Here is a 408,485-nt window from a genome sequence, read left to right as displayed (position 1 = left end):
GCACGCAGGGCACGCAGGGCGCCAGCGGCGCTCAGGGCGTCCCGGGTGCGCAGGGTGAGACGGGTGCCACCGGTCCTCAGGGGACGCAGGGCGCCCAGGGTGACCCCGGTGTCCAGGGTCCGACGGGTGCCACCGGTCCGCAGGGCACGCAGGGCACGCAGGGCGCCAGCGGCGCTCAGGGCGTCCCGGGTGCGCAGGGTGAGACGGGTGCCACCGGTCCTCAGGGGACGCAGGGCGCCCAGGGCGACCCCGGTGTCCAGGGTCCGACGGGTGCCACCGGCGCCACGGGTGCCACCGGTCCGCAGGGCACGCAGGGGGACCCCGGTGATGTCGGCCCGCAGGGCTTCCAGGGCGCTCCCGGTGCCCAGGGCGCCCAAGGTGCCGGACTCGGTACCACCTACGTCGTGACCGGCGCTCAGGCTCCGGTCTCGATCGCCGGCTGCAACCCCGGTGACGTGGCCGTCGGCGGTGGATTCCAGAACACCGCGCCCGGCCAGAACATCGACGCGTCCCAGCCGGTCTTCACCGGTACCGGCCCCGCCACCGGATGGCAGGTCTCTTCCGGCGCACCGGCCACGGCCTTCGCGATCTGCGCCACGCCCTGACCGGTCGTTGCACAACCCTGACCCGACAATGCGCGACGGTGCCCCGAGGCCTTGCCTCGCGGGCGCCGTCCGCGTTCCACCGAAGGCCCCGGCCCGGGGCCGTGATGCCACGTCGAATCCGACCGGCGAACTCGACCAATCAACTCGGAGAACCATGCGCATCCTCGTGACCGGCGGCGCCGGATTCATCGGTTCGGAATACGTCCGACGGCGGTTCCGATCGGACCCGGCGGCGCGAATCACCGTGCTCGACTCCCTTACCTATTCCGGGGTCGAGGCCAATCTCGCGCCGGTGGCGGAGCACCCCGGCTACCGTTTCGTCCGGGGCGACATCTGCGATCCGGATCTGGTGGATCAGGTGATGGCGGGCCACGACGCGGTGGTCCATTTCGCCGCCGAGTCGCATGTGGACCGGTCGATCGACGGCGCCGGTCCGTTCGTCCGCACCAATGTGCTGGGCACCCAGGTGCTCCTGGACGCGGCCCACCGGCACCGCGTCGGCCGGTTCGTGCACGTCTCCACCGACGAGGTCTACGGCTCGATCGGCGAGGGATCCTGGACCGAGGAGTGCCCGCCGGCGCCCAACTCCCCGTACGCCGCGTCGAAGGCCGGCTCCGACCTGATCGCGCTCGCCTACCACCGCACCCACGGTCTGGACGTCATGGTCACCCGCTGCTCCAACAACTACGGCCCGTACCAGTTCCCCGAGAAGGTCATCCCGCTCTTCATCACCCACCTGCTCGACGGCAGGACGGTCCCCCTGTACGGGGACGGGCGCAATGTGCGCGACTGGCTGCACGTCTTCGACCACTGCCGGGGCATCGACCTGGTCCTGCACGGCGGCAGGGCCGGCGAGGTCTACCACATCGGCGGCGGAACCGAGCTGAGCAACCACAAGCTGACCGGCCTGCTGCTGGACGCGATCGGCGCGGACTGGGACCGGGTCGAGTACGTGGCCGACCGCAAGGGCCACGACCTGCGCTACTCGCTTAACGACGGCAAGATCCGGGAGCAGCTCGGCTATGCGCCCCAGGTCGACTTCGCGGAGGGACTGGCCGCCACGGTGGCCTGGTACCGGACCCACCGTTCCTGGTGGGAGCCGCTCAAGGAGAGGGCGAAACTGCGATGAGCACCAGCTGGCTGGTGACCGGCGCGGAGGGGTTGCTCGGGCGGGAGGTCGTGGCCGAACTGGCCGCCGGCCCGGACGTCGTGGTGACGGCACCGGGCCGGGACCGGCTCGACATCACCGACCCGGCCGCCGTGCGCGCGGCCGTCGCCGGCCACCGGGTGGTGGTCAACTGCGCCGCGTGGACGGATGTCGACGGCGCCGAGCGGTCCGAGGCGGAGGCCACGGCTGTGAACGGAACGGGCGTACGGCATCTCGCGCGCGCCTGCGCGGACAGCGGGGCGCTGCTGCTGCACCTCTCCACCGACTACGTGTTCCCGGGCGACGCCCGCCGGCCGTACCCCGAGGACGCCCCGACGGGCCCCGTCAACGCGTACGGGCGCAGCAAACGGGCGGGGGAGCAGGCGGTCGCCGAACTGCTGCCGGAGACCGGCTACATCGTGCGTACCGCCTGGCTCTACGGCGCGCATGGCCGCAACTTCGTGTCCACCGTGCTCGAACTCGCGGCCCGCCGCCCGGTCCTGGACGTGGTGGCCGACCAGCACGGCCAGCCGACCTGGTCCCGGGCGCTCGCTCGGCAACTGGCCGCCCTCGGCCGTGCCGCCCTGGCCGGGCGGGCACCGGCCGGCATCTACCACGGCACGGCGGCCGGCCACACCACGTGGTACGGACTGGCGCGGGAGACCTTCCGGCTCAGCGGCCTCGATCCGGAGCGTGTCCGCCCGGTGGGCTCGGACAAGTTCCCGTGTCCGGCGGTCCGTCCGGCGTTCGGTGTGCTCGGTCACGGTACCTGGGCCCGAACGGGCCTCGCGCCCCTGCCGCGGTGGGACGACCAGCTGACCGCGGCCCTCGCCACGCCCCCCTTCGCCGCTCTGGCCGCCGCGGCACGGTCCTGAACGCCGAGGTGCCCTGCGGGCCCGACGGTCCGCAGGGCACCTCGGCGTCCCCGGGGGCTAGACCAGCAGCGGTCCGCCGCACCGCTCGGCGCCCTCCTTCATCGCGATCAGGTTGGCGACCACGTAGGAGATGTCGTTCCGGGCGTGCCACTCGGTCGGGAAGTAGGTGACCAGCCGTGACGACTGGAACCGGGCCTCGATCTCGGGCACGAACGCGCGGTACTGGTTGTCCGTGTAGTACCAGAACGAGTTCTCGTTGTAGAAGGCGACGTGGGTCGGGTCCTGGTAGGCGCCGCGCCCGTCGGAGCTGGGCGTCATGGTGAGCAGCATGCCGCCGGGGGCCAGCAGCCGGTACAGCTCGTTGATCAGCGGCACCTTCGCGGGGACGTGCTCCAGGAAGTCCACCGCCCGCATCAGGCCGACGGAGCTGTCGGGCAGGTCCAGCCTGCCGGGCAGGGTCGCGACGATGTCGACGCCCTCTCCCGGGTACTGGTCCACGCCCAGGTACCCCGGCGGCTTGCGGTGGGCCGCGCCCAGGTCCAGGGCGACGAGTCCGCGCCGCTCGGTCCAGGCGAGCGCGTTGGCCTCGACGTACTTGTCGTACAAGGCGACCGTCTCGCGCTGGATGTGGGCGTTGATCTCCGGGTCGCGCTGGGTGTTCGACGGGTGCATCCGCTGGAGGTACAGGCAGCGGGGGATGTGGTGGAAGTCGCCGACGTGGAACAGACGGCACATCAGGTCCTGGTCGTCGAGGACCGTGCGGGTGGCGTCGTAGCCGCCGGCCTTGTCGTAGCTGCCCTTGCGGAAGGCCCGTACATGGTTGGGGGCGTACCAGATGTACGAGACGTTGTGCGGTGTCGGGGCCATGGACTTCGCCTGGAGCAGCGTGCGGCCGTCGACGCGCACCTCCTCGTACTGCCAGCCGTGCGCCTCGTTGAAGCGGGTGTCGTCCCGCTTCCCGTCCTCGGTGATCTGTGCGGTGTTGCTGTAGACGAACACGGCCTCGGGGTGCTCGTCGAAGGCCTTGCCGAGTTCCGCGAGGCATGACGTGGCCAGGAGGTCGTCGTGGTCGAGTTCCACGAGGATCTCGCCGCGTGCCAGCTCGCAGGCCCTGCGCTTGGCCGCTCCGACGCCGCGCACATCGTCCGCGACCTCCACGCGCACCCGTTCGTCGGGCCGCTCGGGCCGCCACCGGGCGCCGTTGTTGAGCAGGACGATCCACTCCCAGTCCGGGCAGGTCTGCGCCTGGAGGGTCGTCAGGCACTCGTCGAGGAAACGGGGCCGGTGGCTGGGGGTGAAGACGGAGAACCGGGGTGTTGCAGTCGACGTCATCTCAAGGCACCTGCTTGGCTCGATGTCGGTGGGGGGCTCACGTCGTCGCGGAACGGTTCGGGCACCACGGAGTACAGCGACGGGTCGGCGGCCACCGCGCGGCGGAACTCGGCCGCGGCCTCGCGGTCGCGGCCCTTTTTCGCCAGGATCCGGCCGAGTTGCAGATGGGCCGTGGAGGCCCCGGGAGTGGCGGCGATGGCGCGCTCGAGGAGCGTGGTGGCCCGGTCGGGGTCGCTCGACTTCAGCAGCAGCGCCTCGTTGAACAGAGCCGGCGCGTACGCCGGGTCGAGTTTCAGCGCCTTGTCGTAGGCCTCATGGGCGTCGGCGGTCCTGCCCTCCCGCTGGGCGATGACTCCGAGGTTGTACCAGGCGACCTTGTTGCGGGGGTCCAGGTCCAGCACGCGCCGGTAGGTGCGGGCCGCCCCGGCGGTGTCGTGGTACTGCTCCTGGAGAATGGCGGCCTGAAGCAGCGTGTTCGCGTCCTGGCGTTTCTGGACCGCCGACGCGGCCTTGGAGTCCGCGGGCGGGGCCGAGTGGGACTGCACCGCCCACCCGGTCACCCCGGTGGCAACCGCCGCCGTTCCGGCGAGCCCTGCCCACAATGTCCTACGTTTCACTTTGTCACATCTCGCGGAATAGTGAGGGAACCCCCTTATGTCCGCTGACGTTATGAGGCCGTTCCTGGAAGACGGCCATTCGGCGAGGCGATTGCGGCCATGGACCACCCGAATGCATGCAGACCTCAGGCGCGGTGCGCCGGAACCTGTTCCCAATCCCGTGCTGTCATCGGCTCATTCGGTGGACTGTTCGGTAATTCGTCCGCAGATAACGCCGCCACCGTGGCAATGGGAGGAAAAGGCCTGGAACGGGGGCGAGTTCGCCGGGCACCCGGTGGGGAGGCGGTGGGGACGAGGTGTGGCGCCCGGTCCGCGCGTCGCTGCGGGTGCACGCGGACCGGGGCCGTGAAGGGGAGCCGATCTGGCGGCTCGGGAGGGTCAGCCGGCGGTGATCGCCTCGCGCGGCTCCGCCGACGAGGCGGCATGCGCGTCCATGCGCTCTGCCGACAGGATCGCCGCCGCCGTGTCCGCGCGGGACGCCGCCACCACCAGGGCCCGGCCCGCGAGCGCATGGGCGCGCCGGTGAAGGGCCGCGGTCTGCGGTGCACCGCCGTGCGCGGCCGCCGTCGAACGGGCCGGCGGCACGCCCCCGCGCAGCCGCGTCACCTGCTCGGCGAGTCGCTCGGCCGCGGTGTCCAGCTCCCCGGAAGGTGCCAGGGCCCGCAGCTCGTCCGTGACCGCGAGCAGCGCGGCCAGATGACCGGCCAGCTGGATGTCCAGCTCCTCCCCGCGGGAGCGGTGCGGGAAGTCGGGGGTGGGGCCGGCCGGCGTGTGGACCGACTTGGTGCGGATCGGTTCGTACATGGGGACGGCCTCCTGTGCTCTGACAGGAAACCATCCTAGCTTGGATTTCGTCTAAAGTTGAGCTTGATCGGGAAATGGGCGGGTCAGGGCTGGCCGTACCCGTCCAGGAAGTCCCCTATCCGCGTGATCGCCGCCGTCAGGTCGGCCACGTTCGGCAGGGTCACCACCCGGAAGTGATCGGGCTCCGGCCAGTTGAATCCCGTCCCCTGCACGACCATGATCTTCTCGCTCCGCAGCAGGTCGAGGACCATCTGACGGTCGTCCTTGATCTTGAAGACCTTGGGGTCGAGGCGGGGGAAGAGATACAGCGCGCCCTTCGGCTTGACGCAGGTCACGCCGGGGATCCGGGTCAGCAGCTCGTAGGCCGCGTCCCGCTGCTCCTTCAGCCGGCCGCCCGGCAGCACGAGATCGTTGATCGTCTGGCGGCCGCTCAGCGCCGCCACCACGCCGTGCTGGCCGGGCATGTTGGCGCACAGCCGCATGTTGGCGAGGATCGTCAGGCCCTCGATGTACGACTGCGCGTGCGCCCGGGGGCCGGAGATCGACATCCAGCCCACCCGGTACCCCGCCACCCGGTATGCCTTGGACATGCCGTTGAACGTGAGGGTCAGCAGGTCCGGGGCGACCGCCGCCGTCGGGGTGTGCGTGGTGCCGTCGTAGAGGATCTTGTCGTAGATCTCGTCGGAGCAGACGAGGAGGTTGTGCCGGCGCGCGATGTCGGTCAGACCGCGCAGCACGGCCTCGTCGTACACCGCGCCCGTCGGGTTGTTGGGGTTGATGACGACGATGGCCTTGGTGCGGTCGGTGACCTTGCGTTCCACGTCCGCGAGGTCCGGCATCCAGTCGGACTGCTCGTCGCAGCGGTAGTGCACGGCCGTGCCGCCCGACAGGGACACCGCCGCCGTCCACAGGGGGTAGTCCGGTGCCGGTACGAGCACCTCGTCGCCGTCGTCCAGCAGGCCCTGCATGGCCATCACGATCAGCTCGGAGACGCCGTTGCCGACGAAGACGTGCTCGACGTCGGTCTCGATGCCGAGGGTCTGGTTGTGCATGACGACCGCCCGGCGGGCGGCGAGCAGGCCCTTGGCGTCGCCGTAGCCGTGGGCCGTCGAGACGTTGCGGAGGATGTCCTCGAGGATCTCGGGCGGGCACTCGAAGCCGAAGGCGGCCGGGTTGCCGGTGTTGAGCTTGAGGATGCGGTGACCCGCCGCCTCGAGCCGCATCGCCTCCTCGAGAACCGGGCCCCGGATCTCGTAGCAGACATTGGCGAGCTTCGTGGACTGGATCACCTGCATGTCCGTGAGCTTACGGCCGTGTATCCGGTCGCGCCGCGTGTTTTCCACCACGTGGGCGGTGCCGGTTCGATCGGTCTTCCCCGGGCGGCCGCATCATGTGTCGCCGACGCCCCTACAATGCACGCCCATGTCTTGGGAACAACGGCCCGGTGACGGGACGCACGAAGGGCAGCCCGTCACCGGCGTGACGGGTGCACCCCAGGGTCCCCCGAACGTGTACCACCCGTACACCGAGGCGACCCCCGAGTACGGCCGGTATGCCGACCCGGCCACCGCCCATGGCTGGCAGAACGCCTACGACGAGACGCGCGAGCTGCCCCGCCTGACACCCGACGGGTACGGCCCGGGGCCGGCCGCTCCCGAGGGCGGCTCCCGGCACCGGAGGCGGTCCGCGCCGCGCACCCGGGTGCCCGGCCGTGTGCTCATGGCCGTCGGGGCGCTCGGCGCCGTGGGTGTGGCCGCCGCTATCGCCGGGAGCTTCGGCTCCGGGTCCGGCGGCAGCACGCCGGGAAGCGCCGGGGAGTCCGCGCGACCGAAGGCCGCCCGCTCCACGCCGGCCACGGACGACTCCCCGTCCGCCGCCTCCACCTCCGCCCCGGTCGAGCCGTCCCGTTCCGTCGCCCCGGCCGCCGCGAGCGCGCCCCCGACGGCATCCGTCTCTCAGGCGCCCGCCACGCCGAGCGCGGCCCCGTCCACCTCCACGGCGGCGCCCACCGGCGAGGCCCCGTCCGCACCGCCCTCCGTCAGCGCGAGCCCCAGCGAGTCGGACATCTGGCCCGGCCGGCCGGGCCACGGGCACGGCAGGCACCCCTGATAGAGGAGTCCGGCGCTCCGGCGCGGGCGCGGGCGCAGGCGCAGGCGCTTCGGTGAGACGGCCGAAAACCGCTCCTTGCCCCCGCATATCCCTACGCTGACAATGCGCATGACAAAACGCGCATGACAAAAACACGGCGGCCGGACGACCTCCGGCCCCTGGCGTCATCGCAACCTCCTCCAGAGGGGACCCCCACATGAGAAAGCCCTTCGCTGCCGCGCTCTTCGCTCTGGTGATCGCCGGAGCCGGCGTGGCACCGGCGGTCGCGGCTCCCCAGGCCGCTCGGACCGCCCAGGCTCCCCAGGCCACGGTCACGGCTTCCCGCACCACCGAGGCCTCCGGTACGGCCACCCTGCGGGCCGTCGACTTCGCCGGCACCGTCTCGCTCAGCAACTGCTCCGGCTCCGTCATCCGCTTCCCGAAGTCCGCGGACACCGACCCGGCGCTCGTGCTCACCAACGGCCACTGCCTGGAGACCGGCTTCCCGTCGCCCGGTGAGGTCATCGTCGACCAGTCCTCCAGCCGCTCCTTCGGACTGCTCAACTCCTCGGGCACCCGCGTCGCGACGCTGCGCGCGAGCAAGGTCGCGTACTCCACGATGACCGACACGGACATCACGATCTACCAGCTCACCCGCACCTATGCGCAGATCAGGAGCTCGTACGGCATCAGCGCGCTCACTGTCGCCGACACCCACCCGGTCGCCGGCACCGCCATCAAGGTGGTCTCCGGCTACTGGAAGCGGATCTACAGCTGCAACGTCGACGGGTTCGTCTACCGCCTGCAGGAGGGCGACTGGACCTGGAAGGACTCGGTCCGCTACACCTCCGCCTGCAACACCATCGGCGGCACCTCGGGGTCGCCCGTCGTCGACAACACCACCGGCAAGGTCGTCGCCGTCAACAACACCGGTAACGAGGACGGCGAGCGCTGCACCGTCAACAACCCCTGCGAGGTCGACGCGAACGGCACGGTGACCGTGCGCAAGGGCATCAACTACGCCGAGGAGACCTACCAGATCCCCGCGTGCTTCGGCCCCGGCAACAAGCTGAACCTCAGCGCGAGCGGCTGCGTCCTGCCCAGGCCGTAACCGCCTTCCGCGGTGCGACGGCGGGCGGTCACACGGGAGTCCTGCGGACCGCCCGCCCCGCCAGGACGTCCGTGCGGCGGCCGTCCTCGATCACGAGACGGCCGTCGACCAGCACGTACGGGATCCCTGTCGGAAGCGTCCGGGGCCGTTCGAAGGTGGCGCCCGCCGCGACCGTGACCGGATCGAAGAGCACCAGGTCGGCGCGGTAGCCCTCGCGGACCAGGCCGCGGTCCGGCAGCCGCAGCCGGGCCGCCGGGCGCGAGGTGAGGCGGGCGACGCACTCCTCCAGGGACAGCACCCCCAACTCGCGCACGTAGCGGCCGAGATAGTGCGGGAATGTGCCGTAGGCGCGCGGATGCGGTTTCGCACCCCGCAGGATGCCGTCGGAACCGCCGGTGTGGACGCGGTGCCGCATGATCGCCCGGACGTTCTCCTCGTGCCCCACGTGGTGGAGGATCGTCGGCCCCAGCCGGTCCTCGACGAGCAGCCGCCGGGCCGTCACCCAGGGGGCCTCGCCGCGCAGGTCCGCCGACTCCCGGACGGTGCGGCCGACATACCCGGCGAGTCCCGGATCGCTCACCCCGGAGATCTCGACGGTGCCCCAGTCGACGGGCACGCCGTGGCAGCCGTCGGCGCCGTCGACCTCCAGGTCGTGCCGGATCCGCTCGGCCGTCGCGGGATCGGTGAGCCGCCGCAGGATCTCCTCGGGGCCGCCCTCGCCCGCCCAGCTCGGCAGCAGCGCGGCCAGCGTCGTGGAGCCCGGGGTGTAGGGGTAGGTGTCCAGAGTGATGTCCGCGCCCGCCGCCAGCGCCTCGTCGAGCAGGGACAGCAGCTCGGGGGCGCGGCCCGCGTTCACGCCGAAGTTCATGGTGGCGTGCGCGAGGTGCAGCGGGCAGCCGGCCTCACGGGCCAGGGCCACCATCTCGGCGTACGCCTGAAGGGCACCCGCCCCATAACTGCGGTGGTGCGGGCAGTAGTAGCCACCGTATTCGGCCACCACCCGGCACAGTTCGGCGAGTTCGGCGTCCCCGGCGTACATGCCGGGGGTGTAGGTGAGGCCGGACGACATGCCGACGGCGCCCTGCTCCATGCCCTCCGCGACCAGGCGCCGCATCCGGTCCAGCTCCTCGGGCGTCGCCTCCCGGTCCTCCCAGCCCATGGCCAGCATCCGGACCGTGCCCTGCGGGATCAGATAGGCGGCGTTGACCGCGATCCCCCGGTCCAGGCGGTCCAGGTACTCGCCCACCGACCGCCAGGTGAAGTCGATGCCGTCGCCGTACCCGTTCCAGCCGGTGATCGCGCGGCGCACCTCCTCGAGCGTGCGGTCGTCGACCGGCGCATACGACAGGCCGTCCTGCCCGATGACCTCGAGCGTCACACCCTGCGCGGCCTTGGCGCTGTGGTCGGGGTCCCGCAGCAGGGCGAGATCGCTGTGGGCGTGCATGTCGATGAAACCGGGGGCGAGGACCAGGCCCTCGGCGTCCAGTTCCCGTACGGCCCCAGGGCGCTGGCAGCCCGCCGCCGCGGCCTCCTTGACGATCCCGGCGATCCTGCCGCCGTCGATCACGACGTCGGCGCGGTACGAGGGTTCCCCGCTGCCGTCCACGACGTCCGCGTCCCGGATGACGAGCTGCTCCACGGCCGGCCCTCCTAGAAGAACGTGCGAATGCAGTCGACGACCGTCCCGTCCGCCTCGGTCACCGGGATCACCTGCCATTTGTCGAAGGACGTGCACGGGTGGGACAGACCGAGGCCCACCCAGTCGCCGACCTCGACATCCGCCCCGGGGCCGGTGCGCAGCCACAGGTGCTGGTCCGACAGGGCCGTCACCTCGATCCCTGCCGCCGGGCGCTCGACGCCGTCCCGGCGTACCACCTGGGCCACGGGGAGGTCGAGGTCGTAGGCCGCGTCCCGCTTGCCCGCGTTGACGAAGGCCTGGTCCGCCGACGGGCGGGACACCACCTGGGCCCACAGCCGGAACGCGGGCTCCAGGGTGCCCTCCTCGGGCATCCGGTTGAACGGGGTCAGCCTGCGGTAGTGGACATCGTCGTGCGAGACGTACGCGCCCGAGCGCAGCAACTTCAGGACGGGCAGCGAGAGGTCGGGGATCCCGGCGAAGACATCGGCGACCGCGTCGAACCACTCGCTGCCGCCGGCGCTCACCACGATCTCGTCGGTCCCGGTGAACCGCCCCGCCTTGTCGAACTCCACGGCGATCCCGACCAGCCGGTGCAGCCAGGCGCGCACCCGCTCCGGCGACGCCTCGGGGACCTGGGCCTCGTACCCCGCCACGCCCACCAGACGCAGCGTGTCGGTGCCCGCCACCGCTTCGGCGACCGCCAGGGCGTCCGCCTCCGTGCGCACGCCGGTGCGGGCGCCCTCGCCCGCGCCCAGCTCGACGACGACCTCCACCGGGCGGGCGGCGCCGCGCAGGGCCGCGTCCATCAGCTGCACCCCGCGCACGGAGTCGACGTAGCAGACGAGGCGGAAGTCGGGGTCGGCGGCCAGCTCGGCGGCGATCCAGCGCAACGCCGCGGTGTCCACCAGTTCGTTGGCGAGGAACACCCGGCGGATCCCGAACGCCCTTGCCACCCGTACCTGGTGGGGGAGCGCGAGCGTGATGCCCCAGGCGCCGTGCTCGATCTGACGGTGGAAGAGCTGCGGGGCCATCGACGTCTTGCCGTGCGGGGCGAAGGCGAGTCCGTGGCGGGCCGTGTACGTCTCCATCAGGGCGAGGTTGTGCTTCAGGCGCTCGGCGGACAGGGCGAGGACCGGAGTGGTGAAGCCGCCGGTGAACAGATTACGGCGTTCGGCCGCGAGGCCGGCGAGGGTGAGTCCCTCGGCGTCCGGCGGGAGGCCCTTGAAGCGGTGGTCGACGCGTTCCGCCATGAGGGCGGTGAGGCGTTCTGCGGCGATGACGGCGTCCATGGGGTCTCCCTGGGTCGATCATTGCGTTATGTGCAACGACCGTTGCGTACCACGTTTGTTGCTGTCTAACATCCCCGCCGACGCGGGGTCAACGGAGCCGCCGCGACCCGCGAAGCGAAGAGGAGCCACCCCCGTCGTGACCGCGAACGGTCTGCCCGTCGCCGCTGCCGCCCCGGAGGCCGCGGACACCGTGGATGTCGTCGCGCTCGGCGAGTCCATGGTCACGTTCATGCCGACCGGGCCGGGCAGGCTCGCCGACGTGCCGTCCTTCGAGCGGGGCATCGGGGGCGCCGAGTCGAACGTCGCGTGCGTGCTGGCGGCCGCCGGGCATTCCGCGCGGTGGGTCGGCCGGGTCGGGGCGGACGGCTTCGGCGATCACCTGGTCGAGGCCATCGCTGCGTACGGCGTCGACGTCGCGTCCGTACGGCGTGATCCGGCGCGCCCGACCGGGATCTACTTCCGCACGGCGGGGGACCGGGCGACCGACGCCCACGAGGTGGTGTACTACCGGGCCGGATCGGCGGCCTCGGCGATGACGGTGGAGAACGTCGACCTGGGCGCGGTGCGGGCGGGCCGTGTGCTGCACCTGTCCGGGATCACGGCCGCGCTGTCGGACGGCTGTCTGGGGCTGCTGCGGGAACTGACGGCACCTCGGGCCGGGCGTCCGCTCGTCTCCTTCGACGTCAACCAACGTCCCGGGCTGTGGCGCGGCGCCGACGGGCCTCGGGTGCTGAGGGAGCTGGCGCGCGGAGCCGACATCGTGTTCGTGGGGGACGACGAGGCCCGCCAGGTGTGGGGGCTGCACGGCGCCCGGGCCGTGAGGGAGGCGCTGCCCGAACCGGGCATCGTGGTCGTCAAGCAGGGCCGGGGCGGGGCGGTCGCGTTCCACGAGGACACCGGCGGCCGGTGCGAGGACTCCACTGGCGCCGCCACTTTCGTACCCGCCCTGAACGTCGACGTCGTGGCCGCCGTCGGTGCCGGTGACGCCTTCGCCGCCGGGTTCCTCTCCGCCACCCTGCGGGGGCTGCCACTGCGGGACCGGTTGCGGCACGGGCACCTGATGGCCGCCGCCGCGCTGACCGTCCCCGGCGACCTCGCCACCCCTGCCTCGCGGGAGCATGCCGATCGCCTGGCCGCACTCGACGACGAGGCGTGGGGGACACTTCGACTCGGCCCCGGCTGGACCGAAGCCGACGCACGGGCCGAGGAGGAGGTACGTACGCCATGAGCCAGACCGTCGACCGGGCGCTGAGCATCCTGCCGCTGCTGGCCGAGGGACCCGCCGATCTCGGACAGGTCGCCGACCGGCTGGGCGTGCACAAGTCCACCGCCCTGCGCCTGCTGCGCACCCTGCACGAGCACGGTCTGGTCTACCGCCAGTCCGACCAGCGCTACCGCCTCGGCGCCCGCCTCTTCGCCCTCGCCCAGCAGGCCGTCGAGAACCTCGACGTCCGGGAGATCGCCCATCCCCACCTCGTCCGCCTCAACGAGGAGTGCGGGCACACCGTCCACCTCGCGGTGTACGAGGACAACGAGGTCCTCTACATCGACAAGGTGGACAGCCGCTACCCGGTGCGGATGTACTCCCGGATCGGGAAACCGGTCGCCATCACCGTCGCGGCCGTCGCGAAGCTCCTCCTCGCCGACCTCCCCGAGCCCGAGCGCCGCGCCGCCGTGGAGAGGCTCGAGTACCCCCACTACACGGCCCGTTCGACGCCGAACGCCGCCGCCTACCTCCGGGAGCTGGCGACCGTGCGGGAACAGGGCTGGGCCACCGACCTCGGCGGCCACGAGGAGTCCATCAACTGCGTCGCCGCCCCCATCCGGGGCGCCGACGGACGCGTCGTCGCGGCCATGTCGGTCTCCGCGCCCAATGTCGTCGTCACCGCCGGCGAACTCCTGACCCTGCTCCCCCTGGTGCGCCGGAGCGCGGACGCGATCACCCGGGAGTACTCCGGCAACACCCCAGCAAAGGACGCCGTATGACGGACAAGACCGCCCTGACCCCGAAGACCCACACGAGCCCGCCCGCCCGTTTCTCGCACGGTGTGCGGAAGGGCAACATCCTCCAGGTGGCCGGCCAGGTGGGATTCCTCCCCGCCGAGGAGGGCAAGCCGCCCACGCCCGCGGGCCCCACCCTGCGTGAACAGACCCTCCAGACCCTCGCCAACGTCAAGGCGGTCCTCGAGGAGGGCGGGGCCGGCTGGGACGACGTGATGATGATCCGCGTCTATCTGACCGATGTGGACCACTTCGCCGAGATGAACGAGATCTACAACGCCTACTTCGACGGGCAGGGCCTCACCCAGCCTTCCGCCGCCCGGACCACCGTCTATGTGGGCCTCCCGGCCGGCCTCCTCGTCGAGATCGACGCGCTGGCCGTCCTCGGCTGACCCGCGCCGGCCGGCCACCGCCCCCCGTACTCCGTACGCCGTCACGGCCCGGCGCCCCCACCCCTGGGGTGCCGTGCATAGGGACGGCGAAGATTCGTATAACGATGCAGGGGTCGGCTGTGTCCGTCACAGGATCTTCGACCATACTGCCCGCTGTGGAGCAGCGCATAGGTCCGAGCAGCCAGCCCCTGGAGGGTGCCGGGTTCGACCCGGCCTTCATCCCCGGGCTCACCTCACCCGTGTCCCGTGACGGGCAGGACTCCGCAAAGCGGAAGGAGTCCGCGGAGCCCGAAGACTCCGTGGAGCCCGAAGACTCCGCGGAGTCCGGCGAATCCGCCGAGCCGGAGGACGCGGTCCCGGGCGGTGGGGAGACCGCCGCCGGGGACCCCGACGCCGAGGCCGCCGAGGAGGGAGCCGCCGCGGAGGAGTCGGGCACGGTGGAAGCCGCAGAGGTGGCCCCGCAGGGTCCCGTCTTCGAGGCCGCCGACCGCCGCGCGCGGATCGTCGCGGACCACAGCGGTGTACGGCTGCGCCTGGACGACCAGGAGTGCGAGTTCCGCTGGGACGAGATCGGTGCCGTCGAGACCGAGACCGCGCGCTTCGGCAAGCGGTTCACCGTCACGGTGCACACCCCTGACCGCCGCTGGTACCCGATCGAGATCGAGGCGACGGCCAGGGCGCGCTTCAAGGAGTGGGAGACCCGGCTGGACGAGGTTCTGGACGCCTACTTCGAGGACGGCCGGGAGGAACCCGCCGCCGTCGCGAAGGGCGACGACTGAACCGCGCCGTCAGCCGCAGTACTGGGCCTCCTTGCCGATGGACCGGTACATGCAGTCCGCGTTCTCGAGCAGTTGCAGCACCGCGTCCCGGTTGCGTGACGTCTCCCGCTCGATGACCTCGTCGGGCGGGTAGAACCCGCCCGACCAACTGGACGTCGGATACATCTCGAAGGTGTAGTCGAAGATCTTCTGGGTGCCCCACAGATAGTCGTCGATCGATCCGTCGGTGATGTACAGATCACTCGCCTGCTCGGGCGTGTAGCCGTTGCTCGCGGCCATCTTCTGACCCACGGCCTTGAATGCGGCGGCATCGTCCGCCGTCATGCCCGTCGCCGTGTCGGAGTACGTGTACCCGAAGGGCCACAGCACGAGTTCGCTGTACGTGTGGAAGTCGATGCCCGCCTTGATCTGCTGCTTCCCGCCGACTACCCGGCTGCGCACGAAGTCGGCGACCACCTTCACCTCGGGCGCCGACTCGGCGGACGCCCCGCGGTACGTCTCCGACGACTTGGAGCCGGAGGAGCCGCCGCAGCAGCCCCACTTGTAGTTCCAGTTGCGGTTCAGGTCGGTACCGACGTACGAGGAGCCGGAGTTGGGCTGGCGGTTCTTGCGCCACGAGCGGTACGAGCCGGTCGCGATGTCGTACTCGCCGCCGTCCGGGTTGAGATCGGGGACGATCCAGATCTCCCGGCTGTTAACGAGGTTGGTGATCCGGGAGTCGCCGCCGTAGCCGGCCCCCAGCTCGCGCAGCAGGTACAGCGCCATCTCGACCGTCAGATGCTCACGCGCGTGCTGGTGGAAGGTGAACAGGACCTCCGGCTCGTTCTCGTCGGTCCCCACGTTGTCGCTGACCTTGATGGCGACGATGTCCCGGCCCTGGTACGACTTGCCGATCACCCGCTTGCTCATGATGCCCGGGTAGGCCGCGAGCCGCTGGTCGATCTCCGCGTTCATCTCGGCGTAGTTGTGGTACTTGGAGTCCGCCGAGGGGAAGTCGAAGGGCCGTACGCCGCCCGCGCCGCCGGAGCGGTCGGGGGCCGACGCGAGCGGGGTGACGTCGTAGCCCAGTGCCCTCAGCCTCCTGATCTGTTCCGCGCGGCCGGAGACGACGACCGTCTCCTGGTCCGCCTCGTCGACCGTCACGCCGGTCCGCTGAAGTGCCGTACGGGTCACCGCGGTCGTGCCCTGATGGATCTCGTACTGGCGGACGTCGTCGGACGGGGAGCGGTCCGGCCGGGCGCCGGTGGCCGTGGCGCTGGTGGTGGCCGCGACGGGTGCCGCGAGGGCGAGCGCCAGGAGGGTGGCGAGAGCGGCGGTCCGTCTGCCGCCCCGGGCGCCGGATCCGCGTATGCGAAGTCGCATGAAGTCTCCTTGTGTCTCCAGGGTTCCGGGGTCTCCGGATGTGGGGTGGAGTGGAGCGGGGGGTGGTTCGTTCACTGCGACGTACGTGCGGGTGTCGGGCTCATCGTGCGCAAATGGCATGAACAGGTCAATAGCTTGCCAGGAAACCGAGGGAACACGGCTCGGGCCCCGGAGGGCGTGAACAGCCCCCGGGGCCCGGCCGGTCGACGCGGAGTCAGCCGCGCCGGAACCACTTCTCGCTGGTGGCGATGGCCTCCATCTGCTTCGGGGTGAGCGCGGGGGCCTCACGGGTCGCGGGGGTGTGCTGCGCCCCGGAGTTGAAGGCGCTGATCACCACTCGGCGGCCGTCGGGGCGCATGGTGTCCACGGTCCACATGACGACTCCCCTGCCGCCCTTCTCGCCGGGCCCCTGATGCGTGGCGACCCTGGTGCCGTCGGGCAGGGTCTTGGAGCCGGAGCCGAAGAGCTGGCCCGCGACACCGGACATGTCCGCCTGGACGTTGACCTGCACCATGCTCGCGCCCTTGCCGTCGTCGAGGACGACGTACCCGAACCCCGGGTCCGCGACGCCCTTCTTGACGACCTCGGCTCCCTTGGGCAGGAGAGTGGCGAGCGTGGCCGACACCGAGCCTCCGGGCACACCCTGCGGACGGCTCGGCTCGGTCGTCGGCACTCGGGGATCGGCGGGGACGGCATCGGCGACGGACCGCCACGCATCCGCGCCGGCGAGCGCTTTGAGCTGGTCCGGCGAGAGAGGAGGCCGGCTGCGGCTGACAGGTGCGTCCTTCTCGGCGGGGGCGTTCCACTCCTGGACGCTGATGTGCTGCCCCTTCGGTGTGATCAGCTCGGCGCTCCACAGCTTCGTGGCGACGCGGCGGTCCGGGTACTCGTATCCCTGGAGAATCATGAGCGCCGAACCGTCGGCGAGCCTGCCCGAGGTGCAGGCGTCGTACGGGACGAACACCTTGTCGGGGCACGCGGTGGTCTCCAGGGCGTGGCTGCTGCCGGGCCGAACGCGATCCACCATCACGGCGACGGCGGCCTTGCCCTTGCCGTCGTCGTAGACGACCCGTGCGTACGGCGGCAGCCGTTCGCCGGTGCCGCGCCCGTCTTCGTCGCTGAATTTCCCCTTGGGCAGCAGTCCTTCGAGGGTGCGGACGAGATCGTCGGCGGACAGGGCGGACGGCCGTGCGGGCGGGGCGGCCGGGGCCGACGGGCTGCCGGCCACCGAGTGCCGCTGTCCGCCGTCCGCCTGGATTCCCGGCAGGACGAGCGCCCCGCCCAGCCCGACCAGCGCCACACCGGTCACGCCGCCCGCGATGACGGCCCGGCGCCGGCGGATCGTACGGCCGCGTGATTCGCCGCGGGCGGCCAGGCCGAGCGGGTGGCTCTCGAAGGTGCCGCCGGTCTGGCGCAGAGCCGAGGCGAACTGGTCCTCGAAGGGGTCGTGCTCTTCAACGGGCATGGCAAACCGCCGTTTCTGCGGAGGGGGGTGGTGGTCGTGGGCCGGGCGGACGGATCGGCTCCCGGAGCCCGGGAGCCCGCCGTCCCCGGCGGGTCAGGGCGTCGCGTACTCGCTGAGGGCGCCGCCGAGAAGGACGCGCAAGCGGGCGAGGGCCCGCACACAGCGGGTGCGGACGGCTGCCGAACTGGTGTTCATGGCGGCCGCGGTCTCCTCGATGCTGCGGTCCTCCCAGTAGCGCAGGACGACCACGGCACGGTCCTTGGCGGACAGCCGTCCGAGCGCGTCGACAAGGGTGAGCCGCAGCGGTGTGTCCCCGGCCGTGTTCGGATCGGGCGCCTCGGGGAGCACATCGGTGGCGCGTTCCCTACGGCTGCTGTGGCGCCGCTGATGTGCGAGGAAGGTGCGGGTGAGGACGGTCTGGGCGTATCCGGCGGGGTTGTCGGCGCGGGAGACGCGGCCCCAGCGGACGTACACCCGGCCCAGCGTCTCCTGCACCAGGTCCTCGGCGAGATGGGTGTCGCCGCCGGTGAGCAGGCAGGCGGACCGGTACAGATGCCCGGCCCGCGCCGCCGCGAACTCCGGGTACCCGTCGCTGCGGCCCTGTCTCATGCGTCCCCCGTCGTGCCGTGTGGTGGTGGCCGTCCCGTACGGCCCTCACCTCACTGATGCGGTGGCACCACGGAAATGTTTCAACGGGCCGGAGAGGAGTTCGCGGCCGGGGGTGGTCCCGGAGAACCGGGCGGACGCCCGGCCCTCGAAGGGCCGGGCGTCCGGGTGCGGTGCGAAGCGGGGAATCAGGGCAGCGCGTGTACGTGCGGGCCCACCGTGTTCGACCAGGCGTTGCCCGACGCCGCGTCCCAGTTCGTCGACCAGGTCATCGCGCCCCGCAGGTCCGGATAGGTCTTCGACGGCTTGAAGGAGCCGCAGTCGGTGCCCTTCGCCAGGCAGTCCAGGGCGTGGTTCACCACCGTCGGGGAGACGTAACCGCTGCCCGCCCCGCTCGCCGAGGCGGGGACGCCCAGGCCCACCTGGGACGCGGACAGGCCGCCCTGGAGCTGGATGCAGGCCAGGGCCGTCAGGAAGTCCACCGAGCCCTGGCTGTAGACCTTGCCGTCGCAGCCCAGCATGGAACCGCTGTTGTAGTACTGGGTGTTCACCACCGTGAGGATGTCCTTGATGTTCAGCGCGGTCTGGAAGTAGCCGTTCGACGTCGACTGCATGTCGATCGTCTGCGGGGCCATGGTGATGATCAGCGACGAGCCCGCCTTCGCCGACAACGCGCGCAGCGCCTGCGTCATGTACGTCGCGTTGATGCCGTTCTCCAGGTCGATGTCCACGCCGTCGAAGCCGTAGGTCTGCATCAGCGAGTGGACCGAGGTCGCGAAGTTCGCCGCCGACGTCGCGTCGCTCACCGACACCGTGCCGTTCTGCCCGCCGACCGAGATGATCACCTTCTTGCCGGCCGCGTGCTTGGCGGCGATGTCCGCCTTGAACCGGTCCACCGTGTAGCCGCCGAGGCCGGAGGAGTCCAGGGTGAAGGACACCGCCCCCGGTGTGCTCGTCGCGTCCGCGAACGCCACCGCGATGATGTCGTACTGCGACGGCACGTCCGAGAGCCTCTGCACCGTCGCGCCGTTGTCGAAGTTCTGCCAGTAGCCCGTCACCGCGTGTTTCGGCGGCCCCCCGGTTCCTCCGCCACCGGAGGAGGGAGCCGTCGTGGCCGTCACCGAGGCCGACTTCGGCGACTCGCCCGCCGCGTTCGTCGCCGCCACCTGGAAGGAGTACGACGTCGACGGGGACAGGCCCGTCACCGTGGCCGAGGCGCCGGTCACGGCGGACACTTTCGCACCGCCCTGGTAGACGTTGTAGCCCGTCGCGCCCGGCACCGCGTTCCAGGACAGGGAGGCCGACGAGGACGTGGTGGAGGAGACCGTGAGACCCGTGGGCGCCGCGGGCACGGTCGGGGACGGGTCACCTCCGCCGCCCCCGTCCGGGCCGTACACCGACACGTCGTCCGCGTAGTAGGCCGCCTGGCCGTACCAGCCGTGCAGGTACACGGTCACCGAGGTCGTCGAGGCGCCGGTGGTAAAGGTCGTCGACAGCTGCTTCCAGCCCGACGAGTCCGGCGTCCATGCCGACACGTCCGTCGTGCCCGTGCCGGTCGCGCCCAGGTAGGTGTAGCCGCCCTGCACCCACGCGGCCAACGTGTACGTCGAGTTGGGCCTGACCGTCACCGTCTGGGTGCACCGCGCGTTGTCCTGGCCCGCCGGAGTCGCCTTCAGCGCGGCCGCGCCGCCGTGCGCCGGGGACGACACCGTCGTACCGCTGCCGGCGGAACAGGTCCAGTCGGCGAGGCCGGACTCGAAGCCGGCGTTCCTGGCGTTGTTCACGTCCGCGGCAGCCGCGTGCCCGGCGCCCAGGAAGGTGAGGGCGAGCGCGGCGACGGCGGCCCCGGCCAGGGTCCGTCTGCGGCGGAGCATGCCTGGTACGCGGTCCACTTGGGCCTCCGGTGGGGGAGAGGGGAGGGGGTCGGGGAGGAACGGTGGCCACCGCCTGACGACAGTATTTGGTCCAGACCAATTGGCTTGTCAAGACCTCTGGCGGCGCCAACCCCCGTACCGGCGGGGCGAGTTGCGGCATATGCGGCTACTCTGTGTGGATCAAGCTCGCACCTTCGGTGAGATGATCTTCCGGATTCGCTGTTGAGCCGGGCACGCCGTGGATATGGTGCTGTTGCAGGACGATGCAAGAGGACGTCACAGGGGCCAACTGAGGCGGTGGTCGACCACCCCGCCGCAGTGAACGGGGTGGTGTGCAGCCGTGCCGACCGCGATAGCCGTCACCAGTCCCGACCTGGTGCTCCCACCGCTCGACCGGCAGACCCCGCCCGCCGCGGTCCAGCCCCAGGCCACGCTGGAGCAGTCCCTGAACGGCCTGCACGCACTCGTCGAGCAGCACGGGTACGTCATCGCCCTGCACGCCGCGTCCGGTGACGACCCGGCGGTCCAGCGCCTGCGCACCGCGCGCTCGATCCTCGAGAGCGACCGCATCGCGCTGCTCGGCGTCGATCTGCCCCCGCTCGGACTCGCGCTGCTCGCACAGCAGTTACGCCGGCTGTCGGTCTGCGACCTCAGCCCGGGCGTACTGGCGTCGTCCGTGCGGCTGCTCGCCCACTACGTCTACGCCGGTGCCCTGCTCGGCTCGGTCACCAGGCTCGACCGCGTCCCCGTCCCGCTCACCACCCACGCCAAGTCCTGGGCGCCGAACGCCCACTTCGCCGTACTCGCCCATCCCCGGCCGCAACTCGTCCGCATCGGGCAGGAGGAGTTACCGGGCCCCGAGTTCGGCACCCGTATGGTCGTCGCGGCCGGGCAGCCACCCTCGGACTGGGTCACCGCCCATCTCGCGCCCGCCTGGCGGGTCCAGGGAGTCACGACCGTGCCCCTGCCGAAGGGCTCCGGGCCCTGGTGGGGGACCCAGCGGCTCGTGGAGTTCGCCGCGGGCCTGCACGACGTGTCCGTGCTCTACCAGCTCGTCTCCTCCGTGCGGCGCGAGGTGTGCCACTGGTGCGGCCTCGAACTCATCGGCGACCGCTGCGGCTTCTGCGCCGCGCCTCTGCCGCCGCCCTCCGAACAGCAACCGGTTGCCGCCCGCGCACTGCCACGGGGCGGCACATGAGCCCCGTACGCACCACCGTATGACCGCAGACCGTCCCCGGCCGGAAAGCGGGCCCGCCCGACTGCTCGGCACGTCCCTTCGAGGTGAGATGTAGTGAACGCACGTCAGCGCCGCGGCGTCATCCTGCTGGTTCTCTCGGCGCTCGCCGCCGTCGGCGCCTTCGCCGGAGTCCTGTCGGTGATCCGCGACGTGAACTCGAAGGTCGGGCCGGAGGTCACGGCGTACCGGCTCAAGGACGACATCCAGCCGTACCAGGAGCTGACCGCCGACCGGTTCGAGCGGATCTCCACGCCCCGGCGCTGGCTGTCCGCGACCGCGGTCACCACTCTCGCGCAGATCCGCGGCAAGATCGCCGTGACCCGGCTGGAGAAGGGGTCGCTGCTCCAGACCGACATGATCGTCGACCGGCCGGCCCTTCAGGCCGGCCAGCAGGAGATCGCGATCATGATCGACGCGTCCACCGGTGTCGCGGGCAAGATCGACCCCGGCTCGCGGGTCAACATCTACGCCACCTTCAAGGCCCAGAACGACAAGGGCAAGGACGAGTCCAAGGTCATCGTGACCAATGCCCGCGTCCTCGACGTCGGCAAGCTCACCGCCCTCGACCCGGACCAGTCCAGCGACGAGCGCCGCCGCAACGCCACCGAGGCCGTCCCCATCACCTTCGCGCTCGACACCGCGGACGCCCAACGCGTGGCCTACGCCGAGTCGTTCGCCGAACACGTCCGGCTCGCCCTGGTCGCGGGCGGCTCCCAGACCGCGGTCACGCCCGGCGACCGCACGTACACCCTCGACCAGGACAGGTAGGAGGCCACGCATGAGGTCCGTCCCGGTCCCAGACGGTTCCGCCCGCGGCGGTTGCGTCCGTAGCGGTTCCGTCCCCGGTGGTCCTGTCCGCGGCGGCTCGGTCCCCGGTGGTTCCGTCCCCGGTGGTTTCGACCGCAGCGGTCCGCTCCTTGGGAGGACGCGCCGATGACCCTCCGCATCCTCCCCGCCGTCGGCGACCTCGACGCGGTCCGCGCGCTCACCACCCTGCTCGGCCAGCTCCCCGACGCCGAGCCCGCCGCGCCTGTGCACGACTCCACCGCCCTGCTCGACACCCTGGCGCGGCTGGCCGGCGAGTCCCTCGAGGAACTGCCCGAGGTCGTCCTCGTCCACGAGCGCATCGGGCCGGTCCCGGCGCTCGACCTGATCCGCGACCTGGTCATGCGGTTCCCGGCGGTCGGGGTCGTCCTCATCACCGCCGACACGAGCACGGGCGTGCTCACCGCGGCGATGGACTCCGGCGCCCGCGGCATCGTCACCCTCCCGCTCGGCTACGACGCCCTCGCCGAACGCGTCCAGGCCGCCGCCGCCTGGTCCGCCGGGATGCGGCGCCACCTTGGCAGCACCACCCCCGAGCTGTACAGCGGGCCCGGCGGGACCGTGGTCACGGTGACCGGCGCGAAGGGCGGGGTCGGCGCGACGGTCACGGCCGTGCAGCTGGCGCTCGCGGCACGGGCGTCGGGCCGTACGGTCGCCCTGGTCGACCTCGACCTCCAGTCCGGTGATGTCGCCTCGTACCTGGACGTGCAGTTCCGGCGCTCGGTCGCCGACCTCGCCGCGATCACGGACATCAACCCCCGGGTCCTCCAGGACGCCGTCTACGCCCACGACAGCGGCGTCGGGCTCCTGCTCGCCCCGGCCGAGGGCGAACGCGGCGAGGAGGTCACCGACCGGGTGGCCCGCCAGGTCATCGGCGCGCTGCGCTCCCGCCACGACGTGGTGATCGTCGACTGCGGCGCCCAGATGAACTCCGCCACCGCCGCGGCCGTCGAGGCCGCCGACCAGGCGCTGCTGCTCGTCACCCCCGACGTGGTCGCGGTCCGTGCCGCCAAGCGGATGGTGCGCCTGTGGGACCGGCTGCAGATCCGCAAGGCCGAGGAGACGCTCACGGTCGTCAACCGCCACTCGCGCGGTACGGAGATCCAGCCGGCCCTCGTCGAACGCATCACCGGCACCAGGGTGGCCCGCGTCGCGATCCCCGCGTGCTTCAAGGAACTCCAGTCGGTCGTGGACGCCGGGCGCCTGCAGGACCTCGACGCCCGCTCCACGGTGAAGCAGGCGCTGTGGGCGCTGGCGGCCGAACTGGGCCTGGTCGCGACGCCGGAGGGCGGGGGCGGACGGCGGCGGAAGGCGCCGTCGGACCGCGGGGCGCTGACCCTGTGGCGCAAGGGCGGGGACCGGGGTGCGGTCACCCTGGAGTTCGCCGGGATGTTCCCGCTGCTGCTGGTCGTGATGGCGCTGCTGTGGGAGTGCGTTCTGTACGGCTACACGTACTCGCTGGCGGGCAACGCGGCCGACGAGGCCGCGCGGGCGGCCACCGCGGCGGCGGCCGGGCGGGGGGACTCGGCGGGGGCCTGCCAGTCGGCGGGGGCCGCGCATCTGCCGGGAGCCTGGAGCGGCGCGACGATCCGCTGCAACCAGGAGGGGCCGGTGATGAAGGCGACCGTACGGGTGAACGTCCCGCTGTTCTTCCCGGGCGTCGACCCCGGCTGGAAGGTGGAGGGAAGCGCGGGCGCGGCAGTGGAGGGGAACGGCCGATGAGGGCTCTTCCCCGCCGTACGGCGGCCACCCGAGGACGGCGCACCCGCCGCTTCGACGACCGCGGCGTCTCCATGCTCGAGTTCGCCGGCTTCCTGCCCATCCTCCTGGTCATCGGCATGGCCGCGATCCAGCTCGGCCTCATCGGCTACGGCATCAGCCAGGCCGGCACCGGCGCCCGCGCCGCCGCCCGCGTCGCCTCCCGGAACGGGGACGGGGCCGCGGCGGGCGCGGCGGCCGTCAGCGGCTGGCTGGACCCGAGCGTCGACGCGCCCCCAGGCGCCGACACCACCACCGCCACCGTCACCGTCCGCGTCCCCTCCGTCATCCCCCTCTTCGACGCCTGGCCCGTGACCCGCCACGCCACCATGCCCAACGACCCCGACCCCGCCACCCCGTAGAGGAGCTGACGACCGGCATGAGCCTGCGCTCCCGTATCGCCGCCCCCGACGACGGCGGAGCCGCCCGCGAGGACGGCCACCTCGTCGCGGCCTACCGCGCCAAGCTCCTCGAGGAGATCGACCTCGCCGAGATGTCCGGCCTCGCGGCCGCCGAACGCCGGGTCCGCCTGGAGCGGGTCCTGGGCCACATCATCAGCCGGGAAGGGCCGGTACTCTCCTCCGCCGAGCGTTCCCAGCTGATCCGCCGGGTCGTCGACGAGGCCCTCGGTCTCGGCGTCCTCGAACCGCTCCTCGCCGACGCCTCCATCACCGAGATCATGGTGAACGGCCCGGACTCGATCTTCGTGGAGCGGGCCGGCCGCGTCGAACAGCTCCCGCTGCGCTTCGCCTCCAGCGAGCAGCTGATGCAGACGATCGAACGGATCGTCTCGACCGTGAACCGGCGTGTCGACGAGTCCAACCCGATGGTCGACGCCCGCCTGCCCACCGGCGAACGCGTCAACGTCATCATCCCGCCGCTCGCCCTGACCGGCCCCACCCTCACCATCCGCCGCTTCCCGCGCGCCTACACCCTCCCCGAACTCATCGGCCTCGGCTCCCTCGACGAGCAGATGCTGATGCTGCTCGCCGCGTTCGTCCGGGCCCGCTTCAACCTCATCGTCAGCGGTGGCACGGGCACCGGGAAGACGACCCTGCTCAACGCCCTGTCGGGGCTCATCCCCGCACAGGAGCGCATCATCACCATCGAGGACTCCGCCGAACTCCAGCTCCAGCAGGAGCATGTGATCCGCCTGGAGTCGCGCCCCCCGAACGTCGAGGGCAAGGGCCAGATCACCATTCGCGACCTGGTCCGCAACAGCCTCCGGATGCGCCCCGACCGGATCATCGTCGGCGAGGTCCGCGGCGGCGAGACCCTGGACATGCTCCAGGCGATGTCGACGGGCCACGACGGCTCACTCGCCACCGTGCACGCCAACTCCGCCGAGGACGCCCTGATGCGGCTCCAGACCCTGGGCTCGATGTCCGAGGTGCTGATCCCGTTCGAGGCGCTCAAGGACCAGATCAACTCGGCGGTGGACGTGGTCGTGCAGCTCGCCCGGTACGCCGACGGCTCCCGCAAGGTCGTCGAGATCGCGCTCGTCGTGTCGCACGGCCGGGAGCAGTTCCGCGTCACCACCGTGTCCCGTTTCGTCCCCCAGCCCCTCGGCGCCGACCGGATTGTCCGCGGCCGCTTCGAGCATCTTCCGCTGCCCCGGCCGGTCGCGGAGAAGCTCTACGTCGCCAACGAACCCCTCCCGCCCGCCTTCGGCGTCGCGGAGGCCATCGACGTACGCAACACACGGCAGGCCATCGGATGACCCCCGTTCACGTCAGGAGCGCGCCATGAACGACCCCGCCCTCCTCGCCCTCGGCGCGACCGTCCTCACCGGCACGCTCGCCGTCGCGGGCGTCCACCTGTACGCCTCCGGCCGGGCCCAGCGGCAGGCGCTCGTCGAGCGGCTCACCGGCGACCCGGCGGGCCCGGTGGGCACGGCGTCCGGCCGCACGCGGCGCTTCACCGCCGTCGACCGACGGCTGCGCCGCACCCGCCTGGGCCGCACCCTCCAGCTGCGCCTGTCGGCCACGGGGCTCGATCTGACGCCGGGGGAGTTCTTCACCTACGCCGCCGCCGTCGTCGTCGCCCTATGGCTGATCGCGGCGTCGACACTTGCCCCCTTCTTCGGCCCGCTCGCCGCACTGGCCGCCGTCTGGAGCGCGGCCATCTTCCTCAACTGGCAGCGGCAGAAACGCATCGAGGCCTTCATCAACCAGCTTCCGGACGTGGCCCGCCTGCTGGCCAACGCCACGGCCGCCGGCCTCGCCCTGCGCACCGCCCTCGCCATGGCCGCGGAGGAACTGGAGGCCCCTGCGGGCGAGGAACTGGCCCGCGTCGCCGACCAGCTGATGCTCGGCCGCTCGATCGACGACACCCTCGGCGAACTCGCCGAGCGCCTGCCCTCCCGCGAACTGGTCGTCCTCGTCACCACGCTCGTCCTGGCCAACAAGGCGGGCGGCTCGGTCGTCAACTCGCTGCGCAACCTCACCCAGACCCTGGAGGACCGCAAGGAGACCCGGCGTGAGGTCCGCACCATGCTCTCTGAGGTCAACGCGACGGCCTTCACGGTCCCGCTGCTGGGCCTCGGCTCCCTCGTCCTGGTCAACTCGTCGAACGAGGGCGCCCTCGCCCGGGTCACCGGCTCCCCGCTCGGCCAGGGCCTGGTCCTGCTCGCGGTCGGCCTGTACACGGTCGGCTTCTTCGTCATCCGCCGCCTCGGCAAGATCGAAGTATGAGGAGGGCTCCGAGATGACCGCAACGACCGGGATACTGCCCTTGCTCCTCGCCCTGCTGACCGCCGTCTCCCTCACCGGGATCCTCCTCGGCATCCGTATGATCCGCGCGGACGCGCAGCTGCCGAGCGACCTGACGCTCGCGCTGGAGGTGGGCGCCACCCGTGTCTCCAAGGCGGGCTCGGCGGTCGACCGCCTCGGCATGCGCTTCGCCCCGCTCGTGCTGCGACTCATGGGCCCGCGCCGCGTCGACGCCAAGCGCCGACGGATCGACATGGCCGGCAACCCGGGGGGCCTGACCCTCCAGCGGTACGCCGCACGCCGGGCGGTGTACGGAGTCTTCGGCCTGGTCGTGGGCCTGATGTTCCTCTCGAACGGACAACTGTTGTTCGCGGCGCTCACCTTCGCCTTCGGCCTGCTCGCCGCCGACGCCCTGATCTGGCAGGCCATCCGCGAACGCAAGGACGTCATCGACCGCACGCTGCCGGACTTCCTGGACGTCCTCGCGGTCGTCGTCTCGGCCGGTCTCGGCTTCCGCCAGGCACTGGACCGGGTCGCGGAGAAGTACGAGGGGCCCTGGGCGGACGAACTGCGCATCACCCTGCGCCAGATGGACATGGGCGTCAGCCGCCGCCAGGCCTTCGACGAACTGCGCCGCCGCAACTCCTCCGAGCAGGTGGCCCAGTTCGTCTCCGCCCTGCAACAGGGCGAGGAACTGGGCTCCCCGATCGCGGAGACACTGATCCAGCTGGCCACCGACATGCGGCGCACGGACGCCCAGAACGCCCGCCGCCGCGCGGCCAAGACGATCCCCAAGGCCACGCTGGTCACCCTGGTCTTCATGCTCCCGGCGACGATGATCCTCATCGCCACGGGCATGTTCCTGGGCTCGGGGACGAACTTCGGATCGATCCTGGGCCGATGATGAGCAGCCGCACCGGTCACCCCACTCCCGGGTACCTGGAGGACGACGCGCCGCCGCCCGCCAGCGTCCGCCTCCAGCTGAGCGCGCTCCAGGCCCTGTGCCGTCAGACCGTGGCCGTACGCCTCGCCACGGTCGTCATCGGCGCCCCGTTCGCCCTGGCCAACACCCCCTCCGGCGTCCCTCGCCACGCCGTGCTCGCGGCCGCCGTCCTAGGCGTGATGACGTCGTACGCCCTGCTGCGCGACTGGGACCGCGTCGGTCCGCGCCTGCTCGCCCATCCGGCGCTGATGGCGCTCGACCTGCTGTTCGTCGCCACCCTCCTGCTGACCGCGTCCCCCGCCTCCCCGCTCGCCTACGCCACGGTCTGCACGCCCCTGCTGTCCGGACTGCTCTACGGCTGGCGCGGCGCCGGCGTTCTCACCGGACTGCAACTGGCCGTTGTCCTGGCGGTCTTCCGCGCCTGGGAACACCGCCCCGGCGCCGCTGTCAGCACCGCCCTCATCGCCGGGTTCTGTGCCGCCGCGGGCGTCATCGGGGTGACCCTGCGCAATCTGATGTTCCGCTTCGGCGCCGCCGGCGAGGCACTGTCCGAGGCCAACGCCCGCCTCGCGGCGGCGGAGGCCGTCGAGTCCGAACGCGCCCGGCTTGCCCGGGAGATGCACGACTCGGTGGCGAAGACCCTGCACGGCCTGGCCCTGGCCGCGGAGGCACTCGCCGCCTCGGCCGAGTACCGCGACCCCACGACGCTCAAGCGTCAGGCCGCCCTGGTGGCCGACGCGGCGCGGCGGGCCGCGACGGAATCCCGGGACCTGCTGTCGGACCTGCGCCGCCGCACGGACTTCACGGCGGGACGCCTGGACCTGGCCGGCGAAGTGGCGCGACGGGCACGCGAGTTCGCCACCCGTGACGGCGCCGAGGCCGAGCTGACACTGCCGGACAGCCCGCTGCTGCTGCCGTACCCGACGGCCCACGACGTCCTGTCCATCGTCTCCGAGGCGCTGGAGAACACACACCGCCACGCTCGCGCCACCCGCGTACGCATCGAACTCGACGCCACCGGGTCCGAGACGTTCGACCTGCGGATCGGGGACAACGGGGTAGGCCTGCCCCCGACCGCCGTACCCGGGCATCTGGCGAAAACCGGCCACTTCGGTCTGCTGGGCATGACGGAACGCGCCGCGTCCCTGCGCGGCCGCCTCCGCCTGGGCCGCTCGCCGCTCGGCGGCGCCGAGATCCATCTGCACGTGCCCGCCCCCGCCCCCGCTCCCCACCGCCCCCAAGAGGAGGCCGCCCATGCCTGACCAGGCACTTCCCGGCCCGCCGCTGCGCGTCCTCGTGGCCGACGACAACCCGGTCGTAAGGGCGGGACTGACCGCCCTGCTGTCCGTCCACGGCGACATCGAGGTGGTCGCCGAGGCGGCCGACGGCGAGCAGGCCCTCGCCTGCGCCGCCTCGCACCGCCCGGACGTCGTCCTCCTCGACCTCCGCATGCCCGGCACGGACGGCCTGACCGCGCTGCCCCGGCTGGCCCGCACGGCCACCGTGATGATGCTGACGTACAGCAGGGAACCCGAGGTCGTGGCGGAGGCACTCCGCCGGGGGGCCTCCGGCTATCTGGTGCACGGCGAGTTCTCGGCGGCCGAACTGGTCGACGCGGTGCGGACTGTGCGGCAGGGGCGGCGGCCTGTCTCGTCTTCGCTCGGAGTTTCCTACGAACCGCAGCGAACTTCTTCGCACCTGCAACCGGTTATGGCACATTCACCGAAGACTCGGGCGACCCGCCCGGGGGGTCCCCGGCGCCGTGCCGCGGGATGGCTGGACTTCGGCCTGAGTTCCAGGGAGGTGGAGGTCATGGATCTCATCGCGGCCGGGATGAACAACCGGCAGATCGCCGCCGCCTGTTTCATCAGCGAGAAGACGGTCAAGAACCACATCAATCGCATCTTCGCAAAGCTGTACAGTTCATCGCGCAGCGAGGCGATCGCCCGCTGGCTGGGCACGGCCCGGGAGGGGTGGAGCCGATGACCCCCCACCGGTACGGAAGTTGGGCCCCTGGACCCACTCGGAGTGAGGGCGCTTTCACGTACGGTGCGTGGGTTGGTCGTGGCCGCATCGGGCGGGAGGGCAGGGGCCGTGGTGACGAGGACGAGGCACTGGATCGGCACGTGGAGGCGGACCGTGGTGTCCCGGATGCGGGGGACCGGGCGGGATGCGGGGGCCGGGTTCGTGGAGTACGCCGGGCTGATGATCATCATTGCCGGGATCTTCACGATGATCGACGGTCTCGGACTCGACGGCGCGATCTCGGGCGCGATCATGCGTGCGGTGACCAACGTCATCGGCGGCTGACCCCTCCGCGCTCACACGCGGACCGCGGACAGACGCTCCCCCTCTACATCTGGCTGACGGGGATCCTGCTGTTCGCCGCGTTCGCTTTCTTCGTTTTCGCACAAGCAGCGTCCGCCCGCAATGGAGCTCAGTCCGCGGCGGACGCTGCTGCGTTGGCGGCCGCACAGGACTCCCGCGACGAGCTGATGACCGGTCTCCAAAAAGCCATCCTCCAGGACGACGACTGGCTGCCTTGGCTTCAGGGTGAGGGCTCGAAGGGCACAGGAGCGAGCGCTGCGGCCGATCGGCTGGCGGCCGACAACGACTCGACCCTCCAGGGCGGCGCCATCCCTACCATCGTGAACGGCTTCCCCGGATACCAGGTGACGATCGAGACGCGCTACACGGTGGGAAAGTCCATCATTCCGGGCACGGAGACACAGCACGCGAGGGCCGAAGCCGTCGCGGTGATTCAACCGCGCTGCACCCTGCCCTCGGACGCGGATCCCAAGAAGCTCGTACACCTCGACTGTGACGGCCGGCCCGTCGACATCGACCCCGAACATTTCCGATCGGACGACCTTCCGGACGCGTCCGTGCTGTTCTCTGTGCATCTGGCTGAGTGAAAGGACGCCGTAGCGATGGACTATCGGCACACCATGAAGGGCCGCAGGGCGCTGAGCGCACTCGCGATCGCGGCCGGGCTGCTCCTCACGGTGGCCGGCTGTGGCACGGGAAGTGACGGGAAGTCGGACAAGGGGGCCACGGCGTCGTCGCCTCCCACCCGGAACGGGGATGGCGAGCAGAAGCAGTCCCAGGCGCCCCAGTCGGAAACCGCGCTCGCCGAGGTCAAGGGAGAGAACGGGCTGACGCTGACGGTGACCTCCGCCAAACGTGACAACGGGGGCTTCGTGACCGTCGAGGGGACGGTCACGAACAACACGGGCACCCTGTGGGTCGCGGCCGACTGGCGCGGAGACGAAAGGGAATTGGCCAGAAACGGCGGCTCCATTGCAGGGGCCAGCCTGATCGACCAGAAGGGCAAGAAGAAGTACCTGATCCTCCGTGACACCTCGGGTCGCTGCCTTTGCACGCAGTTCACCGGCGGAGTCAGGGAAGGTGCGACCGCGCAGTGGTTCGCCCAGTTCCCCGCCCCACCCGAAGGCACCGACAACGTCGACTTCCAGGTCGGCGCCATGCCCCCTGCCTCCGTCGAACTCTCGCAGGGGTGAGCCGTCATGCCGCTCCCCCTCCGTGCCGTCACCGCCCTCTCCCTCCTCACCGTGCTCGGCCTCACCGGTGGCCCCCCGGCCACCGCCGATGACGGTCCCAGTGCGCCACCCGGTACCGTCGCCACCTCCCCGCCACCGTCCGTCGACCCCACCAGCCCGGGGCTGAAGCTCGCCGACGGGGCGAGTCTCGCGCCCGCCAAGGTGCTGGACATCAAGTCCGTCGTGGAGGACCTCGGCGGTGAGGAGCGGCGTGAGGACACCAACGAGAACGTCACGTTCGCGCTCCAGGCGGAGGTGCTGTTCCCCAAGGACAGCGACAAGCTGAACCCGGAGGCCCGCGCCCGCATCGACGCCATCGCGGACGAGATCAGGAAGCAGAGGGCCACCAACGTCCGCGTCTTCGGCTTCACCGACAACCTGGGCTCGTACGCCCACGGCCTGGTCCTCTCCAAGAAGCGCGCGGAGACGGTCCACGACCGGCTGGCCGCACGCCTCGGCGGGACCGTCACCTTCGAGGTGCGCGGCTACAGCGAGGACTACCCGATCGCCGACAACTCCTCGGAGCAGGGCCGCCGTAAGAACCGCCGGGTGGAAGTGTCGTTCCCCAGGGGGGAGTCGTCCTCGGGCGCGTCGGGCACAGCGGGGGGCTGAGCCCCCTGGGGCGAATCACCCGGAGCCGCCTCCCGCTCCGCGCGGCGCCGCTGCGCGATGCTCGTGCCGTCCGGATGGTCGGCGTCGTAACCGGGAGCTGCCATGAGAAAGATCGTCCTGATGATGTCCATGTCCCTGGACGGCTTCATCGAGGGCCCGAACCGTGAGATCGACTGGCATCTGGTCGACGACGAACTGCACCATCACTTCAACGACGTGCTGAAGGAGATGGGCGCCTTCCTCAACGGGCGGGTCACCTACCAGCTCATGGCCGACTTCTGGCCCACCGCGGACGCCGATCCGCACCGCTCGGGGCCCGTCGTCGAGTACGCCCGGATCTGGCGGAACATGCCGAAGATCGTGTTCTCCCGGACCCTCCGGCACGCCGACTGGCACACCACCATCGTCAGCGACGTCGTCGTCGAGGACATCCTCGCGCTCAAGGCCCAGGACGGCGGCGACCTCGCGCTCGGCGGCGCCGCCCTGGCCGCCGAGTTCCTGCGGCACGACCTCGTGGACGAGTTCCGGGTGTACGTCCATCCGATCCTCGTCGGCCGCGGGCAGCGTCTCTTCGCCGAGTCCGACGAGCTGACGGCCCTGCGTCTCGTCGACTCCCGAAGGTTCGGCAACGGTGTCGTGCTGCTGCACTACGTGCGCCCGCACGTGATCGACCGATAAAACAGTTGTCCCGCCGCGGTCCGCTCGATAGGAAGAGCCGCATGACTGGACTCGGTGCCGTGTTCCGGCCGCAACTGCCTCCCGAGCGGCTGAGCGCGCTGGCGCGGCTGGCGGACGAGTCGGGCCTCGAGGAGCTGTGGCTGTGGGAGGACTGCTTCCTGCAAGGAGGCGTCTCGGCCATGGCGGCCGCGCTCGCCTGGACCGAGAGGCTGCGCGTGGGCATCGGACTGCTGCCCGTGCCGCTGCGCAACGTCGCGGTCACCGCGATGGAGGCCGCCACGCTGGATCGGATGTTCCCGGGGCGGGCGATCCTCGGTGTCGGGCACGGCGTCCAGAGCTGGATGGGGCAGGTCGGCGCACGTGCCGAGTCGCCCCTCACACTGTTGCGCGAGTACGTCGACGCCCTGCGGGCCCTGCTCCGCGGCGAGAGCGTCACCACGGACGGGCGGTATGTGAGGCTGGACGGCGTCGCGCTGGACTGGCCGCCCGGGGAGCCGGTCCGCGTGCTCGCCGGGGCCACCGGACCGCGCTCGCTGCGGCTGTCCGGCGAGGTGGCGGACGGGACGATCCTGACCGCGTCCACCACACCGGAGGGCGTACGGCGGGCCCGCGACCTCATCGGCGAAGGGCGGGCGTCGGCCGGCCGCACCGACCGCCACCATGTCGTCGCCCATCTGCTCACCGCCACCGGCCCGGACGCGGTCGCCCGGCTCAAGGCCGAGCCGGCCGCGACGGGCCCGGGCTCCACGCCGGACCTCGGTGTCGCCGGAGACGCCTCCGCCGTGGCCGAGGCCGTCCGGCGGCTGGCGGAGGCGGGCGCCGACACGGTGATCCTCCAGCCCACGGGCGACGAGCCGGACCCCGAGGGATTCCTGCGGTTCGCGGCCGGGGAAGTCCGCCCGCTGGTGCCGTAGTCCGCAGGCCGCGGGCGCCGGCGGCCTGCGGACGGGTGGCCGTTATTCGGTCGCGTCCCACGTCCTGCCGCTGGGAACATCGCCGGTATGAGCGGCGACCGTACGTTCGAAGAACTCGTCCGGGAGGCCGTCGACGCCTCCGTCGACGGCTGGGACTTCTCGTGGTTCGAGGGAAGGGCCACGGAGGAGCGGCCCCCGTGGGGGTACGCGCGTTCGATGGCGGAGCGGCTCGGGGGCGCCTCCGCCGCGCTCGACATCCAGACCGGGGGAGGGGAGGTCCTGGCCTCCGCCCCGGTCCTGCCGCCCGTCACCGCCGCCACCGAGGGCTGGCCGGCCAACGTCGCCCGGGCCACCGCCCTGCTCCACCCGCGAGGTGCCTTGGTCGTCGCCTCGCCCGAGGACGCGCCGCTGCCGTTCGGGGATGCCGCCTTCGACCTCCTCACCAGCCGGCACCCGGTGCGGACGTACTGGCACGAGGTCGCCCGCGTCCTGCGCCCCGGCGGCACGTACTTCTCCCAGCAGGTCGGCGCGGCAAGCGCGTTCGAGGTCGTCGAGTACTTCCTCGGGCCGCAGCCGGAGGAGGTCCGAGGCGCGCGGGACCCCAGGCGTGCGCGGGCCGAGGCCGAAGCGGCCGGTCTGGAGGTCGTGGACCTGCGGGAGGCCCGGCTGCGTATGGAGTTCCACGACATCGGCGCGGTCGTGCACTTCCTGCGCAAGGTGATCTGGATGGTGCCCGGCTTCACCGTGGAGCGGTACGAGCCCCGGCTGCGGTCCCTGCACGAGCGGATCCGCTCCGAGGGGTCCTTCGTGGCCCACAGCACCCGCTTCCTCATCGAGGCCCGTAAATCCGGGGCACCGGTGTCCCTGTGAGGGGACGGGCCTCCGGGGTTTCCACATCGTTATCGAGGGCGGCTCGCGTTGCCGGTGGGGCTCACGTTAAGTTCAGACCAAGGTATTCGCGTGAGCAAAGCTGCGCGGGCGGCACCGCGCAGTGGAGGGGGCTGCGCGGTGCCCTGCTCCCGGCGCCGACGCCCCGTCAGACGCCCCACAGGGCGATGCGGCTTCCGCGGCGTACACCCCAATGCTCCATCGCTCCGGCCTCCGCCTCCAGGACGTGGCGCGCCCAGGGGCGGGGCAGGCCGATCCGCCCCGGCGGCATCGTCCGCACCGTCACCACGCGCAGACTGCGGTCCAGATAGGCGACGTCGATCGCGAACCGCATCCCCAGGGTGTGCACCGCGCTCGCAGGACTGAGCAGCAGCGCCCCCTCGATCCCCTCGCGGCCCAGCAGCCCGCGCCGGCGGTCGCGCGCCGACCGGGCGACCTCCAGCGGCACCGGTGCGGCCGTCCTCTCCGTGGTGAACGTGGCCATGACCGTGAAGCTAGCGGTGGCGTCAAGTGACCGTTCCGTGCGCGGGTCACCCACCCGGAGTACACGGCGTGGCGTCGTCAGCAGTCCCGCCGGCACACCCGCATCCCTTGGATCCCTCATGAATCGGCCGTATTCCCTTGGAATCCCCTGTGATCCGGCCATGATTCCGCGCGGAATCAGCGCCTCCGAGGGCACCCACGCGTCGCCGGACGATTTCGGAGAGTAGTTGTGTCCCGCCAATGCACACGCCGGCCCTTACGAAGGGTTATGGTGGAAACCCCCCCTCGGGCCGGTCCGTCTCCCCCCCACGGACCGGCCCGTTTTTCTTGCCACTCCCGGCCGGCGCCGGACCGGGGAGGGGTGCAGGGCCCGGGCCGGCCCCGTCCGGCGGGGCGTGACATCCCACCGGCCGGGAGAACGAGGGGGCATGACGCACCCTCCGTTCACCGGCGCGCTCCCGGGCGGGCCGCCGACACCCCTGGGCGGTGCCCCGGTTCCGCGGGGGTAGGCTTCGCCCCCGGGGACCGCCATCCGACGGGGAGCGCACCCGCCCGCACCTGTCTGATCCGCACGGAGGGGCTGACAATCACGTGAACCTGCGCGACAAGCTGCGCGGCCTGCTGGTCAGGCTGTACGCACGCCGGGTGGAAGGTCACCTGGACCACGCTCAGGTGCCCAAGCACATCGGCGTCATCATGGACGGCAACCGGCGCTGGGCGAAGGCGGCGGGCTCCACCACCGCGCAGGGCCACCAGGCCGGCGCGGACAAGATCGAGGAGTTCCTCGGCTGGTGTGCCGAGACGGACGTCGAGGTCGTCACCCTCTGGCTGATGTCCACGGACAATCTGAACCGGCCGAAGGAGGAGCTGGTCCCGCTCCTGGGGATCATCGCGGACACCGTGCGCTCGCTGGCCGCCGACGGCCGCTGGCGCGTGCACCACGTCGGCGCGCTCGACCTGCTGCCGGCGCATGTGCAGACCGCGCTGAAGGGGGCCGAGGAGACCACCGCGCACATCGACGGGATACTCGTCAACGTCGCCGTCGGCTACGGCGGCCGCCAGGAGATCGCCGACGCCGTCCGCTCGATGATCCTCGACGCCCATGACAAGGGCACGTCGATGGAGGAGCTCGCCGAGTCCGTGGACGTCGACCTGATCGGCCGGCACCTCTACACCAGTGACCAGCCCGACCCCGACCTCGTCATCCGAACGAGCGGCGAACAGCGGTTGTCCGGTTTCATGCTGTGGCAAACGGCCCATTCGGAGTACTACTTCTGCGAGGTCTTCTGGCCGGCCTTCCGTAAGGTCGACTTCCTGCGCGCACTGCGGGACTACGCTGCGCGACACCGCCGGTACGGCGGCTGAGCACCCCCTGGTCACCCACTTGGGTGCCCGCTCATGGGGGGATGTCACGAGGAGTTCACCGGGCTGCCGCCGTATGCCCTGGCATGGCGGCGCGTGTTCGAGGGCATAAGCCAAACAGGTCGACACCCGAACCACGGGTGTCGTATCTCAGCGGGCGGCTCGGGGCCGTCCGCCCGGGAGGCCCTTTGCACCAGCCCGACCGTGCGGTCACTGTACGGAGGAAGCAGCGGAGGGCCGGTTTCCGGCCCGTGCATCGCGGCCGGCAACCGGTCCAGTTTCTTCTCGTCGCTCCCCGACCTCATCCGAGGGGGTACGTCCTTCCGTGGTGACCAGCACAAAGCGCCACAAGCCAGACCGGCGCACCTATGTTCTCGACACCAGCGTCCTGCTGGCCGACCCGAACGCCATGACCCGTTTCGAGGAGCACGAGGTCGTGCTCCCGGTCGTCGTGGTCACGGAGCTGGAGGCCAAGCGGCACCATCCCGAACTCGGCTACTTCGCCCGGCAGGCCCTGCGTCTGCTCGACGACTACCGGGTGCGGTACGGCCGTCTCGACGCCCCCATTCCGATCGGGGACCTCGGCGGGAGCCTCCGGGTCGAGCTCAACCACTCGGACCCCAGCGTGCTGCCCACCGGCTACCGCCTGGGGGACAACGACTCCCGCATTCTCGCGGTCGCCCGCAACCTCCAGGCGGAGGGGTTCGACGTCACCGTCGTGTCGAAGGACCTCCCGCTGAGGATCAAGGCGTCCTCGGTCGGGCTCCTCGCCGAGGAGTACCGCGCGGAGCTGGCCATCACGGACTCCTCCGGCTGGACCGGCATGTCCGAACTGACCCTGTCGGCCGAACAGGTGGACATCCTGTTCGAAGAGGGTCACGTGCATGTGTCCGAGGCCGCCGGCCTGCCCGTCCACACCGGCCTGACGATCCAGTCGGAGCGGGGCAAGGCGCTGGGCCGCGTCACGGCGGAGGGCAATGTCCGTCTCGTCCGCGGGGACCGGGAGGCGTTCGGGATCAAGGGCCGCAGCGCCGAGCAGCGGATCGCCCTCGACCTGCTGCTCGACCCGGATGTCGGGATCGTGTCGATGGGCGGCCGGGCCGGCACCGGCAAGTCCGCGCTGGCGCTGTGCGCGGGCCTGGAGGCGGTGCTGGAGCGCAGGCAGCACCAGAAGGTGATGGTCTTCCGGCCGCTGTACGCGGTCGGCGGGCAGGAACTGGGCTATCTGCCCGGCACCGAGGCCGAGAAGATGAGCCCCTGGGCGCAGGCGGTGTTCGACACGCTGTCCGCGGTCACCACCCGCGAGGTCATCGAAGAGGTCACCGCGCGCGGGATGCTGGAGGTCCTCCCGCTCACCCATATCCGCGGCCGTTCCCTGCACGACGCCTTCGTGATCGTGGACGAGGCCCAGTCACTCGAACGGAATGTTCTGCTGACCGTTCTGTCCCGGATCGGGGCCAATTCACGGGTTGTTCTGACGCATGACGTGGCCCAGCGGGACAACCTGCGTGTGGGCCGGTACGACGGAGTCGTCGCCGTCGTGGAGAAGCTGAAGGGACATCCGCTCTTCGCGCATGTCACGCTCACCCGGTCCGAGAGGTCCCAGATCGCTGCCCTTGTGACCGAAATGCTCGAAGAGGGGCAGATCTGAACCTCATGCCCAACGTGAGCTAGTTACTCGTCGGTTGGCGCCGCCCGGCAAAGGTCTAGAGCCTAGCCGGGCGGCGCTTTGGCGTACGGCTGTTTCCGTGAATCCCTTGGGCCAAACGAGGTGTGAGCTTTCACACTCAACGCAGAATTGCCACCCGGCGTCCGGTTACGGCAGAGTCTCACTCCTGTCAGGCCCCGCATACGACACAGCTGTACCCCCAGCGGTACCGCACAACCGAAGCATCAGAACTCCATAGAGCCGTCGTATGCCGCCCGAGCACCACGCGGCGCTTCCTTCGCGGAAGTTGCCCACCGGGCCCGTGCCTCCCGTGACCCCGCAGTTGGGAGGCCAGCGTCAGGGGCACGATTGCGTCCGCCAGGGTCACCGAAGCGGGCGATGCTGGAAGGAAACCGTGTGAGCCGGATTTCGGTCCGGGGATTCGCAGTGGCCTCGGCCACGGCGGTCACCGCTGTCGGCGCCGTCACCGGTGTTGCCTCGGGCAGCACTGGGCAGCCCTCGCTCGACGCCGAGGCAACGGCCAACGAGACGACGCTCCTCGCGGACATACCCGCGGGTCAGCAGGCCCAGGTGCAGACCGAGTCGCTGACGCAGCAGGCCGACGCACAGGCCATCGCCGCGGACGCGAGCGCCAAGAAGGACGCCGAGGAGGCGGCCCGCAAGCAGGCGGCCGCGAACGCGGTCGCCAAGCAGAAGGCGGCCGAGGCGGCCGAAGAGGCGGCCAAGGCCCGCAAGGAGGCCGAGGCCAAGGCAAGCCGAGACGCGACCCGTGACGCGTCCAGCTTCCCGGCTCAGAGCTCCTACTCGGTCGCGCAGATCCAGGCGATGGCGCGTCAGATGGTGGGGGCCGGCCAGTTCCAGTGCTTCAGCAACATCGTGGACCACGAGTCCAGCTGGAACTACCGGGCGGTCAACGCCTCCTCCGGCGCCTACGGCCTCTTCCAGGCGCTGCCCGGCTCCAAGATGTCTTCCGTCGGTGCCGACTGGCAGACCAACCCGGCCACGCAGATCAAGTGGGGCCTCAACTACATGAACAGCCGGTACGGCAGCCCGTGTGAGGCCTGGTCGTTCTGGCAGGCCAACCACTGGTACTGAGCCGCGGGTCCGCCCGCGCCCGGCCGCTCAACCTTGCGCAGCCCCTCACCGTCTTCGGGTGAGGGGCTACGGCCGTTCACGGCCATCGGCATCAGCCATGTACGGTCGGAGGCGACGACTCCAGGGGGAGTGGTGGGGAGCACCCGGGGACACGGGGGAAGAGGACGGATCATGTCGCAACTGCCGGGCTGGCTGGCACGGATCGGTGCCGGGATCACCCAGGTGGGTGAGCGGCTGGACGAGCGGCGCGCCGAGGTGGCGAAGGGGCACGCCGAGCCCGAGCTGCCCCCGCCGGCGGACCCCGTGCCTCCGACGACGTACGCGCCCGCCGTGCAACAGCCGCGCCCGCACCCCGTGGAGGCCGTCCCCTGGGGCGTACGGGTCGCGGCCGAGGCGGGCTGGCGGCTGCTCGTCCTCGCGGGCACGGTCTGGGTGCTGATGCGGGTCATCAGCGCCGTACAGCTGGTGGTGCTCGCCTTCGTGTGCGCGCTGCTCATCACCGCGCTGCTCCAGCCGACCGTGGCATGGCTGAAACGTCGTGGCGTGCCGCGCGGGCCGGCGACCGCGCTGACCGCCATCCTCGGCTTCGTCATCATGGGGCTGATCGGGTGGTTCGTGACCTGGCAGGTCATGGAGAACATCGACTCGCTCTCCACCCAGATCCAGGACGGCATCGACGAGTTGCGCAAGTGGCTGCTGCACAGCCCCTTCCACGTCACGGACAAGCAGATCAACGAGATCGCGAAGAACCTGCGGGAGGCGGTCGGCGCCAACACCGACCAGATCACCTCGGCGGGTCTGGAGGGCGTGACGGTCATCGTGGAGGCGCTGACCGGCCTCCTCCTGACCATGTTCTCCACCCTCTTCCTGCTCTACGACGGCCGGCGCATCTGGGAGTGGACGCTGAAGCTGGTGCCGTCCGCGGCGCGGCCGGGGGTCGCGGGCGCGGGTCCGCGGGCGTGGCGCACGCTGACCGCGTATGTGCGCGGCACGGTGATCGTGGCCCTGATCGACGCGATCTTCATCGGCCTGGGGATCTACTTCCTGAACGTCCCCATGGCCGTGCCGCTCGCCGTCTTCATCTTCCTGTTCTCCTTCATCCCCCTGGTGGGCGCGGTGGCCTCGGGTGCGCTGGCGGTGGTGGTGGCGCTGGTGACGCAGGGCGTCTTCACCGCGATCATGACGCTGGTCGTGGTGCTCGCCGTCCAGCAGATCGAGGGCCACATCCTCCAGCCGTTCATCCTGGGCCGGGCGGTCCGGGTCCACCCGCTGGCGGTGGTGCTGTCGGTGACGGCCGGCGGGATGATCGCCGGGATCGGCGGAGCCGTGGTGGCGGTACCGCTGGTGGCGGTGTCGAACACCGTGGTGGGCTATCTGCGGTCGTACGCGAACGCCCTGCCTCATCAGCAGACCCAGCCGGACCTCGCGATGGCGCCCGCCGAGAACCCGGCGAACGCGCCGATGGACGAGGCGCCCTCGGCCTAGCAGGCGCATACGAAGGGGCCCGCCCCCAGCGGTAGCTGGGGGCGGGCCCCTTGGGCAGTGCGGCCGTCATTCGGCCAGGACGGCCTCCGCGTCGAGCGTCACGCCGACCGCCTGGATCACCGAAGCGATCTTGAAGGATTCCTGGATGACCTCACGCTCCAGGCCCGCCTTGCGCAGGACCTGCTCGTGGGAGTCCAGGCACATCCCGCAGCCGTTGATCGCGGACACGGCGAACGACCACAGCTCGAAGTCGACCTTGTCGACCCCGGGGTTGCCGATGACGTTCATCCGCAGACCCGCGCGCAGGGTGCCGTACTCGTGGTCCGAGAGCAGGTGGCGCGTGCGGTAGAAGACGTTGTTCATCGCCATGACGGCGGCCGCGGCCTTGGCCGCGGTGTACGCCTCGGGCGTGAGGTTCGCCTTCGCCTCGGGCTCCAGCTCACGCAGCACGATCGCCGAGCGCGACGCGATCGCCGTCGCCAGCACCGTGCCCCACAGCTGCTGGGCCGGCAGGTCGGAGTTGCCGATGACCGAGCCCAGGTTGAGCTTCAGGTCCTTGGCGTAGTCCGGCAGGGCGTTCTTGAGCGAGTCGAGGGACATCGGGTCACTCACCGGCCAGCAGCTTGACCGGGTCCAGGGTCTCGTCGCCCTTGCTCCAGTTGCACGGGCACAGCTCGTCGGTCTGCAGGGCGTCCAGTACCCGCAGGACCTCCTTCGGGTTACGGCCGACGGAACCCGCGGTCACCATGGTGAACTGGATCTCGTTGTTCTGGTCCACGATGAAGACGGCACGCTGCGCGAAGCCGTCCTCGCCCTCGATGCCCAGGGCGCGCATCAGCTCGTGCTTCGAGTCGGCCATCATCGGGAACGGCAGCTCGCGCAGGTCCGGGTGGTCCTTGCGCCAGGCGTGGTGCACGAACTCGGAGTCGCCGGAGAAGCCGAGGATCTGGGCGTCACGGTCGGCGAACTCGTCGTTCAGCTTGCCGAAGGCCGCGATCTCGGTCGGGCACACGAAGGTGAAGTCCTTGGGCCACGCGAAGACGATCTTCCACTTGCCCTCGTAGGTCTTGTGGTTGATCTGCTCGAACTCCTTGCCCTTCTCCAGCGAGACGCAGGCGGACAGTTCGAACTCGGGGAACTTGTCACCGACAGTGAGCACACGCTCTCCTTGCAGCACAGAAGCACCTTGGGGGCAAGGTGTTTCTCATGGGTTGGACTCTCACGATCCTGGCACAGGGTCGATTGATTCGGGAAATAGCTACACTCGGTCGCGTTGATCGGTGAGGACTATCAGTGACAATCAGTAAGGGGTACGCCATGGCCGGTGCCAGGTCCCATGGGCGCCGCCAGCCCAGTCTCGCCCAGCTGCGGGCCTTCGCCGCCGTCGCCGAGCACCTCCACTTCCGGGACGCCGCCGCCGCGATCGGCATGAGCCAGCCCGCGCTGTCGGGCGCCGTCTCCGCCCTGGAGGAGGTGCTCGGCGTCACCCTGCTGGAGCGCACCACCCGCAAGGTGCTCCTCTCGCCCGCCGGTGAACGTCTCGCCGTGCGGGCCAAGGCGGTGCTGGACGAGGTCGGCGCGCTCCTGGAGGAGGCCGAGGCCGTCCGGGCGCCCTTCACCGGGATACTGCGGCTCGGGGTGATCCCGACCGTCGCGCCGTACCTGCTGCCCACCGTCCTCAAGCTCGTCCACGACCGCTATCCGCACCTCGACCTCCAGGTCCACGAGGAACAGACCGCCAACCTGCTCGACGGGCTCACCACCGGCCGCCTGGACCTGCTGCTCCTCGCGGTGCCCCTGGGGGTGCCCGGTGTCGTCGAACTTCCCCTTTTCGACGAGGACTTCGTGCTCGTCACCCCGCTCGACCACTGGCTCGGCGGACGGGAGGGGATACCGCGGGAGGCGCTGCGCGAGCTGAACCTGCTGCTCCTCGACGAGGGACACTGCCTGCGGGACCAGGCCCTCGACATCTGCCGGGAGGCCGGCCGTGAGGACGCACCCGTGACCACGACCGCCGCCGGTCTGTCCACCCTCGTCCAGCTCGTGGCCGGCGGCCTCGGTGTGACCCTGCTGCCCCACACCGCCCTCAAGGTGGAGACCACCCGCAGCAACCAGCTCCTCACCGGCTACTTCGCGGACCCGGCCCCGACCCGGCGCGTCGCCTTCGCTATGCGCGCGGGCGCCGCCCGGGGCGCCGAGTACGAGGAACTGGCCGAGGCATTGCGCGGCGCCCTGCGCCCGCTGCCGGTACGGGTGCTCGAAGCCGGCGCCTGACCGCCAACGGGCCACCCGCCCGTGAACGCGTGCGGGCCCCCTTCCCCGGCCGGAGAAGGGGGCCCGCACGGTCGGCCGGCGGTCACTCGGTGCGTAGACCGTCCGGCCGCAACAGCCGCAGCAGCGGCGGCAGGCTGAGCACCGTCACCAGCAGCACCACTCCCGCGCCGATGCCGGTCATCGTCAGCATGCTCGCCCAGTCCACGGTCACCGACGCGCCGGACATCTTCAGCAGGATCGCGCCCAGCGCCAGTCCGACCGCCGACGCCAGCAGCAGACCCAGCGCGATCGGTATCGCCGTCTGCCACAGCACCGACAGGCTCAGCGTGCGGCGCCTGGTGCCGAAGGCGACCAGCGACGACAGCAGCTTCTTGCGCTCGCGCAGCTGCTCCAGCTGGGAAACCAGCAGGCTCGCGCCGATCAGCGCCAGCACACAGGTGGCGCCGACGAAGAGTCCGGTGCGGATGGAGGTGAACCTGCGGGACTGCTCCGAGGCCGCCCACACCATGGGGTCCGCCCGCACATCGACACGCGCCGCCGTGTTCCGCGCGTACTCGAGCACGTCCGGCACGGACTCGTCGAGCGACAGATAGATCTGCCCGCGGACCGACGCCGCGGCCCGCTCGGGCAGCGCGCCCGGCGTCATCAGGATGCCGCCGCGCTTCACCCCCGTCGGGTCCTTGATGGACTGGGCCTGCTTCAGGGTGCCCGGCACGGTCCAGGCGACCTCGGCGTTGCGCTCGTCGCCGTAGGACGGGTCGACGTACAGCGTCCGGCCCGGCTTGGCCAGCTTCTGTGTGTCGGTGTCGTATTCCGCTCCCCGCACGGTGAACACGTCACCGTCGCGGCACGAGGGCAGCGTGGCCAGCTCGCGCAGGGCGGCGCAGTCGCCGACGCTGAGCTCGCTGGACATGCCGGGGTCCTTGCGCCTGTCGCCGAGGTCGCCGCTGGACAGGGCCGTGACCTTCCGTACGCCCTGGGTGGCGGAGAACTCCCGGGCGGCCGCGCCGATGGGCACACCGTCCGGCAGGTGCACCTGCATCTGGGCCCGCGACAGGTCGTTCCGCGACTGCTTGGTGTAGTCGGCCGCGACGCCTGAGAACAGCATCTGAAGGGCGATCGCGCCGGCCACCGCCACCGCGATCCCGTTGACCATGCGGGCCGCCGTGCCGCTGCTCAACTGGAGCCTGCGCACCGCCAGTTGCCAGGCCACCCCGCCGGAGTTCAGCCGGGCCACGACGGCCTCGACGACCCACGGCAGCAGCGCCGTCACACCGACCAGCAGCAGCAGGACGCCGCCGACGACCAGGTACTCGTTGAAGTCGCCGTTCGTCCGCCCCTGCCCCACCATCGGGTAGAGCATCGCCAGGCCGCCGAGCGGCAGCAGCAGCCGCCACCACAGCCGGCGCCGCGCGGGCTTCGCCGTGCGCACCACGCCGAGCGGCTCGATGACCACGCCCCGCAGCGCGAACAGGGTAACCAGCACCGCGGCCGCCGGAACGGCGGTTGCCACCAGCAGGGCCAGCGCGGGGGAGGGGTTCAGATAGCTGGGGAAGACGCTGATGCCGAAGACCTCGGCCGAACCGGCGGCCTGACGGGCGATCAGGAAGAAGACGGTGCCGAAGGCCAGCCCGAGCACCGCCCCCGCGAGCGCCTCACCCGCGGCGATCCGCCGGGTCATCCCGCCGTCGGAGCCGACGAGGCGCAGCGCGGCGAGCCGCCGGTCGCGCCGTTCGCCGCCGAACCGCACGGCCGCCGCGATGAAGACGCCGACGGGCATGAGCAGCACGACGAATACGACGAGCATCAGCAGGATCAGGACGGGATCCGACTTCTCGGGAGTGAGGCCGGGGTCCCCGAAGCTGTCGATCCGGGCCACGTTCGGCGGGTTGATCTCCGCCGCGAGCCCCTTGGCGCCCGCGTAGTAGGTGAGTTCGTGCGAGCCGACGAGCCCGTTCTCCGCGATGGTGCCGGTGATCCGGTACGGCAGCCGGTCCCGCAGCAGTCGCCCCTCGCCGGACGCGAGCAGCGTCTTCAGCGCGGGGGAGACCACCATCTCGCCCGGCTTGGGGAATCTCTCCAGCCCGGGCGGCAGCGGAGCCCGTGCACCCTCGGGCTCCATCACCCGTCCGCGGACGTCCTTGGAGCGGAACGTGGTGTCGATGTCCGCGATGACCAGGGTGTTGTCGCCCTTGGGCCGCACCTCTTGGCTGTAGGTGTGGTCCGCGCGCGCCTTGTCCCGGTCGTGGCGGGCCGCGAGCGCGCCCGGCAGGGCGGTGGTGAGCAGCAGCAGAGCCACCCCGAGGCCGACGCCGACGGCGGTGAGGAGCAGCCGGACCCAGCCCTCGCGCCCGCCCGTGAACGCGAATCTGGCCCCCATGGCCAGGTCCCTGCCCCACTGGCGCGCCCTCATACGATGCGCTCCATGTCCCGGGACTTGCCGTCCCGTACGACGATCTCGCGGTCGGAGTACGCGGCGACCCGTGCCTCGTGCGTGACCAGCACGACGGCCGCGTTGGTGGACCGGGCCGCCTCGGTGAGCAGCTCCATCACGCGCTCGCCGTTGAGGGAGTCCAGTGCGCCCGTGGGCTCGTCCGCGAACAGCACGCGCGGGCTGGTGACCAGGGCACGGGCGACGGCGACGCGCTGCCCCTGACCGCCGGAGATCTCCCCGGGCCGTTTCCGGGCCAGGTCGTCGACCTCCAGCCGGGCCATCCAGGACAGGGCGGTCCGCTCGGCCTCCTTGCGCGAGGTGCCGTTCAGCCGCAGCGGAAGGGCCACGTTCTCCACGCAGGTCAGTTCGGGCACCAGCTGCCCGAACTGGAAGACGAACCCGAACTCGGTGCGCCGCAGCAGGCTGCGCTCGGCGTCGCTCATGCGGGCCATCTCACGGTCGTTGTAGGTGATCGAGCCCGAGTCGGGCGGCACGATCCCGGCGAGGCAGTGCAGCAGGGTCGACTTGCCGGACCCGGAGGGGCCCATCACGGCGACGATCTCGCCCGGGTGGATGGAGAACTCGGCTCCGTCCAGGGCGACGGTCGGCCCGTACGCCTTGCGCAGGTCCTGGGCGGCGAGCAGGGAACCGGGAGGAGGAGTCACTTGGTCACCGCCTCCGCGAGCTTCCCGAGCCGCGCCGCGGTCAGCTCCAGCCAGCGCAGGTCGGCCTCGAGGTGGAACAGCGCGTGGTCGCAGATCAGCTGGTCGGCCAGGTCGCCCTTGCGCTTGCGGTCGGTCAGGATCCGCATCATGCGCAGGTGCTCGGCGCGCTGGGTGTCGAGGATGTCGGCCGCGTCGCGGTGCGTGAGCAGGGCGAGGACGACCTTGGTGTAGAGGGTCGACTGAAGATACGGCTCGGGCTTCTCCGGGGTCGCGAGCCACCGCTGTACGTCGGTGATCCCGGCTTCGGTGATCGCGTACCGCTTGCGCTCGGGGCCGCCGCCCGCCTCGATCCCGTCGACTTCGACGAGTCCGTTCTTCAGCAGACGGGACATCGTCGAGTAGACCTGGCCGTAGTGCAGCGGCCGGTCGTGACCGAACTTCTCGTCGAAGGCCCGCTTGAGGTCGTAACCATGGCGGGGCCCGGACTCCAGGAGTCCTAGGAGGGTGTGACCGATGGACATGAGGAGCACTGTACATACGGCGTATACACATGGGGTATACATGGCGCGTATAGATCTTGGTCCAAGGGGTGTCCGTGCTGGTGACGGGCGTTTGTCACGGTTCTGCTACACGGCCAGAGTGCCGTTCTGGTCCGGGCGTCGCCCTGCCTGCCGCGCTACCTCTCCGGCTCGCCCGAAGCCGGCGGCCGTCCCCGCCGGGGGATCGGTCCGGCCCCGCCGGGCAGGCGCCCGGCCTCCGCCAGGGCGCGCCGCAGCAGGAACTCGATCTGCGCGTTGGCGGAGCGCAGTTCGTCCGAGGCCCAGCGGGCCAATGCCTCGTACACCGACGGGTCCAGCCGCAGCAGCACCTGCTTGCGCTGCTGCGGCCGGCGCTGGGGGGCCGGGCCCCCGGAGGAGGCCGTCACTGGTAGAGAGACCCCGTGTTGAGTACGGGCTGCGGTGCCCGGTCCCCGCACAGCACCACCATCAGGTTCGACACCATCGCCGCCTTCCGCTCCTCGTCCAGCTCCACGATGTCCCGCTCGGCGATCCGGGCGAGCGCCGCCTCGACCATCCCGACCGCACCGTCGACGATCTGCCGTCGCGCGGCGACCACCGCGCCGGCCTGCTGCCGCTGGAGCATCGCGGAGGCGATCTCCGGAGCGTACGCGAGATGCGTGAAGCGGGACTCGATGATCTGCACCCCGGCCGCCTCCACGCGCGCGTGCAGCTCGACGGCGAGCTTCTCGGTGATCTCCTCGGCGTTGCCGCGCAGCGAGAGCGCGTTCTCCTCGTGGGCGTCGTAGGGGTACTCGATGGCGATGTGCCGCACAGCCGCCTCGGTCTGCGTGGCGACGAACTCCAGGAAGTCGTCCACCTCGAAGGTGGCCTGCGCGGTGTCCTCGACCTTCCAGACCACCACCGCCGCCAGCTCGATCGGGTTGCCGTACGCGTCGTTGACCTTCAGGACGGCGGTCTCGTGGTTGCGGACCCGGGTGGAGATCTTGGTGCGGGAGGTGAAGGGGTTCACCCAGCGCAGTCCGTCCTGCCGGATCGTGCCGCGGTAGCGCCCGAAGAGCTGCACGACCCGGGCCTCGCCCGGCGCCACCGTGTTCAGACCGCCCATACCGGTGACCGCCGCGAGGCCGGCCAGGACGCCGACGGCGATCAGTGCGGCCTTGGCGCCGGGCGCGGCGAGCGTCGAGCCCCAGGCCACCAGGACCACCCCCAGCGCCAGCCCGGCCAGTCCCAGCAGCAGCGCCGTGCCGCCGCCCACGCTGTGCGCCGGGAACTCCCGTACGCGCGGACTCGGCATCTCCGGTATGTCGGCGGCGGTGGAGGCGTCTTGTGTCGACATGGGTGGTGTCCCCCCGTTTTCGTACATAGCTCTGACTTATCTAAGTGATATCACATTACCCGGCCTGAACAACCTTCCACGCCTTCTGATCGTCGGTTCCGGTGGGACAGGTGCGGTTTGTCACGTCCGTAAAAGGGGGGATCGCCGCCCCTTTGTCGTACCGCGCGGTGTTAGCTTTCTGAGCTGACCTGGCCACGTACCTGTGTGACAGCCGAGAAGGAAGCGGAGCGGGATCCACTCATGGGACGAGCGGAAGAGAGACGAGCGCGGCAGCGCGGTGGCCGCCGCGCGGCGCCCAAGCGCTCGTCCGGGACGGCCGGGACCCCGGGGACCGCCGGGACCACCAACTCCCCGTCGGCGGGCGGCCGGGCCGCCGCGCGCGGCGGGGGCGCCAGGGCCGCGAGGAACGGGAAGTCCGGGAAGAGCGGCATACGCCGGTTCTTCACCTGGAAGAAGGTCGTCGGCTCGCTGTTCGGCTTCGTGCTGCTGACCATGGGCGCGTTCGTGCTCCTGTACATCGTGACGCCCATCCCGGAGGGCAACGCCACCGCCAAGCTGCAGAGCAACGTCTACAAGTACGGCGACGGCACGATCCTCGCCCGCACCGGCGAGATCAACCGGGAGAACGTCGCCCTCGCCGAGGTCCCCAAGGCCGTCCAGCACACCTTCGTCGCGGCCGAGAACAAGACCTTCTACGACGACTCCGGCGTCGATCTGAAGGGCACGGCCCGCGGTCTGCTCAACACCCTCTCCGGCAAGGGCGCCCAGGGTGGTTCGACGATCACCCAGCAGTACGTCAAGAACTACTACCTGAACCAGAACCAGACCGTCACGCGCAAGCTGAAGGAACTGGTCATCTCGCTGAAGCTGGACCGCAAGAAGTCCAAGGAGTACATCCTCGCGGGCTACATCAACACCAGCTACTACGGCCGCGGCGCCTACGGCATCCAGGCCGCCGCGCAGGCGTACTACGGCAAGGACGCCAAGAAGCTCACGGTCGAGCAGGGCGCGTACCTCGCCTCTCTGCTCCAGGCGCCGAACCAGTACGACTGGGCCATCGCCAGCGACACCGGCAAGAAGCTGGTGCAGAACCGGTGGAACTACGTCCTGGACAACATGGTGCAGATGCACTGGCTGGACGCGGGCGAGCGCCGGGCCATGAAGTTCCCGGTGCCGAAGGCGCCCAAGGCGGCGCCCGGCATGGAGGGGCAGACCGGCTATCTGGTGGACGCGGCCAACGCGGAGCTGGAGAAGCAGCTGGTCGCCCAGGGCACCGCCGCCTCCATCGGTGACGCGGAGGCGCTGGTGAAGGCCGGCGGCTGGACCATCACGGTGAACATCGACAAGAAGAAGCAGCGCGAGCTGGAACAGGCGGTCAAGCAGCAGCTGACCAGCAAGCTGAACCCGAAGAAGCGTTCCGTCGACGGTGATGTCCAGCCCGGGGCCGTGTCGGTCGACCCGAAGAGGGGCCGGGTGCTCGCCATGTACGGCGGCCTGGACTACTTCAAGCACTTCCGCAACAACGCGACGCGCCGTGACTACCAGCCCGCCTCCACCTTCAAGCCGCTGATCCTCGCGGCCGCGCTGGAGGACCAGGCCAAGACGCAGGACGGCCGGGCGATCACCGCGAACACGATCTACGACGGCACGAGCCGCCGCCCGGTCAAGGGCAGCGCGATCGGCTTCGCCCCGCCGAACGAGGACGACCAGGACTACGGCCCCATCACCGTCCAGACGGCGATGAACAAGTCCGTCAACTCGGTCTTCGCGCAGATGGGCGTCGACGTCGGCATGCCCGAGGTGCTGAAGGTCGCGAACTCGCTCGGGATGGACACCAAGGGCCTGCCGGCCGTGCCCGCGCAGACCCTCGGCAGCATGGGCGCGAGCCCGCTGGAGATGGCCGGCATCTACGCCACCCTCGACAACCACGGCCGGAAGGTCACCCCGGCGATCATCAAGTCGGCCGAGCACAAGGACAGCACGGTCAAGCTCCCCGACCCGATCGGCAGCCAGGTCATCAGCCGCACGGCCGCCGACACGGTCACCTCGGTCCTCACCGGCGTGGTCGACGACGGTACGGCCCAGACGTCGGTCCGGGAGAACCCGGCGCGCCGCGGCCAGCAGGTCGCCGGCAAGACGGGCACGTCCGACAACAACAAGTCGGCCTGGTTCACCGGCTACACGCCCGACCTGGTCACCTCCGTCGGCCTGTTCGGCGAGAGCGCCAAGAACGGCGCCCAGGTCGGCCTGACGGGCGCCACGGGCCGCATTCCGGGCAGCGGCCGTATCAACGGCGGTGGGTACCCGGCGCAGATCTGGGCCGCGTACACCTTCGAGGCGATGGGCGAGGTCAGCAGGTTCGACCTGGAGACCACGCAGGGCGCGGCGGTCCAGCCGAGTGTGACGCCGACCCTCTCGCAGTCGCCCACCAGCACTCCGTCGTCGACGCCGACCACGCAGAAGCCGACGTCCCAGCCGCCGACGAGCTCGGCTCCGCCGACTCCGAGCCAGTCGCCCACCCAGACGCCGACGACGAACGCACCGAGCACTCCGGCGACCACGCCGCCGACGACTCCGGTGGATCCGCTCGATCCGGAGGCGCAGTAGCAAGGAGCGCGAGGGCGCCCGGTGGACCTGCCACCGGGCGCCCTCCTCGTCGTAGGCGTCAGCCTCCGTTGACGTTGTTGGCGATACGGTCGCCGACCTCCTTGTCGATGTTGCGCCAGTACTGCAACGCGCGGTCCATGACCGGGCGGGAGACGCCCTGAAGCAGGTGCCCGGTGACATTGGAGACCAGCCGGTCACGGGCCGCCTCGTCCAGGACCTGGCGGACCATGGTGTGGGCCTGGCCGAAGTCGTCGTCCTCGCGGTGCAGCCGGTACGCCTCCCGCACCATCTCGCCCGCCGTCTGCCAGCCGGCGGGGTCGCCGAACTGCTGGACGGCCGCGGCCGGTCCGCCGTAGGAGTTGGGCGCGTACGGCCTCGCGGTGTGCGCGGGCTCGTAGCGCATCGGGCCGTCCTTGGCGTAGGACCGCACGTCCACGCGCGGCCGGTTGGGCGGCAGCTGTGTGTAGTTCGGGCCGATGCGGTAGCGGTGGGTGTCCGGGTACGAGAAGAGCCGGCCGAGCAGCATCTTGTCCGGGGACGGGCCGATGCCCGGCACCATGTTGGACGGCTCGAACGCGGCCTGCTCGATATGGACGAAGTAGTCCTCCGGGTTCTTGTTCAAGGTCATCCGGCCGACCTCGATCAGCGGGTAGTCGCCGTGCGGCCACACCTTGGTCAGGTCGAACGGGTTGAACCGGTAGTCCGGTGCGTCCTCGAACGGCATCACCTGTACATGCATCGTCCAGGACGGGTGGTCGCCGCGCTCGATCGCCTCGTACAGATCACGGCGGTGCAGGTCGGCGTCCTTGCCGGCCAGCTCGTCGGCCTGCTCCTGGGTGAGGAAGTCGATGCCCTGGCCGGTCTTGATGTGGTACTTGACCCAGAACTTCTCGCCGCCGCCGTTGATCCACATATAGGTGTGGGAGGAGTAGCCGTTCATATGGCGGTACGTCTTCGGGATGCCCCGGTCGCCCATCAGCCATGTCACCTGGTGCGCGGACTCGGGGGAGAGGGTCCAGAAGTCCCACTGCATGTCGTTGTTGCGCAACCCGGTCACCGGGTGGCGCTTCTGGGAGCGGATGAAGTCCTGGAATTTCATCGGGTCCCGGACGAAGAACACCGGGGTGTTGTTCCCCACGAGGTCGTAGTTGCCGTGCTCCGTATAGAACTTGAGCGCGAAACCGCGGGGGTCGCGCCAGGTGTCCGGGGAGCCCAGCTCGCCGGCGACGGTGGAGAAGCGTGCGAGCATCTCGGTGCGCTTGCCGGGCTGGAAGAGGTCGGCCTTGGTGAACTGGCTGACGTCGTTGGTCACTTCGAAGAATCCGTACGCGCCGCTGCCCTTGGCGTGTACCACCCGCTCGGGGACCCGTTCGCGGTTGAACTGGGCCATCTTCTCGATGAGGTAGTGATCCTGGAGCAGAATCGGGCCGTTCGAGCCGACGGTGAGCGAGTGCTCGTCGCTCTCCGCCGGGATGCCGGCATTGGTGGTGGTGTAGGGAACCGACTGGGGTACCTGGCTCACGAGCGTCCTCCCGTCGTGCTTAAGGGTCGGTCGGGTCGCCTCGGTCACCCCAGCAGTCAACTCCGCCGACGGGACATCGGCAACATTTGGACGGGGTCCAATTCCGGCTCTCTTCCAGGCGGTGATCGGGGGCCTTCCGGGCCATGGACCGGCCCCCGGGGGGCCTCGGCCTCACCCCCGGTTCAGCTCGAACCAGACCACCTTTCCCGTGCTCAGCCGGGTCGCGCCCCAGCGCCGGGCCAGCCGGTTGACCAGATACAGGCCGCGCCCGCCCTCGTCAGTGGCCCGGGCCTGCCGCAGTCGCGGCAGCTGCGGCACATCGTCACCGACCTCACAGCGCAGCACATCGGTACGCAGCAGCCGCAGCGTCACCGGCCGTGACGCATAGCGCACGGCATTGGTCACGACCTCGCTGACCAGCAGCTCCACCGAGTCCGTCAGTTCCTCCATGCCCCAGCGGGCGAGCGCCCGCCGGGCGAGACGCCGGGCCCTGCCCGGGGCCGCGTCCTCGGGCTCCAGGAACCAGTACGCGACATCGCTCGGCGCGATCCCGTCGAAGCGGGCGGCGAGCAGCGCGATGTCGTCGTCCCGGTCACCCGGGCCGAGCATGTCGAGCACCTCGTCGCACAGCGCCTCCAGCGGCGGCGGATGGTCCGCGCCGGTGAGCTGGGCGGTCGCGGCGAGCTTCTCCCGCAGCTGCTCTATACCGGTCCACACGTCCCGCAGCCGGGACTCGACCAGCCCGTCGGTGTACAGCAGCAGGGTCGCGCCCGCCGGGGCGTCCAGCTCCACCGCCTCGAAGTCGACCCCGCCCACGCCGATGGGGGCGCCCGCCGGTACCCGCAGCACCTCCGCCCGGCCGCCCAGATGCAGCAGCACCGGCGGCGGGTGACCGGCGTTGGCGATGGTGATGCGGTGCGCGACCGGGTCGTACACCGCGTACAGACAGGTCGCCATGCGGTCGGTGCCCAGCCGCTGGGCCTGCTCGTCGAGGTGGTGCAGCACCTCCTGCGGCGGCAGGTCCAGCCCGGCGAGCGTCTGGGCCGTCGTCCGCAGCTGCCCCATGATCGCCGCGGAGGTCATGGAGTGGCCCATGACGTCACCGACGACGAGCGCGACCCGGCTGCCGGGCAGCGGAATGGCGTCGTACCAGTCGCCCCCGACCCGTGCGGTCTCGGCGGCCGGCAGATACCGGGAGGCGAGCCGCACACCCGTGGGGTTCGGCAGGGTCTCCGGCAGCATCGTCCGCTGAAGCTCGTCGGCGATGTACGCCTCACGGCCGTACAGCACCGCCTTGTCGATGCCGAGCGCGCTGTGGGTGGCGAGCTGCGCGGCCACCAGCAGGTCGTCGGCCTCGAACGCCGGCCGCTCGGGGCGGCGCAGGAACAGGGCGGCACCGATGACCCGCCGCCGCCCCCGCAGCGGCGCGAGGATCGCGCGCTGACCGGGAGGGATCGCGAGATCGTCGCCGAGCAGCTCCGGGAGCGCGGCCCGGGCGGCGGGCGCGTCCGCGAACACCGGCCGCACCCCGCGCAGCACCTCGGCGAGCGCTCCGCCCGGGAGCACCTCGCACAGCTCGTTGCTCCGGTCCGCGACCCCGGAGTTCTCCACCGCCGGCACCGGCAGGATCCCGTCGTCCAGGTCCCGCTCCTGCGGGATCCGGTCGGTGCGCCGAAGCCGCAGCACCAGGGGCCCGGTGGGCCGCTCGTCACCGACCGGCAGCGGGTCGCGCAGATAGACGAGAATCGTGTCCGAGAAGGTCGGCACGGTGGCCCGGCACAGGCCCATCACGATCTCGTCGAGGTCTATGCCGCGGGCGATCCGCCGGGTCGCGGCGCCCACGAAACGCAGCCGGTCCCCGTCGCGCCGCATCGGCATGGGCCCGTGCGGCGGCGGTGTCTGCCCGCTGCGCCGGTCCTTGCCCCCGGGCAGGTGGGAGGCACGATCCTGCCCGGCTCCCGGCTGGACGGGAATACCGCCCTCGGGCACGGGTCGCGGCCGGTGCGCGTCCGGCTCGTCGGCGGCCGGCTGGGAATGCTCGGCTCCGTCCGCCGCGGGCAGCGGGGTGGGCGTTCCGCCCTGGTTGCCCGGCGCTCCGTGCTGGGCGCAGGGCAGGGGCACGGAGGGAGCGGCGGACACGCCGCCGGTCCGGGTCTGTGCGGGTAATGCGGGGGCCGGCGCGGAAGGCAGCGGCTCCGGGGTACGCAGGAGCGCCCCGCGGGGGTCCGCGGGGCCGGCGCCCGCCTGGGGGCGTTCGTGGGAGGTCGGGTGCTCCGTCACGCGTGTCGAATCCATCCGTCCGGGGCTGCGCGCCGTGCGTGCAGTTGGTCCCGCCGAGAAGCCGATACCCGGAATACGTGCCCCAGGAACGGAATTCCCGCATGGTCACAGGCCGTCGCCGAACCGCCCGACGGCCGAGCCGTCCCTGTGTGGCCCTCGTACCCCACGCTCACGTCCTGCCGCCCCTCGATGACGTTCGATCAAACTCAGCGCATACTGTGGGAGTTGCTGTGCTGTGCCCTTGCGGAGGACGATCCTACGGTTGTACCGCGGGGGCGCAACAAGGGTCTCATGAGGCCGTGTACGCGGGCATGCGATCCCAGTCCTCCGGCAGCGGCGGCACCGACCAGGACGGATCCGGGCGCCAGTGCTGCCAGCCGTCCGAGAAGGGCGCTCCCCAGGCGCGGACCACCGCCACCGCGGACCGCCCCGCCTCCCGCACCCGGCCGGCCAGCCGCGCGTCCATCAGGCCGTCCCGCTGTGCCTGCACGAACTCGTCCTCGTCGCGCCAGCCCCAGCTGCGGTCGGGATAGACACAGAGGTCGAGGAAGTGGTCCTCGGAGTCGACGCCGCCGGCCCAGCGCGCCAGCGGCTCCTCCAGATTCACGTACCAGTTCTTGAACCGCCAGCCCGGCTCCCAGAACAGCCACACCGACCAGGGCTCGCCGGGCCGTGCCAGTTTGAGTACGCCCGTGCCGAACCAGCGGTCGAGCTGCACGATCCGCGGCTTGGTGTAGCGGGACTCCAGCGGCTCGGCGTGCAGCGGTGTGCCGTCGGCGAGGACCGGCTTGACGCACTGGGTGCCGGGAGCCATCCATACGGCGAGCAACTCCTCGTCGTCCCTGACCACGGTGACCGGCCGTGCGATGTGGAAGTGCGGACCGCCGTTCTCGCGGTACCGCCACAGGATCCGGTCCCCTGGAGCCCAGTACGTCGCCGACCCGCCCGCTTCCACTCGTCTCACCGCTCCACCGTCTGCCATGCACAGATATTAGGTGCCCCAGGCATACGACGCAGCGGCGGCCGTCGCGGTTCACGCGGGGGCGGGCAAGTCGTCGCAGGACGTTACGGGCGCGTCATCCGCAGGACATCCAGCGCCTCGTCAAGCTGTTCGAGCGTGAGGTCGCCGCGCTCCACATAGCCCTCCTCCAGGACCACTTGACGGATCGTCCTGCGTTCGGCGAGTGCCTTCTTGGCGACCTTCGCGGCCTCCTCGTAGCCGATGTACTTGTTGAGCGGGGTGACGACGGAGGGCGACGACTCGGCGTACTCGCGGGCGCGTTCCCGGTGGGCGGCGATGCCGTCGACGGTCCGGTCGGCCAGCAACCGCGAGACGCTTGCCAGCAGCCGGATCGACTCCAGCACGTTCTTCGCGATGACCGGCATCATGACGTTCAGCTCGAAGTTGCCGGAGGCGCCCGCGGTGGTGATGGTCGCGTCGTTGCCGATGACCTGCGCGGCGACCATGAGGACGGCCTCGGGGATGACCGGGTTGACCTTGCCGGGCATGATCGAGGACCCCGGCTGAAGATCGGGCAGGCTGATCTCGGCCAGCCCGGTGCGCGGACCGGAGGCCATCCAGCGCAGATCGTTGGCGATCTTGGTCAGTCCCACGGCGATGGTCCGCAGCTGCCCGCTGGTCTCGACGATGCCGTCCCGCGCGCCCTGGGCCTCGAAGTGGTTGCGCGCCTCGGTGAGCGGCAGTCCGGTGGCCCGGGCGACCTCGGCGATGACGGCGGCGGAGAAGCCGGGCGGGGTGTTGATCCCCGTGCCCACCGCGGTGCCGCCCAGCGGCAGTTCGGCCAGGCGCGGCAGTGAGGCGTTCAGCCGTTCGATGCCGTACCGCACCTGCGCGGCGTAGCCGCCGAACTCCTGGCCCAGTGTCACGGGTGTGGCGTCCATGAGATGAGTCCGCCCCGACTTCACCACATCGGCGAACTCGCCGGCCTTGCGTTCCAGAGAGGCGGCGAGGTGTTCGAGGGCGGGGACGAGGTCCTGGATGACGGCCGCGGTGGCGGCGATGTGAACGGACGACGGGAAGACGTCGTTGGACGACTGTGAGGCGTTCACGTGGTCGTTCGGATGCACGTCGCGCCCGAGCCGCTCACTGGCGAGGGTGGCGACGACCTCGTTGGCGTTCATGTTGGACGAGGTGCCCGACCCGGTCTGGAACACATCGACGGGAAAGTGCTCGTCCCACCGCCCCTCGGCCACCTCGGCGGCCGCCTCCTGGATCGCGTCGGCAATGTCCTTGCCGAGTACGCCGAGCTCCGCGTTGACCTTTGCGGCGGCACCCTTGATCCGCGCAAGCGCCTCGATGTGCGCGCGCTCGATCCGCTGTCCGGAGACGGGGAAGTTCTCGACGGCGCGCTGGGTCTGGGCGCGCCACTTGGCGTCGATGGGGACCTGGACCTCGCCCATGGAATCGTGCTCGGTGCGGTATCGCCGGCTGCCGTCCGCCTCGGCCGTAGTGGTCATCGTCGTCATACCTCCTGGAACGGGAGCACATGACGTGCGAGGACTATTCCCGTACTCCCGTTCCAGGATCCGACGTGCTGCTGCCGATGTCGCGGCAGGATCGGCGGCGAGTTGCCGTGGGCTGCGGTCAGCAGCTGTTGACGAGGGACATGCGCCGGATGTCGTCGTACCAGCCGGGGTCGAAGGTGCCCTTCGCCGTCCATACGTAGCGCTGGGTGTGGTCGGGCAGGTTCTTGACGAACTTGGTCGGGCTCGCCGGGTCCTGGATGCGCGCGTTGCGCAGAGCCGTGAGAACGGCTCCGTTCCTGTCCTTCAGGCGTACTCGCATCAGCCAGGCGTCGCGGTTGCCGCTACTGGTGACCGTGGCCCGGAAGTAAGCCGTGCCGTCCGGGTACACGGTCCACCTCGCACCCGAGAACATGGTGCAGTCGCCACTGCGCAGAGTGCCCCATGTGAATGACTTCCAGGCCGGCGCGTGGACCGTGGCCTCGGCCGTCCCCACAGTGGGGACGAGGGCGCCGGCGGTCAGGGCGGCGGTGGCCACGGCGGTGGCCACGAGCTTGCGGGGCCGACGGATCACGCCGGTGCTCCGGATGTTGCTCACTGAATGTTCCTTTCCTCACCGTTGGTGGGGGTGCTGGACCAGGATCAGGGCGCCGGTACGGGCGGTCACGAGTAGTTGGCTACTCGAATTGGGCTTCGGGATGGATGTCCTGGTTTGTAGGATCCTTGTGTGGGGGAACCGGGGCGGGAATGGCCGTTGACCGGCCGTACGGAAGAACTGCAGTTCATCGACAGGGCGGGGCGGAGCGGTCGTGGCACGCGGGGCGTGCTGCTCTCGGGAGCGGCCGGGGTGGGCAAGACCCGGCTCGCCCGGGAAGCGGTCGCCGCGGCCGTGCGACGCGGGGCCGTCACCAGATGGGCGACGGGCACGGCTTCGGCGAGGGCACTGCCGCTGGGGGCCTTCGCCGCGTGGACCGAACCCGGCGGCGGGGACGCCTCCTGGACGCTGAACCGGACCCTGGACGCGCTGCTCCACGGCGCGGGGCCGGCGGGAGCGGTGGTCGCGGTGGACGACGCGCACCTGCTCGACGACCTCTCCGCACTGCTGGTGCACCAGTTGGTGCTGCGGCAGGCGGCTGCGGTCGTGATCACGGTGCGGGCCGGCTGCCCGGCACCGGACGCCGTGACGGCACTGTGGAAGGACGGACACCTGGAACGGCTGGAAGTGCAGCCGCTGTCCGAACCGCAGACCGCCGCCGCGCTCGAAGCGGTTCTCGGCGGGCCCGTGGACAGCACCACCGCAGGCCGGCTGTGGAAACTGACCCGGGGCAACGCTCTGATCCTGCGCCATGTGGTCGAGAGCGAGCTGGAGGCGCGCAACCTGCGCTGTGTGCGGGGGACCTGGCGGTGGTCCGGGACGCCGTCCGTCTCACCGGTGCTCGCGGACCTGGTCGCGACGCGCATGGGCGAGCTCTCCGGCCCCCTGAGGGATGTGGTGGATCTGCTCGCACTCGGTGAGCCCTTCGACATCGAGCTCCTCGTTCAATTGGCGGACGCGGCGGCGATCGAGGAGGCCGAGGCACGGGGGCTGGTGACAGTGGAACAGGCGGGAGACACCCTTTGGGCAGGGCTCGCCCACCCCCTCTACGGTGAGGCGCGCCGCGCGGCCCTCGGCACCCTGCGCGCGCGCCGGCTGCGCGGCCGGATGGCCATGGCGCTGGCCGACCACCCCGAACACCACGGCGACAACACGCTGCGCCGGGCCGTGCTCGCCGTGGACTCGGACCTGCCGCCGGATCCGGCGCTCTTCACCGAGGCGGCCGCGCATGCCGCGCTTCTCATGGACATGCCGCTGGTCGAACGGCTGGCCAGGAGGGCGGTCGCCGCCGGCGCCGGGTTCGAGGCGCAGCTGCTGGTCACGACCGCCCTCGCCGCCACCACCCGCCACGAGGACGTCAAGGACGAGCTGGCCGTGCTCACCGCCATGGCCGTCACGGATGCCGAACTCGTACGGGCGACCCTCGTCAGAGTGCCGGCCCTGGCCTATGTGACGAGCGGGCCCGCCGAGGCGGAAGCCGTCCTGGGCGAAGCGGAGTCACGCGTCGAGCAGGATGGCTTCAGGCTCCAGTTGACCGCGCTGCGCGCCTACCTCGAGGCGACCCAGGGGCGCCTGGCCCGCGCCGTCGAGTGCGCCACCACGGCACTGGACGCCCCGGACCTGCCGGACGAGCCGGTCATCCTGGCCTCGGTCGGGCTGGTTGCCGCTCTGGGAGTGACGGGCCGCGCCGACGAAATGGCCCCGGCCGCTGCCCGGGGCCGTGAGGCAGCGGCCCGGTCGAGTCAACTCGGTTTCCTTCGCGCACCCCTGACCATGGCTCAGACGACGGGGCTGAGCCTGGCGGGTTACCTACGGGACGCGGAGAACCTCGCGGCCGCGTTCCGGGAAGAGGTCAAGGACCAGGAGTTCGGCAACGAACTCAGCGGTTTCATCATGGGTGATGCCGAACTCGCGCGGGGCCGGGTGGCCGACGCCGCGCGCCGGCTCCGGGAGGCGCTCGTGGGCCTGCGGGAACACGGCAACGCCGGCGGGTTCGTGTACTTCTGCCTGCTGTCGCTGACCCGCGCCCTGGCCCTGACCGGTGACCTGCCGCGCGCCCGAAGCTCCCTGGCCGAGCTGGAGGCCGAGCGGAGCCCGTCGTTCGCCGTCCTCGATCCCGAACTCGCCCTCGTACGGGCATGGGTGACGGCAGTCGAGGGGGCGCTCAGCGATGCGATCACCCTGGCCCACGAGGGAGCCGACGGCGCGGCCCGGCGCGGCCAGTACGCGCACGAGGTACTGGCTCTGCAGACCGCGGTCTGCCTGGGGGACGCCTCGGTCGCCGGGCGGCTGGCCGAGCTGGCCGGCCGGGTCGACGGCCCGCGGGTGCGGGCTGCCGCCGCCCATGCGGCCGCGCTGAGCTCCGGAGACGGCGAGGGGCTGCGCGCCGTCTCGGTCCGATGGGAGGAGACGGGCGACCTGCTGTCCGCCGCGGATGCCGCCGCACAGTCCGCGAGCACGCATCTGCGCCGCGGAGAGCGAGCCCCGGCCCATGCCGCCGCCGCCCGGGCCCACCGGCTCGCTCAGGCGTGCCAGGGGGTCCGTACGCCCGCGCTGCTGGAGGCGGCCCGGCCCGTGCCGCTGACCCGGCGGGAGCGCGAGATAGCGGTCCTGGTGGCCCGTGGCCTGACCAACCAGCAGATCGCCGACCGGTTGATCGTGTCCGTACGCACGGTGGAAGGCCACCTCTACCGGATCGGCAACAAACTCGGCATCACCAACAGGAGGGAGCTGGCCGCGCTGCTCCTGGACGGCTGATTCCCTGTTCGTACGACGGCACCACTCGGCCCGTCCGGCGTGGCGGAGGGGGCGGCGTGGCGGAGGGGGGCGGTGGGGACGCATTATCCGTCGGCGGCTCCGCCGCGGGCCGTCCCCCGCCGGCCCCCCGAAGACGCTACGCCAGCCCCGGACCGCGCACCGGGATGCTGGTGAACGTCGGCTGGGGCGCGGGGTCCTTGAAGAAGTCGTTGCCCTTGTCGTCCACCACGATGAACGCCGGGAAGTCCTCGACCTCGATCTTCCAGACGGCCTCCATGCCGAGCTCCTCGTACTCGACGACCTCGACCTTCTTGATGCAGTCCTGGGCGAGGCGGGCGGCGGGGCCGCCGATGGAGCCGAGGTAGAAGCCGCCGTGCGCCGCGCACGCGTCCGTGACCTGCTTGCTGCGGTTGCCCTTGGCGAGCATCACCTTGGAGCCGCCCGCCGCCTGGAACTGCTCCACGTAGGAGTCCATGCGGCCGGCCGTCGTCGGACCGAACGAGCCGGACGCGTAGCCCTCGGGGGTCTTGGCCGGGCCGGCGTAGTAGACCGGGTGGTCCTTCAGGTACTGCGGCATCTCCTCGCCGCGGTCCAGCCGCTCCTTGATCTTGGCGTGGGCGATGTCGCGCGCCACGACCAGTGGCCCGGACAGCGACAGTCGCGTTTTCACCGGGTACTTGGTCAGCTCCGCGAGGATGTCGTCCATCGGCTGGTTGAGGTCGATGCGGACCACGTCACCGTCCTGCTCCAGGTGCTCGTCCGTGGTCTCCGGCAGGAAGCGCGCCGGGTCCGTCTCCAGCTGCTCCAGGAACACGCCCTCGGCCGTGATCTTGGCGACCGCCTGCCGGTCGGCCGAGCAGGAGACCGCGATGGCCACCGGGCAGGAGGCGCCGTGGCGCGGCAGGCGCACCACGCGCACGTCGTGGCAGAAGTACTTGCCGCCGAACTGCGCGCCGATCCCGATCTTCTGCGTCAGCTCGAAGACCTTCTCCTCCAGCTCCTTGTCACGGAAGCCGTGCCCCAGCTCGGAGCCCTCGGTCGGCAGCTCGTCCAGGTAGTGCGCGGAGGCGTACTTGGCGGTCTTGAGCGCGTACTCGGCGCTCGTGCCGCCCACGACGATCGCCAGGTGGTACGGCGGGCAGGCGGCCGTGCCCAGCGAGCGGATCTTCTCCTCCAGGAACTTCATCATGGAGGCCTCGTTCAGGACGGCCTTCGTCTCCTGGTAGAGGAAGGACTTGTTGGCGCTGCCGCCGCCCTTCGCCATGAACAGGAACTTGTAGGCGCCGCCGTCCGTCGCGTACAGCTCGATCTGGGCGGGGAGGTTGGAGCCGGTGTTCTTCTCCTCCCACATGGTCAGCGGAGCCATCTGCGAGTAGCGCAGGTTGAGCTTGGTGTAGGCGTCGTAGATGCCGTGGGAGAGGGCCTTCTCGTCCTCGCCCCCGGTGAGGACGTTCTGCCCGCGCTTGCCCATGACGATCGCCGTGCCGGTGTCCTGGCACATGGGGAGCACGCCGGCCGCCGCGATGTTCGCGTTCTTCAGCAGGTCCAGGGCCACGAACTTGTCGTTCGCCGAGGCCTCCGGGTCGTCGATGATGCGCCGCAGCTGGGCCAAGTGGGCGGGCCGCAGGTAGTGCTGGATGTCGTGGATCGCCTCTGCGGCGAGCTTGCGCAGTGCCTCGGGCTCGACCTTGAGGAACGTACGCCCGTCGGCCTCGAAGGTGGAGACACCCTCGGAGGTCACCAGCCGGTAGGGGGTGGTGTCCTCGCCCTGGGGCAGCAGATCGGTGTACGCGAACTCAGGCATCTCAGCCCATTCCTCACTCGACGATGGTGCCCGCCGCCGTTGGCGGGCGCCAACCAGCGTAGAACCTGCCGTCGGGGACGAAGCTGTGAGGTAAGGCTCAGTTCGGGCGACGGCCCGGGTTCCCGGTGCGGGCGCCCGCCGGACCGTAACGGTTTTCCACAGGTCGCGACTGGGGGTAGTCGCGATCTATCGCGTTTGGGTACGCTGCTGCCGTGGACCTTCAGAAGCAGACCGGAGCCCGCGTCGCCGAGCTGCGCGCCTCGGACGCCGACCGTGACCGCATCGCCGACATGCTGCGCGACGCCCTCGCCGAGGGCCGCCTGACCGCGGAGGAGCACGCCGAGCGCGTCGAGGGCGTGCTGAACGCCAAGACGGTCGGCGAGCTGGAGGTCTTCATCCGGGACCTGCCCGCCGCCCACCAGGGGCGCCCGGGCGCCGTGCACGGCTATGCGCCGAACCGCCCGGCGGCCGGCGCCGTTCCGCCCGAGGCCGACGAGAACGTGGTGGCGGTCTTCAGTGCGTCCGTGCGCAAGGGCCGCTGGCGTGCCGGGCGCCGGCTGCATGTGTACTCGGTCTTCGGCAGTGTGGTGATCGACCTCAGTGAGGCGATCTTCGAGTACCAGCAGGTCGTGATCAAGGCCGTCTCGATCTTCGGAGACGTCCAGATCCGCGTACCGGAGAACGTGTCGCTGCGCGGCACCGGCGGCGGGGTCCTCGGCAACTTCGAGGTGCAGACGCTGGACTCGGAGGAGCCGCAGGCGCCCGTCGTCTACGTCGACGGCTGGGCCGTCCTGGGCAACGTGGAGGCGCGGCCCAAGCGGGGCAAGCTGGTCGCGGACATCCTCGACCGGGTGTCGGGCAAGGTGGACCGGACTCTGCGAAAACACCTGGACCGCTGACGGGTGGGAACCTGACGCTTCGGTACGGGCCTCCCGTACCGATGGCCTCAGCAGCCACTGGAATGTCAGCGGTTGGGAACTCAGTGCATAGGCGCGCGCACAGCGGGTAGGCCTTGCTGCATCGTCTCTCGCTCGCGAAGCCGTCGTCAGGAGTAGACCGTGCTGCAACCGCCGCATTCGTCCCTGCAGGTCGCTGACGTTCCGCCTCAGCGGGTGCCAGACAGGGATCAGGACGCCCCGTGGCACACGGAGGCGGTGTGCCGGCGTGACGAGGCCGGCTTGTTCTTCGCTCCGTCCAAGGAGCCCACCGCGGCCCGGCTGTCCCGCGAGGAGGCGGCCAAGCGCGTCTGCGCGCGTTGCCCGGTGATGGTCGAGTGCCGGGAGCACGCGCTGTTGCAGCCCGAGCCGTACGGGGTGTGGGGCGGTCTGACCGCCGCCGAGCGCCGTGTGGTGCTGGCCCGGCGCCGCCGCCGCGAGATGGAGCTGAAGAAGGCCGCACGGGGGACGATAGCGGCGGCCGGCTGAGGACGCGCAACGGATAAAGGGGCGCCCTCTCCGCACCGAGGGCGCCCCCGGTCAGGGGCGGGCGGGTCCCGGACGGGGTCCCGCCTGCTGTGCGCGACCGGACTGCTTCCGCGGCCGGACTCCTACTTCGCGCGGTCGAAGTCGATCGCGCTGTACGCGCGCAGCTTGCTCAGCCGGTGCACCGAGTCGATCCGGCGGACCGTGCCCGACTTCGAGCGCATGACGATCGAGTCGGTGGTGGCCGTCTCCGAGCGGTAGCGCACGCCGCGCAGCAGCTCGCCGTCCGTGATGCCGGTGGCGACGAAGAAGACGTTCTCGCCGGAGACCAGATCGTCCGTGGTCAGCACCCGGTCGAGGTCGTGGCCCGCGTCCAGGGCCCGCTGCCGCTCCTCGTCGTCCTTGGGCCACAGCTTGCCCTGGATGGTGCCGCCCAGGCACTTCACGGCGCACGCGGAGATGATGCCCTCCGGGGTGCCGCCGACGCCGAGCAGCAGATCGATGCCGGTTCCCTCGCGCAGCGCCAGGATCGAGCCGGCGACGTCGCCGTCCGAGATCAGCTTGATGCGCGCACCGGTCTCCCGGATCTCCTTGATGAGGCCCTCGTGGCGCGGCCGGTCGAGGATGACGACGGTGACGTCCTCGGGTGTGGAGTTCTTGGCTTTGGCGACCCGGCGGATGTTCACCGAGACCGGGGCGTTGATGTCGACGAAGTCGGCCGCCTCGGGACCGGTGACCAGCTTGTCCATGTAGAAGACGGCGGACGGGTCGAACATCGTGCCGCGGTCGGCGGCGGCGAGCACCGCGATCGCGTTCGGCATGCCCTTCGCCGTGAGCGTGGTGCCGTCGATCGGGTCCACGGCGATGTCGCACTCCGGGCCGGTCCCGTCGCCGACCCGCTCCCCGTTGAAGAGCATCGGGGCCTCGTCCTTCTCCCCTTCGCCGATGACGACGACGCCGTTCATCGACACGGTGGAGACGAGGGTCCGCATGGCGCGTACCGCCGCGCCGTCGGCGCCGTTCTTGTCGCCGCGGCCGACCCAGCGGCCCGCGGCCATGGCGGCGGCCTCGGTGACCCGGACGAGTTCCAGGGCGAGGTTACGGTCCGGGGCCTCGGAGGGAACTTCGAGCTCGGACGGCAAGTGATGATTCTCGGTCATCGGAGCGCACCTTTCTGATACGACGACGGCCGGATGAGGGTGATGTCCCCGACTCTATCGTTAGGCAGACGAAATGAGCAGGGGGCCCAACGGATGAGCAGACCCTGTACCTGCGACGATAGGGGCGTGGCAGGTACGAAAGGCAAGCAGCACACGGTCCGGGACATGGTCCTCTCCCTGGCCCTCATCGGGCTGATGGCGGGCGTCATCTATCTCTTCATCCCCCATGACGACCACGCTCCCGATCTCAAGCGGGTGGACTACCGCGTCGAACTGCTCACGGCACGCCGCTCCGCGGCCTACCCGGTGGCGGCGCCCGAGGGCCTGGCCGGCTCCTGGAAGGCCACCTCGGTGCGCTTCCAGGGCGAGCCCTACGACGCCTGGCATCTCGGCTTCCAGGACCCCGAAGGCCAGTACGTGGCCATCGAGCAGTCGACTCAGCGGGCGGCCGCGTTCATCGACGACGCCAGCCAGGGCGCGCACGAGACCAAGGCCACGCAGAACATCGGCGGGCAGACCTGGCAGCGCTACACGGGCGGCCGCTACGACGCGCTCGTCCTCCGCGGCAAGGGTTCCACGACCGTGGTGACCGGCACGGCGCCGTTCGCCCAGCTGACGAAGATGGCGGAGGCGCTGAGGACGGGGTGAGCCCCCGGGTTCGTTCGAACCCGGCAGGAGACCGCGTCTTCGTGGTCTTGGTGGTCTTCGTGGTCTTCGTTCCGGCACATGGGTTAAGGGCCCCCGGCGCCGTTGACGGGGGCCCTTACCCATGTGCCGGACGGGGTCAGACCGTGGTGACGACCTGGTCGAAGTCCAGGCGCGGGGAGCGCGGGTGCCAGGCGTCGTCGCCCGGCTTGCCGATGTTGACGACCATCAGCGGGGTGTGGTCGTCGTCCAGGAACTCCTTGCGGACGCCCTCGAAGTCCATGCCCGTCATCGGGCCGGCGGCGAGACCGGCGGCGCGGACGCCGACGATGAAGTACGCGGCCTGGAGGGCGGCGTTGAGCAGGGCGCTGTTCTCGCGCACCGAGCGGTCGCCGAAGAAGGCGTCCTTGGCCTGGGGGAAGTGCGGGAAGAGGTGGGGAAGTTCCTCGTGGAACTCGTTGTCCGCCGAGAGGATCGCGACCAGCGGGGCGGCGGCCGTCTTGGCCTGGTTGCCCTCGGCCAGGTGCCGGACGAGACGCTCGCGGGCCTCGGCGGAGCGGACCAGGGTGATGCGCAGCGGCGACTGGTTCATGGACGTCGGGCCGTACTTGACCAGGTCGTAGATCGCCTGGACCTGCTCGTCGGTCACCTGCTCGTCGGTGAAGGTGTTGGCCGTGCGGGCCTCACGGAACAGCAGGTCCTGGGCGGCGGGGTCGAGAGTGAGGGACATAAAGGGACTTTCTCACGATGGCACTGGATCCCGAGGGATCGGCTTGCGGCATCGACAGTAGGCCCGAAGAGGTTCAACGTTCAACCAAGCCGTGCCCGAGGTGACCGTCTTCACAGGTCACCGTCGCTTGACGAAGGCGCCGCGAGACCACCGGGGGCCGGGGGCCCGCAACCGGTTCATCCGGCCGTCTCCGCGTCCCCGTCCTCCGCCTCCGCGCGCTCCTCGGCCAGCGCGGCGTCCAGCCGCCTGCGGGCGCCCTCCAGCCAGGTGCGGCACACCTCGGCCAGCTCCTCGCCCCGCTCCCACAGCGCCAGGGACTCCTCGAGCGTCGTGCCCCCGGCCTCCAGACGCCGTACGACCTCGATCAACTCGTCCCGCGCCTGCTCGTACCCGAGTACCTCGTCCGTCTTGCTGGTCATGCGCCCACCCTAAGATCCCTGGTCGTCGGTCCGTACCGTGAACTCGCCCTCGGCGACCCGCGCCCGCAGCGCCTCGCCCGCCGCCACGTCGTCCGGCGACCGGACCACGTGCCCGTCGGCCTTCTGGAGCACCGCGTACCCACGCCGGAGCGTCGCTGCCGGCGACAGTGCCACCACGCGCGCGTGCGTGTGCGTCAGCTCCGAGTCGGCGCGATCGAGCAGATGCCTCAGTGTTCGCCGGCTGCGGTCGACCAGCGAGGCGACCTGATCGGCCCGCTCGTCGACCATGCGGTGCGGGTCCTCCATGCAGGGCCGGGCCAGCGCGTGCGCGAGCCCCCGCTCCTCGCGCTCGACGAGCGCCACCGCACACCGCCGCGCCCGGTCCCGCAGCTCCCGCACCCGCTGGAGCTCCTCGCCGACGTCCGGCACGACCTTCTTCGCCGCGTCGGTCGGGGTGGAGGCACGCAGGTCGGCGACGTGGTCGAGCAGCGGATTGTCCGGCTCGTGGCCGATGGCCGACACCACGGGCGTACGGCAGCCCGCCACCGCACGGACCAGCTGCTCGTCGGAGAACGGCAGCAGATCCTCCACGCTGCCGCCACCGCGCGCCACGATGATCACATCGACGTCCTCGAGCGCGTCCAGCTCCTTCACGGCCTGGACGACCTGGGGCACGGCGTGCACCCCCTGCACGGCCACGTTGCGCACCTCGAAGCGGACGGCCGGCCAGCGGTGCCGCGCGTTCTCCAGCACGTCACGCTCGGCCGCCGAGGCCCGGCCGCAGACGAGCCCGATGAGCTGCGGCAGGAACGGCAGCGGCTTCTTGCGCTCGGGAGCGAAGAGGCCCTCGGCGGCCAGGGACTTCTTCAGCTGTTCCAGCCGCGCCAGCAGCTCGCCGACGCCCACGGGCCGTATCTCGGCGGCGCGCAGCGACAGCTGCCCCCTCGGCGCGTACCACTCCGGTTTGGCGTGGACGACCACCCGGGCGCCCTCGCGCACCACATCGGCGACCGCGTCGAACACCTGGCGGTAGCAGGTGACGGCGACGGAGATGTCGTATGACGGATCGCGCAGCGTGAGGAAGACGACGCCGGCACCGGGCCGCCGCGACAGCTGGGTGATCTGCCCCTCGACCCAGACGGCCCCGAGCCGGTCGATCCACCCCCCGATGAGCCGCGAGACCTCGCCGACCGGCAGCGGGGACTCCGCGGACGTGTTCACAGCCATGCGCCGAGCGTAACGGCAGGGTCCGACAACGCAGACCGGCACAGCCTCTCCTCGGGGAGCCGATCTACGACCCCCGGTGCGGCCTTACGATGGTGCCCATGACCGCTTCGTCTGGCCGCCGTGTCCTGCTCGCCGCCCCCCGGGGCTACTGCGCGGGTGTCGACCGTGCCGTGATCGCCGTCGAGAAGGCCCTGGAGCAGTACGGGGCCCCGATCTACGTCCGCCACGAGATCGTCCACAACAAGTACGTCGTGCAGACCCTGGAGAAGAAGGGCGCGATCTTCGTCGAGCAGACGGAGGAGGTGCCGCCGGGCAGCATCGTCATGTTCTCGGCGCACGGCGTCGCCCCCACGGTCCACGAAGAGGCCAGGCGAGGCCGGCTCGCCACCATCGACGCGACCTGCCCCCTGGTCACCAAGGTCCACAAGGAGGCGGTCCGCTTCGCCGATGAGGATTTCGACATCCTCCTGATCGGGCATGAGGGCCACGAAGAGGTCATCGGCACCTCCGGTGAGGCCCCGGACCACATCCAGCTCGTGGACGGCCCCGAGGACGTCGCGAACGTCGAGGTGCGCGACCCCTCCAAGGTCGTCTGGCTCTCCCAGACCACCCTGTCCGTCGACGAGACCATGGAGACGGTCGACGCCCTGAAGGAGAAGTTCCCGCAGCTGCTCTCCCCGCCGAGCGACGACATCTGCTACGCCACGCAGAACCGCCAGCTCGCGGTGAAGCAGATGGGCGCCGAGGCGGACCTGGTGATCGTGGTCGGCTCCCGGAACTCCTCGAACTCCAAGCGGCTGGTCGAGGTCGCCAAGATCGCGGGCGCGCGCGAGGCGTACCTGGTGGACTTCGCCGACGAGATCGACGAGGCATGGCTGGAGGGCGTCTCCACGGTCGGCGTGACCTCGGGCGCCTCCGTTCCCGAGGTCCTGGTGGAGCAGGTCCTGGAGTGGCTCGCACAGCGCGGCTTCGAGGACGTCGAGATCGTCAAGGCGGCCGAGGAGTCCATCACCTTCTCGCTGCCCAAGGAGCTCCGCCGCGACCTGCGCGAGGAGGCGGCGGCCCTGGTGGAGAAGCGCACCGGCGAGCAGTGACGGTGCCCCGCGCCCCACGGCACGGGGCGGGCGAGGAGCGGGTACGGTCCGGGAAGAGACCGCCGGGCGCAGGACGTACCGTGGTGCCCATGCAGATCTTCGGCGTGGACATCGGTGGATCCGGAATCAAGGGCGCTCCCGTGGACCTGGACCGGGGCGAGCTCGTGCAGGAGCGCTTCAAGGTGCTCACGCCGCATCCCGCGACGCCCGAGTCGGTGGCGGACGGGGTGAAGGAGGTCGTCGGGCACTTCGGCTGGACCGGCCCGGTCGGCATCACGTTCCCCGGAGTGGTCACCGGGGGCTCGACCATCCGCACGGCGGCCAACGTCGACAAGAGCTGGATCGACACCGACGCGCGCGCCCTGTTCGGCGAGCGGCTGGGCGGCCTGCCCGTGACCTTGCTGAACGACGCGGACGCGGCCGGTGTGGCCGAGATGCGGTTCGGCGCGGGCCGTGACCGCCGGGGCACGGTCATCATGCTCACGCTCGGCACCGGCATCGGCAGCGCCCTGTTCACCGACGGCGCGCTCGTCCCGAACACCGAGCTGGGCCACCTCGAGCTGAACGGTCACGACGCGGAGAAACGTGCCTCCACCAAGGCCAAGGAGGACCACGAACTGTCATGGGAACAGTGGGCGAACCGGGTGCAGAAGTACCTCGCCCATGTGGAGATGCTGTTCTCCCCGGAGCTGTTCGTCATCGGCGGCGGCGTCAGCCGCAAGTCTCACAAGTTCCTTCCGCTGATCAAGGGCATCGCGGCGGAGATCGTCCCGGCGCAGTTGCAGAACAACGCGGGAATCGTGGGCGCGGCCATGAGGGCGGCGGACGCGAGGTAGCGGCTGGCGCGGGGGAGGGCCGCGGCGGCCGTACGAGCCCGGGCCGCCCGGTCCCGCGGCCCGGCGGCCCACCCGCGTGCCCCACGTGTCCGCACGGGCGCCGTGGTGCACACGCACCGTGCCGGTCAGCCCGGCCGTCGGCGCTGGGCGACCCGTCGGCGCATCATGCGCAGTCGGCGTACGGTCGCGATCACACCCGCGACGAGCGTGCCGCCGTAGAGCCAGCCCGCCTGGGTGGCGAGCGTGGTGACCAGGGCCACCAGGAGCCCGCCGAGTCCGCCGGTGCCGTCCGCCAGGGGCAGCAGGCCGGTGGTGAAGGCGATCGGCACCACGACCGGCGCGATCACCAGGTCACCGCCCCGCACCCACAGCGCGGTCAGCGCGCACACCGGCAGGAACAGCACGCCGTACGCGGTCAGGGACGAGCCGAACAGCAACTGGTCCAGACACCCGAGCACGAGCATCACGGCCCCGCAGAACAGCCCCCCGCCGAGGCCGGTGAGGCGGGGGCCGGGCAGCCGCCGTAGCGCCTGGCCGACCAGGGGCGCCTTCCGGCGCGCGGCCCCGGGGCGCCGCCGGGGCCCACCGGGGCCTCTGCCGGACGGCCGGGCTCCGGTGACCCGGCCGCGCCCGCCCGGCCGCAAGGGCCCGTCGGCCGTCTCGCGCCGGCCGGGAACGCCGGGAGGCGCGGGGCGGGCAGCCGTGCCGGACCGGGCCGGCACGGCTCCACCCCGTCTGCCCTGCGGGGGAAGGGGTGCGCTGCGTCGCGGTCCGTGGTGCTGGGGTCGCGTCCTGTGTTGCTCCACTGGACCAACTTAGGTCGGTTTATGTGCGGAATGACCTCTCAGACACGCCGTTGTCACGAGCTTGGCCAAGCGTTCGACAGGCCATCGGGGTGGGGTCCGGCACGCCGTAGACTGGTGGATCGGCCCGCACACACTCCTGACGGACCCGGGCCCCCACCGCCCAGTCCAGTCCAGTTCCACTCTCACGTACGGGAAGTCGCAACGTGTCGCTCACGATCGGAATCGTCGGTCTGCCCAACGTCGGCAAATCGACCCTGTTCAACGCCCTGACCAAGAACGACGTGCTGGCGGCCAACTACCCGTTCGCCACGATCGAGCCGAACGTCGGTGTCGTGGGTGTCCCGGACGCCCGGCTCGCCAAGCTGGCCGGGATCTTCAAGTCGGAGCGGATGCTCCCGGCGACCGTCGACTTCGTCGACATCGCGGGCATCGTGCGCGGGGCGAGCGAGGGCGAGGGCCTCGGCAACAAGTTCCTCGCCAACATCCGCGAGTCGGATGCGATCTGCCAGGTCATCCGAGCCTTCAAGGACGAGAACGTCGTACACGTGGACGGCAAGGTCTCGCCGAAGGACGACATCGAGACCATCAACACCGAGCTGATCCTCGCGGACCTCCAGACGATCGAGAAGGTCCTGCCGCGGCTCCAGAAGGAGTCGCGTATCAAGAAGGACGTCGCCCCGAAGGTGAAGGCCGTCGAGGAGGCCAAGGAGATCCTGGAGAAGGGCGACACGCTCTTCGCGCACGGCATCGTCCAGGGCACCGAGCGCAACGAGCTGCTCCACGACCTGCACCTGCTCACCACCAAGCCGTTCCTCTACGTCTTCAACGTCGACGAGGACGAGCTGATGGACGACGCCTTCAAGGACGACCAGCGCGCGCTGGTCGCCCCCGCGGAGGCGATCTTCCTGAACGCCAAGCTCGAGGCGGACCTCGCCGAGCTGGACGAGGACGAGGCCCTGGAGCTCCTCGAGTCGGTCGGCCAGCACGAGCCGGGCCTCGCGACCCTGGCGCGCGTCGGCTTCGACACCCTGGGTCTGCAGACCTACCTCACGGCGGGCCCGAAGGAGTCCCGCGCCTGGACCATCAAGAAGGGCGCCACGGCCCCCGAGGCGGCCGGTGTCATCCACACCGACTTCCAGAAGGGCTTCATCAAGGCGGAGGTCATCTCCTTCGAGGACCTGGTCGCGGCCGGCTCCGTGCCCGACGCCCGCGCCGCGGGCAAGGCGCGCATGGAGGGCAAGGACTATGTGATGCAGGACGGGGACGTGGTGGAGTTCCGCTTCAACGTGTAGTGATCGCCTGCAGGCCAGAAGGGGTTGGCTCCACCAGGGGCCGGCCCCTTCGCCGTCACCGTGCTGGATGTTCTGACGCCGGATCAGCCCGCATCAGGTGTCGTGGACGGTGGAGCGGCGTCCGACGTGCACGACCCACACCACCAGTTCTCCGTTGTCGATCGTGCAGACGACGCGGTAGTCGCCGACCCGTAGGCGACGGCGTTCTGGCTGCGATACGAGCGCCGTGGTGTTGAACCCGAAGGGGTCGCCCTCCAGCTCGGTCAGCTTGGCCAGGATGCGCAGCGCCGTGTCGCGGGGGATTTTGCGAAGCTCGGCCTGCGCCTCGGGGCGGAAGACGGTTCGGTACTCACTCACCGCGCGCCAGCGTCTCCCTCATGATGTCCTCGATCGGGATGCCGGGTGCCGGGTTGGCCATGCGCTCGTCGATGATCCGGTTGATCTCGCGCTCTTCCCACTCCTGGTACTTGCGCAGCACCTCGATGGAGACGACGGCGGCTACTTCCTTGCCCCGGCGCGTGATCACTGTGGGTACGTCGTCGCGATCGGCGCGCTCCACGACCTCGGCCAGGTGTGCGCGTACGTCACGGATGGACTCTGTGGGCAGCGGCTGCGTCATGCGCCCAAAAGTACCGAGTGTCCCATGTGTACACAATGCGACGCCGTCCCGCCCGATGCCGACGGTCAGCCCCTTCGAGGCGGAGCGAGCTTGTCCAGGTCGAGGCTGATCTCGAAGGGCACCGGACGCTGAAGCGAGCCACGGAAGATGCCGGCCGGGGGCGTAGACACGGGTCGGCACGTCCAGCTCGTAGACATGGACGACGGGGGCACCGTCCTCGTCATCGATGCACCAGTAGTGCGGGATGCCGGCCTCCGCGTACTTGCGGAGCTTGACCGTGCGGTCCCGATGCGCGGAGTCAGGGGAGACGACCTCGATCACGAGTCCCACTTCGTCCGGATCGAACCAGGTGCGGTCACCGTCGAAGTCGGCCGTCGTCACCAGGAGATCCGGCTCGGGGCGATTGCGGTCATCGAGCTTTACGGTCATCTCGCGGCCGACCATGACGTCGGCAGGCGCCTGCTCCATCAGGGCGACGGTGAGCATGGTGACGAGGTGGCCGTGCCACCACCTCCGCGGCGGCATCATGAGGACGAGGGCCCCGTGGATCAGCTCGGTGTGTCGGGGTGCCTCGGGAGGCGGTCCAGGTCCTCCGCGCACCAGCCTTCCTCGCGCGGCGGGCGCATCCAGTCGGGCAGTGCGGTCATGATCCAACCGTGGCGACTCGACGAGACCCGGGTCACGAGATGGCGGGCGGGGCGGCCGCCCGCCTTTCACCGGGCCGGGTGGTCCGTGGGCGGGCGGTCCTGGGGCAGGGTCTGCTCGGTCCAGATGGTCTTGCCGGTGGGGGTGTAGCGGGTCCCCCAGCGGTGGGTCATCTGGGCGATGATGAACAGGCCCCGGCCGCCCTCGTCGTCGCTGGCGGCGTGGTGCAGGTTGGGGGCGCTGTGCCCGGCGTCGGAGACCTCGCAGATCAGGGCGCGGTCGCGGATCAGACGTACCTGGATCGGGCCGCCGACGTAGCGGATGGCGTTGGTGACCAGCTCGCTGAGGACCAGCTCGGTGGTGAACGCGAGGTCGTCCAGCCCCCAGTCGCCGAGCTGCTTGCCGACGGTGGTACGGATGACGGCGACCGCCGCCGGGTCCGGGGCCAGCTCCCACTGGACGAACTGCTTCTGGTCGAGCATCCGGGTGCGCGCGAGCAGCAGGGTCGCGTCCTCGTCCACCGGCCCGGGCAGCAGCGTGGCCACCGTCTGGTCGCACAGTTCGCGAAGGGACCGCCGGTGATCGGCGAGGACCCGGGCGAGCTGGGCGATCCCGGCCTCCGGGGTGTCCGCCGACTGGAGGAGGCCGCGCGTGAACAGCGCGATGACGGTGCCCGGGTGCAGCTGGAGTTCGGTGCCCTCGTGGGGCGGTCCGGCCATCCCGAGCGGTGGACCCGGCGGCACCCGTGGAGAGTCGGCGGCTCCGGTGAACGGTTCCACGACCAGCAGCAGCGACTGGCCGGCGCGGGCCAGGCTGCACCGTCCGGAGACGGGGTCGTACACCGCGTACAGGCAGGTCACTCCTCTGGCCTCGTCGGTGTACGCCCTGGCGCGGCCCACCGCCGGTTCGTGCGCGGTCTGCTCGACCAGGCCCTCGAGGCGGGAGAGCAGCTCGTCCGGAGCCAGATCCAGCCGGGCCAGGACCTGGACGCCCGTCCGCAGGCGCCCCATCGTGGCGGCGACCCGCAGGCCCCCGCCGAGGACGTCCCCGACGACCAGGCCGACCCGGGTGCCCGACAACGGGATGACGTCGAACCAGTCACCGCCCACACCGGACCCGCTGTCCGCGGGCAGGTAGCGGCTCTGCACCTCCAGGGCGGTCACCCGGGGCAGGGTGCGCGGGAGCAGGCTCCGCTGGAGTTTCAGGGTCGCGGAGTGTTCCCGGGTGACCACCAGCATCAGCAGGAAGCCGAGCAGCAGGGCGCCCAGGCCCACGACCGTGGCCCCGCCCATGCGTCCGATCAGCGGCAGGTGGACGGATGTCGAGTCGTAGCGTGGGTTCGCGTAGACCTCGAAGGCGGCGTAGAGAAACAGGACGAGCATGATCAGCCCGCCCAGTCCCGGCAGTACGCCCTTGAAGACGAGGTCCCGGGTGCTGTGCGTGAGGACCCTGCGGTAGTACCAGACGCAGGCGAAGCCGGTGAGCCCGTAGTAGAACGTGATGGCGAGGCCGACCGCGTTGATCGAGTCGGCCAGGATGTTCCCGCTGAACAAGGTCAGCAGGACCAGGACGACGATCGAGACCGCTCCCATGCAGACGGTCGACCAGGTCGGTGTGAGGAACCTGCGGTGGACCCGGGCGAGCTGGGAGGGGACGGCCTTGTGGGCCGCCATGGAGAAGACGGTCCGGGCCAGGGGCAGGATGCTGGTCTGGGTGCACGCCACCGCGGAGGTCAGCACCATCAGGATGAGCAGCCTGGACAGGAACAGTCCCGCCCCCTGGCTGCCGAAGACGGCGTCGCCCAGTCCGGACAGCACATCGCCCGCGTGGTCCCGGTTGCCCAGCCCGATGCCCGAGGTGCCGACTCCGGCGAACGACTGCGCCGACGTGGCCACCAGCCCGTAGGTGGCCAGGAGCAGCACGATGGAGGCGATGGCGGCACGTCCGGGGGTGCGCGCGCTGTCCACGGTCTCCTCGTTGACCGAGACGGCGGTGTCCCAGCCCCAGTAGAGGAAGACCGCCGTGACGATGCCCGCGGTCAGCGCCTTCCCCGAGGACACCTCGAAGGGGTTGAACCAGGAGGCGGACACGTGGATGGCCGTCGGGGGAGCGCTGGTGTATGCCCTGACCAGGGCGGTGACCGCGAACAGGATGAGTACCGCGACCTCCAGGCACAGCAGCCAGCGCTGTACGGCGGCCGAGAGCTCGATGCCGACGTAGCCGATCGCGGTCATCAGGGCGATCCAGACGATGCCCGCCACGGTCGTCCACAGCCGGTCGTGCGCCAGCGTCTCGTAGCCCAGCAGCCGGAAGCCGTAGATACCGGCGATCTCGGCCACGTTCGTCATGAACAGGACATCCGCGACGATGATGCCCCAGCCGCCCATCCAGCCGACGCGTGGACCGAAGGCGCGGGTCGCCCAGGTGAAGGCGGTGCCGCAGTCGGCGTTGCTCGCGTTCAGCTCCCGGTAGGCGTACGCGATCAGCAGCATCGGTACGAAGGCCAGGATGGTGATGATCGGGGCCTGGAGTCCGACCCCTGCCACGATCAGGCCCAGGGTGGCGGCGATGCTGTACGCGGGGCCGGCGGAGGCCAGGCCGATGACGACCGAGGAGAGCATGCCGAGGGCGCCGCTCTTGAGCCCCTTCCGGCCCACCCCTGAGCCGGGAGCGGGGCGGCTGGCGGACGTGTCACCGTTCAGGAGCCTCACGCCCGGTTCCCGCTTTGGGCCCGGCCTTTCCGGGACACCGCCGGCCGGCCGGGAGGCCGTCCGGCCTCGTACGGGATCGGGCCACGTGTGCGTGCGTGTGGCATGATCCCTCCAGGTGTGACTGACACCCGACATTGCGGATAGGTCGAGAGTGCGGCACTGTCACCCACACTGCCTCTCATACCCGGGATTAACAACAGAAGTGTTCTTCGCCTGGCTGGGGGACGGGTGGCGGAGACGTCGGGTATGTCATGGATGCCGCCGCCGGCTTCGCGACCGTGCGGCCCGGGTGCGAGGGCGGCCGCGCTCGGGTGGGCCCGGCTCGGGGCCGGGTTGCGGGCAGGCGGGGCCTGTGTCTGCCGTCTGCCGTGACCACCCGTGCGCCCCGGCCCCCGTGGCCCGCCTGTGCCGGGCGGGCTAGGGTCTTTCGTTTGGATCGGGCCGGATCAGACCCCGCGAGCCCGGCGTGATCCAAACGAGAGGCCCTAGGCCCGGGCCGGTCCCGTCTTCAGGCCGGCCCCGCACAGGGGCACCACCACGGGGGCGATTCCTCCGTTCGGGCGGACCCGGGACCGGGGGAGCGACTCGAGCAGTCCCTCCCGTGCCGCCGCCCAGCCGGCCGCCGCCGTCGTCTCGACGTACAGGCCCTGGGACGCCAGGTCCAGCTGGGCGTGGCGGATCCGGTCCTCCGTCACCGTCAGGAAGCGGCCGCCCGAGTCGCGTACCGCGCGCAGGATCTGGCGGGCCCGCGGAGGGCGGGGGATCGCGATGCCCTCGGCGAACGTGGATGCCATGGGGGTGACGCCCACCAGATCCTCGGCGCCCTCCTCCCAGGCGTGCGCCAGCGGCGCGACCGCCGCGGCCTGCACCGCGTACAGGGCCGGCCGGCGGTCGATCAGGCCCGCCGCGAACAGCTCGGCGACGGCCAGGGCCGCGCCCAGCAGCAGGGTGCCGTTGCCGACGGGCAGCACGAGCACGTCCGGGAGCCGGCCCCCGAAGTCCTCCCACAGCTCGTGCACGCACGTCTTGGTGCCGTGCAGGAAGTACGGGTTGAAGGCGTGCGAGGCGTAGAACGCCCCCGGCTCGTCGGCCGCTTGCCTGGCCGCCTGCGCCGCCGCCTCGCGGTCACCGTCGACCACCTGGACCCGCGCCCCGTGCGCGTCGATCTGTTCCAGCTTCTTGGCGGAGGTTCCGTCCGGGACGTACACCGTGCACGGCAGACCGGCCCGGGCGCAGTACGCGGCGATCGACGTGCCCGCGTTGCCGCTGCTGTCGGCGAGCACCTGCCGCGGTCCCAGTCGCAGTGCCAGTTCGGCGAGCAGTACCGCGCCGCGGTCCTTGAAGGACAGCGTCGGCATCAGGAAGTCGAGCTTGGCGCAGATGCCGTCCCTCAGCTCCACGAGCGGTGTACGGCCCTCGCCGAGGCTGACCGTGGGGGCGGCCAGCGGCAGGGTCTCCGCGTACCGCCACAGGGAATTCACCCGCCCTCCCAGGGACTTGAGCGGCGCGGGGGTCGGCGCGAAGTCCAGGTCCAGCGGCCCCCGGCAGACGGGGCAGCACCAGGCGAGCGACTCCGCGGTCACGCGGGTGCCGTCCGCCGGGCAGAAAGAGTCCGGCAACAGTGTCATGCGGCCAGGGTAGTTGTCCGGTTCATAACGGTATGTCATAGTCGCGATTCGGTACCCGTGTTGGGCACGCGCTCGGCGCGCCCGCACCGACGTACGCCTCGCGCACCGCACCACCCACCGAGGCGCCATCAGCGTTCCACCGACGAGGAGGACCCTCGGATGCCAGTGATGCGGCAGGCCCGGCGACGACTGGCCGGGATCGGGACGGCGGCCCTGCTCCTCGGGCTCGCCTCGGCCGCTCCCTCGCACGCGGCGCCCGTTCCCGAGGGAACGGTCCGGTACGCGGGCGCGGCGAACACCGTCCCGGGCAGTTACATCGTCGTCCTCAAGGACGGCGCGCGGGCCGACTCCGACAGCGGCCGGGCCCTTGCCCGGAAGTACGGCTGCATCATCGGGCACACCTATGTCAAGGCGCTCAACGGCTACGCGATCCACGCCACCGCCTCCGCCGCCAAGCGGCTCGCCGCCGACCCGGCGGTCGCCTCCGTCGTGCAGAGCCGCGTCTTCCACATCGAGTCCACCCAGACGAGTCCGCCCTCCTGGGGTCTGGACCGCGTCGACCAGAGGAATCTGCCGCTCGACGGCAGGTACACCTATCCCGACTCGGCGGGCCAGGGCGTGACCGCGTACATCATCGACACCGGCGTCCGCATCACCCACAGCGACTTCGGCGGCCGCGCCTCCTACGGCTACGACGCCGTCGACGACGACAACGTCGCCCAGGACGGCAACGGTCACGGCACCCATGTCTCGGGCACGGTCGCCGGCACCGCGTACGGCGTCGCCAAGAAGGCGAAGATCGTCGCGGTCCGCGTCCTCGACAACTCGGGCTACGGCACCACCGACACGGTCGTCGCGGGCATCGACTGGGTGGCCCGGCACCACAGCGGCCCGTCCGTGGCCAACATGTCCCTCGGCGGTCCCGGCGACCCCGCGCTCGACGCCGCCGTCCGCAACACCATCGCCACGGGCGTCACCTTCGCGGTCGCCGCGGGCAACAGCGACGACGACGCCTCCGGCTACTCACCGGCGCGGGTCGGCGAGGCGCTCACGGTCGGTGCCACCACGCTGAGCGACGCGCGCGCCGGTTACTCCAGCTACGGACCGGCGCTGGACCTCTTCGCGCCGGGCTCCTCGATCAAGTCCACGTGGAACTCCAGCGACACGGCCACGTCCACGCTGTCCGGTACGTCGATGGCGACGCCGCATGTGACGGGGGCGGCGGCCCTCTATCTGGCGGACCACCCGAACGCCACACCCGCGCAGGTCGCCTCCGGGCTGACGAGCGCCGCGGCCACCGGTGTCGTCTCCGGCCCGGGAACCGGCTCTCCCAACCTGCTGCTCCAGACCGCCGCGGGACCGGGAACGCCTCCCACCCCGCCCCAGCCCCGCTTCGTCAACACCACGGACTACCCGATCCGCGACTACTCCGTCGCCGAGTCGCCGATCACGGTCACCGGGGTCCCCGGCAAGGCCCCCTCGGCTCTGGGCGTCGAGGTGCACATCCAGCACACCCACATCGGTGACCTCCAGGTCCGGCTGATCGCGCCGGACGGTGCGGCGTTCCTCCTCAAGCCCTATGGAGCAGGCGGCAGTACGCACGACATCGACACCACGTACACCGTGAACGCCTCGTCGCGGACGGCGAACGGCACATGGAGGCTGAGGGTCGGCGACTACGCGATGTTCGACACGGGGAAGATCGACGCCTGGGCGCTGAAGTTCTGACCTCCGGTCCGGCCCCTTCCCGGGCGCGCCCCCGCCCCGCCCGCCACCCCGGCTCCTCCCGCACCTACCATGCGCGTCGTACATCCGTTCTGCGCATTCGGACGAGGAGCCGCACCCGTGGCCATACCCCCGCCCCCCGGGCCCCAGCAGCCCGGGGGCCCGTACCCGCAGGGTCCCCACCAGCAGCCCTACGGACCCGGGATGCCGTACCGGCCCTGGGGGCAGGGGTACTCCCCGTACAACCGTCCGGCCCCGGTCAACGGGCTCGCGATCACCGCGCTCGTCCTCGGGACCCTCTGCTTCCTGCCGGCCGTCGGGCTGGTGCTCGGACTGATCGCGCTGGCACAGATCAGGCGGCGCGGCGAACGCGGCCGGGGGCTCGCGATCGGCGGCATCGTGATGTCCTCGATCGGGCTCGCCCTGTTTCTGACCGCCTTCGCCACCGGCGGCGCGCACGACTTCTGGGAAGGCGTCAGGGGCGCGGCGCGCGGCGACGGCGTGACGTTCTCGGTGCGCAAGGGCGAGTGCTTCGACGCGCCGGGCGGTTCGCTGGAGGGCGAGGCGTACGACGGCGACAAGGTGCCCTGCTCGGGAAGACACCAGGCCGAGGTCTTCGCGGACTTCGCACTCCCGGGCGGCCGCTTCCCCGGCGACGACACGATCACCGAGACCGCCGACGAAAGGTGCTACGCGCTCCGCAGCACATACGCCATGGACTCCTGGGCGGTCCCCGCCGACGTCGACGTCTACTACTTCACCCCCACCCGGGAGAGCTGGGCCTACGGCGACCGCCGGGTCATCTGCATGTTCGGCAACACCGACGAGGAGGGCACCCTCACCGGCTCACTGCGCCGCGACGCCAGCACCCTCACCGGCGACCAGCTCGCCTATCTGCGCGCGGACGCGGTCCTGTACGGGGCTCTGGACGCCGCTCCGGACGCCGAATACGTCGAGGACGACCTGCCGGGTCACCGGCGCTGGGCGGCACAGGTCGCCACGGCGCTCGCCGGCCAGACCCGGCAGCTGCGCGCCCACTCCTGGCCGGCGGCCGCGCGAGGGCCGGTCGCCGGCCAGGCCTCGGCCCTGGACCGGGCCCGCGAGGAGTGGCGCGGAGCGGCCGCGTCCGCCGACGCCGACACCTTCTACGACCACTACGACCGGGCGAGCGCGCTCCTGGAGGGCCGGGCGGCGGTCACCGCGCGCAAGGCTCTGGGCCTCGCCACGACTCCTCCCTCGCCTGACGCGGACGGCTCCGAAGGCTCCGTGGGGGCCTCGGACGACGGAAAGCAGGTGTGACGGCGGCGATACCGGGCAGGAAGTGCCTGCGTAAAGCCCTTGGGCCGCCCAGGTCATCACATCGAGTGATTCTCTGGCCACTGCTTGCGTGGGACAACCCACGGTTGCCAGGCTGTTGCTGTCTGTACAAGCTGATGGGAGCGGCCAGTGACTTTCGGTGAGCAGCCGGCGTATCTGCGTGTCGCGGGTGATCTCCGTAAGAAGATCGTCGACGGTCTGCTGCCCCCGCACACACGCCTCCCCTCCCAGGCCCGCATCCGCGAGGAGTACGGCGTCTCGGACACGGTCGCGCTGGAGGCGCGCAAGGTCCTGATGGCCGAGGGGCTCGTCGAAGGCCGCTCCGGGTCGGGCACGTATGTCCGGGAGCGGCCGGTGCCGCGCCGGGTGGCCCGCTCGGGATTCCGGCCGGAGAGCGGTGCCACCCCGTTCCGCCAGGAGCAGGCGGACGCCTCCGTGCGCGGCACTTGGGAGTCGCGCAGCGAGCAGAAGGAGGCGAGCGGTGCCATCGCCGAGCGGCTCGGCATCCAGCCGGGCGACCGGGTGATGCGTACGAAGTACCTCTACCGCGAGGCGGGCGAGGCGATGATGCTGTCCACATCGTGGGAGCCCCTCGCGCTGACCGGCCGCACCCCCGTGATGCTCCCCGAGGAGGGGCCGCTCGGCGGCATGGGGGTGGTCGAGCGGATGGCGGCCATCGATGTGATCGTGGACAACGTCACGGAGGAGGTCGGCGCCCGCCCCGGCCTCGCGGAGGAGCTGCTGGCGCTGGGCGGCGTCCCCGGCCATGTCGTGCTGGTCGTCCAGCGGACCTTCTACGCCTCCGACCGCCCGGTGGAGACGGCGGACGTGGTGGTACCGGCGGATCGCTACCGGGTGGCGTACCGCCTGCCGGTGAGGTAACCGGGCGCGCGGCCCCTCGAGGCCCTCCCCCGCCGGCGCCGCGGGCGCATGGTCCGTCCACGCCTCACGCCCCCTCGCGCTCGCGCTCCACGCGTCCCGGCCGGCCGTCCGCGGGAGGGGCACTCGCGCCCGGGTCTTTTCAAGTGCCGCTGCCACAGGGAGAGTTGACCCCGTCGTCCGTTGGAGCAGGGCCGGGTGGCCGGCGCGGTCGCAATCCGGTCGTTTCCTCCTGCCCTCCTGGTCGCGATATGTGAGCGTTCCAGGCTGCTCTGCGTGCGCGCGGGGCGCGTGGGACGGCGCACGCGACGGCGTGCGCCCCCTCCGACATGGCTGGTTGCGTACCTCTTTGTGAAAAGTCGTATTCGCTCCGTGAAGGTTAGGCGTAGGCTCGGGCATATGCGCATTGCGGTTTCCTTGAAGGGCGGAGCGCGGCGCGAGCCGGGGACGGGAAGTGGAGGGACGCAATGAACGACAGCACGGTCACGCTCCCCTGGCTCGTCATCCGGCAGGACGACAACGGCAACCGCTACAGCGTGGGCAGGTACGCCACCCGCGCCGAGGCCCAGAAGATCGTTGACAGCCTCGACGACCGCGGACACAAGCAGCTCTACTGGGTCGAGCGCGTCGGCCAGAGCGGCGGCAGGCGGGCGGAACGGCCCGGAGTGTGAACCGCCGTGCGCTCCCGTAGGCTCCGGCGCATGACAGAACCGATCGTGGTCGTCGGCGCCGCCCTGCTCGGCGACGACCGCCTCCTGGCCGCGCGCCGCAGTGCGCCCCCGGAGCTCGCCGGACGCTGGGAACTGCCCGGCGGCAAGGTCGAACCGGGCGAGACACCCGAGCGCGCCCTCGTGCGCGAGCTGAGGGAGGAGCTGGGGGTCACGGCGGAGCCGGTCGAGCGTGTGCCGGGGGAGTGGCAGCTGAAGCCGGGATACGTTCTGCGGGTCTGGACGGCGCGCCTCCTCGCCGGCCGTCCCGAGCCCCTGGAGGACCACGACGCACTGCGCTGGCTGACCCCCGATGAGATCTGGGACGTGGACTGGCTCGACCAGGACGTGGCGGCGGTCAAGGCCGTGCTGGCCGTATGGAATCGGTGAAACCCGGGCCCGGGCCGGGACCGTCCGCCGGCCGGGGCGATGAGGAAAGGATGACGGGGGCGCCTGATGCTCCAGGGGGCGGCGCCCGATACGCCGTCCACACCACTGCGCACCCTCATGCGCGGTAAGCGCTCCTGATACCGGGTATGGGCTGATTGGGCCCCCGAAACCGGAGAACGATGAGCAGCTGGCCGGGAAGTGATCGGCGTGCTCGACATCGAAGGCACCAGCGCCGAGTGGACGTTCCCCGCAGACCCCGGTGCGGCACGGGCCGCTCGCGCGGCTGTCCGGAGCCAGCTGCGCTCCTGGGCGCTCGACGAGATCGGCGATATCGCCGCGCTGCTGGTCAGCGAGCTGGTGACCAATGCGCTGCGGCACGCCACCGGCCCCATCGGTGTCCGCCTCGTCCCGTCCGACGGCACCGCCCCCTACCTGCTCGTCGAGGTCTCCGACACGCTTCCCGACCCGCCCCGGGCACGCGCGGCCGAACCCGACGCCGAGGACGGCCGCGGCCTCCAACTGGTCGCCCGCTCCTCGCGCCGCTGGGGCACCCGTCCCGCGGACACCGGCAAGACGGTCTGGTTCGAGCTGCCGGTTCCCGGCTGACCTGCTGCGGTTGGGGGGTTCGACCGGGCCTCACCTGGTTAGAAGACTGGGAGTATGGCCCGGCCGGTCCAAAAAACATCGGGACCGTGCTGTGATCGTGAACACCGTGTTGTGCGGCACCGTAGTGCTGGATACTGCGGGCAGCCGCCTCCGGTGACCGGTGCCGGACGCGGTGAGCTGGAGGGGACGGTTCGCGTGAGCGAGATACCAGCGAAGGCCACGGAGTCCGAGGACCCGTCGGGCGGCGCGAGGCAGGAGGCCGCGGCGGATTCCGCCGTGGCCGATCCGCGCGACACGGCGAGCGGCTTGATGTGGCAGAGCAGTCCGCCCGGCTCCATCTACGACTACATCAAGGTCGCCTCGTTCTCCATCGGCCCCGACGGGTACGTCGACCAGTGGAGCCTGCGGGCCGAACAGCTCTTCGGCATCCCCCGCGAACGGGCCGTCGGCATGGACCCCATCGAGGCGTTCGTCGCGCCCGAACTGCGTGAGCGCGGCCAGCGCAAGATGGCCGAGATCCTCGACGGCCGGGAGTGGACCGGCGTCATCCCCTTCCGGGCACCCGACGAGAAGAGGACCGACGCGTTCGCCGAGGTCTATGTGATGCCCACCGTGACGGAGGACGGCGACAGGGCCGCCGTGTGCATCATCGTCGACGTCCGCACGCTTCGCAGCATCGAGACCGACCTCGCCGCCTCGCAGGCCATTTTCGGTCAATCTCCCTTCGGCTTCCTGCTGATCGACGCCGACCTGCGGGTACGGCGTGCCAACGAGCGGTTCGCGTCGACGTTCGGCGGCACCCCCGACGACCACCGAGGCCGCTCCGTCCACGACTACCTCCAGTCCCCGGAGGCCGAACGCGTCGCGGCGACCCTGCGACGAGTCCTGGAGACCGGCGACTCGATCACGGACATGCATGTCACGGGCTTCGTACCGGGCTCCGACGAGCGCAGGCACTGGTCCGTCAACCTCTACCGCGTGCACAGCGGAAGCGGACGCCCCATCGGCATCGCCTGGCTCGGAATCGACGTCACCGCCCGTCGCGCCGCCGCCCGCGAGGCCGCCGCCGCCCGCCGCAACCTCGCCCTTCTGAACGATGCGGGCGCCCGCATAGGAAACTCCCTCGACCTGGAGACCACCGCCCGGGAACTCCTCGACGTGGTCGTGCCCGGCTTCTGCGACCTCGCCACCGTCGACCTCTACCAAGGGCTCCTGGCCGGCGACGAGACCCCGCCCGGCCTGGCCGACGGCAGCGCCGAACTGCGCCGCGTCGCGTTCTCCAGCGCCGTCGCGGACGCACCCTTCGCCGGCGGACCCGAGCCCGTCGCCGTCGGCGCGGTCCACCACTACGCCTTCAACTCCCCCTACGCGGACGCCCTGCGCGCCGCCCGCCCCCGGCACATCCCCGCCGAGGACGGTGGCCTGATCCAGTCCACTCTCGCCGTCCCGATGGTCGCGCACGACACCGTGGTCGGACTCGCCAAGTTCTCCCGGACGAAGGGCAGCGAGCCGTTCGGCGAACGCGACCGCGCGCTCGCCGTCGAACTCGCCGCGCGCGCCGCGGTCTGCATCGACAACGCCCGCCTTTACCGCCGCGAGCACGAACGCGCGCTGATACTGCAACGATCCCTGCTGCCGCCCGGCGACCCGGAGGCCTCCGGCCTCGACATCGCCTGCCGCTACCTGCCGGGCAACGCGGCCACCGGGCGGCCGAGCGAGGTCGGCGGCGACTGGTTCGACGTCATCGAACTCCCGGGCCACCGCACGGCGCTGGTCGTCGGCGACGTCATGGGACGCGGCCTGCGTGCCGCCGTCGCCATGGGCGAACTGCGCACGGCCGTACGCACCTTGGCGCAGCTCGACCTCGAACCGGCCGAAGTCCTCGCCCAGCTCGACGAGATCGCCCGCGGTCTCGGCGCCCCCGGGGGTCCCTCCCAGGCCTTCGGCACCGGGGCAGGCGTCCAGCAGGCCACCCGCGCCGCCCGCCGGCCGCGCGAGGCCGACCTGTCCGAGGTGTACCTCGCCACCTGCGTCTACGCGGTCTACGACTCGGTCACCCGCCGCTGCACCTTCGCCAACGCGGGCCACCTGCCGCCGGTGCTCGTGGAGCCCGGCGAACCCGCGCTGATGCTGGACGTGCCGCCCGGGATGCCGCTCGGCGTAGGCGGCGAGCCGTTCGAGGAGGTGGAGGTCGAACTCCCGGAGGGCGCCCTGCTCGCGCTCTACACGGACGGCCTCGTCGAGTCCCGGGACCATCCGCTGGACGAGGGCCTCCAGGCGTTCGTCGGTGCGCTCACCGATCCCTCCCGGCCCCTGGAGGACGTATGCGACCACGTCCTCAACACCCTGGACACCCATCACGGCGAGGACGACATCGCGTTGCTGATGGCACGTGTCCAGGGACTGCCGGCCGAGTCCGTCGGAGACTGGACGCTGCCGAGGGAGCCGCGCAGCGTGGGCCGGGCCCGGGAGTACGCGCGCGGGCAGCTGCTCGCCTGGGACCTGGAGCCCCTGGTGGACACCACGGAGCTGCTGGTCAGCGAGTTGGTGACGAACGCCCTGCGGTACGGCGAGGGCGAGATCAGACTGAGACTGCTGCTCGACCGGACGCTGGTGTGCGAGGTGTGGGACGCGGGCCTGGTCCAGCCGCGCCGCCGACGCGCCCGTGACACGGACGAGGGAGGCCGCGGTCTCCAGCTGGTCGGCCTGCTCTCCGCGGCCTGGGGTTCCCGGCGCACACCGCGCGGCAAGACGGTCTGGTTCGAACTCCCGCTCCCCGACGGCGAGAACGGTATCGCGGACCCGGCGGAGGCGCTGCTGAGCCTGTTCTAGGGGGAGCCCGAAGGCCCAGCGGCGGGCGGTCCGGCGAGCCCGTCGTCCCGCCGCTCCGCGGACGGCCGCCGTGGCCGCTCCGTCCGGAACAGTTCCCCGCCGTCCCTGCGCGCCCGCGTGCCCGGTCCGCCGTAGCCGGCGGGACCGCCGTCGCCCGGGTGACCCGCGGGGGCGCCCGGGGGGTGCGGAGCGCCGAGCAGAATCCCGCCGAGTACGGCGCCGCCCGTCCAGCTCCCTTCGCCGTACGGCGTCCCGTACGCCCGGACGTCCCGCTCCGCGAGCTGCCGGGCCTGCCGGGCGAACGTGTCCGCCTCACGGGCGTCGGCGAGGGCGGCCGCCGGGGCGCAGGCAGGGGCCGGAGCGTCCGTGCGCTCCGCCGCGCGCAGCCGCCGCTCCGCCTCCGCGAGCCGGGTCCGCGCCTCACAGCCGACGGCCCCGCGGTGCGTGGTCACGTAGTCCGACGCGGCACCGACGCTGCTGCGGGCGACGAGCAGGGCACGTTCCAGCCGGTCCAGGGCGCGCGGCCCCCGCGGAAGCCGACGGGATGCCCGGTCCAGCCCGGCGGCCACCTCCTCGACCCGCCGCAGCGCCCCGACCGGATCGAGCGCCCCCCGGCCCCCCGCCCCCGGAGCTCCCTTCTCCTGGCCCAGCTCCCGCCGTAGTTGCGCCACCACCGCCTCCCCGTGGGCGATCCGCGCCCGCAGGTCCGCATGGGCGGACCCCACGGCTGCCTCCGTGAGGTCGGTCCCCGTCGCGGTCAGGGCGTCGGGCAGGATGCGTGCCGCCGTCGCCAGGGCCGACGCCAGCCGGGCGATGCCGGCCACCAGCAGGGCCGCCTGGTCGACGGCGGCCTCGGCCGCGCGCAGATGGACCACCGCGCTGCCGGTCTGCCCTATGTCCACGGCCCGGCGCCCCCGGTGGAGGCAGGTCGCGGCGAAGAACAGCCGGTCCCTGGCCTGCTCGTCGTGGCCCGTGACCGGCAGACACGCGGACAGCGCGTACCGCCCGCGCAGTTCCGCGAGCGTGCCGTCCGCCTCCGCGACCCGCGCCGCCGGTTCCCGGAACCGTGCCTCGGCGCGCTTCAGCGCGTCCGGCGCGGTCCGTTCCAGCGCCCGCGTCCGGTCGAACCCCGGCGCCTCCGCGTCCAGCCTCCGCCCGGCCGCCCCGCACCGCGCGACGATCTCCTCCAGCAGCGCCCGCGCCCCCTCCTCCCCGTCGTCGAGCCGCTGCCGCATCCCGAAGGCGGCCGCCAGTTCCGACGCGGCGGCCTCCAGCGCCTCGGCGTGCCCCCGTATCGCCTCGTCCCCGAGCTGCGCGGCGGCCCACCGCAGCTCCTCCCGGCTGGTGCGTACGCAGTCGTCGGTCTCGACGAGCAACCCCCGCGTCCGCCGGTCGAGTTCGTCCAGCGGTACGACGGTCGGCGCACGTCCGCCGGGTGTCGTGCGCGTCCTCGTCCGCAGCCGGCGCCGCACCGACGTGTACGCCGCCACCGCCACGGCGGCGACCGCGGCGACCAGCGGCAGCACCAGGTCACCGGTGGCGCCCCGATCACGTCCGGCCGCGGCCGCCCCCACCACGACCACCGCCGCCCCGCACACGGCAGCAACCCTCCGCACGGCTCGGTACGCGGCGGCCCGGCGCGGCCGGCGTCGACGGTGGGGCGGCGTCACATTTCGGAGCGTATGGCCGATGACACGACGCCGCGAGCGGGGTGCGCCCGGTCCGGCGGGACCTCGGACACGGGAGACGGATCTGGCCATCCGGGGACGGCGGTGCCATGATCAGCGCACCACAGGCCGGAGGCTTCGATGCTGCATGTCATGTCACTGATCGCCGTCTCGGTGATCGTGGTGCTCTACGCGGTCACCGGAGTCCTGGCCCTCACCACCGGGCGGATGATCGTGCCGTGGCAGCGCGGGTATGTGCTGCGGCCCCGGCTGTGGGGCGCCGGAGCCCTGGTCTTCGTCGCGGGGATCGTGCTGCTCAGGTTCGCCGCCGCCGTGATCGGCGCGACCGCCTTCGACAGCCTGTCCACCTGCGGGCTTGTTCTGATGCTCTCCGGCGCGGTGCTGCAGTTCCTCGGCCAGCGCGTCGGCCGGGTGCGGTGCTGACGCGCCGGCCGGATCCCCGTACGCACGGCCGCCGGCGGGCGCTCACCCCGCCGTGGGACGCCTCCTGATCCTCGACCCGAGCCACACCAGAGGGTCGTACTTGCGGTCGACCGCCCGCTCCTTCAGGGGGATCAGCGCGTTGTCCGTGATCCGGATGCCCTCGGGGCACACCTCCGTGCAGCACTTGGTGATGTTGCAGTAGCCGAGGCCGTGCTCGTCCTGGGCCGCGCGCTTGCGGTCCAGGCCCGACTCCGCGGCCGCGTCCAGGGGGTGCATGTCCAGCTCCGCCACCCGCATCAGGAAGCGCGGGCCCGCGAAGACCTGCTTGTTCTCCTCGTGGTCGCGGACAACATGACAGGTGTCCTGGCACAGGAAGCACTCGATGCACTTGCGGAACTCCTGCGGGCGGTCCACGTCCTCCTGCATCATGCGGTACTCGCCGGGGCCGAGGCCCGGAGGCGGTACGAAGGACGGGATCTCCCGCGCCTTGCGGTAGTTGAAGCCCACGTCCGTCACCAGGTCGCGGACCACCGGGAAGGCGCGCATCGGGGTCACGGTGACCGTCTCGTCCCGGCCGAACACCGACATCCGCGTCATGCACATCAACCGCGGCCGTCCGTTGATCTCCGCCGAGCACGAACCGCACTTGCCCGCCTTGCAGTTCCAGCGCACGGCGAGGTCCGGAACCTGGGTGGCCTGGAGGCGGTGGATGATGTCCAGCACCACCTCGCCGTCGTTGACCTCGACCGTGAAGTCCTCCAGGCCGCCGCCCTGCGCGTCGCCCCGCCACACCTTGAAGCGGGCCTCGTAGCTGCTCACTCGTACAGCTCCTCTTCGGCCAGGTACTTGACCAGCTCCTCCTTCTCGAAGAGGGCGAGCAGGTCTGGGCGGATGGGTTCGGTGGTCTCGCGGGACAGGGTGATCTGGCCGCGGACCGGGTCCGTCGCCGCGAGACCGCCCGTGGGGTCGGTCAGCCGGCACAGCAGATTGATGCGTCGCCACGCCCGGTCCATCGCCGGGAAGTCCTCCCGGGTGTGCCCGCCGCGTGACTCCGTGCGCTCCAGGGCGGCCCGCGCCACGCACTCGCTGACCAGCAGCATGTTCCGCAGGTCCAGGGCGAGATGCCAGCCCGGGTTGAACTGGCGGTGCCCCTCGACACCCGCCCGGCGCGCCCGCACCCGCAGCTCCGCCAGCTTCTGCAGCGCCTGCCGCATCTCCGGCTCCCGGCGGATGATCCCGACCAGGTCGTTCATGGTCTGCTGGAGTTCCTGGTGCAGGGTGTACGGGTTCTCCGGAGGGCGCCCGTCCTCCTGGCCGGGTGCCGGACCCTCGGCGGAGAACGGACGCAGGGCCTCCGCCGCGGCGTTGTCCACCTCGGCCTCGTCCACCGTGGGACGCTCCGCGGTCTTGGTCGCGTACCGAGCCGCGTGCAGACCCGCCCGCCGTCCGAAGACCAGCAGGTCGGAGAGCGAGTTGCCGCCCAGCCGGTTGGAGCCGTGCATCCCGCCGGCCACCTCACCGGCCGCGTACAGACCCTCGACCCCGCGGGCCGCCGCCGTGTCCGAGTCGACGGCGATGCCGCCCATCACGTAGTGGCAGGTCGGGCCGACCTCCATGGCCTCGGCGGTGATGTCGACGTCCGCCAGCTCCTTGAACTGGTGGTACATCGACGGCAGCCGGCGCCGGATGACCTCGGCGGGCATACGCGTGGAGACGTCGAGGAAGACACCGCCGTGCGGGGAGCCGCGGCCCGCCTTCACCTCGGCGTTGATCGCACGCGCGACCTCGTCACGGGGGAGCAGCTCCGGCGGGCGCCGGTTGTTGTCCGGGTCGTCGTACCAGCGGTCGGCCTCGTCCTCGGTCTGCGCGTACTTCTCCTTGAAGACATCCGGGATGTAGTCGAACATGAACCGCCTGCCGTCGGAGTTCCGGAGCACCCCGCCGTCGCCGCGCACCGACTCGGTGACGAGGATGCCCTTCACCGACGGCGGCCAGACCATGCCCGTCGGATGGAACTGCACGAACTCCATGTTCAGCAGCGGCGCCCCGGCGAGCAGGGCCAGCGCGTGCCCGTCGCCCGTGTACTCCCAGGAGTTCGACGTCACCTTGAAGGACTTGCCGATGCCGCCCGTCGCGATCACCACGGCGGGGGCCTCGAGGACGAAGAAACGGCCGGACTCGCGCTCGTAGGCGAAGACCCCCGACACCCGGTTGCCCTGCTTGAGGATCCGGGTGACCGTGCACTCCTGGAAGACCTTCAGCCGGGACTCGTGGTCCCCGGTCTCCTTCGCGTCCTCCTGCTGGAGCGCGACGACCTTCTGCTGGAGCGTGCGGATCAGCTCCAGGCCCGTGCGGTCGCCCACATGCGCCAGGCGTGGGTACTCGTGGCCGCCGAAGTTGCGCTGGGAGATGCGCCCGTCCTTCGTACGGTCGAACAAGGCGCCCCAGGTCTCCAGCTCCCAGACCCGGTCGGGGGCCTCCCGCGCGTGCAGTTCGGCCATCCGCCACTGGTTGAGGAACTTCCCGCCGCGCAGGGTGTCGCGGAAGTGCACCTGCCAGTTGTCGTGCGGATTGGCGTTGCCCATCGCCGCCGCGATGCCGCCCTCCGCCATCACCGTGTGCGCCTTGCCGAACAGCGACTTGCAGATCACCGCCGTACGGGCGCCGCGCTCCCGGGCCTCGACGGCGGCCCTGAGGCCGGCCCCGCCGGCCCCGACCACGACCACGTCCCACTCCTGCCGGTCGATCACGGACATCAGAAGAACCTCGGATCGTCGAAGACGCCGGACGCCACCAGGTACACGTAGAAGTCGGCCAGCGCCACGCTGAACAGCGAGGCCCAGGCCAGCAGCATGTGGCGGGCGTTCAGCCTGCTGATGAACTGCCAGGTCCGGTAGCGCACGGGATGCTTGGAGAAGTGCTTGAGCTTCCCGCCGACGATGTGCCGGCAGGAGTGGCAGGAGAGGGTGTACGCCCAGATCAGCACGATGTTCACCAGGAAGACCAGGGTGCCGAGCCCCATGTGGCCCCAGCGGTAGTGCTCGTCCCGGAAGGCGAGCACGGTGTCGTACGTGAGTACGCCCGCCACGAGGATCGCCGCGTAGAAGAAGTACCGGTGGATGTTCTGAAGGATCAGCGGGAAGCGGGTCTCGCCGGTGTACGTGCGGTGCGGCTCGGCCACCGCGCAGGCCGGCGGTGACAGCCAGAAGCCGCGGTAGTAGGCCTTGCGGTAGTAGTAGCAGGTCAGGCGGAAGCCGAGCGGGAAGATCAGGATGATGATCGCCGGCGAGATCGCCCACCAGCTGCCGAACAGGTCGGCGTTGGGGCCCGCGTGCATGGTCCGGCAGCGTTCCGCCAGGCAGGGCGAGTAGAACGGCGACACATAAGGCGCCGCGTAGTAGTCCGCGTCGGCGAACGCCCGCCAGGTCGAGTACACGATGAACGCGAGCAGCCCGGCGGCGGTGGCGGCGGGCGCCAGCCACCAGCGGTCCGTGCGCAGGTGCGGGACGGCGATCGAGGCGCGCGTCCCGGTGCGCACTCCGCCGCCGGGCGCTCGGGGTTCGGTGTCGGGGGGTTCCGTTCCAGTGGCCAAGGAAAGCGCACCTCTCTCGTGGGTTCGGTCACCTCCGGGGCGCGCCGGGGGTCAGGGCGCGTGCCGGCCTCGGGCGCCGAGGCCCTCGTCGTCCGAGTCCGTCCACAGGCTGCTGTCATACGGGGTGTCGGAGATCGTCACCAGCTCGACACGCCGGGCGGAGACCGTGGTCGCGGCCGCCTCGCGCAGCAGCGCCACGCTCTCGCGCAGGTGGTCGGCGTCGGTGCGGACGCGCCGTATCTCCAGCCCGCCGGTCCCCATCTGCTGCTCCAGGCGCCCCACCGACCGGTACAGGTCGTCGAGGCACCGCTGGACCGACGTCAGTTCGTCGTTCACGGACATGACGTGACCTCACTTTCACGGGCCCGAAGGCCCAAGGCGTCGACGTTCATGCGCCTGCGAGTGTTGCGCGTCGCGGCAGCCGGTGTGAAGGGACGTGCAGTGATTGGCCGACGCACGCCGGGGCGTGCGGTTGCGCCGAACGGGTGGGGTTCCCGTGGTTCGTCGTCGTGTCGCCGCATAGGGCTGAACCCTTTCCTCTTCAGTGGGCCCATACATTTGATCAGTTCAAATGCCATCAAACCTGATCATAACGCCCCCCGCTCATCCGCGAAGCGGCTCCCGGAGGTAGACGTGATGTCCCACGACGGCGTCGGACGGAGCGCGGTGCTGCGCTCGGTCGCATTCCTCACCGCGGGAGCCCTCGCGGTGACCGCGCTCGCCGCCTGCTCCGACGACAGGAAGACCAGCACACCGGCCGCCGGGCAGGACATCGCCCCGGCTGCCCGCACCCAAGTCGGTGACGGCGGCACCCTGCACTGGGCGGTCGACGCCGTGCCGGGGACCCTGAACACCTTCCAGGCCGACGCCGACGCCGGGACCACCCGGATCGCCGGCGCCGTGCTGCCCTCGATGTTCCGGCTCGACGCGAACGGGCGACCCAAGGCCGACCCCGCCTATCTGGAGTCCGCCAAGGTCGTCTCGACCGAGCCCAAGCAGGTCCTCGTCTACCGCCTCAACCAGCAGGCCGTCTGGAGCGACGGCCGGGAGATCGGTGCCGACGACTTCGCCGCCCAGTGGCGTGCCCTCTCCGGGAAGAACAACGCGTACTGGACCGCCCGCAACGCCGGCTACGACCGCATCGAGAAGGTCGAGCGCGGCGCGAACAACCTCGAGGTCAAGGTCACCTTCGGCAAGCCGTACGCCGACTGGAGGTCGCTGTTCTCGCCGCTGTACCCGAAGGACGTCATGGGCAGCCCGGACGGCTTCAACGACGGGGCGAGACGAGGACTGAAGGTCACCGCCGGCCCGTTCGGCGTCCAGTCGGTCGACCACAAGAACGGCACCGTCACCCTCAGCCGCAACCCGCGCTGGTGGGGCCGGCCCGCCAAGCTCTCCGAGATCGTCCTCGTAGCCGTTCCGCGCGACCAGCGGGCCGCCGCGCTCGCCGAGGGAAGGCTCGACATGGCGGAGATCGACCCGGAGGAGGCCGACCGGCTCACACTGGCCGCGCGCGAGAAGAGCAGCACCCCCTTGCAGAGCGGCTCCCCCGGGGCGGAGTCGGGCCAGACCGCCACGCCCGCCTCCCCGGGAGCGGAGGCGAGCCAGTCCGCCACGCCCGCCTCCCCCGGGGCGGAGACGAGCCAGGCGGCCATGCCGGGCGCGCCGGGGACCAGCGAGCAGCAGACGCTGAACGGCTTTGTGATCCGCAGGTCCCTGGAGCCCGCCTACACCCAGCTCGCCCTGAACGGATCACGGGGCCCGCTCGCCGACGAGCGGGTGCGCCGGGCCGTGGCCCGGGCCCTGGACCGCACCGAGCTGGCCGCACTCGTCCTCAAACCGCTCGGACTGCCCGCGGTGCCGGTCGGCAGCCATCTCGCGCTCGCGGGGCAGGACGCTTACGCCGACAGCAGCGGTGCCATCGGCAGCCAGGACACCAAGCAGGCGCAGGCGCTGCTGGCCGAGGCGGGCTGGGTGACCGGAGGCCCGGTCAAGGAGCAGAAGAAGAAGGCGGCCGGCCCCGAGGGCAGGAAGTCGGAGAACCCGGGGAGTTCAGGGAGCTCCGGGAACTCGGGACACTCTGAGAACTCAGGAGGCTCAGGCAGTTCAGGCAGCTCCCGGAACCCTGAGAACTCAGGGAACTCTGGAAGCTCAGGGAACTCCGAGAACTCGGGGAACTCCGGAAGCTCAGGGAACTCCGGCAACTCCGGCGCGGGCGAGGACGACAAGTCCCGCCGTATGCCCGGCCAGCAGGGCGGGCCCCCGCCGGGGGCATACGCGCCCAAGGGCACCGCCGCCCCGGGAGGCGCCAAGGCAGGGCCGGTCGCCAAGGACGGCAAGCCGCTGGAGCTGAAGTTCGTGCTGCCGTCCGGGCCGGGCTCCCGGGCCCTGCGGACCGTCGGGGAGCGCATCGCGCGCATGCTGGACACGATCGGGATCCGTACGGAGATCACCAAGGTCTCCGACGGGGACTTCTTCAAGGACCACATCGCGTCCGGCGACTACGACCTGGCGCTGTACTCGTGGCCGGCCACCGCGTTCCCGGCGACCGACGCCCGGCCGATCTTCGCCAAGCCGATGCCGGCGGCGGACGGCTCGCTGAGCGTCGAGCAGAACTACACCCGGGTCGGCACCGACCAGGTGAACCAGCTGTTCGACCAGGCCATCGCCACGCTGGACGAGGACGAGGAGCGGGACCTGGTGCGCAAGGCCGACGCCCACATCTGGGCCGCCGCCGGCTCCATCCCGCTCTACCAGCGCCCCCAGCTCACGGCGGTCCGCGCCAACCTGGCCAACGCGGGCGCGTTCGGCTTCCAGACCCCGGTCTACGAGGACATGGGCTTCCTCAAGAAGGGCGTGAAGCCGTCCGCGAGCCCTTCGAAGTCCGGCTAGAGCCCGGGCGCGACCGCCCCGGCGGCCGGAAGAAGGAACTCCGCCGGTGTGTCCCGTTCCTACGGGACACACCGGCGGAGTGTGTCGCTGTCAGCTGTCAGCTGTCAGCTGTCAGCTGTGCTTGGCGCGGCTTGCGGCGCGGGCGCGCTCACGCTGGTCGAGGACGACCTTGCGGATGCGGACGGCCTCCGGCGTCACCTCGACGCACTCGTCGTCGCGGCAGAACTCCAGGGACTGCTCGAGCGACAGCTTGCGCGGCGGCACGATCGACTCGGCGATGTCGGCCGTGGCGGACCGGATGTTGGTGAGCTTCTTCTCCTTGGTGATGTTGACGTCCATGTCGTCGGAGCGGGAGTTCTCGCCGACGATCATGCCCTCGTACACCTCGGTGCCCGGCTCCACGAAGAGCACACCGCGCTCCTGGAGGTTGGTCATCGCGAACGCGGTGACACTGCCGGTGCGGTCGGCCACCAGGGAGCCGTTGTTCCGGGTCTGGAGCGGGCCGAACCAGGGCTCGTGACCCTCGTGGATGGAGTGGGCGATACCCGTGCCACGGGTGCCGGTCAGGAACTCCGTACGGAAGCCGATCAGACCGCGCGACGGCACGACGAACTCCATGCGGACCCAGCCGGAGCCGTGGTTGGACATGTTGTCCATCCGGCCCTTGCGGACGCCCATGAGCTGCGTGACGGCGCCCATGTGCTCCTCGGGCACGTCGATCGTCATGCGCTCGACCGGCTCGTGGACCTTGCCGTCGATCTCCTTGGTGACCACCTGCGGCTTGCCGACCGTCAGCTCGTAGCCCTCGCGGCGCATGGTCTCCACCAGGATGGCCAGCGCCAGCTCACCGCGGCCCTGCACCTCCCAGGCGTCGGGCCGCTCGGTGTCCAGGACCCGCAGGGAGACGTTACCGATCATCTCGCGGTCGAGGCGGTCCTTGACCTGACGGGCGGTGACCTTGCGGTCCTTGACCGTGGCCTTGGCGTTGGCGCCCTTGCCGGTGCCGCCCCTGCCGACCAGCGGCGAGGTGTTGGTACCGATGACCATGGAGATCGCGGGCTCGTCCACCGTGATCAGCGGCAGCGCGACCGGGTTCTCCGGGTCGGCCAGGGTCTCACCGATCATGATCTCGGGGATACCGGCGACGGCACAGATGTCACCCGGGCCCGCCACCTCGGCGGGCTTGCGGGTGAGGGCCTCCGTCATCATCAGCTCGCTGATACGCACGTTGCTGGTCGTTCCGTCGCGCTTGATCCAGGCGACGGTCTGGCCCTTGCGCAGCTCGCCCTGCTCGACGCGGAGCAGCGCGATACGGCCGAGGAAGTTGTCGGCGTCCAGGTTGGTGACGTGAGCCTGGAGCGGGGCCTCTTCGTCGTAGGTCGGGGCCGGGATGTGCTCCAGGATCGTGGAGAAGAACGGCTCCAGGCTGTCGCTGTCGGCCGGGACCGTGCCGTCCTGAGGCTTGGTGAGGGAGGCGATGCCGTCACGGCCGCACGCGTAGACGATCGGGAACTCGATCTGGTCCTCGTCGGCGTCGAGGTCGAGGAAGAGGTCGTACGCCTCGTTCACGACCTCGTCGATACGGGCGTCGGGGCGGTCCGTCTTGTTGATGCACAGGATGACCGGCAGCCGGGCCTGGAGCGCCTTGCGCAGCACGAAGCGGGTCTGCGGCAGCGGGCCCTCGGACGCGTCGACGAGCAGCACGACACCGTCGACCATCGACAGGCCGCGCTCGACCTCGCCGCCGAAGTCGGCGTGGCCGGGGGTGTCGATGATGTTGATCGTGATGGGGTCCCCGCCGTCCTTGGGGTGGTACTTCACCGCCGTGTTCTTGGCGAGGATCGTGATGCCCTTCTCACGCTCCAGGTCGTTGGAGTCCATGACGCGGTCGTCGACCTGCTCGAGCTGGTGGGCGGCGAAGGCACCGGCCTGCTTCAGCATGCCGTCGACGATGGTCGTCTTCCCGTGGTCGACGTGGGCGACGATGGCGACGTTGCGGATGTCGTGGCGCGTGGCCATATTGCGCAGTACTCCCGGAGTGGTGAGGACGGCCTGCGCGTACATCTCTGTTACGCGGGCCCTGCCGGGCTGAACATGCCACGGCCTCACCCCATGGTACGGGGCCCCGGCCGAAGGAGGGTGGTACGGGCCCTGCGCAGGAGCGGGGTGGGCGGGCGCAGTGACGAGGGTCACCCTTGGGCGTGGTACTCCCGGCGGCCGGGCATCCCGCATCGGGCTGATCACGGGCCGGCTGATCACGGGCCGGCTGATCACCGGACAGGCGGAAGCCGGCCGTGCGCCGGAGGTTCGCATCCTGGTGCGGTCTGGCGAGAAACAGCCGTGTGTCACGCGACGGTCCCACCGGAATGAGTCAGAGATATAGGGAAAACCCTGCATCCTCGGCCGGCCGAGGCGCAAAACGAAAGATCCGCACTAGTGTGCTTCCGCCTGCGCCGTGCGCTTCTTGCCTGGCCAGGGGCCCACCGGAAAGGCGGCGGCCCGGCAGCGTGCCCGCTGCCCGGTGAGACCGCCGGTGTGCTGCGCGGTCCGTGCCGGTGGCGTGATTACACCCGCCGCACAGGGGGGACCATGATCTCAAGCGATTTTCTCCGGTCAGTGTCCGGAATGCGGACACTCCAAGCCGATAGATGTGTAACAAGTCCGTTTCGCAGTGATCTTTCAGCAAACCGTTTGTCCGGATTTTGGAAGATGTACGCGACAGGTGTGATCGAACCGAGACCTTAGGAGTGTGGTTCGACATCTGCCTTTGGCAGATAGTTAGGCGCGTAGAGCTCGGACGAACGGGTCACGCGCTGCAGGCGGCGCCGACTCACGAGCGGCGGGGAGCACCTGACATTTTCAGGCACCGATGACGGTGATGTGTCTTGTGCTCCTCTGTGCGGTGAACCATTGGACTCATGAGGAGGAGCCCCATGCGTGGTGCCAAGAGCGCCAAGTGGGTTGCGATAGCCGCGGTTGTGGCGCTGGGCGCGACGGCCTGTGGCGGTGGCGGAGACAACGGCAGCTCGGGCAGTGGCAAGGGCAACGGCGTCGTGTCGGTGGAGATCGGTGAACCGCAGAACAGCCTGGTTCCCACCAACACGTACGAGACCGAGGGCGGCCAGGTCATCAACGCCCTCTTCACGGGTCTGACCAAGCTTGACGCCAACGACAAGGTCGTCAACGCCATGGCGCAGTCGATCGAGACCAAGGACAACAAGGTCTGGACGATCAAGCTGAAGCCGGGCTACACGTTCCACAACGGTGAGAAGGTCACGGCCCAGTCCTTCATCGACGCCTGGAACTACGGCGCCAACCAGACCAACGCCCAGCAGACCAACCCGCTGTTCAGCCACATCCAGGGCTACAGCGACCTGAACCCGGGCGAGGGCAAGAAGCCCAAGACCGACAAGATGTCGGGTCTGAAGGCCGTCGGCGACGACACCCTCCAGGTCACCCTGACCGGCCCGTTCGCGGCGTTCCCGGCGCAGCTGTCGTTCACGTCGTTCGTGCCGCTGCCCAAGGCGTTCTTCAAGGACCCGAAGGGCTTCGGCGAGGCCCCGATCGGCAACGGCCCCTTCAAGATCCAGGGCAAGTTCAAGCACAACGAGGCCATCAACACCACGAAGTACGACAAGTACCCGGACGCCTCGCAGATCGAGGCCAAGGGCGTCGACTTCAAGATCTACTCGAACCTCGACACGTCCTACAAGGACCTCGTCGCCGGCAACCTGGACATCCAGCTCGTCGTCCCGAACTCGGGCCTGCCGACGTACAAGAAGGACCTGCCGGGCCGCACGATCGACCAGCCCGACTCGGCCGTCGGCTACATCGGCTTCCCGATCAAGTACAACAAGGCCTTCCAGAACGCGGACCTCCGCAAGTCCATCTCCATGGCCATCGACCGGAAGACGATCGCCGAGAAGGTCTTCCTCGGCGCCCGTACGCCGGCGGACGACTACATCAGCCCCATCGTCGACGGCTACCGCAAGGGCGCGTGCGGTGACGCCTGCACCCTGAACGTGGCCAAGGCCAAGGAGCTCTACAAGAAGAGCGGCGGGCTGCCCGGCAACACGCTGGAGATCGGCTACAACGCGGACGGCGGCCACAAGGAGTGGGTCGAGGCGGTCGCCAACCAGCTCCAGCAGAACCTGGGCCTGAAGGTGACGGCCAAGCCGTTCGAGCAGTTCCAGACCATCCTCAACGACCTGGACGCCAAGAAGTACCAGGGCTCCTTCCGGATGGCCTGGAGCATGGACTACCCGGACATGGAGGACTACCTCCGCCCGGTGTTCTCGAAGGACGCCATCGCCAACGGCTCGAACTACTCCGGTTACGTCAACGACAAGTTCGAGAAGCTGCTCGTCGACGGCGACAAGGCCCCGACGCACGAGGACGCGGTCAAGACCTACCAGCAGGCGGACGACGTTCTGCTCAAGGACATGCCGTACATCCCGGTGTACTTCTACACGCTGAACTCCGGTTACAGCGAGAAGATCAAGTCCATGAAGGTCGCCGGTAACCACCTGATCCTGTGGGAAACGGTCAAGCTCAGCTGAGCATGCCCTGAGTAGTTCCGACACTCAGCGGAACAGGGTGAGCAGGGGGAGGACGGACCATCCTTCCCCTGCTCACCCCTTCTGCCGTCTCCCGTCCGACCGTGCCGCCGCCCCGGCCGCGGACGGGTCCAGCACCCCCCTCTGGAGTACCCATGGGCCGATACGTCGTGCGCCGCCTCCTGCAGGTGATCCCTGTGGTGATAGGCGTCACGTTCATCATCTTCTGCCTGGTCTTCGCGCTGCCCGGCGACCCGATCCAGGCGCTGGCCGGCGACAAGCGCGCCGACCCGAACATCGCGGCGATCCTCCGCGACCACTACCACCTCAACGAGCCGCTGTATCAGCAGTACTGGCACTACATCAGCGGCGTCTTCACCGGTGACCTCGGTGAGACGTACAACGGCCGTGCCATCTCGGACATCGTCTCCCAGCGGTTCCCCGTCACGCTGAAGCTCGGCCTGACGTCCTTCGCCGTCGAGGCCGTCATCGGCATCCTGGCGGGCATCCTCTCCGCGCTGAAGCGGGGCAAGTTCCTCGACAACGTGGTGCTGGTCGCCACCCTCGTGCTGATCTCGATCCCGGTCTTCGTGCTCGGTAGCGTGTTCCAGCTGGAATTCGGCATGAACATGAAGATCACGCCGATCTCCGGCATCGAAAAGGGCTGGCCGCAGAGCTACGTCCTTCCGGCGGTCGTGCTCGCCTCGACCTCCATGGCGTACATCGCGCGGCTCGTCCGGTCGAGCCTGACGGAGTCGATCCGGGCCGACTACGTGCGCACGGCCATCGCCAAGGGTCTGCCGCGGCGCCGGGTCATCGGCCTGCACGCCATGCGCAACTCCCTGATCCCGGTCGTCACCTTCCTCGGCTTCGATCTTGGCGCCCTCATGGGTGGCGCGATCATTACCGAGCGCGTGTTCAACATGCCGGGTATCGGTGGCCAGTTGGCCCAGTCGGTCTATCTGCGCGAGCGGCCCGTCGTGGTCGGTCTGGTGACCCTGCTGGTGCTGATCTACCTGGTCGCCAACCTCCTCGTAGACCTGATGTACGCCGTGCTCGACCCGAGGATCCGTTATGAGTGAGAAGACGATAGAGAGGCCCACCACCGACGAGGCCGCCCTCGCCAAGGAGATCGAGGCCGAGGAGAAGGCGGCGGCCCGGCAGGCGAGCCTGCTCAAGGACGGCTGGGCGGACCTGCGCAAGCGGCCCATGTTCCTGGTGACCGCCCTCGTCATCGTCTGCCTGCTCGCGCTGGCGATCGCGCCCAGCCTGTTCACGTCGCGCTCCCCGTTCTCGGACGGCTTCTGCCAGCTCCAGAACTCCATGAACGGGCCGTCCTCCGGGCACCTGTTCGGCTTCGACGTGCAGGGCTGCGACATCTACACGCGGACCGTGTACGGCACGCGCAACTCGATCGTCGTGGGTGTGGTGACCACCATCGCCACCACCCTGATCGGCGGCCTGCTGGGCATGCTGGCCGGTCTGGTCGGCGGCTGGCTCGACGCGCTGCTGTCCCGGATCACCGAGGTCTTCTCGGCGCTGCCGCTCATCATCGGCGGTCTGCTGATCATGTCGATCTGGCACACCGGTGACGTCTGGTCGGTGTCGTTCATCATGGCGATCCTCGGCTGGCCGCAGGTCTTCCGGATCATGCGCGGCGAGGTCATCTCGAACAAGTACAACGACTACGTGATGGCCGCCCGGGCGCTCGGCGCGGGCTCGGGACGGATCGCGTTCCGGCACATCCTGCCGAACACGCTCGCCCCCGTCATCGTCATCACCACGATGAACCTCGGTGTCTACATCGCCGCCGAGGCCGCTCTGTCCTACCTGGGCATCGGTATCCAGTACCCGAACATCTCCTGGGGTCTGATGATCAGTGACGCCCAGGACCGATTCCTGACCTCGCCGCACGCGCTGCTCTTCCCGGCCGGCGCCCTGAGCCTCACCGTGCTGGCGTTCATCATGCTCGGCGACGTCGTCCGCGACGCCTTCGACCCGAAGATGCGCTGAGGGAGGCGTACGTGACCATCATCGACCCGACGGACGCCGTCCCGGCTCCGCGATCCGGCGACGCCGACAAGACCGGCCCGCTGCTCGAGGTGCGTGACCTGCACGTCGAGTTCCAGACCCGAGAGGGCCTGGTCAAGGCCGTCAACGGCGTCAACTACTCGGTGGACTCCGGCGAGACGCTCGCCGTGCTCGGTGAGTCCGGCTCAGGCAAGTCCGTGACCGCGCAGGCGATCATGGGCATCCTCGACATGCCACCGGCCCGCATCCCGCAGGGGGAGATCCTCTTCCACGGCCGGGACATGCTGAAGATGTCCGGCGAGGAGCGGCGCAAGCTGCGCGGCGCGCGGATCGCGATGATCTTCCAGGACGCGCTGTCCTCGCTCAACCCGGTGCTCAGCGTGGGCTTCCAGCTCGGTGAGATGTTCCGCGTCCACCAGGGGCTGTCCCGCAAGGAGGCCAAGGCCAAGGCGATCGAGCTGATGGACCGGGTGAAGATCCCGGCCGCCGCCGCCCGTGTGAACGACTACCCGCACCAGTTCTCCGGCGGTATGCGCCAGCGCATCATGATCGCCATGGCGCTCGCCCTGGAGCCGGACCTGATCATCGCCGACGAGCCCACCACGGCTCTCGACGTGACGGTGCAGGCCCAGGTGATGGACCTGCTCGCGGAACTCCAGCGCGAGTACCAGATGGGTCTGATCCTCATCACCCACGACCTCGGCGTCGTCGCGGACGTCGCCGACAAGATCGCGGTGATGTACGCGGGCCGCATCGTGGAGACGGCGCCGGTGCACGAGCTGTACAAGCGTCCGGCCCATCCCTACACCCGCGGTCTGCTCGACTCGATCCCGCGCCTGGACCAGAAGGGCCAGGACCTCTACGCGATCAAGGGGCTGCCGCCCAACCTGCTGAAGGTGCCGAGCGGTTGCGCCTTCAACCCGCGCTGCGAGAAGGCGCAGGACATCTGCCGCACCGAGCTTCCGCCGCTGGTCCCGGTGACCGAGCGGGACGGAACCGAACTGCCGGGCCGCGCCAGCGCGTGCCACTTCTGGAAGGAGACGATCCATGGCTGAGCTGACCAAGGCCGACGAGCCGACGGACGCGACGCCGAACGTCTCCGACGTGGAGCTCGCCGACGTGCACTCCGAGGAGGAGGCGGTCGCCGCCCTGGACGCGCACGTCGACCGGGGCGAGCCGATCCTCCAGGTGCGCAACCTCGTCAAGCACTTCCCGCTGACGCAGGGCATCGTGGTCAAGCGCCAGATCGGCGCGGTGAAGGCCGTCGACGGTATCTCCTTCGACCTGTACCAGGGCGAGACCCTGGGCATCGTGGGCGAGTCCGGCTGCGGCAAGTCCACGGTGGCCAAGCTCCTGATGAACCTGGAGCGGGCCACGGCCGGCGAGATCTTCTACAAGGGCCAGGACATCACCAGGCTGTCCGGGCGTGCCCTGAAGGCGGTCCGCCGCAACATCCAGATGATCTTCCAGGACCCGTACACGTCGCTCAACCCCCGCATGACGGTGGGCGACATCATCGGTGAGCCCTTCGACATCCACCCCGAGGCGGCCCCGAAGGGCGACCGGCGCCGCAAGGTGCAGGAGCTGCTGGACGTCGTCGGCCTCAACCCGGAGTACATCAACCGCTACCCGCACCAGTTCTCCGGCGGTCAGCGCCAGCGCATCGGCATCGCCCGCGGCCTCGCGCTCAACCCCGAGGTCATCATCTGCGACGAGCCCGTCTCCGCGCTGGACGTGTCGGTCCAGGCGCAGGTGATCAACCTGATGGAGCGGCTCCAGGACGAGTTCAACCTGTCGTACATCTTCATCGCCCACGACCTGTCGATCGTCCGTCACATCTCCGACCGGGTCGGCGTGATGTACCTCGGCAAGATGGCCGAGATCGGCACGGACGAGCAGATCTACGACCACCCGACGCACCCCTACACCCAGGCGCTGCTGTCGGCGGTCCCGGTGCCGGACCCGGATGCCCGCGAGCACCGCGAGCGGATCATCCTCACCGGCGACGTGCCGTCCCCGGCCAACCCGCCCTCTGGCTGCCGTTTCCGCACCCGCTGCTGGAAGGCCCAGGACAAGTGCGCCGAGGAGATCCCGCTCCTCGCGATCCCCGAGCGCTTCAAGGGCTCGGACTCCCCGGCGGCCCACGAGTCGGCCTGCCACTTCGCCGAGGAGAAGGACGTCGTGCACGCGGCGTGACGGCTCCCCTGCACCGCTCGGTTCCCGGCATCTTTCGAGGTGCCGGGAACCGGCTTTTTCGGGGCCGGCCCGGCTGTCCGGCGCAGCGGCCGGCGCCGGATGACGGCCGGCCCGTACGGCAGGTCAGGTGACCACCTGGGCTCCGGCCCAGTGGCACGCCACCTGTTCCCCGGTGCCGCCGCCGAGTACCTCGAGGTCCTCGCTCCGGCACGCGCCGGCGACACCCGCCCGCTCCGCCTCGCCGCTCGCCAGGACCTGACAGCGGGCGTGGAAGCGACAGCCGGCGGGAATGCGGGACGGATCCGGGGGCTCGCCGGTGAGCACCACCGGTTCGCCCGGCGTCTCCGGCAGGACGGAGAGCAGGGCCCGGGTGTACGGGTGCCGGGGTGCCGTCAGCACCTGTTCGACGGCGCCCGTCTCCACGATCCGCCCCAGGTACATCACGGCGACCCGGTCGGCGATGTTCCAGGCCAGGCCCAGGTCGTGGGTCACCACCAGTGCGGCCAGGCCCAACTCGGTCCGCAGGCGAAGGAGCAACGCGAGAATCTCACCGCGCACGGAGGCGTCGAGCGAGGCCACCGGCTCGTCGGCCACGATGAGTTCGGGCTCCAGGACGAGCGCCCCCGCGATCACCACGCGCTGACGCTGGCCTCCCGACAACTCGTGCGGATAGCGCAGGAAGAACCGCTCGGGCGGTCGAAGGCCCGCCTTGGACAGGGCCTCGCCGACCGCCGCCCGCTCGTCCCCCGCGTACCCGTGGATCCGGGGCCCCTCGGCCACCGCGTCGTACACCGTGTGCCGGGGGTTGAGCGATCCGCTCGGATCCTGGAGCACCAGCTGGACGCGCCTGCGGTAGGTCTTCAGGAACCGCGAGGTGTACTCCAGCGGCCTGCCGCCGAAGCCGACGTGCCCCGCGGTCGGCCGCACCAGGCCCAGCAGCGCACGGGCCAGGGTCGTCTTGCCGCAGCCGGACTCGCCGACGAGCGCCACGATCTCCCCGGCCCGGATGTCGAGTTCCACGCCGTCCACGGCCCGGCTCGGCGCACCGCCGTGCCGCCCGGGAAAGGCCACATGCAGCCCCCGTGCGCTGAGCAGGGGCGGGGGTGTCGTCATGCCGTGCTCCTCGTGTCCTTTGCCGCGGCGGCCGCGCCGGAGACCGCGTCCTCCACGTGCACACAGGCCGCCCGCCGTCCCTGCCCCAGGTCCCGCAGCGCCTGGTCCTGTGTGGCGCACAGGTCCAGTGCCACCGGACAGCGCGGGTGGAAGGCGCAGCCGGAGGGCACGGCGGACGGGTCCGGAGGGTCGCCGGCCAGTCCGCGCGGGGCGAACCGGGAGGCCGGGTCGCCGATGCGCGGGAACGCGGCCGACAGGGCCTTGCCGTAAGGGTGGCGGGCGTCCTCGTAGACCGCCCTGGCGGCCCCCTCCTCGGCCACGCGGCCCGCGTACATCACCGCGAGCCGGTCGCAGGTGTCGGCGAGCACGGCCAGGTCGTGACTGATCATGATCAGGCCCAGGTCCTGCTCGGCGACGAGGTCCCCGATCAGCCGCAGGATCTGTGCCTGAACCATCACGTCCAGGGCCGTGGTCGGCTCATCGGCCACGACCAGCCGGGGATCACAGGCCAGGGCCATGGCGATCATGACCCGTTGGCGCTGACCGCCCGACAGTTCATGCGGGTACGCCGTCGCCCGCGCGGCCGGCAGTCCGACCTGCTCCAGCAGCTCACCGGCCCGCCTCCTGGCCGCGGCCGCGGTCGCCCTGCGGTGCAGCAGGATCGGCTCGGCGATCTGGTCACCGATACGGTGCACGGCGTTGAGCGAGTGCATCGCGCCCTGGAAGACGATCGAGGCGCCCGCCCAGCGGACCGCCCGCACCCGCCCCCACCGCATGGTCAGCACGTCCTCGCCGTTCAGCAGGACCTCCCCGGCGATCCGGGTCCCGGACGGCAGCAGTCTGAGCAGCGCGAGCGCCACCGTGGACTTGCCGCAGCCCGACTCGCCCGCGATGCCGAGTTTGCGGCCCGCGTCCAGCGAGAGGTCCACGCCGCGCACCGCGGCCGCGCCGCCCGGGTAGGTCACCTCGAGGTTCCGGACCTCCAGCAGGGTCAACGCGCCACCCCCAGCCTGGGGTTGAGAACGGACTCCACCGCGCGGCCGCACAGCGTGAACGCCAGGGCGACCACGGCGATGGCGACACCCGGCGGCACCAGGTACCACCAGTCCCCGGAGCTGACCGCGCCCGCCTCCCGTGCGTCCTGGAGCAGACCGCCCCATGACACGACCGTGGGGTCGCCCAGGCCGAGAAAGGCGAGAGTGGCCTCGGCCAGAATCGACGAGGAGATCATCAGCGTCGTCTGTGCCAGCACCAGCGGCATGACGTTGGGCAGCACATGCCGGAGCATGATGTGCCGGTGGCCGCCGCCGAGCGCCCTGGCACGCTCGATGTACGGCCGGGACTCCACCGCCAGGGTCTGCGCCCGCACCAGCCGGGCCGTGGTCGGCCAGGAGGTCACGCCGATCGCCAGGATCACCGTGCCGAGGGAGCGGGACATGACGGTGGCGAGCGCGATGGCGAGGACCAGCGTCGGCATCACCAGGAACCAGTCCGTGATGCGCATCATCACGGTGGCGTACGTGCCCCGGAAGTGCCCGGCCGTGACCCCGACCAGCGTGCCGATGGCCACGGACAGCACCGCCGCCAGCAGTCCGACCAGCAGCGACACCCGCGCCCCCCACACCAGCAGGCCCAGCAGATCGCGTCCGAACCGGTCGGCGCCGAGAGGGAGTTCCCCGCTCGGCCCCTCCAGCGGCCGGCCCGGTGCGGCCGTCACGCTGGACACGTCCGAGCCGACCGTCAGCGGTGCGGTCACCGCGACGAGGGCGAAGAGAACCAGTGTGGCCAGTCCGAGGAGACCGGCACGGCGGCTGCGGTACTGCTTCCAGAACCGGCCGGCGGAGTGACGGCGGCGCTGCCAGGCGAGCGCCCGGGGACCGGCCTGAGGCGTCGGGGGAGCGGTTTCGGTCGTCATCGGCCCACCCGGGGGTCGAGCAGTGGATAGACGAGATCGGCCAGTGTGTTCATCACGATCACCGCCGCGGCGAAGACGAGGAAGAGCCCCTGGACCAGGGGGAGGTCGGGCACGCTCAGCGCCTGGTAGAACAGCCCGCCGAGGCCCGGCCAGGAGAACACGGTCTCCACGAGGATCACACCCGCGACGGTCCGGCCGAGGTTGACGAAGATCAGCGTCACGGTCGGGAGCAGCGCGTTGGGCACCGCGTGCCTGCGTCTGACCAGGTCGTCTCTGAGACCCTTGGCGCGTGCGGTGGTCAGGTAGTCGCTGCCCATCTCGTCGAGCAGTGCCGAGCGGGTGACCAGCAGCGTCTGCCCGTACTCCACCGCGACCAGCGTGATCACCGGCAGGACGAGGTGGTGCGCGACGTCGACGACGTACGCGAGTCCCTCCTCGCCGCCCGATTCCATGCCCCCCGTGGGGAAGAGGCCGGGGACCGGTCCCGCGCCCACCGAGAACACGATGATGAGCAGCAGACCCAGCCAGAACGACGGGACCGAGTAGAGGGTGAGCGCCAGTCCGGTGTTCAGCCGGTCGCCCATGCGCCCGTGGCGCCACGCGGATCGTGTGCCGAGGAGGATGCCGAGGGCGGTGTACAGGACGAACGCGGTGCCGGTGAGCAGCAGGGTGTTCGGCAGCGCATCGGTGATCTTGTCGACGACGGGTGCCCGGAACTGGTACGAGGTGCCGAGGTCCCCGGTGAGCGCCTTGCCGCAGTAGTCGGTGAACTGCCGCCACAGAGGCAGATCGAGACCGAACTCGCGGCGGTAGGCCGCCAGTTGCTCCGCCGACACCGGCCGGCCGCCCGTCATGAACTTGACCGGGTCCCCGGGGATCAGCCGGAACAGGAAGAAGCTGGTGACGAGGACGGCCAGCAGGGAGACGACGGCGCCGCCCGCCTTCCCCGCCGCATAGCGCAGATAGGCGGTTCCGCCGCGGGTCCGCGGGCCGCGGTCCGACGGCTCGGCGGTGGGCGGGGCGTCCGGCCTCGCGGCCGGCGCGGACGCCGCGTCGGCGGTCATGAGGACCCTGCCCGGTCAGGGGCCGGTGGGGTTGGTCGGTTCATGGGCTACTCGCGGTCCTCGGAAGTGGCTCGGCGGCGCATCGCGAGGAACGCCCCGGCGCCGGCGAGCAGCACGAACCCCGCACCGACCCCTATCACGATGCCGGCCGAGCCGCCGCCGGACGACGTCCCGGTATCGGCCGGAACCGCCGACCACCAGCTCCAGTAGCCGTCCTGGCCGTAGATGTTGCCGCTCTTCTCCGGCATGGTGGTGATCGACTTGATCTGGTCCGTGCGGTAGGCCTCCATCGCGTTCGGATACGCCATGACGTTCATGTACCCGAGGTCGTACAGCCGCGACTCCATCTGCCGGACGATGTCCGCCCGCTCGGCGGGGTCGTACTCCGCGAGCTGCCGTGCGTACAGCTCGTCGTACTTCCTGTCGCAGATGAAGTTGTCGGTCGCGCCGGTGTCCTTCGGGGTGGCGGGAAGCGCGGCGCACGTGTGGATGGAGAGGACGAAGTCCGGGTCGGGGTTGACGGACCAGCCGTCGAAGGCGAGGTCGTATCGGCCGGCTAGCCAGGGGTCGGTCACGTTGTCGAGGCAGTCGAGCGTCACCCCGATGCCCAGCTTGCCCCACCACTCCTTGAGGTACTGGCCGACCGCCTTGTCGTTCGGGTCGGTGGCGTGGCACAGAACGCGGTAGGTGATCGGTCTGCCGTCCTTGCCCACGCGCTTGCCGCCGTCGTTCTTCCGGTAGCCCGCCTCGTCGAGGAGCCGGGCGGCCCGTGCCGGGTCGTAGGAGAGTTCCTGGTCCGCCGCCGGCTTCCAGAAGTACGCCGAGAAGCGCGGCGGGATGTACCCGTCACCCTGGACCGCGTGGCCCTGGAAGACCCTGTCGATGAGTGTCCTGCGGTCGACCGCCGTGAACAGGGCGTGCCGCACGCGCTCGTCCAGCAGTGAGGGGTGTCCGTCGCCGAACTTCCGGCCGTTTCGCGCCCGCGCCCCCGGGTTGGTGGCCAGCGCGTAGAAGCGCCGGCCCGGCGCCTCGTTCACCTTGATGTCCTTCTGCCCGCGGAGTGCGGCGGTCTGCGCGGGCGTCAGGCCGCTGACGAAGGACACCTCGCCCTTCTGGAGGGCCGCGACCGCCGCGTCACCGTCTTTGTAGTACTTGAAGACCAGCTCGTCGAACTTCGGAGTGCCGCGCCAGAACGTCTTGTTGGGCTCGAGGCGCACATAGCTGTCGGGCTTGTAGCCGGTGAGCACGAACGGCCCGTCGCCGACGACGGGAAAGCTCTTGTCGTTGTTGAACCTGGAGAAGTCCCCGACCTTGTCCCAGACGTGCTTGGGCACGATCGGTACGTCGAGCGCCGTCATCGTGGCCTGGGGCTTCTTCAGCTCGACGACCAGCTTGGTGGGGCTCGGCGCCGTGACCCTTCTGAAGTTCGCGACGAAGCTGCCATTGGCGGTGGCGGCTCCCTGGTCGGTCATCATCTTCTGAAAGGTCCAGGCCGCGTCCTCGGCGGTGACCTGCCTGCCGTCCGACCACTTCGCGTCGGAGCGGATGGTGTACGTCCAGGTCAGCTTGTCCGGCGACGGCTTCCAGGCGGTGGCCAGGCCCGGGGCGACATGGGCGTCCCGGGGGTCGTAGTCGGTCAGGTACTCGTACATCAGCCGGTGGATGCTCGTACTGACCAGGCGGGTCGCGAGGAACGGACTCAGCGAGTCGACGCTCTGGGCGACCGCCACGGTGAGGACCCTCTTCTCCTTCGCCTCGGCCCGCTGGGGCGCGGGGGCGAGTGAGGCCGCGAGAGCCGTCGCGAGCGTCAGGCCGGCGGCCAGGAGCCGGGGTGTGCGGAGCCGCGTTCTGTCCGGGCGAGGGTGTCTTCTGCCGTGCTGGTCTTGCGTGCTCATCGATCGACCTCGCGTCATCGCTCGTGCAGGACGATTGCTGGACTGCTTGATCGGTACCCGGGGCGCAGGCGGGGTGAAGGTGTGTCTATCAGCGGCCGTCTGCACGCGTCAACGGCGCGTACACCCCTTCTGGCCTGCGCAAAAGCCGGGTTGACGCACACCAGTTCAGCCATTGGTCCACACCGGTGAAGTCTCCCTGGTGGAGACCTGACGGAGGATCGGCCCGTGCCGCGCCGGCCCCGGAGCAGCACAACGCCCCGCCGGACGAGTCCAGCGGGGCGAGCGGGGAACGGCTGCCCTCCCGTGCGCAGCGGTTCCCTCAAGGGGCCTCAAGGGGGCGGACGGACGTCTCGTCCTTCCGGCCGTGGATCATCCGTACTGGATGCCCCACAGGTTGTTGTTGCGCTTGGCCGGCGCCACGATGCCCGTCTTCTTCCACACCCTGTGCTTCACGCACTGCTGCCTGCCGTTGGGCTCCAGGTGGTACTTGGTGACGCTGAAGCCCTTGGCCTCGTGGTACATCATGAGGCGGCCCTTGGTCTTGCCGCTCTTCCTCTCGACCTTGGCCGAGTAGGTCCACGTGTCGGACTTGGACCAGGTCTTGCCCACCGAGACGCTGAACGAGGTCGAGGCCTTGGCGAAGATGACCCCGGCCTCGGTGCCGAGCTGCACCGTACCCGTGGCCGACCAGCTGCCCGTCTTGTTCTTGGCGTAGCTGATGGTCACGCCGGGTCTCGCCCAGTCGCTGTGCACATTGGTCGGCACCCAGACCGTCTTCTTGTCGCCGATGCTGTAGATGGGGGTGTCGTCGCACCTGACGCCCGCGGAAGCCGTGGGAGCGGCCACCGCCACGGCGCCGGCGCTGAGCAGCGCGGTCGACAGGACCGCACTCATGGCACGCTTCATGATCACCTTTCGGGTGGAAGGAGGGGCGGTCCGGCGTTCCTGTCCGGCCCCTTGATCGATACACGACAGATCATTCCAGCCAACTCGACTGCTGTGGAAGCTATTTGAGTGACGCTTGAGCTTCGTTCGGTGAGCAGCGGGGAGGCGGCGGCGCCGTCGGGGCCGGACCTGGGAGCCGTGGGCTGCGAGCGGATCCCGCCAGACGGGGGATGGGCGGTCCCGGGACGGGCAGGGGGACTGCGTGCCTTGTCCGTTATGAGCCGATACTGGCCGATAGTGGATCCGTGCTCCGACGCCGGCGGCACAGCGCCGGTCGGAAGGGTTCACAAGGAGGCACCCCATGCGTGGAGCCCGGCACGCCCGATGGGTGGCGGCCGCGATGGCGGCAGCCCTCTCGGCGGCCGCCTGCGGTGGGGGCGGCGGGGGAACCGCCCCCGGGGTGCTCAGCTCGTCGTGGAGTGACCCGCCGAATCCGCTGGAGCCGGCCAACACCAACGAGGTCCAGGGCGGCAAGGTCCTCGACATGCTCTTCCGCGGGCTCAAGCGCTACAACCCGAGAACCGGCGCGGCCGAGAACATGCTCGCCGAGAAGATCGAGACCACCGACTCGCAGAACTTCACCGTCACCGTCAAGGACGGATGGACGTTCAGCGACGGCGAGCCCGTCACCGCCAGGTCCTTCGTCGACGCCTGGAACTACGGCGCCGGCCTGAGGAACAACCAGAAGAACGCGTACTTCTTCGGATACATCGACGGCTACGACAAGGTGCACCCCGAGACCGGCACCCAGAGCGCCGACACCCTTTCCGGACTCAGGGTGACCGGCCCCCGCACCTTCACCGTCAGGCTCCGCCAGAAGTTCTCGACGTTCCCGGACACCCTCGGCTATGTGGCGTTCGCCCCGCTGCCCCGGGCGTTCTTCGACCACCACGGCGACTGGCTGAAGAAGCCCGTCGGCAACGGGCCGTACCTGGTCAAGTCCTACATCAGGGGCTTCATGATGTCCCTGAGGAGGTGGGACGGCTATTCCGGCCCGGACAAGGCGCAGAACAACGGAGTGGACCTACAGGTCTACACCGACGGCAACACCGCCTACACCGATCTGCTGTCCGGCAACCTCGACCTCGTCGACGACGTGCCCGCCGCTCAGCTCAAGAACGTAAATGCGGACCTCGACGGCCGGTACATCAACGCCCCGGCCGGGATCATCCAGACCCTCGCCTTCCCGTTCTACGACCCGCAGTGGAACAAGCCGGGCATGGAGAAGGTCCGCACGGGTCTGTCCATGGCGATCAACCGGGACCAGATCACCCACCGGATCTTCCATGACACCCGCACCCCGGCGAGCGACTGGACCTCCCCGGTGCTCGGCGCCGACGGCGGCTTCCAGGCGGGGCTGTGCGCCAGTGCCTGCACCTACGACCCGGTCCGCGCCAGGAAGCTCGTCCAGGAGGGCGGCGGGCTGCCCGGCGGCCAGGTCAGGATCGCGTACAACGCGGACGCGGGCTCCCACCGGGAGTGGGTGGACGCCGTGTGCAACTCCATCAACCGTGCCCTCGGCAACGACAAGGCGTGCGTCGGCAACCCGGTCGGGACCTTCGCCGACTTCCGCAACCAGATCGGCCGGCACAAGATGCCGGGCCCGTTCCGGGCCGGGTGGCAGATGGACTACCCGCTCATCCAGAACTTCCTGCAACCGCTCTACTACACGGGCGCCTCCTCCAACGACGGCAAGTGGTCCGACAAGGACTTCGACCGGCTCGTCGATCAGGCGAACGCGGAGTCGGACACGGCACGGGCCGTGAGGCTGTTCCAGGCGGCCGAGGAGGTCGTACGGGACAACATGGCCGCCATCCCGCTCTGGTACCAGAACGGCAGCGCCGGCTATGCGCAGCGCCTGACCCATGTGGCGCTCAACCCGTTCAGCGTCCCCGTCTACAACGAGATCAAGGTCGGCTGAGCCCCACGGCCACGCCCAACCCCCGGAGGCCCCATGGGACGCTACGTCATCCGGCGTCTGTTGCAGATGATCCCGGTCTTCCTCGGCGCCACCCTGCTGATCTTCCTGATGGTGAACGTGATGGGCGACCCCATCGCGGGCCTGTGCGGCGAACGGCAGTGCGACCCGGCCACGGCGGCCCAGCTGCGCCGGGAGTTCGGCCTCGACAAGCCCGTGTGGCAGCAGTACGCGACCTACATGGGCAACGTCTTCACCGGCGACTTCGGCACCGCCTTCAACGGACAGCCGGTCACCGAGCTCATGGGGACCGCCTTCCCGGTGACCGTCCGGCTGACCGTGGTCGCGATCCTCTTCGAGATCGTCATCGGGATCGCGCTCGGCGTGATCACCGGCATGCGCCGCGGGCGGCCCGTCGACACATCGGTCCTGCTGCTCACCCTCGTCGTGATCTCGGTGCCGACCTTCGTCACCGGTCTGCTGCTCCAGCTGCTGCTCGGCGTCCAGTGGGGCTGGGTCCGGCCGTCGGTCTCCTACCAGGCCGCCCTCGGCGAGCTGATCGTGCCCGGTCTCGTTCTCGCCTCCGTCTCACTCGCCTACGTCACCCGGCTGACCCGGACCTCCATCGCCGAGAACAGGCGGTCCGACTACGTCCGCACGGCCGTGGCGAAAGGCCTGCCGCGCCGGCGGGTGATCCTCCGGCATCTGCTGCGCAACTCGCTGATCCCCGTGGTCACCTTCATCGGCACCGACATCGGCGCCCTCATGGGAGGCGCCATCGTCACCGAGCGGATCTTCAACATCCACGGCGTCGGATACCAGCTGTACCAGGGGATCCTCCGGCACAACACCCAGACGGTCGTCGGCTTCGTGACCGTGCTGGTGCTGGTCTTCCTGATGGCCAATCTGCTCGTCGATCTCCTCTACGCCGTACTCGACCCGAGGATCCGCTATGCCTGAGCAGCAGCCGCAGCAGCCCGAGGGTGCCATCGCGGGGACCGGCATGGGAGGCGCGATGGACCTCGCCGCGAGTGAGGCCGGCACCCTGGAGAGGACACCCGGCGGCCCGCGGGGCACGGGTCCGGCGGGCAGACCGCGCAGCCTGTGGTCGGACGCCTGGCGGGATCTGCGGCGGAACCCGGTCTTCATCGCCTCCGCGCTCGTGATCCTCTTCCTCGTGCTGATCTCGCTCCGGCCGTCTCTGATCGCGCCCGGCGATCCCCTCGCATGCGACCTGTCCAGGGCTCAGGAGGGCTCGCAGCCCGGGCATCCGTTCGGATTCGACGGGCAGGGCTGCGACGTGTACACCCGGACCGTCCACGGCGCCCGAACGTCGGTCACGGTCGGCGTCTGCGCCACCCTCGGCGTCGCGGTCCTCGGCTCGGTCCTGGGCGGGCTCGCCGGGTTCTTCGGCGGGGCCTGGGACGCGATCCTCTCCCGCACCACCGACATCTTCTTCGCGATCCCGGTCGTGCTCGGCGGCCTGGTCCTCCTCTCGGTCGTGACCAGCAACACGGTCTGGCCGGTCATCGGGTTCATGGTGCTGCTCGGCTGGCCCCAGATCTCCCGTATCGCCCGCGGCTCGGTCATCACCGCCCGGCAGAACGACTACGTACAGGCCGCCCGCGCCCTCGGTGCCTCCCCCTCCCGCATCCTGCTGCGGCACATCGCGCCCAACGCGGTCGCCCCGGTGATCGTCGTGGCGACCATCGCGCTCGGCACCTACATCGCGCTGGAGGCGACCCTGTCGTACCTCGGGGTGGGGCTGAAGCCGCCCAGCGTCTCCTGGGGGATCGACATCTCCGCCGCCTCCCCGTACATCCGCAACGCCCCGCACGCGCTGCTGTGGCCCTCCGGCGCCCTCGCGATCACCGTGCTCGCGTTCATCATGCTCGGCGACGCGGTGCGCGACGCCCTCGACCCGAAGCTGAGGTGAGCCGTCGTCATGCTGCTGGACGTGCGGGACCTGCACGTGGAGTTCCGGACCCGGGACGGAATCGCCCGGGCCGTGAACGGCGTCAGCTACGCCGTGGACGCGGGGGAGACCCTCGCGGTGCTCGGCGAGTCCGGCTCCGGGAAGTCCGTCACCGCGCAGGCCGTCATGGGGATCCTCGACGTGCCGCCGGGCAGGATCACCGGCGGCAGGGTCCTCTTCCGGGGGCGGGACCTGCTCACCCTGAAGGACGAGGAGCGCAGGAGGATCCGCGGCGCCGAGATGGCCATGATCTTCCAGGACGCGCTGTCCGCGCTCAATCCCGTGCTCACCGTCGGCGACCAGCTCGGCGAGATGTTCGTGGTGCACCGCGGGATGTCGAGGAAGGACGCCCGGGCCAGGGCCGTCGAACTGATGGACAGGGTAGGGATCCCGGCCGCCGCCCAGCGCGTGCGCGACTATCCGCACCAGTTCTCCGGCGGTATGCGCCAGCGCATCATGATCGCCATGGCGCTGGCGCTCGAGCCGGCACTGATCATCGCCGACGAGCCCACCACCGCCCTCGACGTCACCGTCCAGGCCCAGGTCATGGACCTGCTCGCCGAGCTCCAGCGCGAATACCGCATGGGACTCGTCCTCATCACCCACGACCTCGGCGTCGTCGCGGACGTCGCCGACCGCATCGCGGTCATGTACGCGGGCCGGATCGTCGAGTCCGCCCCGGTCCACGACCTCTACAAGGCGCCCGCCCATCCCTACACCCGGGGCCTGCTCGACTCCATCCCACGGCTCGACCGGAAGGGCCGGGAGCTGTCCGCGATCAAGGGCCTGCCGCCGAACCTCATGGACATCCCGCCGGGCTGCGCCTTCCACCCCCGATGCCCGATGGCCCGGGACGTCTGCCTCACCGATGTGCCGCCGCTCTACGAGGTCTCCGAGGACCGCGGGAGTGCCTGCCACTTCTGGAGGGAGTGCCTGCATGGCCGGTCCTGAACCGATCCTCGAGGTCAGCGGGCTGGTCAAGTACTACCCGCTCACCCGGGGGATCCTCCTCAAGAAGCAGATCGGCGCGGTCCGGGCGGTCGACGGCGTCGACTTCACCCTGGGCCGGGGCGAGACCCTCGGCATCGTCGGCGAGTCCGGCTGCGGCAAGTCGACGCTCGCCAGGCTGCTGGTCACCCTGGAGCGGCCGACCTCCGGGGCGATCCGGTACAAGGGGGAGGACATCACCAGGCTGTCCGGGCGCGCCCTGAAGGCGGTGCGGCGCAACATCCAGATGGTCTTCCAGGACCCGTACACCTCCCTCAACCCCCGTATGACGGTGGGCGACATCATCGGGGAGCCGTACGAGATCCATCCCGAGGCCGTGCCCAAGGGGGACCGTCGCCGGCGCGTGCAGGAGCTGCTCGACGTGGTCGGGCTCAACCCCGAGTACGTCAACCGCTACCCGCACCAGTTCTCCGGCGGCCAGCGCCAGCGCATCGGCATCGCGCGGGCGCTGGCGCTGCGCCCGGAGATCGTCGTCGCCGACGAGCCGGTCTCCGCGCTGGACGTGTCCGTCCAGGCGCAGGTGGTCAATCTGATGGCGCGGCTCCAGGGCGAGTTCGGACTGTCGTACGTGTTCATCGCCCACGACCTGTCGGTCGTGCGGCACATCTCCGACCGGGTCGGGGTGATGTACCTCGGACGGATCGTGGAGATCGGCCGGGACGCGGAGATCTACGACCATCCCACGCACCCCTACACCCAGGCCCTGCTGTCCGCGGTGCCGGTGCCCGACCCGGAGGCACGGGAGCGCCGGGAGCGGATCATCCTGAGCGGCGATGTGCCGTCCCCGGCAAACGTCCCCTCCGGCTGCCGGTTCCGCACCCGGTGCTGGAAGGCCAGGGAGCGGTGCGCCCTGGAGGTGCCGCCGCTCGCGGTCCCCGAACGCTTCCGCGCGCAGGGAGGACCGGCCGCACACGACTCGGCCTGCCACTTCGCGGAGGAGAAGCGGGTGGTGCCGCCGGAGGAGGCGACGCCGGGACATTCCCACGGCCGGCCCCCGATGCCGGGGGGTGAGCCCCGTGAGGAGCCCGCATGAAACATACAAATGCGAAGGAAGTGCGTTAACACGCAGGCAACTCGACCGACGCGATTCCGATATACGGACGCAGGACAGTGGACACCGTACGGCCGTGCGGGTGCCGTGTACGGGCCGGGATGCGCTCCGCATCCCGGCCCGTTGCCCGTTCTCGCGCCGCTCAGCCCAGGTTCAGAGCGCGCCTGAGGAAATCCCGCTGGAGCAGCAGCAGGTTCTCCGCGACCGTTTCCTGCGGCGTCATATGGGTCACCCCGGACAGCGGCAGCACCTCGTGGGGGCGGCCCGCGGCCAGCAGGGCGGAGGACAGGCGCAGGGAGTGGGCGACCACCACATTGTCGTCCGCCAGACCGTGGACGATCATCATCGGGCGAGCCGGGTCCGCGGCGTCCACCAGGCCCGCGTCGTCGATCAGGGAGTTGCGGCGGTAGACCTCGGGTTGTTCGCCGGGATGTCCCAGATAGCGCTCCTGGTAGTGGGTGTCGTACAGCCGCAGGTCGGTCACCGGGGCGCCGACCACCGCCGCGTGGAACACGTCCGGGCGGCGCAGCACCGCGAGCGCCGCCAGATAGCCCCCGAAGGACCAGCCTCGGATCCCGACCCGGGACAGGTCGAGCGGGAAGTCGCCGGCCAGGGCGTGCAGCGCGTCGACCTGGTCCTGGAGCACGACGGCCGCGAGGTCGTCACGGACCGCCTTCTCCCAGGCGGGGGAGCGGCCCGGGGTGCCCCGGCCGTCCGCGACGACCACGGCGAAGCCCTGGTCGGCGAACCACTGGGAGGTGAGATGCGGGTTGTGCGCGGCGACCACCCGCTGTCCGTGCGGGCCTCCGTAGGGGTCCATGAGGACGGGCAGGGAGGCGTCACCGGTGTAGTCCCTGGGCAGCAGTACGGCGCATGGGATGCGCCGTGCGCCCCCCTGCGTCAGCGTGAGGCGCGGGGACAGGCCCGGATGCTCGGCGTGGGACACCACGGTCGCGATGCGCGTGCCGTCGCGCAGCACCTGAACTTGGGCACCCGGGAGGCCGGGAACCGAGGAGACGAGCACGGTCACGCCCCCGGCGCGTACCGCCGAGTGCACACCCGGCTGCTGCGACAGGCGCTCCACACCCAGTTCGTTGACCCGGTACACATGGACCTCGCCGATCTCCGGACCGGCGGCCGCCTCCCCTGCGGAGGCCGCGACCAGCACGTCGTCGTCCGACACGTCCAGCACCGCCCGCAGGTGCAGCTGCGGCCCGGTCAGCGGACGTTCGCCGACCGCGAGCACGCGCGCGCCGCCCTCGTCGGAGATCCTCACCAGTTGCCCGGAGGGGCTCCAGCACGGCACCCCGGGGAAGAGTTCCAGCCAATGTGGATCTTCCTCTGCGTGCACCATCCGGGTCGCCCCGGTGTCCGGGTCCACGGCCAGGTACAGCTGGCCGCGCTGGTCACGCGCCTGTACGAGGATCAGCGGCGCGCCCGCTGCCGACCAGTGCACTCGCGCCAGATACGGGTAGCCGGCCCGGTCCCAGACGACCTCGGTGCGCACTCCGTCGACCCCGATGACGAACAGGCGGACGTCCGCGTTGTCGGTGCCCGCCGCCGGATACGCCACCGCCTGCGGCTCCCGGCCGGGATGCGCCGGATCGGAGATCCACCAGCGGCGCACCGGCGCGTCGTCCACGCGCGCCACGAGCAGCCGGTCGGACTCCGGCGACCACCAGAAGCCCCGCGTACGGCTCATCTCCTCGGCCGCGACGAACTCGGCCAGCCCATACGTCACGGACTTTGATTCCGGCTCGGCGAGCGCCCGGTCGTCCTCGCCCTCCGTCCCCACCACCCGCAGGGCGCCGCGGGAGACGTAGGCGATGCGCCGTCCGTCGGGAGCCGGCCGTGGGTCGATCACCGGGCCCGGCACCCGGAGTTCGCGTGCGGTGCCCGTGCGCAGCTCCGCCGTGAACAGCCGCCCCGACAACGCGAAGGACGCCAGTTCCAGGGCCGTGTCGGTGGCGTAGCCGACGATTCCGGCGCCGCCCTCGCGGCTGCGTTCCCGGCGGGCGCGCTCCTCGGGCGCCAACTCCTCGGCGGCGCCGCCGAGCAGCGCGTCCGGATCGGCCGCCAGGCGCTCGGAGCCGTCCGCCACATCGAGGACCCACAGCTGGTGCGCGCGGTCCGTGGCCGAGGCCGATCGCAGAAACGCGACACGGGAACCGTCGGGCGCGACGGCGAACGCGCGCGGCGCGCCGAGCGTGAACCGCTGGGTCCGCGCGTGCCGTCGGGGAAAGGAAGCTGGCTCGGTCGTCATGCCCCGACCATATTGGCCATGCGCCCCCTTGTGCGGCCGTGCGCCGACCGATGCGCACGTACGGATAGTTATGATCACTAGCGCATAGTGGGTATGAACCCGCTGGCATCTATGTGGATTTATCTGCGTGGCCTTTTCCGCATGGATATGTTGCCCCCGTAGTCCGACCCCCTGCCCCTGTGGATCTTTGGAGGTGAGCCGCCGTGGCACTCTCGATTTCGGCGGTGGTGCTGCTGGCGATCATCGTCTTCCTTCTGATCAGGAAGTCAGGGCTGAAGGCCGGGCATGCGATCGTCTGCATGTTGCTCGGCTTCTATCTCGCCTCCTCGACCGTCGCCCCGACGATCCACGATCTGACGACGAACATCGCCGGGATGATCGGCAGCATCAAGTTCTGACCCGCGCCGGGCCGGCGCAACGGGTGGGACGCGGGGCGCAGGACGCCTCGTAGGGTGGGATCCATGACGGATCTGCCCGACCGGCGTCTGCTCCTGGTGCACGCGCACCCCGACGACGAGTCCATCAACAACGGCGCGACCATGGCCAAGTACGCGGCCGAGGGCGCCCGGGTGACGCTGGTGACCTGCACCCTCGGGGAGGAGGGCGAGGTCATCCCGCCCGCGCTGGCGCATCTCGCGCCGGACCGCGACGACGCACTGGGGCCGTACCGCGCCGGCGAACTGGCCGCCGCCATGAAGGAGCTGGGCGTCACCGACCACCGCTTCCTCGGCGGGCCGGGCCGCTATCGCGACTCCGGGATGGCGGGCGCCCCGCAGAACCACCGCCCGGGGGCCTTCTGGTCCGCCGACCTCGACGAGGCGGCCGGCCATCTGGTGGCGGTCGTCCGGGAGGTCCGTCCCCAGGTCCTCGTCACCTACGACGCGAACGGCGGCTACGGCCACCCGGACCACGTCCAGGCGCACCGCGTCGCCGTGCGCGCCGCCGAACTGGCCGCCGACCCCGGCTTCCGGCCGGACCTCGGCGCGCCCTGGGAGATCCTCAAGGTCTACTGGAACCGGACGCCGCGCTCGGTCGCCGAGTCCGCTTTCGCCCGGCTCGGCGAGGCGCTCGGCACGACGCCCTTCGCCAGGGCGGCGGCCGTCGACGACGTCCCCGGCGTGGTCGAGGACCCGGTGGTCACCACGGAGATCGACGGCACCGTCTTCGCTGCCGCGAAGGCCGCGGCGATGCGGGCGCACGCCACGCAGATCGAGGTCGCGGAACCCTGGTTCGCGCTCTCCAACGCACTGGCCCAGCCGCTGTTCACCACCGAGTACTACGAGTTGGCGCACGGCGGGCGAAGCAAGACGGGAGCCCCCCCGGCCGCAAGCCGGGCAGGCGACGCCCCCCACGAGACGGACCTGTTCGAAGGAGTGGCCCCATGACCCCCACGGGCAAACAGCCGAATGCACTTGCACAGCCGCTCACTTTGCCCTCGGCCGGGCGGGTCGCCGCCTACCTCGGCCTCCTGGTGCTCGGCGCGATGACCGGTGCGGCGGGCGGGCTCGTCCAGGGCGGCTTGTTCCCCGGCGGACTGCTGCTCGCGCTCGCCGCCGCCGCAGGGCTGTTCGTCGGGGGCGGGTGGGCCACGGGGACCAGGGCGGGGGCGCTCGCACCCGCCGCCGGGTGGCTGATCGCCGTGGTCCTTCTCACGGCGAGCCGCCCGGAAGGGGACTTCCTGTTCGGCGCGGGCGTCGGCTCGTATCTGTTCCTGCTCGGCGGCATGGGCATCGCTGTGATCTGCGCCACCCTTGCCCCGGGACGGCAACCCGGCGGCCCCGGCGCCCGACTTGGTCAGTGACGTACCACTTCTCCACCCGGGTCACGGGATGTCCCCCGGGAAAACGGGGCGGGTCGGTGGGGGTCCGGTGCGGTTTCCCTCACGGCCGCGGTCCCCGGGCCACGAGCGGCCAGTATGGTGGTGCGCGCCGCCGAGCCTCCCGCATGCTCTCGGTTTCGCTCGAGCAGGGAGGCCCACCTGTTGAGGTCGAAACAGGCGGTGGAGCCAACCGGGAGAACCTGCCTTGAGTCGTGAAACTGACAGTTCGTCCGCCGGACCCAACGGACGCGGTGGATCCGCGTACCCGTCGGGGACGCCGCCGTACGGGACCCCCATGGCTTCCTCGGACGGTGCGGACGCGAGCCGCCCGGCCACACGGCCGGAGGAACGCAAGACCGAGACCACTCTGACGACCCGGATCCGGATCAACATCCCCGGGTCGCGCCCCATTCCGCCGGTCGTCGTGCGCACACCCGTCGCGGACGCCGACACCTCCGACGCCGCCGACGACGCGGGCACCGACTCCGAGACCACCGGCACCATGAGTGCGCTCGGTACCCAGGAGGCCCCTCCGGAGCCCTCCGCTCCGGCGGAGGAGAAGGCGAGCGACTGGTTCGCACCCCGCAAGCCCGCGGCGCCCACGGGCCCGCAGGGCGGTGGTTCGACCAACGGCGCGGGTCTGCCCGGCGCTTCGGGCATACAGGGCCCGCACAGCGCGGGCGGTGCGCGGCCCGGCACTTCCGGCGCGAACGGCATCGGTGCTGCGCGCTCAGGTGCTTCCAGTGCGCCGGGCGGCCCCGGCGCACGGCTCGGAGGGGGTACGGCAGGCGCGGGTACGCCTGGCGCGCGCCCCGGCGGAACCAACGGCAAGGGGCTCCCGGGTGCCACCGGTGCGGGCCCTGTCGCGCCGGGACACGGCGGCGGCACCGGCTCCTTCGACGTGTCCGACGCGGTGGCGGCCAGCACCGCCTCGTTCCCGGTCATCGGCTCCGACATCGGCTCCGGCGGCGGCGAGCCCCGTCGCGACGACCTGCCGTACTTCACCGAGCCGGGCCGCTCCGGCCCCTCCGGACCCACCGGCGGCCCGGTCACCGGAGACGGGCCGGTCATCCCTCCCGCCCTCTCCGGCCCGACGCCCGGCGGTCCCGGTCTCAACGCCCCCGGCCCCGGCGGCCCGGGCCTGCCGGCACCCGGTATGCCGGGCACCCCCGGCGCCGCCCCAGGACCGCTCGGTCCCGGCGCGCCCGGCGTCGCCGCGGGCCAGGGTCTTCCCGGCGGCGGGCTCAGCGACGACACCGCGATCCTCACCCCGCAGAGGCCCGCCCCCGAACCGGGCTTCCAGGGCTTCGGCGGCCCCGGCGACAACATCTCCGGACACACCGTCACCAGCGGTATCCCGGTGGTTCCGCCGGGCGCCCAGAGCGGCCCGTTCGACGCGGGCTCGGCCTCCGGCGGACCGGTGCCGCACACGCCCCCGAAGCTGCCCGACCCGCCCAGGGCGAAGAACACCGCCGCGGCGAAGCCGGCCAAGAAGAAGGGCCGCAACAAGCTGGTGCTGCTGGTCGGCGGCCTGGTCGTCATCGCCGGTGTCGCCTACGGCGCCGGACTGCTGATGAACCACTCCGACGTGCCCAAGGGCACCACCGTGCTCGGCGTCGACATCGGCGGCGGCACCCGTGACGAGGCGACCCGGAAGCTGGACTCCGCGCTGGGCAGCCGTACGGACAAGCCGCTTCAGCTGTCGGTCGACGGCAAGACGGTGGCCCTCAAGCCCGACCAGTCCGGTCTCCAGCTCGACAGCAAGGCCACCGTGGCCGCCGCGGCCCAGAGCGACTACAACCCGGTGTCGGTGATCGGCTCGCTCTTCGGGCAGCAGCGCGTCGTCGAACCCGTGATGCCGGTCGACGAGGAGAAGCTCCAGGCCGCCCTGGAGCGCGCCGCGGGCGGCGCCGGCTCGATGACCGAGGGCACGATCCAGTTCCGGTCCGGCAAGGCCGTCGCCGTCTACGGCAAGGCGGGCAAGGGCATCGACGTCGCCGGCTCGATCCAGGCCGTCGTGCAGGCATACCGCACCGAGGTGGAGACCGACACCAGCACGCCCGTGCGGGTGCCCACGACCACCCGTCAGCCGACGGTCCCGAACGCCGAGGTCGACCGGATGATGAAGGCGTTCGCCGAGCCCGCGATGTCCGCCAACGTGATCGTGCGGGTGGACGCGGCCCATGGCGTCGCCTTCAGCCCGCAGAACTCCCTGTGGAAATTCCTCCAGGTGAAGGCCGTCGACGGCAAGCTCGTCGAGTCGTACGACAAGGCGGCCCTGCAGAAGCTGTACGGCCACGCGTTCGACGGCGTCCTCATCAGCCGGGGCACCGGCAAGAAGACGCCGGTCACCGTGGAGGACGTGATCAGCGCACTGCGGCCGGCCCTTCTCGGCAAGACCACGGCGACGCGCGTCGGGACGATCGACACCAACCCGAGCTGACCGGCAGGCACAGGGGAGGGGGCGTCCGGTCCTGACCGGGCGGCCCCCTGCCCTGTCACCGGGCTTCCCGCCTCCCCTGTCACCGGGCGCCCCTTCCCCTGTCAGAGCGCTCTCCCCGCGCTCCGACGCCCCCTCGTGTCACCGTCCCGGCCATGACATCCGTCATGCCGGAGTGACGACACCCGGCACTGCCCGGCGGCACCCCCGCACCGCCACGATGTGTCCATGACGACGACAGAGGCGGCCACCGAACCGGTGGTCGGGTTCGATCAGGTGACCAAGGCGTACGGCGACGTACGGGCCGTGGACGGGCTGACGCTCCGACTGCACCCGGGGGAGACGGTGGCCCTGCTCGGGCCGAACGGGGCGGGCAAGTCCACCACCTTGGACCTGCTCCTCGGGCTCAAGCAGCCGGACAGCGGCTCCGTGCAGGTCTTCGGAACCAGTCCGCGCGACGCCATCGTCGCCGGACGGGTCGGTGCCATGCTCCAGAGCGGCGGGCTGATGGACGAGGTCACGGTCGCAGAGCTGGTCAAGCTGGCCGGTGCGCTGCACCCGAAGCCGTACAAGGTCTCCGACGTGCTCGCCCGCGCGGGCATCACGCAGATCGCCGACCGCAAGGTCAACAAGCTCTCCGGCGGTCAGGCCCAGCGCGTCCGCTTCGCCCTCGCCACCGCCGGGGCCAACGATCTGATCGTGCTCGACGAGCCGACCACCGGCATGGACGTCTCCGCCCGTCAGGCCTTCTGGGCCACCATGCGCGAGCAGGCCGACCAGGGCCGCGCGGTTCTGTTCGCCACGCACTACCTCGAAGAGGCCGACGCGATAGCGGACCGGGTGCTGGTGCTGCACCGCGGACGGCTCCTCGCCGACGGCACCGCCGCCGAGATCAAGGCGAAGGCGGGTGCCCGCCGGGTCTCCTTCGACCTCGAGGGGCCGATCGACGAGACATCGCTGCGCGCGCTGCCGTTCCTGACCTCGATCACCGTGTCCGCGAACGGCTCCGCCGCGGGCTCGGGACAGACCGTCCGTATCCAGTCCACCGACGCCGACGCGACCGTCCACGCTCTGTACGGCCTCGGCGTCTACCCCCGCAACCTCGAAGTCGCCGGACTCGGACTCGAGCAGGCATTCGTGGCCATCACCGAGGCCGAGGAGGCCAGGCAGTCGTGAACGCGCTGATCAAGCTGGAACTCTCCCGCGCGCTGCGCAACCGCAAGTTCCTGTTCTTCTCGGTGATCTACCCGGCGGCCCTGTTCCTGCTCATCTCGAGCACCTCCGGCAGCGCCGACAGCGAGATCCCCGGCAGCGGTCTGACCGTGCCGACGTACATGATGGTCTCGATGGCCTCCTTCGGCGCCCTGACCGCCGTGCTCATGGGCAACAGCGAGCGCATCGCCAAGGAGCGCGAGAGCGGCTGGGTGCGGCAGCTCAGGCTGACCACCCTGCCGGGGCGCGGATATGTGCTGGCCAAGACCGCCAGTGCCGCCGTCGTCAGCCTGCCGTCCATCGTCGTCGTCTTCGCGGTCGCCGCCGCACTGAAGCACGTCCGCCTCGACGCCTGGCAGTGGCTCGCCCTCACGGGGGCGATCTGGGCCGGCAGCCTCGTCTTCGCCGCGCTCGGCGTGGCCATCGGCTACCTCGCCACCGGGGACGCGGTCCGCCCGATCACCATGATCACCTACTTCGGTCTGTCGATCCTGGGCGGACTGTGGTGGCCGTCGGCGGTCTTCCCGGGCTGGTTGCAGGACATCGCCAAGTGGCTGCCCACGCACGCGTACGCTGCTCTGGGGCAGGCCATCGAACAGAGCCAGGCCCCACACACCAAGGACATCGCCATCCTCGTCGTCTTCTTCGCCCTGTTCGCGGGCGGCGCGGCCTGGCTGTACCGGAAGGACACGCTGAAGGCGTGAGCACGATGACACAGGTCCCGGGGGCCGAGACCGTCTGTGCGGAGCGGGTGATCCCGTTGGGAGAGCCGCCCCGCACCGGCCGCGACCTGCTCCTGCGCAAGTTGCTGTGGATCGGCGTCTGGCTGGTCTTCCTCAGCTCGCCGGTCCACGACCTGCTCTCCGGTCACCACACGACCGCGGGCACCGTGGGCGGCTGGCTGGGCCTGGCGGTCTTCGTCGGGGCCTATCTGACGCTGGTCTTCCGGAACATGGGTACGCCGTTGCCCCCGCGGTTCGTGGTCATCCTGGTCGCATTCCTAGGTGTGCTCGCGACCCTGCTGTGCTTCACCCTCGGCCCGTTCTGGCTCGGCCTCTACTGCTATGTCTCCGTGGCCTGCGGGGCGACCCTCCCGCTGAGGGCGGCCTACTGGGCGATCCCGGCGACGGCCGGTGTGATGCTGCTCGTCGGGCTGCACGGCGGCGAGCGCGAGGCCCAGAACCTGGTCATCCTGGTGCTGCTCATCGGCTTCGCCATGACCGGTGTGGTCCAGCTGATCCGGACGACCATCGAACTGCGCAGGGCCCGGGCTACGGTCGCGCAGCTGGCGGCCAACGAGGAGCGGCTCCGGCTGGCCCGCGATCTGCACGACCTGCTCGGCCACTCGCTCTCCCTGATCACCCTGAAGAGCGAGCTGGCCGGCCGCATGCTCCCCGGCCATCCCGACAAGGCGGCCCAGCAGGTCGCCGACATCGAGCAGGTCAGCCGCCAGGCCCTCGTCGACGTGCGCGAGGCGGTCACCGGCTACCGCCGCCCCCGCCTGGCCGCCGAACTCGCGGGCGCCCAGGTCGCCCTGGCGGCGGCCGCGGTCACCGCGGACGTCCCCGCGGAAGCCGGCCTCGAAGGCATCTCCGAGGACAGCGAGTCCGCCCTGGCCTGGGCGCTGCGCGAGGCGGTCACCAATGTCGTCCGGCACAGCGGCGCCTCGCGCTGCACGGTGGAGGTGCTCCGCCGGCAGACCCTGGACGGGCCGGTGCTGGAACTCTCCGTGGAGGACAACGGCTCGGGCGGCTCGGGCAAGGGCCCCGGCAACGGTCTGACGGGCCTGACCGAGCGGCTGGAGAAGGCCGGCGGGACGCTGGAGGCGGGCCGCGTCAGGCACGGGTTCCGGCTGGTGGCACGCGTGCCCGCCGGCACCGCGGCGGACGTAGGATCCGGGTCATGAGCCGCACGATCAAGGTCCTGCTCGCCGAGGACCAGTCGATGGTCCGCGAGGCACTGGCCGCCCTGCTCGGCCTGGAGGAGGACATGGAGGTCGTCGTCCAGGTCGCCCGCGGGGACGAGGTTCAGACGGCGGCACGCGCCCACGCGGTGGACGTGGCGCTGCTGGACATCGAGATGCCCGGCGCCACCGGGATCGAGGCGGCGGCGGTACTGCGACGGGAGTTCCCGGATCTCAAGGTGGTCGTCCTCACCACCTTCGGGCGCCCCGGCTATCTGCGTTCCGCGATGGAGGCGGGCGCCGACGCCTTCCTGGTGAAGGACGCCCCCGCGGCCCAACTCGCCGAGGCGGTGCGCAAGGTGCTGGCCGGGGAGCGCGTCATCGACCCCACGCTGGCGGCGGCCGCCCTGGCCGACGGCGCCAACCCGCTGACCGACCGCGAGCGCGAGGTCCTGCGCGCGGCGGCGGACGGCTCGACCAACGCGGAACTGGCCGCGGCCCTGCATCTGTCCCAGGGCACGGTCCGCAACTACCTCTCCACGGCGATACAGAAGCTGGCGGTCCGCAACAGGGCGGAGGCGGTCCGCATCGCGAGGGAGAAGGGGTGGCTGTAGCCGCGGGCATCCGGCGCCCCGGCGGCACCTTCAGTTGAGCAGGGCCCGAGCCGCCCGTGCCTGCCCCCGCACCCGCTCGGCGGCCGTCTCGTCCACGTCGGCCACGACATCGGCGTACGCGTCCAGCTCCTCGGCCCCTCGCAGAAACTCCCCGCGCTGCACGAGCAGCGATGCGCGCTCGTACCGCAGCCGCGCCGGATGCGACGGCAGCAGCAGGGACAGCTCGACCGCCCACAGGGCGACATCCGACCGCTCCGGCCGGGCGGCGGCCCAGGCACGGATGTTGTTCAGCACCCGCAGCACGACCTCGAGCGGATCCGCGGGCGTCAGCATCGAGGGATGCATCGCCGCCCCCGTGGCACCGGCCACCAGCAGCTCGGCGTCGGCCGCGCTCAGCAGCCGGCCCCCGTCGAACGGATCGGCCAGTACCTGCTGCTCCAAAGGCCCGAACCCCACGACGAAGTGCCCCGGCAGCGCCACGCCGTGCACCGGCGCCCCCGCTCTGCGGGCCACCTCGATCCACACCACCGACAGCAGGATCGGCAGCCCGCGCCGCCGTCGCAGCACCTCGTGCAGCAGCGAGGAATCCAGGCGCTCGTAGTCCGCGGCCGAGCCGTGGAACCCGCACCGCCCGCCGAGGACATCGGCCAGTGCCTGGGCCCAGGCACTGGGATCGCCCGGCGCGTACGGCAGCTCCCCGGCGAGCCGGTCCAGCTCGATCTGCGCCGCGTCCATCCCGGCCTCGTCCAGCCCACCGTCGGCGGCCGCGCCCACGAGCAGACACAGGGTCGCCAGGTCCGGCCGCGCGGAGCGCGCCTCGTCGCCGAACCGCCGTCGCACCTCGGCGGCCCGCTCCGGCTCCGGGGGATAGGGGGCACGCATGGCAGCCTCGAAACCTCTCATACCACCGGACCGGTCCCGGCAACCCGCGGGCCGTCGGCGCCCGGTCCACGGGAGCCCTCCGGCTCCCGGTAGTGGTGATATGCATGATGTGCCGCGAAGCCGAGCCGTGTATACAGCGCCCGCGCCGCCGCGTTGTCGGTCTCCACCTGGAGCCAGGCCGCCGAGGCGCCCTCGTCGAGGGCCCGCCGGGCCAGCGCGGCCATCACGGCCGATGCCAGCCCCCGGCGGCGCTGCTCCGGGTCGACCTCGACCGCCGCGAAGCCGGCCCATCGCCCGTCCACCACGCACCGCCCGATGGCCGCCGGCGGACCGCCCTGCGCGCCCGGCACCGTCGCGAACCACACCGAGGGCCCGCTGCCGAGCACCCTCAGCGCCACGTCGCTCAGCCCCGGGCGCCGGTGGTAGCGGGCGAGCCACGCCTCGTCGGCCGTGCGGGACAGCTCCACCCCGGACGTCTCGCGGTCCGCGACCGGCGCAAGACCTCCCGTCCACAGCCCGGCGGTCACCTCCCGTGTCCAGCCGCGCGCCTCCAGCTCCGCGCAGAGCAGCTCCTGGGCGCCCTCGGCGCCGGTCGCCGCTTGCACATAGGCGGGCAGGCCACGGGCCGCGTACCAGCGCCGTACGGCGGTCAGTGCCTGGTCCAGCGGCAGCCCGGGGTCGCCGAGCGGCAGCACCGAGTTGGCGCGGCGGGTGAACCCGGCCGCGGCGCGCAGCTCCCACGCGCCGAGCCGCTCCCGCTCCAACGGCTGCCAGGAGCGGGCGGAGATCCGCGCCAGCTCCTCCCAGGACGCCGCGGGGCCCCGCCGTCGGGCCGGTGCCGCGGGCACGATCTTGCCCGCGACCAGCGAGGATTCCGCGATCCGGACGCCCTCGCCGTCCCGTCGTGTGATCAGTAGCACACCGTTGTCCCATGATGTGAGAACTCCGACCGTGTCGGTGAACCTCTCACCCTCGGCGGCATGTTCGCTCCACCGCCGTACGGAGACGCGTTTTCCCACGTCAGCAGCGGTGATTCGGACCTCGAGCCGTCCGCCCGCAGAGATTTCCACAGGTCAGTTCACCCCTCCTGTTCGGATCATGCCCAGGAACGGAGATACTAGGTGCGGGCATCGACGACGCCGCGCTCCCGCGCGCCAGGCGGCGGAGCCTGCGGAGGCCCGCCAGCGCCCTACCGAGGAGGAACGACAGCGTGACCTACGTCATCGCAGAGCCTTGTGTCGACGTCAAGGACAAGGCGTGCATCGAGGAGTGCCCGGTCGACTGCATCTATGAGGGCCAGCGGTCCTTGTACATCCACCCGGACGAATGCGTCGACTGTGGAGCCTGCGAGCCGGTCTGCCCGGTCGAGGCGATCTTCTACGAGGATGACACTCCCGAGGAGTGGAAGGACTACTACAAGGCGAACGTCGAGTTCTTCGACGAGCTCGGCTCGCCCGGCGGGGCCAGCAAGCTGGGGCTGATCGAGCGCGACCACCCCTTCATCGCGGCGCTGCCCCCGATGAACCAGTAGGCGAGGGCACAACCGTGCCGTCTCGGTCCCGTACGGCGCTCACCGGCGCCGTACGGGACCGAGGCGTTTGGCGTCCGCCTACGCTCGTAGGGGGGTGCCTTTGAGAGCAGAAAGTGAGCCGATCCCGTTGTCCGCAGTCATCCACCGCCTTCCGACCTTCCCCTGGGACAAGCTCGAGCCGTACAAGAAGACGGCTGCCGCGCATCCGGGCGGGATCGTCGACCTGTCCGTCGGCACCCCCGTCGACCCGGTTCCCGAGCTGATCCAGAAGGCACTGGTCGCGGCGGCGGACTCCCCGGGCTATCCGACCGTCTGGGGCACGCCCGAGCTGCGGGACGCGATCACGGGATGGGTGGAGCGCCGTCTCGGTGCCCGCGGCGTGACCCACCGGCACGTCCTGCCCGTCGTCGGCTCCAAGGAGCTCGTCGCCTGGCTCCCGACCCAGCTGGGCCTCGGCCCCGGTGACATCGTCGCCTATCCCCGCCTGGCGTACCCGACCTACGAGGTCGGCGCCCGTCTGGCCCGTGCGGAGCACGTGGTCTACGACGACCCGACCGAGCTGGACCCGGCGAGGCTGAAGCTCCTGTGGCTCAACTCCCCGTCGAACCCCACGGGCAGGGTGCTGGGCAAGGAGGAACTGACCCGTATCGTCGCCTGGGCGCGGGAGCACGGCGTCCTGGTCTTCTCCGACGAGTGCTACCTGGAACTGGGCTGGGAGGCCGACCCCGTCTCGGTGCTCCACCCGGACGTCTGCGGCGGCTCCTACGAGGGCATCGTCGCCGTCCACTCGCTGTCGAAGCGGTCGAACCTGGCGGGCTACCGGGCGGCGTTCCTCGCGGGCGACCCGGAGGTCCTGGGCCCGCTTCTGGAGATCCGCAAGCACGGCGGCATGATGACGCCGGCGCCCACGCAGGCGGCTGTGGTGGCGGCGCTGGGCGACGACACGCATGTCCGCGAGCAGCGGGAGCGCTACGCGGCCCGGCGCACGGCCCTGCGCGAGGCCCTTCTCGGGCACGGCTTCCGGATCGAGCACAGCGAGGCGAGCCTCTACCTGTGGGCGACCCGGGACGAGTCCTGCTGGGAGACGGTCTCCCACCTGGCCGGTCTGGGCATCCTGGTCGCACCGGGCGACTTCTACGGCCCCGCGGGCGAGAAGTTCGTGCGGGTCGCCCTGACGGCGACGGACGTACGGATACGGGCGGCGGTGCAGCGGCTGGCGTGAGCGCCGGGCCGGTCCGTGGCCGAGAGACCGGACGGAAACGCGCGGAGGGGTCCAGGGAACGGTTCCCTGGACCCCTCCGCCGTCGGCGGCCGGGACTCAGCCGCGCAGCGGCAGCCCCTGCACCGGAAGCGGCTGCCCCGGCAGCCCGCTCCTGGCGGCCTCGCCGACCAGCCCGCCGGCCTGCCCGGCCGCGTCCCCGGCGGCCTTCTGCGCGATAGGCGTCGCCTTCTTGCCGGCCGTCCCCACGGTCCTGGCCGCCGTCGGCACCGCCTTCTTGACCGCCTGGCCGCCGGTCTTGACCGCGTGGCCGCCCGTGTCACCCGCGAGCCCGGTCACCTTCTGGGCGGCACCGTCGACCTTCTGGGTCGCGCCGTCGACGGTGGGGCCGACCTGCGTGTGGTCCAGGGCGGTGAGCCCACCGAGGTTGGGGGTGGCCGGCAGGTCGGCCGTCGCCGCGCTGGCGGAGCCGGCCGCACCGACCACGGGCGCCGCTCCCGCTGCGACGAGCAGCGCGACACGGGCGATCCGGCGGGTCAGGGGGAGGGACATGATGCTCCTTAGACGGGAGAGAACGGTGAAGTGTCCGACCGTGCCCGGAAGTTGATCGTCCCGGGCTCGGACGCAGTGACTACCGCTCGAAGCCCCCGAAGGTTGCGGTGCACCAATGTAAAGAATTGGTAATGCGTCGCATTATCGGGTGGGGAGGAAATCGGGCAAACGGCAACCGGGTCCGACAGTCTGCCGAATCCTTACAGCCCTGTGGCGCCAAGGGGTTCGGCCCTCCTTGCGAAGGCGGTGCGCACAGCGGGGCGCCCCGTCGACGAGGCGCGCCGCGCATTACCCGGAGGGGTGAGGACCCGTACGAGCGGCCGGACTATTCCCCGGTGACGATCCGGACCCGGTCGGCCGAGTCCTGCGCGCCGGAGTCCCCGGTCGTACGCCACTGGTCGGCGAACCCGCCGCGCGACCACTCCCGGCCCGCGAAGGAGACCCGCGCGATGTGCAGCGCCGAGGAGTTGGCCACGGCCCAGTGCGCCAGCTCCCAGCCACGCTCGCGGGCCGTGCCCGAGGCGGTGGACTTCCGGGGCACCGGGATGGTCAGCGCGCCTGCGCCCGGCTTCGCCGCGGCCGTGTCCGTGTCCGTGGGGGACGGGGACGAGGTGTGGGTGCCCACCTCCGCGCCGGCCGTCTGCAGCACATCACGCCCAAAGTCCCGTACGAGCGCGGCCCGTACCGCGTCCGGGCCGCCGGAGCGGGCCGGGGCCGGACGCCCCTGGCAGGTCAGCGCGGCCGCCGACCGCCCGGTCAGTGCGGCGGCGAGCAGCGTGGCGTCCGGCTCGTGCTTCGCGTAGGCCTCCGGAAAGCCGCTGCGCTGCACGCGCTGCGCGGCGACGGTCAGCGGCAGCCGGGTGTAGTCCGGCACCTTGGCCAGGTGGTCGTAGAACACGGTCGCGGCATACGTCGGGTCCATGATCTGCTTCTCGGTGCCCCACCCCTGCGAGGGGCGCTGCTGGAACAGTCCGAGCGAATCCCGGTCGCCGTGCTCGATGTTGCGCAGGCCCGACTCCTGGAGCGCGGTCGCGAGCGCGATGGTCACCGCCCTCTCGGGCAGGCCGCGCGTGGTGCCGACGGCGGAGATCGTCGCCGCGTTGACCGCCTGTTCGGGCGTGAACTGGTACGACGCCCCGTCGCCCTTGCCGGAGACCACCTGGCATCTCGGCGTTGCCGAGCCCGTGAGGTACTGGACGGCGAGATAGCCCGCGACGGACAGCAGGACCACGAGGGCCGCCCCGAAACGGAGAAGGCGGCCACGGCGCTTGGGTTGAGGGGACGGCTCTGGCACGCGTACAAGGTACTGGAGGCGTTCAAGGGCCTTGCCCGAGGCTGTGGACAACTCGGGCGGAGGGTGCGCACGGGCCGGCGCGCTAGGGTCGGTGCCATGGCCGATACCCCTCTTGACCTCGCACTCGACGCCGCGCAGCTCACCGCGCGGCTCGTCGACTTCCCCTCCGTGAGCGGAACCGAGAAGCCGCTCGCGGACGCCATCGAGACGGCACTGCGCTCCCTGCCGCATCTGACGGTCGACCGGTACGGCAACAACGTGGTGGCCCGGACCGACCTGGGACGTCCCGAACGCGTCGTCCTGGCAGGCCACATCGACACGGTCCCCATCGCCGACAACGTGCCCTCCCGCCTGGACGAGAACGGGGTGCTGTGGGGCTGCGGCACCTGCGACATGAAGGCGGGCGTCGCGGTCCAGCTCCGTATCGCGGCGACCGTCTCCGAGCCCAACCGGGACCTCACGTTCGTCTTCTACGACAACGAAGAGGTCGCGGCACACCTGAACGGTCTGAAGCATGTGGCCGACGCCCACCCCGAGTGGCTGGAAGGGGACTTCGCGGTGCTGCTGGAGCCCTCGGACGGCGAGGTCGAGGGTGGCTGCCAGGGCACGCTGCGGGTCCAGCTGAAGACCAAGGGGGAGCGCGCGCACTCGGCGCGCGGCTGGATGGGCTCCAACGCGATCCACGCGGCGGCCCCGATTCTGGCCCGGCTGGCCGCCTACGAGCCGCGCTACCCGGTGATCGACGGCCTGGAGTACCGGGAGGGCCTGAACGCGGTGGGCATCTCGGGCGGAGTGGCCGGGAACGTGATCCCGGACGAGTGCGTGGTCACGGTCAACTTCCGCTATGCGCCGGACCGGAGCGAGGAGGAGGCGATCGCGCACGTCCGCGAGGTGTTCGCGGACTGCGGGGTGGACGAGTTCGTGGTGACCGACCTCAGCGGCGGCGCGCTCCCCGGCCTCTCCCACCCGGCCGCGGCGGCGTTCATCGAGGCGGTCGGCGGCACCCCCCGGCCCAAGTACGGCTGGACGGACGTCTCCCGTTTCAGCGCGCTCGGCGTCCCGGCCGTCAACTACGGCCCCGGCAACCCGCACTTGGCGCACAAGCGGGACGAGCGCGTGGAGACGGCGAAGATCCTCGCCGGGGAGGAGCGTCTGCGGTCCTGGCTGACGTCCTGACCGGTGGCGGCCCCGTGGCAGGGCGCTGTGGCCCATGGCGGACATGCACACGTCCCCCCTCCGTAACCCGCGTGGATCTACGCTGGGGTGGAACGACCTTCCCGAGTTCCCGGCCTCCCCCCGGCTCCCGGCTTCGCCCGAGCCGGGACCCGACGGGCGGGGGAGGCCCGATGCGGAGGGAGCGCAGATGCCCACTGGCAACCCCCAGGGCAAGAAGGTGCCGCCGGACGAGCAGCGGCTCGGTCCCGTGCTGCGCAGACGGGACCAGGTGACGAAGAGCACCACGGACCAGCGGCTGCTGGACGAGCGCGCCCCCAACGACTGGGTGCACACGGACCCCTGGCGCGTTCTGCGCATCCAGTCGGAGTTCATCGAAGGGTTCGGCACGCTGGCCGAACTCCCTCCCGCCATCAGCGTGTTCGGCTCCGCGCGGACGCCTGTGGGCTCGCCGGAGTACGAGGCGGGCGTGCGGCTCGGACGCGGCCTGGTGGAGGCCGGCTGGGCGGTGATCACGGGCGGCGGCCCCGGCGCGATGGAGGCGGCGAACAAGGGCGCGTGCGAGGCCAAGGGGATCTCGGTCGGCCTCGGCATCGAGCTGCCTTTCGAGCAGGGGCTGAACCCGTACGTCGACATCGGACTGAACTTCCGCTACTTCTTCGTCCGGAAGATGATGTTCGTGAAGTACGCGCAGGGCTTCGTGGTCCTGCCCGGCGGCCTCGGCACGCTGGACGAGTTCTTCGAGGCCCTCACCCTGGTCCAGACCCAGAAGGTGACCCGCTTCCCGATCGTCCTGTACGGCACCTCGTACTGGGGCGGCCTGGTGGACTGGCTGAAGAACACCCTGGTGGCCCAGGGCAAGGCCGCCGAGAAGGACCTGCTGCTGTTCCACCTGACGGACGACGTGGACGAGGCGGTGGCGCTGGTCTCCAAGGAGGCGGGGCGCTAGGCGCCTCCCGGATCGGCTCGGCGTCGCGTGCGGCGCCCGGCGGCCCCTGCCGCCCGGCTAGGCCAGCCCGCGCCGCGCCACCGCCGGCGGGCGGTGGCCGGCGATCGAGGCCACCATGTCCAGCACCTGCCGCGTCTCCGCCACCTCGTGCACCCGGTACACCCGGGCCCCCAGCCATGCCGACACCGCCGTGGTCGCCAGGGTTCCGAGGACCCGTTCCTTCACCGGCTTGTCCAGCGTCTCGCCCACGAAGTCCTTGTTGGACAGCGACACCAGGACCGGCCAGCCCGTGGCGACCATCTCGTCCAGCCGGCGCGTCGCCTCCAGGCTGTGCCGTGTGTTCTTCCCGAAGTCGTGCCCCGGATCGATCAGGACCGACTCCCGGGGCACCCCGAGGGCCACCGCCCGTTCGGCGAGCCCCAGCGTCACCTTCAGGACGTCCGCCATGACGTCGTCGTACGTCACCCGGTGCGGGCGGGTCCGCGGCTGCGCACCTCCCGCGTGCGTGCAGACCAGGCCCACCCCGTACCGCGCCGCGACCTCCGCCAGCCGGGGATCGACCCCGCCCCAGGCGTCGTTCAGCAGGTCCGCCCCCGCCTCGCACACCGCCTCGCCGACCTCGTGGCGCCAGGTGTCCACGCTGATCACCACCTCGGGGAAGCGGCGCCGCACCTCGGCGACGAAACCGACCGTGCGCCGTGCCTCCTCCTCGGCCGTGACCTCTTCCCCCGGCCCGGCCTTGACCCCGCCGATGTCGATGATCGCCGCACCCTCCGCCACCGCCTGTTCCACGCGCGCGAGGGCGGGCTCGTCGCGGAACGTGGCCCCCTGGTCGTAGAAGGAGTCCGGCGTCCGGTTCACGATCGCCATGATCACCGGCTCGTGCGTGCCGAATTCCCGCCTGCCCAGCCTGAGCATCCGCTGTGACCTCTCCCGGTACGTCCCGTTCCTTCGCCGCCTGCGACCTTAATTGTCAGCGTCGCATGGCACGATCGGAGCCGGACACATTCGACAGCTGCACTTCCGCGCCGGCGCGCACCGCGCCGGCACCGAGCGTGGGGACCCTAAGTGATGCTCATGTTCTTCTTCCTGGTCGTCGCGCTCGCCGTCGTGGTCGCCGCGGTGACACTCGCCGTGGTGGGCGGCGGCGAGAGCGCCCCTCTGCCGGAGGCGGCGCCCGAGCGGCTCGACGACCCGCTGCCGCCGGACCGCCCGGTGGGCCGCGCGGACGTGGACGCCCTGCGCTTCCCGCTCGCCCTCCGCGGCTACCGCATGGCCGACGTGGACGACGTCCTGGGCCGGCTCGGCGCCGAGATCGCCGAGCGGGACGCCCGCATCGCCGATCTGGAGACCGCGCTCGCCGGGGCCCGCACGTCCGGTCCCACCCACGGCCGGCCGGTCGAGGGGGACCAGCAGTGAGCCGCGCCGCCGTGGCCGGACCCGACGGGGTGCCGCGCTGCCCATGGGCCCTGTCCGCCGAGGAGTACGTGGCCTACCACGACGAGGAGTGGGGCCGCCCGGTCCACGGCGACGACCCGCTGTACGAGCGGCTGAGCCTCGAGGCCTTCCAGTCGGGCCTGTCGTGGATCACGATCCTGCGCCGCCGCGAGGGATTCCGGGCCGCCTTCGCCGACTTCCGGATCGCCAAGGTGGCCGACTTCACCGAGGCCGACCAGGAGCGGCTGCTCGCCGACCGGGGCATCATCCGCAATCGCGCCAAGATCGAGGCGACGCTCGCCAACGCGCGTGTGCTCGCCGAGTGGGCCCCCGGCGAGCTCGACGGGCTGATCTGGTCGTACGCCCCCGACCGGGCGTCCCGCCCCGCCCCCAGGACCCTGGCCGACGTCCCGGCGGTCACGGCCGAGTCGACGGCCCTGTCCAAGGCCCTGAAGAAGCGTGGCATCCGTTTCGTCGGCCCGACGACGGCGTACGCGCTGATGCAGGCGTGCGGACTGGTCGACGACCATCTGGCCGACTGCGCCGCCCGCCCCGGCCGAAGCGGCTGACCAGGGGCGCACAAAGGCACCGCAGTCGCGCGCAGACGCCCTCAGCGGCCCAGATAGGCGGGCTTCTCCTTGTTCACGAACGCCCGCACCGCGATCCTGTGGTCCTCCGAGGCCCCAGCGCGTGTCTGGAGTTCGTCCTCCTTCTCCAGGGCCTCGTCCAGGGAGTGGGAGAGCCCGTGGGCGAGGGATTCCTTCAGAGCGGCGTACGCCAGCGTCGGCCCCTCGGCCAGGGAGCGGGCGGTCTTCTCGGCCTCGGCGCGCAGGTCGGCCTGCGGGACCAGCCGGTTCGCGATGCCCCACTCGAACGCCTGCTGGGCGCTGATGCTGCGCGGGAAGAGCAGCAGGTCCGCGGCGCGGGAGGGGCCGACGACCCGCGGCAGCGTCCAGGAGACCCCCGAGTCCGCGGTGAGCGCGACGCCCGCGAAGGAGGTGTTGAAGGCCGCCGTGTCCGCGACGATCCGGTAGTCCGCGGCCAGGGCGAAACCGAAGCCGGCGCCGGCCGCGACCCCGTTCACCGCGGCGACCACAGGCTTCGCCGCCCCCGTGAGCGCCCGCACGATGGGGTTGTAGTGCTCATGGACGGTGCTCATCACCCCGGAGTCCGAGCCCGCTTCCTGCGCCTGGAGCAGCCCGATGTGCTCCTTGAGGTCCTGGCCCACGCAGAACGCCCGCTCGCCGGCCGCGGTGAGCAGGATCGCGCGCACGGCTGAGTCGGCCGCCGCCTCCTGCGCCGCGTCCCGGAGGGCGACCTTCGCCTCGACGTTCATAGCGTTCATCGCCTCGGGACGGTTCAGCGTGATCGTCGCGAGTCCGTCGCTCACCTCGTAGAGCACGGTGTCGGCCATGGTGGTCCCCTCCGGTGTCACGGCTCCGGCGTACCGGTCGGTACGCCCTTGCGTCCGCAGGACAGCATGGCGGAGATCATCCGCCATGGCCCGGACATGGCGTGTGACCTGCGTCAAATATTGCCCGTTCGCATGCGGTCGGCGGATCTCCGTGCGAAGGCGCAGTATCACAGCCACATCCCCGAATTGAGTGGTTTTGGTCGGGCGTGTTGCTCAAGCGATGCCGACTCATGTTGGTCATCGGGTCCGGAGATGCGGGATAATGGCTGGGAAGCAATGTGTTCGATGCCGGTGTCGCGTGTCCCGCCAAGGGGGCGCGTGCCCTTTCAAGGGGCCGTCGGCTGACGATGAGCTGGTTTCAGGAAGGGGAACGAGCATGGCGGCCATGAAGCCGCGGACGGGCGACGGCCCGCTCGAGGTGACCAAGGAGGGGCGGGGCATCGTCATGCGCGTTCCGCTCGAAGGCGGCGGTCGGCTCGTCGTCGAGCTGACCCCTGACGAGGCCGACGCGCTTGGCGACGCCCTCAAGAAGGTCGTCGGCTGACGCGGAAAGCGACCCCGATTTTCGGCTGCCCCGGCATCGTACGCGGTGCCGGGGACTGCTTTTTGTCCCGGCTCGCCCTCGGCGCGTCCTTCGCCGGATTCACCCCGGTCAGCGCTTGACCGCGCACAGCAGTCCGTCACCCACCGGGAGCAGTGAGGGCACCAGGTCCGGGCTCTCGCGGACGGTGCGCAGCAGCTCCCGCAGCCGCAGGACCTCGGTGGGCTGCGGCCCCGAGTCCACCGTGCGGCCGTGGGCGAAGGCACCTTCGAAGACGACGAGGCCGCCCGGCCGCAGCAGGCGCAACGATTCAGCGAGATAGTCGAGCACCTCGAGCCGGTCACCGTCGCAGAAGACGAGGTCGTAGCCGGCGTCCGCGAGCCGGGGCAGCACGTCCAGGGCGCGGCCCGGGATGAACCGGGCGCGGTTGCTGGCGAAGCCACAGGCGCGGAACGCCTGGCGGGCGAACTGCTGGTGCTCCGGCTCCGGGTCCACCGTGGTGAGCACGCCGTCCGGCCGCATGCCGTGCAGCAGATGGATCCCGGAGACGCCGCATCCGGTACCGATCTCCGCCACCGCCTTCGCGTCCACGGTGGCGGCGAGCAGGCGCAGCGCGGCGCCCGTGCCGGGCGAGACCGCGCGCAGCCCCGCGTCACGGGCCCGGTCGCGGGCCCAGCGCAGCGCGTCGTCCTCGGCGACATAGGCGTCGGCGAACGCCCAGCTCGTCTGCCGGTTGCCGGTAATGACCCTCTCCTGTCCCCGTGATTGCCTGGGCGTGACTGTATCCGTTGGCCCCGGGAACCCGCAGATGGGACCAGGCGTTTGAAGGGGTGGGAAGAGCAGCGGGGGAAGGACGGGGGAAATCCGGTGGACCTGGGCGTCGGGCAGGTGTTGACGCAGCCGCATCAGCGCGCATCAAATTCTCTTAAAACCGCTTATCCGGAGCTAACGGGCGAGGTGGCTATGGTAGGGGCTCCACTGGACACCACCAGAGCCGACAGGGGAGGTGCGGCTGCGCCTGTGGATCGTGGAGGAGTGCTGCGGCGCTTCCTCAGGTCACCGGGTGAGCCGAAATCCGTGACCGACATCGCTGACACGCACCACGCAGCCGACACCGCGCAGACCGCGACCTTCGCCACCGACGCGGACTCGCAGGCGTGGACTCCGCCCACCTGGGAGGAGATCGTCAGCACCCACAGCGGCCGGGTCTACCGTCTGGCGTACCGCCTGACCGGAAACCAGCACGACGCCGAGGACCTGACCCAGGAGGTCTTCGTCCGGGTCTTCCGCTCCCTGTCGACCTACACACCCGGCACCTTCGAGGGCTGGCTGCACCGCATCACCACGAACCTCTTCCTGGACATGGTCCGCCGCAAGCAGCGCATCCGCTTCGACGCGCTCGGCGAGGACGCGGCCGAGCGGCTCGCCAGCCGGGAGCCCACCCCGCAGCAGGTCTTCAACGACGCCCACTTCGACGCGGACGTCCAGCAGGCCCTGGACACCCTCGCGCCCGAGTTCCGTGCCGCCGTCGTCCTGTGCGACATCGAAGGACTGTCCTACGAGGAGATCGCCGCGACCCTGGGCGTCAAGCTCGGCACGGTCCGGTCCCGTATCCACCGCGGCCGCTCGCAGCTGCGCAAGGCGCTGGCGCATCGCTCCCCCGAGGCCCGGGCCGAGCGCCGCACCTTCGTGGCCCGTGTGCCCGCGCTGGGAGGAGGGGGCGCGACCGCGTGAGTGGATCCCGTCGCCCCACACCGGCAGAGCAGCACCTGGGAGACCGCCTCTCCGCTCTCATCGACGGAGAGCTCGGTCATGAGACACGCGAACGCGTGCTGGCCCATCTGGCCACATGCGCGAAGTGCAAGGCAGAGGCCGACGCCCAGCGCCGGCTGAAGAACGTCTTCGCGGAGGCGGCCCCGCCGCCGCCCTCCGAAAGCTTCCTGGCCCGACTTCAGGGCCTGCCCTCGGGAGGTGACGTCGACGGCGATGGCACGCCGCCCGGCGGGGGTGGTTTCGGCAGAAGGCTGCCGTCGGCCGCCGGGCTTCCCCCGGGGCCGGGCGTCTTCGGAGTGAGGGGTGAGCCCTTCGGATACATTCCTGCGGGGCCGCACGCCACAGCGCTGTCCCCCTCCGAGGACCGGGCACTTTCCGGGGACCGAGGATTCCGCATCCATCACGTCGGCCGTCATGACGCCGACCGCACGGCCTCCCGGGGGCGGCGCTTCGCGTTCGTCGCCGCGGGCGCGGTGTCGCTGGCCGCGATCGCGCTCGGCGGAGTGTCGACGGGTGTCGTGACCGATACGGGCGCGGAGGCGCGCGGCTCGGGCACCGGAAGCAATGTGACCCCGATGCGTTCGCAGGGCACGGGCGGCGGCCCGACGGCGCCCGACACCTCCCGACGGCGGGGCGTCGGACCGCTGCTGGGGCAGCGGGCGCTGCGCCAGGCACCCGTCGCGTCGACGGAGGCGTCGGCCCCGTTGCTGCCCGGCGGACCCGGTCCGCAGGCGCGGGACACCTCGGAGATCCGCGCCCTGACGGCTCCCGTGGTGGCCGGGGCCGCCGCGATGTCCCCTCTGATACGCCCGCTCACCGAGACCGCACCGCTCACACTGAGGCCCTGGTCGCCCGCTTCGGGGATCACGGCTCCCGGACTGCGCATGGCGCCCGAGCCGGCCCCGTCCGGCGGACCGTCCCCCTCCTGCTTTCCGTACATGGCCCACTGAACCGGGCGTCTGCGCGCCGGCCCGCGAACCTGGTTGAATCCGTGCCGGACCGCGCCTGCGGAAGCGTCCCGGGCGCGGAATCGACGATCCAGCGGCGATGGTCGGCGCCGTCGTCCGGGGCCGGGTGTGGGGAGAGCATGAGCGAGGAGAGGCCGGGCCCTGCGGGCGGCGCCGAGGAGGAGACGCCCGAGGCACGGGACGGCGCCGGGACCGGGTCCGGGGCTTCGGGCGGCGGCTTTGGCGGTGACTACGAGCTGAGCCCGCCCGTCGACGCCCGGACGCACGGCGAGGCCGGCGCCGAAGGGGACTTCGAGCCGGAGCGCCCGACGGCGGCGGTGCCGCCCGCCACATCGGCCGGCTCGTCGTCCGGTACGTCCTCAGGCACATCCTCCGGGCCGTCGGGTGCCGGCGCGGTGTCCGCCGGGCTCCTCGGCGGTGTCACCGGCGCCGAGGAGGACGGTTCCGCCCGGGGCGCGGTCCCCGAGACGGGCGGTGACGCCCCTGTCGGCCGTCTGCGGCCCCTTCACGGCTCCGCCCCCCACGGCACCCCGCCCTACGGCACACCGGGCCCCTGGGCCCCCGCCCCACCCGTCCGGCACCCGGCAGCACCCCCCGCCCACGGCGGACACACCCCCTGGCAGAACTACGACCCCTGGGCGCCACGGGCCCCCTTCCAGCAGAACGGTGCCCGCGTCGCCGCCCAGGAGCCGCGGGGCGGGCGGCAACGCAGGAGGCTCCTGATCGGGGCCGTACTGATCGCGCTCGTCTCCGGAGGAGTCGGCGGTGCCGTCGGCGCCGCGCTGGAACTGGGCGGCGGCCTGCCGGGGGACGTCCGGTTGCCGCAGGCCGGGAAGGAACCCACGGGGCGCGCCCCGGACAGCGTCGCCGGGATCGCCGCCCGCGCGCTGCCCAGCGTCGTCACCCTGCATGTGAAAGGCGACGGCACCGAGGACACCGGCACCGGGTTCGTCCTCGACCGGCGCGGATACATCCTCACCAACAACCACGTCGTTCAGCCCGCGGGAGCGAACGGCGAGATATCGGTGACGTTCAACGGCGGCGAGACCGCCAAGGCCACCGTCGTCGGCCGTGACAGCGGCTACGACCTCGCCGTCGTCAGGGTCGGCGGTGTCCGGGGTCTGAGCCCCCTGCCCCTCGGCAATTCCGACAACGTCGAAGTCGGCGACCCGGTCGTGGCCATCGGCGCGCCCTTCGACCTCGCCGGCACGGTCACCTCCGGGATCATCAGCGCCAAGGAACGGCCCATCACGGCGGGCGGTGAGAAGGGCGACGGCAGCGATGTCTCGTATGTGGACGCCCTGCAGACCGACGCCCCGATCAACCCCGGCAACTCCGGCGGCCCGCTTCTCGACGCCCGGGGCCGGGTCGTCGGCATCAACTCGGCGATCCGCTCGGCCGAGGACAGCTCCGACCGGAACAGCGGGGCGGGTTCCATCGGACTGGGCTTCGCGATCCCCGTCAACCAGGCCAGACGCGTCGCCGAGGAGCTGATCAACACCGGCAGGGCCACCCACCCCGTGATCGGGGTGACGCTCGACATGGACTTCAGGGGAGACGGCGCCCGCGTCGCCGCCAAGAGCACCGACGGCGGCCCCGCGGTCACCCCGGGGGGACCCGGCCACAAGGCCGGCATCAGGCCCGGTGACGTGATCACGGGGGTCGAGGGGGCGCGTGTCCACTCCGGGGAGGAACTGATCGTCAAGACCCGAGCGCACCGCCCCGGCGACCGTCTGGAGCTGACCGTGGTCCGCGACGGCCGGACCCGGACGATCACGCTCGTCCTCGGCTCCGCGAACGGCAGCTGATGCCGGCCGGACAGGGACGCGCACGAAACCGGCCCCCATGGCAAACATCCCGGAAAACCCGACGTGTACACGCGGTCGGGCAGGCCGGGACGGTACCGATCCGGCGGAAACCCCGGGTACCGTGGATCCGGCCCGGACCACGGAAGACCCGCCCGACCACCGAGGGCCGCGGACCGAGGACCTCGCAAGGAGCTTCAGGTGTTCAATGACATAGGACCGCTCGAGCTGGTGACGCTCGTTGTCCTTGCCGTGCTCGTCTTCGGTCCGGACAAGCTCCCGAAGATGATCCAGGACGTCACACGCACCATCCGGAAGATCCGGGAGTTCTCGGAGAGCGCCAAGCAGGACATCCGCAACGAGCTGGGCCCCGAGTTCAAGGACTTCGAGTTCGAGGACCTCAACCCCAAGACGTACCTCCGCAAGCAGCTGGAGAACGACGATCTGGGGCTGAAGGAGATCCGCAACGGCTTCGACCTGAAGAAGGAGATGGCCGAAGTCACGGACGCGGTGCACGGCCGCGATTCCGACACTCCGGCGTCCCCGTCCTCCGCGTCCGCCCCGGCCGGCGGCACCGTCGACATGACGAAGAAGTCCGAGAAGGCGGGTCCCGACGAGCCCCCGCCCTTCGACGCGGACGCCACCTGAGCCGTCCACGGACGCGGCCGGCGGCGGGGCCCGGCCGGTGCCGACGTGACGCAGGCCATACACCGATCGGCGCGCGGGCGGCGGTATTGCGACGTCCAAGGGGACGTACGCGCCGGGCGTTTCGCTGCGGTTCGGATCCCTGTGGCTATGCTGCCCAGTTGTTGTGCGGACCGTTTGGAGCGAGGACGCCCGTGGGGGGCGGGCCGCTCGAGTCCGACGAGAGCGAGGAGGCGTCCGGGCAGATGGAGACGACGAGTCGGGTGGACGCGCAGGCGCCCGCCGCGGAGGGCGGAGCGCGGCTCCCCTTCGCCCGGGGCACGGTCGACGGTTATCTGAAGGCATCCTTCCCGTGGTACGGCCTCGACGAGGCTTTCACAGGCACGCGCTGGCTGATGCAGGTGGGCACCGCCGCCGACGGGACCGTGGAGCACGGTTCGGTCGGGCACGGCGACGAGCCCTCCGTACGCCACGAGGCCACCGAGGACAAGGAGCGGTTCGCGGTCGTGGTGACGGTCGCCGCCAACCCCGTACGGCGCAGCGCTGACGGCACCGGGGTGCTGGAGGCCACCTCGGTCTCCTCCGCGGCCTGGCTGGCCGGTGTGGGCCTGCTGTCGTTCACCTGGCCCGGCCAGCTGGACCACGGCCTGCGGGACGACTGGCTCGACCAGCAGACCGAGACGGCATGGGTCCTCGCGGACGACCTGGCCGGCCCCGCCTGGTCCACCCTGTCCCTGCCCGTGGACGGCGTGCCGACGCCGTTCCACTACCGCGAGTCCGAGTTCGGCTGGGTCCTCGCCGGGTCCACGCAGGAAGGGGTGCACGTGGGGGCGTACGGCCGGGGCATGAGCGCCTATGGACTGGGCTTCGCGATGATCAAGGACATCCACGCCTACGTCGTCTAGCGGACGTACGGGGAAGGGGGCGCCGTCGCGGTGACGGCGCCCCCCTTCCCCGTAGGCGTCCTGCAGGCCGGAGGCGTCCCGGAGCCCGTGGCGTCCTAGAACTTGTTCTTCGGGGTGATGCCCAGCGACAGACCCGACAGGCCCCGCTGCCGGCCCCCGAGCTTGCCCGCGATCGAGCGCAGGGCCGAGCCCGCCGGGGAGTCCGGGTCGGTCAGGACCACCGGCTTGCCGTCGTCGCCGCCCTCGCGCAGGCGGACGTCGATGGGGATGGAGCCGAGGACCGGAACCGTCGCACCGGTCGTGCGGGTGAGGCCGTCGGCGACCATCTGGCCGCCGCCCGTGCCGAAGACGTCCACCATCTCGCCGCAGTGCGGGCAGGGCAGCCCGGACATGTTCTCGACCACACCCACGATCTTCTGGTGGGTCTGCACGGCGATGGCGCCCGCCCGCTCGGCCACCTCGGCGGCCGCCTGCTGCGGGGTGGTCACCACCAGGATCTCGGCGTTCGGGATCAGCTGCGCCACCGAGATCGCGATGTCGCCGGTGCCGGGCGGCAGGTCGAGCAGCAGCACGTCGAGGTCGCCCCAGAACACATCCGCGAGGAACTGCTGGAGGGCGCGGTGCAGCATCGGGCCGCGCCAGACGACCGGCGCGTTGCCCGGGGTGAACATGCCGATCGAGATGACCTTCACGCCGTTCGCCTGGGGCGGCATGATCATGTTCTCGACCTGGGTGGGACGGCCGTCCACGCCCAGCATGCGCGGCACGCTGTGGCCGTAGATGTCGGCGTCCACCACGCCGACCTTCAGTCCGTCGGCCGCCATCGCCGCCGCCAGGTTCACCGTCACCGAGGACTTGCCGACGCCGCCCTTGCCGGAGGCCACCGCGTACACCCGGGTCAGATTGCCGGGCTTGGCGAAGGGGACCTCGCGTTCGGCCTGGCCGCCGCGCAGGGCGGACGCCAGTTCACGCCGCTGCTCGTCGCTCATCACGTCGAGCGTGACGTCGACCCGGGTGACACCGTCCACGCGGGAGACCGCGTCGGTGACACGCTGGGTGATCGTGTCGCGCATGGGGCAGCCGGAGACCGTCAGGTACACGGTGACCGCGACCGCTCCGTCCGCGCCGATCTCCACCGATTTGACCATCCCCAGCTCGGTGATGGGTCGCTGGATCTCGGGGTCGTTCACCGTCGCCAGTGCTTCGCGCACCGCGTCTTCCGTAGCCATAACCATGATGGTACGGCGCCCGCCGGGGCCTCCGGAAAGCCCCGTCAGCGGTCGTCTACATCACGTCCGTGCGCGGGTTCCGCCGGGAATACGACGTGCCCGTCGGGACGCCGGTACTCCTCCAGCTGCGTCATCAGGTCCTGGAGTTCGGAGCGGATCCAGTCGCGGGTGGCCACCTCGCCGAGACCGCTGCGCAGCGCGGCGACCTCCCGGGTCAGATACTCGGTGTCCGCGATGGACCGCTCGTTCTGCTTGCGGTCCTGTTCGAGGTTGACCCGGTCGCGGTCGTCCTGCCGGTTCTGCGCCAGCAGGATCAGCGGGGCCGCGTAGGAGGCCTGAAGGGACAGCATCAGCGTCAGGAAGATGAACGGGTACGGGTCGAAGCGCAGGTGGTGCGGGGCGGAGACGTTCCACACCAGCCAGATGATGATGACGAACGTCATCCAGACGATGAACCGGCCGGTTCCCAGGAAGCGGGCGATCCGCTCCGACAGGCGTCCGAAGGCCTCCGGGTCCCACTCGGGCAGGACCCGGGTGCGCCGGGGCTGCGGCTGGTCGAGCCGGAGGCGGGCACGGGTGGCGGCGGTCGCGCCGGAGGGCGTCTTCTCGCGGTCAGGTGCCATGGGTGGCCCCCTCGTCGCTCAGGTCGAACTCCGTCTCGCGCCAGTCCTCGGGGAGCATGTGGTCCAGTACGTCGTCCACGGTCACCACGCCGAGCAGCGAGCCGGACTCGTCGACCACGGGCGCCGCGACCATGTCGTAGGTCGCGAAGAACCCGGCCACGACCGGCAGCGGGGCGTCCGGCGCCAGAGGTTGCAGGTCGTCGTCGACGAGAGCGCTGACGAGCGTGTACGGCGGGTCGCGCAGCAACCGCTGGAAGTGCACGGTTCCCAGGTACTTGCCGGTGGGCGTCTCGTCCGGAGGGCGGCAGACGTACACCTGGGCGGCGAGGGCGGGGGACAGGTCCTGGTTGCGGACCCGGGCGAGCGCGTCGGCGACGGTCGCGTCGGGCCGCAGCACGACCGGCTCGGTGGTCATCAGGCCGCCCGCGGTCTTCTCCTCGTACGCCATCAGCCGGCGCACGTCGGCCGCGTCGGCGGGCTGCATCAGGCTCAGCAGCCGTTCCTTCTCGTCCTCCGGCAGCTCGGCGAGCAGGTCGGCGGCGTCGTCGGGGTCCATCGCCTCCAGGACGTCGGCGGCGCGCTCCTTGCGCAGCTTGCCGAGGATCTCGATCTGGTCGTCCTCGGGGAGCTGCTCGAGGACGTCGGCGAGCCGGTCGTCGTCTAGGGCCGCGGCGACCTCGGCGCGGCGCTTGGCGGAGAGGTGGTGCAGAACGTTGGCGAGGTCGGCGGGGCGCAGCTGTTCGAACGTGGCCAGCAGGCTCTCGGCGCCCTGCCCCTGCTCCTCCAGGGAGAACCCGGTGACGGCGGACCACTCGACGGTCAGCGTCTCGCCCTTGCTGCGCCGGAACGCCCCGCCCTTGCCCTTGCGTACGAAGACCTTGTCGACCTCCCATTCCCGGCGGGCCGGCAACTGCCGCACGGAGAGGTCGAGAACGGTGACCGCCTCGTCGGACTCCACGAGCGTGACGCGGCGGTCGAGCAGTTCCCCGAAGACGAGCCGTTCGGTGGGCCGCTGCTCGAAGCGGCGCACGTTCACCACGCCGGTGGTGATGACCTGGCCGGACTCGATGCCGGTCACCCGGGTCATGGGCAGGAAGATACGGCGGCGGGTGGTGAGTTCGACGACCAGGCCGAGCAGCCGCGGGGGGCGCCGCCCCACGCGCAGCATGACGACGAGGTCGCGCACGCGTCCCACCTGGTCGCCGTTGGGGTCGAAGACGGCGACACCGGCCAGGTGCGAGACGAAGATGCGAGGGGCGCCAGCCGCCATGCCCGCCGCCTCCTGTTCCTGCCGTTTTATCCGTTCGGATGGGCTTCAGGCTAGCCCGTCCCGTTGTCGTACGCCCTGGCGAAAGGTGCGGAGGGACTGACTCCGGAAGCCCCCTCGGGCACCGGTACTCTGCGGTACGCCGATGAGGACACCCGCATGAGAGGCAGCCCCACCCGTGACTGCAATCCCCCAGGGCCGTACCCGCAGGGCCGCACTGGTGAGCGCGATGTGCGCGCTGGTCCTCATGGGCACGGGTCTCGTGGGGTGCAGTGGCGGCGACCCGGACGCGGGGACCAACGGGCTCGGGAAGCTCCCCGCCGACAAGATCCAGAGCCGGACGCGGACGGCGGCGAAGTCCGCCTCGGCGGTGCGGCTGTCGGGAACCGTCGTCAGCAACGGCGCCACATACACGCTGGACATGCGGCTCAAGGGCGACGGTGGCACCGGCTCGGTCACCTCGAAGAACGGAACGTTCCGGCTGTTGCGGGTGGGTGAGCGCCTGTTCCTCAAGGCCGACGCCGCCTTCTGGAACCGCGAGGACGGCAAGGGGGGCGGCGCGGGCTCGTCGGCCGCCGCGCACAAACTCGACGGCAAGTACGTCAAGGTGCCGGCCGGCGACCCGGCCTACCGGCGGTTCAGCGGGTTCACCGACAAGGACGTGCTGCTCGACGGACTGCTCACGCTGCACGGCACCCTCGCGACGGACGGCCGCCACGAGCAGAACGGCGTCCGTACGATCCGCATCAGCGGCGACAAGGGCTCCGGCGGAACCCTGGACGTCTCCCTGGAGGGCGCCCCCTATCCGCTGCTCCTGGTGCGCGCCGGGAACGCGGGGACGCTCCGCCTGACGGACTGGGGGAAGGACTTCACGGTGACGGAGCCGCCGAAGGGCGCGACGGTCGACTACGGGCAGCAGCTGCCGTCGTCCTGAGGCGCGGAGGCGTCGAGGGGTCTGAGGGCGTGAGGGGTCTGAGGGCGTGAGGCGGGCCGGGGCCCGGTCCGTGCCGGGCCCCGGGGAGTCTCCGCGCGGCTAGCGTCGCTTGCGCCGCAGGAGCCGTGGCAGGGCCGCCGGGATCGGGTGGCGGGTCACGGCCGGGCTCGGTGGCGGGGGAGTGGCCTGGGAGTCGGACGGCAGCGGGACGGTCGCGCCCCGCGGCTCCAGACGCAGCACCCGGCATGTGCGGCGCCAGCGCTCGGGCATCTCCTCGCCGTCGGGGGCGTTCAGCCGCTTGCCCTTCAGCTCGGCGACCGCGCCCTCCCACTCCGGCGACCCCGGCGTCAGCTCCGCCACCCGGGCGGGCCAGGTGACGATCCGGCCGCCCTTGTCCTTGCTGCGGACCGTGACGACCGCCTCGCCCCCGTCGGTGAGGCCGGGCAGCGGCTGCTCACCGGGCCCGTCGCCCACCACGCACGCCGCGCCGTCGTGCCACACATGCCACAGTGCACGCGCCGGTGAGACCTGGGCGTGCGCGCCGGCGGACGACGCGCCCTGGACCCAGATCAGCCCGGACTTCTTGGTGGCCTCCTCGACGAGGGCCCTCTCGAGCAGCTCGCTTGTCATGCGCTCAGCCTAGTCGGGTCCGTCACAGCCAGCCGTTCCGCTTCAGTGTGCGGTGGATGCCGAGACAGATGACCACCGTGATGCCCATGATCACGGGATAGCCGTACTTCCAGTGCAGCTCGGGCATGTACTCGAAGTTCATGCCGTACACCCCGCAGACCATCGTCGGTACGGCGATGATCGCGGCCCATGCCGTGATCTTGCGCATGTCCTCGTTCTGCGCGACGGACGCCTGCGCCAGGTTGGCCTGGAGGATCGAGTTCAGCAGCTCGTCGAAGCCGATGACCTGCTCCTGAACGCGGGCGAGGTGGTCGGCGACGTCGCGGAAGTACTTCTGGATGTCGGGGTCGATCAGCCGCATCGGCCGCTCGCTCAGCAGCTGCATCGGCCGCAGCAGCGGTGCCACGGCCCGCTTGAACTCCAGTACCTCGCGCTTGAGCTGGTAGATCCGGCTCGCGTCGGTGCCCCGGGGCGTTCCCTTCCGGCCGGGCGAGAACACCTCCGTCTCGACGTCGTCGATGTCGACCTGCACCGCGTCCGCCACCGCGATGTAGCCGTCGACGACGTGGTCGGCGATCGCGTGCAGCACGGCCGAGGGTCCCTTGGCCAGCAGCTCGGGATCGTCCTGGAGCCTGTGCCGCAGCGCCCGCAGCGATCCCTGCCCGCCGTGCCGGACGGTGATGAAGAAGTCCCGCCCGGTGAAGCACATGACCTCACCGGTCTCCACCACCTCGCTGGTGGCGGTCAGCCGGTCGTGCTCGACGTAGTGGATGGTCTTGAAGACGGTGAAGAGGGAGTCGTCGTACCGCTCCAGCTTGGGGCGCTGGTGCGCCTGCACCGCGTCCTCGACGGCCAGCGGGTGCAGCCCGAACTCGCTTGCGATACCGGCGAACTCGGCATCGGTCGGCTCGTGCAGGCCGATCCACACGAAGTCCCCGTCGCGCCGCACCAGGCGCATCGCCTCGTGCGGGGTCAGCGGCTGGGGGGTCTGCACACGGACCCCGTCGCGGTAGACGGCGCAGTCGACGACGGCGGACGGCGTCGCGGGGTCGCGCGTGGCGTCGTACGTGCTGGTGTCCTTGCGCAGCGAGGGGCGGGAGGGGCGGACCACGGCACGCAGGTCACGGATCATCGACATGGGCAGGCTCCTTCGCAACGGGCAACGAAGGCGCCGACGACGGGTGGAACTGCCCGGAATGGGGACGTCCTGACGGGTCGTCTCCCGCCTTTTCGGCAGGGGAGGTTTGGCACGTCCACAAAGCGGGGAGCACCGCACCGTCGCGGTGGCGGGCTTCGTTACTGGTTCAGATCAGACAGATCAGGTGAAACGAAACGAAGTGCTCTTCCGCGGTGCACGGAGGGATCCTGTGCGGATCCCCGGGGATCCGCATGAAAACGCGGCGCGCAGACGAGAGGTGGCAGCCAGCCGGAGCAGCTACATCAGCGGTCGGAAGAGCGGGTGGTACTGCACGGTCGACTTCGATCCATGCCAGCCCCACCTCCTCCGGCCGGTCCCTGGTGAGGGACGATCCATTTCCCCCTAGGGGAGTCTCACGGTGTACGGGACTCGATCGCACCGCTTCTGCGTGCTGCCCGAAACCACCGGCCAACAGTATCAGCCGGCCGAAGTGTCAAGGCGCCGCTTTGCCTCGTACTGACGAGTTCTATGCTCGCCGCATGGTCGATGTTCTTCCTCTGGTCGAGGCCCGGTTGCGTACCGCGCTCGGCGAACCGGACGCCCGTGCGGCCGTCACCTTCCTCGGCACGGACCGCATCGAGGTGCTGCGTTTCCGGGACGACTCCCCGGAAGGCGTCGTCCTGCGTTACGCCACCCTCGGTATGTCCGCCCAGCCGATGACGGACCCCGCCGCGATGCTCGCCGACCCCGTCAAGGGGCCCCGCGCCGAGCTGGTCCTGTCCGTCCGAGGCGGCCTCGCCGACACCGACAAGGTGCTCCGCCCGCTGGCCGTTCTGGCCGCTTCCCCGCAGGTCGAGGGGGTGGTGGTGGCTCCCGGAGCCTCGCTGGACGTAGGCGAGCCGCTGTGGCCGGGCGCCCCGTTCAGCTCCGTCCTGGCGGCCGAGCCGGGCGGATTGGTCGAGGACCTGGAGCTGGACGCGCCTCTCGACCCCGTACGGTTCCTGCCGCTGCTGCCGATGACCCCGAACGAGGCCGCCTGGAAGCGGGTGCACGGTGCCCAGGCCCTCCAGGAGCGCTGGCTGGCGAACGGGACGGACCTGCGGGATCCGTCCCGCAGGTCCGTCCCCCTGGACTGACGGGGAAGTGAGCAAGCTCACCAACCACTGGCCGAAAGTCGTCAGTTGGCAAAGAGGGTGACGTCGTCCGCCGAGGCGTGCCGGGGCTCCAGGTCCTCGGCGGTGGGGGTCTGCCCGCTCGAGCGAAGCCCGGAGTGGGGGAGGGCGAGGGCGTTGCGCCGCAGGAGGACCACGAGCGCGCCCACGACCGCGGTGACCGCCGCCACCACGAAGGGCATGTGGAGGTCGCTCCACCCCTCGATCTTCGGCGCGAGGTAGGGCGCGGCCGCGGCGGCGATCCACCGCACGAAGTTGTAGCCGGCGCTCGCCACCGGGCGCGGAGCGTCCGAGACCCCGAGGGCCAGCTCGGTGTAGACGGTGTTGTTCACACCGATGAAGGCACCGGACAGGATCGTGCAGACGACGGCGGTGGTGTGGTCGCCGTACCCGAGCACGGCGACGTCGACCGCCAGCAGCACCAGGGAGCCGCCGAGGACCTTCAGCGAGCCGAAGCGCTCCTGCATGCGCGGCGCCACGATCACCGAGAAGACGGCGAGCAGCAGGCCCCAGGCGAAGAACACGGCACCCGATCCGTACGGCGTCATGTTCAGCACGAACGGTGTGAAGGCCAGCACGGTGAAGAACGTGTAGTTGTAGAAGAACGCGGAGACGGCCGCCGAGGCGAGGCCGCCGTGGCCGAGCGCCCTGATCGGGTCGAGCAGTGAGGTCTTCCGCGCGGGCCGGGGCTGCTCCTTCAGGAACGCCGTGATGCCGAGGAAGCCGATCGCCATCAGGGTGGCCGTGCCGAAGAACGGGTAGCGCCAGCTGACGTTGCCGAGCACCGCGCCCAGCAGGGGACCGCACGCCATGCCGAGGCCGAGCGCCGACTCGTACAGCAGGATCGCCGCGGCGCTGCCCCCTGCCGCCGCGCCGACGATGACGGCCAGGGCCGTGGAGACGAACAGCGCGTTGCCGAGGCCCCAGCCGGCCCGGAAGCCGACGAGCTGGGCCACCGAGTGCGAGGTGCCCGCGAGGCCCGCGAAGACCACCACGAAGGCGAGACCCAGCAGCAGCGTCTTGCGGCCGCCGATGCGGCTGGAGACGAAGCCGGTCACCAGCATCGCAACGGCCGTGATGAGGAAGTACGAGGTGAAGAGCAGGGAGACTTGGCTGGGTGTCGCCCGAAGGCCCTGGGCGATGGAGGGCAGGATCGGGTCGACGAGTCCGATGCCCATGAAGGCGACGACGGACGCGCCCGCGGTCGCCCAGACGGCCTTCGGCTGGCGCAGAAGGCCGCCGGCTCCCGCGTCGAACGGATCCGTGCCGGCCGCCGCCGTGACGGCTCCTCCCGTACTGCTGCTCATCGCTTCCTCGCCGTCCTCGTCCCCGATGATGGTTGGCTCATACACACATTAAGTTAGCAGGGCTAATTAATGCAATGCGCATCCAGTTTCTGGTCGTGAAGCCGACGTGCGGGCACACGCCGGACGGGTGATCGTCCTTGACGCGGCGCGGGACGGGGAGGACCGTGGGGCCCTATGAGGGGCGAACCCAGTTGCCCGAAGTGTGGTGGCCGGGTCAGGGCTCCCGGACTCTTCGCCGATGCCTGGCAGTGCGATGTGCACGGCAACGTGCACCCGCTGCAGCCCGTGATCCCGCCCAGCGTCGAGGCCCTCAGTGTCGTGGTGCACCGTGCCCGGGTACCGGTGTGGATGCCGTGGCCGCTTCCGGTGGGCTGGCTGTTCACGGGCGTGGCCTACGCCGGCGACGACCGCAGCGGCGGCCGGGCGACGGCCGTGGCCTGCTCGGGTCCCGGGCCGCTCGGCGGAGTGGGCGAGCTGATCCTCGTCGCCGAGGAGCTGGGCGTGGGGCTCGGCGCGCGCTACGCGGGCATCGACGGCCCGGATCCCGGCCCCTATCTGAACGTCGAGAAGCCGCCCCAGGCCAAGGTGCTGGCAGCCGGACGCCCCACCCCGCTGTGGCACGTCTCGGGCACTCCCGACGACCGGGCGGTGTTCGCGGGCGAGGCACGCGGCCTGTGGCTGTGGGCCGTCGTCTGGCCCGAGCAGACGGGCATGCTCATGTATGACGAACTGGTGCTGACCGACCTGCGCGACGCGGGCGCGGAGGTGGACCTGCTGCCGATCGGGGCGCTGTCGCCGCGCCTGCTCGCACCGTGAGGCGAGGGGGCTCCTGCCGGTAGGGGGCGCCACCGGGCTGCGGGTGTGACAGGGACGCCGGAACTCCCGTTATCCTTGAGCGTCCCCTTCCGTCCCGTCACCGCCTGGAGTCCGTGTCGTGCGCATCGATCTGCACACCCACTCCACCGCGTCCGACGGTACGGACACCCCGGCCGAGCTGGTGCTGCGCGCCGCCGCCGCGGGACTCGACGTCGTCGCCCTCACCGACCACGACACCACCCGCGGCCACGCGGAGGCGCTCGAGACGCTGCCGGAGGGCCTGACCCTCGTCACCGGTGCCGAGCTCTCCTGCCGGTGGAACGGCATCAGCATGCACATGCTGGCCTACCTCTTCGACCCGGAGGAGCCCGACCTGCTCGCCGAGCGGGAGCTGGTCCGGGACGACCGGGTGCCGCGGGCCCACGCCATGATCGCCAAGCTCCGGGAGCTGGGCGTGCCGATCACCTGGGAGCAGGTGGCGCGCATCGCCGGCGAGGGATCGGTCGGCCGCCCGCACATCGCCTCCGCCCTGGTCGATCTGGGGGTCGTGGACAGCGTCTCGGACGCCTTCACGCCCGAGTGGGTGGCCGACGGCGGGCGGGCCTACGTCGAGAAGCACGAGACGGATCCCTTCGAGACGATCCGGCTGGTCAAGGCCGCGGGCGGGGTCACCGTCTTCGCGCACCCCGCCGCCTCCAAGCGGGGGCGCACCGTGCCGGAGTCCGCCATCGCCGATCTCGCCGCCGCCGGGCTCGACGGCATCGAGGTCGACCACATGGACCACGATCCGGCGACCCGGGCGCGGCTGCGCGGCCTGGCCCGTGAGCTGGGGCTTCTCGCCACGGGCTCCTCCGACTACCACGGCAGCCGCAAGACGTGCGTCCTCGGCGAGTACACCACCGACCCCGAGGTGTACGGGGAGATCACCCGGCGGGCCACCGGAGCCTTCCCGGTGCCGGGGACAGGCGGACACCGCGGCACCACCGGCGGACGCCGGAGCCTTTAGCCCTCCGGAGCGTCCAGCCCTTCCGTACCAACCCCTGCCCTCGAGGCACCCGGCATCGGCCGCCGTGCCTCCGCCTCCGCGCGTTCGCCGCGCCCCTCCTCTTCCCACGTAGCTCTTCTTTCCGTATCTCTGCGCAAGGCCCCCATGTTCGACGTCGCCGTCTTCGGTTCCCTCTTCCTCACCCTCTTCGTGATCATGGATCCCCCCGGGATCACCCCGATCTTCCTCGCGCTCACCGCCGGGCGGCCCGGCAAGGTGCAGAAGCGGATGGCCTTCCAGGCCGTCTGCGTGGCCGGCGGTGTCATCGCCGTCTTCGGTGTGCTCGGCCACCAGATCCTGAACTATCTCCATGTCTCCGTGCCCGCGCTGATGATCGCGGGCGGGTTGCTGCTCCTGCTCATCGCGCTCGACCTGCTCACCGGCAAGACGGACGAGCCGAAGCAGACCAAGGACGTCAATGTCGCCCTCGTGCCGCTCGGCATGCCGTTGCTGGCGGGCCCGGGCGCGATCGTCTCGGTGATCCTGGCGGTCCAGAAGGCCGACAGTGTGGGCACCCAGGTGTCCGTGTGGGCGGCGATCCTCGCGATCCACGTCGTGCTGTGGCTGGTCATGCGCTACTCGCTGCTGATCATCCGTGTGATCAAGGACGGCGGTGTGGTGCTGGTGACCCGGCTCGCCGGCATGATGCTCTCCGCGATCGCCGTGCAGCAGATCATCAACGGGATCACCCAGGTCGTTCGCGTCGGCTGAGCGGCGCCCGGGCGGCTCCCCGGGCAGGCCCCGGAGCGCGCGGAGCCCCGTACGGACATGCCGTACGGGGCTCCGAAGTCTCAGACGGTCGCGCCGGCCCGGTTATGAAGCGGACTGGTCGGCCGGGCGGATCCAGAGTCGCTGCCCGATGGCGGCGGCCTGCTGAACGATCTGCTTGACGGAGGCGGCGTCCACGACGGTGCTGTCCACGGGCGTTCCATCGACGTCGTCGAGTCGCATGATTTCGAAGCGCATAAGGCTTCTCCCTTCGTCTGGTCATCCTCCTGAGGAGAACTACTGGTGGCGGAGCGCGGGCGGTGCTGCCCCCGTCCACTGAGAGTCAACGGGATGCTTGTTACAAACATTCCCTACGCTAAGGAAATTTTTCGAGTCGCTAATTACCGACCGGCGGGTCACTGGAAACCCGCAGGACACGGGGTGCGATTGCCCCCATGGGGCACCGACCGGGACCGGTTGTGTTCGCAGCGTGACCACCGGGACAATGGAGGCATATGAACGACGACCTGGCGGCGCTCGGCGCCCGCATCGACCGCACGAACGAGTTGCTCCAGCGCATGCTCGCCGAGGTGGCGAAGACGCCATCGACCCATGCGATCTTCGTCGACGCCGGCTATCTGTATGCGGCCACGGGACGGCTCGTCGCCGGGACCGAGGACCGCCGGGCCTTCGATCTCGACGCCGAGGGGCTGATCGAGGCCCTCATCGACAAGGCGCGCTCGATCTTCGCGGACAGCCGCCTGCTGCGTCTGTACTGGTACGACGGAGCGCGCCGCCGGATCCACACGGCGGAGCAGCAGTCCATCGCCGAACTTCCCGATGTCAAGGTGCGGCTCGGCAACCTCAACGCCAACAACCAGCAGAAGGGCGTCGACTCCCTGATCCGGACCGACCTCGAGTCGCTGGCCCGGCACCGGGCCATCAGCGACGCGGCCCTCATCGGCGGCGACGAGGACCTGGTGTCGGCGGTCGAGGCGGCGCAGGGATACGGGGCACGGGTGCATCTGTGGGGGATCGAGGCCCCCGAGGGCCGCAACCAGGCGGAACCCCTGCTGTGGGAGGTCGACAGCCAGCGCACCCTCGAACTCGAGTTCTTCAAGCCATATGTGAGCCGGCGGACGGCCGCGGCGTACGAGGCGTCCGCCGCGGCCCGTCCCACCCGCGAGGACGTCCGCTTCGTGGGCGCTCAGATCGCGGCGAAGTGGCTGGCGGCGCGGGGCCGGGAGGCGCTGGCGGACCTGCTGCCCGGACACCCGTACCTGCCCGGCTCCGTCGACCAGGAACTGCTGGTGGAGGCGGAGGGCCTTCTCCAGTACTCCCTGCGCGGCCAGTCGGACCTGCGGCGCGCGCTGCGGGACGGCTTCTGGGGGCACGTGCAGGGACAGTACTGACGACCCCGTTACCGGCTGGAGGGGCGGACCGGGTGACCGGCGGCTAGGAGTGCCGGTCCCAGAAGGCAGCGAGGGCCTCGGCCGTGGGTTCGGGGCGGTCGGTGTTGGGGGAGTGCTCCGCGTGCGGTACGACCGTGCGGTGGGCGCCCAGCCGGGCGGCCATGTCGTCCAGCAGGGGGATCGGCCAGGTGTCGTCGCGGTCGCCGGACAGGACGTGCACGGGCAGGCCGAGGGCGGCCAGCTCGACCACGCGGTCGGGCTCCTCGCACAGCTGCCGGCCCGTCGCCAGAAGCTGGGCGGGGCTGTTGCGGAGCCAGCGGCGGCGCAGGTCCTCTCCGTCGGCGAGGAGTCCTTCGTCGATGTCCGCGGCGTCGGCCCCCTCGGGCGGTTCCATGGCCTGGATGGCGTCCCACACCTCGGCCATGTCCATGAGGGTCAGGGCGTCGCGCAGCAGCTTCACGCGCTGCTGCTGGGGCACGGCGATCTGGGCCGGGCCCGACGCCATGAGCGTCAGCGACACGAACGGGGAGGCGTCGAGGAGGACGGCGGCCCTGGCGATCTGACCGCCGAGGGAGTGCCCGAGCAGGTGCACGGGCGCGCCGACGGCGTGCGCCTGCGCGATCACGTCCCGGGCCAGCTCGCTCTGCGTGTACGGCGCCTCGTCGTCCCGCGGGCCGGGGGACTCGTACTGCCCCCGCCCGTCGACGGCGACCGTCCGGTACCCGGCCGCCGCGAGCAGAGGCTGCACGACGATGAAGTCCTCCTTGCTGCCGGTGAAGCCGGGGAGCAGGAGGGCGGTCCCCTTCACCCGCGAGGTCGCCGCGTCCGCCACGAGCACGGCGAACTCCCCGCGATCCGTGGTGAGCATCTGCGCCCGGACACCGGGGGGCGGGACGAAGCTGGGGGGACGACTCATGGGGGGAGGTTACCGGGCGGTCGGGCGGCGGCGGGGGCCGGGCCGGGTGAGGGGACGTCCCGGTACCGGGAGCGCCCAGCACGCCGATGGCCCGCCCCCGGCGTGGGGACGGGCCATCGTGGTCTCGCCGGCTCAGCCCTCGGCGGGCTGTGCGGCCTTGCGCGTACGGCGGCGCGGCTTGGCTTCCGCGTCGTCCGCCTGCGCCGGGATCTCCGCCTCCACGGCGGCCGCCTTGCGGGTACGGCGCCGGGGCTTGCTCTCGGCCTCCTCGGTCACCTGCGCGGGAATCGCAGCCTCGGCGGCGACGGCCTTGCGGGTGCGGCGGCGCGGCTTGGCCTCGGTGTCGACGGCGGCCTCGGCGGTGTCGACGGCGGCCGTCTCGACGGCGGCTTCCGCGGTCTTGCGGGTGCGCCGACGGGGCTTGGCCTCGGCGGCCTCCGCGGTGTCCACGGCGGCCTCGGCGGGAGCCGGAGCCGCTTCCGCGGTCTTGCGGGTGCGGCGGCGCGGCTTCGCCTCCGCGGCCTCCGCGGCCTCGACGGTGTCCGCGGCGGCCTCGGCCGTCTTGCGCGTACGCCGCGGCTTGGCCGGAGCCTCGCCCTCGGCCGTGTCGACAGCGGCCTCGGCGGCCTTGCGGGTGCGGCGGCGCGGCTTGGCCTCCGTCGCCTCGGCGGCCTCCGCGGTGTCCACGGCGGCCTCGGCGGGAGCCGGAGCCGCTTCAGCGGTCTTGCGGGTGCGGCGGCGCGGCTTGGCCTCCGTCGCCTCCACGGCGGTCTCCGCGGCGGCGGGAGCCACCTCGGCGGTGTCGGCGGTGGCCTCGGCGACCGTCTCGGCCACGGCTTCCGCGGTCCTGCGGGTGCGGCGGCGGCGCGGCTTCACCGGCTCGGCCGTGTCCACCGCGGCCACAGCCGCCTCCGGCGCCGTCGGCTCCACCGTCTCGGTCACCGTGGCGACCGGCTCCGTCGCCAGCCCGCCGCGCGTACGGCGACGGCGGCGCGGCGTGCGCGGCTCCACGGCACCCGCCGTGTCGTCCGGCGTGCCCGTGGTGGTCGGCGTCTCGGTGGCGTCCGGCGTGTCGAGCGGCGCCCCGTTCCGCGTGCGACGGCGGCGCGACGTACGCTCCGGACGCTCGGATTCCGCGGACCGGCCCGAGTCGCGGCGGCCGCGCGGCCCCCGGCCGCCGGTCTCGCCGAGGTCCTCCAGCTCCTCCGCGCCGAGCCCCGCGCGGGTGCGCTCCGAGCGCGGCAGCACACCCTTCGTGCCCTCGGGGATACCGAGGTCGGCAAAGAGGTGCGGGGAGGTGGAGTAGGTCTCCACCGGGTCGTTGAAGTCCAGCACCAGCGCCTTGTTGATCAGCTGCCAGCGCGGGATGTCGTCCCAGTCGACGAGCGTGATAGCGGTGCCCGACGCGCCCGCACGGCCCGTACGGCCGATGCGGTGCAGGTAGGTCTTCTCCTCCTCGGGCGACTGGTAGTTGACGACGTGCGTGACGCCCTCGACGTCGATGCCACGCGCGGCCACGTCGGTGCACACGAGCACATCGACCTTGCCGTTGCGGAAGGCCCGCAGCGCCTGCTCGCGCGCGCCCTGGCCCAGGTCGCCGTGGACCGCGCCGGACGCGAAGCCGCGCCGCTGGAGCTGCTCGGCGATGTCGGCCGCCGTCCGCTTCGTACGGCAGAAGACCATCGCCAGTCCGCGGCCCTCGGCCTGCAGGATGCGGGCGACCATCTCCGGCTTGTCCATGGAGTGCGCGCGGTAGACGAACTGCTTGATGTTCGCGACCGTCGCGCCCTCGTCGTCCGGCGCCGTCGCACGGATGTGCGTGGGCTGCGACATGTAGCGGCGGGCCAGACCGATCACCGCGCCCGGCATCGTCGCCGAGAACAGCATGGTCTGCCGCTTGGGCGGCAGCATGCCGATGATCTTCTCGACGTCGGGCAGGAAGCCCAGGTCGAGCATCTCGTCGGCCTCGTCGAGGACCAGGCACTTGACGTGCTTCAGGTTCAGCTTCTTCTGGCCGGCCAGGTCCAGCAGACGGCCCGGAGTGCCGACGACCACGTCGACGCCCTTCTTCAGCGCCTCGACCTGGGGCTCGTACGCGCGGCCGCCGTAGATCGCCGTGACGCGCACATTGCGTGCCTTGCCCGCGGTGAGCAGGTCGTTGGTGACCTGGGTGCACAGCTCACGGGTGGGGACGACGACGAGCGCCTGGGGGGTGTCGGTGAGGGCTTCGGGCTTTGCCCGGCCCGCCTCGACGTCCGCGGGAACCGTCACGCGCTCGAGGAGCGGGAGGCCGAATCCGAGCGTCTTTCCGGTGCCGGTCTTGGCCTGGCCGATGACGTCGGTGCCCGAGAGGGCTACGGGGAGCGTCATCTCCTGGATGGGGAAGGGATGGATGATGCCGACGGCCTCCAGGGCCTCGGCCGTCTCGGGAAGGATTCCGAGTTCTCGAAAAGTGGTAGTCAGGGTGCTGCCTCTTCTGTGTACGCGGTGCGAGGCGAGCGCGGGGATCGTGACCATGCCGGATGACGTCGGCCGCTTGGGGGACGGGCCTGTGGCAGGTGGCCACCCGACGCTCCAGCGCTCGTACCGCTGAGGGTCCCTCCGGGTGCCGTACGCACGGTGCCGTACGGTCGAGGAGGGCTGTCGGGTCGGAGCCGATCGGGCCACCGACCGGGCATCCTCATACATGCGGCCCGTCGAGATACGTCAACGTACTCAGCAGGCGCATTACCACCATACCCCGGAATCACGCACATGTGATGGCCGATTCGGTCACGTAGTCGTCGTCACACTGATTGACCAGGGACTTCCGAGGGGCGGTGAGCGGGCTATTGTGCGCTTCATGACCACGCCTGACAACGCCCCCGAGGCATCCGCCGAATCCACCGGAGTCGCCGCCCAGGACTGGGCGACGGCCTCTGTCGACCCCCAGTACCGTGCCGCCGTCGTGGACCTGCTCGGCGCCCTGGCGTACGGGGAGCTGGCGGCGTTCGAACGGCTCGCGGAGGACGCGAAGCTCGCGCCCACGCTCGCGGACAAGGCGGAGCTGGCCAAGATGGCGTCCGCCGAGTTCCACCACTTCGAGCAGATCCGGGACCGGCTGACCGAGATCGGCGTCGGGCCCACCGAGGCGATGGAGCCGTTCGTCGCGGCGTACGACAGCTTCCACAAGCAGACGGCCCCCTCGGACTGGCTGGAGGGGCTCGTCAAGGCGTACGTGGGCGACTCGATCGCCAGCGACTTCTACCGTGAGGTCGCGGCCCGCCTCGACACCGACACACGCGCGCTCGTGCTCGCCGTGCTCGACGACACCGGACACGCCAGCTTCGCCGTCGAGAAGGTGCGCGCCGCGATCGAGGCCGAGCCGCGCGTGGGCGGCCGTCTCGCCCTGTGGGCGCGGCGGCTCATGGGCGAGGCGCTGTCGCAGTCCCAGCGTGTGGTCGCGGAGCGGGACGCACTGTCGACCATGCTCGTCGGCGGTGTCGCGGACGGCTTCGACCTCGCCGAGGTCGGCAGGATGTTCTCGCGGATCACCGAGGCGCACACGAAGCGGATGGCGGCGCTGGGCCTGGCGGCCTGACGACGCCTTCCCCGGCTCGGCGGCCCCGGCCGGGCTTTCGCCCCACTCGGGGCGGAGACGGTCACCGGGCCGCCGGAGCGTGCCGTCAGAGTCTGCGTGGGCGTCGGCTTCCGGCCTCAGGCCGTCGCCGACCGGCGCCGAAACCGCTCCGCCGGCCGCAGCAGCAGCGACAGTGAGGCCGCGGAGACGACCAGGGCACCCAGAAGGATCACCAGGAGTCCCGCGGCACCCAGGGCGCTGTGGGTGACGAAGGCGCCGAAGAGGGCTCCCGCCACGCCCGTCGACAGCACCAGGGCCCGGGCCGGCAGGCGGTGCGGCAGCCGGTATGCGGCGGCCCATGCCAGGGCGAACCCGAGGACGGCGGAGCCGAGCGCTTCCAAGAACATGAGCGGTTCCCTCCCGCACGGCTGCTGCCAGGGCAAATCGGTCGTAGCCGGTCCTACCCCTGGCGCGCGGAACACAATCCTCGGCTGTGCGCCGGATGTGCTCCATCCGTGCACGCCGCATGGGGGCGCAAGGGCCGCCGGGCCCTGCGGCGACGGGACGGGAAAGGGGCCCGGCGGCGTGCGCCACCGAGCCCCCTCACTGCTCCGTTCGGATCTACAGCCTGCGCTCCGTTCGGATCTACAGCGTGCCGAAGCCCACCTTGCGCGGGGCCGGCTCGCCGATCTCCACGTATGCGAGGCGGTCGGCCGGGACCAGGAGCTTGCGGCCGTGTTCGTCCACGAGGCTCAGCAGAGCCGACTTGCCCGACAGCGCCTCGGCCACGACGTGCTCCACCTCCTCGGCAGTCTGACCGCTCTCCAGAACGATCTCGCGGGGCGCGTGCTGCACGCCGATCTTGACCTCCACGGCTTTGTCCCTCCGACGGTCAGTGATGTGCGCGGCCGTCCGCGCCGTACCAGCACACATTAGCCCGGTGAGGGGACGTACACGCTCTGCCCCGGAACGCCAGGAGCGAACAGCCGACGGGAACAAAAACCGTGCGGCCCCACCTGGTGGCGCCGCACGGTCCGGCTCAGTGGTGCTGCTCGCTGTGCTGCTCGCCGTTGTACAGCGGGAAGCCCGCGATACCCCGCCAGGCGAGGGACGCCAGCAGCTGCACCGCCTGGTCGCGCGGCACGCTGCGGTCGCTGTGCAGCCAGGAGCGCGCCACGACCTGGGCGAGACCACCGAGCCCGGAGGCCAGCAGCATCGACTCGGCCCGCGACAGGCCCGTGTCCTCGGCGATGACGTCGCAGATCGCCTCCGCGCACTCGTTCGTCACCTTGTCGACGCGCTCGCGCACGGCGGGCTCGTTCGTCAGGTCCGACTCGAAGACCAGCCGGAACGCCCCGCCGTCGTCCTCCACGTACGCGAAGTACGCGTCCATGGTGGCCCGGACGCGCTGCTTGTTGTCCGTCGTCGACGCCAGCGCGGTGCGCACGGCCTGGAGCAGGGCGTCGCAGTGCTGGTCCAGCAGGGCCAGATAGAGGTCGAGCTTGCCCGGGAAGTGCTGGTAGAGCACCGGCTTGCTGACGCCCGCGCGCTCGGCGATGTCGTCCATCGCGGCTGCGTGGTAGCCCTGCGCCACGAAGACTTCCTGCGCGGCGCCCAGCAGCTGGTTCCGTCGGGCACGGCGCGGCAGGCGAGTGCCCCGCGGGCGCGCCGCCTCTGTCTGCTCGATGGCTGTCACGCCGCCTCCCAAAATCGTCCACATGCGGTGTGCGCCGCGCCGCCATCGTACTTTTCGGTAACCGTGCTGTGCGCGGTGCGAGCGCAGAATTTCATGGACCGGACGCCGGCAAAACCCCTGCGGAGCGTGCCGAAGGGGGATAGGCCGGGCAGAGCGCCTCCTCGGCGCCGGCCGATGGCGGACGCACTCTTACCCTGAGCACCCGCTCTCTTACCTTGCGTGACGTCCCGGCCGGGATGCTCGGTCTGTCCGACGCACCCCTCCCGTGCGACGTACTCGTCCTCTCCGGCGTGATCGCTGTCGTGCCTCACCGACACCGGAACGGAGACCGACACCGAGCGCGTGTCCCACCGGGGCTCACCGATAGTCGTCCTCGTCCAGGGAGACGACACGCGCCTGCTCCACGAGGTCCGCCTCGTTGGCGCGCAGGACGTCCTCCTCGGTCAGTGGCTCGTCCCGCGCCGGGGCGAGGTCCCGGTGCTGTTCGGCGGCGTCGTTCTCCGGGGCCTCCACGTCGAGTTCGTCGAGTTCTTCGGCTTCGGTCTCGTCGTCCTCGAACGTCTCGGGATCGGTGGGGTCTACGGCCATGCTGGGCTCCCTTCCCAGAACTCCTGAACGTTCCTGAAGAGGCAGGGTCCACATCCGGGTGCCCTGTTATGAGCCTAGGAGACACTCGATTCCGACGCTATGTGTGGTGAAAAGGGACTCGTCGCGGTTGGCCGAAGCATTGCGGTGGCCGGCGTGCCGGGACGCGTCGGTTGTGATGGCGAACACATGAGCGTCCGCGTGATCGTCTCGTAACATTGGCCCATGTCTTCGACCGAGTTGCCGTCCGTCCCGGCCGCCACCGTTCTCCCGAGAGTGGCGCCCGTCCGGGTCGAGGAGGGTGAGCGGCTCAGGTCGGTGGAACTGCCCGGGATCACCCTGACGGTGCGGTCGAGGCCGCCGCGGCACGAGGATCTGCCGCCCGCGCTCTACGTCCACGGGCTCGGCGGCTCCTCCCAGAACTGGTCCGCGCTGATGCTGCTGCTGGACGGGCTCGTCGACGGCGAGGCCGTCGATCTGCCGGGCTTCGGCGACTCCCCGCCGCCCGACGACGGCAACTACTCCGTCACCGGGCACGCGCGCGCGGTCATCCGCTATCTCGACGCGGCCGGACGCGGGCCCGTGCACCTGTTCGGCAACTCGCTGGGCGGAGCCGTAGCCACGCGCGTGGCGGCCGTGCGGCCCGATCTCGTCCGTACGCTGACCCTCGTCTCGCCCGCGCTCCCGGAGATCTTCGTGCAGCGCGGTGCGGTGCCCACAGGGCTGCTGGCCGTGCCCGGGGTCGCGGCCCTGTACACCCGTTACACCAAGGGATGGACGGCCGAGCAGCGCGTCCGCGGCGTCACGGCGCTGTGCTACGGCGACCCGGGCCGCGTCACCCCGGAGGGCTTCCGCAGCGCGGTCGAGGAGATGGAGCGGCGGCTGAGGCTGCCGTACTTCTGGGACGCGATGGCACGCTCGGCGCGCGGGATCGTGAACGCCTACACGCTGGGCGGGCAGCACGGGCTGTGGCGCCAGGCGGAGCGGGTGCTCGCGCCGACCCTGCTGGTGTACGGCGGGCGGGACCAGCTCGTGGCGTTCCGTATGGCCCAGCGTGCGGCGCGCGCCTTCCGCGACTCCCGGCTGCTGACCCTGCCGGAGGCGGGACACGTGGCCATGATGGAGTACCCGGACCTGGTGGCCTCGGCCTTCCGTGAACTCCTCGCGGGCACCGGTGAGTTGCCGCAGAATGCGAGCGGCCTCGACGCCGGCGCGGCGCGGGGCGGTTCCGAGTCCCGCAGTGCCGGGACGGGGAGCTGAGGCGCGGCGTGGGACGGCACAGCCGCAAGGGGCGGGGCGCCAGGAAGAATACGGACACGGGTGCGGTGCCGGGTATACCGGCCCCGCCCTCACCCCGGCCCACCTCCGCCACCACACCGCCCCTGCCCCGTTCGGCGGCCGAGGCGACGGAACCCCGGGAGCCGATGGCACGACCCCGGGAGCCGATGGCACGACCCCGGGAGTCGATGGCGCGAGCCCGGGACGCGGCGGCAGGCGGCGGGATGTCGGCGAGGCCGGCTTTTGCACCGGGGGCGCGCCCTGCCGACGGCGCGCCCACGCAGGGCGTGCGCCGTGCGGCCCAGGGCACTCCGGCCGTGGGCATCCCGCGTTTCGCCGACGGCACCCCCGCCCATGGCGTGCCCCGCTTCCCGGCCGACGCCACCCCCGCGCACGGCACCCACCCCGTCCGCGGCGATCACCCCCAGCAGCGTGAACCCGGCGGCGGCTGGGGCGAGTTCCGGGGAGGGAGCGGGCCCACGGGAGCGGCCCAGGCAGCGCCCGCCGGTCGCCCCGTGCCCCGGATCCCGCGCCAGCGGAGGCAGAGCGGACCCCGCCAGGAGTACCTCGACGCCTTCGACCGGGGCGCCTCCCCTCGCCGGGTCACGGAGGACCCGGCCGGCGGCCGGCCGGCGACCGAGGACGGTGCCGAGTCCCGCAGGGGATCCGGCAGGGGACGTACGTTCGCCGGTATCGCCGCCGCCGCGGTCACCACCGCGCTCGCCGTGGTCGTCGCCCTTCAGGTCGCCGGAGGACAGGGCGGCAGCCCCGGGCGGTCGCAGTCCGCCACCGGCCAGGCCCGCGACACCCACGGTTCCGCCCTGGGTGGCGGCGAGACCCCGGCCCCGTCCGCCACGCCGCTGACGTACGAGCAGGCCATGGACCGGACGTACCCGCTCGGCGCCACGCTGAAGGGCTCGGGCAGGTTCGCCGCCGTCCCCGGCTCTGCCAAGGCACCCGGCAGGGGGCGGAAATACACCTACCGCGTGGACGTGGAGAAGGGGCTCGGCCTGGACGGCCGCCTCTTCGCCGAGGCGGTCCAGAAGACCCTCAACGACGACCGCAGCTGGGCCAACCACGGCGCCCGTACCTTCGAGCGCGTCTCCTCCGGCAAGCCCGACTTCGTGATCACGCTCGCCAGCCCGGGCACCACCGCCTCCTGGTGCGCGAAGTCAGGACTGGACACGACGGAGGACAACGTCTCCTGTGACTCGGCCTCCACCGAGCGCGTGATGATCAACGCGTACCGCTGGGCCGAGGGCTCCACGACGTACGGTGACAAAATTCACGCCTACCGCCAGATGCTGATCAACCACGAGGTCGGCCATCGCCTCGGCTACGGCCATGTCACCTGCGACAAGGACGGAGAGCTGGCGCCGGTCATGCAGCAGCAGACCAAGTTCCTCGACCACGACGGAATCCACTGCCTGCCCAATCCCTGGCCGTACCCCAGGAGTTGACGAGCGCCGCTTTCGTCACATTGACACGCGGGAAAAGATCATACATATTTCTGCCCATGTCGCACCGTCACGCCCTCGCCTGCGCCGCCATCGAGCTGGCGCTGATCGGCGTGAGCCCGCTCTGCGTGGCCGACATCCACTGTCGCTGACGCCCGCCTTCGGCGTGAGCGTCGCGTTCTCACCACCCCCGGGAAGCCCCAGAGGCACGAGAGCCCGGGAATCCCACGTGAACCCCCCACGGAACCCGTGATCCCACGGCGACCGCACGGTTGCGCGCTGTTCGACGACCCGACGCCGGGGCCGACGCCTGCTTCATTACGTCTCACTCCTCGTCAATTCGTCTCGCATCGCGAGACACCTCCGAGAGGTCGTCATTCCCATGCGTCAACCGTCCGTCGTAGCGCGCCGCGTGGCAGCGGCATCCGTAGGCCTGGTCGTGGCAGCGGGCGCCGCCGCCTGCGGGCCGAAGGACAACGATGCCAAGGGCGCCGGCGGCGACTCCACGCCGCACAAGGGCGGCACCCTGACCGTCCTGAACTCCCAGCCGCAGCAGGACTTCGACCCGGCACGCCTGTACACCTCCGGCGGCGGCAACGTGCCCTCCCTGGTCTTCCGCACCCTCACCACGCGCAACCGCGAGAACGGCGCCGCCGGCGCCGAGGTCGTGCCGGACCTCGCCACCGACACCGGTCGCCCCAACAAGGACGCGACCGTGTGGACGTACACCCTGAAGAAGGGCCTCGAGTACGAGGACGGCACTCCGATCACCTCGGCCGACATCAAGTACGGCATCGAGCGCTCCTTCGCCCCCGAACTCTCGGGCGGCGCTCCCTACCTGCGCGACTGGCTGGCCGGCGCGGCCGACTACCAGGGCCCCTACAAGGACAAGAAGGGTCTCGACGCCATCGAGACGCCGGACAGCAGCACCATCGTCTTCCACCTGAACAAGCCCGAGGGCGAGTTCCCGTACCTGGCGACCCAGACGCAGTTCACGCCCGTGCCCAAGGCGAAGGACACCGGCACCCAGTACGAGGAGCACCCGGTCTCGTCCGGCCCGTACAAGGTCGTCAAGAACGACAACGACGGCGAGACGCTCGTCCTGGAGCGCAACACGTACTGGTCAGCGGCGACGGACGACGAGCGCAAGGCCTACCCGGACCGGATCGAGGTGCGCTCCGGGCTGGACTCCTCGGTGATCAACCAGCGTCTGTCCGCGTCCCAGGGGGCGGATGCCGCCGCGGTCACCACGGACACCAACCTCGGACCGGCCGAGCTCGCCAAGGTGACCGGCGACAAGGAACTCGCCTCGCGCGTCGGTACCGGCCACTTCGGCTACACGAACTACCTCGCGTTCAACCCCACGGTCAAGCCGTTCGACGACGTCAAGGTGCGGCAGGCGATCTCGTACGCCCTCGACCGGTCCTCGGTCGTCAACGCGGCGGGCGGCTCCTCGCTGGCCGAGCCCGCCACCACCTTCCTGCCCCACCAGAAGTCCTTCGGCTACACGCCGTACGACCTCTTCCCGGCGGGCAGGACGGGCGACCCGGACAAGGCCAGGGAACTGCTGAAGCAGGCCGGTCACCCGAACGGGCTCACCATCACCCTGACGCACTCCAACAGCAAGGACTTCGAGACCAGCCCGGAGATCGCGACCGCGATCCAGGACGCGCTCAAGAAGGCCGGCATCACCGTCAGGCTCCAGGGCCTGGAGGAGAACGACTACAAGGACAAGATCCACAGCGTCAGGACGGAGCCCGGCCTCTTCCTCGCCCACTGGGGGGCCGACTGGCCGTCCGGCGGTCCCTTCCTCGCCCCGATCTTCGACGGCCGGCAGATCGTCAAGGACGGCGCGAACTTCAACACCGGCCTGCTGAACGACACGTCGGTCAATGCCGAGATTGACGCGATCAACAAGTTGACCGACCTCGACGCTGCCGCCAAGCGCTGGGGCGCACTGGACAAGAAGATCGGCGGGCAGGCCCTCGTCGTGCCCCTGTTCCACCCCGTCTACAAGCGCCTGTACGGCAAGGACGTCAAGAACATCGTGATCAGCGACTGGACCGGTGTGCTGGACATCTCGCAGGTCGCGGTGAAGTAGCGCCGTGAGCGAGGCACTTGTCACCCCCCAGTCTCCCGGGACGGACACGCCCGTCCCGGGAGGCTCGGGGGCCCGGCTCTTCTGGCGGCGGCTGCGGATGCAGCGCGCCGCCCTCGTCGCGGCGGGCGTCGTCGCGCTGCTCGTCCTGGTCGCGCTCGCGGCGCCCCTGCTCACCGCGCTCGAGGGCCAGGACCCGACCACGTACCATCCCACGCTCGTCGACTCCGCGCGCGGCGGCGTCCCCGTAGGACCGCTCGGCGGCATGGGCGGCGACCACTGGCTCGGCGTCGAGCCGCAGACCGGACGCGACCTGTTCGCGCGGCTGGTGTACGGCGCCCGGGTCTCCCTCGGAGTCGCGCTGGCGGCGACCGGCATCCAGGTCCTCGTCGGGGTCGTGGTCGGTGTCGCCTCCGCTCTCGGCAACCGATGGGTTGATCAACTGTTGAGCCGGGCCACCGACGTGATCGTGGGCATGCCGCTGATGATCATGTCGCTGGCACTGCTCGCGATCGTGCCGGCCGGCTTCCCGCGGCCCGTCCTGGTCACCCTCGTCATCGGGCTGATCGCCTGGGGCAACACCGCGAAGATCGTGCGCGCGCAGACGCTCACCCTGAAAGGGCTCGACTACGTCTTTGCCGCCCGGCTCAGCGGCTGGCCCACCTGGCGGATCGCACGCCGCGAGCTGCTGCCCGGCCTGGCGGCGCCCGTCATCACGTACGCGGCCCTGCTCGTCCCCATCAACATCACCGTCGAGGCCGCCCTGTCCTTCCTCGGCGTCGGTGTGAAGCCGCCGACGCCGTCCTGGGGGCAGATGCTCACCGCCGCCGACGTCTGGTACCAGGCGGCGCCGCAGTACCTCCTGCTCCCGGCAGGCGCCCTCTTCGTGATCGTCCTCGCCCTGACCGTCCTCGGCGACGGCGTCCGCACGGCCCTCGACCCGCGCGCGGCCTCCCGCCTGCGCGTCGGCACCGGCCGCTCCCGCGAGGACAGGGCGAGCGGCAAGCAGACCACGACGGGCACCACGAAGGGAGCGGACGCATGAGCGGCCTCGGCGGCTTCGTACTGCGCCGCGCCGTCGGCGCCGTGATCACCCTGTTCGCCATCTCCGTGATCGTCTACGTCGTCTTCTACGCCACCCCCGGCGATGTCGCCCAGATCACCTGCGGCCCGCGCTGCTCACCCGAACAGGTGCACCAGGTCGCCCAGCAACTGAGGCTCGACGAGCCGCTGTACATGCGCTACGGGCACTTCCTTCAGGGACTCCTGGTCGGCCAGGACTACTCCACCGGCACGTCGGTGGAGCACTGCGCGGCCCCCTGCCTCGGACTCTCCTACCAGAGTGACCAGCAGGTCACGGACCTCATCCTGACGAAGCTCCCGGTGAGCCTGTCGCTCGTGTTCGGCGCCATGGTGCTGTGGCTCGTCCTGGGCGTGGGCACCGGCATGCTCTCCGCCTGGCGGCGCGGCAGGCCCACCGAGCGCCTGCTGACCGGCATCACCCTGGCGGGCACCGCCACGCCCGTCTTCGTCATCGGTCTGGTCCTGATGATCGTCGTCGGCGGCGAGCTTCACCTGCTGCCCTTCCCGCAGTACGTCGCCTTCACCGACGATCCCGAGCAGTGGGCGTGGAACCTGCTGCTGCCCTGGCTCTCCCTCGCCCTGATCGAGGCGGCCACCTTCGCCCGTCTGACCAGGGCGTCGATGCTGGAGACGCTCGCCGAGGACCATATACGCACCTTCCGGGCCTACGGCGTCGGCGAGCGCTCGGTCGTCGGACGGCACGCGCTGCGTGGCGCGCTCGCGCCCGTCATCGCGCTGAACGCCAACAACTTCGGCTCGTCCGTCGGCGGCGCCGTGCTCACCGAGACGCTCTTCGGACTGCCCGGCGTCGGACAGGAACTGGTCCAGGCGGTGAAGGTCGTCGACCTGCCGGTGGTCGTCGGCATGGTCCTGGTCATCGGCTTCTTCGTGGTCGTCGCCAACGCCGTCGCGGACGTGCTGTACGCCGCCGCCGACCGAAGGGTGGTCCTCGCATGAGTCTCGTGGAAGTGACGGATCTGACCGTCGGGTTCGGCGGCCTCCACGCCGTCGACGGACTCTCCTTCCGGCTGGAGAAGGGGGCCGCACTGGGCCTGGTCGGCGAGTCCGGCTCGGGCAAGTCCACCGTCGCGGCCGCCCTGCTGGGGCTGCACCGCGGCACGGGCGCCAGGGTCGGCGGCTCGGTCCGCGTCGCCGGCACCGACGTGACACGGGCGTCCGAGCACGAACTGCGCCGGCTGCGCGGCGGGAAGGCCGCCATGGTCTTCCAGGACCCGCTGTCCTCCCTGGACCCCTACTACGCGGTCGGGGACCAGATCGCCGAGGTGTACCGGGTGCACACGCGCGTGTCGCGGCGTGCCGCACGCGCGCGTGCGTCCGAGGTGCTGGACCGGGTCGGAATCCCGGACGCGGCACGGCGCGCCCGCTCCCGCCCGCACGAGTTCAGCGGCGGCATGCGCCAGCGCGCCCTGATCGCCATGGCACTCGCCTGCGAGCCCGAACTGCTGATCGCGGACGAGCCGACCACGGCACTGGACGTGACCGTCCAGGCGCAGATCCTCGACCTCCTGCACACCCTGCGCCAGGAGACCGGGATGGGGCTGCTGCTGGTCACCCATGACGTGGGCGTCGCCGCGGAGAGCGTCGACGAGGTTCTCGTGATGCGTCACGGCAAGGCCGTCGAACGCGGCCCGGTCGCCACCGTGCTGGGGGAGCCCCGCGAGCAGTACACCCGGGAACTGCTGGGCGCGGTCCCGCGGGTGGACGCCCCCCGCACGCGCGAGGGCGCCGCATCGGACGAGGCCGTCCTCGAGGCGTCGGGACTGCGGCGCGAATTCGGGCGCGGCAGGCGCACGTTCGCCGCCGTGGACGACGTCTCGCTCACGGTACGGCGCGGCGAGACCCTCGGCATCGTCGGGGAGAGCGGCAGCGGGAAGACCACTCTGGGCCGCATGCTGGTCGGGCTGCTGGAACCCACGGCCGGCGAGGTGCGCCACGGGGGCGTGGTCCGCTCCGGAGTGGACCCGGCCGTGCAGATGGTGTTCCAGGACCCCGTCTCCTCCCTCAACCCCCGGCGCAGCGTGGGCGAGTCGATCGCCGATCCGCTGCGGGCGCGGGGGAGGGGCGAGCGGCGCATCCGGGATCGCGTATGCGAACTGCTCAGGCGCGTGGGGCTCGAGGAGGCGCACTACGACCGCTACCCGCACGAGTTCAGCGGCGGACAGCGCCAGCGTGTGGGCATCGCGCGGGCACTCGCCGCCGATCCGCGCGTCATCGTCTGCGACGAGCCGGTCTCGGCGCTCGACGTCACCACCCAGGCACAGGTCGTCGCCCTGCTGGGCGAACTGCAACGCGAACTCGGGCTCGCGCTCGTCTTCGTGGCGCATGACCTGGCCGTCGTGCGCCAGGTCAGCGACCGGGTCGCGGTGATGCGCCGTGGGCGGATCGTCGAGTACGGGCCCGCCGACGAGGTCTACGACGCGCCCCGCGACCCGTACACGAAGCAGTTGCTGGCGGCCGTACCGGCGCTGGACCCCGCGGTCGCGGCCGAGCGGCGCGCGGCCCGGACGGTGCTCGCGACGGTGTGAGCCGCCGCACGACGACGAGCGATCGCCCCATCGCTTGACACGAGTGAACGCGGTCTGCACGCGAAAGTTACGACCGTTCACCCCTTTTGGTGGCGCGACGGACAACCGTCCGTCGCGCCACCGCCTCGTCCGCTTACGTTCGTCCCGCTGCGAGCCGCCGACGTAACGGCGGCTCCCCATACGGGAGATCGGGGGTGCACTCGTGCGCATCGGACTGCTTACGGAGGGTGGCTATCCGTATGTGAGCGGTGACACCAGGCTCTGGTGCGACCGGCTCGTACGCGGACTCGGGCAGCACGAGTTCGACATCTACGCGCTCAGCCGCACCGAGCGGCAGGAGACCGAGGGCTGGGTCCCGCTGCCGCCGCAGGTCGCCCGGGTGCGGACGGCCCCCCTGTGGACCGCGGGAGACGACGGGGCCGCCCAAGGGCGCCGGGCGCGGCGGCGGTTCACCGAGGCATACGCGGAACTGACCGCCGCTCTCTGCACTCCACCGCAACCAGGGGCGGCGCAGGACGCTCCGGGAATGGACGGCCCCGAGGCGGACCGTTTCGGCAGTGCCCTGTACGCGCTCGCCGAACTCGCTCGCGACGCGGGCGGACTGATCGGCGCCCTGCGGTCCGAGGCCGCCGTACGGGCCCTGGAACAGGCCTGCCGGGCACCGCGCGCACTCCAGGCGGCGCGCACGGCGCGCGTCCCCGAGCTGCTCCATACGGTCGCCCACCTCGAACGCGCCCTGCGCCCCCTCTCGCTCGACTGGTACGAGGACGACGGCCTCGGCTCGGTCGACCTCTGCCATGCCACCGCGGGCGGCACCGCGGCCCTGCCGGGGCTCCTCGCCCGGCACTTCACCGGAATCCCGCTGCTCGTCACCGAGTACGGCGTGCAACTCCGCGCGCACTACCTGGGGACCTCGCACAAGACGCCCCCCGCGGTGCGCGCGCTGCTCGCCTGCTTCCACCGCCTGCTGGCCGCCGAGGTCTACCACCGGGCCGCGTGTGTCACACCCGGCAACACCCACGCCCGCCGCTGGCAGGAACGGTGCGGCGCCGACCGCGACAAGCTCCGCACCGTCTACCCCGGCATGGAGGCCTCCCGCTTCGCGGAGGTGGGCGAGGCGGCCGACCGCGCGGACCCGCGCACGCTGGTCTGGGTCGGCCGCGTCGAACCCGCGAAGGACCTGATCTGCCTGCTCCACGCCTTCGCCGTGATCCGCAAGGAGGAGCCGAAAGCCCGGCTGTGGATCGTCGGGGCCCCGGCGGGCGCCGAGGGCACGGCCTACCTGGGGCAGTGCAGGGCGCTGGCCGCGCAGCTCTTTCCCGACGAGGCCGACGGCGTGCACGACATCGGTGACAACCCGGTGTCCTTCGAGGAGATCGGCGGTCCGGAGGCGCCCGATCTGGCGGACGCCTACGCGGCGGGCGCCGTCGTCGTCCTGTCGAGCGTCGTCGAAGGCTTTCCCATCAGCCTGGTGGAGGCCATGTTCTGCGGCCGGGCGACGGTGTCCACGGACGTGGGCGCCGTGGTGGAGGTCATCGGCGGCACGGGCCTCGTCGTCCCGCCGCGCAACCCGCGCGCGCTCGCCGAGGCGTGCCTGGCGCTGCTGCGCGACCCCGAGCGCCGTGAGCGCCTCGGCGCGGCCGCCCGCGCCCGAGCCCTCGAACTGTTCACCGTGGAGCAGAACGTCGCGGCGTTCCACGATCTGTACCTGGAGATCGTCTCCCACTCGCCCGTGCGGCGCGTACTCGTGGACCGCACCGGTGAGCCGCTGCCCTTCGGAGCACCGGCGGAGGCCCATCTGCCCGGCCGCTGGACCGAGCCGCGACTGCCGCGTGGCCGCCCCCGCTGGGCGTGGGCGCCGGGCGAGGCGACGCCCCCCGTACGCGCCACCGGTCTCCAGGAAGCCGTCCCGGCGGCGAAAGGCGCGTGATGAGCGGCTTGGAAGAACTGCACCGCCCCGGCACCGCGGCCCCCGCATCCGGCCAGGACCCGGCTCGGGCCGACGCCCAGGACCCGGATCCGGCCGTCGCCCAGGACCCGGCTCGGGCCGACGGGCTCCCGGCCGGCCGTGGCGCGGTCGAGCCCGCGCTTCACGAGGGCGCGGAACCGGCTCCCGGGCCCCCCGCCCGCGGTGGCGCCGCCGACCCCGTCCCCGTCCGCCATGGCGCCGTACAGTCCATGTCTCCCGGGGGCGCGGCCCCGTCCCCGAGGCCTCACGCCCGCGGCGGCCCCGCAGACCCCGTCAAGGCCCTCATGCACCGGCACCGCGACCTGTGCGAGCGGGCCGTCGACCCCCTGGAGATCGCGGCCGGCCTCGAGGCCCACGGCCTGACCGATCGCGCCGCCGCGCGCTTCCGGCACCGGGATGTGTTCGCGCTGGCCGAGGAGATGTACGCGCGCGTACCCCGCGACGGCGACCGCCCCCCACCGTCGCCGGCCTCGGCGGACGCCCTACGTGAGTCCCGAGCATGGGCCGCACTGGTTCTGCTCCCGGGCGCCCTGTGCACGGGCGCCGTCATCGTGCTCCGGCTCACCGACGGCAGGCTCCGTCTCGCCGCCGCCGCGCTCGGCGCCCTCGCCGTCGCGCTGGGAATCCGAGCGGCTCTCGGCCGCGGCCCGCTGCGCGCCCCCACGCACCGGTCACCCGCCGCCACACGCGTGTGGACATGCTGGCTCCTCGCCCACGCACTGCTCGGCGACGGCCTGCTGCGCGCCGCGCTGGACGGCGGCCCCGACGGCCCCTGGCCCCCGGCCACCGCGCCGGTCCTCGCCCTCACCCTGGCCTGCGCACCGGCCGCATGGTGCGCCCGCCTCTTCGCCGCAGGCGCCCGCCGCCGGCTCGCCGCCAGTCGGGGACTGACGGAGTTCACAGCGTCGGTCACCCCGCTCCTCCTCGCCGCCGTCGCTCTCTTCGGCTGCGCACTGGCCGCCCTGCTCACGCTGTGCGCAGCCGTCCTCCACCAGGGCGCCGGCTACGCCGGAGCCGGCGCCCTGGGCACGCTTCTGCTGCTCGCCCGGCTGCTCACCGCCTACGGCCACAGCCGCGCCCCGGCCGTCGTCCTCGGCACCGCGACCGCCGTCGAGGCCACCGCCCTGGCCACGGCCTTCGCGGGCCGCCTCCCCGGCTGCGGATTCCTGGCCACCCCGGTGCGCGCCCTGGCCGACGCCTTCGGCACGAACGCCGTCCCCGCCCTGGTCTGCGCCCCGGCCGCCCTGGCCCTGCTGGTCCACGCGACCCGCACCCTGACCCGGGCCTCGGCCCATGCCCGGCCCCCCGGATCCCCCTGAGCCCGGCCCATGGCACCCACACCGCCCTGAGGCCCGGCCCATGGCACCCGCAACGCCGGCGCCATGAGCCGCAACCACTGCCCGGGACCCGCTCCCGCGCACCTTCCTCCCGCGGGGCCGACACCGCGGGCCCCTCTCATCCCACGGCACCACCCCCGAAGGAGAACGCCAGATGATCACCTCCCGAACCGGAGAATCCGCCCCGGGAGCCGCCCGATGAGGGTCCTGCTGATCGGAGCCAACGGATACCTCGGCCGCTTCGTCGCCGACCGCCTGCTCGCCGACCCGGCCGTGCAGCTCACCGCGCTCGGCCGCGGCGACGACGCCGACGTGCGGTTCGATCTCGCGTCCGGCAGCCCCGGCGCACTCACCCGCTTCCTGGACGCCGTGCACCCCGGGGTCGTCATCAACTGCGCCGGCGCCATCCGCGGCGGCGCCCGCGAACTCACCCGGCACAACACCGTCGCCGTCGCCACCATCTGCGAGGCCCTGCGCCGCAGCGGGTGCGGGGCCCGCCTGGTGCAGATCGGCTGCGGCGCCGAGTACGGGCCCAGCCAGCCAGGCTCCTCCACGGCCGAGGACGCCGTGCCACGCCCCGGCGGCCCGTACGGCGTCAGCAAGCTCGCCGCCACCGAACTCGTCCTCGGCTCCGGGCTGGACGCCGTCGTACTCCGCGTGTTCTCGCCCACCGGGCCCGGCACACCCGCCGGCTCCCCGCTCGGCCGCCTCGCCGAGGCGCTGCGCCGCGCCATGCAGTCGGGCGACGGCGAACTCAAACTCGGCGGCCTCGGCGTGCAGCGCGACTTCGTGGACGTACGCGACGTCGCCCGCGCCGTCCACGCCGCGTCCCTCTCCGCCGCCCAAGGCGTGATCAACATCGGTTCGGGCCGCGCCGTGCGCCTGCGGGACGCGGCCGCCGTGCTCGCGCGGGTGGCCGGCTACGGCGGTGCCCTGCACGAACTCGACGGGCCTCCCGTGCCGGTGCGGCCGTCCATCGGCCACCCCCGCACGGAATCAGAGCATGCCGCCCCGGTCGCCTACCCCTATCCCGACGGCTGCGGCAGCTGGCAGCAGGCCGATGTGCGTACCGCCCGCGACCGGCTCGGCTGGCGGCCCCGGATCAACCTCGAGGAGTCCCTCGCCGACATCTGGATGGAGGCGGCATGCCGCATCTGAAAAGCACCACGGCAGGCACCGCGAGCACCGGTCTGGGCGCCGGCCTCGGCATCCCCGGATATGCGCACCCCTTGGTCGCCCCCGCGGAGTGGGGCGCGCTCACCCGCCCGGGCACCCCGGTGCACTGGGCCGTTCTCAATGTGAGCGGCGGACCCGGCACCCTTCCCGACCCGCACTGTCTGGAGGCCACGGCACGCCTGCGCACCGCTGGCGTCCGGGTTCTCGGTCACCTCGACGTCACCCAGGGCGCGCGACCCTTCGGGGAGGTGATCTCCGACGCGCACCGCTACCTCGACTGGTACCGGGTCGACGGCTTCCTCCTGGACCGGTGCCCCACCGAACGAGCCGAGCTCCCGGAGATCCGCCGCGTGATCACCACCCTCCGGGTGCTCCTCGGCCACGGGCACATCGTCCTGGGACACGGCACCCACCCCTACCCCGGATACGCCGAGAACGCCGACCAGCTGGTCACCTTCTCCGGCTCCTGGAACGACTACCGCTGGTCGCAGGTGGCCGAGTGGACCGCCGAGTACCCGCCCGAGCGGTTCTGCCACTTCGTGCACGGGGTGCCGCGCGGCCACCTGGAGGAGGCGTTGCGCATCGCCCGCTGGCAGGGCGCCGGAACCGTCTGGTTCACCGACCGCATGGCCCGCGGCGGCCGCACCGACCCCTGGGAGACCATGCCCGGCTACTGGGACGACATTGTCTCGCGCCTCGGAACAGGTGTCTCGGAATGAAGAAGGGCGTGGCAGTGTTACGAGGAGAACAACCGTAGTGATTGACCGACCAACGGAGTCCCCGTGTCGCTGCCACCCCTGGTCGAGCCGGCTGCCGAGCTCACCGTAGACGAGGTCCGCAGGTACTCCCGCCACCTGATCATCCCCGACGTCGGGATGGACGGGCAGAAGCGGCTGAAGAACGCGAAGGTGCTCTGTGTGGGCGCCGGCGGTCTGGGCTCGCCCGCGCTGATGTACCTGGCCGCGGCGGGCGTGGGAACGCTCGGCATCGTGGAGTTCGACGAGGTCGACGAGTCGAACCTCCAGCGCCAGATCATCCACAGCCAGGCCGACATCGGCCGCTCCAAGGCCGAGTCGGCGCGCGACACGGTCAAGGGCATCAACCCGTACGTGAACGTGATCCTTCACGAGGAGCGGCTCGAGGCCGACAACGTGATGGACATCTTCGGCCAGTACGACCTGATCGTCGACGGCACGGACAACTTCGCGACCCGCTACCTGGTCAACGACGCCTGCGTGCTGCTGAACAAGCCGTATGTCTGGGGCTCGATCTACCGCTTCGACGGCCAGGCCTCCGTCTTCTGGTCGGAGCACGGCCCCTGCTACCGCTGCCTGTACCCGGAGCCCCCGCCGCCGGGCATGGTGCCCTCCTGCGCCGAGGGCGGTGTCCTCGGTGTGCTGTGCGCGTCCATCGGTTCCATCCAGGTCAACGAGGCGATCAAGCTCCTCGCGGGCATCGGCGAGCCGCTGGTCGGCCGCCTGATGATCTACGACGCCCTGGAGATGCAGTACCGCCAGGTCAAGGTCCGCAAGGACCCCAACTGCGCGGTCTGCGGCGAGAACCCCACCGTCACCGAGCTCATCGACTACGAGGCCTTCTGCGGCGTCGTCTCCGAGGAGGCCCAGGCGGCGGCCGCCGGCTCGACGATCACTCCCAAGCAGCTCAAGGAGTGGATCGACGACGGCGAGAGCATCGACATCATCGACGTCCGGGAGCCGAACGAGTACGAGATCGTCTCCATCCCGGGCGCCCGGCTGGTCCCGAAGAACGAGTTCCTCCTGGGCACGGCCCTGGAGAACCTGCCGCAGGACAAGAAGATCGTCCTGCACTGCAAGACGGGTGTCCGCAGTGCGGAAGTCCTCGCCGTCCTGAAGTCGGCCGGCTTCGCGGACGCGGTCCACGTCGGCGGCGGCGTCATCGGCTGGGTCAACCAGATCGAGCCCAACAAGCCGGTGTACTGATCAGCTCGCTGGCTGACCAGCGAGACAGAAGAAGCCCACGGCTCTGACCAGTTCAGATGCCGTGGGCTTCTGTCGTTGTTGGTTGGCATCGGGTGACCTCGCACGGCCCAGAGACGGCCCGGCGGCTGCCCCTAGACCACTCTGCCCTTCCTGCCGAGCGAGTCACCCAGGGACCTGAATGCACGGCCAAGCCGCTCATTTGCCTCCGCCGGCGGTTCCGGGATAAGCGCGCCAGCAGCGATGTGCTCGCCGAACAGCCACAGCACCTCGTAGAGGTCCTCGGCGCTGTCACGGTCCAGGCGCAGAGCGATGCTCTCCGGTCCGGTGTCTCCTGGCTCCCAACCTCGACACGCATTCGACTGCGGCAGCCTGATGGGCGCGCGTCATTGATCTCGTGGAACTCCGTAGGCGTTGTCCCGCAGCTGGACACTCACCGACCCAGGACGTGATGCCCTAGGGGGGTCGGCTAGCTTGCACGGATGACTGACTTGGAACCGCTCGTGCCGGCACTTACCGGCCTGCTCGTTGACGTCGTTTGGTGGCTTGAGAGTTGTGGGGACGAGGAGGTAGACCCCGACTCCGCTATGAAGGTGATGGAGGGTGTGGGCGGGGAGCTGCTGCAACTGCCCTCAGACCAGCGCCATCGGCTCTTGCAGGCACTCGCAGGCTTGGCCGAAGCGGAGGAAGATCCTGCGCGGCGGGAGGTACTGGAGTCGTTCCCCCTTGCCATCGGCTTGGTTGGGGACGAAGAGAACTGAGTACGACAGCGGACGGTGGTGCCAGGTCAGTCACCACTGATCATCGGCGGCTGTGACGTGCGGCCGCCTTATCGATCAACGTCCTGACCTGCTGCTGAGGTCAAAAGGTGGCCACTCCTACCTTGCACGAACTCGGTAGATAGGGCCGGGAAAAAATGCTTCGAGTCTACACTTGCGGGGTAGGTCGTAATTATGTTTCTCGGCGCGACTCACCATTTCCGCAGGCCATTGGCATTTATAAGCCACGCCACCGTCGACAGGCCTGTTGTCGATCAACTCGTCGAGGCGCTGCTCGCAGCGCATATTGATGTCTGGTACAGCCACACGCATATAGGCTTCGGGGACTCGATACCGGAAAAGATTAGCGGGGGGCTAGAGGTCAGCGATGCCTTATTGGTGGTCTTGTCAGTCAGGTCACTTACATCCGGCTGGGTCAGGGCAGAGTACGAAAGCTTCCTGATGGATGAGATTGAGTCCGGCAGTACCATGGTCATCCCGGTTAGAATCGATGACTGCCAAGTTCCGCCTCTACTCCGCCGAAAACTCTCATTCAACGCGTCAATCAGGAAAGGCAGGCTCACATACCTGGAGGAGGATTTTACCCGAATGTGTCATGCGATCAAGGGAGTCAGCACTCAGGGGAATCTCTCGACGCTCACGGGTTCACCCGAGATGAAGTACCATGCTTCCCTGATCGCCATGGTCATCTCTGGAGTGATCGAGGACTTCCCAGTCAGTAAGGTCACGACGGAACATCTCCTGGCCGGGCGCGAGACCGGTCAGATGTACCGTACCATCGCAGCTTTGATAGACAAGTTTCAAGAGCTAGTGGACCAAGTCATATTGGCCGTGGGCGGGCAGGGGGGACAAATCGACGACTACAGCCCCGAGCACTTGGCGCGTATATCGACAGCCAACCGACGCCTGGACGTCATCCATGACGACATGAAGACCCTGTCCACCTCCCTGACGAAACTTGCTGGAGACGGCGATCCACTCGCCCAACGCTTCACGGCAGTGGCAAACATCGCCGTACAGATTGAAAACGCGGAAGGTATTGCCTCCACGATGCTGCAGGGACCTGGACTGCTGGCCGTTGCAGACACGATGCCGCGGGAGTACCTAGACGAGGGAGGCGGAACTTTCAGCACTCGCTGGTTCAATGAAGTCGCGGAACTGAATCAAATTCTCCGGGATCTCCACCGCTACCGCAACCAACTCCGTACGGAAAGCGCACATCTGATCGCAGAGTTGTAGGACAAGTCGACGCCTCATGGCCTGCAGATCATTAACTCGCGGATCCGTGCTTCCGGCGGCATCCGCCTGCACAAACAACAAGACCCCGCACCCAGCGAACTCGCTGGTGACGGGGTCTTTGGGCACCTCATGCTGGGTGCCCCGGCAGGATTCGAACCTGTGCACACGGCTCCGGAGGGCAAGAGCCCTCGCAACACATAGGGGTATCTGACCTGCAAGGACCCGACAACGCGACTGACGGCAAGCGGTAGTCACTCGCGAGTCATCCGTGAGATGCAATCGGGGAGTGGACTCCCCACGCCGACGGAGATGCTCGGCGTTCTGGAGGAGGGCTGGGGCATCCTGCTGATGGGCGCCGTGATGACGCCGACGAGCGACAGATCCGATGCCAAGATGCACTCCGCGGGTCGGACCAGGGCTTCGGCGCAGTCGGCGGTCATACGTTTCGTGATCACTTCGCGCCTTCTGCGGAATGCATCTGGACCTTGGCGGTTCGAGGCCGGGCAGTCGGCGGGCCTCTACGGATGCAGGTAGTGACACTGCCGCGTCAAGTAGATCGCACTTGAGTACAGCGTGGCGCAGGCCCGGCCGGTCTCCCATCGGTATGGCCCTGCCGGGTAGTCGATCCGAACGTACCCATTGTGAGTGCAGGACTGGTGAGCGGTGCCCTGGATATGCCGATAGCGGTTGTTCCGGATGTCGTAGTAGTCGAAGTCGATCCACCAGTTGCACAGACTGCCCCCGGAAGTGACCTGTGCGCGGTCGTAGGAAAGGGCGATGCCCCGCCCGTCGATCACGTGGAGCAGCGTCCCACTGGGGATGCACTTGCCGAACGCGCACACAACGCCCCATGTGGAGTTGCCGGCGGCGTAGGCAGCCGCGGCCGGTGCGGTGGCTAGGCCCAGCACGCTCGTCAGGGCGAGGGCGAGCAGGGTCAGCCATCCCCGGGTCATGTTTCGCATATGCGTTCCCCCTGTGCCTGGTGCAGTACCAGTAAGTTCATCAGAGGAATGTGTTTCCGGGGACGGGGTGAAGGGGGGCGCCCGGCGTAAAGAGCGTGGTGAGTGAAGCGTGTCACGCCCCCTACCGAGAATGTCAGTGCTCGGGGATCCGCTGAGCCCGATGGAGGATCTCCTGAACGAGGTCCTTGAGCTTTGGCGTTCAGCACATGCCGCCGCCAGAGCCGGCACCGTGGATACACAGGATGCTGAACGTTCCTACGCCCCATGCCGCAGTAGAGCGAACGGTTCCGGAGTGATTGTGTCGATCGAGCCTCGCATCCCGTCTGACCTGCGTGCGAGTCAGTCTGTTGTCGTGTGAGGATGCGCGCCGTGTCGGAGGTGTGTCGAAGGGCTGTGGCAGAAACCCGAATTTCGCCGTGGGTGAGTGTCGTCCAACCGCGTTCCGCACGCGGACGGAGCCCTGCGGCGAGCCGGGGTCTGAGGCAACCTCGCTCCGTAGGAGGGTGGGCGGTAGCGAGTAGTGTCCGGCCTGCTGAAATTCATCCGTGGCCGCCCTGGCCCGCTCGAGTTCGACAGTCGGGAGCCGCTAGGTGATCTTGCGCCGATAGAGGTAGCCCAGGCCGTTGCAGGCGATCTCGAGAATCGCTCTCGCATTGATTCCCGATGTGATATAAGAATCTAGCCTCTATGGTAGTTGTTTCGGGAACTTGGAATGCCGGGGGATGCTTAAGAATGCGTACAGAGGTGCGACGCAAGCGTGTGCCGTTCGTGGCACCCAAGCCCTCTCAATTGGACTCCGTGATTTCCGCGATCACGGCGGCGTCACCCACCATGCTGATTGAATTAATGGCATGCGCCAATAAAGGAACGGTTCGGGTGACGGGGGCCTCGCTGTCGGATCTGACTGCTCAGATGCCTGGAATTAGCGACGTCCACTATCTTAAGATTGCGGCGGCATCCAGCTCCGCCCCTCAGCCTGACTCGGTGGAGATGGAGTTCGGCGTCGAGAATGGTCTCCGAAAGTATCATTTCGTCAATGATTGGTTCAGGAGAATTAAGGTATGGGATATTCGTCTAACCGTCAAGAGTGCGAGTGTGAGTGAAGCCGATCGATTGTTCGCTGCAATGATGGCAGTCCTTAAGGGAGAAAAGATCAAGAGCTCGCCTGTCGGCGTCGCAGCCATTCTTCCTGCGGCCTCCGAGCTGTGTGGAATACTTTGGTTTTTTGTGTCGCTCTTGATAGGGGCCCCGGCGCGATATTATTCGCTCTCCCTGTTCTTGATTTTCTATTGGCGCGCTGCTCTTCTCGTTACTCCGACGTCGGTTGGCGTGTGGCTTCGTCCCCGTACCCCGTTTTTCAGTCTCTCCGGGCTTCTTTCTTGGCATCCGTCCGCGCGTGCACAGGCCGTATGGACTGTCGTTGGTGGTATAGCTGGCCTGCTTGCTCTGTTCATCTCCCTTTCTGCTTGGCTGGCGCCTAACGGTTGAAGGCATCGGAAGTCGCCTCCGGCTCCTACGCCCATTGCGAGGTCGGCTCCGCCTACGATTGCTGAAACATTCAGAGGTCGCGGCTCCCCTCTCCTTCTCGGGTTGCAGCGCACCAGCTCCCGGCCGTCGGCGAGAGCAGCTGCTGGCCGCGTACGCGAACCAGGAAACGTACGGGCCGGAACGCTGACGTACACGCGGTGGCGGCCGGGGACGACGACCAGGCCCAGCAGCTCCCCGACGACGGCCCGGCCGCCAGTCGGCTCGGTGTCGACGACCGCCAGGCCGTCACTGGCTGAGTGCCTCCAGCACGTCTAGGCCTTGGTTGCAGCAGTCGCCACAGTGAAAGCGATAGCGGCCGTCCTCACCTAGATGATCGATTCCAAGGGATCGGCTGCGCGAGCAAGGGGAGGGAGCCCAACGTCAGTGTGTGAAGACAGAGTTGGACTCCCTCGCCACCGCGCTCTATGTGAAGACCGACGGCCTGCTGACGGCATCACCGCATCTGGCGCCCTGGCGTCCGGCGGTCGGGATCGCTCCGCAACTGACCGATGCCGAGCTGGTCACGCTCGCGATGATGCAGGCCATTCTGGACTTCACCTCCGAGGCCAAGTGGCTTCGCCACAGCGTGTTCCTGGGCTGCGCGGTAGTCGGCGCGTTCCTGGCGGAGGGCGCCGAGGGTGGTCGAGTACTGGCGGGACTTGGTGGAGAAGTGACCGCGAAAGCCGAGCATGTGGGCCCAGGCCCACAGGCGGCGGTCCGGGTACAGGGGGTCGAGCGTCTTGCAGGCCTGGATGAGCCGACGGGTGTGGTCGGGGACCTGGTGGCGGTCGAGCTCGGCGAGTTCGCCGATGCGGTGACCGAGCGGCACGGTCTCGGCCTGCGCTACCGCGCCCGCTACGTCGGTCCTGACGGCACCGAGAAGTCAAAGGCGCATCCGCCTGCACGTCCTGCCCTATCTGGGCAGCCGCACCCATCCGGCTCGCCCTTGCGGGCTGGCCGCAGCAGCCTGTTGTCCTGCTCGGCCAACTGGTGCGTGCCTTCGGAGACGGCCCCGACACCGATGACGGCCCCACGACGGCCCAGGAGGGGTGAGCATGCAGGAAACACGGAGGTCACGGTCTATGCGACCTGACTTGCCGGTGTACTGATCAGCTCGCTGGCTGACCAGCGAGACAGAAGAAGCCCACGGCTCTGACCAGTTCAGATGCCGTGGGCTTCTGTCGTTGTTGTGAGCCGTCGCCGTGTGCGTGAACCGCTGATTGCCGCACGCGAGCCCAGACGCTGGGGCAGGAAGTCTTGGCGATGTTCTGACACACGGCCTGTTGACTCTGTGTTCCGCACGACGTTGGATCTTCCCAGTCCGTGCGGGTGCCCGGACAGAGAGCTGGGACGATGACTGAGGACGCCGGACCCGGGCTGATACGGGTGGTGTACTTCGAGCAGACGTCCGCGCTGATGATGGGCGCGGGCGCGGTGCTGTCCGAAGGACTGCTGCTGGCCCTGATCGGTACTGCTCGCCGGCTGGAGACGCTGCTGGTGGGAACGGTTGCGGTCACTGTTGTGTGCCTGGTGCTGCTGCCGCTTGGTTTTCGTCTCCCCGCCCGGCTTCGCCGCAGGTACGAGCATGCCGCGCAGATTGACAGCCTCGACGTGCCGCACGCCGGCCAGGACGCGGCGCGGCAGCTGTCCCTACGGTGCACGGCCGGCTTCGTCAGCGCGACAGTCTGTTGGATGCTGCTCATCGGCCTGACGTTCCATGAGGTGATGCCGCCCGTGATGCTGGTGCCGGTGGCCATGACCCAGTGGGCGCGGTCCCGGGCGACCGCGAACTGGGAGCGGGCGAACAGGGCAGCCCTGTGGCAGGGGGTGCCGGGACTGCTGGGTACCCGAGGTCCGGTATTCCGTGTGCCCTATTCATTTTCCCGGATGTGATCATTCATTCGATTGGCGTACCGGGTGCCGGTGGATTTTCGGCGGACGAGGGAAGAGTGTCTCCCGTGTCCGCGCGGTAACGCTCAAGGCGCGCGGAAGAATGTAGCGTACTGCCCGGCCCTGATCGGGGACCCTGTCGCGAGGAGCCGGGAATGCTCAAGGGTTTCAAGAACTTCCTGATGCGCGGCGATGTCATCGTCGTAGCCGTAGGCCTCATTGTCGCATTGGCTTTCAGCACCTTGATCAAGGCATTCACCGATTTTGTTATCAACCCCATCATCGCACGGGCTCAGGGCCGTAATTCAGTCGGATTGGGGTGGCAACTCGGCCGAGCGGGCAATAAGGCCACGTACCTTGATATCGGTTCTTTCATCTCGGCGGTCATCTACTTCATCGTCTTCATGGCCGTCGTCTACTTCCTTATCGTCGTACCGTACAAGCATTATTCGGCGCGGCACGGTGCGGTGGTCTTCGGAGAGCCGGGGCCCGTCAAGACATGCCCGGCCTGTCTGTCCGAGGACCTGCCGGCCGCTGCTGCCAAGTGCCGGTACTGCGCCACCGAGCAGCCGCCGGCGACCGGAATGCCGCGACCCTGATCGGACGGGGAGATCACCGCTGATTCCCCGTGCGGTCACAAGCTGGTGTACCGACCCGCGGTTTCGCCGACGCGAGACAGAACAGGCCCATGGCTCCGACCAGTTGTGGCCGTTCGCTGGTCGGCACGGTGCCAGGGGTGGCAGCACCGGCCCGCGGTCTTCGCCGGATTCCGGCCCGGCGACGGTGAGGAGGGCGCGTTGTACGCCTACGCCAGGTGAAGCCTCAGGCGCAGATCTTGCCGTCCTTCGGAACCGTGCCGTCCAGGAGGTACGCGTTCACGGTCGAGTCCACGCAGGCGCTTCCGCTTCCGTACGCCCCGTGGCCCTCGCCCTTCCAGGTGAGCTCGACACCGACGCCCTTGCCCAGCCCGTCGGCCATCTTGCGGGCGCCCTCGTACGGTGTCGCCGGGTCTCCGGTGTTGCCCACCAGCAGCACGGGCGCGGCTCCCGGCGCACTGACCTCCGGGTGGTCGACCTGTCCGGCCACCGGCCAGTCGTGGCACCAGCCGACCGTGTCCCAGCCCAGGTAGTCGCCGAACACGGGTGAGATCCTCTCGAACTCAGGCAGCAGTTGCTTCACCTGTCCGGCCGTCGGCCGCTGCTTCTCGTCCAGGCACGATATGACCCGCTGTGAGTGCGTCGTGGTGCCGTAGTGCCCCAGGGGGGTGCGGTCGTTGTACTGGTCGGCCAGCCGAAGCAGTTGGGAGCCGTTCCCGTTCCGTGCCGCCGTGAGGGCGCTGGTGAGGATGGGCCAGCTCTCCTTGCTGTAGAGCGGCAGCACGATGCCGGTGAGTGCCAGGGTCTGGGTGAGCTTGCGACCGGACGACGTCGGCAGCGGCTTGGCGTCGATCCGCTTGAGCAGGGCCGCTATCTCCCGGGAGCCCTGCCGGGGGTCCCGGCCCGTCGACGCGAGGTAGTTGTCCAGCGCGCGCTGGAAACCACGGGTCTGGTTCTTCGCATGGCCCAAGCTGTCGGCGGTCGGGTCGACCACGGCGTCCAGCACCATCCGCCCCACGTGCCGCGGGAACAAGTGGGCATACACCCCGCCCAGTTCGGTGCCGTACGAGATGCCGAAGTAGTGCATCGACCGGTCGCCGAGGACCTGGCGCATCAGGTCCATGTCGCGTGCGGTGTCGGTCGTCGACACATGTGCGAGCAGCTTCCCGGCCGCCTTCGCGCACCCCTTGCCGAAGTCGACGGCGTCATCCAGGTACGCCTTCTCCTCGGCGGCGTCGTCCGGTGTGGCGTCGATGGACTCGGCCGCCTGGATCGCCCTGTCGCTGCGGCAGCGGACGCCCTCGCTCCGGCCGACTCCGCGTGGATCCCAGCTCACCAGGTCGTATCGCTCGTGGAGCCTGGAGACCATGCTCGCGTACGACGGCAGCGTCGCGATGCCGGAGCCGCCGGGGCCGCCGAAGTTGAACAGGAGCGAGCCTATGCGCTTGCCGCCGGTCGCCCCCGACCGGATCAGTGCCAGGCCGATCGTGTCACCGCCCGGCTTCGACCAGTCCAGTGGCGCCCTCAGCGTCGCGCACTGCCAGTCGCCGCCCGGCACCGACGTGCCCTTGCACCGGCTCCAGCTGAGCTTCTGGCCGGTGAGCGAGGCGGGCAGGCCCGTCGGTCCGGCCTGCCGGTGCGCCGACGCCGGCGCACCGGAGCGGCCCTTGCCGTCGTCGTCGGTACCCGAGTCGGACGCACCGCTGCCGCAGCCGGTGATCAGCAGGGCGGCCGCGACCGCGGCCGTCCACCGTGCGAAACGTGGCATGTGCATCCCCCTCACGAGCCCTCCGCACGGAGCGGCGGAAAGCGGTCAGGCCATGGTAGGTGGATCGAGCCGAGCCCATGGCTGCCTGTGGACAACAGTCTGACCGGCACTTTTCCTCCGAACGGGATCAGGAACAGACGGTGCCCGCCGCGGGGACCCTGCCGTTCAGCAGATAGTTGTTGACGGCGGTCTGCACACACTTGTTCTTGCTGTCGTACGAACCGTGCCCCTGGCCCTTGTACGTCATTTCCACACCGACACCGGGTCCGAGCGCCTGCACCATCCTCCTCGCCCCCTCGTACGGGGTGGCCGGGTCGCCGGTGTTGCCGATCACGATGATCGGCGGGGCGCCGGGGGCGCTCACGTTCGGGTGGTCGGCTGCTCCGGCCACCGGCCAGTTCATGCAGCTGATCAGGCCCCAGGCCAGATAGTCGCCGAACAGCGGAGAGGCGCCCCGGAACCGCGGAAGCTGCGCCTTCACGTCGGCGACGGTGTACCGGGGCTTCTGATCCGCGCAGTTGATCGCGACGTTCGCGGGGATCAGATTGCTGTACTGGCCGTTCTCGTTGCGGCCGTTCAGCGCGTCCGACAGAGCCATCAGTACCTTGCCGTCACCCGCGTACGCCTGTACCAGGCCCTCGGTGAGGTATCCCCAGAAGTCCTTGGAGTACAGGGCCTGCGCGATGCCGTTGGTGGCGGCGGTCTGGGTCAGGCGACGGGGGAAGATGCCGGGGATCGGCTTCTTGTCGAGGTCTTTGAGCAGTTTGGCGATCCGGTTCTCGACGTCGCGCGGGGTGCGGCCGACCGGGCAGCCCGTGCTCTTCGAGGTGCAGTCCCGGGCGTAGTTGTCCAGCGCGAGCTGGAAGCCCTTGGCCTGGGCGAGCGAGCCCTGGACCGGGTTGCCCGTCGGGTCGACGACCGCGTCGAGGACGGCCCGCCCCACGTTCTTGGGGAACAGGTGTGCGTAGACGGCGCCGAGTTCGGTGCCGTACGAGATGCCGAAGTAGTGCAGTTTGGCGTCGCCGAGCACCTTGCGCATCAGGTCCATGTCGCGAGCGGCGTCGGTGGTGCGCACATGGGGCAGCACGTGGCCCGAGCGCTGCCGGCACCCCATGTTGAACTGCTTGATGCTGTTCACGAAGGTCTTCCGCTCGGCCGCGTTGTCGGGCGTCATGTCCTGCTGGAAGAACGCGTCGAGCTGCTGGTCGTCCTCGCACTCGACGCCCGCGCTGCGGCCGACCCCGCGTGGGTCGAAGCTCACCAGGTCGTAGCGGGTGCGCAAGGTCTCGTAGTCCGGTGCGAAGGCGGGCAGCGCGGTGATTCCGGAGCCGCCGGGACCGCCGAAGTTGAACACGAGGGACCCGATCCGCTTGCTCGGGGGGCCGCTGGACTTCGCCCGGATCAGCGCGACCCCGATGGTGCCGCCGGCGGGGTCGTTCCAGTTCAGGGGCGCCTTCATGGTCGTGCACTGCCACCGGCCGCCGTGCGGCAGGGGAGGGGGAGCACTGCCGCCGCCCTCCGACTCGGACGGCGCGGGGCAGTCCTTCCAGATCAGCTTCTGACTCGACAACTCCCCGTCCGCGAAGCCGCCGGCGCAGCCCGCCATCAAGGAGGGCAGGACGACGGCGGTGGCGGTCAGGGCGGCGGTCCGGATGCGGAGGCGGTTCGGCATGCTCCCATCGTGGGCCCGCATGGGGCGGAGCGCTCGGGGCGTGACCCGTGCGGGTGAGCGGCCCCCTCCACGGCGGCCGCGCCCTGGTACGCGTGCCTACAGCGCTTCCTTGCGCGTCAGATGGTTGAAGAACAGCCACCCCGGAAGGACCGGCAGCCACAGTGTCAGCAGCCGGTACAGCAGCACCGCGGGCGCAGCGACCTCCTTGGGCAGGCCGACGGCGATCAGCCCCACCGTGAGGGTCGCCTCGACCGCGCCCACGCCACCGGGGGTCGGGGCGGCCGAACCGAGCGCGTTGCCCGCCAGGAACACGACCGCGACACTGGCCAGGCTCAGCGTGGTGTGCTCCTCGTGCCCGAACGCCCGGATCGAGGCGTCCAGGCACATCACGAAGCACGCGGTCAGCAGCAGCATGCCGCCGATGCCGGTGACCAGCTTCTGCGGCCGCTGGAGCACGTCGAGCATGCGCGGCACGACACCCGCGAACAGCGACCTCACGCGCGTCACGACGAATTTCCGCAGGAACGGCACGGACGTCACGACCAGCACGAGCACCGCGACCGTCAGCAGACCGGCGATGACCGTGCGGGACGGCGACAGCGACGGCGTCTTCTCGGTGCCGGTGAGATAGCCGAACGAGAGCAGCATCAGCACATGGCAGCCGAGGCCGAACAGCTGCGAGGCGCCGACACTGGCCACCGCCAGCCCCGGCCGCACTCCCGCCCGTTGCAGGAAGCGTGTGTTGAGCGCGACACCGCCGACCGCCGCCGGCGCCACGATCTTCACGAACGACCCGGCGACCTGCGCCGCCACGGTCCGCAGGAACGGCACCCGCTCGGGCACGAAGCCGAGCAGCGCCATCGCCGCAGCGACATAGCTCAGCGCGGAGAAGAACACGGCGGCCGCCACCCAGCCCCACTCCGCGTTGGCGAAGAGCGTGCCGAACTCGATGTGCGTGAGCTGCGTCAGCAGGAAGTACGCGCCGATGGCGCCGGCCATGAAACTGATCAGCGTGCGCGGCCGCACCCGCTCCAGGCGGGCCGGTTCGACCGGCGCCTGCGGCCTGATCCGCAGCACCTGATGGCGGATCTGGGTGAGGAGATCCTCCTCACGCGCCTCCTCCAGGGCCTCGCCGATCGCTCGTTTCTCCGCCCGCTGCTCGGCGCGTACGGATTTCTTGTCGGGCTTGTCCAGGACGACCCCGGTGGCGTCGCCCGCCTCCGCACGGGCCAGTTTGTCCTGCCGGGAGGCTTCCAGGACCGCTTCCCGCTCGCGCTGGGCCCGCTCCCGGGCCAGTTTCCGCAGCGTCGCGCGCGTGGAGCGGGTCAGGGCGATCGGTTGCAGCATGGGCAGGCAGTCGGCGACCGCGTCCGGCCCGAGCACGGCGACCGCGGAGGCCACCGCCCGTTCGGCGCCGACCCGCAGCCCGAGCGTGGCCAGCAGCTGTGCGATGTCCATCCGCAGCACCAGATCGCCGGCCGCGATCTCGCCACTGCGCAGGTCGGTGAGGATGACGGTGCCGGAACGATCCACCACTATGGCGTCACCGGCGAGCCGGCGGTGCGCGATGCGCCGCGACTGCAACGCCCGCACCTGATGCCAGGTGTCGTGCAGCAGCCCGTCGGTGATCTCCTCGTCGGCCAGCTGGTCCAGAGTGCGGCCGCCGGTGTGCTCGTAGACGAGCATCACCGCGTCGGGGCCCAGCTCGGACGTCGCGATCAGCTTGGGCGCGTTGGCGCCGGCCGCGATGGCCGCGTACGCGAGGAGCGCCTCCTGCTCCAGGGCCTGGCGCAGCGACTGAAGGCTGCGGCGGGTGGTGATCCCGCGCAGTGTCAGGCGCCGCCACACCCGGTAGAAGAAGCCCTGGGCCTGCTGCTCGCGGTCGACGACCGTGACGTCCAGGGGCGGGCCGTCCTCCAGCGTGACGAAGTAGCGGCGGCCGCGGTCGCCGTTCTCCGCCGTGTCGGGCATCTCCTCGCGCGCCGCGCTCACCGGGCGGAAGCCCACGGTGCGCAGGCCCGCCATCAGGGTCCGCCCGGTGGGCCGTACGTTCGGCGAGCCGACCGCGTACAGCGTCCCCGCCGCGATGCTCCAGCCGATCAGCACCGTGAGGATGATCGAGAAAGGAGTCGTGTAGCCGGTGACCAGCATGGAGAAGGCGTCGAGCAGCAGCACCACCCACAGCACGGCGCGCCAGCGCGGTCTGCGGGACATGCCCACGGCCGTCATATAGGCGATGACGGGCGCGAGATAGCCGTGCACCGGGTCGGTCAGGGCGTGGATGTCACCGGGGGAGGGCTGGGTGAGCGCGTCCTGGATCGAGGGCGGTGCGGCCCTGGCGACCCACAGGTCCGTGGCGAGGGTCACCCCATGGGCGAGGACCGCCGCGAGGACGCCGTCGGCGATGCGCAGACCGTCCCGCTTGATCAGCCGTTCGATCGCGAAGGCGACCGGCACCAGCAGGATGGCGATGCTCGACGCCAGACCCGCGATCCTGATCAGGAGATCGGGTGCCTGTCCCGTGCCTTTGTTGATGTCCTGTTCGAGCCCTGAGGTGGTGCCGTGCGCGAACGCGGCGATGGCGAGCAGCACCGCGATCGCGAGGATGCCCACCAGGAGGCGCATCAGATCGGACGGGCGGTGCACGCGCGCGGGAAGCAGCGGTTCGTCGCCCTCCACCTCGTCATTGGAGGCGCCGGCAGGGGCCGAATCCGGGGCGGTCGGGCGCGACGCGTTCTCCGGCTCCCGGGCGTTCTCCGGGCGCGGCGCGCTCACCGGGCCCTGCACGTTCTCCGGGCCCTCGTCGTTCCCCGGCCCCTGGGCGTCCTTTCCCTGCGGCCCGTCGTCCTCGTCGTGCGCCTGCGCCTCCTGGTGTGGCTGCCCCTGCTGCGGCTGCTGGGCCTCCTGCGGCGGCTGGGCTTCCTGCTGCGCCCGCGTCTTCTTGTGAGCGTTTGCGCCCGCGTCATGCCCCGCGGCGGCGGTGTCCGGGCGCGACGAACCCTCAGAGGTGCCCTCCGCTCCGTCGGGGTGCACTCCCTGCTGCTTCATCGTCTCTTCTTGGTCTCGTATCACCGGTCACCGCCCGCACGATGGTGGCATGCCCGCCCGACACACGGGGGCATCAGGGTGCAAATGCGGGGGCGCACAGTCTGCCCGAAGCGCCGCACCGGGGCGAGGGCCGAACCCGGCCGCTCCCCCTCACATTGTCGGTGGCGTGCGGCAGGATGGGGCGGATGAGCGAGCAGAGCCTTCCGGTGGACGCCCTGCCGGAGTACGCGGAACGGGTCCTTGACCTGGCCGAACGCATCCCGCCGGGGCGCGTCATGACGTACGGGGACGTGGCCGAGTGGCTGGAGGAGGGCGGCCCGCGCCAGGTGGGACGCGTAATGGCCCTCTACGGGGGAGCGGTCCCCTGGTGGCGCGTGGTCCGCGCCGACGGAGTACTCCTTCCCGGGCACGAACTGGACGCCCTCGGCCACTACCGGGAGGAGGGGACCGCCTTGCGGGAGGCCGGCCGCGCGTCCGAGGGGCATCTGCCGCGCGTGGACATGAAGCGGGCGCGATGGGACGGCGACGAATGCGCGAAAGGTCACACCTGACAGCTTCCGGCATCGCAGGCGCCGGACGGGAAGCCGTGCCCCGTACGGGGGAAGCGCGGCACGTCGGTGACATGCCGTACGTTCGTGCATTAAGGGACGGCGGGGATCCCAGGGCCTACCGGGAATTCGGTGACCTGAGAGGCCTTCGGGATCGGAGGGACCTGCGGGATCGCAAGGGCCGGCAGGAACCGAGGAACTCCCGGGAACGGGGCCTGGGGGAACAGCGGGGCCTCTGTGGGCGTAGGGCGCCTCGGGAACTCGGGGAAGGCCTGCTTCCGCAACCGTCCCGGGCGTAGCGTCAACGGCGCGCGTCCCCCTCATCCCGCAGCCACCGCTCTCCCCGCACGGCGGCCCTGCCACCCGCGGCCCGACCACCACCCCCCGACGACGGCGTCCCGCGCCGACAGCCACAAGCCCGAGCACGACCACCAGGACCGGCGAACCACGTGAGCTCCTCTTCCTCCACCAGGCGCCTGCCGCACCCCCGGGTGCGGCAGGGGAGCCGTGGCGCGTACCGACTGGTGCGTACCCCGCCCGTCCGGGTGGATCCCCCTCGACTGGACGCAACCCAGCGCGACGTGGTTGACCACCGGGCCGGCCCCCTGCTCGTCCTCGCGGGCCCGGGCACCGGCAAGACGACCACACTCGTGGAGTCCGTGGCCGCCCGGATCGCCCGCGGCGGCGACCCGGAACGCATCCTGGTGCTGACCTTCAGCCGAAGGGCCGCCGTCGACCTGCGGGACCGCATGGCGCTGCGCACGGGCGCGGCACACGCCCCCCAGGCCACCACGTTCCACTCGTTCTGCTACGCCCTCGTCCGCGCCCACCAGGACAGCGACCTCTTCGTGGAGCCCCTGCGGCTGCTGTCCGGCCCCGAGCAGGACGTGGCGGTGCGCGAGCTGCTCGCCGGGCAGCCCGACCTGGAGCGCCTCGGCCTCGCGCATGTGCGCTGGCCCGATGAACTCCGCGCCTGCCTCACCACCCGCGGCTTCGCCGACGAGGTGCGCGCCGTGCTGGCCCGCAGCCGTGAACTGGGCCTCGGCCCCGGGGCCCTGCGCCGCTTCGCCCAGCGCATAGGCCGTCCCGACTGGGAGGCCGCCTCCGCGTTCCTCGCCGAGTACCTGGACGTCCTCGACCTCCAGGGAGTCATCGACTACGCGGAGCTGGTCCACCGCGCCGTGCTGCTGATCCGCCGCCCCGGGGTCGCCGCGCGACTGGCCGCCCGGTACGACGCGATCTACGTGGACGAGTACCAGGACACCGACCCGGCGCAGGTCCGGCTGCTGCGGGCGCTCGCGGGCGGCGGAAGGACCCTGGTGGCCTTCGGCGACCCCGACCAGTCGATCTACGCCTTCCGGGGCGCCGACGTGGGCGGCATCCTGGACTTCCCCAGCTCCTTCCCCCGCCCGGACGGGGCCCCCGCGCCCGTGCACGTCCTCAGGACCTCCCGCCGCTCCGGCGCCACCCTTCTGGCCGCCACCCGGCTGCTGACCCAGCGCATGCCACTCACCCGCCTCCCGGCGGACAAGGTGCGCGCCCACCGGGAACTCGCGGCGGTACGGGACGGGGGCCGCGTCGAGGTCTACACGTACCCCACGCCCGGCACGGAACTGGACAACATCGCGGACATCCTGCGCCGGGCGCACCTGGAGGACGGCGTCCCCTGGGGCGAGATGGCCGTTCTCGTACGCGCCGGAGCCCGCACCCTCCCGACTGTCCGCCGCACCCTCACAGCCGCCGGAGTCCCTCTCGACATCGACGGAGACGACCTGCCGCTGCGCCACGAGCCGGCCGTGACACCCCTGCTGACGGCACTGCGCGCGGTGGCCCGGGCGGAGGCCGAGCACATCGAACGCGGCTCCGACAGGGCGGCCCAGGGCGCAGTGCACGCCGGTCTCGGGTCCGACGAGGCGGCGCAGGGCACCGCGCATGCAGATCCCGCTGTGCAGGACACCGCGCACATCGACGCCGGGTCCGACGAGGCCGCGCAGAGCACCGCGCACGCCGAGCCCGGCACCGGTGAGGCCGCACACGACGAGGCGCACCCCGAGTGCTGGCTCGACACCGAGACCGCACTCACCCTCCTCACCTCCCCCCTGGCCGGCATGGACGCCGCCGACCTGCGACGCCTGGGCCGCGCCCTGCGCGAGGAGGAGCGGGCCGCCGGCAACCCCGTACCGCCGCCCTCCGACCAGCTGCTCGCGCGGGCCCTGGCCGAACCGGAGCGCCTGGTCGCGCACGACCCCGCGTACGCGCGCGGAGCCCAGCGCCTGGGCGCGCTGCTCAGGAAGGCACGTGAACGACTCGCGGGCGGAGGCACGGCCGAGGAGGCGCTGTGGGAACTGTGGGACGGCACCCCATGGCCCAGGCGCCTGGAGAGCGCCTCCCGGCGCGGCGGTGCCGCAGGCCGCAACGCGGACCGCGACCTCGACGCCGTATGCGCCCTGTTCGCGACCGCGGCGCGCGCCGAGGAGCGCACCGGCGGCCGGGGCGCCCTCAACTTCCTGGAGGAGATCGAGGCCCAGGACATCGCCGCCGACACGCTGACCCGCCGCGCCGTACGTCCCGACGCCGTACGTCTGATGACCGCGCACCGCTCCAAGGGGCTCCAGTGGCGCCTGGTCGTCGTCGCCGGCGTCCAGGAAGGACTGTGGCCCGACCTGCGCCGTCGGGGCTCCCTGCTGGAGGCCGACCGCATCGGCCGCGACGGACTCGCCGAACCCCTCACCCCCGGCGCGCTGCTGGCGGAGGAACGCCGGCTGTTCTACGTCGCCTGCACACGCGCGCGTGAACGCCTGGTCGTGACCGCGGTGAAGGCCCCCGCCGACGACGGCGACCAGCCCTCCCGCTTCCTCACCGAACTCGGTGTCGAACCCAGGGACGTGACCGGCCGCCCGCGCCGCCCGCTGGCCGTCGCCGCTCTCGTCGCCGAACTGCGCGCCACGACCGTCGACCCGCGCGCTTCCGACGTCCTCAGGGAGGCCGCCGCCCGCCGGCTGGCCCGGCTCGCCGCGCTCACCGACGACGACGGCCGGCCCCTCGTGCCCTCCGCGCACCCCTACCGCTGGTGGGGCATGTGGGACCCGACCGAGAGCAAGGTGCCGCTGCGCGACCGAGACCATCCCGTGGTGCTCTCCGGCAGTGCACTCGACCAGCTCGCGAACACCTGCGCCTTGCAGTGGTTCCTCGGACGCGAGGTGAAAGCCGACGCACCCGCGACGGCCGCCCAGGGTTTCGGCAACGTGGTCCACGTCCTCGCCGACGAGGTCGCCTCCGGACGCACCCCCGCCGACCTCGACGTGCTCATGGAACGCCTCGACTCGGTGTGGAACGCGCTCGCCTTCGACGCGCCGTGGAAGTCCGAGCAGGAGAAACACCACGCGCGCGTGGCGCTCGAACGCTTCCTTGAGTGGCACGTCGACTCCAACGGCGTCCGCGCCGGGCGCACCCCGGTGGCCAGCGAGCACGACTTCGACGTCACCCTCGCGGCGGGCGACTACCAGGTCCGTATCCGCGGTTCCATGGACCGCGTCGAGACGGACGGCGAGGGCCGCGCCTACGTCGTCGACTTCAAGACCGGCAAGCAGACGCCCAGCGCCGCCGAGGTGGCCCGCCATCCGCAGCTCGCCGTCTACCAGCTGGCCGTGCGCGAGGGCGCCGTCGACGACGCCTTCGACGGCCGGCGGCCCGAACCGGGCGGCGCCGAACTCGTCCAGCTGCGTCAGGGGGCCGCCAAGAAGGACGGCGGCGACACCCTGCCCAAGGTGCAGGCGCAGGAACCCCTCGACGGGCAGTGGGTCGGCGAGCTGCTGGCCACCGCCGCCGGCAAAGTCCTCGACGAGCGGTTCTCCCCGACCGCCGGGCAGCACTGCACCCACTGCGCCTTCCGCGCCTCGTGCAGCGCACGGCCCGAGGGCCGCCATGTCGTGGACTGAGCCCACCGAGCCGGCCGGGCCGGCACCCCGAAACGGAACAGTGAGCGAGCACACGAGTACCGCGCTGTGCCACGCGGCAGCACACGCGCCGACCAGCGCTTCTCCAGCCCCGGCAGACCGTCCGGCGTCCGCTGTCAGTGGCCCCCGCTAGCCTCTCCGACGTGCCCGCCCGTATCACCGACCCCGAGCAGCTCAAGGAGCTCCTCGGTATCCCGTTCACCCCGGAGCAGACGGCCTGCATCACCGCGCCGCCCGCCCCGCAGGTGATCGTGGCCGGAGCCGGGTCGGGCAAGACCACGGTGATGGCCGCCCGTGTGGTGTGGCTGGCGGGCACCGGACAGGTCGCACCCGAAGAGGTCCTCGGCCTCACCTTCACCAACAAGGCGGCCGGAGAACTCGCCGAACGCGTCCGCACCGCACTGGTCAAGGCGGGCGTCACCGACCCGGACGTCATCGACCCCGACAACCCGCCCGGCGAACCCGTGATCTCCACGTACCACGCCTTCGCTGGCCGCCTGCTCACCGACCACGGCCTGCGCATCGGCCTGGAACCAGCCTCCCGGCTACTCGCCGACGCCACCCGCTACCAGCTCGCCGCGCGCGTGCTGCGCGAGGCCCCCGGCCCCTACCCGGCGCTCACCCGCTCCTTCCCCGACCTCGTCAGCGACCTCCTCACCCTCGACTCCGAACTGTCCGAACACCTCGTACGGCCGGAGGACCTGCGCGCCCACGACGCCGAACTGCTGCACACCCTGGAGCGCGTCCGGCTCACCAACGCCGATCTGCGCAAGGTCCCCGAGACGGCCGCCGCCCGCCGGGACCTGGCCCAGCTGGTCGGCCGGTACCGCGCGGCCAAACGCGAACGCGACCTCCTCGACTTCGGCGACCAGATCGCCCTCTCGGCGGCCCTCGCCCGCCTCCCCGAGGTCGGCCGCATCCTGCGCGACGAGTACCGCGTCGTCCTCCTCGACGAGTACCAGGACACCTCGGTGGCCCAGCGCGTCCTGCTCGCCGGACTCTTCGGCGGCGGCACCGGCCACCCCGTCACCGCCGTCGGCGACCCCTGCCAGGCGATCTACGGCTGGCGCGGCGCCTCCGTCGCCAACCTCGACGACTTCCCCGAGCACTTCCCGCACGCCGACGGCCGCCCCGCCACCCGCCAGGCCCTCAGCGAGAACCGCCGCAGCGGCGGCCGCCTCCTCGACCTCGCCAACGGCCTCGCCGAGCCGCTGCGCGCGATGCACGCGGGCGTGGAGGCACTCCGCCCCGCCCCGGGTGCCGAACGCGACGGGCAGGTTCGCTGCGCCCTGCTGCGCACCCACGCCGAGGAGATCGACTGGATCGCCGACTCCCTCGCCCACCTCGTGCGCACCGGCACCGCGCCCGGCGAGATCGCGGTCCTGTGCCGCACGGCGACCGACTTCGCCCAGATCCAGGCAGCGCTCGTCGCCCGCGACATCCCGGTCGAAGTGGTGGGCCTGTCCGGGCTGCTGCACCTGCCCGAGGTCGCCGACCTCGTCGCGGTCTGCGAAGTCCTCCAGGACCCCGGCGCCAACGCCTCCCTGGTCCGCCTGCTCACCGGCCCGCGCTGGCGCATCGGCCCCCGCGACCTCGCCCTCCTGGGCCGGCGTGCCCGGCTCCTCGTCTCCCACACGCGCGTCGGAGACGACGACCCGGACCGACGGCTCGCCGCAGCCGTCGAAGGCGTGGACCCGTCCGAGGTGATCTCGCTCGCGGACGCCCTCGACACCTTCCTGGAACTGCCCCTGGAGGCCGACCGCGAGGACGACGGGCTGCCGTTCTCGACCGACGCGCGCGTACGGTTCGCCCGCCTCGCCACCGAACTGCGCGAACTGCGCCGCTCCCTCGCCGACCCGCTGATGGACGTGCTGCACCGCGTGCTCGCCGTCACCGGCCTGGAAGTCGAGCTGTCCGCCTCCCCGCACGCCCTGGCCGCCCGCCGCCGCGAAACCCTGTCGAATTTCCTGGACATCGCCGCGTCCTTCGCCGCCAACGACCCCGACGCCTCCCTGCTGGCCTTCCTCGGCTTCCTGCGCACCGCCGCCCAGTACGAGAAGGGCCTCGACAACGCCCTGCCCGGCGGCGAGAACACCGTCAAGGTCCTCACCGCACACAAGTCCAAGGGCCTGGAGTGGGACGTCGTCGCCGTCCCCGGACTGGTCACCGGCACCTTCCCCAGCAGCCAGGGCCGCGAGAAGTGGACCGCCCAGGGCAAGGTGCTGCCCCACGCCCTGCGCGGGGACACCGACACCCTGCCGGACGTCGAATCCTGGGACTCCCGGGGCCTCAAGGCCTTCCACGAGGCCATGAAGGAACACCAGCACACCGAGGAGCTCCGCCTCGGCTACGTCACCTTCACCCGCCCCCGCTCCCTGCTGCTCGGCTCCGGCCACTGGTGGGGCCCGTCGCAGAAGCGCCCCCGGGGGCCCTCCGCCTTCCTCCAGGCTCTTCACGACCACTGCGCCGCCGGCTACGGCGAGATCGAGGTCTGGGCCGACGAACCCGCCGAGGACGAGGAGAACCCGGCACTGCACGAGGCCGCCGCCGACCACGCCTGGCCGCTGCCGCTGGACGAGACGGCACTCGCCCGCCGCAGGGCCGCCGCCCAGACCGTCCTGACGCATCTGGAGCAGGTCACCTCGCCGGACGCCCCCCACACCGCCGCCGCCCACAGCCGCTCCGCCCACGATCCCTCCGCATACGACGACGACCCGGAGTGGCCGCCTCCACCGGACGACGAGGAGCTGTACGGGCCGGACGAACAAGATCGCTACGGACGGGACGGCGACCTGCACGGGCCGGGGGACGACCCGTACGGGCCGGGGGATGACCTGTATCGGCCGGACGGCGAAGACCTCCACGGGCCGACCGGCGAAGACCTGCACGGGCCGGATGACGACCCGTACGAGCCCGGTGACGACCTGTACCCGCCGGACGACGAAGACTCCTACGGGCCGGACGCCGGGACGAGCCACCCGCCGTCGGCCCCGCCGGCAGCCGCAGCTCACGCGCGCGTGCCCCGCGACGCCCGCACCCCGGCCGTCCCACACCCCCGCCGGCACCCCGCCGAGGACGCCCCCGCGCTCACCCCGGAAGAGACCCGAACCATCGCCTCCTGGGACCGAGACCTGGACGCCCTCACCGGGGAGCTGCTGCGCGCCCGCACAGCCGTCACCGACGTACCCCTGCCGCCGTCCCTGACCGCCTCCCAGGTACTGCGGCTGGCCGCCGACCCCGACGGGCTCGCACAGGAACTCGCACGCCCCATGCCCCGCCCCCCGCAACCCGCGGCGCGCCGAGGCACCCGCTTCCACGCCTGGGTCGAGGCACGCTTCGAGGAACTGCGCCTGCCCATGCTGGAGCCCGATGAGCTGCCCGGCAGCGAGGCCGAGATCGCCGACGAACGCGACCTGGAAGCCCTCAAGGACGCCTTCGAACGCACGCCCTACGCGCAGCGCACCCCCTACCGCGTCGAGGCCCCCTTCCAGCTCGCCATCGCCGGACGCGTCGTCCGCGGCCGCATAGACGCCGTCTACCGCACGGACGACGGCGACGGGACGTCGTACGAGATCGTCGACTGGAAGACCAGCCGCACCCGCACCGGCGACCCGCTCCAGCTCGCTCTGTACCGGCTCGCCTGGGCCGAACAGCAGAACGTTCCCGTGGACACCGTCAACGCCGCGTTCCTCTACGTCCGCAGCGGCGAGGTCGTACGCCCCGAGAGCCTCCCGGACCGGGTTGCGCTCGAGCGGCTGCTGCTCGGGGAGACCCCCGGCCAGGAACCGGCGGACCAGCACGACGGTGCGGGCCGATAGGCTCGTGAGCATGAGCCAGACCCCGGACAGCGCCGTCCGCACGTACATCGACAGCCACCGCGCCGCCTTCCTCGACGACCTCGCCGAGTGGCTGCGCATCCCGTCGGTGTCCGCCCAGCCCCAGCACGCGACAGACGTGCGGCGCAGCGCCGAGTGGCTCGCCGCCAAGCTCCGCGACACCGGCTTCCCCACCACCGAGGTCTGGCCGACCGACGGCGCCCCCGCCGTCTTCGCCGAGTGGCCCGCCGACGACCCGCAGGCACCCACCGTCCTCGTCTACGGCCACCACGACGTACAGCCCGCCGCCCGCGAGGACGGCTGGGACAGCGACCCCTTCGAACCGGTGATCCGCGAAGGCCGCCTTCACGCGCGCGGGGCCGCCGACGACAAGGGCCAGGTGTTCTTCCACACACTCGGCGTGCGCGCCCACCTCGCCGCCACCGGCCGCACCACCCCCGCCGTCCACCTCAAGCTGCTCATCGAGGGGGAGGAGGAGTCCGGCTCCCCGAACTTCCGCACCCTCGTCGAACAGCACGCGGACCGCCTGGCCGCCGACGCCGTGATCGTCTCCGACACCGGCATGTGGTCCGCCGACACCCCCACCGTGTGCACGGGCATGCGCGGCCTCGCCGAATGCGAGATCGTCCTCCACGGCCCCGACCAGGACATCCACTCCGGCTCCTTCGGCGGCGCCGTCCCCAACCCCGCCACCGCGGCCGCCCGCCTGGTCGCCGCCCTGCACGACCAGCACGCGCGCGTGGCCGTACCCGGCTTCTACGACGGCGTCACCGACCTCACCGACCGTGAACGCGCCCTCTTCGCCGAACTCCCCTTCGACGAGGAACAGTGGCTGCGCACCGCCAGATCCACCGCCACCCACGGCGAGACCGGCTACACCACCCTGGAACGCATCTGGGCCCGCCCCACCGCCGAGGTCAACGGCATCGGCGGTGGCTACCAAGGCCCCGGCAGCAAGACGATCATCCCGTCCTCGGCCACGGTGAAGCTCTCCTTCCGGCTCGTCGCCGGACAGGACCCCGACCACATCGAGAAGGCCGTCCGCGCCTGGGCCGCCGGCCAGCTGCCCGCCGGAATCCGGCACGAGATCACCTTCGGCGCGGCCACCCGCCCCTGCCTCACCCCCCTCGACCACCCCGCTCTGCAATCCGTCGTACGCGCCATGGGCCGCGCCTTCCAGCGGTCGGTCCGCTTCACCCGCGAAGGCGGCTCCGGACCGGCCGCCGACCTCCAGGACGTGCTCGGCGCACCCGTCCTGTTCCTCGGCATCTCCATCCCCTCCGACGGCTGGCACGCGCCCAACGAGAAGGTGGAACTCGACCTCCTCCTCAAAGGCGTCGAAACCGCCGCATACCTATGGGGCGACCTCGGGGAGAACTGGCACCATGCCGACTGACGACCTCCGGGAGAACCGGCGCCATGCCGACTGACGATCTCGCGGCCCGGACGGCCGGCCGCACGGGCCGCGGGGCACGGCACACTGGAAACGCCGCCCCGCACGCCCAAGACCCGCCGGACCCGGTCCCACCCCGGCCGAACGTCCCGCCGAACCGCCCGCCGAAACAACCGTTGCACCGGGGGAGTTGGAAACACTCGTGACCACCTGGACCGACCACACCGCCGACCGGCCCATCTCGCTCACCGCCCCGAGCGGCATCGACCGGGCCGCCCACCACCGGCTCGACGAGGCATGGCTCGCCGCGGCGTGGAGCCACCCCACCACCCGCTGCTTCGTGGTCTCCGGCGGCCAGGTCCTCATCGACGAGACGCCCGACGGCCGGACCGAACTCGTCATGACCCCCTCCTTCGAAGCACCCCTCACCGAGGCCCACCGCTACTTCCTCGGCACCGGCCAGGACGGCGTCAGTTACTTCGCACTCCAGAAGGACGCCCTCCCCGGCCGCATGGACCAGTCCGCACGCCCGGCCGGCCTGCGCGAGGCCGGACTGCTGCTCTCCCCCCGCGACGCGGGCCTCATGGTCCACGCGGTCGCCCTGGAGAACTGGCAGCGCATGCACCGCTTCTGCTCACGGTGCGGCGAACGCACCGTCATCGCCGCCGCCGGACACATTCGCCGCTGCCCGGCCTGCGGCGCCGAGCACTACCCGCGCACCGACCCCGCTGTGATCATGGCCGTCATCGACGACAAGGACCGCATCCTCCTCGGCCGCCAGGTGCACTGGCCCGAAGGCCGCTTCTCCACCCTCGCCGGCTTCGTCGAACCAGGCGAGTCCATCGAACAGTCCGTACGCCGCGAAGTCTCCGAAGAAGCAGGCATCACCGTCGGCGAGGTCCAGTACATCGCCAGCCAGCCCTGGCCCTTCCCCTCCAGCCTCATGCTCGGCTTCCTCGCCCACGCCACCACCACCGACATCAACGTCGACGGCGACGAGATCCACGAGGCCCGCTGGTTCTCCCGCGAGGAACTGAGCGCCGCCTTCGCGTCCGGGGAGGTCCTGCCCCCCTACGGCATCTCCATCGCCGCCCGCCTGATCGAGCTCTGGTACGGCAAACCCCTGCCGACCCGGAGCGTGTGACAAGAGGCGGTCCCCGGGAAACCCCGGGGACCGCCTCTCACACAACCGTGACCGTGCGGGCCTCACACGCCGATCTTCTGCTTGACCTGCGCCAGCGACGGGTTCGTCAACGTCGACCCATCCGGGAACAGCACCGTGGGAACCGTCTGGTTTCCGCCATTCGCCTTCTCCACGAACGCCGCGGACTGCGGGTCCTGCTCGATGTTGATCTCGTTGTACGCGATGCCCTCACGGTCCAGCTGGCTCTTCAGCCGATGGCAGTAGCCACACCACGAGGTGCTGTACATCGTCACAGTGCCCGGCATGTCTGTTGCGCTCCTTCACGGCTAGGGATGCGTGCTCTGCTTGCTCGCTCAGAAGGCAACGCACGCGAATCTCCCACCATTCCCGCCGCCCCTATGCCGCTATACCGCCGCCCTGCGCCCTGCGCCCTGCGCCCTCCGCCGCACCGGTACCCGGCCCCACCCCGGCCCTCGCCCTCGGCATTCATACGACTGCAAGCGCCCCCCTGTGGACAACCACCGCACCCGTCTCCCGAGACCTGGCAGCATGGCGGGGTGACAGCAGCAACGCACTCCACCCTCTTCCCGCAGGTTCCGGACTCGGCCGACGCGGTGCTCGAAGGGCTCGACCCCGAGCAGCGCGCCGTGGCGACCGCCCTGCACGGCCCGGTGTGCGTACTGGCAGGAGCCGGCACCGGCAAGACACGAGCCATCACCCACCGCATCGCCTACGGAGTCCGGGCCGGCATCCTCCAGCCGTCCAGCGTGCTCGCCGTCACCTTCACCAACCGCGCCGCGGGCGAGATGCGCGGCCGCCTCCGCCAACTCGGCGCCGCCGGCGTCCAGGCCCGCACCTTCCACTCCGCCGCCCTCCGCCAGCTCCAGTACTTCTGGCCGAAAGCCGTCGGCGGCAGCCTCCCGCGCATCATCGACCGCAAGATCCCCCTTGTCGCGGACGCGGCCGCCGCCTGCCGCATCCGCCTCGACCGCAACGAACTGCGGGATGCAACCGCCGAAATCGAATGGTCCAAGGTCACCCAGACCGTCCCCGCCGACTACGCCGCCGCAGCCGCCAAAACCGGCCGCGAATCCCCCCGCGACCCCGCCGAGATCGCCCAGCTCTACGCCGCCTACGAAGACCTCAAACGCGAACGCGCCGTCATCGACTTCGAAGACGTCCTGCTCCTCACCGTGGGCATCCTCCAGGACCGGCACGACATCGCCGAAGAGGTCCGAGCCCAGTACCAGCACTTCGTCGTCGACGAATACCAGGACGTCAGCCCCCTCCAGCAGCGCCTGCTCGAACTGTGGCTCGGCGACCGCGACAACCTGTGCGTCGTCGGCGACGCCAGCCAGACCATCTACTCCTTCACCGGCGCCACCCCCGACCACCTCCTCGACTTCCGCATCCGCCACCCCGGAGCCACCGTCGTCAAACTCGTCCGCGACTACCGCTCCAGCCCCCAGATCGTCCACCTCGCCAACGGCCTCCTCGCCCAGGCCCGCGGCCGCGCAGCCGACCACCGCCTCGAACTCGTCTCCCAGCGCGACCCAGGACCCCAACCCCTCCACACCGAACACGCCGACGAGCCCGCCGAAGCCGAAGGCACCGCCCGCCGCATCCGCGATCTCCTCACCCGCGGCGTACCAGCCGCGGAGATCGCCATCCTGTTCCGCACCAACTCCCAGTCCGAGATCTACGAACAAGCCCTCGCGGACGCCGGCATCCCCTACCAGCTCCGCGGCGCCGAACGATTCTTCGACCGCCCCGAGGTCCGCAAAGCCGGCATCGCCCTGCGCGGCGCCGCCCGCTTCGGAGCCAACGACTCCCTCCTCGACGACGCAGTGGACCTGCCCTCCCAGGTGCGCGCCGTCCTGTCAGGCGAAGGCTGGACTCCCACACCCCCGGCAGGCTCCGGCACCGTCAGAGAACGATGGGAGTCCCTGGCCGCACTCGTGAACCTCGCCCAGGACTTCGCCGCGGCAAAACCCGCCGCCACCCTCGCCGACCTCGTCGCGGAACTCGACGAACGCGCAGGCGCCCAGCACGCCCCCACCGTCCAGGGCGTCACCCTCGCCTCCCTGCACTCCGCCAAGGGCCTGGAATGGGACGCCGTCTTCATCGTCGGCGTCTCCGAAGGCATGATGCCGATCACCTACGCCAGAACCGACGAGCAGATCGAAGAGGAACGCCGTCTGCTCTACGTCGGCGTCACCCGGGCGAGAGAACACCTCCACCTCTCCTGGTCCCTGTCCCGCACACCGGGTGGTCGTCCCAACCGGCGCCCGAGCCGCTTTCTCGACGGACTGCGCCCCGGCTCGTCCGCCACCTCCGGCCGTGCCCCATACGGCGGCACCGGCGGAACCAGCGCAATCGAACACGGCTACGGCACCCCAGCCACGAGCCTCACCCCTCGTCGCACCAGCAGGACTCCCGCCCGCTGCCGCGTCTGCGGGCGCACCCTCTCCGACCCCGGCGAGATGAAGCTGATGCGCTGCGACGACTGCCCCTCCGACATGGACGAAGGCCTCTACGAAAGGCTGCGCGCGTGGCGGGCCGAGCAGGCCCACCGCAGCGGCCAGCCCGCGTTCTGCGTCTTCACCGACAGGACCTTGATCGCCATCGCCGAAGCAGCCCCCGACGACGAGGGCGAACTGGCACGCATCCCCGGCGTCGGAGTCCGCAAGCTCCACCGCTACGGCGCCGAAGTTCTTGCTGTCTGCGCAGGTCGCGACGGGCACGAACAGGACGACGACGACTGATACCAACTCGTCGAAAAAATAGTTTGCGCATGCCCCAGCAATCCCCATAGGTTCTAAGCCACGGGAACGGCGGCCTTCTCGAAGGCCCCGATTCCGTGCTGTACTTACGTATCCGTAGGACTGGCTCAGCCCAGTCCCCCGAGACGCCGAGAGGAGGCGATTGAAGTGATCAGCATCAAGGCCAGCTCCACCCGCACCGTCAAAATGACCGATCGCTCGGTCGTCTCCGCGTGCATGCTCGGCGCCTCCGGCCTGGGCACCGGTCTGTCCGGCATCCGTGCCGACCGCCCGGTGGCCTCCCTGTCTCTCGCGGGTCTTCCCATCCGTGAGCGCAATGAGCGACCGACCAAGGCACTGGAAGCAGTAGCGGCACAGGCGCACGCCTATGCCTTTACGGCGGCCGGTGCCGGAGTCCGGAAGCAGACGACGCAGCACCACCTGAAGTGGGCCTTCCGTGGGCCAGAACCCTGGAGTGATCCAGCCTGATCGCCGATCAGGCCGGCGCCCTCAGGGCCGCGGAACCCCACCCGGGATCCGCGGCCCTTCTGTTTTCCCCCAACGGGGACGGCAGACCGAAGGGGCCTCGGGACAAGAAAAGAACCCGGTACCAAGCCGCCACCCGGCCCAACAGGGCCGGAACGACCAGACGAGGAAGACGACCCGTGCAACTCGAAGCGCACGCCCCGTCCGTACCGCCTTCCGAAACGATCCCCCCGCCCGGCCTCACGGAGGACTCCACCTTGACCCCGCTCACCCCGCTCACCGCGCTCGACGACGCCATCGAGAACCTCGGCGTGCCCGTCCCCTGCCGCTCCTACGACCCGGAGGTCTTCTTCGCCGAGTCGCCGGCCGACGTCGAGTACGCCAAGTCCCTGTGCCGCACCTGCCCGCTGATCGAGGCCTGTCTCGCCGGCGCCAAGGAACGGCGCGAGCCCTGGGGCGTCTGGGGTGGCGAGCTGTTCGTCCAGGGTGTCGTCGTCGCCCGGAAGCGGCCCCGCGGCCGCCCGCGCAAGAACCCGGTCACGGCATGAACACCACAGGAACGATCGATCGCCCCCTCACGCACGACCCCAAGAAGCAGGCCCCGATGAAGCCGTCCACCAGCGAGCCCGCAGGCTCCGCGATCCCAGACGTCACCACCACCGGCGCGAACGCCTCGCGTCAGAACAGGACCCGAGAGATGCAACTCATCCCAGAAGCCCTGGCTCGCGCGCATATGCGCGAGCGAATGCAGGAGGCCGAGCGGGAGCGCCAGGCCAGGCGCCTGGCGGTGGCCCGCCGGATGCAGCGCAGGGCCGAGCGCGCCTCGATGCGTGCCCGCCGCGCGCTGGCCATCGCCGTGATGCAGTAGCCGACCACCGTCGGCGGCGGGAAGACCTCGCGGGGGCCGGTCCGAACGGACCGGCCTCCGCGGTGCGTTGTGTGTCACGCATCACGCCGGCGGAGTGATCGACACCGGGCGGGGCTCCGTTCCCGAAACTTCGCTCCGGGGGCTTCCCCCCTCCCCCTCCCCCCCACCCGCCCCGCCCCCAAGAGCCCGCGGTTCAGCCCGCTCGCTCATGCCTCGGCTGCCGGTTCCTCCTCCTCCGGAAGGAAGCCCGGGAGCCACTCCTCGAGTTCGTCGCGCAGCCGGACCGTAGCGCCCAACTGGCACAGCACGCCGATCGTGCTCAGGGTCACCCGGTGTATGAGCAGGTACGCCGGGGGCAGGTTCAGCCGCTTGCCCAGCTGGTAGGCGGGGGAGCGCGGGTCGGCGATGCGGGCCGCCTGGCTGCGCATCCAGCCGCGGGTGAAGGTGAACTCGTCGGCCTGGGCGGGCTCGATGATCGGCAGCAGGTAGTCGAGGACCGCGTCGGGGTCGAGGTCGATGGATTCCTTCACGAAGCCCTCCTCGCAGAGGAGTTCGTAGACCGACTGGGCGTCGCCCTCCAGGGTCATGCGCAGGGAGGGGCCGATCGGGGCCGGCAGCCCGCCGGGGAGGCGGTCGACCGTGCCGAAGTCGAGGACGCCGAGGCGCCAGCCGTCCTTCCGGAGGGAGCCGGCGGCGCCGGGCAGGAGACGGAAGTTGCCCGGGTGCGGGTCGGCGTGCAGCAGGCCCGTGCGGGCCGGGCCGGAGAAGAGGAAGCGGGCCAGCAACTGGCCGGCGCGGTCGCGCTGTTCCTGGGTGCCGGTCGCGATCACCTCCGACAGCGGTGTGCCGTCGACCCATTCGGTCACCAGGACCTGCTCGCATTGGTGCACCACGTCCGGCACCATCACGTCCGGGTCGTTCGCGAATTCCTCCGCATGCGCCCGTTGGGCCTGTGCCTCCAGGCCGTAGTCCAGTTCTTCGGAGACCCGGTCGCGCAGTTCCGTGATCAGCGGTTTGATGTCCATGCCCGGGACCAGGGGACCGAGCAGACGGGCGAATCGGCTGAGTTGGTTGAGGTCGGAGAGCAGTGCCTCGCCGGCCCCCGGGTACTGCACCTTGACCGCGACCTCGCGGCCGTCGTGCCACACCCCGCGGTGGACCTGGCCGATCGACGCGGCCGCCGACGGCTTGTCGTCGAACTCCCGGAACAGTCCCTGCCAGTTGTCGCCGAGGCGCTCTTCGAGTACGCCGTGCACCGTGCGCGTAGGCATCGGCGGTGCCGCCTCCTGAAGCCTGGTCAGGGCGGCGCGGTACGGCCCGGCGACCTCCTCGGGCAGGGCGGACTCGAACACGGACAGGGCCTGGCCGAACTTCATCGCGCCGCCTTTGAGCTCGCCGAGCACCTTGAACAGTTGTTCGGCGGTGCGCTGCTGGAGTTCGCGGCCGACGATCTCCGCGGATTCCCCGACGATGCGTTTGCCGAGCCCCCACGTGGCCCGCCCGGCGAAGCCGAGCGGGAGCGCGGCGAGCTTGGCGGTTCGGGTGACCGCCTTCCGGGGAAGATCAGACATGCGCCCTCCAAGTCCCAGACAGCCGTGCCGCGTGTGTCCTGCGGGACGAGTTCCTCGACGGCTGTTGCTCCGCCATTCTCTCGTGTTGCTTCCCGTCTTTTGAGGTGTGTTCCTGCTTACCTTTCGCCGCGGCGCCACACTCGCATGCGGGGTGGGGCCACACCGGTCGCGCGTGCCAGTGGAGTCGTGGCACGGATGTCTCCCAGCGGGCGTCGGTGCTGGAGGGCGCGTCGCCGTCGAGGAAGGCGAGTGCATGTCCGGCGGCGACTCCGGCGACGGCGGTGGCCAGGGCGAGGTCGCAGGCCTGGACCTGCGGGGGCCGTCCGGAGCGCCATTGGGCGACCAGTCGGGGCCAGGTCTCGTCCCGGTCGGTGCGTGCCCGGTCGAGGCAGCCCGCGCAGGCCGTGTCGCCCGGCAGGACGAACGGGCCGACGACTCCGGTGCCCTCCACTACGCCCGCGTGGAGATGGGGTGTTCCGGAGGTGATCAGTGGCTGGGCGGTGAACGGGTCGGGCGCGTGGACGTCGAGGCCGTCGCGTGGGGCGAGGATCACCAGGGAGAGGGCGGGGAGCGGGTCGTCGTGGGCTGAGCGCCGGGAGGTGCGCTCCCGGCGTGGTGGCCGGTCCGGGGCGGCTGCTCGTACGGCGCGGCGGGCCGCTTCCTCACGACGTGCGCCGATCGAGTCGGCCGGCAGGCCGCCCGGTGCGACGTCCCACGGTTCGACGCAGCCGGTGTCGCGGACGTCGACCTCGCCGACGCCCGCGCCGGCGAGCAGGGAGGCGAGGACGGCTCCCACGCGGCCTGCGCCGCGGACCTGGACGCGGTGGTTGCGGCGGGCGGCGAGGCGTCGGGCGGGCTCGCCCGGTGGGCGGGTGACGAGTGACAGGGAGGCCAGATCGGGACGGAGGCGGTCGAGGACGGCGGTTTTCGTGCGCAGGGTGTCGGCCGCTGGGCCGCCGCCGGTGGCGTCGTCGAGCAGGCCCGAGCCGGAGAGGTTGTCGACCAGTGCGTCGACGTGGCCGTCGGGCAGGCCCATGCGGTGGGCTTCGTGGCGCAGCAGTGGCAGGCCGCGGGTGCCGTCGAGCAGGGTGAGGAAGCTGCCCGTCGCGGTGTCCATGGGCCCCAGCACCATGGCGTGCGCGGGTGCCATCCCGAACTGCACGGTGTTCAGATCGCGCCAGCCGCGCCGCAGCGCGGGTTTCACCATCGGATGCATATGTGGCCCCCGTAGCTCTTGGTAGGTCCCTGTTGGTCGGCGGTGGTTCGGTGTGCCGACGGGTGTCAGGATGCCTGGGGAGGGTGGGGGTGTGGGGAAAGTTGTCCACAGGCGGGGGACTTCGTCGTATGAATCGAGCGGTTGGGGTGTGGATCGGTACGGAACCGTTCCAGAGGGGGGACTTCCGCTGTGCGCAGCGGGTAACGTCGGGGCGTGCCCGCCGACCCACTGGACAGCGCCGGAAAGTCACAGCGCAGCACGACGAGCCAGCCGCCGAGAGGCTCGGGGGCGAGCGCGATCGAGGTTCGCAGGAGTGCGCGCCGCCGTAGAACGGTGTCCGCGTACCGCGAGGGCGATCGCACCGTCGTGCTGATCCCCGCCCGGATGTCCGAGGCGGAGGAGCAGCGCTGGGTGACCGTCATGCTCGACAAGCTGGCTGCTCAGGAGAGCAAGCGGGTGATCGGCGACGTGGAGCTGGCCGAGCGTGCGGAGCGGCTGTCGGCGCAGTATTTCGAGGGGCGGGCGCGGCCGGTGTCGGTGCGCTGGGTCACCAACCAGAACACGCGCTGGGGCTCGTGCACTCCGTCGGAGGGCAGTATTCGTCTGTCGCACCGGTTGCAGGGCATGCCGGAGTACGTGGTCGACTATGTGCTGCTGCACGAGCTGGCGCATTTGCTGGTGCCGGGGCACGGGCCGGACTTCTGGCGGCTGCTGGAGGCGTATCCGCGTACGGAGCGGGCCCGGGGGTTCCTGGAGGGCGTGGTGGCGAGCGGCCGACTGCCGGACCAGCCGGTTCCCCGGGCCGAGTAGCCGGGGCGGTCGCGTCCCGTCGGCGAAGCGGTTGTGTACCGGGTCTGTACCGGCTGCGTCGGCTGTCGGTGTTTGCCGTTAGCCTGGCGCGACGCACTCGCATTCGGGATGGGGGACGGTCGTTACGCATGGCCAGGGAATTCCAGCGCGGCCACAAGGCCAGGATCAGTGACCTCACCGCGGGCACGGATCTGTACGTAGGCGTGCAGATCGCCGGGCCCGGACTGACCTTCGACATCAGCTGCTTCGGTCTGGACGCCGACGAACGGCTCTCGGACGACCGGTACTTCGTCTTCTTCAATCAGCCGAAGTCGCCGGAGGAGGCCGTTCAGCTGCTGGGGGCGCAGGCGGGCGACACGGAGTCCTTCCGGGTCACCCTCGACAGGGTCCCGGCGCACATCCGGAAGCTGTCCTTCACGGCGACGATCGACGGTGCCGGGCAGATGTCGCAGGTCGGTCCCGGCTATCTGCGCATCGTGGCGGGTGGTGAGGAGGTGGCCCGGTACCCGTTCAGCGGCTCGGAGTTCACCTCCGAACGTGCGGTGATGCTGGGCGATTTGTATCTCAAGGACGTCTGGCGGTTCGCCGCGGTCGGCCAGGGCTTCGACGGCGGCCTTGAGGCGCTGTTGAAGAATTTCGGTGGGGAGGTCGCCGAGGAGGAGGAGCAGCCGGGCGCGCCGCAGCAGCCGCCGGCCGGTGCGACCCCCGGGTTCGCCCCGCCCGCGCAGTCGTCCGCGCCGCCCGCGTTCGCCGCCCCGCCGACGCCCGCTGCCGTCCCGGCGCCGCAGCAGCCGCAGCCCGCGCCGCAGGGCTTCGCGCCGCCCCCGGCGGCCGCCCCGCCCGCACCGGCCCCGCCCCCTCCCGCGCCCGCACCGTCCGTGCACGCCGCGCCGACCATCGTCGCGCCCCTGACCACACCGCCCGGCGGCACGGTGCCGCCGCCGGGTCCCGCGCCGTACGCCCAGCCGCCCGGGCAGCCGGGCCCGCCGCCGGGCTACGGCGGACAGCCGTCCGCCCCGGTGCCCCCCGGTTACGGGCAGCAGGCCCCGCCGCCCGGTTACGGGCAGCAGACCTCGCCCCCGGGTTACGGTCAGCAGCCGCCCTACGGCCAGGTTCCCGGCCAGGCGGGCGCCCCGGCCCCGTACGGTGCTCCCCAGGGCGCCCCGCAGGGCGGGACCGGCGTGGCCGCCGCGTTGCAGGCGTTCAAGGAGGCACCCACCGGTCAGCGGTGGACGCAGCAGAACAAGAAGCTCGTCCGTGTAGACCTCGGTATCGGCGGCCAGCCCGTGCTGGCCCGGCAGGGCAGCATGGTGCTCTACCAGGGCAAGGTCGACTTCGGTTACAAGGGCGCCGGTTTCGTCGGACGCATCGTCGGCAACGCGACGGGCCAGGAGATGCAGCTGATGCGCTGCACCGGCCAGGGCCAGGTGTTCCTCGCCGAGAACGCCGCCCATCTGCACCCCATCGAGCTTCAGGGCGACGCGATCTGCGTCTCCGCGGAGAGCGTCCTCGCCTTCGACGAGTCCCTCCAGCACGAGGTCCGGCGCATCGAGGGGCATGGCATCCCGGGCGGCGCGCTGTTCACGATGCAGTTCCAGGGGACCGGCACGATCGTGGTGAAGACGCACGGCGCGCCGGTGGTGCTGCCCGTCACCCCGACGACGTTCGTGGACTCCAACGCCGTCGTCGCCTGGTCGGCGGCCGCCCAGGTGGTCGTCTCCAGCCAGGTGCGGATGCGCCGCAACGCCTACCCCGGGGACACCGGGGAGGGCGTCAACCTGCAGTTCCGTGCCGCGCCCGGCAATTTCGTCGTCGTCCAGCCGTACGAGGTCTAAAGGGAGCCCGTCATGAACCAGCCGCTCGCGGGCTTCGCCCCCGCACCCGTCACCGCCCGCATGGAGAACCACGGCAGCCACATGCTGAAGGTCGCCATGCAGACCGGGAACGACCTCCTCGCGCGCGTGGGGTCGATGGTCGCCTACGAAGGGTTCGTCACATACGAGCCCAACCCGCCCGCCGTGCGGCAGATCGCGCGGGACTGGATCACCGGCGAGGGCGCGCCCTTGATGAAGTGTTCCGGGGACGGTCTGCTCTACCTCGCCGACTACGGGGCGAACGTCGTCGTCATCAATCTGGGCGGGGACGCGATCTCCGTCAACGCCACCAACCTCCTCGCCTTCGACGCGCACCTCCAGTGGGGTGTCGAACGCGTCAAGGGGCTCGCCAAGTTCGCCGGGCAGGGCCTGTGGAACACGAGGATCTCCGGTCAGGGCTGGGTCGCCCTGACCTCCCGGGGCAAGCCGATCGTCGTCGACTGCGGTGGCGGTGAGGACGAGACGTACGTCGACCCGGACGCCCTCGTGGCCTGGTCCCCGAACCTGAAGGTGAAGGGCAAGCGCAGCTTCAAGGCGCAGTCCCTCATCGGGCGCGGCAGCGGCGAGGCGTACCAGATGGCGTTCTCCGGGCAGGGCATCGTGGTCGTCCAGCCCAGCGAGGACAGCACCGACCGCCTCCGGATCCGGGGCTGAGGGGGAACCGCACACCATGCAGAGCACGCTTTTCGGCTACAACGAGCAGCAGACCCAGGAGCGCTACAGCCTGCAGAACCCGCAGCTGCTGCGCGTCCTGCTGGAGGGCCACGACGACGTCCTGGCGCGCAAGGGCACGATGGTCGCCTACCAGGGGCTCATCGAGTTCGACGCCGAGTACCAGAGCGGCGGCCAGCGCCATGCGCGTGCGCATACCGGCGAGGGCCTGGACCTGATGCGCTGTCACGGGCAGGGCACCGTCTACTTCGCCAACCTCGCGCAGTACGTGCACATCATGGACGTCGAGCAGGACGGGCTCACCGTCGACAGCAGCTATGTGCTGGCGATGGACTCCTCGCTGCACCACGAGGTCATCGCCGTGGACAGCCAGTACGGCATCTCCGGCTCCGGCAAGTACCAGCTCAACATCACCGGGCGCGGCAAGGTCGCGCTGATGACGTCGGGCGCGCCCTTGGTGATGCAGGTCACGCCGGACAAGTACGTCAACTGCGACGCCGACGCGATCGTCGCCTGGTCCACCGGCCTGCGCGTCCAGATGCAGGCCCAGACGCACTCCACGGGGGTGTGGCGCCGGCGCGGCAACACCGGTGAGGGCTGGGAGCTCAGCTTCATGGGCAGCGGCTTCGCGCTGGTGCAGCCCAGCGAGCTGCTGCCGCCGCAGAACGCGGCGATCGGACAGGGGCTGCGGGCCCAGTACGGCATGGGGCAGTACGGGGCGCGGGCACAGAACCAGGGCAACGTCTGGAGCTGACCGCCCGGGAGCGGGTAAGGGGCGGCCGCACTGGGGGCCGCCCCTTACATCTTGCCTTCAGCGCCCGATCCGCGTGCGTTCGGCGACTGATATCCCGTGCACTCGGTACGTGCTGTCCGGACTTGCCGTCCACGCCCTCAGAGCCTGGCCCGCGTCCCCTCGAGCAGCCGCACCACCGAGTCGTCCGCCACGGTCGCCACCTCGTCGTAGGCGAACCAGCGCAGGTCCAGGGACTCGTCGCTGATCGCCTCGACGGCACCCGCCGGAGCGAGCGCCGCGTACTGGACGTCGAGATGCCAGGCACACGGCGTGTGATGGCGGTCCAGCCGCACCGGGCCACCGGGCAGCAGGGTCAGGTCCGTGATGCCCGACTCCTCCGTCGCCTCCCGCAGAGCGGCGACGGCCAGCGTCCCGTCGGACGGCTCGCAGTGGCCGCCCATCTGCAGCCATATCCGCATCTTCCGGTGCAGGGTCAGCAGCACACGGCCCCGCTCCGGGTCGATCACCAGGGCGCTCGCCGTGACATGCCCGTCGCGGCAGGCCTTCCACATGCCGTCCGGATGGACCGCCAGGTGGTCCAGGTAGATCCGGCGCAGCTCTTCCTGGCCCTCGTAGCCCTTCAGGACGAGGACCGCGTCGTCGCGGAGGCTCACTCGGCGCCGTCGTCCTCGGCGTCGCCGTCGTCCTTCTTGGTCAGGTCGGTCTTCCCGCCGGAGCCGCCCGCCGCCTCGCCGAGCATCTTGTCCAGTTCGGAGAAGTCGAGCTGCTCACGGTGCACGAAGCCGTCCGGGTCGTCCAGGTCGGACGCCGTGGGCAGCATGTCCGGGTGCGCCCACAGGCCGTCCCGGCCGTCCACGCCACGCGCGTCCGTGAGCGAGGCCCACAGCCGGGAGGCGTCCCGCAGCCGGCGCGGACGCAGCTCCAGACCGATCAGCGTGGCGAACGTCTGCTCGGCCGGACCGCCCGAGGCGCGGCGCCGGCGCAAGGTCTCCCGCAGCGCGTCCGCGGAACCCAGACGCGGCTTCGCCGCCGCGTGCACCACCGCGTCCACCCAGCCCTCGACCAGCGCCAGCGCGGTCTCCAGACGGGCCAGGGCCGCCTTCTGCTCCGGGGTGTCCTCCGGCTGGAACATGCCCTGCTGGAGTGCCTGCTGGAGCTCCTCCGGGTTCTGCGGGTCGAACTGGCCGACCACGTCCTCCAGCTTGGCCGTGTCGACCTTGATGCCGCGCGCGTAGCCCTCGACCGCACCGAACAGATGCGACCGCAGCCACGGCACATGGGCGAACAGACGCTGGTGGGCGGCCTCCCGCAGGGCGAGGTACAGCCGCACCTCCTCCTTCGGCACGCCCAGGTCCTTGCCGAGCGCCTCGATGTTCAGCGGCAGCAGCGCGGCCTTCCCGGCCGGACCGAGCGGCAGACCGATGTCGCTGGACCCGACGACCTCGCCGGCGAGCACGCCGACGGCCTGCCCGATCTGCGTGCCGAACATGGCGCCGCCCATGGAACGCATCATGCCGATCAGCGGGCCCGCCATGGCCTGCATCTCCTCCGGCAGGACGTCGCCCATGGCCGAGCCGACGCGCTCGGCGACCGGGTCGACGAGCTCCTTCCACACCGGCAGGGTCGCCTCGACCCACTCCGCGCGGCTCCAGGCCACGGCGGAGCCAGCGCCGGACGGCAGCGACGTCGCATCGTCGAGCCACAGGTCGGCAAGGCGGACGGCCTCCTCGACCGCGGAGCGCTCGCCGGGGCTCACGCTCGCGTCCTTGGTGCCGTCCGGGGTGCCCTGGGAGACCGTCTGGCGGGCGATCTGCTTGGCCATGTCCCAGTTCACCGGGCCGCCCTCGTAGGAGAGCATCTGGCCCAGCTGCTGGAACGCGGCGCCCAGGTCGTTGGGGTTCAGGGAACCGAACATCGCGGCCAGCGGGTTGTCGGCGCCGGCGCCGCCGGCTCCGGGCTGCCCGAAACCGAACGGGTTGGCCGGTCCCTGACCACCACCGCTCTGCTGGTCCTTCTTCTTGCCCTCGTCGCCGTTCTCCGGCTCCTCCGGCGGAAGGCCGAATCCGAATGGGGTGTCACTCACGGGATTCCTCGGCTGGTAAGGCCACCGGCTCTTTCCGGCGGCTGGCTGCCCGACAACACACCCAGCGTAGACACCCCGGCGCGATCGGGCCTGGGTGCTTCACCGACACCTGGCCTGCGGCAGGATGGATGCCACCTGGTACGGCTCGCGTGCGTCGCGTCCGTACTGAAGACAACCGCTGGAGACGCCCGGTGAGTTCCCCAGATCCACAGGTTCGCGCAGCGCGAAACCACTCGGCCCGCCCATCGCCCGACGACCGCCCCCGCGCGGCGGCGCTGCGCGGCGACGAGGCCTCCTCCCTCCGCGGGCCCGTCGTCGCGGTCACCGGCGCCGCGTCCGGCGTCGGCGCGCTGCTGACCGAGCGGCTGGCCGCGTCCGAGGAGATCAAGCAGGTCGTCGCCATCGACGAGCGGCGCGGGGAGTGCGCGGCGGCGCAGTGGCACATCCTGGACGTGCGGGACCCGGCGATCGCGGAGAAGCTGCGCGGCGCGGACGTCGTGGTGCACCTGGCCCTCGACCTCGATCTGGAGACGGATCCCGCGGCCCGTACGGCGTACAACGTGCGCGGGACGCAGACCGTGCTGACCGCCGCAGCGGCGGCCGGGGTGCACCGGGTGGTGCTGTGCACGTCGGCGATGGTGTACGGCGCGCTGCCGGAGAACGAGCTGCCGCTGGCGGAGGACGCCGAGCTGCGGGCCACGGCGGAGGCGACCGGGGTCGGGGACCTGCTGGAGATCGAGCGGCTGGCGCGGCGGGCGCCCCGCGCGCACCCGGGACTCAATGTCACCGTCGTCCGCCCGGCCGTCCTGGTCGGCGGCACGGACACCGCGCTGACCAGGTATTTCGAGTCGCCGAGGCTGCTGGTGGTGGCGGGATCGCGGCCGGCCTGGCAGTTCTGCCACGTCGAGGACCTGTGCGGCGCCCTGGAGTACGCCGTCCTGGAGAAGGTGGAGGGAGAGCTGGCCGTCGGGTGCGACGGATGGCTGGAGCAGGAGGAGGTCGAGGAACTGAGCGGGATCCGGCGGATGGAACTGCCGTCGGCGGTCGCCCTGGGGGCCGCGGCCCGGCTGCACCGGATCGGACTCACGCCCTCGCCCGCCGGGGACCTCGCGTACACGATGTACCCGTGGGTGGTGAGCGGCAGCCGGCTGCACGACGCCGGGTGGCGGCCCCGGTGGACGAACGAGGAGGTCCTCGCGGAGCTGCTGGAGGAGGTGTCCGGGCGGCACACCGTGGTGGGGCGGCGGCTCGGACGCAAGGACGCGACGGCGGCGGGTGCCGCGGGCGCCACGGTGGCCCTGCTCGGCGCTGCCGCGGTGGTACGGCGGGCGCGGAAGGCCCGGCGGCGGATCTAGGGGGTTTCGCCCGGATCCGCCCGGGCTCCGTCGGCGCGCGGCACGGCAGCCGCGGCGTCCGGCGCGGTGCAACCTCCCGGGCCCGGCCGGTGGATCTTCTCTTCCTCGCCGCCGCAGGTGTACGGCACGATGGGGGACATGGCACCCCACAGCGACCACCCCGGTGAGCGGGCGGCGGACGACCCCATCAAGCTGCTCGCGATCCGAGACACCCCGCTCTCCCTCGACGAGGTCTTCCGGGCCGTGGGGGACGACGCGGCCGGAGGGACCGCGCTGTTCGTCGGGACGGTGCGCAACCACGACGGCGGGGCGGACGTCGACGAGCTGGGCTATTCCTGCCATCCCAGCGCCGAGGCGGAGATGCGGCGGATCGCGGAGAAGGTCGCCGCCGAATATCCCGTCCGGGCCCTCGCGGCCGTGCACCGCGTCGGGGACCTCAGGGTCGGCGACCTGGCCGTGGTCGTCGCCGTGGCCTGCCCCCACCGGGGTGAGGCCTTCGACGCCTGCCGCACGCTGATCGACGACCTCAAGCACGAGGTGCCCATCTGGAAGCACCAGAGGTTCTCCGACGGGACGGAGGAATGGGTCGGCGCCTGCTGACCCAGGGGAGCCGCCGCCCCGCGGCACCCCAGGGCCCGCGCGCATTCCTCTTACAGGGTTGACCAAGCTCTCACCCGGCCTCCGGTTGCGTAACCGCACCCCCGACGTGAGCGTTGACATGGCAGACGATTAATCTGCTCATCAGTCAGTTGCGGTCGCTCATGGGGTTGGGAGGTCGGCATGGCGGCGCTCGCCTGGTTGCTGATTCCGCTTTTGGCTGCGATCGGTGCCGGACTGTGGGGCAGTTGGGCCGGCCGCCACCGCAAGGCCGCGGGCGACGGCTCCGAGCTCGCCGGATACGCGCGTTTCCGCGAGGCCATGGAGAGGTCCCACTCCGGCACCTGAGGACCCTGCCGCCCGAGGGGCCGCCCACGCGTACGGACGGCCCCGACGGTCCACCCACAGGGCCGTCCCGTACTGTCGTTCCATGCCACGCCGCACCGCGACGATGCTCGCCTCCACCCTGATGCTGATCGCGCTCCTGTGCGCGGGAGTCTTCATCAAAGTGCCGTACTCGGAGATGTCCCCGGGTCCGACGGTGAACACCCTCGCCGAGCACGACGGCGAGCCGGTGCTGCAGATCTCCGGGCACAGGACCTACCCGACGACCGGCCATCTGAACATGACCACCGTCCGGGTCACCAGCGCCGAGTACAACATGAACCTGGTCGAGGCCGTGTACGGCTGGCTTGCGCACGACACCAAGGTGGTCCCGCACGACACGCTCTACCCGGACGGCAAGACCGAGCAGCAGTCCACCCAGGAGAACGCCGAGGAGTTCACCCAGTCCCAGGAGAGCGCCAAGGTCGCCGCGCTGAAGAAGCTCGGCGTTCCCGTGCGGTCCTGGGTGATCGTCGCCACCGTCCTCAAGGGCTCGCCCGCCGAGGGCAGGCTGCACGCAGGTGACGTCGTCAAGGCCGTCGACGGGACGGCCGTGAAGGCGCCCGGCGACGTCGCCAAGCTGGTCACCAGGCACAAGCCGGGACAGGACGTCGTCTTCACGATCGTGCCCGCCAAGGAGCAGGCCGCCGCCGAGAAGGCGCAAAAGACCGCCGTCCGGACCCAGAACGTGACGATCACCACGGCGAAGTCCCACGACAGCGGCCAGCAGCGGGCCATCGTCGGGATCTCCGCCGGGACCGACCACACGTTCCCGTTCACGATCGACATCAAGCTCGCCGACGTCGGGGGCCCCAGCGCGGGCCTGATGTTCGCCCTCGGCATCATCGACAAGCTCACCCCGGGCGACCTCACCGGCGGGAAATTCGTGGCCGGCACCGGCACCATCGACGACGACGGGCGCGTCGGCCCGATCGGCGGGGTCGAGATGAAGACCGTCGGCGCGCGCAGCAAGGGCGCCCGGTTCTTCCTCACCCCCAAGGACAACTGCGCGGCCGCCGCCAAGGACGCCCCCGAGGGCCTCACCCTGGTCCGGGTCGACACCCTCGACGACGCCCTGAACGCGCTCGAGGACATCCGCACCGGCAAGACCGCCGACGTGCCGAAGTGCACCGCCAAGGGCTAGATCCGGCACGGCGACACGGCGTCGCGTCACGGCATGGGGCGCCCCTGAGCCGGCGGGGGCGCCCCCGTCGTCGTAGGCCCTGACCCCGCGGGCCGTGCGGACTCAGTCCTCGAACGTCGCCGACAGCGCCTGCGCGAGCCCCGGCACCAGGTCCGGGCCCGTCAGCACCTCCGCCGGCGAGTCCTTCTCGCGCAGCCGCAGCGCCGACTCGCGCGCACCGTCCCGCAGCACCGCCACCGTCATCCGCACCTCCTGGCGCTCCGGGTGCTCGGCGACCCACCGGGCCAGCTTCTTCTCGCTCAGCCCCTGCGGGACCCCGGACTCCGCGGACGGCGGCAGCATCAGCCGCTCCACCGTGAGCGCGCATCCGGTCACCGCGTCGGGCCAGGCGATCGTGGCGAGGAACTCGTCCAGCGGACTGTCGGCAGGGATCTCCTCCTGCTCGATCGGGGTGAGGCCGGCGGTCTCGGGCTCGTCCTCCAGGCCGAGCTGGGCCGCGAGGGAGGGTTCCTGCGCGCGCAGCCGCGCGGTGTCGACGAGGGCGAAGAGGCGAGCGGGCTGGTCCCACCCGAGGCCGGAGACGTACTCGTCGATCTCGAGGACGGCCCGGGTGAGGGGACTCGCTGCCATGGGAGTGTTGGACATGGTCACAATCCTGCCTCGTTCCGACCCGGAATCGGGAACCGAGTAAAGCGCCAGTAAGTTGCATAGGTGGGGCTCCGCGATCGTGGAGCCTCGTCCACGGTCCGCGTTCACGGGGGCCTGACGGATCAACACGGATCAACAGCGAACTTCGAGGTGCGCACCTTGGCTTTCCAGATGCCGGACCGCGGCGGAGGCCCGACGGGGCCCCGGATCAGAGTGGGCCGCCCGTCCCGGCGTGCCCGGACCCTGCTCATGACACTGGGGGTCCTCGCCGTCCTCGGTATGGCGTTCGTCATGTTCGCCGGCTTCTGGACGGACTGGCTCTGGTACCGGTCGGTGAAGTACTCGTCCGTCTTCGCCACCACACTGTGGACCAAGATCGGGCTGTTCTTCGTCTTCGGCCTGCTGATGGCGGCCGCGGTCGGCCTCAACATCTGGCTCGCCCACCGGCTGCGCCCGCCGCTGAGCGCCATGTCCATGGAACAGCAGAGCCTCGACCGCTACCGGATGGGGATCGCGCCCTACAAGCGGTGGCTGCTCCTCGCGATCACCGCCCTGGTCGGCCTGATCGCGGGCGCCTCCGCCGCGGGCCAGTGGCAGACCTGGCTGATGTGGGTCAACGGCGTGCCCTTCCACCAGAAGGACCCCCAGTTCCACCTGGACGTCTCCTTCTACGCCTTCGACCTGCCCTGGTACCGCTTCCTGCTCGCCTTCGGCTTCGCCGCCACGGTGCTGTCGCTGATCGCCGCCGCGCTCACCCACTACCTCTACGGCGGCCTCAGGCTCACCTCCCCGGGAGCGCGCGCCACCGCCGCCGCCACCGGACACCTGTCGGTCCTCCTCGGCGTCTTCGTCGCCCTGAAGGCGGTCGCCTACTGGCTCGACCGGTACGGGCTCGCCGTCAAGTCCAGCGACTTCAAGGCGACCGGCGACTGGACCGGCCTGAGGTACGTCGACGCCAACGCCTACCTGCCCGCCAAGACCATCCTGTTCTGCATCGCGGTCATCTGCGCGCTGCTGTTCTTCGCCACCCTGTGGCGGCGGACCTGGCAGCTGCCCGTCATCGGCTTCGGCCTGATGGTCCTGTCGGCGATCCTCATCGGCGGGCTGTACCCGGCGATCGTGCAGAAGTTCCAGGTCCAGCCGAACGAGCAGGCCAAGGAAGCGCCGTACGTCACGAAGAACCTCAAGGCGACCCGCGAGGCCTACGGCATCGACGACGCCCAGGTCACCGAGTACGACGGCACGAGCAGCACCCAGGACAAGAACAAGCTGCGCGCGGACGCCGACGCCACGGCGAGCATCCGCCTGCTGGATCCGAATGTCGTCTCGCCGACGTTCCAGCAGCTGCAGCAGATGAAGAACTACTACGCGTTCCCGACCAACCTGGACGTCGACCGCTACACCAAGGCCGGCAGGAACGCCGGAGACCAGGACACGGTCATCGGCCTGCGCGAGCTGAACCTGGCGGGCATCCCGAAGCAGAACTGGATCAACGACCACTTCCGCTACACCCACGGCTACGGTGTGGTCGCCGCCAAGGGCACCACCGCCGACGCCAACGGCCAGCCCGTCTTCACCGAGTCCGACCTGCCGTCCTCCGGTGACCTCGGCACCTACCAGCAGCGGATCTACTACGGCGAGAAGACCACCGAGTACTCGATCGTCGGAGGTCCCCAGAAGGAGATCGACTACTCCGACGACAGCGGCGAGAAGACCACCTCCTACCGGGGCAACAGCGGCGTCAGCCTCTCCAATCCGGTCAACCGGGCCGCGTACGCGGTGGCGTTCGGGGAGCCGCAGATCCTCTACTCCGGCGCCATCGGCGACGGCTCACGGATCCTGTACAACCGCACGCCCAAGCAGCGCGTGGAGGCGGTCGCGCCCTGGCTGACCATCGACGGCGACGCCTACCCGGCGGTCGTCGACGGGCACATCCAGTGGATCGTCGACGCCTACACGACGACGAACGGCTATCCGTACGCCTCGCGTACGACGCTCGGCGACACGACGGCCGACTCGCTCACCGCGGGCAACACCCAGCGCGCGGTGATGGCCCAGCAGAACCAGGTCAACTACATCCGCAACTCGGTCAAGGCGACCGTCGACGCGTACACCGGCGAGGTCAAGCTCTACCAGTGGGACGCCGAGGACCCCGTCCTGAAGACGTGGATGAAGGCGTTCCCGGGCACCGTGGAGCCGCGGAGCGACATCTCGCCCTCGCTGATGTCCCATCTGCGCTACCCGCAGGACCTGTTCAAGGTCCAGCGTGAACTGCTCACCCGCTACCACGTCAAGGACGCGCAGACGTTCCTCAGCGGCAGCGAGGTGTGGCAGGTGCCGGACGACCCCACCAACAAGTCGGGCAACGCGGTGCCGCCGTACTACCTGAGCATGAAGATGCCCGACCAGTCCGCGCAGGCGTTCTCCCTGACGACGACGTTCACGCCGAACGGCCGCGACAATCTGAGCGCCTTCATGGCGGTCAACGCCGAGGCGGGCAGCCCCGACTACGGCAAGATCAGAATCCTGAAGCTGCCGACGAGCAGAACGGTCGACGGGCCCAAGCAGGTCCAGAGCCAGTTCAACTCCGAACAGGACATCGCCGAGTCGATCAGGCTTCTCAAGGGCGGCGACTCCGACATCGAGTACGGCAACCTGCTCACCGTCCCGATCGACGGCGCCCTGCTGTACGTCGAGCCCGTCTATGTGCGCGGCGGCGGCCTCAAGTACCCGCTGCTGCGCAAGGTCCTGGTGACCTACGGCGGCAACACGGCGTTCGAGGACACCCTCGGCCAGGCGCTCGACAAGGTCTTCGGGGCGCAGGCTTCGACCACCCCGCCGGGCACCGGCACCACGACCCCGCCACCAGCCGGCAACCCGACGGTCCGACAGGCGCTCCAGGACGCCCAGAAGGCCTTCGACGCCGGCCAGGAAGCCCTCAGGAAGAGCGACTGGGAGGCGTACGGACGGGCGCAGAAGGACCTTCAGGACGCACTGAAGCGGGCCCAGGAGGCCCAGTCAAAGGCCCGTACCTCCGGCGGCGTCAGTGGAGGCGGACAGAGCGGAGCGAAACCGTCCGCCGGTCCCAGCGGCTCGCCCGGCGGTTCACCGAGCGGCGGCCCGAGCGGTGCGCCTAGCGGCGGCCCGAGCGGTGCGCCGAGCGGTTCGGGCGGCGGCTGAACCGAAAGCCCTCCCGCGCCGTGATACGGTTGCCTGACAACGGCGCGGGGTGGAGCAGCTCGGTAGCTCGCTGGGCTCATAACCCAGAGGTCGCAGGTTCAAATCCTGTCCCCGCTACTGAAGTCGAGGGCCCGGATCCTGATCAGGATCCGGGCCCTCGGCGTGTGCGAACGACACGACGGGAGCGTGCGGTGAGACGGGGGGCGTACGACGACACGACGGGGCGTACGGCGTGACCTGGCGACTCACGTGAAGTGCGGCCGATTGCACGGGCAGTTGGCCGCTTTGTGTTTGACTTGTCTCTCTGTGGGCATGTCGACAAAACGCTGAAGTGACCTCACTGGCTGCGGTATACCAGGTGTACCCAGGTTGCAGGTGGTGCGACGATGGACGTTATGGGGGACAAGGCAACTCTGTTCGAATCAGGGGGAATTGTGCAGCCCGCCGAGCAGGACGAGGCGGGCCAGACCGGTGAGGCCGGTGAGGCTGGTGAGGCCGGTGAGGCCATCGAGGAGGCGCGCCACCGGCTCGCCGCCGAAGCCGGCGACATCGAGGCGATGAGCGTCCTCGGGGCGATGCTGCTGCGCCGTGGCGATCTGGACGAAGCGGAGCCCCGGCTGCGCGCCGCGACCGCCGCCGGTGACCGTGCCGCCGCCAACAACCTGGGCGTCCTGCTGCACCAGCGGGGCTACGCCGACGAGGCCGCGGGCTGGTGGCGGGTCGCCGCCGTCGCGGGGTCCGCCGCGGCCGCGCACGCGCTCGGACGGCACCACCGTGAGCGCGGCGACGAGCCCGCCGCGGAGTACTGGCTGCGCCAGTCCGCGGAACAGGGGCACACCCTCGGTGCGTACGCGCTCGCGGATCTGCTGGAGCACCGCGGTGACGAGGGCGCCGAGCGATGGATGCGGGCCGCCGCCGAACGCGGCCACCGCGAGGCCGCCTACCGGCTGGCGCGGACCCTGGACCGCAGGGCCCTCGAGGCTGAGGAGAGCGGTGGTGACAACGGTGTCGCCGCCTCCGCTCCCGGCGAGACCGAGCAGTGGTACCGGCAGGCCGCCGCGCGCGGACACCGCCGGGCCGCGCTGCACCTCGGGGCGATCCTGGAGAAGCGGGGCGACCTCAAGGAGGCCGGGCGCTGGTACCTGACGAGCGCCAAGGACGGCGAGGCGCGGGCCGCATGCGCACTGGGCTTTCTGCTGCGGGACGCGGGGGACACCGAGAGCGCCGCCGTGTGGTGGCTGCGAGCCGCACAGGAGGGCAACGGGAACGCGGCGAACGCGCTGGGCGCGCTGCACGCCGAACGCGGCGAGACGCAGACCGCCGAGCGCTGGTACCGGGCCGCGATGGACGCCGGCGACGTCAACGGCGCCTACAACCTCGGGCTGCTCTGCGCGGAACAGGGACGCACCGCGCAGGCCGAGCAGTGGTATCGGCGGGCGGCGTACACCGGGCACCGCGAGGCGGCGAACGCGCTCGCCATCCTGCTGCTCCAGGGCGGGGACGCGACGGGCGCCGAACCGTGGTTCTCCAAGGCCGCGGAGGGGGGAAGCGTCGACGCCGCCTTCAACCTCGGCATCCTCCACGCCGGACGCGGCGACGACGAGACGGCCCTGACCTGGTACGAGCGGGCGGCGGCCGCCGGGCACACCGAGGCGGCGCTCCAGGTCGGGATCGCGCGACTGCGGGAGGGGGACGAGCGGACGGCCGAACGGCACCTGCGGTGCGCCGCCGGGGGCGGCAGCGCCGAGGCCGCCTACCGGCTGGCCACCCTGCTGGACGCACGCCGGCCGCCTCCGCCCGCACACGAGCTCGGCGAGCCGTCGCAGGAGAAGAGCGAATGCGAGGAGTGGTACGAGCGGGCGGCGTCGCAGGGGCACCGGCGGGCACAGGTACGCGTCGGGATGCTGGCCGCCGCGCGGGGCGACGTCGTGGAGGCGGCCCGGTGGTACCGGGAGGCGGCGGAGGGCGGCTCGCGGAACGGGGCCTTCAATCTGGGGCTGCTGCTCGCCCGGGAGGGAAGCGAGCCGGAGGCGGCGCTGTGGTGGACGCGGGCCGCGGACGCGGGGCACGGCCGGGCCGCGCTGCGGCTGGCCCTCGTGTACGCGCGACGGGGGGAGCTGGCCGAGGGGCAGCGGTGGGCCGACCGGGCCGTGTCGCTCGGGCCCGCCGAGGTTTCCGAGCGGGCCGCGCGGCTGCGGGACGCACTGCGGCAGGAGCTGTCGGCGTGACGCCCGTCGCGGCAGGGCAGCGGCAAGATCCCCGCTCCCGCCACAGGCCCGCCCGCAGGCCGGGTAAGGGGCGTCCCATGAGCGGCCGCAGGAAGTGATTTGCATCTGTCCACGCGGTTGACGTAACGTTGCGTTCACCGACGCGGGGTGGAGCAGCTCGGTAGCTCGCTGGGCTCATAACCCAGAGGTCGCAGGTTCAAATCCTGTCCCCGCTACTGAAGACCAGGGCCGGAACCCGAAAGGGTTCCGGCCCTGGCGCGTTTCACGGCCGGTGACCGCCCGGCCGGCGGTTCTCGTCCGCAGGGAAAACGAGGGCCCCGGCACTTGTGCAGTGCCGGGGCCCTCGGAAGATCCGCGGTCAGGCCACCGCGCAGTCCGGGCACAGCCCGCGATACGTCACCTCGACGTCCGAGACCATGAAGCCGAAACGCTCCGAGGCCGGAAGGTCGGCCATCGGGTCGCCCGTCGGATGGACGTCACGGATCGCGCCGCAGCGGGCGCAGACCAGGTGGTGGTGGGGCCGGTGGGCGTTCGGGTCGTACCGCTTGGCGCGCTTGTCCGTGGCGACCTCGAGCACCTCGCCGAGGGACACGAGCTCCCCCAGCGTGTTGTAGACGGTCGCCCGGGAGATCTCGGGCAGCCTGACGACGGCCCGCGCATGCACCTCGTCGGCCGTCAGATGGACGTGTTCGCCGTCGAGGACCTCGGCCACGACGCGCCGCTGCGCGGTCATACGCCATCCGCGTCCGCGCAGCCGTTCCAACAGGTCACTCATACAGACCAGCCTAACAGCAAGAGGAACAGTTCCCGACCGGGTGTGACTTTGGAGCTTTACTTGACTTAGACATTGTCCATTGTAGGATCAGGATCGGCTTTGGCCAAGTGACAGGTTGTCGGCGATGACGCAGGAGGCGCAGTGACGCAGGGACCGCTTACGACGGAGGCCGGTGCTCCGGTAGCCGACAACCAGAACAGCGAGACCGCGGGCGTCGGCGGCCCGGTTCTCGTCCAGGACCAGGTTCTTCTGGAGAAGCTGGCCCACTTCAACCGGGAGCGCATCCCGGAGCGCGTGGTGCACGCCCGTGGCGCGGGTGCCTACGGCACCTTCACGGTCACCGCGGACCTCACCCCGTACACGCGCGCCAAGTTCCTGTCCGAGAGCGGCAAGCAGACCGAGGTCTTCCTGCGCTTCTCGACCGTGGCCGGCAACCTGGGTGCCGCGGACGCCGTCCGTGACCCCCGCGGCTTCGCGCTGAAGTTCTACACCGAGGAGGGCAACTACGACCTCGTCGGCAACAACACCCCGGTGTTCTTCATCAAGGACGCCATCAAGTTCCCCGACTTCATCCACACCCAGAAGCGCGACCCCTACTCCGGTTCGCAGGAGCCGGACAACGTCTGGGACTTCTGGGGCCTGTCGCCCGAGTCGACCCACCAGGTGACCTGGCTGCACGGCGACCGCGGCATCCCGGCGTCGTACCGCCACATGAACGGCTACGGCTCGCACACCTACCAGTGGAACAACGAGGCCGGCGAGGTCTTCTGGGTCAAGTACCACTTCAAGACCGACCAGGGGATCAAGAACCTCACCACCGAGGAAGCCAACAAGCTCGCGGGTGAGGACCCCGACTCCCACCAGCGCGACCTGCGCGAGGCCATCGAGCGCGGCGAGTTCCCGAGCTGGACCGTGCAGGTCCAGATCATGCCGGCGGCGGACGCGGCGTCGTACCGCTTCAACCCGTTCGACCTCACCAAGGTGTGGCCGCACGGGGACTACCCGCCGATCGAGATCGGCAAGCTGGAGCTCAACCGCAACCCGGAGAACATCTTCGCCGAGGTCGAGCAGTCGATCTTCAGCCCCGCGCACTTCGTGCCGGGCATCGGTCCCTCCCCGGACAAGATGCTCCAGGGCCGCCTCTTCGCCTACGGCGACGCCCACCGCTACCGCGTCGGCATCAACGCCGACCACCTCCCGGTGAACCGTCCGCACGCCACCGAGGCGCGCACCAACTCCCGTGACGGCTACCTGTACGACGGCCGCCACAAGGGCGCGAAGAACTACGAGCCGAACAGCTTCGGCGGCCCGTTCCAGACGGACCGTCCGTTGTGGCAGTCGTTCAACGGCTTCACGGGCGCCACCGGCAACCACGAGGCCCCCGTCCACGCCGAGGACAACGACTTCGTCCAGGCGGGCAACCTCTACCGCCTGATGTCCGAGGGTGAGAAGGAGCGTCTGATCGCCAATCTCGCGGGCGCCATCTCCAAGGTCTCGCGCGACGACATCGCCGAGCGCGCGATCAACAACTTCCGTCAGGCCGACGGAGACTTCGGCAAGCGCCTGGAGGCCGCGGTCCAGGCCCTGCGCGGCTGACCCGGGTTGGACCGTTTGTCGTAGGGGACGGGCCGGAATCCCTCAGGGGTCCCGGCCCGTTCGCGTGTCCGGGACCTAGTGGGTCGCGGCGGGGACCCGCTGCCGGGCCGGGGCCCAGCAGCGGATGATGTCGCGGACCGAGACGACCCCGACCGGTTCGTCGCGGTCGAGCACGACCAGATGCCGGAAGCCGCCGTGGGCCATGGCGCCCGCGGCCTCTTCGAGGGTCCAGGTGGGCGCGGCGAACACCACGTCCATGGTGGTGTGGGCGCCGGCCCACTCGGTGTCGGGGTTCTGGCCGAGGCCGACGGAGTTGAGGATGTCACGCTCGGTGAGGATGCCGATACCATCGGCGTCCGGATCGAGGACCACGGCCGCGCCGACGCGGCGGGCGGACATCAGGGTTGCTGCCTGGCGGAGGGTGTGTGCGGGGCCGATGGTGAGGATCATCGTGCTCATGGCGTCACGGACGAGCATGGGGCGGAGCCACCTCCTGGGATGCGCGCCGGGATGCGCTGGCTCAGGGCTCCGGATCCGCTGGATGCCGCCCGCCGGAGGCGCCTGTTCAACGCTTCACAAATTCACAAGTGGGGGATTCCCAGAGTCGCAGGCAAAGCGCGGGTCAACAAGAGGGCGCACGTCGTGAGTTCAGGGGCGCTCGCGGTGCACAGCGGCCCCGCTGGTGTCTAGTACCGGTCGTTCAGATAGTCGAGCAGGGTGTCGTGGAGCAGCCCGTTGGACGCGGCCGCATTACCGCTGTGCGGGCCGGGGCGGCCGTCGAGGCCCGTGAAGGAGCCGCCCGCCTCGGTCACGATGATCGCGTTCGCCGCCATGTCCCACAGGGACAGCTCGGGCTCGGCGCAGATGTCCACCGAGCCCTCGGCGACCATCATGTACGGCCAGAAGTCGCCGTAGCCCCGGGTGCGCCACACGGCGCGGGTCAGATCCAGGAAGCCGCTCAGCCGTCCCTGCTCCTCCCAGCCGGACAGGGAGGAGTACGCGAAGGACGCGTCGGACAGCTTCGAGACGCGCGAGACACGCAGCCGGGACGCCGAGGCCAGGCTGCGGCCGGTGAACGCGCCATGTCCCTTCGCGGCCCACCAGCGGCGGCCCAGCGCGGGCGCGGAGACCACACCGACGACGGGCTGGTAGCCCCCGCCGCTCCCGGCCGCGCTCGAGCCCGCCTCCATCAGGGAGATCAGGGTGGCCCAGACGGGCACACCGCGCACATAGTTCTTGGTGCCGTCGATCGGGTCGACGACCCAGCGGCGCGGTCCGGTGCCCTCGATGCCGTACTCCTCGCCGAGGATCGCGTCACGCGGCCGGGCGCGCTGGAGCTGGCCGCGGATCAGTTCCTCGGCGGCCTTGTCGGCCTCGCTCACCGGCGTCATGTCCGGTTTGGTCTCGACCTTGAGGTCGAGGGCCTTGAACCGGGCCATGGTCGCCGCATCCGCGGCGTCCGCGAGCACATGGGCGAGCCGCAGGTCATCGAGATAGTCGGGCATGAGCGAACCGTATCCGCCCGTTCCGGGACACGGCCAGACGACCCGGGGATCTTCACGGCCTTCCCGGGGGCCACCGCCGTCCCCGGCCGCGCGCCGCGGTGACCATGCGCCGAAGTGCGATTACGGCGTGCGCCGGTCCGGGAGCGCCCCCCGGCGCCGTCGCGAACCCTTGACAGTGCCGGTACGCGCGTCAAATCTGTGCGTCAGAGCCGCCGGCCCGAGGGAGGCGATGATGCCTGCAGCGCGGGAATCCCTACTGGACGCCGCCTATACGGCACTCGCGCGTCGCCCGTGGGCCGCCGTGCGCATGGTGGACGTGGCCGCCGCGGCCGGAGTCTCCCGCCAGACCCTGTACAACGAGTTCGGCAGCAAGGAGGGGCTTGCGCGGGCCCTGGTGCGACGGGAGGCGGACGGCTATCTCGCCGGTGTCGACCGGGTGCTCGCGACGCCCAGCGACGCCCGGGACCGGCTGGCCGCGACCGCCGAGTGGATGACGTCCGCCGCGCGCGGCAACCCGCTCGTCCGCGCCATGCTCACCGGCTGCTGGAGCGAGCGGCTCCCCATGCCGACGCTCGCGGCCGTGCCCTCCACATCCGCGGTGCCCGCGCAGCGCCGGGCCGACGGACCGCTGCCGTCCCCGGCGGACTTCGTGTCCCTGATCCGCGACCGCGCCGTCACGGCGGTGACCGGACCGCGGACGACCAAGGCGGAGGCGGTGGAACTGGCCCGCGCCTGCGAACTGGCCGTACGGCTGTCCCTGTCCTGCGTCGCGGCTCCGCCGGGGGAGGGCGGGGTCGCGGAGCTGGTGCGCCGGGCGCTGCCGCGGCCGGTGCGGTGAGGCGGCGCAGATGCGGGGCCCCGCACCTTCAGGGGCGCACCTCAGTGCGCGGAGCCGGAGAGTTGCAGGCCGACCACGCCCACGATCACCAGCGTGATCGAGACGATCTTCAAGGTGGAGACCAGGTCGCCCAGGAACACCATGCCGTAGATCGCCGTGCCCGCCGCGCCGATCCCGGTCCACACCGCGTAGGCCGGGCCCACGTCCAGCTTTCTCAGGGACAGGGTGAGGAGACCGAAACTGCCGAGGGCGAAGCAGCAGAACGCGATCGTCGGCCAGAGCCTGGTGAACCCGTGGGAGAGCTTGAGACAGACGGCGAAACCGGTCTCGAGAAGCCCGGCCACGATGACCAGCAGCCACGCCATGTCTCGTCCTCCCGCGTCCCCACGTCGACTGCCTCGTCTGGTCGGATCAGGCCCGGTGCGAGTAAGCAATTACCTGCGCGCCATGGACGCAAACACGGGAGAGGTCAGTCTCCTTCCCTCCGCTCGCGCGTGGCCAGCAGCCGGCGCAGGGAGTACAGCCGTGCCGGGTCCGCCTGTCCCTCGGCCACCCAGGCGTCCAGCGCGCAGTCCGGTTCGTCGTGGCTGCACGCCCGCGGACAGCCCTCGGTGCCGGGCTCCAGGTCCGGGAAGGCGTGGATCACGCGGGAGGGGTCGATGTGCGCGAGCCCGAAGGACCGCACGCCGGGCGTGTCGATCACCCAGCTGTCCGCGTGCTGCAACGGCAGCGCGAGCGCCGAAGTCGTGGTGTGCCGCCCACGGCCGGTCACCGCGTTGACATGGCCCGTCGTGCGCCGCCGGTCCTTCGGCACCAACGCGTTGACCAGCGTCGTCTTGCCCACCCCGGAGTGCCCGACGAACGCCGTGACCCTGCCGTCCAGATGCTCGCGCACCCGGTCCGCCGCGTCACTGCTCTCCAGCTCCTCGCGGCTGGTGACGACATACGGGATGTCCAGCGCCCCGTACAGCTCCAGGAGCTTGTCGGGCGGGGCGAGATCCGACTTCGTCATCACCAGCAGCGGCTCCAGTCCGCCGTCGTAGGCGGCGACCAGGCAGCGGTCGATCAGGCGCGGGCGCGGCTCCGGGTCGGCGAGGGCGGTGACGATGGCCAGCTGGTCGGCGTTGGCGACGACCACACGCTCGTACGGATCGTCGTCGTCCGCGGTACGGCGCAGCACGGACGTGCGTTCCTCGATGCGGACGATGCGGGCGAGGCTGTCCTTGGTGCCGGACAGGTCGCCGACGAGGGCGACACGGTCGCCGACCACCGCAGCCTTGCGGCCCAGTTCACGGGCCTTCATCGCGACGACGCTGCGGCCGTCGACGAGGCAGGTCAGCCGGCCGCGGTCGACGGTGAGCACCAGGCCCTCCGCCGCGTCCTCGTGCTTGGGCCGGATGTTCGTACGCGGCCGGTTGCCCTTGCGGTTCGGGCGGCTGCGGATGTCGTCCTCGTCGGTGTGTTTGCCGTAGCGGCGCATGATCTCAAGTCCGCCCGTCAGTCCCCGAGCATCCCGGTCCACAGCTCGGGGAAGTCCGGCAGCGTCTTGGCCGTCGTCGCCACGTTCTCGATCTGCACACCGTCGACCGCGAGCCCGATGATCGCGCCCGCGGTGGCCATGCGGTGGTCGTCGTATGTGTGGAAGACCCCGCCGTGCAGGCGGCGCGGGCGGATGTGCAGGCCGTCGGCGGTCTCCGTGACGTCGCCGCCCAGCTCGTTGATCTCCTTGGTGAGCGCGGCAAGCCGGTCCGTCTCGTGCAGCCGCAGATGGGCCACCCCGCGCAGGGTCGACGGGGAGTCCGCGAGGGCCGCGACCGCCGCGATGCCCGGCGTCAGCTCTCCGACCTCGCCCAGGTCCACGTCGATGCCGTGGATGGCACCCGAACCGGTGAACTGCAGGCCGCGCTCGGTCAGCTCGCAGGAACCGCCCATCTCGGTGAAGATCTCGCGCAGCCGGTCGCCGGGCTGGGTCGTGCGGGCCGGCCAGTCCGGGATGACGACCCTGCCGCCGGTGACCAGCGCGGCCGCGAGGAACGGCTGGGCGTTGGAGAGATCCGGTTCGACGGTCAGGTCCCGGCCGAGCAGGGCACCGGGTGTGACCCGCCAGACGCCCGGCTCGCCGCCCGACTCCGGGGTGTCCACCTGCGCGCCGACCGCGCGCAGCATGTCGACGGTCATACGGATGTGCGGCATGGAGGGCAGTGTCGAGCCGGTGTGACGGACCTCGACGCCCTGGTTGAAGCGCGGGGCCGACAGCAGCAGGGCGCTGACGAACTGGGAGGAGGACGACGCGTCGACGGACACCGGGCCGCCGTCCAGCGCGCCGCCGCCGTGCACGGTCAGCGGCAGGGCGCCGCGGCCGTCGTCGTCGATACGGGCGCCCAGGACGCGCAGGGCGTCGATCACGCCGCTCAGGGGGCGCTCGTAGGAGCGGGGGTCGCCGTCGAAACGGACCGGGCCGTCGGTGAGCGCGGCCACCGGAGGCAGGAAGCGCATCACGGTGCCGGCGTTGCCGACGTCGACCGTGGCCGGGCCGTGCAGCGCGGCCGGGATCACCCGCCAGGTCTCGCCGGACCCGTCGGGGCCGACCCCCTCCTCGATGCCGACGCCCAGCGCGCGCAGGGCGCCGGCCATGAGCAGGGTGTCGCGGGAGCGCAGCGGGCGACGCAGCCACCCCGGCTCGGAGGCGAGCGCGGCGAGGACGAGGGCACGGTTGGTGACCGACTTCGACCCGGGCACGTGGACCGTCGCGTCGACGGCTCCGCTCGCGTGCGGGGCGGGCCAGAGGGCGGTGTGTGCGGGGTTAACGGCCATGCGCCCCACTGTAATGCGTGGCCCAGCCTGTAGATCTTGATCAAAAGTGGCGAAACCGGAACGAAACCATTGTCTGCTAGGGCGGTCACCGGCGTCACAGGCGCAGCAGCCACTGGGCGCCGCCCATCAGCGAGCACAGCGACACCACATGGAACAGGAAGAGCCACATCCCCGCCGGCGCATGGGTGAGCCGGGACAGCTGGTCCGCGTCCGAGTCCCCGGCCCCTCCGCGCGACCGCTTGGCCTGGAGCTCGAAGGCCGGCCGTACGCCGCCGACCAGCAGGAACCACACCCCCGCATACGCGAACGCCGCCTGCACCTGCGGACCGGCCAGCCACGACACCAGCAGGAACGTTGAGCCGGTGACGACCACGGTCAGCACCCCGTACGCGTTGCGGATCATCACCAGCATCGCCAGCAGCAGGGCGGTGGCCAGCCACAACAGCAGTGTGACGTGCCCGGCGGCGAGCAGCGCCGCGCCGCCGAGGCCCAGCAGCGGGGGAGCGGTGTAGCCCGCGGCGGCCGTGAGGATCATGCCCATGCCGTACGGCTTGCCGCGGCTGACGGTGAGGCCGCTGGTGTCGGAGTGCAGCCGGATGCCGGTGAGGGTGCGGCCGGTGAGCAGCGCGACCAGTCCGTGGCCGCCCTCGTGCGCGATGGTGACGGCGTTGCGCGCTATGCGCCAGGCGCCCCGCGGGACGACCACGGCGAGGGCCGCGACCAGGGTGGCGACCACCACCCACAGGTCGGGATCGGGCTGACTTCCGAAGACCCGGTCCCAGAGGCCGGCGAGCGAGCTCAGCGAGGTCGAGGCGAGGCTGTCCATTGCGGTGAGTGGCTCCTGGGGTGTCGGCGGATCTGGCAGGGTGGCACGTATGTGCGGACGGTACGCAGCGAGTCGCAGGCCCGAGGATCTCGCAGGAATCTTTGGGATTGACATGGGGGTCCCCCCTGCTCGAGCGGAGTCGGGAGCCGGGGGGAGGGAGCCGGAGGAGACCCTGGCGCCCGACTACAACGTCGCCCCGACCAAGCAGGTCTATGCGGTCCTGGACCGTCCCCTGAAGGACGCGGACGACACACGGCCGGTTCGCCAGCTGCGCAGACTCACCTGGGGGCTCGTCCCGTCCTGGGCCAAGTCGCCCGAGGGCGGCGCGCGGTTGATCAACGCGCGCGCGGAGACGGTGCACGAGAAGCCGTCCTACCGCCGCGCCTTCGCCGCCCGGCGCTGCATCATCCCGGCCGACGGCTACTACGAATGGGTCACCGGCACGCAGGAGCGCGACCTGGAGGTCGAGGGCCGCAGGAAGCGGCCGCGCAAGCAGCCGTACTTCGTGCTGCCCGCCGACGGCTCGGTCTTCGCGATGGCCGGCCTCTACGAGTTCTGGCGCGACCGGACGCTGCCCGACGACCATCCGCGGGCCTGGTGGGTGACCTGCTCGGTGATCACGACGGAGGCGGAGACGACACCGCTGGCCGTCGGCCCCGCCGAGGGCCCGCGCTCCCTGGCCGACATCCACCCGCGCATGCCCCTGATGCTCACCCCGGACCGCTGGGACGCCTGGCTCGACCCCGCCCGCACCGACCCCGACGACCTGCGTCCCCTGCTCCAGGCGCCGCCCGCCGGCCTGATGCGCGCCTACCCGGTGTCCACGGCGGTCAGCAACGTCCGCAACAACGGCCCGGAGCTGCTGAAGGAGCTTCAGGCCCCCGAAGAGGGCACACTCTTCTGACGTGTCCCGGACCCCGGAGTGCACGACCTACGAGGACCGCTGCCGAGGGCGAACGACGTGACGGATGCGACGCAGAGCGTGGAGACCGACGCCGGCACGGCCCGTGTCACCTGGCACCGGGCCCGCGAGGCCGCGCTGGTGCTCGCCCTCGGCCACGGCGCCGGCGGCGGCGTCGAGGCACGCGACCTCCAGGCACTGGCCCGGGTCCTGCCCGCACACGGGGTGACCGTCGCGCTCGTCGAGCAGCCCTGGCGCGTCGCCGGCCGGAAGGTGGCGCCGGCGCCGAAGACGCTGGACGCCGGCTGGCGCGGGGTGTGGCCCGCCCTGGCGCGACCCGGGCTGCCCGTGATCGCCGGCGGGCGCAGCGCCGGCGCCCGGGTCGCCTGCCGTACGGCCGCCGGGCTCGGCGCCGTCGCCGTCCTCGCGCTGAGCTTCCCGCTCCATCCGCCGGGCCGGCCGGAGAAGTCCCGCGCAGACGAACTGCTGGGCGCGGGCGTGCCGACCCTCGTCGTCCAGGGCGGGAGGGACCCCTTCGGAAGGCCGGAGGAGTTCCCCCGGGGGTCCTACGACCTGGTCGAGGTGCCGTACGCCGATCACGGCTTCGCCGTCCCCAAGGGCGCGGACCTCGGCCGGGAGCAGGCCCTGGAGATCCTCACCGACGCCGTGGCGAAGTGGGCCACATCACTGGGCCCACTCGGGTGACGCCCGGGAATGCCGCGGCGCGGAGCACTGTTGTGCGGGTCAGACAGCACCGGCCGTGCTGACCGCACGACGAGAGGGAGTCCGCCGCATGGGTTCGACCATCTGCCCGAGCCGCAGCAGCAGCGCTGACCTGGACTGGACGGTGCTGCACGCGTCGAAGGCCGCCCCTGTTCGGGCGGCGGCGGGCAAGGGTGTTCGTCTATCCTCCGATCTCAGTGGGACCGCTTTCGGTCCCGCCACGTCGCTGGAGGAGGTGGGTCCGGTCACCGGTACCGACGCAGGGACCGAGAACGGCCAGGCGGAGCAGCCCGAGGGCCGGGGGACGGGCGCCGAGTCGTCCGCCGAGCGCAGTGCGCGCTTCGAGCGGGACGCGCTCGAATTCCTCGACCAGATGTACTCCGCCGCGCTGCGCATGACGCGCAACCCGGCGGACGCCGAGGACCTGGTGCAGGAGACGTACGCGAAGGCGTACGCGTCCTTCCACCAGTTCCGCGAGGGCACCAACCTCAAGGCCTGGCTGTACCGGATCCTCACCAACACCTTCATCAACTCGTACCGCAAGAAGCAGCGCGAACCCCAGCGCAGTGCGGCCGAGGAGATCGAGGACTGGCAGCTCGCCCGCGCCGAGTCGCACATGTCGACCGGTCTGCGCTCCGCGGAGTCGCAGGCGCTCGACCACCTGCCCGACTCGGATGTGAAGGAGGCGCTCCAGGCGATCCCCGAGGAGTTCCGCATCGCCGTCTATCTCGCGGACGTAGAGGGCTTTGCGTACAAGGAGATCGCGGACATCATGGGGACACCCATCGGCACGGTGATGTCCCGGCTGCACCGGGGCCGCCGTCAACTGCGCGGCATGCTCGAGGACTACGCCCGCGAGCGCGGGCTGGTCCCGGCCGGCGCCGGAGACTCGGACGAAGCGAAAGGCTCGGGCTCATGAGCTGCGGAGAGCCGCACGAGACGGACTGCAGTGAGGTCCTCGACCATCTCTACGAGTTCCTCGACAGTGAGATGCCGGACGTCGACCGCACCAAGTTCAAGCAGCACTTCCAGGAGTGCTCGCCGTGCCTCGAGAAGTACGGCCTCGAGGAGGCCGTGAAGAAGCTGGTCAAGCGCTGCTGTGGGCATGACGACGTGCCGACCGACCTCCGGGCGAAGGTCATGGGCCGCATCGAGCTGATCCGCTCGGGTCAGACGGTGCCCGAGCACGATGTGACCGCGACCCCGCAGGAGTCCTGAACCACCGGCCTCGCAGGGGCCCGGCCGCCGGGTCGGAAGGTCGTGAACTCCCGTTCGGGGCAGCGGTCAATCCCTGATCGCACGTCACCCGAACGTGCTAATCCGTGGGTCATGGACCCACGGATTCCCCCCAAAGCCGCACTCGTCGGCCGCCCTCCCCTCTAGGCTCCCGAGCCTGAACGGGCATGACCGGGCCCGCCCGGTCCGGGACGTGGCGCGGGTTCGGGGGGAGGTACGTCATGGGGCCGGTCCGGCCGTCGGCAGCCGCGTACGTCGGCTGCGCCGTCCTCGGCGCCCTGGTGTGCGTGGCCCCCTTGCCGGGCCTTCCAGTCCCCTGGTGGGCGATCGCGCTGCTCGCCGCGCTCTACGTCTGCTGCGAGCAGCTGCCCCTGCCCCGGGCCCTCGGCCGCACCCGGGCGGAGGGGTCCCCCAGGCCCCCCCTCGGCCGCCGGGCCCTCGAGGGAATGGGCACGATCTATCCCGTGCTGCTCGCCGGGGCCTTTCTGCTGCCGCCCGCGGCCGCCGCGTTCGTGCCCCTGCCCGGTGCCCTGCTCGCCCGCGTCATCGAGCGGCCCTCGTGGCTGCGCCGCGGCTGGCGGGCCGCGCGGCTCGCGCTCGCCGTGTGGGCCGCGTCCAGCGTCCACTGGTCCCTCGGCGGCCCGGCCGCGGTCGTCGGCCCCCGCTTCCCCGACGCGCTGCTGACCGCCGGGGCCGCGGTGGTGGCCTTCTGCCTGGCGCTGACCGCGCTCGACGGCGGCATCCTGACGCTGGCCGAGCGGGTACCGGCGCACACCGCCTGGCGCGGGCTGTTCCTGCGCTCCCTCGCGCCCGTCGCCGTGCACGGGCTCGCCGGGCTGATGATGGCCGTGCTGTGGCGCAGCCCCTACGGGCCCGTGACCGCGCTGCTCGTGCTGCTGCCCATGTACGTCTCCTGCTGGGTCTTCGCCCAGTACCACCGGGAGCGCGCCGCCCATCAGGCGACGATCCGCGCGCTCGTCCAGGCCGTCGACCTCAAGGACGGCTACACCCGAGGCCACAGCGAACGGGTCGGGCAGGCCTCCATGATGATCGCGCGCGAGCTGGGCCTGGACCACCGGCGCGTGGAGGTGCTGCGGTTCGCCGGGATCCTGCACGACGTGGGCAAACTCGGCGTCCCCACCCGGCTGTTGCGCAAGGACGGGCCGCTCACCCCCGAGGAGCGCAGGATCATCGAGCTGCACCCCGAGTACGGCCACGAGATGGTCCGCGGCATCGGGTTCCTCGGCGAGGCACGGTCCGCGATCCTGCACCACCACGAGCGGCTCGACGGCACCGGATACCCCTACGGGCTCAGAGGCCGGCAGATCCCGGAGTCCGCTCGGGTGGTCGCGGTCGCCGACGCCTTCGACGCGATGACGTCGACCCGCTCCTACCGGCGCGCCCGGCCCGTCGCGGTCGCGCTGGAGGAGCTGGAGCGGTGCGCGGGCACGCAGTTCGACCCGGCGATGGTGCGCGCGCTGATCCGCGCGCTGGACCGGCACGGCTGGCACCCGGTGGTGACCGCCGACGAGGAGCGCGGGAATGCGGTACCGCCGCCGGCCCTGCCCGTGGCCGGTCAGCCGGCCGGGCGGGGACCCGGCGGGGGCGGCGCATGACCGCGGGCCGCGCCCCCCTCGTCCTCGCCCACACGACGGCCGCGCTGCTCGCCGCCGGCTGTCTCGGCCTGACCCTCTGGAGGGGCATCGACCAACCCGCCGTCGCCCTTGCCTTCGGGGTCCTCGTCGCGGTGGGGGAGCTGTCCCGGTGGAGCGGCAGCGGAGAGCGGGAGCCCGCACCCCTCGGCGCGGCCGGGGCGCTCTCCTACGCCCTGCTCGGGCAGATCGCCGGACGGCCCAGCCACCACGGGGCGGCCCAGGTGGTCACCGTGGTCCTCGCGGCCGCCCTCGCCGGCTGCGTCCCGCACGTGGCCAGCGGCCGTGGCTCCACCGCCGACCACCTCACCCGCCGCCTGCTGACCGTGGGCTTCACCGCCGTCTGCTTCCAGCCGGTCTACCGCCAGGCCGGGCCGCACGGCTGGGGCGGTCCCGCGTACACGCTGCTCGTCGTCGCCCTGCTGGTGCTCACCACCCTGTGCGACGCCGTGCTCGCCGCCGCCCTGGCGCACTCCCGTACCCGCTGGCCGTTCGGGCCGCTGCTGCGCGACGAGCTGCGCGCCAGGCTCGGCATCGGCTCCGCCGTCTGCGCGACCGGTGCCGTGATGTCGCCGGCCGTCGCGGTGGTGGGCCTGTGGGCGCTGCCCGTCTTCTCGCTGCCGCTACTGCTCACCCAGCTCTCCTGCCGGCGCTACGCGGCCGTGCGCACCACCTACCGGCAGACCATCGCCTCCCTGGCCCGCGCCACCGAGATCGCCGGGTACACGCCCCCCGGACACGCCCGGCGCGTCGCCGTGCTCAGCCTCGCCGTCGGCCGGGAGCTGGGCCTGACCGAGCCGGAGCTGACCGTGCTGGAGTACGCGGCGCTCATGCACGACATCGGGCAGCTCAGCCTTGTCGATCCGGTGCCCGCGGGCGCCACCGCCGCGCTGCCCGCCGAGGAGCAGCGGCGCATCGCGCTGCTCGGCGGTGCCGTCGTACGGCAGACCGGGGTGGACGCAGAGGTCGCGGTCGTCGTGGAGCGGCAGGCCGACCCCTACCCGGAGCAGCCGGTCAGCGCCAGGATCGTCCGGGCCGTGAACGCCTACGAGGAGATGGCGCGCGAGGAGGCCGGGCTTGGGGGACCCCTCAGCGCGCTGGAGCGGCTGCGCCTCGCCTGCGCCCGCGACTACGAGCCGGAGGTCGTCGAGTCACTCGCAAGGGTGTTGCAGAGAGACGGTCTGACCTTGCCGACAGCGGGGTAACCCATGGGTAATGAGCGTCCGTCCGGCGGTACGTGGTTGGATGCCAGGAGAGGGTGTTCGGGGGCACTCGCGCGTGCCCCCGCGGACGGCAGGAACCGGCAGGCGGGAATCGCAAGGGACTGGCAGGCGGGAATCGTGAGGATCTTCGGGAAGGGACGGCACCGGCCCTCCGCCTCCTGGCGGCAGGCCACCGACCGCGCGTTCACGCTGATCGGCGACGGCCGGTACGAGGACGCGGGTGCGCTGCTGACCCGTGCCGCGGACCTGGAGCCGTGGCTGTCGGAGTCCTGGTTCAACCTCGCCCTGCTGCACAAGTTCCGCCACGACTGGGAACAGGCCCGCGCGGCCGGGCTGCGCGCCGTGGCCCTGCTCGACCGGGAGACCGGCGCGCCGGACTGGTGGAACGTGGGCATCGCCGCCACCGCCCTCCAGGACTGGCCGCTGGCCCGCCGTGCCTGGCAGGCGTACGGCCTGCGGGTGCCGGGCGGTTCCACCGTCTCCGCCGAGCCCGCCGGGATGGAGCTGGGCAGCGCCGCCGTGCGGTTGTCACCGGAGGGTGAGGCCGAGGTGGTCTGGGGGCGCCGGCTGGATCCCGCGCGCATCGAGGTGCTCTCCATTCCGCTGCCGTCCTCCGGGCGCCGCTGGGGCGAGGTCGTGCTGCACGACGGCGTACCGAACGGGGAGCGCACCACGGCCGCCGGGTACGCCTATCCGGTCTTCGACGAGATCGAGCTGTGGGCGCCCTCGCCGGTGCCCACCTGGGTCGTGCTGCTGGAGGCCGCGACCGAGGACGACCGGGACGCGCTGGAGCAGCTGGCCGCCGACGCAGGTTTCGCCGCCGAGGACTGGTCCTCGTCCGTGCGGCTGCTGTGCCGCGCGTGCTCGGAGTCCCGGATGCCGTCCGACGAGGGCGAGGGCGAGCACCTCGATCCGCACGACCACAGCGAACCCGGGCACCCGGGCCCCCTGGGGCACCGCACGGACGGGCAGCTGTGGGTACCCGAGCGGGAGTGCGGCATCGCGGCCCCCGCCTCGCTGGTGCGGGGGCTGCTCGACGGCTGGGTCGCGGACAGCCCGGACTCCCGGGACTGGCGGGATCTGGAAGAGGTCTGCTGACCAGGGCCCGGCCCGCTGATCACCCGGGAAGCACCCGGGCACGCACCGTAGGCTGTACTCGCAGGATTTTCCCATGGTTGCAGGAAGGCGTACGTCGGTCATGGCGCAGCAGGACACCGATCAGCAGCACGCGGGCGTGCTCCCCGTGGACGACGCGGGCTTCGTCATCGACACCCAGGACACCGAGGAGCGTGAGACGGCCTGGCGCGAGCGCGGCACCTCGCGGCCGATCACGGTGGTCGGGAACCCGGTGCTGCACAAGGAGTGCAAGGACGTCACCGAGTTCGGCCCGGAGCTGGACCAGCTGATCGCGGACATGTTCGCCAGCCAGCGCACCGCCGAGGGCGTGGGCCTGGCCGCCAACCAGATCGGCGTCGACCTGAAGGTCTTCGTCTACGACTGCCAGGACGACGAGGGCGTGCGGCACGTCGGCGTCGTCTGCAACCCCAGGCTCGTCGAACTGCCCGCCGACCGGCGCCGCCTCGACGACAGCAACGAAGGCTGCCTGTCCGTGCCGACCGCGTACGCGCCGCTCGCCCGGCCCGACTACGCCGAGGTGACCGGGCAGGACGAGAAGGGCAACCCGGTCAAGGTGCGCGGGACCGGCTACTTCGCCCGGTGTTTGCAGCACGAGACGGACCATCTGTACGGCTACCTGTACATCGACCGGCTGTCCAAGCGGGAGCGCAAGGACGCCCTGCGGCAGATGGCCGAGAACGAGCCCCGCTACCCCGTGGTGGCCAACGACTGAGATCCGTGACCGACGACGCCTGGCCGCTCCCGACCAGGCGTCGTTCATGTGTGCGTCGCACATTCGATCGTGGGCACAGTTGAACTGACACATATTCAGTCACACAAGGCGTATTCTCGGCACGGTCGGTGATGGGTGAGCCAAATCCGTTCCCAGACCGGTCAGTTGTGGTGCTGAATGGAAAGCGCGGGGATACGCAACGGCGCGCGCCCGGCACGGCGGGAGGGGCGCAGCGCCAACCGGCGGCTGAGAGGGGTTTGTTCGTGCCAGCTTTCCCACACAGCACTTCACCGACGACGACTGCGGTCGCGGTACCACCGGCGCTCGCTCTGCCGGTCATCGAGGCCGCGTTTCCCCGTCGTCTGCACCCGTATTGGCCCAGTCTGCAGGAGAAGACGCGTGCCTGGCTGCTCGAAAAGCGGCTCATGCCGGCGGGCAAGGTCGAGCAACATGCCGACGGACTGTGCTACACCGACCTCATGGCGGGCTACTACCTGGGCGCCCCCGACGAGGTCCTTCAGGCGATAGCGGACTACAGCGCGTGGTTCTTCGTCTGGGACGACCGCCACGACCGTGACATCGTCCACCGCCGGCCGGCCGCCTGGCGGCGGCTGAGGTTCCGGCTGCATGCGGCTCTGGACGCACCCAGGCACCATCTGCACCACCCGGACCCCTTGGTGGCGGGGTTCGCGGACAGCGTGGGGCGCCTGTACTCGTTCCTCGGCGAGCGGTGGAACGTGCGCTTCGCCCGGCACTTCCACGCGGTGATCGAGGCGTACGACCGGGAGTTCCGCAACCGCACCCGTGGGACCGTCCCGACCGTCGACGCCTACCTGGAGCTGAGGCGGCTCACCTTCGCACACTGGATCTGGACCGACCTGCTCGAGCCCAGCGCGGGATGCGAACTGCCCGACGCCGTGCGGAAACACCCCGCATACCGGCGGGCGGCGCTGCTGAGCCAGGAGTTCGCCGCCTGGTACAACGATCTGTGTTCCCTCCCCAAGGAAATCGCGGGAGATGAGGTCCACAATCTCGGAATCTGTCTCATCCACCACGAGGGCATGACCCTCGAGGAGGCCGTCAGAGAAATGCGGCGGCGAGTCGAGGGCTGCATATCCGATTTTCTCGCCGCCGAAAAAGAGGCGCTGCGGTTCGCCGAATCCCTCGCGGGTGTCACCGTGCAGGGAAATGAATTGAGCGGCACCGTGAAGGCGATCGTCGCAAACATGCGGAACTGGTTCAGCGCCGTTTACTGGTTCCACCACGAGTCCGGCCGCTACATGGTCGACAGCTGGGACGACCGCTCGACACCCCCGTACGTCGACAATGAAGCGGCAGGTGAGAAATGACCCTGGAATCGGTCGGTTCGAAGGCGCCCGAGGAGTCGGCGGCTTCAGGTGTGCCGCCGCTCGCCGCGGGAGGCGTACCCCTGCTGGGCCATGGCTGGAAGCTCTTCCGCGATCCGCTCGGCTTTCTGGGCGGGCTGCGGCAGGACGGCGGTGTGGTCCGGCTGAGGCTCGGGCCGAAGACGGTGTACGCGGTCACCACCCAGGCGCTCGCCGGTGCCCTCGCGCTCAGCACCGACTTCGAGATAGGCGGCCCGCTGTGGGAGTCCCTTGAGGAGCTGCTGGGCAAGGAGGGCGTCGCCACCAGCACCGGGCCGCTGCACCAGCGTCAGCGGCGGGCCATCCAGCCCGCCTTCAGGCGGGAGGCCGTCCCCGGCTACGGGCCGGTCATGGTGGAGGAGGCGCGCGCGCTCGCGGAGCGCTGGCGGTCGGCCGCGGCCATCGACGTCACGACGGAGTCGTTCCGTGTCGCGGTGCGCATAACCGCCCGCTGTCTGATGGGCGGCACGTACATGGACGAGCGGGCCGAACGGATCTGCGCCGCGCTCGCCACGCTTTTCAGCGGCATGTACCAGCGCATGGTGATACCGCTCGGACCGCTGTACCGGCTGCCGCTTCCGGCCAATCGCGCATTCAACCGTTCATTGGCCGATTTGCATCTCCTGGTCGATGAGATCGTCGCCGCCCGCCGGGCATCCGGTCAAAAGCCGAACGATTTGCTGATGGCTTTGCTGGAGGCGAAGGACCACAACGGTGAGCCCATTGGGGAACAGGAGATCCATGACCAGGTCGTTGCGATAGTCACGGCCGGCAGTGAAACAGTGGGCTCCATGGTCATGTCGCTTCTCCAGGTGCTCACGGATCACCCGGAACAGGCCGACAGGATCCGCGACGAGGTGAAAACCGTGACGGGTGGCAGGCCGGTCGTATTCGAGGACGTCCGGAAGCTGACGTACACCGCCGATGTCGTCTTCGAGACAATGCGTGTGCGCCCCGCCGTATGGATACTGACGCGGCGGGCGGTGACCGACACCCGGCTCGGCGGGTACCGCATTCCGGCCGGGGCGGACATCGTGTACAGCCCCTACGCGATCCAGCACGACCCGCGCTCCCACGAGCGGCCCGAGCGGTTCGACCCCCATCGCTGGCAGCCGGAGCGCGCCAAGGACGTCCCGAAGTACGCGATGACGCCGTTCGGCGTCGGCAACCGGAAGTGCCCCGGAGACCACTTCTCGATGGCCGAACTCACATTGATCGCGGCAGAGCTGGCGTCCGCCTACCGCTTCGAGGAGGCGCCCGGGTCCGACCCGAGGCTCCGTATCGGCATCACCCTCCGGCCGCGCCGGCTGCTGCTGCGGGCGCTGCCGCGGTGACCGGACGGGCGCACGTTCAGGCGGCCTCGGGGCCCCTGAACGTGCGCCGGCAGGCGGCCGGTGTGGTGCCCAGGGCAGCGATGGCGCGCGCCGCCGCCGTGCCGAATCCGGCGCGGCCGGCGATCGCGTCCGTCGTCTCGTCGGTGCGTTCCGGCGACTCCTGGGCCGGCAGGACCCGTCGCCGCAGGATCCGGCGGTGGGGAGTGGTGCCGGTCTCCTGCTGGAAACGGCGGGCGAAGGTGCGCGGGGACATGTGCGCGCGGACTGCCGGCTGCTCGACGATCATCTCCCGGGCGTCGATTCCGGCGTCCGTGCCCGCGGAGGTGGTCAGCGGGCCCTCGTCGACGTGGAGCACGTCCGGCTCGACGACCGCCCGCCAGAAGCGCCGTGCGAGGGCGTCGGCGTGCCGCCGGTGTGCCGCGCACCGATGCCCGTCCAGCAGCCCGGCCGCTCCCAGCACGAAGACGCCGGAACAGACGCCGAGCACCCGGGCGCCCCGCGCGACGGCCCGGCGCAGCGCCTCCCGCAGCCGAGGCGGCTCCTCGCCGGCCCGGCGCTCGCGGATGTTCTCCACGAGCGCCGGATCGACCATCGGCCGAAGGCGGCGGACTCAGAAGTCCTCGTCCAGGTCGACGGTGCCCTCCACCGCCACCTGGTACGCCGACGGACGCCGCTCGAAGAAGTTGGTCAGTTCCTGAACGCCCTGGAGCTCCATGAAGGAGAAGGGGTTCTCCGAGCCGTACACCGGGGCGAAGCCGAGGCGCGTGAGGCGCTGGTCGGCGACGCACTCCAGGTACTGCCGCATGGAGTCGGTGTTCATGCCGGGGAGGCCGTCCCCGCACAGGTCCCGCGCGAACTGGAGCTCGGCGTCGACGGCCTCCCTCAGCATGTCGGTGACCTGCTGCTGCAACGCGTCGTCGAAGAGGTCCGGCTCCTCCTTGCGGACGGTGTCCACGACGTCGAAGGCGAACGACATGTGCATCGTCTCGTCCCGGAAAACCCAGTTGGTGCCGGTGGCCAGACCGTGCAGCAGGCCCCGGCTGCGGAACCAGTAGACGTACGCGAAGGCCCCGTAGAAGAACAGGCCCTCGATGCACGCGGCGAAGCAGACCAGGTTGAGCAGGAAGCGGCGGCGGTCGGCCTGGCTCTCCAGCCGGTCCAGCTTCTCCACCGAGTCCATCCACCGGAAGCAGAACTCGGCCTTCTCGCGGATGGAGGGGATGTTCTCCACGGCCGCGAAGGCCGCCGCGCGGTCGTCCGGGTCGGGCAGGTAGGTGTCCAGGAGCGTCAGATAGAACTGGACGTGCACGGCCTCCTCGAAGAGCTGACGGCTCAGGTAGAGCCGCGCCTCCGGCGAGTTGATGTGCTTGTACAGCGTCAGCACCAGGTTGTTCGCGACGATCGAGTCACCCGTCGCGAAGAAGGCCACCAGCCGGCCGATCAGGTGCTGCTCGGCCGGCGTCAGCTTCGCCAGGTCGGCGACGTCTGAGTGGAGGTCGACCTCCTCGACGGTCCAGGTGTTCTTGATGGCGTCCCGATAGCGCTCGTAGAAGTCCGGGTAGCGCATCGGGCGGAGAGTCAGCTCGAAGCCGGGGTCGAGCAGATTGACGTTGCGGGTGGTGCTGGTCATCACTGGCAGGCCTCGCAGGACTCGGGGTTCTCAAGGGAGCAGGCGACGGCATCGGGGTCGGCCACCCGCTGCACGGGGGCGGTCGCCTGTGCCGCGCGGGCGATCCGCGTCGCCGGACGGGAACGCAGGTAGTACGTCGTCTTCAGCCCCTGCTTCCAGGCGTACGCGTACATCGAGGAGAGCTTGCCGATGGTCGGCGTCTCCATGAACAGGTTCAGGGACTGGGCCTGGTCCAGGAACGGGGTGCGGGCGGCGGCCATGTCGATCAGACCGCGCTGCGGGATCTCCCAGGCCGTGCGGTACAGCGCCCGGACGTCCTCGGGGATCCACGCGAAGTCCTGCACCGAGCCGTTCGCGTCGCGCAGCGCCTCACGGGTGCGTGCGTCCCACACGCCCAGTTCCTTCAGGTCCCGCACCAGGTAGGAGTTGACCTGGAGGAACTCGCCCGACAGCGTCTCGCGCTTGAAGAGGTTCGACACCTGCGGTTCGATGCACTCGTACACGCCCGCGATGGAGGCGATCGTGGCGGTCGGCGCGATCGCGAGGAGCAGCGAGTTGCGCAGGCCGACGGCCGCGACGCGCTCGCGCAGGGCCGCCCAGCGCTCCGGCCAGGCCGGCTCCACGTCGTAGTGGTCGGGATGCAGCACGCCCCGCGCGGTACGGGTCTTCTCCCAGGCCGGCAGCGGGCCGTTGCGCTCGGCGAGGCCGGCGGACGCCTCGTACGCGGCGAGCATGATGCGCTCGGCGATCCGCGTGGACAGGGCCTTGGCCTGCGGCGAGTCGAAGGGCATGCGCAGCTTGAAGAAGACGTCCTGAAGACCCATCGCACCGAGGCCCACCGGCCGCCACCTGGCGTTGGACCGGCCCGCCTGCTCGGTCGGGTAGAAGTTGATGTCGACGACGCGGTCCAGGAAGGTGACGGCGGTGCGGACCGTCTCGTCCAGCCGCTCCCAGTCGATGCCCGAGCCGGTGACGAACGCGCCGAGGTTGACGGAGCCCAGGTTGCAGACCGCGGTCTCGCCGTCGTCGGTGACCTCCAGGATCTCGGTGCAGAGGTTGGAGGAGTGGATGACGTGTCCGGGCTCGGCCGTCTGGTTGGCGGTGCGGTTGGCGGCGTCCTTGAAGGTCATCCAGCCGTTGCCGGTCTGCGCGAGGGTGCGCATCATCCGCCCGTACAGCTCGCGGGCCGGGAGGGTCTTCCGCGCCAGCCCCGCCGCCTCCGCCCTGCGGTAGGCGGCGTCGAACTCCTCGCCCCACAGGTCGACGAGCTCCGGCACATCCGCGGGGGAGAACAGCGACCACGGCTGGTCGGCGTTGACCCGGCGCATGAACTCGTCCGGGATCCAGTGCGCGAGGTTGAGGTTGTGCGTACGGCGGGCGTCCTCGCCGGTGTTGTCGCGCAGCTCCAGGAACTCCTCGATGTCGGAGTGCCAGGTCTCCAGGTAGACGGCGGCCGCACCCTTGCGCCGGCCGCCCTGGTTCACGGCGGCGACCGAGGCGTCCAGCGTCTTCAGGAAGGGGACGATGCCGTTGGAGTGCCCGTTGGTGCCGCGGATCAGCGAGCCGCGGGAGCGGACACGGGAGTACGACAGCCCGATGCCGCCGGCGTGCTTGGAGAGGCGGGCGACCTGGTGGTAGCGGTCGTAGATGCTGTCCAGCTCGTCCTTCGGGGAGTCGAGGAGGTAGCAGGAGGACATCTGGGGGTGCCGGGTGCCGGAGTTGAAGAGGGTGGGCGAGGAGGGGAGGTAGTCGAGGCGGCTCATGAGCCCGTAGAGCGCCGCGACTTCGTCCACCGCACGGGGCGTGTCGTCCTCGGCGAGGCCGGCGGCGACGCGCAGCAGGAAGTGCTGGGGCGTCTCGATGACCTTGCGGGTGATCGGGTGCCGCAGGAGGTAGCGGCTGTGCAGGGTACGCAGCCCGAAGTAGCCGAAGCGGTCGTCGGCGGCCGTGTCGACGAGGGCGTCGAGTCGGCCGGCGTGCAGACGCACGAAGGCGGCGGTCCGGTCGGCGATGAGACCTTCCCGGTGCCCGACGGCGACGGACTCGGTGAAGGACGTGACGCCCTGGGAGGCGGCTTCGGCGCGGATCCCGATCGTCAGCAGCCGGGCGGCCAGCCTGGAGTAGGCGGGGTCCTCGGAGATGAGGCCGGCGGCCGCCTCCATGGCCAGCTCCCGCAGTTCCGCCTCGTCCGCCTGTGCGGAGCGACCGCGCAGCGCGGCGGCGGCGACCCGGCCGGGGTCGGTGTCGGGGAGGTCTGCGGTCAGCTCGGTCAGGGTGCGCAGCAGCGCGGCACCGGGACCGTCGGTCTTCAGGTCGCTGACTGAAGCCGGGTCGGCTGGCGCGATGGTCACGTGGGGCTCTCCCTCGCTCGGCGCGGGGGCCTTGCGGAGGGCAGGGGGCAGCCACGAGCGCGCACGGCGTCGCGTCCCCGGCCCACTCCGCGAGGCCCGGACGTCTCAAGGCGCCCGGACCGGACGGCCGGGCGCGCTGCCGGCAGGTCCTCGGACTGAACTGGCGTGCGGATGCACGCAAGTACACCGTTGCGGGACAGTTCCGGATTCGCACCGGATTCCCCTGTGGCGACAGCGAGGATGAGCATACATCTAGTGCCGGGTCCTGGTGTCACCCCCAGATGTTGTGTTGCTGCGGTTTCAGAGCGTCAACTCGTAGGCCAGGAGGCTGAGGTCGTCCAGGTGCGGGAGTGGATTCCAGTCCCGCTCGGGTGTGCGAACGAAACCGAGGCGCTCGTAGATGCGGTGGGCGGTGTGCATGGTGCGCTGGGTGGACAGGACGATGCCGGTGCAGCCCCCGGTGGCGCGTGCCCGGTCGATGCAGGCGCGTACGAGCGACTCGCCCGCGCCGCGGCCCCGGGCTGCCTGGTCGACGGCGAGCATCCGTATCTCGGCCTCGCCGGGACCGGCGATATCGGCCATGGGCCCGCCCGCCGGGACGAAGGTGACCCCGCCGAGAACCCTCTCGCCCTCCACGGCGACCAGCACCTCCGCGGCGGCTGCCCGCTTGGCCACGTCGCGCAGCTCGCCGAGGTAGGCGTCGCTCTCCCCGAAGTCCAGCAGCCCGTCCTGGAGGTAGGCCCGGGCGGTGATCTCGCCGAGGGCCGCGTGGTCCGCGGGCACTGCCTGCCGGATGGTGATGTCCATGGGGCCGAGTGTGCCCCACGGGTACGGCAACGGGCCGCCGGATCGCTCCGACGGCCCGCCCGGTCCGCGGCCCCTAGGGCCTCTCGTTTGGATCACGCCGGGCTCGCGGGGTCTGGCACCGCGCCTCGCCGCGTTGTCGTCGGTTGCCATGGCTCCGCCATGACGCCCTCCTTCGCCCTTGCGATGCACGGCACCAGACCCCGCTTTCTGATCCGGCCTGATCCAAACGAAAGACCCTAGTGGGCCGTACCCGCCGTGGCCGGGGGAAGTTCCACCTGCACCCCGGGGTCGCCCGCGTCCGCCGTGTAGTCGTCCGGCCTGGTCTCGTCGATGCCCTCGGGGGCCTTCACGGCCTTCAGGACGAAGGTCCCGACGACCGTGACGAGGACGTTCAGCACGAACGCCGTCAGACCGATGTAGCCGATCTCGCCGATGCCCGGGATCTCCTTCGCCGAGCCCCCGAAGTGCGCTTGTGTCGGGGACGCGACACCGTACGCGGCGAGCGTGCCGTAGACCATGCCGACCGCCCAGCCCGCGAGCAGCGCCCAGCGGTGGAACCAGCGGGTGAACAGCCCGCCGACCAGCGCCGGGAAGGTCTGCAGGATCCAGATGCCGCCGAGCAGCTGGAAGTTGATGGCGACCGTCTTGTCCATCGTCAGGACGAAGACCAGGGCGCCCACCTTCACCAGCAGCGACACGATCTTGGAGACCCGGGTCTCCTCCTTCGGCGTGGCGTCCGGCTTGATGAAGTCCTTGTAGATGTTGCGGGTGAAGAGGTTGGCGGCCGCGATGGACATGATCGCCGCCGGGACCAGCGCCCCGATGCCGATCGCCGCGAACGCCACGCCCGCGAACCAGTCCGGGAACATGTCCTCGAACAGCTGCGGGATGGCCAGCTGCCCGTTCTGCACCTTCACGCCCGCCGCGATCGCCATGAAGCCCAGCAGCGCCAGCAGACCCAGCATCAGCGAATACAGCGGCAGGATCGTGGCGTTGCGGCGGATCACCTCACGGCTGCGCGAGGACAGCGTCGCCGTGATCGAGTGCGGGTACATGAACAGGGCGAGCGCGGAGCCCAGCGCGAGCGTGGCGTACGTCCACTGGCCGGCCTCCGGAGGTGCGAGGGCGCCGCGCGGCTTCCCCGTCACCGGGTTCGTCTGCGCGAACGCATGGCCCGCCTTGGCGAAGATGTCGTCGAAGCCGCCCAGTTTGATCGGGATGTAGATGATCGCCACCGCGATGACGATGTAGATCAGGGCGTCCTTCACGAACGCGATCAGCGCGGGGGCCCGCAGACCCGACGAGTACGTGTACGCGGCCAGCACACCGAAGGCGATCAGCAGCGGCAGGTCCTTCACGAACCAGTTGGTGTCCCCGCCGCCGCCCACGCCCATCACGTCCAGCACCGCCTGGATGCCCACCAGCTGGAGCGCGATGTACGGCATCGTCGCCAGGATGCCGGTGACCGCCACCGCCAGCGACAACCCCTTGGAGCCGAAGCGGCCGCGCACGAAGTCCGAGGTCGTGACGTATCCGTGCCGGTGCGAGACCGACCACAGCCGGGGCAGGAAGGTGAAGATCAACGGGTAGACGAGGATCGTGTAGGGCACCGCGAAGAAGCCTGCCGCGCCGGCCGCGTAGATCGCGGCCGGTACGGCCACGAAGGTGTACGCCGTGTACAGGTCCCCGCCGAGCAGGAACCAGGTGATCCAGGTGCCGAACGACCGTCCGCCGAGCCCCCATTCGTCGAGGCTGTGCTCGTTCTCGGCCTTGCGCCAGCGCGCCGCGAGGAAGCCCAGCACGGTGACGGCCAGGAAGAAGAACACGAAGACGCCGAGAGCGACGCCGTTCACTCCGTCCTTCACTGCGACGCACCCCCCTCGCGGCCGGCGCGGGCGCGCTGGTCACGCCGCCACAGCTGGTACGCCACCATGGTCAGCGCGGTGGAGATCAGCACCCACAGCATCTGGTACCAGTAGAAGAAAGGGATCCCGACGAACGCCGGATCGGTCTTGGCGTAGGAGCCGACCCACAGCATCGCGACGAAGGGTGCTACGAGGCAGAGGGCGATGATGACGCGCACAGGCGTCACCATCGCCGCTCTTGTCACATCCGACTGATCTGACATCTGCTGGCTCCGTTCCCTCACTGTTCACCTGTGTAATGCGCAGGCAATCTAGGTGACGGCATCCAGGAGGCGGAAGACCTCGTTCGGATATCGGCCTCAGCAGCGAGGAAATCCCGGTGGCCGGCTCACTCCTGGGGCCGCTTGAGCCGTGCCACGAACTTGTACCGGTCCCCTCGGTACACCGACCGCACCCACTCCACCGGCTTGCCCTGCCGGTCCAGCGAGTGCCGGGAGAGCATCAGCATCGGCAGGCCGACATCCGTGCCGAGCAGGCCCGCCTCACGCGGGGTGGCCAGCGAGGTCTCGATGGTCTCCTCGGCCTCCGCGAGGTGGACGTCGTAGACCTCCGCCAGCGCCGTGTAGAGCGAGGTGTACTTGACCAGCGAGCGGCGCAGCGCCGGGAAACGCTTGGCGGACAGATGCGTCGTCTCGATCGCCATGGGCTCGCCGCTGGCCAGCCGCAGCCGCTCGATGCGCAGCACCCGGCCGCCCGCCGAGATGTCGAGCAGCCCGGCGAGGGTGTCGTCGGCCGTGATGTAGCCGATGTCCAGCAGCTGCGAGGTCGGTTCGAGGCCCTGGGCGCGCATGTCCTCCGTGTACGAGGTGAGCTGCAGCGCCTGGGAGACCTTCGGCTTGGCGACGAAGGTGCCCTTGCCCTGGATGCGCTCGAGCCGGCCCTCGACGACCAGCTCCTGAAGCGCCTGTCGCACGGTCGTGCGCGAGGTGTCGAACTCCGCCGCCAGCGTGCGCTCGGGCGGCACCGGCGTTCCGGGCGGGAGCGTCTCCGTCATGTCCAGCAGATGCTTCTTCAGACGGTAGTACTTGGGCACGCGCGCGGTGCGGACGGTCGCCCCGCCCTCGCTCTCCGCACTGCTGACGTCGGTGCTCATGGTCTGCCTTCCCGGCTCCGGATGCCGAAGTGACCGGCACTCCGTCGGTCACGGCTCACATCGTGGCACGGCTTCGCGGGGGGGATGCCCCCGCGCGGTCCGCGATCCCCGTCACGCGGCCGGGGGTCCCCTCTGTATACCGTCGGCACCCCTGCTGGTCTAGTCCACCGCCCCGAAGTGGTCCAGTCGGACGGCCCCTCGCTGGCCTGGCCTTTTCGCTGGGTTCCTACTTAAAGGTCCTTGCATATGTAGGTCCCATAACGGACGTCCGGACCGTGCCGAACTCCCTTGACACTCCTATTGGTCTGGGCCAAGCTCCCCGTACTGGTCTACACCATTGGTCCAGGTCCCGGCCCCACGGGCGGTACTCGTCATCGGTCGCCGCGGGGACAAGGGGGGTTGGTGGCATCCCTGAGGAGGATGGCGTGAAGCGCAAGCTGACAGCCGCGATCGCAGTCGCGGGCATGATGGTCTCCATCGCGGCGTGCGGGGACAGCGGCAGCAAGTCCGGGAGCTCGGACAAGGGGGCGGACGCCAAGGAACTCACCGTCTGGCTGACGGTCGACGCCCAGAACAACTGGCCCGCGCTGGTGAAGGCGGCCGACGACGCCGTGACCAAGAAGCACCCCGGCCTCAAGATCAAGCACGAGTACTACGGCTGGCCGGACAAGAACACCAAGCTCGACGCGGTCCTCGCCACCGACAAGGTGCCCGACGTGGTCGAGATGGGCAACAGCGAGATGCTCGGCTACATGGTCAAGGGCGCCTTCGCCCAGGTCGACCCGGCCAAGTTCGACAACTCCGGCCAGTGGCTGGACGGCCTCAAGACCTCCGTCACCTACGAGGGCAAGACGTTCGGCGTGCCCTACTACGCCGGCGGCCGGGTCGCCAACTGGCGCAAGGACATCGCCGCTTCCGCCGGCATCAAGACGCCCCCGAAGACGTACAAGGAGCTGGCCGCCGACCTGGACAAGATCCAGAAGAAGGAGGGCGGCAAGTTCAGCGCCTGGTACCAGCCGACACGCGACTGGTACGCGGCCATGTCCTTCGTCTACGACGCGGGCGGCTCCATCGCCAAGGAGGAGGGCGGCCAGTGGAAGGCCAACCTCTCCTCGCCCGAGTCCGTCAAGGGCCTCACCGAGTTCAAGCACGTCGTCGACACGTATATGCACGGCGACAAGACCAAGGACGAGTCCGACCGGTACATCGTCTACGGCCAGGGCAAGTCCGCCATGATCTTCGCCGCCGCCTGGGAGGGCGCGACCGCGGCCGACCCGAAGAACGACAAGACCGGCAAGCTCAAGAACAACCTCGAGAACTTCGTGATGCCGGGCCCGTCGGGCAAGAACATCCCGGTGTTCCTGGGCGGTTCGGACCTCGCCGTCCCGGTCAGGTCGAACGCGCAGGCGCTGGCCGCCGAGTGGATCAACGCGTTCACCGGCTCCGAGGGCCAGAAGGGCCTGATCGCCAAGGGCAACCTGCCCAACAACAAGACGGACCTCGCGACGCTGAAGAACGACCCGGCGACGGCGGTCCCCGCCACCGCGGCCGAGTCCAACTGGTTCGTCCCCATGGCACCGGGCTGGGGCCAGGTCGAGAAGGCGCAGATCCTCCAGACCATGCTCCAGGACATCGGCACCGGCAAGAAGTCCGTCGAGGCCGCCGCGAAGAACGCGGACGCCGCGATCGACAAGGTCATCAACACCAAGTGACCTGAGCGCAGGGCCCTGTGGCCCCGGGGGTGCCCGGGGCCGGGGCCCTGCGTCCCGTTCGACCCGAGGGACCGCTGAGGAGCGCGCGATGAGTGCCGCAGACACGACCACCCCCGCCAAGGTGCCGCCGCCGCGGCCGGCGCCGCCACCCGCCGTCCCGGACCGGCCGCGCAGAAAGCGGACGCCGGGCGGGGCCGCGGCCCCCTGGCTGCTGCTCGCGCCCTGTCTGCTGATCCTCGCCCTGGTGATGGGCTATCCGCTGGTCCGCCTGGTCACGCTCTCCTTCCAGAAGTTCGGCCAGTCCCAGCTGTGGGGGTTCCAGCCGGCCGAGTCGGTCGGGTTCGACAACTTCTCCCAGGTGCTCGGCGACGGCGGGTTCTGGGCCGTCGTCCTGCGCACGGTCGTCTTCGCCGCCGGCTCCGTGATCTTCACGATGGTCGCCGGCATGGCGCTCGCGCTGCTGCTCCAGCGGGTGTCCGGCTGGCTCAGGACGCTGATCAACATCGTGCTGGTGGCCAGCTGGGGCATGCCCGTCATCGTGGCCACCACCGTCTTCAAGTGGCTCTTCGACTCGGACTACGGCGTCTTCAACGCGCTGCTGAGCAAGCTGCCCGGGGTCGAGATGATCGGCCACAACTGGTTCGCGTCCGGGCCGCAGGGACTGGCCGTGATCATGCTGCTGGTGGTGTGGGGTGCGGTGCCCTTCGTCGTCATCACGCTCAGCGCGGGCCTGACCCAGGTGCCGAAGGAGCTCCAGGAGGCGGCGCGACTGGACGGCGCCGGTTCGTGGGGTGTCTTCCGCTATGTCACCCTGCCGGTCCTGAGGCCGGTCATCGTGATGCTCACGACCCTGTCGGTGATCTGGGACATGGGTGTCTTCCCGCAGGTGTTCGTGATGCGGGGCGGTCACCCCGAGGCGGAGTTCCAGGTCCTCAACACCTATTCCTACGACCGCGCCTTCGTCGTCAACGACTACGCGCAGGGGGCGGCGATCGCACTGATCACCGTGGTGCTGCTGCTCGGCGTGGTCGCCGTCTACATGCGCCAGATGCTGAAGATCGGAGAGGTCGAATGAGCGCCCTCGCCCCTTCCGGCCGCCGAAGGCCGAGGCTCGGCTGGAACATCCTCGGCCTCCTCGTCTTCGTCGTCGCCGGTTTCCCCCTCTACTGGATGCTCGACACGGCGTTCAAGCCGGCCAAGGACGCCATCGACCCGGAACCCAGCCTGCTGCCGACCGGCATCACGCTCGCCAACTTCCGCCGGGCGCTGGACATCGCCGACTTCTGGGGCCCGGTCGGCCGCAGTCTGACCGTGTCCCTGACGGTCGTCGTGATCGGCGTGGTCGTCGGCACGCTGGCCGCGCTCGCCATCTCCCGCTTCGTCTTCCGCGGCCGCAAGATCGTGATCGTGGGCATCCTGGCCGTGCAGATGGTCCCGCTGGTCGCCATGATCATCCCGGTCTTCCTGCTGCTCAACGACCTCGGCCAGTACGACAGGCTGACCGGCCTCGTCATCACGTACCTGACGTTCATCCTCCCCTTCACGGTGTGGACGCTGCGCGGCTTCATCGTCAACATCCCCAGGGAGCTGGAGGAGGCTGCCATGGTCGACGGCTGCTCCCGCACCGGCGCCTTCCTCCGCGTCGTCTTCCCGCTGCTGGCCCCCGGCCTGGTCGCCACCTCCGTCTACGGCTTCATCCAGGCCTGGAACGAGTACCTCTACGCCCTGATGCTGCTCAGCCAGGAGCATCAGACCGCGACCGTGTGGCTCGGCAACTTCACCACCAAACACGGCACCGAATACGCCCCGATGATGGCCGGAGCCACGATGATGGCCGTGCCGATCGTCGTCCTGTTCCTCCTCGTCCAGCGCAAGATGGCCGCGGGCCTGACCGCGGGCGCAGTGAAGGGATAACACCACCCGATGACGACATTCGCCAGCGGTACCAGCGAGTCCAACTCGGCGAAGGACGGCCTGGCCCGCGACGCTCTGACGGTCCTCCAGCCCGGCTTCACCGGCACCACGGCCCCCGACTGGCTGCTGCGCCGCCTCGGCGAGGGACTGGCGTCCGTGGGACTGTTCGGCCGGAACATCGCCTCCCCGCAGCAGCTCGCCGCGCTGACGGCCCGGCTGCGCGCCGAGCGCGAGGACGTGCTCGTGGCGATCGACGAGGAGGGCGGTGACGTCACCCGCCTGGAGGTGGGGACGGGCTCCTCCTTCCCCGGCAACCATGCGCTGGGCGCGGTGGACGACGTGGAGCTGACCCGGCAGGTCGCCGTCGAGCTGGGCCGCCGGCTCGCCGCCTGCGGAGTGAACCTCAACTGGGCTCCCTCCGCCGACATCAACTCCGACCCCGCGAACCCGGTGATCGGCGTGCGCTCCTTCGGCGCCGACACCGATCTGGTCGCCCGCCACACCGCGGCCTACGTCAGCGGCCTCCAGTCCGCGGGCGTGGCCGCCTGCACCAAGCACTTCCCCGGGCACGGCGACACCGCGGTCGACTCCCATCACGCGCTGCCCCGCATCGACGTGCCCGCGCCGGTGCTCCAGGAGCGCGAACTCGTCCCGTTCCGGGCGGCGATCACGGCCGGCACACGCGCGATCATGAGCGCGCACATCCTGGTCCCGGCCCTGGACCCGGACCGCCCGGCCACGCTGTCCCCACGCATCCTGACCGGCCTGCTCCGCGGCGAGCTCGGCTACGACGGCCTGATCGTCACCGACGGCATGGAGATGCGGGCGATCGCCGGGACCTACGGCATCGAGCGCGGCAGCGTCCTCGCCGTCGCGGCGGGCGCGGACGCCATCTGTGTGGGCGGCGGCCTCGCCGACGACGAGACCGTCCGACGTCTGCGGGACGCCCTGGTCACGGCAGTGCGCTCGGGCGAGCTGGCCGAGGAGCGGCTGGCCGAGGCGGCCGAGCGGGTACGAGCGCTGGCGCGGTGGACGGCGTCGGCCCGAGCGCAGGGCGCCGCCGCGCACCCGGCCGCCGGGGCCGACATCGGTCTGCTGGCGGCCCGGCGCGCGGTGACCGTCGCCGGGGCGGAGGGCTTCGCCCCGCTCACCGAGCCGCCGTACGTCGCCGCCCTCACCCCGGTCGCGAACATCGCGGTGGGCGACGACACCCCTTGGGGCGTGGCCGCCGAGCTGGTCCGCATGCTCCCGGGCACGGAGACCGGCGGCTTCGCGGGGGAGGAGGCGGGACGGGCGGTGCTGGAGGCCGCCGGAGCGCGGCGGATCGTGGTGGTGGTCCGCGACGAGCACCGTCATCCGTGGATGGCGGGGGCCCTCGACGCGATCCTCGCCCGGCGCCCCGACACCGTGGTGGTCGAGATGGGCGTCCCGCAGGCCGCGCCCCGGGGCGCCCTGCACATCGCCACGCACGGCGCGGCGCGGGTCTGCGGACGGGCCGCGGCGGAGGTCATCGCCGGCATGTGACACCGGCGCCCGCCGCGGCGGGCAGCGGGAAGGCGCCCGTACCCGCCCGGGACCCGGCGCCTTCCCCCCAGGGGCTAGATGCCCTGCCAGTCGGGCTTGCCGGCGTAGGTGTGGCGGAAGTAGTCCGCGAGCTTCAGCTTGGACGCGGCGGCCTCGTCCACGACGACGGTGGCGTGCGGGTGGAGCTGGAGCGCGGAGGCCGGGCAGACCGCGGCGACCGGGCCCTCGACGGTCGCGGCGACCGCGTCCGCCTTGCCCTCGCCGGTCGCGAGGAGCACCAGGTGCCGCGCCTCCAGGATGGTTCCTATGCCCTGGGTGATGACGTGGTGCGGAACCTGGTCGATGTCGCCGTCGAAGAAGCGGGCGTTGTCGATCCGGGTCTGCCGGGTCAGCGTCTTGATCCGGGTGCGCGAGGCGAGCGAGGAGCACGGCTCGTTGAACCCGATGTGCCCGTCGGTGCCGATCCCCAGCAACTGGAGGTCCACCCCGCCGGCCTCGGCCAGCGCCGCGTCGTACGCCGCACACGCCGCCCGCACGTCCTCGGCCGTGCCGTCGGGCCCGAGGAACGCCTCCATGCCGATCCCGAGCGGCTGGAGCACCTCGCGGCCGAGCACCGAGCGGTACGACTCCGGGTGGTCGGCCGGCAGGCCCACGTACTCGTCGAGCTGGGCGATCCGCGCCCGGGAGATGTCGACGGTGCCGGAGCGCACCCTGGCCGCCAGCGCCTTGTAGACGGGCAGCGGTGTCGATCCGGTGGCCACGCCGAGCAGAGCGTCCGGCTTGCGTTCGAGCAGCTGTGCCATGGCCTCGGCGATGAGTTCGCCGCCCACCTTGGCGTCCGGAACGATGACAACTTCCACGCTGGGCCTGCCGATCTGGAGAGGGCTCGCGGGGGACCGAGGGGGCAGACGCGAGCACACACATGTGGTATAGACCAATATAATGAGAAGCGGACCCCCTGAACAGGGGTTGCGCTCCGGGTTCCCGTGCCCTTCATGCCGGGTACCCCTGCTCTTCCCGTGCAGGTCGTCCCCGGTACGGGAGACGGCCAGGGCAGCCGCCGCGCCGCGCGTCCCGGCGGACGTGACGAAGGCGCGCTGAGGACCACACGACGGCAATCCGGCACCCGCACGGGCCGAAGGCCGCTACTCTGCGGTGGGGGCGTCGATGGATGTCCGATAAAGAGACAACAACAAGCGTCTCCCGGCGCATGGACACACGCGCCCGGACGCAGGACCATGGTCCACGACACATGGTCTAGTCCATAAGCGCAGATACAGCACGTAGAGTGTTCTCGTCGCGCGAGCGAGAACAGCACGAGCGAGACAGCTCGCACACACCTCCGTCTTCCCCGCACAGGAAGACGGACCGAGGAACCGGCGCTCTCTGCCCTGACTGCTCCGGCTCCTCGACCTTCGGCCGACCGGGACCGCACACCCCGCGGCCGTTGCTGCTCCGGGCTGCGGTGCCGGGAGGGTTGAGGGTCCCTCCCAGGCGCCGCGGCCCGCGGGTGTTTACGGGGCCGTGCGCCCCGGGGGAGGCGGGCCGGTCCGCGGGGGGCGCTGCCGCCCGCCTGGCTGATTTCGAGCGTTGGCACAGCTCCCGGGTACCCTCGCAGACGTGCCGTCCATGAACGAACTGGTCCGCCAGCACACCGCCCTCAGCGACTCCGACCTGGAGTGGCTCCATCTGCTGGTGTCGGAGTGGCAGCTGCTGTCCGACCTCTCCTTCGCCGACCTCGTCCTGTGGGTGCCCACACGCGACGGCACCCGATACGTTTCGGTCGCCCAGATGCGGCCCAACACCGGCCCCACCTCCTACCAGGACGACATGGTCGGCCATCTGGTCCCGCGCGGCCGCCGGCCCATGCTGGACGCGGCCCTGGACGAGGGCCGGATCGTGCGCGAGGGCGACCCCGAGTGGCGCGAGGAGGTCCCGGTCCGGGTCGAGTCCATCCCCGTACGACGCGAGGGGCGCGTCCTCGGCGTGATCGCGCGCAACACCAACCTGCTGACCGTGCGTACCCCGAGCCGCCTGGAGCTCACCTACCTCCAGAGCGCCTCCGACCTGGCGCAGATGATCGCGGCCGGCGCCTTCCCCTTCCCCGACCAGCAGGTCGACATGGACGCGTCGCCGCGTGTCGGCGACGGGCTGATCCGCCTCGACGCGGACGGCCTCGTCCAGTACGCGTCCCCGAACGCCCTGTCGGCGTACCACCGCCTGGGGCTCGCCTCCGATCTGGTCGGCCAGCATCTCGGCCACACCACCGCGGAACTCGCTCCCACCCGGGGCCCGGTGGACGAGGCGCTCGCCAAGGTCGCCAGCGGCTGGGCGCCGCGCGAGTTCGAGATCGAGGCCAACGACGGGGTGATCCAGTTCCGCGCGATTCCCCTGAAGCCCAAGGGCACCCGGATCGGTTCGCTCGTCCTGCTCCGGGATGTCACCGAACTGCGGCGCCGCGAGCGGGAGTTGATAACCAAGGACGCGACCATCCGGGAGATCCACCACCGGGTGAAGAACAACCTCCAGACGGTCGCCGCCCTGCTCCGCCTCCAGGCTCGCCGCATCGAGTCCGAGCGGGGACGGGAGGCACTGGAGGAGGCCGTGCGGCGGGTCGGCTCCATCGCCATCGTGCATGAGACGCTGTCTCAGAACCTGGATGAGCGGGTGGAGTTCGACGAGATCGCCGACCGGGTGCTGGCCATGGTGGCCGAGATCTCGCCCGGCAAGGTCACCGGCCGGCGCAGCGGCCGCTTCGGCATTCTGGAGGCCGAGGTCGCGACCCCGCTCTCCATGGTGCTGACCGAGATCCTGCAGAACGCCCTGGAACACGGCTTTCGTCAGGGCGACACCGGCACGGTCGAGGTCTCGGCGGTCCGCGGCGGCACGACGAAGGAGGCCCGGCTCCTCGTCACCGTCCAGGACGACGGGGTCGGCCTGCCCGAGGGCTTCGACCCGCACACGGCGGGCAACCTCGGTCTGCAGATCGTACGGACCCTGGTGGAGGGGGAGTTGGGCGGCACGTTCGACATGGTCCCGGCCCCCGGGCGGGGCACACGGGTGATCCTGGACATCCCGGTCCGCGCCCCCGCGTGACGCCGGCGGGGCGGACGGCCGCCCGCCCCGCCCCGGGACAGCAATGAGCCCCGGACCACAAGTGGTCCGGGGCTAAAGCTCAGTTGCCAGCTATTGCTGCGCACCGGGGGTACTGCGCGCTGCGGCTCGGGGGCGGGAGATGCGCACTCGCTGTGCGCGCCGCCAAGCTCAGGCTCGTACGGGGCGGGTGTGTCAGGCGGAGGCCTGACGGGCCCGGTTGCGGGCGGCGCGGCGCTTCATGGCGCGGCGCTCGTCCTCGCTGAGACCACCCCAGACGCCGGAGTCCTGGCCGGACTCGAGCGCCCACTGCAGGCACTGCTCGATAACCGGGCAGCGACGGCAGACGGCCTTGGCTTCCTCGATCTGCAGCAGCGCAGGACCGGTGTTGCCGATAGGGAAGAAGAGCTCGGGGTCTTCCTCGCGGCAAACGGCGTTGTGACGCCAGTCCATGGCTGCTACCTCTCTTGGTATTACGGGCAGATTGCTTGTGAATGTGAACGCTTTCACGAATCCCTCAACAAGTGAAGGGCCGATCGTCAGACTCACTGACGTGGTCCTTGGTGTGAGGAGGGGTTCGGGCTCTCTGTGGGGGCCGATCTTGCGGGCTGTCCCGAGCGCCACGTAGAGACTTGCAAACCTCAGCGGCGGATACAACCCCTTCCGGAAAGTTTTTTTTGATTCCTTGGTGTCGACTAGGTCACAGCCGTACTTCCAAGGGGTGGATCCTGGCCTAAACGTTCGAGTGAAAGGACTTTGGCCTCTTCTGCTCACACAATCACACGCAGTGCACGGCGTACGCCTGTGAACGTCACGCTGGTCCGCAGTCCCAGGTGGTCCCCGTCCATCTGGAGGGGCAGTGGAACCTTCGAATGCAAGGTGAAGCCACTCAGGTCGTGCAGGGAGACCACATGCTTGCCACGGGGCCCGCGCTCGGGGGACGAAGTGAGCAACTGGGTGGAATAACGGGCAACAGCGGCCGTCGACAGGCGGCTGAGACCGAGCACGTCGAGTCCGGTGTCGAACGACGCCTTAGGGGACGCGTACACCGGACGATTGCCGAGAAACGTCCACGGCGCCGCATTGCAGATTATGGACAGGACGAGATCCTCGACCGGTTCCTCGCCGGGCCGCTCCAGGGTGATCGTTCCATGCCTGCGATGAGGTTCGTCCAGAAACTGGCGCAGCACTTGGCGCAGATACAGCGCATGGGTGGAACGCCTGCCCCGCTCCCGCTGCTGTTCGACCCGGCCCACGACGCCCGCGTCGAAGCCCAGACCGGCGTTGAAGGTGAACCATCGGGAGGGCACCGCCTCGTCCTCGGTGCCCGGGGTGCCTGTGGCCAGGCCGAGGCCGACCGTGCGCTCGCGGCCCTCGCGCAGGGCGTCGAGGATCGCGCCGGTGGCCTCCACGGCGTCGTTGGGAAGGCCGAGGGCGCGGGCGAAGACATTGGTCGAGCCGCCGGGCACCACGGCGAGGCGGGGGAGCCGGACGGGGTCGGGGCCGTGGTGCAGCAGGCCGTTGACGACCTCGTTGACCGTGCCGTCGCCGCCGAGGGCCACGACCAGCTCGATGTCCTCGCTCTCCGCGGCCTGGCGGCCGAGGTCCCGGGCGTGCCCCCGGTACTCGGTGGTGACCGCCTCGAGCTTCATCTCGCTCGCCAGCGCGTGGATCAGGACGTCACGGGTGCGTGCGCTTGTGGTGGTTGCCGCCGGATTGACCACGAGAAGTGCACGCATGGGTTGCAGGGTACCTACTCGGCGGTACTCGTCCCAGGCCGAGGTAGGGAACCGGTAAGAGGAGGGGGAGTGGCCTTGAGCACAGTGGCCGGGAAGCCGCCGCGGAGGTGCGCCGGCAGTGCCGGCCGTTCACATGCCCCGCCGGGCCGGCGGCCGGACGAGGGCTACCCTTCAGGGGTGAGCGCTGAGCAGAACCCCACCTCCCCGGCCCCCGACGCCGAGCCCCGTCCCGTGCGGCTGACGGTCGCGGCGGCAGTCGCCGCCCTGGAGGGCCTCGCCCTCGTCGTGGGTGGTGCATGGATGTTCGTCCTGGGTCTCACGGGCTCACCGGACGACCGCCGGCAGGCCGTCACCGGCGGCATCACCCTGATCGTGCTCGCGCTGCTGCCCCTGCTGGCCGCGCGCGGTCTGCTGCTGCGGCGCAGCTGGAGCCGGGGGCCCGCGGTCATCACGCAGATCATGGCGCTGCCGGTGGCGTACACCCTGCTCCAGGCCGACAGCCTCGCGATCCCGGGCGGCATCGCGCTCGCGGTCGTCGCGGTGGCGGCCCTGGTGCTGCTCGTGAACCCGGCGACCACGCGGGCGCTGGGTATCCGGGGGCCGGGGAACGTACAGGACCAGAAGTAGGCGCACGCACCCAAGGGCTCGGAAGCAGGCGCACGGCCTACGGCACGGGCCGCCGGTGGGGGAACTCCAGGGCGACCGGGATCCGGTCGCCCTTCGTCACTCCTCGACCAGGAGCTTCTCCCGCAGCTGCGCCAGGGTCCGGGCCAGCAGGCGCGAGACATGCATCTGCGAGATGCCGACCTCCTGCGCGATCTGCGACTGCGTCATATTGCCGAAAAAGCGGAGAAGCAGGATCCGCTTCTCTCGCGGCGGGAGATCCTCGAGCAGCGGCTTCAGCGACTCGCGGTACTCCACCCCCTCCAGCGCCTCGTCCTCCGCGCCGAGCGTGTCCGCGACCGCCGGGGACTCGTCGTCCGTGTCGGGGACGTCCAGGGACAGCGTCGAGTACGCGTTGGCGGACTCCAGGCCCTCCAGGACCTCCTCCTCCGAGATGGCCAGCTTCTCGGCCAGCTCGTGCACCGTCGGGGAGCGGCCGTGCAGCTGGGACAGCTCGGCCGTGGCCGTCGTCAGGGCCAGGCGCAGCTCCTGCAGGCGCCGCGGCACCCGCACCGCCCAGCCCTTGTCACGGAAGTGGCGCTTGATCTCGCCGACGACCGTCGGGGTCGCGTATGTCGAGAACTCGACGCCGCGGTCCGGGTCGAAGCGGTCCACCGACTTGATCAGACCGATGGTGGCGACCTGGGTCAGATCGTCCAGCGGCTCCCCGCGATTGCGGAAACGGCGCGCGAGGTGCTCGACGAGCGGCAGATGCATCCGGACCAGCCGATTGCGCAGCTCCGCGTACTCCGGGCTGCCCTCCTTCAGCGTGCGCAGCTCGACGAACAGCGACCGCGCCCCGCTGCGGTCCTGTGGCTCGTGCTGCGCGCCGCCCGGCACGCTCTGCTCGGCGTTTCGCTCGTGCTCGCTCATCGTCCCGCCCGTCACCCTTCCCCGCGCTCTCGGCTCTGCTCGAGCGGGGGAGGCCCCACTTCCTCCAGAGGACGTGCTCAGCGTGGCACCGTCCGGATCCCGTCGTCCGCGGCCCCGTGGGGAGAACGGCTCCTTCGCCCGGGCTGCTCCCGCCTGCGCGGGCGCAGCGACCGCCGAGGTGTCGTCCTCCGGATGCGGACGGGCCTGTTCCGGGATGCCGTCCACGCCGCCCGCCGTCCGCCGCGACCCGTTCGGGTCGCCGGCGGTCCCGGCGGAGAGTTCCCGTGTGCCGCGCTCTTCGTCCCGCACCGGCCCGTCCCCGTTCGTCACGCCGGCCCGGGTCCCGCGCCGCGCTGTTTGTAGAGGCTGATGGACACGGTCTTGTCGTCGGCGACCGCGGAGGAGACCTTGCCGGCCAGGGCCGACAGGACGGTCCAGGCGAAGGTGTCCCGTGACGGTGCGTGACCATCCGTGGTCGGGGCCGCGACCGTGACCTCGAGCGAGTCGTCGATGAGCCGGAAGACACAGCTGAGCACCGAGCCGGGCACGGCCTGCTGAAGCAGGATCGCGCAGGCCTCGTCGACCGCGATGCGCAGGTCCTCGATCTCGTCGAGGGTGAAGTCCAAACGGGCCGCGAGGCCGGCGGTGGCCGTGCGCAGCACCGACAGGTAGGCACCCGCTGCCGGAAGCCGGACTTCCACGAAGTCCTGGGTCGCGGGCTCGCCTGCGATCTGGGACACCCTCACCTCCAAGGTGGTACAAGCTCTTTCGGGGCCGAGGGTTGCCCCCCGGGGTAACGCCCTACGTGGTTCAGCGGTGACGCTACCGCGCTACCGGCTCTGCTGTCCCCGCAACCCCGGCCCCTTGCTGTCACTCATAGTAAACCCATGTATACGCACAGTGGCTAGGGGTCTGCGGGCCCGATTGGGAGAGAGCGCGCGCCGGTTTGACGTACCCATACGTCACACCGTCGAACCGTCCGGATCCAGGGTCACACGAGTACATGGTCCACGAAGCACCAGCGCCAGTTCTCGCCCGGCTCGAAGGTGCGCATCACCGGGTGGCCGCTCTCCTTGTAGTGCGCCGTCGCGTGTCTCAGGGGCGAGGAGTCGCAGCAGCCCACGTGCCCGCACTCCAGACACAGCCGCAGTTGCACCGGGTGCGTGCCGGCGGCGAGGCACTCCAGGCAGGTCTCGCTGCGGGACTCGGGCTCGGGGTGCGGCAGCGCGTCGGCGTGCGTGCACTGTTTCATGATGGCCAGGTTACGACGGGTCCGCGGGAAGCCGCGCGAACATGAACGAGGGGCGGGAGACATGAACGTGTTGCCGCTGCTGATGCTGGTCGCGGGCAGCGCGGCCGTGGCGGGGGCCGCGCGCCGCACCCCGGTGCCCGCGCCGCTGATGCTCGTCGCGGCGGGACTCGCCGTCTCCTACCTGCCCGGGGTCCCGGAGTACACGCTCGCCCCCGACGTCGTGCTGCCGCTGGTGCTGCCTCCGCTGCTGTACACGGCGGCCGCCGACAGCTCGTATCTGGACCTGCGGGCGCAGATGCGTCCCGTGGCGCTGCTGTCCGTCGGCTACGTCCTCTTCGCGACGCTGGTGGTGGGCTGGGCCGCCTATCTGATCGTGCCGGATCTGCCGCTGACCGCGGCGCTGGTGCTGGGCGCGGTGGTGGCGCCGCCGGACGCGGTCGCGGCCACCGCGGTCGCCCGGCGGGTGGGGCTGCCGTCGCGGATCACCACCATCCTCCAGGGCGAGTCGCTGGTGAACGACGCGACCGCGATCACCGCCTTCAAGGTGGCGCTCGCGGCGGCCGTCGGGGAGGGCGCCACCTGGGCCGGCGGGGTACGCGAGTTCGCGCTCGCCGCGGTCGGCGGCATCGCGGTCGGCCTGCTGCTGATGATGCCGATCCACTGGCTGCGCACGCACCTGAAGGAGGCGCTGCTCCAGAACACGCTGTCGCTGCTGATCCCGTTCGCGGCCTACGGGGCGGCGGAGTGGGCGCACGCCTCAGGGGTGCTGGCCGTGGTCGTCGTAGCCCTCTACCTCGGCTACCACAACTGGCAGGTCGACTTCGCGACCCGGCTCCAGGAGGAGGCGGTGTGGAGGATGGTCTCGTTCGTCCTGGAGTCCGCGGTGTTCGCGCTCATCGGACTCCAGCTGCCGGTCGTCCTGCGGGGACTCGGCGAGTACGAGGGCACGAGCGCGGCCTGGTACGCGCTGGCCGTGTTCGTCGTGGTCGTCGTGTCGCGGTTCGTGTGGGTGTATCCGGCGACCTTCCTGCCGCCCCTGCTGTTCCGGCGCATCCGGGAGCGCGAGGAGAACCCGACCTGGAAGGGGACCTTCGTCATCGGCTGGGCCGGGATGCGAGGCGTGGTCTCACTGGCCGTCGCCTTCTCGATCCCGCGGACCGTGCATGGCGGCGGCCCCTTCCCCGGCCGCAATCTGATCCTCTTCCTGACCTTCACCACGGTGATCGGTACCTTGGTGGTGCAGGGCCTGACCCTGCCCCCGCTGATCCGCCTGCTCGGACTCCCGGGGCGTGACCCCCAGACGGAGACCCTCGTCGAGGCGAACGCCCAGGCGCAGGCGTCGCGGGCGGCCGAGCGGCACCTCGACGAACTCCTCCGGGACGAGCGCAACGCCCTGCCGCCCCCGCTGGCCGACCGCCTCCGCGCGGTCCTGGAGCGCCGCCGCAATGCCGTGTGGGAGCGCCTCGGCTCGGTGAACCCGGTGACCGGCGAAACGGCCGACGACACCTACCGCCGGCTGTCCCGGGAGGTGATCGGCGCGGAACGAGAGGTCTTCGTCAGGCTCCGCAACCACCGCTACATCGACGACGAGATGCTCCGCACGCTGCTCAGACGCCTGGACCTGGAGGAGGCGGCGGCCTACCGCGAAGCGGCGTGACCGCGGCCGGCGGGGGGAAGCCGTCCGTGGTCAGGGAGGGGGAACGGGGTTCCGGTGATCACCGCGGCCAGGGTGGTTCCCCGGGGGAACGCGCCCTCCTCGGTCAGGGCGACAAGACCGTAGAGCAGCTTGGCGACATAGAGACGTTCCACCGGAAGGGAGTGGCGCGACTCGAAGTCCCGCGCGAACGCCTCGAGTTCCTCGGTCGTCCGCGCGTAGCCGCCGCAGTGGAAACGGGTCTCGACGGCCCAGTCGCCGCGGCGGCCACCGAAGGCCAGGGTCTGGAGGGCGGCCGTCTCGCCGGCCAGGAAGTCGCCCCTCAGGACCGCGACCCCGAGGGCCCGCTGGTCCGGGGCCAGCCCCGCGGCCAGACCCGCCAGCGTGCCCCCCGTACCGCAGGCCACGGCGACCACGTCCGCCCGGCCGCGCAGTTCCTCACCGAGCGCGCGGCAGCCGCGGACGGCGAGGGAGTTGCTGCCGCCCTCGGGCACCACGTACGCGTCCTCGGCATCGGCCGCGCACAGAACGCCGGCCAGGACCTCCGGCTCCGAGAGGCGCCGGTACGTCGACCTGTCGACGAAGTGCAGTCGCATCCCGTCGGCCGCGCACCGGGCGAGGGAGGGGTTGAGCGGGCGGCCGGCCAGCTCCTGGCCCCGGACCACACCGACGGTGCCGAGCCCCAGCAGCCGGCCCGCCGCGGCCGTGGCCCGCAGATGGTTGGAGTACGCCCCGCCGAAGGTGAGCAGGGTGCGGCCCGCCGCGGCGCGCAGGTTCGGGGCGAGCTTGCGCCACTTGTTGCCGATCAGATCCGGGTGGATCAGGTCGTCCCGCTTGAGCAGCAGCCGGACCCCGTGGCGTGCGAAACGCTCGTCCGCGACCTCCCGCAACGGCGACGGCAGGCACGGGCGCAGCACGGCCACGTCGGCCGTCCGGCGGCGGCGCGGCACATCGGAGCTGGTCACCCAGCCATTCTCGGACACCCTCGCCGTGCCGGTCACCCGCTGTCACTTCAGGCGGTCACGGACCCGCTCCCTGAGCCGGGCCATCGTGAAGCCCCTCGGGTCCACCTTGCCCGGCTGCCACTCCAGATGCCCGATCACCGAGCGCTCCGACCAGCCGTGGTGGCGGCAGATCGCCGCGCTCACCCGCTCGATGGCGTCGAACTGCGCGGCGGGCCACGCGTCCGTGCCGTCGCCGAGGTTCTCGCACTCGAAGCCGTAGAAGTGACGGTTGCCGTCGGTGTCCGCCTCGTCGGCGGCGGGCAGTGCCTTCTCGGCGACCACCGCGCGCAGCACGTCGTCGTCGCCGAGGCCCGCGTGGTTGGCACGGCCGTAGCCCACCAGGTGCACCACGCCGTCCTTGGTGATCACGCCGTGGCACAGCGGTCCGGGCAGACCCGGCCGGCCGTCGCGGCAGACCTCGACGGTCCGCTCGCCTCCCGTCGTCGCCGTGTGGTGGATCATCACGCCGTGGACCGGCCCCCAAGGGCCTTTGTGGTTGCGGTTGCGACGCTCCCAGTCGCCCACCTCGACCACCGTGACGCCCTCCGTCCGGAGCCGGTCGAGGAACGTGTCCGCGGACATGGGTGGGGCCATGGCCGTCTCCTTCGCGCCCCGCGACGGCCGCCGGCCGCGGCCGCCTCGTACCGCAGCTTGTACCGGCGACCGCCCGGCCCGGACCAGCCGTTCGCACGGCGTGCGAGCCGATCCGGTCAGCGGAGGATGGGACGATGATCGCACTGACCGACCGGGGCGCCCCCCGCTTTCGGCCCCAGGCGCGGAGTGCCCCCTTCCGGCCCGCGGCCCGGAGTGCCCGCGCCTCCGGTCCGCGGCCCGGAGTGTCCCTGCCTCCGGCCCCCGGCCCGGGGTGTCCCTGCCTCCGGCCCCCGGCCCGGGGTGCCCCTGCCTCCGGTCCGCGGCCCCGGGTGCCCGCGCCTCCGGTCCCCGGCGCGGGGCGGCCGTTCGGCCAAGTCCCCAGTGTGCCCGGACGCACGATGATCCATTCCCGCTCTTTTGGGTAATGGCATCGACACTCTCCGTGCTGAGACGCTTTTCCCGCAGATCGAATGCGTGAGCTGATCGATGCGTGATCGGGAGGGGCAATACCCATGTCGGTAGGCGAAGAGGTCCGCGCGGAGCAGAACAGGCCGCAACAGAGTCTGGGCACCACGGCCGCGCGGAACCTGGCCACCACCACCAAGTCCGCACCCCAGATGCAGGAGATCAGCTCACGCTGGCTGCTGCGCATGCTGCCGTGGGTGGGCGTGCAGGGCGGCACATACCGGGTCAACCGCCGCCTGACCTACTCCGTGGGCGACGGCCGGGTGACGTTCGTCAAGACCGGCGACCAGGTCTCGGTGATTCCCGCAGAGCTGGGCGAGCTGCCGGCCCTGCGGGACTACGAGGACCAGGAGGTGCTCGGTGAACTCGCCCAGCGATGCCAGCAGCGCAGGTTCGCACCCGGGGACGTGCTCGCCGAGTTCGGCAGCCAGGCCGACGAGGTGTTCCTGCTCGCGCACGGCAAGGTGGAGAAGATCGGCACCGGCCCCTACGGAGACGACGCGGTGCTCGGTGTCCTCGCCGACGGCGCCTACTTCGGTGACCAGTCTCTGCTCGACCCGGACGCCATCTGGGAGTACACGGCCCGTGCGGTCACCGCCTGCACGGTGCTAGCACTGCCCCGCCGGGAGGTCGAACTGGTCGCGGAGCGCGCCGAGTCCCTGCGCGACCACCTCCGTGAGCAGCGCTCGGCCCCCGAGCAGCGCACCAACAAATACGGTGAGAAGTCCATCGACCTCGCCGCGGGCCACAGCGGCGAGCCGGACATCCCGCACACCTTCGTCGACTACGAGGCCGCGCCCCGCGAATACGAACTGAGCATCGCCCAGACGGTGCTGCGCATCCACACGCGCGTGGCCGACCTCTACAACCAGCCGATGAACCAGACCGAGCACCAGTTGCGGCTCACGGTCGAGGCGCTCAAGGAGCGCCAGGAGCACGAACTGATCAACAACCCGGACTTCGGGCTCCTCAGCAACTGCGAGTACGACCAGCGGCTCCAGCCCCACGACGGGGTACCCGGCCCCGACGACATGGACGAACTGCTCAGCCGGCGGCGCGGCACCAAACTGTTCCTCGCCCATCCGCGTGCGATCGCCGCCTTCGGCCGGGAACTCAACAAGCGCGGACTGGTCCCGGAGACCATCGACATCGGCGGCAACCGCATCCCCACCTGGCGCGGGGTGCCGCTCTTTCCGTGCAACAAGATCCCGGTCACCGAGGCCCGGACCACCTCGATCATCGCCATGCGCACCGGCGAGGAGGAGCAGGGGGTCGTCGGGCTCCGGCAGTCCGGCATCCCCGACGAGATCGAGCCGAGTCTCTCGGTGCGCTTCATGGGCATCAACGAACAGGCGGTCATCAGCTATCTGGTGACGGCCTACTACTCGGCGGCCGTCCTGGTGCCCGACGCCCTGGGTGTCCTGGAGAACGTCGAGATCGGCCGCTGGAGGTGACGCCTTCGGCCCCCGCCCCCCGCCGGCGCGCCCCGCGGCCCGCCCGCCGCGTACAAGCGGCACGCGGTGTTCCCGCCCGCCGGGGCGGGTACACCCTCCGGGTGCGCGCCCGGCGGCGCAGGCGTCCTACGTCCGCAGACTCTTCGAGGCGGTCCCAGGGGTGAGTTCATGACGGAGCCGAAGCACAGCCCCACGCTCCCACGGCGGAGCGCTACCGTCCCGGCGGGACGGCACGCCGCGCTGTCGGGACCGGAGCAACTGCTCGACGGCCACGAGGCCGTGGCGATCCTGGAGCGCACCCGCGCCTCGGTCGACCCGGAGCTGCGGCGGGCCGTGGACTCACTGCCCGCCCCGATGCGGCGGATCGCGCTCTACCACTTCGGCTGGCAGCACGCGGACGGCACCCCGGCGGCGGGCAACGCGGGCAAGGCGATACGGCCCGCGCTCGTCCTGACCGCGGCGCAGGCGCTCGGTGGAGGGCGGTCCAGCGCCCTACGGGCCGCCGCGGCCGTCGAACTGGTCCACAACTTCACACTGCTGCACGACGACGTGATGGACCGGGACACCACCCGCAGACATCGCCCCACCGCCTGGACCGTGTTCGGCGACGCCGACGCCATCCTCGCCGGGGACGCCCTCCAGGCACTGGCGCAGCGGCTGCTCGCCGAGGATCCGCACCCGGCGTCGGGGGCTGCCGCCGCCCGGCTCGCGGCCTGTGTGATCGAACTGTGCGCCGGACAGCACGCGGACACGGCCATGGAGCGGCGTGGCCCCCACGAGGTCACCCTCGAGGATGTGCTCGTCATGGCCGAGGCCAAGACGGGCGCGCTGCTGGGTTGCGCCTGCGCGCTCGGGGCGCTCTACGCGGGAGCGGACGAGGCGGATGTCGAGGCACTGGACGCGTTCGGCCGCCAGGCCGGTCTGGCCTTCCAGCTCATCGACGACGTGATCGGGATCTGGGGGGACCCGAGCCGCACCGGCAAGCCGGCCGGAGCCGACCTCATGGCCCGAAAGAAGTCGCTGCCCGTGGTGGCCGCGCTCGTCTCCGGCACCCCGGCGGCGGCGGAGTTGGCCCGGCTGTACCAGGGGCCTTACGAGAAAGGGGAATTGGAGCGCACCGTTCTGGCCGTCGAGCAGGCGGGCGGCCGTGACTGGGCGCAGGTGCAGGCTGCCGACCGGATGGCCCGGGCCATGCAGGAGCTGTCCCGCGCGGTGCCCGACCCGGAGGCGGCGGGCGGACTGCTGGCCCTGGCCGAGTTCGTGACCCGGCGCACCACCTGACCACCGCGAGGACCCCGGAGCCCCGGCCCGTGCGGCTCCTGACCCCGCACGGCGACCCGCGGCTCCGGCCCGGGCGGGCCCCGCGCATCCTCACGGTGCGCGGGGCCCGTCCGCTGCCTGCCTGTTGTCCTCCCGAAGGGGGCCCTAGGCTGAGGACATGGGCCGTGAGGAGCAGGTCTGTCCGGTGTGCGGGCAGCCCGTCGACGTCGTCGTACACCGCCACAAGACGCTGGGCGCCTTCGTCCCCGTGTGGCGCCCCGGGCCCTGCCGGAATCCGCGGTGCCCGGCCTACGTGGCACGGGAGCCGCAGGCGCCGTCGGAGCCGGGGCCCGGGGCGGGCGGCACGCCGGAACCGCTTCTGCACCTCACCGAAAGCTCCCTGTGGGAGACGGCCCGCGCCACCGGCTCCTACGAGATGTCGACGAGGGGCCGCACCCTCCAGGAGGAAGGCTTCGTCCACTGTTCCCTGCGGCACCAGGTCCCCCAGGTGGCGCGCTGGGTGTACGGGGAGTACGAGGGGCCCGACGAGCTGGTCCTGCTCGTCATCGATCCGGAGCGCCTGACGGCTCCGGTGCGGTACGAGGCCGTGCAGCCCGGCGGCGAGGAGTTCCCGCACGTCTACGGGCCGATACCGGTCTCCGCCGTGGTGGACGTGGAGGTCTGGGACCGCGGGGCGGCGGCGCAGGAGTGACCGGGACGGGGGGAGGACGCAGGGTGTGGCGGTGGGCGGCCGGGGTGTGGGCGGCGCTCGTCCTGGTGGGCGGGGGCCTCACACTGTGGTTGCAGGACCTGAACGAGCCGGATGCCCCGGCCCGCTGGGAGCGCGCGCCGACGCCCCGGCCGCCCCCGGCGGTACCGGGGAGCGGGTGTCCGGCCCAGGGTCCTCCCGGGGCGCCGTTGAGGGTGATCTGTGTGCATGCGACGACCCTGGAACCCGGCCGCCGGCCGCGCGTGGCGGGCCCGGGGCGCGTCGGGGATGCGCCGCGTCAGGTGCGCGGGCGTTCCGCGAAGCGCAGCAGGTTGCCCGCCGGGTCGCGGAACGCGCAGTCCCGCACGCCGTACGGCTGGTCCATGGGCTCCTGGAGAACCTCCGCGCCGGAGGCGTGAACGCGGGCGAAGAGGGCGTCGCAGTCCTCGGTGGAGAAGATGACCCCGCGCAGGATGCCCTTGGCGAGCAGCTCCGCCATCGCCTGACGGTCCGCCGGGGAGGCGTCCGGGTTCGCCGCCGGAGGCTCCAGGACGATCTCCACGTCCGGCTGGAGCGGCGAGCCGACCGTCACCCAGCGCATCCCCTCGAAACCGACATCGTTGCGCACCTCCAGGCCCAGGACGTCCCGGTAGAAGGCGAGCGCCTTGTCGTGGTCGTCCACGGCGATGAAGCACTGGGAAAGTTTCAAGTCCATGGCACCACGCTAGAGCTGTGCGCGCGGATCAGCGCGCGTATCCCCGGGACGGCCCCGGCGCGGTCGGGTCAGGCCCTTCGCCACGCACGGCGGTATCGCCGCCCCCTGCTCGTGCGACCGCGCCCGGTACGCGCTCGGCGTCTCGCCCACCAGCTCCGTGAAACGGGAGCTGAAAGAGCCGAGGGAGGTGCACCCCACGGCGAAGCAGACCTCCGTCACGGTCAGGTCGCCGCGCCGCAGCAGCGCCTTGGCCCGCTCGATACGGCGGGTCATCAGATAGCTGTACGGCGTCTCCCCGTACGCGGCGCGAAAACTGCGCTGGAAGTGCCCCGGCGACATCAGCGCGGTGCGCGCCAGCGCAGCCACGTCCAGCGGCTGCGCGTACTCACGGTCCATGCGGTCCCGCGCCCGCCGCAACCGGATCAGGTCGTCCACATCCACGCCGTCAGCATCCCACGGACCACCGACAACAAGACCCGCCCCGGCGGCCGCGACAGCCGGACCCCGGGGCGCCGGAAGACCCGCGCAAGATCCATCCGCCACGCTCCAACCTGCTCGGGTGACGACGGAGCTGACCTTCCTCGCGCGGGTGGCCCACCGTGGCCCGAGAACCCCACCAAGGCGAAGGACGACCGGGATCACGACCACCGGGATCGTCATCGACGGATAGCGCAGGACGTGCTTGAGGTGGCGGCGCAGCATGGTCACCGAGTCGGTGACGGTGTAGGCGCGCCCCCGCCTTCGGCGCGGTTTCACGCCGGTTTCACGGCGCGGGGGCCACGGCGGCGGCGTGAAACCGGCGTATGCGAGGGGCCCGGCCGGTTGTCCGGCCGGGCCCCTGCGCGGGCTCCGCCGACCTGCGAGGGTGCACCGCTCGCCGGTCGTCACACGCGGAAGGCCGGTGGATCAGGCCTTCTTGGTCTCCCAGAAGATCTTGTCGATCTGGGCGATGTAGTCGAGCGCCTTCTGGCCAGTCGCCGGGTCCGTCGACGCCTTGGCGGCCGAGAGGGCCTTCAGGGTGTCGTTCACCAGCTGGTGCAGCTCCGGGTACTTCTCGAAGTGCGGGGCCTTGAAGTAGTCGCTCCACAGCACCGAGACGTGGTGCTTGGCGAGCTCGGCGCGCTGCTCCTTGATGACGGTGGCGCGAGCCTGGAAGTGCGGGTCGTCGTTTGCGGCCATCTTCTCCTGCACGGCCTTCACCGACTCCGCCTCGATGCGGGCCTGGGCCGGGTCATAGACGCCACAGGGCAGGTCGCAGTGGGCGCTGACCTTGACCTTGGGGGCAAACAGGCGGGAGAGCATGAAGCTGTCCTTCCTCGTGATCGTCTTCTCAGGTGGGACATTACTCCGTAGGGGACCGGTTTTCGCGAGTGCCCCCATGGGCTTACGACAAAAGTCCGGGGCGAAACTGGGACTGGTGGAGGATCGGACCGGGGAGGTGCCGGTGATGCCGGAGCTGCCACAGGAGATCGAGCGCACGAGGGCCCTGCTGCCGTTGGGGACGGCCGAGGTGACGGGGCCGTCCATGGTGCCCACGTTGCAGCACGGGGACCGGCTGCTGGTTCAGTACGGGGCCCGGGTCCGGCCGGGCGGCGTCGTCGTCCTGCGGCATCCCTTCCAGCAGGACCTGCTGGTCGTCAAGCGGGCCGTGGAGCTGCGCGAGGGCGGATGGTGGGTGCTCGGCGACAATCCGTACGCGGGCGGGGACAGCACCGACTACGGCACCGTCCCCGAGGAGCTGGTCCTCGGGAGGGTGTGGCTGCGGTACCGGCCGCTCAAGCAGGGTCAGCGCTCGCCGCTCGCGCTGGTGCGCTGGGTGCTCACGGCCGCCCGGCCGGTACTGGGCGACCGGTCGGCCTCCAGGCGTTTGCGGGCGCGGTAGGCGGCCACGTTCGCGCGGGTGGCGCAGCGGTCCGAGCAGTACCGCCGGGAGCGGTTCGTCGAGGTGTCGAGGTAGGCGTTGCGGCACGGCGCCGCCTCGCACAGGCCCAGGCGGTCCACACCGTACTCGGTGAGGTGGAAGGCGAGGCCCATCGCCGCGATCGCCGCGTAGCCGGCGGTGGCGTTCGAAGGGTGGTCGGCGAGGTGCATGTGCCACAGCGGGCGGCCGTCCTCGTCCCGGTGGTCGTGCCCAGAGATCTGCGGGCTCACCGGGAACTCCAGGAGAAGGGAGTTCAGCAGGTCCACCGCGAGCGTCTCGTCGCCCTGGTCCGCCGCCTCGAAGACCGCGCGCAGCCGGGCCCGGACCGAGCGGAAACGGGTCACGTCGGCGTCGGTGGCGCGGCGGGCCGCCGACTGGCTGACGCGAAAGAGATCGCGTACAGCCTCCACCGAGGTGAGCGAGTCCTTGCCCCGGACCGGCTCCTCGCTGTTCACAAGGCGTACGGCGTAATCCGAGTAATAGGCCAGTTCCACTTGTAGTCCTTACCGGGGCGCTCTAGGGTCGGGATGCGGTCGGGTAACAGACGGTCGCCCATCAAGGGTATTACGGGACGTAGCCGACGGAGGCTCGCGATGGCGGACACGGACACCACGGCAGGGACCGACTGGGGCGCCTGGCAGGAGAGCTGGGACCGCCAGCAGGAGTGGTACATGCCGGACCGGGAGGACCGCTTCCGGATCATGCTCGACATGGTGGAGGCGTTCGTCGGCGACGCGCCCCGGGTGCTCGACCTCGCGTGCGGCACCGGAAGCATCACCGCCCGGCTGCTCGCCCGCTTCCCCGAGGCCACCAGCACCGGCGTCGACCTCGACCCCGCACTGCTGACCATCGCCCGTGGCACCTTCGAGGGCGACGACCGGGTCACCCTCGTCGAGGCGGACCTCAAGGACCCCGGCTGGGCCGCGTGCCTGCCGTACGACACGTACGACGCGGTCCTCACCGCCACCGCCCTGCACTGGCTGCGCGCCGAACCCCTCGAGGCCCTCTACGGCCGTATCGCCGGACTCGTCCGCCGGGACGGCGTCTTCATGAACGCCGACCACATGACCGACGACTCCACGCCCCGGATCAACGCGGCCGAGAGCGCCCGGCGGAGCGAGCGCAGGGAGCGGGCCCTGAGGGACGGCGCCCTCGACTGGTCCGAGTGGTGGCAGCTCGCCCGCAAGGACCCCGTCCTCGCCGCACCGGCCGCCCGCCGCTTCGAGATCTACGGCGACCACGCCGACGGCGAGACGCCCTCCGCCGCATGGCACGCGCGCGTACTGCGCGAGAAGGGCTTCGCCGAGGCCCGCCCGGTGTGGTGCTCCCCGTCGGACACACTGCTGCTCGCCCTGAAGTAGGCCCCGGGGGCGGCAGGCACGCCGAAGGGGCGGTACGAGCAATGCGTACCGCCCCTTCGGGTCGTACCGGTGTCAGCCGTGCCCTTACAGCACCTTGGACAGGAACGACTGGGTCCGCTCGTGCTGAGGGTTGGTCAGGACGTCCCGCGGGTTGCCCGACTCGACCACCACGCCGCCGTCCATGAAGACGAGCGAGTCGCCCACCTCGCGGGCGAAGCCCATCTCGTGGGTGACCACGACCATCGTCATGCCGGACTCGGCGAGGTCGCGCATCACATCGAGGACGTCACCGACGAGTTCCGGGTCGAGGGCCGAGGTCGGCTCGTCGAACAGCATCAGCTTCGGGTCCATCGCCAGGGCCCGGGCGATGGCCACACGCTGCTGCTGACCGCCGGAGAGCTGCGAGGGGTAGTGCCCGGCGCGGTCCGCCAGACCCACGCGCTCCAGCAGCTGCATCGCGCGCTCCTTGGCCTGGGCCTTGGCCACTCCCTTCACCTGGACCGGCGCCTCGATGACGTTCTCCAGGGCCGTCATATGCGGGAACAGGTTGAAGCGCTGGAAGACCATGCCGATGTCCCGGCGCTTCATCGCGACCTCGCGGTCGCGCAGTTCGTGCAGCTTGTCGCCCTGCTGCCGGTAGCCGACCAGCTCGCCGTCCACGTACAGCCGGCCCGCGTTGATCTTCTCCAGGTGGTTGATGCACCGCAGGAAGGTCGACTTGCCCGAACCGGAGGGGCCGATGAGGCAGAACACCTCGCCGGACTTCACCTCCAGGTCGATGCCCTTGAGGACCTCCACCGCCCCGAAGGACTTGTGGACTCCCTCGGCCTTGACCATCGGGACGGACGTGTCCTTCGCGGGAGTGTCGTTCTTCGTAAGCTGCTCGGTCATGCCGCGCCTCCCTTCGGACGGCCGATGGACAACATGTTCGCCTTGACCTTCTGCCACGGGGTCGACGGCAGCTGGCGGCTGGAGCCGCGTGCGTAGTACCGCTCGATGTAGTACTGCCCCACACTGAGGACCGACGTCATGATCAGGTACCAGGCGGCGGCGAGGAAGTACATCTCCACCGGGGCGCCGGAGGTCTGGCCGATGTCCTGGGCGTAACGGAAGAGTTCGGGGAACTGGACGGCCGCCACGAGCGAGGTCGTCTTCAGCATGTTGATCACTTCGTTGCCCGTCGGCGGCACGATCACCCGCATCGCCTGCGGAATGACGATCCGGCGCAGGGTCCTGCCGTGGCTCATGCCCAGCGCGTGCGCGGCCTCCGTCTGGCCCTCGTCGACGGCGAGCAGACCGGCACGGCAGATCTCCGCCATGTACGCCGCCTCGTTCAGACCCAGGCCGAGCAGCGCCGTCAGCAGCGGCGTCATGAAGTTCGACCAGTAGTCCTTGTAGAACGGCATGAGGTTGATGTACTCGAACACCAGGCCCAGGTTGAACCAGAGGAACAGCTGGACCAGGACCGGGGTGCCGCGGAAGAACCAGATGTAGAACCAGGCGACGGACGAGGTCACCGGGTTCTTCGACAGCCGCATCACGGCGAGCACGATGCCGCCGACGATACCGATCACCATGGACAGGGCCGTCAGCATGAGGGTCTTGCCCACACCTGTCAGGATGCGGTCGTCGAAGAAGTAGTCCGGCACGGCATTCCAGTTGATCCTGCCCTGGCCGAACGCGTAGATGATGGCGACGAACAGCGCGATCGCGATGACCGCGGACACGTACCGCCCGTAGTGCCTCACCGGAACGGCCTTGATGGCCTCGGCGCCGGCCGGGGGAGTGTCCTGGGTGCCCGCCGTCTTGTCGATGTCAACAGTCACGGGTGTTGCCTTTCAGTGGCCGCGGAGCAGCGGTCACTTGCCGCCGTTGATGACGGACTCCTTGACGGCGCCGTCCTCGGCGCCCCACTTGGTAAGGATCTTCTGGTACTCGCCGCTCTTGATGATCGCGTTCATCGCGGCCTGGAGGGCGTCCCGCAGCTGGTTGTTGCCCTTGGCGACGGCGATGCCGTACGGGGCGGCCTCGACCTGGTCGCCGACGAGCTGGAAGTCCTTGCCGCCGCCCGACGTCTTCACCGCGTACGCGGCCACCGGGAAGTCGGAGGACGCGGCGTCGGCGCCACCGGAGCGCAGCCGGGTCTGGGCCTGCTGGTCGTCGTCGAAGGCCTCGATGGTGATCTTCTTGCCGCCCGAGCACTTCTTGGTCTCGCTCTTGGCGAGGTCCTCCGACACGGTGCCCCGCTCCAGGGCGAGCTTCTTGCCGCACAGGTCCGACCACGTCGAGATGCCGCCGGTGTCGCCCTTGCGGGTGTAGATCGAGACGCCCGCTGTGAGGTAGTCGACGAAGTCGACGCCCTCACCGACCTTCTTGCCGGAGTCGGGGTCGACACCATCCTGGCGGCTCTTGTTGTCGGTCATCGCTGACATCGCGATGTCATAGCGCTTGGAGCGGATGCCCGTGAGCAGGGCGTCGAACGTGCCGTTCTCGAACTGGAACTTCACGCCGAGCTGCTTGCCCATGGCGTCCGCCAGGTCGGGGTCCATGCCGACGGTCTTGCCGGCGCCGTCCTTGAACTCGACCGGCGCGTACGCGATGTCGGAGCCGACCTTGATGGTCCCCGCCTGGCGGATGGACGCGGGGAGCTTGTCGGCCAGCGGAGCGGCCGCCGAGGCGCTGCCCGAGCCGCTGTCGTTGTTCTTGCTCTTCGTCTGGTCACCGCAGCCGGTGAGCAGCAGGGTGCCCGCGACCGCGATGGCGCCGACCGCGGCTATCCGGGAGCGCGTGGCGGTCGAACGACGGGTGGAGCTTGCGGTCATGGTGGGTTCCTCCGGCGGGATGAGTGATGCCGATGGGTCGACGAGAACACACACCCTTGGGTGTCGCGACCTCGTGTGGTTGAGGCATCTTGCCATTCCGTTACGCATATTCAGGGGCGCCACTATGTCAAAATCGGATAACGGGACCCCCGAAACGCGTCCGGAGCGCCGATCACAGTCGGGCTTTTGCGGGAATCGATCCTTCCGGCCGGAAGATCTTCGGCTGGTCTCATGATGCGGACGATTGCGTCCGGGCCGCGCCGGCCGCGAGGAGACATGTCGGTGACTTGTCCACATTTCCAGCCATGAGTCATCTCACCGGCGTGTGACCTTAGCTTTATGGACTCGTCCGGGACACCATCCGTCGGGTAAGAAGGTGCATTACACCCCTCATCAGGGGCTCAGGGCGCGTGTGCGGCGCGCCCGTCGCGTGTGCACCCGTACGCATCAGTCATCTGGGTCACACGCGGTGCCCGCCCACCCCTCACCAGGAGTGGTCACCCTCAACCATGCATACCTAAGGGGTACGACACAGTGGCAGCGGAGATCGTCAATCCTCGCAGCGACAACAGTGCGGATCAGGAAAGCGGGGCCGAGCCCCACGATTCCTTCGATCCGGCGTTCGCGCTGCACCGCGGTGGCAAGATGGCCGTGCAGGCCACCGTGCCGATCCGCGACAAGGACGACCTGTCCCTTGCGTACACGCCCGGCGTCGCCCGGGTGTGCACCGCCATCGCGGAACAGCCGGAGCTGGTCCACGACTACACATGGAAGTCCTCGGTCGTCGCCGTCGTCACGGACGGCACGGCCGTGCTCGGACTCGGTGACATCGGTCCCGAGGCGTCCCTCCCGGTCATGGAGGGCAAGGCGATTCTGTTCAAGCAGTTCGGCGGGGTGGACGCGGTCCCGATCGCCCTGGACTGCACGGACGTGGACGAGATCATCGACACCGTGGTCCGTCTCGCGCCCTCCTTCGGCGGCGTGAACCTGGAGGACATCTCGGCGCCGCGGTGCTTCGAGATCGAGCGTCGGCTCCAGGAGCGGCTGGACATCCCGGTCTTCCACGACGACCAGCACGGCACGGCCGTGGTGACGCTGGCGGCCCTGCGGAACGCCGCGCGGCTGACCGGCAGGGCGCTCGGGGATCTGCGGGCCGTCATCTCGGGCGCGGGAGCGGCGGGTGTCGCCATCGCGAAGATGCTGGTCGAGGCGGGCATCGGCGATGTGGCGGTCGCGGACCGCAAGGGCGTCGTGTCGCCGGACCGGGACGATCTGACGCCGGTCAAGCGGGAACTCGCCGGGTTCACCAACAAGGCGGGCCTCTCGGGGTCGCTGGAGCACGCCCTCGAGGGCGCCGACGTCTTCATCGGCGTCTCCGGCGGTACGGTGCCGGAGAAGGCCGTCGCATCGATGGCGGAGGGCGCCTTCGTCTTCGCGATGGCCAACCCGAACCCGGAGGTCCACCCGGATATCGCGCACAAGTACGCGGCCGTGGTGGCGACGGGGCGGTCCGACTTCCCCAACCAGATCAACAACGTGCTGGCGTTTCCGGGCATTTTCGCGGGCGCGCTCCAGGTGCGGGCGTCCCGGATCACCGAGGGCATGAAGATCGCGGCGGCCGAGGCGCTGGCGTCGGTCGTCGGGGACGACCTGGCGGCCGACTACGTGATCCCGTCGCCCTTCGACGAGCGGGTGGCCCCGGCGGTGACGGCGGCGGTGGCCGCGGCCGCGCGGGCCGAGGGCGTCGCGCGACGGTAACGCCGTGCGAGGCGGGCGGGATCCTATGACCCGCCCGCCCGTGTCCTCTCGGCCGGTTCGGCCGGTACGTGCCTTCCAGCGGGACACGCGTCACAGTCGATCCTGGTTCCGTACGCCCACCACGGAGCCTATCGTCAAGGTCATGTTCGCTGCCTACGCCGCCCGCATCGACCGCGACCACCCGCTCTCCGGCCTCGAGTTGGGAGAACGCCCGGCCCCCGAGCGGAGGCCCGGCTGGACGACCGTGAATGTCAGGGCCGCCTCCCTCAACCACCACGACCTCTGGTCCCTCAGGGGTGTCGGTCTCTCCGAGGACAAGCTGCCCATGATCCTCGGCTGCGACGCGGCGGGTGTCGACGAGGACGGCAACGAGGTCGTCCTGCACTCCGTGATCGGCCAGAGCGGCCATGGCGTCGGCCCCGACGAGCCCCGCTCGATCCTCACCGAGCGCTACCAGGGCACCTTCGCCGAGCAGGTCTCCGTGCCCACCTGGAACCTTCTGCCCAAGCCGAAGCAGCTCTCCTTCGAGGAGGCCGCCTGTCTCCCCACCGCCTGGCTGACGGCCTACCGCATGCTCTTCACCAACGCCGGTGTGCGCCCCGGGGACTCGGTCCTCGTGCAGGGCGCCGGCGGTGGTGTCGCCACGGCGGCGATCGTGCTCGGCAAGGCGGCCGGGCTGCGGGTCTTCGCCACCAGCCGCGACGAGGCCAAACGCAAGCGGGCCCTGGAGCTGGGCGCGGTGGAGGCCCTGGAGTCCGGGGCGCGGCTGCCGCAGCGGGTGGACGCCGTGATCGAGACCGTCGGCGCCGCCACCTGGTCCCACTCCGTCAAGTCGCTGCGGCCGGGCGGCACGATCGTCATCTCGGGCGCCACCAGCGGTGACCGACCCTCCCATGCGGAGCTCACGCGCATCTTCTTCCTGGAGCTGAAGGTGGTGGGCTCCACCATGGGCTCCAAGGATGAACTGGAGGACCTGCTCTCCTTCTGCGCCGCCACCGGAGTGCGTCCCGTCATCGACGAGGTGCTTCCTCTCGACCGCGCCCGCGAGGGCTTCGAACGCCTGGAAGCGGGCGACCAGTTCGGCAAGATCGTACTGACCGCGAACTGAGCCCCGCCGGGGCCGGGCACCGCCGGTGGCGGCACTCGGCCCCGCTGCGGAACCGTCACACCTTCCGGGTGCGCAGTGTCGCGCCGATGCGGGCCGCCGCCGTCGACAAGTGACTGCGGGCGTCGCGGAGTTGCGCCTCCGTCACGCCGTGGTCGCGGGCCGCGTCGCGGATGTCGTCACGGAAGCGGTCCAGGAGCCGGTCGAGGGCCCGCGCCGGGTCGCCCGGGAAGTCCTCGTGCGCCCAGGAGGGCTCGTAGGCGCCGGGGAAGTCCTCGGGGGTCGTCGTGTACTCCGGTTCCTGTGCCGCCCCAGTGCGGCCGAAGCCGAAGTCCTTGCCGAACTCCTTCCCGAACTCTCCGAACTCCTTGGCCAGCTCGGTCAGTCCCTCCCGTACGCCCGTGGGCCAGTCGCCCCGCGCGAAGTGGTCCTGCACCTGCTCCTGGACCCTCCGCGCCATGCGCTGGAGTTCCTCCTGGGCCTGGACGCGCGCCCGCTCCTGGGCCTCCTTGGCCTGGCGGCGCGCTTGCTGGGCCTCTTCACGGGCCCGCCGGCTCTCGTCCTTGGCGCGCCGGGCCTGCTCCTTCCACTCCTGCTTGGCGCGGCGCAGTTCCTCCTTGGCGGCGCGCCACGCCTCCTTCTCGGACTGGTCGCCGTGCTCCCCGTAGGAGTCCGTGTGTTCCTTGGCACCCCGGCGGGCCTGGGAGACCGCGGCCCGCATCTCACGGCGCAGATCGCCCGCCGCGCCCCGGACGTCCGCCCGGATCTCGGCGGCCAGCTCCGCGACCGACTCGCGGATCTCCAGCTCGAGGTCGGCCAGTTCCGCACTGCGGTCGGCGAGTTCGTCGCGGCCCGCGTCCGTGATCGCGTACACCTTGCGGCCGCCCTCGGTGGTGTGGGTGACCAGACCCTCGGCCTCCAGTTTGGCGAGCCGGGGATACACGGTGCCGGCGGACGGTGCGTACAGCCCCTGGAAGCGCTCCTCCAGCAGCCGTATCACCTCGTATCCGTGGCGGGGAGCCTCGTCGAGCAGCTTCAGCAGGTAGAGCCGCAGTCGGCCATGGGCGAAGACGGGAGGCATGTCAGAGCCCCCTCTGCTCGGTCGGGCCGCCGGTGGCGCCGTGGGAGGGACGCGCGTCCCCGGGCGCGTCCCACGGCTCCTCCTCCGGGGCCGGGCGGCGCAGGAGGGCGATCGAGCCGGAGACCGTGGTCGCCTTCAGCCGGCCGTTGCCCCCGCCGAGGCGGCCTGTGACCCTCTTGGCGCCCCACTGGCCGGTCACCCGCAGGTCGTCGAAGGCATTGGACACGGTGCCGCTCGCGGTGTTGGCCTCGATCTCCGCGTCCGCCGGGTGGGGGAGGCGGATCGCTATCTCACCCGAGACGTTCGTCAGGCGGGCGTCGGTGGGGCCGCTGGTGGGATCCAGGTCCAGGATGATCGAGCCGCTCACGGAGTCGGCCTTCACCAGCGGGCAGGCGCCCTCGATGACGGTGAGGTCGCCGGAGACCGAGTTGAGCCGCAGCTCGCCGGTCACGCCCTGGGCCTCCACGTTTCCCGAGACCGTGGTGACGCGGACCGGGCCGGAGAGGCCGACCAGGGTCGTCTCGCCCGTGACGCCCTTCGACTCGACAGCGCCGTCGACTCCCGAGACCACGGCGTTGGCCCCGATCACGCCGACCTCCACCCGGGTGGACGCGGGAACGGCCAGGGAGACCACCGCGCTGCGACGCCAGCCCTTGCGGTCCAGCCATTTGAGGAAGCCCTTCCAGGGAAGGTCGTCGTAGGCCACCGTCAGGGTGCCGTCCCGTTGCGTCACCGTGAGCGGGGGTCCCTCGATCTCCGACACCTCCAGGCGGGCGGAACTCTCTTCCGTGCCCACCACGTTCACCGTTCCGTTGACGATGCGCACATGCAGTGCCGTCACGGGGGCGTCGAAGGTGAGCTTCCTCGGCTCTGCGACGGACCACTCGGACATGGGTGACCTCCTCGGCCGGTGCGGGACGGCGTACTCGACGGGCGACACCGCGGACGTGGCGACGGGCGCGGGGCGAGGTCACCCAACGCGCCATATCGCGTCTTCGTATTCACGATATATCGCGGCCTCGCAAAGTCAAGGCACCCGTTGTGGGGAACTTCGGGGAGGAGGCGGAATCGACTCGAGGCGCGGCGGGGAAGCGGACGCCGTGTGATCACACGGAAGCCCGCCCAGGCCGCACCCGCCGCCGGATTGCAGCATGTCGCGACACGTCGCTTGTGCCGTTATGCGTGTGCGGATCCGAGGGCATGAGTGACGTGGGTGACGTGGATGCGCAGCCGCCCCCGCCAGCCGACGCGGCCGCCTTCTCCCTCGGCCGACGTACCCTCCGTCGGCCGCCCCCGTTCGGCCGCCCCCGGTCAACCGACGGCCGGCCTACTCGTCGTCCTCGTCGTCCAGACGCGCCAGCCAGGTCGCCAGCCGCTCCACCGGCACCTCGAAGTCGGGGTTGAGATCGACGAACGCACGAAGCTGCTCGGCGAGCCACTCGAAGGTGATCTCCTCCTCGCCGCGTCGCTTCTCCAGTTCTTCGATGCCACGGTCGGTGAAGTACATGCCTTCAGAATATGCGCCACTTGGCCGGTTAGCGGTCTCGCTCCGGAACCGCCCGGGCGGCTAGCCTCGTCGCAGTTCAAGAGCCCGGTGCCGGCGTGGGCCGGCGCCCGGGCGAGCGGAGCCGTGCACAGGGCGGGGGAGCATGGACGAGACGCTGCGCGAGATCACACTGCCCGGGGGCCAGACGGTGCTGGCGCGGGTGACGCCCACACAGGGCGCGACGAAACCCGGCGAGTACGGCTCGGACGATCTCGACATCGGGGTGGGGCGCGCCGCGGCGGCCAAACTGGAGCAGCTGGGCGAGCTGATCCAGGGCGTCGGTCAGTCGGTGCTGGACGCGGCGCAGTCCGTGGGACCGGACGAGGCGACCATCACCTTCGGCGTCGAGATCGTCGCCAAACCCGGCAAGGCGATCGCCGTGCTCGCCGACGGGGAGGCCAAGGCGTCCCTGGAGGTCGCCCTGGTGTGGAAGCTCGACGAGCGCCGCGAGCGGAAGCTCGCCGAGCGCCGTGAGCGGGCCACCACCGAGTCCGGCACGGATGTCTGAGCGGCGAGATGCCCGCCTCGAGCACCTGATCGAGAACGCCACGGTCCACTTCCACTCCGCGCGTCCCGACGACGAGGACATGTGGGGCAGCGGCTTTCTCGTCGCTCCGGGGTGGGTACTGACCTGCGCCCATGTGCTGCACGGCCGTATCGGGAAGAGGGGCGACGAGGAGTTCCGGGTGCGGGGCCCCGGCCTCCACGACGGCCGCCCTGTGCCCGCCCGGCTCGAGGAGTGCCTCTACCAGGGATCGCTCGGCGAGCAGATCCACGAGCGGCCGAATCTGCCCGTGGAGCAGGACATGGCGCTGGTGCGCCTGCTCGACCGGTCCGTGGAGCACGAGTGCGTCTGGCTGAGCGACCGCTCCGACCATCCGTTCGGCGACCACCGGATCGTGTACGGCTACCGGCCGCTGGCCGACGGGGCGGCCCAGGCGTGGAACGGCGAGGCCACGGTGAACGCCCACGACGGGCCGTACGGACTGCGGCTCGGGCCCAGCAACGAGTTCCCGTCCGGAGTCTCCGGCGGCCCGGTGCTGGATCCGGCCACCGGAGCCGTCGTGGCCGTCATCAAATGCCGCCGCGGCGACCGGGACGGCGGACTGTCCATAGCGGTCTCCTTGATGCGGCGGTTCGCGGCCTACCACCAGGTGATCGCCGCGCACGACCGATGGCACGACAAGCGCCGCAGGGTGGAGCACAACTGGGTCACCCGGCAGACGAAGCTGCCCGGGACCCCGCGCGAGGCCGACTCCGACCAGTGGAGCCCCGCGGACCGCCGGAAGGCGCTCGCGCTGCTGGCGGCGGTCGAGCCCGCCGACGCGCCCCACACCATCATCCGGCTGGTGCGCAAGGCGCGCGGCGACGACCCGGCCGGGCGCCCGCACCTGCCCGTCTCCTGGCGCGACGGGCACGGGCAGCTGTACGAGGGGGACCGGCCGCAGGAGGCGTTCGTCTTCCTGCGCTATCTCCGCCTGGTCCAGCTGTTCCTGGAGGCCCGCGATCCCGCGGAAAAGGCCGCCGTCGAACAACTCGGCGAGTGGATATGGGACCGGCTCGCCGAGGTCAGGCCGTCGGTGCGCACCAACGTGGAGGACGCCGTGCTGCCGCCCGGGCTGCTCCCGTGCGGGCAGCGGTCCGTGGAGCCGTACCCGGGACCCGGCGAGCGCGGGGTGGTGCTGCTGGAGCTCGAGCCGCTCGACGACGACCACTCCCGCTTCTACTGGACGCTGCGCGTCGACGACGGCGGCGAGAACAGCGACATCCCCCGCTACGGAACGACCACCGGTCCCGGCGTCGACCGGGACCACCTGCGGGACGTGCTCGACGAGCCGCTCGCCAAGGCCTTCGCGTCGGTGGACCGCCCGGAGCAGCCGGCGCCGCTCGAGGTCGCCCTGGACCTGTCGAACTTCGACACTCCCGTCCACACCTGGCAGATCTACGACTCCGCGCCGTTGTGGGACCGGGCACGCCAGCAACTCCTCGGTGTGCGCCGTCCCGTGGTCATCCGTGACATCGAGCGCCGGGGAGTTCCGGCCGAATCCTGGGACACCCGCTGGGCGGAGATGCTGTCCCTCGGACGGCTGACCGCGAGGAACACCGTCTTCGACGGCGACCCCCTGGAGGCCCACCGGTTCGCGCGGATGCCTCCCGGACACATCCCCGTGCAGTGCCGGCGGGCCGGATCGGGCGCCGGCCGGACGGCGATGCGCATGGCCCTGGACGCCGGACACGGGGTCGCCCTGTGGCACTCCGGTGACCATCCGGGACACGAGTGCGGATCCCGCTGCGACGACCTGCACCGGGCGACCGTCGGCTTCCTGGCGGAAGTGGCCGATCCGGCTGAACTGCCGGACCGCCTCCGCCGTATCAGAGAGCACATCACCACAGGGAACGGACATCACTGGGCCGGCGAGGTCGCCGTCCTCTATGACGACCCGCGCCGTCCCCTGCCCGCGGAAGAAGGGGTGTTCGATGCCCCATGACTCCCGGTGGACACCCCGCGACACCCCTGCACGGCTGTCTGGAAATCGACTGACGGCTTCTCGCGGACGGGTAAGTTTTCAGGGGCCCGTTGTGGGCGCCGCCTGCCCTCGTCGGCCGTGACGCGCCGTGCCATCGATCGTCGACGAGGAGCGAACCATGAGCGAGTGGCTGGTCTACCGGGGCAAGGGCGAACCCGCGCCGGCACGCGTCGACTCCCTGCCGCCGCCCCCGCACTGGCGCCGGTTCGACGGCACACCCCTCGACGACGTGTACCCGGTACCCACCATCGACAGCGCCTCCTCCCGGCGGCTGGGCCGCCGCCCCCCGCTGCCGGTGCAGGACCCGCGGGCCGTGGAACTCATCAACGCCGCCCTCTACCTGCGCCGCCCCCTGCTGGTCACGGGCGAGCCCGGCTCCGGCAAGAGCACCCTGGCGCACGCGCTGGCCCACGAACTGGGGCTCGGCCGCGTCCTGCAGTGGCCCATCGTCAGCCGCACCGAGCTGACGTCCGGGCTGTACGCCTACGACGCGATCGGCCGCCTCCAGGACGCGCAGCTCGACCGGGCGGGCGCCGAGGAGACGGAGGAGTCGCCCGGGGCACGCCGCGACCTCTCGATCGGCCGCTACATCCGGCTGGGCCCGCTGGGCACGGCCCTGCTCCCGATGAAACGCCCCCGGGTCCTGCTCATCGACGAGCTGGACAAGAGCGACATCGACCTGCCGAACGACCTGCTCAACGTCATCGAGGAGGGCGAGTTCGGCATCCCGGAGCTGGAGCGCATCGCCGACCGCGCCGGCCAGGGCACCGTGCAGGTCCTCACCGACGACGGGCAACGGGCGCCCGTCACCGGCGGGCGGATCCGCTGTCATGCCTTCCCGGTGGTCGTGATGACGAGCAACGGCGAACGCGAGTTCCCCGCCCCCCTGCTGCGCCGGTGCGTCCATCTGCACCTCGACCCGCCGCGCGGCGACCGGCTCGCCGCCATGGTGCAGGCCCACTTCGGCGAAGGCGCCGACCGGGACCACCGCGACCTCCTGGAGCTGTTCGCCGCGGACGGGGCGGGACCGCACCGGCCGACCGACCAGCTGCTCAACGCCATCTTCCTCACCCAGCGGGTGGCTCCGCCGGGCAGTCCGCGCCGTACGGAACTGGCGCGGCTGCTGATGGGATCACCCGACTCCGGACAGCGGTAACCGGCCATGACCGTCGCCGCATCCCTGGAGCTGCTCGCCCGCCGGCTGCGCGAGGCCGGGCTCGCTCCGGACGCCGAGGAACTCGCGGACGCGCTCTGGCTCGCCCGCCACGTCCCCGGCACCACGGCGACCACCGGAACCACCGACGAGGACGACGCCCGAGAGGACCCGGCCGTCCGGCGGGACGGCGACCGCGCCACCGTTCCGCCCGAGACGGCCCTGACCGTTCGCGCCCGGAAGCGGACCGAGGACCGCCGGACGCCGGCGGTCGGCGGCATCGTGACCGAAGGCCCCGCGGGCGCCACCGGCACCGTCGTGGCCACCCGGGTGCCCGCCGCCTCCGTCCTGCCCGAACCGCCCGCCCTGCAAAGGGCGTTACGGCCGCTCAACCGCTACCGGCCGCCGAGCGGGCCCTCGTGGTCCGGACTGGACGAGGAGGCGACCGCGCAGCGGGCGGCCGACACCGGTGTGATCGTCCCGGTGCCGGCCCTGGGCCGCCGCCGGGAGGCACGACTGCAACTGGTCATGGACGTCTCCTCGTCCACCGTGGTGTGGCAGGACACCTTCGCCGAGCTGCGCCGGATCTGCGAGCGCGCCGGCGCCTTCCGGGAGATCCGGACCCACTACCTCCATGAGGGTGGGCGGGACGGGGTACGGGTGGCACCCTCGCCGGACCCGTCGTCGCCCGCCGACGACCCCGGCCTGCTGCGCGACCCGAGCGGACGCCGGCTGACCCTGGTCCTCAGCGACTGTGCGGGACCGCTGTGGCGCAACGGCACCATGCAGCGGCTGCTGCACGACTGGGCGGGCTGTGCCCCGGTCGCCGTCGTGCAGCCGCTGCCCCAGCGGATGTGGCGGGGCACGCACCTGCCCGCCTACTCCGGGGAACTGCACCGCCGCGAGGGACTGACCGGGGGCCTGGAATTCCGGTCGGAACGCGCCGGGCCGCCCCCCAGGCGCGCCCTGCCGGTGCCCGTGCTCGCCCTGCGCCCCTCCTCCCTCGCGGGCTGGGTCCGCCTGGTGTGCGACGCGACCGCCCGGCGCCAGGTCGCCTCCGCGGCCTGGGTGCGGGCCGACCATCCGGCGACCGCCGCACGGCCGCTCGCCGAGCGCGAAATCAGCCCGCGCGACCGGGTCCGGGCGTTCCGGCGTACCGCCTCGCAGGACGCACGGCACCTCGCCGAGTACCTGGCCACCGTCCCCCTCGTGCTGCCTGTGATGCAGCTCGTGCAGCGGGCCATGCTGCCCGGCAGCGGCCCGGAGGCGATGGCGGAGGTCCTTCTCGGCGGGCTGCTCAGACGCAGCGACGCCGTCGCGGACGGCGGATACGAGTTCATCGGGAGCGTGCGCGAGGAGCTCCTGCGCCATCTGCCCGGCGGCGAGGCCCAGCTCGTCCTCAAGCACAGCTCGCAGTACGTCGAACGGCAGTACGGCCGCTCGGCCCGGAACTTCCCGGCGCTGGCCGCCGCCTACCTGTCCGGCGCGACGGCCGAACCCACCGGGGCCGGAGACGGCACCGACGACCGTCTGCTGCGCGCCTTCGCCCGGATCTCCTCCCAGGTCCTCGCCCGCTACGGGAAGGTCCCCTCCGCCCCGCCCGGAGCGGGCCCGGCGCAGCTGGCCGCGCACGCGCACGAGCTGCTCGACCGCTACGCCGCCCAAGGCACCGCCCGCGACCTCGACGAGGGCATCGGCCTGCTGCGCCGCGCACTCGAGGTCGAGCGCCGGCAGACGGAACGCAACGCGCTGCGGGCCCGGCTGGCCGGGGCCCTGCTGGAACGGTGGCGCGTGACGGGAACGGCCGACAACCTCCGGGAGGCGTACGAGGTCCTTCCCCGCACCCGCAAGACCGACCCGGCGGAACTCGTCAGGGAGGCGCGGATCCTGCTCTACATCGCCGCCGACCTGGAGAGCGCGGGCGCGGCCGCCGCTACCCTGCCCGCGGGGCTCGGCCAGGACCTCGGCGAGCCCGACGCCACCCCCCGCCGGCTGGCCCTGCTCGCCTACCGGCAGGCCCGGCAGCGGCTGGAGGAGATCCCGCCCGATGCGGAGCGATGGACGACCCGTGCCCTGGGACTGCGCGCCACCGCCGTGTTCCAGGCTGCGTCGCTGGTCGCCCGGGCCGGCACCGCCGTGCTCCGCCCGGACGAGGGGGCACCCCAGGACTGGGCCGCCCAGCAGTTCGAACAGGCGGCGGGCCTCGCGACCCAGCACCGGCTGCGCAACGACGAGGCGTCGTCCCGCCTCCTGGAGGCCCGGGCGCTGCTCGCGCTGGCCCGGCACGACTCCGGACGCGGCACAAGGCCCTGGGAACCCGGACCGGAGCGGCGCGCCCTCGCCCACCGCTCCGCCGAGCTGGCCGAGGTGGGCTTCCGGGAGGCGCTGCCGCTGCGCGCCGCCGAGGGAGCCGACGCCCGGGAGCTGACCCGGATCTGTCTCGACATGGCCGGGGCCCTGGACCTCACCCGGGACGCGGAGCAGGACCCCCGCGCCCGCCGCAGGATCACCACCGTGCTCCAGCAGGCACTGGACCACGCGGGAGACGACTCGGAACTGCGGTCCGAGTGCTTCGACCGGCTCGGCGAGGCATACCTGGCGACCTATGAACTCACCCGCGACGCGCGTGAGCTGGAGGCGGCCGTCTGGTCCTGGTGGCAGGCCGCCGGAGAGCTGTCCCTGGACGATCCGTACCGGCCCGGTCTGCTGCTCCGGCTGGGCCTCGCCCTGGGCGCCGCCGACGAGTGGACCGACGCCGTGCGGGTGCTGCGGATGGCCGTCGACGAATCCTCCGAGCAGGACCCCGAACTGCCGCGCCGCCGGGTGGAACTGGGCGATGCGCTTCTGCACCGGAACCTGCTCCAGGGCGGCCTGTCCGATCTCCACGAGGCCGACTGGATAGTCGGCACCGCCGCCCGGGAGACCGACGACGACCTGCTCGCCGCACGCGCCTGGCGGCTGCGCGCCGCGGCCGCCGGACGACTGGCCGACCACACGGCGCAGTGGTCCGACTGGGAGCGGGTCGCCGACCATCTGCTGCGGGCCGCCGAACTCTACCGGGACCTGGACCTCGCGGCCGCGGAGGCCCGCGTGCGGGTCGAGCGCGGCGAGGCCCTCGGCCAGGCCTCGGCCCCGGCCCGCGCCGCCGAGGAGTACCGCACGGCACTCAGGCTGTACGAGCGGGCCGGACTGGGCGACGGGGACGAGGCGGAGGACGCCCGGGCCGCCCTGAGCGCCCTGGATCCGAGCGGCGGGGGCGAGGCATGAGAAGTCCGGACGACGCCCCGGGCATACCCCTGCCCGTTTTCGAGCGCCCCGGCATCGGCGGCGCCCCCCACCCCGTACTCGCCGCGGTACTGGCCGAACTGCACGCACGAGAGGCGGAGGACGAACTTCCGGCCGCCTACTACGGCGACTCGCCCGATCCCCCGCCGCCGAGCCCCCCGGCGGGAGCCGCCCCGTGAGCTCCGACTGTCTGCGCCAGTTCGTCCTCAAGGTGCACAGCCGCTGCAACCTGGACTGCACCTACTGCTACATCTACCGCAGCCCGGACAGCAGTTGGCGCGACCGCCCGCACCACGTCGGCGAGCACACCATGCGCCAGACCGCCCGGCGCATCGCCGAGCACGTCCAGACCCACCGGCCGCGGTCCGTGCGGGTCGACCTGCACGGCGGGGAGCCGCTGCTGACCGGACCCGAACCGCTCGTCGCCTACGCCGGCGCCGTGCGCCGCGCCGTACCGGCCGGCACCGATGTGACGGTCACCGTGCAGACCAACGGCACCCTGCTCACCCGGCCCGCGCTCGACCGCCTCGCCGACGCCGGCATCCGGATCGGGCTCAGCCTCGACGGCGGTACCGCCGCCCTCAACGCCCGCCGCGTCGACCACGCGGGCCGTCCCTCCTGGCCCGCCGCCCGCCGTGCGGCGCGGATGCTGGCCGCACGGAGGCCGGACGCCTACGGCGGCCTCCTGTGCACCGTCGACCCGGCCACCGACCCCGCCGAGGTCTACCGCTCGCTGCGGGCCCTGGCACCGCCCGCGCTCGACTTCCTGCTGCCGCACCTGCACTGGGGCAGCCGCCCGCCCGGCCGCCACCGCCCCGCTCCCACGCCCTACGGGGACTGGCTGGCCGACGCCTTCGACCTGTGGTGGGACGACACCACACCGGGCCGGCCACGGGTGCGCCTGTTCACCGAGATCGCGGCGCTGCTGCTGGGCGGTTCCTCGCGGACGGACGCGGTGGGCCTGTCGCCGATCGCCGCGGTCGTGGTGGAGACCGACGGCGCGATCGAGCGACTGGACTCGCTGAAGACGGCGTACCCGCACGCGCCCGCCACCGGCCTCGACGTCCACCGCAACTCCTTCGACGAGGCGCTCGGGCACCCGAGGATCGCCGCGCTGAGGGCCGGGCTCGACGCGCTCGGGGAGGACTGCCGCGCCTGCCCCGTGGTGCGGATATGCGGAGGCGGCAACTACGCCCACCGCTACTCCCGCCGCACGGGCCACTTCCGGCACCCGAGTGTGCACTGCGCCGACCTGGAACGCATCATCCGGCACGCCGCCGCGCGGATCGGCGAGCAGCTCTCCGTATCGTCAAGAAGTCTGGTCTAACGTGGAGTTGACGGACCACGACGTAGCCCTCACCTACGTCAGAAGGAGACCCCAGGCATGTCATCCGCGTCCCCTGAGCACGTCACGATCGTCTACGCGGGACAGTCATGGTCCTGGGCGACGTGGATCGAACACCGCCTGGCGCACGCGGGAGCGGTGCCGGAAGCGGTCCGCTGGGACCCCCTGCACACCACGCCGGAGCCCGAGCGGCTGAGCGGTCTGCTGGCCCGCCCCGGCAAACTGCTGCTCCTGCTCGACGACTGGTTCGTGCGCTTCGACGAGGCCCGCCGGCAGGCCTGGGCCGACGTGCTGGCCGGCCTCATGCCCCGGGAGGGGCACCGCGTCGTCGCCGTGTCGATCACCGCCGCCTCCCTGCCGCCGGCCGCCGGACGGCTCGGCCGGGTGCTGCCGCTGCGCGGCCTCGACGCCGACCGGGCCGCCGAGGTGCTGCTCGACGCGCTGGAGGTGACCCCTCCCTCGGGCGGCCCGGTCAGCCTCGACCGCAGCCGCGGCCCGCGCTTCCCCGAGGACCGGCCCGGCATCGACAACGCCCCCCGCCACAACCGTGACTTCACCGGCCGTGAGCGCGTCCTGGAACGCATGCACCAGGCGTTCACCGAAGGCGGTGATGGCACCCGCGTCGCGCTGCGCGGCCCGGGCGGGGTCGGCAAGACGCAGACGGCGACCGAGTACGTGCACCGCTACAAGGGCGAGTACGACATCGTCTGGTGGGTCCGCGCCTCGGTGCGCAACCGGGCCCGCGAGGACTTCGCCCGGCTCGCCGACAAGCTCGGCGCGGAACCGGACACCGGAGACGCCCTGCGGGGACGCATCGAGGCGGCCAAACGGGCCCTGGCCGACCGCATCCGCTGGCTGGTCGTCCTGGACGGGGCGGAGGACCCCGAGGACCTCGGGACGCTGCTGCCCGAAGGCCCCGGCCATCTCCTGGTCACCACTCCGCGCAGGGAGTGGCACCGGTGGGTCGGCCAGATCGTCGACCTACCCCCGTTCGACCGCGAGGAGTCCGTGGACTTCGCGTGCCGGCGCAGCCGCCGGCTCACCCGCGACAGCGCGGACCGCCTCGCCGCCGCGGTCGAGGACCACCCGCTGCTCATGGACCAGACCGCGGCCTGGGTGGAGCTGAACGAGACCGCCGACATCGACGCGTACATCGCCCGTATCCAGGAGGGCGACCCGCACAGCGTTCCCGTCGTCTCCTCCGAGGAGTACCGCAAGGAGTTCCAGGCCGCCTGGGGGCAGACCGTCAACACCCTGCGCGAGAAGCACCCCAACGCCTACGAACTGCTCTCGCTCTTCGCGTTCTTCTCGCCCGACGTGATCCCGCTGGGCCTGGTGCAGTCGGCCCGCGCCGGGGACCTGCCCCCGCACCTGGTGTCCCTGGTCACCGAGCCGAGCAGCTGGAACACCGCGCTGCGGGTGCTGTCCGAGGCCACCTCCATGCGGCTGGAGTACGAGCAGGGGCCCATGGACATCCAGACCGTCGGCACGCTGCGTATGCACCGGCTTTTCCACCGCTTCGTCCGCGGACATCTGGGCCACGAGGAGGCACGGCGGTCGGCCGAGACCGCCCGCCGGGTGCTCGTCGCCGCCGACCCCCGCCGCCCCGGCGACCGCGTCCACTGGTCGCGGTACGCGGAGGTGATACCGCATCTGGAACCCACCGGCGCGCTGCACTCCACGGACCGGGACGTACGGGCGCTGGTGCTCAACTGCATCGAGTACCTGCGGATCCGCGGCGAGTACAAGGAGGGCCGGCAGCTCAGCAGGGCGGCCGTCGCCGCCTGGACCGCCGTCTCCACGGACACCGACCCGGACGTCCTCGTCGCCGTGCACCAACGGGCCAACATGGAACGCCGGCTCGGCAACTACCGCGAGGCCGAGCGCATCGGACGGGACGTGCTGCGCCGGATCACCGCCGACCCCGAGCGCAGCCCCATCCAGGTGCTGCGGGCCAAGAACGGGCTCGGCGGAACCCTGATGGCGCTCGGGCAGTACGAGGAGGCCCGCCTGCTGTACGAGGACGCCGAGGCGCAGGCGGCGGCCGACCTCGGCGAGCACGAGGTGCCGCGTACCCTCGCCATCCGCGGCAACCTCGCGATCGCCCTGCGGCTGCTGGGCCACTACGAGGAGTCCCTGTCCCTGCACCGGGCCGTCCTGGAGTCGTACATCGCCCTCAACGGCGGCCGGGACCCGGCGACGCTCGACGCCGGCCTGCACACCGCCTGGACGCTGCGGCTGCTGGGCCGGTACGGCGAGGCGCTGGCCATCCAGGAGCTGAACTTCCGCCTGCACAGGGAGGTGCTGGGCGGCAACCACGGACAGACCCTGCTCGCCCAGCACAATCTCGCGCTGTGCCTGCGCCGCGACGGGTCCCATCTGCGGGCCCGGGGACTGATGCGGGAGGCCCGCGACCGGATGCTGCGCCGGCACGGCCCCGGCCACCCCGAGACGCTGATGCTGAACACGGACTACGCGATGCTGCTGCGCGACATCGGCGAACTGGAAGAGGCCCGTGAACTCGCCGAGGCCGCCCACGGCCGCTATACGCGTCTGCTCGGCGACAGCCACCCCTATGTCGCGGGAGCCCTCGACAACTGCGCTCTCGTCCAGGGCGACCAGGGGGACCTGGACGGTGCCCGGGAGCGCGCGGAGCGGGCCAGGGCGGGGATGGAGCGCGCCCTGGGCACGGCCCACGTCTGGTCCGTCGGCTGCGCCATGAACACGGCGACGGCGCTCGCCCGGACCGGTGAGCTGGAGCGCGCGGTCGCGCTCGGCCGGGACGCCCTCGGGCGGGCGCGTGCCGCGGTCGGGGACGCGCACGTCCTCACCCTCAACCTCGCGGCGGGCCTCGCGCAGGATCTGGCGACGACCGGGCGGGAGGAGGAGGCGCAGAGCGTACGTCAGGAGGCGGTCCGCAAGCTCACCGAGAGCTTCTTCGAGGAGCACCGCCAGGTGCGGTACATGCTCGACGGACGGCGCCCCTACTGGGACTTCGAACCGCAGATGATGTGAGACGGGCCGCACGCCGAGGGGCCCGCCCCCGAGCCGGAACTCGGGAGCGGGCCCCTCAGGCGACCGTATGGCCTTACGCCTCGAACACCTCGCGCACGAGCTGCTCCTGCTCCGCCTGGTGCCGCTTCGCGGAACCGACGGCCGGGGACGAGCCGTGCGGGCGGGAGATCCGGCGCAGGCGCTCGCCCGCCGGGACGTCCGCGCCGACCGCCAGGTCCAGGTGGTCGATGAGGTTCAGGGCGATGAACGGCCATGCGCCCTGGTTGGCCGGCTCCTCCTGCGCCCACAGGTACTTCTCGGCGTTCGGGTACTTCTTGATCTCCGCCTGGAGCTCGGCGCCCGCCAGCGGGTACAGGCGCTCGAGGCGGATGATCGCGGTGTCCGTCACCCCGCGCTTCTGCCGCTCGGCATCGAGGTCGTAGTAGACCTTGCCGGCGCAGAAGACGACCTTGCGGACCGCGGCCGGGTCCACCGACGCATCGCCGATGACCGGACGGAACCGGCCCGTCGTGAACTCCTCCGCCTTGGACGCGGCGGCCTTGAGGCGCAGCATCGACTTCGGCGTGAAGACCACCAGCGGCTTGTGGTGCGGGTTGTGCACCTGCCAGCGCAGGAGGTGGAAGTAGTTCGACGGCAGGGTCGGCATCGCGACCGTCATGTTGTTCTGGGCGCAGAGCTGGAGGAACCGCTCCGGGCGGGCCGAGGAGTGGTCCGGGCCCTGGCCCTCGTAGCCGTGCGGGAGCAGCAGGGTGACGCCGGACGTCTGGCCCCACTTCTGCTCGGCCGACGAGATGAACTCGTCCACGACCGTCTGCGCGCCGTTGACGAAGTCGCCGAACTGCGCCTCCCACATCACGAGCGCGTCCGGGCGGGCCAGCGAGTAGCCGTACTCGAAGCCCATCGCCGCGTACTCGGACAGCAGGGAGTCGTAGACGTTGTAGCGCGCCTGGTCCTCGGAGAGGTACTGAAGCGGCGTGTAGTCCTCGCCCGTCTGGCGGTCGATGATGACCGCGTGGCGCTGGCCGAAGGTGCCGCGGCGCGAGTCCTGGCCGGACAGGCGGACCGGGACGCCTTCGAGGAGCAGCGAGCCGATCGCGATGGTCTCGCCCATGCCCCAGTCGATCGTGCCGTCCTCGACCATCGCCGCCCGGCGCTGGAGCTGGGGCAGCAGGCGCGGGTGGACGGTGATGTTGTCGGGGATGTTGACCTGGGACTCGGCGATCCGCTTGACGACCTCGGCGGAGACCGCGGTGTCGACCGCCACCGGGAAGCCGTCCTGCGGCTCCTGCGGCGCGGCCGAGACCGACTGCGACGTGGCCTCGCGGACCTCCGTGAAGACCTTCTCCAGCTGGCCCTGGTAGTCCTGAAGGGCGTGCTCGGCCTCCTCCAGGGTGATGTCGCCCCGGCCGATCAGCGACTCGGTGTACAGCTTGCGCACCGAGCGCTTCTTGTCGATCAGGTCGTACATCAGCGGCTGGGTGAAGGCCGGGTTGTCCGACTCGTTGTGACCGCGGCGGCGGTAGCAGATGAGGTCGATCACCACGTCCTTGTTGAACGCCTGGCGGAACTCGAAGGCCAGGCGCGCGACGCGCACGACCGCCTCGGGGTCGTCGCCGTTCACGTGGAAGATCGGGGCCTCGATCATGCGGGCCACGTCCGTCGCGTACATGGAGGAACGCGAGGACTCGGGGGCCGCGGTGAAGCCGACCTGGTTGTTGATGACGATGTGGACCGAGCCGCCGGTGCGGTAGCCGCGCAGCTGCGACATGTTCAGGGTCTCGGCCACCACGCCCTGGCCCGCGAAGGCCGCGTCGCCGTGGATCGCCACCGGCAGGACCGTGAAGTCCGTACCGCCCTTGTTGATGATGTCCTGCTTGGCGCGGGAGACGCCCTCCAGGACCGGGTCCACCGCCTCCAGGTGGGACGGGTTCGCGACCAGGCTGACCTTGATCTGCTCGCCGTCCAGGCCGGTGAAGGTGCCCTCGGCGCCCAGGTGGTACTTGACGTCGCCGGAGCCGTGCATCGACTTCGGGTCGAGGTTGCCCTCGAACTCGCGGAAGATCTGCGCGTAGGACTTGCCGACGATGTTGGCGAGGACGTTCAGACGGCCGCGGTGGGCCATGCCGATGACGACCTCGTCCAGGCGGGACTCGGCCGCGCTGTCGATCACCGCGTCGAGCAGCGGGATGACCGACTCGCCGCCCTCCAGGGAGAAGCGCTTCTGGCCGACGTACTTGGTCTGGAGGAAGGTCTCGAAGGCCTCCGCCGCGTTCAGCCGGCGCAGAATGCGCAGCTGCTCCTCGCGCTCCGGCTTGGAGTGGGGGCGCTCCACGCGGTCCTGGATCCACTTGCGCTGCTTGGGGTCCTGGATGTGCATGTACTCGATGCCGGTGGTGCGGCAGTACGAGTCGCGCAGCACACCGAGGATGTCGCGCAGCTTCATCATCGACTTGCCGGCGAAGCCGCCGACGGCGAACTCGCGCTCCAGGTCCCACAGGGTGAGGCCGTGCTCGACGATGTCCAGGTCGGGGTGCTTGCGCTGGCGGTACTCCAGCGGGTCGGTGTCGGCCATCACGTGACCGCGGACCCGGTAGGAGTGGATCAGCTCGAAGACGCGGGCGGCCTTGGTGACGTCGTCGTCGTGCGAGGCGTCGATGTCCTTGAGCCAGCGGACCGGCTCGTAGGGGATGCGCAGGGCCTCGAAGATCTCGTCGTAGAAGCCGTTCTCGCCGAGCAGGAGGCCCGCGACGACGCGCAGGAACTCGCCGGAGGCGGCGCCCTGGATCACCCGGTGGTCGTAGGTCGACGTGAGCGTCATGACCTTGGAGATGCCGAGCTTGTTCAGGGTGTCCTGGGAGGTGCCCTGGAACTCCGCCGGGTAGTCCATCGAGCCGACGCCCATGATCACCGACTGGCCGGGCATCAGGCGCGGGACCGAGTGGACCGTGCCGAGGCCGCCGGGGTTGGTGAGGGAGACCGTCACGCCGGTGAAGTCGTCCATCGTCAGCTTGCCGTCGCGGGCGCGGCGGACGATGTCCTCGTAGGCCTGCCAGAACTCGAAGAAGTTCAGCCTCTCGGCCTTCTTGATCGCCGCGACGACGAGCTGGCGGTCGCCGTTCGGCTTGACCAGGTCGATGGCGAGGCCGAGGTTGACGTGTTCCGGCTTGACCAGGGTGGGCTTGCCGTCCTTCTCCGCGAACGACCAGTTCATCGACGGCATGGCCTTGATGGCCTGGACCATCGCGTAGCCGATCAGGTGCGTGAAGGAGATCTTCCCGCCCCGGGCGCGCTTGAGGTGGTTGTTGATGACGATGCGGTTGTCGAAGAGCAGCTTCACCGGGACCGCGCGCACGGACGTGGCCGTGGGCAGCTCCAGCGAGGCGTTCATGTTCTTCGCGACGGCGGCGGAGGGGCCGCGCAGGGTCACCAGCTCGGGACCGACGGGCGCCAGGGCCACGGGCTCGTCCTTCTTGGGCTGCGCGGGTGCCGCGGCGGGCTTCGCGGCGGCGGGAGCGGCCGCGGCGGGTTTGGCCGGGGCGGCGGGCCGCGCGGCGGCCGGCGCCTGCGGTGGCGCGGGAGCGGCGGCGGGCGCGGCGGGTGCCGGAGCGGCCGGAGCTGCCTGGGCCGACGTGGTGGTCTCTGCGGCCCCCGCGGCCGCAGTACCCGCCGCAGCCGGGGAGGCAGGGGCACCCGGCTTGTAGTCGGCGAAGAAGTCCCACCAGGCGCGGTCTACCGAATTCGGGTCCTGGAGGTACTGCTGATAGATCTCGTCGACGAGCCACTCGTTCGCGCCGAACGCGGCTGCGGGGTTCTTCCCGGCTTGGGCGTCGGTGGAGACACTCGAGTTACTGGGGGACTGTGGCGACACGGCGGCAACCGCCCTCTTCCGCTTCACAAGGTTATGGACAGCGGAAATAAAGGCTACGCCTCCCCGGGGGTGAAGGTCAGGTCGGGCCGGTTCATCGTCGCGTAAGTCACATCGGAGAGCGTGTTTCGGGGCTGGAAATGGCGGGAAACAAGCGTGGTTCCGTGGTGAGAGGGGTACGACGACCCGGGCCCGGAGCGGAGGCTGCACGGGCCTGTGCCTGATCACACGTGTCCGTCAGCCGGTCCATGCGTGGATCTTGTTGTTCCGCTTCGAACTTTACGTCAACTTGGGAGAGATGACTCCCCTGGAAGGGTGACCTGGATCCGGCAGCCCCTGGAGGATTCGGCCACCCCGATCCGGCCACCGTGCAGATCCACCGCCCAGCGCGCGATCGCCAGGCCGAGGCCCGTGCCGCCGTCGCTGCCCGGACCGTGCGGCCGGCTCACGGCGCCGCGGTTGAAGCGCTCGAAGACCCGGTGCCACTCGGACTGCGGGATACCGGGGCCCTCGTCCAGCACCTCGAGCTCCAGGGAGTCGGGGGCGGGCCCCCGCCGGGCCTTCACCGTCACGCGGCCGTGCGGAGGGCTGTGCTTGACCGCGTTGTCGATCAGGTTGGCGACGACCTGGTGGATGCGCTCCGGGTCTGCGTGCGCGGTCAGCTCGGGCGGGGAGACGTCGAGGTGCAGATGGACGTCCGTGCGGGTGTGGCTGCCGGAGCCCGAGGCGATGCCCGCCCGCGCGGAGGCCACCATCTGGGCCTCCTTGAGGACGCCCGAGAGATACGGCCACACCTCGAAGCGGCGCTTCTTCAGCGGGACGACGCCGTTGTCCAGGCGGGAGAGGTCCAGCAGGGTCTCCACCAGGCGCCCGAGGCGCTCGGTCTGCTTCAGGGCGGTGCGCATGGTCTCGGGGTCGGCCTCGGTGACGCCGTCCACGATGTTCTCCAGCACCGCGCGCAGGCCCGCGATGGGGGTGCGCAGCTCGTGTGAGACGTTCGCCACCAGTTCCTTGCGCTGGCGGTCCTGGGCCTCCAGCTCGTCGGCCATCAGGTTGATGGTGTCGGCCAGGTTACCCAGCTCGTCGCGGCGGTTGTCACGGACCCGGCGGGTGTAGTCGCCGTGCGATATCGACCGGGCGACCGCGTTCATCTCGTCCAGCGGCGCGGTGAGCGAGTGCGCCACGAACTGCGTGATCAGCAGCGTGGCGATCATCGAGAAGACCGTGATGAAGCGCAGCTCGGTCTCGGTGCGCACCGCTATCAGCAGCAGGCCCGTGGTGATGAGCACCGAGATGACGACCAGCGCACCCAGCTTTGTCTTGATCGAGAACGGGCGTACGCCGCCCCAGGGTTCCCCGGGGCTCCTCCGTGCGGCCGGCCCGCCGCTCATGGCGTCGGGGTCTCCAGGGCGTAGCCCACACCGTGCACGGTGCGGATGCGCTCCGCGCCGATCTTCCGCCGCAGGGCCTTGATGTGGCTGTCCACGGTGCGGGTGCCGGAGGCGTCCGCCCAGTCCCACACCTCCGCGAGCAACTGCTCCCGGGAGAGCACCGCGCGCGGCGTGTTGGCCAGGCAGACGAGCAGATCGAACTCGGTGGGCGTGAGGTGGACGTCCTCACTGCGCACCCGCACCCGGCGCTGGGCGTGGTCGATCTCCAGCTCGCCGAGGCGCAGAATGCCGCTGCGGGGTGTGGCGGCGGCCAGCGCGGCCCGCTCCACCCGCCTCAGCAGCACATGCACCCGCGCCGCCAGCTCCCGCATCGAGAACGGCTTGGTCATGTAGTCGTCGGCGCCGACGCCGAGCCCGACCAGCATGTCCGTCTCGTCGTCGCGCGCGGTGAGCATCAGCACCGGTACCGGGCGCTGCGCCTGCACACGGCGGCAGACCTCCAGGCCGTCGAAGCCCGGCAGCATGATGTCGAGAATCAGCAGGTCCGGCTGCCATGCCTCGGCCGTGTCGACCGCCGACGGACCGTCGCCGGCCGTTTGCACGAGGAATCCTTCCGCGCGCAGCCGGGCGGCGATGGCGTCGACGATCGTCGGGTCGTCCTCGACCACCAGAACCCGCCGCTGAGCGCCCGGGGTCGCCGTCGTGCCGTTGTGCGCGGTGTGTGTCTGCTCCATCGCCCGCCCCTGAGTTGCTTTCCGGAATCCGTGGGGTGATCCCATGACTGCGATTGACGCTTGAATGATCCGCGTCAGGGAAGCAGGGTACGGGGAGTTACCGCCGGTCGGCTATCCAGGTCGGACAGCCAGATGCACGACGTCCGGAACGCCCCGGGCAACGGGCACCTCTTCGGTATGCACCTGCCGGAACCCGGCATTCCAGAGGGTTCCTTCAAATTCCGGAGAGGGCTGGGCCGACCACACCGCGAGCACTCCGCCGGGCCTCAACACCCGTGCGCAGCCCGCCAGTCCGGACGCGGAGTACAGGCTGTCGTTGCCGTCCGTGACCGTCCAGTCGGGGCCGTTGTCGATGTCGAGACACAGCGCGTCGTACGTGGCGGATGTCTCACGCACATACGTGACGAGATCGGCCTCGACGATGCGGGTGCGGGAATCGGCGAGCGCGGGGGCGGACACGGTGGCCAGGGGGCCGCAGAGGTGCCAGTCGATGACGGCGCGCTCGCGCTCGACGACCGTGATCTCCGCCCAGCGCGCGTCCGCCGCCGCATGTGCGAGCGAGAAGCCGACGCCGAGCCCGCCGATCAGCACGCTCGGCTCCGGGCGTCCGTCCAGGGCCTCGTACGCGGCGTCCACGAGCAGCCGCTCCGAGCGCCCGTCGGAGGTGTCCATCAGAAAACAGCCGTTGGCGATGATCTGGAGCAGCTCGCCGTGGCGGCGGAGCACGACCTCGCCGTGCGGGCCCTCGCGACGGTCCAGGACTTCAGGGGTCTCACAGATGTCGTACGGATGAGGCATGAGTCACATTGTGGTGTCGAGAGGTCTCCTGGGCGAGGGATATTCAGGTACCGCCAGGGATGTGCACAGCCGTCTGATGAGTCCCCCGGACGCAGAAACCGCCTGAGAAGTTGCTTTGAATCCGGCACGTCGGTGGCGTCGGTCATAGACAGCGGCCCGGGGCGGCACCAAGGGTGGGGCGTGACGGAAGGAGCTCCCCGCCTTGGAAAGCACGGTCTCGGCGGCTGACGCCAGGGTCGCGGCCCCCGGGACGCCTCTGCTCGACGGCATGCCGCGCCAGCGCACCGCACGGCTTCCCGCCGCCCCGGCCGCGCCCCGCATCCCGGCCGCCGCTCCCGTGCCCCGCCCGGGCCCGTTCGTCCGGAGTCTCCTGCCGACCCCCGCGGAGACGCCCTTCACCTTCGGATACGCCGCCGTCCTCGTCGTGACCTCCCTGTTCGCCGCGTACACCGACCCCTCGCTGGTGCACACCCTGTACCAGGAGTCCAGCACCGACGTCGCCCATCTGGTGCGCAGCCCGGCGCTGGTGCTGGTCGCCAGCGCGCTGTGGATCGCGGGCGGGGTGACCTCGTCGTACGCCCTCCTCTTCCTGTTCGTGCTGACGGCGCTGGAGCGGCGGATCGGCGGCCGGCGCACGGCCGTCGTCTTCCTGCTCGGGCATGTCCTCGCGACCCTGGCCACCGAGATCCCGGTCGGCGCCGCGGTGCTGGCGGGCCATCTGCCCGGCAGTTCCCTGCACCGCCTCGACTACGGCATCAGCTTCGGTGTTGCGGCGTGCGTCGGCGCGCTGACCGGCCTGCTGCCGCCGTGGCCGCGCCGGACGGTGCTCACCGTGTTCGGCGGGATCCTGCTGGCCGACCTGATCCAGCTCACGGACCCCCTGAGCAACTGGGGCCACCTGCTGTCCCTGGCGATCGGCGTGGGGACCTGGCCCCTGGTCCGGCGCTGGCAGCGGACGGGCCCTCAGGGCGCCCTCGCCACCCCGTCCACCGCCTGAGCGGCCCCGGCTCCGGCACTCCCCAACCGGCAGGCTTTCGGTGATCGCTCAGAGCGAACACCCCTTGGGGAACAATCGGATCGCGGCGTGCATTGAGTCGGCATAACTCAACTTGACTGCCGAAGGGGAGATCATGGCTTCGACGCCCACATCGCTCACCCTGCCTGTGCTGCCGCTCGACGGCGAGGTCGTGCTGCCCGGCATGGTGGTTCCACTTGACCTGAGCGACTCCGACGTGCGCGCGGCGGTGGAGGCCGCGCAGGCAGCCGCCGGTTCGGAACCCGGAAAGCCCAGGGTCCTGCTCGTGCCCCGCATCGACGGCACGTACGCGAGCACCGGTGTGCTCGGCACGGTCGAGCAGGTCGGCCGGCTCGCTGACGGTGACCCGGGCGCCCTGATCCGCGGTCGCGGCCGCGTGCGGATCGGCGCCGGAACGACGGGCCCGGGTGCGGCGCTGTGGGTCGAGGGCACAAGGATCGACGAGAGCGCTCCAAACCCGCTGCCCGGGCACGTCGCCGAACTCGTCAAGGAGTACAAGGCACTCGCCACCAGCTGGCTGAGGAAGCGCGGCGCCTGGCAGGTCGTGGACCGCGTCCAGGCCATCGACGACGTCTCCGCGCTGGCCGACAACTCCGGCTACTCGCCCTTCCTGACCACCGAGCAGAAGGTGGAACTGCTGGAGACCGCCGACCCGGTCGCCCGGCTGAAGCTCGCCACCCGGCAGCTGCGCGAGCACCTCGCCGAACAGGACGTCGCGGAGTCCATCGCCAAGGATGTCCAGGAGGGCGTGGAGAAGCAGCAGCGCGAGTTCCTGCTGCGCCGTCAGCTGGAAGCCGTCCGCAAGGAGCTGCGCGAGCTGAACGGCGACACCCCGGAGGGCGAGGAGTCCGACGACTACCGGGCCCGGGTGGAGGCGGCCGATCTGCCCGAGAGGGCCCGTGAGGCCGCCCTCAAGGAGGTCGACAAGCTGGAGCGGGCGAGCGACCAGTCGCCCGAGGGCTCCTGGATCCGCACCTGGCTCGACACCGTGCTCGAACTGCCGTGGAACGAGCGCACCGAGGACGCCTACGACATCCGCGGCGCCAAGGCCGTCCTGGACGCCGAGCACGCGGGCCTGGACGATGTGAAGGAGCGGATCACCGAGTACCTGGCGGTGCGCAAGCGCCGCGCCGAGCGCGGTCTCGGCGTCGTCGGCGGGCGGCGCGGGGGTGCCGTCCTCGCGCTCGTCGGGCCGCCCGGCGTGGGCAAGACCAGCCTCGGCGAATCGGTCGCGCACGCCATGGGACGCAAGTTCGTCCGGGTCGCGCTCGGCGGTGTACGCGACGAGGCCGAGATCCGCGGTCACCGGCGCACGTACGTCGGTGCCCTCCCGGGCCGGATCGTCCGCGCCGTCAAGGAGGCCGGTTCGATGAACCCGGTCGTCCTGCTCGACGAGATCGACAAGGTGGGCTCGGACTTCCGGGGCGACCCGGCCGCCGCCCTGCTGGAGGTCCTGGACCCGGCGCAGAACCACACCTTCCGGGACCACTACCTGGAGGTCGAACTCGACCTGTCCGACGTCGTGTTCCTCGCGACGGCGAACGTCCTGGAGGCGATCCCCGAGGCACTGGCCGACCGGATGGACATCGTCCGCCTGGACGGCTACACCGAGGACGAGAAGGTCGTCATCGCCCGCGACCACCTGCTCCCGCGTCAGCTGGAGCGGGCCGGCCTGGACAAGGGCGAGATCGCCCTCGACGAGGGTGCGCTGCGCAAGCTCGCCGGCGAGTACACCCGTGAGGCGGGCGTACGGAACCTGGAGCGGGCGATCGCCCGTCTGCTCCGCAAGGTCGCGGCACAGCACGAGCTGGGCGAGAGGGAACTGCCCTTCACCGTCCGGGACGAGGATCTGCGCGCACTGATCGGACGTCCGCACCATGTGCCCGAGTCCGCCCAGGACCCGGCCGAGCGGCGTACGGCGGTCCCCGGCGTGGCGACCGGTCTCGCGGTCACCGGCGCGGGCGGTGACGTCCTCTACGTGGAGGCGTCGCTGGCCGACCCGGAGACGGGCGCGGCGGGCCTGACCCTCACCGGCCAGCTCGGCGACGTGATGAAGGAGTCCGCTCGGATCGCGCTGAGCTTCCTGCGCTCCCACGGCGCCGAACTGGAGCTGCCCGTGGGCGACCTGAAGGACCGGGGTGTGCACATCCACTTCCCGGCGGGCGCGGTCCCGAAGGACGGTCCGAGCGCGGGCATCACGATGACGACCGCGCTGGCCTCGCTGCTGTCGGGCCGTCTGGTCCGTACGGATGTGGCGATGACGGGCGAGGTCTCGCTGACCGGCCGCGTGCTGCCCATCGGCGGGGTGAAGCAGAAGCTGCTCGCCGCGCACCGGGCGGGCGTGACCACCGTCATCATTCCCAAGCGCAACGAGCCCGACCTGGACGACGTCCCGGCCGAGGTGCTGGACAAGCTGGACGTCCATGCCGTCACGGACGTCCGCCAGGTCCTGGAGCTGGCGCTCGCGCCGGCCGGCAGCGGTGCGACGCCGGAGGTTGCGGTGGCGGCGTGACGGACGCCTCCGGATGACGGAAGGCCCGGGTTTCGTGAGGGAGGCCCGGGCCTTCGCCCTGCGGGGCAGGGGTGTCAGCCGCCGACGGGCGCCTGCGGCCGGGGCGGTGTGCGCTAGCCGTCGGCGAGCGCCCGCACCCTGTCGAGTGCCCCGTTGAACCTGTCGTGGTCGCCGACCGTCGGCCCGGACGACGTGTACTGCCACATGGTGTAGTAGCCCCAGCCGCCCGGCAGGGTGCCCGGGTCGGCGGCGTAGCGGGCGATCCACAGCGGGTGGGCGGAGGCGAAGCCGGCGTAGTCGCCGGTGCACCGGGTCCACCAGCTGGTGGCCGTGTAGATCACAGCGTCCCGGCCGGTACGCGCCCGGTAGGTGTTCAGGAAGTCGGCGATCCAGCCGGTCATCCCGCTCGTCGACTTGCCGTAGCAGGCGGCGCCGTACGGGTTCCACTCGATGTCGAGCACGCCCGGCAGGGTTCTGCCGTCCCCGGACCAGCCGCCGCCGTGGTCGACGAAGTAGCCGGCCTGGGCGGCGCCGCTCGTGGTGTCCGGGGTCGCGAAGTGGTACGCGCCGCGGATCATTCCCACGTTGTACGAACCGTTGTATTGCTGGGCGAAGTAGGGGTTGGTGTAGTACGTCCCCTCCGTGGCCTTGGTGTAGGCCCACCTGACCCCGCTGTTCCAGAGGGTCGGCCAGGCGACGTTGCCCTGGTAGCCGGAGACGTCGACGCCCTCCGTCCGGGTGGCGGCGGCGCTCAGCGGGGTTCCGTCCCGGCCGTCGTGCGCCAGGACACCCATCCCCATGTACGCGGTGCCGCGGACGGGCGTGCCCGCGGCACGGGCCGGGAGGGTGAACAGGAAGGCGAACGGGAGGGAGCACAGGAGGGAGAGCGCGGCGAGGAGGATTCCGGCCGCGAGCGGGCGGCGCGGGGACCGGATCGGTAAGGGTCTGCGCACGGGCATGACGTGCCTCCGAAAGGCTGGGAGGAGCTCGGTGGGGGTTCGCTCGGGCACGCCCGTGCCGGGATGTGCGGGGAGTGCGGGGGAGTGCGGGGCACGCTCGCCCCCGGCGATGGCGTGGGCATGCCAGTACTTGCCTGGTAAGGAAGCTACGCACGTAGAAGACGGGCTGGGAAGGGGGGCCGGAGGCTGCCGTTGGTCTACGCCTGCGAAATACTGGCGGAGCTGCGGCAAAGGCGAGCTTTGGCGGAAACTTTCAGAATCCGGTAACCGGGACAGGGATGCTGACGTGCACGAGGACGCAAACGGCGAGGGACGTCCGGTCGAATCCGGAGCGTCGGTAAGTGGTGTGGACCAGGAGTTCCTGGCGCTGGAGCGCGAGCTGACCGTGTTCCTGCGGCGCGCCCGCGCCAGCCAGGGGGAGATGGCCCGCGAGGTCCACCCGGACCTGGAGTCCGCCGCGTACGGCCTCCTCGTACGGCTCGACGAGTGCGGCCGTCAGCGCGCCACCGAACTCGCCGCGTACATCGGTGTCGGCAAGGCCACGATGTCCCGCCAGCTGCGCGCCCTGGAGGACCTCGGCCTGGTCGCCCGGGAACCCGACCCGGCCGACGGCCGCGCCTGGCTGGTCCACCTCACCGAGGAGGGCCGCGGCCGGGTCGGCCGTGTCCGTGACGCCCGCCGTGCCCGCTATGTACGCAAGCTCGCCCACTGGGACCCCCGCGAGGTCGCCGAGCTCGCCCGGCTGCTGAACCAGTTGAACCGGGGCATGGAGAAGTAGGCCGCCCCCAAGCCGCGCTTCACAGGTCCACGTACACCACCGTCGCGTCGTCGTGCGTCTTGCTGCGGCCCAGGTGTACCCGCCGCTCCCGGTCGGCGTCCTCCAGGGCCCGTACCCGCTCCACCAGCGCCGCCGCCCCCTCTTTGCGCACGAAAGTGAACAGGTCCGTCCAGTCGCCCTGGCGGAACTTCTCCGTCCAGCGGGTCGCGCCGTCCGTCAGGGCCACCAGGGTGCGGACCGCCGCACGCGGGAGTTCGCCCGTCACCGCGCGGGCCGCGACCGAGGGGTCGGCGGCCGCCGTGAAGAAGCCGCCCGCCTTGTTGCGGACCGTGGCGTCCGCGATCGCGTCCGAGGCCAGCGAGGCACGCGGCACGCGGGCCAGGCGGTCGTCCAGCAGGACGGTGACCGTGCCGTCGGGGGCCTCGGCCAGCAGCGCCGAGTCCGAGAGGACCAGATACTCCACCGTGGCCTCGGACCAGCGGGCGAGGACCACGGTCGCCTGCGGAGTGCGCGGGTGAGAAAGGTCACAAGTGGCCGCATGGGCCTCGGCGGTACGGCCGAGCGCCTGTGTGAGGATCTCCGAGAGCGCCAGATCCCGGTGTGAAACGGACAGTTCGGCCAGTGCCCCGCCGAGGCGTGCGCAGAACCAGTGGACGGAATGAAGACACCCGTCGTCGCCTTCCGGCGGAGTCACTCCGTCCAGTACGACCAGCGCTCCGCCCTGCCCCGAAGCCGGAACGGTGAGCGTGGCGAAGTCCTCGTTGGGGCGGGCCGGGTCTCCGGGCTCGGAAATCAGTTCCCTACGCATCCGGCCAGTCTGCACGACCCCTTCACAAGGCCCACGAAAGGCTGGCAACGCTTGCGGAATCGGTGCGGTCGACCAGGTCAGGCGCCTGGTTTGGCATGGAATGATCGGCTCCGGTGAAGCGCGGTGGCGAATATTGCCAAAGCACGCCGCCGACGTCCAACCGGCCCGCCCTGCGGTGCGCCCGCACGGGCCTCGGGAACTTGCCCGCCAACTCCCCACCGATGTTCACTCCTTCGGGTGGCGGGTCAGGCGAAGTGGGCACTCTGCCCACGGGCACTGGGAGGGTCGAAAGCCGTCGTACCGGGTCGGCGCCCCAGTTGACGGGCCGTCACCCGGGCCATGGGTACACGAGTCAGGAATGCGAGCACCGGTGCAGAAAACGCGGCCTCGGCGCACAGGCAAGCAGACGGCCCCCGAGCGAGGGGCCTCGTCCGAGACCGCGGGCAGCGGCCGTTCCGCCCGGGTGCGCAACCGGCTGATCGTGGCCGTGGCCGTGGTCGCCGCCGCGATCGCGGGCGCCGGGGCACCGAGCGTCATCGCCGCCTCGGGGCAGCTGAACGACTCCCAGAACCTCGTGACGCTCGCCGGGCAGACCAAGGACGCCCTCACCCTCGCCCACTCGCTGGCGGACGAGCGCGACGCGGTCACCGCGTACGTGGCCGCGGGGCGCCCCAAGTCACAGGCGCCGGCCGAGCAGCAGAGCGCCCGCGTCGACCGGGAGATCGAGGATCTGCGCGCCGACCCGGACCTCCCCGCCGCGCTGCGCAAGGACCTCGACGACGTGGGCTCCGTACGGCGGGCGGCACTCGTCGGGAAGAGCAGTGCTCTGGAAGCCCACCGGGCGTACTCCGCCGTCATCGGCGAGCTGCACGCCCTCGCCGACCAGCTGGCCGGGAAGATCCCGCCCCGCGCGGGCTCCGGCGCCCACGCCCTCGCCGAGCTGGACAGCGCCGTGCAGCAGGCCGCCGCCGCCCGCGGACTGCTCCTCGCGGCCCTGAACATCCCGCGCACCTCCCAGACCACCATCAACCCGGTCACCGGTCTGCCGACCACCACCACCGGCTCCTCGGCCGCCGACACCGAACAGCGCGACGCGCTCACCGCCGCCGCCCAGCAGGCCGCCGTACGCTCCGACGCGGCCGTCGCCGACTTCCGCGACAACGCGGCCAAAACGGCCAAGGGTTCCTACGACTCCACGGTCACCGGCCCCGAGGTCACCTCCGCCGAGAAGTACCTCGCCGCCCTCACCGACCAGCCCACCCTCTCCGACAGCGATCTCGGCCTCAGCACCAAGAAGGTCGACGCGGCCCTGTCCGCCCGCGTCGACCTGATGCGCGGCGTCGAGTCCTCGCTCTACGAGGGCGGCAGCAAGGATCTGGCGCAGCTGCGTGACGACGATGTCACCACGCTGGAGATCCGTATCGCCGTCCTCGGCGCGCTGATGCTCGTCGCCGTGGGCGTCTCCATGGCCATGGCCCGCAGCCTCACCCGCCCGCTGGCCGTCCTGCGTCTCGGCTCGGCCCGGGTGGCCGCCGACCCGGCCGGCGAGGAACCGGTGAGGTTCACCGGACGCAACGACGAGTTCGCCCAGGTCGTCCGCTCGGTCAACGCCCTGCACGCGCACGCCGTCGCCCTCCAGGAGCGCCTCGGCACCCTGGAGGCCGACCGCAAGCACCTGGTCGGCCAGCGGCAGACCATGGCCGACGAGCGCGCCAAGCTGCGCGCCGAACTCGACGAGGCCGCCTCCCACCTGGAGCTGGTGCGGCACACCATCCACTCCACGTTCGTCAACCTCGCACTGCGCACCCTCGGCCTGGTCGAGCGCCAGCTGACCGTCATCGAGGGGCTGGAAGAGCGCGAGCAGGACCCCGAGCGGCTCTCCACGCTGTTCCGGCTCGACCACTTCGCCACGGTGATGCGCCGCCACAACGAGAACCTCTTGGTCCTCGCCGGTGCCGAGCACGTTCAGCAGCACGCGGGGCCCGTGCCGCTCGTGGACGTGGTACGCGCCGCGGTCAGCGAGATCGAGCGGTACGAGCGGGTCCGCATCGCCGCGATGCCGCCCCACGCGCATATCGCGGGTTTCGTCGCCGACGACCTCTCCCACCTGGTGGCCGAACTGCTGGAGAACGCCGCCTCGTTCTCGCCGCCGGACGTCGCCGTCGAGGTCTCCGGCTGGCTCCTGGAGAACGGCGAGGTGATGCTCTCCGTCCAGGACGAGGGAATCGGCATGACCGCCGAGCGGATGAGCCGGCTCAACGCCCGGCTCACCCACTTCGACCCGGTCGAGCCGTACGACCAGGAGAGCGGCGATGGCCTGGGACTCGGCCTGTACGTGGTGGCCCGCCTCGCCCACCGGCACGGTGTCCGCGTCCAGCTGCGCGAACAGAAGCAGGGCGGTGTCGCGGCGGTCGTCGTGGTGCCCAAGACCCTGCTCGCCACGGCCCCGGCGGCCGCCGTGCCCCCGGCGGCCGCGGGTCCGGTGACGGGCGGCGCGGCCCCGGTGTCCCTGCCCGGCGCCGACGCGGAGGCCAACTCGAACGTCCTCAGCGGACGTAACCGGATCACCCTGGAGGAACCGCAGGGCGACGAGGACCCGCTGATCGCGGCGGCGGAACAGGCTGTACACGACCGGAGCACCGAGGACGCCCCGAACGCCGAGGACACGGACATCCCGCAGGACACCGTAGGGGGCCAGACCGCGGTTCCCGCCGGGAACGCGGTACGGGGCCAGGGTGCCGTACGAGACGCAGGCGCCGTACCGGACGAAGGTGTCGTACGGAACGAAGGCGCCGTGCGCGAAGCCGCGCCCGCGGGTGACGCCTTCGCGGCGCGCGGCGAGGAGTCCGCGGGCTCCTCCCCGCAGCCCCCCGCCGACCTGCCCGGCCCCGAGACCACGATGGAGCTGCTGCTTCCGTCGCCCCGGGCGGAGCAGCCCGCGCCCGACGCCGGCGCCCCCGGCGGGTCCGCGGCCGACCCGTACACCATCGGCCCCGACACCCACGAACGCAGCGCCGACGGGGACGAGCCCGCGGCGGCCCAGGCATTCGAGGAGCCCGAGGCCCCCCGGCTCACTGCCAAGGGCCTGCCCAAGCGCACCCCGAAGATCTCCGCACCCGCCCCGGCCCCCCGGCAGCGCGCCGGCGGAGTGGACGCCGAGGCGCTGCGCCGCAGGCTCGGCGGATTCCACCACGGCGCCGCGGCGGGCTACCGCCACGCCGAGGCGGAGATCGCCGAGAAGACCGGGGAGAACGCCGCGCCCGCGCAGCGACCCACAGCACCACCTCAGAACGCGGCACCCGGTACCGCACAGGACGTTGAACCATCGGGGGGCTCAGTCGAGGAGGCAAGCAGTTGACCGCGCCCAGTACCTATGGACTGAGCAGTGAGGCCCGCAACCTGCACTGGCTGCTGACGAACCTCGTCGAGGAGGTGCCGGGACTGCTGTCGGTCGCGGTGGTCTCCTCCGACGGCCTGCTGCTGCTCTCGTCCGACCCCGGTAGGAACGCCCAGGCACGTGCCGGCCGCGGGGACCGGCCCGGCGGTCCCAGGGGGTCGTCCGCCGACCTCGCCACCGTCGTCTCCGGCATCGGCAGCCTCACCATCGGGGCCGCGAAGCTGATGGATGCCGGCGGGGTCAGGCACACCATGGTCGCGATGGACGAGGGCAGTCTCTTCATCATGTCCATCAGCGACGGCTCACTGCTCGGCGTGCACGGCTCCGCGGACTGCGACATGAGCGTGGTGGCGTACCACATGGCGCTCTTCGTCGGCCGCGCCGGACACGTCCTGACGCCCGAACTCCGCAGCGAGCTGCGCAAGTCCCTCGAGACCGAGTCGGCGGGGAGCCCCCGATGAGCAGCACACCGAAGAAACTGCCCGTCCGCGGCGGCGACCGCAAACCCGCCCGCGTACGCCCATACTCGCTCACCGGCGGCCGTACCCGCTTCGGGCATGTGCTGCTCGTCGAGACCTTCGTGGCGGCCCTGGAGGCCCCCGAGGAACGACGCGAACTGACCAATGGTTCACTGGCCACCCGAGTGATGCCCGAGATGCGGGCGATCGTCGAACTCTGCCGCCGTATGCGCACGGTGGCGGAGATCGCGGCTCTGCTGAAGATGCCGCTGGGGGTGGTCCGCGTGCTCCTCAGCGACCTCGCGGACCAGGGAAAGATCCGTGTGTACGGAACCGGTCACGGCCCGGGACAGCCGGACCGCGCTCTGCTGGAAAGGGTGCTGAGTGGACTCCGTCGTCTCTGACGCCTCCCCGGGCGTCGACCGACTCGTCGAGCCCGACGAGGATCTGAAGGCCTGGCAGACGGACCGCACGCGCGCCCCGATCGCCACGAAGATCGTGGTGGCGGGCGGCTTCGGCGTCGGCAAGACCACCCTGGTGTCCGCCGTCTCCGAGATCACGCCTCTCCAGACGGAGGCGCTGATGACCGAGGCCAGTGAGGAGACCGACGACCTCACCGACACGCCGCAGAAGCTCACCACCACGGTGGCGATGGACTTCGGCCGCATCACGCTCGACGACGACCTGGTGCTCTACCTCTTCGGCACGCCGGGCCAGCAGCGGTTCTGGTTCATGTGGGACGACCTGGTGCGCGGTGCGATCGGGGCGGTCGTCCTGGCCGACACCCGGCGGCTCGAGGACTGTTTCCCGGCGCTCGACTACTTCGAGAGCAGCGGACTGCCGTACGTGGTGGCGGTCAACCACTTCGACGGCAGCGAGCGGTTCGATCCCGAGGACGTGCGCGAGGCCCTCACCGTTTCCGCACACATACCTGTCATGATCATGGACGCGCGGCGCCGGATCTCGGCGATCGAGACCCTCCTGGCCCTTGTGGGCCACGCGCTCGACGTCACCCCCGAGTGAGGGGCGTCTTATCCGCGCCGATCCACAAGACACCCCCATGCCCCGATAGGAGCACCATCCGCATGCGGAAGATACTCGTCGTCGGAGCCGGCCAGTCCGGACTCCAGCTCGCCCTCGGCCTCCAGTCGCACGGGTACGAGGTGACCCTGATGTCCAACCGGACCGCGGACGAGATCCGCACCGGCCGGGTCATGTCGACGCAGTGCATGTTCGACACGGCGCTCCAGCACGAGCGCGACCTCCAGCTGAACTTCTGGGAGTCCCAGGCCCCGAGGATCGAGGGGCTCGGTGTCTCCGTGGCGGGTCCGGAGTCGCAGCGTGTGATCGACTGGGTGGGCAGGCTGGACGGCTACGCGCAGTCGGTGGACCAGCGGGTGAAGATGGCCGGCTGGATGGAGACGTTCGCGCAGCGCGGCGGCCAGTTGGTCATCCACGGCGCGGCGGTCTCCGACCTCGACTACTTCTCCCGTACCTACGACCTGGTGCTGGTGTCGGCGGGCAAGGGCGAACTGGTGTCCATGTTCGGCCGCGACGCCTCCCGCTCCCCGTACGGCGAGCCGCAGCGTGCCCTCGCGGTCGCCTACGTCCACGGCCTGGGTCCCCGCCCGGAGCACCCCCACTACGACGCCGTGCGCTGCAACCTGGTACCGGGCGTCGGCGAACTGTTCGTCATGCCGACCCTGACCACCTCCGGCCGCGCGGACATCCTGTTCTGGGAGGGCATACCCGGCGGCCCGCTCGACGTCTTCAAGGGCGTCAAGGACCCCTCCGAGCATCTGTCCCTGACCCTGGAGCTGATGGAGCGGTTCACGCCCTGGGAGTACGCGCGGGCCACCAAGGTCGAGCTGACCGACGCGAACGGCACCCTGTCGGGCCGCTATGCACCCACCGTCCGCAATCCGATCGGCCGCCTCCCCGGCGGCGGGCTGGTCCTGGGCGTGGCGGACGTGGTCGTGGCGAACGACCCGATCACGGGCCAGGGCTCCAACTCGGCGGCCAAGTGCGCCGCGACCTATCTCGCCTCGATCCTCGAACACGGCGACAAGGAGTTCGACGAGGCCTGGATGCAGGGGACCTTCGATCGCTACTGGGACGTGGCCCAGCACGTCACCAAGTGGACGAACGCCATGCTGGGCGTGCCGCCGGAGCACGTCCTGAACCTGATCGGCGCGGCGGGCACCCTCCAGCCGGTGGCCGACCGGTTCGCCAACGGCTTCAACGACCCGTCCGACTTCGAGAACTTCTTCTACGAGCCGGAGAAGACGGAGGCGTACCTGGCCTCGGTCGCCGGCGCCTGACCGGCCTCCGACCGGCAGTCCGACCGTCGTTGCCGGGCCTTGCCGGCTGCTTTTGGATTTCCTGGGACGGCTCCGGTTGCGCCGGGGCCGTCGGCAGGCCGGCCTGAACCGCGGGGACCTGACCGCGGCCGTCGTTGGTGGTGTACGTGCAGGTGGGAGGTCCACCGGTGAAGGTCCCGTTGGTGCCGCACGGACTCTGCGCGTGCGCCTCCTGTGCCGTACGCCCCCGCGAGGCCGAGTGCCAGGCTCACGCAAGAGCGTCGCGGACCCTGACCACCGGGGTCGGGTGAAAGGTAGCCGGCCGTGCAGGCCAGGCTTCCTTCCTTCGTCGCCGGTCATGCGACGCTTCGAACCTCCAGGAGGACGTGGCGCCCCGGTCGCGCGTAACTGACGTACCGTCAGTCAACCCGGAGGAGCCGCCGTGTCCCGGGCGACGCGCGAGGGGTCCCTCCGAGTGCGGTACGTCCCCGGCCCGCACTCGGAGTCACTGCGGCAACGCGCCTCGGGCGGCGGGCCACGCTCGGCAGGCCCGATGGCGAAATCCAGCTAATCTGACGAACCGTCACTTAAGCTGTCGCCGTCACGCACCGAGGGGTTATGTGATCAGTGTGAACAGAACATCGCTAAGGCCGCGGCGCCTTCTCGTGCTCGGCGCGGCGCTGATCGCCGCGCTCATCATGCTGACAGCCGCGCTCATCTCCCAGCAGATCCAGATCGACGATCTTGAACGCCTGCCCGGCCCCTCCGGTCCGACCGGTCCGACCGGCCCGGCCGGGCCGGAGGGGCCCCCAGGCAAGGATGGCAAGGAGGGGAAGGACGGCAAGGACGGAAGGGACGGAGCCGACGGTCAGGACGGCCAGGACGGCACGGAGGGCAGGGAAGGCAGAGACGGGACCGACGGGAGCTCGGGGAAGGACGGGACCGACGGGACGTCAGGGAAGGACGGGAGCGACGGTAGGGACGGAAGGGACGCCACCGGCAGCCCGGGGTCGTCCGGGGCACGGGGTCGCTCCCGCGGCCGCAACCAGGACGCCACCGGCAGCGCGGGGTCGTCCGGGTCCCGCGGCCACTCCCGCGGCCGCAGCCCCAATCAGGACGGCACCCGCAGGGCACTCCCCGGCGCCTCCCTCGTCACGCAGGAGCCGTCGCCCGATGTCTGCCTCACCGATGAGGGGCACCCGCAGATGCAGACGGCGGCGCCCGGCGAACCGCAGCAGGGCAGCGAGTGCCCGACGGCCGGGTGATGCCGCGGAACGGGCCGGCGGGAGCCGCCGTACACCGGTTCGCGCTCCGCTCGGGTGGTGCGGGCGACACGGCCGTGTCGCCCGCTACCGGGCCTTCCGTGCCGGGGTCGGCGAGCTCCGGAGGCAGGCATTGCCGTACGGGTTCCCCGCCCGGGTCAGGGGCTTTCGGGCCGTCGGCGCCTAGGGCTGCACGAGCTGCCCGACGGCGTGCCCGAGGGCCCGGTCGCTCTTCTGTGCCGGGGTGCGCTCCGGGCCGAGCGCGCCGGACGACAGGGGGCTCCGCTGCGCGGTCTCGGTGCGGCTGCGCTCGTACTCGGAGAGTGCGGCGAGCTGTTCGGGACTCAGCGAGGCGAGCAGCTCCTCGACGTCCTTCAGCTGCCGCTGGACGTCGTCGCGCTTCTTCCGCTGCCGCTCGGCCAGGGCGAGCTGCCTGTCGCGGGCCTTGCGTGCCGCGCGGGCCAGCTCGTCGGCGTGTCTGGCCGCGACGGCGAGTTCCTGGGCCTTCTTGGCCCGCTCCCGGGCCAACTGCGCGATGACGTGGCCCTGGTCGAACACGTGCTGCGGATCCCGGGCCATCAGCAGGCGCAGGTAGGAGGAGACCTCCATGCTGCTCCGGTACTGCTGCCGGGCCAGCAGGCCTACCGCGGCCCGGCTGTCCTGGAGGGCGAGCCGGGCCCTGGTGAGCCGTATGTCCAGCCGTGCGACCTCGGCCTGCCGCTTCTTCAGCTGCTCAGCGGTGGCGTTGTAGGTCTCGGTCGCCACCTCGGCCTGCCGGTACTGTTGCCGAAGCTCCGTCAGCAGCTGGGACAGCGGACGGTCGTCCGGCCTTTCCAGGGAGTCGGCGTTCGGGTCCGGGACGGCCATCGCGGGCGCGGTGGCGAGCAGGGCCGAGACGGTCACCGCAGCCGCGGACATCAGGCGAAGCAGCCGCTCCGACATGTCATCACCTCCGGTGCGGATACGGAGGTGGTCCTTCCACCTCGTACCGGCAGGATGGGACGCGTGCCGGCCGGGCGCCCCTCCGGTGGTCGGACCGGCCCAGAGAGGTCACCCGGCAGTGGCGTCCGGTCCGCCGGGCGGTGTGCCGCCCGGCTTCCGGCGGGGTGCGGACCAGGGCCACCGCAGACGGCGGCCGGTGTCGCCCTCGGGGTCGTACGCGTACTTCCAGCCGGGGTGGAGGCCGAGCCTGCCGGGGGGGCCGGCCGGGACGCGGCGGTAGACGAGGACGGTCGGCGGGCCGCCGACCGCGTCCGGGACCGGCACGCGGTACGTCTTCGGCGGGTGGCCGGTCGGGCCGAGCAGGACCGGAAGGACGCGCCCGTCCAGGGGGCCGCCCACGAACGGGGTGTCTTGGCTCTTCACCACACCAGTGTCCTCCGCGGGGCCGGACCGGCCCGCGCGGCACCGGATCACAGCAGGTGACCCGCGTCGCCCACCACCGGCAGCACGCGCCGGGCCAGCGCGCCGACCGGTCCCTCGGCGCTCTCCAGGGCCAGTGCGGCCCGTACCACGGCGGCGGTCTGGGCGTCGCGTCCCGCGCCGGCCACGAGGCACGCCAAGAACTGCTCCACGAGCCAGTCCCTCAGCTCGTCGGCCGGCGGCTGCTTGTCCTCGTCGAGCCAGATCAGGGAGGCGGCCTCGACGGTGGTGATCCACATCCGCACGGTCATCCGTAGCCGCGGTCCCGGCTCCTCGGCGCCGAGATGGCTGAGGATGTGCTCGGCGGCGGCCCGCCGCACCCCGTCCACGATGGCGCTGGTGCGGGACGTCTCGACCACGCTGCCGCCCTGGAGCAGGGCGTTGAAACCGGTGTCGTGCCGGCCGACGAAGGCGAGGTACCGCTCCAGGGCCCGGCCCAGGCGGCGGGTGAGCGGCCCCTGCTGGGGTTCGGCGAAGCACTGCTGGAGCTCCTCCGCGGCGGAGCGCAGGGCGGCCTCGTACAGCTGCTGCTTGCCGCCGGGGAAGTAGCGGTAGACGAGCGGGCGCGAGACCCCGGCCGCCTCCGCCACGTCGTCCAGCGAGACCTCCTCGGGCGCGCGGTGCGCGAACAGGGTCAGCGCGGCGTCGAGGAGCTGGGTGCGGCGCTCTTCGACGCTGAGCCTGCGGTACGCGCGGGTCGGAGCCTCGGAGGTCATGTCCCGCAGCGTAATCGCGACAGCGCAGGAAGGGGGACCCGGCGCAGGGGGCGGCCGTCCGGTTGTCGCCCGCCCGCGTGCCGTGCTCAGGCCAGCAGCCCCGAGGCCTTCCACAGCCGCCGGCCGACTCCCCGCAGCACACCGATGTCGTCCAGGAAGCCGGTCAGCCGCTTCGCGCCCGTCTGCATGACCTCCCGGCGGTGGCCGCTGGCCCTCACCTGGGCCACGGCCTCCCGCTTGTCCAGACCCACGTTCGTGTACACCTCGGGGTTCACGAAGGCGACCGAAAACACCCGTGCGAACTCGCCGGAGGTGATGCGGGTGAACTCCTGCGACCACCGGGGAGCGGTCAGCATCTGGCGGCGCAGTTCCTCACGCGCGTAGCGGACGTGCCGGGCCTCCTCCACGACGTGGATGCGGGTGACCCCGCGGATCAGCGGCTGCACCCGGTCGTCGGGGAAGGTCAGCCGCTGCATCCAGTCCAGGACCTCTTCACCGAGGAGCGTGGCGGTGAAGGACCCGGGCGTCGTCGAGATCGTCTTGAAGACGCGGCCCAGCGTGTGGTGGACCCGGCCGACCGGGTACCAGGGCGTGCCGCCGTGTGTGATCAGCCGGGCGAACATCTTGGAGTGCCGGCACTCGTCCTCGATCTCGGTCAGCGCGTAGCGCACATGCGCGCTCGTCGCCGCCTTGTCGTAGATGTGCCGCACCAGCAGCTGCATCAGGATGACCTCGAACCAGATGCCGAGCGAGGCGAGCGATGCGGCCTCGTGCTGGGAGAGCAGGATCCGCTGTTCCTCACCCATCCGCTTCCACAGCGGCGTGTCGTACAGCGACACCAGCTCCGGGGGCCAGAACCACTTGCCGTCCTCGAAGGGCGCGTCCCAGTCCAGTTCCCTGTCCGGGTCGAAGGAGTGCCTGGCGGAGGAGGCGAGCAGCCGCTCGGCCACCTGTTCCCGGTCCTTGAGCAGGCCGAGCGCGTCGCGGAGCACGTCGGCTTCGGTCACGGTCGTCATCGCTGTTCCCCACCACGTCGTCTCACGGGCCGCCGTTACCGGCGGTCACATCTTATGAGACTACCTGTCAGTAAGGACGTCAATCCCCTGGACGGCACTTGTTGACGTAGCGTCTACCGAGTGGCGGCAATCGGCGGGTGGCCGGCGTGCCGGTTGCACCCCGTGCAGCGCATCTCCCCGGGCAGACGGACCGGGCGGCAGTGCCCGTCTCACCCCGCGGTCTCGTTCGAAGACCCGGGTGGGCGTTTCACTTCGGGCTGGGCGACAGCCGTGCGCTCGTCCCGGACCTCGGCCGTGACGCCGATCCGTTTGAGTTCGGCCCGTATTCCGGCCGTGAGTCCAGCACCGCCTCCATCACACCCCTCGCGATCGGCGCCGCGTCCCCGCCGCCGCTGATCTCCCCGCGTTCGCCCGCCGCGTCCTCCACCACCACCGCGACCGCCACCGCCGGCTCCGCCGCGTCGTGGGCCTGCGCCCAGGAGATGAACCAGGCGTAGGGCCTGCCGGAATTGCCGACGCCGTGCTGGGCCGTGCCCGTCTTGCCGCCCACCACGGCCCCGGGGATCGCCGCGGTCCGGCCCGTCCCCTCCCTCACCACGTCGGTCATCATCTGCCGCAGCACCGCCGCGGTCGCCGGGCTCATCGCCCGGTACCGGGTGCGCGGGGCGGCCGTGCCCACCGTGTCGCCGGCGCTTGTCGTCGTCTTCTCCACCAGGTACGGCGCCTGCACCGAGCCGCCGTCGGCCACCGCCGCAGCGATCATCGCCATCTGCAACGGCGTCGCCCTCGTGTCGAACTGCCCGATCGAGGACAGCGCCAGCTGCGCCGGATCCAGCTCCCGGTCGAACGTACTGGGCACCACCGGGAACGGAATCCGCAGCTTGGGGTCGTTGAAGCCGAAGCCCTCCGCCGTGGCCGCCATCGTCCGGACCCCCACGTCCACGCCCAGCTTCGCGAACACCGTGTTGCACGACCACTCGAAGGCATACCGCAGGGACGCGTTCGCGCAGCCGTACGTCTCGTTGCGCAGCCAGGTCGTCGTGCCCGGCAGACGGTAGGGGTCCGGGGACGTCGTCCGCTCGTCCGGGTCCCACACCACTCCCGCGTCCAGTGCCGCCGCGGCCGTCACCACCTTGAAGGTGGAGCCGGGCGGGTACGTCTGCCGGATCGCCCGGTTGAGCATGGGCCGCGTCGCGTCCCCGTTCAGCCGGGCCCAGGCCCCCGCGACGGACGCCGAGGCCCCCGACAGCTCTCCGGGGTCGTACGACGGCGCCGAGACCAGTGCCAGGATCCGCCCGGTCGAGGGCTCGAGCGCGGCCACCGCGCCCGTCCGCCCGGCCAGGTACCGGTAGGCCGCACGCTGCGCCGCCCCGTCGAGGGTGGTGACGACATGACCGCCCGGTGGGTGCTTGCGCACCAGGTCGTTCCACAACGGGAACAGCGACAGCATCGGGTCGGTGCCCGCCAGCAACGGGTCCTGCGCGTTCTCCAGCAGGGTCGTCCCGTACCGCTGCGAGGCGAAGCCGGTGACCGCCGCGTAGAGCGGGCCGTCCGTGTAGGTGCGCTCGTAGCGGAACATCCCGCCCGTGTACCGCGATCCGGTCACCGGCCGTCCGTCGACCACGATGTCGCCGCGCGGCCGGCCGTAGCGGTCGATCGCCTCCCGGTGGTTGGCGGGATTTGCGCCGTACCGCTCCGTCTCGAAGATCTGCACCCGGGTCGCGTTCGCCAGCAGGGCGACCAGGAGCGCCGCACACAAGGCCGCCGCCCGGCGGATGGTGCGGGTCCCCTCTTGCCGGGCGAAGTCGAGATCGTCGGGGAGGCTCACGGCACCGCCGTTCCGTCGTACTGGCGCGCCGAGTCGCTGATCCGGATCAGCAGCGCCACGATGATCCAGTTGGTGACGACCGAGGACCCGCCCTGCGCCAGGAAGGGCATCGCCATGCCGGTGAGCGGGATCAGCCCCGTCACCCCGCCCGCGATCACGAACACCTGGAGCGCGACGATCGACGCCAGTCCGATGGCGAGCAGGCGCCCGAACGGGTCACGCAGCGCGAGGGCCGCCCGGTAGCCGCGCTCCACCAGCAGCGCATACACCAGGAACAGCGCGGACAGGCCCGCGAGCCCCAGTTCCTCGCCCGCCGTGGCCAGGATGAAGTCCGACTTGACCGCGAAACCGATGAGGACCGAGTGGCCGAGCCCCAGCCCGGTGCCGAGCGCCCCGCCGGCGGCGAACGCGAACAGGGACTGGGCGAGCTGGCCCGCGCCCCGCCCCGCCTCGATCGACGCGAAGGGGTGCAGCCAGTCCGCGACCCTGCCGTGTACATGCGGTTCCAGCCACCCGACGGCGAGTGCGCCCAGGACCGCGAGCACCAGGCCGACGGCGATCCAGCCGGTACGGCCCGTGGCGACGTACAGCAGCACCACGAACAGGCCGAAGAACAGCAGTGAGGTGCCGAGGTCACGCTCCAGGACCAGCACCCCGACACTGAACAGCCAGACCGCCACGACCGGCCCGAGGACGCGCCCGGCGGGCAGTCGCAGCGGCCCCGCACGGCGGCCCGCCAACGCCAGCGCATGGCGGTTGGCGGCCAGATACCCGGCGAAGAACACCGCCAGCAGCACCTTCGCGAACTCGCCGGGCTGAATGGAGAAACCGGAGACCCTGAGCCAGATCCGGGCGCCGTTCACCGCCGGGAAGAAGATCGGCAGGGTGAGCAGCAGGAGCGCGGCGGCCACGCAGAGATACGTGTAACGCTGGAGCACCCGGTGGTGGCGCAGCAGCAGCACCACGGCGATGAAGAGCGCCACGCCGACCGTCGACCAGTACAGCTGGGCGGGGGCGGCCCGGTTGCCGGGCGTCTCCAGATCGAGGCGGTAGATCAGTACCAGCCCCATGCCGTTGAGCAGGACGGCGATGGGCAGCAGCAGCGGGTCGGCATACGGGGCCCGCAGGCGCACCGCGCCGTGCGCGAGCAGCGCGAGCAGCCCGAGCCCGGCGCCGTAGCGCACGGTGCCGGGCGGGACGGCGCCGTCGCGGGCGAGGCCGACGGCGCAGTAGCCGTACACGGAGAGCAGGACGGCGAGGACGATGAGCGCACATTCGATGCCACGGCGCCAGGGCGGGCGCGGGGAGACGTGGGCGAGGGTGTCCACGGCCGTGTGCGCCGTCCCCGCAGTCCCCGCAGTCTCCGCCGTGTCCGCCATCTTCGCCTGCTCCGTCCCTCGGTTCCCTCGGGTCGCTCATTGCCTCATGCGTCGCCCGGGTTCCTCGCGTACGAGGCACGATCATGTGCGGAACGTAGCAAGGGACTGGAGGTGATGTCCCGTTATAGGGGGTTAATCGGGCTGTTCCGGTGCTTGTGGAAGGGGTGGGCCCGACCGCGGCGGCATCGGGTCACTCCGCGAGTTCCTCCAGCAGACGGGCCGTGTTCAGGCCGGCCCGCAGATACTCCACGAAGAGCTCGTTGTGCAGCGCCCAGGGGCCGCGACGGGCGCGGATCATCCGGACCGCCTCGTCGACGGTGTGACCGGCCCGCATCAGCGCCTGGGCGACGACCAGACCCGAGCGGTTGTACCCGTGGTAACAGCGGACGAGGACCCTGCGACCGTCCTCCAGGGCGTCGTCGGCCGCCTGTGCGAGCCGTATCACGCCCGCGATCTGCGTCCCGTCCAGCGGCCCGTCGGGGATCGGCCACACATGATGCTCCACCCCGTCGTCCGGCCCGTATCCCGGCAGCCGCAGCAGGGTCAGCACCAGATCGAACTGGTCACGTACGACGGCGAACTCCCGGTCCCCGGAACGCCCCTTGAATTCGTGCCCGCCCATCCACAGGCCGGGCACGATCTCGCTCCACGGGGAGTCCGGAGCGGGAACATCGGGTTGCTTTCTGCGGGTCCGCAACGGCGCCTCCCACCGAGTCCCCAACTGCTCACAAAGGTAACCGGGTTCTTGCCCCTGGAGCACCCCGCCTGTTCCCATGGTCATGGGGTGATGGTGCATGAGCGGACTGCGCGTCATACCGACCTGGCGACATGGCCAGGAACGCCTGTACGTATGCGGTGCCGACGGCAGGAACGTGGCCTGGTACGACCGCGACACGGGCCGGGTCAACCTGCTCAGCGAGGACCGGCGGCAGGACGTCCTGGCCGCCCTCCACCCGTTCCTGACCGGCCCGGTCACCGTGGGACCGCCGCCCGTCCCCACCCCCGCCGAGCTGGCCCGACTCACCCTCCACCCCGACGACGACCTGGCGCCGAACCGGCCCGGCGAGGCACTGCTGATCGCCCTCGACCGTGATCCGGGGCCCGGGCACCGGCTGCGCCCCGACCCACGGCGGCGGGCGCTCTTCGCCGAACAGGCGGTGGGGGAGGCGCTGGACCAGCTCGAGGGCATGGGCTGGCGCACCCTGCACTCGGTGCCGCTGCCCGGCGGGGACCGCGTCCACCACCTGGTGATCGGGCCCGGCGGCCTCTTCACGGTGTACTCCCTCCACGCCCGCAGGCAGCGCGTCCTCGTCGCCGACCCGGTGGTGACGGTGGGCCGTGGCGAGCCGTACCCGCTGCTGCGCCGGGTGCGCGCGGACGCGGACCGGGCCTCGTACGCCCTGACCGCCGAGGTGCACCCCGTCCTGGCGGTGACCGAGCCCGCCCGCCTGGAGGTCACGGTCCCGCCGCGGGAGGTCCGCGTGCTCACGGACGCCGACCTGCCCGGCCTCGCCCGCCGGGGCGGCGTACTCAAGCCGGCCGACGTGGAGGCCCTGCACGCGGTGGCGCGGGACCGGCACACCTGGGTCGGAGTCTGACGGGCACGGCATATCTGTCGGTCGGCAACAAGAAGTGACCGACTCGGGGGGTGTCAGCTGGAGGGCAGTGGAGTGGCAAGGGCGGGATCGAGCAGCGGGGCCAGCAGATCGCCGTAGGCCTGGAGGCGGGGGGCGATGTCCGGGGCGCGGAAGACGAGGGCGCCCGGGGACGCGCAGGCGGCCACCTCCTCCCAGGTCACCGGCGCGGACACGGTCGGCTCGCGCCGGGCCCGCAGCGTGTAGGGCGCCGCCGTGGTCTTGCGGGCCGCGTTCTGGCTCCAGTCGACGAAGACCTTCCCGGGCCGCAGGCTGCGCGTCATGCGGTGCAGGACCAGGCGGGGCATCGCCTTCTCCGCCTCCACGGCGAGCCGCTTGGCGTACTCGGTCGTCCGCTGCGAGGGCGTCGGCTCCACCGAGGCCAGCAGGTGCAGCCCCTTGGACCCGGACGTCTTCGCGTACGCCTCGATCCCGTCCGCCGCGAGCCGCTCCCGCAGCCACAGGGCGACACCGCAGCACTCGACGACCGTGGCCGGGGTGCCCGGGTCCAGGTCGAACACCAGCCGGTCTGCCACGTCGGGCGTGTCGACGCGCCACTGCGGGGTGTGGAACTCGGTGACGAGGTTGGCCGCCCACATCAAGGTCGCCAGGTCCTGGACCAGCACCATCCGGGCGGGGCCCTCCGCGCGCGGCACCTCGGCCGCTGTGACCCAGTCGGGTGTACCCGGCGGCACGTTCTTGGCGAAGAAGAGCTGGCCGTCCGGCCCGTCCGGGTACCGCAGGAAGGACAGCGGGCGGTCACGCAGATGCGGCAGCAACGCATCCGCGGTGATCGCGTAGTAGTGCAGCAGCTCGCCCTTGGTGAAGCCGGTCGCGGGATGGATGACCTTCTTCAGATTGCTGAGCGCGAGCCGGCGCCCCTCCACCTCTGTGATCGGCGTCATACGATGAGAATCCCATGAAACCGCCCAATATCGATGGAAAAGGTGCGGCACGTGCGATCCATCTGGAACGGCACCGTCTCGTTCGGCCTGGTCAGCATCCCCGTCAAGCTGATGAACGCCACCGAGAACCACTCGATCTCCTTCCGTCAGATCCATCTGGAGGACGACGGCCGCATCCGCTACCGGAAGTTCTGCGAGCTGGAGGACTGCGAGGTCTCGCCGGCGGAGATCGGGAAGGGATACGAGGACGCGGACGGCACGGTCGTCCCGATCACCGACGAGGATCTGGCGAAGCTGCCGCTCCCGACCGCCAAGACCATCGAGATCGTGGCTTTCGTACCGGCCGACCGGATCGACCCGCTCCAGATGGACACGGCGTACTACCTGTCGGCGAACGGCGTCCCGGCCACCAAGCCCTACGCGCTGCTGCGGGAGGCGCTCAGGCGCAGCGGGAAGGTGGCCGTGGCGAAGTACGCGCTCAGGGGCCGGGAGCGGCTGGGCATGCTCCGCGTGTTCGACGATGTGCTCGCTCTGCACGCGCTGCTGTGGCCGGACGAGATCCGGGCCCCGGAAGGCGTGGCGCCGGACGCCGACGTCCCCATCCGCGACCGGGAACTGGATCTGGCGGACACGTTGATGGACACCCTGGGGGAGGTGGACCTGGACGAGCTGCACGACGAGTACCGCCAGGCGCTGGAGCAGCTGATCACGGCGAAGGCGGAGGGCAAGGAGCTCCCGCAGGCTCCCGAGCCCGAGGGCGGCAAGGTCCTGGACCTGATGGCGGCCCTGGAGAAGAGCGTGAGCGCCGCGCGGGAGTCCCGGGGCGGGGAGCCGGGCCGGGAGGCGGAGGTGAGGCACCTGCCGTCCCGGAAGCCGACGCGTGCGGCCCCGAAGGAGGTCGGCGGCAAGAAGTCGACCTCGACGGCGAAGAAGGCGACGACGAAGAAGGCCGCACCGAAGAAGACGACGGCCGAGGGGAAGCCGACGTCCACGGCGGCGAAGAAGACTACGGCGAAGAAGGCTACGGCGAAGAAGACCGCGGCGGCGAAGAAGTCGACGGCGTCGAAGTCGACCGGAACCGGAACCGGAACCGGAACCGCGACGGGAGCCGGGAAGGAGAAGAAGACGGCGGCGAAGAAGACGGCCGCGGCGAAGAATGCGACCTCGACCGCGAAGAGGGCGGCGGGACGCAAGCGGGCGGGGTGAGGGGGGCGGCTCAGCGCAGCGACCTGAACGCGGCCCGGAGTTCGCTGGTACTGAGCATCAGCACTGAGGCGCAGCGCGGGTGATGTGCGGCAGTGAGGCCTTCCGGCCGATCCGCAGGTCCGCCCCCTGCGGATCGGCCGGAACAGCGGCACGTTCCTGCCGCATCCGGTCGTTGATCCGGGGATCCGGCCGTGTGACCGGACATCCGGGTGCTCAGAACGTGTCCGTCCCGGAGCTCCCGAGCGCGCCCAGAATGCGCTCGGCGGCCAGTGTGGGCGTCAACTCGCCCTCTCGGACTTGCTGTTCGAGGACAGGAGCGAGAGACCGTACCGCCGGATCGGCGTGCAGGCGGCCGAGGAGTTCGTCGCGGACCATGGTCCAGGTCCAGTCGACCTGCTGGTCGCGCCGCTTGGCGACGAGGCGTCCGGTCGAGTCCAGCAGCGTGCGGTGCTGTTCGAGGCGCTCCCAGACGGTGTCCAGCCCCGTCGACTCCCGCGCGCTGCAACTCAGCACGGGCGGAGTCCACACCGCGTCCTTGCCGTGCATCAGCCGCAGCGCTCCCGCCAGTTCACGCGCGGCGGCGCGGGCGTCGCGCTCGTGCGGGCCGTCCGCCTTGTTCACGGCGATCACGTCGGCCAGTTCCAGGACACCCTTCTTGATGCCCTGCAACTGGTCGCCGGTGCGGGCGAGGGTGAGCAGAAGGAAGGAGTCGACCATGTTCGCGACCGCGGTCTCGGACTGGCCGACGCCGACCGTCTCCACCAGGATCACGTCGTAGCCGGCCGCCTCCATCACCACGATCGACTCCCGGGTCGCCTTGGCGACTCCGCCCAGCGTGCCCGCGGTGGGGGAGGGGCGGACGAAGGCCGCCGGGTCCACGGCCAGGCGTTCCATGCGGGTCTTGTCACCGAGGATCGAGCCGCCGGTACGGCTGGAGGAGGGGTCGACGGCGAGTACGGCCACCCGGTGCCCGAGCGAGGTCAGCAAGGTGCCGAACGCGTCGATGAACGTGGACTTGCCCACGCCGGGCACCCCGCTGACGCCGATCCGCCGCGCCCGGCCGCTGTGGGGGAGGAGTTCCGTCAGCAGCTCCTGGGCCAGCGCCCGGTGCTGGGGGCGGGTGGACTCGACGAGCGTGACGGCGCGCGCGATGACGGCCCGCTTCCCGTCGAGGACACCCTTCACATATGTGCCGAGGTCGGTCGCCATGGGCTTCAGAGATCGTGCCCGAGGTCGGCCGACAGCCGCTGCACCAGGTCGTACGCCGCGTCCGGGATCACCGTCCCGGGCGGGAAGACGGCCGCCGCGCCCATCTCCAGGAGCGTGGGCACGTCCTGCGGCGGGATCACCCCGCCGACCACGATCATGATGTCCTCGCGCCCCTCCTCGGCGAGCTGGTCGCGCAGCGCCGGCACCAGGGTGAGATGACCTGCGGCCAGCGAGTTGACGCCGACGATGTGCACATCCGCCTCGACGGCCTGGCGGGCCACCTCGGCCGGGGTCTGGAACAGCGGGCCGACGTCCACGTCGAAACCGAGGTCGGCGAACGCGGTGGCGATCACCTTCTGGCCGCGGTCGTGGCCGTCCTGGCCCATCTTGGCGACCAGGATCCGCGGGCGCCGGCCCTCGGCCTCCGCGAAGGCGGACACCAGGGTGCGCGTGCGGTCCACGGACGAGGACTCTCCTGCTTCGTTGCGGTACACGCCGGAGATCGTACGGATCTGCGCCGCGTGCCGGCCGTACACCTTTTCCAGGGCGTCGGAGATCTCCCCGACGGTCGCCTTCGCGCGGGCCGCGTGCACCGCCAGCTCCAGCAGATTGCCGTCGCCGCCGCCGGCGGCCCGGGTCAGCGCGTCCAGCGCGTCCCGGCAGGCGGACTCGTCGCGCTCCGCGCGCAGCCGCCGCAACTTCTCGATCTGCTGGGCGCGTACGGAGGAGTTGTCGACCTTGAGGACCTCGATCTGCTCGTCGCTGTCCACAAGGTACTTGTTGACGCCGATCACCGGCTGGCGTCCGGAGTCGATGCGGGCCTGGGTGCGGGCCGCGGCCTCCTCCACCCGCAGCTTGGGGATGCCGGCGTCGATGGCCTGCGCCATCCCGCCCGCCTGCTCGACCTCCTGGATGTGCTGCCAGGCCCGGCGAGCGAGGTCGTACGTCAGCTTCTCCACGTACGCGCTGCCGCCCCACGGGTCGATCACCCGGGTCGTGCCGGACTCCTGCTGGATGAGCAGCTGCGTGTTGCGGGCGATGCGCGCGGAGAAGTCCGTGGGCAGCGCGAGCGCCTCGTCGAGGGCGTTGGTGTGCAGCGACTGGGTGTGGCCCTGGGTGGCCGCCATCGCCTCGATGCACGTACGCGTGACGTTGTTGAACACGTCCTGCGCGGTCAGCGACCAGCCGGATGTCTGCGAATGGGTGCGCAAGGAGAGCGACTTGCCGTTCTTCGGCTCGAACTGCCTGACCAGTTTCGCCCACAGCAGCCGTGCCGCCCGCAGCTTGGCGACCTCCATGAAGAAGTTCATGCCGATCGCCCAGAAGAACGACAGCCGGGGCGCGAACGCGTCCACGTCCAGGCCCGCCTCCCGGCCGGCCCGGATGTACTCCACCCCGTCCGCGAGCGTGTACGCCAGCTCCAGGTCGGCCGTCGCACCCGCCTCCTGGATGTGATAGCCGGAGATCGAGATGGAGTTGTAGCGGGGCATCCGCTGCGAGGTGAAGGCGAAGATGTCGGAGATGATCCGCATCGACGGCTTCGGCGGATAGATGTAGGTGTTGCGGACCATGAACTCCTTGAGGATGTCGTTCTGGATGGTCCCCGCCAGCTTCTCCGGCGGCACGCCCTGCTCCTCCGCCGCCACGATGTACAGCGCGAGCACGGGCAGCACGGCGCCGTTCATCGTCATCGACACCGACATCCGGTCCAGCGGGATGCCGTCGAACAGCTGCCGCATGTCGTAGATCGAGTCGATCGCCACGCCGGCCATGCCGACGTCACCGGTCACCCGCGGGTGGTCGCTGTCGTAGCCGCGGTGCGTGGGCAGATCGAAGGCGACCGACAGGCCCTTCTGGCCGGCCGCCAGGTTGCGCCGGTAGAAGGCGTTGGACTCCTCGGCCGTGGAGAAACCGGCGTACTGGCGGATCGTCCACGGCTGGTTGACGTACATGGTCGGATACGGTCCGCGCAGATACGGCCCGATACCCGGATACGTGCCCAGGAAGTCCAGGCCCTCCAGGTCGCGGCCGGTGTAGAGCGGCTTGACCGGGATGCCCTCCGGGGTCTCCCAGAGCAGGTCGTCTCCGCCGGCCGCCCTCTTGACCGCCGTACGCCACTCGTCGGCGCCGCCGTCGGCGGCCGGGGTCCCCAGCTCGATTCCGGAGAAGTCGGGGATTCCCATCAGGACACTCCCATGCGGTCGAGGGTGGCGGAGAGCACGGCCACGGCGTCGCAGCCGGCGAAGACATAGGCGTCGACACCGGGGTACTGCCCGGGACGCCCGGCGAGGAACACATGCGCGGCACCCGCCGACCTCAGCTCCGCGGCCACCGCCGCGGCCCGCTCCTCGTACAGCGTGTCGCTGGAGCACAGACAGACCTCTGCGGCGCCGCTGTCCTCGAACGTGCCCTCCGTGACGGGCTCGATCCCGCCCGCCTGGAAGAGGTTCGAGGCGAAGGTGAGGCGGTTGGTGTGCGCGGCGGCCGGGCCGATCGCGGCGAGGAAGATCCGGGGGCGGGAGCCGGTGGCGGCGAGGTGGGCGTCGGAGCGGGCGCGCAGCGTCTCGTACGCCTCGTCGCGGCGCACACGCGGCAGCCCGCCGGACGGCGGCTCGGGCGCGCTCTCACGCACGACCGGCTTCTCCGCGAGGTTCGGGAACTCGCTGACGCCGGTGACGGGCTCGCGCCGCTTGGCCAGCTTGCCGGTACGAGCCTGCCAGGTGTCGGCCAGTTCCTGCCCGAGGTGCCCCGACCGCAGGGCGGCCGCCTGCCCGCCGGCCCGCTCGATCCCCCGGAAGAACTGCCAGCCTGCGTCCGCGAGTTCGTCGGTGAGTCGCTCCACGTACCAGGAACCGCCGGCCGGGTCGATCACCCGGGACAGGTGCGACTCCTCGATGAGGATCGTCGAGGTGTTGCGGGCGATACGCCGTGCGAACGCGTCCGGCAGGCCCAGGGCGTGGTCGAAGGGCAGCACGGTGACCGAGTCGGCCCCGCCCGCCCCTGCGGCCAGGGTGGCGATGGTCGTGCGCAGCATGTTCACCCAAGGGTCGCGGCGCGTCATCATCACCGGCGAGGTCACGGCATGCTGGAGCTGCGCCCCCGCACGCGGGGCCCCGCAGACCTCGGCCACTCTCGCCCACAGCCTGCGCGCGGCCCGCAGCTTGGCGATCGTCAGGAACTGGTCGGCCGTCGCCGCATACCGGAACTCCAGCTGTGCACACGCCTGTTCGACGCTCAGCCCCGCGTCCGTCAGCTCCCGCAGATACGCCACCGCGGTGGCCAGCGAACAGCCCAGCTCCTGGGCGGCCGAGCCGCCGGCCTCGTGGTACGGCAGCGCGTCCACGGTCAGCGCCCGCAGCCCCGGGTACTCCGCGGCGCACTGCAGCGCAAGACCGGCCGCCGGCGCGAACTCGCCACGCTGCCCGGTACGGGCCTCGTGGCCGAGCGGATCCGCGCCCAGGTTGCCGCGCGCCGCTTCCGGGGCGACGCCCCGCTCCTCGTACAGCCGCAGCAACCCCCGCGCGGCGGGCTCGACATCGCGCCCCGCGTCGAGGACGACGGGTGCCAGGTCGAGATAGACGCCGTCGAGGACCCTGCCGAGCGCCGGCACCGGGATGCCGCCTTCCCCGAGGGTCAGCCAGAGGGAGGTGACGCCGTTCTCCAGGTCCGCGAGCACCGCGCTGCCGTCGGCCACCGTGTGCCGCTGCCGTACGTCCCACCCGCCGACCGTGTTCCCCTCGGCACGGCCGCCGCGCACGAAGGGCGCGAACCCCGGGAAGCCCGGCTCGGGCGCGGAATCGCGCGCGGTGTACAGCGGCCGGGTGGTGAGCCCGTCCTCCAACGCGGTGAACAGGGCTTCCTCGGCCTCGGCGCCCTCGACGTCCTTGCCCGACTTGCGCAGGACACCCGCCACAAGGCGCTGCCACTGCTCGTGGGGCACGTCAGGGAACTCGCCGGCCAGCTCAAGCCCGTCGTCAGGCAGGACCGTCATGCTCGGATGCTAGGACACAGGCACATAGGAGCAGCAGAGGGCACGGCTGTGACCTTGCACTCCTCGTGGACCTTGGCCTCCTCAGGTCTGTGAGCAAGGTTCCGTTGAGGTCCAGGCGACCGCCCTGCCGCTACGGCATCGGGCACGCGTCGGCGAGTGCCGGGTGCCGCGGGGCGGGCAAGACAACCGGGGCAGGCCGTTCTCCGGGCGGAGGGAACGCGGTCTGGCCCCGGCCCCGGCACCGGAAGAAGTCCAGTGCCGTGCCGTCCTGATGGCCCGTCACCGTCCATGGGCGGTGGTCGAGGGCGCGCAGCAGCAGGACGTCCGGCAGCCGGGTGCCCACACCACCGCCCCGCGCGGCCGGCGCGCCCACGACACCCGTGATCCGCACGGCACCGGCGAGCCACTCCCGCGAGCGCTGCGTCCCCGGTGCCCGGTGCTCCGGACAGGGATGGCACAGCGCACGGCCGTGCCGCACCGCGGATGCACGAACTCCTCGACGACGTCGAGCGCCGCCTCGCCTTGGTGGACGGTGGTAACGACCTCCATGATCCCCTCTGCCCCCCCCGGCCGGGATCGTCACCCATGGCGGCACCGGGCGTCCATCACGCCGGTTGCGATCGAATCTCTGGCGCCCGCCACGGATCCATGAGTGGCTAGGGTGCGGTGCGGATACGACGCGATAAGGGGGAACCGTGGCCAAGGTCAATATCAGTCTCGACGCCGAGCTGGCGGTGGAAGCGATGGTGCTGGCCGGGATCGGCTCGCCCCAGGACGCGATCGAGGCGATCGTGCGGGACTACATCGCCCGTGGCCACCGCACGGAGGCCCGCACCGAGCTCAAGGATCAAGGCCTGCGCGAGCTCGACGTCAAGGCACAGGATCCGCAGGGCTGAGGCAGGTCCACATTCACCTCCGGCCTCCCCGGTAGTCGCGGAGGCGGCAGTGACCGGGTGCGTTCGATGCCGCCGATGCCCACCGTGCGGCGAAGGCTTTTCGGTCATTCCCGAGACGCCGGACCATCGAGCCAGGATCGACGGACCTTCGCGCCACTCGTGACGAGCGAAATCCACCCGCACCGTTCCGATAACATGATCGAATCACGACGAGCGCCCTCATCGCCCGTCCTTCACCGGAAAACCGCTCTATCCGGCATGAAAGCGACCTATTTAACCAACATCTAACAAATCGGCCAAACGATTGATACCTACAACGTCGCGGGTGTTTTCGCGAATAAGCAACAGCATCAAGCTCACCGCGTGGCGTCGGCCACGGGTGGTGCTGTGGGCCGCGGCGGGTGCGGTGGTCCTCGGATTCCTCATCGTGCTGGAGATCGCCGCGCGCCACTACGGCCTGCCGGGGCCGATCACCAACCAGCTGCAAGAGGTGATATTCCCGCCCAAATCAGGGCCATTGTTGTACGCCAGCATGGCGTTGATGATGGTGGTGCTCACCTGGCGGCAACGGTTCATCGCGGCCGGTGCCGCGATCGGCATCGACATCGCCTTCCTTCTGGTGCGATGGGCGGCCGGTGCGAAGGTGGCCGACGGCCACCCCTTCGGCAACGGCGCGTTGTGGGTGATCCTGGGCTATGCGGTCATCGCCGTCACGCGGCGCACGGGCCGGGAACGTGTCCTGCTGCTGAAGGGCGTCGGGCTGGGCCTGCTGCTGGTGGCCGGCCGCAAGACCGGCGATACCTGGCTACTCATCACGTCGAAGACCCGCCCGGCGGTGCTCGACCAGTACGTGTCGATCGCCGATCACGCGCTGGGCAACCCATCGTGGCTGGCAGGCCGGATCGTCGCGGCCACCGGCCCGATCGGCGCCCATGTTCTCGACTACGTCTACGTTCAGCTTGCGGTGGCCGCGGTCGTCGTCACGCTGTACCAGCTGCGCGACGTGGCGGTCGAGCGCCGCTTCCCGGGCCACCATCTGGTGCGCACCTTTCTGGTCATCGGCCTCCTCGGGCCGGGCATCTACATGATCTTCCCGGTGGTCGGACCGGTCTTCGCCTACGGCACCGGCGCCTTCGGCACCGGCGGCGCGCACTGGGCGGTGGCCAACCTGTGGCCGCACACGCCGCCACCGCTCCATACGCCGCACCCGATGGCATTCGACGAGATCACCCCACGCAACTGCATGCCCAGCCTGCACACGGCGTGGGCCACCGCGATTTTCATTCATACCCGCAAAAGCCCACGGATCCTGCGATTCGCAGGCACGTTCTGGCTGATTGCCACGCTCGGCGCAACGCTGGGATTCGGCTACCACTACGGCGCGGATCTCGTTGCCGGCGTGGTGTTCACCCTCACGATCGAGGCAGGGCTGCGCTCGCTCGAACGCGGCTGGGACCGGTCAGGAACCCAGCTGGTCATCTACGGCGCAACGGTCTTCGCCGCGCTCTTGCTGTCATATCGCTATCTGCCGATGGAGATGGCCAGACATCCGTGGGTGTTCGGGCCACTTCTCATTCTGGCGATGACATCAGTGGTCCACGGCTACGTACGGACCACCAGACTGTGGGAACCGACGGCTGCACCAGTGCGGCAACCGGAACCGCAACCCGAACCAGCTTGAGTGCCTCCCCCTGTTCCTCGCCCGCGATCCACCGGTCGCCGAGCGCCGACTTCCGCACGGCGCGCTGCTCAACCACCCGGCGGGCGAACCGCGGCCGTGCGCCTGCAGTGTCCGTGAGTACCGGGTCCGGTGAACCGGGGCGCCCCAGCCTTGCGTCGCCGTCGGACCACGACCGCCTCGCGCTTTGCTCCCTGCGCCGGCTCGAGGAGCACGGCGTCCTGGAACGCCGCCTCTACCAGGAGCGGCCGGACCGCTACGAATACGTCTTGACCGACAAGGGCCTCGATCTGTGGCCCGGGCTGAACCATCTGCTGCAGTGGGGAGACAGGTACTACCCGGCCCCGGGCGGGCCTCCCGTGACGGTCACGCACGACGCCTGTGGCGGCCAACCTGACCGGCACCAGACGCGTGACCGCTGCGGTGCCGCGCTGGGCCCGCAGAACACCACCGGCTTCAGCCGGGTGCGCCGGGACAGTTGATGCCCTGTGCCGTGCCTGTCCGACGCGTGGCGGCCCGCATCAGCTTGAGCGGAGCCCGCGGCGATGCGCAGGCTGCGGATGCCGTCGGCGGCGGGGCTTGATCAGTCGCTTTCCCGGTATTTCATGAACCAGTGGGTGTCGAAATAGCGGGCCATCGTGAACGGGTGGTGCAGGTCGACGAGGATACGGCAGACGAACTCCGCGGCCTGGCAGTCGAAGGGGACGTCCTCGCCGTCGAAGGACCGGACCACGACGGGCCAGCGGTCGGGGTCGTCGCCGTCGGCCCTCCAGCAGTACAGGTCCTCGTGCTCAGTGCCCGCCCAGATGAGCAGCCTGTCCTCCCTGAGACTCGTCCACGGCTCCTGGTTCAGGTCCAGATATCCGTCGAAGGCGCCCTTGCCGAATGTCTCGACCATGCGCTTGTAGTCGCTCGGCAGCGCGGTGCCCAGGCGCGACTCCACCTCCGCCCAGTCCACGTCAGGCCGCTGGGCGGGCTGTGTCCAGCCGGTGATCCGTATCAGCCGCTCCATCCAGTCGACGTCGTCGTCCGGAGCCACCGCCGAGGGTTCGGGCACCTCCCTGTGAGCGACCACCAGCACCGGCCGCTCGCTCGCCTCCGCGTCCCGCGCCGTACCCGTGCCGACCCACTGATCCCCGTACGCCCACGCCCGTATCGTCACCGCCCGGTCCTCGAAGGGAACGAGGAGAGCCGCGCCCCTGGACTCGTCGACCGTCGGATCGGTGAAGCCGTCGAGGACGAGGGTGCGCGGGGCACCGTACCTGCTGGCGAGCAGGTCGGTCAGATCCTGCGAGTCCAGGTCGCTGGACAGATACATGTAGCCGTCCGCCGGACCGAGTTGGGCCAGCAGGTCGTTGACGGTCGCTTGCGTGAGCTCCATGGCGGACAGTGAAGCGCACCGCACTGACAATGGACGTTCATTCAGCGAGTCTGCGGTGGCATATGAGGGTCGCCGCAATGGCGGTGACGGCGAGAAAGTGTCCGGGTATGGGCTAAAGGGTGTTGCAGAAGGCCGCTGATCGGAGCACCTTCCTTGTATGGATGGTGTGTTGACGGCTGAGCGGACGTGGGTGTACACGTTCACCGGCCTGCGTGCGGATCAGTTCGGGCGGCTGCTGAAAGCGGTCCGGGAACGGGGCGGCGAGAGCTGTGGATGGGGCCGTCCGTGGCGGCTGCCACTGGCTGAACGGGTGCTCCTGGTGACTGTCTACTACCGCACGAACCTCACCATGCGGTAGCTCGTGCCGCTGTTCGCCCCTTTCCCGGACGTCACCTGCGGCGATGCTCCAAGGTCCCGTCCACGCCTCGTCCACAGATCCCGGCATACGGCCGCTCAGGGCGGCATACGGCTGCGCAACACGCAGACCCCCGCCTCAGCTTTTCCGCAGATGACGGGGTCTTTGGGCACCTCATAGTGGGGGCCCCGGCCGGGGCGCTCGGAGCGTGAGGTGGGCAGAACCGCTGGTCGACGGCGGGAAGTCGGTCATTCAAACGGTCGTGTTGCCAATTGCCTCCATTCGGAGGGGGCTCGGTCGCAGGTGTGAAGCCGAATGTTTCGGTGTGTAGTCGGGCTCAGATGATCTTTCTGGCGGCGTCGCAGATCTCATCGACACGCTCGGGCTGGAGATGAGGACGTGCATAGTTCGTGGCTCGGATCGACTGGAGGAACTCCGCGGGGAGGGCGACGTGGTAGCCGTGGAGGTAGAAGCGGAGGTCTCCGCGCCACACCCACTCGCCATCGGTGAACAGGGAGTCACCACCGAGGATCTGTTCTCCGCTGCCGAGCACGTCGTCGGACTTCCCCATGACGCTCAAGATCTCGTGACCGGCCTTCAGGTAGGCGAGGATTTTCTGCTCGTCGGGTTCCGGCGCCTCCCGTACGAAGTTGCGGATGGGCCCGTCCGGGGTGCCGGCGTGCTTGCCCCACAGCTCTGCGTAGAAGCCGAGGATCTTCATGCTGTCCTTCGTCCTGTCTCTAGGAAACCAGCGGGAGGAAGGTCCGCCAGTAGCCTCCGTCGAAGATGATGGGCTCTTGCCCATCGCCTCCACCCCTCATAATGCCGACCTTTTTGGTGGGCGCTTTGACGGGGACGCCGAGCTGATTGGCAACTTGTTGCGCTGCTGGTAGTGCGTCGGCGCTGGGGTCGACCGTGCCGGAGTGGCAGGAGATAAGTCGTACCGGCCCGCCGTCGTAGTTCGGGTTGTTGCGTATGGCGTCCACGATGTGCGACGGGTGAGACTCTCCTCCGGGGAAGTCGTTCCCTGCGGGGTTGATGCGGCCGGGTTCGAAGTAGCCCTGCGGATTCCCATGGACGACGACGTCGTGGTAGCCGGGTTTCGGAGCAACCTTGTCGAAGTTGCTCATGGTGGCCCGGTCGTAGCCGACGGCCGTGGAGCCGGAGCGGTGGTAGACGGGATCACCGGTTGGCAAGACGCCGTCGCCCGGGGTTTTCGGTGGGGCCGCGTAGGTGGACTGTTCCGAGTTCCTCCAGGCCTGCTCGCGGCGGGTGCCGAGCTTCTCGGTCGTGGTTCCGCTCTTGGCGGCGGCGCCGCTGACGGCGCCCAGGGCGACGTTGAGGGGATTGATGCGGCCGCCGTTGAACAGCGCGTCCTGGCCTGTGGCCACCGCGGCGCCGAAAGCCATCCGACCGGGGGCGGTGTCAAGCCCGGTGGAGATTCTTCCGACGGCGTTGAGTGCGGTGGAGGCGTTCTCGGCGCTGTCGGCGGCCTCCGCGGCGGCGCGTGCGCCCGAGCCCAGTCCTCCGGTCACGCCGCCGGTGAGTCCCCCGATCTCGGCGGAGGAGAGGAGTTCGGTGCCGGAGAAGCCGCCGTCGCCGAAGGCGACACGGACGGGCTGGGCGACCGCCAGGTCGACGGTGACCGATTCGGCGACGCCGAAGGCCACGCCGGTGAGGGTGGTGGCGGCGATGGAGGCGATGGACTCGGAGACGGCTACGCCGATGGCGTCCGCGGCAGCGACGACCCGGCCGCGGTGCCCGCGGCGACGGCCTCAGAGGCGCCGAAAGTGACGAAGGCCAGCGCAGTGCCGACGACCAGGGAGCCGCCGACGATCGCGGCTTCCTCCTCCAGCTTGTGAACCGCCTTGTCGATCTCGTCGGCGAAGTCGTCGAGCGCCTGGGCCAGCTGACGGCAGGCCTGGGCTGTGTCCGGCAGCCAGCCCTTGCCGCCTGCGTAGTAGCGCGACCAAAAATGCCCGAAGGCGTCGATGGCCGGCCCCGAGTTCCCGCCGATCACGGTCTGCGCGGCGCGATTGGTTGAGGCGGTCACCTCGTCGATCACCTCGGCCAGGGTCCGCCAGGCGTCGGCGGCATGCCGCAGTCTCCCGCTGTCGCCGTCGGGCCACCACATGCCGGTGGTCTTCCGGACAACCTTGGCTGCCTCGGACTCACTCATCCCCGTCGATCCCCCGTAGGACTCAGCGCAGGTGGTTCAGAATCGCCGCATTGTGCGCGTCGGTGTCAGCGTGGTTCGCCGCATGCGTGGTCAGGCCCTCGTGGATGCTGTTCAACCCGGCGACGAGGATGCCCAGGGCCTTGAGAACCACGTCGTCCTGCGGAGAATAGGCAGCGCCAAATTGAGCGCCCTGCTTGTCGGAGCCCCAAGGAGCGCCCAGCCCGTCGAGTGAACTCTGCAGCCGGCGCAAGGCGTTGGTCAGGTCGTCGCTCCCAGCGGCGAACGTCGGCGCCTGTGCCGTGATCTCGTCCGGGTGGATCGATATGTCGCCGGACGCCCCCATAGGCCGTTCCCTCCCCGTACTGCCTGTGTGTACATCTGATCCTAAGAGGGGCGCGAGTTGTCCTCGGCTTGGCAGGACCCGATTCAGCCAGGCACGGCGGAAGACGGGCGACTCTTCTTCAGCGAGAAGGGCTCAGTCGTCCCTTCCTCGGCCTACTACCGTGTGTGGCAAGAGGCTCGGCTCCTGGCGCTCCCGCCGACTGTCGCGGCCTCGCCGCTCGCGAGTAGGCCGTACGACCTTCGGCACTCGGCGCTGTCGAGGTGGCTCAACACCGGAGTTGATCCCGCCGAGGTTATCGAGCGTGCCGGCGACAGCGCTGAGGTCCTGGTGACCCGCTACGCGAAGTGCCTCGACGGACGGCAAAACGTCGTCAACCGGCGTATCAAGGACCTCCTGCGCGAATGCGAGTGACAGACCCGATCATTTGTGAGGCCCCTGAGCGTCCTGCCCAGGGGCCTCGGCGTCTGGTCTGTGCGTCATGCGGACCGGCTGGCTCGGGTCTGCTCTGAGTGGAGTTGGCGTTCAACGCTTCTTCGCTCACTGTCGAGGGCAGCGAGACCCCGCATGCGAGACCGCTCGAAGTCAGGCTTTACCTCGACGCCGAGGTCATGTCGCAAGGCGACCCGCAGTAGATACACGCCGTCGGACAGCGGGCCGCTGAACCAAGCATTCGCCCGGCTGTATGCGGCATCTGGGCTGAGGCTGATCGGCAACTGCTTCACGAGGGTGTATCCGACGCCGAGAGCCCTATTCAGGGCTGAGGTCACTTCCAACAGGTCCTTCGACAGTGCCATCTACGCCTGAGAGTATTCCTCCGCCCAGGCTTCTTTGGCAGCGTCGAGGAGCGCAGAATCGACGTCTTCACCTCGCTCCGTTGCCCGGACTGCATCTCGGGCAGCGACCCGATACGCACGAGCGGTGGCGTTCAGGCGGGCATACAGATCACGTCTTGCTTGCTGGACTCTGTCGTCGCGGTCCTGGGCGCGTTGTTGATCAGCACGCTTTTCGCGCTTCTGGCTGGCGAGCTCGTTGAACATCGCTCCGCCCAGAGTTCCTCCAGCGGTGATCAGCCCAACGGCCACAGCGGATAGGTCCATGATGAGTCCCCCTAACTCGTCTGTTCGCCTGCCTGGAGCCGGCGATTGATGGCGGCCTCGACAGCTCTCGCCGCCAGCCTGGCGCCCCCGCCCCAGCGGGCCTACAGGCCAGAACGACGATAGCGAGGGGCAGGCCTGCTCGACTCGGATCAGGCTCATCACCTGCGGCAACGCCCCAAGATCCCGTCCACGCCCCGTCTACAGACCCCGACATACGCCCGCTCCGGGCCGCATACGCCTGCACAAACACGAAGACCCCGGCCTCAGCGTTTGCGCTGGTGACGGGGTCTTTGGGCACCTCATGCTGGGTGCCCCCGGCAGGGTTCGAACCTGCGCACACGGCTCCGGAGGCCTTGTGCTTCATCGGTTTCTCTGCTGGTCAGAGGGCCATCCAGGCCGGCGGATAGGTTTTCCGTCCGCGGATAGTCCGCGCTTGTACTCGCCCTCCGGGTCGGGGCCCCATCAGGCGTTGAGGCGTCCGGGTGCCTCACCAGGTGCGGACGTCGACTCAAGGCGCTCCGAGGCCTCGGCAGGTACCTTGCATCAAACCCACGCAGTTGCGTAACAGCAGCTTGGGAAGCTGCGGCACTGTAAGTCGACGCTCTGCTGCGTTGCGCTGCAGGAAGATGAGTGTGGGGTCTATCCGGTCGATCTCACCCGGCGGCGCTTCCCGGTAGCGCCAGGGCGACGCTTCACTAGAGGTTGTCCCGTATGCGGTGTGAGTTATCCAGTGACGGCCAGGTTGTGGAGCCGGGCGATGCCGAGCATCGCCTGATGAACGCCGTTGCCCTTGAGGCGGCAGTCCCGCAGGACCTTCCAGTTCTTCAACCGCGACAGGGCGTGTTCGACCCGGGCTCGCGCCCGGCGGTGGACGGCGTTCTCCGCTTCCTGCTGCGGGCTGAGGTGGGTCTGACCTCGCCGCTTGCGGTGTGGGATGAGAAGGCCGGTGCCCTGGTATCCGCCGTCGGCGATGGTCGGGGCTCCGCGGCAGGCCCGGTCCACGCCGGACTCGGTGAAGGCCCGGCAGTCGTTGCGGCTCCCCGGCAGCGGGAGGCCGATCGCGACGACCAGACGGCTGTTGGCGTCGATGACGACCTGGAGGTTGGTCGAGTACCGGTAGTTCTTGCTCGAGGCGGCGATGCTGCGGTCCCGCGTGGGCGCCAGGGTGCCGTCGACGATGTAGACGGTGTCCTTGCGCGGGCCGTCGGGCCGGCGAGATGGCCAGCAGGGATGCCAGGTGATGGAGGATCCGGTCGGCCGCAGACTTCGAGATCCCGAACAGCGGCGCCAACTGCCGCAATGTGAGGTTCGTCCGCCAGTACGTCGCCACCAGTACGTCGCCACCAGTAATACCCGATCCTACAGCGGCAGTCGTCAAGGACGACCCCGTTGGACATCGCCGCCACGGCGCCGCACCAGCACCACCAGCCTGGCGAACTGCACCTCGGTCAGCCCGGAGAACGGCTCGATCCACTTCGGATCATCCGCAGAGATCACCCCACCCATGCCCAGCCAACGCATCAACCGCCCCACCGGTTACGGGGCAACCTTTAGCTAGATCGTCCCCAGTTCATCGAGCCACGCGAGCGTTGTGTCGACCTATGGCAAGGGCACCAGGTGCTGGCGTGTTCGTGTGACAGTGGGCAAGATCTTGGGGGCTTCGGCCACCGAAATTCGCGGCCTTTTACGCTTCCTCGTCCGAGGGTCAGTGGTTTGCGAATCCCCGTTCCAGCAGGCACCCAGCCTGGCTTTCCGGCCGCCTTCTCATCATTGGTCCGGCATGACATCCATCAATACTCCCTCCTGACGGTGGAGTAGAGCGGAGCATGCCTCAACTGCAGCGTAGCCGAGACGCTGTCAGGCCGTGTGGCGGTTGGTGACACCACACACCCCCAGGGCCAACCAGCCTTTTTGCAGGCGCCAGTTGACCCCGTCGCAACGTTGCGGCAAGCTTGCGCCACCGTCAGTACTGGAGAGGGCTTAGCGATCATGCATGCAGTTAGTGGGGTTCAGCTCGGGCATCGACTGGCCCAGCTGCGGGAGCAGGCTGGAATGAAGCAGGCCGAGCTCGCTCGCCAGATCACTTGGAGTCAAGCAGTGCTCTCGCGTGTTGAGGCAGGTGAGAGGCCGGTCTCAGATGATGAGCTCGGAGTGATCTTGAAGGCTATCGGCACCGATGATGCTGCCGAACTAGCCACCATCCTCGAGCGGGAGTGGAAGTTTCTCCCCGCGCCAACACTTGATCACCCGGACCATCATCTGCTCTGGCGCGCTGAGGAGATGACGGCTGCTTTGGTTGAAGCGGGGAGCTCTTCCGGCGTGGCGCCTGCATTTCGGGCAAGGCTGGAGGAATCTCAAAAAGAAATTGCAGTACTGGCCGACCAACTGATTCGGCGCGATCACCAAATTGCCTTTATTGGTGGCATCGGTATCGGAAAATCCACGGTAATCTGTCGAGCGACGGGTCTCGAGACTTGTGGTGTACAGGGCAAAGTTGAGCCCGTACCTGTACTTGAGGTTGGCGCCGGGGGAAGCACCGTGTGCGAAGTCCACCTGAGCCGTGGTCCTAGGTTCGGCATCGTTGTGGAGCCGCGAAGTCATGATGATATCCGCTCTGACGTGCAGGATTTTGTGGATCAAATCATGCAGACGGGACAGATTGTGCCCGGAGACGACGGTAGCGCGACTGTTCCTCGCGAGATTGAGCGAGCGATCAGGAACATGGCGGGGCTAACGCAGAAACGCAGAAAGAATGGCGACGGAAAAACCGTAGTTACGGACCCAGCCAAGGAACTTGCCGCTACTTTCCCGCAACGGCGTGATTTTGTCGTGGAGGTACTAAACCGAATGGGCTTGCATCGTCGCGATCGACGAGACGAGTGGCACGGCCCTGAGCTCACTGATAGCCCGCTGGAGTGGATGCGGTCCACCTTTGCGCGGATCAATAACGGTCGTCACCCGGAATTCTCTCTGCCGGCACGGATTGATTTGATCGTCCCCGAGATTCTTGAGACTGAGGACCTCGAAGTTAGTGTTATTGATACTCGAGGCATTGATCACCTCTCGGTCCGCGCTGATCTCGAGGATCTACTGGAGGATCCGCATACGGTATCTATTCTCTGCTCCGGATTCAACGACGCCCCATCGGGGCCCGTGCAGCACCTCCTCCAGCGTGCCCGCGATATCTACAATAAGCAGATCGACTTCAACGCTGGCATTCTCGTCCTAGCCCGGCCTGACGAAGCATTGGCTGTCAAGGATGAAGCCGGGTTTCAAGTCGAGACCACGGAGGAAGGGTACGAACTAAAGAACGAGCAGTTGCGTAACGCGCTTACACCCTATCGGCTCGACGAGCTCCCGACCTTCTTCTTTAATGTGCGCGAAGACGATCCTGAAGGTCTCCGTGCTTTCCTACGTGATCGGGTGAGACAAACGCGCAGCCGATTCCACCGTCAGCTGAGCGATGTGTTGAGTCGAACCCAGCACCTTCTGGACAATGCTGAACGGGAGCAAGTTCAGGCGGTCCAACGGGAAGTCGGGAAGGACCTTAACAGCTGGATCGCACTCCACCGAGAGCTGCCGCCAACTATTGGGCATATCCATGACACACTTCTGCACGAAATCGACCACTCGCACCCGAGCACAGTCAATGCGGCCGTTCGGAGAGAGGGCGAGTGGCGGTCACTCAGCTACACGCACCAACTTGGTCACGGCGCACGGAAGACCGCAGTGGCGGCCCTTCAGAAGTGGATCTTCGTCTTTGAAGATCTGTGCCGTGCACTTTCTGATTCAAGGCCGGAGGCGAAGGACCTCTTGTCTCAGGCAAGCCATCTCATGGCCACCGCCTACGACGATCTACTACGCAAAGTGCAGCTGGCCGGCCTGACCTATTATCGCGACCAACTTCGTGAAGATTCGGATTTCTGGAGCAACAACGTCGATGAGTGGGGCCGTGGATCAGGCTATCTGAACCGTATTCTGCGCCGAAACCAGGAGTGGTTTCAGCAGCCTGAGCGACGTGACCTCGAAGCGGAACTCAAGACTGCAATCGAGCGAGAGTGGGACACAGTGCTCAGGCGCGTTGCAGCAATCTTTGAGTAAGCGTAGTAGGGGCACCGCCGCTTTCTTTCCCTATGCTGGTTACTGATGACGGCCAGGTGACTTCCAGCCCGAGGTAGATACCTGACCGTCGGCTGGCTGCTGAGTCGGCCGAAGGTGCCGCTGACTGAGATCTCAGCGCGCGTGTCGGCCTAGAAAAGATACATATCGGCGAGCAAATTGGAAGGCCCGTGGGCTTCTACTCGTCGCAGATCTAGGGGGATCACCAATGTCCAGCTCCATGAAGGACACGGCCGACCTGTCCCAGGACGGTTCGGAGTCAGCCGCTGTCGGTTTGACAGTTTCTACGGTCTTTAACAGCATCCACCGCGCGCCCTCGATCGCGGCTTCCGCATCTGGGGGCTGCGCTGCTGATACTCCAGGTGCTGTCCGTCTCCTGTGGCTCAGGCACATTGATCGTGATGGCACGATTGCCGAAGCAGATGAGGAGACTGATGTCTGGCGTACAGACATCTCGGATCGACATCATCTTAGAGTTGGCGACATTCTTCTCTCTGAAGTCGTCACAGGCCGCCCCAAGGCAGCCGTTGTGCAAGAATATGATCTGCCGGCAGCAGCGGTAGGCAGCATCCTCGTTCTGCGTCCCGCCACCGTCCTGCCGCCGGAGCATGTGCGACTCATCTTGGCATTTCTACGTTCATCCACTGTTGCTGCTCAGGCCCGTGGCGCTTTCGGCCGCATGCGTCTGAGTAAGAGCGACCTCAATTCCTTGGTATTGCCTGAGGTCGATGAGGCTCTGTCTACCGCGCTTGATGAACTGGATACGGCTCGCCGTCAAATGAGCGGTTGGAGCACCGAGGCCGCTAGCCTTGCAGAGACGGTCTTCGATAGGGGTGCTAACACATCTGTAGCCAGGCAGTCGATCATCGGGGCAGGCCAGGTGACGCGCCTTCGAGCTGAGGCGGCCGCCCAACTGGATGATTTCAGATACATCGTCCGTACTCGTTTCCCGTACCCTATCGCGCTGCGATGGCGGGAAGCCGAAGCCAGGATGAGCACGGACGACCTGGCACACGCTTACGATGCCGTTCTCGAAGCAGCTGAAATCTTGTTGGGCTACAGCGCATTGCTTACAGCGGCGCTCGCGCACAGCGCATCCATCGAACTCTCCTCGGTAGCTGCGATACGCACAAAGCTTAATGCCAACACGGGTGGACCGGGGCTGGGAGAGTGGACTGCAGTGCTGCAGGAGATCGCCGGGGCCAGGAAACGTCGCACCCTGAGTAAGGACCATCCCCTACACGAACTGGGGAGCCTTCTGGGATCAGAAGATGCCAAAAACGCCCGCAAACGCATTGCAGGACGACGGAATGCCGAAGCACACCTACGTCCCGTCGACCCTGTCGACCTTCCAGTTGCGCTGCAGGAGACCTTTGACGATCTTCGGCTTCTGGCGAACCGTGCTCGTTTCCTAGCTGACTGGTCCCTCATGCAGGTGACGTCTGTAGCCTGGGACTCATTTCGCGGAAAGGCCTCTCTTAGTGTCCGGCGCCTTATGGGCGATCATCCCGTGGTACCTACCTCAACAATGACGTACCTAAGCAGTGCAGTGGAGAAGGGAAGTCTCTATCTTGCAGATCGTGACCACCGCTTGTATCTGCTCCGACCTTTCCTCACAGGCCAGGTCTGCCCTACCTGCCGGACCTGGTCGACTTTCCATGTTGACAAGGTAGAGGGCGAACTTGTGCTGAAGAGCCTTGAACACGGCCATTGCTTTCCTTGCAGCACAGGTACAGAAATCCTTCAACAGGCCGGCCTGCTTTAGACCATTGCTACGCTCCGAGCCCCTGCTACACGACTAGCCGCACACACTGCTCCGTCGACGGAGTAGGCGTCCTCGACTCGTCTTATGGTGTGTGGCAGGGAGCTGCGCGTGGTGAGCGAGGTACTCGTGGCCAATCTGGTGGGTGGCGACCTCGCGGAGGCGTTTTCGGTGGGTTCCGCCGGCAGGGCTTGTGATGGTCAGGTCGTCGGCGACGGTCAGTATGCCGAGGTCAAAGAGCACGTGATGGTTGGGGCACAGGCGCAAAACGTTGGCGGCGATGTCGGGGCCGGAGTGCGGGCGACCGAGGGGCTTGATGTGGGCGGCTTCGGCGTAGGCCCCGGTCGGGGCGGGCAGGCGGATGTCGCAGACCTGGGAGGTGTAGTCGTGGGCGCGCTTGACGAAGTCCGCGACCGCGGTGCTGCGTACGATGCGCTGGGTGGTGACCGTGGCGCGTTGATGCTTCAGTTCAGTTCGACCGGCGCGTCGGAGTGCCAGTGACGGGTCGTGGTGTGAGGGATCAGGGTCCGTCACATGGAATCGCGAGAGTCCGGCTGCCGGACGAGGCGGCGTCCGGCCCCTTCGCAGCCGGGGATCGCCCATAGACTCGGCTGCATGCGTTCCTATCTGCTAGTTCTTGGAGAGCGTGAGGCCGTCGCCTGGGTCCTGCGCCACCAGCGAATGGCCTTTCCTGTGCGCCGGCGGACCGAAGTGCAACGACTGGGGCCCGGGGATGAACTGTTGATCTACACGACGCGCGGCTGCTGGCACCGTCCCAGGCGCGACCGTGGGCGGATCATCGGTCGCGCGTACGTCAGCTCCCCAGTGACGCCTCTGGACGAACCAGTGGAAGTCGCGGGCCGTTCGTTCACGTCCGGCTGCGATCTCAGCGTACGAACGCTGACCCCGTATCTCACGGGTGTGGAACTGGCCCCCTTGATCGGCCACCTCGCAGCCTTCCCTGGGAAAGCAGCTTGGAGTGTCCGACTCCGACGGCCTCTGTTGGAACTGTCTCCTGTCGACGCCACGTTGGTGCGCGACCGGCTAGCTCAGCACGAGATGCCCGCCGCCGAGCAGCTCTCCATTTACTTGGAGAACATCAGACCCATCGTGACGGGAGGATCCCGTCAGAGTTAACGCTGGAGCCTTGAAAGTCTTTCTCAATGTTCACGCGCTCTGGCCGCAGCTCTTGTCCGCCCTCGAGGTACTTCGCGGCGGCCTGGTTCCAAATCTCGGATGCGTTGGGCCAGGCGAGGATAGTATGCCCGATAGTCTCGTCCGGAAGTGGAGCGCGAAGTCTTGCAGCTCGTCCTCTTGCAAGCTGATCCTTGCCAGATGCCCAAAGATGAGCTGTTCACCGTCGAAGGGGTACAGCACCTTGTCGCCCTTGGCCTCATTCGGGGCCCAGTCGAGCGCGAGTAGATGCCCAATGAACGTTTGATCCGCAGCCCTTCCTGGATCTCACGTATGGAGGCGTGCAGCGGAGATTCGCCGGTCTCCCGGTTTTGGGCCCGCACTACGGCGCAGAGGCACCCTTGACCAACGTCAATGAGGGTTATTGCGTTGGTGGAGTTGCGACGTCGGACCTCTCGCATCGTTCTGGCGGCGCGGGTTACCAGAGGATCTACTTGAGTCTGTCTGCTACTGCCTTGAAGTGCCGCTGGGCTTCGCCCAAGTCGTCCGCTATACGAAGCGCAATGTCACGAGGCGCCTCGAAATCCACGAGGTCGGGCTTGATGTGGGCGTACAGGTTGAGATTAGTGTCGGTTTGGTCTAGGAGTTCGGCTGCATCGTAGGGGCGGAAGCGGTCCGATTCCGTACGGGCTGAGAAGCCGCCCTCAGGCCGGTATGCGGTGAGGAAGTCGTCGAAGTCGGACTCTGTGACTGGATTTCCGGTGTCGGTGTGGTGGGCGTCGCTGCGGGCGTCGTAAACCCATAGGGTGCGGGTGGCCGGCTCGCCGCTCGGGCTGGGTGCGGCCTTCGTGAAGAAGAGGACGTTCGCCTTCACGCCCTTGCGGTGGAATAGGCCAGTAGGTAGCCGCAGAAGGGTGTGCACGTCGCAGTTCTGGAGGAGGCGCCTGCGGATCGTCGCCACGGAGTTGCCACCGAAAAGCACGCCGTCGGGAAGGAATACGGCTGCGCGTGCGCCGATGGGCAGAGTGATGGCGATGTGTTGGAGGAAGTTGGTAGGGAAGTCGCTGAAGGCCCAGAAGTCCGTTCGCAGATCGGAATTCGGTGGGGTGCTGGTGCTTTTGAACGGCGGGTTGCAGATGGCTGCGGTCGGGACGGCCGTGCTGTCGGAACGGCGCACGGGCACGCCCTGCGCTAGTAGAGAGTCGCCTTGACGGACGGGGGCCCGCTCACTGAACGGTCGGCCGGTGCTGAGTAGAATATTCATGGTGGCCAGGCGGCACATCTGCGCGTCCAGGTCGGCTCCGGCGATGGAAGCCGGACCCATCGCACCCTCCTGGGATGCCATTACCCGCTGTGCTGCGATCAGGGTGCTGCCGGTACCGCAGGCCGGGTCGATCACTATGTCACCAGGGCGTACGTCGAGTGCCCTGGCCACTACCGTCAGAATGGGGCGCGCGGTTAGGGTCTGACCGGTGTGGATCTTCGCATCGATGTCGCTGCGGCAGTCCTGGAGCAGCAGATCGAAGGCGCGGCCGAGTTCGGGGCGGCGAACCGAGCTCCAGTGATACGGAGCGATCTCCTCGACGATCAGGCTGGACAGCTCGGCCATCCTCTCGACGTTCCACGGCTGAGCATCGCGGAAGAGGACGCTTGCGGTCTCCCGTTCGGGGGCGTCTTGCGGCGCAGGCATGCCTAGATCGTCCATCAGGCCACGCAGGGCGAAGTGGAGGTCGTCGCCGCTCAAGCCAGCAAGCCGGGACCAAGCACCAGCCGGCGCAACGGGCTTGACGCTCAGCCGCCCGCCCCTCTGGGCGCGCTCGTGGTCGAGCTTAAGGAAGAGCAGGTATGCGATGTGCTCGACAAAGCCGAGCCGGGTGACCGCGCGGGTGCTCGTGCGCTCGCGGTAGAACTTCCAGAGGCGGGTCGCGATCTCCTCAGCTGTCCATTCTCTTTCCGGCCGGACCGTTCCTGCTGCGCTGCCGTGCCCGTTGGTCATTCCCGCCCCAGTGCGTCGTGATCCCCGAGCGAGCTCCGGCCCGCACGGGGAGACGGGGCTAGCGCTCTTGAATTTGGCTTTTTTCGGTGTAGTTGACCTCGCCCGAGTCGGTGGGGTCCGGCGGTCCCTGCTTTAGGGCACGGGCCACCGCGGTGAACTCGGCCAGCGCGACCTCCAGGTCGTCCACGATCTCCTGGGCGATCACGTCAGGGGACGCGAGCGTCGAGGAAGCACTGGAGTTGGACTGAAGGACCGTCAAGTCGAGATTGACCCTGTCACGAGCGATCAGATCATCGTAACTGTACGGTCGGAAGCGGTCCGATTCTTTGCGTGCAAAGTGATCACCGCCACCGGAGTGGAAGCATCGCACAAAGTCATCCAAATGCTCACGACGCAGAGGGCGTTGCTTGAGCGTGAAGCGCTGATCAGTGCGGAAGTCATACACCCACAGGCTCTTGGTAGCCGGTCGCCCGCCTGAGCGGGGCCCAGTCTTGTTGAAGAACAGGACGTTGGCCTTGACGCCGTTGGCGTAGAAGATGCCGGTGGGAAGGCGCAGTAGGGTGTGGACGTCGCAGGTCTCCAGGAGGCGGCGGCGAATCTCGGCGCCAGCGCCGCCCTCGAACAGGACGTTGTCCGGGAGGACAATGGCCGCCCGGCCGTTCGTCTTTAGCAGGTTGTAGATGTGCTGGACGAAGTTGAGCTGCTTGTTCGTGGTCTGCGCCCAGAAATCCGTGCGCGAGACGTACGACTCCCCGGTGACCGAGCCGACGCCGAAGGGAGGGTTGGCCAACACGATGTCGTAGAACCGCTGCGGGGGCTTGGCCAGGGAGTCCTTGATGGTGATCAGCGGCTTGGCCTCGGAGGTGCCGATGCCATGCAGCAGCATGTTCATGAGTGCCAGGCGCGCGGTCTCGCGAACGAGCTCGTAGCCGCTGATGGCACCGGTCTGGAGCTTGCGGCCTTCGTCGCCGTACAGCTTGTCCTCGTAGCGCTCGACGAGGTGGGCATGTGCGGCGATCAGGAATCCGCCGGTGCCGCAGGCGGGGTCGGTGATCGTCTCGCCGAGCTGGGGCTGGATGCAGTCGACCATGGCGTCGATCAGTGGACGGGGAGTGAAGTACTGACCCGCACCCGTTTTGCGGTCCTCAGCGCCACGCTGAAGAAGCCCTTCGTAGGCATCGCCCTTGAGATCTTGCTTCTCAGTGGTCCACCTGTGAGGGTTAATGAGATCCTTGATCAGCCGCTCGAGGACAGCGGGCTCATGGATCTTGTTCTGGGCCTTGGTGAACACCTCCCCAAGCATCGTGCCGGGTCGATTTCCAAGGTCCTTCAGGATGAACTCGTAGTGGTCGACAAGTGCCTCGGCGGATCGGGTCATCAGGCTGGCCCAGTCCCGGCCGGGCGGGACAAGGGGTACTTCTGGCTCATTGGTCCGAAAGCGACCGGAACGCCTGGACCGTTCGTCCGCCATCTTCAGGAAGAGCAGATACGTGAGCTGCTCAACGTAGTCGAGCGTAGACACGCCGCTGTGGCGGAGCAGTTCGCAGTAGGACCAGAGGCGGTTGACCAGAGTGCTGGTGCTTTCGCCCGCGGCCGGAGCGGGCTTGCTGGCCTGGGTGTTGGAGGTGCTGGTGCTCACTGGGGAAGTTCTTCCTGGCCGCGTGGGGCCGACTTGCGTGGGGCGCGCCGCTGGCGGGGCATGCGCTTGAGGGCCGGAGTGTTGGAGCGCCCGGCACGGATACGATCGAGGAGGACTGAGGCGGACTGGTCGTCCGGGTCCTGGGGGACGAGTTGACCGGCGAACGCAGCGGCGAGGAGGGAACCGCGGAGCTCGGCGGCCTGCTCTACGAGGGACGTGACGCTCTCACTAAGATCGGCAAAGCTACCGAGCGCCCTGGATAGCGACCCGCAGATCGCTTCCTGGACCTCGCGGGGAGGGACGGGGATCGGAAGTTCCCTGCAGGTGGAGAGAGCAATGTTGAACTGACCTGCAGTGGCGCGAGCGGTCTTGGTTAGGAGGCCGATCACGTAAGGGGACCGCAAGACGAAGCGCAGCCACTCGGGAGAGAGCTCCGGCCCAGCCCGGAAGGCGACAATCGCCTGATTAATGTTCCATTCAGGGTGTTCCTTGGGTACCACGGCTGTCTTTCCCAGCGGCGGTCCAACAATGTTGGTGAGTACATCACCAGGAAAGGCGCGGGACTTCTTTAGCTGTCCTTCATGGGTTTCACGGTCGATGAACGTGGGGCGAATAGTGAAGTCGACTTCCCCTTGCTTCGTGATGTTGTACACCTTCAAGAAGGGAACGTCCCCGAAGTTATCGTGCATTAGGGAAGCTTCAGGTGTGGAGCCGGAGGTGATAACAGTGCATACGTCCTTGGCTACACGCCAATTCCATCCTTCTGGCAGTGCGCGGAGCGCAGTGTAGTCGATCTTCTTACTTGACTTCGACTGGATGTCGTGGAGGCTGCCCGGATGGCATTCATGAGCAAGGCCGAGAATAGCCCGGTCCAGCAAGCTGTCGTTCAATGACTGCTGACGACCTATGGCAGCTGCGATCGATGCCTCGCCAGCTTCGATGTGGGCGATCTGTCGGTCGAGTTCGGCGACGATGCGGTGCTGCTCCGCAAGGGGGGGCAGCAAGATCGGAAAGTCTGAGAATTGTTCCCAATGCGCCCGCGGTCTGTCGCCAGTTGGATTCTTAGACATGACATAATGGACGAAGTCCGGGCTCAGTAGGCGGTGGAGCAGGAAGCGGGAATTTACCGCCTCGCTGGGCGGGAAAACGATGAATTCTCCCGAGCAGATGCCCTCGAAATCGGCAATCGTTACTTTGTTGAGGTAAGGTCGTAGCCTGCCGTAAAGCAGGTAGCCGCGGTGCACCACTGGTGATGCGCTTCGAATATCGCCAGCGCGCCCGTAACCGATGATGCGGCCTGTGTGGGGCTCGACGTTGTCCATGCCGAGGTATAGGGAGCTGTCCTTCGAGGTCGGCTTGTAACGCTCCGATACAGGGGCGATTAGTTCACCGAGCGTGGCCCGCGCCCACCCCACCGGCAGTCCCCCCCAGGGCTCGCCAGCAATGCCCACCCCGCCAGCCTCTGTCACGCGCTCAGCTCCTGGTCCAGTTCGTCGAGTATTTCCTCGGCCCGTTTCGCGCCGAATTCAGCGAGAAAGCCGTCCACTCCGTTACGTGTGCTGAACGGCGGGTAGTCGAGGTCGGCGGCATCGAAGCGTACACGCTCGCCGGTCGCCGCAGCGATCCGCTCCAGCCACCACAGCTGCGCGTCGCTGAAATCTGCGCCAGCCTGACGCTGCCGTTCCAGCCACGCGACGAAGCGTTCCTGGACCGTGATCCCGTACGGTTGGGGTTTGGGCGCGCCGCGTTCCGCGCCGCCGGCGAGTTCGTAGCGGAGGAGCGCGATGAGGTCTGCTACCTGGCGCTTGGTGCCGGGGGATGCGACTGCCTCGCCGAGAGTTTCGTATGCCTTCCATAGCCGGTCCGGCGTCCAGGCTCGTGGCGGGCGGGCGATGGAGCGACTCAGGTCCTTGAGTCGGTCGTAGGCCTGGCGTGGGCTGAGCCCAGGAGCCGGCCCACCGCTGTAGGCAATGGTGAGTGCGGCGATCTCGTCGCGATGCTCGTCGATGTACTTGCGCCAGCTGGTCACTGTGGAGCGTGCCGTGCCCTCGTCATCGACTACCGCGCCCGCATGCACCACACGGTCCCGGCTGTTCTCGTCGTAGAGGATGTCTTTGGCGCGTCGCATTTCAAGGAGTCGTGATCGCAGCTCGGGGCGGGAGGCCAGGGGGATGAGTGAGTGCTGGATGAGATCGCGTACTGCCCTTTCCGGGTCTCGTCCGGCTCGTGCGGCGGCTTCCCGTGCGTCTGCCTGTTCGTCGGTGGACACAGCCTTCACCATTTCGTGGACGATGTGCTTAAGCGGGACGCCAGCTGTTAGCCGCTCGATTTCGGCACGTTCTTCGCCCGTCATCTGCAGGTCGAGTTTGGCGAGGCGGGAGGCAAGGGTGGAGACTTCCTCCTCCTCGATGGTGTGGGCGGCGGTCTTGTCGAGGAGTTTTGCCAGGCTGATCTGTGTGCCGTGGCGCTCCAGCGGGGCTGCGTCGATCTTCGGCTTCTTGGTGACGCCGACCGCATCGACGATCACGAAGCGGGTCTTGGGGCCTACCCCGGGAGTGACGCGTTCGAACTCGGTGAGAGAGAGCGTGCGGGCACCGCGCCCCTTCATCTGCTCGAAGTAGGCCCAGCTCTTGACATCTCGCAGGAAGAGTAGGCATTCGAGAGGTTTGACGTCCGTGCCCGTGGCGATCATGTCGACGGTGACTGCGATACGGAGTTGGGGCAGGTTGCGGAAATCCGAGAGGCGCTCGGCGGGTTTCTTGGCAGCGTGGGTGATCTTTGCGCAGAAGTCGTTGCCCTTGCCGAAGGCATCGCGGACGACCTCGACGATTTCTTCGGCGTGGTTGTCGTTCTTTGCGAAGACCAGTGTCTTGGGGACATACATTTCGTCCCATAGGATTTCGCCAGTCTCCGCGCTGCGCTTGAGGCGCTCGGGAAAGATTTCGGTGAATAGCTTCTCGCGGAAGGTGCTGATCACCGTGCGCAGCTGGTCCTTGCTGATGACGCGGACGCCTACTTCGTTGGCGCCGTATGCGAGGTCTTCGTCGAGGTCCTCGTAGCGCTGGCGTCGGGTGCGACGGTCGCGTACGGGGATAATGCCTTGGGCTATGACGCCGCCCTGGCCGGTGATCTGGGTCTCGATCTCGTACACCTGGAAGTCGACGTTGACGCCGTCGGCGACGGCCTCGGGGTAGGTGTACTCGCTGACCAGGTTGCCGTTGAAGTAGCCGAAGGTCTGCGCTACGGGGGTGGCGGTAAGGCCGACGATTGGGGCGTCAAAGTATTCCAGTACCGAGCGCCACTTGCCGTAGATGGAGCGGTGGCATTCGTCGACGACTACTAGGTCGAAGGATTCCGGGGGGATGCCGGGGTTGTAGCCCACGGTGATGTCGCCGGGGATGTCATAGGGCAGATCTGCCTCGTCGCCTTCGCCTTCGGGGACCGCGTTGGGCAGGGACTGGCCTGTCAGTTCCATGTACAGGCGCTGGACCGTGGAGATCACGACCTTCGCCGAGGCGTTCATGCCGTCTGCGCCCAGACGCTGCACGTTGTATAGCTCGGCGAACTTCCGGCCCGTGTCCGGGGTGGTGTAGTTCTCGAACTCAGCCAGGGCCTGTGCACCCAGATTGTTGCGGTCCACTAGGAACAAGACGCGCTCTGCGCGCGCGTGCTTGAGCATGCGGTACGAGAACGTCACCGCGGTGAATGTCTTGCCGGCGCCGGTTGCCATCTGGACCAGGGATCGACTCTGTCCTATGCCTTGCTGGCCCTTGCCCCGGGATACGGAGTCCTCGACGCCGCGCACGGCGTCGATCTGGGCGGGGCGCAGATCGCGTACATCGAGCTCTGGCAGGCGGGTAAGCAGCCGGGCCCGGTAGCTGGGGGCTTGGGGGTCCTCGTCTGCCTGGTGCATCCAGCGCGCCAGGGTGCGCGGCTGGTGGAAGGAGAAGATCCGGCGGGTCCGCGAGTTCGGGTCGAGGGCGTTACGGAAGCGCGTCTCACCGCCGTCGCTGACGTATCGAAATGGCAGCGGGGTGCGCCAGGCGGCGTTACGTTCCTGTGCTGAGGTGAGGTTGTCTGCGTAACCATTGGCTTGTGATTCAGCGGCCGAAAGGTCGGCGCCCTCGCGCTTGGCCTCGATGACGCCGGCCAGCTTACGGTCGACGTACAGCATGTAGTCGGCACGACCTTTGGCCGTGGTGACCTCACGCACGGCGACGCCGTTTCCCCGGTAGTCACCGAGCGCGTAGAGGTTGAGTTCGCTGCGGTCCTGGACGTGCCAGCCCGCCTCAGTCAGCATCTGGTCCAGGCGGGCACGCACCTGCACCTCAGTGAGGGGTTCACGGGCGGCTGCCTCGGCGTTGTCCAGTAGTCGGGCGCGCTCGGCGACAGCCGCGGAGGCGGCGGCGCTGCTGCGCTTGTCGGCAGCTCGTTGTCCAGCCCGGGCCTGGTCAAAGCTGGACTGGAGGCCCTTGAGTTGGTCCTGCATGGCGGCGACCATGCGCGCCATCTCGGCTTGCTCGGCCCTGGCCCGGGTAAGTTCAGCTTCCGCTGCGGCACGGGCTGCCGCTTCGGCCTGGGCCTGAGACTCTTGGGCTTGGTAGGTGAGACGGGCCTCCTCCAGAGCCTTCTTGGCGCTCATGACCTCGGCGCGGAGCTGCTGGTTCGCAACGTCCGTTTCCCGGGTAGGCGAAGGGGGCACGAAGGCGATCTGCTCGCGGGAGTTCGTCAGCAGTCGGTGGTACCAGACGCCGAGCCGGAAGCAGGTGCGCAGAGCACGGAAGGCGTCGTGCGCGTCGTCGTGATGCCCGTGGTTGGCGTTGTTGCCAAGTGTGCGTACTTCATGGAATGCCGGGCCTACGTTCCCGTGGAGGTAGCCCTCTCGGTCAAGCGCCTGGAGTCGGTCGATCTGACGGTCGCCATTGACCTGCACGCGACCTCGACGCACAAGGTCCGCTGCCAGTGTCTCGGCGAACTGGCGGGACTTGATCAGAGACGTGTTCGGGTCATCGAACACGTTACTTTCAGCGCTGGCGCCGTACGCGACGAGTAGCGGCAGGTGTGGCAGTAGGAATCCGAAGTTACGTGACTGTTGGGCGAGCTTTGTCAGCTTTGGATCCGGGGATGACGCCATGCCGCCTGTGGTCATGAAAGGCTACCGTTCTCTATCACCCTGGAACTGATGGAACCGGAGTGTACCCGTGAGCTCGGCGGCGCTTAATGGGAAGTCAAGAACCGTCGGGGGTGATCGGTAGCTGGTGTAGCGATCACCCCTTCTCGCAGACCGGTGCGACAGAACAGGCCCATGGTTCTGACCAGTTCAGAAGTCGTAGGGGTCTGTCATCGCCGGTCACACTCGGTCGACCTCCCACGGCCCAGGGACGGTCCAGCCGGCCCAGGTCCCACGAGGTCTCGGCCCTCCAAGCGTGCGAGGTCATGTCACTGACGTCCACGACGTTTCTTTGGCTGAGGCCTCGAAGCCTTAGACGTTACGTCGTGGGACCAGAGGGTCCCCATCGACAGCACCGGCGGCTTGCCGATCAACACCCGGCGCCTTCGACGCTTCGCCGGTTTAGGCGGCTGAGGAGCCACTTCCAACGGCACCTTTGGCTTGAGAGCCTGCAAGCAGGAAAGACACCACCACTTGCCGCCGAGAACGTTGGTGGCGCTGTAGGCGCACGTATGCGCCCTGCGACCTCCACTGTGGTTACCGCTGCATTGGCACTTCAAGATTCCCCCCAGGCCCGGGTACCTACGCCCCAACAGTGCCTTCCACTTGTACCACCGGGCAGGCAGATGCGGAGCGAGGTCGGCGGAGCGGTTTTTGGGCTGGAGCTGCCTTGGCGCGAGTGATCATGGCCCCTTACGCTGGCCCGCGGATCGGGCAGGCTTGTGGACCTGCCCGTTAGTGCCCGATGTGGGGCCGTGATCTTCGAGGCTCGCGCCAAGGTGGCTGCCTAAAAGCCGTGGAGCCGACCGCCCCAGCCACGACGTGTTCTGACCTCATGCCCGTGTGCCTGCCTCTTGGGCGGGAGCGGGCGGCTGGCGGTGCCGAGCGGGGCGGAGACATGAGCGCGGGCGCCGTCGGCCGCCCGCGCCCGCCCGGAGGAGCGAAGCGACGACGGGTGCTTGAACCCGTGAAGAAAGTTGTTACTCAGGATTCTGCGGAGACTTCTGCGGAGACTCGCCAAAGGGGCGCGTCGTATCGCTCCGGTCGGCTGTTGATGAGGAGCTGGCGCAGGTCGTCGCGTTGTGTGCCGTTGAGGTTCAGGGCCTCGGTGATGCGGCGGAACGTCGTGTGTGTGGCTCCCCGGGTTCGGGCTTCGGCCTCGAACTGGTCGAGTTGGGCCAATGTCGCCTTCGGGTCCAGCTTCGTCGGCGGCTGGTCCTTGAGCCACAGGGCTTTGTTGCGCTCGTAGTCGATCTCCGAGTAGCCGCAGATCTCGCGGCTGTGCGCCTCGACTTCCTCCAGGGTCTCGGTCGCCATGATGGCCTGGGCCAGCTGGTTCCGGCTGACTGCCTCGTCCAGGTCGACCTCGTGCACTGTCGGGCTCTCGTCCGTAAGCGGTACGGGGAGCCCTGCGTCTCGGATCTCGCAGGTGCCTCGGACGCCTCGGGCCGTCGCCGCGAGCACGCCGGTCGCCTCCGACGGGTGCCACTCCAGGACCGTGCTGATCGGCTCCACGTCCTTCGCGGTGAAGGTGTGAACAAGGGGGCCGAGCATGCCGCGCAGGGCTTCCGGCGGCAGTTCACCATCCAGGCCGGGGCCCGCAACCAGGAGCCGGACCGGTGCGTTCACCTGGCAGCAAGCGGCGAGGGTGAGGGCGTCGGCAAGCGGGCTCTTGAGTGTCGGCTCGTCGCCTCGAGCCAGGATGTCTCCGCCTACGTCCAGGAGATCGATCGACTGGGGAGCCAAGTGTTCCACCAACTCTTCCAGTTGGCGGGTGACGCCTTCCGCGCCCTGGTGCGGGTCGATCAACGCGAAGGTGTGCGGGAGCTCTGTTGCGAGCCGGGGGAGGGTCGAGCCAGCAGGGGCGATGGGGCGGGCCTTCGCCGGCACTGCCCATACAGCCGGGGTCATCCGCTTCAGGCCAGTGAAGTCGGAGGCTCCCCGCGGACCCGGTATCGGGTCGATCAGAAGGCGGTCCCACGCGTACGTGAGAATCACCGCCCGGTCCTCGGCGCCGTACAAGGCGACGTGAAGCATGGCGGCGGCGACTGCGTCGCCTCCTCCTCCTGCTGCGACGATCAACCGCGTCATGCGCTCAGGGTACGGGTTCATAGATTGGCCACTCAGCCTATAGTGGCTAGAGGCCATAGCCACTTTGACTAGGAGGGTCGATGCCTCAGATTGAGGAGGCTCAGCCGAAGTACCTCCAGATCGCGCACCATATCCGGGACCAGATCCTTCGGGGTGATCTGAGGCCGGGGGATGAGGTTCCCTCGGAGCGGCAGCTTGCCGCTGACTGGAACGTGTCCCGGCCGACCGCCGCCCGGTCCCTGGAGGCGCTGAGCCATCAGGGCCTGGTCGAGAAGCGTCAAGGGTCGGGCACCTACGTGCGGAGCCTGGAGGTCAACCGGCGCGCACGCGAGCTGTACGGACGGGCCCGGCAGACCGGGAAGATCTACACGGCCGGGGAGTACGCGGTGATCACCTCGGCCGGATGGCTGGAGGCGCCGGATCACGTTGCTGAGGCATTGGGCCTGGTCAAGGATCGTCGGGCCGTGCATCGCCGGCGTGTGACGAACAACCAGGACGGGCCTATCACCCTGTCGACCTCGTGGTTCGCCCCGGATGTCGGTCAGCGGGCTCCCAAGCTCATGGACCCTGAGCGGATCCAGGAGGGGACGCTGATGTACGTCGAGAGGATGACTGGGCGTCAAGGGAGCTATGCGGAGGACCGCATGTGCGCTCGGGCTGCTACCGATGAAGAGGCGGCCGACCTCGGGGTGGAGCCGGGGTCAGCGGTCCTGATCGTTCATCACGTCGTCTTCGACCTGCAGGATCGGCCGCTGGAGTTCGCCGAAGCCACCTATCCTCCGCACCGCTGGGCCTTCGAACAGGGCTATCCGCTCACCTGACAGTGCGACAGTTGCGTCGAACCGCTTGCACTCTCGAAGTGGCTAATGCCACTATCCAGGAAGTGGCTAAGGCCACTTTGACTGGAAGGGGCACGACGTGACGAGTCGGCGGCCGGATGAGGAGGCTCGCTTAGCTTGCCGAGGATGCCGGGGACGTGGCTGGAAGAGCGTCGGCTCCCGTACGGCGCTGGCGCTCTCCGTTGCCAACGACCGGCCCCGTGCCACGGCGAAGCGGCGCTGCCTCGACTGTGACGGCAGCGGCAAGGAGTGAGTGCACGGATGACCTTCGCAATCGATCGCTACTTCGGCCCCGGCTCAACGCGGCTCGGGGCAATGACCCTGCATCCGGCCCCGGAATCGGTGCCTCGCGCCCGGCGCTGGTTCCGGAGGTTCATCGCCCCCCATAACCCGATCTGCTCGGTTGACGACTGCACATTGATGATCTCGGAACTTGTGACCAACGCCGTCCTCTACGGTCGGTCGGATGAGCCGTGGTTGGTGCGTGTGGAGTGGTACCGAGAGGGGACCTCGCTGCGGGTGGAGGTACACAACCCGGGTTTCCCCGCCAACGTGCGCATGCGGCACCCGGAAGCGAACGACGCGCACGGGCGGGGGCTGCTCCTGGTCGACTCCATCGCCGACTCCTGGCACGCCGGCCCCAGTCGCCTCGGCGGAACGATGGTCTCCTTCGCCGTGGCCGATGCCTGGCCGCAGTGAGGGGGATGCACCCCGCTTCTACTGCCACAGTGGAAATGTCGCTAGTCTGGTTGACCAGTTGACTTGGCCAATACCGACAGGCGGCGTCCATGGCGTATGAAGTGGCGGCACCGAAGTACGTGCGCCTCGCGCAGACGATCCAGCGCCGCATCGAGGATGGCACCTACCCGCCGGGGACCCGGGTTCCGAGTGAGAACCAGCTGGTGCAGTCGTTCGGGATGTCCCGCCCCACTGTCGTCCGGGCCCTGGAACTGCTGAAGCGGGACGGATGGCTGGAGTCCCGGCAGGGATACGGCACGATGGTCCGCGGCCGTCCGGAAGTCGTCGAGCAGAAGGACCAGCGGGGCCGTGAGGCTCTGGAGCGCGACGAGTCGCAAGCCTCCGGGCGTCTGGTTCAGGTCGAGCGCGTGCCCGTTCCGGCTCGCGTCGCGTCGGCCCTCGGACTCCCGAAGCGAGCCGAGGTTCTGATGCGCCGTTTCCTCGTGGAGGAGGGTGGCGAACCGGTCGAGCTGGTCTCCTCCTACTTCCCCGCCGGCATGGCCGAGGGCACCGACCTGGAGGTCCCCGAGCCCCTGAACGGTGGTGTGAGGGGGCACCTGGAGGCGCGGAAGAAGGTTCGCTTCGACCACGTCACGGAGCGGGTCTCCGCTCGACTGCCCGAGAGCGATGAGGCCGCCCATCTGGCGCTACCCGACGGTCTTCCCGTTCTGAGCGTGCTGGTTGTGGCGTGTGAGGCTTCAGGGCGAGCGTTGCAGGTCTCTGACGTGCTGCTTCCTGCCGATCGGCAGGAGCTTGAGGACACCTACCGCCTCAACTGACTAGGCCTACCGGGTGAGTTGGCTCCACTTCTCACTTGACAAGTCAACCTGGCATCCTTAGCTTCGAACTTGCTAAGTCAACCTGTCAGGTGGCGGGTTGATCCACTCAGAAGGAGAGATCTCTGTGCGTGTAATCCGCGTTGACGCCTCGACCGCCACGATCCTGCTCACCGAAGCGCCCTCGCCGAAGGTGCGCGACCGGCAGACCGGTGAGATCGCCAAGGACGCCGTGAGCGGTGAGGCGCTGATGACCGTCGGCGTCGTCTACATCGACGAGGGCGAGTCGTCCCTGATCCAGGTCACCGTCCCCGAGAGCGGCGTTACCGAGGGCCTGACCGTCGGGGCTCCGGTCGCGCTGCCGGGCTTGGTGGCTCGGCCGTGGCAGAGCGTCTTCAACGGCCAGCAGCGGCACGGCATCGCCTACCGGGCGACCGCCGTTGCTCCCGGTGCCTTCTCCGTCGCGCAGGCGGGCTGATAGCCGTGACGGACCTGGTGACGTTGGCCGAGCTGGGCGGGCCGCTTGCTGCGATAGGCGGAGCGGTCTATGCCCGGCACGCTCACCCGGCCGCGTACTGGCCCATCGTCGGGCTGCCGGTCTCGGCGGTCCGGCTGATGGCCTCGTACTCCTCGACCATGGACGCGTGCGGACTGACGGTCGAGCCCTCCCGGTGGCGGGCCCTGGCCGTCAAGGCAACCACCCGCCGTGAGATTCGGCCGGTACCGCCCCGCCGGGGAATCATCCGGCCGACCACGACCGGACTGCGCATCCGGCTGCGGCTCGCCCCGGGCCAGGAGCCGGCGGACGTGGTGGCCTCGGCCGAACGGCTGCGGCATGCCTGGGGCGTTCACGCCGTTCACGTGAAGGACGTCAAGCCCGGTGTCGTCGAACTGCGACTCGTCGGCTTCGACGTCCTGCGGAAGGTGCGCATGCCTCGTCGGACCGCCGGGGGGCCGCTTCGGGTGCCTGTGGCGCTACGGGAGGACGCGACCGCGTTCGTACGGGACTACCGGACCGTTCCGCATGAGCTGGTGCTCGGCGCCACGCTGTCCGGTAAGTCGATGTACTTACGGAACCTGCTCACGGGCCTCGCCGCTCAGCCGGTGGTCCTGGTCGGGATCGACTGCAAGCGCGGGGTCGAGCTGGCCCCGTTCGCCTCCCGGCTTTCCGCGCTGGCGACGGACCCGGAGCAGGCGGCCGAGCTGCTTCCGGTGCTCGTGAAGGAGATGGAGGACCGATACGACCTGATCAAGGCCCGGCAAGGGATCGCTCCGGGAACCCCGGATGAGTTGATCACTTCGGATATCTGGGGTCTGCCTGAAGACGAACGCCCGGCTCCCGTCGTGCTGTTCATCGACGAGGTGGCCGAGCTGTTCCTCGTCGCAACGAAGAAGGAAGAGGAACGGCGCGACGAGATGGTGACCCGGTTGATCCGGCTCGCTCAGCTCGGCCGGGCCGCCGGGATCTACCTGGAGGTCTGCGGGCAGCGCTTCGGCGCCGAACTGGGCAAAGGGGCGACCATGCTCCGCGCGCAGCTCACCGGCCGCGTCTGCCACCGAGTGAACGATGAAGCCTCCGCCAAGATGGCGCTCGGAGACATCGCCCCGGAAGCGGCTCTCGCCGCCTGTGCCATCGCCGCCGAGTTGCCAGGCCTGGCCGTCGTCGGCGACACCTCCGGCGGCTGGTCCCGCATCCGTACCCCGTACCTGCCCCTGGCCGATGCCGCGGCCACCTGCCGCGAGACAGCACACCTGGCCCCGGACGTACCGGCGCTCACGCCCTTCCGCCCGTACGTCCCGCCCGTGCCGGTGAAGGAATCCGGCCCGGTGACGACGCCACTTCCGGTCACCGAATAGCGCACCCAACCCCATGGCCGGCGCGGCCGATCCGCGCCAAGTCCCTACCCCCCCCCATGCCCGGAACCGGAAGGAGTCGCGCCGTGCGTGCCCTGCCCGTCCGCCTCGACGCAGTGCTCATCCAGGCGCTGATCGCCGCCGCGCTGTCCTTCGCCCATCTGCACGACCTGGCCTCGGCCGCCGGACAGCACGGATGGAAGGCGTGGGCCTATCCCGTCTCCGTCGACCTGCTGCTGGTGGCGGCCTGGCGGCGGCTCCGCTCAGGTGGGGCGAAAGCGGCCGGGTGGTGCTGGTTCTTGGTCGCGCTGACGGCCTCGCTGGGCGCCAACATCGCCACTGCCGGACTGCTCGACCTGGCTGTCGTACCGGCCTGGCTCCGCATCCTCGTCGCCGGGTGGCCAGCGGTCGCCTTCCTCGGTGGAACCCTGCTCGCCCACGGGCCAACGCCACGTGAACCAGCGGGTGAGCACCAATCGAGCCCGGAAGCGACGGCACCTGGAGCTTCCGCTACTACGCCCGAACTGCCCGCTGTGGAACCGACATCGGCTCCGCGCTCGACCACTCCCGTTCCGCCCGCTCTGGTCGCCCTCGCACGCAAGGTCGCCGACGAGCACCACCGCAGGACCGGAACGGCCATCGACACCCCGACCCTTCGCGCCCGGCTCGGCGTCCCCATGCCGCTGGCCGAGGCCATCGCCGCCCAACTCAGCTGACCTCGGAGGACCTTCCACCGTGCAACCGTCCACGCTCCGTGCGCTGAACCGCGCCGCAGAGCTGACCCGACAGAACCGCTTCACCGAAGCGGTGCTCATCGCCGAACCCGTGATTCTCGCCGCCGACAACGACGAGGGCGACGAGATCCGGCGCTGGCTGATCGACCACGTCACCGACTTCGCCGGCGAGAACCGCCACGACTCGAAGGAGATCGCCTGATGCCCGCCAACCGCCGCTTCCGCAACGTCTTACGCATCGGCCCGGTGCAGGTAGGCACCTACTACGACGGCCGGGGCCGCGAGAAACACACCGCCGCGTGCACGGCACCGCGCTGCGGCTTCTCCACCGACTACGACAGCCGCCCCGCCGCCGAACTGGCTGCCCGCACCCACCGCTGCGCGGTCCGCTGAGGAGCAGCCGTGACCGTCTCCCTCCCGCTTGTCATCGTCCTGGGCGTCATCGCCTGGGCCGCGATCAAGTTCCTCGGCATCCGCCTGTGGGTGGCCGTGGTGATCGCCCTGTTCGGCTTCTGGCTCTCGCACACCTTCCTCGCTCCCGTCATCGAGTCCGGCACCCGCGGCGGTGTCGGAGTCGTCAACGGCACCCACGACTGACAAGGAGTCCCGACGTGTTCCGTCCCAAGCTCCCCGACCCCGTGCCCCTGCCCGCCAGCGTCACCACTCACCTGGCCATCCGCCAGGACCAAGCCCCGGCCCCGTCCGCCGGCCGTCCGGTCGCCTCTTTCGTAGGGCTCGGAGTCGGCGTGGTCGGCGCTGTGGTCGTCGTCGGCGTCGTCCTCACCGCGCTCCTGGCGGCCGTCGCCGTCTCGGCTGTGTCGGTGGCCATCGCCGCCGTGGTCCTGCGCTCCCTCATCAGCAACGCGCACAAGCACTGACCGGCCGCCGGGGCGGCAACAAGCCGCCAAGCATCCCGCCGCCCCGGGGCCGTCCCTCCCAACCGTCCAAGCAGCCGAAAGGAACTGCCATCATCACCCGGCAGGCTCCGCCTCCGCTGGCGGAACTCTCCATGTTGGCCTCTCTCGGCACCCTGCCTGAGCTGGCCCGCCAACTGTCCGGCCTGGGCGGCTGCACCCGCCCCGTCCGCCTCGACGGCCACCGCACCGAGTACGCGGTGGACACCACGACCGGCGAGATCGGCCGCGTCCTGCACCACCTGGACTCGTCGGCCCTACCCGCTGGGCAACTCCTCGTCCGCTGCAACAACCGTCGCGCCACCCGGTGCGCGGCCTGCGCCGAGACCTACCGCCGCGACACCTACCACCTGATCACCGCCGGACTCCGCGGCGGCAAAGGCACGTCCGATCGGGTCGCCACACACCCACGCGTCTTCGCCACCTTCACCGCCCCGAGCTTCGGCCCGGTCCACAACCGCCCCTCCAACGGCCGGAACTGCCGCTGCGGCATCCGTCACGAGGAAGGTGACGCTCTCCTGGGCACGCCCCTCGACCTGGAGTCCTACGACTACGAAGCGGCCGTTCTGTGGAACGCACACGCAGGGGCGCTGTGGCGGCGGTTCTCGATCTACCTCCGCCGTGAGGTCGCCAAGCGAGCCGGCCTCACTCAGCGGGCCTTTCGGCACCACGCCCGGATCTCCTTCGCGAAGGTGGCCGAGTACCAGAAGCGGGGCGCCGTCCACTTCCACGCAGTGATGCGCCTCGACGGCCCGGAGGCCGGAGATTCTGCGCCTCCTGCCTGGGCCACGGCCGAGCTGCTGTCTGATGCCATCCGGGCAGCTGCCACTACGGCGTGTGTCGGCGGGCCGGTGATCGACGAGCGGGCCCATACCTTCGTCTTCGGCCGACAGCTCGACGTCCGCGCGATCCGTTCCGCTGACTTCGATGACGGCCAGGAGCTGACCGAGCGGGCTGTAGCGGCGTACATCGCCAAGTACGCCACCAAGGGAGCCGAGACAGCGACCGGCACCCTGGACCGGCCGATCAAGTTCCTCGCCGAGCTGGCGCAGGCCCGGATCAGCGAACACGCCCGGCGCATGATCCGCACCGCCTGGTCCCTGGGCGCCCGCCCCGAGCTGGCAGACCTCCGCCTGCGGGCCTGGGCCCACATGCTCGGCTTCCGCGGGCACTTCTCCACCAAGTCCCGCCGCTACTCCACCACCCTCGGCGCCCTCCGCGACGCTCGTGCCGACTGGCGCCGGGCCCAAGCTTCGCCGCCCGTCCCGCACGACGGCGAGACCACGCTCGTCCTCGCTCACTGGGCCTTCGCCGGTACCGGCCTGTCCGGCGCCGAAGCCTGGCTTGCCGCATCCCTCGAACCCGCCCCCGGAACGGAAGGAAAGCCGACATGGACGCCCGCCGCGACGAACTGATGACTGTTCGCCAAGTCTTGGACGAGCTGGGCGGCGTTTCTCGCCGGACGTTCTACCGCTGGCGTGAGCTGGGACAGGGGCCGGCCGCATTCAAGCTCCCCAACGGCGAGCTGCGAGTCTGGCGGAGCGACTTCACTTCCTGGCTGCGGCAGTTGGAGGCGGCGGCGTGAAGTCACTCGACGTGAAGGTGTGGGGCGTCCGGAAGAGGAATACCAAGAAGTCCTCCTATGACGTCCGGTGGACCGTCGCCGGAAACGTGTTCTCCGAACAGTTCCGTACCAAAGGGTTAGCAGACCACTACCGTTCCAAGCTGCTCCGCGCCACTCATGCCGGCGAAGAATTCGACGCGATCACAGGGCTGCCCGACTCGATGGCCGAGAAAGCGGCCTCGATGACCTGGTACGCCTTCGCTCTGAAGTACCTGGCCATGAAGTGGCCGCACGCGGCGCCGAACACGCGCAACGGGATCAATGAGGCCCTGACCGCTGTAACGATGGCTCTTCTCGACGATCGGCCGGGGCAGCCGCCCGAGGAACTGATCAGGAGGGCACTTCGCAACTGGGCCTTCGTCCTTCCCGGTCCGGATGAGCGTGAGTTGCCGACCGAGGTCGCGAACACCTTGCACTGGGTGGCCAAGGCTTCACGGCCTCTCTCGGATCTCGGCGATGCTGCGATCGGCAGGGCGGTGCTGGACTCGCTCAAACTGAAGCTCGATGGGACGGCGGCGGCCGCGGAGACCGTTCGGCGCAAGCGTCGGACACTCGTCAACGCGATGCACTACGCGGTAGACCTCGGGGAGTTCAAAGAGAACCCGATCACAGGCATCCGCTGGAAGAAGCCGAAGGTTGCCGGAGAAGTCGACCCCCGGGTGGTCGCCAATCCTGAGCAGGCTCGTTCCCTGCTGACTGCGGTCTCGTACGTCGGCGGGTACGGCCGCGCGCGTGGTCGCCGACTCGTCGGCCTGTTCGCCTGCATGTACTACGGTGCCCTGCGCCCGGCTGAGGCCGTCGGCCTCACCAGTGCAGACCTGAAGCTGCCCGAGGGCGGCTGGGGGACGGCACTGCTGAACCGGACGCGCCCCAGTGTCGGCAAGCAGTGGACAGACTCAGGCGAGACCCACGACGACCGAGGCCTGAAGAACCGACCGACGGAGGAGGTCCGGCTCGTACCGATCCCGCCCCAGCTCGTTGCCATCCTTCGGCAGCACCTCGAGACATTCGGCACTGCCGCGGATGGACGACTGTTCACCAACGAGCGCGGGGGAGTGGTCGGCTCGTCCACCTACTACCGCGTCTGGCAGGAGGCTCGTGCACTGGCGCTCCCGCCGGCCGCGGTCACCTCCCCGCTCGCATCCCGGCCCTACGACCTCCGGCACTCGGCGCTATCGACCTGGCTTAACTCCGGAGTCGACCCGACGGAGGTCGCCGAACGCGCTGGCAACAGCGTTGAGGTCCTGTTGAGCCGCTACGCCAAGTGCATCGACGGTCGGCAGGAGATCGCAAACCGCAAGATTGAGGAATTGTTGCGCGAGTACGAGTGAGCGCATGTGGTGTCAGGCTTAGGGCGACCGGCAGCAGGCGTGCATCGGCGGTCGGAGGGTGTCCCGAACGAAGAGCAGGCACGAGCTTCGGTGATCATGGAGTTCTCTACGCTCAGTGATCAAAGGATGACGGTCCCCGTGCGGCAGCGGGTCGCCGGCCTCACCCAGCCCTGGTACGGCGGCCCGTGGCGTACCCGTACGAACACGGCACCCGCCCCCACGCCATATGTGAGGGACGCCACACGCGAAACCCGCACAACCCCCCGCCCTTCCCGAAGGTCTGGGTCGGCGGTGAGAAGACGGTGTCTTCTCACCGCCGACCCAGACCGAAGGAAGGCATGAACCGAGCCACTCGTGCGTCCGCCCTCGCCGCGACCACCGTCCTCGCGACGACCGGAGCCCTGCTCACGTGCACGTCCGCCGCCGGTGCCGCCACGGCGCCCGTGACCTGTAAGTCGCCCGTCTTCAAACGGCAGTTCTACGCGAACACGACCTTCTCCGGTACGCCGAAGAAGACCGACTGCGATTCGAAGATTGATGAGAACTGGGGCACCGGCGCCCCCGCCGCCGGGCTGCCCAGCAACTACTTCGGCGTGCGCTGGACGGTCACCCGGGACTTCGGCTCCGGCGGCCCGTTCTCGATCCCCGTCGCGACCCGCGACGGCCTGCGCGTCTACCTCGACGGCACGCGCAAGGTCGACATCTGGAAGAACGTCTCGACGACCCAGACGAAGACCGTCAACATCACCATCCCGTCCGGGACGCACACCCTCCGCTTCGACTTCGTCAACTGGACGGGCACCGCGAACGTCAAGGCGGACTACCTGCCCCGCACGTCCGCCACCGTCGACACGGTCAAGCCCCTCGTGCCCACCGGCACCTCCCTCGCGTACGACTCCTCGTACCGGGCCAACTTCCGCTGGACGGCCAACAAGGAGATGGACCTCGCGGGCTACCGCGTGTACCGCCGGCTCCAGGGCACCTCGTACGGCACCAAACCGCTGGCCACGACGACCTCCACCTCGTACACGGACACCACGCTGCCGAAGAACGGCGCGGTCTACTCCTACGAGGTCCGCGCCTTCGACAAGGCGGGCAACGAGTCCGCGGGTACGGCGGACAAGTCCGTCACCACCGTCGACGAGAGCGCTCCTGCGGCGCCGAAGGGGGTCGAGGATGCCTGGAAGCCCGGCTACTCCGAGAAGGTCAGCCTCTCCTGGTACGGGAACACCGAGGCGGACCTCGCCGGGTACAACGTGTACCGCTCCACCACCGGCAGGCCGGTCGCGCTCACCGCGGCGAACCGGCTGAACGGCGACAAGCCGCTCACCTCCTCCTGGTACCAGGAGCCGCTGCCGCAGACCGGGGACTACTACTACTACGTCGTCACGGCGGTCGACACGCACGGCAACGAGTCGGCGGCTTCCGGCACGGCGGAGTTCTACACGTGGGACAAGACGGGCCCCGTGGACACCGCGTACAACGCGACGGCGGTCGAGGACGAGCGCGGGGTCACGCTGACGTGGGACAAGTCCGAGACCACCAGCAAGGACTTCGTCGGGTACACGGTCCTGCGCTATGACAAGCCGCCCACGGCGCCCAGGCGCACACTCGTGAGGGTCGCCGAGGGCATCCGGGGCACGTCCTTCACGGACGCGGCCCCGCCGCCGGGCGCCACGTACTACTACACGGTCGTGGCTGTGGACGGCGAGGGGAACGGGGGCACCGCCTCCGTCGAGATGCCGGTCGCGGTCGCCGGAAACAACACGCCGCCGCCCCCGGTGACGGGCATGACCGCCACCGCCCGGGAGAACGGCGTCTCGCTGAGCTGGGACGCCAGTGACGATCCCGGTCTCGACCACTACCGCATCCTGCGGGGCACCCTCGTCGACGGCGAGTGGGTCTACAAGCCGCTCATCGACGGCTGGACCCTCAAGCCCAAGGAGTTCACGGAGACCCACCACTTCGACCGTACGGCCGCCGACGGTGAGCAGCTCCGCTACAGCGTCATCGCCGTCGACCAGTACGGCAACCAGCTCACCCCCGAGACCGGGGCCCCCGTCCAGGACGTCACCGAGCTCGACCTGCGCCCCGACGCCGACGCGGGCCCCGCCGTGGGCGACACCCCGATCGGCCACATCTACGGCGACGGGGACGGCTGGGTCGCCTGGTGGCTGGGCAGCGACACGGGCGCCAACGGCAGCAGGGTGACCGGCTTCGCCGTCTACCGCTGGAACCGGTCGACCCACGTCTTCGACAAGGTTGACGTCCAGACGCGCGGTGACAGCACCCAATGGTCGTACGTGGACACCACCATGCCCAAGGGCACGACCACGTACTACCGCGTGACGGCCACCCTCGCGGACGGCACGGAGACGGCCGCCCGCGAGATGGCGTTCGCCTCGGAGAATTAGCTCCCGCCAGGGGAAGCAGTGGAGGCGCCCGGCCGGAGTTCCCGGTCGGGCGCCTCCCTGTTTTGTGCCGCTGTATGCGTCAGAGCGAGCCGCGGGCCGCTGCCTCGACGAAGTCCGAGAACGGCTTCGGCCTCACCTTGAAGGCGGCCGCGCACCACCCGCAAGCTGAAGTAACGCCTACTGCCGGACGCTCTTAGGCCCGCCCCTGGAGCTATCTGGGGGCCTTAGGCCATTGCTGCAGCTGACCAGGCGAAACACCCGGAGATCCGGCCCGGTCCTCCACGCTCCACTCGTGGGCACTGCTCGGCCGTGCCGATACTGCGCTCGGACGAGCCGGATGCCGCAGTCGAAGGTGATCGCAGGAAGTTCCGTCTGGAATTTACCGAAAAGCTATTGACTCATGACATACGGTGCGCATCCTTATGAGTAGGCCATAACACCGAAAGAGTTACAAAGTCGATCAGGACGTCTAGTCGGCCTAGTGACTTGGACAGGATGTGGTTGAGGCCCCCGGTAAGCCGGCGCGATACCGAGGCGACAGTGACGACTGAAGCTTCAGGACACGTGCAGTACTACCGGGGACTGTTTTTTGCCCTCAGAGCCTTTGCACGGCTGGGTGCCGGTGCGGAGGTTCTGGCATGCCCACTCTCAGCGGAACCGAAGAGCAGCAGGTGTAGTCCGTTCCTGCAGGCCAGACCTACGCATTGAGTATGTCGGCGCTCGTCGTGGAGGTCCTGGCCGGGACTACCCGGCACGCGGTCGCGACGTTGACGCGGCGGTGTTGCCCGGGGCTCAGATGCAGGTCTGCGGGGCCGGCCTGTTCGGCTTCGTGCGTGAGTTGGAGGTGTGTCCGGAGCGGGGTGAAGTCTTCGTCTGGGACCACGAGGCCGATAGCCGGTTCATGGTCGTCGGCGGGCTGCGCCGGTACCTGGAGCGGGCTCTGTAAGAGGGTGGGGGACTGGTACCCCAAGGCGTCAGGCCTCTGGTTCCGTGAGGGCCTTGCGCTTGCTAGAGCTGACCTGGGCCGATGCTCCAAGATCCTGTCCACGAATAGTCCACAGACGGCGTCATAGGGCCGCTCAGGGCCGCATACGGCTGCACAAACGCGAAGACCCCGGCCGCAGCGTTTGCGCTGGTGACGGGGTCTTTGGGCACCTCATGCTGGGTGCCCCCGGCAGGATTCGAACCTGCGCACACGGCTCCGGAGGCCGTTGCTCTATCCCCTGAGCTACGGGGGCGTGTTCCGCGGTGTTCGCGGTGACGGGTAGAACCCTACCAGCTCTTTCAGGGTGTTCATGAACGGTTTCTCCGGAGGGGACCCGTCGAGCGCGGGTCCCCCGCAGGGGGTGGAAGTGGGGAAAAGCCGGACGCGGTCGCGTGGGCGGACCTACTCTCGAGTTGTGCCAGGGGCGTCCGGCCGGGTCCTTGTTGTGGACGACAACAAGGTCATCCGGCAGCTGATCAGGGTCAACCTCGAGCTGGAGGGTCTCGAGGTCGTGACCGCGGCCGACGGTGCCGAGTGTCTGGACGTCGTCCATCAGGTGCGGCCCGATGTCGTCACTCTCGATGTCGTCATGCCGCGGCTCGACGGGTTGCGGACCGCCGCCCGGCTGCGTGCTGATCCCCGGACCCGTGGTCTGCCCCTCGCCATCATCAGTGCCTGTACACAGCATGAGGTCGAGAGTGGCCTTGACGTCGGTGTCGACGCGTTCCTGGCCAAGCCCTTCGAGCCGTCCGAACTCGTACAGGTCGTCATGGAGCTGATGGAGCGTCGTGGTGGGAGGGTCGATAACCACAGCGGTCACGATTGCCACGACGGTGCCAATGGCTACTTTGGGATCGATGGCCACGTCTGCATCGACTGCAACAGTGGCAGGGCCAGCAGTAACAGCAGTAACAGCAGTACGTGCAGTACCAACGACAGCTGCGACAGCAGGGCGAGTGACGGCCTGCCCGTCGGTCAGGCGGGGGCGGCGGGATCTCTGGGACAGTTGGGGTCGGCGGCCGGAAGCTGAGAGCCCCCGGAGTGAATTGCCGGGGCCCTTCGGCCGGGGGCATGGTCCGGCGGCCGCCGGCAGCCTCCGTCCACATGTCGGGACCTCCCCAAACCGGCTCGCGTGCCCACCCCCTCCCTCCCCTACCCTTGTCCCGTGACCCCCGTTGAGCTCTCCCGTACCGTGCTGGGCGCGGTGCGTCGTGCTGTGGAGGACGGGGAACTGAGTGTGGCCGTGCCTGCGCGTGCCGTGGTCACTCCGCCCGGGCCGGGCGGTCGTGGGGACTACGCCACCAACATCGCGCTTCAGCTGGCCCGGCCCGCCGGGCGGGCGGCCCTCGACGTCGCCGAGATCCTTCGGCCCCGTCTTCGGGACACCGCCGGGGTCGCCGATGTCGAGATCACCGGGCCAGGCTTCCTCAACATCCACCTCGAACGGGCCACCGCCACCGCCGCACTCGTCCGGGAGATCCTCGACCGAGGGCACGACCGAGGGCACACGCTTCCCGCCGACGTTGACGCCGACGCCGACGGCGTCAACAGCGCCCACGGCCCCAGCCTCAGCAGCGACGGCCACAGCGGGCCCAGTCACAGCAGCAACCCCCGCCACACTCCCTACGGCCACACCCCCACCCTCACCGCCCAGCTCATCCCCCTCCGCATCCCCTACGACATCCGCGCCGAGGTAGTCGCCGACACCCTCGTGCGGATCATCGCCACCCAGGGCGGTCGCGCCGAGGTTCACCACGCTCGTCCCGGTGAACCCGTCGACCTGCGGCCGGTTCCCGCTCCGGAGGATCCCGCGCCGCTCGGGCCCGATGCCGCCCGCTGGGCGCTGTTGCACCCCGCCCTGCACGACCGGCCCCGGATCACCGCCGATCATCTGCTCCAGCGGGAGAGCAATCCGCTCTTCCGTGTTCGCTATGCCCACGCCCGCGCCCGTGCCCTCGGCCGTAACGCCGGCCGGCTCGGATTCGAGGCGGTCCCCGGTGAGGTACCCGACGCGGTACCCCTGACGCGCGCCCTCGCCGGATACCCCAACGCCCTCACCCAGGCGGCGGCCCACCGCGCTCCCGATCGGCTCGCGCGGCATCTCGTCGCCGTTGCGGACGGGCTGCTCGCCTTCCAGCACACCGTGCTCCCACTCGGCGACGAGAAACCCTCGGCCGCCCACCGTGCCCGGCTCGCCCTCGCCGAAGCCGCCGGGACGGTGCTGGCCGGCGGCCTGTCCCTGCTCGGCATCAGCGCACCCGACTACCTCTGAGACCCCGAGAGAGCCCAGACCGACATGAGCCGTTCCGCACATCCCGCCGGGCCCCGCCACGCCGACGTCCTGCCCGAGGGCCACTACTACGCGCCGCCCGCCGACCTCAACGCCCTCGATCCCAAGGTGTGGGCGCAGACCGTCACCCGGGACGGCAACGGCGTCGTCACGGTCGGCGGGATCGATGTGACGACGCTTGCCGAGCAGTTCGGCACCCCCGCCTACTTCCTCGACGAGGCCGACTTCCGGGCCCGGGCGCGTGCCTGGCGCACCGCCTTCGGGCCGGACGCGGACGTGTTCTACGCCGGGAAGGCGTTCCTGTCCCGTGCCGTCGTGCGCTGGCTGCACGAGGAGGGACTCAACCTCGACGTGTGCTCCGGCGGTGAGCTCGCCACCGCGCTGGCCGGCGGTATGCCCCCCGAGCGCATCGCCTTCCACGGGAACAACAAGTCCGCCGAGGAGATCACCAAGGCCATCGAGAGCGGTGTCGGACGGATCGTCCTCGACTCCTTCCAGGAGATCGTGAGGGTCGCGCACATCGCCTCGTCCCTCGGTAAGCGGCAGCGGGTGCAGATCCGGGTGACCGTCGGTGTCGAGGCGCACACCCACGAGTTCATCGCCACCGCCCACGAGGACCAGAAGTTCGGCATCCCGCTGGCGGACGGCCAGGCCGCCGAGGCCGTGCGCCGCGCGCTCCAGCTCGACGGGCTCGAGCTCGTCGGCATCCACAGCCACATCGGATCGCAGATCTTCGACACGTCCGGGTTCGAGGTCGCCGCGCACCGGGTGGTGGGGCTGCTGAGGGACGTTCGCGACGAGCACGGCATCGAGCTGCCCGAGGTCGACCTCGGGGGCGGGCTCGGTATCGCGTACACCAGTGACGACGATCCCCGTGAGCCGCACGAGATCGCCAAGGCGCTGACCGAGATCGTCTCCCGCGAGTGCGACGCCGCCCGGCTGCGTACCCCGCGCATCTCCGTCGAGCCCGGGCGCGCGATCGTCGGGCCGACCGCCTTCACGCTCTACGAGGTCGGCACGATCAAGCCGCTCGAGGGGCTGCGTACCTACGTCTCCGTCGACGGCGGTATGTCCGACAACATCCGCACCGCGCTCTACGACGCCGAGTACAGCGTCGCCCTGGCCTCCCGCACCTCCGACGCCGAGCCGATGCTGGCCCGTGTCGTCGGCAAGCACTGCGAGAGCGGGGACATCGTGGTCAAGGACGCCTTCCTGCCCGCCGATCTGGCGCCGGGCGACCTCATCGCCGTACCGGCCACCGGCGCGTACTGCCGCTCCATGGCCAGCAACTACAACCACGCGCTCCGCCCGCCCGTCGTCGCCGTGAACGACGGACAGGCCCGGGTGATCGTCCGGCGGGAGACGGAGGAGGACCTTCTCCGGCTCGACGTCGGGTGACGGCCGATCCGGAGGAAAGGGCCGGCAACAGCCCCGGTAGCCCGGAGAGAGGGGCCGGACACAGCCCCTTAAGCCCGGAGCCCCGCAAGCCCGGGGAAAAGGGTGCCGGGCACAGCCCCGAGCCCCGGAGAGAGGGGGCCGGGCACAGCCCCGAAGGCCCGGAGAGAGGGTGCCGGACACAGCCCCGGAGAAAGGCCCGGGCAGCGCCCGAGCAAGGGGTCCGGCAGCCTCCGAACCCCGGCGGAAGATCTCCTGTCTTTCGCCGCTGACAAGATGAAATAGATGTCTCACGATCCGGACAAAGGGAAGAAAGTCCCGTCCGGTGAGTGAGACTGGTCCAACCGTAGACCGCATGAGGAAACGAGGTCGGATGATGCGTACGCGTCCGCTGAAGGTGGCGCTGCTGGGCTGTGGGGTTGTCGGCTCAGAGGTGGCGCGCATCATGACGACGCACGCCGACGACCTCGCGGCCCGGATCGGGGCCCCCGTCGAGCTGGCGGGGGTCGCGGTCAGGAGGCCCTCCAAGGTGCGTGAGGGCATTCCCGCCGATCTGATTACCACCGACGCCACCGCCCTCGTCAAACGGGGCGACCTCGACGTCGTCGTCGAGGTCATCGGGGGCATCGAGCCCGCCCGGACCCTCATCACCACCGCCTTCGAGCACGGCGCCTCGGTCGTGTCGGCGAACAAGGCGCTGCTCGCCCAGGACGGCGCCGCCCTGCACGCGGTGGCGGAGGAGAACGGCAAGGACCTCTACTACGAGGCCGCCGTCGCCGGTGCCATCCCGCTGATCCGGCCGCTGCGCGAGTCCCTCGCCGGTGACAAGGTCAACCGGGTGCTCGGGATCGTCAACGGCACCACCAACTTCATCCTCGACAAGATGGACTCCACAGGGGCCGGCTACCAGGAGGCCCTCGACGAGGCCACCGCCCTGGGGTACGCGGAGGCCGATCCCACCGCTGATGTCGAGGGGTTCGACGCGGCCGCCAAGGCCGCCATCCTCGCCGGGATCGCCTTCCACACGCGCGTGCGCCTCGACGACGTCTACCGCGAGGGCATGACCGAGGTCACCGCGGCCGACTTCGCCTCGGCGAAGGAGATGGGCTGCACCATCAAGCTGCTCGCCATCTGCGAGCGCGCCGCGGACGGGGGCTCGGTCACCGCGCGCGTGCATCCCGCCATGATTCCGCTGACCCACCCGCTCGCTTCTGTGCGCGGCGCGTACAACGCGGTGTTCGTGGAGTCCGATGCCGCGGGGCAGCTCATGTTCTACGGGCCCGGCGCGGGCGGTGCGCCGACCGCCTCCGCCGTTCTCGGTGATCTGGTCGCCGTGTGCCGCAACCGGCTCAGCGGGGCCACCGGACCCGGCGAGTCCGCCTACGCCGCCCTGCGCGTGTCGCCGATGGGCGATGTCGTCACGCGTTACCACATCAGCCTCGACGTCGCCGACAAACCGGGTGTTCTCGCCCAGGTCGCCACGGTCTTCGCCGAGCACGACGTGTCGATCGACACGGTTCGTCAGCAGGGCAAGGACGGTGAGGCATCCCTCGTCGTCGTCACCCACCGTGCGTCCGACGCCTCGCTCAGCGGGACCGTCGAGGCGCTGCGCAAGCTCGACACCGTGCGGGGTGTCGCCAGCATCATGCGGGTTGAAGGAGAGTAACCAGCAATGACCCACCAGTGGCGCGGAATCATCGAGGAGTACCGGGACCGGCTGCCGGTGTCGGACAGCACACCGGTCGTCACACTGCGCGAGGGCGGTACGCCGCTCGTGCCCGCGCAGGTGCTCTCCGAGCGCACGGGCTGCGAGGTCCACCTGAAGGTGGAGGGTGCCAACCCCACCGGGTCCTTCAAGGACCGGGGCATGACCATGGCCATCAGCAAGGCCAAGGAGGAGGGCGCCAAGGCCGTCATCTGCGCCTCCACCGGCAACACCTCCGCCTCGGCCGCCGCCTACGCCGTACGCGCCGGGATGGTGTCGGCCGTGCTCGTGCCGCAGGGCAAGATCGCGCTCGGCAAGATGGGGCAGGCCCTTGTGCACGGCGCGAAGATCCTCCAGGTCGACGGCAACTTCGACGACTGTCTCACCCTCGCGCGGGAGCTCTCCGACAACTACCCGGTGGCGCTGGTCAATTCGGTCAATCCGGTGCGTATCGAGGGTCAGAAGACGGCGGCCTTCGAGATCGTGGACATGCTCGGCGACGCCCCCGACATCCATGTGCTGCCGGTCGGCAACGCCGGCAACATCACCGCCTACTGGAAGGGCTACCGGGAGTACGCCGCCGACGGCGTCGCCGGCCGGACCCCGCGCATGTGGGGCTTCCAGGCGTCGGGCTCGGCCCCGATCGTGCGCGGCGAGGTGGTCAAGGACCCCTCGACCATCGCCACCGCGATCCGTATCGGCAACCCGGCGTCCTGGAGTCACGCCCTCGCGGCGAGGGACGAGTCGGGCGGCGCCATCGACGAGGTGACGGACCGTGAGATCCTGCGCGCCTACCGGCTGTTGGCCGCTCAGGAGGGCGTGTTCGTCGAGCCCGCGTCGGCCGCGTCCGTCGCCGGTCTGCTGAAGGCCGCGGGGCAGGGCAAGGTCGACCCCGGGCAGCGGATCGTGTGCACGGTCACCGGCAACGGGCTCAAGGACCCCGACTGGGCCGTCGCCGGCGCCCCGCAGCCGGTCACCGTCCCCGTCGACGCCGCGACGGCGGCCGAGCGGCTCGGCCTCGTGTGACGCGGCGGCCCGGGCTCGCGTAGCCCGGGCGCCGACGGGGCAGAACCTCGTAGGGGCAAACGGCAGAGGGGGCACAGGGGGCTTACGACACGCATCGTGCGCCTCCCGTGCGCCCTATGTCGCCACAGAACCTTCCTTCGATAGGCTGTACTCAACCCGCCCGCCGCATATGCCGCGGTGCCGCGCCGTCCCTGCGGCCCCCGGGTCTTCCGTACGCCTCGAACTTGAATTCGTTCGATCATTACGCAGCTCAAGGAGAGTCATCGAGCGATGGCCGGTCCAGCGTTCCGCGCCGCCGCCGTCCGGGTGCGCGTCCCCGCCACCAGTGCCAACCTCGGCCCGGGCTTCGACGCCCTCGGTCTCGCGCTGGGGCTCTACGACGACGTCGTCGTCCGGGTGGCCGACTCCGGCCTGCACATCGACATCGCGGGCGAGGGCGGCGAGACGCTCCCGCGCGACGAGAGCCACCTGCTCGTACGGTCCCTGCGCGCCGCCTTCGACGTGCTCGGCGGACAGCCCCGCGGCCTGGAGATCGTCTGCGCCAACCGCATTCCGCACGGCCGCGGCCTCGGCTCCTCCTCCGCCGCCATCTGCGCCGGCATCGTCGCCGCCCGGGCCGTGACCATAGGCGGTGACAGCCGCCTCGACGACACCGGGCTGCTGGAACTCGCCAACGAGATCGAGGGCCACCCGGACAATGTCGCGGCCTGCCTCCTCGGCGGTTTCACCCTGTCCTGGATGGACCGCGGCGCCGCCCGGGCGATCCGCATGGAGCCCGCAGATTCCATCGTTCCGGTGGTTTTCGTGCCCGGAAAGCCGGTACTGACCGAGACCGCGCGCGGACTGCTGCCGCGCTCCGTCCCGCACGTCGACGCCGCAACCAACGCGGGCCGCGCCGCCCTGCTCGTCGAGGCCCTGACCCGGCGCCCCGAGCTGCTGCTGCCGGCCACCGAGGACCGCCTCCACCAGGAGTACCGCGCCCCGGCGATGCCCGAGAGCGCCGCGCTGGTGGAGCGGCTGCGGGCCGACGGGATCCCCGCGGTGATCTCCGGCGCGGGACCCACGGTCCTGGCGCTGGCCGACGGCGCGAGCGCCGACAAGGTGGCCGATCTGGCGGGCGACGGCTGGGCCGCCAACCGGCTGGAGCTGGACGGCCAGGGAGCGAGCGTGCTGCCGCTTGCGCCCTGACACACGGTCGCCGGATTTGGAGAGGGGGAATGTTTGTTGGATCCGGTAGTGTTAATCTCAAGTCTGCACCCGACCCCGCCATGGCGAGGTGCTTCATGTCCCAGTCCGGGACAACCCCTCTTCCGGGAGCTTCCCAAGCCGCGCTGTGTTCCGTATCACGTACGTGAGCGGTATGTCGTACGCGAACACTGAGCTGTTTGCCGAGCACGCTCCGGAATCGGCGTGACCGAGCCGCGTGACACAAAACCGGGTGCCACGGCGCAGGGAAACGCCAATCACCAGAAATTTCCTCCGCCGCTTTGGCGGACCACCGCCCCGGCACGGTTCCCCCACACGGGACCGAAGCCGGACAGCACAACCGGTCGCCGAGCCAGACAGGCCGACGTCCGCTCCAGGGAAGGACCCTTCGTGAGCGACACCACCGATCTGATGGGCGCACGTGTCGAGGAGACCGCTGCCGCGCCCGCCACGGACGCCTCCGCGCCTGCCACCGGTGCCGGCTCCCGGCGGCGCCGCGGTACCGGCCTCGAGGGCATGGTGCTGGCCGAGTTGCAGCAGGTCGCATCCGGCCTCGGCATCAGGGGCACCGCGCGGATGCGCAAGAGCCAGCTGATCGAGGTCATCAAGGAGGCGCAGGCCTCCGGCGGCGCCCCGGCCAAGGCCGAGGCCGCCACCGAGACCAAGCCGAAGCGCCGGGCCACCTCCCGGACCCGTACCGGCGACGACGGCGCCCCGGCCGAACCCCAGGCCGAGAAGGCTGCCGAGCAGTCCGCGGCCCCGCAGCAGATCGAGATTCCCGGCCAGGGAGCCGGTGACGGTGCTCCGGCCGAGCGCCGCCGGCGCCGCGCCACCGCCGAGGCCGGCAGCCCCGAGACGGTCGCCGCCGAGGCGAAGAGCGAGGCGAAGGCCGAGACCCCGGCCGCCTCCTCCCAGCAGGCGCAGCCGCAGGGCGATGCCAAGTCCTCCGAGTCCGAGCTGCAGGGCACCGCCGGTGACGGCGGCGAGGGCCGCCGTCGTGACCGCCGCGAGCGCGGCCGGGACCGCGACCGCCGCGGCAAGGGCGACGACCAGCAGCAGGGCCAGGGCGGCGGCCGTCAGGACCGCCAGCAGCAGGGTCAGCAGCAGGCCGGCGGCCGTCAGGACCGCCAGGACCGCAACACCGGTCCGCAGGACGACGACGACTTCGACGGCGGGCGCCGTGGCCGCCGCGGTCGCTACCGCGACCGCCGTGGCCGCCGTGGCCGCGACGACATCGCCGAGCCGCAGGTCACCGAGGACGACGTCCTGATCCCCGTCGCGGGCATCCTGGACATCCTCGACAACTACGCCTTCATCCGTACGTCGGGCTACCTGCCGGGCCCGAACGACGTGTACGTCTCCCTCGCCCAGGTCCGCAAGAACGGCCTGCGCAAGGGCGACCACATCACCGGCGCGGTCCGCCAGCCCAAGGAAGGCGAGCGGCGCGAGAAGTTCAACGCGCTGGTCCGCCTGGACTCCGTCAACGGCATGGCGCCCGAACACGGCCGCGGCCGCCCGGAGTTCAACAAGCTCACCCCGCTGTACCCGCAGGACCGCCTGCGCCTGGAGACCGACCCCGGCGTCCTCACCACCCGCATCATCGACCTGGTGTCGCCGATCGGTAAGGGCCAGCGCGGTCTGATCGTGGCCCCGCCGAAGACCGGCAAGACCATGATCATGCAGGCGATCGCCAACGCGATCACGCACAACAACCCCGAGTGCCACCTGATGGTCGTCCTCGTCGACGAGCGTCCGGAAGAGGTCACCGACATGCAGCGGTCGGTCAAGGGCGAGGTCATCTCCTCGACCTTCGACCGCCCGGCCGAGGACCACACCACGGTCGCGGAGCTGGCCATCGAGCGCGCCAAGCGCCTGGTGGAGCTGGGCCACGACGTCGTCGTGCTGCTCGACTCGATCACGCGTCTGGGCCGTGCGTACAACCTCGCCGCGCCCGCCTCCGGACGCATCCTGTCCGGTGGTGTCGACTCCACCGCGCTCTACCCGCCGAAGCGCTTCTTCGGCGCCGCCCGCAACATCGAGGACGGCGGCTCCCTGACGATTCTCGCCACCGCGCTGGTCGACACCGGCTCGCGCATGGACGAGGTGATCTTCGAGGAGTTCAAGGGCACCGGCAACATGGAGCTCAAGCTCGACCGGAAGCTCGCCGACAAGCGCATCTTCCCGGCGGTGGACGTGGACGCGTCCGGTACCCGTAAGGAAGAGATCCTGCTCGGCGCCGAGGAGCTGAACGTCGTCTGGAAGCTGCGCCGGGTGCTGCACGCGCTCGACCAGCAGCAGGCGATCGAGCTGCTCCTCGACAAGATGAAGCAGACCAAGTCGAACGGCGAGTTCCTGATGCAGATCCAGAAGACGACGCCGACGCCGAACGGCGACTGACCTCGTCCGAGGACCGTATGCGCCACGCGAAGGGCCGCTTCCCCCGCACGCCGGGGGAGCGGCCCTTCGCGTTCCCGAGCCGAGACCTTCGCCACAGGCCCGGCAGCCGGTCAGGGCCCTGGCGGGTGGCGCACCCGCGGACGAACGCCCAGGTGAGGTGGTCTCTTCCCGGATTCGCGGTGACTCTGTGCATTCGCCCCTTTACGTACCGACCGGGGCGAGTTGTGCAACCCTGTCCCCGGTTTCTCCGTCTGTTCGAACGGAGTGACCATGGAGCGACGGGAGTCTTCACCCGAACAGGGGGTAGCCGACCGGACGAGGACTGAGGGAGCACATGCCTGCCGAGAGCACACCGGACGCCGGCATAGCCGACGAGGCCACCGCGACGAACCCGCGTCGCCGGGCGAAGGGCCGCCGCCGCAAGCCGCGTGGGAAGGGGCGCACGGCCCTGCTCGTCACGGCCTGGGCCGCCGGGGGCATCCTCGTACTGGGCGGCACCGGCTTCGGCATCCTGTACTTCAAGCTCAACGGCAATCTCAAGAGCGTCGACATCAACCAGGCCCTCGGCGCCCACCGGCCCACCAAGGTCGACAACGGCTCCGAGAACATCCTCGTCCTCGGCTCGGACACCCGCGCCGGCGGCAACAGGAAGCTGGGCGGCGGTGCCGACGACGGCAGCGCCCGCTCCGACACGGCGATGATCGTGCACCTCTACAAGGGCCACAAGAGGGCCGCCGTCGTCTCGATCCCCCGCGACACCCTCATCGACCGCCCCGAGTGCACCGACACCAAGGGCACCGTGCACCCGGCGGCCTCCGGGGTGATGTTCAACTCCGCGTACTCCACCGGGGGCGCCACCTGCGCCGTGAAGACCGTCGAGTCCATCACCGCAGTCCGCATGGACCACTACCTCGAGGTGGACTTCTCCGGATTCCAGAAGCTGATCGACGACCTCGGCGGCGTGCGGGTGACCACCACCAAGGACATCGCCGACAAGGACAGCCACCTGGACCTGAAGGCGGGCACGCACACCCTCGACGGCAGGCAGGCGCTCGGCCTGGTCCGCACCCGGCACGGCGTCGGCGACGGCTCCGACCTCGGCCGTATCCAGCTCCAGCAGGCCTTCGTCAAGGCCCTGGTCGCCCAGGTGAAGCAGATCGGCATCCTGACCAGCCCCACCAAGCTGGTGGAACTCGCCGACACCGCGACCAAGACCGTCACCACCGACTCGGACCTGGGCTCCGTCAAGGACCTGGCGTCCTTCGCCGGCGGGCTGAAGAACATCGGCTCGAGCCATATGAACATGGTCACGGTGCCGGTCCGGTACGACCCGGCGGACCCCAACCGCGTCCTGCTGGAGAAGACCAAGTCCCAGCTCGTGTGGGACGCCCTCAAGAACGACCGGCCGATCCCCGCGAGCGCGACCAGGGGAACGGCGAGCGGCCAGGCGGACGGCGTCGTCACGTCGTCCTGACCCGTTCCCTCCGGGCCCCTCCCGGTCCGGCCCGCCCTGGGGAATAGATCACCTGTGCCCCCGGTTTTGGGGGATGCGGCCAGTCCTGGCAGACTGGTACGTCGGCCCCGGTTCACGCCTCCGCATCCCGCGGCTGCGACCCGGCGCCCTCCCGGAACCTAGGAGACACCTTGAAGCGCGACATCCACCCCGCGTACGTCGAGACGCAGGTCAGCTGCACCTGCGGCGCGTCGTTCACCACCCGCAGCACGATCGAGTCCGGCACCATCCGGGCCGAGGTCTGCTCCGAGTGCCACCCGTTCTACACGGGCAAGCAGAAGATCCTCGACACCGGTGGCCGTGTGGCCCGCTTCGAGGCCCGCTTCGGCAAGGCTGCCGCTGCCAAGAAGTAGCGAGCCCACAGCGCCGGTCTCCGGTGCTCCCGTGCGGATACGGGGGCGCCGGGACCGGCGCTTTGCGGTGCAGCCCACACATTGTCGTACGTACGTCCCCACGCCCCCGCCGGGCCGGGGACACCCCATGGGAGCCGGAGATGTTCGAGGCGGTCGAGGAACTGGTCGGGGAACACGCCGACCTGGAGAAGAAGCTCGCTGACCCGTCGGTCCACGCCGACCAGGCCAACGCGCGCAAGCTCAACAAGCGCTATGCCGAGCTGGGCCCGATCGTCGCCACGTACCGCTCCTGGAAGCAGGCCGGCGACGACATCGAGACCGCCCGCGAACTGGCCGCCGAAGACCCGGACTTCGCCGCCGAGGTCAAGGACCTGGAGCGGCAGCGCGAGGAGCTGACGGAGAAGCTGCGCTTCCTGCTCGTCCCGCGTGACCCCAGCGACGACAAGGACGTCATCCTCGAGATCAAGGCGGGCGCGGGCGGCGACGAGTCGGCTCTGTTCGCCGGCGACCTGCTGCGCATGTACCTGCGGTACGCCGAGCGCGTCGGCTGGAAGACCGAGATCATCGACTCCACCGAGTCCGAGCTCGGCGGTTACAAGGACGTCCAGGTCGCCGTGAAGACCCGCGGTCAGACGGAGCCCGGCCAGGGCGTGTGGGCCCGCCTGAAGTACGAGGGCGGAGTGCACCGGGTGCAGCGCGTGCCCGCCACGGAGTCCCAGGGCCGTATCCACACCTCCGCGGCCGGTGTGCTGGTCACCCCGGAGGCGGAGGACGTCGACGTCGAGATCAACCCGAACGACCTTCGCATCGACGTCTACCGCTCCTCGGGCCCCGGCGGGCAGTCCGTCAACACGACCGACTCCGCCGTACGCATCACGCACCTGCCGACCGGGGTCGTCGCCTCCTGCCAGAACGAGAAGAGCCAGCTTCAGAACAAGCAGCAGGCGATGCGTATCCTGCGCTCCAGGCTGCTCGCCATGGCGCAGGAGGAGGCGGAGAAGGAGGCCGCCGCGGCCCGCCGCAGCCAGGTCCGCACCGTCGACCGCTCCGAGAAGATCCGCACGTACAACTTCCCCGAGAACCGCATCTCGGACCACCGGGTCGGCTTCAAGGCGTACAACCTGGACCAGGTCCTGGACGGCGACCTCGACGCGGTGATCCAGGCGTGTGTCGACGCGGACTCGGCCGCCAAGCTCGCCGCCGCATAAGCACCAGCGCGGCCCCCACCAGCACCGGACACCAGCTCAGCCCCGGAGGACCAGCGTGAACCTGCTGCTCGCGGAGGTGGCCCAGGCTACCCAGCGGCTGGCCGACGCCGGCGTGCCCTCGCCGCGCAACGACGCGGAGGAGCTCGCCGCGTTCGTGCACGGCGTCAAGCGGGGCGAGCTTCACTCCGTCAAGGACTCGGACTTCGACGCCCGCTACTGGGAGGTCATCGCCCGCCGCGAGGCCCGCGAGCCGCTCCAGCACATCACCGGGCGCGCCTACTTCCGCTACCTGGAACTCCAGGTCGGCCCCGGCGTGTTCGTGCCCCGTCCGGAGACCGAGTCGGTCGTCGGCTGGGCCATAGACGCCGTACGGGCCATGGACGTCGTCGAGCCGCTGATCGTGGATCTGTGCACCGGCTCGGGCGCCATCGCCCTCGCTCTCGCCCAGGAGGTGCCGCGCTCGCGCGTGCACGCCGTGGAACTGAGCGAGGAAGCGCTCCAGTGGACCCGCAGGAACATGGAGGGCTCCAGGGTCGACCTGCGCCAGGGCGACGCCCTGGCCGCGTTCCCCGACCTCGACGGCCAGGTCGACCTCGTGATCTCCAACCCGCCGTACATCCCGCTGACCGAATGGGAGTACGTCGCTCCAGAGGCCCGGGACTACGACCCGGAGCTGGCCCTGTTCTCCGGCGAGGACGGCCTCGACCTCATCCGCGGCCTGGAACGCACCGCGCACCGGCTGCTGCGCCCCGGCGGCGTCGTCGTCATCGAGCACGCCGACACCCAGGGCGGCCAGGTGCCGTGGATCTTCACCGAGGAGCGGGGCTGGGCCGACGCGGCCGACCACCCCGACCTCAACAACCGCCCCCGCTTCGCGACCGCCCGCAAGGCACTGCCGTGAGCGCGCCCCAGTATCTCTTCCCTCAGCAGTACGTGTACGAGGAGGCCCTCTAGACATGGCACGGCGATACGACACCAACGACGCGACCGACCGCACGACGGGTCTGCGCGAGGCCGCGTCCGCCGTCCGCCGTGGAGAACTCGTGGTGCTGCCGACCGACACCGTGTACGGCATCGGCGCCGACGCGTTCTCCTCGGAGGCCGTGGCCGACCTGCTCCAGGCCAAGGGCCGTGGCCGCAACATGCCCACGCCCGTCCTGATCGGATCCCCGAACACCCTGCACGGCCTCGTCACCGACTTCTCCGAGATGGCCTGGGAGCTGGTCGACGCGTTCTGGCCGGGCGCGCTGACACTGGTCGCACGGCACCAGCCGTCGTTGCAGTGGGACCTCGGTGACACCCGTGGCACCGTCGCCGTGCGCATGCCGCTGCATCCGGTCGCCATCGAGCTGCTGACGGAGGTCGGTCCCATGGCCGTGTCCTCCGCGAACCTCACCGGCCACCCGGCACCGGAGAACTGTGACGCCGCGCAGGAGATGCTCGGCGACTCCGTCTCCGTCTATCTGGACGGCGGCCCCACCCCGGGCAACGTCCCGTCGTCGATCGTGGACGTCACGGGCAAGGTGCCGGTCCTGCTGCGCCAGGGTGCGCTGTCCGCGGAGGAGCTGCGCAGGGTCGTACCCGACCTCGAGGTGGCGAATTGACGGCCCCTGCGGCGGGGCGTGGCATAGGCAACGGGGACGAGACGGGGAGCCCGGTACCGCCGGGAGGTCCCCGTGACAGCTTCCGCATCCTCCACGTCAGCACCGGCAATGTGTGCCGCTCGCCGATCACCGAGCGGCTGACCCGGCACTTTCTCGCGGACCGGCTCGGCTGCCCCGCGCCCGGTCTCGTCGCGGGCACCGTCATGGGCGGCCTGATCGTGGAGAGCGCCGGCACCTGGGGCCACGAGGGCGCGCCCATGGAGGCGAACGCGGAGGCGATCCTCGCCGAGTTCGGCGCGGACGCCTCCGGCTTCGTCGGCCGTGAACTGCTGGACGAGCACGTCATCCGTGCGGACCTGGTCCTGACGGCGACCCGTGACCACCGGGCCCAGGTCATCTCCATGGGGCACTCGGCGGGTCTGCGCACCTTCACGCTGAAGGAGTTCACCCGTCTGGTCCGGGCGATAGACCCCGCCACACTGCCGCCCCTTGAGGACGGCGTGGTGGCACGCGCACGCGCTCTGGTGCGGGCGGCCGCGGCCCTGCGCGGCTGGCTGCTGGCACCGACGGCGGAGGCCGACGAGGTGTACGACCCGTACGGGGCGCCGCTGACGTTCTTCCGTTCGATCGGGGACGAGATCCACCAGGCCCTGGACCCGGTGGTGACGGCCCTGACAGGGGTATCCGCCCGGGCCTGACCCGACGCCGGTGAGGGCTTGCCGGGGCCGCCCGCCGGGTGTCCCGGTGGTCGTGGCGGCCGGGCACCGCGAGGTGCGCGGGCCTACATTGGACGTACATCCCGACGCCCGGAGCCCCGGAGCCCACCATGGCGGTCACCCCCACCACCGAGGCCGACGTCCTGCACCGGCAGGACCCCGAGCTGGCCGAGATCCTCCTTGGGGAACTCGCCCGGCAGTCGACGACCTTGCAGCTCAACGCCGCCGAGAACTTCACCTCCCCGGCGGTGCTCGCGGTCCTCGGCTCCCCGCTCGTCAACAAGTACGCCGAGGGTTACCCCGGCGCCCGGTACCACGGCGGCTGCGAGATCGTCGACGTCGCCGAGCGGATCGCCGTGGAGCGGGCCAAGGCGCTCTTCCGGGCCGAGCACGCCAATGTCCAGTCGCACTCGGGATCGTCCGCCGTGCTCGCCGCGTACGCCGCCCTGCTCAGACCGGGCGACACCGTGCTCGCCCTGGGACTGCCGCACGGCGGGCACCTCACGCACGGCTCTCCCGCCAACTTCTCCGGCCGCTGGTTCGACTTCGTCGGCTACGGGGTCGAGGCGGAGTCCGGGCTCATGGACCATGTGCAGGTGCGCGCCCTGGCCCGTACGCACCGCCCGAAGGCGATCGTGTGCGGGTCGATCGCCTATCCGCGCCACATCGACTACGCCTTCTTCCGGGAGGTCGCCGACGAGGTGGGGGCCTACCTCATCGCCGACGCCGCGCATCCGATCGGGCTGGTCGCCGGGGGAGCGGCCCCCAGCCCGGTGCCGTTCGCCGACATCGTCTGCGCCACCACCCACAAGGTGCTGCGCGGCCCGCGAGGCGGCATGATCCTGTGCGGCGGCGAACTGGCCGAACGTGTGGACCGGGCCGTCTTCCCCTTCACCCAGGGCGGCGCCCAGATGAACAGCATCGCCGCGAAGGCCGTCGCGTTCGGGGAGGCGGCGACCACGGACTTCGGGGCGTACGCGCACCAGGTGGTGGCCAACGCGCGGATGCTCGCGGCGGGCCTGGCCGCACAGGGGCTGCATGTGATCACCGGCGGCACCGACACCCACCTGCTGACCGTCGATCCCGCCCCGCTGGGCGTCGACGGCCGTACCGCCCGGGGGCGGCTCGCGGCGGCGGGGGTGATCCTCGACACCTGCGCGCTGCCCCACGGCGACGCCCGGGGGCTGCGCCTGGGCACCGCCGCTCTGACCACGCAGGGCATGCACGAGGCGGAGATGGCGCGTGTCGCCGCCCTCTTCGCAGCGGTGCTGCGCGAGGAGGTGGACGCCAGGCCGGCTCGTGAAGAAGTGCGGGAGCTGACCGACGGATTTCCGCCGTATCCCGGCCGCTGAGGGGTACACGCAGCGGACTGCACAGGCACACGTGCAACCATCGTCGCTACCCGTGAGTCCTCAACCGTATGCACGCGAAGCTAGGGTGTGGGGCTGAGGACGCCCAGCGAGAGTTGTGGGGAAGCCGTGCGTGAATACCTGCTGACGCTCTGCATCACGGCCGCGGTGACGTATCTGCTGACAGGGCCGGTACGCAAGTTCGCGATCGTGGCCGGAGCCATGCCGGAGATCCGGGCCCGGGACGTGCACCGGGAGCCCACCCCCCGGCTCGGCGGTATCGCCATGTTCTTCGGCCTGTGCGCGGGCCTGCTGGTCGCCGACCACCTCAAGAACCTCAACGAGGTCTTCGCCAAGTCCAACGAGCCCCGGGCCCTGCTCTCCGGTGCCGCGCTGATCTGGCTGATCGGCGTCCTGGACGACAAGTTCGAGATCGACGCCCTGATCAAGCTGGGCGGCCAGATGATCGCCGCGGGCGTGATGGTCATGCAGGGTCTGACCATCCTGTGGCTGCCGGTCCCGGGTGTGGGTCTGGTCGCGCTCACCCCGTGGCAGGGCACCCTGCTGACCGTGGCCCTGGTCGTCATCACGATCAACGCGGTCAACTTCGTCGACGGCCTCGACGGTCTCGCCGCCGGCATGGTGTGCATCGCGGCCGCCGCGTTCTTCATGTACGCGTACCGCATCTGGTACGGCTACGGGCTGGAGGCCGCCGCCCCCGCCACCCTGTTCGCGGCCGTCCTGATGGGCATGTGCCTGGGCTTCCTGCCGCACAACATGCACCCCGCGCGGATCTTCATGGGCGACTCGGGGTCGATGCTGATCGGCCTGGTGCTCGCCGCGGGTGCCATCTCGGTCACCGGCCAGGTGGACCCGGACGCGATGAACCTCTTCTCCGGTTCCGAGCGTGCGACGGTGCACCAGACCGTCCCCGTCTACATCCCGCTGCTGCTCCCGCTGACGATCATCGCGGTCCCGGCCGCGGACCTGATCCTGGCGATCGTGCGCCGTACCTGGCGTGGTCAGTCGCCGTTCGCCGCCGACCGCGGGCATCTGCACCACCGGCTGCTGGAGATCGGGCACTCGCACAGCAGGGCCGTGCTCATCATGTACTTCTGGTCGGCGCTCATCGCCTTCGGCGCACTGGCCTACTCGGTGAACTCGGCGTCCCTGTGGATCGTGCTCGGCATCGTCGCCCTGAGCGCGGTCGGCCTGGTGCTGCTCCTGCTGCCGAGGTTCACTCCGCGCGCCCCGCGCTGGGCCGAGTCCTTCGTGCCGCCCCGTTACCGCCGCGGGCGCCGCGGGGCGGCCGGGCCGGTGCCGGCCGCCTTGCGCGAGGAGAGCCGGGAGCCGGTGGCCGGGGAGCCCGTGGCCGGGAAGCCCGTGGCGGGGGATCCGCGCCGCACACCGGTCGCCGCGGGTGTCTCGGGAGCCAACGGGGCCACTGCGCTCGGCGCCCGTTCACGTCTGGACCGGCGTGGGGCCGAGTCGTCGCGGTGACGCACAAGGTAAGAATCTGACTAACGCGTTGCCAACTCGTGGGGGTGCAAAGCGCTCCAATACCAGACAAGTGGGTTGCTCGCCTGCACAGACGCGCAGGTTCACTCTCATGTGTGACGGTAGGCACACCCTCTAGGTAAAGACCGCATCAAATAGTTTGTGATACGGTTCACGAGAACCCCGGGTTAGAGCCGAAGGTCCCTCTGGGACGACCCCTCGGCGTGAGGTTCCCACTCGCCCCGGGACTACGCTCGTCCATGACGACACCCTGCCCCCTTCAGTAAGCGGAGTTGCCGCCATGCCGTCCAATGACGTCCGGAACCTTCTGCAGACCGCTGCGCCCACAGCGGCTGTCGGCGTGATCGCCGTCGCCGTCAGCGGTGCGGTCGCGGGGGGCAAGGGAGCGCTGGGCGCGGCTATCGGCACGGTGCTCGCCCTTGTCTTCATGGGGGCCGGGCTCTACGTCCTTCAGTGGACGGCAAAATCGCTCCCGCAGCTCTTTCAGGCCATGGGGCTGATGCTCTACGTCGCTCAGCTCCTGCTGCTCCTGATCTTCGTGGCTCTCTTCAAGGGCACTTCTCTCTTCGATCCGAAAACGTTCGCGCTCACGCTCGTGATCGCGACGGTCGTGTGGATGGCGGCGCAGGCGCGCGCGCATATGAAGGCCAAGATCTTCTACATCGACCCGGACTCCCAGAAGAGCGAGAAGCCCGAGAAGACAGGGTCCACGTCGTGAGGGGTAGGGCCGGGATAAAGACGTGCACGAGATCCTGCTATCGTCCGGTGCCAACTGCGGCATCGCGGGCGCGGGCATCTGAGCTGACGCCTGCTCAATCGCGAGGCTTGATCCTCGAAGGCCGCCCCCACATCCGTAACACCAGTCCGGTGCCGATCCGCGGCTGCGCGCCGCGCCGACACAACGAGGTTGCCGTACCTATGCGTCACGCCGAAGGAGCCCGCGGTGAGTGCTGACCAGACCCAGCTCGCCTTTGACTGGAGCTGCCGCATCCTGTCCGACAACGGCTGTGGCTTTCCGGCTCCGGGCCTGCACTCCTTCCTCTTCAAGCCGCTCGCCACGGTCGGCGGCTTCGAGTTCAACAAGGTGATGCTGCTCGCGCTTGTCACCACCGTGCTGGTCGTCGCGTTCTTCTGGGCGGCGTTCGGCAAGGCCAAGGTCGTCCCCGGCAAGCTCCAGATGGTCGGTGAGGCCGGCTACGACTTCGTGCGCCGCGGCATCGTGTACGAGACGCTCGGCAAGCGCGAGGGCGAGAAGTACGTCCCGTTCATGGTCTCGCTGTTCTTCTTCATCTGGATCATGAACATCTGGTCCGTGATCCCGCTGGCCCAGTTCCCGGTCTCCTCGGTGATCGCCTTCCCGATGGTCCTCGCCGCGATCGTCTGGATCATGTGGGTCTCGCTGACCTTCAAGCGTCACGGTTTCGTCGGCTTCTTCAAGAACGTCACGGGCTACGACAAGTCGCTCGGCGCCGTGCTGCCGCTCGTCATGGTCATCGAGTTCTTCTCGAACCTGCTGGTCCGCCCGTTCACGCACGCGGTGCGACTGTTCGCCAACATGTTCGCCGGTCACCTGATGCTGGTGATGTTCACCGTCGCCTCCTGGTACCTGATGAACAGCTACATGATCCCGGCCGCGGGCGTCTCGTTCGTGATGACCATCGCCATGATCCTCTTCGAGCTCTTCGTGCAGGCCGTCCAGGCGTACGTCTTCGTACTCCTCGCCTGCTCCTACCTTCAGGGCGCTCTCGCCGAGCACCACTGAGTCGCACCACCCGCCCGCACACCCCCAGACGTCCGGTGGCCAACCCCCACCGGTCCATGAAAGAGAAGGAAGAACCGGCATGTCCGCTCTTGAGACCCTCGCCGCTGCCACCGGTGTCCACGGCTCCGTCGGCTCCATCGGTTACGGCCTCGCTGCCATCGGCCCCGGCATCGGCGTCGGCATCATCTTCGGCAACGGCACCCAGGCCCTGGCCCGCCAGCCCGAGGCCGCCGGTCTGATCCGCGCCAACCAGATCCTGGGCTTCGCCTTCTGTGAGGCGCTCGCCCTCATCGGCATCGTTATGCCGTTCGTGTTCGGTCGGTAATCAACCTCTGACCGACACGTATCGACGAAAGGCACTGATGTGATCGCCAACCTGGCACAGCTGGCGGCCGAGGAGACCGAGCAGAACCCGCTCCTCCCGGCCGGTCCCGAGCTGCTCGTCGGCACCATCGCCTTCGCCATCGTGTTCTTCTTCTTCTGGAAGAAGCTGCTTCCGAACATCAACAAGGTTCTGGAGGAGCGTCGCGCGGCGATCGAAGGCGGCATCGAAGAGGCCGACGCCATGAAGGTCGAGGCCCAGAGCGTGCTCGAGCAGTACAAGGCTCAGCTCGCCGAAGCCCGGCACGAGGCCGCGCGGCTGCGCCAGGAGGCGCAGGAGCAGGGCGCCACGCTCATCGCTGAGATGCGCGCGGAGGGTCAGCGGCAGCGCGAGGAGATCATCGCCGCCGGTCACTCGCAGCTCGAGGCCGACCGCAAGGCCGCCGCGCAAGCGCTGCGGCAGGACGTCGGCAAGCTGGCCACGGAACTGGCCGGCAAGCTCGTCGGCGAGTCCCTCGAGGACCACGCCCGGCAGAGCCGCGTGATCGACCGCTTCCTCGACGAGCTCGAGGAGAAGGCCGAGGCCGCGCGATGAACGGAGCGAGCCGCGAGGCCCTGGCCGCCGCACGCGAGCGTCTCGACGCGCTGACGGACGCCACGTCCGTGGACGCGGCGCAGCTCGCCGACGAGCTGGCCGCCGTCACCGCGCTGCTCGACCGCGAGGCCGGCCTGCGCCGGGTTCTCACCGACCCGGCGCAGCCCGCCGAGGCCAAGGCCGGGCTGGTGCAGCGCCTGCTCGGCGGCCAGGTCAGCGGCCCGGCAGTGGACCTGGTGGCGGGCATGACGCGCATGCGCTGGTCGCAGCCGCGCGACCTGGTCGACGCGCTGGAGGAGCTGGCGAACCTCGCCGACCTCACCGCCGCCGAGAAGGCGGGCGCGCTCGACGACGTCGAGGACGAGCTGTTCCGGTTCGGCCGGATCGTCTCCTCCAACACGGAGCTGCGCGCCGCGCTCACGGACCGTGCCGCGAGTGCCACGGCCAAGACCGAGCTGCTTCACCGGCTGCTCGGTGGCCGGGCCAACGTCACCACCGAGCGTCTGGTGCAGCGCCTTGTGACCGCGCCGCGGGGACGTAGCCTGGAAGCGGGAATCGAGTCCCTGTCCAAGCTGGCCGCCGACCGCCGGAACCGCATGGTCGCCGTCGTCACCTCGGCGGTCCCGCTGAGCGACACGCAGAAGCAGCGCCTCGGCGCCGCGCTGGCGAAGCTCTACGGCCGCCAGATGCACCTCAACCTGGACGTGGACCCCGAGATCCTCGGCGGGATCCGGGTGCAGGTCGGTGACGAGGTGATCAACGGTTCGCTCGCGGACCGACTCGAGGACGCCGGCCGCCGCCTGGCGAGCTAGCAGCAACTCCATACGCAGTACTACGGCCCGGGTTGGGCCGTGCAGAGGATTCCTGGGGGTCGCCCCCAGACCCCCACAGAAACTTCGGGCCCAACAAGGAGAGCAGGGAACCCAGATGGCGGAGCTCACGATCCGGCCGGAGGAGATCCGGGACGCGCTGGAGAACTTTGTCCAGTCGTACAAGCCGGACGCGGCCTCGCGCGAGGAGGTCGGTACGGTCACCCTTGCCGGCGACGGCATCGCGAAGGTCGAGGGTCTGCCCTCGGCCATGGCCAACGAACTGCTGAAGTTCGAGGACGGCACCCTCGGCCTCGCCCTCAACCTCGAGGAGCGCGAGATCGGTGCCATCGTCCTCGGTGAGTTCAGCGGCATCGAGGAGGGCCAGCCGGTGCAGCGCACCGGTGAGGTGCTCTCCGTGGCAGTCGGCGAGGGCTACCTCGGCCGTGTTGTCGACCCGCTCGGCAACCCGATCGACGGTCTCGGCGAGATCGACACCGAGGGCCGCCGCGCCCTCGAGCTGCAGGCCCCCACGGTCATGCAGCGCAAGTCGGTGCACGAGCCGATGGAGACCGGCTACAAGGCCGTCGACGCGATGACCCCGATCGGCCGTGGTCAGCGTCAGCTGATCATCGGTGACCGCCAGACCGGCAAGACCGCCCTGGCCGTCGACACGATCATCAACCAGCGCGACAACTGGCGCTCGGGCGACCCGAAGAAGCAGGTCCGCTGCATCTACGTCGCCGTCGGCCAGAAGGGCTCCACCATCGCCTCCGTGCGCGGTGCCCTGGAGGAGGCAGGCGCGCTCGAGTACACGACGATCGTCGCCGCCCCGGCGTCCGACCCGGCGGGCTTCAAGTACCTGGCGCCCTACACCGGTTCGGCCATCGGTCAGCACTGGATGTACCAGGGCAAGCACGTCCTGATCATCTTCGACGACCTGTCCAAGCAGGCCGACGCCTACCGTGCCGTGTCCCTGCTGCTGCGCCGCCCGCCGGGCCGTGAGGCCTACCCGGGTGACGTCTTCTACCTGCACTCCCGTCTGCTGGAGCGCTGCGCCAAGCTCTCCGACGACATGGGTGCCGGCTCGATGACCGGTCTGCCGATCGTCGAGACCAAGGCCAACGACGTCTCGGCGTTCATCCCGACCAACGTCATCTCCATCACCGACGGCCAGTGCTTCCTGGAGTCCGACCTGTTCAACGCCGGCCAGCGCCCGGCTCTGAACGTCGGTATCTCGGTCTCCCGCGTCGGTGGCTCCGCCCAGCACAAGGCGATGCGCCAGGTCTCCGGCCGTCTGCGCGTGGACCTCGCCCAGTTCCGTGAGCTGGAGGCGTTCGCCGCCTTCGGTTCCGACCTGGACGCCGCGTCGAAGGCGCAGCTGGAGCGCGGTCAGCGCATGGTCGAGCTGCTGAAGCAGCCGCAGTACCAGCCGATGGCCACCGAGGACCAGGTCGTCTCCATCTGGGCCGGCACCAACGGCCGTATGGACGACGTTCCGGTCGTCGACATCCGCCGCTTCGAGCGTGAGCTCCTGGACTTCCTGCACCGCAAGCACCAGGGCCTCATGACCTCCATCAAGGAGGGCGCCAAGATGTCGGACGACACGATCCAGGCGATCGACGACGCCATCGCGGAGTTCAAGAAGCAGTTCGAGACCTCGGACGGCAAGCTGCTCGGCGAGGACGTTCCTGCCGCTGCCGCCAAGTGACGTAAGGAAGGGACCTGACTCATGGGAGCCCAGCTCCGGGTCTACAAGCGTCGCATCCGATCCGTCAGCGCGACCAAGAAGATCACGAAGGCGATGGAGATGATCGCCGCCTCGCGCGTCGTCAAGGCGCAGCGCAAGGTGGCGGCCTCCACGCCGTACGCGACCGAGCTCACCCGCGCGGTCACGGCGGTCGGCACCGGCTCGAACACCAAGCACCCGCTGACCACGCAGGCCGAGACGGTGACGCGGTCCGCGGTGCTGCTCCTGACGAGCGACCGTGGTCTGGCCGGCGCCTTCAACTCCAACGCGATCAAGGCGGCGGAGCAGCTGACCGAGCGGCTGGAGCGCGAGGGCAAGCAGGTCGACACGTACATCGTCGGCCGTCGCGGTGTCGCCCACTACAACTTCCGTGAGCGCAAGATCACGGATGCGTGGACGGGCTTCACGGACGAGCCGACGTACGCGGACGCCAAGAAGGTCGCGGCTCCGCTGATCGAGGCCATCGAGAAGGAGACGGCGGACGGCGGCGTGGACGAACTCCACATCGTCTACACCGAGTTCGTCTCGATGATGACGCAGACGGCGGTCGACGCCCGCCTGCTGCCGCTCAGCCTCGAGGAGGTGGCCGAGGAGGCGCCCAAGGGCGAGATCCTGCCCCTCTACGAGTTCGAGCCGTCGGCGGAGGACGTCCTCGACGCCCTGCTGCCGCGCTATGTGGAGAGCCGTATCTACAACGCGCTGCTCCAGTCGGCCGCTTCGAAGCACGCCGCCACGCGGCGCGCGATGAAGTCGGCCACCGACAACGCCGGAGAGCTCATCGAGAACCTCACCCGGCTTGCCAACGCGGCCCGCCAGGCCGAAATCACCCAGGAAATCAGCGAGATCGTCGGTGGCGCCAGTGCCCTGGCCGACGCGACCGCGGGGAGTGACTGAACATGACCACCACTGTTGAGACGGCCACGGCGACGGGCCGCGTCGCGCGGGTCATCGGCCCGGTCGTCGACGTGGAGTTCCCCGTCGACGCGATGCCGGACATCTACAACGCCCTTCACGTCGACGTGGCCGACCCGGCCAACGCCGGCCAGAAGAAGACGCTGACCCTGGAGGTCGCCCAGCACCTGGGTGACGGCGTGGTCCGCGCGATCTCGATGCAGCCCACCGACGGTCTGGTCCGCCAGGCCCAGGTGACCGACACCGGCGCCTCGATCTCCGTCCCGGTCGGCGACTTCACCAAGGGCAAGGTGTTCAACACCATCGGTGAGGTCCTGAACACCGACGAGAAGTACGAGGGCGAGCGCTGGACGATCCACCGCAAGGCCCCGAACTTCGACCAGCTCGAGTCCAAGACCGAGATGTTCGAGACCGGTGTCAAGGTCATCGACCTGCTGACCCCGTACGTCAAGGGCGGCAAGATCGGTCTGTTCGGCGGCGCCGGCGTCGGCAAGACGGTGCTCATCCAGGAGATGATCTACCGTGTCGCCAACAACCACGACGGTGTCTCCGTGTTCGCCGGTGTCGGTGAGCGCACCCGTGAGGGCAACGACCTGATCGAGGAGATGTCCGACTCGGGCGTCATCGACAAGACCGCCCTGGTCTTCGGCCAGATGGACGAGCCCCCGGGCACCCGTCTGCGCGTGGCCCTCGCGGGCCTGACGATGGCGGAGTACTTCCGCGACGTCCAGAAGCAGGACGTGCTGTTCTTCATCGACAACATCTTCCGCTTCACGCAGGCCGGCTCCGAGGTCTCCACCCTGCTCGGCCGTATGCCGTCCGCGGTGGGTTACCAGCCGAACCTGGCCGACGAGATGGGTCTCCTCCAGGAGCGCATCACCTCGACGCGCGGTCACTCGATCACCTCGATGCAGGCGATCTACGTCCCCGCCGACGACCTGACCGACCCGGCCCCGGCCACCACGTTCGCCCACCTCGACGCGACGACGGTTCTGTCCCGTCCGATCTCCGAGAAGGGCATCTACCCGGCCGTGGACCCGCTGGACTCCACGTCCCGCATCCTGGACCCGCGCTACATCGCGCAGGACCACTACGACGCGGCCATGCGCGTCAAGACGATCCTGCAGAAGTACAAGGACCTCCAGGACATCATCGCGATCCTCGGTATCGACGAGCTGGGCGAGGAGGACAAGCTGGTCGTCCACCGTGCCCGTCGTGTGGAGCGCTTCCTGTCCCAGAACACCCACGTCGCCAAGCAGTTCACCGGTGTGGACGGCTCGGACGTGCCGCTCGAGGAGACGATCGCCGCGTTCAACGCGATCTGCGACGGTGAGTTCGACCACTTCCCGGAGCAGGCGTTCTTCATGTGCGGTGGTCTCGAGGACCTGAAGAAGAACGCGAAGGAGCTGGGCGTCTCCTGACCCCGTGCTCGTGACGGAGGGGGACGAGACCGACCCTGACCGGGGCCGCGTCCCGTCCCCCTCCGTACGCCTACTAGAATTCATCCCAACACCCGGCAGACCCGCCGGGTGGTGACCCGAGGAGCCTCTCTTGGCTGCTGAGCTGCACGTCGAGCTGGTCGCCGCCGACCGTCAGGTCTGGTCCGGCGAGGCCACCCTGGTCGTGGCGCGCACCACGTCCGGCGACATCGGCGTCATGCCCGGTCACCAGCCGCTGCTCGGTGTGCTGGAGTCGGGCCCGGTGACCATCCGTACGAGTGATGGTGGAACGGTCGTCGCCGCGGTGCACGGTGGTTTCGTCTCGTTCGCGGACAACAAGCTGTCGCTGCTGGCGGAGATCGCGGAACTCGCGGACGAGATCGACGTCCAGCGGACCGAGCAGGAACTGGCGCGTGCGAAGGCGGAGGACGACGCCGCCGCCGAGCTGCGCGCCGATGTCCGTCTGCGGGCGGCGCAGGCGGCGGGCTGAACCCAGCCCGCCGTGTGAAGACGTGACTCAGCCGCGGCTGGGACCGAACCATCCGGTCCCAGCCGCGGCTGAGGCAAATCCGGGTGTTTTTTCCGTTCCGTTACCTAGGAGACGAGGAGGTCGGTGTCGATGGTCCTCGCTCTGAGTGCGTGCGGATTGGTCGTGGCGCTCGTGGTGGTGGGGCTGTTCGTCTTCGGCCTCAGACGCCGCCTCATCCAGCGTTCCGGCGGCACCTTCGATTGCAGTCTGCGGTGGAACGTCCCCGAGGAACCCGACACCAGCGGCAAGGGCTGGGGCTACGGAATCGCCCGCTACAGCGGCGACCGCGTCGAGTGGTTCCGGGTCTTCTCCTACGCTCCGCGCCCGCGCCGGGTCCTGGAGCGCTCGGCGATCGAGGTGGCGGGCCGGCGCGCTCCCGAGGGCGAGGAGGAGCTGGCGCTGCTCTCCGACGCGGTGATCCTCGCCTGCCACCACCGGGGTACCCGTCTGGAACTGGCGATGAGCGAAGACGCGCTGACCGGGTTCCTGGCGTGGCTGGAAGCCGCTCCCCCCGGCCAACGGGTGAACGTGGCGTAGCCGCGTTCACCCGTCGGGTGGGGTTCCCGGGACGAAGTCCGGGCGAGGGTCGATGTGGCCTCGACCCTTCGAGCAGGGTTACGACAGGCCGTTGCTCAGGGCACTCACCAGTTCGCCGTTGCCGGTGTCACCGCTGAACTCCCAGAAGAAGGCGCCGCCCAGACCCTGGCTCTTGGCCCACGCCATCTTGGTGCCGATGGTGGCCGGGGTGTCGTACGACCACCAGTTGCCGCCGCAGTGCGCGTACGCCGTGCCCGCGACGGTGCCGGTGGCGGGGCAGGACGTCTTGAGCACCTTGTAGTCCTCGATGCCCTGCTCGTAGGTGCCGGCCGCCGGGCCGGTGGCCGTGCCGCCCGGGGCGTCCTGGGTGACGCCGGTCCAGCCGCGGCCGTAGAAGCCGATGCCGACCAGCAGCTTGCTCGCGGGGACCCCGGTCGCCTTGTACTTGGCGATCGCGTCCGCCGTGGTGAAGCCGGCGTGCGGGATGCCGCTGTACGAGGTGAGCGGGGAGTGCGGGGCCGTGGGACCCTGGGCTTCCCAGGCGCCGAAGAAGTCGTACGTCATCACGTTGTACCAGTTGACGTAGGCCGAGGCGCCCGCGTAGTCGGCCGCCTCGATCTTGCCGCCGGAGGAGCCGTCGGCGGTGACGGCGGCGGTGACCAGGGCGGAGGAGCCGAACTTGGCGCGCAGCGCGGCCATCACGTTCTTGAAGGCCGCGGCCCCGCTGGTGTCGCAGGACAGACCGCAGGCGTTCGGGTACTCCCAGTCGATGTCGATGCCGTCGAAGACATCGGCCCAGCGGGAGTCCTTCACCAGGTCGTAGCAGGACTGGGCGAAGGCGGCCGGGTTCCTGGCCGCGTCCGCGAAGCCGCCCGACCAGGTCCAGCCGCCGAAGGACCACAGCACCTTGATGTTCGGGTACTTCGCCTTCAGCTGGCGCAGCTGGTTGAAGTTGCCGCGCAGCGGCTGGTCCCAGGTGTCGGCGACGCCGCTGACGGACTGGTCGGCGGTGAACGCCTTGTCGTAGTCGGCGTAGGAGTCGCCGATCGCGCACTTGCCGCCGGTGACGTTGCCGAAGGCGTAGTTGACGTGCGTGATCTTGGCCGCGGACCCGGACGTCACCAGGTTCTTGACGTTGTAGTTGCGGCCGTAGATGCCCCACTCGGTGAAGTAGCCGAGCTTGACCTTGTTGCCGGTGGGCGGGGGATTGGTGCCGCCGCCGGTGGTGTGGACCGAGACCGCTGCGCTGACCGGTCCCGTCTGGTCGGCGGTGTCACGGGCCTGGACGGTGTAGGAGTAGTCGGTGCCCGCGGTCAGGCCGGTGTCGGTGTACGAGGTCGTCGTCACCGTGGCGACCTTCGCCCCGTCGCGCAGCACGTCGTAGTTCTTGATGCCCTTGTCGTCGGTCGCCGCCGGCCAGGACAGCTTCACCGAGGTGTCGGTGATGTTCGACGCGCTCGGGGTGCCGGGCGCGGAGGGCGCCGCGTCACCGGGAACCGTCGTGCCGTCGCAACTGCCGCCGTTGAGCTTGCAGTTGGAGGGCGAGCCGGGGCCGGTGCCGTTGAAGCCGAAGGAGACGGAGGCGCCCGGGGCGAGGGTGCCGTTGTAGGACTTGTTCCTGGCGGTCCAGTGGGTGCCGGAGTTCGTGACGTCCGCGTCCCATGCGGAGGTCACGGACGTGCCGGAGGGGAAGTCCCACTCGATCGTCCACGAGCTGATCGCGCTGGTCCCGGTGTTCTTGACGGTCCACTTGCCCTCGAAGCCGGTGCCCCAGTCCTGGGTCTTGGCGTACGTGGCGATGGCCGACGAGGCATCCGCCGCGGCCGGGGCGGGGCTTGCGAGGCCGACCAGTCCGGCCAGTGGGAGCAACAGGGTCACGAACCCTGCCGCGGCTCTGTGTCTGAAGCGCATGCTGCGCCTCCTCTTGTCGATGTGCGCCGTGGGGGCGCCACAGCCGGTGTTGTGGGCATGACTGAGCCTTCAGCCCACAGTGCGGCGAGAATAGAAAGGTCTGGACCAGAGGTCAATAGGTCTGGACCAGTGGACCAGGCGGAGTGCTAGATGCCCAACTCCTGTGCCAGTACGGCGGCTTGGACCCGGCTGCGCAGTCCCAGCTTTCCGAGGAGACGGCTCACATGCGTCTTCACGGTGGCCTCCGCCATGTCCAGACGGGCGGCGATCTCCGCGTTGGACAACCCCTCACCGAGGCACGACAGCACCTCCCGCTCACGACGGGTGAGGGAGTCCAGGACCGCCGGGTCGGTCTCCGGCTCCCGTACGGGTCCCGCGGCGAACGCGGCGATCAGCCGCCGGGTCACGGCCGGCGCGATCAGCCCCTCCCCGCGCGCCACCGCACGGACCGCCTCCACCAGGTCCCCGGCCTCCGCGTGCTTCAGCAGAAAACCTGCGGCCCCGGCCCGCAGCGCCCCGAACACATACTCGTCGAGGTCGAACGTGGTCAGCACGAGGACGTCGGCGAGCTGCTCCCCGACCACCTGCCGGGTCGCCGACACCCCGTCAAGGCGTGGCATCTGCACATCCATCAGGACCAGATCCGGCCGCAGCTCCCGGGCGAGCGCCACCGCCTCCTCGCCGTCCGCCGCCTCCCCGACCACCTCGATGCCGGGCGCACCGCGGAGGATGAGGACGAGCCCGGCACGCACGGCGGACTGGTCCTCGGCGACGAGCACACGGATCATGCGGACTCTCCCAGGGTCAGGGGAAGCAGGGCGTGCACGGACCACAGCGTCCCGTCCGGACCGGCGTCGAACGTACCGCCGAGCAGTGCGGCCCGCTCCCGCATCCCCACGAGCCCGGACCCGGAACCCGGGGCACGCGGCCCGTCCGGGCGGCCGTAGGGACTGGTCACGCGCACGGCCAGCACACCGTCGTGCCGGGTGAGGGACACCGTGACGCGGCCCGGGCGGGCGTGCTTGAGGGCGTTGGTCAGGGACTCCTGCACGATCCGGTACGCGGCCAGCTCCACCGGCGCGGGCACCTCCCCGCACCGCGCGTCGAGCCTGACGTCCAGCCCGTTGGTGCGCGCGTTCTGCACCACGGCGCCAAGCCCGTCGAGGGTGGGGGTCACGGCCGGTGTGTCATCGTCCGCGCGCAGGATGCCGATCAGCCGCCGCATCTCGGCGAGACCCGCCACGCTGTTCTCCCGGATGACGCCCAGCGCGTCCCGGGAGGTGCCCGGGTCGCCGAGGGAGAGGGCCGCCGTGGAGTGAATGGCGATCGCGGACAGATGGTTGGCGACCATGTCGTGCAACTCCCTCGCCACCCGCGCCCGTTCGTCGGCCACCGCCTGAGAGCGGTCCATCTCGGCGAGCAGGGCGGTCTGTTCGGCGCGCAGCCGGGCGGCCTCGGCGGCGTCGCGGTGGTCGCGCACCACCCAGCCGGTCGCGGCCGGCGCGAGGGCCACCACACCGACAGCGACCCCGATCAGCAGCCCCCGCGGGTCGCGCCACAGGGCGAGGGGCAGTACCCCGCCGATCACCGTGAGCAGCCCCGTGACCCAGGGCAGGCGCCGGGCGGAGGCCGGGGTGCCGTACAGGACGGCCGCGTACATCAGATCCGTGTACATCACGACGGTGGCCACATTGCCCCGGGTCACCGTGTCGGCGCACAGCGCGGCCGTGCCGATCAGCAGGGCGGCCTTCGGCCGGGTACGGCGCAGCAGCTCGCAGCCCGCCGTGACGACGAGCGGCACCAGCAGCACCCACCACGCCGGCCACAGCACGACAGGGTCGTGTACCCCGCGGGGGCTGAGCTCGAGGGCCCACAGCAGCAGTCCGCCGAGCAGCCCGCCCAGCGCGATGCGCAGATCGTCACGGTGGGGGCGGGGGAGTAGAGGGGCCATGACTCCATCCAACACGGCCCGGGAGCCGCCCGCGTGCGTCCCCGGAAGGGTCCCGGACTGCATCTTTCGATGTACCGCGAGCTCGTCACCGCCGACGACGACTGGGGCGTCCCGCCGCGGAAGGCTGGTGGGACGAGCGAGGGGAGCGAACCGTGATCGTGGCACTGATCGTCGCCTGCGAGGCCGGCTTCTGGGTGCTGCTGGCGGCGGGCCTGGCCGTCCGCTACCTGCTGGGGCGGCGCCGCGCCGGCATGGCGCTGCTGATGGGCGAGCCACTGCTGGAGCTGGTGCTGTTCGCGGCGACGGCGGTCGACCTGAAGAACGGTGCCACGCCGAACTGGGAGCACGGACTGGCGGCGCTGTACCTCGGCTTCACCGTCGCCTACGGGCCCTACCTGATCCGATGGCTCGACGGTCACGCGGCCCACCGGCTGGCCGGGGGCCCGCCCCCGCCGAAACCGCCGCGGTACGGCCGGGTCCGCGCCCGGCACGAGGCGCGCCTGTGGCTGCGGGCGGTGCTCGGCGCGGCGGTGGCGCTCGTGCTGCTGGAACTCGCCATCCGGTACGTCGGTGACGGCGGCGACGTGTCCGTCCTGCGCACCTTCCAGTGGCTGGCCGTGCGCACGGTCGGCGTCTACGGCCTGATCACGCTGTCGTATCTGCTCTTTCCCAGGAAGGCCCCCGCCGCCGACACCCGCGAGCAGGGGGACCGTACGCTGACCGAACGGTAGCCGGAAGCGGGAGGGCGGATGAGTGAGGGCATACGGCCCGGCGCGGTGCTGGTCGTCGACGACGACCCGGCCATCCGCCGTTCACTGGAGCGCGGGCTGCGGCTCGGCGGCTTCCGTGTGCGTACCGCCGCGAGCGGCGCGGAGGCGCTGGCCGCGATCCGGGACACACCGCCCGACGTACTCGTCCTCGATGTGTCGATGCCCGGCATGAGCGGCATCGAGGTGTGCACACGGCTCCGGGACGACGGCCGGGACCTGCCCGTCCTCATGCTCTCCGCGCTCGACGAGACCGCGGACCGGATCGCCGGGCTCCAGGCCGGCGGCGACGACTACCTCGTCAAACCGTTCGCCCTCCAGGAGCTGGTCCTGCGGCTGCACGCCCTGCTGCGCCGGCGGCCGCCGGTGGACAGGGACGTTCTGCGGGTGGCGGACCTGGTGATCGACCCCGCGGCCCGCACCGCCCACCGGGCGGGCCGGCGCCTCGAGTTGACCCGGCGCGAGTTCGAACTGCTGGAGGTGCTCGCCCGCAACGCCGGCCTCGTCCTCACCCGCGACCAGCTGCTGGACCGGGTGTGGGGCTACGACTTCGATGTGCGCACCGACGCCGTCGACACCTTCGTCAGCTATCTGCGGCGCAAGCTGGAAGCGGACGGCGGCAAACGGCTCGTGCACACCGTGCGCGGTGTCGGCTTCGTTCTGCGGGGGGAGCCGTGACGGGCGCCGGGGCACGGCCGACGGGCCTCGGGGGCGGTCGGGCGGCCGCCGGGGGGCGGGCCTCGGGCTGGGCGGAGGAGTCGTCATGAGACTGTCCACACGCATCGGGCTGGCCGTGGGACTCACCGTCCCGCTGCTCGTGCTCGCCTCCGGCTGGCTGCTGCTGCGCCTGGTCGCCCAGGATCTGCGCCACGAGGAGGACGACCATCTGCGCGAGCGGGCCACCGCCGTGGCCCCGGACGCGCGGGCCCTGCTCCGCGCGGCCGCCGCCGGCCGGCCCAAGGCAGCCGACACCAGGGAACGGCAGCTGTACACCGCAGCGCTCGACGTCGGCGTCCGCGTCGTCGGACCCACGGCGGCCTTCAGCGGCGGACCGCAGCCCGGCGCCTCGGTCACCCTGCCCGCGCGGGCCGCCGGACCGGTCACCGTGCGGGACGCCGGGCACAGCTGGCGGGCGCTGGCCGTGCCGATCAGCGGCCCCCGCGCCACGGGCACCCTCTGGGTGTTCCGCCCCGACGCCGCCGACCGCACCCAACTCCAGCTGGTGCGGCGGCGCGTGGTCCTCACCGCCCTGCTCGCCGCCCCGCTGTCCGGCCTGCTCGCCTGGGGCGTCGCCACCGGTGCCACCGGCCCGCTGCGCCGCCTCGGCCGCCGCGCCGCGGGCCTCGACCCGCGGGCCAGTACCGCCCGGCTGCGCCACGAGCCGACCGGCGTACGGGAGGTCGACGACCTCGCGGCCACCCTGCGCACGGTCCTTGCCCGCTACGACGAACAGGCCGCCCGCACCGCGGAGGCCCTCCAGACGGCCCGCTCCTTCTCCGCCGCGGCGTCGCACGAACTGCGCACCCCGCTGATGAGCATGGGCACCAACCTCGACATCCTCGCCGACCACCCCGCTCTGCCCGAGCCCGACCGCACGGAGGTGCTCGCCGATCTGCGCAGGGAGCACGCCCGCCTGCTCGGCCTGTTGGTGATGCTGCGCGAGCTGGGGCGCGGCGACCTCGTGGAGGCGGAGGCGTTCCGGACGGTGGACGTGGGGGAGGCGGCGGACGCGGCGGTCGCCGAGGCCCGGCGCCGCGATCCGGACGCCCGTATCACCCTGCGGGCGGAGCCGGGGCTCACCGTGCACGGCTGGGAACCCGGACTGCGGCTGGTGCTGGACAATCTGCTCCTCAACGCGCTGGCGCACGGCCGGGACCCGCAGGGGCGGGCGATTGTGGCGGTCGGTGTGGCGGGGACCGGCACCGAGGCGGTGATCACGGTGGATGACCGCGGCCCGGGCGTCCCACCCGAGGCCCGCAGCCGGATCTTCGAACGCTTCCGACGGGGACCGGACAGCGCCGGCTCCGGTCTCGGCCTGACCCTGGTCGCCCAGCAGGCGGCCCTGCACCGGGGGAGCGTCACGGCGAGGGACGGCTCGGGGGGTGTCGGCGCGCGGTTCGAGGTACGGCTGCCGCGGGCGGGCGGGGCCCTGCCCGAGCGCAGGGACTGGCTGATCGCGGCGGCCGGGGCAAACCGGTCACAGAGTTCCCACAAAGACGGTTCCTAGCCTCCGCCACGACGGACGGACGACGGGGCCGTCCGGGAACGGAGGCGAGGATGAACGTACGACGGAGCCGGCGCACCCTGCTCGCGGGGCTGGCCGCGGCCGCGCTGCTGGTGAGCGGGACCGGTGCGGCGACGGCCGCGGACTCGGCCGCTCCCACGCCGGCCGGGGACGGGGCGCGGGGGCTGTGCAAGCGGGTGCCGACGATCGACCGGCGTATCGAGCGGGCGCTTGAGCGGCTCGACGGGGGCGCCGACGTCCGGGGGTCCGTCGCCCGGTTGCAGCAGCGCGTGGACAACGCGAAGAAGGCCGGCCACGGCGAGATCGCCACCTATCTCCAGCACCGGCTGGACTTCCGCAAGTCCCTGGTGCCGACGCTCCGGCAGCGGCAGAAGGATCTCGCCGGGGTCAGGAGCTGGTGCGCGGACCACGAGAACGGAAAGGCGGCGAGCTGATGCGGGGCCGACGGATGCCCTGGGCCGCGGTCTTTGCGGTGGTCCTGCTCGTGGGCCTCACCGCGGGCTGTGCACGGGACCAGGGCACGGCCGTCCCGCCGGCCTCGTCCGCCACGCCCTCCGCTTCCGCGGGCGCACGGCAGGACGTGCAGCAGGACACACGGCAGGACATGGAGAGGAAGGTGGCCGCCGCCGAGTCCGCGCTCACGGCGGCGGACCGGGACGCCGCACAGGACGGCGGCCACTGAGGTGTGTGCTCGGTGGGGAGCGCCGGTCAGCGCTCCCCACCCGGGACCCACAGCACGTCGCCGGTCTCCTTGTTGGCGTACCGGGCCAGGATGAACAGCAGGTCCGACAGGCGGTTGAGATAGGTCGCGGTCAGCGGGTTCATCACCTCGGCATGGGCCTCCAGCGCGGCCCAGGTGGAGCGCTCGGCCCGCCGTACGACCGTGCACGCCTGGTGCAGCAGGGCCGCGCCCGGGGTGCCGCCGGGCAGGATGAAGGAGCGCAGCTTCTCCAGCTCGGCGAGGAAGCGGTCGCAGTCCGCCTCCAGCCGGTCGACGTAGAACTGCTCGACCCTCAGGGGCGGGAACTCCGGGTTCTCCGTGACCGGCGTCGACAGGTCCGCGCCCACGTCGAACAGGTCGTTCTGCACACGGGTGAGGACCTTGACGACCTCCTCGGCGAGGTTGCCCAGTGCGATCGCGGTGCCGATCACCGCGTTCGCCTCGTTGGCGTCCGCGTAGGCGGCGATGCGCAGATCGGTCTTCGGCACCCGGCTCATGTCTCCGAGGTGCGTGGTGCCCTTGTCTCCGGTCCGCGTGTAGATGCGCGTCAGATTGACCATGTGACCAGCGTAGTTAGGCACCGGCCGTCCCGGACACCCGTGTGCCGGCCGTCACGGCCGGTGCCGCGGGGCCGGGGGGCGGCTGTGACGCCGTACGGCGGAGGTGCGGCGGCCGCGACGGTGGGACGCAATCCGGACGAAGGGTCGTGCGGGGCGCCGTTGCTTCCGGGCGGCGGGGAGCAGCCGTTGAGCCCGAGGACGCTCAAGTACGCCGTCCGGGCGGCGGAATGAATCATGCCGGTGTGAAGTCCGTCATGTGAGACGTGACGCGCGTTACTAACCGGTCACACAGCGCCTCCCGGGCGCTAGGGTCCGGCCGAGAGGCCTATCGGCACAACGCGTCAGGGGAGTCGCACAGTGGCACGGAAGCTTGCCGTCATCGGAGCCGGACTCATGGGTTCCGGTATTGCCCAGGTATCGGCCCAGGCCGGCTGGGATGTCGTCCTGCGTGACGTCACGGACGAGGCGCTGACGCGTGGCACGGACGCCATCAAGGCCTCCTACGACAAGTTCGTGAGCAAGGGCAGGCTCGAGGCGCACGACGCCGAGGCGGCGCTGGCCCGTATCACCGCGACCACCGACCTGGACGCCGCCGCCGACGCGGACATCGTCGTCGAGGCCGTCTTCGAGAAGCTCGAGGTCAAGCACGAGATCTTCCGGACGCTCGACAAGGTCGTCCGCGAGGACACCGTGCTGGCCTCCAACACCTCCGCCATCCCGATCACCAAGATCGCGGCGGCCACCGCGCACCCGGAGCGGGTCGTCGGTGTGCACTTCTTCTCCCCGGTGCCGATGATGCAGCTCGTCGAGCTGGTCCGCGGCTACAAGACCAGCGACCGGACCCTGGCCGCCGCGCGCGAGTTCGCCGAGTCCGTCGGCAAGACCTGCATCGTCGTCAACCGCGATGTCGCAGGCTTTGTGACGACCCGTCTCATCTCCGCCCTGGTCGTCGAGGCGACGAAGCTGTACGAGTCGGGCGTGGCCACCGCCGAGGACATCGACCTCGCCTGCAAGCTGGGCTTCGGACACGCGATGGGACCGCTGGCCACGGCCGACCTCACCGGCGTCGACATCCTGCTGCACGCCACGAGCAACATCTACACGGAGTCCCAGGACGAGAAGTTCGCTCCGCCGGAGCTGATGCGCCGGATGGTTGACGCCGGTGACTTCGGCCGCAAGACCGGGCAGGGCTTCTACAGGTACTGAACACGCATCGAATCCGCACGCACTCCTGAGGTGTCACCTCATCGGGTGAATTCGGTATCGGTTCGCTTACAGACGGCAACCTGATGGTGCTCAGCGCAGTCAGACGTTGCACAACCACAAAACGGAGTACGGACGACGCACTCTCGGGGAGCGCATATGTACATCAGGGGCGACCACGCCGGGCTGGTCGTCGGGGGCCGCCTCGACGTCCGCAGCGCGGCGGACGCCCGTACGGTCCTGCACTCGGCCGTCGACGGCGGAGTCGGCGACCTGGTGCTCGATCTGTCCGAACTGGACTCCTGGGACGCCACCGGGCTCGGGGTGATCATGGGCGTCCACCGGCGGGCCGGGCGGTGCGGCCGGCGGCTGGTGCTGCGCGATGTCCCACCGCAGATGCAGCGCCTGCTGGTGGCCACCCGGCTGCACCGGATCCTGGCCATCGAGGGCGGCATCGGCGTGGAGTCGCTCCCCCGGGTGTGAGCGGGCGGCGCGCGGCGTCTTTGCAGGGAACGCCGCCGAAACGCACGTCGCGCGCAATCCTCACGAGACTGTGACGTCTCGGACGGCGCGGTACCCCGGCTTGTCAGAGATACTGTGCCAAGGTTTAAGGTTCGGCTGCCCGCCGCCCGCATCCCTCGTGCGGGCACCGGACCAGAAGCGACAGCGCAGTGTGCGGCAAGGCCGGGAGGGGCTCAGGCACACGACGCTTTTGGGGGCTTGGACCTATGGACCCGAACAACGAGGGACCCGAGGAGTACGGCCACGACGGCGACCACGCCGCACCGCGCCAGCGTCCGCCGCGGGACCTCATGACATCCGACTTCGGGCAGCCGGCACCGGCTCTCGCCCGCACCGTGCAGCTCGTGACGGGCGACTTCCTGGTCACCGTCAACCCCGTCGACGGCAGCGAGATAGAGGCGTGCACGCCCGGGCGGCGGCCCGAGCGGCCGGTGAAGCGCACCGCCGCCGACCGGGCGGACAAGGCCCGCGCCGCGAAGCCGCCCGTCCCGGCCGGGCCCGGGCGCCCGCAGCAGGCCCTGCTGAAGCGCCAGGAGGAGCGGGAGCGGCTGGTACGGCTCCTCGCGCGCGGCCGCTCGGTCCGGCTCACCGGCCCGTCCGGCTCCGGCCGCACCGCGCTCCTGGACATCGTCGCCGAGGACTGTGCGGACCTCGCCCCCGACGGCGTGATCCGCCTCTGCGGCTACCGGCGCACCACGAACGAACTGCTGTACGACCTCTTCGCCGCCGTATACGACGCGCCCCTGTTCCGCCCGGACCGGGACGAACTGGTGCGGTATCTCCAGGACATCGGCGCCGTCGTCGTCCTCGACGACCTGGAGTTCGGCGGCAGCGCGCTCGACGAACTGCTCGACGCGACGCCCGAGTGCGCTTTCCTGCTCTCCGCAACGCCCGACGTCCCCGCGCCCTCGGCCGACTCGCGCGTCGAGGAGGTCTTCCTCGGCGGACTCGACCGTGCGGCCGGCCTGGAACTCCTGGAACGCGCCGTCGGCCGCGACCTCACCGAGGACGAGGCGAACTGGGCGGGCGACCTGTGGTTCGAGTCCGAGGGGCTGCCGCTGCGCTTCATGCAGGCCGGGGCACTGCTGCGGCAGCGGGACCGGCAGCGGGCCGAGGAGGACGCCGTCGACGAGTTCGGCGTCTTCCAGAACGTCCCCTCCGCCAAGGCCTCGTCCGAGCAGGCGGAGGGCCCCGCGCCCGGCGACGCCGCAGACGGGCCCGAGGTGCCCCTTCCGTCGCTCGCCGAGGCCGCCGCGGCCGCCCCGCTGCTCGCCTCCCGGCTCAGCGCGTCGGCGCGCGAGACGCTCAAGTTCGCGGTCGCGCTGGGCGGCGAGGTGCCCCACCAGACGCATCTGCCGGCCCTCGTGGACGACACCCACGCGGACGCGGCGCTCGCCGAACTCGCCGACTGCGCGCTGGTCTCCCCGGTCGGCTCCCGCTACCGCCTCGCGGCCGGGGTACCGGCCCAGCTGGAGGCGGCCGGGTACGCGACCGGGGCGGAGGAGTACGCGCTCAAGGCCGCCCAGCACTACTGCTGGTGGGCCGGACACCCCTCGGTCACCCCGGCGAGGGTCGTGGCCGAGGCGGACGCCGTGCTGGCCGCGCTGGCTGCCCTGGCGCCGGTCTCCACCCGGCTCTCGAACTCGTCCGAGCAGGTGGCATCCCCGGCCTCGTCCGGAGAGGACGAGGAGGGCAGCGTCGCCGTACGGCTGGCCCGGCAGGCCGCGCCCGCGTTCGCCGCGGGGCTCGACTGGGGGGCCTGGGAGCGGGCGCTGCGCTCCGGCACGGAGGTCGCCCGGAGCGCCGGTGAGGTCGTCGAACAGGCCTACTTCCACCACGAGTTGGGCATACTCGCGCTCTGTACGGGACAGATCGACCGGTCTCGTGCCGAACTCGAGGCATCCATCGGGCTGCGCGGCGCCCTCGCCGACAAGCGCGGCACGGTCGCCGGGCGGCGCGCCCTCGCCCTGGTCGGCGACCGCGCGCGCACCGCGCCGCTCGTGGTGCGCACCGCGGCGGCCGGGGAGGCACCGGACGCGCGGCAGGAGGAACCGGCATCCCGGTCGGGCGGCGGCGTTCCGGGCGGCTTCGGTCCGTCCGCGCCGGCCGGCGACACGGCGACACTGGTCGCGCACCAGGTGCCGGCGAAGCCGGTGTCCCGGCTCGGTGGGGTCCGCGGTGCGGTGACGGGCACCCGGCGCAACCTGGTGGCCGCGGGCGCGGGCGCGGCCCTGGTCGCCGTGCTGGGCACCGTGGTGACGCTCGGCATGACCTCGAACAGCAACGGCAACGCCCCGTCCGACCAGGTCCGGGTGGGCCCTTCGGCGACCGAGGGCCCGAACGACGACAGCCTCGGCGCGGACAAGGCGGGCGGCGACTCGGACGGCGGTGGCGCCTCCGGCGCGACCGGCGCCGCCCCCACGCCGACCAACCCCGGCCCGGACGGCGCCTACGGCACCTCCGACGATCCGACACCGCGGAGCACCGGCGGCGTGCCGGTCGACGAGCCGACGAGCAAGCGGCCGACGGTCCCGTCGAAGTCGCCGACGAGGCCGACGTCCCGGCCGACGACGAGGCCGACGACGCCGACGACGCCGACGACGAAGCCATCGACGCCGTCGGGCTCCCCGTCGCCGACGTCCACCACGCCGTCTCCGTCGTCCTCCGGACCCACACCACCCGTCTCCAACTCGGCCAGCGGCCCGGCGTCCTCCAGCGCCCCGGCCTCGACGTCGGGTTCCGCGAGCGCACCCCAGAGCAGTGGTTCGGGGACGCCGGGCGGCGAGCGCCTGGTGATCTGACGGCCCCAGTGGCGCAAGAGGGCCGGATCCGGAACCCCGGACCCGGCCCTCTCGGCGTCAGGCGACGCCGGAATCAGAACAGCCGCAGCTTGTCGTCCTCGATGCCCCGCAGCGCGTCGTAGTCCAGGACGGCGCAGCTGATGCCGCGGTCCGTGGCGAGGACGCGGGCCTGCGGCTTGATCTCCTGGGCCGCGAAGATCCCGCGGACCGGCGCGAGATGCGGGTCACGGTTCAGGAGCTCCAGGTAGCGCGTGAGCTGCTCCACGCCGTCGATCTCGCCCCGCCGCTTGATCTCGACCGCCACGGTCCCGCCCTCGGCGTCCCGGCACAGGATGTCCACCGGGCCGATCGCCGTCATGTACTCGCGGCGGATGAGCGTGTAGCCGTCGCCGAGCGTCTCGATGCGGTCGGCGAGCAGCTCCTGTAGGTGCGCTTCCACGCCGTCCTTGATCAGCCCGGGGTCCACGCCCAGTTCGTGCGTGGAGTCGTGGAGGATTTCCTCCATTGTGATGATCAGTTTTTCGCCCGTCTTGTTGATGACGGTCCAGACGCCCTCCTCGTCGCCCGTCCCCTCCTTCAGCGCGCAGGGCGGCGACATCCAGTTGAGGGGCTTGTAGGCCCGGTCGTCCGCGTGGATCGACACGCTGCCGTCCGCTTTCACCAGGATCAGACGGGGTGCGGAGGGGAGGTGGGCGGTGAGGCGGCCCGCGTAGTCGACGGAGCACCGGGCAATGACGAGACGCATGGTCGGCAACGCTACTCGACCGCACCGTCCCGACGCGATTCGCCCTCCTCGGCCGCCCCTGGCGGCAGCTCCCCCGTGTCCTCCCTTTCACCCGGGATGCCCCCGTTCGCCTATGGCTGGTTGTGTGCCTAATGGGAGTCGGCTCTGCGCGCATTCTCCTGGTGCCGTCACCGCCCGTTGCCTACCGTAGTAAACGGGAGGTCGCGTGGTGTGTACGCAGCGTGTTCGAGATAGCGAACTCCCATCCCTGTCCGTCGACCCCTGTTGTCTCGGGGTGCGAGAGGAGTACCCATGTCGCTCGACGTCTCACCGGCCCTACTGGAACAGGCCGAGCGAGGCGAGGTCGACGAAGCCGATTTCGTCGACTGCGTCCGGACCTCCCTGCCCTATGCGTGGGAGATGATCAGCTCCCTGGTGGCCGAGCTGAAGGTGGACGGCGGCCAGTTCGCCGACAACCTGACGCCCCCGCCGGACGAGCAGGCACGTGGACAGCTGCTGCGTGCGCTTGCGAGTGACGCGATACGCGGTGCGCTGCAACGGCACTTCGGAGTGCGCCTGGCCTTCCAGAACTGCCACCGGGTGGCGGTGTTCCCGCTGGACTCCTCAGTGGACGACACGTTGGCTCGCTTCACCTCGGTCCGCAGTCAACTGCTCAACCAGTCGCCGGAGCTGCGCGACTGCTGAGACACCAGAGCCGTACGGCTTGCCGCTCTGTACGCCGGGAGGTGCATCTGTACCGGAGCGGCAAGCTCCCGCCGGG

At 70.5% G+C, this 408,485-nt stretch carries 360 protein-coding genes, 3 tRNA genes, 8 pseudogenes and 1 riboswitch; of the genes and pseudogenes, 223 read left to right on the top strand and 148 right to left on the bottom strand.

The window, feature by feature from the left end; all coding sequences use genetic code 11:
- A partial coding sequence (locus tag ABZ876_RS02100; RefSeq protein WP_361772871.1) for a hypothetical protein occupies positions 1 to 377 on the bottom strand: 377 nt, incomplete at its 3' end.
- A gap of 27 nt (positions 378 to 404) precedes the next feature.
- On the opposite strand from ABZ876_RS02100, the gene ABZ876_RS02095 reads away from it, so the two are divergent.
- The 3 genes from ABZ876_RS02095 (at position 405) to rfbD (ending at position 2,627) form a co-directional block, all read left to right on the top strand.
- A complete protein-coding gene (locus tag ABZ876_RS02095; RefSeq protein WP_361772869.1) occupies positions 405 to 605 on the top strand; it encodes a hypothetical protein in 201 nt (66 codons plus the stop codon).
- Between the two features lie 154 nt (positions 606 to 759).
- On the top strand, positions 760 to 1,734 hold the full coding sequence (rfbB, locus tag ABZ876_RS02090) for a dTDP-glucose 4,6-dehydratase (protein ID WP_361772866.1): 975 nt from the start codon (positions 760 to 762) through the stop codon (positions 1,732 to 1,734).
- Entirely contained in the window at positions 1,731 to 2,627 is an 897-nt protein-coding gene (rfbD, locus tag ABZ876_RS02085; protein WP_361772863.1) for a dTDP-4-dehydrorhamnose reductase, read from the top strand. Before rfbB ends, rfbD begins: the two co-directional genes overlap by 4 nt.
- Positions 2,628 to 2,684: 57 nt before the next feature.
- Here the strand turns inward: rfbD and ABZ876_RS02080 are convergent, their stop codons facing one another.
- From ABZ876_RS02080 to ABZ876_RS02065, 4 genes are all read right to left on the bottom strand, one after another.
- Positions 2,685 to 3,959: a glycosyltransferase gene (locus tag ABZ876_RS02080; protein WP_361772861.1), complete on the bottom strand. Its 1,275-nt coding sequence runs from the start codon at positions 3,957 to 3,959 to the stop codon at positions 2,685 to 2,687.
- Positions 3,956 to 4,504 carry a tetratricopeptide repeat protein gene (locus ABZ876_RS02075; protein ID WP_361772858.1) on the bottom strand — a complete coding sequence of 183 codons (549 nt, stop codon included), beginning with the start codon at positions 4,502 to 4,504 and terminating at the stop codon, positions 3,956 to 3,958. The genes ABZ876_RS02080 and ABZ876_RS02075 overlap by 4 nt, the downstream gene beginning before the upstream one ends.
- 450 nt (positions 4,505 to 4,954) lie before the next feature.
- Positions 4,955 to 5,380, bottom strand: coding sequence for a hypothetical protein (locus ABZ876_RS02070; RefSeq protein WP_361772855.1), 426 nt, complete (start codon positions 5,378 to 5,380; stop codon positions 4,955 to 4,957).
- An 83-nt stretch (positions 5,381 to 5,463) separates the two neighbouring features.
- Positions 5,464 to 6,675, bottom strand: a complete 1,212-nt coding sequence (locus ABZ876_RS02065) for a pyridoxal phosphate-dependent aminotransferase (RefSeq protein ID WP_361772852.1) — start codon at positions 6,673 to 6,675, stop codon at positions 5,464 to 5,466.
- A gap of 127 nt (positions 6,676 to 6,802) precedes the next feature.
- On the opposite strand from ABZ876_RS02065, the gene ABZ876_RS02060 reads away from it, so the two are divergent.
- Both ABZ876_RS02060 and ABZ876_RS02055 read left to right on the top strand, forming a co-directional pair.
- A complete protein-coding gene (locus ABZ876_RS02060) occupies positions 6,803 to 7,489 on the top strand; it encodes a hypothetical protein (RefSeq protein ID WP_361772849.1) in 687 nt (228 codons plus the stop codon).
- Positions 7,490 to 7,685: 196 nt separating this feature from the next.
- Entirely contained in the window at positions 7,686 to 8,579 is an 894-nt protein-coding gene (locus ABZ876_RS02055) for a serine protease (protein WP_361772846.1), read from the top strand.
- A 28-nt stretch (positions 8,580 to 8,607) separates the two neighbouring features.
- Here the strand turns inward: ABZ876_RS02055 and ABZ876_RS02050 are convergent, their stop codons facing one another.
- Entirely contained in the window at positions 8,608 to 10,218 is a 1,611-nt protein-coding gene (locus ABZ876_RS02050; RefSeq protein ID WP_361772843.1) for a D-aminoacylase, read from the bottom strand.
- Positions 10,219 to 10,229: 11 nt separating this feature from the next.
- Complete coding sequence (locus tag ABZ876_RS02045; protein ID WP_361772840.1) at positions 10,230 to 11,507, bottom strand: amino acid deaminase; 1,278 nt, start codon at positions 11,505 to 11,507, stop codon at positions 10,230 to 10,232.
- Between the two features lie 136 nt (positions 11,508 to 11,643).
- On the opposite strand from ABZ876_RS02045, the gene ABZ876_RS02040 reads away from it, so the two are divergent.
- The 4 genes from ABZ876_RS02040 (at position 11,644) to ABZ876_RS02025 (ending at position 14,679) form a co-directional block, all read left to right on the top strand.
- On the top strand, positions 11,644 to 12,735 hold the full coding sequence (locus ABZ876_RS02040) for a sugar kinase (RefSeq protein ID WP_361772837.1): 1,092 nt from the start codon (positions 11,644 to 11,646) through the stop codon (positions 12,733 to 12,735).
- Positions 12,732 to 13,493 carry an IclR family transcriptional regulator gene (locus ABZ876_RS02035; RefSeq protein WP_361772834.1) on the top strand — a complete coding sequence of 254 codons (762 nt, stop codon included), beginning with the start codon at positions 12,732 to 12,734 and terminating at the stop codon, positions 13,491 to 13,493. Before ABZ876_RS02040 ends, ABZ876_RS02035 begins: the two co-directional genes overlap by 4 nt.
- The gene (locus ABZ876_RS02030; protein WP_361772831.1) at positions 13,490 to 13,900 is read left to right on the top strand and encodes a RidA family protein; all 411 of its coding nucleotides are present in this window, start codon (positions 13,490 to 13,492) and stop codon (positions 13,898 to 13,900) included. The genes ABZ876_RS02035 and ABZ876_RS02030 overlap by 4 nt, the downstream gene beginning before the upstream one ends.
- Positions 13,901 to 14,055: 155 nt before the next feature.
- Positions 14,056 to 14,679: a hypothetical protein gene (locus ABZ876_RS02025; RefSeq protein WP_361772828.1), complete on the top strand. Its 624-nt coding sequence runs from the start codon at positions 14,056 to 14,058 to the stop codon at positions 14,677 to 14,679.
- A 9-nt stretch (positions 14,680 to 14,688) separates the two neighbouring features.
- On the opposite strand, the gene ABZ876_RS02020 is transcribed toward ABZ876_RS02025, so the two are convergent.
- From ABZ876_RS02020 to ABZ876_RS02005, 4 genes are all read right to left on the bottom strand, one after another.
- Positions 14,689 to 16,041: a M14 family metallopeptidase gene (locus ABZ876_RS02020; RefSeq protein WP_361772825.1), complete on the bottom strand. Its 1,353-nt coding sequence runs from the start codon at positions 16,039 to 16,041 to the stop codon at positions 14,689 to 14,691.
- Between the two features lie 214 nt (positions 16,042 to 16,255).
- Positions 16,256 to 17,506, bottom strand: a complete 1,251-nt coding sequence (locus ABZ876_RS02015) for a hypothetical protein (RefSeq protein WP_361772822.1) — start codon at positions 17,504 to 17,506, stop codon at positions 16,256 to 16,258.
- 93 nt (positions 17,507 to 17,599) lie between these two features.
- Complete coding sequence (locus ABZ876_RS02010; RefSeq protein ID WP_361772819.1) at positions 17,600 to 18,115, bottom strand: SigE family RNA polymerase sigma factor; 516 nt, start codon at positions 18,113 to 18,115, stop codon at positions 17,600 to 17,602.
- 185 nt (positions 18,116 to 18,300) lie between these two features.
- A complete protein-coding gene (locus ABZ876_RS02005; protein ID WP_361773879.1) occupies positions 18,301 to 19,986 on the bottom strand; it encodes a glycoside hydrolase family 18 protein in 1,686 nt (561 codons plus the stop codon).
- A gap of 340 nt (positions 19,987 to 20,326) precedes the next feature.
- On the opposite strand from ABZ876_RS02005, the gene ABZ876_RS02000 reads away from it, so the two are divergent.
- The 16 genes from ABZ876_RS02000 to ABZ876_RS01925 all read left to right on the top strand — a co-directional run bounded on the left by ABZ876_RS02000 (position 20,327) and on the right by ABZ876_RS01925 (position 34,094).
- Positions 20,327 to 21,184 (top strand): hypothetical protein, encoded by an 858-nt coding sequence (locus tag ABZ876_RS02000; protein ID WP_361772817.1) that lies wholly within the window; start codon positions 20,327 to 20,329, stop codon positions 21,182 to 21,184.
- A 93-nt stretch (positions 21,185 to 21,277) separates the two neighbouring features.
- On the top strand, positions 21,278 to 21,991 hold the full coding sequence (gene cpaB, locus ABZ876_RS01995) for a Flp pilus assembly protein CpaB (protein WP_361772814.1): 714 nt from the start codon (positions 21,278 to 21,280) through the stop codon (positions 21,989 to 21,991).
- Between the two features lie 165 nt (positions 21,992 to 22,156).
- The gene (locus ABZ876_RS01990; protein WP_361772811.1) at positions 22,157 to 23,770 is read left to right on the top strand and encodes an AAA family ATPase; all 1,614 of its coding nucleotides are present in this window, start codon (positions 22,157 to 22,159) and stop codon (positions 23,768 to 23,770) included.
- Complete coding sequence (locus ABZ876_RS01985; RefSeq protein ID WP_361772808.1) at positions 23,767 to 24,168, top strand: TadE/TadG family type IV pilus assembly protein; 402 nt, start codon at positions 23,767 to 23,769, stop codon at positions 24,166 to 24,168. The genes ABZ876_RS01990 and ABZ876_RS01985 overlap by 4 nt, the downstream gene beginning before the upstream one ends.
- Before the next feature lie 17 nt (positions 24,169 to 24,185).
- A complete protein-coding gene (locus tag ABZ876_RS01980) occupies positions 24,186 to 25,526 on the top strand; it encodes a CpaF family protein (protein ID WP_361772805.1) in 1,341 nt (446 codons plus the stop codon).
- Between the two features lie 25 nt (positions 25,527 to 25,551).
- Positions 25,552 to 26,499 (top strand): type II secretion system F family protein, encoded by a 948-nt coding sequence (locus ABZ876_RS01975; protein ID WP_361772802.1) that lies wholly within the window; start codon positions 25,552 to 25,554, stop codon positions 26,497 to 26,499.
- Positions 26,500 to 26,512: 13 nt separating this feature from the next.
- Entirely contained in the window at positions 26,513 to 27,421 is a 909-nt protein-coding gene (locus ABZ876_RS01970; protein ID WP_361772799.1) for a DUF5936 domain-containing protein, read from the top strand.
- A complete protein-coding gene (locus tag ABZ876_RS01965) occupies positions 27,418 to 28,722 on the top strand; it encodes a histidine kinase (protein WP_361772796.1) in 1,305 nt (434 codons plus the stop codon). The genes ABZ876_RS01970 and ABZ876_RS01965 overlap by 4 nt, the downstream gene beginning before the upstream one ends.
- Complete coding sequence (locus ABZ876_RS01960) at positions 28,715 to 29,446, top strand: response regulator transcription factor (protein ID WP_361772793.1); 732 nt, start codon at positions 28,715 to 28,717, stop codon at positions 29,444 to 29,446. The genes ABZ876_RS01965 and ABZ876_RS01960 overlap by 8 nt, the downstream gene beginning before the upstream one ends.
- Positions 29,447 to 29,599: 153 nt before the next feature.
- Positions 29,600 to 29,770: a hypothetical protein gene (locus ABZ876_RS01955; RefSeq protein WP_361773954.1), complete on the top strand. Its 171-nt coding sequence runs from the start codon at positions 29,600 to 29,602 to the stop codon at positions 29,768 to 29,770.
- Entirely contained in the window at positions 29,767 to 30,375 is a 609-nt protein-coding gene (locus ABZ876_RS01950) for a pilus assembly protein TadG-related protein (protein ID WP_361773876.1), read from the top strand. Before ABZ876_RS01955 ends, ABZ876_RS01950 begins: the two co-directional genes overlap by 4 nt.
- A gap of 15 nt (positions 30,376 to 30,390) precedes the next feature.
- The gene (locus ABZ876_RS01945; protein WP_361772790.1) at positions 30,391 to 30,981 is read left to right on the top strand and encodes a hypothetical protein; all 591 of its coding nucleotides are present in this window, start codon (positions 30,391 to 30,393) and stop codon (positions 30,979 to 30,981) included.
- A 6-nt stretch (positions 30,982 to 30,987) separates the two neighbouring features.
- The gene (locus tag ABZ876_RS01940; protein WP_361772787.1) at positions 30,988 to 31,632 is read left to right on the top strand and encodes an OmpA family protein; all 645 of its coding nucleotides are present in this window, start codon (positions 30,988 to 30,990) and stop codon (positions 31,630 to 31,632) included.
- Between the two features lie 102 nt (positions 31,633 to 31,734).
- Positions 31,735 to 32,310, top strand: coding sequence for a dihydrofolate reductase family protein (locus tag ABZ876_RS01935; RefSeq protein WP_361772784.1), 576 nt, complete (start codon positions 31,735 to 31,737; stop codon positions 32,308 to 32,310).
- A gap of 41 nt (positions 32,311 to 32,351) precedes the next feature.
- Complete coding sequence (locus tag ABZ876_RS01930) at positions 32,352 to 33,224, top strand: LLM class flavin-dependent oxidoreductase (protein WP_361772781.1); 873 nt, start codon at positions 32,352 to 32,354, stop codon at positions 33,222 to 33,224.
- An 87-nt stretch (positions 33,225 to 33,311) separates the two neighbouring features.
- Complete coding sequence (locus ABZ876_RS01925; RefSeq protein ID WP_361772778.1) at positions 33,312 to 34,094, top strand: class I SAM-dependent methyltransferase; 783 nt, start codon at positions 33,312 to 33,314, stop codon at positions 34,092 to 34,094.
- Between the two features lie 166 nt (positions 34,095 to 34,260).
- Here ABZ876_RS01925 and ABZ876_RS01920 read toward each other — a convergent pair whose 3' ends face one another.
- Positions 34,261 to 34,596, bottom strand: coding sequence for a DUF192 domain-containing protein (locus ABZ876_RS01920; protein ID WP_361772775.1), 336 nt, complete (start codon positions 34,594 to 34,596; stop codon positions 34,261 to 34,263).
- 590 nt (positions 34,597 to 35,186) lie between these two features.
- Here ABZ876_RS01920 and ABZ876_RS01915 point away from each other — a divergent pair.
- From ABZ876_RS01915 to ABZ876_RS01900, 4 genes are all read left to right on the top strand, one after another.
- Entirely contained in the window at positions 35,187 to 35,960 is a 774-nt protein-coding gene (locus ABZ876_RS01915; RefSeq protein ID WP_361772772.1) for an isoprenyl transferase, read from the top strand.
- A 322-nt stretch (positions 35,961 to 36,282) separates the two neighbouring features.
- Complete coding sequence (locus ABZ876_RS01910; RefSeq protein ID WP_361772769.1) at positions 36,283 to 37,608, top strand: PhoH family protein; 1,326 nt, start codon at positions 36,283 to 36,285, stop codon at positions 37,606 to 37,608.
- Positions 37,609 to 38,004: 396 nt separating this feature from the next.
- Entirely contained in the window at positions 38,005 to 38,721 is a 717-nt protein-coding gene (locus ABZ876_RS01905; protein ID WP_361772766.1) for a transglycosylase SLT domain-containing protein, read from the top strand.
- Positions 38,722 to 38,892: 171 nt separating this feature from the next.
- Positions 38,893 to 40,206 (top strand): AI-2E family transporter, encoded by a 1,314-nt coding sequence (locus ABZ876_RS01900; RefSeq protein WP_361772763.1) that lies wholly within the window; start codon positions 38,893 to 38,895, stop codon positions 40,204 to 40,206.
- A 66-nt stretch (positions 40,207 to 40,272) separates the two neighbouring features.
- On the opposite strand, the gene ABZ876_RS01895 is transcribed toward ABZ876_RS01900, so the two are convergent.
- Together ABZ876_RS01895 and ABZ876_RS01890 are read right to left on the bottom strand one after the other, a co-directional pair.
- The gene (locus ABZ876_RS01895) at positions 40,273 to 40,806 is read right to left on the bottom strand and encodes an alkyl hydroperoxide reductase (RefSeq protein WP_361773873.1); all 534 of its coding nucleotides are present in this window, start codon (positions 40,804 to 40,806) and stop codon (positions 40,273 to 40,275) included.
- Positions 40,807 to 40,810: 4 nt separating this feature from the next.
- Positions 40,811 to 41,365 carry a peroxiredoxin gene (locus ABZ876_RS01890; protein WP_361772760.1) on the bottom strand — a complete coding sequence of 185 codons (555 nt, stop codon included), beginning with the start codon at positions 41,363 to 41,365 and terminating at the stop codon, positions 40,811 to 40,813.
- A 158-nt stretch (positions 41,366 to 41,523) separates the two neighbouring features.
- Here ABZ876_RS01890 and ABZ876_RS01885 point away from each other — a divergent pair, with 158 nt between their 5' ends.
- Positions 41,524 to 42,480, top strand: coding sequence for a LysR substrate-binding domain-containing protein (locus tag ABZ876_RS01885; RefSeq protein WP_361773870.1), 957 nt, complete (start codon positions 41,524 to 41,526; stop codon positions 42,478 to 42,480).
- Between the two features lie 82 nt (positions 42,481 to 42,562).
- Here ABZ876_RS01885 and ABZ876_RS01880 read toward each other — a convergent pair whose 3' ends face one another.
- The 5 genes from ABZ876_RS01880 to ABZ876_RS01860 all read right to left on the bottom strand — a co-directional run bounded on the left by ABZ876_RS01880 (position 42,563) and on the right by ABZ876_RS01860 (position 47,436).
- A complete protein-coding gene (locus tag ABZ876_RS01880) occupies positions 42,563 to 44,893 on the bottom strand; it encodes an FtsX-like permease family protein (RefSeq protein ID WP_361772757.1) in 2,331 nt (776 codons plus the stop codon).
- Positions 44,890 to 45,579: an ABC transporter ATP-binding protein gene (locus tag ABZ876_RS01875; RefSeq protein WP_361772754.1), complete on the bottom strand. Its 690-nt coding sequence runs from the start codon at positions 45,577 to 45,579 to the stop codon at positions 44,890 to 44,892. Before ABZ876_RS01875 ends, ABZ876_RS01880 begins: the two co-directional genes overlap by 4 nt.
- Complete coding sequence (locus ABZ876_RS01870) at positions 45,576 to 46,100, bottom strand: PadR family transcriptional regulator (RefSeq protein WP_361772751.1); 525 nt, start codon at positions 46,098 to 46,100, stop codon at positions 45,576 to 45,578. Before ABZ876_RS01870 ends, ABZ876_RS01875 begins: the two co-directional genes overlap by 4 nt.
- 155 nt (positions 46,101 to 46,255) lie before the next feature.
- On the bottom strand, positions 46,256 to 46,504 hold the full coding sequence (locus tag ABZ876_RS01865) for a hypothetical protein (protein ID WP_361772748.1): 249 nt from the start codon (positions 46,502 to 46,504) through the stop codon (positions 46,256 to 46,258).
- A complete protein-coding gene (locus ABZ876_RS01860; RefSeq protein WP_361772745.1) occupies positions 46,501 to 47,436 on the bottom strand; it encodes an SPFH domain-containing protein in 936 nt (311 codons plus the stop codon). The genes ABZ876_RS01865 and ABZ876_RS01860 overlap by 4 nt, the downstream gene beginning before the upstream one ends.
- A 240-nt stretch (positions 47,437 to 47,676) precedes the next feature.
- On the opposite strand from ABZ876_RS01860, the gene ABZ876_RS01855 reads away from it, so the two are divergent.
- Complete coding sequence (locus tag ABZ876_RS01855; protein ID WP_361772742.1) at positions 47,677 to 50,043, top strand: transglycosylase domain-containing protein; 2,367 nt, start codon at positions 47,677 to 47,679, stop codon at positions 50,041 to 50,043.
- Between the two features lie 58 nt (positions 50,044 to 50,101).
- On the opposite strand, the gene ABZ876_RS01850 is transcribed toward ABZ876_RS01855, so the two are convergent.
- The 5 genes from ABZ876_RS01850 to ABZ876_RS01830 form a co-directional block, all read right to left on the bottom strand.
- Positions 50,102 to 51,565 (bottom strand): catalase, encoded by a 1,464-nt coding sequence (locus ABZ876_RS01850; protein ID WP_361772739.1) that lies wholly within the window; start codon positions 51,563 to 51,565, stop codon positions 50,102 to 50,104.
- A gap of 171 nt (positions 51,566 to 51,736) precedes the next feature.
- On the bottom strand, positions 51,737 to 53,860 hold the full coding sequence (locus tag ABZ876_RS01845; RefSeq protein WP_361772736.1) for a SpoIIE family protein phosphatase: 2,124 nt from the start codon (positions 53,858 to 53,860) through the stop codon (positions 51,737 to 51,739).
- Positions 53,861 to 54,134: 274 nt separating this feature from the next.
- Positions 54,135 to 54,827: a DUF402 domain-containing protein gene (locus ABZ876_RS01840; protein ID WP_361772733.1), complete on the bottom strand. Its 693-nt coding sequence runs from the start codon at positions 54,825 to 54,827 to the stop codon at positions 54,135 to 54,137.
- 83 nt (positions 54,828 to 54,910) lie between these two features.
- Positions 54,911 to 56,323: a class II fumarate hydratase gene (locus ABZ876_RS01835; protein ID WP_361772730.1), complete on the bottom strand. Its 1,413-nt coding sequence runs from the start codon at positions 56,321 to 56,323 to the stop codon at positions 54,911 to 54,913.
- 127 nt (positions 56,324 to 56,450) lie between these two features.
- Positions 56,451 to 56,927: a DUF6294 family protein gene (locus ABZ876_RS01830; protein WP_361772727.1), complete on the bottom strand. Its 477-nt coding sequence runs from the start codon at positions 56,925 to 56,927 to the stop codon at positions 56,451 to 56,453.
- Positions 56,928 to 57,056: 129 nt separating this feature from the next.
- On the opposite strand from ABZ876_RS01830, the gene ABZ876_RS01825 reads away from it, so the two are divergent.
- Positions 57,057 to 59,681, top strand: a complete 2,625-nt coding sequence (locus tag ABZ876_RS01825; RefSeq protein WP_361772724.1) for a LuxR C-terminal-related transcriptional regulator — start codon at positions 57,057 to 57,059, stop codon at positions 59,679 to 59,681.
- A 136-nt stretch (positions 59,682 to 59,817) separates the two neighbouring features.
- On the opposite strand, the gene ABZ876_RS01820 is transcribed toward ABZ876_RS01825, so the two are convergent.
- Entirely contained in the window at positions 59,818 to 61,485 is a 1,668-nt protein-coding gene (locus ABZ876_RS01820) for a fumarate hydratase (RefSeq protein WP_361772721.1), read from the bottom strand.
- Positions 61,486 to 61,697: 212 nt separating this feature from the next.
- Here ABZ876_RS01820 and ABZ876_RS01815 point away from each other — a divergent pair, with 212 nt between their 5' ends.
- Positions 61,698 to 62,384, top strand: a complete 687-nt coding sequence (locus ABZ876_RS01815) for a DUF1707 domain-containing protein (RefSeq protein WP_361772718.1) — start codon at positions 61,698 to 61,700, stop codon at positions 62,382 to 62,384.
- A 159-nt stretch (positions 62,385 to 62,543) separates the two neighbouring features.
- On the top strand, positions 62,544 to 62,909 hold the full coding sequence (locus ABZ876_RS01810) for a WhiB family transcriptional regulator (protein ID WP_361772715.1): 366 nt from the start codon (positions 62,544 to 62,546) through the stop codon (positions 62,907 to 62,909).
- Between the two features lie 122 nt (positions 62,910 to 63,031).
- Here ABZ876_RS01810 and glpX read toward each other — a convergent pair whose 3' ends face one another.
- Entirely contained in the window at positions 63,032 to 64,066 is a 1,035-nt protein-coding gene (gene glpX, locus ABZ876_RS01805) for a class II fructose-bisphosphatase (RefSeq protein WP_361772712.1), read from the bottom strand.
- 126 nt (positions 64,067 to 64,192) lie between these two features.
- Here glpX and ABZ876_RS01800 point away from each other — a divergent pair, with 126 nt between their 5' ends.
- Positions 64,193 to 64,714, top strand: coding sequence for a DUF4245 domain-containing protein (locus ABZ876_RS01800; RefSeq protein ID WP_361772709.1), 522 nt, complete (start codon positions 64,193 to 64,195; stop codon positions 64,712 to 64,714).
- A 136-nt stretch (positions 64,715 to 64,850) separates the two neighbouring features.
- Here the strand turns inward: ABZ876_RS01800 and ABZ876_RS01795 are convergent, their stop codons facing one another.
- The 3 genes from ABZ876_RS01795 to xseA form a co-directional block, all read right to left on the bottom strand.
- Complete coding sequence (locus tag ABZ876_RS01795; RefSeq protein WP_361772707.1) at positions 64,851 to 65,441, bottom strand: malonic semialdehyde reductase; 591 nt, start codon at positions 65,439 to 65,441, stop codon at positions 64,851 to 64,853.
- A 176-nt stretch (positions 65,442 to 65,617) separates the two neighbouring features.
- Positions 65,618 to 65,860 carry an exodeoxyribonuclease VII small subunit gene (locus ABZ876_RS01790; protein ID WP_361772704.1) on the bottom strand — a complete coding sequence of 81 codons (243 nt, stop codon included), beginning with the start codon at positions 65,858 to 65,860 and terminating at the stop codon, positions 65,618 to 65,620.
- A gap of 9 nt (positions 65,861 to 65,869) precedes the next feature.
- Positions 65,870 to 67,087: an exodeoxyribonuclease VII large subunit gene (xseA, locus tag ABZ876_RS01785; protein ID WP_361772701.1), complete on the bottom strand. Its 1,218-nt coding sequence runs from the start codon at positions 67,085 to 67,087 to the stop codon at positions 65,870 to 65,872.
- A gap of 98 nt (positions 67,088 to 67,185) precedes the next feature.
- On the opposite strand from xseA, the gene ABZ876_RS01780 reads away from it, so the two are divergent.
- Together ABZ876_RS01780 and ppgK are read left to right on the top strand one after the other, a co-directional pair.
- Complete coding sequence (locus ABZ876_RS01780; RefSeq protein WP_361772698.1) at positions 67,186 to 68,181, top strand: 4-hydroxy-3-methylbut-2-enyl diphosphate reductase; 996 nt, start codon at positions 67,186 to 67,188, stop codon at positions 68,179 to 68,181.
- 89 nt (positions 68,182 to 68,270) lie between these two features.
- Positions 68,271 to 69,017 (top strand): polyphosphate--glucose phosphotransferase, encoded by a 747-nt coding sequence (ppgK, locus tag ABZ876_RS01775; protein WP_361772695.1) that lies wholly within the window; start codon positions 68,271 to 68,273, stop codon positions 69,015 to 69,017.
- Between the two features lie 125 nt (positions 69,018 to 69,142).
- Here ppgK and ABZ876_RS01770 read toward each other — a convergent pair whose 3' ends face one another.
- Complete coding sequence (locus tag ABZ876_RS01770; protein WP_361772692.1) at positions 69,143 to 69,823, bottom strand: DUF6542 domain-containing protein; 681 nt, start codon at positions 69,821 to 69,823, stop codon at positions 69,143 to 69,145.
- A 203-nt stretch (positions 69,824 to 70,026) separates the two neighbouring features.
- Here ABZ876_RS01770 and ychF point away from each other — a divergent pair, with 203 nt between their 5' ends.
- The gene (gene ychF, locus ABZ876_RS01765) at positions 70,027 to 71,115 is read left to right on the top strand and encodes a redox-regulated ATPase YchF (protein WP_361772689.1); all 1,089 of its coding nucleotides are present in this window, start codon (positions 70,027 to 70,029) and stop codon (positions 71,113 to 71,115) included.
- Between the two features lie 93 nt (positions 71,116 to 71,208).
- On the opposite strand, the gene ABZ876_RS01760 is transcribed toward ychF, so the two are convergent.
- The 5 genes and pseudogenes from ABZ876_RS01760 to ABZ876_RS01740 all read right to left on the bottom strand — a co-directional run bounded on the left by ABZ876_RS01760 (position 71,209) and on the right by ABZ876_RS01740 (position 76,718).
- Entirely contained in the window at positions 71,209 to 71,472 is a 264-nt protein-coding gene (locus tag ABZ876_RS01760) for a type II toxin-antitoxin system RelE/ParE family toxin (RefSeq protein ID WP_361772686.1), read from the bottom strand.
- Entirely contained in the window at positions 71,465 to 71,734 is a 270-nt protein-coding gene (locus ABZ876_RS01755) for a type II toxin-antitoxin system Phd/YefM family antitoxin (RefSeq protein WP_055621811.1), read from the bottom strand. The genes ABZ876_RS01760 and ABZ876_RS01755 overlap by 8 nt, the downstream gene beginning before the upstream one ends.
- Before the next feature lie 65 nt (positions 71,735 to 71,799).
- Positions 71,800 to 72,381: pseudogene (locus ABZ876_RS01750) on the bottom strand (Uma2 family endonuclease).
- A 66-nt stretch (positions 72,382 to 72,447) separates the two neighbouring features.
- Positions 72,448 to 75,090: an amino acid permease gene (locus ABZ876_RS01745; RefSeq protein ID WP_361772682.1), complete on the bottom strand. Its 2,643-nt coding sequence runs from the start codon at positions 75,088 to 75,090 to the stop codon at positions 72,448 to 72,450.
- A 485-nt stretch (positions 75,091 to 75,575) separates the two neighbouring features.
- Positions 75,576 to 76,718: a pyridoxal-phosphate dependent enzyme gene (locus ABZ876_RS01740; RefSeq protein WP_361772679.1), complete on the bottom strand. Its 1,143-nt coding sequence runs from the start codon at positions 76,716 to 76,718 to the stop codon at positions 75,576 to 75,578.
- Positions 76,719 to 76,877: 159 nt separating this feature from the next.
- On the opposite strand from ABZ876_RS01740, the gene ABZ876_RS01735 reads away from it, so the two are divergent.
- The 7 genes from ABZ876_RS01735 to ABZ876_RS01705 all read left to right on the top strand — a co-directional run bounded on the left by ABZ876_RS01735 (position 76,878) and on the right by ABZ876_RS01705 (position 85,174).
- Positions 76,878 to 78,446 (top strand): S8 family serine peptidase, encoded by a 1,569-nt coding sequence (locus tag ABZ876_RS01735; RefSeq protein ID WP_361772676.1) that lies wholly within the window; start codon positions 76,878 to 76,880, stop codon positions 78,444 to 78,446.
- A 117-nt stretch (positions 78,447 to 78,563) separates the two neighbouring features.
- Positions 78,564 to 79,742 carry a DUF4190 domain-containing protein gene (locus ABZ876_RS01730; protein ID WP_361772673.1) on the top strand — a complete coding sequence of 393 codons (1,179 nt, stop codon included), beginning with the start codon at positions 78,564 to 78,566 and terminating at the stop codon, positions 79,740 to 79,742.
- Positions 79,743 to 79,889: 147 nt separating this feature from the next.
- Positions 79,890 to 80,642, top strand: a complete 753-nt coding sequence (locus tag ABZ876_RS01725; protein ID WP_361772670.1) for a GntR family transcriptional regulator — start codon at positions 79,890 to 79,892, stop codon at positions 80,640 to 80,642.
- 464 nt (positions 80,643 to 81,106) lie between these two features.
- Positions 81,107 to 81,310 carry an SPOR domain-containing protein gene (locus ABZ876_RS01720; protein WP_361772667.1) on the top strand — a complete coding sequence of 68 codons (204 nt, stop codon included), beginning with the start codon at positions 81,107 to 81,109 and terminating at the stop codon, positions 81,308 to 81,310.
- Between the two features lie 30 nt (positions 81,311 to 81,340).
- Positions 81,341 to 81,736, top strand: a complete 396-nt coding sequence (locus ABZ876_RS01715; RefSeq protein ID WP_361772665.1) for a (deoxy)nucleoside triphosphate pyrophosphohydrolase — start codon at positions 81,341 to 81,343, stop codon at positions 81,734 to 81,736.
- Positions 81,737 to 81,934: 198 nt separating this feature from the next.
- Positions 81,935 to 82,342 carry an ATP-binding protein gene (locus ABZ876_RS01710; protein ID WP_361772663.1) on the top strand — a complete coding sequence of 136 codons (408 nt, stop codon included), beginning with the start codon at positions 81,935 to 81,937 and terminating at the stop codon, positions 82,340 to 82,342.
- 195 nt (positions 82,343 to 82,537) lie between these two features.
- Complete coding sequence (locus ABZ876_RS01705) at positions 82,538 to 85,174, top strand: SpoIIE family protein phosphatase (protein WP_361772661.1); 2,637 nt, start codon at positions 82,538 to 82,540, stop codon at positions 85,172 to 85,174.
- Here the strand turns inward: ABZ876_RS01705 and ABZ876_RS01700 are convergent.
- A complete protein-coding gene (locus tag ABZ876_RS01700; protein ID WP_361772659.1) occupies positions 85,171 to 86,772 on the bottom strand; it encodes a TPM domain-containing protein in 1,602 nt (533 codons plus the stop codon). The two genes, ABZ876_RS01705 and ABZ876_RS01700, sit on opposite strands and share 4 nt — an antisense overlap.
- Positions 86,773 to 86,994: 222 nt before the next feature.
- On the opposite strand from ABZ876_RS01700, the gene ABZ876_RS01695 reads away from it, so the two are divergent.
- Entirely contained in the window at positions 86,995 to 87,285 is a 291-nt protein-coding gene (locus tag ABZ876_RS01695; protein WP_361772657.1) for a hypothetical protein, read from the top strand.
- A 42-nt stretch (positions 87,286 to 87,327) separates the two neighbouring features.
- On the opposite strand, the gene ABZ876_RS01690 is transcribed toward ABZ876_RS01695, so the two are convergent.
- From ABZ876_RS01690 to ABZ876_RS01675, 4 genes are read right to left on the bottom strand one after another with little or no spacing between them, the layout of a single operon-like run.
- A complete protein-coding gene (locus ABZ876_RS01690) occupies positions 87,328 to 88,104 on the bottom strand; it encodes a succinate dehydrogenase/fumarate reductase iron-sulfur subunit (protein WP_361772655.1) in 777 nt (258 codons plus the stop codon).
- Positions 88,101 to 90,041 (bottom strand): fumarate reductase/succinate dehydrogenase flavoprotein subunit, encoded by a 1,941-nt coding sequence (locus ABZ876_RS01685; RefSeq protein WP_361772653.1) that lies wholly within the window; start codon positions 90,039 to 90,041, stop codon positions 88,101 to 88,103. The genes ABZ876_RS01690 and ABZ876_RS01685 overlap by 4 nt, the downstream gene beginning before the upstream one ends.
- Positions 90,041 to 90,877 (bottom strand): hypothetical protein, encoded by an 837-nt coding sequence (locus ABZ876_RS01680; RefSeq protein WP_361772651.1) that lies wholly within the window; start codon positions 90,875 to 90,877, stop codon positions 90,041 to 90,043. The genes ABZ876_RS01685 and ABZ876_RS01680 overlap by 1 nt, the downstream gene beginning before the upstream one ends.
- A gap of 51 nt (positions 90,878 to 90,928) precedes the next feature.
- The gene (locus ABZ876_RS01675; RefSeq protein WP_361772649.1) at positions 90,929 to 91,219 is read right to left on the bottom strand and encodes a hypothetical protein; all 291 of its coding nucleotides are present in this window, start codon (positions 91,217 to 91,219) and stop codon (positions 90,929 to 90,931) included.
- Between the two features lie 294 nt (positions 91,220 to 91,513).
- On the opposite strand from ABZ876_RS01675, the gene ABZ876_RS01670 reads away from it, so the two are divergent.
- On the top strand, positions 91,514 to 93,769 hold the full coding sequence (locus tag ABZ876_RS01670) for an ABC transporter family substrate-binding protein (protein WP_361772647.1): 2,256 nt from the start codon (positions 91,514 to 91,516) through the stop codon (positions 93,767 to 93,769).
- A gap of 111 nt (positions 93,770 to 93,880) precedes the next feature.
- Here the strand turns inward: ABZ876_RS01670 and typA are convergent, their stop codons facing one another.
- Positions 93,881 to 95,788: a translational GTPase TypA gene (gene typA / locus ABZ876_RS01665; protein WP_361773867.1), complete on the bottom strand. Its 1,908-nt coding sequence runs from the start codon at positions 95,786 to 95,788 to the stop codon at positions 93,881 to 93,883.
- A 914-nt stretch (positions 95,789 to 96,702) separates the two neighbouring features.
- Here typA and ABZ876_RS01660 point away from each other — a divergent pair.
- From ABZ876_RS01660 to ABZ876_RS01640, 5 genes are all read left to right on the top strand, one after another.
- Complete coding sequence (locus tag ABZ876_RS01660) at positions 96,703 to 98,328, top strand: ABC transporter substrate-binding protein (RefSeq protein WP_361772645.1); 1,626 nt, start codon at positions 96,703 to 96,705, stop codon at positions 98,326 to 98,328.
- Between the two features lie 152 nt (positions 98,329 to 98,480).
- A complete protein-coding gene (locus tag ABZ876_RS01655) occupies positions 98,481 to 99,407 on the top strand; it encodes an ABC transporter permease (protein ID WP_361772643.1) in 927 nt (308 codons plus the stop codon).
- Complete coding sequence (locus tag ABZ876_RS01650; protein ID WP_361772641.1) at positions 99,400 to 100,338, top strand: ABC transporter permease; 939 nt, start codon at positions 99,400 to 99,402, stop codon at positions 100,336 to 100,338. The genes ABZ876_RS01655 and ABZ876_RS01650 overlap by 8 nt, the downstream gene beginning before the upstream one ends.
- Positions 100,339 to 100,349: 11 nt before the next feature.
- The gene (locus ABZ876_RS01645; protein WP_361772639.1) at positions 100,350 to 101,411 is read left to right on the top strand and encodes an ABC transporter ATP-binding protein; all 1,062 of its coding nucleotides are present in this window, start codon (positions 100,350 to 100,352) and stop codon (positions 101,409 to 101,411) included.
- Positions 101,404 to 102,552, top strand: a complete 1,149-nt coding sequence (locus tag ABZ876_RS01640; RefSeq protein ID WP_361772637.1) for a dipeptide ABC transporter ATP-binding protein — start codon at positions 101,404 to 101,406, stop codon at positions 102,550 to 102,552. The genes ABZ876_RS01645 and ABZ876_RS01640 overlap by 8 nt, the downstream gene beginning before the upstream one ends.
- Before the next feature lie 123 nt (positions 102,553 to 102,675).
- Here the strand turns inward: ABZ876_RS01640 and ABZ876_RS01635 are convergent, their stop codons facing one another.
- The 6 genes from ABZ876_RS01635 to ABZ876_RS01610 form a co-directional block, all read right to left on the bottom strand.
- Entirely contained in the window at positions 102,676 to 103,665 is a 990-nt protein-coding gene (locus ABZ876_RS01635; RefSeq protein WP_361772636.1) for an ABC transporter ATP-binding protein, read from the bottom strand.
- Positions 103,662 to 104,660, bottom strand: coding sequence for an ABC transporter ATP-binding protein (locus tag ABZ876_RS01630; RefSeq protein WP_361772634.1), 999 nt, complete (start codon positions 104,658 to 104,660; stop codon positions 103,662 to 103,664). The genes ABZ876_RS01635 and ABZ876_RS01630 overlap by 4 nt, the downstream gene beginning before the upstream one ends.
- Positions 104,657 to 105,580 (bottom strand): ABC transporter permease, encoded by a 924-nt coding sequence (locus tag ABZ876_RS01625; protein ID WP_361772632.1) that lies wholly within the window; start codon positions 105,578 to 105,580, stop codon positions 104,657 to 104,659. The genes ABZ876_RS01630 and ABZ876_RS01625 overlap by 4 nt, the downstream gene beginning before the upstream one ends.
- Positions 105,577 to 106,644 carry an ABC transporter permease gene (locus ABZ876_RS01620; RefSeq protein ID WP_361772630.1) on the bottom strand — a complete coding sequence of 356 codons (1,068 nt, stop codon included), beginning with the start codon at positions 106,642 to 106,644 and terminating at the stop codon, positions 105,577 to 105,579. The genes ABZ876_RS01625 and ABZ876_RS01620 overlap by 4 nt, the downstream gene beginning before the upstream one ends.
- 47 nt (positions 106,645 to 106,691) lie before the next feature.
- The gene (locus ABZ876_RS01615; protein ID WP_361772628.1) at positions 106,692 to 108,539 is read right to left on the bottom strand and encodes an ABC transporter substrate-binding protein; all 1,848 of its coding nucleotides are present in this window, start codon (positions 108,537 to 108,539) and stop codon (positions 106,692 to 106,694) included.
- A 369-nt stretch (positions 108,540 to 108,908) separates the two neighbouring features.
- Entirely contained in the window at positions 108,909 to 109,445 is a 537-nt protein-coding gene (locus ABZ876_RS01610) for a hypothetical protein (RefSeq protein ID WP_361772626.1), read from the bottom strand.
- A 340-nt stretch (positions 109,446 to 109,785) separates the two neighbouring features.
- Between ABZ876_RS01610 and ABZ876_RS01605 the strand changes: the two genes are divergently transcribed.
- Genes ABZ876_RS01605 through ABZ876_RS01585 form a run of 5 tightly spaced genes read left to right on the top strand, consistent with a single transcriptional unit; the run spans position 109,786 to position 115,418 of the window.
- Complete coding sequence (locus tag ABZ876_RS01605) at positions 109,786 to 111,405, top strand: ABC transporter substrate-binding protein (RefSeq protein ID WP_361772624.1); 1,620 nt, start codon at positions 109,786 to 109,788, stop codon at positions 111,403 to 111,405.
- A gap of 33 nt (positions 111,406 to 111,438) precedes the next feature.
- Positions 111,439 to 112,362: an ABC transporter permease gene (locus ABZ876_RS01600; RefSeq protein WP_361772622.1), complete on the top strand. Its 924-nt coding sequence runs from the start codon at positions 111,439 to 111,441 to the stop codon at positions 112,360 to 112,362.
- Complete coding sequence (locus ABZ876_RS01595; protein WP_361772620.1) at positions 112,355 to 113,338, top strand: ABC transporter permease; 984 nt, start codon at positions 112,355 to 112,357, stop codon at positions 113,336 to 113,338. Before ABZ876_RS01600 ends, ABZ876_RS01595 begins: the two co-directional genes overlap by 8 nt.
- Before the next feature lie 9 nt (positions 113,339 to 113,347).
- Positions 113,348 to 114,328 (top strand): ABC transporter ATP-binding protein, encoded by a 981-nt coding sequence (locus ABZ876_RS01590; protein ID WP_361772618.1) that lies wholly within the window; start codon positions 113,348 to 113,350, stop codon positions 114,326 to 114,328.
- Positions 114,315 to 115,418: a dipeptide ABC transporter ATP-binding protein gene (locus ABZ876_RS01585; protein ID WP_361772616.1), complete on the top strand. Its 1,104-nt coding sequence runs from the start codon at positions 114,315 to 114,317 to the stop codon at positions 115,416 to 115,418. Before ABZ876_RS01590 ends, ABZ876_RS01585 begins: the two co-directional genes overlap by 14 nt.
- 160 nt (positions 115,419 to 115,578) lie before the next feature.
- On the opposite strand, the gene ABZ876_RS01580 is transcribed toward ABZ876_RS01585, so the two are convergent.
- Complete coding sequence (locus ABZ876_RS01580) at positions 115,579 to 117,699, bottom strand: prolyl oligopeptidase family serine peptidase (protein WP_361772614.1); 2,121 nt, start codon at positions 117,697 to 117,699, stop codon at positions 115,579 to 115,581.
- Between the two features lie 203 nt (positions 117,700 to 117,902).
- Between ABZ876_RS01580 and ABZ876_RS01575 the strand changes: the two genes are divergently transcribed.
- From ABZ876_RS01575 to ABZ876_RS01540, 8 genes are all read left to right on the top strand, one after another.
- A complete protein-coding gene (locus ABZ876_RS01575; protein ID WP_234517986.1) occupies positions 117,903 to 118,097 on the top strand; it encodes a hypothetical protein in 195 nt (64 codons plus the stop codon).
- 63 nt (positions 118,098 to 118,160) lie between these two features.
- A complete protein-coding gene (gene mshB / locus ABZ876_RS01570) occupies positions 118,161 to 119,084 on the top strand; it encodes an N-acetyl-1-D-myo-inositol-2-amino-2-deoxy-alpha-D-glucopyranoside deacetylase (RefSeq protein WP_361772612.1) in 924 nt (307 codons plus the stop codon).
- Positions 119,081 to 119,500, top strand: a complete 420-nt coding sequence (locus ABZ876_RS01565) for a DUF6113 family protein (RefSeq protein ID WP_361772610.1) — start codon at positions 119,081 to 119,083, stop codon at positions 119,498 to 119,500. The genes mshB and ABZ876_RS01565 overlap by 4 nt, the downstream gene beginning before the upstream one ends.
- Positions 119,501 to 119,723: 223 nt before the next feature.
- The gene (locus ABZ876_RS01560; protein ID WP_361772608.1) at positions 119,724 to 121,961 is read left to right on the top strand and encodes a hypothetical protein; all 2,238 of its coding nucleotides are present in this window, start codon (positions 119,724 to 119,726) and stop codon (positions 121,959 to 121,961) included.
- Positions 121,962 to 122,186: 225 nt separating this feature from the next.
- Positions 122,187 to 123,134 carry an ABC transporter ATP-binding protein gene (locus ABZ876_RS01555; RefSeq protein ID WP_361772606.1) on the top strand — a complete coding sequence of 316 codons (948 nt, stop codon included), beginning with the start codon at positions 122,187 to 122,189 and terminating at the stop codon, positions 123,132 to 123,134.
- The gene (locus tag ABZ876_RS01550; RefSeq protein WP_361772604.1) at positions 123,131 to 123,874 is read left to right on the top strand and encodes an ABC transporter permease; all 744 of its coding nucleotides are present in this window, start codon (positions 123,131 to 123,133) and stop codon (positions 123,872 to 123,874) included. The genes ABZ876_RS01555 and ABZ876_RS01550 overlap by 4 nt, the downstream gene beginning before the upstream one ends.
- 5 nt (positions 123,875 to 123,879) lie before the next feature.
- A complete protein-coding gene (locus ABZ876_RS01545; RefSeq protein WP_361773864.1) occupies positions 123,880 to 125,076 on the top strand; it encodes a histidine kinase in 1,197 nt (398 codons plus the stop codon).
- On the top strand, positions 125,073 to 125,687 hold the full coding sequence (locus ABZ876_RS01540; protein WP_361772602.1) for a response regulator transcription factor: 615 nt from the start codon (positions 125,073 to 125,075) through the stop codon (positions 125,685 to 125,687). The genes ABZ876_RS01545 and ABZ876_RS01540 overlap by 4 nt, the downstream gene beginning before the upstream one ends.
- Before the next feature lie 30 nt (positions 125,688 to 125,717).
- Here the strand turns inward: ABZ876_RS01540 and ABZ876_RS01535 are convergent, their stop codons facing one another.
- Together ABZ876_RS01535 and ABZ876_RS01530 are read right to left on the bottom strand one after the other, a co-directional pair.
- Positions 125,718 to 126,569 carry a transglutaminase-like domain-containing protein gene (locus tag ABZ876_RS01535; protein ID WP_361772600.1) on the bottom strand — a complete coding sequence of 284 codons (852 nt, stop codon included), beginning with the start codon at positions 126,567 to 126,569 and terminating at the stop codon, positions 125,718 to 125,720.
- 17 nt (positions 126,570 to 126,586) lie between these two features.
- Positions 126,587 to 127,639, bottom strand: coding sequence for a GNAT family N-acetyltransferase (locus ABZ876_RS01530; protein ID WP_361772598.1), 1,053 nt, complete (start codon positions 127,637 to 127,639; stop codon positions 126,587 to 126,589).
- A gap of 140 nt (positions 127,640 to 127,779) precedes the next feature.
- Between ABZ876_RS01530 and fdxA the strand changes: the two genes are divergently transcribed.
- Together fdxA and ABZ876_RS01520 are read left to right on the top strand one after the other, a co-directional pair.
- Complete coding sequence (gene fdxA / locus ABZ876_RS01525; RefSeq protein ID WP_043443616.1) at positions 127,780 to 128,100, top strand: ferredoxin; 321 nt, start codon at positions 127,780 to 127,782, stop codon at positions 128,098 to 128,100.
- Positions 128,101 to 128,227: 127 nt separating this feature from the next.
- Complete coding sequence (locus ABZ876_RS01520; protein WP_361772595.1) at positions 128,228 to 129,322, top strand: bifunctional succinyldiaminopimelate transaminase/glutamate-prephenate aminotransferase; 1,095 nt, start codon at positions 128,228 to 128,230, stop codon at positions 129,320 to 129,322.
- Positions 129,323 to 129,418: 96 nt separating this feature from the next.
- On the opposite strand, the gene ABZ876_RS01515 is transcribed toward ABZ876_RS01520, so the two are convergent.
- Together ABZ876_RS01515 and ABZ876_RS01510 are read right to left on the bottom strand one after the other, a co-directional pair.
- Complete coding sequence (locus ABZ876_RS01515) at positions 129,419 to 129,871, bottom strand: ATP-binding protein (RefSeq protein ID WP_361772593.1); 453 nt, start codon at positions 129,869 to 129,871, stop codon at positions 129,419 to 129,421.
- Positions 129,872 to 130,196: 325 nt separating this feature from the next.
- Positions 130,197 to 131,165, bottom strand: a complete 969-nt coding sequence (locus ABZ876_RS01510) for a heavy metal transporter (protein ID WP_361772591.1) — start codon at positions 131,163 to 131,165, stop codon at positions 130,197 to 130,199.
- Positions 131,166 to 131,261: 96 nt separating this feature from the next.
- Between ABZ876_RS01510 and dapE the strand changes: the two genes are divergently transcribed.
- Together dapE and ABZ876_RS01500 are read left to right on the top strand one after the other, a co-directional pair.
- Positions 131,262 to 132,341 carry a succinyl-diaminopimelate desuccinylase gene (gene dapE / locus ABZ876_RS01505; RefSeq protein ID WP_361772589.1) on the top strand — a complete coding sequence of 360 codons (1,080 nt, stop codon included), beginning with the start codon at positions 131,262 to 131,264 and terminating at the stop codon, positions 132,339 to 132,341.
- A 187-nt stretch (positions 132,342 to 132,528) separates the two neighbouring features.
- Positions 132,529 to 133,287 carry a TIGR00730 family Rossman fold protein gene (locus tag ABZ876_RS01500; RefSeq protein ID WP_361772587.1) on the top strand — a complete coding sequence of 253 codons (759 nt, stop codon included), beginning with the start codon at positions 132,529 to 132,531 and terminating at the stop codon, positions 133,285 to 133,287.
- Positions 133,288 to 133,344: 57 nt separating this feature from the next.
- Here the strand turns inward: ABZ876_RS01500 and folP are convergent, their stop codons facing one another.
- Entirely contained in the window at positions 133,345 to 134,205 is an 861-nt protein-coding gene (gene folP, locus ABZ876_RS01495; protein WP_361772585.1) for a dihydropteroate synthase, read from the bottom strand.
- 153 nt (positions 134,206 to 134,358) lie between these two features.
- Here folP and ABZ876_RS01490 point away from each other — a divergent pair, with 153 nt between their 5' ends.
- Complete coding sequence (locus ABZ876_RS01490) at positions 134,359 to 134,706, top strand: DivIVA domain-containing protein (protein ID WP_361772583.1); 348 nt, start codon at positions 134,359 to 134,361, stop codon at positions 134,704 to 134,706.
- Positions 134,703 to 135,293, top strand: a complete 591-nt coding sequence (locus ABZ876_RS01485; protein WP_361772581.1) for a DNA-3-methyladenine glycosylase I — start codon at positions 134,703 to 134,705, stop codon at positions 135,291 to 135,293. Before ABZ876_RS01490 ends, ABZ876_RS01485 begins: the two co-directional genes overlap by 4 nt.
- A 41-nt stretch (positions 135,294 to 135,334) precedes the next feature.
- Here the strand turns inward: ABZ876_RS01485 and ABZ876_RS01480 are convergent, their stop codons facing one another.
- Entirely contained in the window at positions 135,335 to 136,138 is an 804-nt protein-coding gene (locus tag ABZ876_RS01480; protein WP_361772579.1) for an enoyl-CoA hydratase-related protein, read from the bottom strand.
- Positions 136,139 to 136,514: 376 nt separating this feature from the next.
- On the opposite strand from ABZ876_RS01480, the gene ABZ876_RS01475 reads away from it, so the two are divergent.
- Complete coding sequence (locus ABZ876_RS01475; protein ID WP_003966491.1) at positions 136,515 to 136,682, top strand: DUF3117 domain-containing protein; 168 nt, start codon at positions 136,515 to 136,517, stop codon at positions 136,680 to 136,682.
- A 108-nt stretch (positions 136,683 to 136,790) separates the two neighbouring features.
- Here the strand turns inward: ABZ876_RS01475 and ABZ876_RS01470 are convergent, their stop codons facing one another.
- Positions 136,791 to 137,585, bottom strand: coding sequence for an O-methyltransferase (locus ABZ876_RS01470; RefSeq protein ID WP_361772577.1), 795 nt, complete (start codon positions 137,583 to 137,585; stop codon positions 136,791 to 136,793).
- Positions 137,586 to 137,642: 57 nt separating this feature from the next.
- Here ABZ876_RS01470 and sigE point away from each other — a divergent pair, with 57 nt between their 5' ends.
- The 5 genes from sigE to ABZ876_RS01445 all read left to right on the top strand — a co-directional run bounded on the left by sigE (position 137,643) and on the right by ABZ876_RS01445 (position 142,775).
- Positions 137,643 to 138,413 (top strand): RNA polymerase sigma factor SigE, encoded by a 771-nt coding sequence (gene sigE / locus ABZ876_RS01465; RefSeq protein ID WP_361772575.1) that lies wholly within the window; start codon positions 137,643 to 137,645, stop codon positions 138,411 to 138,413.
- On the top strand, positions 138,410 to 139,402 hold the full coding sequence (locus tag ABZ876_RS01460) for a zf-HC2 domain-containing protein (RefSeq protein ID WP_361772573.1): 993 nt from the start codon (positions 138,410 to 138,412) through the stop codon (positions 139,400 to 139,402). Before sigE ends, ABZ876_RS01460 begins: the two co-directional genes overlap by 4 nt.
- Before the next feature lie 137 nt (positions 139,403 to 139,539).
- Positions 139,540 to 141,228 carry a trypsin-like peptidase domain-containing protein gene (locus tag ABZ876_RS01455; protein WP_361772571.1) on the top strand — a complete coding sequence of 563 codons (1,689 nt, stop codon included), beginning with the start codon at positions 139,540 to 139,542 and terminating at the stop codon, positions 141,226 to 141,228.
- Positions 141,229 to 141,426: 198 nt separating this feature from the next.
- Positions 141,427 to 141,873, top strand: coding sequence for a sec-independent translocase (locus tag ABZ876_RS01450; protein WP_361772569.1), 447 nt, complete (start codon positions 141,427 to 141,429; stop codon positions 141,871 to 141,873).
- 242 nt (positions 141,874 to 142,115) lie between these two features.
- Positions 142,116 to 142,775, top strand: coding sequence for a hypothetical protein (locus tag ABZ876_RS01445; protein ID WP_361772567.1), 660 nt, complete (start codon positions 142,116 to 142,118; stop codon positions 142,773 to 142,775).
- 95 nt (positions 142,776 to 142,870) lie between these two features.
- On the opposite strand, the gene ABZ876_RS01440 is transcribed toward ABZ876_RS01445, so the two are convergent.
- The 3 genes from ABZ876_RS01440 to ABZ876_RS01430 are packed head-to-tail and all read right to left on the bottom strand — an operon-like array spanning position 142,871 to position 145,897.
- A complete protein-coding gene (locus ABZ876_RS01440; protein WP_361772565.1) occupies positions 142,871 to 144,004 on the bottom strand; it encodes an Mrp/NBP35 family ATP-binding protein in 1,134 nt (377 codons plus the stop codon).
- A gap of 44 nt (positions 144,005 to 144,048) precedes the next feature.
- Complete coding sequence (locus ABZ876_RS01435) at positions 144,049 to 144,627, bottom strand: DUF1003 domain-containing protein (RefSeq protein ID WP_361772563.1); 579 nt, start codon at positions 144,625 to 144,627, stop codon at positions 144,049 to 144,051.
- Positions 144,617 to 145,897 carry a CBS domain-containing protein gene (locus tag ABZ876_RS01430; protein WP_361772561.1) on the bottom strand — a complete coding sequence of 427 codons (1,281 nt, stop codon included), beginning with the start codon at positions 145,895 to 145,897 and terminating at the stop codon, positions 144,617 to 144,619. The genes ABZ876_RS01435 and ABZ876_RS01430 overlap by 11 nt, the downstream gene beginning before the upstream one ends.
- Before the next feature lie 175 nt (positions 145,898 to 146,072).
- On the opposite strand from ABZ876_RS01430, the gene ABZ876_RS01425 reads away from it, so the two are divergent.
- The gene (locus ABZ876_RS01425; protein WP_361772559.1) at positions 146,073 to 146,828 is read left to right on the top strand and encodes a hypothetical protein; all 756 of its coding nucleotides are present in this window, start codon (positions 146,073 to 146,075) and stop codon (positions 146,826 to 146,828) included.
- 99 nt (positions 146,829 to 146,927) lie between these two features.
- Here ABZ876_RS01425 and ABZ876_RS01420 read toward each other — a convergent pair whose 3' ends face one another.
- Positions 146,928 to 147,458, bottom strand: coding sequence for a hypothetical protein (locus ABZ876_RS01420; protein WP_361772557.1), 531 nt, complete (start codon positions 147,456 to 147,458; stop codon positions 146,928 to 146,930).
- Positions 147,459 to 147,480: 22 nt separating this feature from the next.
- On the bottom strand, positions 147,481 to 148,596 hold the full coding sequence (locus tag ABZ876_RS01415; protein ID WP_361772555.1) for a magnesium and cobalt transport protein CorA: 1,116 nt from the start codon (positions 148,594 to 148,596) through the stop codon (positions 147,481 to 147,483).
- A 539-nt stretch (positions 148,597 to 149,135) separates the two neighbouring features.
- Here ABZ876_RS01415 and ABZ876_RS01410 point away from each other — a divergent pair.
- Entirely contained in the window at positions 149,136 to 149,732 is a 597-nt protein-coding gene (locus ABZ876_RS01410; RefSeq protein WP_361772553.1) for a suppressor of fused domain protein, read from the top strand.
- A 41-nt stretch (positions 149,733 to 149,773) separates the two neighbouring features.
- Here ABZ876_RS01410 and ABZ876_RS01405 read toward each other — a convergent pair whose 3' ends face one another.
- Positions 149,774 to 151,075 (bottom strand): MFS transporter, encoded by a 1,302-nt coding sequence (locus ABZ876_RS01405; RefSeq protein WP_361773861.1) that lies wholly within the window; start codon positions 151,073 to 151,075, stop codon positions 149,774 to 149,776.
- A gap of 174 nt (positions 151,076 to 151,249) precedes the next feature.
- On the opposite strand from ABZ876_RS01405, the gene ABZ876_RS01400 reads away from it, so the two are divergent.
- The 3 genes from ABZ876_RS01400 (at position 151,250) to ABZ876_RS01390 (ending at position 153,647) form a co-directional block, all read left to right on the top strand.
- Positions 151,250 to 151,891, top strand: coding sequence for a DUF6758 family protein (locus tag ABZ876_RS01400; protein WP_361772551.1), 642 nt, complete (start codon positions 151,250 to 151,252; stop codon positions 151,889 to 151,891).
- Positions 151,892 to 152,009: 118 nt separating this feature from the next.
- On the top strand, positions 152,010 to 152,897 hold the full coding sequence (locus ABZ876_RS01395) for a PHP domain-containing protein (protein WP_361772549.1): 888 nt from the start codon (positions 152,010 to 152,012) through the stop codon (positions 152,895 to 152,897).
- A gap of 144 nt (positions 152,898 to 153,041) precedes the next feature.
- Complete coding sequence (locus ABZ876_RS01390) at positions 153,042 to 153,647, top strand: MarC family protein (RefSeq protein ID WP_361772547.1); 606 nt, start codon at positions 153,042 to 153,044, stop codon at positions 153,645 to 153,647.
- 102 nt (positions 153,648 to 153,749) lie between these two features.
- On the opposite strand, the gene ABZ876_RS01385 is transcribed toward ABZ876_RS01390, so the two are convergent.
- Entirely contained in the window at positions 153,750 to 153,902 is a 153-nt protein-coding gene (locus ABZ876_RS01385) for a hypothetical protein (protein WP_361772545.1), read from the bottom strand.
- 257 nt (positions 153,903 to 154,159) lie between these two features.
- On the opposite strand from ABZ876_RS01385, the gene ABZ876_RS01380 reads away from it, so the two are divergent.
- Complete coding sequence (locus tag ABZ876_RS01380; RefSeq protein WP_361772543.1) at positions 154,160 to 155,056, top strand: NYN domain-containing protein; 897 nt, start codon at positions 154,160 to 154,162, stop codon at positions 155,054 to 155,056.
- Between the two features lie 43 nt (positions 155,057 to 155,099).
- On the opposite strand, the gene ABZ876_RS01375 is transcribed toward ABZ876_RS01380, so the two are convergent.
- Both ABZ876_RS01375 and ABZ876_RS01370 read right to left on the bottom strand, forming a co-directional pair.
- Positions 155,100 to 155,972 carry an alpha/beta hydrolase gene (locus ABZ876_RS01375; protein WP_361772541.1) on the bottom strand — a complete coding sequence of 291 codons (873 nt, stop codon included), beginning with the start codon at positions 155,970 to 155,972 and terminating at the stop codon, positions 155,100 to 155,102.
- 132 nt (positions 155,973 to 156,104) lie between these two features.
- Entirely contained in the window at positions 156,105 to 158,489 is a 2,385-nt protein-coding gene (locus ABZ876_RS01370) for a DEAD/DEAH box helicase (protein WP_361772540.1), read from the bottom strand.
- A gap of 325 nt (positions 158,490 to 158,814) precedes the next feature.
- On the opposite strand from ABZ876_RS01370, the gene ABZ876_RS01365 reads away from it, so the two are divergent.
- Positions 158,815 to 159,552: a ferritin-like fold-containing protein gene (locus ABZ876_RS01365; RefSeq protein ID WP_361772538.1), complete on the top strand. Its 738-nt coding sequence runs from the start codon at positions 158,815 to 158,817 to the stop codon at positions 159,550 to 159,552.
- Between the two features lie 116 nt (positions 159,553 to 159,668).
- Here the strand turns inward: ABZ876_RS01365 and ABZ876_RS01360 are convergent, their stop codons facing one another.
- The 4 genes from ABZ876_RS01360 to ABZ876_RS01345 all read right to left on the bottom strand — a co-directional run bounded on the left by ABZ876_RS01360 (position 159,669) and on the right by ABZ876_RS01345 (position 161,815).
- Positions 159,669 to 159,938 carry a hypothetical protein gene (locus ABZ876_RS01360; RefSeq protein WP_361772536.1) on the bottom strand — a complete coding sequence of 90 codons (270 nt, stop codon included), beginning with the start codon at positions 159,936 to 159,938 and terminating at the stop codon, positions 159,669 to 159,671.
- A 238-nt stretch (positions 159,939 to 160,176) separates the two neighbouring features.
- Positions 160,177 to 160,404, bottom strand: coding sequence for a DUF3107 domain-containing protein (locus tag ABZ876_RS01355; RefSeq protein ID WP_234514282.1), 228 nt, complete (start codon positions 160,402 to 160,404; stop codon positions 160,177 to 160,179).
- A 166-nt stretch (positions 160,405 to 160,570) separates the two neighbouring features.
- Positions 160,571 to 161,227: a TetR/AcrR family transcriptional regulator gene (locus ABZ876_RS01350; RefSeq protein WP_361772534.1), complete on the bottom strand. Its 657-nt coding sequence runs from the start codon at positions 161,225 to 161,227 to the stop codon at positions 160,571 to 160,573.
- A gap of 357 nt (positions 161,228 to 161,584) precedes the next feature.
- On the bottom strand, positions 161,585 to 161,815 hold the full coding sequence (locus tag ABZ876_RS01345) for a hypothetical protein (RefSeq protein WP_361772532.1): 231 nt from the start codon (positions 161,813 to 161,815) through the stop codon (positions 161,585 to 161,587).
- A gap of 222 nt (positions 161,816 to 162,037) precedes the next feature.
- Between ABZ876_RS01345 and ABZ876_RS01340 the strand changes: the two genes are divergently transcribed.
- The 14 genes from ABZ876_RS01340 to ABZ876_RS01275 all read left to right on the top strand — a co-directional run bounded on the left by ABZ876_RS01340 (position 162,038) and on the right by ABZ876_RS01275 (position 178,732).
- Positions 162,038 to 163,072 carry an alpha/beta hydrolase gene (locus ABZ876_RS01340; RefSeq protein ID WP_361772530.1) on the top strand — a complete coding sequence of 345 codons (1,035 nt, stop codon included), beginning with the start codon at positions 162,038 to 162,040 and terminating at the stop codon, positions 163,070 to 163,072.
- A 185-nt stretch (positions 163,073 to 163,257) separates the two neighbouring features.
- A complete protein-coding gene (locus ABZ876_RS01335; RefSeq protein WP_361772528.1) occupies positions 163,258 to 164,550 on the top strand; it encodes a DUF3152 domain-containing protein in 1,293 nt (430 codons plus the stop codon).
- A 56-nt stretch (positions 164,551 to 164,606) separates the two neighbouring features.
- On the top strand, positions 164,607 to 164,699 hold the full coding sequence (locus tag ABZ876_RS01330) for an Ms4533A family Cys-rich leader peptide (RefSeq protein WP_361772526.1): 93 nt from the start codon (positions 164,607 to 164,609) through the stop codon (positions 164,697 to 164,699).
- 230 nt (positions 164,700 to 164,929) lie between these two features.
- On the top strand, positions 164,930 to 166,648 hold the full coding sequence (locus ABZ876_RS01325) for an ABC transporter substrate-binding protein (protein WP_361772524.1): 1,719 nt from the start codon (positions 164,930 to 164,932) through the stop codon (positions 166,646 to 166,648).
- 4 nt (positions 166,649 to 166,652) lie between these two features.
- A complete protein-coding gene (locus tag ABZ876_RS01320; protein WP_361772522.1) occupies positions 166,653 to 167,690 on the top strand; it encodes an ABC transporter permease in 1,038 nt (345 codons plus the stop codon).
- Entirely contained in the window at positions 167,687 to 168,685 is a 999-nt protein-coding gene (locus ABZ876_RS01315) for an ABC transporter permease (RefSeq protein ID WP_361772520.1), read from the top strand. The genes ABZ876_RS01320 and ABZ876_RS01315 overlap by 4 nt, the downstream gene beginning before the upstream one ends.
- Positions 168,682 to 170,274, top strand: coding sequence for an ABC transporter ATP-binding protein (locus tag ABZ876_RS01310; RefSeq protein ID WP_361772518.1), 1,593 nt, complete (start codon positions 168,682 to 168,684; stop codon positions 170,272 to 170,274). The genes ABZ876_RS01315 and ABZ876_RS01310 overlap by 4 nt, the downstream gene beginning before the upstream one ends.
- Before the next feature lie 202 nt (positions 170,275 to 170,476).
- The gene (gene pelF, locus ABZ876_RS01305; protein WP_361772516.1) at positions 170,477 to 172,204 is read left to right on the top strand and encodes a GT4 family glycosyltransferase PelF; all 1,728 of its coding nucleotides are present in this window, start codon (positions 170,477 to 170,479) and stop codon (positions 172,202 to 172,204) included.
- Positions 172,204 to 173,562, top strand: a complete 1,359-nt coding sequence (locus ABZ876_RS01300) for a hypothetical protein (RefSeq protein ID WP_361772514.1) — start codon at positions 172,204 to 172,206, stop codon at positions 173,560 to 173,562. Before pelF ends, ABZ876_RS01300 begins: the two co-directional genes overlap by 1 nt.
- A gap of 216 nt (positions 173,563 to 173,778) precedes the next feature.
- The gene (locus ABZ876_RS01295; RefSeq protein WP_361772512.1) at positions 173,779 to 174,738 is read left to right on the top strand and encodes an NAD-dependent epimerase/dehydratase family protein; all 960 of its coding nucleotides are present in this window, start codon (positions 173,779 to 173,781) and stop codon (positions 174,736 to 174,738) included.
- Positions 174,726 to 175,475, top strand: coding sequence for a spherulation-specific family 4 protein (locus ABZ876_RS01290; RefSeq protein ID WP_361772510.1), 750 nt, complete (start codon positions 174,726 to 174,728; stop codon positions 175,473 to 175,475). Before ABZ876_RS01295 ends, ABZ876_RS01290 begins: the two co-directional genes overlap by 13 nt.
- A gap of 63 nt (positions 175,476 to 175,538) precedes the next feature.
- Complete coding sequence (gene moeZ, locus ABZ876_RS01285; RefSeq protein WP_361772508.1) at positions 175,539 to 176,717, top strand: adenylyltransferase/sulfurtransferase MoeZ; 1,179 nt, start codon at positions 175,539 to 175,541, stop codon at positions 176,715 to 176,717.
- A gap of 479 nt (positions 176,718 to 177,196) precedes the next feature.
- Positions 177,197 to 177,475, top strand: coding sequence for a hypothetical protein (locus tag ABZ876_RS01280; RefSeq protein ID WP_361772506.1), 279 nt, complete (start codon positions 177,197 to 177,199; stop codon positions 177,473 to 177,475).
- Positions 177,476 to 177,703: 228 nt separating this feature from the next.
- On the top strand, positions 177,704 to 178,732 hold the full coding sequence (locus ABZ876_RS01275) for a TIR domain-containing protein (protein ID WP_361772504.1): 1,029 nt from the start codon (positions 177,704 to 177,706) through the stop codon (positions 178,730 to 178,732).
- 518 nt (positions 178,733 to 179,250) lie between these two features.
- Here ABZ876_RS01275 and ABZ876_RS01270 read toward each other — a convergent pair.
- A complete protein-coding gene (locus ABZ876_RS01270) occupies positions 179,251 to 179,694 on the bottom strand; it encodes a hypothetical protein (protein WP_361772502.1) in 444 nt (147 codons plus the stop codon).
- A 798-nt stretch (positions 179,695 to 180,492) separates the two neighbouring features.
- Between ABZ876_RS01270 and ABZ876_RS01265 the strand changes: the two genes are divergently transcribed.
- Positions 180,493 to 181,182: a hypothetical protein gene (locus ABZ876_RS01265; RefSeq protein WP_361772500.1), complete on the top strand. Its 690-nt coding sequence runs from the start codon at positions 180,493 to 180,495 to the stop codon at positions 181,180 to 181,182.
- 427 nt (positions 181,183 to 181,609) lie between these two features.
- Positions 181,610 to 181,807, top strand: a pseudogene (locus ABZ876_RS01260) (IS982 family transposase); the annotation flags it as partial.
- On the opposite strand, the pseudogene ABZ876_RS01255 reads toward ABZ876_RS01260, so the two are convergent.
- Positions 181,805 to 182,035, bottom strand: a pseudogene (locus ABZ876_RS01255) (replication initiator); the annotation flags it as partial. The pseudogenes ABZ876_RS01260 and ABZ876_RS01255 overlap by 3 nt on opposite strands.
- Positions 182,036 to 182,574: 539 nt before the next feature.
- Between ABZ876_RS01255 and ABZ876_RS01250 the strand changes: the two are divergent.
- Complete coding sequence (locus tag ABZ876_RS01250) at positions 182,575 to 183,114, top strand: hypothetical protein (RefSeq protein WP_361772498.1); 540 nt, start codon at positions 182,575 to 182,577, stop codon at positions 183,112 to 183,114.
- 152 nt (positions 183,115 to 183,266) lie between these two features.
- The gene (locus ABZ876_RS01245) at positions 183,267 to 183,710 is read left to right on the top strand and encodes an MscL family protein (protein WP_361772496.1); all 444 of its coding nucleotides are present in this window, start codon (positions 183,267 to 183,269) and stop codon (positions 183,708 to 183,710) included.
- 223 nt (positions 183,711 to 183,933) lie between these two features.
- On the opposite strand, the gene ABZ876_RS01240 is transcribed toward ABZ876_RS01245, so the two are convergent.
- From ABZ876_RS01240 to ABZ876_RS01230, 3 genes are all read right to left on the bottom strand, one after another.
- Positions 183,934 to 185,475, bottom strand: coding sequence for an alpha/beta hydrolase (locus ABZ876_RS01240; protein ID WP_361772494.1), 1,542 nt, complete (start codon positions 185,473 to 185,475; stop codon positions 183,934 to 183,936).
- Between the two features lie 127 nt (positions 185,476 to 185,602).
- Complete coding sequence (locus tag ABZ876_RS01235; protein WP_361772492.1) at positions 185,603 to 187,147, bottom strand: alpha/beta hydrolase; 1,545 nt, start codon at positions 187,145 to 187,147, stop codon at positions 185,603 to 185,605.
- A gap of 96 nt (positions 187,148 to 187,243) precedes the next feature.
- Entirely contained in the window at positions 187,244 to 190,195 is a 2,952-nt protein-coding gene (locus ABZ876_RS01230; RefSeq protein ID WP_361772491.1) for a lysylphosphatidylglycerol synthase domain-containing protein, read from the bottom strand.
- Between the two features lie 185 nt (positions 190,196 to 190,380).
- On the opposite strand from ABZ876_RS01230, the gene ABZ876_RS01225 reads away from it, so the two are divergent.
- From ABZ876_RS01225 to nudC, 5 genes are all read left to right on the top strand, one after another.
- A complete protein-coding gene (locus ABZ876_RS01225) occupies positions 190,381 to 190,746 on the top strand; it encodes an MGMT family protein (protein WP_361772489.1) in 366 nt (121 codons plus the stop codon).
- Between the two features lie 446 nt (positions 190,747 to 191,192).
- Positions 191,193 to 194,681 carry an ATP-dependent DNA helicase gene (locus ABZ876_RS01220; RefSeq protein WP_361772487.1) on the top strand — a complete coding sequence of 1,163 codons (3,489 nt, stop codon included), beginning with the start codon at positions 191,193 to 191,195 and terminating at the stop codon, positions 194,679 to 194,681.
- A gap of 161 nt (positions 194,682 to 194,842) precedes the next feature.
- A complete protein-coding gene (locus tag ABZ876_RS01215; protein WP_361772485.1) occupies positions 194,843 to 198,517 on the top strand; it encodes an ATP-dependent DNA helicase in 3,675 nt (1,224 codons plus the stop codon).
- Positions 198,518 to 198,527: 10 nt separating this feature from the next.
- The gene (locus ABZ876_RS01210; protein WP_361772483.1) at positions 198,528 to 199,931 is read left to right on the top strand and encodes a dipeptidase; all 1,404 of its coding nucleotides are present in this window, start codon (positions 198,528 to 198,530) and stop codon (positions 199,929 to 199,931) included.
- A 199-nt stretch (positions 199,932 to 200,130) separates the two neighbouring features.
- Complete coding sequence (gene nudC / locus ABZ876_RS01205) at positions 200,131 to 201,072, top strand: NAD(+) diphosphatase (RefSeq protein WP_361772481.1); 942 nt, start codon at positions 200,131 to 200,133, stop codon at positions 201,070 to 201,072.
- Positions 201,073 to 201,134: 62 nt separating this feature from the next.
- Here the strand turns inward: nudC and ABZ876_RS01200 are convergent, their stop codons facing one another.
- The gene (locus ABZ876_RS01200; RefSeq protein WP_361772479.1) at positions 201,135 to 201,377 is read right to left on the bottom strand and encodes a mycoredoxin; all 243 of its coding nucleotides are present in this window, start codon (positions 201,375 to 201,377) and stop codon (positions 201,135 to 201,137) included.
- A gap of 252 nt (positions 201,378 to 201,629) precedes the next feature.
- On the opposite strand from ABZ876_RS01200, the gene ABZ876_RS01195 reads away from it, so the two are divergent.
- The 4 genes from ABZ876_RS01195 (at position 201,630) to ABZ876_RS01180 (ending at position 205,188) form a co-directional block, all read left to right on the top strand.
- The gene (locus tag ABZ876_RS01195) at positions 201,630 to 203,837 is read left to right on the top strand and encodes an ATP-dependent DNA helicase UvrD2 (protein WP_361772477.1); all 2,208 of its coding nucleotides are present in this window, start codon (positions 201,630 to 201,632) and stop codon (positions 203,835 to 203,837) included.
- Positions 203,838 to 204,002: 165 nt separating this feature from the next.
- Positions 204,003 to 204,323: a hypothetical protein gene (locus ABZ876_RS01190; RefSeq protein WP_361772475.1), complete on the top strand. Its 321-nt coding sequence runs from the start codon at positions 204,003 to 204,005 to the stop codon at positions 204,321 to 204,323.
- A gap of 176 nt (positions 204,324 to 204,499) precedes the next feature.
- A complete protein-coding gene (locus ABZ876_RS01185) occupies positions 204,500 to 204,868 on the top strand; it encodes a WhiB family transcriptional regulator (protein ID WP_361772473.1) in 369 nt (122 codons plus the stop codon).
- The gene (locus ABZ876_RS01180) at positions 204,865 to 205,188 is read left to right on the top strand and encodes a hypothetical protein (protein ID WP_361772471.1); all 324 of its coding nucleotides are present in this window, start codon (positions 204,865 to 204,867) and stop codon (positions 205,186 to 205,188) included. Before ABZ876_RS01185 ends, ABZ876_RS01180 begins: the two co-directional genes overlap by 4 nt.
- Before the next feature lie 206 nt (positions 205,189 to 205,394).
- Here the strand turns inward: ABZ876_RS01180 and ABZ876_RS01175 are convergent, their stop codons facing one another.
- Together ABZ876_RS01175 and ABZ876_RS01170 are read right to left on the bottom strand one after the other, a co-directional pair.
- A complete protein-coding gene (locus tag ABZ876_RS01175) occupies positions 205,395 to 206,759 on the bottom strand; it encodes an AarF/ABC1/UbiB kinase family protein (RefSeq protein WP_361772469.1) in 1,365 nt (454 codons plus the stop codon).
- Positions 206,752 to 207,975 (bottom strand): TOMM precursor leader peptide-binding protein, encoded by a 1,224-nt coding sequence (locus ABZ876_RS01170; protein WP_361772467.1) that lies wholly within the window; start codon positions 207,973 to 207,975, stop codon positions 206,752 to 206,754. Before ABZ876_RS01170 ends, ABZ876_RS01175 begins: the two co-directional genes overlap by 8 nt.
- Positions 207,976 to 208,188: 213 nt before the next feature.
- Here ABZ876_RS01170 and ABZ876_RS01165 point away from each other — a divergent pair, with 213 nt between their 5' ends.
- The 4 genes from ABZ876_RS01165 to ABZ876_RS01150 all read left to right on the top strand — a co-directional run bounded on the left by ABZ876_RS01165 (position 208,189) and on the right by ABZ876_RS01150 (position 212,085).
- Positions 208,189 to 208,785: a M48 family metallopeptidase gene (locus ABZ876_RS01165; protein WP_361772465.1), complete on the top strand. Its 597-nt coding sequence runs from the start codon at positions 208,189 to 208,191 to the stop codon at positions 208,783 to 208,785.
- Between the two features lie 128 nt (positions 208,786 to 208,913).
- Positions 208,914 to 210,620 carry a TerD family protein gene (locus ABZ876_RS01160; protein WP_361772463.1) on the top strand — a complete coding sequence of 569 codons (1,707 nt, stop codon included), beginning with the start codon at positions 208,914 to 208,916 and terminating at the stop codon, positions 210,618 to 210,620.
- A gap of 12 nt (positions 210,621 to 210,632) precedes the next feature.
- Positions 210,633 to 211,313 carry an AIM24 family protein gene (locus ABZ876_RS01155; RefSeq protein ID WP_234514255.1) on the top strand — a complete coding sequence of 227 codons (681 nt, stop codon included), beginning with the start codon at positions 210,633 to 210,635 and terminating at the stop codon, positions 211,311 to 211,313.
- 16 nt (positions 211,314 to 211,329) lie between these two features.
- Entirely contained in the window at positions 211,330 to 212,085 is a 756-nt protein-coding gene (locus ABZ876_RS01150) for an AIM24 family protein (RefSeq protein WP_361772460.1), read from the top strand.
- Positions 212,086 to 212,222: 137 nt separating this feature from the next.
- Here the strand turns inward: ABZ876_RS01150 and ABZ876_RS01145 are convergent, their stop codons facing one another.
- Positions 212,223 to 212,738: an NUDIX hydrolase gene (locus tag ABZ876_RS01145; protein ID WP_361772458.1), complete on the bottom strand. Its 516-nt coding sequence runs from the start codon at positions 212,736 to 212,738 to the stop codon at positions 212,223 to 212,225.
- Positions 212,735 to 214,168, bottom strand: a complete 1,434-nt coding sequence (locus ABZ876_RS01140) for a zinc-dependent metalloprotease (protein ID WP_361772456.1) — start codon at positions 214,166 to 214,168, stop codon at positions 212,735 to 212,737. Before ABZ876_RS01140 ends, ABZ876_RS01145 begins: the two co-directional genes overlap by 4 nt.
- A 191-nt stretch (positions 214,169 to 214,359) precedes the next feature.
- Here ABZ876_RS01140 and ABZ876_RS01135 point away from each other — a divergent pair, with 191 nt between their 5' ends.
- From ABZ876_RS01135 to ABZ876_RS01120, 4 genes are all read left to right on the top strand, one after another.
- Positions 214,360 to 215,523 carry an SDR family oxidoreductase gene (locus tag ABZ876_RS01135; RefSeq protein WP_361772454.1) on the top strand — a complete coding sequence of 388 codons (1,164 nt, stop codon included), beginning with the start codon at positions 214,360 to 214,362 and terminating at the stop codon, positions 215,521 to 215,523.
- A gap of 138 nt (positions 215,524 to 215,661) precedes the next feature.
- Positions 215,662 to 216,123, top strand: coding sequence for a molybdenum cofactor biosynthesis protein MoaE (locus ABZ876_RS01130; protein ID WP_361772452.1), 462 nt, complete (start codon positions 215,662 to 215,664; stop codon positions 216,121 to 216,123).
- A gap of 180 nt (positions 216,124 to 216,303) precedes the next feature.
- Complete coding sequence (locus ABZ876_RS01125) at positions 216,304 to 216,468, top strand: hypothetical protein (RefSeq protein ID WP_361772450.1); 165 nt, start codon at positions 216,304 to 216,306, stop codon at positions 216,466 to 216,468.
- Between the two features lie 82 nt (positions 216,469 to 216,550).
- Positions 216,551 to 217,648: a PDZ domain-containing protein gene (locus ABZ876_RS01120; RefSeq protein ID WP_361772448.1), complete on the top strand. Its 1,098-nt coding sequence runs from the start codon at positions 216,551 to 216,553 to the stop codon at positions 217,646 to 217,648.
- A gap of 102 nt (positions 217,649 to 217,750) precedes the next feature.
- Here the strand turns inward: ABZ876_RS01120 and ABZ876_RS01115 are convergent, their stop codons facing one another.
- Complete coding sequence (locus tag ABZ876_RS01115) at positions 217,751 to 218,293, bottom strand: PPA1309 family protein (protein ID WP_361772446.1); 543 nt, start codon at positions 218,291 to 218,293, stop codon at positions 217,751 to 217,753.
- 174 nt (positions 218,294 to 218,467) lie between these two features.
- Between ABZ876_RS01115 and ABZ876_RS01110 the strand changes: the two genes are divergently transcribed.
- The 4 genes from ABZ876_RS01110 (at position 218,468) to ABZ876_RS01095 (ending at position 223,919) form a co-directional block, all read left to right on the top strand.
- Positions 218,468 to 221,476, top strand: coding sequence for a UPF0182 family protein (locus ABZ876_RS01110; RefSeq protein ID WP_361773858.1), 3,009 nt, complete (start codon positions 218,468 to 218,470; stop codon positions 221,474 to 221,476).
- A 43-nt stretch (positions 221,477 to 221,519) separates the two neighbouring features.
- A tRNA-Met gene (locus ABZ876_RS01105) sits at positions 221,520 to 221,593 on the top strand.
- 269 nt (positions 221,594 to 221,862) lie between these two features.
- Positions 221,863 to 223,704, top strand: a complete 1,842-nt coding sequence (locus tag ABZ876_RS01100) for a tetratricopeptide repeat protein (protein ID WP_361772444.1) — start codon at positions 221,863 to 221,865, stop codon at positions 223,702 to 223,704.
- Between the two features lie 141 nt (positions 223,705 to 223,845).
- A tRNA-Met gene (locus tag ABZ876_RS01095) sits at positions 223,846 to 223,919 on the top strand.
- Positions 223,920 to 224,062: 143 nt separating this feature from the next.
- Here the strand turns inward: ABZ876_RS01095 and ABZ876_RS01090 are convergent.
- Positions 224,063 to 224,479, bottom strand: a complete 417-nt coding sequence (locus tag ABZ876_RS01090; protein WP_361772442.1) for a Fur family transcriptional regulator — start codon at positions 224,477 to 224,479, stop codon at positions 224,063 to 224,065.
- 141 nt (positions 224,480 to 224,620) lie between these two features.
- Between ABZ876_RS01090 and ABZ876_RS01085 the strand changes: the two genes are divergently transcribed.
- Positions 224,621 to 226,075, top strand: a complete 1,455-nt coding sequence (locus ABZ876_RS01085) for a catalase (RefSeq protein ID WP_361772440.1) — start codon at positions 224,621 to 224,623, stop codon at positions 226,073 to 226,075.
- A 75-nt stretch (positions 226,076 to 226,150) separates the two neighbouring features.
- Here the strand turns inward: ABZ876_RS01085 and ABZ876_RS01080 are convergent, their stop codons facing one another.
- Complete coding sequence (locus ABZ876_RS01080) at positions 226,151 to 226,552, bottom strand: CBS domain-containing protein (protein ID WP_361772438.1); 402 nt, start codon at positions 226,550 to 226,552, stop codon at positions 226,151 to 226,153.
- Between the two features lie 209 nt (positions 226,553 to 226,761).
- On the bottom strand, positions 226,762 to 227,580 hold the full coding sequence (hisN, locus tag ABZ876_RS01075; RefSeq protein WP_361772436.1) for a histidinol-phosphatase: 819 nt from the start codon (positions 227,578 to 227,580) through the stop codon (positions 226,762 to 226,764).
- A 232-nt stretch (positions 227,581 to 227,812) separates the two neighbouring features.
- On the opposite strand from hisN, the gene ABZ876_RS01070 reads away from it, so the two are divergent.
- The gene (locus tag ABZ876_RS01070) at positions 227,813 to 228,418 is read left to right on the top strand and encodes a helix-turn-helix domain-containing protein (RefSeq protein ID WP_361772434.1); all 606 of its coding nucleotides are present in this window, start codon (positions 227,813 to 227,815) and stop codon (positions 228,416 to 228,418) included.
- A gap of 41 nt (positions 228,419 to 228,459) precedes the next feature.
- Here the strand turns inward: ABZ876_RS01070 and ABZ876_RS01065 are convergent, their stop codons facing one another.
- From ABZ876_RS01065 to ABZ876_RS01050, 4 genes are all read right to left on the bottom strand, one after another.
- Positions 228,460 to 228,783, bottom strand: coding sequence for a multidrug efflux SMR transporter (locus ABZ876_RS01065; RefSeq protein ID WP_361772432.1), 324 nt, complete (start codon positions 228,781 to 228,783; stop codon positions 228,460 to 228,462).
- Positions 228,784 to 228,887: 104 nt separating this feature from the next.
- Complete coding sequence (rsgA, locus tag ABZ876_RS01060; protein WP_361772430.1) at positions 228,888 to 229,898, bottom strand: ribosome small subunit-dependent GTPase A; 1,011 nt, start codon at positions 229,896 to 229,898, stop codon at positions 228,888 to 228,890.
- A 17-nt stretch (positions 229,899 to 229,915) separates the two neighbouring features.
- Positions 229,916 to 231,232, bottom strand: a complete 1,317-nt coding sequence (gene aroA / locus ABZ876_RS01055) for a 3-phosphoshikimate 1-carboxyvinyltransferase (protein WP_361772428.1) — start codon at positions 231,230 to 231,232, stop codon at positions 229,916 to 229,918.
- 94 nt (positions 231,233 to 231,326) lie between these two features.
- The gene (locus ABZ876_RS01050; RefSeq protein WP_361772426.1) at positions 231,327 to 232,058 is read right to left on the bottom strand and encodes a M50 family metallopeptidase; all 732 of its coding nucleotides are present in this window, start codon (positions 232,056 to 232,058) and stop codon (positions 231,327 to 231,329) included.
- Between the two features lie 49 nt (positions 232,059 to 232,107).
- Here ABZ876_RS01050 and ABZ876_RS01045 point away from each other — a divergent pair, with 49 nt between their 5' ends.
- The 10 genes from ABZ876_RS01045 to ABZ876_RS01000 all read left to right on the top strand — a co-directional run bounded on the left by ABZ876_RS01045 (position 232,108) and on the right by ABZ876_RS01000 (position 242,361).
- A complete protein-coding gene (locus ABZ876_RS01045; protein ID WP_361772424.1) occupies positions 232,108 to 232,962 on the top strand; it encodes an SOS response-associated peptidase in 855 nt (284 codons plus the stop codon).
- A 57-nt stretch (positions 232,963 to 233,019) separates the two neighbouring features.
- Positions 233,020 to 233,664 carry an alpha/beta family hydrolase gene (locus ABZ876_RS01040; protein ID WP_361772422.1) on the top strand — a complete coding sequence of 215 codons (645 nt, stop codon included), beginning with the start codon at positions 233,020 to 233,022 and terminating at the stop codon, positions 233,662 to 233,664.
- A 253-nt stretch (positions 233,665 to 233,917) separates the two neighbouring features.
- Complete coding sequence (gene sigR, locus ABZ876_RS01035; RefSeq protein WP_234514365.1) at positions 233,918 to 234,601, top strand: RNA polymerase sigma factor SigR; 684 nt, start codon at positions 233,918 to 233,920, stop codon at positions 234,599 to 234,601.
- Positions 234,598 to 234,900, top strand: a complete 303-nt coding sequence (gene rsrA, locus ABZ876_RS01030) for a mycothiol system anti-sigma-R factor (RefSeq protein ID WP_361772420.1) — start codon at positions 234,598 to 234,600, stop codon at positions 234,898 to 234,900. Before sigR ends, rsrA begins: the two co-directional genes overlap by 4 nt.
- 239 nt (positions 234,901 to 235,139) lie before the next feature.
- Positions 235,140 to 236,534: an HD-GYP domain-containing protein gene (locus tag ABZ876_RS01025; RefSeq protein ID WP_361772418.1), complete on the top strand. Its 1,395-nt coding sequence runs from the start codon at positions 235,140 to 235,142 to the stop codon at positions 236,532 to 236,534.
- The gene (locus ABZ876_RS01020; RefSeq protein ID WP_361772416.1) at positions 236,531 to 237,775 is read left to right on the top strand and encodes an HD domain-containing protein; all 1,245 of its coding nucleotides are present in this window, start codon (positions 236,531 to 236,533) and stop codon (positions 237,773 to 237,775) included. Before ABZ876_RS01025 ends, ABZ876_RS01020 begins: the two co-directional genes overlap by 4 nt.
- Before the next feature lie 135 nt (positions 237,776 to 237,910).
- Positions 237,911 to 238,891, top strand: a complete 981-nt coding sequence (locus ABZ876_RS01015; RefSeq protein ID WP_361772414.1) for a hypothetical protein — start codon at positions 237,911 to 237,913, stop codon at positions 238,889 to 238,891.
- 100 nt (positions 238,892 to 238,991) lie between these two features.
- Entirely contained in the window at positions 238,992 to 239,642 is a 651-nt protein-coding gene (gene def / locus ABZ876_RS01010; protein ID WP_361773854.1) for a peptide deformylase, read from the top strand.
- 263 nt (positions 239,643 to 239,905) lie between these two features.
- On the top strand, positions 239,906 to 240,991 hold the full coding sequence (gene cyc1 / locus ABZ876_RS01005; RefSeq protein WP_361772412.1) for an epi-isozizaene synthase: 1,086 nt from the start codon (positions 239,906 to 239,908) through the stop codon (positions 240,989 to 240,991).
- Entirely contained in the window at positions 240,988 to 242,361 is a 1,374-nt protein-coding gene (locus ABZ876_RS01000; RefSeq protein ID WP_361772410.1) for a cytochrome P450, read from the top strand. Before cyc1 ends, ABZ876_RS01000 begins: the two co-directional genes overlap by 4 nt.
- 16 nt (positions 242,362 to 242,377) lie before the next feature.
- Here the strand turns inward: ABZ876_RS01000 and ABZ876_RS00995 are convergent.
- From ABZ876_RS00995 to ABZ876_RS00965, 7 genes and pseudogenes are all read right to left on the bottom strand, one after another.
- Positions 242,378 to 242,899, bottom strand: a pseudogene (locus ABZ876_RS00995) (helix-turn-helix domain-containing protein); the annotation flags it as partial.
- A 72-nt stretch (positions 242,900 to 242,971) separates the two neighbouring features.
- Positions 242,972 to 243,991 (bottom strand): ribonucleotide-diphosphate reductase subunit beta, encoded by a 1,020-nt coding sequence (locus ABZ876_RS00990; protein ID WP_361772408.1) that lies wholly within the window; start codon positions 243,989 to 243,991, stop codon positions 242,972 to 242,974.
- Positions 243,991 to 246,342, bottom strand: a complete 2,352-nt coding sequence (locus ABZ876_RS00985; protein ID WP_361772406.1) for a ribonucleoside-diphosphate reductase subunit alpha — start codon at positions 246,340 to 246,342, stop codon at positions 243,991 to 243,993. The genes ABZ876_RS00990 and ABZ876_RS00985 overlap by 1 nt, the downstream gene beginning before the upstream one ends.
- A 123-nt stretch (positions 246,343 to 246,465) precedes the next feature.
- Positions 246,466 to 246,620: riboswitch (cobalamin riboswitch) on the bottom strand.
- Positions 246,621 to 246,642: 22 nt separating this feature from the next.
- Positions 246,643 to 247,149, bottom strand: a complete 507-nt coding sequence (locus ABZ876_RS00980) for a GNAT family N-acetyltransferase (protein ID WP_361772404.1) — start codon at positions 247,147 to 247,149, stop codon at positions 246,643 to 246,645.
- A 236-nt stretch (positions 247,150 to 247,385) separates the two neighbouring features.
- Entirely contained in the window at positions 247,386 to 249,014 is a 1,629-nt protein-coding gene (gene mctP / locus ABZ876_RS00975; RefSeq protein ID WP_361772402.1) for a monocarboxylate uptake permease MctP, read from the bottom strand.
- Positions 249,011 to 249,277: a DUF3311 domain-containing protein gene (locus tag ABZ876_RS00970; RefSeq protein WP_361772400.1), complete on the bottom strand. Its 267-nt coding sequence runs from the start codon at positions 249,275 to 249,277 to the stop codon at positions 249,011 to 249,013. The genes mctP and ABZ876_RS00970 overlap by 4 nt, the downstream gene beginning before the upstream one ends.
- Before the next feature lie 125 nt (positions 249,278 to 249,402).
- Positions 249,403 to 250,167 (bottom strand): GntR family transcriptional regulator, encoded by a 765-nt coding sequence (locus ABZ876_RS00965; protein WP_234514221.1) that lies wholly within the window; start codon positions 250,165 to 250,167, stop codon positions 249,403 to 249,405.
- 425 nt (positions 250,168 to 250,592) lie between these two features.
- Between ABZ876_RS00965 and ABZ876_RS00960 the strand changes: the two genes are divergently transcribed.
- The 4 genes from ABZ876_RS00960 (at position 250,593) to ABZ876_RS00945 (ending at position 255,317) form a co-directional block, all read left to right on the top strand.
- On the top strand, positions 250,593 to 251,879 hold the full coding sequence (locus ABZ876_RS00960) for a sugar ABC transporter substrate-binding protein (RefSeq protein ID WP_361772398.1): 1,287 nt from the start codon (positions 250,593 to 250,595) through the stop codon (positions 251,877 to 251,879).
- 88 nt (positions 251,880 to 251,967) lie between these two features.
- Positions 251,968 to 252,954: a sugar ABC transporter permease gene (locus ABZ876_RS00955; RefSeq protein ID WP_361772396.1), complete on the top strand. Its 987-nt coding sequence runs from the start codon at positions 251,968 to 251,970 to the stop codon at positions 252,952 to 252,954.
- On the top strand, positions 252,951 to 253,793 hold the full coding sequence (locus ABZ876_RS00950; RefSeq protein ID WP_361772394.1) for a carbohydrate ABC transporter permease: 843 nt from the start codon (positions 252,951 to 252,953) through the stop codon (positions 253,791 to 253,793). The genes ABZ876_RS00955 and ABZ876_RS00950 overlap by 4 nt, the downstream gene beginning before the upstream one ends.
- Positions 253,794 to 253,802: 9 nt before the next feature.
- Positions 253,803 to 255,317: a glycoside hydrolase family 3 N-terminal domain-containing protein gene (locus ABZ876_RS00945; RefSeq protein ID WP_361772392.1), complete on the top strand. Its 1,515-nt coding sequence runs from the start codon at positions 253,803 to 253,805 to the stop codon at positions 255,315 to 255,317.
- A 74-nt stretch (positions 255,318 to 255,391) separates the two neighbouring features.
- Here ABZ876_RS00945 and nagB read toward each other — a convergent pair whose 3' ends face one another.
- Positions 255,392 to 256,177 carry a glucosamine-6-phosphate deaminase gene (gene nagB, locus ABZ876_RS00940; protein ID WP_361772390.1) on the bottom strand — a complete coding sequence of 262 codons (786 nt, stop codon included), beginning with the start codon at positions 256,175 to 256,177 and terminating at the stop codon, positions 255,392 to 255,394.
- 760 nt (positions 256,178 to 256,937) lie between these two features.
- On the opposite strand from nagB, the gene ABZ876_RS00935 reads away from it, so the two are divergent.
- Entirely contained in the window at positions 256,938 to 258,413 is a 1,476-nt protein-coding gene (locus ABZ876_RS00935) for a PAS domain-containing sensor histidine kinase (RefSeq protein ID WP_361772388.1), read from the top strand.
- Between the two features lie 192 nt (positions 258,414 to 258,605).
- Here the strand turns inward: ABZ876_RS00935 and ABZ876_RS00930 are convergent, their stop codons facing one another.
- Both ABZ876_RS00930 and ABZ876_RS00925 read right to left on the bottom strand, forming a co-directional pair.
- On the bottom strand, positions 258,606 to 258,863 hold the full coding sequence (locus ABZ876_RS00930; protein WP_003992873.1) for a WhiB family transcriptional regulator: 258 nt from the start codon (positions 258,861 to 258,863) through the stop codon (positions 258,606 to 258,608).
- 317 nt (positions 258,864 to 259,180) lie between these two features.
- Entirely contained in the window at positions 259,181 to 260,149 is a 969-nt protein-coding gene (locus ABZ876_RS00925) for a diacylglycerol kinase family protein (protein ID WP_361772386.1), read from the bottom strand.
- A gap of 177 nt (positions 260,150 to 260,326) precedes the next feature.
- Between ABZ876_RS00925 and ABZ876_RS00920 the strand changes: the two genes are divergently transcribed.
- Positions 260,327 to 260,776, top strand: a complete 450-nt coding sequence (locus ABZ876_RS00920; protein WP_361772384.1) for a hypothetical protein — start codon at positions 260,327 to 260,329, stop codon at positions 260,774 to 260,776.
- A gap of 96 nt (positions 260,777 to 260,872) precedes the next feature.
- On the opposite strand, the gene ABZ876_RS00915 is transcribed toward ABZ876_RS00920, so the two are convergent.
- The 3 genes from ABZ876_RS00915 to ABZ876_RS00905 all read right to left on the bottom strand — a co-directional run bounded on the left by ABZ876_RS00915 (position 260,873) and on the right by ABZ876_RS00905 (position 262,937).
- A complete protein-coding gene (locus tag ABZ876_RS00915) occupies positions 260,873 to 262,015 on the bottom strand; it encodes an RNA polymerase sigma factor SigF (protein ID WP_361772382.1) in 1,143 nt (380 codons plus the stop codon).
- Positions 262,012 to 262,425, bottom strand: a complete 414-nt coding sequence (locus ABZ876_RS00910; protein ID WP_055492491.1) for an anti-sigma regulatory factor — start codon at positions 262,423 to 262,425, stop codon at positions 262,012 to 262,014. Before ABZ876_RS00910 ends, ABZ876_RS00915 begins: the two co-directional genes overlap by 4 nt.
- Positions 262,426 to 262,676: 251 nt before the next feature.
- Positions 262,677 to 262,937 carry a UBP-type zinc finger domain-containing protein gene (locus ABZ876_RS00905; RefSeq protein ID WP_361772380.1) on the bottom strand — a complete coding sequence of 87 codons (261 nt, stop codon included), beginning with the start codon at positions 262,935 to 262,937 and terminating at the stop codon, positions 262,677 to 262,679.
- A gap of 61 nt (positions 262,938 to 262,998) precedes the next feature.
- On the opposite strand from ABZ876_RS00905, the gene ABZ876_RS00900 reads away from it, so the two are divergent.
- The gene (locus ABZ876_RS00900) at positions 262,999 to 264,594 is read left to right on the top strand and encodes a Na+/H+ antiporter (RefSeq protein ID WP_361772378.1); all 1,596 of its coding nucleotides are present in this window, start codon (positions 262,999 to 263,001) and stop codon (positions 264,592 to 264,594) included.
- Here ABZ876_RS00900 and ABZ876_RS00895 read toward each other — a convergent pair.
- Together ABZ876_RS00895 and ABZ876_RS00890 are read right to left on the bottom strand one after the other, a co-directional pair.
- Positions 264,576 to 265,541, bottom strand: a complete 966-nt coding sequence (locus ABZ876_RS00895; protein ID WP_361773851.1) for a pyridoxal-phosphate dependent enzyme — start codon at positions 265,539 to 265,541, stop codon at positions 264,576 to 264,578. The two genes, ABZ876_RS00900 and ABZ876_RS00895, sit on opposite strands and share 19 nt — an antisense overlap.
- Positions 265,542 to 265,598: 57 nt before the next feature.
- Positions 265,599 to 266,189, bottom strand: coding sequence for an N-acetylmuramoyl-L-alanine amidase (locus tag ABZ876_RS00890; protein ID WP_361772376.1), 591 nt, complete (start codon positions 266,187 to 266,189; stop codon positions 265,599 to 265,601).
- 512 nt (positions 266,190 to 266,701) lie between these two features.
- Between ABZ876_RS00890 and ABZ876_RS00885 the strand changes: the two genes are divergently transcribed.
- The 3 genes from ABZ876_RS00885 to ABZ876_RS00875 all read left to right on the top strand — a co-directional run bounded on the left by ABZ876_RS00885 (position 266,702) and on the right by ABZ876_RS00875 (position 270,080).
- Entirely contained in the window at positions 266,702 to 268,108 is a 1,407-nt protein-coding gene (locus tag ABZ876_RS00885) for a family 2B encapsulin nanocompartment shell protein (RefSeq protein WP_361772374.1), read from the top strand.
- A gap of 168 nt (positions 268,109 to 268,276) precedes the next feature.
- Entirely contained in the window at positions 268,277 to 269,389 is a 1,113-nt protein-coding gene (locus tag ABZ876_RS00880; protein ID WP_361772372.1) for a family 2 encapsulin nanocompartment cargo protein polyprenyl transferase, read from the top strand.
- 358 nt (positions 269,390 to 269,747) lie between these two features.
- Positions 269,748 to 270,080 (top strand): DUF952 domain-containing protein, encoded by a 333-nt coding sequence (locus tag ABZ876_RS00875; RefSeq protein WP_361773849.1) that lies wholly within the window; start codon positions 269,748 to 269,750, stop codon positions 270,078 to 270,080.
- A 295-nt stretch (positions 270,081 to 270,375) separates the two neighbouring features.
- On the opposite strand, the gene ABZ876_RS00870 is transcribed toward ABZ876_RS00875, so the two are convergent.
- The 3 genes from ABZ876_RS00870 to sodN all read right to left on the bottom strand — a co-directional run bounded on the left by ABZ876_RS00870 (position 270,376) and on the right by sodN (position 272,094).
- Positions 270,376 to 270,792, bottom strand: coding sequence for a VOC family protein (locus tag ABZ876_RS00870; protein WP_361772370.1), 417 nt, complete (start codon positions 270,790 to 270,792; stop codon positions 270,376 to 270,378).
- A gap of 9 nt (positions 270,793 to 270,801) precedes the next feature.
- Complete coding sequence (locus tag ABZ876_RS00865) at positions 270,802 to 271,233, bottom strand: helix-turn-helix transcriptional regulator (RefSeq protein ID WP_361772368.1); 432 nt, start codon at positions 271,231 to 271,233, stop codon at positions 270,802 to 270,804.
- 465 nt (positions 271,234 to 271,698) lie between these two features.
- Entirely contained in the window at positions 271,699 to 272,094 is a 396-nt protein-coding gene (gene sodN / locus ABZ876_RS00860) for a superoxide dismutase, Ni (protein WP_100828187.1), read from the bottom strand.
- 145 nt (positions 272,095 to 272,239) lie between these two features.
- On the opposite strand from sodN, the gene sodX reads away from it, so the two are divergent.
- The gene (sodX, locus tag ABZ876_RS00855; protein WP_361773846.1) at positions 272,240 to 272,674 is read left to right on the top strand and encodes a nickel-type superoxide dismutase maturation protease; all 435 of its coding nucleotides are present in this window, start codon (positions 272,240 to 272,242) and stop codon (positions 272,672 to 272,674) included.
- Here sodX and ABZ876_RS00850 read toward each other — a convergent pair.
- Complete coding sequence (locus ABZ876_RS00850; RefSeq protein ID WP_361772366.1) at positions 272,578 to 273,207, bottom strand: CGNR zinc finger domain-containing protein; 630 nt, start codon at positions 273,205 to 273,207, stop codon at positions 272,578 to 272,580. The two genes, sodX and ABZ876_RS00850, sit on opposite strands and share 97 nt — an antisense overlap.
- Before the next feature lie 99 nt (positions 273,208 to 273,306).
- On the opposite strand from ABZ876_RS00850, the gene ABZ876_RS00845 reads away from it, so the two are divergent.
- Positions 273,307 to 274,074, top strand: coding sequence for a class I SAM-dependent methyltransferase (locus tag ABZ876_RS00845; RefSeq protein ID WP_361772364.1), 768 nt, complete (start codon positions 273,307 to 273,309; stop codon positions 274,072 to 274,074).
- A gap of 84 nt (positions 274,075 to 274,158) precedes the next feature.
- On the opposite strand, the gene ABZ876_RS00840 is transcribed toward ABZ876_RS00845, so the two are convergent.
- The 3 genes from ABZ876_RS00840 to ABZ876_RS00830 are packed head-to-tail and all read right to left on the bottom strand — an operon-like array spanning position 274,159 to position 276,896.
- A complete protein-coding gene (locus ABZ876_RS00840) occupies positions 274,159 to 274,965 on the bottom strand; it encodes an amino acid ABC transporter ATP-binding protein (protein ID WP_361772362.1) in 807 nt (268 codons plus the stop codon).
- The gene (locus ABZ876_RS00835; protein ID WP_361772360.1) at positions 274,962 to 275,900 is read right to left on the bottom strand and encodes an amino acid ABC transporter permease; all 939 of its coding nucleotides are present in this window, start codon (positions 275,898 to 275,900) and stop codon (positions 274,962 to 274,964) included. The genes ABZ876_RS00840 and ABZ876_RS00835 overlap by 4 nt, the downstream gene beginning before the upstream one ends.
- A gap of 33 nt (positions 275,901 to 275,933) precedes the next feature.
- The gene (locus tag ABZ876_RS00830; RefSeq protein ID WP_361772358.1) at positions 275,934 to 276,896 is read right to left on the bottom strand and encodes an ABC transporter substrate-binding protein; all 963 of its coding nucleotides are present in this window, start codon (positions 276,894 to 276,896) and stop codon (positions 275,934 to 275,936) included.
- Between the two features lie 534 nt (positions 276,897 to 277,430).
- On the opposite strand from ABZ876_RS00830, the gene ABZ876_RS00825 reads away from it, so the two are divergent.
- Both ABZ876_RS00825 and ABZ876_RS00820 read left to right on the top strand, forming a co-directional pair.
- Positions 277,431 to 278,654 (top strand): NADP-dependent malic enzyme, encoded by a 1,224-nt coding sequence (locus ABZ876_RS00825; protein ID WP_361772356.1) that lies wholly within the window; start codon positions 277,431 to 277,433, stop codon positions 278,652 to 278,654.
- A gap of 142 nt (positions 278,655 to 278,796) precedes the next feature.
- On the top strand, positions 278,797 to 279,762 hold the full coding sequence (locus tag ABZ876_RS00820) for a zinc-binding dehydrogenase (protein ID WP_361772354.1): 966 nt from the start codon (positions 278,797 to 278,799) through the stop codon (positions 279,760 to 279,762).
- Between the two features lie 55 nt (positions 279,763 to 279,817).
- On the opposite strand, the gene ABZ876_RS00815 is transcribed toward ABZ876_RS00820, so the two are convergent.
- The 3 genes from ABZ876_RS00815 to ABZ876_RS00805 all read right to left on the bottom strand — a co-directional run bounded on the left by ABZ876_RS00815 (position 279,818) and on the right by ABZ876_RS00805 (position 282,347).
- Positions 279,818 to 280,840, bottom strand: a complete 1,023-nt coding sequence (locus ABZ876_RS00815; protein WP_361772352.1) for a helix-turn-helix transcriptional regulator — start codon at positions 280,838 to 280,840, stop codon at positions 279,818 to 279,820.
- A gap of 1 nt (position 280,841) precedes the next feature.
- Positions 280,842 to 281,732 (bottom strand): DUF4097 family beta strand repeat-containing protein, encoded by an 891-nt coding sequence (locus tag ABZ876_RS00810; protein WP_361772350.1) that lies wholly within the window; start codon positions 281,730 to 281,732, stop codon positions 280,842 to 280,844.
- 435 nt (positions 281,733 to 282,167) lie between these two features.
- Positions 282,168 to 282,347, bottom strand: a complete 180-nt coding sequence (locus tag ABZ876_RS00805; RefSeq protein ID WP_311692815.1) for a DUF6104 family protein — start codon at positions 282,345 to 282,347, stop codon at positions 282,168 to 282,170.
- Positions 282,348 to 282,489: 142 nt separating this feature from the next.
- On the opposite strand from ABZ876_RS00805, the gene ABZ876_RS00800 reads away from it, so the two are divergent.
- The 7 genes from ABZ876_RS00800 to fxsT all read left to right on the top strand — a co-directional run bounded on the left by ABZ876_RS00800 (position 282,490) and on the right by fxsT (position 293,712).
- Positions 282,490 to 282,894 carry a CU044_2847 family protein gene (locus tag ABZ876_RS00800; RefSeq protein WP_361772348.1) on the top strand — a complete coding sequence of 135 codons (405 nt, stop codon included), beginning with the start codon at positions 282,490 to 282,492 and terminating at the stop codon, positions 282,892 to 282,894.
- Complete coding sequence (locus ABZ876_RS00795) at positions 282,887 to 284,875, top strand: trypsin-like peptidase domain-containing protein (protein ID WP_361772346.1); 1,989 nt, start codon at positions 282,887 to 282,889, stop codon at positions 284,873 to 284,875. The genes ABZ876_RS00800 and ABZ876_RS00795 overlap by 8 nt, the downstream gene beginning before the upstream one ends.
- A 157-nt stretch (positions 284,876 to 285,032) precedes the next feature.
- Positions 285,033 to 286,070 (top strand): MoxR family ATPase, encoded by a 1,038-nt coding sequence (locus tag ABZ876_RS00790; RefSeq protein ID WP_361772344.1) that lies wholly within the window; start codon positions 285,033 to 285,035, stop codon positions 286,068 to 286,070.
- A 6-nt stretch (positions 286,071 to 286,076) separates the two neighbouring features.
- Positions 286,077 to 289,334 carry an SAV_2336 N-terminal domain-related protein gene (locus ABZ876_RS00785; protein WP_361772342.1) on the top strand — a complete coding sequence of 1,086 codons (3,258 nt, stop codon included), beginning with the start codon at positions 286,077 to 286,079 and terminating at the stop codon, positions 289,332 to 289,334.
- On the top strand, positions 289,331 to 289,531 hold the full coding sequence (locus ABZ876_RS00780; protein WP_361772340.1) for a hypothetical protein: 201 nt from the start codon (positions 289,331 to 289,333) through the stop codon (positions 289,529 to 289,531). Before ABZ876_RS00785 ends, ABZ876_RS00780 begins: the two co-directional genes overlap by 4 nt.
- Entirely contained in the window at positions 289,528 to 290,679 is a 1,152-nt protein-coding gene (locus ABZ876_RS00775; protein ID WP_361772338.1) for an FxsB family cyclophane-forming radical SAM/SPASM peptide maturase, read from the top strand. The genes ABZ876_RS00780 and ABZ876_RS00775 overlap by 4 nt, the downstream gene beginning before the upstream one ends.
- A 57-nt stretch (positions 290,680 to 290,736) precedes the next feature.
- A complete protein-coding gene (gene fxsT / locus ABZ876_RS00770) occupies positions 290,737 to 293,712 on the top strand; it encodes an FxSxx-COOH system tetratricopeptide repeat protein (protein ID WP_361772336.1) in 2,976 nt (991 codons plus the stop codon).
- 73 nt (positions 293,713 to 293,785) lie between these two features.
- Here the strand turns inward: fxsT and ABZ876_RS00765 are convergent, their stop codons facing one another.
- The 4 genes from ABZ876_RS00765 to ABZ876_RS00750 form a co-directional block, all read right to left on the bottom strand.
- Entirely contained in the window at positions 293,786 to 297,580 is a 3,795-nt protein-coding gene (locus tag ABZ876_RS00765; protein WP_361772334.1) for a multifunctional oxoglutarate decarboxylase/oxoglutarate dehydrogenase thiamine pyrophosphate-binding subunit/dihydrolipoyllysine-residue succinyltransferase subunit, read from the bottom strand.
- A 281-nt stretch (positions 297,581 to 297,861) separates the two neighbouring features.
- Positions 297,862 to 298,968, bottom strand: a complete 1,107-nt coding sequence (locus ABZ876_RS00760; RefSeq protein WP_361772332.1) for a HAMP domain-containing sensor histidine kinase — start codon at positions 298,966 to 298,968, stop codon at positions 297,862 to 297,864.
- On the bottom strand, positions 298,965 to 299,702 hold the full coding sequence (locus tag ABZ876_RS00755) for a response regulator transcription factor (protein WP_234514168.1): 738 nt from the start codon (positions 299,700 to 299,702) through the stop codon (positions 298,965 to 298,967). The genes ABZ876_RS00760 and ABZ876_RS00755 overlap by 4 nt, the downstream gene beginning before the upstream one ends.
- 111 nt (positions 299,703 to 299,813) lie before the next feature.
- Entirely contained in the window at positions 299,814 to 300,500 is a 687-nt protein-coding gene (locus ABZ876_RS00750) for a spermidine synthase (RefSeq protein WP_361772330.1), read from the bottom strand.
- A 202-nt stretch (positions 300,501 to 300,702) separates the two neighbouring features.
- On the opposite strand from ABZ876_RS00750, the gene ABZ876_RS00745 reads away from it, so the two are divergent.
- Both ABZ876_RS00745 and lon read left to right on the top strand, forming a co-directional pair.
- Positions 300,703 to 301,497 carry a rhomboid-like protein gene (locus tag ABZ876_RS00745; RefSeq protein ID WP_361772328.1) on the top strand — a complete coding sequence of 265 codons (795 nt, stop codon included), beginning with the start codon at positions 300,703 to 300,705 and terminating at the stop codon, positions 301,495 to 301,497.
- Between the two features lie 133 nt (positions 301,498 to 301,630).
- Positions 301,631 to 304,048, top strand: a complete 2,418-nt coding sequence (lon, locus tag ABZ876_RS00740; RefSeq protein WP_361772326.1) for an endopeptidase La — start codon at positions 301,631 to 301,633, stop codon at positions 304,046 to 304,048.
- Between the two features lie 113 nt (positions 304,049 to 304,161).
- Here lon and ABZ876_RS00735 read toward each other — a convergent pair whose 3' ends face one another.
- Positions 304,162 to 305,007: a lysozyme gene (locus ABZ876_RS00735; protein WP_361772324.1), complete on the bottom strand. Its 846-nt coding sequence runs from the start codon at positions 305,005 to 305,007 to the stop codon at positions 304,162 to 304,164.
- A 286-nt stretch (positions 305,008 to 305,293) separates the two neighbouring features.
- On the opposite strand from ABZ876_RS00735, the gene ABZ876_RS00730 reads away from it, so the two are divergent.
- A complete protein-coding gene (locus ABZ876_RS00730; RefSeq protein ID WP_361772322.1) occupies positions 305,294 to 305,785 on the top strand; it encodes a MarR family transcriptional regulator in 492 nt (163 codons plus the stop codon).
- Between the two features lie 19 nt (positions 305,786 to 305,804).
- Here ABZ876_RS00730 and ABZ876_RS00725 read toward each other — a convergent pair whose 3' ends face one another.
- Complete coding sequence (locus tag ABZ876_RS00725) at positions 305,805 to 306,593, bottom strand: protein phosphatase 2C domain-containing protein (RefSeq protein ID WP_361772320.1); 789 nt, start codon at positions 306,591 to 306,593, stop codon at positions 305,805 to 305,807.
- A gap of 370 nt (positions 306,594 to 306,963) precedes the next feature.
- On the opposite strand from ABZ876_RS00725, the gene ABZ876_RS00720 reads away from it, so the two are divergent.
- The 6 genes from ABZ876_RS00720 to ABZ876_RS00695 all read left to right on the top strand — a co-directional run bounded on the left by ABZ876_RS00720 (position 306,964) and on the right by ABZ876_RS00695 (position 314,013).
- Positions 306,964 to 309,951 (top strand): nitrate- and nitrite sensing domain-containing protein, encoded by a 2,988-nt coding sequence (locus tag ABZ876_RS00720; protein WP_361772318.1) that lies wholly within the window; start codon positions 306,964 to 306,966, stop codon positions 309,949 to 309,951.
- Positions 309,948 to 310,451: a roadblock/LC7 domain-containing protein gene (locus tag ABZ876_RS00715; protein ID WP_361772316.1), complete on the top strand. Its 504-nt coding sequence runs from the start codon at positions 309,948 to 309,950 to the stop codon at positions 310,449 to 310,451. The genes ABZ876_RS00720 and ABZ876_RS00715 overlap by 4 nt, the downstream gene beginning before the upstream one ends.
- Positions 310,448 to 310,852 (top strand): DUF742 domain-containing protein, encoded by a 405-nt coding sequence (locus tag ABZ876_RS00710; RefSeq protein WP_361665593.1) that lies wholly within the window; start codon positions 310,448 to 310,450, stop codon positions 310,850 to 310,852. The genes ABZ876_RS00715 and ABZ876_RS00710 overlap by 4 nt, the downstream gene beginning before the upstream one ends.
- The gene (locus ABZ876_RS00705; RefSeq protein WP_361772314.1) at positions 310,833 to 311,471 is read left to right on the top strand and encodes an ATP/GTP-binding protein; all 639 of its coding nucleotides are present in this window, start codon (positions 310,833 to 310,835) and stop codon (positions 311,469 to 311,471) included. Before ABZ876_RS00710 ends, ABZ876_RS00705 begins: the two co-directional genes overlap by 20 nt.
- A gap of 62 nt (positions 311,472 to 311,533) precedes the next feature.
- Positions 311,534 to 312,769, top strand: a complete 1,236-nt coding sequence (locus ABZ876_RS00700) for a styrene monooxygenase/indole monooxygenase family protein (protein ID WP_361772312.1) — start codon at positions 311,534 to 311,536, stop codon at positions 312,767 to 312,769.
- A 608-nt stretch (positions 312,770 to 313,377) separates the two neighbouring features.
- A complete protein-coding gene (locus ABZ876_RS00695; RefSeq protein WP_361772310.1) occupies positions 313,378 to 314,013 on the top strand; it encodes a hypothetical protein in 636 nt (211 codons plus the stop codon).
- 180 nt (positions 314,014 to 314,193) lie between these two features.
- Here the strand turns inward: ABZ876_RS00695 and ABZ876_RS00690 are convergent, their stop codons facing one another.
- The 7 genes from ABZ876_RS00690 to ABZ876_RS00660 form a co-directional block, all read right to left on the bottom strand.
- Positions 314,194 to 314,952: a hypothetical protein gene (locus ABZ876_RS00690; RefSeq protein WP_361772308.1), complete on the bottom strand. Its 759-nt coding sequence runs from the start codon at positions 314,950 to 314,952 to the stop codon at positions 314,194 to 314,196.
- A gap of 108 nt (positions 314,953 to 315,060) precedes the next feature.
- Positions 315,061 to 315,375, bottom strand: a complete 315-nt coding sequence (locus ABZ876_RS00685) for a hypothetical protein (RefSeq protein WP_361772306.1) — start codon at positions 315,373 to 315,375, stop codon at positions 315,061 to 315,063.
- Positions 315,376 to 315,422: 47 nt separating this feature from the next.
- Positions 315,423 to 316,148 carry a TetR/AcrR family transcriptional regulator gene (locus ABZ876_RS00680; protein ID WP_361772304.1) on the bottom strand — a complete coding sequence of 242 codons (726 nt, stop codon included), beginning with the start codon at positions 316,146 to 316,148 and terminating at the stop codon, positions 315,423 to 315,425.
- An 86-nt stretch (positions 316,149 to 316,234) separates the two neighbouring features.
- Positions 316,235 to 317,164 carry a diiron oxygenase gene (locus tag ABZ876_RS00675; protein WP_361772302.1) on the bottom strand — a complete coding sequence of 310 codons (930 nt, stop codon included), beginning with the start codon at positions 317,162 to 317,164 and terminating at the stop codon, positions 316,235 to 316,237.
- Between the two features lie 247 nt (positions 317,165 to 317,411).
- Positions 317,412 to 318,992 (bottom strand): penicillin-binding transpeptidase domain-containing protein, encoded by a 1,581-nt coding sequence (locus ABZ876_RS00670; RefSeq protein WP_361772300.1) that lies wholly within the window; start codon positions 318,990 to 318,992, stop codon positions 317,412 to 317,414.
- The gene (locus ABZ876_RS00665) at positions 318,989 to 320,371 is read right to left on the bottom strand and encodes an FtsW/RodA/SpoVE family cell cycle protein (RefSeq protein WP_361772298.1); all 1,383 of its coding nucleotides are present in this window, start codon (positions 320,369 to 320,371) and stop codon (positions 318,989 to 318,991) included. The genes ABZ876_RS00670 and ABZ876_RS00665 overlap by 4 nt, the downstream gene beginning before the upstream one ends.
- A 190-nt stretch (positions 320,372 to 320,561) precedes the next feature.
- A complete protein-coding gene (locus ABZ876_RS00660; protein WP_361773843.1) occupies positions 320,562 to 321,068 on the bottom strand; it encodes a dual specificity protein phosphatase in 507 nt (168 codons plus the stop codon).
- Between the two features lie 97 nt (positions 321,069 to 321,165).
- Between ABZ876_RS00660 and ABZ876_RS00655 the strand changes: the two genes are divergently transcribed.
- Complete coding sequence (locus ABZ876_RS00655) at positions 321,166 to 321,969, top strand: nuclease-related domain-containing protein (protein ID WP_361772296.1); 804 nt, start codon at positions 321,166 to 321,168, stop codon at positions 321,967 to 321,969.
- Positions 321,970 to 322,022: 53 nt separating this feature from the next.
- On the opposite strand, the gene ligD is transcribed toward ABZ876_RS00655, so the two are convergent.
- Positions 322,023 to 322,910: a non-homologous end-joining DNA ligase gene (ligD, locus tag ABZ876_RS00650; protein WP_361772294.1), complete on the bottom strand. Its 888-nt coding sequence runs from the start codon at positions 322,908 to 322,910 to the stop codon at positions 322,023 to 322,025.
- A gap of 42 nt (positions 322,911 to 322,952) precedes the next feature.
- Here ligD and ABZ876_RS00645 point away from each other — a divergent pair, with 42 nt between their 5' ends.
- The gene (locus ABZ876_RS00645; RefSeq protein ID WP_361772292.1) at positions 322,953 to 324,116 is read left to right on the top strand and encodes a Ku protein; all 1,164 of its coding nucleotides are present in this window, start codon (positions 322,953 to 322,955) and stop codon (positions 324,114 to 324,116) included.
- A 213-nt stretch (positions 324,117 to 324,329) separates the two neighbouring features.
- Here the strand turns inward: ABZ876_RS00645 and meaB are convergent, their stop codons facing one another.
- The 4 genes from meaB to ABZ876_RS00625 form a co-directional block, all read right to left on the bottom strand.
- Positions 324,330 to 325,325 carry a methylmalonyl Co-A mutase-associated GTPase MeaB gene (gene meaB, locus ABZ876_RS00640; RefSeq protein WP_361772290.1) on the bottom strand — a complete coding sequence of 332 codons (996 nt, stop codon included), beginning with the start codon at positions 325,323 to 325,325 and terminating at the stop codon, positions 324,330 to 324,332.
- Positions 325,326 to 325,330: 5 nt separating this feature from the next.
- The gene (gene scpA, locus ABZ876_RS00635) at positions 325,331 to 327,508 is read right to left on the bottom strand and encodes a methylmalonyl-CoA mutase (RefSeq protein WP_361772288.1); all 2,178 of its coding nucleotides are present in this window, start codon (positions 327,506 to 327,508) and stop codon (positions 325,331 to 325,333) included.
- Entirely contained in the window at positions 327,508 to 329,316 is a 1,809-nt protein-coding gene (locus tag ABZ876_RS00630) for a methylmalonyl-CoA mutase subunit beta (RefSeq protein WP_361772286.1), read from the bottom strand. Before ABZ876_RS00630 ends, scpA begins: the two co-directional genes overlap by 1 nt.
- 130 nt (positions 329,317 to 329,446) lie before the next feature.
- Positions 329,447 to 329,794 (bottom strand): hypothetical protein, encoded by a 348-nt coding sequence (locus tag ABZ876_RS00625; RefSeq protein ID WP_361772284.1) that lies wholly within the window; start codon positions 329,792 to 329,794, stop codon positions 329,447 to 329,449.
- Positions 329,795 to 330,011: 217 nt separating this feature from the next.
- Between ABZ876_RS00625 and ABZ876_RS00620 the strand changes: the two genes are divergently transcribed.
- The 3 genes from ABZ876_RS00620 (at position 330,012) to ABZ876_RS00610 (ending at position 332,372) form a co-directional block, all read left to right on the top strand.
- Positions 330,012 to 330,212, top strand: a complete 201-nt coding sequence (locus ABZ876_RS00620; RefSeq protein WP_361772282.1) for a DUF2191 domain-containing protein — start codon at positions 330,012 to 330,014, stop codon at positions 330,210 to 330,212.
- Between the two features lie 382 nt (positions 330,213 to 330,594).
- Positions 330,595 to 331,893, top strand: a complete 1,299-nt coding sequence (locus ABZ876_RS00615) for a DUF5933 domain-containing protein (RefSeq protein ID WP_361773840.1) — start codon at positions 330,595 to 330,597, stop codon at positions 331,891 to 331,893.
- Positions 331,894 to 332,006: 113 nt separating this feature from the next.
- Positions 332,007 to 332,372 (top strand): helix-turn-helix domain-containing protein, encoded by a 366-nt coding sequence (locus ABZ876_RS00610; RefSeq protein WP_361772280.1) that lies wholly within the window; start codon positions 332,007 to 332,009, stop codon positions 332,370 to 332,372.
- A gap of 101 nt (positions 332,373 to 332,473) precedes the next feature.
- On the opposite strand, the gene ABZ876_RS00605 is transcribed toward ABZ876_RS00610, so the two are convergent.
- Positions 332,474 to 333,271 (bottom strand): SMI1/KNR4 family protein, encoded by a 798-nt coding sequence (locus tag ABZ876_RS00605; protein WP_361772278.1) that lies wholly within the window; start codon positions 333,269 to 333,271, stop codon positions 332,474 to 332,476.
- A 157-nt stretch (positions 333,272 to 333,428) separates the two neighbouring features.
- On the opposite strand from ABZ876_RS00605, the pseudogene ABZ876_RS00600 reads away from it, so the two are divergent.
- Positions 333,429 to 333,626 (top strand): annotated as a pseudogene (locus ABZ876_RS00600) (IS5/IS1182 family transposase); the annotation flags it as partial.
- 337 nt (positions 333,627 to 333,963) lie between these two features.
- Here ABZ876_RS00600 and ABZ876_RS00595 read toward each other — a convergent pair.
- Genes ABZ876_RS00595 through ABZ876_RS00580 form a run of 4 tightly spaced genes read right to left on the bottom strand, consistent with a single transcriptional unit; the run spans position 333,964 to position 336,148 of the window.
- Positions 333,964 to 334,347 (bottom strand): hypothetical protein, encoded by a 384-nt coding sequence (locus ABZ876_RS00595; RefSeq protein WP_361772276.1) that lies wholly within the window; start codon positions 334,345 to 334,347, stop codon positions 333,964 to 333,966.
- Positions 334,348 to 334,366: 19 nt separating this feature from the next.
- Complete coding sequence (locus ABZ876_RS00590; protein WP_361772274.1) at positions 334,367 to 335,296, bottom strand: hypothetical protein; 930 nt, start codon at positions 335,294 to 335,296, stop codon at positions 334,367 to 334,369.
- A gap of 47 nt (positions 335,297 to 335,343) precedes the next feature.
- The gene (locus ABZ876_RS00585) at positions 335,344 to 335,805 is read right to left on the bottom strand and encodes a hypothetical protein (RefSeq protein ID WP_361772272.1); all 462 of its coding nucleotides are present in this window, start codon (positions 335,803 to 335,805) and stop codon (positions 335,344 to 335,346) included.
- 22 nt (positions 335,806 to 335,827) lie between these two features.
- Positions 335,828 to 336,148, bottom strand: a complete 321-nt coding sequence (locus ABZ876_RS00580; protein WP_361772270.1) for a WXG100 family type VII secretion target — start codon at positions 336,146 to 336,148, stop codon at positions 335,828 to 335,830.
- A 90-nt stretch (positions 336,149 to 336,238) separates the two neighbouring features.
- On the opposite strand from ABZ876_RS00580, the pseudogene ABZ876_RS00575 reads away from it, so the two are divergent.
- Positions 336,239 to 336,559 (top strand): annotated as a pseudogene (locus ABZ876_RS00575) (site-specific integrase); the annotation flags it as partial.
- A gap of 383 nt (positions 336,560 to 336,942) precedes the next feature.
- On the opposite strand, the gene ABZ876_RS00570 reads toward ABZ876_RS00575, so the two are convergent.
- Positions 336,943 to 337,185, bottom strand: a complete 243-nt coding sequence (locus ABZ876_RS00570) for a hypothetical protein (RefSeq protein ID WP_361772268.1) — start codon at positions 337,183 to 337,185, stop codon at positions 336,943 to 336,945.
- 783 nt (positions 337,186 to 337,968) lie between these two features.
- Positions 337,969 to 338,751 (bottom strand): annotated as a pseudogene (locus ABZ876_RS00565) (transposase).
- Between the two features lie 483 nt (positions 338,752 to 339,234).
- Between ABZ876_RS00565 and ABZ876_RS00560 the strand changes: the two are divergent.
- Both ABZ876_RS00560 and ABZ876_RS00555 read left to right on the top strand, forming a co-directional pair.
- A complete protein-coding gene (locus ABZ876_RS00560; protein ID WP_361773837.1) occupies positions 339,235 to 341,346 on the top strand; it encodes a helix-turn-helix domain-containing protein in 2,112 nt (703 codons plus the stop codon).
- A gap of 238 nt (positions 341,347 to 341,584) precedes the next feature.
- Entirely contained in the window at positions 341,585 to 343,129 is a 1,545-nt protein-coding gene (locus tag ABZ876_RS00555) for a restriction endonuclease (RefSeq protein WP_361772266.1), read from the top strand.
- 33 nt (positions 343,130 to 343,162) lie between these two features.
- On the opposite strand, the gene ABZ876_RS00550 is transcribed toward ABZ876_RS00555, so the two are convergent.
- The 6 genes from ABZ876_RS00550 to ABZ876_RS00525 form a co-directional block, all read right to left on the bottom strand.
- The gene (locus ABZ876_RS00550) at positions 343,163 to 343,729 is read right to left on the bottom strand and encodes an HNH endonuclease (protein WP_361772264.1); all 567 of its coding nucleotides are present in this window, start codon (positions 343,727 to 343,729) and stop codon (positions 343,163 to 343,165) included.
- A 1,021-nt stretch (positions 343,730 to 344,750) separates the two neighbouring features.
- Positions 344,751 to 346,256 (bottom strand): N-6 DNA methylase, encoded by a 1,506-nt coding sequence (locus tag ABZ876_RS00545; RefSeq protein ID WP_361772262.1) that lies wholly within the window; start codon positions 346,254 to 346,256, stop codon positions 344,751 to 344,753.
- Between the two features lie 58 nt (positions 346,257 to 346,314).
- The gene (locus ABZ876_RS00540) at positions 346,315 to 347,895 is read right to left on the bottom strand and encodes an N-6 DNA methylase (RefSeq protein WP_361772260.1); all 1,581 of its coding nucleotides are present in this window, start codon (positions 347,893 to 347,895) and stop codon (positions 346,315 to 346,317) included.
- Positions 347,892 to 349,217, bottom strand: a complete 1,326-nt coding sequence (locus tag ABZ876_RS00535) for a restriction endonuclease subunit S (protein ID WP_361772258.1) — start codon at positions 349,215 to 349,217, stop codon at positions 347,892 to 347,894. Before ABZ876_RS00535 ends, ABZ876_RS00540 begins: the two co-directional genes overlap by 4 nt.
- Positions 349,218 to 349,360: 143 nt before the next feature.
- Positions 349,361 to 353,044 (bottom strand): DEAD/DEAH box helicase family protein, encoded by a 3,684-nt coding sequence (locus ABZ876_RS00530; RefSeq protein WP_361772256.1) that lies wholly within the window; start codon positions 353,042 to 353,044, stop codon positions 349,361 to 349,363.
- Positions 353,045 to 354,049: 1,005 nt separating this feature from the next.
- Positions 354,050 to 355,102 (bottom strand): DUF1152 domain-containing protein, encoded by a 1,053-nt coding sequence (locus ABZ876_RS00525; RefSeq protein WP_361773834.1) that lies wholly within the window; start codon positions 355,100 to 355,102, stop codon positions 354,050 to 354,052.
- A 134-nt stretch (positions 355,103 to 355,236) separates the two neighbouring features.
- Here ABZ876_RS00525 and ABZ876_RS00520 point away from each other — a divergent pair, with 134 nt between their 5' ends.
- The 15 genes from ABZ876_RS00520 to ABZ876_RS00450 all read left to right on the top strand — a co-directional run bounded on the left by ABZ876_RS00520 (position 355,237) and on the right by ABZ876_RS00450 (position 367,326).
- Positions 355,237 to 355,977, top strand: a complete 741-nt coding sequence (locus ABZ876_RS00520) for a GntR family transcriptional regulator (protein WP_361772254.1) — start codon at positions 355,237 to 355,239, stop codon at positions 355,975 to 355,977.
- 279 nt (positions 355,978 to 356,256) lie between these two features.
- The gene (locus ABZ876_RS00515) at positions 356,257 to 356,694 is read left to right on the top strand and encodes an ATP-binding protein (protein WP_361772252.1); all 438 of its coding nucleotides are present in this window, start codon (positions 356,257 to 356,259) and stop codon (positions 356,692 to 356,694) included.
- An 89-nt stretch (positions 356,695 to 356,783) separates the two neighbouring features.
- Positions 356,784 to 357,512 (top strand): GntR family transcriptional regulator, encoded by a 729-nt coding sequence (locus tag ABZ876_RS00510; protein WP_361772250.1) that lies wholly within the window; start codon positions 356,784 to 356,786, stop codon positions 357,510 to 357,512.
- Positions 357,513 to 357,636: 124 nt separating this feature from the next.
- Positions 357,637 to 357,987 (top strand): hypothetical protein, encoded by a 351-nt coding sequence (locus ABZ876_RS00505; RefSeq protein WP_361772248.1) that lies wholly within the window; start codon positions 357,637 to 357,639, stop codon positions 357,985 to 357,987.
- Positions 357,988 to 357,992: 5 nt separating this feature from the next.
- A complete protein-coding gene (locus ABZ876_RS00500) occupies positions 357,993 to 359,366 on the top strand; it encodes an FtsK/SpoIIIE domain-containing protein (protein WP_361772246.1) in 1,374 nt (457 codons plus the stop codon).
- 83 nt (positions 359,367 to 359,449) lie between these two features.
- Positions 359,450 to 360,079: a DUF2637 domain-containing protein gene (locus ABZ876_RS00495; RefSeq protein ID WP_361772244.1), complete on the top strand. Its 630-nt coding sequence runs from the start codon at positions 359,450 to 359,452 to the stop codon at positions 360,077 to 360,079.
- A 19-nt stretch (positions 360,080 to 360,098) separates the two neighbouring features.
- The gene (locus ABZ876_RS00490; protein ID WP_361772242.1) at positions 360,099 to 360,299 is read left to right on the top strand and encodes a hypothetical protein; all 201 of its coding nucleotides are present in this window, start codon (positions 360,099 to 360,101) and stop codon (positions 360,297 to 360,299) included.
- Positions 360,299 to 360,490 carry a mobile element transfer protein gene (locus ABZ876_RS00485; RefSeq protein WP_361772240.1) on the top strand — a complete coding sequence of 64 codons (192 nt, stop codon included), beginning with the start codon at positions 360,299 to 360,301 and terminating at the stop codon, positions 360,488 to 360,490. Before ABZ876_RS00490 ends, ABZ876_RS00485 begins: the two co-directional genes overlap by 1 nt.
- Before the next feature lie 9 nt (positions 360,491 to 360,499).
- Positions 360,500 to 360,694 (top strand): hypothetical protein, encoded by a 195-nt coding sequence (locus tag ABZ876_RS00480; RefSeq protein ID WP_361772238.1) that lies wholly within the window; start codon positions 360,500 to 360,502, stop codon positions 360,692 to 360,694.
- A gap of 14 nt (positions 360,695 to 360,708) precedes the next feature.
- The gene (locus tag ABZ876_RS00475) at positions 360,709 to 360,975 is read left to right on the top strand and encodes a SpdD protein (protein ID WP_361772236.1); all 267 of its coding nucleotides are present in this window, start codon (positions 360,709 to 360,711) and stop codon (positions 360,973 to 360,975) included.
- Between the two features lie 131 nt (positions 360,976 to 361,106).
- On the top strand, positions 361,107 to 362,426 hold the full coding sequence (locus tag ABZ876_RS00470; RefSeq protein WP_361772234.1) for a replication initiator: 1,320 nt from the start codon (positions 361,107 to 361,109) through the stop codon (positions 362,424 to 362,426).
- Positions 362,402 to 362,596, top strand: coding sequence for a helix-turn-helix domain-containing protein (locus ABZ876_RS00465; RefSeq protein ID WP_361772232.1), 195 nt, complete (start codon positions 362,402 to 362,404; stop codon positions 362,594 to 362,596). Before ABZ876_RS00470 ends, ABZ876_RS00465 begins: the two co-directional genes overlap by 25 nt.
- Complete coding sequence (locus tag ABZ876_RS00460; protein WP_361772230.1) at positions 362,593 to 363,966, top strand: tyrosine-type recombinase/integrase; 1,374 nt, start codon at positions 362,593 to 362,595, stop codon at positions 363,964 to 363,966. The genes ABZ876_RS00465 and ABZ876_RS00460 overlap by 4 nt, the downstream gene beginning before the upstream one ends.
- A 338-nt stretch (positions 363,967 to 364,304) precedes the next feature.
- Positions 364,305 to 366,380 (top strand): PA14 domain-containing protein, encoded by a 2,076-nt coding sequence (locus tag ABZ876_RS00455; protein ID WP_361772228.1) that lies wholly within the window; start codon positions 364,305 to 364,307, stop codon positions 366,378 to 366,380.
- Positions 366,381 to 367,176: 796 nt separating this feature from the next.
- Positions 367,177 to 367,326 (top strand): hypothetical protein, encoded by a 150-nt coding sequence (locus ABZ876_RS00450; RefSeq protein ID WP_361772226.1) that lies wholly within the window; start codon positions 367,177 to 367,179, stop codon positions 367,324 to 367,326.
- Between the two features lie 220 nt (positions 367,327 to 367,546).
- Here ABZ876_RS00450 and ABZ876_RS00445 read toward each other — a convergent pair.
- A tRNA-Arg gene (locus tag ABZ876_RS00445) sits at positions 367,547 to 367,618 on the bottom strand.
- Positions 367,619 to 367,675: 57 nt separating this feature from the next.
- Between ABZ876_RS00445 and ABZ876_RS00440 the strand changes: the two are divergent.
- The 25 genes and pseudogenes from ABZ876_RS00440 to ABZ876_RS00320 all read left to right on the top strand — a co-directional run.
- Positions 367,676 to 368,152, top strand: a pseudogene (locus ABZ876_RS00440) (response regulator); the annotation flags it as partial.
- A 378-nt stretch (positions 368,153 to 368,530) separates the two neighbouring features.
- A complete protein-coding gene (nrtL, locus tag ABZ876_RS00435; RefSeq protein WP_361772224.1) occupies positions 368,531 to 369,637 on the top strand; it encodes an ArgS-related anticodon-binding protein NrtL in 1,107 nt (368 codons plus the stop codon).
- Between the two features lie 24 nt (positions 369,638 to 369,661).
- Entirely contained in the window at positions 369,662 to 371,053 is a 1,392-nt protein-coding gene (gene lysA / locus ABZ876_RS00430; protein ID WP_361772222.1) for a diaminopimelate decarboxylase, read from the top strand.
- 370 nt (positions 371,054 to 371,423) lie between these two features.
- Positions 371,424 to 372,716 (top strand): homoserine dehydrogenase, encoded by a 1,293-nt coding sequence (locus tag ABZ876_RS00425; protein ID WP_361772220.1) that lies wholly within the window; start codon positions 371,424 to 371,426, stop codon positions 372,714 to 372,716.
- 6 nt (positions 372,717 to 372,722) lie between these two features.
- Positions 372,723 to 373,781, top strand: a complete 1,059-nt coding sequence (gene thrC / locus ABZ876_RS00420; RefSeq protein ID WP_361772218.1) for a threonine synthase — start codon at positions 372,723 to 372,725, stop codon at positions 373,779 to 373,781.
- A gap of 270 nt (positions 373,782 to 374,051) precedes the next feature.
- Positions 374,052 to 374,969: a homoserine kinase gene (gene thrB, locus ABZ876_RS00415; protein WP_361772216.1), complete on the top strand. Its 918-nt coding sequence runs from the start codon at positions 374,052 to 374,054 to the stop codon at positions 374,967 to 374,969.
- Between the two features lie 408 nt (positions 374,970 to 375,377).
- On the top strand, positions 375,378 to 377,384 hold the full coding sequence (rho, locus tag ABZ876_RS00410) for a transcription termination factor Rho (RefSeq protein WP_361772214.1): 2,007 nt from the start codon (positions 375,378 to 375,380) through the stop codon (positions 377,382 to 377,384).
- Positions 377,385 to 377,718: 334 nt separating this feature from the next.
- A complete protein-coding gene (locus tag ABZ876_RS00405) occupies positions 377,719 to 378,858 on the top strand; it encodes an LCP family protein (RefSeq protein ID WP_361772212.1) in 1,140 nt (379 codons plus the stop codon).
- A 170-nt stretch (positions 378,859 to 379,028) separates the two neighbouring features.
- The gene (gene rpmE, locus ABZ876_RS00400; RefSeq protein ID WP_103838593.1) at positions 379,029 to 379,250 is read left to right on the top strand and encodes a 50S ribosomal protein L31; all 222 of its coding nucleotides are present in this window, start codon (positions 379,029 to 379,031) and stop codon (positions 379,248 to 379,250) included.
- A 140-nt stretch (positions 379,251 to 379,390) separates the two neighbouring features.
- Positions 379,391 to 380,458: a peptide chain release factor 1 gene (prfA, locus tag ABZ876_RS00395; protein WP_361772210.1), complete on the top strand. Its 1,068-nt coding sequence runs from the start codon at positions 379,391 to 379,393 to the stop codon at positions 380,456 to 380,458.
- Positions 380,459 to 380,513: 55 nt separating this feature from the next.
- Entirely contained in the window at positions 380,514 to 381,359 is an 846-nt protein-coding gene (gene prmC / locus ABZ876_RS00390; RefSeq protein ID WP_361772208.1) for a peptide chain release factor N(5)-glutamine methyltransferase, read from the top strand.
- A gap of 55 nt (positions 381,360 to 381,414) precedes the next feature.
- Complete coding sequence (locus ABZ876_RS00385) at positions 381,415 to 382,062, top strand: L-threonylcarbamoyladenylate synthase (RefSeq protein ID WP_361772206.1); 648 nt, start codon at positions 381,415 to 381,417, stop codon at positions 382,060 to 382,062.
- Complete coding sequence (locus ABZ876_RS00380; RefSeq protein ID WP_361772204.1) at positions 382,059 to 382,760, top strand: protein-tyrosine-phosphatase; 702 nt, start codon at positions 382,059 to 382,061, stop codon at positions 382,758 to 382,760. Before ABZ876_RS00385 ends, ABZ876_RS00380 begins: the two co-directional genes overlap by 4 nt.
- 128 nt (positions 382,761 to 382,888) lie before the next feature.
- Positions 382,889 to 384,130, top strand: a complete 1,242-nt coding sequence (glyA, locus tag ABZ876_RS00375) for a serine hydroxymethyltransferase (protein WP_361772202.1) — start codon at positions 382,889 to 382,891, stop codon at positions 384,128 to 384,130.
- Positions 384,131 to 384,256: 126 nt separating this feature from the next.
- Positions 384,257 to 385,627: an MraY family glycosyltransferase gene (locus tag ABZ876_RS00370; protein WP_361772200.1), complete on the top strand. Its 1,371-nt coding sequence runs from the start codon at positions 384,257 to 384,259 to the stop codon at positions 385,625 to 385,627.
- Positions 385,628 to 385,925: 298 nt separating this feature from the next.
- The gene (locus ABZ876_RS00365) at positions 385,926 to 386,363 is read left to right on the top strand and encodes a hypothetical protein (protein ID WP_361772198.1); all 438 of its coding nucleotides are present in this window, start codon (positions 385,926 to 385,928) and stop codon (positions 386,361 to 386,363) included.
- Positions 386,364 to 386,636: 273 nt separating this feature from the next.
- On the top strand, positions 386,637 to 387,407 hold the full coding sequence (atpB, locus tag ABZ876_RS00360) for a F0F1 ATP synthase subunit A (RefSeq protein WP_361773831.1): 771 nt from the start codon (positions 386,637 to 386,639) through the stop codon (positions 387,405 to 387,407).
- Positions 387,408 to 387,486: 79 nt separating this feature from the next.
- Positions 387,487 to 387,732, top strand: a complete 246-nt coding sequence (gene atpE / locus ABZ876_RS00355; RefSeq protein ID WP_361772196.1) for an ATP synthase F0 subunit C — start codon at positions 387,487 to 387,489, stop codon at positions 387,730 to 387,732.
- A 39-nt stretch (positions 387,733 to 387,771) separates the two neighbouring features.
- Complete coding sequence (locus ABZ876_RS00350) at positions 387,772 to 388,323, top strand: F0F1 ATP synthase subunit B (protein ID WP_361772194.1); 552 nt, start codon at positions 387,772 to 387,774, stop codon at positions 388,321 to 388,323.
- On the top strand, positions 388,320 to 389,135 hold the full coding sequence (locus tag ABZ876_RS00345; protein ID WP_361772192.1) for a F0F1 ATP synthase subunit delta: 816 nt from the start codon (positions 388,320 to 388,322) through the stop codon (positions 389,133 to 389,135). The genes ABZ876_RS00350 and ABZ876_RS00345 overlap by 4 nt, the downstream gene beginning before the upstream one ends.
- A gap of 115 nt (positions 389,136 to 389,250) precedes the next feature.
- Positions 389,251 to 390,843, top strand: a complete 1,593-nt coding sequence (gene atpA / locus ABZ876_RS00340) for a F0F1 ATP synthase subunit alpha (protein WP_361772190.1) — start codon at positions 389,251 to 389,253, stop codon at positions 390,841 to 390,843.
- Positions 390,844 to 390,864: 21 nt separating this feature from the next.
- The gene (locus ABZ876_RS00335) at positions 390,865 to 391,776 is read left to right on the top strand and encodes a F0F1 ATP synthase subunit gamma (RefSeq protein ID WP_361772188.1); all 912 of its coding nucleotides are present in this window, start codon (positions 390,865 to 390,867) and stop codon (positions 391,774 to 391,776) included.
- 2 nt (positions 391,777 to 391,778) lie between these two features.
- Entirely contained in the window at positions 391,779 to 393,215 is a 1,437-nt protein-coding gene (atpD, locus tag ABZ876_RS00330; protein WP_361772186.1) for a F0F1 ATP synthase subunit beta, read from the top strand.
- Between the two features lie 130 nt (positions 393,216 to 393,345).
- Complete coding sequence (locus tag ABZ876_RS00325; protein ID WP_361772184.1) at positions 393,346 to 393,723, top strand: F0F1 ATP synthase subunit epsilon; 378 nt, start codon at positions 393,346 to 393,348, stop codon at positions 393,721 to 393,723.
- A 129-nt stretch (positions 393,724 to 393,852) separates the two neighbouring features.
- Positions 393,853 to 394,299, top strand: coding sequence for a DUF2550 domain-containing protein (locus tag ABZ876_RS00320; RefSeq protein WP_361772182.1), 447 nt, complete (start codon positions 393,853 to 393,855; stop codon positions 394,297 to 394,299).
- A 78-nt stretch (positions 394,300 to 394,377) separates the two neighbouring features.
- On the opposite strand, the gene ABZ876_RS00315 is transcribed toward ABZ876_RS00320, so the two are convergent.
- From ABZ876_RS00315 to ABZ876_RS00305, 3 genes are all read right to left on the bottom strand, one after another.
- Entirely contained in the window at positions 394,378 to 396,210 is a 1,833-nt protein-coding gene (locus ABZ876_RS00315; protein ID WP_361772180.1) for a glycoside hydrolase family 18 chitinase, read from the bottom strand.
- A gap of 146 nt (positions 396,211 to 396,356) precedes the next feature.
- On the bottom strand, positions 396,357 to 396,998 hold the full coding sequence (locus tag ABZ876_RS00310) for a response regulator transcription factor (protein ID WP_361772178.1): 642 nt from the start codon (positions 396,996 to 396,998) through the stop codon (positions 396,357 to 396,359).
- Entirely contained in the window at positions 396,995 to 398,161 is a 1,167-nt protein-coding gene (locus ABZ876_RS00305; RefSeq protein WP_361772176.1) for a histidine kinase, read from the bottom strand. The genes ABZ876_RS00310 and ABZ876_RS00305 overlap by 4 nt, the downstream gene beginning before the upstream one ends.
- A 152-nt stretch (positions 398,162 to 398,313) precedes the next feature.
- Here ABZ876_RS00305 and ABZ876_RS00300 point away from each other — a divergent pair, with 152 nt between their 5' ends.
- From ABZ876_RS00300 to ABZ876_RS00280, 5 genes are all read left to right on the top strand, one after another.
- Entirely contained in the window at positions 398,314 to 398,892 is a 579-nt protein-coding gene (locus ABZ876_RS00300; RefSeq protein ID WP_361772174.1) for a hypothetical protein, read from the top strand.
- 18 nt (positions 398,893 to 398,910) lie between these two features.
- Positions 398,911 to 399,606, top strand: a complete 696-nt coding sequence (locus ABZ876_RS00295; RefSeq protein ID WP_361772172.1) for a response regulator transcription factor — start codon at positions 398,911 to 398,913, stop codon at positions 399,604 to 399,606.
- Between the two features lie 85 nt (positions 399,607 to 399,691).
- Positions 399,692 to 401,155: a HAMP domain-containing sensor histidine kinase gene (locus tag ABZ876_RS00290; protein WP_361772171.1), complete on the top strand. Its 1,464-nt coding sequence runs from the start codon at positions 399,692 to 399,694 to the stop codon at positions 401,153 to 401,155.
- A 50-nt stretch (positions 401,156 to 401,205) separates the two neighbouring features.
- Positions 401,206 to 401,607 carry a hypothetical protein gene (locus ABZ876_RS00285; protein ID WP_361772169.1) on the top strand — a complete coding sequence of 134 codons (402 nt, stop codon included), beginning with the start codon at positions 401,206 to 401,208 and terminating at the stop codon, positions 401,605 to 401,607.
- Positions 401,607 to 401,855, top strand: coding sequence for a hypothetical protein (locus ABZ876_RS00280; RefSeq protein WP_361772167.1), 249 nt, complete (start codon positions 401,607 to 401,609; stop codon positions 401,853 to 401,855). Before ABZ876_RS00285 ends, ABZ876_RS00280 begins: the two co-directional genes overlap by 1 nt.
- Before the next feature lie 26 nt (positions 401,856 to 401,881).
- Here the strand turns inward: ABZ876_RS00280 and ABZ876_RS00275 are convergent, their stop codons facing one another.
- Positions 401,882 to 402,454, bottom strand: coding sequence for a cob(I)yrinic acid a,c-diamide adenosyltransferase (locus tag ABZ876_RS00275; RefSeq protein ID WP_361772165.1), 573 nt, complete (start codon positions 402,452 to 402,454; stop codon positions 401,882 to 401,884).
- A gap of 357 nt (positions 402,455 to 402,811) precedes the next feature.
- On the opposite strand from ABZ876_RS00275, the gene ABZ876_RS00270 reads away from it, so the two are divergent.
- The 3 genes from ABZ876_RS00270 to ABZ876_RS00260 all read left to right on the top strand — a co-directional run bounded on the left by ABZ876_RS00270 (position 402,812) and on the right by ABZ876_RS00260 (position 406,980).
- Entirely contained in the window at positions 402,812 to 403,660 is an 849-nt protein-coding gene (locus ABZ876_RS00270; protein ID WP_361772163.1) for a 3-hydroxyacyl-CoA dehydrogenase family protein, read from the top strand.
- A 156-nt stretch (positions 403,661 to 403,816) separates the two neighbouring features.
- Positions 403,817 to 404,140, top strand: a complete 324-nt coding sequence (locus ABZ876_RS00265) for an STAS domain-containing protein (protein ID WP_361772161.1) — start codon at positions 403,817 to 403,819, stop codon at positions 404,138 to 404,140.
- 245 nt (positions 404,141 to 404,385) lie between these two features.
- On the top strand, positions 404,386 to 406,980 hold the full coding sequence (locus tag ABZ876_RS00260; RefSeq protein ID WP_361772159.1) for an ATP-binding protein: 2,595 nt from the start codon (positions 404,386 to 404,388) through the stop codon (positions 406,978 to 406,980).
- A 73-nt stretch (positions 406,981 to 407,053) separates the two neighbouring features.
- Here the strand turns inward: ABZ876_RS00260 and nucS are convergent, their stop codons facing one another.
- Positions 407,054 to 407,725, bottom strand: coding sequence for an endonuclease NucS (gene nucS, locus ABZ876_RS00255; RefSeq protein WP_361772157.1), 672 nt, complete (start codon positions 407,723 to 407,725; stop codon positions 407,054 to 407,056).
- Positions 407,726 to 408,016: 291 nt separating this feature from the next.
- Here nucS and ABZ876_RS00250 point away from each other — a divergent pair, with 291 nt between their 5' ends.
- Positions 408,017 to 408,409, top strand: a complete 393-nt coding sequence (locus ABZ876_RS00250; RefSeq protein WP_361772155.1) for an SCO5389 family protein — start codon at positions 408,017 to 408,019, stop codon at positions 408,407 to 408,409.
- The last annotated feature ends 76 nt before the right edge of the window (positions 408,410 to 408,485 follow it).

This window comes from Streptomyces sp. NPDC046931, assembly GCF_040644655.1.
GTDB lineage: Bacteria > Actinomycetota > Actinomycetes > Streptomycetales > Streptomycetaceae > Streptomyces.
The sequence above is the reverse complement of the archived record's forward strand: the minus strand, read 5'-3'. Positions and strand labels throughout refer to the sequence as shown.

Bases quoted from the DNA above. Each gene is read 5' to 3' on its own strand.
- ABZ876_RS01655 (WP_361772643.1), top strand. From the start codon at position 98,481: ATGGGCCGATACGTCGTGCGCCGCCTCCTGCAGGTGATCCCTGTGGTG.
- ABZ876_RS00930 (WP_003992873.1), bottom strand. From the start codon at position 258,863: ATGGACTGGCGTCACAACGCCGTTTGCCGCGAGGAAGACCCCGAGCTC.
- ABZ876_RS00810 (WP_361772350.1), bottom strand. From the start codon at position 281,732: ATGTCCGAGTGGTCCGTCGCAGAGCCGAGGAAGCTCACCTTCGACGCC.
- ABZ876_RS01565 (WP_361772610.1), top strand. From the start codon at position 119,081: ATGACCCCCACGGGCAAACAGCCGAATGCACTTGCACAGCCGCTCACT.
- ABZ876_RS00840 (WP_361772362.1), bottom strand. From the start codon at position 274,965: ATGACCGAGCAGCTTACGAAGAACGACACTCCCGCGAAGGACACGTCC.
- ABZ876_RS00470 (WP_361772234.1), top strand. From the start codon at position 361,107: ATGTTGGCCTCTCTCGGCACCCTGCCTGAGCTGGCCCGCCAACTGTCC.
- ABZ876_RS02015 (WP_361772822.1), bottom strand. From the start codon at position 17,506: ATGCCCGTTGAAGAGCACGACCCCTTCGAGGACCAGTTCGCCTCGGCT.
- ABZ876_RS01230 (WP_361772491.1), bottom strand. From the start codon at position 190,195: ATGAAGCAGCAGGGAGTGCACCCCGACGGAGCGGAGGGCACCTCTGAG.
- ABZ876_RS01885 (WP_361773870.1), top strand. From the start codon at position 41,524: ATGGCCGGTGCCAGGTCCCATGGGCGCCGCCAGCCCAGTCTCGCCCAG.
- ABZ876_RS01720 (WP_361772667.1), top strand. From the start codon at position 81,107: ATGAACGACAGCACGGTCACGCTCCCCTGGCTCGTCATCCGGCAGGAC.
- ABZ876_RS01595 (WP_361772620.1), top strand. From the start codon at position 112,355: ATGCCTGAGCAGCAGCCGCAGCAGCCCGAGGGTGCCATCGCGGGGACC.
- ABZ876_RS02030 (WP_361772831.1), top strand. From the start codon at position 13,490: ATGACGGACAAGACCGCCCTGACCCCGAAGACCCACACGAGCCCGCCC.
- ABZ876_RS00535 (WP_361772258.1), bottom strand. From the start codon at position 349,217: ATGGACAACGTCGAGCCCCACACAGGCCGCATCATCGGTTACGGGCGC.
- ABZ876_RS01430 (WP_361772561.1), bottom strand. From the start codon at position 145,897: ATGGCGGCTGGCGCCCCTCGCATCTTCGTCTCGCACCTGGCCGGTGTC.
- ABZ876_RS00725 (WP_361772320.1), bottom strand. From the start codon at position 306,593: ATGCGTAGGGAACTGATTTCCGAGCCCGGAGACCCGGCCCGCCCCAAC.
- ABZ876_RS00680 (WP_361772304.1), bottom strand. From the start codon at position 316,148: ATGACCTCCGAGGCTCCGACCCGCGCGTACCGCAGGCTCAGCGTCGAA.
- ABZ876_RS00665 (WP_361772298.1), bottom strand. From the start codon at position 320,371: ATGGCGGACACGGCGGAGACTGCGGGGACTGCGGGGACGGCGCACACG.
- ABZ876_RS02010 (WP_361772819.1), bottom strand. From the start codon at position 18,115: ATGAGACAGGGCCGCAGCGACGGGTACCCGGAGTTCGCGGCGGCGCGG.
- ABZ876_RS01480 (WP_361772579.1), bottom strand. From the start codon at position 136,138: ATGGCCGACACCGTGCTCTACGAGGTGAGCGACGGACTCGCGACGATC.
- ABZ876_RS01150 (WP_361772460.1), top strand. From the start codon at position 211,330: ATGCAGAGCACGCTTTTCGGCTACAACGAGCAGCAGACCCAGGAGCGC.
- ABZ876_RS00295 (WP_361772172.1), top strand. From the start codon at position 398,911: ATGAGTGAGGGCATACGGCCCGGCGCGGTGCTGGTCGTCGACGACGAC.
- ABZ876_RS00830 (WP_361772358.1), bottom strand. From the start codon at position 276,896: ATGACCGCAAGCTCCACCCGTCGTTCGACCGCCACGCGCTCCCGGATA.
- ABZ876_RS01405 (WP_361773861.1), bottom strand. From the start codon at position 151,075: ATGAGCAGCAGTACGGGAGGAGCCGTCACGGCGGCGGCCGGCACGGAT.
- ABZ876_RS01615 (WP_361772628.1), bottom strand. From the start codon at position 108,539: ATGAGCACGCAAGACCAGCACGGCAGAAGACACCCTCGCCCGGACAGA.
- ABZ876_RS01970 (WP_361772799.1), top strand. From the start codon at position 26,513: ATGACCGCAACGACCGGGATACTGCCCTTGCTCCTCGCCCTGCTGACC.
- ABZ876_RS00845 (WP_361772364.1), top strand. From the start codon at position 273,307: ATGGCGGACACGGACACCACGGCAGGGACCGACTGGGGCGCCTGGCAG.
- ABZ876_RS01870 (WP_361772751.1), bottom strand. From the start codon at position 46,100: ATGTCCATCGGTCACACCCTCCTAGGACTCCTGGAGTCCGGGCCCCGC.
- ABZ876_RS01895 (WP_361773873.1), bottom strand. From the start codon at position 40,806: ATGTCCCTCGACTCGCTCAAGAACGCCCTGCCGGACTACGCCAAGGAC.
- ABZ876_RS01435 (WP_361772563.1), bottom strand. From the start codon at position 144,627: ATGGCACCTGACCGCGAGAAGACGCCCTCCGGCGCGACCGCCGCCACC.
- ABZ876_RS01500 (WP_361772587.1), top strand. From the start codon at position 132,529: ATGCCCACTGGCAACCCCCAGGGCAAGAAGGTGCCGCCGGACGAGCAG.
- ABZ876_RS00785 (WP_361772342.1), top strand. From the start codon at position 286,077: ATGACCGTCGCCGCATCCCTGGAGCTGCTCGCCCGCCGGCTGCGCGAG.
- ABZ876_RS00570 (WP_361772268.1), bottom strand. From the start codon at position 337,185: ATGTTCAACGAGCTCGCCAGCCAGAAGCGCGAAAAGCGTGCTGATCAA.
- ABZ876_RS01045 (WP_361772424.1), top strand. From the start codon at position 232,108: ATGTGCGGACGGTACGCAGCGAGTCGCAGGCCCGAGGATCTCGCAGGA.
- ABZ876_RS00405 (WP_361772212.1), top strand. From the start codon at position 377,719: ATGCCTGCCGAGAGCACACCGGACGCCGGCATAGCCGACGAGGCCACC.
- glpX (WP_361772712.1), bottom strand. From the start codon at position 64,066: ATGACCGAGAATCATCACTTGCCGTCCGAGCTCGAAGTTCCCTCCGAG.
- ABZ876_RS01410 (WP_361772553.1), top strand. From the start codon at position 149,136: ATGGTCGATGTTCTTCCTCTGGTCGAGGCCCGGTTGCGTACCGCGCTC.
- ABZ876_RS02035 (WP_361772834.1), top strand. From the start codon at position 12,732: ATGAGCCAGACCGTCGACCGGGCGCTGAGCATCCTGCCGCTGCTGGCC.
- scpA (WP_361772288.1), bottom strand. From the start codon at position 327,508: ATGGGAATCCCCGACTTCTCCGGAATCGAGCTGGGGACCCCGGCCGCC.
- ABZ876_RS00780 (WP_361772340.1), top strand. From the start codon at position 289,331: ATGAGAAGTCCGGACGACGCCCCGGGCATACCCCTGCCCGTTTTCGAG.
- ABZ876_RS00305 (WP_361772176.1), bottom strand. From the start codon at position 398,161: ATGGCCCCTCTACTCCCCCGCCCCCACCGTGACGATCTGCGCATCGCG.
- ABZ876_RS01200 (WP_361772479.1), bottom strand. From the start codon at position 201,377: ATGCCGGGCACTGTGACGATGTACAGCACCTCGTGGTGTGGCTACTGC.
- ABZ876_RS01580 (WP_361772614.1), bottom strand. From the start codon at position 117,699: ATGACGACCGAGCCAGCTTCCTTTCCCCGACGGCACGCGCGGACCCAG.
- ABZ876_RS00485 (WP_361772240.1), top strand. From the start codon at position 360,299: ATGCCCGCCAACCGCCGCTTCCGCAACGTCTTACGCATCGGCCCGGTG.
- ABZ876_RS00795 (WP_361772346.1), top strand. From the start codon at position 282,887: ATGTCTGAGCGGCGAGATGCCCGCCTCGAGCACCTGATCGAGAACGCC.
- ABZ876_RS01740 (WP_361772679.1), bottom strand. From the start codon at position 76,718: ATGACACTGTTGCCGGACTCTTTCTGCCCGGCGGACGGCACCCGCGTG.
- typA (WP_361773867.1), bottom strand. From the start codon at position 95,788: ATGGCCACGCGCCACGACATCCGCAACGTCGCCATCGTCGCCCACGTC.
- ABZ876_RS00710 (WP_361665593.1), top strand. From the start codon at position 310,448: ATGAGCAGCACACCGAAGAAACTGCCCGTCCGCGGCGGCGACCGCAAA.
- ABZ876_RS00425 (WP_361772220.1), top strand. From the start codon at position 371,424: ATGATGCGTACGCGTCCGCTGAAGGTGGCGCTGCTGGGCTGTGGGGTT.
- ABZ876_RS01370 (WP_361772540.1), bottom strand. From the start codon at position 158,489: ATGGTCACGATCCCCGCGCTCGCCTCGCACCGCGTACACAGAAGAGGC.
- ABZ876_RS00790 (WP_361772344.1), top strand. From the start codon at position 285,033: ATGAGCGAGTGGCTGGTCTACCGGGGCAAGGGCGAACCCGCGCCGGCA.
- ABZ876_RS01795 (WP_361772707.1), bottom strand. From the start codon at position 65,441: ATGTCCCTCACTCTCGACCCCGCCGCCCAGGACCTGCTGTTCCGTGAG.
- ABZ876_RS00265 (WP_361772161.1), top strand. From the start codon at position 403,817: ATGTACATCAGGGGCGACCACGCCGGGCTGGTCGTCGGGGGCCGCCTC.
- ABZ876_RS00280 (WP_361772167.1), top strand. From the start codon at position 401,607: ATGCGGGGCCGACGGATGCCCTGGGCCGCGGTCTTTGCGGTGGTCCTG.
- ABZ876_RS00525 (WP_361773834.1), bottom strand. From the start codon at position 355,102: ATGCTTCACGTCGCCTTGTACGGCGCCGAGGACCGGGCGGTGATTCTC.
- ABZ876_RS01300 (WP_361772514.1), top strand. From the start codon at position 172,204: ATGAGCGGCTTGGAAGAACTGCACCGCCCCGGCACCGCGGCCCCCGCA.
- ABZ876_RS01650 (WP_361772641.1), top strand. From the start codon at position 99,400: ATGAGTGAGAAGACGATAGAGAGGCCCACCACCGACGAGGCCGCCCTC.
- ABZ876_RS01855 (WP_361772742.1), top strand. From the start codon at position 47,677: ATGGGACGAGCGGAAGAGAGACGAGCGCGGCAGCGCGGTGGCCGCCGC.
- ABZ876_RS00550 (WP_361772264.1), bottom strand. From the start codon at position 343,729: ATGGGCGATCCCCGGCTGCGAAGGGGCCGGACGCCGCCTCGTCCGGCA.
- ABZ876_RS01360 (WP_361772536.1), bottom strand. From the start codon at position 159,938: ATGTTCTTGGAAGCGCTCGGCTCCGCCGTCCTCGGGTTCGCCCTGGCA.
- ABZ876_RS01945 (WP_361772790.1), top strand. From the start codon at position 30,391: ATGGACTATCGGCACACCATGAAGGGCCGCAGGGCGCTGAGCGCACTC.
- atpE (WP_361772196.1), top strand. From the start codon at position 387,487: ATGTCCGCTCTTGAGACCCTCGCCGCTGCCACCGGTGTCCACGGCTCC.
- ABZ876_RS01175 (WP_361772469.1), bottom strand. From the start codon at position 206,759: ATGTCTGATCTTCCCCGGAAGGCGGTCACCCGAACCGCCAAGCTCGCC.
- ABZ876_RS00315 (WP_361772180.1), bottom strand. From the start codon at position 396,210: ATGCGCTTCAGACACAGAGCCGCGGCAGGGTTCGTGACCCTGTTGCTC.
- ABZ876_RS01210 (WP_361772483.1), top strand. From the start codon at position 198,528: ATGAGCCAGACCCCGGACAGCGCCGTCCGCACGTACATCGACAGCCAC.
- ABZ876_RS01345 (WP_361772532.1), bottom strand. From the start codon at position 161,815: ATGGCCGTAGACCCCACCGATCCCGAGACGTTCGAGGACGACGAGACC.
- ABZ876_RS01695 (WP_361772657.1), top strand. From the start codon at position 86,995: ATGTCACTGATCGCCGTCTCGGTGATCGTGGTGCTCTACGCGGTCACC.
- ABZ876_RS01100 (WP_361772444.1), top strand. From the start codon at position 221,863: ATGGACGTTATGGGGGACAAGGCAACTCTGTTCGAATCAGGGGGAATT.
- ABZ876_RS01120 (WP_361772448.1), top strand. From the start codon at position 216,551: ATGCCACGCCGCACCGCGACGATGCTCGCCTCCACCCTGATGCTGATC.
- ABZ876_RS01860 (WP_361772745.1), bottom strand. From the start codon at position 47,436: ATGTCGACACAAGACGCCTCCACCGCCGCCGACATACCGGAGATGCCG.
- ABZ876_RS01670 (WP_361772647.1), top strand. From the start codon at position 91,514: ATGTCCCACGACGGCGTCGGACGGAGCGCGGTGCTGCGCTCGGTCGCA.
- ABZ876_RS01290 (WP_361772510.1), top strand. From the start codon at position 174,726: ATGCCGCATCTGAAAAGCACCACGGCAGGCACCGCGAGCACCGGTCTG.
- ABZ876_RS00560 (WP_361773837.1), top strand. From the start codon at position 339,235: ATGCATGCAGTTAGTGGGGTTCAGCTCGGGCATCGACTGGCCCAGCTG.
- ABZ876_RS01610 (WP_361772626.1), bottom strand. From the start codon at position 109,445: ATGAAGCGTGCCATGAGTGCGGTCCTGTCGACCGCGCTGCTCAGCGCC.
- ABZ876_RS01340 (WP_361772530.1), top strand. From the start codon at position 162,038: ATGTCTTCGACCGAGTTGCCGTCCGTCCCGGCCGCCACCGTTCTCCCG.
- ABZ876_RS01605 (WP_361772624.1), top strand. From the start codon at position 109,786: ATGCGTGGAGCCCGGCACGCCCGATGGGTGGCGGCCGCGATGGCGGCA.
- ABZ876_RS01820 (WP_361772721.1), bottom strand. From the start codon at position 61,485: ATGCCTGAGTTCGCGTACACCGATCTGCTGCCCCAGGGCGAGGACACC.
- ABZ876_RS01445 (WP_361772567.1), top strand. From the start codon at position 142,116: ATGGAGACGACGAGTCGGGTGGACGCGCAGGCGCCCGCCGCGGAGGGC.
- ABZ876_RS00900 (WP_361772378.1), top strand. From the start codon at position 262,999: ATGAACGTGTTGCCGCTGCTGATGCTGGTCGCGGGCAGCGCGGCCGTG.
- ABZ876_RS01920 (WP_361772775.1), bottom strand. From the start codon at position 34,596: ATGGCCACGTTCACCACGGAGAGGACGGCCGCACCGGTGCCGCTGGAG.
- nucS (WP_361772157.1), bottom strand. From the start codon at position 407,725: ATGCGTCTCGTCATTGCCCGGTGCTCCGTCGACTACGCGGGCCGCCTC.
- ABZ876_RS01880 (WP_361772757.1), bottom strand. From the start codon at position 44,893: ATGAGGGCGCGCCAGTGGGGCAGGGACCTGGCCATGGGGGCCAGATTC.
- ABZ876_RS02005 (WP_361773879.1), bottom strand. From the start codon at position 19,986: ATGCTCCGCCGCAGACGGACCCTGGCCGGGGCCGCCGTCGCCGCGCTC.
- ABZ876_RS00275 (WP_361772165.1), bottom strand. From the start codon at position 402,454: ATGGTCAATCTGACGCGCATCTACACGCGGACCGGAGACAAGGGCACC.
- ABZ876_RS00805 (WP_311692815.1), bottom strand. From the start codon at position 282,347: ATGTACTTCACCGACCGTGGCATCGAAGAACTGGAGAAGCGACGCGGC.
- ABZ876_RS00675 (WP_361772302.1), bottom strand. From the start codon at position 317,164: ATGACGACCGTGACCGAAGCCGACGTGCTCCGCGACGCGCTCGGCCTG.
- ABZ876_RS00880 (WP_361772372.1), top strand. From the start codon at position 268,277: ATGACGGAGCCGAAGCACAGCCCCACGCTCCCACGGCGGAGCGCTACC.
- ABZ876_RS01180 (WP_361772471.1), top strand. From the start codon at position 204,865: ATGAACACCACAGGAACGATCGATCGCCCCCTCACGCACGACCCCAAG.
- ABZ876_RS01160 (WP_361772463.1), top strand. From the start codon at position 208,914: ATGGCCAGGGAATTCCAGCGCGGCCACAAGGCCAGGATCAGTGACCTC.
- rfbB (WP_361772866.1), top strand. From the start codon at position 760: ATGCGCATCCTCGTGACCGGCGGCGCCGGATTCATCGGTTCGGAATAC.
- lysA (WP_361772222.1), top strand. From the start codon at position 369,662: ATGAGCCGTTCCGCACATCCCGCCGGGCCCCGCCACGCCGACGTCCTG.
- ABZ876_RS00630 (WP_361772286.1), bottom strand. From the start codon at position 329,316: ATGACGGTCCTGCCTGACGACGGGCTTGAGCTGGCCGGCGAGTTCCCT.
- ABZ876_RS00965 (WP_234514221.1), bottom strand. From the start codon at position 250,167: ATGAGCACCGACGTCAGCAGTGCGGAGAGCGAGGGCGGGGCGACCGTC.
- ABZ876_RS01545 (WP_361773864.1), top strand. From the start codon at position 123,880: ATGACACAGGTCCCGGGGGCCGAGACCGTCTGTGCGGAGCGGGTGATC.
- ABZ876_RS01390 (WP_361772547.1), top strand. From the start codon at position 153,042: ATGTTCGACGTCGCCGTCTTCGGTTCCCTCTTCCTCACCCTCTTCGTG.
- ABZ876_RS00530 (WP_361772256.1), bottom strand. From the start codon at position 353,044: ATGACCACAGGCGGCATGGCGTCATCCCCGGATCCAAAGCTGACAAAG.
- ABZ876_RS01070 (WP_361772434.1), top strand. From the start codon at position 227,813: ATGCCTGCAGCGCGGGAATCCCTACTGGACGCCGCCTATACGGCACTC.
- ABZ876_RS02055 (WP_361772846.1), top strand. From the start codon at position 7,686: ATGAGAAAGCCCTTCGCTGCCGCGCTCTTCGCTCTGGTGATCGCCGGA.
- ABZ876_RS01315 (WP_361772520.1), top strand. From the start codon at position 167,687: ATGAGCGGCCTCGGCGGCTTCGTACTGCGCCGCGCCGTCGGCGCCGTG.
- ABZ876_RS00455 (WP_361772228.1), top strand. From the start codon at position 364,305: ATGAACCGAGCCACTCGTGCGTCCGCCCTCGCCGCGACCACCGTCCTC.
- ppgK (WP_361772695.1), top strand. From the start codon at position 68,271: ATGCAGATCTTCGGCGTGGACATCGGTGGATCCGGAATCAAGGGCGCT.
- def (WP_361773854.1), top strand. From the start codon at position 238,992: ATGGCGCAGCAGGACACCGATCAGCAGCACGCGGGCGTGCTCCCCGTG.
- ABZ876_RS01755 (WP_055621811.1), bottom strand. From the start codon at position 71,734: ATGACGCAGCCGCTGCCCACAGAGTCCATCCGTGACGTACGCGCACAC.
- ABZ876_RS01380 (WP_361772543.1), top strand. From the start codon at position 154,160: ATGAACGACGACCTGGCGGCGCTCGGCGCCCGCATCGACCGCACGAAC.
- ABZ876_RS00700 (WP_361772312.1), top strand. From the start codon at position 311,534: ATGCGGAAGATACTCGTCGTCGGAGCCGGCCAGTCCGGACTCCAGCTC.
- ABZ876_RS00925 (WP_361772386.1), bottom strand. From the start codon at position 260,149: ATGCGTGCACTTCTCGTGGTCAATCCGGCGGCAACCACCACAAGCGCA.
- ABZ876_RS01245 (WP_361772496.1), top strand. From the start codon at position 183,267: ATGCTCAAGGGTTTCAAGAACTTCCTGATGCGCGGCGATGTCATCGTC.
- ABZ876_RS01675 (WP_361772649.1), bottom strand. From the start codon at position 91,219: ATGTCCGTGAACGACGAACTGACGTCGGTCCAGCGGTGCCTCGACGAC.
- ABZ876_RS01025 (WP_361772418.1), top strand. From the start codon at position 235,140: ATGGGGCCGGTCCGGCCGTCGGCAGCCGCGTACGTCGGCTGCGCCGTC.
- ABZ876_RS00385 (WP_361772206.1), top strand. From the start codon at position 381,415: ATGGCACGGCGATACGACACCAACGACGCGACCGACCGCACGACGGGT.
- atpA (WP_361772190.1), top strand. From the start codon at position 389,251: ATGGCGGAGCTCACGATCCGGCCGGAGGAGATCCGGGACGCGCTGGAG.
- ligD (WP_361772294.1), bottom strand. From the start codon at position 322,910: ATGACGCCGATCACAGAGGTGGAGGGGCGCCGGCTCGCGCTCAGCAAT.
- ABZ876_RS01170 (WP_361772467.1), bottom strand. From the start codon at position 207,975: ATGCATCCGATGGTGAAACCCGCGCTGCGGCGCGGCTGGCGCGATCTG.
- ABZ876_RS01540 (WP_361772602.1), top strand. From the start codon at position 125,073: ATGAGCCGCACGATCAAGGTCCTGCTCGCCGAGGACCAGTCGATGGTC.
- ABZ876_RS00605 (WP_361772278.1), bottom strand. From the start codon at position 333,271: ATGGAGCTCACGCAAGCGACCGTCAACGACCTGCTGGCCCAACTCGGT.
- ABZ876_RS01365 (WP_361772538.1), top strand. From the start codon at position 158,815: ATGACCACGCCTGACAACGCCCCCGAGGCATCCGCCGAATCCACCGGA.
- ABZ876_RS01240 (WP_361772494.1), bottom strand. From the start codon at position 185,475: ATGCCACGTTTCGCACGGTGGACGGCCGCGGTCGCGGCCGCCCTGCTG.
- ABZ876_RS01420 (WP_361772557.1), bottom strand. From the start codon at position 147,458: ATGACAAGCGAGCTGCTCGAGAGGGCCCTCGTCGAGGAGGCCACCAAG.
- ABZ876_RS00820 (WP_361772354.1), top strand. From the start codon at position 278,797: ATGTTCGCTGCCTACGCCGCCCGCATCGACCGCGACCACCCGCTCTCC.
- ABZ876_RS01110 (WP_361773858.1), top strand. From the start codon at position 218,468: ATGCCGGACCGCGGCGGAGGCCCGACGGGGCCCCGGATCAGAGTGGGC.
- rsrA (WP_361772420.1), top strand. From the start codon at position 234,598: ATGAGCTGCGGAGAGCCGCACGAGACGGACTGCAGTGAGGTCCTCGAC.
- ABZ876_RS01090 (WP_361772442.1), bottom strand. From the start codon at position 224,479: ATGAGTGACCTGTTGGAACGGCTGCGCGGACGCGGATGGCGTATGACC.
- ABZ876_RS01960 (WP_361772793.1), top strand. From the start codon at position 28,715: ATGCCTGACCAGGCACTTCCCGGCCCGCCGCTGCGCGTCCTCGTGGCC.
- ABZ876_RS00755 (WP_234514168.1), bottom strand. From the start codon at position 299,702: ATGGAGCAGACACACACCGCGCACAACGGCACGACGGCGACCCCGGGC.
- ABZ876_RS00595 (WP_361772276.1), bottom strand. From the start codon at position 334,347: ATGAAGATCCTCGGCTTCTACGCAGAGCTGTGGGGCAAGCACGCCGGC.
- rfbD (WP_361772863.1), top strand. From the start codon at position 1,731: ATGAGCACCAGCTGGCTGGTGACCGGCGCGGAGGGGTTGCTCGGGCGG.
- ABZ876_RS01635 (WP_361772636.1), bottom strand. From the start codon at position 103,665: ATGACGACACCCCCGCCCCTGCTCAGCGCACGGGGGCTGCATGTGGCC.
- thrB (WP_361772216.1), top strand. From the start codon at position 374,052: ATGGCCGGTCCAGCGTTCCGCGCCGCCGCCGTCCGGGTGCGCGTCCCC.
- ABZ876_RS00735 (WP_361772324.1), bottom strand. From the start codon at position 305,007: ATGCCCGTGCGCAGACCCTTACCGATCCGGTCCCCGCGCCGCCCGCTC.
- ABZ876_RS01115 (WP_361772446.1), bottom strand. From the start codon at position 218,293: ATGTCCAACACTCCCATGGCAGCGAGTCCCCTCACCCGGGCCGTCCTC.
- ABZ876_RS00890 (WP_361772376.1), bottom strand. From the start codon at position 266,189: ATGGCCCCACCCATGTCCGCGGACACGTTCCTCGACCGGCTCCGGACG.
- prfA (WP_361772210.1), top strand. From the start codon at position 379,391: ATGTTCGAGGCGGTCGAGGAACTGGTCGGGGAACACGCCGACCTGGAG.
- ABZ876_RS00970 (WP_361772400.1), bottom strand. From the start codon at position 249,277: ATGTCAGATCAGTCGGATGTGACAAGAGCGGCGATGGTGACGCCTGTG.
- dapE (WP_361772589.1), top strand. From the start codon at position 131,262: ATGGCCGATACCCCTCTTGACCTCGCACTCGACGCCGCGCAGCTCACC.
- ABZ876_RS01455 (WP_361772571.1), top strand. From the start codon at position 139,540: ATGAGCGAGGAGAGGCCGGGCCCTGCGGGCGGCGCCGAGGAGGAGACG.
- ABZ876_RS00690 (WP_361772308.1), bottom strand. From the start codon at position 314,952: ATGTCGGAGCGGCTGCTTCGCCTGATGTCCGCGGCTGCGGTGACCGTC.
- ABZ876_RS01490 (WP_361772583.1), top strand. From the start codon at position 134,359: ATGCTCATGTTCTTCTTCCTGGTCGTCGCGCTCGCCGTCGTGGTCGCC.
- ABZ876_RS01330 (WP_361772526.1), top strand. From the start codon at position 164,607: ATGTCGCACCGTCACGCCCTCGCCTGCGCCGCCATCGAGCTGGCGCTG.
- ABZ876_RS00750 (WP_361772330.1), bottom strand. From the start codon at position 300,500: ATGCCTCATCCGTACGACATCTGTGAGACCCCTGAAGTCCTGGACCGT.
- ABZ876_RS00320 (WP_361772182.1), top strand. From the start codon at position 393,853: ATGGTCCTCGCTCTGAGTGCGTGCGGATTGGTCGTGGCGCTCGTGGTG.
- ABZ876_RS00990 (WP_361772408.1), bottom strand. From the start codon at position 243,991: ATGACCAGCACCACCCGCAACGTCAATCTGCTCGACCCCGGCTTCGAG.
- xseA (WP_361772701.1), bottom strand. From the start codon at position 67,087: ATGGCTGTGAACACGTCCGCGGAGTCCCCGCTGCCGGTCGGCGAGGTC.
- ABZ876_RS00945 (WP_361772392.1), top strand. From the start codon at position 253,803: ATGACGACATTCGCCAGCGGTACCAGCGAGTCCAACTCGGCGAAGGAC.
- ABZ876_RS00345 (WP_361772192.1), top strand. From the start codon at position 388,320: ATGAACGGAGCGAGCCGCGAGGCCCTGGCCGCCGCACGCGAGCGTCTC.
- ABZ876_RS01155 (WP_234514255.1), top strand. From the start codon at position 210,633: ATGAACCAGCCGCTCGCGGGCTTCGCCCCCGCACCCGTCACCGCCCGC.
- lon (WP_361772326.1), top strand. From the start codon at position 301,631: ATGGCTTCGACGCCCACATCGCTCACCCTGCCTGTGCTGCCGCTCGAC.
- ABZ876_RS00870 (WP_361772370.1), bottom strand. From the start codon at position 270,792: ATGGACTTGAAACTTTCCCAGTGCTTCATCGCCGTGGACGACCACGAC.
- ABZ876_RS01985 (WP_361772808.1), top strand. From the start codon at position 23,767: ATGAGGGCTCTTCCCCGCCGTACGGCGGCCACCCGAGGACGGCGCACC.
- ABZ876_RS00815 (WP_361772352.1), bottom strand. From the start codon at position 280,840: ATGCCTCCCGTCTTCGCCCATGGCCGACTGCGGCTCTACCTGCTGAAG.
- meaB (WP_361772290.1), bottom strand. From the start codon at position 325,325: ATGGCGACCGACCTCGGCACATATGTGAAGGGTGTCCTCGACGGGAAG.
- ABZ876_RS01905 (WP_361772766.1), top strand. From the start codon at position 38,005: ATGCTGGAAGGAAACCGTGTGAGCCGGATTTCGGTCCGGGGATTCGCA.
- ABZ876_RS01925 (WP_361772778.1), top strand. From the start codon at position 33,312: ATGAGCGGCGACCGTACGTTCGAAGAACTCGTCCGGGAGGCCGTCGAC.
- ABZ876_RS02060 (WP_361772849.1), top strand. From the start codon at position 6,803: ATGTCTTGGGAACAACGGCCCGGTGACGGGACGCACGAAGGGCAGCCC.
- ABZ876_RS01900 (WP_361772763.1), top strand. From the start codon at position 38,893: ATGTCGCAACTGCCGGGCTGGCTGGCACGGATCGGTGCCGGGATCACC.
- atpD (WP_361772186.1), top strand. From the start codon at position 391,779: ATGACCACCACTGTTGAGACGGCCACGGCGACGGGCCGCGTCGCGCGG.
- ABZ876_RS01790 (WP_361772704.1), bottom strand. From the start codon at position 65,860: ATGACCAGCAAGACGGACGAGGTACTCGGGTACGAGCAGGCGCGGGAC.
- ABZ876_RS01000 (WP_361772410.1), top strand. From the start codon at position 240,988: ATGACCCTGGAATCGGTCGGTTCGAAGGCGCCCGAGGAGTCGGCGGCT.
- ABZ876_RS00520 (WP_361772254.1), top strand. From the start codon at position 355,237: ATGCCTCAGATTGAGGAGGCTCAGCCGAAGTACCTCCAGATCGCGCAC.
- ABZ876_RS01845 (WP_361772736.1), bottom strand. From the start codon at position 53,860: ATGGATTCGACACGCGTGACGGAGCACCCGACCTCCCACGAACGCCCC.
- ABZ876_RS01080 (WP_361772438.1), bottom strand. From the start codon at position 226,552: ATGCTCGTCCGTGACGCCATGAGCACGATGATCCTCACCATCGGCCCC.
- ABZ876_RS00950 (WP_361772394.1), top strand. From the start codon at position 252,951: ATGAGCGCCCTCGCCCCTTCCGGCCGCCGAAGGCCGAGGCTCGGCTGG.
- ABZ876_RS00290 (WP_361772171.1), top strand. From the start codon at position 399,692: ATGAGACTGTCCACACGCATCGGGCTGGCCGTGGGACTCACCGTCCCG.
- ABZ876_RS01280 (WP_361772506.1), top strand. From the start codon at position 177,197: ATGACTGACTTGGAACCGCTCGTGCCGGCACTTACCGGCCTGCTCGTT.
- ABZ876_RS00580 (WP_361772270.1), bottom strand. From the start codon at position 336,148: ATGGGGGCGTCCGGCGACATATCGATCCACCCGGACGAGATCACGGCA.
- ABZ876_RS01980 (WP_361772805.1), top strand. From the start codon at position 24,186: ATGAGCCTGCGCTCCCGTATCGCCGCCCCCGACGACGGCGGAGCCGCC.
- ABZ876_RS01335 (WP_361772528.1), top strand. From the start codon at position 163,258: ATGGCACGACCCCGGGAGTCGATGGCGCGAGCCCGGGACGCGGCGGCA.
- ABZ876_RS01225 (WP_361772489.1), top strand. From the start codon at position 190,381: ATGAGCGAGCAGAGCCTTCCGGTGGACGCCCTGCCGGAGTACGCGGAA.
- ABZ876_RS00545 (WP_361772262.1), bottom strand. From the start codon at position 346,256: ATGACCAACGGGCACGGCAGCGCAGCAGGAACGGTCCGGCCGGAAAGA.
- ABZ876_RS00335 (WP_361772188.1), top strand. From the start codon at position 390,865: ATGGGAGCCCAGCTCCGGGTCTACAAGCGTCGCATCCGATCCGTCAGC.
- ABZ876_RS01715 (WP_361772665.1), top strand. From the start codon at position 81,341: ATGACAGAACCGATCGTGGTCGTCGGCGCCGCCCTGCTCGGCGACGAC.
- ABZ876_RS01975 (WP_361772802.1), top strand. From the start codon at position 25,552: ATGAACGACCCCGCCCTCCTCGCCCTCGGCGCGACCGTCCTCACCGGC.
- folP (WP_361772585.1), bottom strand. From the start codon at position 134,205: ATGCTCAGGCTGGGCAGGCGGGAATTCGGCACGCACGAGCCGGTGATC.
- ABZ876_RS02020 (WP_361772825.1), bottom strand. From the start codon at position 16,041: ATGCGACTTCGCATACGCGGATCCGGCGCCCGGGGCGGCAGACGGACC.
- ABZ876_RS00800 (WP_361772348.1), top strand. From the start codon at position 282,490: ATGGACGAGACGCTGCGCGAGATCACACTGCCCGGGGGCCAGACGGTG.
- sodX (WP_361773846.1), top strand. From the start codon at position 272,240: ATGCCGGAGCTGCCACAGGAGATCGAGCGCACGAGGGCCCTGCTGCCG.
- ABZ876_RS01125 (WP_361772450.1), top strand. From the start codon at position 216,304: ATGGCGGCGCTCGCCTGGTTGCTGATTCCGCTTTTGGCTGCGATCGGT.
- ABZ876_RS01065 (WP_361772432.1), bottom strand. From the start codon at position 228,783: ATGGCGTGGCTGCTGGTCATCGTGGCCGGGCTTCTCGAGACCGGTTTC.
- ABZ876_RS00450 (WP_361772226.1), top strand. From the start codon at position 367,177: ATGCAGGTCTGCGGGGCCGGCCTGTTCGGCTTCGTGCGTGAGTTGGAG.
- ABZ876_RS01415 (WP_361772555.1), bottom strand. From the start codon at position 148,596: ATGTCGATGATCCGTGACCTGCGTGCCGTGGTCCGCCCCTCCCGCCCC.
- ABZ876_RS00365 (WP_361772198.1), top strand. From the start codon at position 385,926: ATGCCGTCCAATGACGTCCGGAACCTTCTGCAGACCGCTGCGCCCACA.
- ABZ876_RS00515 (WP_361772252.1), top strand. From the start codon at position 356,257: ATGACCTTCGCAATCGATCGCTACTTCGGCCCCGGCTCAACGCGGCTC.
- thrC (WP_361772218.1), top strand. From the start codon at position 372,723: ATGACCCACCAGTGGCGCGGAATCATCGAGGAGTACCGGGACCGGCTG.
- ABZ876_RS01780 (WP_361772698.1), top strand. From the start codon at position 67,186: ATGACCGCTTCGTCTGGCCGCCGTGTCCTGCTCGCCGCCCCCCGGGGC.
- ABZ876_RS01250 (WP_361772498.1), top strand. From the start codon at position 182,575: ATGACTGAGGACGCCGGACCCGGGCTGATACGGGTGGTGTACTTCGAG.
- ABZ876_RS01050 (WP_361772426.1), bottom strand. From the start codon at position 232,058: ATGGACAGCCTCGCCTCGACCTCGCTGAGCTCGCTCGCCGGCCTCTGG.
- ABZ876_RS01535 (WP_361772600.1), bottom strand. From the start codon at position 126,569: ATGCGTGCCCCCTATCCCCCGGAGCCGGAGCGGGCCGCCGAGGTGCGA.
- ABZ876_RS01440 (WP_361772565.1), bottom strand. From the start codon at position 144,004: ATGGCTACGGAAGACGCGGTGCGCGAAGCACTGGCGACGGTGAACGAC.
- ABZ876_RS01600 (WP_361772622.1), top strand. From the start codon at position 111,439: ATGGGACGCTACGTCATCCGGCGTCTGTTGCAGATGATCCCGGTCTTC.
- rsgA (WP_361772430.1), bottom strand. From the start codon at position 229,898: ATGCGCCGCTACGGCAAACACACCGACGAGGACGACATCCGCAGCCGC.
- ABZ876_RS01990 (WP_361772811.1), top strand. From the start codon at position 22,157: ATGACCCTCCGCATCCTCCCCGCCGTCGGCGACCTCGACGCGGTCCGC.
- ABZ876_RS01935 (WP_361772784.1), top strand. From the start codon at position 31,735: ATGAGAAAGATCGTCCTGATGATGTCCATGTCCCTGGACGGCTTCATC.
- ABZ876_RS01660 (WP_361772645.1), top strand. From the start codon at position 96,703: ATGCGTGGTGCCAAGAGCGCCAAGTGGGTTGCGATAGCCGCGGTTGTG.
- ABZ876_RS01020 (WP_361772416.1), top strand. From the start codon at position 236,531: ATGACCGCGGGCCGCGCCCCCCTCGTCCTCGCCCACACGACGGCCGCG.
- ABZ876_RS01940 (WP_361772787.1), top strand. From the start codon at position 30,988: ATGCCGCTCCCCCTCCGTGCCGTCACCGCCCTCTCCCTCCTCACCGTG.
- ABZ876_RS01375 (WP_361772541.1), bottom strand. From the start codon at position 155,972: ATGAGTCGTCCCCCCAGCTTCGTCCCGCCCCCCGGTGTCCGGGCGCAG.
- ABZ876_RS00980 (WP_361772404.1), bottom strand. From the start codon at position 247,149: ATGGACATCACCATCCGGCAGGCAGTGCCCGCGGACCACGCGGCCCTC.
- ABZ876_RS01590 (WP_361772618.1), top strand. From the start codon at position 113,348: ATGCTGCTGGACGTGCGGGACCTGCACGTGGAGTTCCGGACCCGGGAC.
- aroA (WP_361772428.1), bottom strand. From the start codon at position 231,232: ATGGCCGTTAACCCCGCACACACCGCCCTCTGGCCCGCCCCGCACGCG.
- ABZ876_RS00585 (WP_361772272.1), bottom strand. From the start codon at position 335,805: ATGAGTGAGTCCGAGGCAGCCAAGGTTGTCCGGAAGACCACCGGCATG.
- ABZ876_RS00955 (WP_361772396.1), top strand. From the start codon at position 251,968: ATGAGTGCCGCAGACACGACCACCCCCGCCAAGGTGCCGCCGCCGCGG.
- sigE (WP_361772575.1), top strand. From the start codon at position 137,643: ATGGTAGGGGCTCCACTGGACACCACCAGAGCCGACAGGGGAGGTGCG.
- mshB (WP_361772612.1), top strand. From the start codon at position 118,161: ATGACGGATCTGCCCGACCGGCGTCTGCTCCTGGTGCACGCGCACCCC.
- ABZ876_RS01270 (WP_361772502.1), bottom strand. From the start codon at position 179,694: ATGCGAAACATGACCCGGGGATGGCTGACCCTGCTCGCCCTCGCCCTG.
- ABZ876_RS00310 (WP_361772178.1), bottom strand. From the start codon at position 396,998: ATGATCCGTGTGCTCGTCGCCGAGGACCAGTCCGCCGTGCGTGCCGGG.
- ABZ876_RS01470 (WP_361772577.1), bottom strand. From the start codon at position 137,585: ATGCGGCTGCGTCAACACCTGCCCGACGCCCAGGTCCACCGGATTTCC.
- ABZ876_RS00555 (WP_361772266.1), top strand. From the start codon at position 341,585: ATGAAGGACACGGCCGACCTGTCCCAGGACGGTTCGGAGTCAGCCGCT.
- ABZ876_RS01965 (WP_361772796.1), top strand. From the start codon at position 27,418: ATGATGAGCAGCCGCACCGGTCACCCCACTCCCGGGTACCTGGAGGAC.
- ABZ876_RS00655 (WP_361772296.1), top strand. From the start codon at position 321,166: ATGAGCGGACTGCGCGTCATACCGACCTGGCGACATGGCCAGGAACGC.
- ABZ876_RS00285 (WP_361772169.1), top strand. From the start codon at position 401,206: ATGAACGTACGACGGAGCCGGCGCACCCTGCTCGCGGGGCTGGCCGCG.
- ABZ876_RS01840 (WP_361772733.1), bottom strand. From the start codon at position 54,827: ATGGCAGACGGTGGAGCGGTGAGACGAGTGGAAGCGGGCGGGTCGGCG.
- ABZ876_RS00465 (WP_361772232.1), top strand. From the start codon at position 362,402: ATGGACGCCCGCCGCGACGAACTGATGACTGTTCGCCAAGTCTTGGAC.
- ABZ876_RS01625 (WP_361772632.1), bottom strand. From the start codon at position 105,580: ATGACGACCGAAACCGCTCCCCCGACGCCTCAGGCCGGTCCCCGGGCG.
- ABZ876_RS01585 (WP_361772616.1), top strand. From the start codon at position 114,315: ATGGCCGGTCCTGAACCGATCCTCGAGGTCAGCGGGCTGGTCAAGTAC.
- ABZ876_RS01400 (WP_361772551.1), top strand. From the start codon at position 151,250: ATGAGGGGCGAACCCAGTTGCCCGAAGTGTGGTGGCCGGGTCAGGGCT.
- ABZ876_RS01385 (WP_361772545.1), bottom strand. From the start codon at position 153,902: ATGCGCTTCGAAATCATGCGACTCGACGACGTCGATGGAACGCCCGTG.
- ABZ876_RS00885 (WP_361772374.1), top strand. From the start codon at position 266,702: ATGTCGGTAGGCGAAGAGGTCCGCGCGGAGCAGAACAGGCCGCAACAG.
- ABZ876_RS01295 (WP_361772512.1), top strand. From the start codon at position 173,779: ATGAGGGTCCTGCTGATCGGAGCCAACGGATACCTCGGCCGCTTCGTC.
- hisN (WP_361772436.1), bottom strand. From the start codon at position 227,580: ATGCCCGACTATCTCGATGACCTGCGGCTCGCCCATGTGCTCGCGGAC.
- ABZ876_RS01235 (WP_361772492.1), bottom strand. From the start codon at position 187,147: ATGCCGAACCGCCTCCGCATCCGGACCGCCGCCCTGACCGCCACCGCC.
- ABZ876_RS01735 (WP_361772676.1), top strand. From the start codon at position 76,878: ATGCCAGTGATGCGGCAGGCCCGGCGACGACTGGCCGGGATCGGGACG.
- ABZ876_RS01930 (WP_361772781.1), top strand. From the start codon at position 32,352: ATGACTGGACTCGGTGCCGTGTTCCGGCCGCAACTGCCTCCCGAGCGG.
- ABZ876_RS02045 (WP_361772840.1), bottom strand. From the start codon at position 11,507: ATGGACGCCGTCATCGCCGCAGAACGCCTCACCGCCCTCATGGCGGAA.
- ABZ876_RS02080 (WP_361772861.1), bottom strand. From the start codon at position 3,959: ATGACGTCGACTGCAACACCCCGGTTCTCCGTCTTCACCCCCAGCCAC.
- ABZ876_RS01310 (WP_361772518.1), top strand. From the start codon at position 168,682: ATGAGTCTCGTGGAAGTGACGGATCTGACCGTCGGGTTCGGCGGCCTC.
- ABZ876_RS01640 (WP_361772637.1), top strand. From the start codon at position 101,404: ATGGCTGAGCTGACCAAGGCCGACGAGCCGACGGACGCGACGCCGAAC.
- ABZ876_RS01835 (WP_361772730.1), bottom strand. From the start codon at position 56,323: ATGACCACTACGGCCGAGGCGGACGGCAGCCGGCGATACCGCACCGAG.
- ABZ876_RS00760 (WP_361772332.1), bottom strand. From the start codon at position 298,968: ATGAGCGGCGGGCCGGCCGCACGGAGGAGCCCCGGGGAACCCTGGGGC.
- ABZ876_RS00260 (WP_361772159.1), top strand. From the start codon at position 404,386: ATGGACCCGAACAACGAGGGACCCGAGGAGTACGGCCACGACGGCGAC.
- ABZ876_RS01620 (WP_361772630.1), bottom strand. From the start codon at position 106,644: ATGACCGCCGACGCGGCGTCCGCGCCGGCCGCGAGGCCGGACGCCCCG.
- ABZ876_RS01555 (WP_361772606.1), top strand. From the start codon at position 122,187: ATGACGACGACAGAGGCGGCCACCGAACCGGTGGTCGGGTTCGATCAG.
- ABZ876_RS01685 (WP_361772653.1), bottom strand. From the start codon at position 90,041: ATGTCCGTGATCGACCGGCAGGAGTGGGACGTGGTCGTGGTCGGGGCC.
- ABZ876_RS01475 (WP_003966491.1), top strand. From the start codon at position 136,515: ATGGCGGCCATGAAGCCGCGGACGGGCGACGGCCCGCTCGAGGTGACC.
- ABZ876_RS01325 (WP_361772524.1), top strand. From the start codon at position 164,930: ATGCGTCAACCGTCCGTCGTAGCGCGCCGCGTGGCAGCGGCATCCGTA.
- glyA (WP_361772202.1), top strand. From the start codon at position 382,889: ATGGCGGTCACCCCCACCACCGAGGCCGACGTCCTGCACCGGCAGGAC.
- ABZ876_RS02070 (WP_361772855.1), bottom strand. From the start codon at position 5,380: ATGTACGAACCGATCCGCACCAAGTCGGTCCACACGCCGGCCGGCCCC.
- ABZ876_RS00250 (WP_361772155.1), top strand. From the start codon at position 408,017: ATGTCGCTCGACGTCTCACCGGCCCTACTGGAACAGGCCGAGCGAGGC.
- ABZ876_RS00510 (WP_361772250.1), top strand. From the start codon at position 356,784: ATGGCGTATGAAGTGGCGGCACCGAAGTACGTGCGCCTCGCGCAGACG.
- ABZ876_RS01515 (WP_361772593.1), bottom strand. From the start codon at position 129,871: ATGTCCCTCCCCCTGACCCGCCGGATCGCCCGTGTCGCGCTGCTCGTC.
- ABZ876_RS01130 (WP_361772452.1), top strand. From the start codon at position 215,662: ATGGCACCCCACAGCGACCACCCCGGTGAGCGGGCGGCGGACGACCCC.
- ABZ876_RS00905 (WP_361772380.1), bottom strand. From the start codon at position 262,937: ATGAAACAGTGCACGCACGCCGACGCGCTGCCGCACCCCGAGCCCGAG.
- sodN (WP_100828187.1), bottom strand. From the start codon at position 272,094: ATGCTCTCCCGCCTGTTTGCCCCCAAGGTCAAGGTCAGCGCCCACTGC.
- ABZ876_RS02065 (WP_361772852.1), bottom strand. From the start codon at position 6,675: ATGCAGGTGATCCAGTCCACGAAGCTCGCCAATGTCTGCTACGAGATC.
- fxsT (WP_361772336.1), top strand. From the start codon at position 290,737: ATGTCATCCGCGTCCCCTGAGCACGTCACGATCGTCTACGCGGGACAG.